Origin of the sequence: Pseudomonas sp. CBS (genome assembly GCF_024734645.1) — a bacterium.
GTDB lineage: Bacteria > Pseudomonadota > Gammaproteobacteria > Pseudomonadales > Pseudomonadaceae > Aquipseudomonas.
In genome coordinates, this window is the sequence record NZ_CP102929.1 from 3035642 (window position 1) to 3497014 (window position 461373).

398 protein-coding genes, 5 tRNA genes, 1 other RNA gene, 15 pseudogenes and 1 riboswitch (2 of these 420 only partly in view) are annotated in these 461373 nt (G+C 60.6%); of the genes and pseudogenes, 182 read left to right on the top strand and 237 right to left on the bottom strand.

Translation table 11 applies throughout. The annotated features are described in order from the left end of the window. Positions 1–544, top strand: the final stretch of a protein-coding gene (gene mutS, locus NVB75_RS13835) for a DNA mismatch repair protein MutS (protein ID WP_258347634.1). Its footprint begins 2036 nt before the window's first position; only the last 544 of its 2580 coding nucleotides appear in the window; the start codon falls outside the window, past its left edge; its stop codon occupies positions 542–544. Between the two features lie 142 nt (positions 545–686). Further along, entirely contained in the window at positions 687–1010 is a 324-nt protein-coding gene (gene fdxA / locus NVB75_RS13840) for a ferredoxin FdxA (protein WP_003208688.1), read from the top strand. A gap of 495 nt (positions 1011–1505) precedes the next feature. On the opposite strand, the gene apbC is transcribed toward fdxA, so the two are convergent. Further along, entirely contained in the window at positions 1506–2600 is a 1095-nt protein-coding gene (gene apbC, locus NVB75_RS13845; protein ID WP_258347635.1) for an iron-sulfur cluster carrier protein ApbC, read from the bottom strand. 172 nt (positions 2601–2772) lie between these two features. On the opposite strand from apbC, the gene metG reads away from it, so the two are divergent. The 4 genes and pseudogenes from metG to NVB75_RS13865 all read left to right on the top strand — a co-directional run bounded on the left by metG (position 2773) and on the right by NVB75_RS13865 (position 6849). Further along, positions 2773–4824: a methionine--tRNA ligase gene (gene metG / locus NVB75_RS13850; protein WP_258347636.1), complete on the top strand. Its 2052-nt coding sequence runs from the start codon at positions 2773–2775 to the stop codon at positions 4822–4824. A gap of 121 nt (positions 4825–4945) precedes the next feature. Continuing rightward, positions 4946–5773: pseudogene (gene rsxB / locus NVB75_RS13855) on the top strand (electron transport complex subunit RsxB); the annotation flags it as partial. A gap of 144 nt (positions 5774–5917) precedes the next feature. Continuing rightward, on the top strand, positions 5918–6556 hold the full coding sequence (nth, locus tag NVB75_RS13860) for an endonuclease III (protein WP_010170146.1): 639 nt from the start codon (positions 5918–5920) through the stop codon (positions 6554–6556). Positions 6557–6663: 107 nt separating this feature from the next. Beyond that, positions 6664–6849 (top strand): PA3496 family putative envelope integrity protein, encoded by a 186-nt coding sequence (locus tag NVB75_RS13865; protein WP_017480127.1) that lies wholly within the window; start codon positions 6664–6666, stop codon positions 6847–6849. 71 nt (positions 6850–6920) lie between these two features. On the opposite strand, the gene NVB75_RS13870 is transcribed toward NVB75_RS13865, so the two are convergent. The 3 genes from NVB75_RS13870 to NVB75_RS13880 all read right to left on the bottom strand — a co-directional run bounded on the left by NVB75_RS13870 (position 6921) and on the right by NVB75_RS13880 (position 10466). Then, positions 6921–7553 carry a response regulator transcription factor gene (locus NVB75_RS13870; protein WP_003208698.1) on the bottom strand — a complete coding sequence of 211 codons (633 nt, stop codon included), beginning with the start codon at positions 7551–7553 and terminating at the stop codon, positions 6921–6923. 657 nt (positions 7554–8210) lie between these two features. Further along, positions 8211–9428, bottom strand: coding sequence for an argininosuccinate synthase (locus NVB75_RS13875; protein WP_003208700.1), 1218 nt, complete (start codon positions 9426–9428; stop codon positions 8211–8213). A gap of 129 nt (positions 9429–9557) precedes the next feature. Next, the gene (locus NVB75_RS13880) at positions 9558–10466 is read right to left on the bottom strand and encodes an OmpA family protein (RefSeq protein WP_258347640.1); all 909 of its coding nucleotides are present in this window, start codon (positions 10464–10466) and stop codon (positions 9558–9560) included. 156 nt (positions 10467–10622) lie between these two features. Between NVB75_RS13880 and pyrC the strand changes: the two genes are divergently transcribed. Further along, positions 10623–11669, top strand: a complete 1047-nt coding sequence (pyrC, locus tag NVB75_RS13885; protein WP_003208703.1) for a dihydroorotase — start codon at positions 10623–10625, stop codon at positions 11667–11669. After that, complete coding sequence (gene rnt / locus NVB75_RS13890; protein WP_076015417.1) at positions 11666–12343, top strand: ribonuclease T; 678 nt, start codon at positions 11666–11668, stop codon at positions 12341–12343. Before pyrC ends, rnt begins: the two co-directional genes overlap by 4 nt. A 65-nt stretch (positions 12344–12408) precedes the next feature. Here the strand turns inward: rnt and NVB75_RS13895 are convergent, their stop codons facing one another. Next, a complete protein-coding gene (locus NVB75_RS13895; protein WP_003172097.1) occupies positions 12409–13011 on the bottom strand; it encodes a peroxiredoxin in 603 nt (200 codons plus the stop codon). Between the two features lie 243 nt (positions 13012–13254). On the opposite strand from NVB75_RS13895, the gene NVB75_RS13900 reads away from it, so the two are divergent. Both NVB75_RS13900 and bfr read left to right on the top strand, forming a co-directional pair. Continuing rightward, a complete protein-coding gene (locus NVB75_RS13900; RefSeq protein WP_003208706.1) occupies positions 13255–13473 on the top strand; it encodes a bacterioferritin-associated ferredoxin in 219 nt (72 codons plus the stop codon). A gap of 200 nt (positions 13474–13673) precedes the next feature. Beyond that, positions 13674–14144: a bacterioferritin gene (gene bfr, locus NVB75_RS13905; RefSeq protein ID WP_258347642.1), complete on the top strand. Its 471-nt coding sequence runs from the start codon at positions 13674–13676 to the stop codon at positions 14142–14144. Between the two features lie 78 nt (positions 14145–14222). Here the strand turns inward: bfr and grxD are convergent, their stop codons facing one another. Next, complete coding sequence (gene grxD, locus NVB75_RS13910) at positions 14223–14561, bottom strand: Grx4 family monothiol glutaredoxin (protein WP_034118308.1); 339 nt, start codon at positions 14559–14561, stop codon at positions 14223–14225. Between the two features lie 99 nt (positions 14562–14660). After that, positions 14661–16757 carry a molybdopterin oxidoreductase family protein gene (locus NVB75_RS13915; RefSeq protein ID WP_258347645.1) on the bottom strand — a complete coding sequence of 699 codons (2097 nt, stop codon included), beginning with the start codon at positions 16755–16757 and terminating at the stop codon, positions 14661–14663. Positions 16758–17201: 444 nt separating this feature from the next. Between NVB75_RS13915 and argF the strand changes: the two genes are divergently transcribed. Together argF and NVB75_RS13925 are read left to right on the top strand one after the other, a co-directional pair. Continuing rightward, a complete protein-coding gene (gene argF / locus NVB75_RS13920) occupies positions 17202–18122 on the top strand; it encodes an ornithine carbamoyltransferase (RefSeq protein ID WP_258347647.1) in 921 nt (306 codons plus the stop codon). Then, entirely contained in the window at positions 18119–19228 is a 1110-nt protein-coding gene (locus NVB75_RS13925; protein ID WP_063027430.1) for an ABC transporter ATP-binding protein, read from the top strand. The genes argF and NVB75_RS13925 overlap by 4 nt, the downstream gene beginning before the upstream one ends. Positions 19229–19238: 10 nt before the next feature. Here the strand turns inward: NVB75_RS13925 and ybaK are convergent, their stop codons facing one another. Further along, the gene (ybaK, locus tag NVB75_RS13930; RefSeq protein ID WP_010170166.1) at positions 19239–19709 is read right to left on the bottom strand and encodes a Cys-tRNA(Pro) deacylase; all 471 of its coding nucleotides are present in this window, start codon (positions 19707–19709) and stop codon (positions 19239–19241) included. Between the two features lie 360 nt (positions 19710–20069). On the opposite strand from ybaK, the gene NVB75_RS13935 reads away from it, so the two are divergent. The 4 genes from NVB75_RS13935 to glpD all read left to right on the top strand — a co-directional run bounded on the left by NVB75_RS13935 (position 20070) and on the right by glpD (position 25073). Continuing rightward, positions 20070–20924, top strand: a complete 855-nt coding sequence (locus NVB75_RS13935; protein ID WP_076015422.1) for an MIP/aquaporin family protein — start codon at positions 20070–20072, stop codon at positions 20922–20924. Between the two features lie 81 nt (positions 20925–21005). After that, positions 21006–22511 (top strand): glycerol kinase GlpK, encoded by a 1506-nt coding sequence (gene glpK / locus NVB75_RS13940; protein ID WP_063027424.1) that lies wholly within the window; start codon positions 21006–21008, stop codon positions 22509–22511. Positions 22512–22605: 94 nt separating this feature from the next. Further along, entirely contained in the window at positions 22606–23361 is a 756-nt protein-coding gene (locus NVB75_RS13945) for a DeoR/GlpR family transcriptional regulator (protein WP_003208723.1), read from the top strand. A gap of 173 nt (positions 23362–23534) precedes the next feature. Then, entirely contained in the window at positions 23535–25073 is a 1539-nt protein-coding gene (glpD, locus tag NVB75_RS13950; protein ID WP_258347651.1) for a glycerol-3-phosphate dehydrogenase, read from the top strand. A gap of 48 nt (positions 25074–25121) precedes the next feature. Here glpD and NVB75_RS13955 read toward each other — a convergent pair whose 3' ends face one another. Continuing rightward, entirely contained in the window at positions 25122–25844 is a 723-nt protein-coding gene (locus NVB75_RS13955) for a tetratricopeptide repeat protein (RefSeq protein ID WP_258347652.1), read from the bottom strand. A gap of 125 nt (positions 25845–25969) precedes the next feature. Here NVB75_RS13955 and NVB75_RS13960 point away from each other — a divergent pair, with 125 nt between their 5' ends. From NVB75_RS13960 to NVB75_RS13995, 8 genes are all read left to right on the top strand, one after another. Beyond that, a complete protein-coding gene (locus tag NVB75_RS13960) occupies positions 25970–28294 on the top strand; it encodes a TonB-dependent siderophore receptor (RefSeq protein WP_258347654.1) in 2325 nt (774 codons plus the stop codon). Positions 28295–28635: 341 nt separating this feature from the next. Further along, positions 28636–29562, top strand: coding sequence for a glutamate/aspartate ABC transporter substrate-binding protein (locus tag NVB75_RS13965; RefSeq protein ID WP_258347656.1), 927 nt, complete (start codon positions 28636–28638; stop codon positions 29560–29562). A gap of 195 nt (positions 29563–29757) precedes the next feature. Then, positions 29758–30504, top strand: coding sequence for an amino acid ABC transporter permease (locus tag NVB75_RS13970; protein WP_258347658.1), 747 nt, complete (start codon positions 29758–29760; stop codon positions 30502–30504). After that, positions 30504–31175, top strand: a complete 672-nt coding sequence (locus tag NVB75_RS13975) for an amino acid ABC transporter permease (protein WP_046384547.1) — start codon at positions 30504–30506, stop codon at positions 31173–31175. Before NVB75_RS13970 ends, NVB75_RS13975 begins: the two co-directional genes overlap by 1 nt. Beyond that, positions 31172–31906 carry an amino acid ABC transporter ATP-binding protein gene (locus NVB75_RS13980; RefSeq protein WP_003208734.1) on the top strand — a complete coding sequence of 245 codons (735 nt, stop codon included), beginning with the start codon at positions 31172–31174 and terminating at the stop codon, positions 31904–31906. Before NVB75_RS13975 ends, NVB75_RS13980 begins: the two co-directional genes overlap by 4 nt. Before the next feature lie 161 nt (positions 31907–32067). Beyond that, entirely contained in the window at positions 32068–33969 is a 1902-nt protein-coding gene (locus tag NVB75_RS13985) for a sensor histidine kinase (protein WP_258347659.1), read from the top strand. Continuing rightward, positions 33966–35306 carry a sigma-54 dependent transcriptional regulator gene (locus NVB75_RS13990; protein ID WP_275793276.1) on the top strand — a complete coding sequence of 447 codons (1341 nt, stop codon included), beginning with the start codon at positions 33966–33968 and terminating at the stop codon, positions 35304–35306. Before NVB75_RS13985 ends, NVB75_RS13990 begins: the two co-directional genes overlap by 4 nt. An 18-nt stretch (positions 35307–35324) precedes the next feature. Beyond that, complete coding sequence (locus NVB75_RS13995; protein ID WP_167410176.1) at positions 35325–35654, top strand: GlpM family protein; 330 nt, start codon at positions 35325–35327, stop codon at positions 35652–35654. A gap of 862 nt (positions 35655–36516) precedes the next feature. Here NVB75_RS13995 and NVB75_RS14000 read toward each other — a convergent pair. The 6 genes from NVB75_RS14000 to NVB75_RS14025 are packed head-to-tail and all read right to left on the bottom strand — an operon-like array spanning position 36517 to position 43834. Beyond that, positions 36517–37914, bottom strand: coding sequence for a sigma-54 dependent transcriptional regulator (locus tag NVB75_RS14000; RefSeq protein ID WP_076015433.1), 1398 nt, complete (start codon positions 37912–37914; stop codon positions 36517–36519). Then, on the bottom strand, positions 37904–39682 hold the full coding sequence (locus tag NVB75_RS14005; RefSeq protein ID WP_258347661.1) for a HAMP domain-containing sensor histidine kinase: 1779 nt from the start codon (positions 39680–39682) through the stop codon (positions 37904–37906). Before NVB75_RS14005 ends, NVB75_RS14000 begins: the two co-directional genes overlap by 11 nt. Next, positions 39682–40806, bottom strand: coding sequence for a GNAT family N-acetyltransferase (locus NVB75_RS14010; protein ID WP_258347662.1), 1125 nt, complete (start codon positions 40804–40806; stop codon positions 39682–39684). The genes NVB75_RS14005 and NVB75_RS14010 overlap by 1 nt, the downstream gene beginning before the upstream one ends. Positions 40807–40858: 52 nt before the next feature. After that, positions 40859–41746 carry a carboxylesterase gene (locus tag NVB75_RS14015; protein WP_258347664.1) on the bottom strand — a complete coding sequence of 296 codons (888 nt, stop codon included), beginning with the start codon at positions 41744–41746 and terminating at the stop codon, positions 40859–40861. Further along, positions 41743–43137 (bottom strand): aspartate aminotransferase family protein, encoded by a 1395-nt coding sequence (locus NVB75_RS14020; RefSeq protein ID WP_258347666.1) that lies wholly within the window; start codon positions 43135–43137, stop codon positions 41743–41745. The genes NVB75_RS14015 and NVB75_RS14020 overlap by 4 nt, the downstream gene beginning before the upstream one ends. Then, a complete protein-coding gene (locus NVB75_RS14025) occupies positions 43130–43834 on the bottom strand; it encodes an MtnX-like HAD-IB family phosphatase (protein ID WP_258347668.1) in 705 nt (234 codons plus the stop codon). The genes NVB75_RS14020 and NVB75_RS14025 overlap by 8 nt, the downstream gene beginning before the upstream one ends. Positions 43835–44064: 230 nt before the next feature. Between NVB75_RS14025 and NVB75_RS14030 the strand changes: the two genes are divergently transcribed. After that, complete coding sequence (locus NVB75_RS14030; protein ID WP_258347669.1) at positions 44065–44835, top strand: MipA/OmpV family protein; 771 nt, start codon at positions 44065–44067, stop codon at positions 44833–44835. Positions 44836–45664: 829 nt separating this feature from the next. Here the strand turns inward: NVB75_RS14030 and NVB75_RS14035 are convergent. The 3 genes from NVB75_RS14035 to NVB75_RS14045 all read right to left on the bottom strand — a co-directional run bounded on the left by NVB75_RS14035 (position 45665) and on the right by NVB75_RS14045 (position 48876). Beyond that, on the bottom strand, positions 45665–46972 hold the full coding sequence (locus NVB75_RS14035) for an IS4 family transposase (RefSeq protein WP_258348609.1): 1308 nt from the start codon (positions 46970–46972) through the stop codon (positions 45665–45667). Positions 46973–47137: 165 nt separating this feature from the next. Then, entirely contained in the window at positions 47138–47794 is a 657-nt protein-coding gene (locus NVB75_RS14040; RefSeq protein ID WP_258347671.1) for a DsbA family oxidoreductase, read from the bottom strand. A gap of 62 nt (positions 47795–47856) precedes the next feature. Then, entirely contained in the window at positions 47857–48876 is a 1020-nt protein-coding gene (locus tag NVB75_RS14045; protein WP_258347673.1) for an alpha/beta fold hydrolase, read from the bottom strand. 203 nt (positions 48877–49079) lie between these two features. Here NVB75_RS14045 and NVB75_RS14050 point away from each other — a divergent pair, with 203 nt between their 5' ends. Beyond that, the gene (locus tag NVB75_RS14050) at positions 49080–54656 is read left to right on the top strand and encodes a Pur family transcription activator (RefSeq protein WP_258347674.1); all 5577 of its coding nucleotides are present in this window, start codon (positions 49080–49082) and stop codon (positions 54654–54656) included. A 97-nt stretch (positions 54657–54753) separates the two neighbouring features. Beyond that, positions 54754–55671: a transcriptional regulator MetR gene (metR, locus tag NVB75_RS14055; RefSeq protein ID WP_017480097.1), complete on the top strand. Its 918-nt coding sequence runs from the start codon at positions 54754–54756 to the stop codon at positions 55669–55671. A 113-nt stretch (positions 55672–55784) separates the two neighbouring features. Here the strand turns inward: metR and NVB75_RS14060 are convergent, their stop codons facing one another. Further along, positions 55785–56195, bottom strand: coding sequence for an NUDIX domain-containing protein (locus NVB75_RS14060; protein WP_258347677.1), 411 nt, complete (start codon positions 56193–56195; stop codon positions 55785–55787). 48 nt (positions 56196–56243) lie between these two features. Next, on the bottom strand, positions 56244–57590 hold the full coding sequence (locus NVB75_RS14065; protein ID WP_258347679.1) for an HD domain-containing phosphohydrolase: 1347 nt from the start codon (positions 57588–57590) through the stop codon (positions 56244–56246). Positions 57591–57848: 258 nt separating this feature from the next. Between NVB75_RS14065 and NVB75_RS14070 the strand changes: the two genes are divergently transcribed. The 6 genes and pseudogenes from NVB75_RS14070 to NVB75_RS33410 form a co-directional block, all read left to right on the top strand. After that, entirely contained in the window at positions 57849–59723 is a 1875-nt protein-coding gene (locus NVB75_RS14070) for a bifunctional diguanylate cyclase/phosphodiesterase (RefSeq protein ID WP_258347681.1), read from the top strand. Positions 59724–59789: 66 nt separating this feature from the next. Beyond that, positions 59790–60737 (top strand): cytochrome-c peroxidase, encoded by a 948-nt coding sequence (locus NVB75_RS14075; protein WP_258348611.1) that lies wholly within the window; start codon positions 59790–59792, stop codon positions 60735–60737. Beyond that, positions 60734–62539, top strand: a complete 1806-nt coding sequence (locus NVB75_RS14080) for a DAHL domain-containing protein (RefSeq protein WP_258347683.1) — start codon at positions 60734–60736, stop codon at positions 62537–62539. The genes NVB75_RS14075 and NVB75_RS14080 overlap by 4 nt, the downstream gene beginning before the upstream one ends. Positions 62540–62655: 116 nt before the next feature. Further along, a pseudogene (locus NVB75_RS33400) lies at positions 62656–62979 on the top strand (response regulator transcription factor); the annotation flags it as partial. A gap of 156 nt (positions 62980–63135) precedes the next feature. Beyond that, a pseudogene (locus tag NVB75_RS33405) lies at positions 63136–63219 on the top strand (hypothetical protein); the annotation flags it as partial. Between the two features lie 402 nt (positions 63220–63621). Continuing rightward, positions 63622–63948: pseudogene (locus NVB75_RS33410) on the top strand (sensor histidine kinase); the annotation flags it as partial. 25 nt (positions 63949–63973) lie between these two features. On the opposite strand, the gene NVB75_RS14090 reads toward NVB75_RS33410, so the two are convergent. The 3 genes from NVB75_RS14090 to NVB75_RS14100 form a co-directional block, all read right to left on the bottom strand. Further along, positions 63974–64246, bottom strand: a complete 273-nt coding sequence (locus NVB75_RS14090; RefSeq protein WP_258347687.1) for a type B 50S ribosomal protein L31 — start codon at positions 64244–64246, stop codon at positions 63974–63976. A 100-nt stretch (positions 64247–64346) separates the two neighbouring features. Continuing rightward, positions 64347–65672 (bottom strand): APC family permease, encoded by a 1326-nt coding sequence (locus tag NVB75_RS14095; protein ID WP_258347688.1) that lies wholly within the window; start codon positions 65670–65672, stop codon positions 64347–64349. A 243-nt stretch (positions 65673–65915) separates the two neighbouring features. Next, on the bottom strand, positions 65916–66737 hold the full coding sequence (locus NVB75_RS14100; protein WP_258347690.1) for a carbon-nitrogen hydrolase family protein: 822 nt from the start codon (positions 66735–66737) through the stop codon (positions 65916–65918). A gap of 93 nt (positions 66738–66830) precedes the next feature. Between NVB75_RS14100 and NVB75_RS14105 the strand changes: the two genes are divergently transcribed. The 5 genes and pseudogenes from NVB75_RS14105 to NVB75_RS14125 all read left to right on the top strand — a co-directional run bounded on the left by NVB75_RS14105 (position 66831) and on the right by NVB75_RS14125 (position 71111). Continuing rightward, the gene (locus NVB75_RS14105) at positions 66831–67595 is read left to right on the top strand and encodes a LuxR C-terminal-related transcriptional regulator (RefSeq protein ID WP_093205468.1); all 765 of its coding nucleotides are present in this window, start codon (positions 66831–66833) and stop codon (positions 67593–67595) included. A gap of 158 nt (positions 67596–67753) precedes the next feature. Continuing rightward, positions 67754–69373 (top strand): FMN-binding glutamate synthase family protein, encoded by a 1620-nt coding sequence (locus NVB75_RS14110; protein ID WP_258347693.1) that lies wholly within the window; start codon positions 67754–67756, stop codon positions 69371–69373. A 21-nt stretch (positions 69374–69394) separates the two neighbouring features. Further along, positions 69395–69679: a putative quinol monooxygenase gene (locus tag NVB75_RS14115; RefSeq protein WP_258347695.1), complete on the top strand. Its 285-nt coding sequence runs from the start codon at positions 69395–69397 to the stop codon at positions 69677–69679. Positions 69680–69741: 62 nt separating this feature from the next. Continuing rightward, a pseudogene (locus tag NVB75_RS14120) lies at positions 69742–69831 on the top strand (cupin); the annotation flags it as partial. A gap of 155 nt (positions 69832–69986) precedes the next feature. Then, positions 69987–71111 (top strand): OpgC family protein, encoded by a 1125-nt coding sequence (locus NVB75_RS14125; protein WP_258347697.1) that lies wholly within the window; start codon positions 69987–69989, stop codon positions 71109–71111. A 45-nt stretch (positions 71112–71156) separates the two neighbouring features. Here NVB75_RS14125 and NVB75_RS14130 read toward each other — a convergent pair whose 3' ends face one another. Beyond that, positions 71157–72569 carry an amino acid permease gene (locus NVB75_RS14130; RefSeq protein ID WP_258347699.1) on the bottom strand — a complete coding sequence of 471 codons (1413 nt, stop codon included), beginning with the start codon at positions 72567–72569 and terminating at the stop codon, positions 71157–71159. A gap of 693 nt (positions 72570–73262) precedes the next feature. Between NVB75_RS14130 and NVB75_RS14135 the strand changes: the two genes are divergently transcribed. The 3 genes from NVB75_RS14135 to NVB75_RS14145 all read left to right on the top strand — a co-directional run bounded on the left by NVB75_RS14135 (position 73263) and on the right by NVB75_RS14145 (position 82371). Beyond that, positions 73263–73721, top strand: coding sequence for a transposase (locus NVB75_RS14135; RefSeq protein WP_258347701.1), 459 nt, complete (start codon positions 73263–73265; stop codon positions 73719–73721). Positions 73722–74037: 316 nt separating this feature from the next. Further along, on the top strand, positions 74038–77130 hold the full coding sequence (locus tag NVB75_RS14140) for a biosynthetic peptidoglycan transglycosylase (protein ID WP_258347703.1): 3093 nt from the start codon (positions 74038–74040) through the stop codon (positions 77128–77130). A gap of 135 nt (positions 77131–77265) precedes the next feature. Next, on the top strand, positions 77266–82371 hold the full coding sequence (locus NVB75_RS14145) for an NEL-type E3 ubiquitin ligase domain-containing protein (RefSeq protein ID WP_258347705.1): 5106 nt from the start codon (positions 77266–77268) through the stop codon (positions 82369–82371). 13 nt (positions 82372–82384) lie between these two features. Here the strand turns inward: NVB75_RS14145 and NVB75_RS14150 are convergent, their stop codons facing one another. From NVB75_RS14150 to NVB75_RS14190, 9 genes are read right to left on the bottom strand one after another with little or no spacing between them, the layout of a single operon-like run. Beyond that, the gene (locus NVB75_RS14150) at positions 82385–83356 is read right to left on the bottom strand and encodes a fimbrial protein (RefSeq protein WP_258347706.1); all 972 of its coding nucleotides are present in this window, start codon (positions 83354–83356) and stop codon (positions 82385–82387) included. Positions 83357–83392: 36 nt separating this feature from the next. After that, positions 83393–83926: a fimbrial protein gene (locus tag NVB75_RS14155; RefSeq protein ID WP_023659210.1), complete on the bottom strand. Its 534-nt coding sequence runs from the start codon at positions 83924–83926 to the stop codon at positions 83393–83395. Positions 83927–83937: 11 nt separating this feature from the next. Then, positions 83938–84417, bottom strand: coding sequence for a fimbrial protein (locus NVB75_RS14160; RefSeq protein WP_063027360.1), 480 nt, complete (start codon positions 84415–84417; stop codon positions 83938–83940). 26 nt (positions 84418–84443) lie between these two features. Next, a complete protein-coding gene (locus NVB75_RS14165) occupies positions 84444–84941 on the bottom strand; it encodes a fimbrial protein (protein WP_258347710.1) in 498 nt (165 codons plus the stop codon). A gap of 10 nt (positions 84942–84951) precedes the next feature. Then, positions 84952–85533 carry a fimbrial protein gene (locus NVB75_RS14170; protein WP_219406113.1) on the bottom strand — a complete coding sequence of 194 codons (582 nt, stop codon included), beginning with the start codon at positions 85531–85533 and terminating at the stop codon, positions 84952–84954. A gap of 21 nt (positions 85534–85554) precedes the next feature. Continuing rightward, the gene (locus NVB75_RS14175) at positions 85555–86307 is read right to left on the bottom strand and encodes a fimbria/pilus periplasmic chaperone (protein WP_258347714.1); all 753 of its coding nucleotides are present in this window, start codon (positions 86305–86307) and stop codon (positions 85555–85557) included. Continuing rightward, the gene (locus NVB75_RS14180) at positions 86304–88916 is read right to left on the bottom strand and encodes an outer membrane usher protein (RefSeq protein WP_258347716.1); all 2613 of its coding nucleotides are present in this window, start codon (positions 88914–88916) and stop codon (positions 86304–86306) included. The genes NVB75_RS14175 and NVB75_RS14180 overlap by 4 nt, the downstream gene beginning before the upstream one ends. Positions 88917–88932: 16 nt before the next feature. Beyond that, on the bottom strand, positions 88933–89493 hold the full coding sequence (locus tag NVB75_RS14185; protein WP_258347718.1) for a fimbrial protein: 561 nt from the start codon (positions 89491–89493) through the stop codon (positions 88933–88935). A 51-nt stretch (positions 89494–89544) separates the two neighbouring features. Then, a complete protein-coding gene (locus NVB75_RS14190) occupies positions 89545–90066 on the bottom strand; it encodes a fimbrial protein (RefSeq protein ID WP_258347720.1) in 522 nt (173 codons plus the stop codon). 515 nt (positions 90067–90581) lie between these two features. Here NVB75_RS14190 and NVB75_RS14195 point away from each other — a divergent pair. Then, entirely contained in the window at positions 90582–91130 is a 549-nt protein-coding gene (locus tag NVB75_RS14195) for a PadR family transcriptional regulator (RefSeq protein WP_258347722.1), read from the top strand. Further along, on the top strand, positions 91127–91876 hold the full coding sequence (locus tag NVB75_RS14200; protein WP_258347724.1) for a siderophore-interacting protein: 750 nt from the start codon (positions 91127–91129) through the stop codon (positions 91874–91876). Before NVB75_RS14195 ends, NVB75_RS14200 begins: the two co-directional genes overlap by 4 nt. Before the next feature lie 71 nt (positions 91877–91947). Here NVB75_RS14200 and NVB75_RS14205 read toward each other — a convergent pair whose 3' ends face one another. Further along, positions 91948–92589 (bottom strand): Pr6Pr family membrane protein, encoded by a 642-nt coding sequence (locus NVB75_RS14205; RefSeq protein WP_258347726.1) that lies wholly within the window; start codon positions 92587–92589, stop codon positions 91948–91950. Position 92590: 1 nt separating this feature from the next. Beyond that, positions 92591–92827 carry a VF530 family DNA-binding protein gene (locus NVB75_RS14210; RefSeq protein ID WP_003216406.1) on the bottom strand — a complete coding sequence of 79 codons (237 nt, stop codon included), beginning with the start codon at positions 92825–92827 and terminating at the stop codon, positions 92591–92593. Positions 92828–93204: 377 nt separating this feature from the next. On the opposite strand from NVB75_RS14210, the gene NVB75_RS14215 reads away from it, so the two are divergent. Further along, positions 93205–95223, top strand: a complete 2019-nt coding sequence (locus NVB75_RS14215) for a TonB-dependent receptor (protein ID WP_258347730.1) — start codon at positions 93205–93207, stop codon at positions 95221–95223. A 142-nt stretch (positions 95224–95365) separates the two neighbouring features. On the opposite strand, the pseudogene NVB75_RS14220 reads toward NVB75_RS14215, so the two are convergent. Continuing rightward, a pseudogene (locus tag NVB75_RS14220) lies at positions 95366–97389 on the bottom strand (c-type cytochrome). Positions 97390–97612: 223 nt separating this feature from the next. Between NVB75_RS14220 and NVB75_RS14225 the strand changes: the two are divergent. The 4 genes from NVB75_RS14225 (at position 97613) to NVB75_RS14240 (ending at position 100685) form a co-directional block, all read left to right on the top strand. Continuing rightward, the gene (locus tag NVB75_RS14225) at positions 97613–98815 is read left to right on the top strand and encodes a pyridoxal phosphate-dependent aminotransferase (RefSeq protein ID WP_258347732.1); all 1203 of its coding nucleotides are present in this window, start codon (positions 97613–97615) and stop codon (positions 98813–98815) included. A 39-nt stretch (positions 98816–98854) separates the two neighbouring features. Then, a complete protein-coding gene (locus tag NVB75_RS14230; protein WP_008435578.1) occupies positions 98855–99340 on the top strand; it encodes an N-acetyltransferase in 486 nt (161 codons plus the stop codon). Positions 99341–99409: 69 nt separating this feature from the next. Beyond that, complete coding sequence (locus NVB75_RS14235) at positions 99410–99907, top strand: hypothetical protein (protein ID WP_003216397.1); 498 nt, start codon at positions 99410–99412, stop codon at positions 99905–99907. Between the two features lie 73 nt (positions 99908–99980). After that, positions 99981–100685, top strand: a complete 705-nt coding sequence (locus tag NVB75_RS14240; RefSeq protein ID WP_258347735.1) for a hypothetical protein — start codon at positions 99981–99983, stop codon at positions 100683–100685. A 122-nt stretch (positions 100686–100807) separates the two neighbouring features. Here the strand turns inward: NVB75_RS14240 and NVB75_RS14245 are convergent, their stop codons facing one another. From NVB75_RS14245 to glyA (NVB75_RS14265), 5 genes are all read right to left on the bottom strand, one after another. Next, positions 100808–101893, bottom strand: coding sequence for a pyridoxal phosphate-dependent aminotransferase (locus NVB75_RS14245; RefSeq protein ID WP_258347737.1), 1086 nt, complete (start codon positions 101891–101893; stop codon positions 100808–100810). Positions 101894–102042: 149 nt separating this feature from the next. Next, positions 102043–103485, bottom strand: coding sequence for a cytochrome c (locus NVB75_RS14250; protein WP_258347739.1), 1443 nt, complete (start codon positions 103483–103485; stop codon positions 102043–102045). A 3-nt stretch (positions 103486–103488) separates the two neighbouring features. Then, positions 103489–105078, bottom strand: a complete 1590-nt coding sequence (locus NVB75_RS14255) for a GMC family oxidoreductase (RefSeq protein ID WP_167662841.1) — start codon at positions 105076–105078, stop codon at positions 103489–103491. Between the two features lie 14 nt (positions 105079–105092). Further along, the gene (locus NVB75_RS14260; protein WP_258347741.1) at positions 105093–105629 is read right to left on the bottom strand and encodes a sorbitol dehydrogenase family protein; all 537 of its coding nucleotides are present in this window, start codon (positions 105627–105629) and stop codon (positions 105093–105095) included. A 256-nt stretch (positions 105630–105885) separates the two neighbouring features. Beyond that, positions 105886–107241: a serine hydroxymethyltransferase gene (gene glyA, locus NVB75_RS14265; RefSeq protein WP_258347743.1), complete on the bottom strand. Its 1356-nt coding sequence runs from the start codon at positions 107239–107241 to the stop codon at positions 105886–105888. Positions 107242–107519: 278 nt separating this feature from the next. Here glyA (NVB75_RS14265) and NVB75_RS14270 point away from each other — a divergent pair, with 278 nt between their 5' ends. The 3 genes from NVB75_RS14270 (at position 107520) to NVB75_RS14280 (ending at position 109583) form a co-directional block, all read left to right on the top strand. After that, positions 107520–108125: a helix-turn-helix transcriptional regulator gene (locus NVB75_RS14270; RefSeq protein ID WP_258347745.1), complete on the top strand. Its 606-nt coding sequence runs from the start codon at positions 107520–107522 to the stop codon at positions 108123–108125. Beyond that, entirely contained in the window at positions 108112–109008 is an 897-nt protein-coding gene (locus NVB75_RS14275; protein ID WP_258347746.1) for a queuosine precursor transporter, read from the top strand. Before NVB75_RS14270 ends, NVB75_RS14275 begins: the two co-directional genes overlap by 14 nt. A 77-nt stretch (positions 109009–109085) precedes the next feature. Then, positions 109086–109583 carry a hypothetical protein gene (locus tag NVB75_RS14280; RefSeq protein WP_258347748.1) on the top strand — a complete coding sequence of 166 codons (498 nt, stop codon included), beginning with the start codon at positions 109086–109088 and terminating at the stop codon, positions 109581–109583. On the opposite strand, the gene queC is transcribed toward NVB75_RS14280, so the two are convergent. The 8 genes from queC to hmpA form a co-directional block, all read right to left on the bottom strand. Next, on the bottom strand, positions 109529–110221 hold the full coding sequence (gene queC, locus NVB75_RS14285; protein WP_017480053.1) for a 7-cyano-7-deazaguanine synthase QueC: 693 nt from the start codon (positions 110219–110221) through the stop codon (positions 109529–109531). The genes NVB75_RS14280 and queC overlap by 55 nt on opposite strands. Before the next feature lie 190 nt (positions 110222–110411). Then, positions 110412–111299 (bottom strand): heme o synthase, encoded by an 888-nt coding sequence (gene cyoE, locus NVB75_RS14290; protein ID WP_017480052.1) that lies wholly within the window; start codon positions 111297–111299, stop codon positions 110412–110414. Positions 111300–111310: 11 nt separating this feature from the next. Beyond that, positions 111311–111646, bottom strand: coding sequence for a cytochrome o ubiquinol oxidase subunit IV (cyoD, locus tag NVB75_RS14295; RefSeq protein ID WP_003216374.1), 336 nt, complete (start codon positions 111644–111646; stop codon positions 111311–111313). Further along, entirely contained in the window at positions 111646–112272 is a 627-nt protein-coding gene (locus tag NVB75_RS14300; protein WP_008435616.1) for a cytochrome o ubiquinol oxidase subunit III, read from the bottom strand. Before NVB75_RS14300 ends, cyoD begins: the two co-directional genes overlap by 1 nt. 3 nt (positions 112273–112275) lie before the next feature. Next, entirely contained in the window at positions 112276–114294 is a 2019-nt protein-coding gene (gene cyoB / locus NVB75_RS14305) for a cytochrome o ubiquinol oxidase subunit I (protein WP_003216371.1), read from the bottom strand. A gap of 3 nt (positions 114295–114297) precedes the next feature. Next, positions 114298–115239: a ubiquinol oxidase subunit II gene (gene cyoA, locus NVB75_RS14310; RefSeq protein WP_076015660.1), complete on the bottom strand. Its 942-nt coding sequence runs from the start codon at positions 115237–115239 to the stop codon at positions 114298–114300. 801 nt (positions 115240–116040) lie between these two features. Then, positions 116041–116547: a disulfide bond formation protein B gene (locus NVB75_RS14315; protein ID WP_258347750.1), complete on the bottom strand. Its 507-nt coding sequence runs from the start codon at positions 116545–116547 to the stop codon at positions 116041–116043. 236 nt (positions 116548–116783) lie between these two features. Then, on the bottom strand, positions 116784–117965 hold the full coding sequence (gene hmpA / locus NVB75_RS14320; RefSeq protein WP_258347752.1) for an NO-inducible flavohemoprotein: 1182 nt from the start codon (positions 117963–117965) through the stop codon (positions 116784–116786). Positions 117966–118112: 147 nt separating this feature from the next. On the opposite strand from hmpA, the gene norR reads away from it, so the two are divergent. Continuing rightward, positions 118113–119657, top strand: coding sequence for a nitric oxide reductase transcriptional regulator NorR (norR, locus tag NVB75_RS14325; protein ID WP_258347754.1), 1545 nt, complete (start codon positions 118113–118115; stop codon positions 119655–119657). 139 nt (positions 119658–119796) lie between these two features. On the opposite strand, the gene NVB75_RS14330 is transcribed toward norR, so the two are convergent. Continuing rightward, complete coding sequence (locus NVB75_RS14330) at positions 119797–120708, bottom strand: DMT family transporter (RefSeq protein ID WP_177044446.1); 912 nt, start codon at positions 120706–120708, stop codon at positions 119797–119799. Between the two features lie 137 nt (positions 120709–120845). Here NVB75_RS14330 and NVB75_RS14335 point away from each other — a divergent pair, with 137 nt between their 5' ends. Continuing rightward, on the top strand, positions 120846–121721 hold the full coding sequence (locus NVB75_RS14335; RefSeq protein WP_258347756.1) for a helix-turn-helix domain-containing protein: 876 nt from the start codon (positions 120846–120848) through the stop codon (positions 121719–121721). 135 nt (positions 121722–121856) lie between these two features. On the opposite strand, the gene dacB is transcribed toward NVB75_RS14335, so the two are convergent. The 7 genes from dacB to NVB75_RS14370 form a co-directional block, all read right to left on the bottom strand. Beyond that, positions 121857–123317 (bottom strand): D-alanyl-D-alanine carboxypeptidase/D-alanyl-D-alanine-endopeptidase, encoded by a 1461-nt coding sequence (dacB, locus tag NVB75_RS14340; protein WP_258347758.1) that lies wholly within the window; start codon positions 123315–123317, stop codon positions 121857–121859. A 101-nt stretch (positions 123318–123418) separates the two neighbouring features. Beyond that, positions 123419–125845, bottom strand: coding sequence for a TonB-dependent receptor (locus NVB75_RS14345; RefSeq protein WP_258347760.1), 2427 nt, complete (start codon positions 125843–125845; stop codon positions 123419–123421). A 110-nt stretch (positions 125846–125955) separates the two neighbouring features. Further along, positions 125956–126891, bottom strand: a complete 936-nt coding sequence (locus tag NVB75_RS14350; RefSeq protein ID WP_258347761.1) for a glutathione S-transferase family protein — start codon at positions 126889–126891, stop codon at positions 125956–125958. A 75-nt stretch (positions 126892–126966) separates the two neighbouring features. Continuing rightward, entirely contained in the window at positions 126967–127257 is a 291-nt protein-coding gene (locus tag NVB75_RS14355; RefSeq protein WP_258347763.1) for a GIY-YIG nuclease family protein, read from the bottom strand. A gap of 108 nt (positions 127258–127365) precedes the next feature. Further along, complete coding sequence (locus NVB75_RS14360) at positions 127366–127845, bottom strand: nuclear transport factor 2 family protein (protein WP_258347764.1); 480 nt, start codon at positions 127843–127845, stop codon at positions 127366–127368. Positions 127846–127945: 100 nt separating this feature from the next. After that, the gene (locus NVB75_RS14365; protein WP_017480042.1) at positions 127946–128581 is read right to left on the bottom strand and encodes a response regulator transcription factor; all 636 of its coding nucleotides are present in this window, start codon (positions 128579–128581) and stop codon (positions 127946–127948) included. 200 nt (positions 128582–128781) lie between these two features. Beyond that, complete coding sequence (locus NVB75_RS14370) at positions 128782–129516, bottom strand: response regulator (protein ID WP_258348616.1); 735 nt, start codon at positions 129514–129516, stop codon at positions 128782–128784. A gap of 503 nt (positions 129517–130019) precedes the next feature. Between NVB75_RS14370 and NVB75_RS14375 the strand changes: the two genes are divergently transcribed. The 8 genes from NVB75_RS14375 (at position 130020) to NVB75_RS14410 (ending at position 137718) form a co-directional block, all read left to right on the top strand. Continuing rightward, positions 130020–130649: a DUF1120 domain-containing protein gene (locus tag NVB75_RS14375; RefSeq protein WP_177008762.1), complete on the top strand. Its 630-nt coding sequence runs from the start codon at positions 130020–130022 to the stop codon at positions 130647–130649. A 44-nt stretch (positions 130650–130693) separates the two neighbouring features. Continuing rightward, the gene (locus NVB75_RS14380; RefSeq protein ID WP_258348622.1) at positions 130694–131311 is read left to right on the top strand and encodes a DUF1120 domain-containing protein; all 618 of its coding nucleotides are present in this window, start codon (positions 130694–130696) and stop codon (positions 131309–131311) included. 43 nt (positions 131312–131354) lie between these two features. Further along, a complete protein-coding gene (locus NVB75_RS14385; protein ID WP_258347768.1) occupies positions 131355–131984 on the top strand; it encodes a DUF1120 domain-containing protein in 630 nt (209 codons plus the stop codon). A 64-nt stretch (positions 131985–132048) separates the two neighbouring features. Beyond that, entirely contained in the window at positions 132049–132675 is a 627-nt protein-coding gene (locus NVB75_RS14390; protein ID WP_258347769.1) for a DUF1120 domain-containing protein, read from the top strand. A gap of 28 nt (positions 132676–132703) precedes the next feature. Further along, the gene (locus NVB75_RS14395; RefSeq protein ID WP_003216340.1) at positions 132704–133402 is read left to right on the top strand and encodes a fimbria/pilus chaperone family protein; all 699 of its coding nucleotides are present in this window, start codon (positions 132704–132706) and stop codon (positions 133400–133402) included. Positions 133403–133543: 141 nt separating this feature from the next. Then, positions 133544–135913, top strand: coding sequence for a fimbria/pilus outer membrane usher protein (locus NVB75_RS14400; protein ID WP_258348623.1), 2370 nt, complete (start codon positions 133544–133546; stop codon positions 135911–135913). 11 nt (positions 135914–135924) lie between these two features. Then, positions 135925–137052, top strand: a complete 1128-nt coding sequence (locus tag NVB75_RS14405; protein ID WP_258347772.1) for a DUF1120 domain-containing protein — start codon at positions 135925–135927, stop codon at positions 137050–137052. A gap of 15 nt (positions 137053–137067) precedes the next feature. Next, positions 137068–137718: a DUF1120 domain-containing protein gene (locus NVB75_RS14410; protein WP_258347773.1), complete on the top strand. Its 651-nt coding sequence runs from the start codon at positions 137068–137070 to the stop codon at positions 137716–137718. Here the strand turns inward: NVB75_RS14410 and NVB75_RS14415 are convergent. After that, positions 137715–138995 (bottom strand): CynX/NimT family MFS transporter, encoded by a 1281-nt coding sequence (locus tag NVB75_RS14415; RefSeq protein ID WP_258347774.1) that lies wholly within the window; start codon positions 138993–138995, stop codon positions 137715–137717. The genes NVB75_RS14410 and NVB75_RS14415 overlap by 4 nt on opposite strands. Further along, the gene (locus tag NVB75_RS14420; RefSeq protein ID WP_003216331.1) at positions 138985–139644 is read right to left on the bottom strand and encodes a FadR/GntR family transcriptional regulator; all 660 of its coding nucleotides are present in this window, start codon (positions 139642–139644) and stop codon (positions 138985–138987) included. The genes NVB75_RS14415 and NVB75_RS14420 overlap by 11 nt, the downstream gene beginning before the upstream one ends. A 158-nt stretch (positions 139645–139802) precedes the next feature. On the opposite strand from NVB75_RS14420, the gene NVB75_RS14425 reads away from it, so the two are divergent. Together NVB75_RS14425 and NVB75_RS14430 are read left to right on the top strand one after the other, a co-directional pair. Further along, on the top strand, positions 139803–140114 hold the full coding sequence (locus NVB75_RS14425) for a type II toxin-antitoxin system MqsR family toxin (protein WP_258347776.1): 312 nt from the start codon (positions 139803–139805) through the stop codon (positions 140112–140114). Continuing rightward, a complete protein-coding gene (locus tag NVB75_RS14430; protein ID WP_258347778.1) occupies positions 140111–140599 on the top strand; it encodes a type II toxin-antitoxin system MqsA family antitoxin in 489 nt (162 codons plus the stop codon). Before NVB75_RS14425 ends, NVB75_RS14430 begins: the two co-directional genes overlap by 4 nt. Before the next feature lie 59 nt (positions 140600–140658). On the opposite strand, the gene NVB75_RS14435 is transcribed toward NVB75_RS14430, so the two are convergent. The 4 genes from NVB75_RS14435 to NVB75_RS14450 all read right to left on the bottom strand — a co-directional run bounded on the left by NVB75_RS14435 (position 140659) and on the right by NVB75_RS14450 (position 144827). Beyond that, positions 140659–141423, bottom strand: a complete 765-nt coding sequence (locus NVB75_RS14435) for an amino acid ABC transporter ATP-binding protein (protein ID WP_003171943.1) — start codon at positions 141421–141423, stop codon at positions 140659–140661. A gap of 10 nt (positions 141424–141433) precedes the next feature. Continuing rightward, positions 141434–142531, bottom strand: coding sequence for an amino acid ABC transporter permease (locus tag NVB75_RS14440; protein ID WP_258347779.1), 1098 nt, complete (start codon positions 142529–142531; stop codon positions 141434–141436). Between the two features lie 10 nt (positions 142532–142541). After that, the gene (locus NVB75_RS14445) at positions 142542–143723 is read right to left on the bottom strand and encodes an amino acid ABC transporter permease (protein WP_258347781.1); all 1182 of its coding nucleotides are present in this window, start codon (positions 143721–143723) and stop codon (positions 142542–142544) included. Between the two features lie 72 nt (positions 143724–143795). Continuing rightward, positions 143796–144827, bottom strand: a complete 1032-nt coding sequence (locus tag NVB75_RS14450; protein WP_010170392.1) for an amino acid ABC transporter substrate-binding protein — start codon at positions 144825–144827, stop codon at positions 143796–143798. A 347-nt stretch (positions 144828–145174) separates the two neighbouring features. Between NVB75_RS14450 and NVB75_RS14455 the strand changes: the two genes are divergently transcribed. Both NVB75_RS14455 and rhlB read left to right on the top strand, forming a co-directional pair. Continuing rightward, positions 145175–145831: an alpha/beta hydrolase gene (locus tag NVB75_RS14455; RefSeq protein WP_258347783.1), complete on the top strand. Its 657-nt coding sequence runs from the start codon at positions 145175–145177 to the stop codon at positions 145829–145831. A gap of 96 nt (positions 145832–145927) precedes the next feature. Then, entirely contained in the window at positions 145928–147415 is a 1488-nt protein-coding gene (gene rhlB / locus NVB75_RS14460) for an ATP-dependent RNA helicase RhlB (protein WP_032899430.1), read from the top strand. A gap of 50 nt (positions 147416–147465) precedes the next feature. Here rhlB and NVB75_RS14465 read toward each other — a convergent pair whose 3' ends face one another. Continuing rightward, complete coding sequence (locus tag NVB75_RS14465) at positions 147466–152346, bottom strand: RHS repeat domain-containing protein (protein WP_258347786.1); 4881 nt, start codon at positions 152344–152346, stop codon at positions 147466–147468. Between the two features lie 69 nt (positions 152347–152415). Continuing rightward, positions 152416–153390 (bottom strand): hypothetical protein, encoded by a 975-nt coding sequence (locus tag NVB75_RS14470; RefSeq protein WP_258347787.1) that lies wholly within the window; start codon positions 153388–153390, stop codon positions 152416–152418. Positions 153391–153676: 286 nt separating this feature from the next. On the opposite strand from NVB75_RS14470, the gene NVB75_RS14475 reads away from it, so the two are divergent. Continuing rightward, on the top strand, positions 153677–154813 hold the full coding sequence (locus NVB75_RS14475; RefSeq protein WP_258347789.1) for an FAD-binding oxidoreductase: 1137 nt from the start codon (positions 153677–153679) through the stop codon (positions 154811–154813). Between the two features lie 135 nt (positions 154814–154948). Here NVB75_RS14475 and moaE read toward each other — a convergent pair whose 3' ends face one another. The 5 genes from moaE to NVB75_RS14500 form a co-directional block, all read right to left on the bottom strand. Continuing rightward, positions 154949–155398, bottom strand: coding sequence for a molybdopterin synthase catalytic subunit MoaE (gene moaE, locus NVB75_RS14480; protein ID WP_087692831.1), 450 nt, complete (start codon positions 155396–155398; stop codon positions 154949–154951). 2 nt (positions 155399–155400) lie between these two features. Further along, the gene (gene moaD / locus NVB75_RS14485) at positions 155401–155643 is read right to left on the bottom strand and encodes a molybdopterin converting factor subunit 1 (protein ID WP_003216306.1); all 243 of its coding nucleotides are present in this window, start codon (positions 155641–155643) and stop codon (positions 155401–155403) included. Then, positions 155640–156113 (bottom strand): cyclic pyranopterin monophosphate synthase MoaC, encoded by a 474-nt coding sequence (gene moaC, locus NVB75_RS14490; protein ID WP_258347792.1) that lies wholly within the window; start codon positions 156111–156113, stop codon positions 155640–155642. The genes moaD and moaC overlap by 4 nt, the downstream gene beginning before the upstream one ends. A 152-nt stretch (positions 156114–156265) precedes the next feature. Next, positions 156266–157660, bottom strand: a complete 1395-nt coding sequence (locus tag NVB75_RS14495) for a PhoH family protein (RefSeq protein ID WP_008435664.1) — start codon at positions 157658–157660, stop codon at positions 156266–156268. 350 nt (positions 157661–158010) lie between these two features. Next, the gene (locus NVB75_RS14500) at positions 158011–159135 is read right to left on the bottom strand and encodes a polysaccharide deacetylase family protein (protein WP_258347794.1); all 1125 of its coding nucleotides are present in this window, start codon (positions 159133–159135) and stop codon (positions 158011–158013) included. 954 nt (positions 159136–160089) lie between these two features. Here NVB75_RS14500 and yaaA point away from each other — a divergent pair. The 13 genes from yaaA (at position 160090) to NVB75_RS14565 (ending at position 178291) form a co-directional block, all read left to right on the top strand. After that, positions 160090–160869: a peroxide stress protein YaaA gene (yaaA, locus tag NVB75_RS14505; protein ID WP_258347795.1), complete on the top strand. Its 780-nt coding sequence runs from the start codon at positions 160090–160092 to the stop codon at positions 160867–160869. A gap of 868 nt (positions 160870–161737) precedes the next feature. Then, positions 161738–163054 (top strand): nucleotide sugar dehydrogenase, encoded by a 1317-nt coding sequence (locus tag NVB75_RS14510; protein WP_258347796.1) that lies wholly within the window; start codon positions 161738–161740, stop codon positions 163052–163054. Between the two features lie 83 nt (positions 163055–163137). After that, a complete protein-coding gene (alg8, locus tag NVB75_RS14515) occupies positions 163138–164619 on the top strand; it encodes a mannuronan synthase (protein ID WP_017477650.1) in 1482 nt (493 codons plus the stop codon). A gap of 36 nt (positions 164620–164655) precedes the next feature. Next, the gene (locus tag NVB75_RS14520) at positions 164656–165825 is read left to right on the top strand and encodes an alginate biosynthesis protein Alg44 (protein WP_258347799.1); all 1170 of its coding nucleotides are present in this window, start codon (positions 164656–164658) and stop codon (positions 165823–165825) included. A gap of 90 nt (positions 165826–165915) precedes the next feature. Then, complete coding sequence (gene algK, locus NVB75_RS14525) at positions 165916–167340, top strand: alginate biosynthesis TPR repeat lipoprotein AlgK (protein WP_375378921.1); 1425 nt, start codon at positions 165916–165918, stop codon at positions 167338–167340. Next, entirely contained in the window at positions 167337–168824 is a 1488-nt protein-coding gene (locus NVB75_RS14530) for an alginate export family protein (RefSeq protein ID WP_003216288.1), read from the top strand. The genes algK and NVB75_RS14530 overlap by 4 nt, the downstream gene beginning before the upstream one ends. Continuing rightward, positions 168824–170416: a mannuronan 5-epimerase AlgG gene (gene algG, locus NVB75_RS14535; protein ID WP_258347801.1), complete on the top strand. Its 1593-nt coding sequence runs from the start codon at positions 168824–168826 to the stop codon at positions 170414–170416. The genes NVB75_RS14530 and algG overlap by 1 nt, the downstream gene beginning before the upstream one ends. Before the next feature lie 11 nt (positions 170417–170427). Then, positions 170428–171876, top strand: a complete 1449-nt coding sequence (locus NVB75_RS14540) for an alginate O-acetyltransferase (protein ID WP_258348625.1) — start codon at positions 170428–170430, stop codon at positions 171874–171876. Positions 171877–171884: 8 nt separating this feature from the next. Beyond that, on the top strand, positions 171885–172994 hold the full coding sequence (locus tag NVB75_RS14545; protein WP_258347803.1) for a mannuronate-specific alginate lyase: 1110 nt from the start codon (positions 171885–171887) through the stop codon (positions 172992–172994). 190 nt (positions 172995–173184) lie between these two features. Beyond that, positions 173185–174750 carry an MBOAT family protein gene (locus NVB75_RS14550; RefSeq protein WP_258347805.1) on the top strand — a complete coding sequence of 522 codons (1566 nt, stop codon included), beginning with the start codon at positions 173185–173187 and terminating at the stop codon, positions 174748–174750. Positions 174751–174761: 11 nt separating this feature from the next. Next, entirely contained in the window at positions 174762–175949 is a 1188-nt protein-coding gene (locus NVB75_RS14555) for an alginate O-acetyltransferase (protein WP_258347806.1), read from the top strand. A 16-nt stretch (positions 175950–175965) separates the two neighbouring features. Beyond that, positions 175966–176622: an alginate O-acetyltransferase AlgF gene (locus NVB75_RS14560; protein ID WP_026077992.1), complete on the top strand. Its 657-nt coding sequence runs from the start codon at positions 175966–175968 to the stop codon at positions 176620–176622. A gap of 217 nt (positions 176623–176839) precedes the next feature. Further along, positions 176840–178291, top strand: coding sequence for a mannose-1-phosphate guanylyltransferase/mannose-6-phosphate isomerase (locus NVB75_RS14565; protein WP_177044403.1), 1452 nt, complete (start codon positions 176840–176842; stop codon positions 178289–178291). A gap of 107 nt (positions 178292–178398) precedes the next feature. Here NVB75_RS14565 and NVB75_RS14570 read toward each other — a convergent pair whose 3' ends face one another. Beyond that, positions 178399–181779, bottom strand: coding sequence for a dermonecrotic toxin domain-containing protein (locus tag NVB75_RS14570; RefSeq protein WP_258347808.1), 3381 nt, complete (start codon positions 181777–181779; stop codon positions 178399–178401). Positions 181780–181976: 197 nt separating this feature from the next. On the opposite strand from NVB75_RS14570, the gene NVB75_RS14575 reads away from it, so the two are divergent. Then, on the top strand, positions 181977–182441 hold the full coding sequence (locus tag NVB75_RS14575; RefSeq protein WP_258348626.1) for a multidrug transporter: 465 nt from the start codon (positions 181977–181979) through the stop codon (positions 182439–182441). Positions 182442–182461: 20 nt separating this feature from the next. Further along, the gene (locus NVB75_RS14580) at positions 182462–183274 is read left to right on the top strand and encodes an SDR family oxidoreductase (protein ID WP_258347810.1); all 813 of its coding nucleotides are present in this window, start codon (positions 182462–182464) and stop codon (positions 183272–183274) included. A 165-nt stretch (positions 183275–183439) separates the two neighbouring features. On the opposite strand, the gene NVB75_RS14585 is transcribed toward NVB75_RS14580, so the two are convergent. Continuing rightward, on the bottom strand, positions 183440–184303 hold the full coding sequence (locus NVB75_RS14585) for a LysR family transcriptional regulator (RefSeq protein WP_258347812.1): 864 nt from the start codon (positions 184301–184303) through the stop codon (positions 183440–183442). 111 nt (positions 184304–184414) lie between these two features. On the opposite strand from NVB75_RS14585, the gene NVB75_RS14590 reads away from it, so the two are divergent. Both NVB75_RS14590 and NVB75_RS14595 read left to right on the top strand, forming a co-directional pair. After that, complete coding sequence (locus NVB75_RS14590) at positions 184415–185605, top strand: MFS transporter (protein ID WP_258347814.1); 1191 nt, start codon at positions 184415–184417, stop codon at positions 185603–185605. Beyond that, the gene (locus NVB75_RS14595) at positions 185602–186000 is read left to right on the top strand and encodes a hypothetical protein (RefSeq protein WP_063027246.1); all 399 of its coding nucleotides are present in this window, start codon (positions 185602–185604) and stop codon (positions 185998–186000) included. Before NVB75_RS14590 ends, NVB75_RS14595 begins: the two co-directional genes overlap by 4 nt. A gap of 102 nt (positions 186001–186102) precedes the next feature. Here the strand turns inward: NVB75_RS14595 and NVB75_RS14600 are convergent, their stop codons facing one another. Genes NVB75_RS14600 through NVB75_RS14615 form a run of 4 tightly spaced genes read right to left on the bottom strand, consistent with a single transcriptional unit; the run spans position 186103 to position 190869 of the window. Beyond that, a complete protein-coding gene (locus tag NVB75_RS14600) occupies positions 186103–186963 on the bottom strand; it encodes an HlyD family secretion protein (RefSeq protein WP_010170446.1) in 861 nt (286 codons plus the stop codon). Positions 186964–186973: 10 nt separating this feature from the next. Beyond that, positions 186974–187174, bottom strand: a complete 201-nt coding sequence (locus NVB75_RS14605; RefSeq protein ID WP_003216262.1) for a DUF1656 domain-containing protein — start codon at positions 187172–187174, stop codon at positions 186974–186976. Further along, the gene (locus NVB75_RS14610; RefSeq protein ID WP_258347817.1) at positions 187164–189347 is read right to left on the bottom strand and encodes an FUSC family protein; all 2184 of its coding nucleotides are present in this window, start codon (positions 189345–189347) and stop codon (positions 187164–187166) included. The genes NVB75_RS14605 and NVB75_RS14610 overlap by 11 nt, the downstream gene beginning before the upstream one ends. A gap of 10 nt (positions 189348–189357) precedes the next feature. Then, positions 189358–190869 carry an efflux transporter outer membrane subunit gene (locus tag NVB75_RS14615; protein WP_258347818.1) on the bottom strand — a complete coding sequence of 504 codons (1512 nt, stop codon included), beginning with the start codon at positions 190867–190869 and terminating at the stop codon, positions 189358–189360. 182 nt (positions 190870–191051) lie between these two features. Between NVB75_RS14615 and NVB75_RS14620 the strand changes: the two genes are divergently transcribed. After that, on the top strand, positions 191052–192020 hold the full coding sequence (locus NVB75_RS14620) for a LysR family transcriptional regulator (protein WP_003216257.1): 969 nt from the start codon (positions 191052–191054) through the stop codon (positions 192018–192020). 12 nt (positions 192021–192032) lie between these two features. On the opposite strand, the gene NVB75_RS14625 is transcribed toward NVB75_RS14620, so the two are convergent. Genes NVB75_RS14625 through NVB75_RS14640 form a run of 4 tightly spaced genes read right to left on the bottom strand, consistent with a single transcriptional unit; the run spans position 192033 to position 198354 of the window. After that, on the bottom strand, positions 192033–193397 hold the full coding sequence (locus NVB75_RS14625) for a heavy metal sensor histidine kinase (protein ID WP_258347820.1): 1365 nt from the start codon (positions 193395–193397) through the stop codon (positions 192033–192035). Then, positions 193387–194064, bottom strand: a complete 678-nt coding sequence (locus tag NVB75_RS14630) for a heavy metal response regulator transcription factor (RefSeq protein ID WP_003216255.1) — start codon at positions 194062–194064, stop codon at positions 193387–193389. The genes NVB75_RS14625 and NVB75_RS14630 overlap by 11 nt, the downstream gene beginning before the upstream one ends. Positions 194065–194095: 31 nt before the next feature. Continuing rightward, positions 194096–197191 carry a multidrug efflux RND transporter permease subunit gene (locus NVB75_RS14635; RefSeq protein WP_258347822.1) on the bottom strand — a complete coding sequence of 1032 codons (3096 nt, stop codon included), beginning with the start codon at positions 197189–197191 and terminating at the stop codon, positions 194096–194098. Continuing rightward, positions 197188–198354, bottom strand: coding sequence for an efflux RND transporter periplasmic adaptor subunit (locus NVB75_RS14640; protein ID WP_258347824.1), 1167 nt, complete (start codon positions 198352–198354; stop codon positions 197188–197190). The genes NVB75_RS14635 and NVB75_RS14640 overlap by 4 nt, the downstream gene beginning before the upstream one ends. Positions 198355–198568: 214 nt before the next feature. Here NVB75_RS14640 and NVB75_RS14645 point away from each other — a divergent pair, with 214 nt between their 5' ends. The 4 genes and pseudogenes from NVB75_RS14645 to NVB75_RS33420 all read left to right on the top strand — a co-directional run. After that, the gene (locus tag NVB75_RS14645) at positions 198569–198811 is read left to right on the top strand and encodes a hypothetical protein (protein WP_003216247.1); all 243 of its coding nucleotides are present in this window, start codon (positions 198569–198571) and stop codon (positions 198809–198811) included. Between the two features lie 166 nt (positions 198812–198977). Continuing rightward, complete coding sequence (locus NVB75_RS14650; protein WP_258347826.1) at positions 198978–199769, top strand: transporter substrate-binding domain-containing protein; 792 nt, start codon at positions 198978–198980, stop codon at positions 199767–199769. A 107-nt stretch (positions 199770–199876) separates the two neighbouring features. Beyond that, positions 199877–200158, top strand: a pseudogene (locus tag NVB75_RS33415) (PAS domain-containing protein); the annotation flags it as partial. A 297-nt stretch (positions 200159–200455) separates the two neighbouring features. After that, positions 200456–201454, top strand: a pseudogene (locus NVB75_RS33420) (methyl-accepting chemotaxis protein); the annotation flags it as partial. 59 nt (positions 201455–201513) lie between these two features. Here the strand turns inward: NVB75_RS33420 and NVB75_RS14660 are convergent. The 4 genes from NVB75_RS14660 to NVB75_RS14675 all read right to left on the bottom strand — a co-directional run bounded on the left by NVB75_RS14660 (position 201514) and on the right by NVB75_RS14675 (position 204907). After that, positions 201514–202257, bottom strand: a complete 744-nt coding sequence (locus tag NVB75_RS14660; protein ID WP_258347830.1) for a YkgJ family cysteine cluster protein — start codon at positions 202255–202257, stop codon at positions 201514–201516. A 108-nt stretch (positions 202258–202365) separates the two neighbouring features. Continuing rightward, entirely contained in the window at positions 202366–202848 is a 483-nt protein-coding gene (locus NVB75_RS14665) for an N-acetyltransferase (RefSeq protein ID WP_258347832.1), read from the bottom strand. Positions 202849–202851: 3 nt separating this feature from the next. Beyond that, entirely contained in the window at positions 202852–203754 is a 903-nt protein-coding gene (locus NVB75_RS14670) for a chemotaxis protein CheV (RefSeq protein WP_063027220.1), read from the bottom strand. 178 nt (positions 203755–203932) lie between these two features. Then, positions 203933–204907, bottom strand: a complete 975-nt coding sequence (locus tag NVB75_RS14675) for a D-glycerate dehydrogenase (protein WP_017477680.1) — start codon at positions 204905–204907, stop codon at positions 203933–203935. A 350-nt stretch (positions 204908–205257) separates the two neighbouring features. Between NVB75_RS14675 and NVB75_RS14680 the strand changes: the two genes are divergently transcribed. The 3 genes from NVB75_RS14680 to NVB75_RS14690 all read left to right on the top strand — a co-directional run bounded on the left by NVB75_RS14680 (position 205258) and on the right by NVB75_RS14690 (position 209717). Continuing rightward, complete coding sequence (locus tag NVB75_RS14680; protein ID WP_258347836.1) at positions 205258–206580, top strand: OprD family porin; 1323 nt, start codon at positions 205258–205260, stop codon at positions 206578–206580. A gap of 86 nt (positions 206581–206666) precedes the next feature. Next, entirely contained in the window at positions 206667–208160 is a 1494-nt protein-coding gene (locus NVB75_RS14685; RefSeq protein WP_258347845.1) for a sensor domain-containing diguanylate cyclase, read from the top strand. Between the two features lie 51 nt (positions 208161–208211). Then, positions 208212–209717 (top strand): diguanylate cyclase, encoded by a 1506-nt coding sequence (locus NVB75_RS14690; RefSeq protein ID WP_258347854.1) that lies wholly within the window; start codon positions 208212–208214, stop codon positions 209715–209717. Positions 209718–209819: 102 nt separating this feature from the next. On the opposite strand, the gene lpxC is transcribed toward NVB75_RS14690, so the two are convergent. From lpxC to rsmI, 18 genes are all read right to left on the bottom strand, one after another. Beyond that, positions 209820–210731, bottom strand: a complete 912-nt coding sequence (gene lpxC, locus NVB75_RS14695; protein ID WP_003216227.1) for a UDP-3-O-acyl-N-acetylglucosamine deacetylase — start codon at positions 210729–210731, stop codon at positions 209820–209822. Between the two features lie 112 nt (positions 210732–210843). Further along, positions 210844–212040 carry a cell division protein FtsZ gene (ftsZ, locus tag NVB75_RS14700; RefSeq protein WP_003216225.1) on the bottom strand — a complete coding sequence of 399 codons (1197 nt, stop codon included), beginning with the start codon at positions 212038–212040 and terminating at the stop codon, positions 210844–210846. A 65-nt stretch (positions 212041–212105) separates the two neighbouring features. Beyond that, on the bottom strand, positions 212106–213368 hold the full coding sequence (gene ftsA, locus NVB75_RS14705) for a cell division protein FtsA (protein ID WP_003216224.1): 1263 nt from the start codon (positions 213366–213368) through the stop codon (positions 212106–212108). A gap of 15 nt (positions 213369–213383) precedes the next feature. Next, positions 213384–214250 (bottom strand): cell division protein FtsQ/DivIB, encoded by an 867-nt coding sequence (locus NVB75_RS14710; protein ID WP_029615882.1) that lies wholly within the window; start codon positions 214248–214250, stop codon positions 213384–213386. A gap of 4 nt (positions 214251–214254) precedes the next feature. Further along, complete coding sequence (locus NVB75_RS14715) at positions 214255–215211, bottom strand: D-alanine--D-alanine ligase (RefSeq protein WP_258347874.1); 957 nt, start codon at positions 215209–215211, stop codon at positions 214255–214257. Beyond that, entirely contained in the window at positions 215208–216653 is a 1446-nt protein-coding gene (gene murC / locus NVB75_RS14720; protein WP_258347876.1) for a UDP-N-acetylmuramate--L-alanine ligase, read from the bottom strand. The genes NVB75_RS14715 and murC overlap by 4 nt, the downstream gene beginning before the upstream one ends. Continuing rightward, positions 216646–217716, bottom strand: a complete 1071-nt coding sequence (gene murG / locus NVB75_RS14725; protein WP_201140109.1) for an undecaprenyldiphospho-muramoylpentapeptide beta-N-acetylglucosaminyltransferase — start codon at positions 217714–217716, stop codon at positions 216646–216648. The genes murC and murG overlap by 8 nt, the downstream gene beginning before the upstream one ends. Continuing rightward, positions 217706–218929: a putative lipid II flippase FtsW gene (ftsW, locus tag NVB75_RS14730; protein ID WP_010170479.1), complete on the bottom strand. Its 1224-nt coding sequence runs from the start codon at positions 218927–218929 to the stop codon at positions 217706–217708. The genes murG and ftsW overlap by 11 nt, the downstream gene beginning before the upstream one ends. Then, a complete protein-coding gene (gene murD, locus NVB75_RS14735; protein ID WP_076014386.1) occupies positions 218926–220272 on the bottom strand; it encodes a UDP-N-acetylmuramoyl-L-alanine--D-glutamate ligase in 1347 nt (448 codons plus the stop codon). The genes ftsW and murD overlap by 4 nt, the downstream gene beginning before the upstream one ends. 6 nt (positions 220273–220278) lie before the next feature. Then, positions 220279–221361, bottom strand: a complete 1083-nt coding sequence (gene mraY / locus NVB75_RS14740) for a phospho-N-acetylmuramoyl-pentapeptide-transferase (protein ID WP_017477688.1) — start codon at positions 221359–221361, stop codon at positions 220279–220281. Further along, entirely contained in the window at positions 221361–222731 is a 1371-nt protein-coding gene (gene murF, locus NVB75_RS14745) for a UDP-N-acetylmuramoyl-tripeptide--D-alanyl-D-alanine ligase (RefSeq protein WP_258347886.1), read from the bottom strand. The genes mraY and murF overlap by 1 nt, the downstream gene beginning before the upstream one ends. Then, positions 222724–224187: a UDP-N-acetylmuramoyl-L-alanyl-D-glutamate--2,6-diaminopimelate ligase gene (locus tag NVB75_RS14750; protein WP_258347888.1), complete on the bottom strand. Its 1464-nt coding sequence runs from the start codon at positions 224185–224187 to the stop codon at positions 222724–222726. Before NVB75_RS14750 ends, murF begins: the two co-directional genes overlap by 8 nt. Further along, complete coding sequence (locus NVB75_RS14755) at positions 224187–225929, bottom strand: penicillin-binding protein 2 (protein WP_258348627.1); 1743 nt, start codon at positions 225927–225929, stop codon at positions 224187–224189. The genes NVB75_RS14750 and NVB75_RS14755 overlap by 1 nt, the downstream gene beginning before the upstream one ends. Continuing rightward, a complete protein-coding gene (gene ftsL / locus NVB75_RS14760; RefSeq protein ID WP_003216203.1) occupies positions 225929–226222 on the bottom strand; it encodes a cell division protein FtsL in 294 nt (97 codons plus the stop codon). The genes NVB75_RS14755 and ftsL overlap by 1 nt, the downstream gene beginning before the upstream one ends. Next, complete coding sequence (gene rsmH, locus NVB75_RS14765; RefSeq protein WP_003216201.1) at positions 226219–227166, bottom strand: 16S rRNA (cytosine(1402)-N(4))-methyltransferase RsmH; 948 nt, start codon at positions 227164–227166, stop codon at positions 226219–226221. Before rsmH ends, ftsL begins: the two co-directional genes overlap by 4 nt. Then, positions 227163–227618 carry a division/cell wall cluster transcriptional repressor MraZ gene (gene mraZ, locus NVB75_RS14770; protein ID WP_003171868.1) on the bottom strand — a complete coding sequence of 152 codons (456 nt, stop codon included), beginning with the start codon at positions 227616–227618 and terminating at the stop codon, positions 227163–227165. Before mraZ ends, rsmH begins: the two co-directional genes overlap by 4 nt. Positions 227619–227973: 355 nt before the next feature. Continuing rightward, positions 227974–228327: RNase P RNA component class A (gene rnpB, locus NVB75_RS14775), an RNA gene on the bottom strand. Positions 228328–228422: 95 nt separating this feature from the next. Next, complete coding sequence (gene rsmI / locus NVB75_RS14780; protein ID WP_258347890.1) at positions 228423–229328, bottom strand: 16S rRNA (cytidine(1402)-2'-O)-methyltransferase; 906 nt, start codon at positions 229326–229328, stop codon at positions 228423–228425. Between the two features lie 176 nt (positions 229329–229504). Between rsmI and NVB75_RS14785 the strand changes: the two genes are divergently transcribed. From NVB75_RS14785 to NVB75_RS14800, 4 genes are all read left to right on the top strand, one after another. Continuing rightward, on the top strand, positions 229505–231316 hold the full coding sequence (locus NVB75_RS14785; protein WP_258347892.1) for a penicillin-binding protein activator: 1812 nt from the start codon (positions 229505–229507) through the stop codon (positions 231314–231316). Next, positions 231316–231687, top strand: a complete 372-nt coding sequence (locus NVB75_RS14790; protein ID WP_076014393.1) for a YraN family protein — start codon at positions 231316–231318, stop codon at positions 231685–231687. Before NVB75_RS14785 ends, NVB75_RS14790 begins: the two co-directional genes overlap by 1 nt. A 92-nt stretch (positions 231688–231779) precedes the next feature. Further along, on the top strand, positions 231780–232373 hold the full coding sequence (locus tag NVB75_RS14795; RefSeq protein WP_003216190.1) for a phosphoheptose isomerase: 594 nt from the start codon (positions 231780–231782) through the stop codon (positions 232371–232373). Further along, positions 232370–232951 (top strand): BON domain-containing protein, encoded by a 582-nt coding sequence (locus tag NVB75_RS14800; protein WP_258347910.1) that lies wholly within the window; start codon positions 232370–232372, stop codon positions 232949–232951. Before NVB75_RS14795 ends, NVB75_RS14800 begins: the two co-directional genes overlap by 4 nt. Positions 232952–233019: 68 nt before the next feature. Here NVB75_RS14800 and NVB75_RS14805 read toward each other — a convergent pair whose 3' ends face one another. Together NVB75_RS14805 and NVB75_RS14810 are read right to left on the bottom strand one after the other, a co-directional pair. Beyond that, positions 233020–233796 carry an OmpA family protein gene (locus NVB75_RS14805; RefSeq protein ID WP_258347912.1) on the bottom strand — a complete coding sequence of 259 codons (777 nt, stop codon included), beginning with the start codon at positions 233794–233796 and terminating at the stop codon, positions 233020–233022. Between the two features lie 218 nt (positions 233797–234014). Next, positions 234015–234659, bottom strand: a complete 645-nt coding sequence (locus NVB75_RS14810) for an MBL fold metallo-hydrolase (RefSeq protein ID WP_258347913.1) — start codon at positions 234657–234659, stop codon at positions 234015–234017. A gap of 163 nt (positions 234660–234822) precedes the next feature. On the opposite strand from NVB75_RS14810, the gene NVB75_RS14815 reads away from it, so the two are divergent. Genes NVB75_RS14815 through NVB75_RS14830 form a run of 4 tightly spaced genes read left to right on the top strand, consistent with a single transcriptional unit; the run spans position 234823 to position 238274 of the window. Further along, entirely contained in the window at positions 234823–235419 is a 597-nt protein-coding gene (locus tag NVB75_RS14815) for a paraquat-inducible protein A (protein WP_258347915.1), read from the top strand. Then, positions 235416–236060, top strand: coding sequence for a paraquat-inducible protein A (locus tag NVB75_RS14820; protein ID WP_258347917.1), 645 nt, complete (start codon positions 235416–235418; stop codon positions 236058–236060). Before NVB75_RS14815 ends, NVB75_RS14820 begins: the two co-directional genes overlap by 4 nt. Further along, positions 236041–237696, top strand: coding sequence for an intermembrane transport protein PqiB (locus NVB75_RS14825; protein WP_258347919.1), 1656 nt, complete (start codon positions 236041–236043; stop codon positions 237694–237696). The genes NVB75_RS14820 and NVB75_RS14825 overlap by 20 nt, the downstream gene beginning before the upstream one ends. 17 nt (positions 237697–237713) lie before the next feature. Then, positions 237714–238274 carry a membrane integrity-associated transporter subunit PqiC gene (locus tag NVB75_RS14830; RefSeq protein WP_258347921.1) on the top strand — a complete coding sequence of 187 codons (561 nt, stop codon included), beginning with the start codon at positions 237714–237716 and terminating at the stop codon, positions 238272–238274. Here NVB75_RS14830 and NVB75_RS14835 read toward each other — a convergent pair. The 5 genes from NVB75_RS14835 to NVB75_RS14855 form a co-directional block, all read right to left on the bottom strand. Continuing rightward, positions 238266–240995, bottom strand: a complete 2730-nt coding sequence (locus NVB75_RS14835; protein ID WP_258347922.1) for a LuxR C-terminal-related transcriptional regulator — start codon at positions 240993–240995, stop codon at positions 238266–238268. The two genes, NVB75_RS14830 and NVB75_RS14835, sit on opposite strands and share 9 nt — an antisense overlap. A gap of 310 nt (positions 240996–241305) precedes the next feature. Continuing rightward, entirely contained in the window at positions 241306–242670 is a 1365-nt protein-coding gene (locus NVB75_RS14840; RefSeq protein ID WP_008434250.1) for a DUF1329 domain-containing protein, read from the bottom strand. 43 nt (positions 242671–242713) lie between these two features. Continuing rightward, positions 242714–244573, bottom strand: coding sequence for a DUF1302 domain-containing protein (locus tag NVB75_RS14845; RefSeq protein ID WP_258347925.1), 1860 nt, complete (start codon positions 244571–244573; stop codon positions 242714–242716). Positions 244574–244904: 331 nt separating this feature from the next. Further along, positions 244905–246587, bottom strand: coding sequence for a fatty acid--CoA ligase (locus NVB75_RS14850; protein ID WP_167662891.1), 1683 nt, complete (start codon positions 246585–246587; stop codon positions 244905–244907). A gap of 131 nt (positions 246588–246718) precedes the next feature. Continuing rightward, positions 246719–247351, bottom strand: coding sequence for a LysE family translocator (locus NVB75_RS14855; protein WP_063027187.1), 633 nt, complete (start codon positions 247349–247351; stop codon positions 246719–246721). Positions 247352–247435: 84 nt separating this feature from the next. Here NVB75_RS14855 and NVB75_RS14860 point away from each other — a divergent pair, with 84 nt between their 5' ends. The 3 genes from NVB75_RS14860 to NVB75_RS14870 all read left to right on the top strand — a co-directional run bounded on the left by NVB75_RS14860 (position 247436) and on the right by NVB75_RS14870 (position 250274). Then, on the top strand, positions 247436–248401 hold the full coding sequence (locus NVB75_RS14860; protein WP_258348637.1) for a 2-hydroxyacid dehydrogenase: 966 nt from the start codon (positions 247436–247438) through the stop codon (positions 248399–248401). A gap of 30 nt (positions 248402–248431) precedes the next feature. After that, positions 248432–249430 carry a class I SAM-dependent methyltransferase gene (locus NVB75_RS14865; RefSeq protein WP_258347929.1) on the top strand — a complete coding sequence of 333 codons (999 nt, stop codon included), beginning with the start codon at positions 248432–248434 and terminating at the stop codon, positions 249428–249430. A gap of 51 nt (positions 249431–249481) precedes the next feature. Continuing rightward, positions 249482–249601, top strand: a riboswitch (yybP-ykoY riboswitch). Between the two features lie 88 nt (positions 249602–249689). Beyond that, the gene (locus NVB75_RS14870) at positions 249690–250274 is read left to right on the top strand and encodes a TMEM165/GDT1 family protein (RefSeq protein ID WP_003216166.1); all 585 of its coding nucleotides are present in this window, start codon (positions 249690–249692) and stop codon (positions 250272–250274) included. A gap of 143 nt (positions 250275–250417) precedes the next feature. On the opposite strand, the gene NVB75_RS14875 is transcribed toward NVB75_RS14870, so the two are convergent. Continuing rightward, positions 250418–251236 carry a M48 family metallopeptidase gene (locus NVB75_RS14875; RefSeq protein WP_258347932.1) on the bottom strand — a complete coding sequence of 273 codons (819 nt, stop codon included), beginning with the start codon at positions 251234–251236 and terminating at the stop codon, positions 250418–250420. A 1338-nt stretch (positions 251237–252574) separates the two neighbouring features. On the opposite strand from NVB75_RS14875, the pseudogene NVB75_RS33425 reads away from it, so the two are divergent. Continuing rightward, a pseudogene (locus tag NVB75_RS33425) lies at positions 252575–252769 on the top strand (HAMP domain-containing protein); the annotation flags it as partial. Positions 252770–252883: 114 nt separating this feature from the next. Further along, entirely contained in the window at positions 252884–253627 is a 744-nt protein-coding gene (locus NVB75_RS33430; protein ID WP_375378945.1) for a methyl-accepting chemotaxis protein, read from the top strand. 133 nt (positions 253628–253760) lie between these two features. Here NVB75_RS33430 and NVB75_RS14885 read toward each other — a convergent pair whose 3' ends face one another. From NVB75_RS14885 to NVB75_RS14895, 3 genes are read right to left on the bottom strand one after another with little or no spacing between them, the layout of a single operon-like run. Then, positions 253761–254381 (bottom strand): SOS response-associated peptidase, encoded by a 621-nt coding sequence (locus NVB75_RS14885; RefSeq protein WP_003216163.1) that lies wholly within the window; start codon positions 254379–254381, stop codon positions 253761–253763. 36 nt (positions 254382–254417) lie between these two features. Then, complete coding sequence (locus tag NVB75_RS14890) at positions 254418–254678, bottom strand: DUF2007 domain-containing protein (RefSeq protein ID WP_258347936.1); 261 nt, start codon at positions 254676–254678, stop codon at positions 254418–254420. Between the two features lie 10 nt (positions 254679–254688). Next, positions 254689–254868, bottom strand: a complete 180-nt coding sequence (locus NVB75_RS14895) for a CPXCG motif-containing cysteine-rich protein (protein WP_017477711.1) — start codon at positions 254866–254868, stop codon at positions 254689–254691. 144 nt (positions 254869–255012) lie between these two features. Between NVB75_RS14895 and NVB75_RS14900 the strand changes: the two genes are divergently transcribed. Next, positions 255013–256176, top strand: coding sequence for a 1-acyl-sn-glycerol-3-phosphate acyltransferase (locus NVB75_RS14900; protein ID WP_029615884.1), 1164 nt, complete (start codon positions 255013–255015; stop codon positions 256174–256176). 136 nt (positions 256177–256312) lie between these two features. On the opposite strand, the gene NVB75_RS14905 is transcribed toward NVB75_RS14900, so the two are convergent. Further along, complete coding sequence (locus tag NVB75_RS14905; protein ID WP_258347940.1) at positions 256313–256570, bottom strand: hypothetical protein; 258 nt, start codon at positions 256568–256570, stop codon at positions 256313–256315. Between the two features lie 181 nt (positions 256571–256751). On the opposite strand from NVB75_RS14905, the gene NVB75_RS14910 reads away from it, so the two are divergent. Then, positions 256752–256961, top strand: coding sequence for a hypothetical protein (locus NVB75_RS14910; RefSeq protein ID WP_008434269.1), 210 nt, complete (start codon positions 256752–256754; stop codon positions 256959–256961). A gap of 102 nt (positions 256962–257063) precedes the next feature. Here NVB75_RS14910 and NVB75_RS14915 read toward each other — a convergent pair whose 3' ends face one another. Beyond that, positions 257064–257648, bottom strand: a complete 585-nt coding sequence (locus tag NVB75_RS14915) for a YajG family lipoprotein (protein ID WP_003216157.1) — start codon at positions 257646–257648, stop codon at positions 257064–257066. Between the two features lie 184 nt (positions 257649–257832). Between NVB75_RS14915 and NVB75_RS14920 the strand changes: the two genes are divergently transcribed. After that, entirely contained in the window at positions 257833–258066 is a 234-nt protein-coding gene (locus tag NVB75_RS14920) for a hypothetical protein (protein ID WP_258347941.1), read from the top strand. Positions 258067–258074: 8 nt separating this feature from the next. Here NVB75_RS14920 and NVB75_RS14925 read toward each other — a convergent pair whose 3' ends face one another. Continuing rightward, positions 258075–258395, bottom strand: coding sequence for a hypothetical protein (locus NVB75_RS14925; RefSeq protein ID WP_143503552.1), 321 nt, complete (start codon positions 258393–258395; stop codon positions 258075–258077). Between the two features lie 397 nt (positions 258396–258792). Between NVB75_RS14925 and mqo the strand changes: the two genes are divergently transcribed. Beyond that, the gene (mqo, locus tag NVB75_RS14930; RefSeq protein WP_003216154.1) at positions 258793–260301 is read left to right on the top strand and encodes a malate dehydrogenase (quinone); all 1509 of its coding nucleotides are present in this window, start codon (positions 258793–258795) and stop codon (positions 260299–260301) included. Positions 260302–260389: 88 nt separating this feature from the next. On the opposite strand, the gene NVB75_RS14935 is transcribed toward mqo, so the two are convergent. The 3 genes from NVB75_RS14935 to NVB75_RS14945 form a co-directional block, all read right to left on the bottom strand. After that, positions 260390–260677: a PA4642 family protein gene (locus NVB75_RS14935; protein WP_258347950.1), complete on the bottom strand. Its 288-nt coding sequence runs from the start codon at positions 260675–260677 to the stop codon at positions 260390–260392. A 203-nt stretch (positions 260678–260880) separates the two neighbouring features. Then, on the bottom strand, positions 260881–261366 hold the full coding sequence (locus NVB75_RS14940) for a hypothetical protein (RefSeq protein ID WP_258347952.1): 486 nt from the start codon (positions 261364–261366) through the stop codon (positions 260881–260883). A 61-nt stretch (positions 261367–261427) separates the two neighbouring features. Further along, positions 261428–261985, bottom strand: coding sequence for a hypoxanthine-guanine phosphoribosyltransferase (locus NVB75_RS14945; RefSeq protein WP_003216150.1), 558 nt, complete (start codon positions 261983–261985; stop codon positions 261428–261430). A gap of 165 nt (positions 261986–262150) precedes the next feature. On the opposite strand from NVB75_RS14945, the gene upp reads away from it, so the two are divergent. Beyond that, positions 262151–262789 carry a uracil phosphoribosyltransferase gene (gene upp, locus NVB75_RS14950; RefSeq protein WP_003216149.1) on the top strand — a complete coding sequence of 213 codons (639 nt, stop codon included), beginning with the start codon at positions 262151–262153 and terminating at the stop codon, positions 262787–262789. A gap of 2 nt (positions 262790–262791) precedes the next feature. Next, positions 262792–264066 (top strand): uracil-xanthine permease family protein, encoded by a 1275-nt coding sequence (locus tag NVB75_RS14955; RefSeq protein WP_003216147.1) that lies wholly within the window; start codon positions 262792–262794, stop codon positions 264064–264066. A gap of 128 nt (positions 264067–264194) precedes the next feature. Here the strand turns inward: NVB75_RS14955 and hisC are convergent, their stop codons facing one another. The 11 genes from hisC to NVB75_RS15010 all read right to left on the bottom strand — a co-directional run bounded on the left by hisC (position 264195) and on the right by NVB75_RS15010 (position 272516). Next, entirely contained in the window at positions 264195–265247 is a 1053-nt protein-coding gene (gene hisC / locus NVB75_RS14960; RefSeq protein ID WP_258347955.1) for a histidinol-phosphate transaminase, read from the bottom strand. A 3-nt stretch (positions 265248–265250) separates the two neighbouring features. Next, positions 265251–266576, bottom strand: a complete 1326-nt coding sequence (hisD, locus tag NVB75_RS14965; RefSeq protein ID WP_017477720.1) for a histidinol dehydrogenase — start codon at positions 266574–266576, stop codon at positions 265251–265253. Between the two features lie 127 nt (positions 266577–266703). After that, a complete protein-coding gene (hisG, locus tag NVB75_RS14970; protein ID WP_003188599.1) occupies positions 266704–267339 on the bottom strand; it encodes an ATP phosphoribosyltransferase in 636 nt (211 codons plus the stop codon). Between the two features lie 247 nt (positions 267340–267586). Continuing rightward, positions 267587–268852: a UDP-N-acetylglucosamine 1-carboxyvinyltransferase gene (gene murA / locus NVB75_RS14975; RefSeq protein WP_010170568.1), complete on the bottom strand. Its 1266-nt coding sequence runs from the start codon at positions 268850–268852 to the stop codon at positions 267587–267589. Positions 268853–268875: 23 nt separating this feature from the next. Next, on the bottom strand, positions 268876–269115 hold the full coding sequence (locus NVB75_RS14980) for a BolA family protein (protein WP_010170570.1): 240 nt from the start codon (positions 269113–269115) through the stop codon (positions 268876–268878). 114 nt (positions 269116–269229) lie between these two features. Beyond that, positions 269230–269535, bottom strand: coding sequence for a lipid asymmetry maintenance protein MlaB (locus tag NVB75_RS14985; RefSeq protein ID WP_010170571.1), 306 nt, complete (start codon positions 269533–269535; stop codon positions 269230–269232). Next, positions 269532–270185, bottom strand: a complete 654-nt coding sequence (locus NVB75_RS14990) for a phospholipid-binding protein MlaC (RefSeq protein ID WP_017477723.1) — start codon at positions 270183–270185, stop codon at positions 269532–269534. Before NVB75_RS14990 ends, NVB75_RS14985 begins: the two co-directional genes overlap by 4 nt. An 11-nt stretch (positions 270186–270196) precedes the next feature. Then, positions 270197–270664 (bottom strand): outer membrane lipid asymmetry maintenance protein MlaD, encoded by a 468-nt coding sequence (gene mlaD / locus NVB75_RS14995; protein WP_010170575.1) that lies wholly within the window; start codon positions 270662–270664, stop codon positions 270197–270199. After that, the gene (gene mlaE, locus NVB75_RS15000; RefSeq protein WP_003216131.1) at positions 270664–271461 is read right to left on the bottom strand and encodes a lipid asymmetry maintenance ABC transporter permease subunit MlaE; all 798 of its coding nucleotides are present in this window, start codon (positions 271459–271461) and stop codon (positions 270664–270666) included. The genes mlaD and mlaE overlap by 1 nt, the downstream gene beginning before the upstream one ends. Then, positions 271461–272270 carry an ATP-binding cassette domain-containing protein gene (locus tag NVB75_RS15005; protein ID WP_003216128.1) on the bottom strand — a complete coding sequence of 270 codons (810 nt, stop codon included), beginning with the start codon at positions 272268–272270 and terminating at the stop codon, positions 271461–271463. The genes mlaE and NVB75_RS15005 overlap by 1 nt, the downstream gene beginning before the upstream one ends. Before the next feature lie 24 nt (positions 272271–272294). After that, complete coding sequence (locus tag NVB75_RS15010; RefSeq protein ID WP_258347981.1) at positions 272295–272516, bottom strand: hypothetical protein; 222 nt, start codon at positions 272514–272516, stop codon at positions 272295–272297. Positions 272517–272562: 46 nt separating this feature from the next. On the opposite strand from NVB75_RS15010, the gene NVB75_RS15015 reads away from it, so the two are divergent. The 10 genes from NVB75_RS15015 (at position 272563) to NVB75_RS15060 (ending at position 279612) form a co-directional block, all read left to right on the top strand. After that, positions 272563–273537, top strand: a complete 975-nt coding sequence (locus NVB75_RS15015; protein WP_076014424.1) for a KpsF/GutQ family sugar-phosphate isomerase — start codon at positions 272563–272565, stop codon at positions 273535–273537. Beyond that, on the top strand, positions 273538–274062 hold the full coding sequence (locus tag NVB75_RS15020) for an HAD family hydrolase (RefSeq protein WP_087692862.1): 525 nt from the start codon (positions 273538–273540) through the stop codon (positions 274060–274062). Positions 274063–274070: 8 nt separating this feature from the next. Further along, entirely contained in the window at positions 274071–274643 is a 573-nt protein-coding gene (lptC, locus tag NVB75_RS15025; RefSeq protein ID WP_258347984.1) for an LPS export ABC transporter periplasmic protein LptC, read from the top strand. Beyond that, positions 274630–275202: a lipopolysaccharide transport periplasmic protein LptA gene (gene lptA, locus NVB75_RS15030; RefSeq protein ID WP_023659193.1), complete on the top strand. Its 573-nt coding sequence runs from the start codon at positions 274630–274632 to the stop codon at positions 275200–275202. Before lptC ends, lptA begins: the two co-directional genes overlap by 14 nt. Next, positions 275202–275927: an LPS export ABC transporter ATP-binding protein gene (gene lptB / locus NVB75_RS15035; RefSeq protein ID WP_003216119.1), complete on the top strand. Its 726-nt coding sequence runs from the start codon at positions 275202–275204 to the stop codon at positions 275925–275927. The genes lptA and lptB overlap by 1 nt, the downstream gene beginning before the upstream one ends. A gap of 184 nt (positions 275928–276111) precedes the next feature. Continuing rightward, positions 276112–277605, top strand: coding sequence for an RNA polymerase factor sigma-54 (locus tag NVB75_RS15040; protein WP_026078000.1), 1494 nt, complete (start codon positions 276112–276114; stop codon positions 277603–277605). A gap of 75 nt (positions 277606–277680) precedes the next feature. Further along, entirely contained in the window at positions 277681–277986 is a 306-nt protein-coding gene (gene hpf, locus NVB75_RS15045) for a ribosome hibernation-promoting factor, HPF/YfiA family (protein ID WP_258348000.1), read from the top strand. Between the two features lie 12 nt (positions 277987–277998). Continuing rightward, the gene (ptsN, locus tag NVB75_RS15050; protein WP_258348001.1) at positions 277999–278463 is read left to right on the top strand and encodes a PTS IIA-like nitrogen regulatory protein PtsN; all 465 of its coding nucleotides are present in this window, start codon (positions 277999–278001) and stop codon (positions 278461–278463) included. A 2-nt stretch (positions 278464–278465) separates the two neighbouring features. Further along, positions 278466–279323, top strand: a complete 858-nt coding sequence (gene rapZ, locus NVB75_RS15055) for an RNase adapter RapZ (protein ID WP_258348003.1) — start codon at positions 278466–278468, stop codon at positions 279321–279323. 16 nt (positions 279324–279339) lie between these two features. Beyond that, positions 279340–279612 (top strand): HPr family phosphocarrier protein, encoded by a 273-nt coding sequence (locus tag NVB75_RS15060; protein WP_258348005.1) that lies wholly within the window; start codon positions 279340–279342, stop codon positions 279610–279612. 38 nt (positions 279613–279650) lie between these two features. Here the strand turns inward: NVB75_RS15060 and NVB75_RS15065 are convergent, their stop codons facing one another. From NVB75_RS15065 to pmbA, 6 genes are all read right to left on the bottom strand, one after another. Next, on the bottom strand, positions 279651–280544 hold the full coding sequence (locus NVB75_RS15065; protein WP_258348007.1) for a ZIP family metal transporter: 894 nt from the start codon (positions 280542–280544) through the stop codon (positions 279651–279653). Between the two features lie 31 nt (positions 280545–280575). Next, positions 280576–281187, bottom strand: a complete 612-nt coding sequence (locus tag NVB75_RS15070; RefSeq protein WP_076014428.1) for a superoxide dismutase — start codon at positions 281185–281187, stop codon at positions 280576–280578. Between the two features lies 1 nt (position 281188). Next, positions 281189–281632, bottom strand: a complete 444-nt coding sequence (locus tag NVB75_RS15075) for a hypothetical protein (protein WP_063027153.1) — start codon at positions 281630–281632, stop codon at positions 281189–281191. Positions 281633–281659: 27 nt separating this feature from the next. Beyond that, positions 281660–283036 carry an aspartate ammonia-lyase gene (locus NVB75_RS15080; protein WP_258348017.1) on the bottom strand — a complete coding sequence of 459 codons (1377 nt, stop codon included), beginning with the start codon at positions 283034–283036 and terminating at the stop codon, positions 281660–281662. After that, positions 283029–283424 (bottom strand): FagA protein, encoded by a 396-nt coding sequence (locus tag NVB75_RS15085; protein ID WP_258348019.1) that lies wholly within the window; start codon positions 283422–283424, stop codon positions 283029–283031. The genes NVB75_RS15080 and NVB75_RS15085 overlap by 8 nt, the downstream gene beginning before the upstream one ends. 150 nt (positions 283425–283574) lie before the next feature. After that, positions 283575–284921: a metalloprotease PmbA gene (gene pmbA, locus NVB75_RS15090; protein ID WP_063027149.1), complete on the bottom strand. Its 1347-nt coding sequence runs from the start codon at positions 284919–284921 to the stop codon at positions 283575–283577. 108 nt (positions 284922–285029) lie between these two features. Between pmbA and yjgA the strand changes: the two genes are divergently transcribed. Beyond that, a complete protein-coding gene (yjgA, locus tag NVB75_RS15095) occupies positions 285030–285551 on the top strand; it encodes a ribosome biogenesis factor YjgA (RefSeq protein ID WP_003216092.1) in 522 nt (173 codons plus the stop codon). Positions 285552–285596: 45 nt separating this feature from the next. Here the strand turns inward: yjgA and tldD are convergent, their stop codons facing one another. From tldD to mreB, 8 genes and pseudogenes are all read right to left on the bottom strand, one after another. Further along, positions 285597–287039, bottom strand: coding sequence for a metalloprotease TldD (gene tldD / locus NVB75_RS15100; RefSeq protein WP_010170608.1), 1443 nt, complete (start codon positions 287037–287039; stop codon positions 285597–285599). Positions 287040–287055: 16 nt separating this feature from the next. Beyond that, positions 287056–287904: a carbon-nitrogen hydrolase family protein gene (locus NVB75_RS15105; protein WP_008437218.1), complete on the bottom strand. Its 849-nt coding sequence runs from the start codon at positions 287902–287904 to the stop codon at positions 287056–287058. Between the two features lie 48 nt (positions 287905–287952). After that, positions 287953–291768 (bottom strand): YhdP family protein, encoded by a 3816-nt coding sequence (locus NVB75_RS15110; RefSeq protein ID WP_258348020.1) that lies wholly within the window; start codon positions 291766–291768, stop codon positions 287953–287955. Positions 291769–291843: 75 nt separating this feature from the next. Then, the gene (gene rng / locus NVB75_RS15115) at positions 291844–293301 is read right to left on the bottom strand and encodes a ribonuclease G (RefSeq protein WP_003216085.1); all 1458 of its coding nucleotides are present in this window, start codon (positions 293299–293301) and stop codon (positions 291844–291846) included. A gap of 70 nt (positions 293302–293371) precedes the next feature. Next, positions 293372–293968 carry a nucleoside triphosphate pyrophosphatase gene (locus NVB75_RS15120; protein WP_258348022.1) on the bottom strand — a complete coding sequence of 199 codons (597 nt, stop codon included), beginning with the start codon at positions 293966–293968 and terminating at the stop codon, positions 293372–293374. A gap of 50 nt (positions 293969–294018) precedes the next feature. Then, positions 294019–294507 carry a rod shape-determining protein MreD gene (gene mreD, locus NVB75_RS15125; protein ID WP_258348024.1) on the bottom strand — a complete coding sequence of 163 codons (489 nt, stop codon included), beginning with the start codon at positions 294505–294507 and terminating at the stop codon, positions 294019–294021. Further along, positions 294507–295622: a rod shape-determining protein MreC gene (mreC, locus tag NVB75_RS15130; protein ID WP_330208242.1), complete on the bottom strand. Its 1116-nt coding sequence runs from the start codon at positions 295620–295622 to the stop codon at positions 294507–294509. The genes mreD and mreC overlap by 1 nt, the downstream gene beginning before the upstream one ends. 140 nt (positions 295623–295762) lie before the next feature. Continuing rightward, positions 295763–296802: pseudogene (gene mreB, locus NVB75_RS15135) on the bottom strand (rod shape-determining protein MreB). Between the two features lie 210 nt (positions 296803–297012). On the opposite strand from mreB, the gene gatC reads away from it, so the two are divergent. The 6 genes from gatC (at position 297013) to NVB75_RS15165 (ending at position 302272) form a co-directional block, all read left to right on the top strand. Beyond that, entirely contained in the window at positions 297013–297300 is a 288-nt protein-coding gene (gatC, locus tag NVB75_RS15140) for an Asp-tRNA(Asn)/Glu-tRNA(Gln) amidotransferase subunit GatC (RefSeq protein WP_003216077.1), read from the top strand. Positions 297301–297316: 16 nt separating this feature from the next. After that, the gene (gene gatA / locus NVB75_RS15145) at positions 297317–298768 is read left to right on the top strand and encodes an Asp-tRNA(Asn)/Glu-tRNA(Gln) amidotransferase subunit GatA (RefSeq protein WP_258348036.1); all 1452 of its coding nucleotides are present in this window, start codon (positions 297317–297319) and stop codon (positions 298766–298768) included. A gap of 10 nt (positions 298769–298778) precedes the next feature. Continuing rightward, positions 298779–300224 (top strand): Asp-tRNA(Asn)/Glu-tRNA(Gln) amidotransferase subunit GatB, encoded by a 1446-nt coding sequence (gatB, locus tag NVB75_RS15150; RefSeq protein WP_017477741.1) that lies wholly within the window; start codon positions 298779–298781, stop codon positions 300222–300224. 193 nt (positions 300225–300417) lie between these two features. After that, positions 300418–300789 (top strand): septal ring lytic transglycosylase RlpA family protein, encoded by a 372-nt coding sequence (locus tag NVB75_RS15155; RefSeq protein ID WP_093205155.1) that lies wholly within the window; start codon positions 300418–300420, stop codon positions 300787–300789. Between the two features lie 59 nt (positions 300790–300848). Further along, the gene (locus NVB75_RS15160) at positions 300849–301895 is read left to right on the top strand and encodes a calcium/sodium antiporter (RefSeq protein WP_258348638.1); all 1047 of its coding nucleotides are present in this window, start codon (positions 300849–300851) and stop codon (positions 301893–301895) included. Beyond that, on the top strand, positions 301892–302272 hold the full coding sequence (locus NVB75_RS15165; RefSeq protein ID WP_063027132.1) for a carboxymuconolactone decarboxylase family protein: 381 nt from the start codon (positions 301892–301894) through the stop codon (positions 302270–302272). The genes NVB75_RS15160 and NVB75_RS15165 overlap by 4 nt, the downstream gene beginning before the upstream one ends. Here the strand turns inward: NVB75_RS15165 and NVB75_RS15170 are convergent. The 5 genes from NVB75_RS15170 to kdgD form a co-directional block, all read right to left on the bottom strand. Further along, positions 302269–303210, bottom strand: coding sequence for an AEC family transporter (locus NVB75_RS15170; protein ID WP_258348049.1), 942 nt, complete (start codon positions 303208–303210; stop codon positions 302269–302271). The two genes, NVB75_RS15165 and NVB75_RS15170, sit on opposite strands and share 4 nt — an antisense overlap. 104 nt (positions 303211–303314) lie before the next feature. After that, entirely contained in the window at positions 303315–304868 is a 1554-nt protein-coding gene (gene garD / locus NVB75_RS15175) for a galactarate dehydratase (RefSeq protein WP_258348051.1), read from the bottom strand. Between the two features lie 13 nt (positions 304869–304881). Next, positions 304882–306246, bottom strand: coding sequence for an MFS transporter (locus tag NVB75_RS15180; RefSeq protein WP_167662905.1), 1365 nt, complete (start codon positions 306244–306246; stop codon positions 304882–304884). An 87-nt stretch (positions 306247–306333) separates the two neighbouring features. Beyond that, on the bottom strand, positions 306334–307779 hold the full coding sequence (locus NVB75_RS15185; protein WP_258348053.1) for an aldehyde dehydrogenase family protein: 1446 nt from the start codon (positions 307777–307779) through the stop codon (positions 306334–306336). 54 nt (positions 307780–307833) lie between these two features. Then, positions 307834–308745 carry a 5-dehydro-4-deoxyglucarate dehydratase gene (kdgD, locus tag NVB75_RS15190; protein ID WP_003216058.1) on the bottom strand — a complete coding sequence of 304 codons (912 nt, stop codon included), beginning with the start codon at positions 308743–308745 and terminating at the stop codon, positions 307834–307836. 234 nt (positions 308746–308979) lie between these two features. Between kdgD and NVB75_RS15195 the strand changes: the two genes are divergently transcribed. Further along, entirely contained in the window at positions 308980–310137 is a 1158-nt protein-coding gene (locus tag NVB75_RS15195; RefSeq protein ID WP_258348055.1) for a phospholipase, read from the top strand. Positions 310138–310280: 143 nt separating this feature from the next. Here the strand turns inward: NVB75_RS15195 and NVB75_RS15200 are convergent. The 10 genes and pseudogenes from NVB75_RS15200 to rplM form a co-directional block, all read right to left on the bottom strand. Continuing rightward, positions 310281–310409 (bottom strand): annotated as a pseudogene (locus tag NVB75_RS15200) (GntR family transcriptional regulator); the annotation flags it as partial. Positions 310410–310523: 114 nt separating this feature from the next. Then, positions 310524–310706, bottom strand: coding sequence for an FCD domain-containing protein (locus NVB75_RS15205; protein WP_375378946.1), 183 nt, complete (start codon positions 310704–310706; stop codon positions 310524–310526). Positions 310707–310969: 263 nt separating this feature from the next. Continuing rightward, the gene (locus NVB75_RS15210) at positions 310970–311719 is read right to left on the bottom strand and encodes a FadR/GntR family transcriptional regulator (RefSeq protein ID WP_008437251.1); all 750 of its coding nucleotides are present in this window, start codon (positions 311717–311719) and stop codon (positions 310970–310972) included. Positions 311720–311889: 170 nt separating this feature from the next. Beyond that, positions 311890–312309 carry a ClpXP protease specificity-enhancing factor gene (locus tag NVB75_RS15215; RefSeq protein ID WP_003216051.1) on the bottom strand — a complete coding sequence of 140 codons (420 nt, stop codon included), beginning with the start codon at positions 312307–312309 and terminating at the stop codon, positions 311890–311892. 17 nt (positions 312310–312326) lie between these two features. Beyond that, positions 312327–312944 carry a glutathione S-transferase N-terminal domain-containing protein gene (locus tag NVB75_RS15220; RefSeq protein WP_010170749.1) on the bottom strand — a complete coding sequence of 206 codons (618 nt, stop codon included), beginning with the start codon at positions 312942–312944 and terminating at the stop codon, positions 312327–312329. Between the two features lie 145 nt (positions 312945–313089). Beyond that, entirely contained in the window at positions 313090–313869 is a 780-nt protein-coding gene (locus tag NVB75_RS15225; RefSeq protein WP_258348059.1) for a cytochrome c1, read from the bottom strand. Beyond that, positions 313869–315080, bottom strand: a complete 1212-nt coding sequence (locus NVB75_RS15230) for a cytochrome bc complex cytochrome b subunit (RefSeq protein WP_076014447.1) — start codon at positions 315078–315080, stop codon at positions 313869–313871. Before NVB75_RS15230 ends, NVB75_RS15225 begins: the two co-directional genes overlap by 1 nt. Beyond that, positions 315080–315676 (bottom strand): ubiquinol-cytochrome c reductase iron-sulfur subunit, encoded by a 597-nt coding sequence (gene petA, locus NVB75_RS15235; protein WP_003216040.1) that lies wholly within the window; start codon positions 315674–315676, stop codon positions 315080–315082. The genes NVB75_RS15230 and petA overlap by 1 nt, the downstream gene beginning before the upstream one ends. A 266-nt stretch (positions 315677–315942) precedes the next feature. Further along, complete coding sequence (gene rpsI, locus NVB75_RS15240; protein ID WP_003216038.1) at positions 315943–316335, bottom strand: 30S ribosomal protein S9; 393 nt, start codon at positions 316333–316335, stop codon at positions 315943–315945. Positions 316336–316349: 14 nt separating this feature from the next. Continuing rightward, on the bottom strand, positions 316350–316778 hold the full coding sequence (gene rplM, locus NVB75_RS15245; protein ID WP_003216032.1) for a 50S ribosomal protein L13: 429 nt from the start codon (positions 316776–316778) through the stop codon (positions 316350–316352). 248 nt (positions 316779–317026) lie between these two features. Between rplM and NVB75_RS15250 the strand changes: the two genes are divergently transcribed. Continuing rightward, entirely contained in the window at positions 317027–318067 is a 1041-nt protein-coding gene (locus tag NVB75_RS15250) for an NADP(H)-dependent aldo-keto reductase (RefSeq protein ID WP_258348063.1), read from the top strand. Between the two features lie 123 nt (positions 318068–318190). Here the strand turns inward: NVB75_RS15250 and NVB75_RS15255 are convergent, their stop codons facing one another. Further along, positions 318191–319327: an acyl-CoA dehydrogenase family protein gene (locus NVB75_RS15255; RefSeq protein ID WP_258348064.1), complete on the bottom strand. Its 1137-nt coding sequence runs from the start codon at positions 319325–319327 to the stop codon at positions 318191–318193. 219 nt (positions 319328–319546) lie between these two features. Here NVB75_RS15255 and NVB75_RS15260 point away from each other — a divergent pair, with 219 nt between their 5' ends. Beyond that, on the top strand, positions 319547–320467 hold the full coding sequence (locus tag NVB75_RS15260) for a GlxA family transcriptional regulator (protein ID WP_172834601.1): 921 nt from the start codon (positions 319547–319549) through the stop codon (positions 320465–320467). 123 nt (positions 320468–320590) lie between these two features. On the opposite strand, the gene zapE is transcribed toward NVB75_RS15260, so the two are convergent. The 3 genes from zapE to NVB75_RS15280 form a co-directional block, all read right to left on the bottom strand. After that, a complete protein-coding gene (zapE, locus tag NVB75_RS15270; protein WP_258348066.1) occupies positions 320591–321685 on the bottom strand; it encodes a cell division protein ZapE in 1095 nt (364 codons plus the stop codon). A 78-nt stretch (positions 321686–321763) separates the two neighbouring features. After that, a complete protein-coding gene (locus NVB75_RS15275; RefSeq protein ID WP_218264452.1) occupies positions 321764–323119 on the bottom strand; it encodes a tryptophan--tRNA ligase in 1356 nt (451 codons plus the stop codon). A 16-nt stretch (positions 323120–323135) separates the two neighbouring features. Continuing rightward, positions 323136–323765, bottom strand: coding sequence for an alpha/beta hydrolase (locus tag NVB75_RS15280; protein WP_026078004.1), 630 nt, complete (start codon positions 323763–323765; stop codon positions 323136–323138). A 147-nt stretch (positions 323766–323912) separates the two neighbouring features. Here NVB75_RS15280 and NVB75_RS15285 point away from each other — a divergent pair, with 147 nt between their 5' ends. Then, positions 323913–324350, top strand: coding sequence for a YhcB family protein (locus NVB75_RS15285; RefSeq protein WP_003216019.1), 438 nt, complete (start codon positions 323913–323915; stop codon positions 324348–324350). 217 nt (positions 324351–324567) lie between these two features. Here NVB75_RS15285 and NVB75_RS15290 read toward each other — a convergent pair whose 3' ends face one another. The 3 genes from NVB75_RS15290 to NVB75_RS15300 all read right to left on the bottom strand — a co-directional run bounded on the left by NVB75_RS15290 (position 324568) and on the right by NVB75_RS15300 (position 328205). Further along, positions 324568–326289: an ABC transporter ATP-binding protein/permease gene (locus NVB75_RS15290; RefSeq protein ID WP_258348083.1), complete on the bottom strand. Its 1722-nt coding sequence runs from the start codon at positions 326287–326289 to the stop codon at positions 324568–324570. Positions 326290–326389: 100 nt separating this feature from the next. Beyond that, positions 326390–326950, bottom strand: coding sequence for a response regulator transcription factor (locus NVB75_RS15295; protein ID WP_003216016.1), 561 nt, complete (start codon positions 326948–326950; stop codon positions 326390–326392). Then, positions 326943–328205, bottom strand: coding sequence for an ATP-binding protein (locus NVB75_RS15300; protein WP_076016515.1), 1263 nt, complete (start codon positions 328203–328205; stop codon positions 326943–326945). Before NVB75_RS15300 ends, NVB75_RS15295 begins: the two co-directional genes overlap by 8 nt. A gap of 206 nt (positions 328206–328411) precedes the next feature. On the opposite strand from NVB75_RS15300, the gene NVB75_RS15305 reads away from it, so the two are divergent. The 11 genes from NVB75_RS15305 (at position 328412) to NVB75_RS15355 (ending at position 345318) form a co-directional block, all read left to right on the top strand. After that, entirely contained in the window at positions 328412–329125 is a 714-nt protein-coding gene (locus tag NVB75_RS15305) for an SIMPL domain-containing protein (RefSeq protein ID WP_003216012.1), read from the top strand. A 259-nt stretch (positions 329126–329384) separates the two neighbouring features. Further along, positions 329385–332612 carry a dermonecrotic toxin domain-containing protein gene (locus NVB75_RS15310; protein ID WP_258348085.1) on the top strand — a complete coding sequence of 1076 codons (3228 nt, stop codon included), beginning with the start codon at positions 329385–329387 and terminating at the stop codon, positions 332610–332612. Between the two features lie 102 nt (positions 332613–332714). Beyond that, positions 332715–334316 (top strand): ABC transporter substrate-binding protein, encoded by a 1602-nt coding sequence (locus NVB75_RS15315; protein ID WP_258348086.1) that lies wholly within the window; start codon positions 332715–332717, stop codon positions 334314–334316. Between the two features lie 258 nt (positions 334317–334574). Beyond that, positions 334575–336203, top strand: a complete 1629-nt coding sequence (locus NVB75_RS15320) for an ABC transporter substrate-binding protein (protein ID WP_177077925.1) — start codon at positions 334575–334577, stop codon at positions 336201–336203. Between the two features lie 364 nt (positions 336204–336567). Continuing rightward, positions 336568–338112: an ABC transporter substrate-binding protein gene (locus tag NVB75_RS15325; protein ID WP_375378947.1), complete on the top strand. Its 1545-nt coding sequence runs from the start codon at positions 336568–336570 to the stop codon at positions 338110–338112. Between the two features lie 171 nt (positions 338113–338283). Next, positions 338284–339681, top strand: a complete 1398-nt coding sequence (locus tag NVB75_RS15330) for an OprD family porin (RefSeq protein WP_258348115.1) — start codon at positions 338284–338286, stop codon at positions 339679–339681. A gap of 81 nt (positions 339682–339762) precedes the next feature. Then, positions 339763–341361, top strand: coding sequence for an ABC transporter substrate-binding protein (locus tag NVB75_RS15335; RefSeq protein WP_258348117.1), 1599 nt, complete (start codon positions 339763–339765; stop codon positions 341359–341361). A 74-nt stretch (positions 341362–341435) separates the two neighbouring features. Beyond that, entirely contained in the window at positions 341436–342446 is a 1011-nt protein-coding gene (locus NVB75_RS15340) for an ABC transporter permease subunit (protein WP_003215992.1), read from the top strand. A gap of 10 nt (positions 342447–342456) precedes the next feature. After that, complete coding sequence (locus NVB75_RS15345; RefSeq protein ID WP_003215991.1) at positions 342457–343368, top strand: ABC transporter permease subunit; 912 nt, start codon at positions 342457–342459, stop codon at positions 343366–343368. A 10-nt stretch (positions 343369–343378) separates the two neighbouring features. Continuing rightward, positions 343379–344347: an ABC transporter ATP-binding protein gene (locus NVB75_RS15350; protein ID WP_008437263.1), complete on the top strand. Its 969-nt coding sequence runs from the start codon at positions 343379–343381 to the stop codon at positions 344345–344347. After that, on the top strand, positions 344347–345318 hold the full coding sequence (locus NVB75_RS15355; RefSeq protein ID WP_258348128.1) for a peptide ABC transporter ATP-binding protein: 972 nt from the start codon (positions 344347–344349) through the stop codon (positions 345316–345318). Before NVB75_RS15350 ends, NVB75_RS15355 begins: the two co-directional genes overlap by 1 nt. Positions 345319–345428: 110 nt before the next feature. Here NVB75_RS15355 and NVB75_RS15360 read toward each other — a convergent pair whose 3' ends face one another. From NVB75_RS15360 to NVB75_RS15370, 3 genes are all read right to left on the bottom strand, one after another. Beyond that, a complete protein-coding gene (locus NVB75_RS15360; protein ID WP_258348130.1) occupies positions 345429–345695 on the bottom strand; it encodes a hypothetical protein in 267 nt (88 codons plus the stop codon). 112 nt (positions 345696–345807) lie between these two features. Further along, positions 345808–346083: a hypothetical protein gene (locus NVB75_RS15365; RefSeq protein ID WP_258348140.1), complete on the bottom strand. Its 276-nt coding sequence runs from the start codon at positions 346081–346083 to the stop codon at positions 345808–345810. 1015 nt (positions 346084–347098) lie between these two features. After that, a complete protein-coding gene (locus tag NVB75_RS15370) occupies positions 347099–348682 on the bottom strand; it encodes a peptide chain release factor 3 (RefSeq protein WP_010175060.1) in 1584 nt (527 codons plus the stop codon). Between the two features lie 295 nt (positions 348683–348977). On the opposite strand from NVB75_RS15370, the gene NVB75_RS15375 reads away from it, so the two are divergent. From NVB75_RS15375 to NVB75_RS15395, 5 genes are all read left to right on the top strand, one after another. Then, on the top strand, positions 348978–349730 hold the full coding sequence (locus NVB75_RS15375; protein WP_232920563.1) for an ABC transporter permease: 753 nt from the start codon (positions 348978–348980) through the stop codon (positions 349728–349730). A gap of 38 nt (positions 349731–349768) precedes the next feature. Further along, positions 349769–350662: a glycine betaine ABC transporter substrate-binding protein gene (locus tag NVB75_RS15380; RefSeq protein ID WP_258348144.1), complete on the top strand. Its 894-nt coding sequence runs from the start codon at positions 349769–349771 to the stop codon at positions 350660–350662. A gap of 11 nt (positions 350663–350673) precedes the next feature. Beyond that, a complete protein-coding gene (locus NVB75_RS15385; protein WP_010175055.1) occupies positions 350674–351327 on the top strand; it encodes an ABC transporter permease in 654 nt (217 codons plus the stop codon). Next, the gene (locus NVB75_RS15390; protein WP_008437274.1) at positions 351324–352481 is read left to right on the top strand and encodes a betaine/proline/choline family ABC transporter ATP-binding protein; all 1158 of its coding nucleotides are present in this window, start codon (positions 351324–351326) and stop codon (positions 352479–352481) included. Before NVB75_RS15385 ends, NVB75_RS15390 begins: the two co-directional genes overlap by 4 nt. A 475-nt stretch (positions 352482–352956) precedes the next feature. Then, on the top strand, positions 352957–354120 hold the full coding sequence (locus tag NVB75_RS15395) for a type III PLP-dependent enzyme (protein ID WP_003215969.1): 1164 nt from the start codon (positions 352957–352959) through the stop codon (positions 354118–354120). Positions 354121–354186: 66 nt separating this feature from the next. On the opposite strand, the gene NVB75_RS15400 is transcribed toward NVB75_RS15395, so the two are convergent. Together NVB75_RS15400 and NVB75_RS15405 are read right to left on the bottom strand one after the other, a co-directional pair. Continuing rightward, entirely contained in the window at positions 354187–354987 is an 801-nt protein-coding gene (locus NVB75_RS15400; protein ID WP_258348147.1) for a tetratricopeptide repeat protein, read from the bottom strand. Between the two features lie 2 nt (positions 354988–354989). Then, positions 354990–355670 (bottom strand): Fe2+-dependent dioxygenase, encoded by a 681-nt coding sequence (locus tag NVB75_RS15405; protein WP_063027088.1) that lies wholly within the window; start codon positions 355668–355670, stop codon positions 354990–354992. Positions 355671–355889: 219 nt separating this feature from the next. On the opposite strand from NVB75_RS15405, the gene NVB75_RS15410 reads away from it, so the two are divergent. Both NVB75_RS15410 and NVB75_RS15415 read left to right on the top strand, forming a co-directional pair. Further along, positions 355890–358181, top strand: a complete 2292-nt coding sequence (locus tag NVB75_RS15410) for a TonB-dependent siderophore receptor (protein WP_258348149.1) — start codon at positions 355890–355892, stop codon at positions 358179–358181. A gap of 136 nt (positions 358182–358317) precedes the next feature. Next, positions 358318–360843, top strand: coding sequence for a sulfite reductase flavoprotein subunit alpha (locus NVB75_RS15415; protein WP_258348156.1), 2526 nt, complete (start codon positions 358318–358320; stop codon positions 360841–360843). Positions 360844–360992: 149 nt separating this feature from the next. Here the strand turns inward: NVB75_RS15415 and NVB75_RS15420 are convergent, their stop codons facing one another. From NVB75_RS15420 to ptsP, 4 genes are all read right to left on the bottom strand, one after another. Then, entirely contained in the window at positions 360993–362534 is a 1542-nt protein-coding gene (locus tag NVB75_RS15420; RefSeq protein ID WP_258348158.1) for an alkaline phosphatase, read from the bottom strand. A gap of 186 nt (positions 362535–362720) precedes the next feature. Then, positions 362721–364433 carry a PTS fructose-like transporter subunit IIB gene (locus NVB75_RS15425; protein ID WP_258348160.1) on the bottom strand — a complete coding sequence of 571 codons (1713 nt, stop codon included), beginning with the start codon at positions 364431–364433 and terminating at the stop codon, positions 362721–362723. An 11-nt stretch (positions 364434–364444) separates the two neighbouring features. Then, positions 364445–365365, bottom strand: coding sequence for a 1-phosphofructokinase (gene pfkB / locus NVB75_RS15430; RefSeq protein ID WP_258348162.1), 921 nt, complete (start codon positions 365363–365365; stop codon positions 364445–364447). Continuing rightward, positions 365366–368224, bottom strand: a complete 2859-nt coding sequence (ptsP, locus tag NVB75_RS15435) for a phosphoenolpyruvate--protein phosphotransferase (protein ID WP_258348164.1) — start codon at positions 368222–368224, stop codon at positions 365366–365368. Positions 368225–368517: 293 nt separating this feature from the next. Between ptsP and cra the strand changes: the two genes are divergently transcribed. Both cra and NVB75_RS15445 read left to right on the top strand, forming a co-directional pair. Next, positions 368518–369513: a catabolite repressor/activator gene (gene cra / locus NVB75_RS15440; RefSeq protein ID WP_258348165.1), complete on the top strand. Its 996-nt coding sequence runs from the start codon at positions 368518–368520 to the stop codon at positions 369511–369513. A 5-nt stretch (positions 369514–369518) separates the two neighbouring features. After that, a complete protein-coding gene (locus NVB75_RS15445) occupies positions 369519–370295 on the top strand; it encodes a TatD family hydrolase (protein ID WP_258348167.1) in 777 nt (258 codons plus the stop codon). 18 nt (positions 370296–370313) lie between these two features. Here NVB75_RS15445 and NVB75_RS33435 read toward each other — a convergent pair whose 3' ends face one another. The 5 genes and pseudogenes from NVB75_RS33435 to NVB75_RS15465 form a co-directional block, all read right to left on the bottom strand. Continuing rightward, complete coding sequence (locus NVB75_RS33435) at positions 370314–371243, bottom strand: methyl-accepting chemotaxis protein (RefSeq protein ID WP_375378948.1); 930 nt, start codon at positions 371241–371243, stop codon at positions 370314–370316. Continuing rightward, positions 371220–372311 (bottom strand): annotated as a pseudogene (locus NVB75_RS33440) (methyl-accepting chemotaxis protein); the annotation flags it as partial. The gene NVB75_RS33435 and the pseudogene NVB75_RS33440, both read right to left, overlap by 24 nt. 265 nt (positions 372312–372576) lie before the next feature. Then, entirely contained in the window at positions 372577–373413 is an 837-nt protein-coding gene (ampE, locus tag NVB75_RS15455; protein ID WP_258348176.1) for a regulatory signaling modulator protein AmpE, read from the bottom strand. Continuing rightward, positions 373410–373973, bottom strand: a complete 564-nt coding sequence (gene ampD, locus NVB75_RS15460) for a 1,6-anhydro-N-acetylmuramyl-L-alanine amidase AmpD (RefSeq protein ID WP_258348178.1) — start codon at positions 373971–373973, stop codon at positions 373410–373412. Before ampD ends, ampE begins: the two co-directional genes overlap by 4 nt. 61 nt (positions 373974–374034) lie before the next feature. Further along, positions 374035–376194: a DUF1631 domain-containing protein gene (locus tag NVB75_RS15465; protein WP_258348180.1), complete on the bottom strand. Its 2160-nt coding sequence runs from the start codon at positions 376192–376194 to the stop codon at positions 374035–374037. Between the two features lie 283 nt (positions 376195–376477). Here NVB75_RS15465 and nadC point away from each other — a divergent pair, with 283 nt between their 5' ends. Next, positions 376478–377326, top strand: a complete 849-nt coding sequence (nadC, locus tag NVB75_RS15470) for a carboxylating nicotinate-nucleotide diphosphorylase (protein ID WP_010175009.1) — start codon at positions 376478–376480, stop codon at positions 377324–377326. 134 nt (positions 377327–377460) lie between these two features. On the opposite strand, the gene NVB75_RS15475 is transcribed toward nadC, so the two are convergent. From NVB75_RS15475 to NVB75_RS15490, 4 genes are all read right to left on the bottom strand, one after another. Continuing rightward, complete coding sequence (locus NVB75_RS15475; protein WP_076016485.1) at positions 377461–377766, bottom strand: DUF6388 family protein; 306 nt, start codon at positions 377764–377766, stop codon at positions 377461–377463. 136 nt (positions 377767–377902) lie between these two features. Beyond that, positions 377903–377975, bottom strand: a tRNA-Thr gene (locus NVB75_RS15480). A gap of 39 nt (positions 377976–378014) precedes the next feature. Next, on the bottom strand, positions 378015–379424 hold the full coding sequence (locus NVB75_RS15485; protein ID WP_258348186.1) for an O-antigen ligase: 1410 nt from the start codon (positions 379422–379424) through the stop codon (positions 378015–378017). A gap of 86 nt (positions 379425–379510) precedes the next feature. Beyond that, positions 379511–379924 (bottom strand): pilin, encoded by a 414-nt coding sequence (locus tag NVB75_RS15490; RefSeq protein WP_275711403.1) that lies wholly within the window; start codon positions 379922–379924, stop codon positions 379511–379513. Between the two features lie 201 nt (positions 379925–380125). On the opposite strand from NVB75_RS15490, the gene NVB75_RS15495 reads away from it, so the two are divergent. From NVB75_RS15495 to yacG, 4 genes are read left to right on the top strand one after another with little or no spacing between them, the layout of a single operon-like run. Next, positions 380126–381334: a type II secretion system F family protein gene (locus NVB75_RS15495; protein WP_258348190.1), complete on the top strand. Its 1209-nt coding sequence runs from the start codon at positions 380126–380128 to the stop codon at positions 381332–381334. Next, complete coding sequence (locus NVB75_RS15500) at positions 381331–382209, top strand: prepilin peptidase (RefSeq protein WP_375378922.1); 879 nt, start codon at positions 381331–381333, stop codon at positions 382207–382209. The genes NVB75_RS15495 and NVB75_RS15500 overlap by 4 nt, the downstream gene beginning before the upstream one ends. Beyond that, positions 382206–382829: a dephospho-CoA kinase gene (coaE, locus tag NVB75_RS15505; protein ID WP_258348192.1), complete on the top strand. Its 624-nt coding sequence runs from the start codon at positions 382206–382208 to the stop codon at positions 382827–382829. The genes NVB75_RS15500 and coaE overlap by 4 nt, the downstream gene beginning before the upstream one ends. Further along, complete coding sequence (yacG, locus tag NVB75_RS15510; RefSeq protein WP_063027056.1) at positions 382826–383026, top strand: DNA gyrase inhibitor YacG; 201 nt, start codon at positions 382826–382828, stop codon at positions 383024–383026. Before coaE ends, yacG begins: the two co-directional genes overlap by 4 nt. On the opposite strand, the gene NVB75_RS15515 is transcribed toward yacG, so the two are convergent. The 3 genes from NVB75_RS15515 to NVB75_RS15525 all read right to left on the bottom strand — a co-directional run bounded on the left by NVB75_RS15515 (position 383023) and on the right by NVB75_RS15525 (position 384457). Next, a complete protein-coding gene (locus NVB75_RS15515) occupies positions 383023–383238 on the bottom strand; it encodes a hypothetical protein (protein ID WP_258348194.1) in 216 nt (71 codons plus the stop codon). The two genes, yacG and NVB75_RS15515, sit on opposite strands and share 4 nt — an antisense overlap. A gap of 65 nt (positions 383239–383303) precedes the next feature. Next, entirely contained in the window at positions 383304–383993 is a 690-nt protein-coding gene (locus tag NVB75_RS15520; RefSeq protein ID WP_258348195.1) for an energy-coupling factor ABC transporter permease, read from the bottom strand. Beyond that, a complete protein-coding gene (locus NVB75_RS15525; protein ID WP_258348196.1) occupies positions 383990–384457 on the bottom strand; it encodes an FAD/FMN-containing dehydrogenase in 468 nt (155 codons plus the stop codon). Before NVB75_RS15525 ends, NVB75_RS15520 begins: the two co-directional genes overlap by 4 nt. A 102-nt stretch (positions 384458–384559) precedes the next feature. Between NVB75_RS15525 and NVB75_RS15530 the strand changes: the two genes are divergently transcribed. The 3 genes from NVB75_RS15530 (at position 384560) to NVB75_RS15540 (ending at position 386811) form a co-directional block, all read left to right on the top strand. Then, on the top strand, positions 384560–385189 hold the full coding sequence (locus NVB75_RS15530; protein WP_008437312.1) for a DUF1780 domain-containing protein: 630 nt from the start codon (positions 384560–384562) through the stop codon (positions 385187–385189). Between the two features lie 89 nt (positions 385190–385278). Beyond that, a complete protein-coding gene (locus tag NVB75_RS15535) occupies positions 385279–385452 on the top strand; it encodes a DUF3094 family protein (RefSeq protein ID WP_076016477.1) in 174 nt (57 codons plus the stop codon). Between the two features lie 60 nt (positions 385453–385512). Continuing rightward, a complete protein-coding gene (locus NVB75_RS15540) occupies positions 385513–386811 on the top strand; it encodes an NAD(P)/FAD-dependent oxidoreductase (RefSeq protein ID WP_258348198.1) in 1299 nt (432 codons plus the stop codon). A 192-nt stretch (positions 386812–387003) separates the two neighbouring features. Here the strand turns inward: NVB75_RS15540 and NVB75_RS15545 are convergent. The 7 genes from NVB75_RS15545 to rluD all read right to left on the bottom strand — a co-directional run bounded on the left by NVB75_RS15545 (position 387004) and on the right by rluD (position 392103). After that, positions 387004–387080 (bottom strand) — tRNA-Pro (locus NVB75_RS15545). A 94-nt stretch (positions 387081–387174) separates the two neighbouring features. After that, a tRNA-Lys gene (locus NVB75_RS15550) sits at positions 387175–387250 on the bottom strand. A gap of 5 nt (positions 387251–387255) precedes the next feature. Beyond that, positions 387256–387332, bottom strand: a tRNA-Pro gene (locus tag NVB75_RS15555). Between the two features lie 10 nt (positions 387333–387342). Then, positions 387343–387418: transfer RNA gene (locus tag NVB75_RS15560), tRNA-Asn, on the bottom strand. A gap of 300 nt (positions 387419–387718) precedes the next feature. Next, entirely contained in the window at positions 387719–390283 is a 2565-nt protein-coding gene (gene clpB / locus NVB75_RS15565) for an ATP-dependent chaperone ClpB (protein ID WP_258348200.1), read from the bottom strand. Positions 390284–390418: 135 nt separating this feature from the next. Continuing rightward, complete coding sequence (gene pgeF / locus NVB75_RS15570) at positions 390419–391144, bottom strand: peptidoglycan editing factor PgeF (RefSeq protein ID WP_258348201.1); 726 nt, start codon at positions 391142–391144, stop codon at positions 390419–390421. Continuing rightward, positions 391141–392103, bottom strand: coding sequence for a 23S rRNA pseudouridine(1911/1915/1917) synthase RluD (rluD, locus tag NVB75_RS15575; protein ID WP_003215899.1), 963 nt, complete (start codon positions 392101–392103; stop codon positions 391141–391143). Before rluD ends, pgeF begins: the two co-directional genes overlap by 4 nt. A 149-nt stretch (positions 392104–392252) precedes the next feature. Between rluD and NVB75_RS15580 the strand changes: the two genes are divergently transcribed. Together NVB75_RS15580 and NVB75_RS15585 are read left to right on the top strand one after the other, a co-directional pair. After that, on the top strand, positions 392253–393278 hold the full coding sequence (locus tag NVB75_RS15580; protein ID WP_258348207.1) for an outer membrane protein assembly factor BamD: 1026 nt from the start codon (positions 392253–392255) through the stop codon (positions 393276–393278). Between the two features lie 124 nt (positions 393279–393402). Then, on the top strand, positions 393403–393636 hold the full coding sequence (locus NVB75_RS15585) for a PP0621 family protein (RefSeq protein WP_076014003.1): 234 nt from the start codon (positions 393403–393405) through the stop codon (positions 393634–393636). On the opposite strand, the gene thiO is transcribed toward NVB75_RS15585, so the two are convergent. The 5 genes from thiO to pilV all read right to left on the bottom strand — a co-directional run bounded on the left by thiO (position 393623) and on the right by pilV (position 396924). Beyond that, positions 393623–394732, bottom strand: coding sequence for a glycine oxidase ThiO (gene thiO / locus NVB75_RS15590; protein ID WP_258348209.1), 1110 nt, complete (start codon positions 394730–394732; stop codon positions 393623–393625). The genes NVB75_RS15585 and thiO overlap by 14 nt on opposite strands. Positions 394733–394794: 62 nt before the next feature. Next, a complete protein-coding gene (locus NVB75_RS15595; RefSeq protein ID WP_258348211.1) occupies positions 394795–395196 on the bottom strand; it encodes a type IV pilin protein in 402 nt (133 codons plus the stop codon). Positions 395197–395208: 12 nt separating this feature from the next. Beyond that, positions 395209–395736, bottom strand: a complete 528-nt coding sequence (locus NVB75_RS15600; protein ID WP_258348212.1) for a PilX N-terminal domain-containing pilus assembly protein — start codon at positions 395734–395736, stop codon at positions 395209–395211. Between the two features lie 7 nt (positions 395737–395743). Next, on the bottom strand, positions 395744–396451 hold the full coding sequence (locus NVB75_RS15605) for a PilW family protein (protein ID WP_258348214.1): 708 nt from the start codon (positions 396449–396451) through the stop codon (positions 395744–395746). Further along, positions 396448–396924 (bottom strand): type IV pilus modification protein PilV, encoded by a 477-nt coding sequence (gene pilV / locus NVB75_RS15610; RefSeq protein WP_258348220.1) that lies wholly within the window; start codon positions 396922–396924, stop codon positions 396448–396450. Before pilV ends, NVB75_RS15605 begins: the two co-directional genes overlap by 4 nt. A gap of 218 nt (positions 396925–397142) precedes the next feature. On the opposite strand from pilV, the gene NVB75_RS15615 reads away from it, so the two are divergent. Further along, positions 397143–397724 carry a GspH/FimT family pseudopilin gene (locus NVB75_RS15615; protein ID WP_258348221.1) on the top strand — a complete coding sequence of 194 codons (582 nt, stop codon included), beginning with the start codon at positions 397143–397145 and terminating at the stop codon, positions 397722–397724. Here the strand turns inward: NVB75_RS15615 and ispH are convergent. The 6 genes from ispH to murJ form a co-directional block, all read right to left on the bottom strand. Then, positions 397678–398625: a 4-hydroxy-3-methylbut-2-enyl diphosphate reductase gene (ispH, locus tag NVB75_RS15620; RefSeq protein WP_048724209.1), complete on the bottom strand. Its 948-nt coding sequence runs from the start codon at positions 398623–398625 to the stop codon at positions 397678–397680. The two genes, NVB75_RS15615 and ispH, sit on opposite strands and share 47 nt — an antisense overlap. 204 nt (positions 398626–398829) lie before the next feature. Continuing rightward, the gene (gene fkpB, locus NVB75_RS15625; protein ID WP_003215879.1) at positions 398830–399267 is read right to left on the bottom strand and encodes an FKBP-type peptidyl-prolyl cis-trans isomerase; all 438 of its coding nucleotides are present in this window, start codon (positions 399265–399267) and stop codon (positions 398830–398832) included. A gap of 7 nt (positions 399268–399274) precedes the next feature. Beyond that, positions 399275–399784 carry a signal peptidase II gene (gene lspA / locus NVB75_RS15630; protein ID WP_003215877.1) on the bottom strand — a complete coding sequence of 170 codons (510 nt, stop codon included), beginning with the start codon at positions 399782–399784 and terminating at the stop codon, positions 399275–399277. After that, positions 399777–402608: an isoleucine--tRNA ligase gene (gene ileS, locus NVB75_RS15635; RefSeq protein WP_258348228.1), complete on the bottom strand. Its 2832-nt coding sequence runs from the start codon at positions 402606–402608 to the stop codon at positions 399777–399779. The genes lspA and ileS overlap by 8 nt, the downstream gene beginning before the upstream one ends. A gap of 13 nt (positions 402609–402621) precedes the next feature. Beyond that, positions 402622–403560: a bifunctional riboflavin kinase/FAD synthetase gene (ribF, locus tag NVB75_RS15640; protein WP_076014011.1), complete on the bottom strand. Its 939-nt coding sequence runs from the start codon at positions 403558–403560 to the stop codon at positions 402622–402624. A gap of 118 nt (positions 403561–403678) precedes the next feature. Beyond that, positions 403679–405217, bottom strand: coding sequence for a murein biosynthesis integral membrane protein MurJ (murJ, locus tag NVB75_RS15645; RefSeq protein ID WP_258348235.1), 1539 nt, complete (start codon positions 405215–405217; stop codon positions 403679–403681). A gap of 254 nt (positions 405218–405471) precedes the next feature. Between murJ and rpsT the strand changes: the two genes are divergently transcribed. Then, positions 405472–405750 (top strand): 30S ribosomal protein S20, encoded by a 279-nt coding sequence (gene rpsT / locus NVB75_RS15650; RefSeq protein ID WP_003215870.1) that lies wholly within the window; start codon positions 405472–405474, stop codon positions 405748–405750. Positions 405751–405897: 147 nt separating this feature from the next. Here rpsT and NVB75_RS15655 read toward each other — a convergent pair whose 3' ends face one another. The 5 genes from NVB75_RS15655 to rplU form a co-directional block, all read right to left on the bottom strand. Next, entirely contained in the window at positions 405898–406359 is a 462-nt protein-coding gene (locus NVB75_RS15655) for a CreA family protein (protein WP_076014013.1), read from the bottom strand. 17 nt (positions 406360–406376) lie between these two features. After that, the gene (gene proB, locus NVB75_RS15660; protein WP_258348239.1) at positions 406377–407495 is read right to left on the bottom strand and encodes a glutamate 5-kinase; all 1119 of its coding nucleotides are present in this window, start codon (positions 407493–407495) and stop codon (positions 406377–406379) included. Positions 407496–407618: 123 nt separating this feature from the next. Next, entirely contained in the window at positions 407619–408842 is a 1224-nt protein-coding gene (gene cgtA / locus NVB75_RS15665) for an Obg family GTPase CgtA (protein WP_003215864.1), read from the bottom strand. A 193-nt stretch (positions 408843–409035) separates the two neighbouring features. Further along, entirely contained in the window at positions 409036–409311 is a 276-nt protein-coding gene (gene rpmA, locus NVB75_RS15670) for a 50S ribosomal protein L27 (RefSeq protein WP_003215862.1), read from the bottom strand. Positions 409312–409345: 34 nt separating this feature from the next. Next, positions 409346–409660 carry a 50S ribosomal protein L21 gene (rplU, locus tag NVB75_RS15675; RefSeq protein ID WP_003176051.1) on the bottom strand — a complete coding sequence of 105 codons (315 nt, stop codon included), beginning with the start codon at positions 409658–409660 and terminating at the stop codon, positions 409346–409348. Positions 409661–409899: 239 nt separating this feature from the next. On the opposite strand from rplU, the gene NVB75_RS15680 reads away from it, so the two are divergent. From NVB75_RS15680 to NVB75_RS15690, 3 genes are all read left to right on the top strand, one after another. Continuing rightward, complete coding sequence (locus tag NVB75_RS15680) at positions 409900–410868, top strand: polyprenyl synthetase family protein (RefSeq protein ID WP_003215860.1); 969 nt, start codon at positions 409900–409902, stop codon at positions 410866–410868. A gap of 184 nt (positions 410869–411052) precedes the next feature. Continuing rightward, the gene (locus NVB75_RS15685) at positions 411053–411394 is read left to right on the top strand and encodes a zinc ribbon domain-containing protein YjdM (RefSeq protein WP_063027018.1); all 342 of its coding nucleotides are present in this window, start codon (positions 411053–411055) and stop codon (positions 411392–411394) included. Positions 411395–411591: 197 nt separating this feature from the next. Next, positions 411592–411849, top strand: a complete 258-nt coding sequence (locus NVB75_RS15690) for a hypothetical protein (RefSeq protein WP_258348242.1) — start codon at positions 411592–411594, stop codon at positions 411847–411849. A 131-nt stretch (positions 411850–411980) separates the two neighbouring features. Here the strand turns inward: NVB75_RS15690 and NVB75_RS15695 are convergent, their stop codons facing one another. Then, positions 411981–412598: an FKBP-type peptidyl-prolyl cis-trans isomerase gene (locus NVB75_RS15695; protein WP_034115957.1), complete on the bottom strand. Its 618-nt coding sequence runs from the start codon at positions 412596–412598 to the stop codon at positions 411981–411983. Between the two features lie 121 nt (positions 412599–412719). Further along, the gene (locus tag NVB75_RS15700) at positions 412720–413208 is read right to left on the bottom strand and encodes a TIGR00645 family protein (protein WP_076014015.1); all 489 of its coding nucleotides are present in this window, start codon (positions 413206–413208) and stop codon (positions 412720–412722) included. Positions 413209–413374: 166 nt separating this feature from the next. On the opposite strand from NVB75_RS15700, the gene NVB75_RS15705 reads away from it, so the two are divergent. Then, positions 413375–415210, top strand: coding sequence for a hypothetical protein (locus NVB75_RS15705; protein WP_258348244.1), 1836 nt, complete (start codon positions 413375–413377; stop codon positions 415208–415210). Between the two features lie 139 nt (positions 415211–415349). Here NVB75_RS15705 and NVB75_RS15710 read toward each other — a convergent pair whose 3' ends face one another. Beyond that, complete coding sequence (locus NVB75_RS15710) at positions 415350–415676, bottom strand: hypothetical protein (RefSeq protein WP_076014017.1); 327 nt, start codon at positions 415674–415676, stop codon at positions 415350–415352. Positions 415677–415876: 200 nt separating this feature from the next. Beyond that, positions 415877–418315 (bottom strand): Lon protease family protein, encoded by a 2439-nt coding sequence (locus NVB75_RS15715; RefSeq protein WP_258348254.1) that lies wholly within the window; start codon positions 418313–418315, stop codon positions 415877–415879. Between the two features lie 267 nt (positions 418316–418582). Between NVB75_RS15715 and NVB75_RS15720 the strand changes: the two genes are divergently transcribed. The 5 genes from NVB75_RS15720 to NVB75_RS15740 all read left to right on the top strand — a co-directional run bounded on the left by NVB75_RS15720 (position 418583) and on the right by NVB75_RS15740 (position 422673). Next, a complete protein-coding gene (locus tag NVB75_RS15720) occupies positions 418583–419071 on the top strand; it encodes a DUF3015 domain-containing protein (protein ID WP_003215845.1) in 489 nt (162 codons plus the stop codon). Positions 419072–419166: 95 nt separating this feature from the next. Next, a complete protein-coding gene (locus NVB75_RS15725; RefSeq protein WP_258348256.1) occupies positions 419167–421020 on the top strand; it encodes a DUF4105 domain-containing protein in 1854 nt (617 codons plus the stop codon). Positions 421021–421177: 157 nt separating this feature from the next. Next, positions 421178–421474, top strand: a complete 297-nt coding sequence (locus tag NVB75_RS15730) for a chorismate mutase (RefSeq protein ID WP_258348257.1) — start codon at positions 421178–421180, stop codon at positions 421472–421474. Between the two features lie 274 nt (positions 421475–421748). Next, positions 421749–422105 (top strand): hypothetical protein, encoded by a 357-nt coding sequence (locus tag NVB75_RS15735; RefSeq protein ID WP_258348258.1) that lies wholly within the window; start codon positions 421749–421751, stop codon positions 422103–422105. A 70-nt stretch (positions 422106–422175) separates the two neighbouring features. Continuing rightward, positions 422176–422673 carry a GreA/GreB family elongation factor gene (locus NVB75_RS15740; protein WP_258348260.1) on the top strand — a complete coding sequence of 166 codons (498 nt, stop codon included), beginning with the start codon at positions 422176–422178 and terminating at the stop codon, positions 422671–422673. Here the strand turns inward: NVB75_RS15740 and gdhA are convergent. Both gdhA and ettA read right to left on the bottom strand, forming a co-directional pair. Then, a complete protein-coding gene (gene gdhA / locus NVB75_RS15745; protein WP_258348262.1) occupies positions 422670–424007 on the bottom strand; it encodes an NADP-specific glutamate dehydrogenase in 1338 nt (445 codons plus the stop codon). The genes NVB75_RS15740 and gdhA overlap by 4 nt on opposite strands. 333 nt (positions 424008–424340) lie before the next feature. Beyond that, on the bottom strand, positions 424341–426005 hold the full coding sequence (gene ettA / locus NVB75_RS15750) for an energy-dependent translational throttle protein EttA (protein WP_003215833.1): 1665 nt from the start codon (positions 426003–426005) through the stop codon (positions 424341–424343). 285 nt (positions 426006–426290) lie between these two features. Between ettA and NVB75_RS15755 the strand changes: the two genes are divergently transcribed. Both NVB75_RS15755 and glyA (NVB75_RS15760) read left to right on the top strand, forming a co-directional pair. After that, positions 426291–430142, top strand: a complete 3852-nt coding sequence (locus NVB75_RS15755; protein ID WP_258348268.1) for a bifunctional diguanylate cyclase/phosphodiesterase — start codon at positions 426291–426293, stop codon at positions 430140–430142. 228 nt (positions 430143–430370) lie between these two features. Next, a complete protein-coding gene (gene glyA / locus NVB75_RS15760; RefSeq protein ID WP_063027005.1) occupies positions 430371–431624 on the top strand; it encodes a serine hydroxymethyltransferase in 1254 nt (417 codons plus the stop codon). A gap of 126 nt (positions 431625–431750) precedes the next feature. Here glyA (NVB75_RS15760) and yjiA read toward each other — a convergent pair whose 3' ends face one another. From yjiA to NVB75_RS15775, 3 genes are all read right to left on the bottom strand, one after another. Then, entirely contained in the window at positions 431751–432710 is a 960-nt protein-coding gene (gene yjiA / locus NVB75_RS15765) for a GTPase (protein WP_258348270.1), read from the bottom strand. A 147-nt stretch (positions 432711–432857) separates the two neighbouring features. Continuing rightward, a complete protein-coding gene (locus NVB75_RS15770) occupies positions 432858–433055 on the bottom strand; it encodes a YbdD/YjiX family protein (protein ID WP_003176208.1) in 198 nt (65 codons plus the stop codon). Positions 433056–433070: 15 nt separating this feature from the next. Continuing rightward, positions 433071–435137: a carbon starvation CstA family protein gene (locus NVB75_RS15775; RefSeq protein WP_076014030.1), complete on the bottom strand. Its 2067-nt coding sequence runs from the start codon at positions 435135–435137 to the stop codon at positions 433071–433073. A 173-nt stretch (positions 435138–435310) separates the two neighbouring features. Between NVB75_RS15775 and NVB75_RS15780 the strand changes: the two genes are divergently transcribed. Continuing rightward, positions 435311–435679, top strand: a complete 369-nt coding sequence (locus NVB75_RS15780) for a PilZ domain-containing protein (protein WP_258348272.1) — start codon at positions 435311–435313, stop codon at positions 435677–435679. Between the two features lie 116 nt (positions 435680–435795). On the opposite strand, the gene radA is transcribed toward NVB75_RS15780, so the two are convergent. Genes radA through katB form a run of 3 tightly spaced genes read right to left on the bottom strand, consistent with a single transcriptional unit; the run spans position 435796 to position 439338 of the window. Then, on the bottom strand, positions 435796–437163 hold the full coding sequence (gene radA / locus NVB75_RS15785; protein WP_003215821.1) for a DNA repair protein RadA: 1368 nt from the start codon (positions 437161–437163) through the stop codon (positions 435796–435798). A 35-nt stretch (positions 437164–437198) separates the two neighbouring features. Further along, a complete protein-coding gene (locus NVB75_RS15790; RefSeq protein ID WP_258348275.1) occupies positions 437199–437738 on the bottom strand; it encodes an ankyrin repeat domain-containing protein in 540 nt (179 codons plus the stop codon). 58 nt (positions 437739–437796) lie between these two features. Continuing rightward, entirely contained in the window at positions 437797–439338 is a 1542-nt protein-coding gene (gene katB / locus NVB75_RS15795; RefSeq protein WP_258348276.1) for a catalase KatB, read from the bottom strand. 286 nt (positions 439339–439624) lie between these two features. On the opposite strand from katB, the gene mscL reads away from it, so the two are divergent. Further along, a complete protein-coding gene (mscL, locus tag NVB75_RS15800; RefSeq protein WP_003215816.1) occupies positions 439625–440041 on the top strand; it encodes a large-conductance mechanosensitive channel protein MscL in 417 nt (138 codons plus the stop codon). Positions 440042–440083: 42 nt separating this feature from the next. Here mscL and NVB75_RS15805 read toward each other — a convergent pair whose 3' ends face one another. Continuing rightward, positions 440084–440860, bottom strand: coding sequence for a ferredoxin--NADP reductase (locus NVB75_RS15805; protein ID WP_258348278.1), 777 nt, complete (start codon positions 440858–440860; stop codon positions 440084–440086). 403 nt (positions 440861–441263) lie between these two features. On the opposite strand from NVB75_RS15805, the gene NVB75_RS15810 reads away from it, so the two are divergent. Together NVB75_RS15810 and NVB75_RS15815 are read left to right on the top strand one after the other, a co-directional pair. Continuing rightward, on the top strand, positions 441264–441974 hold the full coding sequence (locus tag NVB75_RS15810; protein WP_258348280.1) for a LuxR family transcriptional regulator: 711 nt from the start codon (positions 441264–441266) through the stop codon (positions 441972–441974). Between the two features lie 128 nt (positions 441975–442102). After that, on the top strand, positions 442103–443227 hold the full coding sequence (locus tag NVB75_RS15815; RefSeq protein WP_258348286.1) for a methyltransferase: 1125 nt from the start codon (positions 442103–442105) through the stop codon (positions 443225–443227). A 41-nt stretch (positions 443228–443268) separates the two neighbouring features. Here the strand turns inward: NVB75_RS15815 and NVB75_RS15820 are convergent, their stop codons facing one another. From NVB75_RS15820 to NVB75_RS15830, 3 genes are read right to left on the bottom strand one after another with little or no spacing between them, the layout of a single operon-like run. Next, complete coding sequence (locus tag NVB75_RS15820) at positions 443269–443436, bottom strand: DUF2474 domain-containing protein (RefSeq protein WP_003215809.1); 168 nt, start codon at positions 443434–443436, stop codon at positions 443269–443271. Between the two features lie 12 nt (positions 443437–443448). Continuing rightward, positions 443449–444456, bottom strand: a complete 1008-nt coding sequence (gene cydB / locus NVB75_RS15825; protein ID WP_008432810.1) for a cytochrome d ubiquinol oxidase subunit II — start codon at positions 444454–444456, stop codon at positions 443449–443451. Between the two features lie 3 nt (positions 444457–444459). Further along, entirely contained in the window at positions 444460–445899 is a 1440-nt protein-coding gene (locus NVB75_RS15830; protein WP_008432808.1) for a cytochrome ubiquinol oxidase subunit I, read from the bottom strand. Between the two features lie 1188 nt (positions 445900–447087). Here NVB75_RS15830 and NVB75_RS15835 point away from each other — a divergent pair. Further along, a complete protein-coding gene (locus tag NVB75_RS15835) occupies positions 447088–448329 on the top strand; it encodes an MFS transporter (RefSeq protein ID WP_258348288.1) in 1242 nt (413 codons plus the stop codon). On the opposite strand, the gene NVB75_RS15840 is transcribed toward NVB75_RS15835, so the two are convergent. The 4 genes from NVB75_RS15840 to NVB75_RS15855 form a co-directional block, all read right to left on the bottom strand. After that, positions 448326–450509, bottom strand: coding sequence for a xanthine dehydrogenase family protein molybdopterin-binding subunit (locus NVB75_RS15840; protein WP_258348289.1), 2184 nt, complete (start codon positions 450507–450509; stop codon positions 448326–448328). The genes NVB75_RS15835 and NVB75_RS15840 overlap by 4 nt on opposite strands. After that, entirely contained in the window at positions 450506–451495 is a 990-nt protein-coding gene (locus NVB75_RS15845; protein WP_258348291.1) for a xanthine dehydrogenase family protein subunit M, read from the bottom strand. Before NVB75_RS15845 ends, NVB75_RS15840 begins: the two co-directional genes overlap by 4 nt. Next, on the bottom strand, positions 451492–452016 hold the full coding sequence (locus tag NVB75_RS15850; RefSeq protein ID WP_258348292.1) for a (2Fe-2S)-binding protein: 525 nt from the start codon (positions 452014–452016) through the stop codon (positions 451492–451494). Before NVB75_RS15850 ends, NVB75_RS15845 begins: the two co-directional genes overlap by 4 nt. Positions 452017–452122: 106 nt before the next feature. After that, the gene (locus NVB75_RS15855) at positions 452123–452569 is read right to left on the bottom strand and encodes a YolA family protein (protein WP_258348293.1); all 447 of its coding nucleotides are present in this window, start codon (positions 452567–452569) and stop codon (positions 452123–452125) included. A gap of 200 nt (positions 452570–452769) precedes the next feature. Here NVB75_RS15855 and NVB75_RS15860 point away from each other — a divergent pair, with 200 nt between their 5' ends. Both NVB75_RS15860 and trmA read left to right on the top strand, forming a co-directional pair. Continuing rightward, positions 452770–454065 (top strand): NCS2 family permease, encoded by a 1296-nt coding sequence (locus NVB75_RS15860; RefSeq protein WP_063026981.1) that lies wholly within the window; start codon positions 452770–452772, stop codon positions 454063–454065. Then, entirely contained in the window at positions 454062–455141 is a 1080-nt protein-coding gene (trmA, locus tag NVB75_RS15865) for a tRNA (uridine(54)-C5)-methyltransferase TrmA (protein WP_258348295.1), read from the top strand. The genes NVB75_RS15860 and trmA overlap by 4 nt, the downstream gene beginning before the upstream one ends. A gap of 163 nt (positions 455142–455304) precedes the next feature. Here the strand turns inward: trmA and NVB75_RS15870 are convergent. Then, positions 455305–455434, bottom strand: a pseudogene (locus NVB75_RS15870) (peptidase); the annotation flags it as partial. Here NVB75_RS15870 and NVB75_RS15875 point away from each other — a divergent pair. Further along, positions 455435–455506: pseudogene (locus NVB75_RS15875) on the top strand (hypothetical protein); the annotation flags it as partial. Between the two features lie 165 nt (positions 455507–455671). Here NVB75_RS15875 and NVB75_RS15880 read toward each other — a convergent pair. The 6 genes and pseudogenes from NVB75_RS15880 to NVB75_RS15905 all read right to left on the bottom strand — a co-directional run. After that, positions 455672–455827, bottom strand: a pseudogene (locus NVB75_RS15880) (TolC family protein); the annotation flags it as partial. 235 nt (positions 455828–456062) lie between these two features. Further along, on the bottom strand, positions 456063–457391 hold the full coding sequence (locus NVB75_RS15885) for a TolC family outer membrane protein (RefSeq protein ID WP_258348297.1): 1329 nt from the start codon (positions 457389–457391) through the stop codon (positions 456063–456065). Then, positions 457388–458719, bottom strand: coding sequence for an HlyD family type I secretion periplasmic adaptor subunit (locus NVB75_RS15890; RefSeq protein WP_258348299.1), 1332 nt, complete (start codon positions 458717–458719; stop codon positions 457388–457390). The genes NVB75_RS15885 and NVB75_RS15890 overlap by 4 nt, the downstream gene beginning before the upstream one ends. Next, positions 458716–460455, bottom strand: a complete 1740-nt coding sequence (locus NVB75_RS15895) for a type I secretion system permease/ATPase (RefSeq protein WP_258348300.1) — start codon at positions 460453–460455, stop codon at positions 458716–458718. The genes NVB75_RS15890 and NVB75_RS15895 overlap by 4 nt, the downstream gene beginning before the upstream one ends. 87 nt (positions 460456–460542) lie before the next feature. Beyond that, positions 460543–461163, bottom strand: a complete 621-nt coding sequence (locus NVB75_RS15900) for a heme acquisition protein HasA (protein ID WP_258348302.1) — start codon at positions 461161–461163, stop codon at positions 460543–460545. Between the two features lie 81 nt (positions 461164–461244). Next, on the bottom strand, positions 461245–461373 hold the 3' end of the coding sequence (locus NVB75_RS15905; protein WP_258348303.1) for a TonB-dependent receptor. 2532 nt of this gene lie beyond the right edge of the window; only the last 129 of its 2661 coding nucleotides appear in the window; its start codon lies beyond the right edge, outside the window; the stop codon is at positions 461245–461247.

Consider the following 461373-nt stretch of genomic DNA (forward strand, 5'->3'; position numbering starts at 1 on the left):
CCTGCACAACGCCACCGAGCGCAGCCTGGTGCTGATGGACGAAGTGGGCCGCGGCACCAGCACCTTCGACGGCCTGTCCCTGGCCTGGGCGGCGGCCGAGCGATTGGCGCACCTGCGGGCGTATACGCTGTTCGCGACGCATTATTTCGAGCTGACCGTGCTGCCGGAAAACGAGCCGCTGGTAGCCAACGTGCACCTCAATGCCACCGAGCACAACGAGCGTATCGTGTTCCTGCACCACGTGTTGCCCGGGCCGGCGAGCCAGAGTTACGGCCTGGCCGTGGCGCAGTTGGCGGGCGTACCAAGTGAGGTGATCACTCGCGCCCGCGAACACCTGAGCCGCCTGGAAGAAACCGCCCTGCCCCACGAGATTCCCGTGGCCAGCCCGGCCAAAGCCAGCAACAAACCCAGCGCGCCACACCAGAGCGACATGTTCGCCAGCCTGCCTCATCCGGTGCTGGATGAGTTGGCTAAGCTTGACGTGGACGACTTGACCCCGCGAAAAGCGCTCGAAATGTTATATGCACTGAAGACTCGGATATAACGCAGACGCGTGCAAGCTGGTAGACTCTCGCGCGGTTTGGGATGCTGCGGGCTTTTAGCCTGGCCTGCAGACTATCGCTCCCGAACCTCGCGAGCCCTGCCACAAAGGGTTTCGCTGCCGCCGCCTGAGGAGAAAATTAGAAATGACCTTCGTCGTCACCGACAACTGCATCAAGTGCAAGTACACCGACTGCGTAGAAGTGTGTCCGGTGGACTGCTTCTACGAAGGCCCGAACTTCCTGGTCATCCACCCGGACGAGTGCATTGACTGCGCCCTGTGTGAGCCAGAATGCCCGGCCGTCGCGATTTTCTCCGAGGACGAAGTCCCGGCAGAAATGCAGGAATTTATTCAGTTGAACGTTGAGCTGGCGGAAATCTGGCCGAATATCACTGAGCGCAAAGACCCGATGCCGGATGCGGCGGAGTGGGATGGCAAGAAAGGCAAGATTGCAGACCTCGAGCGCTGATAGCGTCGATGCCCTCTAAAAGGCCCCTTGCGGGCCTTTTTGCATTTCTGCGGGACAGGTTTCACTTTTCTACAGGCAAAAAAAGGGGCGGTATGACCCGCCCACATTTTTTCCCTAGTCCCTGTGTTCCTTTTCATCATCCTGATGAATCGCATCCTGCGAGGTTCCCTGAGTCATCGTTCCGTGATGACTGTGTCAATCCGTGGACACAGGACTGATCTTAGAGAGTTCCCGGGGAAGTTCAACGGGATCCAAATCGCAGAGCTACAAGTTTGCGTGCTCGTTCAATAAAAAATAATTGTTATATTTCAAATAGATAGAAATATAGGCAATCAATTCAAGACGTCTGCACCGACGAAAAAACCCAAACACTTACGAAAAAGTAAGTGAATGCTTACACCAGCAATTACGTAAAAGGGTAACAGGCGGACCCTGGGTATTCGCCAGGCAAGAAAAAGCCCCGACACCGTCGAGGCTTCTTTCCCGTCAGGTGGATCAGTCGTCGCTGACAGTGATGGTCGGCATCGCCTGGGCCTCAGCTTCCTGAAGTACGATCCGCGCGCCTACGTGGCGGGCCAGCTCCTGGTAAACCATGGCAATCTGACCATCGGGCTCGGCAACCACCGTCGGCTTGCCACCGTCAGCCTGCTCTCGAATCCCCATCGACAGCGGCAACGACGCCAGCAGTTCAACCCCGTACTGGGTCGCCAGCTTCTCGCCGCCGCCTTCACCGAACAGATGCTCGGCGTGGCCGCAGTTGGAGCAGATGTGCACCGCCATATTTTCCACAACGCCCAGTACCGGAATGTTGACCTTGCGGAACATCTCCACGCCCTTGCGGGCATCCAGCAGCGCCAGGTCCTGCGGCGTAGTGACGATCACCGCGCCGGCCACCGGCACTTTCTGCGCCAGGGTCAGCTGGATATCACCGGTGCCTGGTGGCATGTCGATCACCAGGTAGTCCAGGTTGCCCCAATCGGTCTGGGTGACCAGTTGCAGCAATGCACCGGAAACCATCGGGCCGCGCCAGACCATCGGCGTGTTGTCGTCGGTCAGGAAGGCCATGGACATCACTTCCACGCCATGGGATTCAATCGGCACGAACCATTTCTGGTCCTTGATCTTCGGCCGGGTGCCTTCAGCGATACCGAACATCACGCCCTGGCTCGGGCCATAGATGTCAGCGTCGAGAATCCCGACGCGCGCGCCTTCGCGGGCCAGGGCCAGGGCCAGGTTGGCGGCGGTGGTGGATTTGCCCACGCCGCCCTTGCCGGAGGCCACGGCGACCACGTTCTTGACGTTGGCCAGGCCCGGGATCTGCGCCTGGGCCTTGTGCGCGGCGATCACGCACTGGATGTCGACCTTGGCCGAGCTGACGCCGTCCAGGCCTTCGATGGCCATTTGCAGCATCTGCGCCCAGCCGCTCTTGAACAGCCCGGCGGCATAGCCCAGTTCAAGCTGGACCGAAACCTTGTCACCCTGCACGTCGATGGCGCGTACGCACCCGGCGCTGACAGGGTCCTGGTTCAGGTAGGGGTCGGTGTATTGGCGAAGAACGGCTTCCACCGCTGCGCGATTGACGGCGCTCATGGGCTACTCCCGAAAAAAGACTGACTAAAACAGGCGGCTATCCTAACCGTTCCAGCGCCTTAGCGGCACGCTTTTGGCCGTCGGGAAAATCCTGAAACAGCCGCACGGGGTGAAATAAATTTCCCGGCGCTTTATAGTGGCCGACCTCCGTTTCATCAAGTAGCCGAGCCCCATGTCCGAGCCACGCAAGATCCTCGTCACCAGCGCCCTGCCCTATGCCAATGGTTCTATCCACCTTGGCCATATGCTTGAGTACATCCAGACCGATATGTGGGTGCGCTTCCAGAAGCATCGCGGCAATCAATGCATTTATGTCTGCGCGGACGACGCCCACGGTTCGGCCATCATGTTGCGCGCCGAGAAGGAAGGCATCACCCCGGAACAACTGATCGCCAACGTCCAGGCTGAACACAGCGCCGACTTTGCCGAGTTCCTGGTGGATTTCGACAACTTCCACTCGACCCACTCCGAAGAAAACCGCGAGCTGTCGAGCCAGATCTACCTGCGCCTGAAGGATGCCGGGCACATTGCCACGCGTTCAATCACCCAGTATTTCGACCCGGAAAAGAAAATGTTCCTGGCCGACCGCTTCATCAAGGGCACCTGCCCGAAATGCGGCACTGAGGACCAGTACGGCGACAACTGCGAAAAATGCGGCGCCACTTACGCGCCTACCGACCTGAAGGATCCGAAGTCGGCCATCTCCGGCGCCACCCCGGTGCTCAAGGATTCCCAGCACTTCTTCTTCAAGCTCCCGGATTTCCAGCAAATGCTGCAAGCCTGGACCCGCAGCGGCACCCTGCAGGACGCCGTGGCGAACAAGATCGCCGAATGGCTGGACGCCGGCCTGCAGCAGTGGGACATCTCCCGCGATGCGCCGTACTTCGGTTTTGAAATCCCGGGCGAACCAGGCAAGTACTTCTATGTATGGCTGGACGCGCCGATTGGCTACATGGCCAGCTTCAAGAACCTGTGCGACCGTACGCCGGAGCTGGACTTCGACGCGTTCTGGGCCAAGGACTCCACTGCCGAGCTGTATCACTTCATCGGCAAGGACATCGTCAACTTCCACGCGCTGTTCTGGCCGGCGATGCTCGAAGGTTCGGGCTACCGCAAGCCTACCGGCATCGCGGTTCACGGCTACTTGACGGTGAATGGCCAGAAGATGTCCAAGTCCCGTGGCACCTTTATCAAGGCGCGCACCTACCTGGACCATCTGTCGCCGGAATACCTGCGCTACTACTACGCGTCCAAACTGGGCCGTGGCGTCGACGACCTGGACCTGAACCTGGAAGACTTCGTACAGAAGGTCAACTCGGACCTGGTGGGCAAGGTCGTCAACATCGCCAGCCGTTGCGCCGGTTTTATCCACAAGGGCAACGCCGGTGTGCTGGTGGCGGAAAACGCCGCGCCGGAGCTGACCGACGCGTTCCTGGCCGCTGCCCCGAGCATCGCCGACGCCTATGAAGCCCGCGACTTTGCCCGCGCCATGCGCGAGATCATGGGCCTGGCCGACCGTGCCAACGCCTGGATCGCCGACAAGGCGCCGTGGTCGCTGAACAAACAGGAAGGCAAGCAAGCCGAAGTCCAGGCCATCTGCGCCACGGGCGTCAACCTGTTCCGCCAGTTGGTGATCTTCCTCAAGCCGGTACTGCCACTACTGGCGGCCGACGCAGAGGCGTTCCTCAACGTGCCGCCGCTGACCTGGAACGACCACGCGACCTTGCTCAGCAACCATCAGTTGAATGAGTTCAAGCCGCTGATGACCCGTATCGATCCGGTAAAAGTCCAAGCCATGACCGATGCTTCGAAAGAAGACCTCGAGGCCAGCAAGACCGACACTGGCGATGCAGCACCTGCCGGCAATGGCGAGCTGGCAAAAGATCCGCTGTCGCCAGAAATCGACTTCGACGCCTTCGCTGCGGTGGACCTGCGGGTGGCTCTGATCATCAAGGCCGAAGCCGTGGAAGGCGCTGACAAGCTGCTGCGCCTGACCCTGGACATCGGTGACGAGCAACGCAACGTGTTCTCCGGGATCAAGAGCGCCTATCCGGATCCGTCCAAGCTCGATGGTCGCCTGACCATGATGATCGCCAACCTCAAGCCACGGAAAATGAAGTTCGGTATCTCCGAAGGCATGGTGATGGCGGCCGGTCCTGGCGGTGAAGAGATCTACCTGTTGAGCCCGGACAGCGGCGCCAAGCCGGGTCAGCGCATCAAGTAACATCGGCTGACTGCCCCATGGTCTCGGCCATGGGGCGGTTTCAGCTAGTACCCCCTCCTCGCTTGCCGGATAATCGGATTCTGTTTGCTGTCGGCCCGTTGTTGGCTGTGGCTTTTCCGGGTTCCAACGCAATGATCAAACCATGAGCCTGATTCAACGTATCGACGCCCTGCTGCCGCAAACCCAATGTGGCAAATGTGGGCATCCTGGCTGCAAGCCCTACGCAGAAGGCATTGCCCAGGGCGAGGCGATCAACAAGTGCCCACCGGGCGGCCAGGAAACCATTGCCGGCCTGGCGCACCTGTTGAAGCTCCCGGTGCTGGAACTGGACACGTCCCGAGGCGAGGCGCCCGCGCAGATCGCGTTTATCCGTGAAGCGGAGTGCATCGGCTGTACCAAATGCATTCAGGCTTGCCCGGTGGACGCTATCGTCGGTGCTGCCAAATTGATGCATACGGTGATTATCGACGAGTGCACGGGCTGCGACCTGTGTGTGGCACCTTGCCCGGTTGATTGCATCGAAATGCGTCCGTTGACCACCGTGGTGCCGATTGTCGGCGGGCTGGCCTCCAGTGATCATGAGCGCCAGGCACGCAGCCTCAAGCGCGATCGGGCCCGGCGGCGGTTTGAACAGCGCAACGCGCGGCTGCAACGCGAGGAGGAACAGAAACTTGCCGAACGCCTGGCACGCACCCAGCGCGCTGCCCCGGTGGCTGCGGCGACGGAGAACCCGGTCCAGGCCGCCATTGAGCGGGTTCGTGCACAAAAAGCCGCCGCGATGGACGCGGCCTTGAAGAAGGCCAAGATCAACCTGGCCATGAGCCGTGCCCAATTGCACAAATCGTTGAAAGCCTTTGGTCACCCGCCGACCTTTGAACAGCAGTCGCAGTTGATCATCCTGCAACAACACTTCGAAACAGCAGAGCAGGCGCTTGCGGCACTGGTAGCGGCCGATGCTCGCACTTGAAGCCCTTGATCATCAGCCGCACGTGATGAAGCGTGTACTGCGGGTGACCGCCGCGTTTATCCTGCTCGGGTTATTGGGCTCGTTTTTCGTAACCACACTGACTGTCTGCAAGGAACCGCTCGCCCCATGAACGCCGCAAAACGCCTGGAAATTTTCCGTCGGCTTCACGAAGACAACCCGGAACCAAAAACCGAACTGGCCTATTCCTCGCCGTTCGAGTTGCTGATCGCCGTGATTCTCTCGGCCCAGTCCACAGACGTCGGCGTCAACAAGGCCACGGCCAAGTTGTATCCCGTAGCCAATACTCCGGAGGCAATCTACGCGCTTGGGGTTGAAGGGTTGTCCGAGTACATCAAGACCATTGGCCTCTACAACAGCAAGGCGAAGAATGTCATCGAAACCTGTCGACTGCTGGTGGAGTTGCACGGCAGCGAAGTGCCGCAGACGCGGGAAGCCCTGGAAGCGCTTCCAGGCGTAGGCCGAAAAACCGCCAACGTGGTACTCAACACGGCATTTCGCCAATTGACCATGGCGGTGGACACGCACATCTTTCGGGTGAGCAACCGTACCGGGATTGCCCGCGGAAAGAACGTGGTGGAGGTGGAAAAACAATTGATGAAGTTTGTGCCCAAGCCCTATCTGCTGGATTCACATCACTGGCTGATCCTTCACGGACGCTATGTCTGCCAGGCCCGCAAGCCGCGCTGTGGCAGTTGCCGCATCGAAGACCTATGTGAATACAAGGAAAAGACTTCCGACGATTGAGCCATCATTGCTTTTATTGATGAGTCGATTGAAAAAATCTTTTTTACCAGGCTCAAGATTATCGTTATAAGGAGCGCCAACGGCAGTCTTAGCCTGGAGTTAACCTTATGAGCACTGGCAAAGAACAACTGGATGTAGAAGACGACGTTGTTGGCGCTGAATCCGACGATGAGGCAGCAGAAACACCGGTAGAGGTGGCCAAGACCAATTTGAGCAAACGCCGCACCATCGACAACCTTCTGGAAGAGCGGCGCCTGCAAAAACAGTTGGCCGATTACGACTTCGATCTCTAATCGCCCCAACGAAAAACAGAAGCCTCCCTTACGGAGGCTTTTTTCTGACTGCCTATAAGTGTGTGGCCGGCCTACACCAACCCGTTGCGCTGGGCCAGTTCGATCAAGTCCACCAGGGAGCGTGCGTTGAGCTTGAGGAGCAAGCGCGTCTTGTAGGTGCTCACGGTTTTGTTGCTCAGGAACATGCCATCAGCGATCTCCTTGTTGGTTTTACCGCGGGCCAGTTGCTGCAGCACCATCATCTCCCGGCCGGACAAGCGCTCGACCATGTCCGCTTCGCTGGCGTTACCCATTGTGGAGCGCACCGAGTTCAGTGCCTGGTTGGGGAAGTAGCTGTACCCGCACAGCACCGCCTTGACCGCGCTCAATAGCTCGGTGAGGTCCTGCTGCTTGCACACATAGCCCGCAGCGCCCGCCTGCATGCACCGCATGGAGAAATGCCCGGGCGCCTGGGACGTCAGCACCAGCACTTTGAAGGGGTGGGCCTGTTTGGTAGATGACAGCCGGCATATAACTTCCAGGCCATCGAGTTTGGGAATTCCGATATCCAGTATGACTATGTCCGGCATATGCTCCCGTGCAAGTTGCAAGGCATCGACACCGTTATCGGTCTCGGCAACGACCTCATAACTATGACGTTCCATTAGCATACGCACAGCAAGACGAATGACGGGATGATCATCCACGATCAGCACTTTATTCATGGGCAAGTCCAATTTCGCTGTTCGAATTATTAAGAGCAAGCACAATAGCCTAGTCGTTTCCCGCTTGGCATAGCGCTCCCCCCCAAGCAACAGCAAGCAGAGACCCAACCCACAAAGACATAGGATTTAACCTACAAAAAAACGCCAGTGCGGAGGTGTCCAGTTTTGTTGAGGCTTTCAGAACTTTCCGAGTACCAACATATTTTGAGTGAAAATTCCCAGGGTTACGGGGGGCGGGGTAAACGTGCCGCACACAAGTTTCAGGAAATGCCCCTTGTGCCTTATCAGAAGGCCTGCAAATTCGGGCTGAAAGGCACTTTTTAAAAGTTCCATTCGACATAATCAATAACGCTCCATAAATCCTACAGGCATGTCAGCATCTGACATATTCGCGGTACATTTCTGAGTGAAATTTCTGTAGTACATAGTTCCTACACACAAGAAAAAAACCCACTTTCAACAATGCACCACTTATCGAGCGAAATTAATAAACATTGCCCCCCGTATAAACATAAACACTCCACACCACCGCCTTAAGCACACGGTTTTTTTGAACTGAACAATAAACACTGCATCGCCCCTATGGACTCCAGGTGTATTTTCAGCCCAAAAAAAATGGCCCCTAACGGGACCATTTTTCATTGCCACTTAAAACACTCAGAACAACTTGCGACCTTTGTTGGCCGCAATGCGCATGCGCAACGCGTTCAGCTTGATGAAGCCTGCCGCGTCTGCCTGGTTGTACGCGCCGCCATCTTCTTCGAAGGTGGCGATATTGGCGTCGAACAGCGACTCGTCGGACTTGCGACCGGTCACGATCACGTTGCCCTTGTACAGTTTCAAGCGCACAACGCCGTTCACGTGGACCTGGGAAGCGTCGATCATCTGTTGCAGCATCAGACGCTCCGGGCTCCACCAGTAGCCGGTGTAGATCAGGCTGGCGTACTTGGGCATCAGCTCGTCTTTGAGGTGGGCCACTTCACGGTCCAGGGTGATGGACTCGATGGCGCGGTGAGCGCGCAGCATGATGGTGCCGCCCGGGGTTTCGTAGCAACCACGGGACTTCATGCCCACGTAACGGTTCTCGACGATGTCGAGGCGGCCGATACCGTGTTCGCCACCGATACGGTTCAGGGTCGCCAAGACGGTGGCCGGTGTCATTTCGACGCCGTCCAGCGCGACGATGTCGCCGTTGCGGTAGGTCAGTTCCAGGTACTGAGCCTTGTCAGGAGCGTTCTCCGGGGAGACGGTCCACTTCCACATGTCTTCTTCGTGCTCGGTCCAGGTGTCTTCCAGCACGCCGCCTTCATAGGAGATGTGCAGCAAGTTGGCGTCCATCGAGTACGGGGACTTCTTCTTGCCGTGACGCTCGATCGGGATGGCGTGCTTTTCAGCGTAGTCCATCAGCTTTTCACGGGACAGCAGGTCCCACTCACGCCACGGAGCAATGACTTTTACGCCTGGCTTCAAGGCATAGGCGCCCAGTTCGAAACGCACTTGGTCGTTGCCCTTGCCGGTGGCGCCATGGGAAATGGCGTCAGCGCCGGTTTCGTTGGCGATTTCGATCAGGCGCTTGGCGATCAGCGGACGTGCGATGGAAGTACCCAGCAGGTACTCGCCTTCGTAGACAGTGTTGGCGCGAAACATCGGGAAAACGAAATCGCGGACGAACTCTTCGCGCAGGTCGTCAATGTAGATCTCTTTCACGCCCATGGCTTGCGCCTTGGCACGTGCAGGTTCGACCTCTTCGCCCTGACCCAGGTCAGCGGTGAAGGTCACCACTTCACAGTTATAAGTATCCTGCAGCCACTTGAGGATCACCGAAGTGTCCAGGCCGCCGGAATACGCGAGAACGACCTTGTTTACGTCGGCCATGCCATCACTCCACGGGGTTGTACGGAAAGGCGTCGATTCTACCGACCAAAACCGTGAATTTACAGAGGCGCGACAGCAAATGAAGATAAAGCGACAGATTATGTCGAGCGGGCGACGAAACGCCCCACCTTATGAGGTGGCGGCGGCGTTGCCTGGCGCTTTGGCTTGGGGCGCCGGTTTTTCGGGGGCTGCCACCCGTTCGAGTTGAATATTCACCCGACGGTTTTTCGCCCGGTTGGCCGGGTTGGTGTTCGGCGCCAACGGGTAGCTTTCACCATGGAAACGCAAGGTAATCTGCGATTCATCGATGCCATTGGCCTTGAAGTAGTCCATCACCGCCAATGCTCGACGCCGCGATACATCGCGGTTGGTCAGGCGATTGCCGCTGTTGTCGGAGTGGCCGTTCAACTCGATGTGGTTAACCGTCGGGTCGGCTTTCATGAACTCGATAATCACCGAGAGCTTTTTCTTGGCCGCCGCATCCAGTTCGATGCCACCGCCCGGGAAACCCACTTCGGTCTGTTTGACCTGCTCGAAATTCATCGGCAGCAGCTTGGTGGTGCACAGCTGATAGTCGTTGTAGGCCTTGTTGAATTTCACCGGCAACAGGCGAATCTCGGAATACCCGCCGTCGCGCCCATAGTGCCGCACCGTCGGGCTACGACCTTCGAGCAAGCCGGTGAACAAGCGCCCGGCCTGAGCCTGGGAGCTGTTAAACAGTACATCACCATTACCAACGCGCACCGCGCCGAGGTTGATATCACCACGCCCCGGCTGCCATGGCGCGGCGGCCGCCAGCAGGGTTGCGGAACCGGCGCCAAACGAACCGTTAAAGGCTTTCAGACGAAACGTCGCCTGCTCGCCGGCCCGGCGCACGAACTCGCCCGAGCCGAAATCGGTGATCGGCTGGCTCAAGCGGCACTCGAATTTATCGCCCTCCACCTTCCACTCAATATTCTCCAGACGTGTCTGGAACGTGAGGGCCATCGCGGGCAGGCTGGCAAACACACTGAGCAGGGCTAGATAATGCTGGCGCACGGGAGGCTCCACTGGTTTCTACAACACATCAAGGCGTCATACATCGTTAAGGCATACCCAGGGATATCGGTCGTATCCTGCAAAACTTGATAGCGAGTGCCTGCAAGAGTCTTTTCCGGTAGCATTCCCACCAGATTGACCCGCCTGGAATCCCCAATGTCCGACCGCCTGACCCTGCTGCGTCCCGACGACTGGCATATTCATCTTCGAGATGGTGCTGCGTTGCCCCAAACCGTGGCCGATGTAGCGCGCACGTTTGGCCGCGCCATCATCATGCCTAACCTGGTACCTCCGGTGCGTAACGCCGCGGAAGCCGATGCCTATCGCCAGCGCATTCTTGCTGCACGACCGGCCGGTAGCCGCTTCGAACCGTTGATGGTGCTGTACCTGACCGACCGCACCCAGCCCGAAGAAATTCGCCAGGCCAAAGCCAGCGGTTTCGTGCACGCCGCCAAGCTGTACCCGGCCGGAGCGACCACCAACTCCGATTCCGGCGTCACCAGTATCGACAAGATCCTGCCGGCCATCGAAGCCATGGCGGAAGTGGGCATGCCGTTGCTGATCCACGGTGAAGTCACCCGTGGCGATGTCGATGTATTCGATCGTGAAAAGATCTTCATCGACGAGCACATGCGTCGTGTGGTCGAGTTGTTCCCGACCCTGAAGGTCGTGTTCGAACACATCACCACCGCCGATGCCGTGCAGTTCGTCACCGAGGCTTCGGCTAACGTCGGCGCGACCATCACCGCGCATCACCTGTTGTACAACCGCAACCACATGCTGGTGGGCGGGATTCGGCCGCACTTCTATTGCCTGCCGATTCTCAAGCGCAACACGCACCAGGTGGCGCTGCTCGATGCCGCCACCAGTGGCAGCGAGAAATTTTTCCTCGGTACCGACTCCGCGCCTCACGCCCAACACGCCAAGGAAGCCGCGTGTGGTTGTGCCGGTTGCTACACCGCGTATGCGGCGATCGAGTTGTATGCCGAAGCGTTCGAACAACGCAACGCCCTGGACAAGCTTGAAGGGTTCGCCAGCCTCAACGGCCCGCGTTTCTACGGCCTGCCGGCGAATACCGACCGCATTACCCTGGTCCGTGAAGACTGGACCGCCCCCACCAGCCTGCCGTTTGGCGAGCTGACCGTTATCCCGCTGCGCGCCGGTGAAACACTGCGCTGGCGCCTGCTGGAGGAACACCCGTGAGTGAAGACCATTACGACGACGACCAGGAACACGGCGGCGGTGGTGGCGGTTCCCGTCACCCGATGGCCGAGCGTTTCCGTGGCTACCTGCCGGTTGTCATCGACGTAGAAACCGGCGGTTTCAATTGCGCCACTGACGCATTGCTGGAAATCGCCGCTACGACTATCGGCATGGACGAACAGGGTTTTGTGTTCCCGGAACACACCCACTTCTTCCGCGTCGAGCCGTTCGAAGGCGCCAATATCGAAGCGGCCGCCCTGGAGTTCACCGGGATCAAGCTCGATCACCCGTTGCGCATGGCAGTCAGTGAAGAAGCAGCGTTGACCGACATCTTCCGTGGTGTGCGCAAGGCCTTGAAGGCCAATGGCTGCAAGCGCGCGATCCTGGTGGGTCACAACAGCAGCTTCGACCTGGGCTTCCTCAACGCCGCTGTGACGCGCCTGGACATGAAGCGTAACCCGTTTCACCCGTTCTCCAGCTTCGACACCGCGACCCTTGCCGGCTTGGCCTATGGCCAGACCGTGCTGGCGAAAGCCTGCCAGGCGGCTGGTATCGACTTCGACGGTCGTGAGGCCCACTCGGCTCGCTACGACACCGAGAAGACGGCCGAGCTGTTCTGCGGCATCGTCAACCGCTGGAAACAAATGGGCGGCTGGGAAGACTTCGGCGACTGAAGCTGAATCCCGCGCATAAAAAAACCGGCCTTCTCAGGCCGGTTTTTTTGTCCCGCGAATCTGGCTTACAGCTTGCCAGCATTCTCGGTCAGGTAGGCCGCAACGCCTTCTGGCGAAGCGTTCATGCCTTTGTCGCCTTTTTTCCAGTTGGCAGGGCAAACTTCACCGTGCTCTTCGTGGAATTGCAGAGCGTCGACCAGGCGGATCAGCTCTTCCATGTTACGGCCCAGCGGCAGGTCGTTGATGATCTGCGAGCGCACAACGCCCTTGTCGTCGATCAGGAACGCGCCACGGAAAGCCACGCCGCCTTCGGACTCAACGTCATAGGCCTTGGCGATGTCGTGCTTCATGTCGGCAGCCATGGTGTATTTGACTTTGCCGATGCCGCCATCATTGATGGCGGTGTTGCGCCAGGCGTTGTGGGTGAAATGGGAGTCGATGGAAACGGCTACCACTTCAACGTTACGCGCCTTGAAATCGTCCATGCGGTGATCCAGAGCGATCAGCTCCGATGGGCAGACGAAGGTGAAGTCCAGCGGGTAGAAGAACACCAGGCCGTATTTGCCTTTGATGGCTTCAGACAGTTTGAAGCTGTCTACGATTTCGCCATTGCCGAGGACGGCGGGTACGTCGAAATCCGGGGCTTGTTTGCCGACGAGTACGCTCATTGGGTATCTCCTGATGGTGGTGACTTGAAGTAAAAGGATCCCTTCCAGTGTGCCGCGGGTAAACGACAGCCCTGTGACGGGATCACGCTTCGTGAAGACCGACCATCATACACGGCTCGGGAAAAAACCGTTCGTCAGTGGGTCATCAATCTGTTTCAAACTCCCACGAAACTACTTTGACAATCATTCTCGTTAACATTAAGATCCATCGCACTTAAGCCTTACCCGCGATGGTTCTCCCTTATGTATGTCTGCCTCTGCACTGGCGTCACCGACGGACAAATCCGCGAAGCAATCTACGAAGGTTGCTGCAGCTACAAGGAAGTACGTGAAACCACCGGCGTTGCCAGCCAATGCGGCAAATGCGCCTGCCTCGCCAAGCAAGTGGTAAGGGAAACCCTGACGCAGCTGCAAACTGCCCAGGCTGCGATCCCCTACTCAGCAGAATTTACACACGCTTAATTGGCGTGTTTTAAAGAACCGGACTTAGTGTCCGGTTTTTTTATGCCCGAAATTCAAACAGTTAGCGCCAAGACGCGGAACACAAACATTCTTATTCCGATTAATTTTCATTTATTATTCAATAACTTAGGTTTGACAGTAGTAAATGCGCAGCTCAAACTCCGCCTTATATACAGCTAATACAGGGCAGGACCCCAATCATGAAAGGCGACATCACAGTCATCCAGCAACTCAACAAAATCCTTGCCAATGAACTGGTCGCGATCAATCAGTACTTCCTGCATGCACGCATGTATGACGATTGGGGCCTGGAAAAGCTCGGCAAGCGTGAATACAAAGAATCCATCAAGGCCATGAAGGACGCCGACGCGCTGATCAAGCGCATCCTGTTCCTGGAAGGCCTGCCGAACGTGCAGGACCTGGGCAAGCTGAGCATCGGCGAGCATACTCAGGAAATGATCAACTGCGACCTGAACTTCGAGCGCAAGAGCCATACCGACCTCAAGGCCGCCATTGCGCATTGCGAAACCAAGAGCGACTTCGGCAGCCGTGAACTGCTGGAAGATATCCTTGAAGACCAGGAAGAACACATCGACTGGCTGGAAACCCAGATCGGCCTGATCGACAAAGTGACTATCGAGAATTATCTGCAATCGCAGATGGGTGAATAACCCTTAATTCCCGGCCACTAAAAAGCCCCGCTCTCTTTCGAGAAGCGGGGCTTTTTTATTGCCGCAGCCTAAAACCAATCAGGCTTCGGTCTTGGCAGCGGCTTTTTCTGCTGCGTCTTTGATCAGTGCCTGCAACGAACCATCAGCCGCCATCTCGGTGATGATGTCGCTACCGCCGACCAGCTCACCGGCAACCCACAGCTGCGGGAAAGTTGGCCAGTTGGCATACTTCGGCAGGTTGGCGCGGATTTCCGGGTTCTGCAGGATATCCACGTAGGCGAACTTCTCGCCACATTGCATGATTGCCTGGGAAGCCTTTGCGGAGAAGCCACACTGAGGCGCGTTAGGTGCGCCCTTCATGTAAAGCAGAATAGTGTTGTTGGCAATCTGCTCTTTGATCGTTTCGATGATATCCATGGAACACCTCGGCTGGAACTTTCCGACTCATGGGTCGGCACGGTGGCGCATTGTAACGCAAACCCTAGCATGACGCTCGGACTCCCCGACAGACAATCCTTACGCCGCCGCCACCTGCACCGGCACGCCGTTCAACGCCGCATTGCCCGACAGCTCGTCCAGTTGCCGCTCATCCGTCAGGTCATTCGCGCTCGCCCCCGGTTGCTCGCTGGCGATGGTCATCTGCACACCTGGACGGCCGTGACCCCAACCGTGGGGCAGGCTGACCACGCCGGGCATCATGTCCAGGCTGGCCATCACTTCTACTTCGATCATGCCGATCCGCGAACTGACCTGCACACGCTGGCCGTCACTCAACTGGCGATGCGCAAGGTCGTCCGGGTGCATCAACAACTGGTGACGGGGTTTGCCCTTCACCAGCCGGTGGTAGTTATGCATCCAGGAGTTGTTGCTGCGCACATGGCGACGGCCGATCAACAGCAACTCATTCACCTTTGGCACTGGCTGCGCGGCAAAGCGCACCAGGTCAGCGAGGATCACCGGCGGCGCAGCCTGCAAATGGCCGTTGGCGGTTTTCATGCGGCTCGTCAGGTTGGGCTTCAACGGCCCAAGGTCCAGACCGTGGGGGTGATCAGCCAGCGCGGCAATGGACAAGGTATCGCCATAAGGGCCGGCTCGCAGTCCAAAGTCGATCATCTGCGCAGGCGGCATGGTCGGCTTGAGCGTATTCCTCGTCTTCGCGGCAAACGCCTGGGCCAGGCCGACGAAGATTTCCCAGTCATGCAATGCGCCTTCAGGCTTTGGCAGGATGGCGCGATTGAAGCGGGTGACGTTGCGCACCGCGAACATATTGAAGGTGGTGTCGTAGTGGTCGTTTTCCAGCGCCGAGGTGGACGGCAGGATCAGGTCGGCATAACGCGTGGTTTCGTTGATATACAGGTCGACGCTGACCATGAACTCCAGGCCATCCAGCGCCTGTTCCAGCTGCCGCCCGTTAGGCGTGGACAGCACCGGATTGCCCGCCACCGTCACCAGCGCACGGATTTGTCCTTCGCCCTCGGTGAGCATTTCTTCAGCCAGTGCCGACACCGGCAGCTCGCCACCGTACTCCGGTCGCCCGGAAACCCGGCTCTGCCAGCGATTGAAGTGCCCACCGGAGGTGGAAGCCACCAGGTCGACTGCCGGCGTGGTGCACAAGGCACCGCCCACTCGATCCAGATTGCCAGTGACCAGGTTGATCAGCTGCACCAGCCAATGACACAGCGTGCCGAACGCCTGGGTCGACACGCCCATGCGGCCATAACACACGGCCGTTTCAGCCGCCGCAAAGTCCCGGGCCAACTGGCGGATCTGCTCGGCGGGCACCGCGCATTGACGGCTCATGGCCTCGGCAGTGAATCCGGCCACGGCGTGGCGCACTTCATCCAGGCCGTCGACCGGCAGGTGACTGTCACGGGTCAGGTTCTCGGCGAACAGCGTATTAAGCAAACCGAACAACAACGCGGCATCGCCGCCCGGGCGTACAAACAAGTGCTGATCGGCTATGGCTGCCGTCTCGCTGCGACGCGGGTCAACCACTACGACTTTGCCGCCCCGGGCCTGGATGGCCTTCAGGCGCTTTTCCACATCCGGCACGGTCATGATGCTGCCGTTGGATGCCAGCGGGTTGCCGCCGAGGATCAGCATGAAGTCGGTATGGTCGATGTCCGGGATCGGCAGCAGCAGACCGTGGCCGTACATCAGGTGACTGGTGAGGTGGTGGGGTAACTGATCCACCGACGTGGCGGAAAAGCGGTTGCGGGTCTTGAGCTGGCCCAGGAAGTAATTGCTGTGGGTCATCAGGCCATAATTGTGCACGCTCGGATTGCCCTGATACACCGCCACCGCATTCTGCCCGTGGCGTGCCTGGATGCCCGCGAGGCGCTCGGCTACAAGCGCAAAGGCGTCGTCCCACGGGATAGGCTGCCATTCGCTGCCCACCCGCAACATGGGCTGGTGCAGGCGGTCCGGGTCGTTCTGGATGTCCTGCAGGGCCACGGCCTTGGGGCAGATATGGCCACGGCTGAATGTATCCAGGGGATCGCCCTTGATCGAGGTGATCGCCAGGCTTCCGTCTTCGCCCTGGGTGGTTTCCAGTGTCAGGCCGCAGATGGCTTCGCACAGATGGCAGGCACGGTGGTGGAGAGTCTTGGTCATGGCCAGTCTCTTTATTGTGGGCTGAGCGCTTCGGACGAAAACTATGGCCCGCGGCCGGCAGCAGCGCCAGCAACGTTCGTCGCGTGAATCCAACGGCATCAGGCCGGGCCATGAGGAAACATCATGAAATGTTTCAGCGCCCTCCGAGAGCCCTCTGAAACCGACGCGCCCCGGCCTGCGCCCGCCTTCTCGCATTGCAATGTGGCGCAGCGCCAGTGTACAAATGACCCGCTGCTGTCAGGAAACAGGCTTCAAAAGCGCCCTCCCCGCGTCCTTGAACTCCCCTAAAAACTGTAGCCCTATTGGTAAGACGCGACATTTAATTATAAGATCGCGCCTTCCCCTATTTCGTCGCCCCGTGCGGCTTTCGCCGCAGGTCTCGCCCGTTTTCAAAATAAACAAGGCTTTGAGTATCTGCGGTCTGTTGCAAAAAGGTAGTTAATGATGAGCGCAAGGCACTTTCTCTCCCTGATGGATTGCACGCCCGAAGAGCTGGTCAGCGTGCTCCGTCGAGGCATTGAGCTTAAAGACCTGCGTAACCGCGGCGTACTGTTCGAGCCTCTGAAAAACCGCGTGCTCGGGATGATTTTCGAGAAGTCGTCCACCCGCACCCGTGTGTCTTTCGAAGCCGGCATGATCCAGCTCGGCGGCCAGGCCATCTTCCTGTCGCCTCGGGATACCCAACTGGGCCGCGGCGAGCCCATCAGCGATTGCGCGATCGTGATGTCGAGCATGCTGGATGCGGTGATGATCCGTACCTTCGCCCACAGCACCCTGACCGAATTTGCCGCCAACTCCCGAGTGCCCGTGATCAACGGCCTGTCCGATGATCTGCACCCGTGCCAGTTGCTGGCCGACATGCAAACCTTCCTCGAACAGCGCGGTTCGATCCAGGGCAAGACCGTGGCCTGGATCGGCGACGGCAACAACATGTGCAACAGCTATATAGAAGCGGCGATCCAGTTCGACTTCCAATTGCGCGTTGCCTGCCCTGAAGGCTATGAGCCGGACGCCAAGTTCCTGGCCCAGGCCGGCGACCGCGTGACCATCGTTCGCGACCCGCGTGAGGCCATCATCGGCGCGCATCTGGTGAGTACCGACGTCTGGACCTCCATGGGCCAGGAAGAAGAAACCGCCAAGCGCCTCAAGCTGTTCGCACCGTTCCAGGTCAACCGCGCACTGCTCGACCTGGCCGCGCCGGACGTGCTGTTCATGCACTGCCTGCCCGCCCACCGTGGCGAAGAAATCAGCCTCGACCTGCTGGACGACCCACGTTCGGTGGCCTGGGCTCAGGCAGAAAACCGCCTGCACGCGCAAAAAGCGCTGCTGGAGTTTTTGGTTGCGCCGGCGTACCGCCCTGCATGAGCCAGCCTTTACTGCTGAATCTACGCAATCTGGCATGCGGTTATCAGGACCAACGGGTGGTGCAGAACCTCAACCTGCACCTCAACGCCGGTGACATCGGTTGCCTGCTGGGCTCATCGGGTTGCGGCAAGACCACCACCCTGCGAGCGATTGCCGGCTTTGAGCCGGTACACGAAGGTGAGATCAGCCTGGCGGGCGAAGTCATCTCCAGCGCCGGTTTCACACTGGCCCCGGAGAAACGCCGGATCGGCATGGTGTTCCAGGACTACGCGCTGTTTCCACACCTCAGCGTGGCCGACAACATCGCCTTCGGCATTCGCAAGCACCCGCAAAAAGAGCGTGTGGTCGCCGAATTGCTGGAACTGGTGAACCTGAAGAACCTCGGCAAGCGCTTCCCCCATGAGCTTTCCGGCGGCCAGCAACAGCGCGTCGCCCTGGCCCGCGCGTTGGCGCCGGAGCCGCAATTGCTGCTCCTGGACGAACCCTTCTCCAACCTCGACGGCGAACTGCGGCGCAAGCTCAGCCATGAGGTGCGCGACATCCTCAAAGCTCGTGGCACCAGTGCAATTCTGGTGACCCACGACCAGGAAGAAGCCTTCGCGGTGAGCGACCATGTCGGTGTATTCAAGGAGGGTCGCCTGGAGCAGTGGGATACTCCCTACAACCTGTACCACGAACCGCTGACACCCTTTGTCGCCAGCTTCATTGGCCAGGGTTACTTCATTCGCGGGCAGTTGAACACGCCGGAATCGGTCACCACCGAACTGGGCGAGTTGCGCGGTAATCGTGCCTACACCTGGCCCACGGGCGGCGCGGTGGATGTGTTGTTGCGCCCGGACGACATTGTTTATGCACCGGACAGCGCCTTGAAAGCGCGGATTGTCGGCAAGACATTCCTTGGTGCATCAACCCTGTATCGCCTGCAATTGCCCACCGGTGCGCAGCTGGAATCGATCTTCCCCAGCCACGCCGATCACTTGGTCGGTGCTGATGTAGGCATTCGCGTGGCAGCCGAACACCTGGTGTTGTTCCAGGCCTCAGGCAGCACAGCGGCGCACATTCCCCACGTTGAGTCAGGCGTTCGTCGCTACAGCACGGCCACCTGACCTCAGAACATCACGCCCGGCCAATTTCCGCGAACTTGGCCTGGGTGTGCTCGGCCAGCACCGCCGCTGCCAACTCCACCTCAAGCCCCCTTCTTCCCGCACTGATAAAAATTGTCGGAAACGACTGCGCCGTCACGTCGACAAAAGTGCGCAGGCGTTTCTTCTGCCCCAGCGGGCTGATGCCGCCCAGCAAGTAACCGGTGGCCCGTTGCGCCGCAGCCGGGTCTGCCATCTCGACCTTTTTCACCCCCGCCGCCTGCGCCAACGCTTTTAAATCCAAACTTCCGACGACCGGCACAACGGCCACCAGCAACTCAGCTTTTTCACTGCTGGCCAGCAGGGTCTTGAACACCTGCGCCGGATCAAGACCCAATTTTTCCGCGGCCTCCAGACCATAAGACGCTGCCTTGGGGTCATGTTCGTAACTGTGGATTCGATGTTCGGCACGAACTTTTTTCAACAGATCCAATGCGGGCGTCATGCGGGCTCCAGGCTTGGCAAAAAGGTGAAAAAACAGACCGCCAATTCTAGGCCAACGGAAGGCAAAAGGCTCTAGTCCGAAGCCCTGTGCCACGACCTCGCGTGCTCCTTTTCTGCCACTCCCGGCGCTCACGCCACGATCATTCACCACACCAATAATTACAAAATGACCGATCGTTCACTTTCGACCTTTGACAGCCGTCATTCTTGTCTATATTTTTTCGTTTACGAATACTGTAGGAATACACCTGCGGATTCACAGCAGTAAGCCGCGAAGAGGATGGGGATCCTCGCCACGGTGAAAATCGCCGATTGCCCGATGCGGCAAAACGCCAGACAACAACAAAAACAGAGGTTTTCCATGACAACTGCTCTTCAACAGCCTTCACTCTCAAGCCAATGCATGGCCGAATTCCTGGGCACTGCGTTGCTGATCTTCTTCGGTACCGGATGTGTTGCTGCGCTCAAGGTCGCGGGTGCCAGCTTTGGCTTGTGGGAAATCAGTATCATCTGGGGGATCGGCGTCAGCATGGCGATCTACCTGAGCGCCGGGATTTCCGGGGCTCACCTCAATCCAGCCGTCAGTATCGCCCTGTGCATTTTTGCCGATTTCGACAAGCGCAAACTGCCGTTCTACATCATCGCCCAGGTCGCCGGCGCCTTCTGCTCGGCCGCGTTGGTTTACACGCTCTACAGCAACCTGTTTTTCGATTACGAACAAACCCACCACATGATTCGCGGCACACAGGCCAGCCTGGAATTGGCCTCGGTGTTCTCCACCTATCCGCATCCGCTGCTGGGCACGGCCCAGGCGTTCCTGGTGGAAATGGTCATTACCGCGATCCTGATGGGCGTGATCATGGCCCTGACCGATGACAACAACGGCTTGCCCCGCGGCCCGTTGGCACCGCTGCTGATTGGTTTGCTGATCGCCGTGATCGGCAGCGCCATGGGCCCGCTGACCGGCTTTGCGATGAACCCGGCCCGTGACTTCGGTCCCAAACTGATGACCTTTTTCGCCGGTTGGGGTGAAATGGCCTTCACCGGCGGGCGCGACATTCCTTATTTCCTGATTCCGATCTTTGCACCGATTGTCGGTGCCTGCCTCGGTGCTGCCGCGTATCGCGGGCTGATTGCCCGTCACCTGCCGAGCGCCGCACCTGCTACAACTGATGCAACCGAAGCGGCCGCCAGCGGCAAAACCCGTACTTCCTGATGCGATAGCCTGGGCCGTACTGCCCTTTTGCGGCCCAGGCTGTTTACTTGACTCCCCTATTCTCCGTCCAAGGCAATCGACATGACCGACATTCAGAATAAGAACTACATCATTGCCCTCGATCAGGGCACCACCAGTTCCCGGGCGATCATCTTTGATCGTGACGCCAACGTGGTCTGCACCGCCCAGCGTGAATTCACTCAGCATTACCCGCAAGCCGGCTGGGTCGAACATGACCCGATGGAAATTTTCGCCACCCAGAGCGCGGTGATGGTCGAGGCCCTGGCACAAGCCGGCCTGCACCATGACCAGGTCGCGGCCATCGGCATCACCAACCAGCGTGAAACCACCGTGGTCTGGGACAAGATCACCGGCCGCCCGATCTACAACGCGATCGTCTGGCAATGCCGCCGCAGCACCGAGATCTGCCAGCAGCTCAAGCGCGATGGCCACGAGCAATACATCAACGACACCACTGGCCTGGTCACAGACCCGTACTTCTCTGGCACCAAGCTCAAGTGGATCCTCGACAACGTCGAAGGCAGCCGCGAACGTGCACGTAACGGCGAGCTGCTGTTCGGCACCATCGATAGCTGGCTGATCTGGAAATTTACCGGCGGCAAAACCCACGTCACCGACTACACCAACGCCTCGCGCACCATGCTCTTCAACATCCACACCCTCGAGTGGGATTCGAAGATGCTGGAGATTCTCGACGTGCCGCGCGAAATGCTGCCGGAAGTGAAGTCTTCCTCGGAAATCTACGGCCGCACCAAAAGTGGCATCGCCATCGGCGGTATTGCCGGTGACCAGCAGGCGGCGCTGTTCGGCCAAATGTGCGTAGAACCGGGCCAGGCGAAAAACACCTACGGCACCGGCTGCTTCCTGCTGATGAACACCGGCGACAAGGCCGTGAAATCCAAGCACGGCATGCTCACCACCATCGCGTGCGGTCCCCGTGGCGAAGTGGCCTACGCCCTGGAAGGCGCCGTGTTCAACGGCGGTTCCACCGTGCAATGGCTGCGTGACGAGCTGAAGATCATCGCCGATGCCACCGACACCGAATACTTCGCCGGCAAGGTCAAGGACAGCAACGGCGTGTACCTGGTACCGGCCTTCACCGGCCTGGGCGCTCCCTACTGGGACCCGTATGCCCGTGGTGCGCTGTTCGGCCTGACCCGCGGCGTACGCGTGGACCACATCATTCGTGCCGCCCTGGAGTCAATTGCCTACCAGACCCGCGACGTACTCGACGCGATGCAGCAGGATTCCGGCGAACGCCTCAAATCCCTGCGGGTAGACGGTGGCGCAGTTGCCAACAACTTCCTGATGCAATTCCAGGCCGACATCCTCGGCACCCAGGTTGAGCGCCCGCAAATGCGCGAAACCACGGCATTGGGCGCCGCTTACCTGGCCGGCCTGGCGTGCGGCTTCTGGGGCAGCCTGGACGAGTTGCGTGGCAAGGCCGTGATCGAGCGCCAATTCGAACCGCAACTGGAAGAAGCGGCGAAAGAAAAACTCTACGCCGGCTGGCAGAAAGCGGTCAGCCGCACCCGCGACTGGGAACCCCACGAAGGCGCTGAATAAGCCAAGCGCCGGACCCACATAGGGTTGTAACTGGCAGGGAGCAGATTCCTGCGTCATCATGGGCCACTTTTTACGGCAGCCCAAAGGACGCACCATGAATCTGCCTCCCCGCCAGCAACAAATCCTCGAACTGGTTCGCGAACGCGGCTATGTGAGTATCGAGGAAATGGCGCAGCTCTTCGTTGTCACCCCGCAAACCATCCGCCGCGATATCAATCAACTGGCGGAAGCCAATCTGTTGCGCCGCTACCACGGCGGCGCAGCCTATGACTCCAGCGTTGAAAACACCGCCTACGCCATGCGGGCCGACCAGATGCGCGACGAGAAACAGCGCATCGGCGAAGCCATCGCCGCGCAAATCCCCGATCACGCCTCGCTTTTCATCAACATCGGTACCACCACCGAATCGATTGCCCGCGCGCTGCTTAACCACAGCCACCTGAAAATCATCACCAATAACCTCAACGTCGCCATGATGCTGAGTGCCAAAGACGACTTCGACGTACTCCTGACCGGCGGCAACGTGCGCCGTGACGGCGGCGTGGTAGGCCAGGCCAGCGTCGACTTTATCAACCAGTTCAAGGTCGATTTTGCCCTGGTGGGCATCAGCGGCATCGATGAAGACGGCAGCCTGTTGGACTTCGATTACCAGGAAGTACGGGTTTCCCAGGCGATCATTGCCAATGCGCGCAAGGTGATCCTGGCGGCGGACTCCAGCAAATTCGGGCGCAACGCCATGATTCGCCTGGGACCCATCAGTTTGATTGATTGTTTAGTCACCGATCAGCAGCCGGTCCCGGCACTGGTGCAGTTGCTGAATCAGCACAAGATTCGGCTGGAAGTGGTGTAAGCTTATACAGGGGGTGTCCTGCCCCCTGATGTTCACAAATTTTCCTTTCTTCGCCCTTCGATCAGTATTTTCAATCGAAGCGGGCTGGCTGTGCCTGCGTTTATGAGCTACCATTTTCGCAAATGAACATTTATGTTCGAATTCCAATACGAAAAAGATTGCGAGGCCAGCCGATGAACCCTTCTACCTTGCCTGCCCCACCGCTTGCCGAAGTCTATGACGTCGCCGTTATCGGTGGCGGGATCAATGGCGTCGGGATTGCAGCAGACGCAGCCGGTCGCGGTTTGTCGGTATTCCTTTGCGAAAAGGACGACCTGGCCAGCCACACATCCTCCGCCAGCAGCAAGCTGATCCACGGCGGCCTGCGTTACCTCGAACATTACGAATTCCGCCTGGTGCGTGAAGCCCTGGCTGAGCGTGAAGTGCTGCTGGCCAAGGCCCCGCACATCGTCAAGCAGATGCGCTTTGTGTTGCCACACCGCCCGCACCTGCGCCCGGCGTGGATGATTCGCGCCGGCCTGTTCCTGTATGACCACCTGGGCAAGCGGGAAAAACTCGAGGGTTCCAAGAGCCTCAAATTCGGCCCCGACAGCCCGCTGAAAAGCGAAATCACCAAAGGCTTCGAATACTCCGATTGCTGGGTCGATGACGCCCGCCTTGTAGTACTCAACGCCATGGCCGCGCGGGAAAAGGGTGCGCATATCCACACCCAGACCCGTTGCGTCAGCGCGCACCGCAGCCAGGGCCTGTGGGAAATGAACATGGAACGCGCCGACGGCAGCCTGTTCTCGATCCGCGCCCGGGCCCTGGTGAACGCAGCCGGCCCGTGGGTCGCCAAGTTCATCAAGGATGACTTGAAGCTGGATTCGCCTTATGGCATCCGCCTGATCCAGGGCAGCCACCTGATCGTGCCGAAGCTGTATGAAGGCGCCCACGCGCACATCCTGCAGAACGAAGACCAGCGCATTGTCTTCACCATTCCGTACCTGAATCACCTGACCATCATCGGCACCACCGACCGCGAATACACCGGCGACCCGGCGAAAGTGGCGATTACCGAAGGTGAAACCGACTACATGCTCAACGTGGTCAACGCGCACTTCAAGAAGCAGCTGAGCCGCGATGACATCGTGCACACCTATTCCGGCGTGCGCCCGCTGTGCAACGACGAATCCGACAACCCGTCGGCCGTGACCCGCGACTACACCCTGGCGCTGTCGGGCACCTCGGGCGAGGCACCGTTGCTGTCGGTGTTCGGCGGCAAGCTGACCACTTACCGCAAGCTGGCTGAATCGGCGATGGCGCAACTGGCACCGTACTTCACACAGATGCGCCCAAGCTGGACGGCCACGGCCACCCTGCCCGGCGGCGAAAACATGAGCACGCCAGAAGCCCTGGCGGATGCGATTCGCAGCAAGTACGACTGGGTGCCGAGCGAAATTGCCCGTCGCTGGTCCACCACTTATGGCAGCCGCACCTGGCGCCTGCTGGAAGGCGTGCAGTCGCTGGCAGACATGGGCGATCACCTTGGTGGCGGCCTGTACACCCGCGAAGTCGACTACCTGTGCGCTGAAGAATGGGCGACGCAGCCCCAGGACATCCTGTGGCGCCGCAGCAAGCTGGGCCTGTTCACCACGCCGGAAGAACAGGAAAAGGTGCAGCGCTACCTGTCCAAGGTCGAGCACAATCGCGGCAAGATCGAAGCCGCTTAATCGACCCGCTGTAAAAAAGCCCCTGCGCCGAAAGGTCCAGGGGCTTTTTCATGCCTGGAGATGGCGCTGATAACGCAGGCCCATTTCACGAATACCGCTGAAGGCAGAGCCCAGCAACACGGGATAAGCCGCCTGCAAAAAGCCCGGCGTGGCCGTCGCGAGCGCCCGCTCCAACCACAGGCAGGCCTGCACTTCGTCGCCGTCGTGAGCCAACTCCGCAGCATGGTTGTATTGCCCGCGGAAATCCCCGGCCTCGGCTGAACGGTGATACCACCGGCGCGCCAGTTGAACATCCTTGGGCACCACCACGCCTTCATGGTGGAACCGCCCCAACAGGTTCATCGACTTGGCGTGCCCCTTGGTCGCAGCCTGGCGAAACAGCTCATACGCCGCGACAAGATCACGCTCCACACCACGGCCACGCGTCAGCAACTGGCCGTAGTTATACAGCCCCCAATCCAGCCCCAGATCGGCAGCCTTGCGGTAATGCCGCGCACTGTCTTCCAAATCGACTTCGCAGCCCCAGCCATTCTCCAGGCAGCGCCCGATCATGTTGATCGCCATGGGGTGGCGCTGCCGGGCGGCGATGCGAAACCAGCTCAATGCCAGGGCCTCATCCTTCTGCACGCCACGGCCGTCAAGCAGCAGCTGGGCCAGCGTCGCCTGTGCATCGGCATCACCCAATTGGGCGGCATGCATCACCCACCGCACATAGGCGCGCGGATTTTCACCGATGTCGGACGGCTCGCTGCCTGGCTGTGCGCTCTGCATTCCTGCCCCGAATAGCGATCAAGGACCGCAAAAAGTTTCATGATTTATTTGGTTACAAAGTATTACATTTGAGATCGCTTATCAATTACGATCGCATCTCACTAACACCCACAAGAGATAACTCAATGACTACCGGGATCAGTTCTGCCCCCCTTTCATCGCGGCATTTGCTCGCGTCGGCAGTGGGTTTGGCAGTGGCTGCGCAAGGAGGATTCAGTTACGCGGCGGAGACCGCACCAGATGACAACACAGGCGTCATTCAGCTCGGCGCGACCAGCATCGAAGGTCAGGCCCCAAGCCAGAGCGTCTACAACCCTGTGGCGCCTTCTTCCCCCAAGTACACCGAGCCATTGCGCGACACGCCGCAGACCATCACGGTAGTGCCCAAGGAAGTCATCCATGACCAAAACCTGCTGACCTTGCGCGATGTGCTGAGCACCGTGCCAGGCATCACCTTCGGTGCCGGCGAGGGCGGCAGCGGATATGGCGACAGCATCAACCTGCGCGGCTTCTCCGCCAGCGGCGACATCTACGTGGACGGTGTGCGCGACAGCGCGCAATACAGCCGCACCGACCCCTTCAACCTGGAACAGGTCGAAGTCGTCAGCGGCGCGAGTTCGGTGTATTCCGGTTCCGGTGCGGTCGGCGGCACCATCAATCTGGTGAGCAAACAGCCAGAATTGCGCGACAAAACCACCATCAGTGCAGGTATCGGCACCGATAATTACAAGCGCACCACCCTCGACACCAACCAGCTGCTCAACGACACCACGGCGTTCCGCCTGAACCTGATGGCCCATGGTAACGATGTGCCGGGGCGCGATTATGAGGATTACGAACGCTGGGGCATCGCGCCGTCTATCGCGTTTGGCCTGGGCACACCGACCCGCGTCACGGTCAGTTACGAGCACCAGAAAGACGACAACACGCCGCAATACGGGATTCCGATCTACAACGGCAAGCCGATGCCAGGCGTGGGCTGGAGCGATTTCTACGGCTACCACAACATCAACGAGCAACAAACCACCTCGGACGCGTTCAGCCTGAAGCTCGAGCATGATTTCAACGACGCCGTGTCCGTGCGTAACTTCACCCGCGTCGAGCGCGTTCGCCAGGACCTGCGCGCCTCGGGCCCCGAAGGTGCGCAGGCCGGCTGCCTCGCCAGCGGCACCCAGATCACGGGCGCGCCTTGCGCTGCAGGCCTCAAGCCGGGCTATTTCCAGCCAAGCGGTGGCTCACTGGGTAACGAGCGCAACACTCAGAACAAAATGTTCACCAACCAGACCGACGTCACCAGCCACTTCAGCACCGGTTTCATCGACCACACGCTGATGACCGGTATCGCCATCAGCCGTGAGGAATACGAGGCGGATACCGGAAAATGGCTGACCAACAGCAACGGCAGCACCATCGTCCCGCCACCGGTCAGCTACAGCGATCCGAACTCCGAATGGACCGGCCCGGTCAATTTCACCCGGGCGGCCCACGTCGATGGCGCGCTGAACAACCGCGCTGCCTATGCCTTCGACACGCTCAAACTCAACCCACAGTGGGAAATCAACGGCGGTTTGCGTTACGAGCACAACGCCGGCAGCTCGGTGACCAATGCCTACTCCAGCACCGGTGTGGAAACGCCCGGCACTCGTTACGGCCAGGCGGATGACCTGACGTCCTACCGCCTGGCCCTGGTCTATAAACCGGCGGAAAACGGCAGCTTCTATATCGCCTACGGCAACAGCAAGACGCCGTCCCAAGCCAGCGTCAATGGGAGTTGCTACACACCGGCCAAAAGCTCCAGCGTGGCTACCAACAACTGCAACGTGGACCCTGAAACCGCCGTCAGCTATGAGATCGGCACCAAGTGGGACCTGCTCGACAATGCCCTGTCGCTGACAGGTGCGATCTTCCGCAATGACCGTACCAACTACAAAGTCGCCGATAACGACCCGAGCAACCTCAGCGGCACGCAAACCCTCGACGGCAAGGCTCGCGCCGATGGTGTGGCCCTGGGCCTCAGTGGCCAGCTTACTGACCGCTGGAAGGTCTTCGCCAACTACACCTACCTGAACACCCGTGTGCTGCGCAGCGCCAGCGATTACACCCTGGCGACCACCGGCCTCGACGTGCAGAAAGGTGAGCCGCTGACCTTCACCCCCAAACATGCCGCCAGCCTCTGGACGGTGTACGACCTGCCCCATGACTTCCAGGTGGGCTATGGCATCACGGCGCAAACCAAGCAGTACCTGGCCAGCGCCGCCGGGGCACCGACTTCGCCTGGCTACGCGGTGCAGCGCGCGATGCTCGGCTACAAGGTCAACAAACAGCTGAACCTGCAACTGAACGTCAACAACCTGTTCAACAAGGACTACCTCACCCGCATCCGTAACAACGGTTGGGCGGTACCCGGCGATGGTCGCGCCGCGGTTGTCTCGGCCGACTACACGTTCTGACGAAAAATCCACACTAAGACGCCCCGGGGAGCCACGCTCCCGGGGCTTTTTTTATGGGCGACATCAACGTATCCAGGCATTCGGATTTCCGAACGCTGTATACCAACCTATTCGGTTTGCCGGATCGCGCTAACGCAAATTCTTCGTCATACAAAGTTAATCTCCATATATATCATGCGCTTAACCTTTTATTACTGGTCTGGCACGACTCATGCTCTACACTCGTACGCGATTGCCTGAGGCGCCTCAGGAGCCGTCATGGGCATTCGCAGTACTGTTTATATAAAAACGTGGCCGTACCAACCGGTCTCATAAAAAAAACAAATGTCGAGGAAGTATTGATGCGCATCGTTCCCCATATCTTGGGCGCAGCTATCGCTGCTGCTCTGATCAGCACTCCAGTTTTCGCCGCCGAACTCACCGGCACACTGAAGAAAATCAACGACTCCGGCACCATCACTCTCGCTCACCGCGACAGCTCCATTCCGTTTTCCTATATCGCGGATGGTTCGGGCAAGCCAGTGGGCTACTCCCACGACATTCAGTTGGCCGTCGTCGAGCAACTGAAAAAAGACCTGAACAAACCCGACCTGAAGGCCAAGTACAACCTGGTCACCTCGCAAACCCGTATCCCGTTGATCCAGAACGGCACCGCGGACCTCGAGTGCGGCTCCACCACCAACAACGCCGAACGCGCCCAGCAAGTCGATTTCACCGTCAACATCTTCGAAATCGGCACCCGTCTGCTGGTCAAGAAAGACAAGGATGGCAAGCCGTCCTATAGCGATTTCGCTGACCTGAAAGGCAAGAACGTCGTGACCACCGCTGGCACCACGTCCGAGCGCATCATCAAAGCGATGAACGCCGACAAGCAGATGGGCATGAACGTCATCTCCGCCAAAGACCACGGCGAATCCTTCCAGATGCTGGAAAGCGGCCGCGCCGTAGCTTTCATGATGGACGACGCCCTGCTGGCCGGTGAAGAAGCCAAGGCCAAGAAGCCGGATGACTGGGTCATCACCGGTACCCCGCAGTCCTTCGAAGCCTACGCCTGCATGGTTCGTAAAGACGACCCGGCCTTCAAGAAGGCTGTGGATGACGCCATCGTTGCCCTGTACAAATCCGGCGAAATCAACAAGATCTACAGCAAGTGGTTCGAAAGCCCGATCCCACCAAAAGGCCTGAACCTGAACTTCCCGATGAGCGAAAAGGTGAAGGAGCTGATCGCCAACCCAAGCGACAAACCAGCGCCTGACGTAAAAATCTGATACCTGACTAAGCTTATCTCCTGAGGGAGCCAACCCTCCCTCAGGCGTCTGTTACTACCTGCTGGCTTTAATTTTGGAACACTCGACCTGGCGGTTTTCGAGCCGATCGCGTGTGCCTGACGTTCACCGTCGGGCGGGAAAGGATCTTCCCCAAGCGGGTGCTTGTACATCGATCGATCTCGAGGGGAGACCCTAATGAACTACAACTGGGACTGGGGCGTATTCTTCAAGTCCACCGGCGTTGGCAGCGAGACTTATCTCGACTGGTACATCTCCGGACTGGGCTGGACCATCGCCATCGCCGTCGTGGCCTGGATTATCGCCTTGCTGCTGGGCTCCGTACTCGGCGTCATGCGCACCGTGCCAAACCGCATCGTATCGGGCATCGCGACCTGCTACGTGGAACTGTTTCGTAACGTGCCGCTGCTGGTTCAGCTGTTTATCTGGTACTTCCTCGTACCCGACATGCTGCCGCAGAACCTGCAGGACTGGTACAAACAAGACCTCAACCCGACCACCTCGGCCTACCTGAGCGTTGTCGTGTGCCTGGGCCTGTTCACTGCCGCACGGGTGTGCGAACAAGTGCGCACCGGCATCCAGGCGTTGCCACGGGGCCAGGAATCCGCCGCACGCGCCATGGGCTTCAAGCTGCCACAGATCTACTGGAACGTGCTGCTGCCCCAGGCCTACCGGATCATCATTCCGCCGCTTACCTCGGAATTCCTCAACGTCTTCAAGAACTCCTCCGTGGCGTCCCTGATCGGCTTGATGGAACTGCTGGCGCAAACCAAACAGACTGCCGAGTTCTCGGCCAACCTGTTTGAAGCCTTCACCCTGGCCACGCTGATCTACTTCACCCTGAACATGAGCCTGATGCTGCTGATGCGCGTGGTCGAGAAGAAAGTTGCCGTGCCCGGCCTGATCTCCGTGGGGGGTAAATAATGGAATTCGATTTCAGTGGCATCATCCCCGCCATCCCGGGCCTGTGGAACGGCATGGTCATGACCTTGCAGTTGATGGTCATGGGCGTGGTCGGCGGTATCGTGCTGGGTACGATCCTCGCGCTGATGCGCCTGTCGTCCAGCAAACTGCTGTCGCGCCTGGCCGGCGCCTACGTGAACTACTTCCGCTCGATCCCGCTGCTGTTGGTGATCACCTGGTTCTACCTGGCGGTGCCGTTCGTGCTGCGCTGGATCACCGGCGAAGACACCCCGATCGGTGCGTTCACCTCCTGCGTCGTGGCCTTCATGATGTTCGAGGCGGCGTATTTCTGCGAAATCGTGCGGGCCGGCGTGCAGTCGATCCCCAAGGGCCAGATGGCCGCCGCGCAAGCCATGGGCATGACCTACGGCCAGACCATGCGCCTGATCATCCTGCCCCAGGCGTTCCGCAAGATGACCCCGTTGCTGCTGCAACAGTCGATCATCCTGTTCCAGGACACCTCGCTGGTCTACACCGTGGGCCTGGTGGACTTCCTCAACTCCGCCCGCTCCAACGGCGACATCATCGGCCGCTCCAATGAGTTCCTGATCTTCGCCGGTGTCGTCTACTTCATCATCAGCTTTTCCGCCTCGCTGCTGGTCAAGCGTCTGCAAAAAAGGTTTGCCGTATGATCTCTATCAAGAATATCAACAAGTGGTATGGCGACTTCCAGGTGCTGACCGATTGCAGCACCGAGGTTAAAAAAGGCGAAGTGATCGTGGTGTGCGGACCGTCCGGCTCCGGCAAATCCACCCTGATCAAGTGCGTCAACGCTCTGGAGCCGTTCCAGAAAGGCGACGTGGTCGTGGACGGCACCTCCATCGCCGACCCGAAGACCAACCTGCCGAAACTGCGCTCGCGCGTCGGCATGGTGTTCCAGCACTTCGAGCTGTTTCCGCACCTGACCATCACCGAAAACCTGACCATCGCGCAGATCAAGGTATTGGGCCGCAGCAAGGAAGAAGCCACCAAGAAGGGCCTGCAACTGCTGGAGCGCGTCGGCCTGTCGGCTCACGCCCACAAGCACCCGGGCCAGCTTTCCGGCGGCCAGCAACAGCGTGTGGCGATTGCCCGTGCGCTGGCGATGGACCCGATCGTCATGCTGTTCGACGAACCGACCTCCGCCCTCGACCCGGAAATGGTCAACGAAGTACTCGACGTGATGGTGCAACTGGCCCAGGAAGGCATGACCATGATGTGCGTGACCCACGAAATGGGTTTCGCCCGCAAGGTCGCCGACCGGGTGATCTTCATGGACGCCGGCAAGATCATCGAAGACTGCCCGAAAGAGGAATTCTTCGGCGACATCAGCGCCCGCTCCGAGCGCGCGCAGCACTTCCTTGAGAAAATCCTGCAGCACTAAAAAGCCGCAGCTCACTGCTTTTCTGTAGGAGCGTGCTTGCTCGCGAAAGACGTCAACGATAACGCGAACATCCTGGATGAGCGCGGTGCCCTTGAGTTTTTCGCGAGCAAGCTCGCTCCTGCAGTTGGCAAGTGAGCGATAGCTGACCCAAGGCATCTGTGATGAAATGCGACCCCAACCTCTTTCGCGCCGCGCCGCCATCACTTGCCGTGAAGCCTCGTCTGATTCGCCAATTGTTCCTGCCGCCTCTGATCATCGCCCTGATGATCGGACTGGGTTACGTCGGCTTCTGGATCAGTGAGTTCTATGGAATCCGCACCCTCAGCGATACCGGCGAACGCCAGCTGGAATTGCACGCCCGCACCGTCGAGAGCGAACTCAGCAAATACACCTACCTGCCCAGTCTCCTGGAGCTGGAATCCAGCGTCTCCAAGCTGTTGGCAGACCCGAATCAGGAAACCCGAAAAACCGTCAACGACTACCTCGAAGGCCTGAACCGGCGCAGTCGTAGCCGGGCGATTTACGTGATGGATACCACCGGCCGCGTGCTGGCGACCAGTAACTGGCGCGACGCCGACAGTTACCAGGGTGAAGACCTGTCCTTCCGTGCCTATTTCCAGAATGCCGTGCGCGGCCAGCCCGGCCGTTTCTACGGCATCGGCAGCACCAACGGCGAACCCGGCTATTACCTGGCCCATGGCCTGGAAGAACACGGCAAGATCATCGGCGTCGCCGTGGTCAAGGTCCGCCTGGAAGCGCTGGAAGAGCGCTGGCAGCGGGCGCGCCTGGAGGCCTTTGTCAGTGACGAGAACGGCATCATCATTCTCTCCAGCGACCCGGCCCGTCGCCTCAAGTCCGTGCGACCACTGAGCGATGACACCAAGGACCGCCTCGCCCACAGCCTGCAATATTACTGGGCGACGCTCAACGAGCTGGAACCACTGGCCCGCGAGCGTCTCAATGAAGGCACCGAGAAATTAACCTTCCCGGCCAACAGCGAAGTGGTGGCCGACGAGCATGAGGTCAGCTACCTGGCCCAGACCCGCCCGTTGAACGACACCCCATGGAACTTCACCCTGCTCACCCCGCTGAACGACCTGCGCCAGGCCGCCATCAACCAGGGCATCCTGGTGGCCGTGGCGTTCGCGTTGGTGGCGTTCCTGTTGATCGCCTGGAACGAGCGCCGCAAGGTGATCGCCACCCGCCTCGCCGCCCGGGAAGCCCTGCAGGAAGCCAACAATCAGCTGGAGCGACGGATTGCCGAACGCACCACCGACCTGCGGGCCAGCAACGAACGGCTCAAGAGCCAGATTCGCGAGCGGCGCCAGGCCGAGGAAACCTTGCGCCGCGCCCAGGACGAACTGGTGCAGGCCGGCAAACTTGCCGCCATCGGCCAGATGTCCACCAGCATCGCCCATGAATTGAACCAGCCACTGGCCGCCTTGCGCACGCTGTCGGGCAACACCGTACGCTTCCTGGAGCGTGGGGCGCTGGACACCGCCAGTGCCAACCTCAAGACCATCAACGAACTGATCGACCGCATGGGCCGCATCACCGCCAGCCTGCGCTCCTTTGCCCGGCGCGGTGATGACCAGGGCGAAGCCAACCTGGGCAAGGCGGTGGACGCCACGTTCCAGATCCTCGGCAGTCGCCTGGAAACCTCGCCGCTGACGGTTCACCGCCACTTCGCCAGCGCGCAATTGCAGATCGACCAGACGCGCCTGGAGCAGATTCTGGTCAACCTGATCGGCAACGCCCTGGACGCGATGCAGGCGCAACCGGCCCCCGAGTTGTGGCTGGAAGGCGACATCGTCGACGGCAAATACCGCCTGCGGGTACGCGATAACGGCCACGGGATTGATCCCGAGACCCGCAAGCATTTGTTCGAACCGTTCTTTACCACCAAACCCGGCGAACAAGGCCTGGGCCTCGGCCTGACGCTGTCGGCCAGCCTCGCGGCCGCCACCGGCGGCAACCTCGCCGTCGAGCACCCGGCCAGCGGTGGTACTGCCTTTGTCCTGAGTTTGCCGCTGGCGAGCCCTCAACAAGTCGAGTCGAAATGAACGCAGAAAAAAACACCGACCTGACCGTCCTGATCGTCGAAGACGACCCCCATGTATTGCTCGGCTGCCAGCAAGCCCTGGCCCTGGAAGACATCCCCAGCGTGGGCGTGGCCAGCGCCGAAGAGGCCCTGACCCGGGTTGGTGAAAACTTCGCCGGCATCGTCATCAGCGATATTCGCCTGCCGGGCATTGACGGCCTGGAGCTGCTGACTCGCCTCAAAGCCTTGGATAAAAGCCTGCCGGTGGTGCTGATCACCGGCCACGGCGATATCTCCATGGCGGTGGGTGCGATGCGCAACGGCGCCTATGACTTCATGGAAAAACCCTTCTCCCCCGAGCGCCTGGTGGACGTTGCCCGCCGCGCCCTGGAGCAACGCGGGCTGGCTCGGGAAGTCTGGTCGCTACGCCGGCAACTGGCCGAGCGCGACTCCCTGGAAGGCCGAATCATCGGCCGCTCCCCGGCCATGCAAAACTTGCGGGAGTTGATCGCCAACGTCGCCGACACCTCAGCCAACGTGCTGATCGAAGGCGAGACCGGCACCGGCAAGGAACTGGTCGCCCGTTGCCTGCATGATTTCAGCCGGCGTCATTCCCATCAGTTCGTTGCCTTGAACTGCGGTGGCCTGCCGGAGAACCTGTTCGAAAGCGAAATCTTCGGCCATGAAGCCAACGCATTTACCGGCGCCGGCAAGCGCCGCATCGGCAAGATCGAACATGCCCACGAAGGCACGCTGTTCCTAGACGAAGTGGAAAGCATGCCGATGAACCTGCAGATCAAACTGCTGCGGGTATTGCAGGAACGCACCTTGGAACGCCTGGGCTCGAACCAGAGCGTGGCGGTGGATTGCCGGGTGATCGCCGCCACCAAGTCCGACCTCGACGACCTGAGCCGCGCCAACCAATTCCGCAGCGACCTGTACTACCGCCTCAACGTGGTAACCCTGGAACTGCCGCCCCTGCGGGAACGCCGGGAAGATATCCTGCAATTGTTCGAACACTTCCTGCAGCAGTCGTCGTTGCGTTTCGACCGCACCGCGCCGGACCTCGACAACCAGACCCTGTCCAACCTGATGAGCCACGACTGGCCGGGCAACGTGCGTGAATTGCGCAACGTGGCCGAGCGGTTTGCCCTGGGTTTGCCGGCGTTTAAAAAGAGCGGCGCCAGCAGCGGCAACCACAGTTTGGCCTTTACCGAAGCGGTGGAGGCGTTCGAGCGCAACCTGCTCAATGACGCGTTGCAGCGCAGCGGCGGCAACCTGACCCAGGCCAGCCAGGAACTGGGGATGGCCAAGACCACGTTGTTCGACAAGGTCAAGAAATATGGGCTGAGCCATTAGGAGCGCATTGTGGATTTATTGCTGAAGGCGGCATTGGGCGCGGGGGTGGTGTTGATTCTGGCGGCGCTGGCCAAGACCAAGAACTACTACATAGCCGGGTTGGTGCCGCTGTTTCCCACGTTCGCGTTGATTGCGCATTACATTGTTGGCAAGGGTCGGTCGGTGGAGGATTTGAAGACCACCATCGTGTTCGGGATGTGGTCGATTATTCCGTACTTTGTGTACCTGGCGACGTTGTATGTGATGGTTGACCGGATGCGTCTGGAAGCTTCGCTGGCGGTGGCGGCGGTGGCGTGGTTGATGGCGGCTACGGTGTTGGTCAGCGTGTGGGTACGGGTACACGCCTGACATACGCCTATCAAAAATGTGGGGCTGGGTGGGTGTGTATATCCGTTATTTGGGTAACGGCCGCTATTGGTTCCGCTCTTACAGCGGCTCACTTTTGAAGAGCGCAAAAGTAAGCAAAACGCTCTTGCCCCACCACTCGGCACCTCGCCTGCGCTCGGTGTGCCCTCACTCCGGCTTTGGACCGTGGGCCGCCGCGATGGGCCATCCTTGGCCCAGCGCGGCTAACCCGGCGTCCTGCCGGGTTACCCACGCTCCAAAGCCTGCGTTCGGCCAGCGTGGTTTAACGGGGCGCCTAAGATCAAGATCAAAAGCAAAAGCACAGCGGCCTACCGGCCGGCTTGAGTGTTAAAAGCAAAATCAAAATCTAAAGCGGGCACGGTCCAAATGTGGGAGCGGGCTTGCTCGCGAAGGTCGTTAACGATGACGCGGGCATTCTGGATGAACGCGGCGCTCTCAGGTTTTTCGCGAGCAAGCCCGCTCCCACAGAAAAGCAGATCTGTTTTCGCTCTGGTCTTTGCTTTTGCTTTTAACACTCAAGCCGGCCGGGAGGCCGCTGTGCTTTTGCTTTTGATTTTGATCTGACTGCCCCAATAAGCCCGAGGCCGAACGCAGGTATTGCGGAGCGGGTAAACCGGCAGGACGCCGGTTTAGCCGCGCCGGGCCATGGATGGCCCGTCGCGGCGGCCCGCGGAGCAATGCCGGAGTGAGGGAACGCCGAGCCACGGCGAGGCGCCGACAGGCGGGGCAGAGCCCTTTACTTACTTTGGGGCTTTTCCAAAGTGAGCCGCTGTAAGAGCGGAACCATAAGCCGCCGTTACCTAAATAACGGATATGTACTCCCCCCCAAAAAGCTCAGCGCCCCCTAGCGAACAATCTTGTCCACCTGAATCCCCAGCTTCTTCAACCGATACCAAAAGCTACGCTCAGAAATCCCGATCTTCTGCGCCGCCGCAGCCTGCACCCCGTTGCTCTCCTGCAACGCAGCCATGATGTAAGCCTTCTCCACCTCAGCCAGCGCCGCATCCAGATCCTGCGGCACCCCCGGCCCGTTGCTGAGGATCGCGCCCACCCCATCCTCAGCCGGCTTCGAAGCAAACAGATACGCCGGCAAATCAATGTCCTCGATCACTGGCGTCGCCGCGACGATGGTCGCCCGCTCCACACAGTTTTGCAGCTCACGAATATTGCCCGGCCAGGAATACGCCGCCATGGCCTGCAATGCCTCAGGGCTGAAACCGGTGATGCGTTTACCCGCCGTAGCACTCAAGGTCTGGGCAAAATGCCGAGCCAGCGGCGCGATGTCTTCCACCCGTTCGCGCAAGGCCGGCAGCGGAATCGGGAACACATTGAGGCGGTAGTAAAGGTCTTCACGAAACTCTTTGTTCGCCACCGCATCCAGCAAATTCTTGTTGGTGGCGGCGATCACCCGCACATCCACTTTGCGCTCGCGCGGATCGCCCACCGGCTCGATCACCCGCTCCTGCAAGGCCCGCAGGATTTTCGCCTGCAACGCCAACGGCATGTCGCCCACTTCATCGAGAAACAACGTGCCCTTGTCGGCCTGCATGAAGCGCCCGACCCGGTCCGCCACCGCGCCGGTAAAGGCGCCCTTGCGGTGGCCGAACATCTCGCTTTCCAGCAAGCCTTCGGGAATCGCCGCGCAGTTGACCGCTACAAATGGCTTGTCGGCGCGATTGCCGTGTTTGTGGATGGCGCGGGCGACCATCTCCTTGCCGGTGCCGCTTTCGCCCGTCAGCAGCACTGTGGCGTTGCTGTCGCGCACCGAGTCCACGGCGTGCAGCACGCGGCGAAACGCCGGGCTGTCGCCCACCAGGCTGTCGAACTGCGAGTGTTCATCCAGCTCCGCACGCATGCGCGCGTTGTCGCGCATGATGTCGCGAAACTGCAGGGCCTTGGCCACGGTGATGTCCAGCTCATCGATGTCGAAGGGCTTGGCGATGTAGTCGTAGGCACCGTTGCGCATCGACTGCACCGCGTTTTTCACGGTGCTGTAGGCGGTCATCACGATCACCGGCAGGTGGGGGTAACGCACCTTGATTTCCGCCAGCAGCGCCGGCCCGTCCATGCCGGGCATGCGCCAGTCGCTGATCACCAGGTCGATGTCTTCCTGCTCCAGCACCTTGAGCGCGTGCAGGCCGTTGCCGGCGGTAAACACCTGGATCCCGCTCTGGCTCAAGGCCGACGAGAGCAAGTCACAGAGCTTGGGTTCATCGTCGACTACCAATACGTTATGCGTCATCACCATCCTCATCATCGCCGTCGTCTGCACCCTGGGCCGGAATGTACAGGCTGAAGGTGGCGCCGGCATCTTTCTCGCTGACACATTCGATGCTGCCGTCATGACTTTCCATGATCGAGAAGACTTTGGCCAGACCCAAGCCCGTGCCCGAGGCCTTGGTGGTGACGAATGGTGTGAAGATCCGCTCGATCATGTCCGACGGAATGCCTTCGCCGGTATCGCCGATGCTGATCACTGTGTTGCCGCCCACGCTGCGGATGCCCAGGGTCAGGCGACCGCCTCCGGGCATGGCATCGATGGCGTTGAGAATCAGGTTGAGGCACGCCTGCTTGAGCTGCTTGGCATCGGCGTAAATCGTCGCGCCGGGGGCCTGGTCATCGATATGCGCGTCGATGTTATGGGTCGACAACTCTGGCCCGCAGAAGCCGAGGATTTCCTCCACCACCGGCCGTGTCGCTTGCACCGTACGCAACGGCGCGCTGGGTTTGGCGAAGTCGAGGAATTCGGTGATCAGGTCGTTGATCCGGCTGACTTCGCTGATCACGTATTCGAGGTGGCGCTTGTCGGTTTCCGGCAAATCGGCGCGGCGGTGCAGCAACTGGGTGGCGGTTTTGATAATGCCCAGTGGATTGCGGATTTCGTGGGCCAGGCCCATCGCGACTTCGCCCAATGCATGCAGGCGGTCGCGGCGGCGCAGTTGCGCTTCCAGGTGATGCAACTCACCGAGGCGCTCCGTCATGTGGTTGAAGGTGCTGCTCAGTTGCGCCAGCTCGTCGCCGCCGCTGACCGCCACACGATGCTGATAGTTACCCGAGATCACCGCGCTGACGCCTTCGGACAAGTCCCGCAACGGGCGCGTGAGACGCTGGGACACCAGCATGCCGGCACCGAGGGACAGCGCCGAGCTGAGCAGGAAGATCAACACGAACAGATTGCTCTGGTTCACCAGGCCCACCAGGCTGGTGTGCCGCAGCAAGCCGCTGAAGATCACCCCTTGCAGCTCGCCGGCGTCATTGAAGATCGGCCAGTACAAACCGCTGTAGTTGTTGGTGAACTGTTCGCTGGGCTGCTTGGTGCTGCGCAGCGCGGCCTCGATATTCGAAGGAATCCGGGTGGGGTGATCGACGAAGCGCTGGGTAGAGAAAATCTCCGAGAAGCCATTGGGATTGGCCAGGTACAGGCGCAAGTCGAGGGAATGCACATCGGCCACGCTGGTCAGGAAACTGCTGTCCAGGTAGGTCGCCACCAGCAGTTGATAGTCAACCCCGTCCTCACTGGTCTCGAAGGTCGACACCACCACGCCGGTAGTCACGCCCGCCACCTGGACGGTCTGCAACACCGCATTACTGGCCAGGTTGATTTGCTTGACGATGTCATCGGCGGCAGTGCTGAAGACAATCTTGTGGTCACTGCTGCGGATCAGCGCGACCACGTCGATGTCGGTGGCGGCGGCAATGTCGGCGGTCAGCTTGTCGTGCTTCTCGGCCTGGCGCGACGACGGCGGCTTGGTGTAGCGCAGGAACAGTTGGGCGACCCGGGCGTTGTCGTGGAGGATGTCGCCAATCTCATCCTTGACGATCTTGGTCGACTCCTGCAGCCAGATCCGCACGTTGCTGTCGAAGATCTGCGACAACGTCGTCGCGGCCAGCTCCGCCGCGATCATCGTCGGAATCACCGTGACCAGCCAGAACGCCAACACCAGCTTGCGCTGGACGCTCCAACGCGAAATGGCAAAGGGGCGAGCTTTTTGGCGGGTCTTGTTGATCATCAGGTTTCGCTTATCGCAGCAGCCATGGCAGGGTCGGATCGATCCGGTCGGAGAAACACTTTTGCAACGAACAGCGCACGGTTGACCAGCCAGTTACGGTGGCGAAAAAACATGCTGTTGCCCTGGAACTCGCAGCCCAGCAGCAGCTTGCTGGCATAGCCGGCCTGACCGCATTCATATAACGCAATCTCATTGCGAATACAGTAGTCGATATTGGTTAACCAACTGCGCACTGCCAGGCTGTACTCATGGCTGTAATCACTGTCTTCGCCGAAAAACTTGTCAATCAAGCGGTCCTGGTTCAACAGGATCAGGTTGAACGCCACCAATTGCGCGTCCACCCAATACAGCACACAGACCGCACGCTCTTGCAGCTGTTCAAGGATACCGGTGAAATAGCCCGCCGGCAGCCGCTCGAACTGCAGGTCGGAACGTTCCAGGGTGGCCTCATACAGCGCCATGATGCGCGGCAGGACGTCATCGATGTTGCGACGCCACTCAACACGCGGGCCAGGCGCGCGCAGTTTGCGGCGTAAGTCCTTGCGGGTGGCTTTGTCCAGGGAACCCAGGTAGGCGTCCACTGAACCAAAAGGGATCGGCAATAAGGCCGTTGGCAGGCTGGGCATGCTCTGGAAACCTGCGTCAAGGCAGCTGTTTGACCAGGCTTCATCCTTGGTCGGTGCGTCCTTGACCGCCACCAGCCCAACACCGAACGTATCGGCATCCTGGCGCGCGGCGGCGAGCAATTGCGCAAGCAGCGCCTGGCGCCCTGATTCGGGAACGTGGCTGGCGATGCCTGCATTGCACTGTTCCGCCACCGGCGAACCGATGGCATACAGGCCCAACTTCAAAACACCCGGCCACAGTCGCTCCAGGCGCTCGGTAAAGCGCTTGCCTACGCCCGACACCGTGGTGTCGAGGCGATAACGCGTGATGAACGCCGGCGCGACCGCTACCAGCGTTGTATCGTCAAACACCGCCAGATAGCGCCACTGAAAATCATCGATAGCGGCATTTTCCACGGCCACGTAATAGTCCCAATCCTCCAGGGCATCGGGAAAACAGTCGTTCCAGGCACTGCGCTCGATGGCCCGAATAGTCGAAAAGGCTTGGGCGGTAATCACAACGTTTCCTTGTAGGAGCGAGCGTGCTCGCGAAAAACTCAAGCGCACCGCGTTAAACCAGACAGAACGCGTTTTCGTTCACGTCCTTCGCGAGCAAGCTCGCTCCTACAGGGGCAGCGTGTTGCTCGACAAACTCGGCACTCAACTCGATCACTCGGCGGTATTGCAGGTCGACGGTGATCATGTGGTAGCAGTTGTCCAGCAGGATCTTGGTCACGGGGCCACCGAGGTGGCGTTCCACGTAATCGGCGTTCCAGCGGCTGGTGATGTCATCCTCGATGGAATGCAGCACCAGGGCCGGGGTCTTGATCGACGGCATGAGTTTCTTCACCACGGCGTTCATCCAGTGCAACTCGCGCACGGTGACACCCTCCATGGTCAACAGCCCCGCCTCGCTGCTCTCCCCTTCCTTCATCTGCCGCTCGACGATAGCCCGAAGGCGCTCGTTCTTGATGCCATAGGGCGGCTTCTCAGTGAAACGGAACAGGCGCACACCGAAAGGAATACGGATCAGCAAGGGCGTGATGAATGCCATCTTGCTGATGCTCCAGCCGTCGTACTTCAACGTGGTGGAGTACATCAACAAGCCGGCAACCTGGCCCGGGAACTGCGACGCCACGTACATCGACATCACCGCGCCCATCGACAGACCGCCGACAAACACCTGCTCGTGACGCTGTTTCACGCCAACGAACGTCTTGCGTACGCCCTCGTACCAGTCCTGCCAGCCGGTGGCTTGCAGGTCGCTGTTGTCCCCGCAATGCCCGGCCAGGGTCGGCACGTACACCGTGCAGTTCCCGGCCTTGGCCAAACCCTGGGCCACCCGACGGAGTTCCGTCGGGGTGCCCGTCAAGCCGTGGATCAACAGGATCCCGACCGGACCGCTACCGAGAACGAAGCCGGCATCACCTTCACCGAGGTCGATCTCGTGGCTGCTCACCGTTTGGTCGCTCGCACAAGCAGTTGCTCGAGCAGCTTCAGGCCCAGGTCGATTTCCGGGTAGCTGATTTCCAGCGATGGAGCCAGGGTGATCACGTTTTTGTAGTAGCCGCCCACGTCGAGGATCAGGCCGAGTTTCTGACCGTCAACCACCATGTCGCCCTTCATGCCTTCCTCGACCATGTAGTCCAGGGTCGCCTTGTCCGGAGTGAAGCCGTCCGGGCCGCAGATTTCGCAGCGCAGGGCCAGGCCCAGGCCGTCGACGTCGCCGATGATCGGGAAGCGCTTTTGCAGCTCTTGCAGGCCGGCCAGGAAGTATTTGCCCTTGGCCATGACCATCGCGCCGTAGTCGACTTCGCTGGTCATCTTGAACATTTCCAGGCCTACCGCGGTGCCCAACGGGTTGGACGCGAAGGTGGAGTGAGTGGAGCCTGGCGGGAAGATCTTAGGGTTGATCAACTCTTCCTTGGCCCAGATGCCGCCCAGCGGGTTCAGGCCGTTGGTCAGCGCCTTGCCGAAGACGATCACGTCGGGTTTGACGTCGAAGTGTTCGATCGACCACAGCTTGCCGGTGCGCCAGAAACCCATCTGGATTTCGTCGACGACCATCAGGATGCCGTGCTGGTCGAGGACGTGTTTGAGTTCGCTGTAGAAGTTCATCGGCGGGATCACGTAGCCGCCGGTGCCCTGGATTGGCTCGACGTAGAAGGCTGCGTATTCGCTCTGGCCGACTTTCGGGTCCCACACGCCGTTGTATTCAGTTTCGAACAGGCGGGCGAACTGCTGCACGCAGTGGCTGCCGTATTCTTCCTTGGTCATGCCTTTCGGGCCACGGAAGTGATACGGGAACGGGATGAAGTTGGCGCGCTCGCCGAAGTGGCCGTAGCGACGACGGTAGCGGTAGCTCGAGGTGATCGACGAAGCGCCGAGGGTACGACCGTGGTAGCCGCCTTCGAAGGCAAACATCAGGCTCTTGCCGTTGGTGGCGTTACGCACAACCTTCAGGGAGTCCTCGATGGACTGCGAACCGCCCACGTTGAAGTGCACGCGACCGTCGAGGCCGAATTTTTTCTTGGCGTCGACTGCGATCATTTCCGACAGCTCGATCTTGCCTTTGTGCAGGTACTGGCTGGCGATTTGCGGAAGGGTGTCGATCTGCTGTTTCAGCGCGTTGTTCAGGCGCGGGTTGGCGTAACCGAAGTTAACGGCCGAGTACCACATTTGCAGGTCGAGGTAAGCCTGGTCTTCGGTGTCCCACACATAGGAGCCTTCGCAACGGCTGAAAATACGTGGCGGGTCGATGTAGTGAACGGTGTCGCCGTAGGAGCAGTACTTGGCTTCTTTATCCAGAAGAACCTGGTCTTCTGCGGTAGCGATGCGGATATCAGACATGGTGGAAGAGTTCCTGATTGTCGGAAGAGGTGCTGAAAGAGTTGGCGTTGGCGGCGATGCCCTGAGGCAGCTTGGCCAGCAAGGCCGGCAGTTCGGCGAAGGTGTCGAACCGCGCGTAAGGAATGTTGTTGGTTTCGCAGTAGTCAGCCAGGCTGGCCTTGGCGAAGACGAAGTCGGCGGTGGAGGCCACGCACATGTCGGACTTGCCGTCACCGATCACCAGCACGCGCTTGTTGCGCGGCGTGGACTTGCACTTGCAGTTGCCGGAAGCCGCACGGCAAGCGTCGCTGGCATACGGGAAATCGATGCGCCAGCTGTTCTGGTCGACCTGGCGCAGGCGGTTGGCGAGGATCGGCAGCAAGGTCACGTAGTTGCGCGACAGAATCCGCGCGATGCCTTGTTCGATGCCATCGCTGACCACTTCAATGGAAGCGCCCAGGCCCATGACGTGATCGACGAAGTCCGGGAAGTCCGGGTCGATCTCGACGCTGTCGAAGTACGCCAGCAACTCGGCCGGGGTCGCCTTGATCAGCGCCAGTTGACGGCTCAGGCATTCGCGCGAACCGATGTGCCCGTCCAGCCATTCCTGTTCGATGGTTTCCCACTCGGGGCCGGCGAAGCGTTGGAGGACGTTGTCGATGACGTCGGTGGGAGTGATGGTCCCGTCGAAGTCACACACGATATGCCATTGGATCATCTGCATTTACCTATGAAGTAGGAGCGCGCTGTTGCGCTTGCAGAGTGCTAGAGCATGGACTGTGCCAAGTGCTCGCACCCCCTGTTTTCAAAGGGTTTGGCGGGTATTGGCGTTTGGTTGTGTCGGAACTGGCTACAATTTTTGTAGCTTGCTACAACCTAGATGAGTGCTTGCCTAAGGCCGGGTGTTTGCGCGTTCATGCGCGCATGTTCACAAAAGGAAATGGCTCCATGTTCAGGGTTACTTTTGCTGTATTCGCCGGTTTGCTGGGGCTGTGGGGCGTTTCGGGCGCTGCGCTGGCAGGCGGGATAACCGGTGAGGCCGGCGTGGGTGTCAGTTACCAGCCTCATGATCCGACGGGCAGCCGCTACGAAACGCGGCCGATTCCTTATTTCGATCTGGATTGGGGGAGCGTCAGCCTGGGTACCGACGATGGGCTGACCTGGAGTGTCCTGAATACCCATGGCTTTACTGCCGGACCTTACATCAACTACTTGCCGGGGCGGACGGCCAATGGGTCGCTGCGGGGCTTGCGGGATGTTTCGGATATGGCCGAGGTTGGAGGCTTTATTCAGTACGCTCCGGCTGATTTCTGGCGGGTGTATGCACAGGTGGGTCAGGCCGTGGGCGGGGCGCGTGATCAAAGCGGGGTTGTGGGGAAGCTTGGCGGGGAGTTGGGGTATCCGTTGGGTGGGGGGATTATTGGCAGCACTGGTTTGATGGCGCATTTTACCGATGCTCGGCAGGCGCAGACGTTTTTCGGGGTGGATGCCAACGAGGCTGCGGCTTCGGGGTTTCGGCCGTATAACGCCAGTGCGGGGTTTCAGAACCTGACGTTGACGCAGAGTTTTGAGATTCCCCTGGATGCGAAGTGGTCGTTGTTGACCAGTGCCAGTTGGGTTCACTTGGTGGGGTCGGCGGCCAACAGCAGTATCGTCAAGGAGACCGGGGATGTGAATCAGGGGCAGGTGCAGACTGCGATCAGCTATAAGTTTGATTGAGCTGGGGGGGGGGGCATATCCGTTGCTGCGGTCAGGGCCGCTATTGGTTCCGCTCTTACAGCGGCTCACTTTTGAAAAGCGCAAAAGTAAGCAAAACGCTCTTGCCCCACCACTCGGCACCTCGCCTAGGCTCGGTGTGCCCTCACTCCGGCTTTGGACCGTGGGCCGCCGTCATGGGCCATCCCTGGCCCAGGACGGCTAACCTGGCGTCCTGCCAGGTTACCCACGCTCCAAAGCCTGCGTTCGGCCAGCGTGGTTTAACGGGGCGCCTAAGATCAAGATCAAGATCAAAAGCAAGAGCACAGCGGCCTACCGGCCGGCTTGAGTGTTGAAGAGCAAAATCAAAAGCTAAAGCGGGCACGGTCCAAAAAATGTGGGAGCGGGCTTGCTCGCGAAGGTCGTTAACGATGACGCGGGCATCCTGAATGAACGCGGCGCTCTCAGGTTTTTCGCGAGCAAGCCCGCTCCCACAGAAAAGCAGATTTGTTTTCGCTCTGGATCTTGCCTTTGCTTTTAACACTCAAGCCGGCCGGGAGGCCGCTGTGCTTTTGCTTTTGATTTTGATCTGACTGCCCCAATAAGCCCGAGGCCGAACGCAGGTATTGCGGAGCGGGTAAACCGGCAGGACGCCGGTTTAGCCGCGCCGGGCCATGGATGGCCCGTCGCGGCGGCCCGCTTCGCGGTGCCGGAGTGAGGGCACACCGAGCCTAGGCGAGGTGCCGACAGGCGGGGCAGAGCGTTTTGGTTACTTTTGCGCTTTTCAAAAGTGACCCGCTGTAAGAGCCATCCCTTTCAAGGTCTGCGTTTAAAAGCCCGTTTAAGGCCGTGTTTAAGTACGTTTATCCGACTTAGCCGCCTTAAGCACCCTAGCTGTTGAGACATGCGCCCGTACCGCCTTACCTTCCAGCCACTCCTTGGGCTTGGCTACTTTGGGGCCACGAGGGCTTTTTGCTACGGACTTAGGTTTGATCATCCTTGCCAGGGCCAGCAATCGCTCTGCCAGCCCTTGCGGAGTCTTTTCAAGAGGGAAATTTTCCGCAGGCAATGCGATCTGCAAGCCTTGATAATCACTGCGAACATGCACCGCCAAATGGAAAATCGAAACCTCCCAACCCTCTGGCTGCGTTTCGCGGTGCGCCTGCTCAACGCTACGCTTGAGAACCGACAAAACGTTGTAAGCCAGGACCGCCGAGGCAAAGCCCAATAGCGCGGCTTTCGGGCTGCCAAGGCCTGTAATTTCACTGTCCAGTACCGACTCAAGGCGCTGAAACATTCCCTCGATACTCCAGCGATGACGGTATAAATCGGCTATCTGCCGGGCACCGATGGTGTCGGGCAAATTGCTCCAGAACCACATCACCAAATCACCTGAGTCATTCGCCGTTTGCAGGTTCAACTCAACACGTCGCCAGCGGCGGCCACCCTTCACTTCGATGATTTGTTCGCGAACGGTTCCGCTATCGACCGTCCCTGAGTCTTGCCACTCACTTTCCTGGACCAGGCGTGGATGCTTGCTGGGTTGGCGAACGATGAACGAAGCCCCCGTGTCCTCGCAGGCTTGCAGGACGGGGAGCGTGCAATAGAGCCGGTCAGCCATCCACAACTGGCCCGCGCATGCGCGGGCCAGCAGCGGTAAAACACTGACTCGCTCACTGGCGTAGGCATCTTCCCACGGCTGAAGATCAACGACTAAATCCAGATCCGGATCGTAGGCAACTACTGAAAATCCTGGGCGCGCTGCGCCGCGCTCATTGCGCAGAGCGCCTAGACGTTTTTCAGTGGCCGGCAGGTGGTTGCCATCCACAATACGCAACTGCCAGCCGGGCAGGATCGATGAATGGCCGAGCGTTTCGACGGTCGGTATCAAACGCTCGGCACTGCCCGAAATGAGGGCGCGAAGCAGCTCGGGTTCGGTTCGCTTGATCTTGTCATAGAGTGCCGAAACACTGACCGAAAGGCCCTCCATCTTGCGCGCCGCCGCGTGTAACGACGGCCTCAAGCCCAATGAAACAAGGGACATCAGCTCAACAACGGTTGAAAACAAAAGCTCACGTGAGTACTGCCGTTGGCGGTGATCATCGAACACCTTGTCAACCCAAGCGGCATCTACTGCCTGCTCTAATATCAACTTGGTCATGACGCTGGCCGGCGCCTGTTTTTCAAACCGTTCTAAAACCTTTTCCCACATAGTTTCGTCGTCCTGACTGGATTGGTTAGGGGATTTTAAACCAAGACCTTGAAAGGGATGGCTGTAAGAGCGGAACCATAAGCAGCCGTTACCGAAGAAACGGATATGCCCCCATCACCCCCTGCCAGCCTCACTGATAATCTGCCGAATCGCCCCGACAAACGCCTCAGCCGGCTGCCCACCACTCACCGCATACTGGTCGTTGAACACGATCGTAGGCACAGAAGTCACCCCACGAGACACCCACAACTGCTCCTGCTCCCGCACCTCGGCGGCATATTCATCCGAAGCCAGAATCGCTTCAGCCCGTACGCGATCCAACCCAACTCCCTCGGCAATCCCCACCAACGTCCCGTGATCCGACGGGTCCTGCTGATCCGTAAAGTACGCCTTGAACAGCGCCTCCTTGAGGTTGTACTGCAACCCCTCAAGCCCCGCCCAATGCAACAGACGATGCGCATCAAACGTGTTGTAGATACGACTCTGCCCATCGGTACGAAACGCAAACCCCAACTCCGCGCCCATATCACGAATCCGCGCCCGGTTAGCCTGGGACTGCTCAGCCGTGGAGCCATACTTCTCAGTGATGTGCTCGGTAATGTTCTGCCCTTCAGCAGCCATGTTCGGGTTCAGCTCAAACGGCTGGAAATGAATCTCGGCCTGCACCTCCGGGCCCAGTTGGTCCAGGGCCTCGGTCAAGCCGCGCAGGCCAATAATGCACCAGGGGCAGGACACGTCGCTGACGAAATCGATCTTCAGGGGAGTACTCATGACTAGGCAACCTCGCTGGCATTAAACGCCGGAAAGGTCCCACGATACACCCCGTCAAGCCCTTACAAAACCTTCGCAGGCACCACCGGGTCGATCTGCGCCCAATGCGCCGCATCCTGCCGATGCGCTTGCAAATAGGGTAAGACCGCCGCCAGCAACGGCGCCTTGAACGCCTCCTGAAAGCGATGGGCCAGCCCCGGAATCAGCCGCAACTGGCTGCCCTGGATATGCGCCGCCAAGTGCACCCCATGCATCACCGGCAGCAGCGGGTCGGCAGTGCCATGCACCACCAGGGTCGGCACCCGCAGTTGATTGAGCAACGGCACCCGGCTCGGTTCGGCAAGGATCGCCATGATCTGGCGCTTCACACCGTCAGGGTTGAACGCCCGGTCGTACGACTGCGCCGCCTGCTGCAACAGCACCTTGCGATCATCCTTCACATAAGGACTGCCCAGCGCCGCCAGCAGATCAGCCTGTTGTTCCAGGGCCACCTCACGATTGGGCGCGCTGCGTCGCGACAACAGTTGCACCAACGCCGCACTCGGTGCCGGAAGGCCTTCGGCGCCGGAACTGGTCATGATCAGGGTCAGGCTTTCCACCCGTTGCGGCGCCATCGCCGCCAGGTGCTGGGCAATCATCCCGCCCATGCTCGCGCCCAGCACGTGGAACTGCTGGATGTGCAAGCCGTCCATCAAGCCGAGTGCGTCGTCGGCCATGTCGGTCAGGGTGTAGGGCGCCGCCACCGGCAGACCGAGTTTGTAGCGCAGCACTTCGAACGTCAGGTTGGCGCTGGCCGGTGCCTGGCGCCAGGTCGACAGGCCCACATCACGGTTGTCATAGCGAATCACCCGAAAGCCCTGCTCACAGAGGGCCATCACCACTTCATCCGGCCAGTGAATCAACTGCCCGCCCAGGCCCATCACCAGCAACAAGGCCGGGTCGGAGGCACGACCAATGCTCTGGTAGGCCAGGCTCACCTGTTCCAGATCGACCCGTTGGGTCGGCACATTCACATCACATCGAGAAGCCGCAAAGGACGGCAGGCCGAATAACAGAGCGGCCATGAAAAACAACACGCGCATGAAAAACACCGAAACGCAGAACCCCAGTAGAGCGCGAGTCTGATGAAGTTTGTACAAGCGCGCTGCCACAGTTCAGTGACAGTTTGATGAAGGGCGCCCAACGGTCATCCGCGTATCTATCTATCACCTCAAGCCCTGGCCCCGCCTCTTTAATGGCGCATTCACCGGCAAGCCCGGTCTTACCAGAGCATGAACACACCATCATGAGTGACCTGACCCTACTTCCCCTACCTGCCACCCTGAGCGACTTCGCCTCGCCGTCGCTTCCAGGCCAGTCCCGCCTCCAGGACCTGAGCCTGTCCCTGCAAGCCACCGCGCGCTGGCGTGAAAGCCAGCAGGAACTGCATCAACTGATCACCCAGGCGCCCGGCGTACGCGACTCCATCGAACAACTGCTCACAGAGCATTGGCAACTGGGCGCCGCACCGGCCGGCCTGGGTTTTCTCAAGACCGAAGATCACGACGAACACTTCGTCAGCCTGGTGGATGCCTGGGGATTTATCTGCCAGTTTCCAGACATCTCCCCCACCCTGGATGCCCGCAGCACCGTGGTCGGCCTGGCATCCCACAGCCTGTCAGCCCTCACGCCGGTGCAATTGCTCAAGCGGCTCCAGGCAATGAGCCTGGGGAAATTGCTCAGTGCGCGCTGGGAGAACTATTGGACTACCCGGGCGCCAGGCACGCCGTTGTCCCGTCGCGAGCGGGCGGCCCAACTGTACTGCCAGCATTTCGAAGCCTGCGGGCAATCGGCCTATGCCCAGGGAAGGCTGAGTGCCCAACAACTGATTTCGTTGCAGACGGTTCTCAACCCGGTCACTACTCCCAATGGCGTGCGCCCCGTCGAGACCTGCCAGCTGGCGTTGCTGCTGCCCGACCAGAGCAAAGTCAAATTGCCGGGCGCCTGGGTTATCTCCGTGGACCACGAGCCGTTGATGACTCAAACCCTGTACCTGCCCTGCCGGCAACCCGGCGTGATGGTCTTCAGCCAACGCAGCGACATGGAGCAGTGGTTGGTCGCAGCGCATCAGCAACTGATCCCGCCGGATGTCGCGGCTGACGCTGTCACCGTCGAATACAGCTCGCGCACGGAGCCCCTGGAGCACGGCATTCTAGACCTGTTGTCGCACCTGCACGCGGCGCAGTTGGAAAGCCTGCGCAACCGTCATCGCAATGGCAGTGACCTGGCCCGTTACGCCAGACACGCCCTGGATGATGCCGACCGCCTGGACAGCCAGCGCCGGGAAATCCCGATGCTTATTGCACCGCATCAACCGGCAGATACGCCCGGCCCGGACGCTGATGACCTGCCTCCTGCCCTGCCCTTCGGCCACCTCAGCGCCGACATTGCCCTGGGCCAGCGCTGGGCCGCGATCAGGCAACAACGCAGCGCACTGGAGCGCTTCCTGGGTGATGGCCCTGAGCAAACAGCCCGGCTGGCGCAGTTGAAGGTATTGATGCAGGCCCTGAAAGACGCAGAGCAGGCCGGCAATGATGCCGCCAGCGGCCTGCTGGCAAAAAAAGCCGCCTTCGATCAACTTGAGCTGCGGCAAAAACCCAACCCGGACTATGACGCGCTCTATCAGGCACGCCTCGCCGCCCTGCGCGCCGAGGGGGCCATCCAGCATGCCCTCCAGCAGATCAGCGATGAAGAACATCGCATGCTCCTGGCCGTCGCGGAGCACCCCTCGGCCCCGGAACTCCGCTCGGCTGTCGCGGTTACCCGCCTGATACTCTCCAGCCGTGACCCAAGGGAAGGCGCCGACGAGCTGACAGGCCTGTTGCTCATTACCCAGGCCAGGGCCCTGACCGCTTCGGCCCCCCACAGCCTGTTGCTGTACTGGCCCGGCAATGCAGGGGGCCTGCAGCGCTTCGAATCCCGCCAAGCCCTGGAACACTCCCTGTTCAAGCTGTCGAGCGAAGCGCAGGACGTCACCCTGCAACTGTCGCTGCTGACCGGCGACCCGATTGAATACTCGTTGCAACAGCAGCTGTACGCCAGCGAACAACAGGCGTATGCGCTGATCTCCCTTTTCCCGGTGCCACCGTTCGCCCAAGAGCGCGCCGAAGGCCTGGACAAACTTAAGGAACAAACCCTGTTCGCCCTGCAAACCCCAGTGAACCCGGCGCGCGAGCTGGCCTACGGACAACTGCTTGAGCAACAACGCAGCACCACCCTCGCCGGGGCACTGCCTGGGGAGTTGAGCCAGTTGCCGGCAGATGAACGCCTGGCGCTCAAGCACCTGATTCAAGCGCAGATCAGCGCCCTGCATCGCTCGCAGCAGTTGCTCGAGCGCGAGCTGGAACCTTTCGACGATTTCGGCCAGCGCCGCCTGGACCAGCGCCTGCGCGAAGACTTCCAACTTGAACACGCCTGGTCGGTGCAACTGGACCTGCCTGACGCGGTCAGCCAGGAGCGCGAATACCTGTCCGAATACGCGGGCCCGGGTACACCGTTCAAGTATGTGACGGTGCCCAGTACCCGCCGCCGTACCCTGTCATTGTTGCAACTGGCCCAGCAAAACATCGACCCGACGCTGGCTCAGCGCCTGACCTACATGAAGCTCGATGTCACCGGCCCCGATGCCCTCGAAACCGCCCGGCTGACCACCGGCCTGTCCCTGGAATACCTGAAAACCCTGGTCAAGGAACTCGACCTTGCCGGGGCCTACGAAAGCTTGATCACCCGCACCTTCCTCGGTGATCCCGCGGCGGCGCCTTTCACCAACCAGCACCGGCGCGAATGCCTGACCGAGCCGCTGCGCCTGATGCTGATGCTGCAAGGCAAACGCGCCCGGGCCCTGGGGCGATTCGACGACAACGATCTGCGGCTGCTGAACATCGCCATCGACGCCGACAACGCGGATGCCTGGCAGGTGGAAGACAAGAAAATCGTGCTGCTGCCGGCCACGCTGAGTGCGGGCGGTGAAGATACCGACTTCGGTCCGACCACCCTGTCGGGGGTCACCTTTATTCAGGAACTAGTCTGCGGCACGACCCTGCTGTACCTGCCAAACAGCCCGGACAACCAGGACCTGCGGCGTTACCCGAGCCTGGAACTGGCCCGCAAGGCGCTCTACGACCTCAGCCTGGGCAGCGGCATGAGCGCCTACCTGGCCGGCCTGGCCATCAAGGGCGACACCGCCGCCCACCTCGCCCGGATCGCCCAGGCCCAGCAACGGAATTTTGATCCGATCTTTGCCGTCGGAACCCCGTGGCCGGCCACCACATCGCTGGCCGCCCATTTGCTGAACGCCCATATGGGACGGGTCATAGAAGCGCATCGCGCGACCTCGCGCTCCAACGCGGCCTTGTTGCTGGAGCAGAATGCGCTGCGCGCCGGGCTGATCTTCAACTACTTGAAAATCGCCCTGGGGCTGGTGCCGTTCGTGGGTTCGGTTGTCGCGCTGTATGACGCCTGGTCCAGCGCCAACCTGGCCACTGCCGCCTTCTTGCGCGGGGACATCGGCCATGGCCTGGCCGAGGTCGAGGCGGTGCTGTTGTCGCTGATCGACTGCGCCATGGACATTCTGCCGGGCAGCCTCGCCCTGCGGGTCAACGCCCGCGCTGCCACCCGCCAGCGTCAATTGCGCCATCTGGCCAGCAGCGCCGCCAGTCTGCACCTGCCCTCGGTCACACAGGCTCGTCGGGCGGCACAGCGTTTCGCCGGTTATGAATATGAAGGGGTGATCTCGCTGGCCGGGCTGCAACCTCAAACCCACGGGTTTTATCGCAATGTGTACCGGCATGCCGACGGCGACTTCATCGTGCGGCGCGGGCGTATCTATCAGGTTGAACTGGCCGGTGATCCCCTGGACTGGCGCCTGAGCCCGACTCGCAGCAAAACCTACAAGCAGCCGATTGCCCTGGATGAAAACGGCGAGTGGGACACTCACTACGGCGTCTACGGCAGCGCATTCAAGGGTGGCCTGGCGGGTGGCGGCAGCGTACTCGGGCATATGGCCGACGTGCTTGATCCGATATGGCCCCAGTCGATCCGTGATTACTTGCCACGCTGGTGGACTGACCGTGCCCTGCGCCGCCAGCGGGCGTTGGCCAACAGTATCAACAGCCGCGAAGACCTGATTGCGCACTCCATTAACCGAACCGAAGAACTGATGGCCCGCACCGACAGCACAGGCCCGGCGATCCGCAGGGCCTTCGAGCAGGACATCGAACTGTACAGCCGCCAGTATCAGGAACTGACGGAGTTCGCGCCCTTCACCAGCGGCAACCGGCAGCGCGCGATCAGAGAGGACATGAGCCGCAATGCGGCGCGCCTGACCCTGACCACCCTGAACCGGGCGCGCTATCACTTCAAGCAGATCGAGGTGCGGGTCCTGGAGCTTGGAACCCATAACATGACCGCCATCCCTCCCGAGATTTTCGGCACCCCGGCGCTTGTTCCTGCCGTGTTGGACATCCTGCGGCAACGTAAAAGGATCAGTATCGAGATTTTGCGCGACCTGGACATGATCGATGCCGACTTTCCCCAATTCAACCGCTGGTTCGAAAACGTCACTGACACCGCCCACCGTGCCCGGCTGAACCCGATGCTTGAACAGTTCCGACGCGTGCTCAATGACAGCTACCGCATGCACCTGAGGTTGGCGCACCGCTTCGACACCCTTGAGGTATACCCCGAAGTGACCGAACTGTCCTGGTGGTACCTGCGGGCCCAGTCTCGAGACAGCTACGCCAAGGTCAACCGGGCCCAGGCCTCCCATTTTGAACTGCCCAACGCCAGCGCCAACATCACACAGCGGCGCAAGGTGCTGGAAGACTGCATACAGGCCTATGAACAATTCCGGCTGACCATCCGCACCTGGAACCTCGGTTACCCGCAGCATTTCGACCAGGCGCAACTCAGTGCGTTTTTCGTCGACATTGAGCAGATGATCGAACTGGCCCGCCGCGGCATCAAGGAGTCACCGGCAAGCCGCCCACCGGCCGGGCAACCTGTGCGACGGGTATTCGACACCGAGGACGATATTTCCCTGGTGGGTACCGAGAGCATCGACCCGCAAACCCAGGCCACCACTTACCGGGTGGAGAGCGCCAGAGGGCGGGCCGAAACCTGGGTGAAGGGCCCCGGCGGAAAGTCCCGGCTCAAGGACAGTATTGCCTCGGAACCCGCCCCGCCGGAGTCCAACGTCAAGCAGTTCGTGGTGAGCGAAGCCAAGGCTCGCCTGGACAACGTCGCGCAGTACGAAAGCCGCGCCATCGCCTACACCGAGCAAAAAATGCTGCCGGTGGACCTGGAACACCTGCTGGTCAGCGAAGCGGCCGAGTTGAACCTGCGGGCCAATCGCCTGGAACGCCTGGACCCTACCGAGGACCTCGTGCGCCAACTGCGGGCCAAAGCCATGGAGCTGACCATCAAGGGCCGCAACCTGCGAATCCGCCAGACCCTCGCCAGCACAACCCCTACCGAAGGCTATCTGGACTACCTGCGCGAACAACGGGTGGTGGAGATTCGCAAGGGCGAACCGGCCCGCAACCTCAATGAAGGCAAGAAGGGACGAGCGGATTACCTTCAGGAATACGTGGTTCAGGACCTGACACAAACGCCGCCCGCCACCCTGTGGTATGCGCACTTTCATTACGACAAGGCCGGGGCGCAGTTCGACGAGTTCATCAAGGCCCACTTGAAGATTCCCGAGCAGCGCAACCTGGGCCTGCAGTGGCAAGTAGCCCAGGCGCAAGCCGGGGCCACGGTCGACCCTATCTGGCGCGGCAATATCGGGCGACCGCTGGCCACCCGGCACTTTGCCGGGGTGTGAAGGCGGCGGGACTTGAGCACGACGGTCGACAGGCCTATCAACATGAGACAAACTCAACCGATCCGAATTTGTCACAAGTTATATTCATGGAGACCCCGTGCTCGAAATCCGCCATCTCAAGACCCTGCACGCCTTGCGCGAAGCCGACAGCCTGGTGGAGGCCGCTGAGCGCCTGCACCTGACGCAATCAGCGCTCTCCCATCAGTTCAAGGAGCTTGAAGAACGCCTGGGCATGCAACTGTTCGTGCGCAAGACCAAGCCACTGCGCTTCACCAGCGCCGGCCTGCGCCTGCTGCAACTGGCGGATGCCACCCTGCCCTTGCTGCGCGGCGCAGAACGCGACATCGCACGCCTGGCCGGCGGCACGGCCGGGCGTTTGCACATGGCCATCGAGTGCCACAGCTGTTTCCAGTGGCTGATGCCGACCATCGACCAGTTCCGCGATGCCTGGCCGGAAGTGGAACTGGACCTGGCCTCCGGCTTCGCCTTCGCGCCGTTGCCGGCCCTGGCCCGTGGCGACCTCGACCTGGTGGTGACCTCAGACCCGCTGGAACTGCCGGGCATCACCTATGTGCCGCTGTTCACCTACGAAGCCATGCTCGCGGTGGCCAACCAGCACCCGCTGGCGAACAAGCCTTATATCGTGCCCGAAGACCTGATCAGCGAAACCCTGATCACCTACCCGGTAGAGCGGGATCGCCTGGATATCTTCACCCGCTTCCTGGAACCGGCCGACGTGGAACCGGCCCAGGTGCGTACCTCGGAACTGACGGTGATGATGATGCAGTTGGTGGCCAGCGGTCGCGGCGTGTGCGGCATGCCCCACTGGGCGCTGCATGAATACAGCTCCCGGGGTTATGTGAAGGCCAAGCGGCTGGGGGAGAAAGGCTTGTTTGCCACGTTGTACGCCGGGATTCGCGCCGACATGCTGGATGCGCCGTACATGCGCGACTTCCTGCTGACGGCCAAGGACACCTCGTTTTCGACCCTGGATGGGGTCAGCGCCGTACGCTGATAAATAGCGGATACCTGTGGCGAGGGAGCTTGCTCCCGCTGGGCTGCGCAGCAGACCCAGAAATCTTGGGGCCGCTTCGCGCCCCAGCGGGAGCAAGCTCCCTCGCCACAGTTTCAGGCACCCGTTAGAGAGGTGCGGTAGAACGGCAGAATCAAGTCCCGGGTCAGCGGCGCAAGCTGCAAACCGCCGTCACCGGCCGGGTCGATCCAGCGCACCTCTTCAATCTCGGCAGCCGGTGTCACCGCCACGTCGATGTGCACCTGGAACAGCTCGGCCTGCACCACAAACCCCGGTTCATTCGCCGCCGGCGCCGAGAACTGGCCCAGGTACACCGCTGCCTCCGGGTCAATCCGCAGGCCCAGTTCCTCGTGCAGCTCACGGGCCAGAGCCTCGGCAGGTTGCTCGCCGGCATCGATCTTGCCGCCTGGCTGCATGAAGGCCTGGGTACCGCGCTTGCGTACCAAGAGGGTCTGGCCGTCGCTGCCGATCAGCAGGGCGGCGGCGATGCGAATGGTGGAGGTCATGGGAAAGTCGCCTTGAATACAAAGGCGCAAGGATCCCATGAACCGGTATCAGCTCGAAAGCGGCGTCTCATCCGGTTCCTTGATAAACACGCTGTACTTCGCCCCTTCCATGGCCTCGAACGCAATCAGCTTGTCCACCAGCGGCAGGTTCAACACCTTGCCGGCGTTGAGCAGCAGCATGCCGTTGTCGGCGTTGAGGTTGCGCGCCAGCACCATGCCTTCGGCGAGTTCGCGGGTGCTCAGGACCTTGACCGACGGGTCGCCCAGGGTCACGTCGCTGAGGAACGCCGCGCAGGCCTGGATGAAGTCTTCCACCATCTCCGGGTCGTAAAGGCGCCCGGCGTATTTGCGGATGTAGAGCAGCGCTTCATCGCTGTTCATCTGCCGTTCGAGGATCAAGCCGCGTTGCAATTCGATGAAATCCACCGCCAGCTTCAACAGGCGCGCGCCCACAGGTATTGCCTCGCCCTTGAGATGGTCGGGAAAACCGCTGCCATCCCAGCGCTCCTGGTGATGGCGGATCAAGCGGGCCGCGTCTTTCATCGGTTCCAGGGTCATCAGCAACGACTCGCTCTGGGTCGGATAGGCCCGATAACGCAAACGGTCGGTGCTGTGCAGCAAGTCGCTGGGAGAGACCATCATGCTGTCGCTCCAGCTTAACTTGCCGATGTTGTAGAGCGCGGCAGCCATGGTCAGGTCGCGCGCGCTGGCTTCGTCCATGGGCTGGAACTTGCAGTACACGCGGATCAGTTCGATCAGTTGACGGTTGGTCTGTTTTTCTTTGGGCAGCCGCAGGTTGGCCAGCAGCGAAAATACCTCGGTGCCGGTCACGTAGCTGCGCTTGAGTTCATCGTAGGCCAGGTCGAGCATGTCGGCGGTCTGTTGCAGCTCGGAGGTGCGCGCCGCCACGCGTTTTTCCAGGGTGGCATTCAGGGCTTTCAGCTGGTCGTTCTGCTCCCGGGTCAACTGCTCAAGGCGCAGCCGCTCACGCTCGGAATGCTGGTGTTCCAGGGACTGGCGCAGGGTCAGGAGCATTTCCTCGTCATTCCAGGGTTTGCTGATGTAGCGGTGGATCTGCCCTTCATTGATCGCCTTGATCATCATGCTCATGTCGGCGTAGCCGGTCAGCAGGATGCGCGTGGTGGCCGGGTACAGCCGGTGGGTCTCGGCCAGCAGCATCGCGCCGTCCATGGCCGGCATGCGGGCGTCGGTCATGACCAGGTCGATGGGCCGCGCGGCCATGATTTCCAGGGCCTGGGCGCCACTGCCGGCCAGCAGCACGTCGTAGGGTTGGCCGCGCAGCAAACGGCGCAGGCTGTTGAGGATCGACTCTTCGTCGTCGACCAGCAAAATCGTGGGGGTGTAGGGGGCAGTCGTAGCAAGTTGCTCGTCCATGGCGACACCTCCTTTCAATGACACAAAATTGCACCATTGCGCGCCCGTCGTCATCAATCGCTGTACTTGCTGGAGCATTGAGCGCTAGATGAATGCGGGGGTAACTGGCGTTGATTTGACGCCAACTGGCCGACTTATTCAAGGGAGCCAACTATGCTTGTGGCAAGAAGCCCATGACCGCCCCTGTTTATCGATGCATTCAAGGTAAGGAAGCCCTATGCGCCAGAATATGCAGTTGAGCGCCTCCTGGAACCGCTCATGAACCCGCGCTCTGCACGGGCCAATCGGCGAATCCTGATCGTCGACGACACCGCCTCGATCCACGAAGACTTCCGCAAGATCCTCGAAGCCGACGCCAATGGCGGCCAATCCCTGGACAGCATCGAAGAGACCCTGTTCGGCACCGCCCCGGCCGTGCGCCAGACGTTCCTGCTGGACTCGGCCTACCAAGGCCAGGAAGCGCTGGACCTGGTAACCAAAGCCTTGGCCGCCAACACCCCCTACGCCCTGGTCTTTATCGACATGCGCATGCCGCCGGGCTGGGACGGGCTGGAGACCATCGAGCAACTGTGGGCTGTCGATCCCCACCTGCAAATCGCCTTGTGCACGGCCTACTCCGACTATTCCTTCGAATCCATCGAAGCGCGCCTCAAATACGACGACCAACTGCTGATCCTGAAAAAACCCTTCGACAACCTCGAAATCCGCCAGATGGCCAGTGCCCTGACCTGGAAATGGCAGCTCGCACAGGACGCCGCGCTCAAGCTGATGGGCCTGGAGCGTACGGTAGAGGAACGGGTGCAGGAACTGCTCAAGGTTTCGCACCTGCTGCAATACGATGCCCTCACCGACCTGCCCAACAGCACGCTGCTGGGGGACCGGCTGACCCAGGCCATCGCCGCCTGCCGGCGCCATGACACCCAGCTGGCGGTAATGTTTATCGGCCTGGACCGCTTCAAGCGCATCAATAACGCCCTGGGCCACCCAGTGGGCGATGAAGTGCTCAAGCAAGTCAGCCAAAGCCTGGTGGCGACGGTGCGCGAGTCAGACTCGGTGTTTCGCTACGGCTCCGACGAGTTCGTGCTGATCCTCAACGATGTTCATCATCCTCAGCAAACCCAGCACATCGCTGAAAAAATCCTCAAGGCCGTCAGTCACATCCGCTACGTCGCCGGCCACGACCTGAGCGTCACCGCCAGCCTGGGCATCAGCATTTACCCCAACGACAGTTTCAGCGCCGTGGAATTGATCAAGAAAGCCGAAACCGCCATGCATGCCGCCAAGGATCATGGCCGGAATGACTTCAGCTTTTTCATCGATGACATGAACCGCCGCGCCCAGGAACAACAAAGTCTGGAGACCGCGATTCGGCTGGCGCTGGAGCGTAAAGAGTTTGTTCTGCACTACCAGCCGAAACTGGACTTGAACAGTGGGCAAATCGTCGGCGCGGAAGCCTTGATTCGCTGGTACCAGCCCGGTCACGGCTGGGTCTACCCGTCGGCCTTTATCCCGGTCGCCGAGGACAGCGGCCTGATCGTGCTCCTGAGCCAATGGGTGCTGGGCCAGGCCTGCGAGCAAGCGCAAGCCTGGCAGGCAGCCGGCCTGGCGCCGATCTGTATTTCAGTGAACATCTCGGCCATCGATTTTCGCCAGCGGGATTTTGTCGCCAACCTGGCCGCCATCCTCGAGCGCACCCACCTCGCACCGGGCTTGCTGGAGCTGGAGATTACCGAAAGTGTGCTGATGCAAAACGTCGAAGACACCCTGGTGACCCTACGGGCGATCAAGTCCATGGGGGTGCGCCTGGCGGTGGATGACTTCGGCACCGGCTATTCCAGCCTCAGCTACCTGCGGCGGTTTCCGATTGATGTGCTGAAAATCGATCAGTCGTTCATTCGTGGCTTGAGTAAAAACACCCAGGACGCGCAACTGATCAGCGCGATTATCAGCCTGGGTAAAAGCCTGGACCTGAACATCATTGCCGAAGGCGTGGAGACGCTTGAGCAACTGAACTTCCTCAGGGCCCACCAGTGTGAAGAAGGCCAGGGCTTCCTGTTCAGCAAGGCCGTGGCCGCCGATGAATTCGCCCAGTTCATGCAAGCCGGACGACACACCCTGATGCCCAGCCAATAACCTTCTGCCCCAAGGAATCATCGCTTGAGCGACGCCACGCCACGCTACGTTCACCGGTCTTCACGGGTGCCCGGGATCGCCATCCTGTTTTGGCTGGCAACCTGCCTGCCAGTGATGGCCGCGCCCCTGGACGAACCGCTCAAGCCGCTGCCGCCGATACCGCAAGTGGATCCGGCAACGGTGGAGCTGGGGCGCCAGTTGTTCAACGAAACACAACTGTCGGTCAACAACACCAAGTCCTGCGCCAGCTGCCATGACCTGCAAACCGGCGGCGTCGACAATCGGCCGTTTTCCCTGGGGTTCGACGGCAAGCCGGTGGCGCTCAACACCCCGACCGTGTTCAACGCCAGCCTGAACTTCAAGCAATTCTGGAACGCACGGGTCGACACCCTGGAGGCACAGGTCGAACACGTGGTCACCAGCCCCATGGAAATGGGCAACGACTGGAAAACCGTGATTCAGACCTTGTCGGCACTGCCCCACTACCAGGCGGCGTTCCGGCAGATCTACCCCGACGGCATTACGCCCGCCACGGTGCAAAATGCCCTGGCGACCTATGAACGTACCCTGCTCACCCCCAATTCGCGCTTCGACCAATACCTGCTGGGCAACACCGATATCCTCACCATTGAAGAAAAATACGGCTACCAGCGCTTCAAGGAATACGGCTGCATCGCTTGCCATCAGGGCGCCAATATCGGCGGCAACATGTACCAGAAATTCGGCGTGATGGACGATTACTTCAAAGCCCGTGGCAACCCCACCGAAGCTGACCTGGGGCGCTACCTGCTGACCAAGGATGAAGAAGACCGCAACGTGTTCAAGGTGCCCAGCCTGCGCAATGTGGCCGTCACCGCCCCGTACTTTCACGACGCCTCGGCCAAGACCCTCGAAGAGGCCGTCGACGTGATGTTCAAGTACCAGCTGGGGCGCATTCCCTCGGCTGAAGACAAGACCCTGATCGTGCTGTTTCTGAAAACCCTGACGGGCGAATGGGCAGGCAAGCCACTATGAAACTCTCCCGCCGCGCCACCCAGGTCATGCTCAGCACCATGACCCTGATACTCGCCTCGACCCTGGTATTCCTGTACATCAAGTCATCGAGCGACCAGACCAGCATCTACACCGAATCCCGCGACCTGATCCGCGAAATCAAGCAACTGAACTCACAATGGGACAGTGAAGTCCTCAAGGCCCGGATTGCCCTGACCCACAACTACGACCCACTGGTCGCCCCCCTCACCGAGATGAACCGCCTGTGGGCCACCCTTCAGCAGCGCGGATCGCAACACCGTCACGAAGACCCCGCCCGCTGGCAGGCCGGCCAGGACGCCTATCGCCAGGCGATCGACGAAAAAGCCCGGTTGGTGGACCAGTTCAAGTCCCACAACGCGGTGTTGCGCAACTCCCTGGCGTTCCTGCCCACGGCCGAAGACGATATCCAGGCGCAGTTCCTGGCACTCACCGACGCCGAGAGACTGCTCCAGCAAGGCATTGCCACCGACACCTACGACGTGCTCCTCAGCAGCCTCGAATTCGCCCAGGTGACCAGCGACGACAAGGCCGCCGACATTCTGGTGGGCCTGAACACGCTGGCAATCAATAAACAGAGCCTGCCCGAGTCGTTCCAGGTGCCGGTGGAAATTCTCAGCAAGCACATTGCGCTGATCCTGCGGGAGCAACCCTTGGTCAACGGCCTGCTCGAACGCATCGCCGCCGTGCCGCTGGCCGAACGCCTGGACGACCTCACCAACCAGCTCAATCAGGACCAGACGGCGTCTGAGCTGCTCGACCAGAAGTACCATCGCTATCTGTTGGTGTTTTCCATCTTGCTGGTGGCACTGCTGCTGTACCTGGCGATTCGCCTGTTGCGCAGTTTCGCCGAGATCAACCGGGTCAACCGGGCCTTGCATGGGGTCAACGAAAGCCTTGAGCAACGCGTCGAGGAACGTACCCGGGAACTCAAGGATGCCCAGAGCGAACTCATGGACAGCGCCCGCCAGGCCGGCATGGCGGAAATTGCCACCAACGTGCTGCACAACGTCGGCAACGTGCTCAACAGCGTGAATATCTCGGCCGAGCTGGTGACGCGCAAGCTGCGCACCAGCAAGGCGCTGGGGCTGGGCAAGGCCATGCAATTGATCAATGAACACCGCCGTGACCTGGGCACCTTCATCACCGAGGATGAAAAAGGCAAGCTGCTGCCCGATTACCTCAACCAGTTAGTCGAGGCCATCGCCACTGAGCAGCAGGGCCTCACCGAGGAACTGGCGCAACTGAGCAAAAGCGTCGACCACATCAAGGACATTGTTTCCACCCAGCAGTCCTACGCCGGCGCATCCACACTGCTGGAGCCGGTGCTTATCAGCGCCTTGATGGAGGACGCCCTGCGCATGAACTCCGGGGCCCTGAGCCGCCACCATGTGACGGTGGTCAAGCACTACCACGACGTCCCCGAGATCATGGCCGACAAGCATCGGTTGCTGCTGATCCTGGTCAACCTGATCAGCAACGCCAAGTACGCCATGTCCAACCTCACCGACCGCACCCGGCAAATGACCCTGACGGTAATGCCGTTGGACGACGGGACCTTGCAGATCAGCGTCAAGGACGAAGGCGAAGGCATACCTGCGCAAAACATGACGCGAATCTTCACCCACGGTTTCACCACCCGCAAGGAAGGCCACGGCTTTGGCCTGCACAGCTGCGCCCTGGCTGCCCTGGAAATGAAGGGCAGCCTGACTGCCCACAGCGATGGCCCGGGCAAAGGCGCGTTGTTCACCTTGCTCATCCCCCTTGATCCCGTACGGACCTGAGCATGAATAAACCACCGAACCGGCGAATCTTATTGATCGACGACACCCCGTCGATTCACGAGGACTTTCGCAAGATTTTGATGCCGCCCGTGGACGCGAACCAGGAACTGGATGAGATGGAAACCGCGCTCTTCGGCGACAGCGCCAAACCCCAGGCCCTGGCCTTTGAGCTGGATTCGGCCTACGGCGGCCAGGAAGGATTGCAGCTGCTGTGCCAGGCCATGCAACAAGAACGGCCCTACGCCCTGGCCTTTGTCGACATGCGCATGCCCCAAGGCTGGGACGGCGCGCAAACCATCGAAGAATTATGGAAAGTCGACCCGCAACTGCAAGTGGTGGTGTGCACCGCCTACTCCGATTACTCCTGGGAAGAACTGCTGTTTCGCCTGCAGGGCCATGACCGCCTGCTGATCCTGAAAAAGCCTTTCGACAACATCGAAGTCCAACAGATGGCCAATACCCTGGCCGCAAAATGGGACATGGCCCGGCGTGCGTCCCTGCAAACCAGTCACCTGGAACATCTGGTGGAGCAACGCACCCAGGCATTGACCTTGGCCAGCCAGGCGCTGCAGCTGGAAATCGATGAACGCAAGCAACTGGAAAGCCAGTTGGTGCAGTCGGAAAAGCTCGCGTCCCTGGGCCAGCTCGCGGCGGGGGTGGCCCATGAAATCAACAACCCGGTGGGGTTCATCTCCTCCAACCTGAGCACCCTGGACGGCTACTTCAAACAGTTGCAGCAGATGCTCGACGCCTATCGGCAGGCCGAGGAAGCCCTCGCGCCCGGCGAATGCCTGACGCAATTGCAAAGCCTGCGCAAGGCCATGGACCTGGAGTTTCTCAAAGAAGACATCCCGATTCTGATTCTCGAATCCAAGGATGGCATTGGTCGCGTGGCGCAGATCGTCAAGGACCTGAAGGATTTTTCGCGGGTCGACAACGACGAGAAATGGCAGTGGGCAAACCTGCAACACGGCATCGACTCAACCCTGAATATCGTCGCCAGCGAACTCAAGTACAAGGCCGATGTGGTCAAGCATTTCCAGGTGCTGCCGGACATTGAATGCCTGGCCTCGCAGCTCAATCAGGTAGTGATGAACCTGGTGATCAACGCCGCCCAGGCGATGGGCCCGGAACGCGGCACTATCACCCTCAGCAATGGCGTGGAGGGCGACAAGGTCTGGCTGGAAGTGGCGGACACCGGCTGCGGAATCGCGCCGGAGAGTGTGCAGAAAATCTTCGACCCGTTCTTCACCACCAAGCCGGTGGGCGAAGGGACGGGGCTGGGGCTGTCACTGTCGTATGGGATTGTGAAGAAGCATCACGGGACTATTTCAGTGAACAGCGAAGTCGGCAAAGGCACGACGTTTCGGGTGGTATTGCCGATTCGCCAGACGGCAGATCCCCTGTAAAGGCAAACCTCTACAGGGGACAGGCTCAGGCTTCGGCGTTCTTCGGGCTCGAACCAAACGACGCAAACCGCTTGTTGAAGCCGGCGATGCGGCCTTCAGACTGGGTCTTGCGCTGCTGGCCGGTGTACACCGGGTGCGAGGCGCTGGACACGTCGAGGAGCACGTAAGGGTAGGTGTTGCCGTCGCTGTGTTTTTGCGTACGTTCGGTTTCCACGGTGGAACCGATCAGGAAGAAAACGTCGGCGGCGGTGTCATGGAACAACACGGTGCGGTAGTCGGGGTGGATACCAGGTTTCATAAGGCCTCCGGGGCGTCTGGGTGAACATCAAGTGTTATACAGTAACACAAATGATGCGCCCAAACGAGAACCGATTGCAATAAGAATAGACCTCGAACTTCTATGCGGCTTCCTGGAAGTCCATTTCCGGTGGCTGTTGGGAGAAGCCCCGCGTCAGGAAACCCAGGTATACCAGGCCAATCGCCAACCAACTCAGGCCCAGGTAGATCGCCAGGTGATCCAGGCTGACCATCAACCACAGATCCGCCACCAGGCCGATGATCGGGAACACCAGGAACAACACCAGCTCCCGCAACCCGCGCTGCTTCGCACCGATCCAGTAGTGGAAGATCACCGACAGGTTCACCAGGCTGAAAGCCAGGAACGCGCCGAAGTTGATGAACGAGGTGGAGGTGGTGACGTCCAGTTTCAACGCCAGTAACGCCACCACTGCGCACAGCAGGATGCTGTTCACCGGCGTGCCGAAGCGCACATGCAAGGTGCCGAAGAACGACTTGGGCAAAACACCATCGCGGCCCATCGCAAACAGCAACCGCGAACCACTGGCCTGTGCCGACAAACCTGAAGCGAACTGGCCGACGATCAGGCCGATCAGGAAGATCGACACGAACAGGTCGCCGCCAATGTTGCGGGCAATCTCGTAGGCGGCAGAATCCACGTCGGTGAACTCGAACGACGGGTGAGCGATCTGCACGAAGTACGACACACCGACAAAGATCAGCCCGCCGATCAGGGTGATCAGCATGATCGCCCGGGGAATGGTGCGGCGCGGGTCGCGGGTTTCTTCGGTCAGGGTGCTGACCGCATCAAAGCCCAGGAACGAATAGCAGGCGATCGCCGCGCCGCTCATGATCAACGGCATTTGCATCTGGCCGTTGAAGAACGGAGTGATGGTCCACAGGGGCTTGCTCGCATCACCGCCGATGTAGTGGATGCACAGCGCGACGAAGGCGATCAGCACCAGGAACTGCACCAGCATCAGCAAGGCGTTGATGCCGTTGGCGAGTTTCAGGCCGATGATGTTGATCACGCTGGTGACCCCGATAAACGCCAGTACCCAGACCCATTGCGGCACCGCCGGAAAGGCCGAATGCAGGTAGGCTGCGCCGATCAGCCAGATGGCCATGGGCAGGAACAGGTAGTCGAGCAACACCGCCCAACCGGCGATAAACCCGAGCTTGGGGCTGATGGCCTTGCGCACATAGCTGTAGGCGGAACCGGCCACCGGGAACGCCGAGGCCATACGGCCGTAGCTCATGGCGGTGAAGAACATCGCCACCAGCGCGGCCAGGTAAGCGGCCGGGACCATGCCGGCGGTGGATTGCGCCAGGATGCCGAAGGTGCCCAGGACAATGATCGGTGTCATATAGGCGATGCCAAACAGCACCACCGACCCTAGCGACAGGGTGCGTTGCAAACGAGCCATGAGCGATTCTCCGCGCGATTATTAGATTTATGGCAGAACTGAAGTCGGTGCAGCAGGAGCAATAATTTTTATGGTTGAAGCAGCTTTTTGAGTGGGTGCAACTTTTGTGGTGATTACACCTGTTGTGGCGAGGGAGCTAGCTCCCGCTGGGCTGCGCAGCGGCCCCAAAATCCTAGGGCCGCTTCGCGCCCCAGCGGGAGCAAGCTCCCTCGCCACAACTGCATCCGTGCCACAAGATCGGGGTCAGGGTTTCGGGATCAGCAACTCCCGCGTTCCGTCCTTGCGCTCAATCACCTCCCCCGGCAATTTCAAGCGCTGGTCATCCAGGTAACGGTAGTCCTGTCGCGCCGCCGCCAGTTGCCCAAGGTCCAGTTCAACCCTGAACTGCCCTTCCTCGCGCCCGGCTTCAAACAGCAAGGTGCCAAACGGGTCCACCAGCGCACTGCCACCGGCAAACATCAGGCCGTCATCGCCCTCTTCCACCCGGTTGACCATCAGCGCAAACGCCTGGTTTTCCTGGGCGCGGGCCATGATCGCAGTGCGGTGGGTGGGGCCGTACGGGTCCATGTTGCCGTTGGTGACGATCAACACCTCAGCCCCCAACTGCGCCAGGGCGCGGGCGGTTTCCGGGAATTCTATGTCGTAGCAGATCAACAGCCCCACGCGCACGCCGTTCCACTCGCAGGTGGCGTAGCGGTCACCGGGAGTGAACACGCCACGGTCCGAGGCCCACAGGTGAGTCTTGCGATAACGCAGGGCGATGCCGTCCGGGGTGATCATCAAGGTGGTGTTATAGAACTGGCCGGCGTCGTTCTCGGCCATGCCGATGACGACCGCGATATTGCGCGCGCGGGCTGCCTGGATAATCGCCTGGACGGTGGGGCCCTCTACAGGCTCGGCCACCTCGGCCACGGTGTCGGCGGTCGGGAAGCCCATCAGGTGGGTTTCCGGGAATACGACCAATTGGGTATCCGCCGCACACGCAGCAATCGCCGCCAAAGCGCGCTCAAGGTTGTAAGCTGTGCCGTTATCGCGGCCTGCCAGCTGGGCAAATTCGACCTTCATGGTGATTCCTTGTTCTTTATCTGTGGCGCAGTATGCGCAGCCGCGAACACTCGGGAAATCACGCAGCCGGGTTAACCCTATGGGGGTAGATGCATGACATTGTCGCTGGAAGACATCGCCTGGCACCGTTCGGTGGGGCAAATGATAGACGCCCTGGACCAGCCGAATTTCTGGACGCAGCTGGTCCGGTTGCTGGACCAATATGTGCCGTTCGACAGTTGGGTGGTGTTGCTGTTCAGCAGCGAGCACAAGCCCCTGGTGTTCGCCGAATGCCCGGGCCAGGACGGTGAACCGGACCATCTGTTCCAGGATTACCTCAACGGTTTATACCTGCTCGACCCCTTCTACATCGCCAGCCGCGAGCACTCGCGCACCGGGCTGTTTCGCCTGGCCGAAGTGGCCCCGGAGCATTTCGAGCTGACCGAGTATTACCAGCGCTACTTCCGGTTGAACGTGGTGGCCGATGAAATCCAGTTCAACTGCCAGCAACCGGACGGGCGAACCCTGTGCCTGTCCCTGGGTTCCAAACAGCGCTTTGACCCGCAGCAGATTGCCCTGCTGTCGCTGATCCAGCCGTGGGTGCTGGGTTTGCTGCGCCAGCGCCTGCCCCATGAACTCAACCAGGTAAGCGCCCCGGAGCCGCCGATCCACAACGATGGCTGGGGCGCACAACTCACCGCGCGGGAGCTGGATGTGGGCCGTTTGATGCTCAGTGGTTGCTCCAGCAAGGAAATCGCTCGTAAGCTGGAAATCTCTGTTGAAACCGTGAAAGTCCATAAGAAACACATGTACAGCAAGCTGGGGATCAAATCCCAGTCGGAGCTGTTCTCGATTTTTCTGCAGGCGCAAAACGCCTGATCGAGCCCTGTAGGAGCGAGGGGGACGCCTAGTTCTTGCTCGCGAAAAACGTCAATGCACCGCGGTCATCCAGACAACCGCGCCATCGTTAACAACCTTCGCGAGCAAGAACTAGGCGTCCCCCTCGCTCCTACAGGATAAAAACTAAGGAACCCTGTATGAGCCTGTCCTTGTTAAGCCGTTATGCGTTCTTTGCCGTCTGCGTCATTTTCACCCTCGCCAGCATGCCGTTTATCGAACACGAATGGCTGTGGCCGATCGCCGTGGTCACCGGCATCCTCAGCCTGATCGGCATTTTCGACCTGCTGCAAAGCCCCCACGCGGTGCGCCGCAACTACCCGATCCTGGGCAATATCCGTTACCTGGTGGAAGGTATCCGTCCGGAAATCCGCCAATACCTGCTGGAATCCGACAGCGACGCCCTGCCCTTTTCCCGGGCCCAGCGCTCGTTGGTCTATTCCCGCGCCAAGAACGAAAGCGCCGACAAACCCTTCGGCACGCTGATCGACGTGTATCAGTCCGGCTTTGAATTTATCGGCCACTCCATGCGCCCTGCGCCGTTGAGCGACCCCAGCGCGTTTCGCGTGATGGTCGGCGGCCCGCAGTGCAAACAGCCGTACTCGGCCTCGGTGTTCAACATCTCGGCCATGAGTTTCGGCTCGTTGAGCGCCAACGCGATTCGCGCCCTCAACCAGGGTGCCAAGCTCGGCAATTTCGCCCATGACACTGGCGAAGGCAGCATCAGCCCCTATCACCGGGAAAACGGTGGCGACCTGACCTGGGAACTGGGCAGCGGCTACTTCGGTTGCCGCACCAGCACGGGCCTTTTCGACCCGGAACGCTTCGCCGTACAGGCGCAGAACCCGCAAGTACGGATGATCGAAATCAAGATGAGCCAAGGCGCCAAACCGGGCCACGGCGGGATCCTGCCCAAGCACAAGGTGACCCAGGAAATCGCCGAGACCCGCGGCATCATGATGGGCGAAGACTGCATCTCGCCGTCGCGCCACAGTGCGTTTTCCACCCCCATCGAAATGATGCACTTCATCGCTCAGTTGCGTGAACTGTCGGGCGGCAAACCGGTGGGTTTCAAGTTCTGCCTGGGCCACCCCTGGGAATTCATGGGCATCGCCAAGGCCATGCTGGAAACCGGCATCCTCCCGGACTTCATCGTGGTGGACGGCAAGGAAGGCGGCACCGGCGCCGCACCGGTTGAGTTCACCGACCATATTGGCGTGCCGCTGCGTGAAGGCTTGTTGTTCGTGCACAACACCCTGGTAGGCTTGAACCTGCGGGACAAGATCAAGCTCGGCGCCAGCGGCAAGATCGTCAGCGCGTTCGACATCGCCAGCGTCCTGGCCATCGGTGCCGACTGGGCCAACTCGGCGCGGGGTTTCATGTTCGCCATCGGCTGCATCCAGTCGCAGAGCTGCCATACCAACAAATGCCCGACCGGCGTGGCCACTCAAGACCCATTGCGCCAACGCGCACTGGTGGTGCCGGACAAGGCCCAACGCGTGTTCAACTTCCACCGCAACACCCTGAAGGCCCTGGCCGAAATGCTCGCCGCCGCCGGTCTCGATCACCCGTCGCAACTGTCGGCCAAGCACTTGGTGCGGCGCATGTCGGCCACCGAGATCAAGTTGTTTTCGCAGCTGCATGTGTTCCTCAAGCCAGGTGAATTGCTCACCGGCGAAGTGAACGGCGAGTTTTATTCGCGCATGTGGCAGATGGCGCGGGCCGACAGTTTTGAGCCGAATGAAATCGCCGCAGCCTGATCTTTTTAACGGAACGATACGATGCTGAAAGTCATTGCCGAAGACTTCATCAAACCCGAACACCTCGACACCGTGCGCCCGTGGTATGCGGAACTGGTGGAAAAAACCCGTCAGGAACCCCTGTGTATTGCCTACGATCTGTTCGTCGACCAGAAAGACCCCGGGCACTTTATCTTTATCGAGCAATGGCCCGACCAGGCCGCGCTGGATGCGCACTGCCAGACAGAGCACTTCACCCGCCTGGTGCCGCAGATCAACCAATACCAAGCCAAACCCTGCCGGGTTTTGCTGATGGACGCGTTCTAAACCCTCCCTTTTGCGCCTGAACCGGACCACCGAACGGCATCGTTGAAACAAGGAGCTTCACCATGCCGTTACTCGACTTCACCGCCCTTGCCACACAACTGCCGGACACCTGGAAATCCACCCGCCTGGGCCACGTCGGCCCGGCGGTGATCATCGACGTTTAAACAAAGCGATGAGACATTCAGCAAAAAACTCAGCTTTGCAATTGCTTACAAATACCGCCAACCTGCGCCCGCCCGACGTACGGCTCGACTGAAGCCGTCGTCCACTTGTCATTACTAAACCCCTTGTTCAAGAGCCCGCTGCCATGTTGAACGGACGCGACCCGCGCATCGATTTTTTTCGGGGCCTGGCGTTGATCTTTATTTTTTGGGATCACGTGCCCCACAACCCTCTGGGCCAGATCACCCTGCGCAACTTCGGTTTCAGCGACGCGGCGGAAGTCTTCGTGTTCCTGGCCGGTTATGCGGCCGTGCTGGCCTACGGCAAGATCCTGCAGCGCGACGGTTATCTGATCGCCTGCGTGAAGATCTGGCGGCGCACCTGGGTGCTGTACGTGGTGCACATCTTTCTGCTGGCGATGCTGATGGGCATCGTGTTCTTCGCCAACAGCCATGTGGAAACCCGCGACCTCGTTGAAGAGATGGGCCTGACGCACTTCGTCACCCATCCCCAACAGGCCCTGGTGGATGAGCTGCTGCTGCGCTTCAAGCCCAACCTGATGGACCCGCTGCCGCTGTACATCGTGCTGCTGGGCTGCCTGCCGCTGGTGTTGCCGTTGCTGTTGCGCAAGACCTGGGCGGTGGTGGCTGTTTCGCTGGCGGTGTACTTGCTGGCCCCGCACCTGGGCTGGAACCTGGCGGCGATTGCCGACGGCGTGTGGTATTTCAATCCGGTGACCTGGCAGTTGCTGTTTGTGCTGGGCGGCGCGGCGGCGATTCATGCCGGGCAACCACGTCCCGTCGAGACTCGGCGCCTGCTGCGTCAGCCGTTGTTCGTCGCGGCGGCGGTGTACGCGCTGGTGGCGGGGATTCTCACGCTCTCGTGGCGCTGGCCGGAAATCCACGATGCGCTGATGCCGTCGGCACTCAGCGACCTGTTGTACCCCATCAGCAAGACCGACCTTTCGCCGGTGCGCCTGCTGCATTTTCTGGCCCTGGCCTATGTCACCGCCAAGCTGCTGCCCGGCCACGCCTGGACGCAAAACTGGCTGGCGCAGCAAACCTGTCGCATGGGCCGTTACTCGCTGGAAGTGTTCTGCCTGGGGGTGCTGCTGGCGCCGCTGGCGGACATGATCAACGCGATCACCGGCGATGCCTTTGCCATGCAAATCTTCACCGCATTGGTAGGCGCCGGGCTGATGGCGCTGCTGGGGGCCTGGCTGGATTTGAACAAGCGGCTCACCCAACCGGCGCCCCCCGCCACCGCCTGAAAAACAAAAAGCCCCAAAAGGGGCTTTTTGTTGAGCGCAGGAAACTCAGCTCGCGGTGCGTGCCGCCGCCTGAGTCGGCTGCAACTTGAACACGTAGAACAACACCGTCAGCATCACCAGGAACGCCGGGCCGACATACAGCGCCACGCGGGTATCCGGGAAGTACGCCATCAAGCCCACCACCAGCACCAGGAACGCCAGCGCCAGATAGGAACTGACCGGGTACAGCCACATGCGGTATTTGAGGCCGTCACGTTCGGCCTGGGTCAGGCCCTTGCGGAATTTGAGCTGGGCCAGGAGGATCATCAGCCAGGTCCAGATCGCACCAAAGGTGGCGATGGAGGTGACCCAGACGAAGACTTTTTCCGGGACCATGTAGTTGAGCAACACGCCCAGCAACAGCACGAAGATCGACAGCAGCAGCGCCTTGCGCGGCACGCCGTTGCTCGACGTGGTGCCGAATGTGGCCGGAGCCTGACCGTTCTGCGCCAGGCTGTAGAGCATGCGCCCGGTACTGAAGATGCCGCCGTTGCACGAAGACAGCGCCGCGGTGATCACCACGAAGTTGATGATGCCGGCGGCAGTCTTGATACCGAGGCGCTCAAAGGTCATCACAAACGGGCTGCCCTGTGTGCCGATCTCGTTCCACGGGTAGATCGACAGGATCACGAACAACGCACCGACGTAGAACAGCAGGATGCGCCAGAACACCGAGCCAATGGCACTCGGGATGGTCTTCTGCGGGTTCTTCGCTTCACCGGCGGTGAGGCCGATCATTTCCACGCCCAGGTAGGCGAACATTACCATTTGCAGGGACATCAACACGCCCTGCACACCGTTGGGCATAAAGCCGCCGTGGGCCCACAGGTTGGAAATCCCCAGCGCCACGCCATCGTTGCCGAAACCGAACGCGATGATGCCGACGCCGCCGATCACCATGGCAATGATGGTGACGATCTTGATCAGCGCAAACCAGAACTCGAACTCACCGAACGCCTTGACCGCGATCAGGTTGATGGTGCCCATGCTGACCAGCGCCGCGAGGGCCCAGATCCAGCGCGGCACATCGGGGAACCACACGCCCATGTACACCGCGACGGCAGTGATTTCCGCGACACAGGTCACCAGCCACAGGAACCAGTAGTTCCAGCCCGTGAGAAAGCCCGCCAACGGGCCGAGGTAATCCTGGGCGTAGCGGCTGAAGGAGCCGGCCACCGGGTTATGCACAGCCATCTCGCCGAGGGCGCGCATGATCACCAGGATCGCCAGGCCGCCGATGATGTAGGACAGCATGATTGCCGGGCCGGCCATTTCAATGGCCTTGGCCGAACCGAGGAACAGGCCGACACCGATACAGGCGCCGAGGGCCATCAGGCGAATATGCCGTTCGCCAAGTTCGCGTTTCAGCGGACCGCCCTGAGCGGTCTCGCCTTGGGGCAGGTGATTGCCAGCGGGCATAGGGATACAACCTCGTCTTGTTATTGGATATGAGCCACCGAGTCCGGAGCGTCGTGGCGGGTCTGCCATGACGTACCGTTTCCGGTTCACCTTTTGGGTAAAACGGCCTGGCCGAGCCAGATCAGCGGGGGTGCAGTATAAAAAGCTCAACCCAGGGGTTTTCACTCTATAAACGGCAAGATTCAGCGGGAACTCTCGGCAAAAGCGCCTTTGGCGGAGGAGCATTACCTGGTTAGCGTAGGAATCATCGCCACCAAACGGCGGCGAGTATTGCACGGTAATGGTGCAGCGTCATGCCCCTACCTTTGGCGGATTTACGGGTGGGGGAGGCTCTAGAGCGCACTTCCTGACGACCAAGGGCCATTGTGGGGAAAGAGCTTGCTGTGGTGAGGAGCTTGCTGTGGTGAGGGAGATTGCTGTGGCGAGGGAGCTTGCTCCCGCTGGGCTGCGCAGCAGACCCAAAACCTGGGCATGCGGTTTATCAGTTAGATCGGGGTGGGGCGGGTTCTTTGGGAGTGCTTCGCACTCCAGCGGGAGCAAGCTCCCTCGCCACAGCAATCTCCCTCACCACAGCAAACTCCCTCGCCACAGTGAGTTTCCAGGCACGGAAATACGTACTCAACAATTCTGGGATCAAAGCCTCTATCAGGCTGCTAGCGTCAATTCATCTGGAGCAACAAGGAATGCAATGGAATGCCAACTCGCCCTCAATCCCATCGCCTGAGAACCGGCAGATTCAGCGAGCCCGGCAGGGCTTATCTGGTGACTGCGGTCGTACACAATCGTCAGCCCCTGTTTGCCGACTTTCGTCTGGGTCGTCTGTTGGTAGCCGAGTTCAGGCGCGCCCAAGAGCAAAAATGGGGGAACTCCATAGCATGGGTCATCATGCCTGACCACTTTCATTGGCTGGTCCAGCTTGAGCAACGCAGCCTGCCGCAAATGATGCAGGCGGTTAAATCCCGCAGCACGTACACGATCAACCGCGCGAGGAACCGTACAGGAGCTTTTTGGCAGAACGGCTATCACGACAGGGGAATCAGGGACGGTGAAGACTTGCGCCACTTGGCTCGATACATCATCGCCAATCCCATCAGAGCGGGACTGGTTGAACGCGCCGGCGATTACCCGCTGTGGGATGCCTGCTGGCTATGAGCCGGAATAGAAACCACTGTGGCGAGGGAGCTTGCTCCCGCTGGGCTGCGCAGCAGACCCGAAGCCTGGGCATGTGGTTTATCAGTTAGACCGGGGTGGACTCTTTGGGAGTGCTTCGCACTCCAGCGGGAGCAAGCTCCCTCGCCACAGCAAGCTCCCTCACCACAACAAACTCCCTTGCCACAGCAATCCCCCTCACCACAGCAAGCTCCCTCACCACAAATCAACATCACACTCACAATTCCCCTCCCACTCGCCCACCACCGTCTAAGCTTCAACCAAGTCCGATCAATCTGCGTAAATGGATCAATCGACTATGGGCGCTTTATGGCAAAACGCTTCGACCAAGGCTGCGGTCTCCACCGATAGCCCGGATGAACAGCCATTGCCACAAAGCCCTCCCCGCCGCAGACGACTGTGGTGGCGGCTGTTCTGGCTGGTGCTGTTGATTGCGCTGATCGCTTTGGGCTTTGCGGCCCTGCGGGAAATGCGCACTTCAAGGTTGCAGGCCAAAACCTTCACCGACCTCGCCTCGACCCTCACCTACCAAATGCACGCAGGCCCCAGCGATGCACGGGTTTACCCTGGCGCCGGGCCCTTCGACAAGCGCCTGGGCTACAGCGCCCTCGGCGAGTTCCTGCCGCGCTTGATCAAGCGTGACTACCTGATCCAGGCTCAAGCGCGCTTCTCTCCCGACCTGATGGCCTACGCCCAGCGCGGCCTGTTCGTGCCCTACCCGGAAAAAATCCAGGCCGGCCTGACCATCACCGATTGCCGCGCCGCGCCGCTGTATCAGTTCACCTATCCACAACAGTTCTACCCAAGCTTTGCGGCGATACCGCCGGTGGTGGTCAGCAGCCTGCTGTTTATCGAAGACCGCGACCTGCTGGACCCGAAAAACCCTCAACTCAACCCGGCCGTGGATTGGCCGCGTTTCGCCAAGGCCGCCTGGTCCCAGGTGGCGAAGCTTTTGCACCTGCCCGGCCAGACCGCTGGCGGCAGTACCCTGGCAACGCAACTGGAGAAATACCGCCACTCGCCCGACGGCCTGACACTGTCCGGCGGCGAGAAAATCCGCCAGATGATTTCCGCCAGCGTGCGCGCGTATCAGGACGGCCCGCAAACCCTCGCGGCCCGGCAAGACATCGTGCGCGACTACCTCAACAGCGTGCCCCTGTCGGCGGTGCCCGGCCACGGCGAAGTGCACGGCATGGCCGAAGGCTTGCGCGTGTGGTACGGCGCCGATTTCAACCAGACCAATACGCTGCTCAACGGCAACGACCCCAAACAGCTGCCGCAAAAGGGCCTGGCGTTGCGCGAGGTGCTGTCGCTGATGATCGCCCAGCGCCGCCCGTCTCACTATTTGTCCAAGGGCCACAAGGAACTGGCGGACCTCACCGACAGCCACATCCGCCTGCTCGCACAAAACAACGTGATCGACCCGGCGCTGGCCAGCGCAGCCCTCGCCAGCAAAGTCACTTACCGTGACTGGCAGCAACAACCGACGATCCAGCCGATCGAAACCAACAAGGGCATCAGCGTCGCCCGCACTCGCCTGGCCGCCCTGCTTAACCAGCCGCTGTACGACCTCGACCGGCTCGATCTCTCTGCCACGAGCACCTTGCAAGCCGACCTGCAAAGCCAGGCCAGCACTTACCTCAAGCAACTCGCCGACCCCGCCTTCGCCGCGCAGATCGGCCTGCTCGGGCCCACGCTGCTGACACCCGCCAGCACCGCTCAGGTTCGCTACAGTTTCAACCTCTACGAGATGACACCCGACGGCGCCCGCGTGCGCGTGCAAACCGACAGCACCGACCAGCCATTCGACATCAACGAAGGCAGCAAGCTGGAACTGGGCTCAACCGCCAAGCTGCGGGTAATGACCACCTACCTGCAAATCGTCAGTGAACTGCATGATAAATACGCTGCAACGCCTGCCGCCGAGCTGCGCAAAGTCCCGGTCGACGACACCGACCGCATCACCCGCTGGGCCCTCGACTACCTGGCCCAGAACAGCGACCGCAACCTGCCGGCCATGCTCGACGCGGCCCTCAATCGCCAATACTCGGCCAACACCGGCGAAGGTTTTTTCACTGGCGGCGGCATGCACCACTTTCACAACTTCCGCAGCCAGGACAACGGTCGCAACCCCACGTTGATAGAGGCCCTGCGCGAGTCGATCAACCTGCCGTTCATTCGCCTGATGCGCGACCTGGTGCGCTACAGCACCTACCACGGTGCGAACAACAGTGCCGAGTTGCTCAAGGACGACAGTGACCCGAGGCGCCAGGAATACCTGGCCAAATTCGCCGACCGCGAAGGCACCACCTTCCTGCTCAAGTTCTGGAAGAAATACCGCAACAAGAACACCCAGGCGCGCCTCGACACTTTCCTCGACAGCATGCACCCTACCGCCATTCGCCTGGCCGCCGTACACCGCTACCTGCTGCCCAACGCCAGCCAGGCGAGTTTCAACAGCTTCGTCCGCTCGCACTTGAGCAGCGTCAAAAGCATTGAAAAACTCACCGACGAGCGCCTCGAAAAGCTCTACCAGAATTACGGCCCCGGCGCCTACGACCTGCCTGACCAAGGCTATATCGCCAAGGTTCACCCGCTGGATCTGTGGCTGATGGGCTACCTGCTGAACAACCCCGACGCCACCTTCACCCAGGCCACCGCCGCCAGTGAACACGAGCGCCAGGAGGTTTACAGCTGGCTGTTCAAGAGCCGCCACAAGAGTGCCCGCGACAGCCGCATCCGCACCATGCTGGAGATCGAAGCCTTCCTCGATATTCACCAGCGCTGGCAGAAAGTCGGCTACCCCTTCGACCACCTGGTGCCGTCGCTTGCCACGGCCATCGGCAGCTCCGGCGACCGCCCGGCGGCCCTGGCGGAACTGGTGGGGATCATCCTCAATGATGGCGTGCGCCAACCCACCCTGCGCATCGACAGCCTGCGCTTTGCCGCCGACACCCCGTACGAAACCCGGCTAGTCAATGACCCCAATCGCGGCAAACGCGTGATGCCTTCCGAGGTGGCCACGGCGCTCAAGGGCGCGCTGTCCCAGGTGGTGGACGCGGGCACCGCACGGCGCGTGTCCGGCAGTTTCAAACTGGCGGACGGTACGCCTTTGGCCATGGGCGGCAAGACCGGTACCGGCGACAACCGGATCGAAGCCATCGGCGCCGGCGGGCGGATTCTCAGCTCCAAGGCGATCAACCGCACGGCGACGTTCGTGTTCTACATCGGAGAGCATCATTTCGGCACGTTGACCGCCTTTGTGCCGGGCGCCTCGGCCCAGGGTTTCAAGTTCACTTCGGCGTTGCCGGTGCAGGTACTCAAAGGCATGGCGCCGATTCTTACGCCCTATCTGCAACCGGGCAACAACAGCTTATGCAGCGTGCGCTGATGGGCCTATCCCTGCGCTTTTCACTTGCGGATTACTGAGGGATCCGCCGCAGTTTCCACCCACTATTCAAACTTATCCGCAGCCGTGCCGGTGCATAGACTCAAACCTTCTTTTTGAGCTCTACAGGTTGCCCTCATGGCCGATACATCCGACCAGTCCCTGCACCACGCGTTTATCGAAAACGCCCTGCCGCACTGGCTGAAAACCACCTCACCCCATCGCCTGCGCGCACTCAACGACGTCGCTCGCCAAGGCATCCGCCACTATCCTCATGCCAGCGCCAGACAGCACCAGGTGCTCAAGCCCGCCATCGCCGAACACTGGCAGCAACAGACGGCGATGGACCAACGATTCCAGGCACTAACCGACGTGTACGCCTTCGCCGAACCGTTGCTGAAAAATGCCTTGAAGCCCTATGGCGACATCGACGTCAAAACCACCTACCTGCGGCTGTATGCCAGCGCCACAGTTGCCTGGTGGGTGCACGATTTCAATCGTGCGCAGCAAAGCAAAACCCTGTCGCTGCTGGACACCGCGCTGGCCAATTTTGCCGCCTCGGACACCTTCGTCGACTACGCCTTCATGTCTGCCGAGGACCCGCGCGGGCAGCGGGATACACTGACCTTGCGCCACGCCAACACCGGGGCGATATTGACCGCTGAACAGTTCAAGCACATCTGCCGCACCCTGGACCTGGGCGCCCGCTACCAGAAAAGCCTGCGGCAAGCCCTGGGTTTCTATAACCCGGAGGTGACCCGGGCCGTGCGCCTGCAGGTAATTGCCGCACAGAAGGCTGCCCTGGGTACGGCCGCGCACCTGGCCTTGATCAACCGGGACATCGACACCGATGCCCATGGCGCCATGCTCGACCTGATCGCCGGCCGCGTCGCACTGCTGGAGGGGCTGCCGCTTGAATGCCATACCCTGAGCCTGATGAACACCGCATTGACCGGCATCCTGCTGCTGTTTGTGCCGCAGCCCACCCGGCCCGTGGGCAAGGTGCTGGTGTATATCCCCGCAGACCCCGAGCATCCCCTGAAGCAATACCCTTCGCCTGCGGCCTTCCTCAGCCACCTCACGGAAAAACTGCGGGACAAGCAGCACTACCAGACCTTCTTCAGCCAGTTCATCGACCATGCCCGGCGCGGTGAATTCTTTGCCGGGCTCAATACACGCTTGAGCCGCGTGCGCTGGCACCCAACCGCCCACACCGACCCGCGCCCCAGCTGGCGTGACACGCCGATCACCCAGCCAAACCTGCAATTCAGCGTGCAGGCCATCGGTGATGATCAGGTTAATCGCTCAACGCTGGCCGCCGAAAATGACCTGTGGAATTACCAGTACCGCCTCAAGTTGAACAAGATCGTCAACGATGCCCTGGACATCGCCGTGCCCACCGCCACCGCCGACCGCCACGCGCGCTGGGCCTGGTGGGACAACCTGGAAAAAATCCTCGGGGATATCTTCAACGCGGCGCTGCTGGTGCTGACGCCCTTCGTGCCGCTGCTGGGGGAAGCGATGCTCGCCTACAGCCTGTACCAGATCACCGACGAGGTGTTCGAGGGGATTGTCGATTGGGCTCAGGGGCGCGGTGCCGAGGCGGCGGAGCAAGTGGTCGCGGTGGCCGACAGCGTGATCCAGTTTGCCCTGTTCGGCGCCGCCAGCCAGTTGGGCCATGTCGCACGGCTCAAGCTCAGCCCCTTCGTCGAAGGCTTGCGCCCGGTGGTGCGGCCCGACGGCAGCACGCGCCTGTGGCACCCGGATATTGCCCCCTACGCTGTGAAACACCTCGACCAGCCGCCCATTGTCGACGGCCTGCACACCCATCAGGGCAAGCAGCTCCTGGCACTGCAAGGTGCTCACTTCGAAGTGCAGGCAGACGCTGAAACCGGCGACACGCGTATCGCTCACCCGGAGCGCGCCAACGCCTATCAACCCCAGGTGCGGTTCAACGGCAGTGGCGCCTTCGTGCATGAAGCCGAGCAACCGCGCACCTGGGGCAGCACCACGCTGATGCGCCGCCTGGGGCCGCGCACGGCGCCTTTCAGCAACCAGCAACTGCAGCAGATGCAACGCATCAGCGGTGCCGACGACGGTGTGCTGCGCAACCTTTACGTGCAAAACCAGCCGACCCCGCCGCTGCTGGAAGCCACTCTCAATCGCTACGAAGCCCGGCACGCGGCCACGCAGACCGTGCACACCCTGCGTACCGGCGCACCGCTGCCACTGGATGCCACGTCCGCCTGGTTCGAGCAGACCATCACCGAACTGCCGGGCTGGCCCCAGGCCAAGGCGTTGGAAGTGTTCGTGCGCTCGGACAAAACCGGTGACTCCCATAAGTACGCCAACCCGGATGCCTCACCGGCCGACACGCTGCAACTGAGCCTGGCCGAGGTGATGTCCGGCGAATTGCCGGCGCGGGTGCTGGAATTTCTCGATGAGCCGTCGATCAAGCAGCTGCTGGGCGGCGACGTGCCGCAAGCGTTGCGCGTACAAACCTTGCGCGATCAACTGGCGGACTCGGTGGCGCGCCAGACCGGTGACATCGCCGACTACATCCATAACGCCCGCCAGCTCAGCGCCGATCCCCATGTGCGCCGGCTGCGCGAGCAGGTCAACCCGCTGGACAGCCCCCTGGCCGAAACCCTGCTGGCCGGCGCCACCCCGGCCGAACGGCAAACCCTGGACCAACATGTACCGCTGCGTTTGCTCAACCAGGCCAGCGAACTGAGCTTTGCCCAGCACAGTGCCCAGGCCTACGCCGGGTTCTTCTCGCCCTGGCCGATCACCGAAGACACCGAGCGCCTGGTGCTCAATGCCCTCAAGCGCTACAGCGATGGCTTTGGCGACCTGCACCTGCAAATCCGCGATCGCCAGGTCAGCGGTACGTTGCGTTGTGAAGCCGGGCCGGCCGATGCCCGCCGGCGCCGGGTGCTGGTGCGCCAGAACCACGTGGGCTACGAACTGTTCGATGAACAGGGCCAACGCCTGCACGGCCCGGATACCCTGTATGAATGCCTGTTGCGTGCATTGTCCGACGCTCAGCAAAGCGAGTTGGGCTACCGGCCCGGCCAGGGAGCCGGGCTCAAGCATTGGCTGATGGAAACCCTCGAACCCCTGGCCGAACGGCGCCGGGTGCTGGCCGAGCCACCGCTGCGCTCTACCGCTGATGCGCAGACCACCACCCTGCTCGGCGGCGCGGCCCTCGGCGGGTTGCGCCGCGCCCAGGAGCACCTGAGCCAGGCACGCGCCCGGGAGGTGCTGGCCAGTCTGTTCCCGACCCTGGAAGAGGCGCGCCTGCAGCGGTTCCTCAATGAGATTGGCCCAGGGCTGAATAACCAGATCCTCAATCGCCTGGTCCTGCAGCGGCACAACCTGTACCGGGAGCTGGAGCAATGGAAGCGCTTGCCCGGCCCCCATCCCAAAAACAGCCGCATGGCCCAGGAGGAAAAACTGCGTAAAAACCTGATTGCGCACAAACTCTATCGCTGCTGGGAAGACCGCCTCGCCGAACACCGCGACGACTCGGGCCAGGTGCAGAGCGGCGCGAGTCTGGACCTCAGCACCCTGGAGCTGCCCGGCAGCCTGCCACTGCTGGGCAATGGTTTCGAGCACGTCACCCAACTGAAGCTGGCCAACTGCATGTTCAACGACAGCCAGTGGCCGTTTCTGCAGGCGTTCCCTTCCCTGCGTGAGCTGGATGTCAGTGGGAACGAACTGACACGGCTACCCGAGCCCATCGCCAACATGCGCTACCTGCGCGACCTCAACCTGGGGGAAAACCAGATCACGCTGCTCAACGGCGACGTTGCGCGCCTGAAAAACCTCAAGCACCTGCGCAACCTGAACCTGTACCGCAACCCGCTGACGCAGCCACCGAACATCTCGAAAATGCCGCACCTGCGCCGCCTGTTCCTCAGCCGCACCCCTATCACCCAATGGCCCTCCGGGCTGTTTGCCCACCCACGGGAGGAGGGTTTTTTGCTCGACCTGAGCCAAACCCGGATTGACCATGTGCCAGCGCTCACGGCCGGCAGCGCCGAGGCCCGGACCGTCGCCCACACCCGCCTGGACCGCAACACCCTGCTCAACGACCAGCGCCTGCTGTACGAGCAGTACCGCGAAGCGGCCGGCCTGGACCCCAACCGCAGCTATGAACCCCGTGGAGAGAGCGGCCCATGGCTGGAAGGGGTCAGCCAGCCTTTATTGGCCAGGCGCCAGGCACTGTGGCAAGCGGTGGAACGCGAGCACGGTTCCCAGGGTTTGTTCGAGATAATCAAGGCCCTTGAGGCACCCGACTTCTTCCAGCGGCCCCAGGACATGGACGTCTATTGGGACACTCATGAAGCGTTGCGCGAGCGCGTCTGGCGTTTGCTGGAGGCGGCCCACAACGATACGGCGCTGCGTGAAAAGCTGTTCAAGATGGCCAGCTTCCCCGGCCTGTGCGCCGACGGCAATGCACAGATATTCAATGATCTGGGTATCGAGGTGCTGGTCAGCGAAGCCCAGCGTTACTCCGCCTCGGCCAGCGAGCGCGAGGGCAAACTGGTGACGCTGGCCAAGGGCAATGCACGGCTCAAGCAATTGAACCGTATCGCCAGCGAGGACATTGCCCATCGGCTCAAACCGGAAGCCGAAGGCGGCCTCGGCCAATGGCTGCGTTCGCAACGACGGGAGGGCGTGATGGGTAACGTGGACGACGTGGAGGTCTACCTGAGCTACCAGACCTCCCTGGCCAAGCGCCTCGACCTGCCCTGGCTGTCGGAACACATGCTGTACCGCGACACCGGCGACGTAAAACCCGCGCAGATCGAACAGGCCCACAGCACCGTGCTGGAGCTGGGCGAAGGGGATGGCCTGGTCAACCAGATGCTGCTGGAGCCCTATTGGGAACAGTACCTGCACGACCACCACCCGAACACCCTTGAGGCCAATGCCCGGCATTTCGACGAACAATGTGCACGCCTTGATGAACTGCAGGAAGCCCAGACCAGGCTGGCCCAGGCCAACGGCTTACCCAACGAGCAGAAAGAAGCGTTGAGGCTCACGCTGATCGGTCTCGCCGATGCCCTGGGTGTGCCGCACCCGCAGGTGCTGACCGGGCAACCCATGACGGACGAGAGCTACAACCTGCTGCTCAACGAACTGGGCTACCGCGAAAAACAATGGATGCGCGAGTTGACCCACCAGGCTTTGGAACGCCACAGCCAACAACGTAACCGCGTCACGCGTCAGGTCTGAACGTATGGGTGTGTCATGGCACACCCATTACCAGTACGCCGCTGCCGTTCAACGGCCCCTCGACAGGCAGGGACCCCGCCTGCTTGACCAGGGCGAACGTTACAACGTCGCTCCCGGAACTGTTGGTGATACGAGTCAGGAACGAGCCATTGACTCTAACCGCCGCCCCTCCACGGACAAGGGCGGTGCCCACGTTCGGATTGCTCATCACCAGCGCATTGGCGTTGAACGAGGACGGCGTGCCTTTGTAGGTGATTGTGATCGGCGTGGTAATCCCCGGGTCCGGACACCGGTAGGTGAGCGTGCGATCGGTACGAACGGTGGTTGATACGGGGTCGGTGCCTATCGCCCTCTGGTGCACGTTGCCGAAGTTGATTTCGATCGGTTGGTTATTGTTGATCGTGCACGACGACGGGGAGATGGTGAAATCGTTGTTGGCGATGTACGTAAGCTGCAGGCTCGTGGAAAAGGCATCGTAGTTGTTGGTCTGGTCGAGACGTAACACGCCCAGAGTGTCACCTATTCGAATGTCGATAGGGTTGGTCGGGTTGTTGCGGATCAATATATAAGGAATGACATCGATCGGGATCGGAGACGTATTGTTAGGCATGGTCGCAATCCTGATACCCGCCTGGATAGGCGTGTTCCAATAACTGCCATTGATACGCAAGCCGGTCGTCTGGTTGACGAACTTCGGACCAGGCGACCAGGCCGGGCCGATCCTCGTCCCGGTGGCCCAGTAATCCTGCCGTCCATCCGGGGTATAGCTGTCCGGTTCAAACCGGCATTCGATCCTCACCCCGGACAGGAGAATGCGCGGCTCATTCACCTCCAGTCGCACATTCACCGGAACCTGCAGGTTCAACGTCCCGCCAATGCTCACCCGTTGCCAATTGCCGCCATTGACCCGGCAATCAGCCGCTTTCACGGTCGTCGTAATGCCAGCCAGGGCAAGCAGCACAACGGCTCCAAATAGTCGTTTCATGTTGTTCTCTTTCATCCCATGCATAACGGTTTACCGTTACGGATAATCCAGCGTAAACGTCGAAGTCACACGGTAGCTGCCGTGCCCGATGGTCTTGTCCCGCAGGGCATCCGGCTCACCCTGCACATAGGCCTTGAGCAGGATGACGTTGTTGCCGGGGCTCAATTTCTGCTCGTCGCCGACCTTGTTCACCGGCACCGGCTTATCGCTCAGTGTCTCCAGGCCCAGCCCGATACCTGAGGCACCACTGCCACCATCCAGCGCGAACAAACCGGGCAGCGCGCGGTTTTCCGCACCGTTGAACAGGATGGTCACCGAGTCGCTGATAGTGGTATTGCAGTCGTCCAGGTGCAGGGTGAAACGTTTGCCCACTGAGCGCGTGTTGATGTAGAGGTGCTTGCTGGTCAGGTCCCACAGCTCCAGGGTGATGGCTTCATCGCCCGGGCGGATGGTGCAGGCCTGTTCCACCAGGTTGCCCTTGAACCTCAGGTTGTCCACCGCCTGCGCCGTGGCCGCCAGGCCGAAGGTCAGCAGCAGGGCCAGGCCCTTATGAATCATTGCGTGTCGCATACACTCGACTCCTACTGGTATTCAGCCAACAGCGTGGCCACCGCCGTGAACCCTTGGGCCTTCAGGACCGAACCCGGCCGTTTGACCGGCACCACTTCCAATGTCGGCGGTGCCGCCAGGCTGATGTCCAGCGGGGTGTTGAGGCGAAACGGCGCGTTGTTCTGATACAGCCGAATCCCCAGGTCAGGCGCAGTGGTCTGCAAGGCGGCGTTATCAAACGTCGTCTCTGTGCCCTTGACGCTCAGCTTCAACAACCACGGCAGCGTGGAGGCGCCGCAGCGGATGGTGTAGCCGACGGCCCTGCGGTATTTCACGCCATCGACGCGCTTGGTGCCGACATCCCCGAAATCGACTTCAATCGTGCTGCCCGAATCAATCGTGCAGGGCGGCGGCTCGTTCAGCGTTCCGTTGAACGTCAGGTTGGCCGACGCACCACTGCAAAAGCCGATGGAACACAAGGCGAGCAACGCTCGCTGCGGCCAACTTGTCATTGATCGTTCCTCTTTATTAGGGCTCGTCATTGGTACTCGATCACCAGGGTGGCGGCGGTCGCAAAGGCCCCTCCGGTCAACGTGCTGCCCGCACGTTTCACCGGCACCGCCTGCACGGCTGGAAAGGTCGGATGGGTAAACCTGAGCGGCGTGTTCAGCGGCCAGTCCGCCCCATTGGCGAAGAGTTTTATCCCCAGGTCCGTCTTGGGGGTCGAGAGCACTTTGTTATCAAACCCGGCCGCCGCGCCCTTGAGTTCCAGGGTCATCGCGTTGCTGTAAACGGGGGGACTGCAGGTGACGGTATACGGCACGTCCCGTCGATAATTCACGCCATCAATCCGCGACGTCAGCAGGTCATTGCCGAACGGCACATTCAGCGTCCTACCGCTGTTGATCACACATGGCGGCGGCGCAATGATCACCGCGCTGATTCTCAGGTTGGTATCGGCCTGCACACTCTGGCTGACCGCCCACAGCAGTCCCGCACCGATAAAAATGGCCCACGGGCCGGTTAACCTGGTCATTGTTCTGCCCTTACTCATAATTGAGCCTGAAATCCACCACGGCCCGGAATGCACCGCTGGTCAGGGGTGCCGGGGTGCGCGTGGGCTGGACGTTCCAGGTCTGCGTGTTGCGGCCCAAGGGCAAGAACAACGGCTCCCCCCTTGAACCCAGCTGTACATCGCGCCCCTGGGAATCGGTCAGGCGCAGGCCCATCCCGGTGATGCCTTGCACCTTGACCAGTCGTGGATCATCGGCATCGGCCGGTGCGATAAACGCCACCGACAGCACCGGTTGATAAGCACTCCATGTCAGGTTTCCCGTGCGCTCACTGGCGATGCGGCCGGCGGTGCGCCGACAATCCTCGAACAGCAGTTGAAAGGCCACGGAGGTCGCCTGGTCACCCGGCCGTTGCAACTGGCTGGCCGATACCGGGCCCAGGTCAATCGTCTGGTGCAGGGATGCCATCTCCAGGCTGCAGGGGGTTTCATGCATGGACCCGAGAATGTTGAGCATCCCGACCATGCCCTCCACATCCTCGTCATCCGCGGCGTGCGCCGGCCCCATCAGGGCCAGCAACAGACCGCCCAAGACCTTTACTGTGTGCAACTTCATGACGTTCTCCGGCAGCAGGCACTACTGATTGGCCACAGACAGTTGCGTGTTCACCTTGCACGTCTCGCCACTGCAGGTGAACGCCAGCAGCGGACGGCCGCCGTAATCATTCACGTAGGACAAATAGGGGGTGGTACCGAGCTCCTTGGCAGTCGGCCCCAGGGCCTGCGTGCCTTTGGGCGGGACCATCACCGGCTCGAAGCCCGGTATGGTCTTGCCGTCCTTGCTGCTGCGCGCATCCACCAGGGTCACGTAGTAAGGCGTGGGGTTATTCACCCGGTAGTGATCGCCTTGCCGGGTAAGGGTCAGCTTTTCCTGCCAAGGGTTGGACAGGTCCTGCTGGGTGGGGGTAATTGCCTGCGGCCGGTAAAACAATTTGATCCGGGTTTGCAGGGCGATTTGCAGAGTGTTGGGCTTGTCGCTGCGCGGCGGAATTTCCCGCAGGTTGAAGTAGTAGACCGTCTCCCGATCCTGGGGCAGCGATTTGGCGGCCGGCAGCGCCTGGACTTTCACCTGGCTTTGCTTGCCGGGCTCCAGGCGTTGAACCGGTGGCAGCACGATCAAGGGTGAGGTGATTTTCTGGCCCTCTTCGTCCTCGATCCAGCCCTGGGCCAGGTACGGCAATTGCGTGTTGTTGTTGGTGATGTTGACGCTGGTTGCGTCTTTGCCACCGTCGAAAATCACGCGGGTACGGTCCAGGCCGACAGCGGCGTTGGCGCTCTGGCTCAAGACCGCCATCAGCAGTGCATAGGTAAAACGTGTGCTGTGTTTCATGAGGATGGGTTCTCCATAGTGTTTCGCTGGCCGGTCAGGGTGGCTGGCTCGGGTGAGGCTTGATCGACGGCTACCCTCTGGCAGCGCAGTTGCAGGGCATCGGTGAACGCATCCGTTGGCAACTCGACGGGCAGCGTCAGGACGCAGCGCTCGGTGCCGCCCCAACTGACGATCATCTGCTCGCCGGCCTGAATGCCGCTCAGGTAGACATCCCCGCCGTCATTCACCACCCCGGTGTCCTGCTGTTTGCGGTTTTTCACCGTGGCGCCGAAGGGCGGTGCACTGCCATCCGGCAGGCGAAGAACCGCCATGGCTTTCTGGCCGGAAATCACTTCCAGGGATCGGTAGCCAATGGCCCCTTCGGTGAGGGTCAGTTGCGTCACGGATTGAGTGGCCTCGACATCGCTGGGCAATTTCTCCAGGTCAACACTGGCCGCCGTACGCTGGTAGCTGGTGATGTCGGAGATGACCGCCTTGCCGAACGCGTTGCTGCGGGTCGGCGTGCCGTAACCCCGCACGGGCACATCGGGCACACCGGCGGTATCGACCAGCAGCCGGGTTCCGCCGGTACTGGTGGTTCGATGCAGCGCCCCACCGTAAGGGGTGAGCGTGCCGCCGCCACGCACGGATGCACTGAGGGTGCGGTTATTGCCTTGTTGCGTCGTGGCGCTGAGGTCGATGTCGGCCTGGTCACCAATATGGCTCAGGTAGCCGCTGGCCGAGGTGTCGCTGGCACTGACCTGGTAGCTGTTACGTTCATCCAGGCGATCGGCGTAGCGTGTGGTAAAGCTGTTCTTGCCGCCGGCCCTGTTGGCATCCATCGACAGGGTGCCGGTGGGGCCCAACGGCAGGCTGACCGTCAGCGCTGCTCCGTTGTCCTTATATTGGTATTCATGGGTGCGATATAAATTCAGCGACAGGCTCATGTTCCTGACAGAGCCCACGTTGAAGTAACGAGACGCCGACAGGTTCCAGCGCTGGGTGTCCGGCCGATTCCAATAGGTTTGTTTGTTGTAGCTGGCGTAAACGGTGGTGCTCAGGTCACGGAACTGTTTGTTCACCGTGACCGTATACAGCGCCTTGTTACCGCCAATGGGTTTCCAGTGTTCAATGAAGTTACCCTCTTCATCAAACACGCCGCGCCCACCCAATTCACCGTTCAACCCGTAGTGTCGAGCATCCAGGTATTGGCTCATGCTCAAGTAGTTCTTCTCGGAGAACCGATAGCCGGCGAAGGTGACCTGGCTGTCGTACTCTTCAAAGTTCTTGGAATATTGAAGGCGGTAGGATTTGCCTGAGAGTGTCTGGTTCCACAGGTTGGCACGGGACTGGGTGACATCCAGGGAAATGGCACCGAACGACAGTAAATCCCGCCCCGCCCCCACCGACAGCGCACGGTAGTTGTTATCCGTTATCGCACCGCCCAGCAGCGACCAACCATTGCTGATCCCCCAGGAAAACTCGCCGGTGCCGAAAAAGTCACCGTGGGAGTGGTACTGCAGGTTGGACGGTCGCCCGGCAGACAGCTTGTAACGAACCTGCCCGGGACGCGTCAGGTAGGGAACGCCGGCGGTATCGAGCTGGAATTTCTGCACCGAACCGTCCTGCTCCTCGACCCGCACATCCAACGTGCCGGAGACGGCGTCGTTAAGGTCCTGGATCCGAAAAGGGCCCGCCGCCACCAGCGTTTCATAGAGCACACGCCCCTGCTGGCTGATGACAACCTTTGCATTGGTCTTGGCCACCCCGACCACTTCCGGTGCATAGCCCCGCAAGTTGGGCGGCAGCTGGCTTTCGTCTGACTTGAGCCCGGCACCGGTAAAGCGGAAGCTGTCGAACAGGTCCGAATACAGGTAGTCCTCGCCCAACACCAGGCGTGCCTTCAGCGCAGGAATGGCGCGATACACGTAATAGCGGCTCCATTCCAGTTTTTGCCGGCTGGCCTGGGCCTCGCGGTCTTTCTCGACACGCCCTTGCCAATCCGCCCTGAGGCGCCAGGCCCCGGCATTGGCCCCGAGTGTGCCGTTACCGCTGAGGTCGTTGCGGGTACCGTCACTTTTCCGGTAGCTGGACTGCGCCGTCATGTTGTAGTCGATCAGCAGCCCCGGCACTCCCTCGTCCCAACGTGACGGCGGGTCCCAGTTGATGGCGTTGTATTCCAGGTAGGCCTGGGGAAGGTTGATGTCCAGGGTGGAAGTGGCCAGGTCTGCACTGACCTCCATGCCGGGCAAGCCCCTGACATCCAGGCACTGCCCGCCCTTCCACCACTTGAGCTGATCAACGCCGGACGCCTTGAGGCCCAGTTGCTCCACGAGTTCGCGCGATAAACAGGGCACACTGCCTTTGGGATCATCATCGGGGTGAAAGAACGCCACCGATTGTTCAGATATAGGCTGGGTATTGAGCTGGACCACCATCGAGTAGGTGCCAGGCAAGATAAACCCACTGCGTGCAAACTGAGACAGGTCAATATTGGAGCGATCAATCAGATCAAGAACGTCGGTATTAAACTCAATATCCCCGGCGCCCATTGCAGTTCCAGCCAGCGATATCAACCCGCCAAAGAGGCTGGGGCGCAGCGTATTCATGACTTTCGACGTATTCAACATACACGCAACTCAATCTTCAGAAGTATTCCAACTTGAACCGCACTGCCGCGCGGTGAGCCCCTGCCAACAGCGGCACTCCGTTGCCCACCAGGCGGAGCCTGTAATGAAGTGTCATGTCGCCATCAACCACCGGCAGCAGCGCCATCGGCACTCCCGGCACACTCACCTGGCCAGCGGCGTCCTCAATATGGAAAGCAACCCCCTGCGAGGCACCAAAGGCCGCAAAGGTGCGCCCGCCCATATCGCTGGGCCCATCGAACGTCACGCGAAGATGCTCCCAGTCCGGCAGCGTTTCGCCGGGGCGTAACGGGTCGGGACGCGTCACGGTGCAATTGACCAGCCGTAGCTGGAACGGCTGCATTTGCCCCGCGCCCTCTCGTAACAGGCGGCCTATGGGTTCGGGAGGCATGTCGATGGTCTGATCGGCAGTGACCGCTTCCAGCCCGCAGGCCGAGTCGATGATCTCGCCTCCCAGCGTGACGAGCCCATCGCCTTGCACCGTTGCCTGCGCGGCATCACAAGGGCTGATGAACAGCGTCAACGAAGAGGCAATAGCGAGACTTATGAATGTTTTCACCTTGATCTCCCGCCAGTTTTCCCCCGCCACCGGAAGTGGCGGGGGAAACACTTACTGATAAGCCAAGGTGAAGTTGGTGACCGCGCTGAAATCACCAGGAACGATGTCGCCTGTCGCCTGGCCTTGTACGTAGGCGCCGAACTGCAGGGTGTTATTACCGGCAACAATGGCCTGCGGAGTGGTTGGCACGCCCAGCTCAACCGCTTTGCCACCGTGGGTCATCATGATGCCGATGCCGCCCGCGCTACCGACCGTGCCGATGCCGCCAGGCACAACGCTGGACGGCGCACCGGTGAAGGTAGTGGTCACGGTGTTATCGGTGAGGCCAGACAGGTCGCAACCTTCAAGTTCGATGGTCACGGGGCGGGCGGTGGACTTGCCGCCGGATTGCAATTGATGCTTTGCGATAGCGCCAAGTGCAACTGACTGATCCACAGATTCAGGTTTGATAGAGCAAGCACCCGAATGGACCGACCCTGTAAATGTAATCGTCCCGTCCGCCGCATTAGCGACAGAGATCGAACCCGCCAACAGGCCGACAGTCAACAGCGCAGCTTTTACTTTAGTCTTCATTTGCAGAGGCTCACATGTATTAAAGATCAAAACGAAATCCTGGCTTAGTTGCGCACAGGACTTACTAACCAAGCGCCAGAACAGTTTCCTGAAGCAGTGGAAACCAGATGCTTTCCAATTACTTGTATTGCAATTCAGGAGTTCGTTCGAGGCCGGGCAATTATCCATTTCGATTTTGAATATGAAAGCCGGTCGATTCGCTAATTCACGTAGCCTTGTCATACCAAGACACATAGGAAAATTATGGCCATTTGCCAAAACTTTTGAAAGAGCCGTAAGAAGTGGACTACACGAACTTTAACGAGAATGATTTAGTGCAGATCAAGCCTGTAAGAATAGGATTACATATTCTAAAAAACAACAGTAATTACTGGAGTACATCAACTAACAAGTTGAAGAATATGTCGTGAGAGGCAGTGCGCCCATCGAGCGGGTAGTGACCGTTCGTCTGCCCGGGTTGCGATGGCTATAAGATATATCTTACGTTGTATCTAAACCAAACGAGAGCTCCTGAAATGAGAGACCATCATTCACACCGCGAACCCGGTGACAGCCGCGACGGCTTCGACAAACGCCCAGGCCGCGAGCGCGGCGGCCGTGGCCCACGGGTCTTCGCCCCCGGCGACCTTAAACTGCTGTTGCCGGCGCTGATCGCCGAACAACCGTGCCACGGCTACGACCTGATCCGCCGGATCGAAGCCCTGTTCGACGGCGCCTACAGCCCAAGCCCGGGCGTGATCTACCCCACGCTGACATTCCTCGAAGAAAGCGAATTGATTACCGGCGATGCCGAAGACGGAAAAAAACGCTACACAATCACCGACGCCGGTCGTCTCTTCTTAAGCGAACAAGCGGTTGCCCTCGAAGGTATCCGCATGCGCATGGATGTGAGCAAACGTTCGCTGCGCGGCCAGGACCGTCCGCCGGAAATCCACGAGGCGGTGCATAACCTGCGCCACGCCTTGCATTCGCACCACGGGCGCTGGAGCCCGGAAGAAATCGTTCGTGTCGCGGCGCTGCTCAACAGCACCGCCCAAGCCATTGCCGACGGGAAAGCTCAATGAATACCCAAGCCATCCACCGCGTGACCCACGAAATCAAACGCCGCCGCCTCGAAGTGCTGCGCGTGGTCGACATCACCCCGCGCATGCGCCGCATCACCCTGGGCGGGCCGGAACTGGCGGGTTTTATCAGCCTGGGCAGTGACGACCACATCAAGCTGCTGTTCCCGCAGAACGCCGCCGAACAAGCCGCGCTGGACAGCCCCGACTTCAACCTGCGCGGCGATGGCCCCCAACCCGCCATGCGCGACTACACCCCACGCCGGTACGACCTGGCCATTGGCGAACTGGACATCGACTTCGTGCTGCACGGCGATGGCCCTGCTTCCACCTGGGCCGAGCAGGCAAAGGTCGGCCAGCACCTGCACATCGGCGGGCCCCGTGGTTCGATGATCGTGCCGGATATCTTCGACAGCTACCTGTTGATCGGCGATGAAACCGCGATCCCGGCCATCGCCCGGCGCCTGGACGAATTGCCGGCGGGGCGCAAGGTATTGGCGGTGATCGAGATCGCCAATGCGGCAGAGCAGCAGCCGCTGCACAGCGCTGCCGAGGTGGAAGTGATCTGGGTGGTGCGTGGCCAGGATGACCTGCTCGAGACGGTGCAGAACCTGACGCTGCCGGGCGGTTCGCTGTACAGCTTCGTCGCCACCGAGAGCAAGCTGTCGCGCCAGCTGCGGCGGGTACTGCTGGACACGCACAACGTCAATGAGGCATTCCTCAAGGCCGTCGGTTACTGGCAACAATGATCCCTGTAGGAGCGAGCTTGCTCGCGAAGAACCTGAGAGCGCCGCGTTAAACCAGACACACTGCGTTATCGTTAACGTTCTTCGCGAGCAAGCTCGCTCCTACAGATTTTATCCAGCCCCACCACCCCCAAAGCAACCAGTACAAACCCCGCCAGAATTCCCCCGGCATTGATAAACACCTGTGGATAACCCAGGGTGTCCACGTTAATGAACGGGTACTGATACAGCCCCCACACATACCCGCGCAACAATGCATACGCGAAGTACACCAGCGGGTAAATCACCCACAGTCCGATGTGCTTGAGGCGCAGGCCGCCCTTGGGTACGCACCACCACCAATACACGACAAACACCAGCGGCATCACGTCGTGCAGCAGCTCGTCCGCCAAAAACTGCACCCCCGCAGGCTGCCACATGTGGCGCAACAACAGGCTGTAGGCGAGGCTGACCACGACAATGCTCACGGCAATTCCGCTGCTGACCACGGGCCCAAGAAAGAACCGGCTCGCTGCGGTTGGCCGTTGCACCCACGCATGGGTCAACACCACCGCCACCAGGGTGTTGGTGAGCACGGTGAAGAAGCTGAAGAAATTCACCAGGCCCGGCAACAGGCTCGCGCCATCGACCCAGCGGTAGTAGAAAATGATGTACTGCTGCAGCGCCAGGCCAACCCAGCCGCCGAAGGCTGCCAGGCCGATAAGGTGACGTTTCACCTCAGTCCTCGACCGGTCGCTTGGTGCGCATCAACTTCACGTACAACCCTTCGACCTTCTCCCGCGCCCACGGCGTCTTGCGCAGGAACGACAGGCTCGACTTGATGCTCGGGTCACTGGAAAAACAACGGATATTGATGCGCTCGGCCAGGCCTTCCCATTGGTAATGCGCCACCAGCGCGGTGAGAACCTGTTCCAGGGTGACGCCGTGCAGTGGGTCTTTGTTTGTCGCGGTCATGCCGGGCCTTTTGCGAAAAGAAGAAAACGAAGCCGCGCACCTTAGCGGACGGGCCGTGCGGGTGGAAGCGTTGCCTTCACTATAGGCCACTGTTCAATCGTTCCCACGCTCTGCGTGGGAATGCCGAATTGGACGTTCTGCGTCCCGCGGTCGACGCAAATTTTGACCCTGCGCAATGGTGACGCAGAGCGTCACGGGACGCATTTCCACGCAGAGCGTGGGAACGATCAGTGTGGGAGTGATCGAGCGGGTTCTGGGAAAGTTCCCCTTGGCAGAGAAAAAAGTTATGTTATATTGTAACGATAACTATCAAAGGGTATCGAATCCCTTACCGTTTTCAGCCTTCTCTTTTTTTGCCGTTTGCCAAGGAACGACCGATGTCCCTCTCTTCTCTCTGGCGCCTCACCCCGCTGGCCGCCGCCCTGCTGATCACCTCCCAGGCCAACGCCCTGGAGCTGCAACCCCAAGTCATCACCGGCAACCCGTTGGGCAGCGAAACCCTCGCCTCGCCCACCACCGTGCTCGAAGGCGACGACCTGACCCTGCAACAAAAAGGCAGCCTGGGTGAAACCCTGAACAAGCAGCCCGGCGTGTCGTCGTCGTACTTCGGCCCGGGGGCCAGCCGGCCGATCATTCGTGGCCAGGATGGTGACCGTATTCGCGTTCTGCGCAACGGAGTCGGCGCGCTGGATGCTTCGTCGCTGTCCTATGACCACGCGGTGCCGCTGGACCCGGTCAACATCGACCGCGTCGAAATCGTGCGCGGCCCGGCCGCCCTGCTCTACGGCGGCAGCGCCATCGGCGGCGTGGTGAACACCTTCGACAACCGCATCCCCACCGAAGCCATCGAAGGCATTCACGGGGCCGGTGAATTGCGCTACGGCGGCGCCGACACCACCCGCAGCAGCGCCGGCAAACTGGAAGCCGGCAACGGCACTTTCGCCTTGCACCTGGACGCCAGCGCGCGGGAATTCAACGACCTGAAAATCCCCGGCTTTGCCCGCAGCCGCCAAGCACCACCAAGTGAAGACGGTGAAGGCAAGAACGGTCGCCTCGGCAACAGCGACGGACGCCAGGACGGTGGTGCAGTCGGCGGTTCCTACACCTGGAACGACGGTTACGCCGGGCTGTCCTACAGCAACTACGACAGCAACTACGGCTCCCCGGCCGAGCAGGACGTACGCATCCGCATGAAGCAGGATCACTACGCCTTTGCGTCCGAGATCCGCAACCTGCAAGGCCCATTCACCTCGGTGAAACTCGACGCCGGCTACACCGACTACAAGCACATGGAAATCGAAGGCGGCGAGACCGGCACCACCTTCAAGAACAAGGGCTATGAAGCGCGGGTTGAAGCGCGGCACCTGCCGATCGGGCCATTCAACGGCGTGGTGGGCGCGCAGGTGAGCCGCAACGAATTCTCGGCGCTGGGTGAAGAAGCCTTCGTGCCGCAGACCGACACCAATGCCGGCGCGCTGTTTATCTTCGAAGAAATGCAGGCCACCGAGCGCCTCAAGCTGAGCCTCGGCGGGCGCCTGGAACACACTAACGTCGACCCGGACGGCAAAGGCAACGCGCGCTTTGCCAATGCCAACAAATCCGCCGACTTCACCGCCGGCAGCCTGTCGTCCGGCGCGGTGTACACCCTGACCCCGATCTGGTCGCTGGCCGCCACCTTGGGCTACACCGAACGCGCCCCGACGTTCTACGAGCTGTATGCCAACGGCGCTCACGTCGCCACCGGTACCTATGAACTGGGCGACGCCAACCTGTCGAAAGAAAAAGCCGTGTCCAGCGACCTGGCGCTGCGCTTTGACAACGGCACCCACAAGGGCAGCTTCGGCGTGTTCTACAGCCACTTCTCCAACTACATCGGCCTGCTGGGCAGCGGTCGCACCTTGAATGACGAAGGCGAGGAGGATGCCGGCGGCATTCCGGAATACAAATACTCCGGCGTGCGCGCGCGTTTCGCGGGCTTTGAAGCCCAGGATCACATCAAGCTGGGGGAAGGTGCCTACGGCAAGTTCGCGCTGGAACTGTCCGGCGACTACACCCGCGCGACCAACCTGGACACGGGTGAAGCCTTGCCACGGATTGCGCCGTTGCGTTTGAACAGCGGCTTGCTGTGGGAACTGGATCGCTGGCAGGCGCGGATCGACGTTGAACACGCGGCGGGTCAGGGGCGTGTGCCGGATAACGAAAGCGGCACCGACGGCTACACCACCCTGGGCGCCAGCGCCGGCTACCGTTTCAACGTGGGCGGCAGCCAGTGGCTGGCGTTCGTCAACGGCGAGAACCTGACAAACCAGACCGTGCGCTATGCCAGCTCGATCCTGCGGGACATCGCCCCGGCGCCGGGGCGGAGTGTGCAGGTGGGCTTGCGCACCACCTTCTAACTGACTGCACTCGGTTAAAACTGTGGGAGCGGGCTTGCTCGCGAAAGCGCAGTGTCAGTCAATACATGGGTGACTGACTCACCGTCTTCGCGAGCAAGCCCGCTCCCACATTGACTGTGCCCACTTCGAACAGGTGGTGGGGTTAGTACCGCGCATCCACGGGCTTCCCCCCTTCGGCCAATCCTTCACCTTGTCCGGGAAATCCGGACGAGGTTGTTGGGAGAAGTACGCCGCCACATCCACCGCCTCCTGATCCGACAACCCGCCCTGGCCCAACGGGAATTTCTCGTGGAAGCCAATCGGCATGTTGCGTTTCACGAACGCCGCCGCCGTGTACAGCCGCGCCATCCCCGCCCCGATATTGAACGATTGCTCGCCCCACAACGGCGGGTACACCCACTCGCCATCCGCCCGCGTCAACCCTTGGCCATTGTCGCCATGGCACACCGCGCACTGCTTGGCGTAGACCTGCTTGCCATTCTCCATGTCCGGCTTGATCGCAGGGTCGACCTTGCCCACGCCACGCCCGGCGACTTTATCTTCGGGCTGGGTGTTGTTTTTCATCCAGTCGAAGTACGCCACCATCGCCTGCATATCCGCCGATTCCGGTGGCAGTGGCTTGCCATTCATCGAACGCCGGAAGCAGCCGTTGATCCGCTCTTCCAGGCTCACCACCTTGCCCGCACGCGGCGCATAGCTCGGGAAAAATGCCGAGACACCCACAAACGGCGAACCGTCCGCTACGGTACCGGCGTTGAGATGGCAACTGGTGCAGTTCAAGGCATTGCCCACATTGTTCGGCAGCAGTTCCTTGGTCTGCAGGTGCAGGCGCATGCCACGCAGCACTTGATCGGCATTCGGCGCTGCCAGCAACTCCGCCAGGCGCGGGGTTTCGAACGCTGATGAATCGGTGGTGACCGGGTTGAGCTGGTCGCGCATTTTCTTCACTTGGGCAGCGCTGATGGGCGTGCCTTCGTTGCCCCAGCTGCTGCGTACAAAACTGAGAATTTCAGCGATTTCCTGATCCGCCAACCGGGCAAACCCGGGCATGGTGTAAACCCGTGGATGAGTCGCCGTTTCAGCGGTCTCCCAGCCCGTGAGGGTGATGTGCAGCAGTGAAGTCGGGTTGTTGGAGGCCACGCCGGGGTTGCCGGCCAACTGCGGAAACAGCCCCTTCACCCCGCCGCCGTCGCTGCGGTGGCAGTCACTGCAAAACTGCATATAGCCCAGGCCGCCCCGGCTGGTGAACAGGTCCTTGGGCGGTGCGGCGGGCTCTTGTGCCACTGCGGGCATCGGCAGATCATCCTTGCCCGGCGGCAGGGATTTCAAATAGGTCGCGATGGCCGTCAAGTCAGCGTCAGTGAAATGCTGGGTACTGTGATGAATCACATCGGCCATATTGCCCGAGACCGTGGCAAAGCGGTTCTGCCCGGTTTTGAGCAATTGCACGGTGTCTTCCACCGTCCACAGGTTGCGCAAGCTCAAGGCGCGCCAGTGCTCGACAGTCTCCCCGGCCAGGTAGTGCCGACCGCTGCGACCCGCATCGCTCATGGCCTTTTCCTGGAAGGCAATGCCGCGCGGAGTGTGGCAGGAACCGCAATGGCCCAGGCCCTGGACCAGGTAAGCGCCCCGGTTAAGCACTTCATCCTTTGCCGGGTCAGGCGCAAACGGCTGCTTGTCGAGGAACGCAAAATTCCACAACGCCAGGCCCCAGCGCTGGTTGAACGGGAAGCCCATCTCCGCTTCCAGATTGGGTTTGTTCACCGCTTCCACGCCCTGCATCAGGTAAGCGAACAATGCGCGCATGTCGCCTTCGCTCATCTTCGCGTAGGACGGGTACGGCATCGCCGGGTACAGGTTCTGCCCGGCCGGCGTCACGCCTTCACGCATCACCCGGTCGAACTGCTCGAAGGTGTACTGGCCGATGCCGGTGTCGCGGTCCGGGGTGATATTGCTCGAGTAGATCGTGCCCATTGGCGTGCTCAGTTCAAGCCCGCCGGCCATTTGCGCGCCTTGCTTGGCGGTGTGGCAGGCGATGCAGTCGCCCAGTTGGGCAACGTATTTGCCCTGTTCGATCAGCGTGGGGTCGGCTTCGTTGGCGTGCAGGGGAAGGGAAAGGCACAGCACCACCCCCACAAGGCCCAGACGTGACAGGGGAAAAATCATCGCACTATTCCTTTAATAACCCGGCGTGGGGCGGTCCCCTCGGCGCAGGTCTGCAATCGTTTTTATTGGGTCATCAGGCAGATAACCGGGGCATGGTCGGCCCCAGCTTCGTTGTAGCGGATTTTTTGCGCGCGGCCCTTGATGTGGATCAGGCGGCATGTTCTACAGTGGAACTGAAATTGATTAATTGACGCGGGCATCGATGCCGGCGAGGAGAGCAAGGATGCGTTATTCACCCTTTGTGGGGCGCATTGGCGGCGAATCCGTCAGTGCCTGGGATATTCACTACGCCGCCGCCGAAGCTCAACTGCGTGGCGAAGACGTGATTGTGCTCAGTGTCGGCGACCCGGATTTCGCCACACACAGCGCGATCTGTGAAACCGCCGTGGACGCCCTGCGCGCCGGCGACACCCACTACACCCCTGTGCTCGGCCGCCCGAAACTGCGGGAAGCCATCGCAGCCCGGCAGAGCCTGCTGCAAGGGATTGCGGTGCACGCCGACAATATCGCCCTGGTCGCCGGCGCGCAGAATGGCCTGTTCGCGGCCTGCTTGTGCCTGTTCAGCCACGGCGATGAAGTGCTGGTGCCGGAGCCGATGTACCTGACCTACGAGGCCTGTGTCCAAGCCTCGGGGGCACGCATTAAAACCGTCGAACAACCGGCCGCCAACGGCTTTCGCCTGACCCGCACCGCGCTGCAAGCCGCGATTACCGACAAGACCCGGGGCATCGCCCTCGCTACACCGTGCAACCCCACCGGCAACGTCTACTGCCGCGAAGAGCTGGAAGCTGTCGCCGAAGTGGCACGCGCCCACGACCTGTGGGTGATTTGCGATGAAGTGTATGGGCAGCTCATCTACGACGATCAACACCAGAGCATCAGCGCATTACCCGACATGGCCGAGCGTACGGTGGTGCTCAACAGCCTGTCGAAAAGCCACGCCATGACTGGCTGGCGGGTAGGCTGGGTGGCAGGCCCGCCCACGTTGATCAGCCATCTGGAGAACTTGCTGCTGTGCATGATTTACGGCCTGCCAGGGTTTATCCAGGCGGCGGCGCTCAAGGCACTTGAATTGGATGAGGCCGTGGTCAGCGATGCCCGCGCGGTGTATCGGCGCCGGCGTGACCTGGTGGTGAACGCGTTGAGTGCGATCAGCGAGCTGGACTGCCGAGTCCCCCAGGCGGGCATGTTCATGCTGGTGGACGTACGCCGCACCGGGCTCACCGGCCGGGAATTCGCCTGGCAACTGTATCGCCAGACCGGCGTATCGGTGCTTGACGCCCAAGCGTTTGGCGCCAGCGCCGAAGGGTTTGTGCGGGTTTCGTTTACCGTTGCCGATGACACCCTCAGGGAGGCTTGCCAGCGCATTGCCGGCTTCGTTGAAGGGCTTGGGGCCAACGCCGCGCCTTTACGTGATCGCCGATAACGGGCATAAAACGCCCTTTGCCCCGTTCGAAGGACTGCCATGTCTCAAGGATTGACCTATCGCCAGGCGCACCTGGATGACCTGCACACCCTGTGCGTGCTGGGCCAGCCGCTGAACCGCCTGCATCACCAGGAACGGCCCGATATCTATCGTGACGCCACCGACCAGGTGGAGCGCGACCAGTCCCATTGGCGGCCCTGCCTGACCAGCCGGGTTCAGGCGGTGTTTCTTGCCGAGCAGCACGGCGTTGGTGTTGGATTTATCACCGCGCAAATCATCGAGACCGCCAGCCCGTTGTTGCAGCCGCTGCGTGTTGCCAGGATCGGCTCGATCTGCGTGCTGGAGGCACATCGCGGCCAGGGCATTGGCCGTGAACTGATGGCGCTCGCCGAACGCTGGGCCATCCGCCAGGGCGCCCGGGATTTGCGCCTGACCGTCTGGGCCTTCAACGAACCGGCGCAGCGGCTGTACGAGGAATTGGGCTACGAAAAACGCGCCTTCGAAATGGGCAAGCGCCTCGGTTAAATCGATGGACAAGCCACGCGCGGCCCGGCGAATATCGACCCCCAACTTCATCAGGCACGGACGCTGACCATGCTCGACATTCTTCAGGGCACGCCCCTTTGGGTGTATGCCGTTTATCTGTGGATCTGCTGGTACGGGATCAAAGCCACCCGCGGCAGCCGCGAAAACCACCGGTCACTGGTTATCCTGCCGGTGGTGCTGGTGATCTGGTCGTTGCTGTCCATTGAGCATTCAACGCTGTCGATCGGCTGCTGGCTGGGCGGTGCCGCCGTGGGTTGCCTGTTGGCGATGGCGATGTTCACCGCCAAGGGTGCAAGCCTCGATGGCCACACGCTGGTGCTGCCCGGCACCTGGAAAATCCTGCTGATCTCCCAACTGTTCTTCGCCGTGAAGTACTACCTCGGTTACCAGCACGCCGTGCACCCGTTGCTGTCGAGCACCGCGCCAATGCTGGCCCTGGCGGGCGGGGCTTCGGGTTTTACCGTTGGGCTGTTTTGCGGGCGGGCGATCAAGCTGCAGCGGGCGTTGGCATCATTCAACCGGGATGAGGGCATTGTGCTGCCTTGACCTGATCCCCCTCCCCGCTGAAAATGCGCGACGCTTTTCCCGTCTCCCCGTTTACTGAAGTAGTGAAATTTCAATGTCCGATTCCCGCACCGAAGAATCCGTAGTCGCCTTGCAGTCCAAAGCTGAATACGAAAACGCCATCAATCTTTCACAGCACGTGCCGGCGGCCAAGACCATCAGTGAAATGGTGCTGGACGCGTTCCACACCTCCAAGGAAAGCGACCAGATCCGCGAGCTGCGCGTGGCCATCCGCCAGGCCCACGACGCCTTCGACGACGACAAGGCCTACGACCTGATGGGCGAGCTCAAGCAGCTCAAAGACGCCGAAGCCGCCGACAACGCCGCCCTGGAAGACCTCAACACCAAGTTCTCCATCAGCCGCATCCTGTCCAGCTTCAAGGACGACCCGGAGTTCCAGGAGCTGGTCTACGGCCTGGCCCTCAAGGTACTGAACCAGACCCACCAGGCCATCAGCAACCCGAGCGCCGGCAAAGGCAAGGCTTCCCGCCCGAAGAAGGAAATGGAAGTGTTCGCCATCAGCAAGGACGGCATCAGCGTCACCCTGCCGCTGCGTTCGCCGCGCTCCAAGCCGAACGTGGACCGTGAGGCGTTTGAGTTCCTCGGTTTTACCTTTGTCGGTGAAGGAGACGAGGCGGAACTGGAAGTTGAAACCTTTGTGGATAACTCGGGCGCCGAGCAGCCACTGACACGTAAAAGCATCATCAGCGCGCTGCAGCAGCAGACGGCGTTTGAGGGCTACAGCATCGCCCAGCAGTAACCCGATCTAAATGTGGGAGCGGGCTTGCTCGCGAAGACGGTGGGTCAGTCACGTATGCATTGACTGACACTCCGCTTTCGCGAGCAAGCCCGCTCCCACATTTGACCTGCGTCGCAGCGAATTCAGCGTACGACCTGAGCCGCAAACACCTCGCGAAACCGCTTCATCTCATCAGCATTCCCCACGGTAACCCGCACCCACTGCGGCCAGTTTTGCCACACGCGCCCAATCTTCACGCCCTGCTCGTCCAGCCGCTCGATGACCTGTTCCGCCGGACGGCGCACATCAATCATGAAGCAGTTGCTGTGAGACGCTGTGCAGGTGAATCCGCGGTTTTTTAGCCAGGCCACCGTCTCATCCCGCAACCGGGTATTGAGCGCCTTGCGCGCCGGCACCAGTTGCGCGTCCGCAAGGCTGGCGCGGCCGGCGAGCAAGCTGGCGGCCGCCGGCACGTTGTCCCCGCCAAACACCGCCAGTTGTTCCAGCAACTGCGGGTGACCGATCGCCAGCCCCAGGCGTGCGCCGGCCAGGCCGTAGATTTTCGAGAACGTGCGCAACACCAGCAAGTCATCATGGTCCTTGACCCACGCCACGCAACTGGGCGCATCGCTGAAGTCGATATAGGCCTCGTCCACCAGCAAAATGCTGCCTTTGGGTTTGTTCGCCAGTGCCTGTTCGATGGCCTTGGCGGGTGTGAGGGTGCCGGTGGGATTGTTCGGGTTGCAGAGGTAGATCAGGCCGGGCTGCCGGTCAATGGCGAGCATGGCGGGAAGGTCATGGGCGTGATCGGCGGTGAGATCGACTTCGTGCACCCTGGCCTTGCGCGATTCGGCAGCCTGGCGCGGTACTTCGTAGGAAGGCGTGGCCATCACCAGGCTGCGGGTTTCGCTGGTAAACGCCAGCACCGCGTAGCGCAACGCAGCCATGGAGCCAGCGAACACCGCCACCTGCTCCTCCAAAATGCCCTGCTGCTGGGCAAATTGTTCAACCAGCGCGTACATGTCCGGGTACGGGTAGCGCCCCGAAACGGCAATACCGCGCTGCATGGCCTGCCGCGCAGCCGGCGAGGGCCCGTAGGGGCTTTCGTTGTAGTTGAGCAGCACCTCGGGCGGCGCCACGGCGGGGCTTGCTTCAGCCCAGTCCAGGCGACCCAGCAACGGCAAGGCTGCGCCCAGTGCGATCAGGGAACGACGACTCACGTTGACCATGATGACTTCTCCTTGTCGGCTCGCAGCTTCAGGTGCGGAATTCGCGCCCGTTCCTACAGTTGGGTATGACGAGGAAAACATCCGGTGATTTACCCGCCCAACAAAAAGCCCCGCACTTCATACCGAAGGCGGGGCTTTTGCGTGTCTGGCTAGTTGGAATGAAAACGCCGGTTCAACGCGATCCGCTTGGCCTCCACTTCCCGCAGGTGTTGGTGGTGACGCCGCCACAGCACCAGCACGATGACCAGCACCAGCGCCAACAGGCCACCGCCCCACAACAGATACGGCATCGCCGTGATCAATAACGGCGTATCCCCACCGCGACGCAGGCTCGTCACTTCTTCGGAACTGACACTCAGCGCCGGGTTGCCGAAGGTCTGCAGGCTGTAGTTGGCGATGGCGGCGATTTGCGCGTCGTTCAGGTCGCCACCCAAAGCCGGCATATTCACTGCGCCGTCGGCACCTTTACGGTCGATGCCGGCGATGATCGCCATCACCAGGTTGTTGGCCTGGTTGCCGTTGAGCGCGGTGTTGAGGCTCAGGGATGGGTAGAACTTGTCCGCCGAGCCCTGGCCATCGCGACCGTGGCAGCTGGAGCAGGCCGAGTTGTAGAGGCGTGCGCCATCCAGGCCAGTGGCATCGGCCAGTGAGGCTTGATCGCCCTGGCCGGTTTCCAGGGCGCTCATGTCCACCGGCTTGACGTCGCGCACAATCCGCTCGGTCTGCCCGGGATCGCGGATCGGCGGCACGCTGTGCAGGTAGGCGGCCATGGCGTGCAGGTCGCTGTCGCTGAGGAAGCGGAAGCTGTTTTCCACCGCTTCGGCCATACCACCCGCTGCTTGAGCCTTGTCGGCGAGGTGACCGTTTTTCAGGAAGTTGACCAGGTCGTCCTCGCTCCAGTCGCCGAGGCCACTGACCTTGTCGGAGGTGATGTTGGGCGCAACCCAGCCACCCAGTCTGGCGCCGGCCAGGTACTGGCTGTTGTCCTCGGCCATCAAGGCATTACGTGGGGTGTGGCAGGCACCGCAGTGGGCCAGGTTGTCCACCAGGTACTGGCCGCGGCTGGTCTGTTCGGTGGCGCCGGGCTTGGGCACAAAACCCTGGTTGTCGAGGAACACCAGGTTCCAGCCGAACATCAGTTGGCGGATGTTGAACGGGAACGCCAGGTGCGTTTCCGGCACCGGCTGGTCCACGGCTTTGACGCCCTGTTGCAGGTACACGTACAAGGCGTGGATGTCGTCATCACTCATGCCTTGGTACGAGGTGTAAGGCATCGCCGGGTACAGGTGCTGGCCCTTGGCGTTGATGCCTTTGCGCAAGGCGTCCGCCAGTTGCTGCTCGGTGTAGTCGCCGATGCCGTAGGCCTTGGACGGGGTGATGTTGCTGGAGATGATCTTGCCCATGGGTGAGTCGATCACATACCCACCGGCCAGAGGCGCGCCACCGTTTTCGGCGGTGCGGTGACAGGCTTCGCAATCGCCGGCACGGGCGACATAGGCGCCCTTCTCGATCAGCGCATCGGTGTCTTCAGCGGCAAACACCGGCAACGCGGTGAGCAGCAAGGCCAGCAGCGGAAATTTAAGCAATCCCATGACCTAGACCTCCCGCGCAATGATGTCGGCCATACGGATACTCAGCGCCACGCCGGCCAGGGTCGGGTTGATGGTGCCGGAGGCCGGGATCACCCCGGTGGTGGCGAGGAACAGGTTGGCGTGGTCGTGGGTGCGGCACTCGTGGTTGACCACCGAGTCCTTGGGGTTGGCGCCCATGATCACGGTGCCCATCAGGTGGTCGCGGTTCTGGTAGCCGGTGTTGTCTTCCACCACCGTGCCGCCCATCAGTTGCACGAAGTGCGCATAGTCTTCAGTGACACCGGCCTTGGCCGCCTTCACGTAATCGCCCACCTCGTAGTTGACCACCAGCATCGGGATGCCCAGGGCGTCCTTGCGGGTGCGGCTCGGGCGTACGGTGTTGGTCGAAAGCGGCAGGGTTTCGTAGACGGTGGAAACATCAACCCAGCGCGCCGCGTCATGGCGGATGCGCTCGTCCAGTTCCTTGCCGTACACGCCTTGGGCGATCAGGCGTTTGGCCACGGCGATGTTCGGCACGTTGTTGGAGATCGAGTGTTTGACCGACGCCCGTTCCTTGCGGAATTCGCCGTCGCGGCGATTGAATATTCCGCCCTGCTGCACCGCGCCGCGTCCCGGCCACAAAGGCTCGTCGGCGATAAATTGCAGGCCTTGGCCAGTGTGGTCCATCAGGTTGCGACCGACCTGGTCGGAGGAGTTGGCCACCTCGGAAATCAGCAGCAGCTTGGGGGTTTCCAGGCCGTGGGCGGCAACGATGAAGTACTTGGCGGTGAGCCGCACATCGGCACCGGTGGAGCTGCGGTAATGGATGGCGACAATCTTGTCGTCCGCGCCTTTTTCCAGCTTGTAGGCGGTGGCGTCGGTGATCAGCTTGGCGCCGGCCTGTTCGGCATGGCGGGCATGCACATCGCCGCTGTACATCGCACCGATGGGGCAGACCGGCATGCAGTTGTTGTTGCCGCTGCACGCCGGGCGCCCGTCGTAGGGTTCGGTGGCACGGCCATTGGGCTCATGGATAAAGTGATAACCGGCCGGGGCCATGCGTTCACGCAGGCGCTGGAACAGGTAGGTATCGCCCTCCGGCGCCATCGGATAGGGGCTGGAGCGCGGCGGGAAAGCGCCGCCGCCCTGCCCGCTCTGGTCCTGGGTGTCACTGCCGCACACGCCCAGGGCAATTTCCGCACGTACGTAATAGGGTTCCAGTTCGCTGTATTCCAGCGGCCAGTCGCGACCTACGCCGTAGAGCGTCTTGAGCTTCATATCGTTGGGCAAGTAACGCCAGCACGCCGCCGCCCAGTGCCAGGTGGTACCGCCCACCAGTTTCAACATGCCGGGGCGAAACTCGAAAGAACCGGTGTTCTCGATGTATTGCTCATCATAAGAATGATGGGCCCACGGCTCATTCGGATAGGGTGAGTTGTAATTGCCCTTGTTCGACGAATTACGGAAGTTCTCGACTATCTTCCAGCGGGGAATATGTTCACCCGCTTCCAGAATAATCACCGACTTGCCGAGTTTGGCCAATTCAAAGGCTGCGTTACTGCCTAATGCGCCGGAGCCAACCACAATGACATCGGCGTCAAAATCCTGATTCATATAAGTGCCTTGTCTTAGTCGTTGGCCAGCGTGGCCGGGGGATTGACCCAGTAATTGGTTTTTCCCCGGGAGTACGTCGGGATCACCGTGGCGTCTGCGGTCGGCTGGTAGGCCAGCGCGCCGGTGAAGGTCACCAGTCGCGTGCCGTCGGTGGCGCGCAGGGACACCGGCGTGCCGGTGTAGCCCAGGTACCAGGCGGAGACGATTTTCTGCGTCGTATCCTTGATCACCGGGTCGCGGTAAAACGGGCTGCCGGACAACTGGCCGACGCTACGCAAGTGATGCTGACCAACCTTGCTCCACAAGGCTTTCATCTTCTGCGGAAACTCGAGGTCGTTCTGGGTGCACTGGGCCAGGATGCGCAAGGACAGGGCGGCATCCAGGCTCGGGCGTTCGAGGAGGAACATCGACAACTGGCGGAAGGATTCGACGTCGTCGCTGGCGGCGCTGCTGACTTCCTGGGCCAACGCAACACCGGCCCACAGCGGGGCAAACAGGCCGGCACCGGTCAAGGCTGCGCCTGAATACAGGAGTTTTCTTCGGGTTATCACGGGGTATCTCCTCATAAGTCGAACAACTATCGGCGCAGAGGCCAAGTTCGACTTCACTGCAAAAGGCTGAGTACTTCGTTCACGGAGGTTGAACGGACTTTAAGAGCCCTTTTTATAACTGCCAGGAGAACGCCAAGCTGTCATGCAGCTTGTTAATTATGGATATGAGCAATAACGCGACCGTGTATAACAGCCGCTTAAACACCGTACAGCAATTTATCCCGCAATAACATGAAACATCCCCGTGGACACTGGCTCAGTTGTGCAGGTAATCCGCGAGGGGATACTTCGCGCACAAGGTTTGGGCCTGCAAACGCAGGGATTCCTGTGCATTGGGATCAAGGGTGAACTTGTGCTCGTTGAGGGGCGTGACGGCATCGAGTACCCGGCACACCAACTCGACGACCTGACGGCATCCGGAAGCGTCGAGATAGCGTTGCGCCATTGAGCCTGTGCCGATACACAACCCGCCAGCGACAAATGACGGTCGCGTCTCCCCCGGTGCGCGATGTTTATCCACGATGATGCCGCACTGCTCCAGGGCCGCCTGGGCGATGGAGCCGGTGATGCCACCACGCAAGCGGATCAGCACCGAGTGGTTTTCACTGCGCCCGCCCACCACCTCGTAGTCGCAGGCCTGAAACGCATTGGCCAGTTCGTCGGCCGTGGTGCGAATCCGCGCCATCCAGGCGTCGAAATCCGCTGACATGGCGTAGCCGAATGCGGCCGCCTTTGCCGCGATCATATTGAAGGCCGGTGCGCCCTGCATCCGTGGAAACACGGCTTGGTCGAGGAGACGACTGAAAGTGGTCTTAAGGCCGGGCACCTTGGTTTCAGCGTCGCGACCGGAAAGGATCAGGCCGCCGCGAGGGCCGCCAAGCTGCTGGTGGGTGCACAGCGTGGTGACGTGTGCCGCGTTGATCGGGCTCGGATGACGCCCGGTGGCGACCAGGCCGGCGATGCTCGAAATGTCCGCCAGCAGGATCGACCCGGCTTCGTCGGCAATCCCGCGGAACCGCTCGAAATCGATGACGTGCGAGTAAGCCGTCGCACCGCAGATGATCACGCGCGGGCGATGGGCCAGCGCCAGTGTGCGCACCTGTTCGTAGTCGATAACGCCTTTGGAGGTGGTGCCGTATCTGAGCGCCTTGTAGTACGCCCCGGTGAACGCGACAGGGCTGCCATGACTCAGGTGCCCGCCGTGATCGGTGGCCATGCCGAGCACCGTGTCTCCCGGCTCCAGCAAGGCCGCCAGCACCTGGTAGATCGCAGTCGACCCCGAGTGTGATTGCACGCCGGCGTAGTGCGCACCGAACAGTTCACACGCTCGGCGGACAGCCAGGGCTTCGACCCGGTCGGCGTTCTCGCACCCGGCGTGATGGCGCCAGCCAAGCGCGCCCTCGGCGGTCACATTGACCAGCAGCGAGGCGGACGCCGCCAGGATGTGCGGTTTCACTGCACAGGACGAAGCGGCCAATGACAAGGTCTGGTGTTGGCGCGTGACTTCCGCATCCAGCAGCCCCGCCAGCTCCGCGTCCGCTGCACGTAGATCCGCCAGCCCTCGTTGCAGCAGGCCGGCCTGGTGGGTAAGTGGTTGCGTGTGGACTGTCATAGTCTTGGGTTCCTTCCCTGAAAATCGACTTCGCCTTTCCATTCGGCGCAGGGCAATTAAGCAGAAAAATGAACATTTTCCAAATTAAATGATTCTTTTTGGCTGCACACAGGGGGACAAGACGCGGTTTTTTCTGGCTGGGTAATGGCCAATCGCCAAAAAACTGATCACGGTCTTTATTCTTGTAGCGGGCGCATGCAACACTTCGCGCCGCGGCGAAGCACGCGACCCAGCGCAACATGGACGCTCTGTGTAAAACATAAGGAAGTGGTGGGCATTTGATTCACAGAAGAGAACGCACCGAGTATTTGAAGAGCAATATCAAATACCTGATCAAAAGCCGTGGAGAAACGCAGCTGTCGTTGTGCAACTCGGCCGGCCTGACCAGAACCACGATCTACAACATTCTGGAAGGCAAGGTCGTCAACGTTCAGCAGTCCACCGTCCGCAAGATCTCGGATTTCTTTGGCGTGTCCTATGAAGAAATCGAGACCCTCGACTTTGAAGAAAAAGAGATCATCGACAGCAGTATTTCCCCCCAGGGAAATATGAACCCCGCCGCCGTGCCGATCATCAAGCAAAGCCAGGTCATGGCAAGCATGGACAAGCGCATTGGCGAACTGGCCACGCTGTACCCGCTGACTTACTACTTCGGCACTTCCTATAACTTGATCGCCGTGCTGCTGGAGCATGCAATTGCCGGCGTCAACGAGCCGGGGGATTTGTTGATCGTGCAGAAAGGTACGTCGAGCGACGATAAGGAAAAGTTGGTGTACGACAGCGTCAGCAAAAAACTATTTATCACGGATGAAGCGTGTATCAGCTCGGATCGTATCTGTGTGGTGGGAGATATCATCGAGGAGCGCTTCAATGACAACGTATGAGCACGAAGTCGAGAACAGCAAATACAAACTGCTGGGGTTCGAGAATGACAAGAGCCTGGCGGTGATCATGGTGATCGCCACGGGCAAGATCATTCGGGTAAAGCTGAGCGAAGTGCTGAACAGCGAAATCATGGACAATTTAAATAAAATGGAAGTCAAGAACATGTACAAGAAGTTCTATTCACAGGGCGGCGCGCTCACCGCCTACGACATCAACGACCGCAATGAGAACTCATGGATGATTTACATCATCCTGAACCTGCTGCTCTTTACGTTCTATATCTTCACCAGCATTGCCGCGACCAAACCTATTTACCTGGAGTCGCTGGGCATCATCGTCACCCCCGGCACGTTTCTCTACCCGCTGACGTTTCTGATCGTGGACCTGCTCAACGAGCAGTTCGGCCTCCGGCTGGCGAGACGGGCCATCCTGTTTGCGTTTGCCAGTAACGCGATGATCATCATCCTGCTCTACGGCTCGACCTTCCTCCCCGGCTTGCCAGGCTGGAAGCTCGATGGGCCGTATAACGACGTGATCATTCAGGTGTCGTCGGTGCTGATCGCCTCCTCGGTTTCGTTCCTGGTGTCGGAGAACATCAACTCGTACCTGCTGTGCAAGATCAAAGAGCTGACCAACTCCAAGTACCTGTTCCTGCGCATTTTCCTGAGTACGTTCTTCGCGGTGATTATCGACAGTTTCCTGTTCTGCTTCATCGCGTTCTACGGTGCCATGCAGACCAGCGACATCCTGAACATGATCTACGTGCAGATCGCGATTAAGGTCTGCTTTGCCTTCATCAACATCCTGCCGGCCTACGGTGCCCGTTCGCTGTTCAAGCGCTACATCACGGGCGATACCCAGGTCCAACCGCACGCCAGCTGATGATCGTTCCCACGCTCTGCGTGGGAATGCCGCCTCGGACGCTCTGCGTCCGCCTTCGTGACGCGGAGCGTCACGGGATGCATTCCCACGCGGAGCGTGGGAACGATCGACAGGTCTGCTTTGCCTTCTTCAATATCCTGCCGGCCTATGGCGCCCGCTCGCTGTTCAAGCGCTACATCACGGGCCCAACTGCACGCCAACTGATGATCGTTCCCACGCTCTGCGTGGGAATGCCGCATTGGACGCTCCGCGTCCGCCTTTGTGACGCGGAGCGTCACGGGATGCATTCCCACGCGGAGCGTGGGAACGATCGACAGGTCTGCTTTGCCTTCTTCAATATCCTGCCGGCCTATGGCGCCCGCTCGCTGTTCAAGCGCTACATCACGGGCCCAACTGCACGCCAGCTGATGATCGTTCCCACGCTCTGCGTGGGAATGCCGCGTTGGACGCTCCGCGTCCGCCTTTGTGACGCGGAGCGTCACGGGATGCGTTCCCACGCGGAGCGTGGGAACGATCGACATCACGCCAGTTTGCTTTTCAGGCTCTGCATGACGGCTGCCTTGTTTTCCAGGTAGTCGTTCAGGCCACGGGCGCGAAGGTTGCACGCGTCGCAGTTGCCGCAGCCCGTGCCGATAATGCCGTTGTAGCAGGTCAGGGTCTGGTTGCGGATCAAGTCCAACTGGTGGTGATAGTCCGCCAGGGCCCAGGTCTCGGCCTTGTTCAGCCACATCAGCGGGGTTTCCAGGCGCACGTCGTATTCCATACCCAGTTGCAGCGCTTTATTCAGCGCCTTGACGAACTCGTCACGGCAATCGGGATAGCCGGAGAAGTCGGTTTCACACACGCCGGTGATCACGGTTTCTGCCTTGACCTGATAGGCGTAGATCGCCGCCAAGGTTAAGAACAGAATGTTCCGCCCCGGCACGAAGGTGCTCGGCAAACTCTCGCCCGAGCTGTTCACCGTAGGTACCGGAATGTTGTCGCGGGTCAGGCTGCTGATGGCCAGCTCGTTCAACAGGGACACGTCCATCACCTTGTGAACGGTGGCACCCAGCTGTTTTGCGAGCTTCTGTGCAACTTCGATTTCCGCCACATGCCGCTGGCCATAATCGAAGGTAATGCAGTGCACTTCGTCATACAGCGGCAGTGCCTGGATCAGGCAGGTGGTCGAGTCCTGCCCACCACTGAATACGATAACGGCTTTTTTACTCATCATTCTGCTTCCTGCATTGATCAAATGTGTAGGAGCGAGGGGACGCCTAGTTCTTGCTCGCGAAAAACGTCAATGATAACGCAGCGTATCGGGTTTAACGCGGCGCCCTCTGGTTTTTCGCGAGCAAGCTCGCGCCTACAAAAAAGCCCCGCGCTTCTCACGAAGGCGGGGCTTTTTCTACTTCATCCACTCAGTGGGCGTAGGTCAGCAGCAACTCTTTCGGCACCTGGAAATCCAGGGACATCATCACGCTCAAGGCGGTGATGGTGAAGATCGAGAAGACGAACAGCTTACGTGCCCAGACGGTGTCATCCACCGCCTTGTAGCCGGTCCAGGCCATGTACAACCAGTACATGCCCATGGCGGCGGCAACGGCAAGGTAGCTCATGCCGGCGTAGCCACTGAAGGTCAACATCAAGGTCGCCACGAGGAAGGCCAGGATGTAGAGCAGGATGTGTTTCTTGGCGACCTTGATGCCACGCTTGACCGGCAGAACCGGAATCGAGGCAGCCAGGTAGTCATTGAAGCGGAAGATCGCGATGGCATAGGAGTGCGGCATCTGCCACAGGCTGAACATCACCAGTAGCACCAGCGCGGCCATGTCGAAGCTATTGGTCACAGCCACATAACCAATCACCGGCGGCATCGCCCCCGACAGACTGCCCACCAGCGTGCCGTGAACCGACTTGCGCTTGAGGTACAGGCTGTAGAAGCCGACGTAGATGACAAAACCGATCACGGCAAACAGCGCCGCCAGCGGGTTGGCCACCTTGTACAGCAACACCACGCCGGCGATACCCAAAACGGTCGCGAAGATCAGTGCCAGCTTCAGGGAGATAAGGCCCTGGACCAGCACACGATTCTTGGTGCGTTCCATCTTGATGTCGATATCGCGGTCGATGCAGTTGTTGAATACACAACCGGAAGCTACCACCAGGGACGTGCCGATCATCGCAGCCAGGAAAATGGCCAGATCGACATGCCCCTTGGAGGCCAGGAAGAAACCGCCTGCCACAGAAAGCACGTTACCGAAAATGATCCCCGGTTTGGTGATTTGGATAAAGTGCTTAAGCGACATCGGGTCTTACCTCACTTCGCCATCATGAACGTATGGATGCTGAACATGATCCATACCGACAGGCCAACCAGCAGGAGGATCACCAAACCTGCGAACACGAACGCAATCACGTTATCGCGCTGAGCCTTCGAGCGGTCCAGGTGCAGGAAGTACACCAGGTGAACCAGAACCTGAATCACCGCGAACGCCAGGACGATCATCAAGGTGATCGACTTCGGCAAGGTTGGGTACATCACCAGGCCGAACGGGATCAGCGTCAGGATGACCGACAGTATGAAGCCGATGGCGTACGACTTGACGCTGCCGTGGCTGTCATCGTGGCTGTCATGGGAATGTGCATTAGCCATTACAGAGTCCCCATCAGGTAGACAACGGTGAAGACGCAGATCCAGACCACGTCCAGGAAGTGCCAGAACAGGCTCAGGCAGCTCAGGCGAGTCTTGTTGGTGTTGGTCAGGCCATGTTTGTTGACCTGATACATCATGGTCGCCATCCAGATCAGACCGGCAGTCACGTGCAGACCGTGGGTACCTACCAGCGTGAAGAACGCCGACAGGAAGCCGCTACGGTGCGGGCCGTAACCTTCGGAGATCAGCAGGTGGAACTCGTTGACCTCCATGCCGATGAAGCCCAGGCCGAACAGGAAGGTCAGTGCCAACCAGCTCAGGACGCCTTTCTTGCTGCCCTTGTAGAAGGCCAGCATGGCGAAGCCGTAGGTGATCGAGCTGAACAACAGCAAGGCGGTTTCGCCGAGCACGTAAGGCAGTTCGAAGATGTCGTGGCCCGACGGGCCACCCGCTACGTTGTTTACCAGCACCGCGTACACCGCGAAGATCGACGCAAACAAGATGCAGTCGGTCATCAGGTAGAGCCAGAAACCGAATACGGTCATTGGCCCCGAGTCGTGGTGATGGTCATCGTGCCCATGGTCATCGACATGGGCGTGTCCAGCATTGGTCACTAAGTTCGACATGGTTTAAGCCTGTTCCAACGAGGTTTCAACACGGTTGGCCGGGATCTTCTTCTCGGCAACCAGGCGAGCGTGTTGCTCGGCTTCGATGCGTTCGATCACGTCGACCGGCACCATGTAGCCTTGGTCATCACGGGCAGCGTGAACGATGAAGTAGCCGATGGTGCCCACCAGGCTGACGATGGCCAGCCACCAGATGTGCCAGATCATCGCGAAACCGAACACGGTCAACAGCGCGCCCATCACAACGCCGGTAGCGGTGTTGTTAGGCATGTGGATCGGTTCATAACGTGCTGGCTTCTGGTACGCAGTACCGTCTTCCTTGGCTTCGGTGAACGGATCGATGCTGTCGGCCTTCGGCAGTACGGCAAAGTTGTAGAACGGCGGTGGCGACGAAGTCGACCATTCCAGGGTGTGTGCATTCCATGGGTCGCCGGATTCGCACATGTTCTGCTTGCGATCACGCACGCTGACATACAGCTGAATCAACTGGCAGGCGATACCGACAGCGATCATCAGTGCACCCACCATGGCAACGTACAGGTACGGTACCCACTCAGGGTTGGTGGTGGCGTTCAGACGACGGGTCATGCCCATGAAGCCCAGTGCGTAGAGCGGCATGAACGCGACGAAGAAGCCCGAGATCCAGAACCAGAATGCAGCCTTGCCCCAGCCTTCGTGCAGCTTGAAGCCGAACGCTTTCGGGAAGTAGAAGCTGAAACCTGCGATGTAGCCGAATACTGCGCCGCCGATGATCACGTTATGGAAGTGAGCAATTACGAACAGGCTGTTGTGCAGTACGAAGTCAGCACCCGGGATGGCCAGCAGTACGCCGGTCATGCCGCCGATCGCGAAGGTCACCATGAAGCCCAGGGTCCACAGAACCTGGCTGGTGATACGCAGACGACCGTGATAGATGGTGAACAGCCAGTTAAATAGCTTCACCCCCGTCGGGATAGAAATCAGCATCGTCGCCAGTCCGAAGAACGCGTTGACGCTGGCCCCCGAACCCATGGTGAAGAAGTGGTGCAGCCAAACCATGAAGCCCAGTACCGAGATCGCGCCCGAGGCGTAGATCATCGAATGGTGACCGAACAGGCGCTTGCCCGAGAAGGTCGAGATCACTTCAGAGAAGATACCGAACGCTGGCAGGATCAGGATGTACACCTCAGGGTGACCCCATGCCCAGAACAGGTTCACGTACATCATTGGATTGCCACCAAGTTCATTGGTGAAAATGTGGAAATCCAGGTAACGGTCAAGCGACAGCAACGCCATGGTTGCAGCCAGGATCGGGAACGATGCAACGATCAGTACGTTGGCCCAGGTGCAGGTCCAGGTGAAGATCGGCATGTCCATCAGCTTCATGCCCGGGGCGCGCATTTTCAAGACGGTGGCCAGGAAGTTGACCCCCGTCAGTGTCGTCCCGAGTCCTGATAACTGTAGCGCCCAGATGTAGTAATCCACACCCACGCCCGGACTGTAGGCCAGGCCCGACAATGGCGGATACGCAACCCAACCGGTCTTGGCGAATTCGCCGACGCCCAGGGACAGGTTGATCAGCACTACGCCGGATACCAGCAGCCAGAAGCTCAGGGAGTTCAGGAACGGGAACGCAACGTCACGCGCACCGATCTGCAGCGGCAAGGCAAGGTTCATCAGGCCGGTGAAGAAAGGCATCGCCATGAAGATGATCATGATCACACCGTGGGCGGTGAAGATCTGGTCATAGTGTTCAGGGGGCAGGTAGCCAGGCGAACCCTCGGTGGCCATGGCCAACTGGGTACGCATCATGATGGCGTCGGCAAAACCACGCAGCAGCATGACCATGGCAACGATGACGTACATGACGCCGATTTTCTTGTGGTCGACCGAAGTCAGCCATTCGGTCCACAGGTAGGTCCACTTCTTGAAGTAAGTGATACCTGCAAACAGTGCCAGACCACCCAGCGCGATCATGGCGATGGTCACCATCACGATCGGCTCGTGGAACGGGACCGCATCCCAACTTAATTTACCAAACATCGTTTACTCCTCTGCCCCAGCAGTTGAATGCGAGCCCGTGTCAGAACCTTCAACCGCGGCCACTTCTTTCTTCTCGTGCTTGACCGGCTTGCCTGGCTTCATACCTTCGTACTTGTCGACGATTTTCTGAAACAGGTCCGGCTCGTACGTGGAGTACAGGGCGACTGGGTTGTTCTGGCTTGGTTTGGCAAGGGCATCGTATTCAGCTTGATCAAGCTGTTTAGGTGCGGCCTTGACTTCGGCTACCCAGGCGTTGAAATCTTCCTGGCTCGTCGAGATCGCTTTGAATTTCATGCCGGTGAAGCCAGCACCGCTGTAGTTGGCGGAGATGCCTTCCATTTCAGCTTTCTCGTTCGCGATCAGGTGCAGGCGAGTCTGCATGCCTGCCATCGCGTAGATCTGGCCACCCAGTGCAGGGATGAAGAACGAGTTCATCACGGCGTCGGAGGTGATCCGGAAGTTAAGCGGGGTGTTCTCCGGGAACCGGATCTGGTTCACAGTGGCGATACCCAGGTCCGGGTAGATGAACAGCCACTTCCAGTCCAGCGCGACCACTTCGATGTTGATCGGCTTGACGTCGGAGTCCAGCGGACGGTAAGGGTCCAGCTCATGGGTCGACTTATAGGTGATGTAACCCAGGGCGATGATGATGAGGATCGGCACCAGCCACACCGCGATTTCGATCTTGGTGGAGTGCGACCACTTCGGCGCGTAGGTCGCGCTGGTGTTCGACGCGCGGTATTTCCAGGCGAAAGCGAACGTCATGATGATCACGGGCACCACGACCAACAGCATCAGCAGGGTGGCGGTGATGATCAGGTTGCGTTGATCCAGACCGACCTGACCTTTAGGGTCGAGCAAGGTCCACTTGCAGCCTCCCAGCATTAACATCATGCCGAGCAGCGGCAAAAAGCCTAGTAATCGGGGGTACCTGTTTTTACTCATCTCACGACCTCTAAAGCAGCTTGCGCAATGCAGTTGGGTTTTGATCGCCAACACTTCACCCTGCCAAGGGTTGGCATTTCTCTTCGATTGAATAAGGGCCTGCCCGTCGCACCTTGCGCGAATCGACACGTCCCGGGCTAGCGGTGAGTTCTTATTCGAATTCGTTGGTCAAAGGCCTTGTTACAGACCAATTCCATTTGGTGCGGATAGTTGAAAGGCTGCCGGCACCTGGGGTCGCATGAAACGTTACATCCGCTTCTCGACCGCCCTAGTTTGCTCACGGGTGAGCAGCACCGGACATTCAGTGCGGGCGATTGTAGTTAGCTAGCGATGTATAAACCATGTCTTATCCAGAAATAATTTTTATCGTTTCCAGCAATAATCCTTCACCATTATTGCAAAGGTCCGCGATCGTATCGCGTTTGATTCTCGACAAAAACCACAAAAATTGCCGTGTTATTGGGCGCTTTGCCACATCCCCCACAGGCTGTAAGGGCATCGAAAACTGATCCAAGTCCCCTAAAAACAAGGCATTCGGACATCAGCCAATGTCGCGCACCTCACGCCGCTCGCGGCCCCGGCCAAACGACGAACTGACAGCCACAAAACGCTGCCTTGTGCAAATTTATGCCGCGTTTACGGGCGTGAGAAACGTCCTGCGACAGCTTCCGTGTGACAACATGTCGCACGCTGAGCGCACCCAAACTTGCCCCGCGTCACGGTCCCTTCACAAAATGCCTACAAACAAAAACGCCCCGTCCTTCTTTATAAGGAAGGCCGGGGCGTTTGGTTGTTTACGGTTCAGGCTTTGTTCTGGCGATTCCGGTAAATACCCAGTGGCACCAGGATGACCGTCAGCACAAAGGCCACCAGCGCCCATTGGGCCAGGGACAGGCCGAGAACGGGCGGGTAAGGCGTCTCACAGAAACCGTCGACCTGGAAACCCAGGGGGAACACTGAAGCCAGCGGCAAGCCATCGACAATCGGTTGCAGCACATCGATGCCGCAGCTGACCTTCGGAAAGAACTGGATGTACACGTGATAGCCGGCGGCGGCGACACCCCCGAGGGCACTGAGGGTCACCAGCGCTTCAAACAGCGTGACGCTGCGGGTGGTGCGCATGGCGGCACCGATGAAGGCGAAGATCGCGATCAGCAGCAAGGCATAACGTTGCAGGATGCACAGCGGGCAAGGTGCCTCGCCCAGCACCACCTGCATGTACAGCGCCCCGCCGATCAGCGCCAGGCAGATAATGCCCAGCAGTACCAGAAAGCGTCGCTCCCTGCCCAAACGCAATTCGTCGATCATCCCCGTTTCCCTTTAGCCAATGTTGGTTGTGCCAATGGCCGCAAGTTTACACGCGGACGGTGAAAGTTGAGCGGTTGGCGTGAGGAGGTTTAAACAGGGAGGGTTAACAGGGGATTAATGCCCCCTGTAGGAGCGAGCTTGCTCGCGAAAAACGTCAACGATAACGCGTACATTCTGGATATACGCGATGCCCTTGCGTTCTTCGCGAGCAAGCTCGCTCCTACAGGGAGGGTGGGTTATTCCAGGGCCGACGCCGGCCCAAAGAACTCATACCGGCTCTGCTGCTCCGGCACACCCAAGGCCTTCAAGTGACGCTTGATCGCCGCCATGAAGCCTTTAGGCCCCAGGAAATACGCATCCACGTCCCGCTCCTGGGGCAACCACGCCGCCAGTTGCTCCTGGCTCAGCATGCCAACCTTGTCCGCCGCCGGGCTCACGCCATCATCTTCGGCGTAGCAATAAAAACGCTTGAGCTGCGGATGCTGCGCGGCCAGGCCATCCACCCACTCGCGGAACGCATGCACGCCACCATTACGCGCACAGTGGATAAAGTGAATCGGACGTTCGGTGGCCAGGGCCGCTTCGAGCATCGGCAGGGTTGGCGTGATGCCCACACCACCACTGATCAGCACCAGGGGCTTGTCGCTGGCCGCTAACGTGAACTCCCCCGATGGCGGAAACAGATCGATGGTCGCGCCCACCTGGAACTGGTCATGCAGGTAGTTCGACACCCGGCCACCGGCTTCGCGCTTGACGCTGATGCGGTACTGGCCCGAGTCGCCACGCGCCGACAGGGAATAGTTGCGGCGCACTTCCTCGCCCTCCAGCACCAGCTTCATACCAATGTATTGCCCAGGCTCAGCCGCCAGGATCGGGCCTTTATCCACAGGCGCGAAGTAAAACGAGATAATTTCCGCGCTCTCCTCCACCCGCTTGACCAAGGTGAAAGGCCGCGCACCACGCCAGCCGCCCGGCGCTTCTTCCTTCTCTTTATAGATAGCCGCTTCGGCACCGATCAGGATGTCGGCCAGTTGGCCATAGGCAGCGCCCCAGGCGCTCATCACTTCAGGGGTGGCGATTTCACTGCCCAGCACTTCGGAAATCGCTCGCAGCAGGCAGGTACCGACAATCGGGTAATGCTCCGGCAGAATCTGCAGGGCCACGTGCTTGTTGATGATCTTCGCCACCAGGTCGCCCAACTGGTCCAACTGGTCGATGTGGCGGGCGTACATCAGCACGCCGTTCGCCAACGCCCGGGGCTGGTCGCCGCTGGCCTGGTGGGCCTGGTTGAACAGCGGGCGAACGTCGGGGTACTCGGACAGCATCATCCGGTAGAAATGGGTGATCAGGGCTTCGCCGCCACTTTCCAGCAGGGGCACGGTGGATTTGACGATGGCACGGTCTTGGGCACTAAGCATGGCAGACTCCTGAGTCTTCTTACTGATTACCCTTGGTTACTCAGTATTCATGCCAACTAATAAAACTTTATAAATCAGCAGCTTGAATTAAATGTAGTCAGTATGACTTCCTACACCTTATAGTCACTATGACTACAAGGAGTCATTATGACTGCGAAGCCGCTGCTCACCACCCTGCTGCCCCTGGTCGCCGACCTGTCCCGCGAACTGCCGGAAGGCGAGCGCTATCGGCGCCTGCTCCAGGCCATGCGCGCCCTGCTGCCCTGCGACGCCGCCGCCCTGCTGCGCCTCGACGGCGAATGGCTGGTGCCGCTGGCGGTGGATGGCTTGAGCACCGACACCCTCGGCCGGCGCTTCAAGGTCAGCGAACATCCGCGCTTTGGTGTGCTGCTCAGCAGCCCCGGCCCCACCCGCTTTGACAGCGACAGCGAACTGCCCGACCCCTATGACGGTTTGGTAGACGGCCTGCACGGGCACCTGGAAGTCCACGACTGCATGGGCTGCCCGCTGTTTGTCGACGACCAGCCCTGGGGCCTGCTGACCCTCGACGCCCTCGACACCGAGCGTTTCGAGCGGGTGGAACTGGACGCCCTGCAAGCCTTCGCCAGCCTCGCTGCCGCAACGGTGAATGTTGCCGAACGCATCGAACGCCTGGCCCTGCGGGCCGAAGACGAACACCAGCGGGCCGAAATCTACCGTCAGGCCAGCGGCCAGCAGCACAAGGAGATGATCGGCCAGAGCAAGACCCACAAACGCCTGGTGGAAGAAATCAACTTGGTGGGCGGCAGCGATTTGACCGTACTGATCACCGGCGAGACCGGAGTCGGCAAAGAGCTGGTGGCCCAGGCGATCCACGCCGCCTCATCCCGCGCCGAAAAACCGTTGATCAGCCTCAACTGCGCCGCCCTGCCGGAAACCCTGGTGGAAAGCGAGCTGTTCGGGCATGTGCGCGGGGCGTTTACCGGCGCGCTGAACGAACGCCGGGGCAAGTTCGAACTGGCGAATGGCGGCACGTTGTTTCTCGATGAGGTGGGCGAATTGTCCCTCACCGTGCAGGCCAAGCTGCTGCGGGTGCTGCAAAGCGGCCAGTTGCAGCGCTTGGGTTCCGACAAGGAGCATCAGGTGGATGTGCGCCTGATCGCCGCCACTAACCGCGATTTGGCCGAAGAAGTGCGCAGCGGGCGTTATCGTGCCGACTTCTATCACCGCTTGAGTGTGTACCCGCTGCAAGTCCCTGCGTTGCGCGAGCGTGGTCGCGATGTGCTGTTGCTGGCGGGGTTTTTCCTTGAACAGAACCGCTCACGCATGGGCCTGGGCAGCCTGCGCCTGACCAGCGATGCCCAGGCGGCACTGCTGGCTTATACATGGCCAGGGAATGTGCGCGAACTGGAACACTTGATCGGCCGCAGCGCCCTGAAAGCCCTGGGTAACTGCCGGGAACGGCCGAAGATTCTCAGCCTCAGCGCGGCGGACCTGGACTTGCCGAACGCCACCGCGCCACCGCTCGAAGCGCAGCCCGACCCCGTGCCGGACGTCACCGGCGACCTGCGCCTGGCCACCGAGAACTACCAGCGCCAGGTCATCAGCGCCTGCCTGGAACGCCACCAGCATAACTGGGCCAGCGCTGCCCGCGAGCTGGGCCTGGACCGGGCCAACCTGGGGCGGATGGCCAAGCGCCTGGGCCTGAAGTAATGAACGGTGATTCTCAGGTAAAGGAGATCAACTGTGGGAGCTGTCGAGCCTTAGCGAGGCTGCGATGGCATCACCGCAGTGCACCTGCAAAACCGCAACGCCTGCATCGCAGCCTCGCTTGGGCTCGACAGCTCCCACACTAAACCTGCTTCGCCTTGTAGATTGGATTGATTGGCGCGCCAGCCTTGGGCTTACGAAACACCAACACATTCCCCAGCATCACCAGCACCAGCCCCGCCAACGCTGGCGCTGTCCACTGATAGCCCTCGGCAAACGCCGAGACGTTCAACGCCACCACCGGGAACAGCACGGTGCAATACGCCGCCCGCTCCGGCCCCATGCGCCCGACCAGGGTCAGGTAGGCGGTAAAACCGATCACCGAACCCGGGATCACCAGGTACAGCAACGAACCGATGTAGCGGCTGTTCCATTCCATGTCGAACGGAATGCCCTGCACCGCGCAGTACATCGCCAGCATCGATGCGCCATAGGCCATGCCCCAGGCATTGGTGGTCAGTGGCTTGAGGCCGGCCTTCTGTTGCAGGCTCGACAGCAGGTTGCCCGCCGAAAAACACATCGTACCGAGCAGCGCCAAACCCAGGCCGAGCAAGGTTTGCGGGCTGGCGGTGTGCCCCACCAGTTCCGGCCAGAACAACAGCCCCAGGCCCAACAACCCGAGGCCGCCGCCCATCAACACATTGCGTGCGACCTTCTGGCCAAAGAACACCCGAGCGTTCAGCGCGTTCCACAACGTCGCCGTCGAGAACACCACCGCCACCAGCCCGCTGGGAATCCACTGGCTGGCGGTCAGGAAGCACATGAAGTTGACGCAAAACAGGCACAGGCCCTGGGCCAGGCAGATCAAATGCCCACGGCGGTTCATCACCTGCAGCTTGCGGCTGAGCAGCAGCATCACGAACAGCACCAGCGCCGCCAGGCCAAAGCGATAAACGATGGACACCGGAATCGCTACCACGCCCAACTGCCATTTGAGGGCAATCCAGGTGGTGCCCCAGATCAGTACAGTAAGTAAATACAGGAAAAGGTTCATGGCGGGCTCCGAGGGTTGAGCCACAGTTTCGCCCCGGGCGGCACCAAGCCTCTTGCACATTCTTGCGCTTTTGTCGGCTGCCGGGATCACAGGAATCGCCGCTGGGAGTAGGATGCGAGCTGTCAGAGAGTACGAATATGCCGCCACTGGAAACCCTGCAAGTCTTTCAATCCCTCAACCGCTCGCCCAACGCTCGCCTCGAGCTGTGCGCCGAGCTCGGTGACGGCTTGTCTGCAGCCTTGTGGAGCAACCATCACGACGCTCAGGATTACGAAGCCCCCGACCATCACACCCTGTCCTGCTACATCGGCGGCGGCACCGGCACCTTTCGCCGCGACCAGCCCGGCACCAAGGGCGGCCCGGACAAGTTGTGCATCCTGCCGGCCGAGCATCAGTCGGCCTGGGTGATCAACGGCGAAATCCGCCTGGCCCATGTGTATTTCAGCCCGGAGCAATTCGCCCTGGGCTGCGTGACCTTGCTGGACCGTGAACCCCGCGAGTTGCAGTTGCGTGAAAGCACCTTCCTCGACGACGCGCAGCAGGCCCGGCGCTTTCACCAGTTGATCAGCCTGAACTGGAAAGAGCCCGGCGAGCGCCTGCTGACCAGCAGCCTGGCCCATGAAATGCTCAGCCATACCTTGCTCAGCCAGGTAGGGATGCGTGAGGGGTTGCGCTTGAAAGGCGGGCTGGCCGCCCACCAGCGTCGGCAATTGGTGGAGCACATCGACCAGCAACTGGCCGAGCCAATCAGCCTGGGACAGTTGGCAGGCTTGTGCGCCTTGTCGGAGTACCACTTCGCGCGGATGTTTCGCGAGAGCTTTGGCCTGCCGCCCCACCAGTACCTGCTGTCGCGGCGCCTGGCCCGCGCCCGGGAGTTGTTGCGTGGCGGGTCATTGCCCTTGGGCGAGATTGCGCTGGCATGCGGGTTTTCCAGTGCCAGCCACTTTACCAACCGGTTCCGCCAGGCGATGGGCGCGACACCCGGGGAATACCGCCAGGCATTCCTGCCTTGAAATGCAATCCGCCTGACGGCACAGGACCAATGTGGGAGCGGGCTTGCTCGCGAAAGCGGTGGATCAGTCAGTACATGTGTTGACTGTCACTCCGCATTCGCGAGCAAGCCCGCTCCCACATTTGATCTTCGGTGCTCAATAGTCCGTGCTGTTGGCCAGTGCCGTGGCCAGACGGTTTTCCAGCGCCTTGACCTGCGCGCCTGCGACCACGTAATTGTTGGTCACCATCGAAAACACCAACTGGCGTCCCTTGGCATCGGTGACATAACCGGTCAACGACGACACGCCGTTCATCGAGCCGGTCTTGCCGTGCAGGTTGTTTTCCGCCGCCGTGCCCCGCAGGCGATAGCGCAAGCTCCCACCCACCATCCGGCCCGGATTACCGGCAACCGGCAAGGCGTTGTACCAGGCGTTGAACCAGGGCTGTTTGCTGGCGGCCAGCAGCACGTCCGTCAGGTTCTGCGACGACACCAGATTGCGCCGGGACAAGCCCGAACCGTCCACCTGGTTCAACGTCGCCGTATCAATCCCTTGACGCTTCAGGAACCCCGCCACCGCCGCCACACCGGCAGCCGCCGTACCGGCATTCACTGTCTTGCGCCCCATGCTCTTCAGCAATGCTTCGGACATGTTGTTGTTGGAAAGCTTGAGCAGCGGCGTGATCAATTCCTGCAACGGCGCCGACTCATGCATCGCAAGCACCGTCGCCGTGGGCGGCGTCACACCCCCGATCATCCGACGCCCTTGCACGACAATTCCCTGCTGCGCCAATGCCTGCCCAAACAGATTGGCCACCAGTTGCGTCGGCTCCCAGACGCTGACCAATTGCCGACTCTGCTTGCCCGGCGCCAATGCGCCACTGAGGCGCAACAGGTTGGTGCCGTGCTGGCGATTGATCCCATAGCTGTTGCCCGGGCCGCTGATGGCACGGTTGCCGATCTGCACGTAGTCGGTCGCCGGGCTGATATCCACCGTCACCGGGCGCCCCGCCACGACCGGCGCCTTGGCCGTGACCAGCAGGGAGCCCGCATCGAAGTCGTCATTGGGCGACACTGTCAGCGCCGAAATCTGTGCGCCGTAGTAGGTGCTCTCATCGTCCTGGGACCAATCGGTGCCCAGGCGCTCGGCGTCGAAGAATGTGTCATCGAACACCAGGTCGCCCTGCACTTGCTGGATGCCCTGCTGCGCCAGGCTGGCGGCCAACGCCTGGTAATCCGCCCACTGGATCGTCGGGTCGCCCAGGCCGCGCAGGTAGAGGTTGCCATTAAGCACCGCGCCCTGGCGGATGCCGTCGCTCAACAGTTGCGTGGCAAAACGGTACTGCGGCCCCAGCACATCCATCGCCGCTGCAGTGGTCAGCAGCTTGAGGCTGGAGGCCGGCGTCAGCCGTGTGCGTGGGTCGTGTTGGTAGAGCGTGCTGCCGCTGCGGGCGTCGCGCACCATCAGCGACACGCTGGCACCGTGTAAGGCTGGGTCGGCCAGCAACTGGTCGAGGGTGGCGCTGGTGGAATTTTTCGGCGCCGTGGCGCAACCGCCCAGCAACACGCTCAAGCCCAGCAGCAGCCCGCCGGTGTGTATCCATCGTCCCAACTGCATCGGTATCGTGTTCCCGCAAAGTCATTAATGGCGGCCACGCTAGCAGCTCGACAACCGTATGGCGAGGCAACCGGCTACCGCGCCATACGGTGCAGCCGAATTTAGAATGTCAGGGTGCTGGACACCGACACCTGGCGCGCATCGCCGATGGACACGAACTGAGTGTTCACTGCGGAGGTGTAATAGGTTCGGTCAAACAGGTTCTTCACGTTGAGCTGGAACTTGACCTTCTGCCCCTCGATTTTTGTGTCATAGGTGGCAAACGCATCGGCCACGGTGTAGCCCGGCAAGTCGAAACTGTTGGCCGCATCGCCCGAGCGCTCGCCGACATAACGTGCACCGGCGCCGACCCGCAATTGATCGCCACCGAGGATGCTGCCGAAGTCATACACCGCCGACAGCGAGCCGGTGTTCTTCGCGACGTTTTGCAGGCGATTACCTTTGTATTCGGGGTCCTCAGTAACCTCGGCATCGGTGTAGGCATAGCTGCCGATCACGCTCCACTTGTCCGTCAGTTGACCGCTGGCATCCAGTTCCAGACCACGGGAGCGCACCTTGCCGGCGACGCTGTACACCGAAGTCAGGCCGTCGCCCACCTGCACCAGCACGTTGCGTTTTTCGATGTTGAACAGGGCGGCGCTGGCGGTGATGCGGCCCGGTATATCGAGTTTGGTCCCCAATTCCCAGGACTTCGATTGCTCCGGCTCAAGGCTGCCATCCAGTATCGTTTTATTGGCCAGTGGTGCGATGGTGGAGTTGGGTTTGAACGACTCGGTGTAACTGCCGTAGAACGACAGCTCGTCGGTGTAGCGGTACACCAGGCCGACCCGTGGTACCCATTTCTGGCCATTGCCGTCGGTGTTGGCGGTGAACGGGACGCCCTTGCCGGCGTATTGGTCGTACATCTGATAACGCGCGCCGCCCACCAGGATCCACTGGTCGGTGAGGTGGATCGCGTCCTGCATAAACAGCGAATCGCTGCGCAGCAGGTCGGTCTGGTTACTGTCCGGCGCGCTGACTTTGCTGCCCGCCACTTCATTGCCATAGACCGGATCGTTGTAGTTGAACGTGCCACGGGGCGACTGGCGGATCAGGTCGGCCCGGTAGATCTTGCGGTACTCGTCGTCCAGGCCGAAGGTCAGGTCGTGCTGCATGCCAGCGACATTGACCTTGCCTTCAAGGCTGGCGGTGGCGAAGCGGTCCGTGGTCAGCGCGCCCTGGGTGCCGTCCATGCTGCGGGTCAGGGTGCCGTTGGTGTTGACCTTGACCACACGCACCTGGCTGGCGTCGTAGGTCTCGCGGTTCCAGCTGTAGCCGAAGTGGGCCTTCCAGTCGTCATTCAGGTCGTGGTCGGCCTCGAAGCGGTACAGGTCAGAGCGGCCTTCCATATTGTTGAACGGTTCATCCAGCCGACGGGTAGCCGGAATATCCAGCGGATGGTTGGTCGTAGGGCTGATGGCGGTCCCCCGGTCAAACGGCGAGAGAAACTCCCGGTGCTCATAGGCGAACAACAGCTTGGTGTTCTCGCCGTACCAGGCCAGCGATGGGGCGATCAGGCTCTCGCGGTGGGTACCGTAGTTGCGCCAGTAATCTTCGTCTTCATGGTCAACGATCAGGCGATACGCCAACCCGCTGTCACCGATCGGGCCCGTGGTGTCGAGGTTACCGCCGCTGCCGTTCTTGCCGTCACCAAAGGTCGAGCCACGCACCGTCAGAGAAGTGGATTGAATCAGCTCGGGTTTCTTGCTCACGATGTTGACCACGCCACCCGGATCCTGGATGCCGTACAGCAACGACGACGGGCCCTTGAGCACTTCGACGCGCTCGGCGGTGGAGTTCATCGCGCGGCCCTGCACCAGCGGCATGCCGTCCTGCATGATCGAACCGTTTCGGTTGTCACCAAAACCACGCAACATCACCGCGTCCTGGGTGCTGCCCAACGTGTTGGCCTGGGTAATGCCGCTGACGTTAGCCAGGGCATCGTCGAGGTTGCGCGGCTGTTGATCGCGAATCACCTGGGCCGGCACGACGTTGACGGTTTGTGGGGTTTCCAGCAGCAGGCCGTGGGAACGCATTACCGAACTGGTGGGCGGCGGCTGATAGCTGGTGGTATCCGAGGCCTGGGCGGCACCGCTGATGGTGGTGGCGCCGAGGTTCAGCGCGCCGTCGGTGGGCAGCGGTTCCAGGGCCAGGGTGCGGGCATCGATCTGACGGAAGGTGAAGCCGGAATTACCCAGCAAGCGCTGCATGGCCTGAGTCGCGCTCATCTGCCCGGTGATGGCCGGGGCCTTGATGGCGTAGGGCGCTTCGTCGGTGTAGACCACGCTGATGCCGGTCACCCGGGTGAAGTCGCTCAAGGCCTGGGGCAGCGGCTTGGCGGCCAGGGCAAAGTTGAACAGCGTGCTCTGCTGCTGCGCCTCAGCCGCCTGCGCCATGCCCAGGGGCAGCAGCGCCAGCCCCGAAACCGCCAATACCGAGGCTCCCAGCCAATGTTTAACCGAACCCGCCGACGTTGCCCTGGACTTCATGCTTGAGAACCCGTGTGTAAAAAGCGCTGTTAATGCGAATTGATCGCAGTTTCAAGCACTACACGGATGGCCGACAGGTTTACCTCACACCGATTTGAAAATAATTTCAGTCACGCCGGTTGGATCCGAAATCCGAAGCGCGGAACGTGCACATGGACGGTGCCGGCGCGTTCATCGGTGCGCCGCAGAATCAGCTCTTCACTCCCGGCAAACAGCAGTTCCCCGGCCACCGGATCGGTGCCGTAGTCAGTGGCGCTGAGGGTCACTTGCTGGCCGGGCTTGAAGCCGTTCGGGTCTTCGAAAATCTCTTCCGGCAGGTTGGCCGGCGTGGCATTGTGCGCGACTTCCAGGGCTTGCTCGGCGCTCATCTGGCTCGACGTACCATGGCCGAAACTCAACACCCGGGCCAGCCAGGCGGCCACGGCAGGATAGGTTTCCACCAGCGGCGAGGTCACCGGCGACCCCATGAGGAACCACAACGGGTGCGCCAAGGCGAAGTCGGCAATCGACGGCTCGCCGAACAGGAAGTCGCCCTGCTGGTGCTGCAACTGCTGATTGATACGACCGATGATCACCGGCCATTGATGCTTGGCCTGATCCAGTTGCACACGGGTGGCCGTGCCCCCACTGAACAATTTGCTGCGGTCGGCCACCAGCACCTGGAGCATTTGCGGCGGCACTTTGGCGAACTTGACCGCCAGGGATTCCGGCTGGAACACCAGGCTCACGGCATGGGAGAACACCGTCGAATCAGCCCAGGCGGCGAAGCTTTGGCTGACCAGTTCCAGGCCTTGTGGGAACAGGGCCGGCGCGGACTTTTCCTGCTCCAGGCGGCGGGCGATCAGGGCGGTGTCGCAGTAGATATCGGCGCCCACCTGCAACACCGGGGTCTTGCGATAGCCACCGGTGAGGGCGGTCAAGTCAGGCTTGGGCATCACCGGTGAAATGTGCACCGAACGCCAGGACAAGCCCTTGAAGCCCAGCAATAGCCGGGCTTTTTCGGCAAATGGGGATTGCGGGTAGTGGTGCAGGATCAACTCAGTCATGCCAGGCTCCGCTCAATGAGTGAGCGTCCAGCTTAGCCTGCAAAACCGGCAAAGGCGCGCATGGGAACCTATCAGTCAAACTGATGGGCCGATCGCCGCCAGGCACTCCTTGGCGCTTTTCTTGAGTTTTTTGATCAGCCGTTCCTGGCGCAACGCCTCGGCCTTGCTGATGCATGCCTCGGTGTACACCAGCGCCACGGCGGGGCTCGAGAGAAAAAACCGCGCGCCCTTGCCGCTCTGGTGCATCGCGAAGCGGCGCACCGGGTCGTTGCTGATCCCGCAATAGAGCGAGCCATTGGCGGCACGTACCAGGTAGACAAACCACGGCTTGGCTTCGACCGGCACAACTTCAGAAGCGCTATTCACCATCCATTCCGACACCACAAGAGAAGAACACGCATCTTATCAATGCCTCCACATCCTGTGGTGAGGGGGCTTGTCCCCTCACCACAGGACAAGCCCCCTCACCACAGGTCAAGCCTCATCGCCACGGGCCTGGAACGCCTTCAACCCTTTCAGGGCCTGGGCGCGTACGGCGTTTTTCACCAGCGGCGTCCAACCCAGCAACAGCCCTTTGGTGCCCAACGCCTGGCGCGACCAGCGCCACAGGTCGAAGTGGTCGTGGTGCTCGCAGATCTTGCCGTCGCGAAATACAAAACGCGCCCGGATATCGTTGACCACGGTGTTGCCCGTGGCGCTGAACAGGTAGGTCGCCACCCAGTGGGCGCTGCCGGTGATTTCATCGCTGCGCACACTGTCGAAGGTCAGGGAAAAGTCCTTGGCCCGGGTGGTCAGCATGCGCCACATGTCGCCGGCATCACGGCCACGCAGTTCACCGAATGCAGGGTCGCTGAACACCACGTCGTCGGTGTAGCAGGCGCTCATGGCCTCGGCATCCAGGCGCTGGAAGGCGCTGTAGAACTCGGTGATCAAAGCGTTATGGGCGTCGCTCATGGGCAGGTTCCGCAAAAGGGGTTGGGATGGCCGGTACGATAATCCCCAAGGCCCGGGAACACTACTGGCATCAACGCCAGGAATACCTCGTCCCATCCCTTCAGGGCACCATTCCGCTGCTGCGAGCATAGGCGAACAAATCCACATCGGTGGAGATACACAGCCGGTTCATGGCGGTGCTTTTCTGCTTGCTGATGGTGGAGATGCTGCGATTGACCCGTGCGGCGATCTGGCTGACTGTCATGCCACTGGCCAGCATGCGCACCACTTCGCGCTCCTTGCCCGACAGTTGTGGCGGTTGTGATTGATCGCCCGTGCCGGCCTGCACCAACTGGGTCCGCAGGGACTCGCTGACGAAGGTCTTGCCCTCGCAGACTTCCTTGATCGCCGTCGGCAACTCCTTGGCCGATGCACTCTTGGCAACAATGCCTCGGGCACCTTCGGCGAACGAAGCCCGCAGGGTCGCGATGTTGGCGAACATCGTCACCAGAATCACCGGCACCCCGGGGTATTGGCGTTGCAACAAGCCCAACAACACATAGCCGTCAGCCTGCTGCCCGCCCGGCATGGCGAAGTCCGTCACCAGTACGTCGCAAGGGGTGGTACCCAGTACCCGCAGCAGCTCATCCGGGCCATTGGCCTCACCGACCACCTTGCACTTGCCGTTGGCCTCGATCACCACCTTCTGCCCGATCCGAACAATGGGATGATCGTCAGCAATAATTACGCGAAGCATAGAAATCCATGAGTGATGGCAAATTGATTTGCGCAAAATAACCCTGTCCGACCCGAGCAACAACCGCCCACTCAGGAGCGATTTTCAACGGCGTCCCGTGTTCTTGAGTGGGTGATTTTTCACCTACAACAAAAAAGGAAACACCCTACAAACCAAGCCCACAGACAGAGGTAATACCCCCTACAAAATCGCTAAAAGTGTCATAAATCTGTCAAATAGCGCAGATACACCACCAGGTCTTGGTCGAACTGCTGCAATGCCCGCGAATTGCAGCGAATGCCATACTTGCGCACCTGCTCGATCAACTCCCCCGCACAGCGATCCAGCTCAGTCTCGCCAAAAAACGCCAGGCCCCCCGCCAGGCGATGCAGGCAGTCGACCAATGCATGCGGGTCGACGATACGGCAAGCCTGTACCAGGCCCGCGTAATCAGCCTCGGCCTCCAGCACCAGGGTGCGCAACATCTGGTTCACCACCTGTTCATCACCAAATGTCTTGATCAGTTCGGCGCGGGTTGGCCAGTGCGCCCTGGCGAGGCTGGTGGCAGGCGGGTTGGTACCCGCGCCCGGCGGCTGTGGCAACCACTGCTCCAGCACCCCGCGCAATTGCTCCAGGGTCAGCGGCTTGAGCAGCCAGGCATCCATACCGGCCTCAAGGCAGCGGCAGGCATCATCCGGGGAAAGTTTGGCGGTCAAGGCAATGATCGGCACACGCGGGCGGCTGTGCACGGCCTCACGCCGCCTGATCTCACGGGCCATGCTGTAGCCATCCAGCACCGGCATGCGGCAATCGCTGATAACCAGGTCGAAATGCCGGATGGCGAGGGCCGTCAACGCGGCCTGCCCATTGCACACCAACTCGTGATCGACTTCGAATTTTTGCAGGAACCAGCCCATCAAGGCGCGATAGGCCTGATGGTCCTCAGCGATCAGCACGCTCAGGTGCTTCCAGTGAGCAGGAGGACTGCGCCATGGCACTGTTTGCTGCTTGGGGGCGTCGTCAGCAAACACACATGGCGTCATGGCCACCTCGATATCGGAGCCGACCTGCGAGGGCCGTCGGGCGGCCCTGGCCTATCGTCAGGTGAGGGTGCGCTCGACGGTGATCCTTAACCCATCCTTCTGGCACCCATTACCGAATCAAGCTATCCACATGAATACCACTCTTGCGATACAAGAACTACGAAAAGACAGTTTTTCCTACAGCTCCGCCCACCTATTCCGACTTGACGCAGGCGAGCTGGAGGGATAGCGGATTGTCGTAATTCTTGTATTTCCCCCTCCTCCCCCCGGCGCTAAATTGCGCCCCACCCCAAGAGGGCAACCCGCTAATTCACCTGGCGGCCAACTATCCGAACTGACCCGACGCCCAACCGCGCCTCTTTCTGCGCTGCGGTGCCGTGTACCCGTCAGTTGACCCAACACCGAGACAACACACCATGAACAAGCACCTGATCGCCGTCGCCAGCGCCCTGCTGATCACTGGCACCGCCCCCGCCTTCGCCGCCAGCACCGTGGACCTGACAGTCAAGGGCATCATCACCCCGAATGCCTGCACGCCGAGCCTGTCCAGTGGCGGGGTGATTGACCACGGCAAGATGTCGGCCAAGGACCTTTACCCAGACAGGATCTATCCGCTGCCAAAGGTCACCTTGCAAATGACCGTGACCTGCGATGCGCCGGTGATCTTCGCCCTCAAGGCGACCGACAACCGTATTGGCTCCGGCTCCGGCAGCGGCTTCGGGCTGGGCTTTATCAACGGCACGCAAAAGCTGGGTTCCTATAGCTTGACCCTCGGCGCCACCGGTAGCCCGCCCCAGGCCGACGGCGAAACCGTGCAAGCCATCGGGTCTTTCGACAATGGCGTCACCTGGGAGCGTTGGAACAGCTTTGAAACCGGCACCTATCTCTCGGTCGCCACCCTGGCAGACGCCAGCATCCCACGTGCCACCCAGCAACTGGTCACCCCCGTGGCCTACAGCGGCTACATCAACCGCACCGACGGCCTGGACCTGAGCAACGAAGTCAATATCGACGGCTCGGCCACCATTGAAGTGCTCTACCTGTAACCCACCTTCGCCCCTGACCTGCAACCAAAAGGTGCTGCTCGATGATGAACTCCTCACCCGCTGTCTTTCTCGCCACGTTGCTGCTGGCCCCCACCGTACTGGCCGCCAGCAACGCCGACTTCGCCGTCACGGGCACCATCACGCCCAGTGCCTGTGAACCCATGCTCTCCGGTGGAGGCGTGGTGGATTACGGAAAAATGCCGGCCAAGGAACTCAACACCGACAGCCCGACCTCACTGCTGCCAGAGACCATGCAAATGGAAGTCCTGTGTGAAGCGCCAACCTTCATCGCGCTGAGCACGATCGATAACCGCGCCGGCACTTCGGCAATTAACGACTACTGGCATGGCCTGGGGCTGACGGACAGTGGCGAAAAACTTGGCGCCACCGCATTCGGCCTGCTCAACCCGGTCGCGGACGGCGTCACCGTCAAGACGATCAACTCGACCGATGGCGGGGTGACCTGGCTCCCGTCGATTTACCTGGGCCACTACACCCAGACCTCGGTCGCCACCAACGGCGGTGCGAATACCCCGATTGCGATACGGCAATTCAGTGCCGACCTGCGCGTGTACACGATGGTCGACGGCACCGACCGCCTGACCGTGCTCGACGAAGTGCCGCTGGACGGCCATGCCACCGTGCAACTGAAGTACCTGTAACTCTTTATTCAACCGGCCCCACTCGAAAGGAAACGTGTGCCCCATGAAACTTACGCTCAATGCCCTGGCCACCGCGCTGCTGCTCAGCACCAGCGCCTCTGCCCTGGCGGCGTCCACCGTCGACCTGACTGTCAAAGGGGTGATTACCCCCAACGCCTGCACACCAGGCCTGTCCGGCGGAGGGATGGTGGACTACGGCAAGATCTCCGCCAAAGACCTGAACCTCACGACCCCCAAACAACTGCCACGCACCACCCTGCAACTGACCATCACCTGCGACGGCGGCACCCTGTTTGCCGTCAAAGGCACCGACAACCGCGCCGGGTCCAACTCCAGCGGCGGCACCTATGGCCTGGGGTTGATCAACGGTACGCAGAAGCTGGGCACCTACGACCTGATGCTGAATAACGCAGTCGCAGACGCTGTCGCCGTCACGGTGCTGGAATCCGGGGATAACGGCACGACCTGGGCAGAGTCGGCGGACGCGATCCTGCCACCCAGCGCATTGGCGGCTTTCGGCGATAGAACCTCGGGCACCTGGCTGCCGGTGCCGATCCAGCAAGTCGTCAGCGACCTGGTGGTGTATGCGCAGATCGCCCGGGCCGACAGCCTGGACCTGAGCGATGAACACCCGATCGACGGCTCGGCCACGCTGGAAGTGAAGTACCTGTAAACCCGCGGCCTCGTCGTTCGCGGCGAGGCGCCTTACTTGCACCGAACACATTGAAGACCGAATGATGAACAGAACCCTACGCCTGTGCACGGCGCTGTTATTGCTCAACACCGGCTCTAGCGTGTTTGCCAGCACCGCCACCGAGATGACCCTGTCGGGCCTGGTTACCCCCAGCTCCTGCACCATCGCACTCTCCGGCAGCGGCATCATCGACCACGGCACCATCCCTGCCCATCTCCTCAACCAGGCGGCTCCCACTCCGCTGCCCACCCAATGGCTGGAGGTAGAAATCCACTGCAGCGGCCCCTTGCTGTTTGGCCTGATTGGCCTGGACAGCCGCGAAGATTCGTCGGCCGCACCAGACACTACCTACGGCCTGGGGAGAAACCCCAACGCGCCCGCGGAGCAATTGGGTTACGTCGACCTGGCGTTCGAAGCGGCGCAAGGGGACGGCCAGGCCATGCAGTCACTTGTGTCAAACCCCCAGGGCGGCGTCTGGTCGCCCCAACTGGCCATCCACCCCAGGACCTTGATGGGGTTTGCCCGTCCCGGCCGACCGTTTCCGGAACCCATCGTCACCCTGACCACCCGGATCCGCGCACAGACCACCATCCACCCGGCGAACCGTCTGACCCTCAGGCAGGACGTGCCCCTCGATGGGTCACTGGTCCTGGACCTGCGCTACCTCTAAGCCCTGTGATCATTTTAGGAAGTGCATCATGAAGACCTATCCAACCTTGCTGGCCCTGGGCTGGCTGCTGAGCACCCAGGCGTTTGCCGACGGCATGGTCCCCGACACCTCGGTGGTGATCGTCAACGAGGCCGACGGTGAAGCCTCGGTGTCGGTGACCAACACCGACGGCAAACTGGCCCTGCTGCACGTCACCCTCGAAGACATTCCGGAAGATACCGAATCGTTGCTGTTCGTCACCCCGCCCCTGTCCCGGGTCGAGGCCGACAAAAGCCAACTGGTGCGCTTCATTCTGCGCAACCCCACGCCCCTGACAACCCAACGCCTGAAACGGGTGATCTTCGAAGGCATGCCCAAGGACCGTGATGCCGCCCAGGCTGGTCACGCTCGGGTGGGCGTGACCGTGCGCCAGAACCTGCCGGTGATCATTCATCCCAAAGGCCTGGCGCCGAATCGCACCCCCTGGACCGGGTTGACCTGGTCGCTGAACGCTGGCCACCTGAACGTCGCCAACCCTACGCCTTACGTAGTGCGCCTGGCCCAGGAGCTGCAATTGCTGCCGGGCAAGCAAAGCCTGGTGCTGCCGCGCACTTATGTGTTGCCGGGCGAAACCCTGCGGCTGAGCACGCCCCACACCGCCACGGCCGTACGCCTGCAACCGGCCACCGTTTACGGCTTTGCCGTCGCCGCCTATGAAGCACCGATAACCGCCGCAAACGCTGAATAACGAAGTGACAGCCCTGTGACTGTCACCGGGAAGCCCGCCAACCGTTGCCGGCTTCCATAACCTGAGTGCCTTTACGTGAACACAGTAACCACTGACCCGGCTGGCGAAGCCGTGCCCGACTGTCCTTTACGCCCCGCCCGGATGCGGGCCGCGCTGCCACTGACCATGGCGTTGCTGTCGGCCGATGCCTGGGCCGATGCCTTCGACGCGCAAACCCTGCACCAGCGCGGTATCGACCCGGAACTGGCCTACTTGCTGCTCGACGCACCGCGCTACAGCAGCGGCCGCCATGCCGTCAGCCTGACGGTGAACGGCCAGCGCCGTGGCCGCCTCGATGTGCAGTTCGACAGCCAGGGCGCGCTGTGCTTTGACCGCCCGCTGCTGGACGCCGCCGACCTGGTGATACCGGCGCCGCTGGGCGACAGCACCTGCCACGACTTCCTTGGCGAATACCCGCAAACCGTGGTGGAACAGGACCCCGCCAGCCTGAGCGTGAGCCTGATGGTGCCCACCGATGCCCTGCGCCCGCGCCAACGTGAGCTGTCCGGTTATGAAACCGGAGGGTTCGCCGGCTTGCTCAACTACGACCTCACCGGTTTGTACAACCGCTATGGCGACGACGCCAGCCGCTTCGGCTCGGCTAATACCGAGCTGGGCTTCAACGCGGGCGACTGGATCGTGCGCAGCCGCCAGGTGCAGACCTGGCAAGACTCCCGGTCCCGCAGTACCCACCTGGAAGCCTATGCCCAGCGCACCTTCGCCGAGCAGCAGGCGGTGTTGCAGGCCGGGCAGATCAACCTCTACAACCCGGTGCTGTCATCCGCGCAGATCACCGGCATGCAGCTGTTTACCGAACAGGCCCTGCAGGACCAGGAACAGGGCTCGACCATCAGCGGCATCGCCAACAGCCCGGCCCAGGTCGAGGTACGCCAGAACGGCGCGCTGATTCACTCCACCGTGGTGCCGGCCGGGCCGTTCTCCCTCACCGACGTACGGCGCCTGAACACACGCTCCGACGTTGAAGTGACGGTCAAGGAAAGCAGCGGCGAAGAGCGGCGCTTCACCGTGCCGGCGGCGATGCTCGGCATCGGCCTGCCAGCGCCGGGTTACTCGCTGGGAGCGGGCCGGGTGCGCAATATCGGCGATACGCGCGGCGACGATCCATGGGTGATCAGCGGCGGCTGGAGCGGTGCGTTGAACCCGCGCCTGAGCCTGGGGGCCGGCGCGCTTGCCGCCGAGGACTACCGTGCCACGGGTGCCAGCCTCGGCCTGTTGCCGTGGCCAGACGGCCAGGTACAACTGTCGACCCAGATTGCCGATGCCCAACGCCTGGGTGAACGCGGGATACAGACCGACCTGAGCCTGTCCCAGCGCCTGGGCCGGCAATGGTCGATCACCGCCGGCGCCTCCCACCGCACCATGGGCTATCGGGAGCTGGAAGACGCCGCCTACTACGATTCACGGGACGACGAAGGTCGCCTCACCCGCTATCGCGACCAGCAGAGCCTGGCCCTGGGTTGGGCCCATCCTTGGCTGGGCGCCTTCACTGCCGGTCTTTCGCGCACCACCACGTTCAACGGCGAAAACAGCAGTCGTGCCCTGGCCTCGTGGGGCACCAGCGTGCGCGGTGTGTCGCTGTCAGCCAGCGCCGAATGGCAGGTCAGCGGCCGGCAGAATAACGAGAACGCGGTGTACCTGAACCTGAGCGTGCCACTGGGCGAGAACCGCCGCGGGCGCTCCTGGGTGCGCAACTCCGGTGGCGAGCACCGCATCGGCCTGGGGGTGAACGAGCAGGTCAACGATCAACTCAGTTATCGGGTCAGCGCCGAGCACGACAGCCGCGACCAACAAGTGGAATCCACCCTCGGCGTGTCCTATCTGCCGCGCTATGCACAACTGGACATGAACTACAGCCGCTCTGACGCCGAGCGCTCCAGCTACCAGGGCGGCGCACGCGGTGCGGTGGTGGCCCACAGCGGTGGCGTGACCTTCTCGCCTTACCCGGTGCGCGACACCTTTGCGCTGGTGTCTGTCGGCGATATGGCCGGGGTCAAGCTCACCACGCCCAGCGGCCCGGTGTGGACCGACTTCCAGGGCCAGGCGGTGGTACCGCAAGTGTCCGCCTACGGGCGCAGCCCCGTGGAAGTACAAACCCAGTCGCTGCCGCGCAATGCCGATATCAGCAACGGCCTGGCCGTCATCAGCGCCGGACGCGGTGCGGTGGATCGCGTGGAGTTCGGTGTGGCCCTGACCCGCCGTGCCCTGCTCACCGTGACCACCGACCACGGCACGCCACTGCCCCGTGGGGCGACTGTCAGTACCGCCGATGGTGAGTTCGTGACCCTGGTGCAGGAAGGCAGCCAGGTGTTCCTGCCGAACGTGCTGGACCCTCGTCGCCTGTGGGTCAAGGCACCGGGCATGAGCCGCTGTGAACTGCAGGTTGAACTCGCGGAAAAAGCCGACCCGCAGGTGTATTTCGAAACCGCCCCGGCGCGTTGTGTGACGCCATGAGGAAGAGTGTGATGAAGCGATTGTTACTGCTGGGATTGGCCCTGGGCGCCATCGTCCAGAGCCGGGCGCACGCCGACGAATGCCAACTGACCCTAAGCCAGTCGCGCCTGGATTTCGGCGTGATGAACCGCGCCGTGCAGCGCAACCCCGGCGCAGAAATTGTGCTGGGGGAGCGCCGCCTGAGCCTCAACCTGAACTGCCCGACACCCACCGATATGCACGTGTTCTACCGGGCCCTGGCCGCGACCGCCGAGCGCTACCGCTTTACCGAGCGTGGCAGCTACCGTGTGCACATCAGCGATGCGGTACTCGACGGCCAGGCGGTTGAGCTGGGGTTGACCGGTGGGCAAGGCCAGGCGCTCAGCGCCAGGGGCAGGACGCTCGACTGGCGACCCGACCAGGCCATCGTGCCGTTGCGCGACGGCGCGCCGACCACCGGCAGCAGCTTCTCGGCACAACTGCAGGTCAATGCCTGGGCACAGGCCGACGCCACACAAGTGCGTGACGCGGTGACCTGGGAAGCCACCGGGTTGATCGACGCCGTCGCCACCGGCCGCGCCCGGGAGCTGTCGCTGCAAGCCGGTTTCGCCCCGGCGGCCTGCGAAACCACGCTGTCCAACGGCGGCATCATCGACTTTGGCCGTATGTGGGCCAAGAGCCTGAACGCCGAGAAGGAAACCGGCCTGGCCTCCCGCAGCCTGCTGCTGAGTATCGGCTGCGACGGTCCGACTCACTTTGCCTTGCGCATGCACGACAACCGTAGAGGCTCGGCCACCGGCGGCACCGATGAAACCGCCTACGGCCTGGGCGTCGATGACAGCCGCAATAAGATCGGCCGCTACTTTCTTTACTTCGACCCTTTCGACCTGCGCGCCGACGCCCTGCCCCAGGTGTACCGCACCGACTCCACCACTGGCGGCGTGGCCTGGAGCAGTTCCAACGCTTACCCCATTCCCATCGGCAGCAGCAGTTTGCTCGGCTTTACCGCTCTATCCGGCAGCAATGCCGGCCCCACCGCGATCCAGAACCTGAGCGGACAGATCAGCGTGCGCGCCGTTCTGTCGCCCATGAACAACCTGGACCTGCGTACGGAAGTACTGCTCGACGGTTCGGGCACGATTGAAATCATCTACCTCTGATCAAGGAGTATGGTCATGCACCTACGCCAGCTTTCTCTCGCAACACTTGCCCTGCTGACCCTCAGCACCGGCGCCACGGCGGCTTCCAGTGTCGAACTCGGCATCACCGGCTTGCTCACCCCCAGCGCCTGCACACCGGCATTGTCGAGCAACGGCCTGATCGACTACGGCAAGATTTCCCAGCAGGACCTGAACATCGATCGCGGCAAACGCCTGCCGGTGCGCTACCTGAGCGTGACCATCAACTGTGAGGCAGCGACCCGTTACGCCCTGCGCATGAGCGACAACCGCGACGGCACCGCCAACGTCAACAGCGAAATCTACTACGGGCTGGGCCTGGACCCGAGTGGCAACAAGATCGGCTTGTACTCACTGACCTTCGACCCCAAGCAGACCGTGATCGACAGCCTGCCGGAGGTTTACGGCACCGAGTCCACCAGCGGCGGGATCGCCTGGCGCACCGCCAACAGCAACCCGATCGACATCGGTTCGCGCAGCTTTCTCGGCTTTACCGACACCGTCGGCAGCACCAGCGGACCGACGGCCTTCCAGACGCTGAGCAGCCTGGTCAGGGTCGATACGGTGATCGCTGCCAAGAACAATCTCGACCTCAGCAGCGACGTGCATATCGATGGTTCCAGCACTATGGAAGTGTTGTACCTCTAGACCTTCTCGCTGGTCACGGCGACATACCGCGCACGTCCGGCGCCCAACCCCGCGATGATCGCGCCCAGGCCGATCACCGCGAAAATCCAGCCGGTGGCGTTCCAGCCGCCGGTCCAGTCATGCACCAGTCCGACCGCGAACGGCCCCATGGACGCCAGGGTGTAGCCGATCCCCTGGGCCATGCTCGACAGGTTGGCGGCTACATGGGCGTCCCGTGAACGCAGCACGATCAAGGTCAGCGCCAGGCTGAAGGTGCCGCCCTGGCCCAGGCCCAGCAGAATCGCCCAGCCCCACAAGCCGTCCAGCGGGGCATACAGGCAACCGAACAGGCCACCCAGGGTCAACAGCATCACCACCACGATGGCCAGGCGCTGGTCCTTGCCGCGCGTGGCCAACCAGGGCGCGGCCAGGGAACTGGCCAACTGCACAATCACCGAGCCGGAAAGCACCAGGCCCGCCTGGGTGGCGGTCAGGCCACGGCCGATCAGGATCGACGGCAACCAGCCAAACACAATGTACGCCAGGGAGGATTGCAGGCCCATGTACAGGGTCACCTGCCAGGCCAGCGGATCACGCAACAAGCCCTTCACGCGATAGGCCACCTGGTGCGCGCCGTGTTTCTGGCCAATTTGTGGCAACCAGAACAACGCCGCAACCAACGCCGGAAGAATCCAGAACCCCAGGCCGATGTTCCAGCTGTCGCCGAAGTAATGACTCAGAGGCACCGTGGACCCCGCCGCCAATGCTGCACCCAGGCACAGCGCCATGGTGTACACGCCGGTCATGGTGCCGGCCTGTTTGGCGAAATCGCGTTTGACGATACCGGGCAACAGCACCCCGATGATGCCGATACTCGCGCCCGCCAGCAGGCTCCCGGCGAACAGCCCGACCTCACCCAATGAGCTGCGCAGGATGATGCCGCCGGCCAGGGTCAGCAGAATGCCCAGCACCACCCGCTCAGCGCCAAAACGCCGGGCCAGGATCGGAGCCAACGGTGCGAACAGGCCCAGGCACAACACGGGCAGCGTCGTCAGCAGCCCGGCCTTGGCCGCCGAGAGACCCAGGCTATGGGAGACCTCAGCGAGCAGCGGCGCCATGCTCGACAACGCCGGGCGCAGGTTCAGCGCCACCAGGATCAGGCCCAGCAGCAACAGCCACGGACGGCTCACCACCGGCGGGCTGTGCTGGACCTCATCGTCATCGGCTTCGGCGTCGATCAGCAGTTCTTCAAGAGCATTTTCTGAACGGGGCATGGTGGTCTCGGGTTCAAGGTTCATTGATCAACTGCCGGGACAGGGCCTTGGCGCGTTCCGGGTCCTGTTGTTCCACGGCATCGAGCAAGGCGCCGTGCAGGTCGAACACCGCTTGCCGGCGCGGCTGGATGTTCAGGGTCTGGCGCAGTTGCGCGCCGACAATGCTGGAAAAGTACTGGTACAGCTCGCTCAAGGCCGGGTTGTGGGCCGCGTCCACCAGGCGTTTGTGGAACACCAGGTCGCAGCTGATGTAGTGCTCAAGATCACCGTGGTAATGGTCGCCGCTGGCGTTGAGGGCCGCGCGCAAAGCGACCAGGTCTTCATCGGTGCGGCGCAACGCAGCCAAGCCGACTGCCTCGACTTCAAGAATCTGCCGCGTCTCCTGCGCCTGAGCCAGGGTGCAGTGGGACAAAGCTTTCATCGCGCCAAGCGGGTCGGTCATGGAGCGCAAATAGCTGCCGTCGCCCTGGCGGATCTCGATCAACCCGGAGAACGCTAATACGCGCATGGCTTCACGCACAGTGTTGCGGCTGATCCCCAACTCGGCAGACAACTCGGGCTCGGTGGGCAGGCGTTCGCCGATGGCCCACACGCCTTGGGTGATGCGCTGGCGCAACTGTTCGAGGGCTTGATCGACGAGGGAGCGTTTGATCAGGGGGGCGATGTCTGTCATGGGTTTCGTCCTTTCATCCAATCATAGGATGAATTTTCCCACAGCCTATTCGGAGTTGCCTACAAAGGCAACGCACTAGGGTTCAGAGGAGGCAAAGGAGCAGTATTTTCGATTGGTAAAATTACCCTCAGAGGGTAATTATTGGACTCAGGTGTCTTATGGAAAAGTACACACCTCATTACGATTTGGCGGTGATAAAGGCGGATGTCAGGCGGCTTGGCGCCAAGGCTTTCACACGTGCGGCAAAGAAAACCGCAGAGGCGCTCGACCTTGATCTCTCGGAAATGCAGGCCGTTATTTTCGAACTGCAAAACAGGATGTTGTACAAGTCGATGACCACCTACGCGGATCATCGGATCTGGCATGACGTCTACCACATCCATTCACACGGTCTGGAGATTTACATCAAGGTGACTTACTGCTCCGGCAGCAACCCTCCGGTGATCTCCTTCAAAGGGATGAACCTATGAACACCCAACATTGCTTCATCTGCGGTGCCCCCGACGCCATGACGCGTTTTGAGGGTCGCAGCGAAACCATGCGTATAAAAGGTATGGAGCGGCGCATTGATGATCTTTCGGGCTGGGAATGTCAGGTGTGCGAGGACGGCATGTATGACCCCGATAACTGCGAACGTCATGCCAATGCCGGTGATGATCTGCTCCACGCCGCCCGAAGAATGATGGGCGCTGAACTGAAGCGTATCCGTCGCAAGCTGCACCTCACGCAAAAAGAAACCGTGGGCTTGCTCTCCGGTGGCGGCCACAACGCATTCTCACGTTACGAACGCGGTGAAATAACGCCGCCCAAACCATTGATGGTTCTGATGCGCCTGCTGGATCGTTACCCCCACTTGCTCACCGATGCGAAGGAGCTGGCCGAAGGCGCAGACCTGCGCAACGCCTTCACCTACACCATCAACAACAAAACGCAAGAAGTCCTCAACGCCTCTTAGACAGGCAAAAATAAACCCGGCACCAGGCCGGGTTTATTGTTTCAAGCATTACCCATGGATCAATGCAGAATCTGGCTCAAGAACAGCTTGGTCCGATCATTCTGCGGGTTGTCGAAGAAGTCATTCGGCGCTGCCTGTTCAACGATCTCGCCCTTGTCCATGAAGATCACGCGGTTGGCCACAGTGCGCGCGAAACCCATTTCGTGAGTCACGCAGAGCATGGTCATGCCGTCTTCCGCCAGGCCGATCATGGTGTCCAGCACCTCTTTCACCATCTCTGGATCGAGTGCCGAGGTCGGCTCATCGAACAGCATGATTTTTGGCTTCATGCACAGCGCACGGGCAATCGCCACGCGCTGTTGCTGGCCGCCGGAGAGTTGCCCCGGAAACTTGTGGGCCTGCTCCGGAATACGCACGCGCTCAAGGTAGTGCATGGCAATTTCTTCAGCCTTGCGCTTGGGCATCTTGCGCACCCACATCGGTGCCAGCGTGCAGTTCTGCAGGATGGTCAGGTGCGGGAACAGGTTGAAGTGCTGGAACACCATGCCGACTTCCCGACGGATCGCTTCGATCTGCTTGAGGTCGTTGGTCAGCTCCACGCCATCGACCACGATGCGGCCCTGCTGGTGCTCTTCCAGACGGTTGAGGCAGCGGATGGTGGTGGACTTGCCGGAACCCGACGGGCCGCACAGTACGATACGCTCGCCCTGCTTGACGTTCAGGTTGATGTCTTTCAACACGTGGAACTGGCCGTACCACTTGTTGACGCCCTGCATCTGAATAATGCCTTCAGGGCTCACAGGCTGTTTGATCGCTTCACTCATCACAACACTCCTAACGCTTGTGGCCTGTGTCCAGCTTGTGTTCCAAATGAATGGAATAGCGGGACATACCAAAACAGAAAATCCAGAACACCAGGGCGGCGAACACGTAGCCTTCAGTGGCCATGCCCAACCATTTCGGGTCGGCGGCGGCTTGCTTGACGCTGTTGAGCAGGTCGAACAGGCCGATGATGATCACCAGGCTGGTGTCCTTGAACAACGCGATAAACGTGTTGACGATGCCCGGAATCACCATCTTCAGCGCCTGGGGCAAAATCACCAGGCCCATGCTGCGCCAGTAACCCAGGCCCATCGCGGCGGCGGCTTCGTACTGCCCCTTGGGAATCGCCTGCAAGCCACCGCGCACCACCTCGGCCACGTAGGCCGACTGGAACAGGATCACGCCGATCAACGCCCGCAGCAGTTTGTCGATGCCCATGCCTTCTGGCAGGAACAGCGGCAACATCACCGACGACATGAACAACACGGTGATCAACGGTACGCCGCGCCAGAATTCGATGAAGGTCACGCAGACCACACGAATCGCCGGCATGTTCGAACGCCGACCCAGCGCCAGCACAATGCCCAGCGGCAAGGCCCCGGCAATGCCGACGGTGGCGATCACCAGAGTCAGCATCAAGCCGCCCCATTGGCTGGTGGCCACGTTGGTCATGCCGAAGATCCCGCCGTGCAGCAGGAAGTAGGCAACGATCGGGTACACCACCAAAAAGCTCAGGCCGTAGACTGCTTTGCGGGTGAAGCGCGAAATGAACAACGGCGCCACGCCGACAATGGCCAGCCACACGGTCAGGTCCACGCGCCAGCGCAGGTCGCCGGGATAGTAGCCGTACATGAACTGCCCGAAACGCTGTTGGATAAATACCCAGCAGGCGCCTTCCTTGGTGCAGTCGGCGCGGGTAGTGCCCACCCAGTTTGCATCGAGGATCGCCCAGTGCAGGATCGGCGGCACTATCAGGTAGATCAGGTAGAACGCCAGCAGTGTCAGCAGGGTGTTGAGCCAGCTGGAAAACAGGTTGGCACGCATCCACGCCATCGGCCCGAAGACCTTGTTGGGTGGTGGCATGTCAGGTTTGAAAGTATGAGAAGTCATGCTGGTTTCCTCACCGCTCGATCAGCGCAATGCGCTTGTTGTACCAGTTCATCAGCAGGGAAATGCTGATGCTGATCGCCAGGTACACGCTCATGGTGATGGCAATGACTTCGATGGCCTGGCCGGTCTGGTTGAGCACCGTGCCGGCAAACAGCGAAACCATTTCCGGGTAACCGATACCGGCGGCCAGTGACGAGTTTTTCGCCAGGTTCAGGTATTGGCTGGTCAGCGGCGGGATGATCACGCGCAGGGCTTGCGGGATGATCACTTTGCGCAGGGTCGGGCCGTTGCGCAGCCCGAGGGAGCGCGCCGCTTCAGTCTGGCCGTGGCTGACGGACTTGATGCCTGAACGCACGATTTCGGCGATGAACGCTGCGGTGTACACGGTCAAGGCCAGGGTCAGCGCCAGCAACTCGGGAATCAGCACCCAGCCGCCGACGAAGTTGAAGCCTTGCAGCTTGGGCATTTCCCAGTGCAGTGGCGCGCCAAAAACCAGTGCGCACAGTGCCGGGATCACCACCAACAGCGCCAAGCCGGCCCAGAATTTATGGAACGGAACACCGGTGGCTTCAAAGCGTTTGTTGGCCCAACGGGCCATCAACACAATGGCGATGATCGCCACCACCACGCTGATCACAAACGGCCAGAAACCGTCCGCCATCAATGCGGCGGGCATGTTCAGGCCACGGCTGCTGACGAAGAAGGTGTCGCCAAAGTTGTGGCTGTTACGCGGCCCCGGCATCGTCAGGAATACCGCGAAGTACCAGAACAGGATTTGCAGCAGCGGCGGAATGTTGCGGAACACTTCCACATACACGGTCGCCAGCTTGTTGATCATCCAGTTGGGCGACAAGCGCGCCACACCGATGATGAACCCGAGGATGGTCGCCAGGACCACACCGATCACGGTCACCAGCAAGGTATTGAGCAGGCCGATCACAAAGACCCGGGCATAGCTGTCCGATTCGGTGTAGTCGATCAGGTGCTGAGCGATGCCGAAGCCGGCACTGCGCTCAAGAAAGTCGAAACCCGAGGTAATGCCCCGGTGTTGAAGGTTGGTTTGCGTGTTGTTGAACAGGTACCAGCCCAACGAGACCACCGCCACAATCGTGATGATCTGGAATAGCCACGCACGCACTTTTGGATCACTGAAGCTGAGCTTCTGTTTTGGTGCGCCGATTTGATTTTGCATTAAGTGCCCCAGGAATAATGGAACAGAACATCACCCGGCGGTTGGCCCACCGGGTGATAGAACCATCAGCGATCAGCGCACAGGTGGTGCGTATTGAATGCCACCGTTGGTCCACAGTGCGTTCAGGCCACGATCGATTTCCAGGGGAGTGCTCTTGCCGAGGTTTTTCTCGAACACTTCGCCGTAGTTACCGACCTGCTTGACGATCTGTACGACCCAGTCTTTCTTCACTTTCAGGTCTTTGCCGTATTCGCCGTCAGCACCCAGCAGACGGGCAACGTCCGGGTTCTTGGTGGACTTGGCTTCAGCTTCGACGTTTTTGGAGGTGATACCGGCTTCTTCAGCGTTGAGCATGGCGTAGCCTACCCAGCGCACGATGGCCAGCCACTCGTCGTCACCGTTACGCACGACAGGGCCCAGTGGTTCTTTGGAAATGGTTTCCGGCAGTACCACGTAGTCCTTCGGCGAAGCCAGCTTGCTGCGCTGTGCGTAGAGCTGGGACTTGTCGGAGGTCAGCACGTCGCAACGACCGGATTCCAGCGACTTGGCGCTTTCATCGGAGGTGTCGAACGTGATCGGGGTGTACTTCAGGTTGTTGGCGCGGAAGTAGTCGGAAACGTTCAGCTCAGTGGTGGTACCGGCCTGGATGCAGATGGTTGCACCGTCCAGTTCCTTGGCACTTTTAACGCCCAGCTTGTTGTTCACCAGGAAGCCAACACCGTCGTAGTAGGTGATGAAGCCCGGGAATTTCAGGCCCATGCCGGCATCGCGAGAGCTGGTCATGGTGGTGTTACGCGACAGGATGTCGACTTCGCCAGACTGAAGCGCGGTGAAACGCTCCTTGGCATTCAACTGGCTGAATTTGACCTTGGTTGCGTCGCCGAATACGGCAGCGGCAACAGCACGGCATACGTCAGCGTCGATCCCGAGGATCTTGCCACTGGCGTCCGGCACCGAGAAGCCTGGCAGACCGTCGCTCACGCCACACTGCACAAAGCCTTTCTTCTGCACGGCATCCAGCGTGGCGCCAGCCTGGGCGAAACCACTGACACCCAATACGGCAGCCGCGGTCACGATGGCCAGGGTGGATTTCAATACCTTCATTCAAACCTCCAGTTTTGCTCTTGTTGTGCCTGCGCTCGAACCCCACCGCACCCTTATGAGGCGACATCGACCCGTGTTGGCTTTTTTTGGGGTCAAACAGCATGAGGTTTTTGCTTTAAGTCCAGTTGCTATCCCCCGGGTGTCAGTCACTGATAGTGTTACCGCCCGGGGTGAGCCTTGACATCGGGTTTCACATAGCAAGCCCCGTACCAGACTGGCGGCTGAGTCGTTTCAGCCCTTGGTCAAGCGCAAAAGATTCAACCTTGCGACATTCTCTTAACAGATCAACCTGTCGCGCACCGTTCCGACGCACTCAATCGGAGCGCACGCACATTTATGGAGCAGACATGACCGAACCCTTGATTCTTCAGCCCGCCAAGCCCGCAGACGCCTGCGTAATCTGGTTGCATGGCCTGGGTGCCGATCGCTACGACTTCCTGCCGGTGGCTGAAGCCCTGCAGGAAAAACTCCTGTCTACGCGCTTTGTCCTGCCCCAGGCGCCGACACGCCCGGTGACCATCAATGGCGGCTACGAGATGCCGAGCTGGTACGACATCAAGGCCATGAGCCCGGCGCGCTCGATCAGCGTTGAGGAACTGGAAGCCTCGGCAAAAATGGTCACTGACCTGATCAAGGAACAAAAAAGCAGCGGGATAGACGCCTCGCGGATTTTCCTCGCCGGTTTTTCCCAGGGTGGCGCCGTGGTGTTCCACACCGCTTTCCTGAAATGGCAGGGTGCTTTGGGTGGCGTGATTGCCCTTTCCACCTACGCTCCCACTTTCGGTGACGAACTCGAATTGTCGGCCAGCCAGCAACGGATTCCGGTGCTGTGCCTGCACGGCCAATACGACGACGTGGTGCAGAACGCCATGGGTCGTAGCGCCTATGAGCATTTGAAGTCGCGCGGTGTCACCGTTGCATGGCAGGAATACCCAATGGGCCATGAAGTGTTACCCCAGGAGATACACGATATTGGCAGCTGGTTGGCCGCCCGCCTGGGCTGAAAACCAGCCATTGTGTAGCCGCATGACCAACGCACTACGCCGCGCCCGATTCTTGCATTACACTGGCCGGCGTACATTCCTTAACCAATTGATGAGATGACCGTGCTCAAAGCACTCAAGAAGATGTTCGGTAAAAGCGAGGCTGAGCAGCTCGCGCCAGGTTCCAGTGCCCCCGCCCACGTTCAAGGCAGCCGCAATGACGGCCAGCAGCCTGGCCGGACCGCACCTGTAGCCTCGCCAAAAAAAGAGCCGGTGACCACACCCGCCACGGTTAACGTCGCTGAAGAGCCAGCCGCCGACCAACCACGCCAGGAGCCACGCCAGGAAAAGCCGCGCCGTGAACGCGCGCCCAAACCTGTGGTTATTCCCTGGAAACTGGAAGACTTCGCCGTCGAACCCCAGGAAGGCAAAACCCGCTTTCATGATTTCAAGCTCGCCCCGGAACTGATGCACGCCATCCAGGACCTGGGTTTCCCATACTGCACGCCGATCCAGGCGCAGGTATTGGGCTTCACCCTCGCCGGCAAAGACGCCATCGGTCGCGCCCAGACCGGTACCGGCAAGACCGCCGCCTTCCTGATCTCGATCATCACCCAGCTGCTGCAAACCCCGCCGCCGAAAGAGCGCTATATGGGTGAGCCCCGCGCCCTGATCATCGCCCCGACCCGAGAGCTGGTGGTACAGATCGCCAAGGACGCCGCCGACCTGACCAAATACACCGGCCTCAACGTGATGACGTTTGTCGGCGGCATGGACTTCGACAAGCAGCTCAAGCACCTGGAAGCGCGCCACTGCGACATCCTGGTGGCCACACCGGGCCGCTTGCTGGACTTCAACCAGCGCGGCGACGTGCACCTGGACATGGTCGAAGTGATGGTGCTGGACGAAGCCGACCGCATGCTCGACATGGGTTTCATCCCACAAGTGCGTCAGATCATTCGCCAGACCCCGCCGAAAAACGAGCGCCAGACCCTGCTGTTCTCCGCGACCTTCACCGAAGACGTGATGAACCTCGCCAAGCAGTGGACCACTGATCCGTCCATCGTCGAGATCGAGGCACTCAACGTTGCCAGCGAGAACGTCGAACAGCACATCTATGCCGTGGCCGGTGCCGACAAATACAAGCTGCTCTACAACCTGGTCAACGACAACGGTTGGGAGCGGGTCATGGTGTTTGCCAACCGCAAGGACGAAGTGCGGCGCATCGAAGAACGCCTGGTGCGTGATGGCGTAAATGCCGCGCAACTGTCCGGCGACGTGCCGCAGCACAAGCGCATCAAGACCCTGGAAGGTTTCCGCGAAGGCAAGATTCGTGTGCTGGTGGCCACCGACGTGGCCGGACGCGGGATTCACATCGATGGCATCAGCCACGTGATCAACTTCACCCTGCCGGAAGTGCCGGACGACTACGTGCACCGGATTGGCCGTACCGGCCGCGCGGGCGCAGCGGGCGTGTCCATCAGCTTTGCCGGTGAAGACGACTCGTATCAGTTGCCGTCGATCGAAACCTTGCTGGGCCGCAAGATCAGCTGCGAAACGCCGCCGACGCATTTGTTGCGTCCGGTGGAGCGCAAACGCCCTTAAACTGGAAGGCAAAGCGGGCTTGCCCGCTTCGCAGACGACCAACTGCCGGCCTACCCTCGATACAGCTCCCCCATGATGGGCTGACGGATACGCGACGCCTCGTCTCTGAAGGATTGGTAATAGCCGGAACTACTGGTTGGAGTGTCGATGAACCGGCTGATCGTGGCTTGCGATTGAGGCTGAGCGGAACCGCCTCCCCCGCCCGTCCCAGGAGAGGGTGCGGCTGACGACTTGCTTCTATTTTCGATCGATCTGCCAAGGTTGGTAAACCTCAACACTGCCCTTGTGCCCCCAAAAGCCTGGCTGAATGGGGTAACACCTGTTTTATCCGTGAACTTGTAGCTCAAGCCAAGCATGCGCTGACGCGCTGCGTATAACGCGCTGCCGATGCGGGTATCGGTTAATTTGCCGACGCCGGTAAACGTTGCGGTAGACCTATAGGCCATATGAGCCGAGGTATAAGCGCCAAACACACTCACTGCTGATGAAGCGATAGAGAAAACCAGCGACGCCACCCCCAACTGACTGATGACGTTCGAACGGTCCCAGCCCCTTGCCTTGTCGACCGCAGCGATCCCCAATGCTGACGTACCCAGCGTCCCGCTGACAATCCCAAGTCCCGCACCGGTGGTAATCGCTGTCTTAGACGCTATAGTCAGGCCGGCCGTAAAAGCCGCAGCCGCAGCTGCAGAGGTTGCGAAGGCTGTCGCCGTGGCCACCCCACCCGCCGCACCTACCATAGCCGCTGGCGATGCCGCCGCTCCCGCAGTTGCGACCGTCGCGGCTAATCCCAAGGCAACTGACTTCGCCGCATATGCTCCTACCGCTGCCGCAACACCGACAACCCCGAACCCAAACGTTACTACCGACAGCGCCAGTGCAGTTCCGGTCAACGCCCACTTCAACCACGAGGGCCACAACCCGCTAGGGTCGACGAGATTGATCGGGTTACCGGCACAGTAGGCATAGCTGTTGATTCCGCCCTCATCAAAAGGGCTTAGCGGATCAGGCTGCAGGAACACCATCAGGTCAGGATCGTAAGCACGCTGACCGTTGCCCAGGAAGTAGAGATTGACCGCCGCATCCAGGCGTTGGCCGTTGAACGCGGGCAGTTGCAGGTCGGCCATGCTGCGGACTTTCCCATCATCCAGAGGGAGCTTCGTATCGCCGAAAGGCGTGTAGTGGCGCCACAGGGGAGCCTGGCCCGGCGTCAATGTACCGCGCACGCTACCGCTGGCATCGTTCATATGCAGTTGCGGCCAATCCGCCCCTCCCGTGCGCATCACAACCTCATCCACGCCGTAGACATAGCGAATCTTCTTGTCGCCTTCAGCCAGCACATCGAGATGTTCACCGGCATACGCCAGCATCACCGGCGGCTCATTAGCCCGAGACGCGAGTACCTGCCGGGACTCGGCATCGTACTGATAGCTGTACTTGAGCGCATCGGCGTGCACTTCGGTCAGTTGCTCGAACCCGTTGAACGTATAGGCCTGGCCGCCTGGACTCGCCTGCAGGTTGCCGGCCGCATCATAAGCAAGGGTAATATCCTGCGCCGGCAAAGTGTGGGTCAAACGGGTCAACTGAGTAGGATCACTACCGGTGAAAAAACGCTCGCTGGTGTCCGCCGTACCGTCGGCAAACACGGTCACGACCGAAGTAATGTTATTGAGGCTGTCAAAGGTGAAGTCCTGCGCGACGATGCCACGGCCCAGATGATCCCGGGGGTGTTCAAGCCCCTCGCAGCGATAGGTCTTTAGCCGCAGGAAGGCATCATAGGTGTAGCGCTCGTTGATCAGCTCTCGTGAGCCCGCATCCTTGAGTACGCGGCTCGCCAGCATACTGTTGACGTGATAAGTGCTGGTCATCACATTCAGCAGCGCGCCGTTTTGCTCAAACCGGCGTTCGCTCTCACGCCCCAGTGAATCGTAGGACACCTTGGTGATGACCTCAGTGCTGTCAAAAGAGGTCGTGAGATTTTGCGGGCGGCCCAACGCGTCGTAGGTCTGTTCGACAACCATGGGGCCGCTGGTCATTTTTGAAAACCGTCCAAAGGCATCGTACTCGAACTCGCTGTACTGACCGTCGAATGAAGTCTGATTCAGCAGGAGCCCGCCGGGGGAAAAGCCGTACTGGGTGCTCAAGGAGGTGCCATTGGCAGTTTGAACTTCTTTCTCCGGATGGCCGTTGGCGTCCAGGAAAAACTCATGGATCAGGCCGTTACTCTCCGAACGCTTCAATGCTCCGGCAACCGGGTCATGCTGGTACGTGCTCAACGGCTGTCCCGTCATCTCAATCCGGGTCGGCACATCCAACTCTTTGTTGTAGGTCAGACTCTGACGCACCCCACGTGTAGAAACCATGGCGATAGGCTCTAGCCACCCTGCTTCGTACTCCCACGAAGTGACCTGCCCCGTCCCTCGCGCCTGGTTGCTCATTCGACCCAGGCTGTCGTAGCGACGCGTCCCCAGCAGCTTGTCGTCCACCGTGAAGCCACTGACCAACTCACCACTGGTCCCCGCAGCGTAGTCAGTTTTACGCAGCCGTTCCGGAGTGCCGTCAACCGGCTTTTGGAGAGTGGTCACCACCCGATCGAACGCGTCGTAAGTCAACTCGGTGGAGGTTTTATTAATATCCACTGCCGTCAGGCAGCGACCCAAGCTATCGTAGGTGCGGGACTCGATTTCAACTTTATTGTTGTTGCCATCCAGACGCTCGACCTTGATCGGCAAGTTTTGCGCATTGAAATAAGTCATCAGTCGCTCACCGCCGACAATACCCTCCTCAGTAAGATTAAGCAGCGGATCGTATTCATTGATCGTTACGCTGCCGTCGGGTCGGATGATTCGACTGACGTTGCCCCATCGGCTAAAGGCGTAGGTGCTTTTCGCCGAGATTATCGTGTTGCCCACATAGTCGAAATGGACCTCTTCCACCGTTTGCCCAAGCGCGTCATACCCCCAGGTTGCAGTGTTACGCTCCTGCTCCTGGTTCGAGCCAAGCAATTGAGCTTCGGCGACTTGTCGTCCGACACCATCAAAATAGGTGATTGCCTTGTTACCTTGTGCATCGGTAGTGATCAGATGGGCACGTTTGGTCGGCGTCGAAAAATGATAGGCATAACTGCGTACCGCTTGCTGTGGCGTGCCGGGGGAAACCGTTTCCGAGGTCAAGCGGCCACTGACATCGTACGCCAGGGCCAGTGTGCTGCCACCGTCTCGCGTCATCGACAGCAGGCGTCGATTGGCCAGCGAAAGGGTACGCACCGCTTCAAGCCATTGCCCCTCACCCCCGTTCAGGCGCCGGGTTTCGACCAGGGTGTCCCCCGAGACGGTATAACTGAAATCACTGACCAACTCCTGCCCGTCGACAGTGCTGGTGGAGGTTTTCAATCGGCCAGCCAATTCTACGGGCGTGTCGTAGTAGGTTTGCCTGATTTCAAATACGCCAGTCTGTTTGGTGGATTCCTGGAGTACGAAATAAGTGCTGCCCGTCTGTGGTAAGCGGATATGCGTATATTCCGTGAGCCGTGCCGCAGGCGCACTTCCCACAGGCACCAATCGCTCTTGCTTGACGTAGCGCTGGAACAAATTGTGCGGGTCGGCCGGGCACTTGCCGCTTTCGCCGACAATCGGGTAGTAGCTGTATTCAGTGCACACACCGGAAGCCTCGGTACGGCTGAGTTCGTTGCCATAGTCATCGGTTTGAATCACTTGCACTTCTTCGCGGAACGCCCCGCCGGCAACCAACTCGTAACGTTTGGTTATCTGCCGGGGAAGCTGTAAGTTGGCCGGTTGTTCCGAAAATGTCTTGCCAGCGATGATGTTATAGGTAAGGGAGCGGGTGACTCGCGTACCTTCTCGAAGCACCTCTTGCTTGGTAGCCAAGTGAAATTTGTTATAGGTATTGCGCGTGCTACTTAAAACGGGACCGCTGTTACCGGTACAGCTCTCTTCGGCCCAGTAATCGTAGTCCCCGAGAACCCGGTACAGATTGTCGACCCCCGCAGTAAAACCGCCGGTGTACGGATAACCAGTGAAATTCGCACCCGGACTATACTTATATGTCTTGACCATCTCTGGCTGATTCGCGGCTGGCGTTTGCTTCCAAACCGTCACTCGGGGTATGTGCTGCCCGTTTGCATACTGATGGCCAATCTCTTCATAAGTGATCAGGTCAGTTGCGCCCATGGGCGACGTCATCCGTTCGATTGCAGTCAAGCCATTACCAAATGGCGCACGATAATTAAACGTATAGGCCGGCGTTCCGGGTGTATGCTCCCGGTCATAGGGAATAGTGACACTGGTCAGGCGCTCATTGCTGTAACCAAACTTGGTGCGGGCATAACGACCGCCGTCAACCGCCGCGTCCGCCGTCTCAAGTTTACCGTTGCTGTAAGTCAGCACCAGCAAGTCTTTGTTATTAGTGTCCAACACCTTATTCAAGGCACCCAATGCGTTATATTGGAAACTCAGGCGCTCACCGCTTTCAAACTGGATGGCGATAATTTTGTATGGCCCCGAGCTGACGGGGCGGCCCAATACTTCAACCGTGCCATCCTTGTAGATAACGTGCAGCGTGGAAGCGGACTCACGTTTAACGACCATGTCCTTGAGCTTGGAATCGTTGATCACCAGCCAGTACCCCACCGGCGGAAGACTCTGGGCTTGATATTGCTCCCCCGTGAGCAACGTCAGCTTTGAAGTTGCCACGTCGAACTCGGTATTGCTCAAGCGCCATCCGGTGCCGTAGTGAATCGAACTAAGAGTGCTCATCATGGAAAACGAGAGCGCAATTTCACGACTGGTTTCCAACGGTGCAACCGGGGACAGACTGGCCAATTGAATCCGACAGCCAAATTGACCGGTGCGCATATCGACCGAGCCACTCAAATGCGAGCTGAAATTAAAAGCATTGGAGTAAACGTCCATAACCACACCTACTCTTGAGTGAGTTAATCAACAGGCAATTATCTATGCGCTACGGCCGATAGACCCGGTTCAATCCGAGATCGAAATCACATTACCGCCATCCACCCAACCCATATAATATACTTGCTCGCAGCCAAAATCGTCCAAAATACGCCATGCACTTTTTGCATCTGTAGAGGACATATTAATGAGTCCTGAGTATCGAATGGCCCGCATGGCAGTATTACGTAAATCGTAGGCGGCAACAGAACCTATCGAGTGTCCCCTCTGAATATCATATACAGTTAAAGATCGGGGCAGAGGATAACGTTTGCCCACTGTTCCACCCTTATAAGTCTTGGAAAGAGATCTCGCCTGCACATATGAAGTCTCAAATGAAAGCCCTTCATTCGGGACATCGACCACTCTATCAAACCCATCATTCCTTATAAAATTCACACCACCGGGAGGTGTATAATAGTAGACATCAATGTCAACACCACCATCCGTCAGCGCATTATCCTGAAAAATAGTTAATTCCCTGGAAAATATTTTAAAAGGGATAGTTGGTGTAACCTCAACGAAGGTATCAAAACTAATGTCATCTTTTTGCATATAGGTAGTGTAGACATCTCCACCTACAGTTATAGCCCCCTTCAGTCGCTTGGTTTGATTGCCCGCACTGGGCAAGACAGACAAAAATAGTGAGTATAATTTTGGCGCGTTGAAATCAGGAGAAGTTACCGCTTCTGGATCTTTTTCGTCTTCTTCGTTTGAGCCTCGCTGCCACAGGCCAAGCTTAAATACATTATTTCTATCATGAGTGCCACTCCAGCCGGCAGGGAGAGAAGTATCACTATTAAAATCAACAACTTTTAACGTCGCAACTTCGGCAGACGTCAACGGCTCAGGAATCCAGCGACCATCTGCACTATAAACGGACTTCTCAACCAGAATATCTACCTGACATTGATGCCTGCCATTACTATAAAGCGCATTGGTAGTCGTTTGGCCATTTGGAAATGATATTTTAAACTGGGTTATTTTAGCTTCACCTGCAATCATATCTGCCTCCCGACGCGCCTGCACAAAGCGCTCATAGCGCCAACCCGCAGCTCACCTTAATATCAAAAAATAATTTGCCTCACGGTCACCAGTTAACGCCTTATCAACATCGCTGCCTACTGTCATAGTTAACAGGTATGGGAAAATTCTCAGAATCTTTAGACGTAAAAACCATCTCCCAAACGATATAAACTACTATAAGAACCACACTCAGCGTTGCCTATAACATTGGAACTTCGAATCGGCTTATCGATCACTCAGCGCTTTCCAATTCAAGGAGGAACACATGAATCAGGCCGACTACCTCATCATCGGCGGTGGCATCGCCGGCGCATCCGCCGGCTACTGGCTGTCACACCATGCCCGCGTCATCGTGCTGGAACGCGAGTCGATGCCGGGTTACCACTCCACCGGCCGTTCCGCCGCCCTGTACATCGCCGCCTATGGCACGCCTCAGGTCCGCGCACTGACGCTGGGCAGCCGCGCCTTCTTCGATCAGCCGCCCGCAGGCTTTGCCGAGCACCCCTTGCTCACCCCACGGGGCGAATTGCTGGTGGACTTGATTGGCGACCCCGGTGAGTTGCAGCGCCACTACCTGAGTGCCAAAGCCCTTGTGCCAGAAACGCGACTGCTCGACGTCGAGGAGTCGATGGCCATGATGCCGATCCTGCGCCGGGAAAAAGTCCATGGCGGGATCTACGACCCGACCGTGTGTGACATCGATACCGATGCGCTCTATCAAGGTTACCTGCGCGGCATTCGGCGCAATGGCGGAGAAATCCACACCGACAGTGAGGTGCAGAAACTGACCCGTGACGCTCAAGGACTCTGGCAGGTGCGCACGGCCCAACAGCACTTCAGCGCCCCGGTGATCATCAACGCCGCCGGCGCCTGGGCCGACCACATCGGCGAGTTGGCCGGCGCTCAGAAAATCGGCCTGCAACCCAAACGTCGCAGCGCGTTCGTCTTCTCTCCACCCGCCGAGCTGAACATCCACGCATGGCCGGAGCTGGCGGCCCTCGACGGTTCGTTCTATATGAAACCCGACGCCGGCATGTTCCTCGGCTCACCGGCCAATGCCGACCCGGTGGAGCCCCACGATGTGCAACCGGAAGAGCTGGACATCGCCACGGGCATCTATCACATCGAGGAAGCCACCACCCTGAGCATCCGCCGGCCTGCGCGGACCTGGGCCGGGCTGCGCAGTTTCGTCAGCGATGGCGATCTGGTCTGCGGGTTCGATCCACAGGTGGAGGGATTGTTCTGGATTGCGGCTCAGGGCGGCTACGGGATCCAGACGTCTCCGGCGATGGGCCAGGCCAGTGCGGCGCTGGTGCGCGGGAAGCCTTTGCCGGATGCATTGGCGGCGTTCGGGTTAACCGAAGCGATGCTGTCGCCCCACCGGCTGCAAGCCTCGACCTGACCCCCGTGGCGAGGGGCTTGCTGTGGCGAGGGAGCTTGCTCCCGCTGGAGTGCGCAGCGCTCCCAAGACTTTGGGGCCGCTTCGCAGCCCAGCGGGAGCAAGCTCCCTCGCCACAGCAAGCTCCCTCGCCACACGTTATTTCCAGCGGTCAGCGGCTGCATGATCGCTGTCGCGCCCTTCCACCCAGCGCGGCCCTTCGCTGGTGTTTTCCTTCTTCCAGAACGGCGCGCGCGTCTTCAGGTAGTCCATCACAAAGGCGCAGGCATCGAAGGCGGCCTGACGATGGGCACTGGCCGCCGCCACGAACACGATCGGTTCACCCGGCTCCAGGGCGCCGATGCGATGCAACACTTCCAGCTTGAGCAGCGGCCAGCGTTGCTCGGCCTCCACGGCGATTTTGCCGAGGGCCTTTTCAGTCATGCCCGGGTAGTGTTCGAGGAACATCCCCGCCACATCCAGGCCATCATTGAAGTCGCGCACATAGCCGACAAAACTCACCACCGCGCCTACGCCCACATTGGCCGCATGCATCGCATTGACCTCGGCACCGGGATCAAACGCCTCGGCCTGCACCCGAATCGCCATGGTCAGCCTCCGGTCACGGGCGGGAAGAATGCCACTTCGTCGCCAGCCTGCAGCGGCTCTTCAAGGTCGCACAATTCCTGGTTACGAGCGCACATCAGACTGGCCTCATTGAGCACTGCGAATTCCGGGTCACCGGCCAATGCCTGGCGTACAGCGTCGACCGTCGCGAAGTCGCCTTCCATCTCCAGGGAGTCCAGGCCAATCGCTTCGCTGTAGCGCGCAAAAAACAGTACATTGATGCTCATGCCTGGTCCGCCTTGAAATGCCCGCTCTTGCCGCCGAGTTTTTCCAGCAGCCGAATGTTCTCGATGGTCATGCCACGGTCCACGGCCTTGCACATGTCGTAGATCGTCAGGGCGGCAACACTGGCCGCGGTCAGCGCTTCCATCTCCACGCCCGTCTGGCCGGAGAGTTTGCAGCGCGCGATGATGTGCACCGCGTCCAGGCCATCGGCGCTGAGTTCAACCTTGACCCCGGTGAGCATCAGCGGGTGGCACAGGGGAATCAGGTCGCTGGTTTTTTTCGCGGCCTGGATCCCGGCGATACGGGCCACGGCAAACACGTCGCCCTTGGGGTGGGCGCCGTCGACAATCATTTTCAGGGTCTCGGGCAACATGCGCACCCGCGCTTCGGCCACGGCTTCACGGAACGTCACGGCTTTTTCAGTGACGTCGACCATGTGGGCGCGACCTTGGGAATCGAGATGAGTCAGCACAGGGATACTCCTGATCAGGAGCCCCGATTGTAAACCCAACACCGACCAAATGTGGGAGCGGGCTTGCTCGCGAAGGCGGTGTGTCAGCCAATAAATGCATCGACTGAACCACCGCTTTCGCGAGCAAGCCCGCTCCCACATGGGTTGATGGGTTACAGGTGAGATTCGGCGTATTCGGCCAGAATCGAACGAGGGACACCTTGCAAGGCGATGTGCACGCCGTTCGGGAAGTCCTTGAAGCGTTCCGTCAGGTAAGTCAGCCCGGAGCTGGTCGCGGACAGGTAAGGGGTGTCGATCTGTGCCAGGTTGCCCAGGCACACCACTTTGGAACCGGCGCCGGCACGGGTGATGATGGTTTTCATCTGGTGCGGCGTCAGGTTCTGGCATTCATCGATCAAAATCAGGCTCTGCTGGAAGCTGCGACCTCGAATGTAGTTGAGGGATTTGAACTGCAACGGCACTTTGCTGAGGATGTAGTCGACGCTGCCATGGGTGTTTTCGTCATCCATGTGCAAGGCTTCGAGGTTGTCGGTGATCGCCCCCAGCCACGGCTCCATTTTTTCCGCTTCGGTGCCGGGCAGGAAACCGATTTCCTGGTCCAGGCCCTGCACGCTGCGGGTGGCGATGATGCGGCGATAGCGCTTGGTAACCATGGTCTGTTCGATGGCGGCCGCCAGGGCGAGGATGGTTTTCCCCGAACCTGCGGCGCCGGTCAGGTTGACCAGGTGGATGTCCGGATCAAGCAAGGCATACAGCGCCAGGCTCTGGTAGATATCACGCGGTTTCAGGCCCCAGGCTTCCTGGTGCAACAGGGGTTCCTGATGCAGGTCGAGGATCAGCAGCTTGTCGACCTGGATCTCTTTGATCCAGCCCACAAAACCCTGTTCGTCGATGATGAATTCGTTGATGTGCACAGCCGGCAGGTTGTCGATCAGCTGTACCTGGTGCCAGGTGCGGCCATGGTCCTGACGGGTTTCGACCTTGCTGACGCGATCCCAGAACGAGCCGGTCATGGTGTGATAACCACGAGACAGCATCGACACGTCGTCGACCAGTTGGTCGGTACTGTAGTCCTCGGCAGCGATCCCACACGCTCGTGCCTTGAGGCGCATATTGATGTCTTTGGTCACCAGCACCAGGCGCAGGTCCTTGTCGCGTGCGTGCAGGTCGATCAATTGGTTGATGATTTTGTTGTCGTTCAGATTTTCCGGCAGCAGGCTGTTGGGCTCGCTGCGCTTGTTCATCAGAATCGACAGCAAGCCCTTGGGCCCGCCTTTGCCACGCTGGATCGGTACGCCCACCTCGACATCGTCGGGGGAGGCTTCGCCGAGGGTCTTGTCGATCAGGCGGATGGCCTGGCGGCATTCGGCGGCAACGCTGTGGTGCCCGCTTTTGAGTTTGTCGAGCTCCTCAAGCACGATCATCGGGATGGCGACGTGGTGTTCTTCGAAGTTGAGCAGTGCGTTTGGATCGTGAATCAGTACATTGGTATCAAGCACATAAAGGATTGGCTGGTCGGAAGAAGGGTTACGTCCATGATCATCCATACTCGGTCACCTTTGTGGGAGCCAGTCGACGCAATACCACGACAGTGCTGCGCCTCGATTCGACCGTCGAACGCACTTGAGGGGCGTCAAGTGCGGTGCACACAAGAGGTGTCTTGGAAGACGCCACCTGTGTTGCAGGTTTCGGCTGTCTGTCTTCGTAATACCGCAAAACACATGACAGGAAAAAGCACTTTGACGCTTTTTTGAAGTTTATTTTTCAGGATGACGAATAGCACTAGGCGAGCCGGCATTGCACCGTTAAAGTCGGAAGTCCGCCTGTATCGAAATATCTCCCAAATTCCCCCCTGAAAAACCTCATCCCCAACAGGGCCGGGCTTGTCGTGCTTTTTTCAGCGAAACGCTTCGCGGCAATCCTGCCAGCCGAGTCCACTTTCTGCCGTAGCGTGTAAAAGCCAAGGTAATGCGATGCGCGCCTTGTCCTGGGTGTCGTGGAATACGATCACCCCGCGCCGCCACAACAGCATCAGTGTGAGCACGCGGTTGGCCGACTCATCAGCCTTGAGCTTGCCGGGTTCGTCTTCCGAGTCGATGTCCCACAACGCCACTTGCAGCCCTTGTGCCTGGAAGAAGCCTTGGCTATCGGAGCGGCGCTGGCCGTAGGGTGGGCGGAACAGTGGCAGGTAGTTTTCCGGCATCAGGTTTTGGGCCAGGGAAGCGCTGCGGGTGATGGACGACTGCCAGTCGACCCAGTGGCTATGGGAGCGGTATTGCCAGCCCTGGGTGCCGACGCACTGGCCTTGGTACAGCGCCTGCACATCGGTGGCCGAACTTTTCTCGACGCGGGTTTGCAGGCTGTTGCCGAGCACGAAGAAGAGGCCGTGCATTTTCTGTTTGCGCAGGTAGTCGGTGAGCCAGTCGGTGTTGCCGCTGACGGGGGACGGGCCGCTGTCAAAGGTCAGCAGGAACATCCGGTCGTTGAGTTCGTCGCCGTTGCGTTCGTGATCGCCGAAGCGCGCGATTTCGCTGCTGATCTGGGGGAACAGGGCGGCCTTGCGCAACTGTTCATCCAGGTAGCGCTCGTGGAATGCGCGGCTGGGGCCGGCCCAGCCTATATAGAAGGAGTCGTCGCTCACTTCGAATTTGGCGGCTTGTTCGCGCAGGTCGTCCATGTTTTCCACCAGGTAGCAGAAGGAGGCGTCCTGTTCACAGCTTTGTTGGGCGAAGGTGTAGTTTTCCAACAGGCGTTGCCACAGGTGGCGGCGCAGGTCGTCGATGGCGGCCAGGTTGATGATCTTCAGGCCCAGGCGCTGCTTGAGGGCGGGCTCGTCGAGGGCTTCGCTGGCCAGCAGGGTGTGGGCGGACATCAGGATTTCTGCGCGTGACGCGACGTCGAACAGGGCGGGGTTGCTGAGGCGTTCGGGCCAGGTGCCGCGGTCCAGGGTCGCGACGTCCACAGGGGCGGCTTGGGCGCCCAGGCAGATGAGCCAGGCTGACAGTAAAAGCGCAATTCGCACGAAGGGTCTCCCTTTCCAGAGTCGTCGGGCACTATAGCCGATCACATTGGATTGGTTGGTGTGCATATCCGTTGCTGCGGTAACGGCTGCTGACGGTTCCGCTCTTACAGCGGCTCACTTTTGAACAGCGCAAAAGTAAGCAAAACGCTCTTGCCCCACCACTCGGCACCTCGCCTAGGCTCTGTGTGCCCTCACTCCGGCTTTGGACCGTGGGCCGCCGTCATGGGCCATCCCTGGCCCAGGACGGCTAACCTGGCGTCCTGCCAGGTTACCCACGCTCCAAAGCCTGCGTTCGGCCAGCGTGGTTTAACGGGGCGCCTAAGATCAAAAGCAAGAGCAAGAGCACAGCGGCCTCCCGGCCGGCTTGAGTGTTGAAGAGCAAAATCAAAAGCTAAAGCGGGCACGGTCAAAAATGTGGGAGCGGGCTTGCTCGCGAAGGTCGTTAACGATGACGTGGGTATCCTGATTCAACGCGGCGGTCTCAAGTTTTTCGCGAGCAAGCCCGCTCCCACAGAAAAGCAGATCTGTTTTCGCTCTGGCTTTTGATCTGGCTTTTAACACTCAAGCCGGCCGGTAGGCCGCTGTGCTTTTGCTGTTGATCTTGATCTGACTGCCCCATTCAGCCCGAGGCCGAACGCAGGCAGTGCGGAGCGGGTAAACCGGCAGGACGCCGGTTTAGCCGCGCCGGGCCATGGATGGCCCGGCGCGGCGGCCCGCGGAGCAGTGCCGGAGTGAGGGAACACCGAGCCTAAGCGAGGTGCCGACAGGCGGGGCAGAGCCCTTTGCTTACTTTGGGGCTTTTCCAAAGTGAGCCGCTGTAAGAGCGGAACCATAAGTGGCCGTTACCAAAGAAACGGATATGTACACAAAACCCAAAGACACCTATCACCATCATAGGTGGAGTCAAACCGCCCTACCCCCTAGAATCCCCCCACGATTAAAGGAGACGACTTCATGCTGACGGTGATTTCCCCCGCCAAAACCCTCGATTTCGAGTCAAAACCGGTCACCCCGCGCTTCACCCAACCGCAATACCTCGACCACTCCCAGGAGCTGATCGAACAACTGCGCGAACTGAGCCCGGCGCAAATCAGCGAATTGATGCACGTCTCCGACAAAATCGGCGGCCTCAACGCCGCACGCTTCGGCAGCTGGACCCCAGCCTTCACCCCCGCCAACGCCAAGCAAGCCCTGCTGGCCTTCAAGGGCGATGTCTACACCGGCCTCAACGCCGAAACCTTCAAGGACGCCGACTTCACCTACGCCCAGGATCACCTGCGCATGCTCTCCGGCCTGTACGGCCTGCTGCGCCCACTGGACCTGATGATGCCGTACCGCCTCGAGATGGGCACCAAACTGCCCAACGCCCGTGGCAAGGACCTCTACGCGTTCTGGGGCACACGCATCAGCGAGTGGCTCAACGAAGCCCTGGCCGAACAAGGCGATGACGTGCTGCTCAACCTGGCCTCCAACGAGTACTTTTCAGCAGTCAAACGCCCGGCACTGAACGCGCGGATCATCAACACCGAGTTCAAGGACCTGAAAAACGGCCAGTACAAGATCATCAGCTTCTACGCGAAAAAGGCCCGGGGCATGATGAGCCGGTTTGTGATTGAAGAACGCATCAACGACCCGGCCAGGCTCAAGGAGTTTGACGTGCAGGGTTATCGCTTCAATGCGGAGCAGTCAAAGGCGGATAACCTGGTGTTCCTGCGCGATCACGCCCCGGAATAACCTGACAACGAAGATCCAAATGTGGGAGCGGGCTTGCTCGCGAAAGCGGTGGTTCAGTCGATGCCTTTGTTGCCTGACACGCCGCTTTCGCGAGCAAGCCCGCTCCCACATTTTGTTTGCATTCCAACCCCGAACTCGTCATTTATTTGGCGTCAAAAATAATTCTTCAGACTCCCTAACATTTATTTCACTCGACATTCGTCAATTTTTTTCGTAGTGGCACGGCTTTTTTCAAAGCGTAGTGGCACAAAACTATTTACCCCTCGCAACTCCCCGCAACTACTGGCCTAAATAGCAAGTGCTATCACAATACTACTAGTGCCATCTTTTCTAATATTTCAAGAAATTTCCGGAAACAGGATGAGTGGACAGGAACTATGTCCTAAAGCACCGCTCATACCACCGGTAACGATTATCTCTGAAGATGTAAGAGATGACTTACGTGGCGACCAAGGGAAGTAGCAAAGTTGTCATACAGCTTTGACTCAATGGTCAATTCATCAACTGATTAGTTGAAGGCGGACGAAAAGGTTTCACTACTTTCTCCGACAAGGCCAAGGCTGAGCTCACCTGTATGGGTCAGTGAAACAACCCAAGCCGTTGATACATAAGGGCTCGAAGCCCCTGTCAACGCCTTGCGGCACTGGCGCCAGGCCCTTCCCCAGGAAGGCTGGCTGCATTTCAGGGCAAGCCCCAACAATAAGGCCAAGTTGCGCACAACTTGAGTGCATTAGTTAGTCACTCGACTTTTAGTATGCCTGCACTGGATATATCGACGTTTACTCGTCGCACTTTCCAGTGCCTGAGTGACACTTCAAAACATGAACTCCGGCCATCTAGTGGCACGATTAACAATGAGGTAAATGCGATGCGCATCAGCATATTTGGTTTGGGTTACGTCGGCGCGGTATGTGCCGGTTGCCTGTCTGCACGGGGCCATGAGGTCATTGGCGTAGACATCTCCAAGGAAAAGATCGACCTGATCAACGCGGGTAAATCTCCCATCGTTGAACCGGGTCTGGGCGAACTGTTGAGCCAAGGCATTCAAACCGGCCGACTGCGCGGCACTACCAATTTCGCCGACGCTATCCGTGATACCGACCTGTCGATGATTTGCGTCGGCACGCCGAGCAAAAAAAACGGCGACCTGGAACTCAACTACATCGAATCGGTATGCCGCGAGATCGGGTTTGTCCTGCGTGACAAGACCACCCGCCACACCATCGTGGTCCGCAGCACTGTGCTGCCAGGCACCGTGGCGAACGTGGTGATCCCGATTCTCGAAGACTGCTCCGGCAAGAAAGCCGGCGTCGACTTCGGCGTCGCGGTCAACCCTGAGTTCCTGCGTGAAAGCACTGCCATCGCCGACTACGATCTGCCGCCAATGACCGTCATCGGCGAATTCGACACCGCTTCCGGCGATGTCCTGCAGTCGCTGTACGAAGAACTCGACGCGCCGATCATCCGCAAGGACATCGCCGTCGCCGAGATGATCAAGTACACCTGCAACGTCTGGCATGCGACCAAAGTGACCTTCGCCAACGAGATCGGCAACATCGCCAAGGCGGTAGGTGTCGACGGTCGCGAAGTGATGGAAGTGGTCTGCCAGGACAAGACCCTCAACCTGTCCCAGTACTACATGCGCCCGGGCTTTGCCTTCGGCGGCTCCTGCCTGCCCAAGGACGTGCGCGCCCTGACGTACCGCGCCGGCTCCCTCGACGTGGATGCGCCGCTGCTCAACTCGCTGATGCGCAGCAACGAGTCCCAGGTGCAAAACGCCTTCGACATCGTCTCCAGCCATGACAAACGCAAAGTCGCCCTGCTGGGCCTGAGCTTCAAGGCCGGCACCGATGACCTGCGCGAAAGCCCGTTGGTGGAACTGGCAGAGATGCTGATCGGCAAGGGTTTCGACCTGAGCATCTACGACAGCAACGTCGAATACGCTCGCGTACACGGCGCCAACAAGGACTACATCGAAGGCAAGATCCCTCACGTGTCGTCCCTGCTCAACTCGGACTTCGACGAAGTGATCAACAACTCCGACGTGATCATCCTGGGCAACCGCGATGAGAAGTTCCGTGCCCTGGCGCATAACGCACCCCACGGCAAGCAAGTGGTCGACCTGGTGGGCTTCATGTCCAAGGCCACCAGCGTGAGCGGTCGTACCGAAGGCATTTGCTGGTAACAGCAACGGCAAGCTTCAAGCGGCAAGCGTCCTGATCCCCGGCGCTTGTCGCTTGAAGCCTCCTTCACTTGCGGATGACGCCTATGTCCAAGTTAAAACACGTACTCCTCCAATCCGCCGGCTGGCTGTTTTTCCTGAGCCTGCTGATGGGACTCGCCCTGCTGTTGCCGGCGAGTACGTTCGACTCCGAGTCGAAGAATTTTATTTTCCTGATTGGTGCCGTCGGTATCTGGCGCTACTCGATGGGTGCTACGCATTTCTTTCGCGGCATGCTGTTCCTGTACGTGGTCTACCCGCACCTGCGGCGCAAAGTGCGCAAGCTGGGCAAAGCGGCAGACCCGTCCCACGTATTCCTGATGGTCACCAGTTTCAGGATCGACGCGCTGACCACAGCCCAGGTCTACAGCTCGGTGATCCGCGAGGCCATCGAATGTGGCTTCCCCACCACCGTGGTCTGCTCCTTGGTGGAAATGTCCGATGAGCTGCTGGTCAAGAGCCTGTGGGCCAGAATGAACCCGCCTGACCACGTTAAGCTGGACTTCGTGCGTATCGCCGGTACCGGCAAGCGTGACGGCCTGGCCTTCGGTTTTCGCGCCATCTCCCGCCACCTGCCGGACGACCGCGCCGTGGTGGCCGTGATCGATGGCGACACCGTGCTCGCCGAGGGCGTCGTGCGCAAGACCGTGCCGTGGTTCCAGTTGTTCGGCAATGTCGGCGGCCTGACCACCAACGAGTTCTGCGAAGTGCGCGGCGGCTACATCATGAGCGAGTGGCACAAGCTGCGCTTCGCCCAGCGCCACATCAACATGTGCTCCATGGCCCTGTCCAAGCGCGTGCTGACCATGACCGGCCGCATGTCGGTGTTCCGCGCCAACGTGGTCACCGACCCGGGCTTTATCGCCGACGTGGAAAGCGACTCGCTGCAACACTGGCGCCTGGGCCGCTTCAAGTTTTTGACCGGTGACGACAAGTCCAGCTGGTTCAGCCTGATGCGCCTGGGCTACGACACCTTCTACGTGCCGGATGCCGCGATCCACACCGTGGAACACCCGCCGGAAAAGAGCTTTATCAAGGCCAGCCGCAAGCTGATGTTCCGCTGGTACGGCAACAACCTGCGCCAGAACTCACGTGCCCTGGGCCTGGGGATGCGTCGCCTCGGCCTGTTCACCAGCATCGTGCTGTTCGACCAGCGCGTGTCGATGTGGACCTCCCTGCTGGGGCTGACCGTGGCGATCATCGCCACCTTCAAATACGGCGGCGCGTTCATCCTCGCCTACCTGCTGTGGATCGGCATCACCCGCCTGATTCTGACCCTGCTGCTGTCGTGCTCCGGCCACAAGATCGGCCCGGCTTACCCGGTGATTCTCTATTACAACCAGATCATGGGCGCGCTGGTGAAGATCTACGTGTTCTTCCGCCTTGATCAACAGTCCTGGACCCGCCAGGACACCAAACTGACCCGCGATTTGGCCAGCTTTCAACGTTGGTTCAACACCTGGTCGTCTCGGACCATGACCTTCTCCGCCGGCAGCATTTTCGTTGCCGTGTTGCTGATGATGGTTTGACCCTGCCAAGCCTGAATTAACTAGGAACTAAACACCATGAATAGCCAAGTAAACGCCAACGTTGTCCACGAGTCCGAAGCCCAGCGCCAACACGCCCGGGTAAAAATCCCGGCCAAGCTGCGCTTCTTCGGCGCCGACCAAACACCGATGGAAGTGCGGGTCATCGACCTGTCCGCCGGCGGCCTGGCATTCAACGCCCCGCAGCAGCCACTGAAAGTCGGCGATGTGCATAAGGGTCGCCTGCAGTTCGTGATCGATAACCTGGGCCTGGCGATGGACGTCGAGCTGCAGATTCGCTCCTACGACCGCCAGACCGGCCGCACCGGTTGCCAGTTCCAGAACCTCGACGCACAAGACATCTCCACCCTGCGCCACCTGATCACCTCGCACCTGGCCGGCGACATCGTGACCATGGGCGACGTGCTGGCGACCCTGCAACGGGACAACTTCACCAAGGCGCGCAAGGTCAAGGACGGCGGCAGCAACATGACTGCGGCAGGCCGCCTGCGGGCGGTGACCTTCAGCCTCGGGATCTTTGTGGTGGGGTTGGTTGCCTTCGGTTTTGTCGTCAAATCGGTGTACGGCATGTACTTCGTCAGCCACGCCACGTCCGGCCTGGTGAGCGTGCCCGGGATGAACGTGACCATGCCTCGCGACGGCACCGTACAGAGCCTGATCAAAGGCGATGCGGTCGCCGCCAAAGGCGCGCCATTGGCAACCTTCAGCACCAGCATGCTCGATGTGCTCAAGGGCCATCTGGACGAAGACCAACTGCAACCGGCCAAGGTTGAAGAGCTGTTCGGCAAACAAATGACCGGCACCCTCACCTCCCCGTGCGACTGCGTCGTGGCCCAGCAATTGGTCGCCGACGGTCAGTACGCCAGCAAGGGCGACGTGATCTTCCAACTGGTGCCACGCGGCAGCCAGGCCAACGTTGATGCACGTTTCTCCTATCGCCAGTTTGCCGACGTTCGCCCGGGTACCCGCGTGAACTTCCAGGTAGCGGATGAAGAGCAGGTACGCACCGGCACCATCGTCAGCAGCACCAGCCTGAACAGCAGCGAAATGTCTTCCGACATCCGCGTGCAGATCAAACCCGATGCCCCACTGGACAGCACCTACGCCGGTCGCCCGGTTGAAGTGACCAGCGACCGCGGCCCATCCCTGAACTGGCTGATCGATAAAGCCATGGCCAACGGTCTGTAAGCAGAGGACATGCCTGTGATGACTCTCTCAAAAACACCGCAATCCCTGTGGGAGCGGGCTTGCTCGCGAAAGCAGTGTGTCAGCCAACACATGCATCAACTGACAGGGCCCCTTCGCGAGCAAGCCCGCTCCCACATGGGAACTGCGGCGTTGCTGGCTGTTGCGGTCAGCCTCGCCGGTTGCGCCGGCCTGCCCGACCAGCGCCTGGCCAACGAAGCGCTGAAACGTGGCGACACCGTCACTGCCCAGCAGAACTACCAGCAGCTCGCGGATTTGGGCTACAGCGAGGCCCAGGTGGGCCTGGCAGATATCCAGGTCGGCACCCGCGACCCCGAGCAAATCAAGCAGGCCGAAGCGACCTATCGCGCGGCCGCCGATACCTCGCCCCGTGCCCAGGCTCGTCTGGGTCGCCTGCTGGTGGCCAAGCCTGGCGCCACTGAAGCCGAGCACCATGAAGCCGAAGGCCTGTTGAAAAAAGCCTTTGCCAATGGCGAAGGCAACACCCTGATCCCGCTGGCAATGCTCTACCTGCAATACCCGCACAGTTTCCCGAACATCAACGCCCAGCAGCAGATCAGCAAATGGCGCGCCTCGGGCTACCCGGAAGCCGGCCTGGCTCAGGTGCTGCTCTATCGCACCCAGGACACCTACGACCAGCACCTGGATGAAGTGGAAAGCATCTGCAAGGCTGCACTGAACACCACCGATATCTGCTACGTCGAGCTGGCCACGGTCTACCAGAAAAAAGCCGAGCCGGAAAAACAGGCCGAGCTGCTCAAGCAAATGGAAGCCGGCTACAGCCATGGCACCGTCACCGCCCAACGGGTCGATAGCGTGGCTCGCGTGCTGGGTGATGCAAGCCTGGGCAAGACCGACGAAAAAACCGCCCAGGCCCTGCTGGAAAAAATCGCCCCTGCTTACCCGGCCTCCTGGGTCAGCCTGGCGCAACTGCTCTACGACTTCCCGGAACTGGGTGACGTCGACCAGATGATGAAGTACCTGGACAACGGCCGCGCCGCCGACCAGCCCCGCGCCGAACTGTTGCTGGGCAAGCTCTACTACGAAGGCAAGTGGGTCCCGGCAGATGCCAAGGCCGCCGAAGAGCACTTCCAGAAAGCCGTCGGCCGCGAAGTGGCTGCCGATTACTACCTCGGCCAGATCTACCGCCGTGGCTACCTGGGCAAGGTCTATTCGCAAAAGGCCCTGGATCATTTGCTGACCGCTGCACGCAACGGCCAGAACAGCGCCGACTTCGCGATTGCCCAGCTGTTTTCCCAAGGCAAGGGCACCAAGCCCGACCCGCTTAACGCCTATGTCTTCAGCCAGTTGGCCAAGGCCCAGGACACGCCGGAAGCCAACGACCTGGCGACCCAGCTCGAAGCCCCGCTGACCCCGGAACAACGCGCCGAAGGCCAACGCCTGGTGCAACAGGAACTGGCGGTGCGCGGCACCCTGGCCCAAATCACGCTGCAATTGCACGCCCTGCAAGAAGAAGACGGCGAGGAATCCCTATGAAGCTCAACCCATTCGTCAAGGCCGGCATCGGCCTGACCTTCGCCCTGCTGTGGTCGTGCCCGACCCTGGCCGCGCTGACCGAAGCCAAGAACTTCGGCCTGGAAGTCAAAGTCACCGGCCAGTCCGAAGATGACCGCGACCTGGGCACCCAGAAAGGCGGCGACGTCAACGGCATCGGCCTTGACCTGCGCCCGTGGATCTACGGTGAAAGCGGCAACTGGAGTGCCTACGCCATGGGCCAGGCCGTGACCTCCAGCGACATCATCGAGACCGACACCCTGCAACAGTCCTCGGATGACGCCACTCAACAGACCAGCAATGACGACCGCAAGAGCAAGAAGAACTACCTGGCGATGCGCGAGTTCTGGGTGGCCTACGGCGGCTTCACGCCCTACCCCGGCGAGATCCTCAAGCTCGGTCGCCAACGCCTGCGCAATGACGACGGCCAATGGCGCGACACCAATATCGAAGCGCTGAACTGGACCTTCGACACCACCTTGCTCAAGGCCAATGTCGGCGTCGCTGAGCGCTTCAGTGAGTACCGCACCGACCTCAAGGAACTGTCGCCCAAGGACAAGGACCGTCAGCACCTGTACGCCGACGCCGCCTATCAGTGGACGCCAGGCCAGTGGATCGGCCTGCGCGCGCACCACACCCATGACGACGGCAAGCTCGACTACCCGGAACCGGGCGTGGCCACCGACTCGCTGGACAAGCGCGAGAACGGCGACCTGACCTGGCTCGGCATCGAAGCCAACAGCGATGCCTATAACTGGCGCAACACCAACACCGTCAACTACTGGGCGAGCGTCACCGGCATGCAGGGCGACCGCGACACGGTCAACGCCTTGAACGCCGACGGCACCCGCCCGGCCAACGCCAAGCGCAGCGATGACGTGAATGGCTGGGCCACCGATTTGGGTGTGCGCCTGCGCCTCGACCCGCAGTGGCAAGTGGGCGCCGCCTACTCCCGCGCCAGTGCCGAATACGAGCAGAACGGCCTGCAAAGCAACCGTTCGAACTGGACCGGTACCCAGTCCCGCGTCCACCGTTTCGGCGAAGCGTTTCGCGGCGAGATGAACAACATGCAGTCCATGAGCCTGTTCGGTTCCTGGCAGCTGCGCGAGGACTATGACGCCAGCCTGGTGTACCACAAGTTCTGGCGCGTCGACGGCAACAAGCCGGTGGGCAGCAACGGCATCGACGCCGTGCAGAACAACACCGATGACGTGACCGGCGCGATCCTGTCCAGCACGTCCCTGCCGCTTGAAGACGGCAAGAAAGACCTCGGCCAGGAGATGGACCTGGTGGTCACCAAGTACTTCAAGAAAGGCCTGCTGCCGGCCGGGCTCAGCCAGTCGATCGACGAACCGTCGGCCCTGGTGCGCTTCCGTGCAGGCGTGTTCAAACCGGGCGACGCCTACGGCAGCCAAGTCGACTCGTACATGCATCGCGCCTTTGTCGACGTGATCTGGAAGTTCTGATGGGAGCCTGCGCAATGAACCCTCAAGCCCTCAAAGGCTCGGTCAGCCTGCTGGTCGCAGCCATGCTGCTGGCCAGCACTTCGGCCTTCGCCGATGTCGCGCAGCAGGTCAAGGCGCCGACCATCGCCAAAGAGCTGCAACAGGCCAAGACCTACACCATCTCCAGCCCGCCGACCGCGCCGCTGGAGTTGGCCAAGCCTGCGCTGCCGGACGTGTCCGGCTACACCGCGGCCAATATCGCCAAGAAAATTGTGCGTACCAAGCCCGGCAAAGTCAGCATCCGCCGGATGATGCAGGAAGACGCCCTGAAGGACTTCATCGGCGGCGACAACAAGATGGCCGAATGGGTAGTGCGCCAGCACGGTATTCCCCAGGCGATCTTTGTCGACGACGGCTACATGAACCTCAAGGACCTGCTGAAGAAAGTGCCCAAGCAGTACTTGAGCGAAACTTCGCCGGGGGTGTTCCTGGCCAAGTTGCCGATTGTGGTGGGCCGTAAAGGCATCCTCGAAATCGACAAGCAGACTCAAGAGCTGCGCCTGTCCCAGGAAGCCGGTTCGTTCCTGATCAACGACGGCCAACTGTTCGTACGTGACACCAAAATCACCGGCTGGCGCGAGAAGACCAACGGCCCGGCGACCTTCCAGTCGCCCAAGGAATTCCGCCCGTTCCTGCTGGCCTGGGGCGGCACCGAGACCTACATCGCCAACACCAAGATGGCCAGCTTCGGCTACGCCAACAGTAAGTCGTATGGCGTGAGTATTTCCCAGTACACGCCGAACATGGCCAAGGTGCTCAAGCGCCCCGAGCCGACGGGCTGGATCGTCGACTCCGAGTTCTCGGACATGTGGTACGGCTTCTACTGCTACGAAACCACCGGCTTTGTGCTCAAGGGCAATACCTACAAAGACAACATCGTCTACGGCATTGACCCCCACGACCGTTCACACGGCCTGATCATCACTGACAACACCGTCTACGGCACGAAGAAGAAGCACGGCATCATCATTTCCCGGGAAGTGAACGACAGCTTCATCTTCAACAACCGCAGCTTCGACAACAAGCTCTCGGGCCTGGTGATCGACCGTAACAGCGTCAACAACCTGATCGCCGACAACGAGATCTACCGCAACCACACCGACGGCATCACCCTCTATGAGAGCGGCGATAACCTGCTGTGGGGCAACAAGGTGATCAGCAACCGTCGCCACGGCATCCGCGTGCGTAACAGCGTGAACATTCGCCTGTACGAGAACATTGCCATGGCCAACGGGCTGACCGGCGTGTACGGCCACATCAAGGATTTGACCGACACCGACCGCGACATCGCCCTCGACCCGTTCGACACCAAGGTCTCGCTGATTGTGGTCGGCGGTGAACTGGCCGCCAACGGCAGCGGGCCGCTGTCCATCGACTCGCCGTTGAGCGTCGAGCTGTACCGCGTGTCGATGCTTGCGCCGACCAAATCCAGTGGCATCAGCTTCTCGGGCGTTCTCGGCGATCGCCAGGAAGAGATTCTCGACTTGCTGGTACGCCAGAAGAAAGCCGTGCTGATCGACCCTGTCGAACGCCAGACCGAAATGCAGGACTGAGGATGACCTTTATGCACCCACACATGATCAAACTGCTCAGCCTTTCGGGTTTGACCCTCGGCCTGCTCGCGGCCAGCCAGGGCGTGCGCGCCGACGAAATCAAGGCGCCAACCTTCACCGCCGAACCGTGCTGCAGCCTGTGCCCGGCCGCCCACGATGCGAAGAACTACACCACGCGCTACCAGCAGAACTTCACCACCCTGGTGCAAGCCCAGGGCGATTGGTTGTTCCGTACTCAGGAAGACCTGCGCACCGAATTCGACACCAGCCCCGCCGGCTACAAACGCATGCAGCAGCTGCACGATGCGTTCAAGAGCAAGGGCGTGGAACTGGTGGTGGTCTACCAGCCAACCCGTGGTCTGGTGAACCGCAACAAGCTCAACCCTGAAGAGAAAGCCAAGTTCGATTTCGACAAGGCCCTGGGCAACTACAAGACCATGCTCGGGCGTTTCGCCAAGATGGGCTACGTCGTGCCGGACCTGTCGCCGCTGACCAACGAGCAACTGCCGGACGAGTTGCCGGCCCACGATTTCTACTTCCGCGGTGACCAACACTGGACGCCATACGGCGCCCAGCGCACCGCCAAAATCGTCGGCGCCAAAGTGCGCGCGATGCCTGAGTTTGCCGGCATCCCGCAACGTGAATTCGAGACCAAACGTTCCGGGCGCATGGGCAAGACCGGCACCCTGCACAACATGGCCGGGCAACTATGCGGCACCAGCTACGCGATCCAGTACATGGACCAGTTCACCACCGAGCCCAAGGGCGAAGCGGCGGACGGCGACCTGTTCGGTGATTCCGGCAACCCGCAGATCACCCTTGTGGGCACCAGCCACAGCGGCAAGAACTACAACTTCGCCGGATTCCTGGAACAGGAAATCGGTGCCGACATCCTCAACGTCGCCTTCCCCGGTGGCGGCCTGGAAGGCTCGATGATCCAGTACCTGGGCAGCGAAGAATTCCAGAAGACCCCGCCGAAGATTCTGATCTGGGAATTCTCGCCGCTGTATCGCCTGGACCAGGAGACCATCTACCGCCAGATGATGGCGCTGCTGGACAACGGCTGCGAAGGCAAGACCGCCCAGATGAGCGCCAGCACCACGCTGAAACCCGGCAAGAACGAATTGCTGGTTAACAGTTCGAACAAAGACCTGCGCAACGCCAGCCATCAGGTCGACATCCGCTTCGCCGACCCGTCGGTGAAAACCCTGCAAGCCACCCTCTGGTACATGAACGGGCGCCACGAGGACATCAAGATCGAGAAACCCGAAACATCCGATACAGACGGGCGTTTCGCCTTTGAACTGCGCACCGATGAAGACTGGGCCACGCAAAACCTGCTGGCCGTGGAAGTGCAGGGCCCTGAAGCGGGCCAGGCCGCGCAGAAAGTCGAAGCGAAAATTTGCACACGCAACGTATTCCCCGCCGGTGGTCAACAGACTGCTTCGGCCGGGCAATGAGGTTACCTATGCAGAAGTTATTGATTCCATCGTTGCTGGGCCTGGCGATCTTCGCCGGCTCCGTCAATGCCGCCGCGCCATTGCGTCCACCGCAAGGCTATTTTGCGCCGATCGAGGCGTTCAAGACCGGCGACTTCAAGAATGACTGCGACGCCATGCCGGCGCCGTACACCGGCTCTCTGCAATTTCGCAGCAAGTACGAAGGTTCGGACAAAGCTCGCTCCACCCTGAATGTGCAATCCGAAAAAGCCTTTCGCGACAGCACCGCCGACATCACCAAGCTGGAAAAAGACACCAGTAAACGCGTGATGCAATTCATGCGTGACGGTCGTCCGGAGCAGCTGGAATGCACACTGAACTGGCTCGCTACATGGGCTAGGGCAGATGCATTGATGTCCAAGGACTTCAACCACACCGGCAAATCCATGCGCAAATGGGCACTGGGCAGCATGGCGTCGGCCTATGTGCGCCTGAAGTTCTCCGATTCCCATCCGCTGGCCAACCACCAGCAGGAGTCGCAGTTGATCGAAGCCTGGTTCAGCAAAATGGCGGATCAGGTGGTGAGCGACTGGGACAACCTGCCACTGGATAAAACCAACAACCACTCCTACTGGGCCGCCTGGTCGGTGATGGCGACCTCCATCGCCACCAACCGTCGCGACCTGTTTGACTGGGCCGTGAAGGAATACAAGGTCGGCGCCAATCAGGTGGATGCCCAAGGCTTCCTGCCCAACGAATTGAAGCGTCAGCAACGGGCTTTGTCGTACCACAACTACGCCCTGCCGCCGCTGGCGATGATCGCCAGCTTCGCCCTGGTCAACGGCGTGGACCTGCGCCAGGAAAACAACGGCGCCTTGAAACGCCTGGGCGACAACGTGCTGGCCGGGGTGAAAGACCCGGAAATCTTCGAGAAGAAGAACGGCAAGGAACAAGACATGAAGGACCTCAAGGAAGACATGAAATTTGCCTGGCTTGAGCCGTTCTGCACCCTCTACACCTGCGCGCCGGATGTGATCGAGCGCAAGCACGGGATGCAGCCGTTCAAGACGTTCCGCCTCGGGGGTGACCTGACCAAGGTCTACGACCCGGCGCACGAGAAAGGCAACAAAGGCAGCTAGTCGCTGATCGTTCCCACGCTCCGCGTGGGAATGCAGCCAGGGACGCTCCGCGTCCCAAAAGCGGACGCAGAGCGTCCAGTGAGGCATTCCCACGCAGAGCGTGGGAACGATCACATAGCCCTCTCATTTCGGTGGGGGGTTTGGGGGGGCCGTTGGCCCTTGACTGTTGGTTAAACATGGAGAGATCGGGATGGTTTTCTCGTCCAATGTGTTCCTGTTTCTGTTCTTGCCGATCTTCCTCGGCTTGTACTATTTGAGCGGGCAACGCTATCGCAATCTGCTGCTGCTGGTTGCCAGTTATGTGTTCTACGCCTGGTGGCGAGTGGACTTCCTGGCGCTGTTCGCCGCCGTGACGCTGTGGAACTACTGGATCGGCCTGAAGGTTGGTGCGGCAGGCGTGCGCACCAAGCCGGCCCAGCGCTGGCTGCTGTTGGGCGTGGCGGTCGACCTGTGCATCCTCGGCTACTTCAAGTACGCCAACTTCGGCGTCGACAGCATCAACCTGATGATGAAGTCGGCGGGCCTGGAACCCTTCATCCTGACCCACGTGCTGTTGCCGATCGGTATCTCGTTCTACATCTTCGAGTCCATCAGCTACATCATCGACGTGTACCGCGGCGATACCCCGGCCACCCGCAACCTGATCGACTTTGCGGCGTTCGTGGCGATCTTCCCGCACCTGATTGCCGGCCCCGTGTTGCGCTTTCGCGACCTGGCCGACCAGTTCAACAACCGCACCCACACCCTCGATAAATTCTCCGAGGGCTGCACGCGGTTCATGCAGGGTTTCATCAAGAAGGTGTTCATCGCCGACACCCTGGCGGTGGTCGCCGACCATTGCTTCGCCCTGCAAAACCCTACGACGGGTGACGCCTGGCTCGGCGCGCTGGCGTACACCGCGCAGCTGTACTTCGACTTCTCCGGCTACAGCGACATGGCCATCGGCCTGGGCTTGATGATGGGTTTCCGCTTCATGGAAAACTTCAAGCAGCCGTACATCAGCCAGTCGATCACCGAGTTCTGGCGGCGCTGGCACATCAGCCTGTCCACCTGGCTGCGTGACTACCTCTACATCACCCTGGGCGGCAACCGTAAAGGCACGCTGACCACCTACCGCAACCTGTTCCTGACCATGCTCCTCGGTGGCCTGTGGCACGGTGCGAACATCACCTACATCGTGTGGGGCGCCTGGCACGGCATGTGGCTGGCGATTGAAAAAGCCATCGGCCTCAACACCGCACCGCGCAGTTTCAACGTCGTGCGCTGGGCCTTCACCTTCCTGCTGGTGGTGATGGGCTGGGTGACCTTCCGCTCGGAAAACCTGCACGTCGCCGGCCGTATGTACGGCGCGATGTTCAGCTTCGGCGAGTGGTCACTGTCGGAACTCAACCGCGCCAGCCTCACCGGCCTGCAAGTGGCAACCCTGGTGGTGGCATACGCAACCTTGGCGTTTTTCGGCCTGCGGGACTTCTACAACAACCGCCCACCGGAAAAAACCAAGCCTGCGGTCAACACCCAGGCCGACGGTCCGGCCACTGCCCAACCCGGCTTGATCAAGGCCGTACCGGGCGATAACCCAGGCAGCATCCACGAGCCCGGCTACACCGTGGGCACTGAGGCCACTGTGCAACCGGCCTACTGGAGCGCCACCTGGCCACGCTACGCCATGCGCGCCGCCGTGCTGCTGCTGTTCGTGGCGTCGATTCTCAAACTCTCGGCGCAGAGCTTCTCGCCGTTCCTTTACTTCCAGTTCTGAGGGAGCCGACCATGACCCGTTCATTACGCGTCCTCTACATCGCCTTGTTCCTCGCCGTGCTGCTGGCGCTGGGCGCCTGGTCGATGCGCAGTTTCCTGGGCTTCAGCACCAACGCCGACGCCACCGTGCTCAACGGTCGCTGGACCAAGGCCGTCGAGACCCATTACGACGACCAGTTCCCGATCAAGCGCCTGGGCACCAACCTCTGGGCCGCCCTGGACTACAAGCTGTTCAATGAAGGCCGCCCTGGTGTGGTGATCGGCCGCGATCACTGGCTCTACAGCGACGAGGAATTCAACCCCATCGTCAACGAAGACCAGAACCTGCAAGGCAACTACGCCCTGGTGGAAGGCGTGCGCCAGAAGCTCAAGGCCCAAGGCATCCAACTGGTAATGGCGATCGTGCCGGCCAAGGTGCGCCTGTACCCGGAACACCTGGGTGAAGTGCAGCCGGCGAGCATCCACGCCGGTCTGTACCAGGACTTCCATGCCCGCATGGCCGCGGACAAGATCATCGCCCCCGACCTGATGGGCCCGCTGCAACAGGCCAAGCTGCACGGCCAGCAAGTGTTCCTGCGCACCGACACCCACTGGACCCCGGACGGCGCTGAAGTGGCGGCCAAAGAGTTGGCCAAGACAATTGCCAACAAAACGCCCCTGAGCGGCGAGCCTCAACGCTTTGTCACCGAAGCCGAGAAGACCGAGCCACACAAGGGCGACCTGCGCCTGTTCCTGCCCCTGGACCCGCTGTTCGAAAACCTGATGCCCCCCAAGGAGCCGCTGCAAAAACGCGTGACTCACCTGGCGGAAACCAAAGGCGACGACGCCCTGTTCACCGACAGCGAAACCCCAGTGGCCCTGGTGGGCACCAGCTACAGCGCCAACCCGAACTGGAACTTTGTCGGTGCGCTGAAGCAAGCCCTGGGCAGCGACGTCATCAACTACTCCGAAGACGGCCACGGCCCGATCCTGCCGATGCTCAGCTACCTGAAAAGCGACGACTTCAAGAACAGCCCGCCACAGGTGCTGATCTGGGAGTTTCCTGAACGTTATCTGCCTGTGAACAACGAAATCGGCGATGCCGACCCGCAGTGGGTTGCGCAGCTCAAACAAGCCGGTATGCGCCAACAGAACATGGCTATCAACACCCCCGCCGTTAAAAACATGAACTCCGAGACGCCCAACCGGGCGCAAAACTGAAAGAGAGGTAACTCACATGACTTTCACTACTACTCCGCGTCGTCTCGCAAAAACCTTTGCCCTCGTTGCAGGCATGAGCGTTATTTCGATGTCCGCCTTCGCCGGTGGCGACGCCGCCCTCTACGGTCCCGTTGCGCCTAAAGGTTCGAGCTTTGTGCGGGTGTACAACGCCAGCAACCAGGAAGTCAGTGCCACCGTCGGCAGCACCAACCTCAACGAGGTTGCCCCGCTGGCCAGCAGTGACTTCAGCTTCATGCCGGGCGGTGACTACAGCGCCAAGGTCGGCAGCCAGACCCTGCCGGTCAAGCTCGCCGCCGACCACTACTACACCCTGGTCAGCAGCGGCAGCGGCCAGCCGCAACTGATCGAAGAACCGCCGTTCAAGAACAAGCAGAAATCCCTGGTGCGCGTGCAGAACCTCAGTGACAAGTCGCTGACCCTGAAAACCGCCGACGGCAAGACCGACGTGGTCCAGGCCGTGGCTGCCAAGGGCCGTGGCGAGCGCGAAATCAACCCGGTGAAGGTCAGCCTGGCGCTGTATGAAGGCGACAAGAAAGTCGGCGACGTGAAGCCGGTCGCCCTGGAGCGTGGTGAGGCCGCAGTGCTGTACGTCACCGGCACCGGCGCCAACCTGTCGCCAGTGTGGGTCAAGCGCCCTGTGTCGACTCGCTAACTATTTACCGGACTGACCGCCCCCCCTGTAGGAGCGAGCTTGCTCGCGAAGAACGCTAACGATGACGCAGCGCCCCTGGTTTATCCCGGCGCTCACTGGTTTTTCGCGAGCAAGCTCGCTCCTACAGGATTAAGCGGCCTGCCCGGACCGAGACAAAAACAAGAGTGAAACGACAGAACGCAGTAGCTCTAACCCATATTGATTCAAGGAGAAACACATGATCCCAGTAATCCTTTCCGGTGGTAGCGGCTCACGTCTTTGGCCGCTTTCGCGTAAACAGTTTCCCAAGCAGTTCCTGGCCCTGACCGGCGAGCACACCTTGTTCCAGCAAACCCTGGAGCGCCTGGTGTTCGACGGCATGGACGCGCCCATCGTGGTCTGCAACAAGGACCATCGCTTTATCGTCAACGAGCAACTGGCCGCCCGCAAACTGGAAACCCAGCGCATCCTGATGGAACCGTTCGGCCGCAACACCGCGCCGGCCGTAGCCCTGACGGCGATGATGCTGGTCAACGAAGGCCGTGACGAGCTGATGCTGGTGCTACCGGCCGACCACGTGCTGGACGACCAGAAAGCCCTGCAACGCGCCCTGGCCCTGGCCACTGTGGCAGCCGAGCGTGGCGAAATGGTGCTGTTCGGCGTACCGGCCACCCGTCCGGAAACCGGCTATGGCTACATCAAGTCGACCAACGATTCGCTGCTGCCCGAAGGCGTCAGCCGCGTGCAACAGTTCGTTGAAAAACCCGATGAAAAACGCGCCACCGAGTTCGTCAAAAGCGGTGGTTATTTCTGGAACAGCGGCATGTTCCTGTTCCGCGCCAGCCGCTTCCTCGAAGAGCTGAAAAAGCACGACCCGGACATCTACGACACCTGCCTGCTGACCCTGGAACGCAGCAACCACACCGCCGACACCATCGACATCGACGAAGCCACTTTCGCCTGCTGCCCGGACAATTCCATCGACTACGCCGTGATGGAAAAAACCCAACTGGCCTGCGTGGTGCCATTGACCGCCGGCTGGAGCGACGTGGGTTGCTGGGCATCGTTGTGGGACGTGAATGAAAAAGACGCCAACGGCAACGTCAGCAAGGGCGACGTGGTGATCCAGGACAGCAAGAACTGCATGATCCACGGCAACGGCAAGCTGGTGTCGGTGATCGGCCTGGAAAACATCGTGGTGGTGGAGACCAAGGACGCGATGATGATTGCCCACAAGGACAAGGTCCAGGGCGTCAAGCAGATGGTTAACACCCTCAATGAACAGGGCCGCAGCGAAACCCAGAACCACTGCGAGGTCTACCGTCCGTGGGGCTCGTATGACTCGGTGGACATGGGCGGCCGCTTCCAGGTCAAGCACATCTCGGTCAAGCCGGGCGCGTGCCTGTCGTTGCAGATGCACCACCACCGCGCCGAACACTGGATCGTGGTCAGCGGCACCGCCGAAGTCACCTGTGACGAGAACGTGTTCCTGCTCACCGAGAACCAGTCCACCTACATCCCGATTGCCTCGGTGCACCGCTTGCGTAACCCGGGCAAGATCCCACTGGAGATTATCGAGGTGCAGTCTGGCAGCTACCTGGGTGAAGACGATATCGAGCGTTTTGAAGATATCTACGGTCGGTCTACGCCAATCGAGCGTGGCGTGTCGGTGAAAACCATCGCGCAATAAAACAGAGCAGCACCAGAAGCCCCCGTCACACCGACTGCGTCCCCTATCCGCAGCCGGTGGGTCGGGGGCTTTTTTTTAGATCATTGCCCCAGCGCTTTCAAACGCGCTCAACCGAAATAGTCGGGAAACTGATTCGGCCCCAAGTACAGAAAGTTCGACTCAGTCAGCTTGATTTCCTTGTTCATCTTCAGCTCAACGAACGGGCTGCCCGCCGTGATGGAACCGAGGTCCTGCGGAACCTGGTCAGTGCTGAATATCACCTTATAGTCACCCCTGCCCACATAGCGTTCATTACCTAGAAACAACAGGTTTTCGACGTTTTCGCCATTAAATTGCTGACCGGGGGGGTTAACGTACACGCCGCCCTTTGAACCCGCGCGCGTTTCCCCACGCGACAGGTCATTGATATTTTGCCCCCGAGCGATGGCTTCGGCGCCTTCTTTACTGGTGTAGTGGATATAAACGGGTTGCCCGTTGTGCGTGCCCGAATCCACTGCCGACTGCCAGTCCGGATGATTGACCAATGGCTTATTCGTTGCAGCGAGTTGGGCCGAGCTGCCTGGCCGGCCAAGCGCCTTTTGTGCCTGGGGTTGGGCCTTCTTTGAACCTGGAGTTCCTGACTTGATGCCACCCGGCAAGCGATTCAATCGCCATTCGCCCTCGCCCGCCGGCTGCAGGAATGCCACGGTTTTTTTGGTTTGCGGGTCAATGACCCGTACAGGTCCCCCCTCGACCTTGTACACCGGGCTGATTTCATAGGGTTTGCTGACGCCGGTACCGTCGGTGTAACGCACATAGAACTGCTCGCCGACTTGATAGGTGCCATCGCCCCTCATCGTGCGGCCACTGAGCAGGCTGTCAGGCACGGAATGGGCGCTGATGTCTGGCAGTGCGCGGACCGAGGCGCCCCCTGCCGGTACCGGGTGTGTCGTCAGTGTGGTCGTCAGCGGCACGACGACTCTACTCGTCGGCGCCGGGTTCAGAACCGGGCGCAGAATCGGGCTGGCCTTGCTACCCGCGGCCATGCCGCTGCCGTCGCCATACCGGGCGTAGATCATGGCAAGACGGTTGGGTTTGTTGAGTACGTTGACGATGGATTGTCCCGGTGCCCGAATGACACGCAGCCCCGCCTTGGTCAGCCTGGTTGCGGTCGAGACGCCCTTTCCTACAATGGGTAGCAGGTCCATGAACATCGTGGCGACCTCGATGCCGAACATGGTTTTGTTGTATCTCGATTCTTTAGCCACCTCATCTGAGCTGACAGATCCGACGTCTGCCTTATCGATCAATATTTCTGTCAGTTGTTTGTACAGCGTGTCCTGAACATTTCCCTGGATAGGTGTGAGGTAGGCGTTGCTGCCCAACTCATTCACCCGTGCCAGCCGCCCCAGGTTGTCAACAATGCCCCCTTGGGCGATTGCACTCAAACCATCCGGATTGAGCGGCGAGGTTTTGCGATGTGCGTAGGTTCGCCATCCCGGTTCTTTGAAAAGCGCACTGAGGGCCGCCTGATCGGCGACTTCCCGAAAGGAGATTCCGTCAGGCGCATCCGGGCTATACAGCACAAGCGGCCCGTCCTGCCCGTTGCCGATGACGATCACCCCCTGAAGCGCCTGACCAAAGTGGCTGACGGTGTTGGCGACAACGGTCTTTCCATCCACTTGAGGCCGCGTGGCAGCGTCCGGAAAATCGAGCACGGCCCGGACCCAGTCAGGTCCCGAGGAGCCTTGTGGATAAGCCTGCGGGTTCAACTGCCCCAGAAACGCCTGCTTCTGCATGACATCCGACAGGTTGGCTTTCCACGCCGCGCGCAGTTTTCCTGGCTTGCCCGTCTGGGCGTCCGGTGCCATCCGCTCCTTGAGTAGCGCGATGTAGTTGCCGCCCACATCCAGCTCATTCACCAGCGCCTTGAGTTCCTCGGTTCCCAACACCACGGGTTTTCCATCTGACCCGAGTACCGGCTTGCCTGAAACATCGGTCAGCTTCGCGGCGAACTTCACCTCACTATGCTGGTGGCTTTCTGCTGGGGGCCATGCCGTAGGGTTTTTCAGCGCCAGGTCGGTCAATGAGCCGTGCTGTCTGTCGACATCGCGCGGAACGTAAGCGCCTGGCCGACCGGTGTGAGTCTTGGACTGCGTGGTGGTGGTCACCACGATCTTGTCCGGGTCGAGATTCACCGTGGGGTATTTTTTCCTGAGTGCCGCCTTTAATTGCTGACTGGCAAAGCCCTGCAGTGAAGGGATCTCCTCCAGCAACGGCACCAGCGTCTGGAGGGATTGCTGCTCGCGTGCATCCAGGTCTTTGTATTGCCCCTCGTTCATGCGCGACAGGTTTTTCAGCCACGGCGGCTGTTGTTTTTCTTCAAGCCTTTCTCCCCGGGCGAGCATTGCGTTGCTGCCGTCCAGTTGAGAAGACCAATTGGCGGCGTCGTTCATGGCCTGGGAGATTTGTGGGCCGTTCATGTCGCTGGTGTCTGAGTGCGTCAGGGCATTCAGTTCGGTTTTTTGTCGCTCCAGAAGCTGAGGAATCGCTTCAGCCATCACGTCCCCTGAAGTCGGGGCGAAACTCAGCGTCAGGTCCTCCCCGCGTAAAGGTTTGCGCAGGTTTTCCGCCGACAAGGGCAAGCTCTGCGACAGCAGTTCTGCGGGAACACCCCCTTTGTCAATTCGTTGCATCAGTGCCGCCTGCAATTGTGCAGGGGTCGCGAACTCTTCAAAGCCCTCACCGGGGGTGTAGAGCACCACAGGTCCATTGTCCTGGGTGGCAGGCATGTTTTTGTTGCCGTTGGGCCAGTGGGGCGGGGTTTGTCCGGAGCCATCGGTGGTAGTGATCATGAAGGCCCCGGCCAGGCGCGCGCCGTTCGGCGTACTGTCATCAACCGTGATCGGATACACACCGGGCCGCGCACCGTTGGGGAACGCGTTTTCCCGGGCCGCCAGGGTCGGATAGCGGAACGCCTTGTCAATCAGGGCTTTGCTCGCCGGGCTCAGGGTGCCGTCCTCCACCCGCAAAGCCGCCTGGGTGGAGAGCATTTGCCGGTGCAGGTTGATCAGTTGGTCTTGAGGCGGGCTCGGGTCTGTTTCGGTGGGGCGGGCAGACGTCCAGAACCGAGTGACAGCGTTGGCATACATATCGCCGATTTCCCCCACCGCGCCAGGTGTACTGGCAACGTACTCCTGATATTCCTGCACAAACTGTTCGTAGGTGGGCTGCTGGCTGATCAACCGGTTGATTTTAATGTTGAGTGCATCGTGCTGAGTGAGAAACCCCTGTTGGGCAGAAGCGGGTCTGCCAAAAACATACTCGGCGACAGCGGCCGGGCGAATGCTCCGAACAACCGGTAGAACGGGGGTATCGGTGACGGCGTGGCCGGAAAATGGCGTCTGGCCCCCGAGTTGAGGCGCTTGTCTTTCTGAAGGTTGATGGCGGGTTGAGTCTGAGGAAGGGGGAAGATCAGGCTGATAGTGGGTATGACGTTTAACAATCATTAAATGGACCCTGTGATTAAGGGGGCCAGTCCATTGTTACCCTTGTAAAAGTGATATCACTCCAGTGATGCATCAATTTGTGGTGTAAGAGAGCCAGCAGGTTCCGGTGGGAAAAGTGCAATGCATTACCGCAAGTGATTAGGCTTGGCTCCCGGGCTCAGCTACGATGAATGCTCATGGCAAGCGAGGGTTTTATCGTGTTCATCGGCGTTCTACTGATCATCACCTGGTTGATCCTCCTCCTGCGCTATCCGGCCAAGGCGTTGCCGGTTTCCCTTGCGGCCGCCATCGGCCTGGGTTTGGTGGCGATAGGCGTCGTGTGGCTGGACAAGCGTGAGGCCCAACAATTGGCACGCCTGGAATTGCGCACCGTCTACGCGCCTCAAGAATGCCCGGCAGACCGCCCACTCAAACTCACCCTGAACAACGGCAACAACGTGCCCCTGACCGAACTGCGCTGGCGCGTCGCTGCCTACGCACCAGGCGACACCGTCAACCTGGCCGACAACGTCTACGCTGCCCCACGCTATCGCGGCCCCGGCGAACTGCAAGCCGGCGCCACCTGGGAAGACTGCCTGCCGGTACCACCACTGCGCCCCGGCTATCGCCCGCAAACCCTGGAATTTCGCGCCGAGCATTTGCAAGGCAGCTTCTCCGACTGACCCTGACAAAGGACTGATCCATGCCCAACGTACTCATCACCGGGTGTTCCAGTGGTATCGGCCGCGCCCTGGCGGATGCCTTCAAGCAAGCCGGTTTTGACGTGTGGGCCAGCGCCCGACGCACTGATGATGTGACGGCACTTCGCGCCGCCGGCTTCAACGCCGTGCAACTGGACGTCAACGACAGCGCCGCGCTCGCTCAATTGGCCGGCCAGATCGGCGAACTGGATGTGCTGATCAACAACGCCGGCTACGGCGCCATGGGCCCGCTGCTCGACGGCGGCACCCAAGCGATGCAACAGCAATTCGAGACCAACGTATTTTCCGTGGTCGGGGTGACCCAGGCGCTGTTCCCGGCCCTGCGTCGTCGAAAGGGTTTGGTGGTGAATATCGGCAGCGTGTCCGGCGTGTTGGTCACACCGTTCGCCGGTGCGTATTGCGCCTCGAAAGCCGCAGTGCACGCCTTGAGTGATGCGTTGCGCATGGAACTCGCGCCGTTTGGCGTGCGGGTGATGGAAGTGCAGCCGGGTGCCATCGATACAAGTTTTGCAAAAAACGCCGGCACCCAGGCCGAGCTGTTGATCAATGAAACGTCGCCCTGGTGGCCACTGCGCGAAAGCATCCGCGCCCGGGCCAAGGCCTCCCAGGATCGGCCTACGCCCGCTCGCGATTTTGCCGCGGACGTGCTCAAGGCCGTGCAACAGGGCACTCCGCCACGCCTGTTACGCTCGGGTAATGGCTGCCGGGCATTGCCATTGATGGCGGCGTTGCTGCCCAAGGGTTTGCTGGAGACCGTCTTGAAAAAACGCTTTGGCCTAAGCGGCCAGCTGTAAGAGCCCCCCGCCTCCCCCGTGGCGAGGGAGCTTGCTCCCGCTGGGCTGCGCAGCAGCCCCAAAACCATCCGCCCGAGTATTCCTGAAAGAATGCGCCGACCTTTTCAGGGGTGCTTCGCACCCCCAGCGGGAGCAAGCTCCCTCGCCACACGGTTTCTCGACTGATCAGCCTTTCATGAAATCAATGAAGGCCCGCACTTTCAGCGGCAAATGCCGGGTATCCGGGTACAACGCATACACCCCCTGTGGCGCAAATCGATGACCCGGCAGCAGACGCACCAAACGCCCCGCCTCCAGGTCTTCCTGCACCAGCCACTGGGGCAGGATCGCCACGCCATGCCCGCGTACCGCAAACGCCTGGAGAATAGCGGCGCTGTCCGCAACCAGTGAGGCCTTGCCGGGCCCGGGGCGATACAGGTGTTCGTGGCCAGCCGGATCCACCACCGCCAACTCCGTCAGGCGCCCATGACCCAGCTTGGGCAATTGCTCCAACTCATCCAGCGTGGCGACCCCGGCAAATTCCGGCGCGGCCACGGCAAAAATCTCGTAGCTCGACAGCTGCACCGCCCGGTGATTGGAGTCGAGCATCCGTCCCAATCGAATGGCCACATCGAACCGCTCGGAGATCAGGTCAGCGTGGCTGGAGGATGTGGATAACTGGACGTTCAATTCCGGGTGCAGGCCGCGAAAGGTTTCCAGTGCCGGCACCACCACCGCCAATCCGTATTCGACGGTGGTGGTGATACGCAACGTGCCTTTGAGCTGGCTGTGTTCCGAACGGGCTTCCTCGACCGCCAGGCGCGCCTCTTCCAGCATCCGCGTGCAACGCAGGTAAAAGCGTTCACCGGCATCGGTCAGTGCCAGTTGGCGAGTACTGCGGGTCAGCAGGGTGACACCCAGCTCGGCCTCCAGGCGCTTGAGGTTGAAGCTCACCACCGCCCGCGTCTGCCCGAGAAAATCAGCGGCCGCGGTCAACGAACCGGCCTCGACCACGGCCTTGAAGGTGTCGAATCGATCCAGGCTGACCATTAAGCGCGCACTCCTTTGTCAAAATATTTTTGACAAACTAACAGTCAAACCGCTGTTTCCCAAATGCCCGCACCCGCCTACCCTGCCGCCATCCACTGCAGGAAGCGCGCAATGACCTACCGCTCGAAAGTCACTTGGATCTTTCTATTGGGCTTTGCCCTCGACCTGGTGAACATGTTTGTCGCCACCATCGCCTACCCGGAAATCGCCCGGGAGTTGCACGCCTCGGTCACGCAACTGGCGTGGATCGGCAACGCCTATATGCTCGGCCTGACCGTGGTCATTCCACTGAGCGTGTGGCTGGCGGCGCTGTTGGGCGAACGTCGGTTGATTGCCCTCAGCCTGTTGCTATTCGGCATGGCCTCGGTGTTGGTGGGCCAGGCCGCATCGATTGAAGCGCTGATCGGCTGGCGGCTGCTGCAAGGCTTGGGTGGCGGCTTGTTGATCCCGGTGGGCCAAGCCTTGGCCTATCGGCATTTTGCGCCGGCAGAACGTAGCCAACTGACGGCCAAAGTCATGCTGGTGGCGCTGCTGATACCGGCGCTATCGCCGGCGTTGGGTGGCTTGCTGGTGGACAGCGTGTCGTGGCGCTGGATCTTTTTCGCCAACCTGCCGCTGGCGCTGATCACCCTGGTGTTGACCTTGTGCTGGCTGGAGGCGGACACGCCCGCCTCCACACGCCCGGCGCTGGAACTCGGCAAAATAGTGCGCCAGGTTCGGCGCCCGATGCTGCGGGTCGCGATGCTGGTGTATCTGTTCATTCCGGGCGTGTTTATCGGCACCAGCCTGGTGGCGATTCTTTATCTGCACGGCCTCGGGTTTAGCACCAGTCACATCGGCGCGCTGATGCTGCCTTGGGCGCTGGCGTCAGGAGCGGCCATTGCCTTGAGCAAAAAACTGTTCAATCGCTGCGGGCCTCGGCCGTTGCTGTTGACGGGCATGCTGCTGCAATCCATCGGCATCCTGTTGCTGATCGAGCCACACCCGACAGTCATCGTGCTCGCCTACCTCCTGATGGGTCTGGGCGGCAGCCTGTGCAGCAGCACTGCGCAAACCCTGGCCTTTCTCGACATTCCGGCCGAGCGCATGGGGCACGCCAGCGCCTTGTGGAATATCAATCGGCAACTGAGTTTTTGCCTCGGCGCCGCCGTGCTCAGTGCGGTGCTGGCTGCGCTGGGCTCCTTCACCGCGACCTTCGCGATTGCCGCAGCGTTGACCCTGTTTCCATTATTTGCCGTACTGTGCCTGGATGCGTCCAATGTACGGACACTGCTTCACCCTGCGAGCGAGCCCACACGATGATTGATTACCGCGACTTTTTTGATGAAGTAATCCAGGCCCATGTCGAGATCGAGCAATGGTTTGCCGGGACAGCACCGGAGGGAACACTGCAGATTTTGCTCGGCCGTTTCTCGCCGGACTTTTCCATGATCACCCCGGCTGGCAAGCAACTGGATTTTGCGCTGCTCAACCAGCTGTTCAGCCAGGCCGGCGGCAAGCGCCCCGGGTTCAAGATCAGCCTCAGCGAGTTTGCCGGGATTGATCGACATGCCCGTGGCGCGACGGTGAGTTATCGCGAGCAGCAGGTGGATGACAGCGGCGCCCAAACCGATCGGCGATCGACCGTGGTGTTTGAAAAGCAGGCCAGCGGCGCCCTGCTGTGGCGCCACTTGCATGAGACTTTTCTACAGGCCTGACACGGTCAAAATGTGGGAGCGGGCTTGCTCGCGAATACGGAGTGTCAGCCACTGAATAGAGTGCCTGATCCACCGCTTTCGCGAGCAAGCCCGCTCCCACATTCAGTTCTGTGTTTGGTTGACGATCACGGTGCAGGTGATCCCCGCCGCCAACAGCACACCCTCCGGCACTTCATCAATGTGGATCCGCACCGGCACCCGCTGGGCCAGGCGCACCCAGTTGAAGGTCGGGTTCACATCAGCGATCAGCTCGCGGCTCTCCGGATTGTCCCGGTCGTAGATCCCGCGCGAAATGCTTTCCACGTGGCCCTTGAGGGTTTCGCCGCTCATCAACTGCATGTCGGCTTTATCACCGACTTTGACGTGGGGCAGCTTGGTTTCTTCGAAGAAGCCGTACACCCAGAACGAGTTCATATCCACCACCGCCATCTTCGCCTCGCCAATACGCGCGTAGTCGCCACGGTGCACGTTGAGGTTGGTGACGTAGCCGTCCACCGCCGCCACAACCTGGGTGCGCTTGAGGTTCAGTTCGGCGGCTTCCAGTTGCGCCAGCGCGTGCTGGTAATCCGCCAGGGCCGAGTCGGCGATGTTGCTGGCGTCGTCGCGGTTCTCCTTGGAGATCACCAGGGCGTCAAGGTCGGCGCGGCGGTGGGCGTTTACCTTGCGCATCTCCCAGGTGGCCTTGCGGGACGCCACCAACGACTGCGCCTGCTTGACCGCAATCTGGTAATGCTCGGGGTCGATCTGCATCAGCAGGTCGCCCTTTTTCACCAACTGGTTGTCACGCACCGGGACATTGACTACCTCGCCGGTGACGTCGGCGGCAACGTTGATGATGTCGGCGCGCACGCGCCCATCGCGAGTCCAGGGGGTTTCCATGTACTGCACCCACAGCGTGCGGCCAATCCAGATCGCCAGGGCCAGTACCAGCAAGGTCGCGAGCAGGCTGAAAAACTTTTTCATCGGGGCATTCTCAACGGTAGACGGTCAGCGCCAGGGCGCCGAACAAGCAAGCGAACAGGCTCAGGCGCAGCAGCGCCGGGTGCCAGAAAAAACGGTACAGGTCAAAGCCGGCCAGGAACCGGTCGAGAGCCCAGGCCAGGCCCGCCGCGATCAGAAACATCAGGGTCATGGTGGGCATGTAGACGCCGTGGAAGGCGATTTCACGAGGCATGGGCGGGTCCTTCGGACTTGAGGGCAGCCAGGGGTGATTGCGGGTCCAGCAATGAGGTGCGGATAAAGTGCAGGTAGCTTTTCACCCGGCGCAGGGCCGAGGTGTCGAAGTGCGGGGCGAAGGGTTCGTCGGTGGCCTGCACCCGGCTGATGGCATGGTCCACGGCGATCAGGCCGCGCTCCAGGTTGCTGGCGCTGGGTTGCAGGAACAGCCGCACCAATGAGCGGCCCATCACCCGGATCGCCTGGCGCCACGGCTGGGATTCGGCATACGCCGGGTGCACCGGCAAGATCGCCTGTTCCTTGCGCAATTCGATGATCGCGTGGCCGACTTCCAGCACCACGAACATCCAGCGCAGCAGGTTGCGTTGCACCTGGGGTTGCCCGGCGGCGAAACCATAGGCCTGGTGCAGCAGGTCGCGGGTGCGGCTTTCGAAACTCGAAGCCAGGCCCTTGAGTTTACCGCTGATGGCAAACACCACTTGCTCGCGCAAGTCCTGCTCCAGCCGACGCCACAACCAGCGGCTGTTGGGCGGCAGGATGATCGCGCCTGCCGCCGCACACACCAGCATGCCGATGACCATCGCGATGTAGTCGTTGATGAAGGTGTAGGGGTTATAGACCGTGAGGTTGTCCGGCACCGAGCCGGTGCTGAAGAAGATCAGCAACCCGACGCCAACGCCGGCGTACTGCGGGCGCGAAGCCAGGAACGAACCGAAGATGATCACCGGGGCGAGCATCACGCACAGCAACGGGAAACCGTCGATCCAGGGGAACACGAAGAACATTTCGACAAAGCCCACCAGCGCCCCGATCAAGGTGCCGCAAGCCATTTGAAACGCCATGCGCTTGGGGTTGGGCGTGGCGGCCGACAAACCCACCGTCGCGGCGGCGATCAGGGTCATGGTGGCGCCGCTGGGCCAGGCCGTGGCCACCCAGTAGCTGCCGAGGACGATCAGGATAAATGAGGCGCGAATCCCGGAGGCAGCGCAGGCCAGCCAGTTGGTTTTCGGGGTATAGGGCTCGTCCCAGTGTTCGCGTTCGTGGCTGTGGTCGGCCAGGGACGCGTGGGTCTGGGCGTAGTTGTGCAGGTCGTCGACGAAGCGGTACAGCAGCTCGTAGGCGGTGTGAAAATCCAGCTGCTCGGCGTCGCTGGGCGCGCTTTCCTGGAAGCTCGTGCGCAGGCTGCGCACCTTGGCGGGCAGGCCTTCCTTATAGGTATTCAACTGATTGGCCAGGCGCGCCGCATCGGGGCTGGTGAGGGCGCGACCGGAAAAACCGTCGAGCAATTCCGCGAGGTCTTGCAGGCCGGGTTTGATGGCGGCCACCACGTGATCGGCCTCTTGGCTGCGCAGGCGTTCGAGCAATTGATGCAAGGCGTTGAAGCGAGTAGTGATGCTCATGAACTCGCTGTTCAACCGCGTCAGCCGGCCATTGCGCCGACGCATGTGCGGGTCTTCGAACACGGTGATGCTGCGCAGCCCTTCCAGGCCCACGGCTTCGGCGATAAAGCGCACGTTGCTGCGTTCAAACCCTTCACGCTCACTGCGACCGCGCAGGCCGTCGGTGACGAACAGCGCAAACACCCCAAAGCGCTGGTACAAGGCGTTGCGCATCGCAGCGCTGGCGGTTTGCGGCAGGATCGCGGCGCTGACCAACGTGGAGCAGACAATCCCCAACGAGATCTCCAGGACCCGCCACACCGCCGCCATGAACGCGCCGTCAGGATGGGCCAGGGCCGGCAGGCCAACCATCGCGGCGGTGTAGCCGGCCAGCACAAAACCGTAGGCGCGAAAGTTGCGATTGCGGGTAGCGCCAGCAGTGCAGATGCCGACCCAGATCGCCAGCGAGCCGAGGAACAGTTCCGTGTTCTGGGCGAACAAGGCGATCAGAAAAACCATCACCGCCGAGCCGGCCAGGGTGCCAAGGAAGCGGTAAAAACTCTTGGCGAATACCTGGCCACTTTGCGGCTGCATCACGATAAATACCGTGATCATTGCGGTGCGCGGTTGCGGCAACTCCAGGCGCATGGCCAACCACAGCGTCAGGAACGCTGCGATCAGCACCTTGAAGATATAGACCCAGGTCACGCCGTCACTGCGTGCCCAATCGAAGAAACCACGGCGCCACTCAAGGGAGTGCAACCAGCGCAGCGGTGCAGGCAAGGGAGTCATTGCATCCTACTCAGTGATCAAACACGGCGAGGGCCGCCGGGGTCTTGCTCGGTAAGGTCTGGCTGTCCTGAGGCACGTCGCTGCCGGCGTCGAGGCCACCGCCCAATGCGGTCACCAGTTCGGCGTGGGCACTCAGGCGCGCGGCCTGGACTTGCTGCTGCACCTGCTGTTGGCGGAACAACAGGCTTTGGGCATTCAGCACGTTGAGGTAGTCGGTGAGGCCGCGCTGGTAGGCGATCATCGCGATGTCATAGGTCTTCTGCGCCGAAGCCACGGATTCGGCGGCGAAGGCTTGCTGCTTGTCCATGGACTCGCGGCGGATCAACTGGTCGCTGATGCCCTTGAGCGCATTCACCAGCGTCTGGTTGTAGTGCGCCACAGCGATGTCGTAGCCGGCGCTGGCTTCACCCAGTTGCGAGCGCAGGCGGCCGCCATCGAAGATCGGCAGGCTGATGGCCGGGCCGGCGGTGTAGTTGAGCTTTTTACCCGTGAGGAAACTGAGCATCCCGCCGCCGGTGGCGACGTAGCCGAGGCTGCCCACCAGGTCGACGTTGGGGTAGAAACCGGCGTGGGCCACGTCAATGCCACGGGCCTGGGCCGCCACTTGCCAGCGACTGGCAACCACGTCCGGGCGCTGGCCGAGCAGTTCGGCGGGCAAGGTCGACGGCAATTTCAGCGGTGCCGCGAGGGACAAGGTGGGCCGCTGCAACTGCGCGCCCTCCCCCGGTCCCTTGCCCGCCAACGCAGCCAGCTGATTGCGGCTCAGGGCAATTTCTTCATCCAGAGCATCCAGTTGCCGATGGGTTTCCGGCAGCGGCGTCTCGGCCTGGCTGACTTCGAAGTGGGTGCCGATCCCGCCATTCAAACGCTTTTGCGCCAGGTCGAGGATCTGTTGTTGCTGGGCCAGGGTGGCGGCCACGATATCGCGCTGGGCAAAGTGCAACGACAGCTGGATATAGGCGCGCACCACGTTGTTCTGTAATTCGAGCTGGGCCTGACGCGCTTCGGCGGCGCTCATGTGGGCGATGTCCACGGCACGCTCGGTGGCATTGCTTTCGCGGCCCCAGAGATCGAGGGCATAGCTCAAGCCCAGGGATGCGTTGTTGTCCCAGGTGGTGGCGTTGTCCAGCGCGCCCGGGCCGTAGAACTGGTCGCTGGGCCAGTTATGGCGCTTGAGCGTGGCGTCGCCATTGACCTGCAACGACTCGGCCGACTCGGCGATCCCGGCCATGGCCCGGGCTTCACGCACACGTGCAGCGGCCATGGCCATGCTCGGGCTGCCTTGCACGGCGAGGTCGATCCAGTGGTTGAGTTGCGGGTCGCCGTAGGCTTGCCACCATTGCGCGGTGGGCCAGTGGGCGTCCTGGGCGGCGCTTTTGATCGCTTCGTCGGTGGCCAATGTATTGGCGACGAGTGACTGGCCTTGAGGGGCAATTCCTCCGGTTCCGATGCAGCCGCTGATTGCTAACGATAAGGCCCAAACACTGAGAGTCTTCAGCTCTCTGCTGATGCGACGCGGCACTGCTGCGAATTCCTGAGAGGGTGTTGCGGGGAAGGTGGCGCAATTCTAAGGGGCGGGCCGGATGGCGATAAGGTGGGATTCTTGTGAATCTTTGTTACCGTTCAGGCGATAATCTTTTGGTAGGGATCACTGGATCCTGCAACTTCGTGTCACAATTTGCCATCTCCCCTGAGAGCACCTAAATGGACACCTTGCAAAACATGCGCGCCTTCAGTTGTGTGGCCGAAGCCGGCAGCTTCACCGCCGCCGCTGTGCAACTGGACACCACCACGGCCAACGTCTCGCGCGCGGTCTCCAACCTTGAGGCCCATCTGCAAACCCGTTTGCTCAACCGCACCACCCGCCGCATCGCCTTGACCGAGGCCGGCAAACGCTATTTGCTGCGTTGCGAGCAGATCCTGGCGTACGTCGAGGAAGCCGAGGCCGAAGCCAGCGACGCCCACGCCCGCCCCGCCGGGCAGCTGAAAGTGCACACCATGACCGGCATCGGCCAGCACTTCGTGATCGATGCGATTGCCCGCTACCGCCGCACCCACCCGGACGTGACCTTCGACCTGACCATGGCCAACCGCGTGCCCGACCTGCTGGACGAGGGCTACGACGTGTCCATCGTGCTCGCCAGCGAACTGCCGGATTCGGGGTTTGTCTCGCAGCGCCTGGGGATAACTTACAGCATCGCCTGTGCATCGCCGGCCTACGTCAAGGCCAATGGCTGTGCACAACGGCCCAGCGACTTGCTCAACCACGCGTGCCTGCGCCTGGTCAGCCCGGTAATTCAGCTGGATAAATGGTCGTTCAATGGCCCTGAAGGCCAGGAAAGTGTGGCGATCAACAGCTCACCGTTCCTGGTGAACTCCGCGGATGCGATGAAAACCGCCATCACCAGCGGCATGGGCGTTGGCCTGTTGCCCGTGTATGCGGCGATTGAAGGCCTGCGCAACGGCACCCTGGTGCGGGTGATGCCCAACTACCGCTCCCAGGAACTCAACCTGTACGCCATCTACCCGTCGCGCCAGTACCTGGATGCGAAGATAAAGACGTGGGTGGAATACCTGCGCAGTTCCCTGCCGGAAATCATGGCCGCACATCAGGCGGAACTGGCGGCCTATGAGCTCAGTGGCAGTTTGGGCGGGGTTCGGCTAAGTAACTGAGGGAGGCAGCCGCTACACCGGCAGCGTAATGCCAAAGGTGTTGCCGCCGCCCTCGCTGCGCACAAACACATCCCCGCCGTGCATCAGCGCGATCGCCTTGACGATCGCCAGTCCCAACCCGTGATTCGCCCCGCTATTGCTGCGGGACGCATCCACCCGATAGAACCGCTCGAACAACCGGGGCAGATGCTCGCTGGCAATCTCATCGCCCGGGTTGGTCACCCCGATCGCCACGTGGTCCTGCAACACGTCGATCTTCACCTCGATCACCTGCCCAGGCAGCGTGTGCTGCACCGCATTGCTCAACAGGTTGATCAACGCCCGGCGCAAATGCGCCCTCTCGATCTGCACCTGGGCATCGCCGCTCACGCGTACCTGCACCTGGGCGTCTTCGAGGATGAAGTCCAGGTAGTCCAGGGTGGTCGCCACTTCGTCCGCCAAGGAACTGCTGATCAACTTGGTGGCCTTGCTGCCCTGGTCGGCACTGGCCAGGAACAGCATGTCATTGATGATCGAGCGCAGCCGTTCCAGCTCCTCGAGGTTCGATTGCAGTACCTCGAAATAATGCTCGGCCGAACGCCCACGGGTCAGCGCTACCTGGGTCTGACCAATCAGGTTGGTCAACGGTGAGCGCAGTTCATGGGCCACATCGGCGTTGAACGACTCCAGGCGCGAATAGGCTTGCTCCACCCGGTCGAGGGTCGAGTTGAAGGAATTGACGAACTGCTTCAGCTCCGGCGGCAACGGCGACAGTTGCAGGCGCCCGGAGAGTTTCGGGGGCGCGAGTTTCTGCGCCTCATCCGACAGTTTGATCAGCGGCTTGAGGCCGATACGTGCGACCCAGAAGCCCAGCAGCGACGCCAACACCACGCCGACAAACGCCAGGCTGATCAGCGCCACCAGCAGTTGATGCTGGGTCGCGCGGAAGTTCTCGGTGTCGACGGCGATCATGAAGCGCAACGGCGGACGCTGGTCCTTGGCGGGGAACTGGCTGACCAGCACTTTGAACGGATGATGATGGCCCGGCAGGTGCAAATCGCGCTTGCCGGTCGGGCCTTCGGCGAAGGCGCGAATCTGCGCGTCCGGGTTGCCGTATTCGTAGGTCGGATCGCTGCTCACCACCCAGAAGCGGATGCGCTTGTCTTCCTCACCCAACAGCTTGAGCTTGGCGGTGATCTTCGCCCAGTGGTCCGGCGTACCGAAGCGGTTCACCGAAGACTCCAGCACGCTGTAACGCGCATCCAGCTCGGCACCGGGCAACAGGCCCAGGCCTTTGTCCACCTGCTGGTACAGCGCGCCGCCGATCAACAGGAAGATCAGCAGCGCCACCAACGTGAACATGCCACTCAGGCGCAGGGCGATGGAGTTAGCCGACACTGCGGTTCTCCAGCACATAACCCATGCCACGGATGGTGTGCAGCAGCTTCTGTTCGAACGGCCCGTCGAGCTTGGCCCGCAGACGTTTGATCGCCACTTCCACCACGTTGGCGTCGCTGTCGAAATTGATGTCCCAGACCATTTCCGCAATCGAGGTCTTGGACAGGATTTCACCTTGGCGCCGGGCCAATACGCTGAGCAGCGAGAACTCCTTGGCGGTCAGGTCCAGGCGAACGCCGTTGCGGCTGGCCTTGCGGCTGATCAGGTCGATCCACAGGTCGGCGATGGTCACCTGCACCGGCTCATGCCCGCCGCTGCGACGGGTCAGGGCCTGCAGGCGCGCCACCAGCTCAAGGAACGAGAATGGCTTGCCGAGGTAATCGTCCGCCCCTTCCCGCAGGCCGCGAATACGGTCTTCCACGCGCTCGCGGGCGGTGAGCATGATCACCGGCGTCTGCTTGCGCGCCCGCAGCGCGCGCAATACGCCAAAACCATCCAGGCCGGGCAGCATCACGTCGAGCACGATCACCGCGTAATCGTTCTCCAGGGCCAGGTGCAAACCCTCGACGCCTTCACGGGCGACGTCGACGGTATAGCCTTGCTCCGTCAGGCCGCGGTGCAGGTAGTCGGCGGTTTTTTCTTCGTCTTCAATAATCAGTACACGCATGAGCCTTTTGTTCCAGGACGGGGCCTCAGCCTCAGTGTGTGGTTGCCAGCTGGAGAGCTGGTTTGGGTCTGTGGAAAAACTTCTCAAGGTACAAGTATATGACCGGCGTGGTGAACAGCGTCAGCGCCTGGCTCACCAGCAACCCGCCCACCACCGCGATACCCAGCGGCTGGCGCATTTCTGCACCAGGGCCGGAGCCCAGCATCAGCGGTACCGCACCCAGTAGCGCCGCGAGGGTGGTCATGATGATCGGCCGGAACCGCGTGACACAGGCTTCATAAATCGCCTCTTCAGGCGGCAAGCCGCGTACACGCTGGGCATCCAGGGCAAAGTCGATCATCAGGATGCCGTTCTTCTTCACAATCCCGATCAGCAGCACCAGGCCGATCAACGCCATGATCGAAAAGTCCTGGCCCATCAGTGACAGCATGATCAGCGCCCCCAACCCCGCCGACGGCAAGGTGGAGATGATCGTCAGCGGGTGCACGAAGCTCTCGTACAGCACACCCAGGATAATGTAGACCGCCACCAGTGCCGCGAGGATCAGCCAGGGCTGGCTGGCCAACGAACTCTGGAACGCCTGGGCCGCGCCCTGGAAGTTGCCGATGATGGTAGTCGGCATGCCGATTTCGTTCTTCGCCTGGTTGAGCATGATCACCGCATCCCCCAACGCGACGCCCGGCGCCAGGTTGAACGACAGGTTGGCCGCCGGGAACATGCCGTCATGGCTGATGGACAATGGCCCTACGGTAGGCGGGTCGACCTTGGCCACCGCCGACAGCGGCACCATCTCGTTGGTCAGCGGCGAGCGCAGGTAGAAGTAGTTCAGGCTTTCGGCCTTGCCGCGTTGCTGGGTGTCCAGCTCCAGCACCACCTGGTACTGGTTGATCTCGGTCTGGAACTCGTTGATCTGGCGCTGGCCGAAGGCGTCGTACAGCGCCTGGTCCACATCGGTGGCGGTGAGGCCAAACCGCGCGGCGGCCTGACGGTCGATGCTGATGTGGGTGATGCTGCCACCCAGCTGCAAGTCGTTGGACAGGTCGCGGAACGCCGGGTTGGCCCGCAGTTTTTCGGTGAGGCGCTGGGTCCAGGTATTCAGGGTCGGGCCGTCATTGCTCTTGAGCACGTACTGGTACTGGGCGCGGCTCGGGCCGGAGCTCAAGTTGATGTCCTGGCCGGCCCGCAGGTACAGCACGATGCCTGGCACTTTCGCCAGTTTCGGGCGGATCCGATCGATAAACTGGCTGGCCGACACGTCACGGTCCCCGCGATCTTTCAAGGCGATCCAGAACCGGCCGTTGGCAATGGTCTGGTTGCTGCCGGTCACGCCCACCGAATGGGAGAACGCTTCCACCGCCGGGTCATCCTTGACGATCTCGGCGATCGCCTTGTGCTTGGCGACCATGTCCGGGAAGGACACGTCGGCCGCCGCTTCGCTGGTGCCGAGGACGAAGCCAGTGTCTTGTACCGGGAAGAAACCCTTGGGGATAAACACGTAGCCGACCACGGCCAGGGCCAAGGTCACCATGAAGATTGCGGCCATGGTGCGCTGGTGGGCCAACGCGCGGCGCAGATTGCGCGCATAACCGGCTAGCAAGCGTTCGCTGAAGCCGGGTTTGTCGTGGGCGTGATGGGTCGGGGCACGCATGAACAACGCGGCCAGGGTGGGCGCCAGTGTCAGTGAGACCACCACCGAAATCAGGATGGTCGAGGTGGCTGTCAGCGCAAACTCCTTGAACAAGCGCCCCACCACACCGCCCATGAACAGCAGCGGAATAAACGCCGCCACCAGCGAGAAGCTGATGGACACCACGGTAAAGCCGATTTCCCCCGCGCCCTTGATCGCCGCTTCGCGCTTGTCGAGGCCCGCCTCCAGATGGCGGTGAATGTTTTCCACCACCACGATGGCATCGTCCACCACAAACCCCACGGAGATCACGATCGCCACCAGGGTCAGGTTGTTCAGGCTGAAGCCCATCAGGTACATCAGCGCAAAACTGGCGACCAGCGACACACCGAGCACGCTGGACACAATCAACGTGGCCGACAACTGGCGCAGGAACAGCGCCATCACCGCCACCACCAGCAGGATCGCGATCAGCAGGGTCACTTCCACTTCATGCAGGGACGCGCGGATGGTCTTGGTACGATCGGTCAATACGCTGACCTGCACCGAGGCCGGCAACATGGCTTGCAGGCGTGGCAGCTCGGCTTGAATGCGGTCCACGGTCTCGACGATATTCGCCCCGGGCTGGCGGGAGATCACCAGGTTGACCCCTGGCGTGTCGCCGGACCAGGCCTGCACGTAGGCGTTTTCCGAACCGTTGACGACTTTGGCGATATCCCGCAGCTGTACGGGCGCCCCGTCCTTGTAGGACACGATCAGTTGGGCGTAATCCTCGGGATGGAACAACTGGTCGTTGGTCGACAAGGTCGACACGCTGTTCTCGCCGTAGATCGCGCCCTTGGCCAGGTTCAGGCTCGATTGCTGGATCGCCAGGCGCACGTCCGCCAGGGTCAGGCCGATGGCCGCGAGTTTATCGGCCGACGCCTGCACTCGGATGGCCGGGCGTTGCTGGCCAGTGATGTTGATCTGGCCTACGCCGTCGATCTGGCTGATCTGACGGGCCAGCAGGGTTTCCACGTAGTCGCTCAGCTCGGTGCTGGGCATGCTGTCGGAGCTGACGCTGAGGATCAGCACCGGGCTGTCCGCCGGGTTGACCTTCTTCCAGGTCGGCAGGCTCGGCATGTCGCTGGGCAGTTTGCCGGACGCGGTGTTGATCGCCGCCTGCACTTCTTGCGCGGCGGTATCGATGCTCTTGGTGAGGGTGAATTGCAGGGTCAGGAGGCTGGAGCCCAAGGCACTGCTGGAGGTCATCTGGGTCATGCCGGGGATGGCGCTGAATTGCACCTCCAGCGGCGTGGCCACGGAAGACGCCATGGTGTCAGGGCTGGCACCCGGCAGCGTGGCGCTGACCTGGATCGTCGGAAATTCCGCTTCCGGCAGTGGGGCGATGGCCAGACGAGGGAAGGCAATCATCCCGAGCAGCACCAGGGCAAAGGTCAGCAGCAAGGTGGCGACCGGATGGTCGACGCACCAGGCCGACGGCGAACGACTGCCACTCATGGCTGCACCTTGGCATCAACGGTCTGGATCACCTGCGGCGGCTCCTTGAGCACGTCGACCTGAGCGCCGGCCTTGAGCCGTGACTGGCCATCGCTGACCAGCACGTCGCCGGCCTGCACACCCTGGAGGATGTTCATGTCGCTGTTCTGGTACAGCACCTGCACCGGCACCAACTCTACCTTGTCACCCTTGAGCCGGTACACGAAGTGCGAATCCAGCCCGCGTTGCACGACGGTGGGTGGAACCACCAGGGCGTTCTTGTGCAGGGCGGTCTGGATGCGGATTGTCACCAGTTGCCCCGGCCAGAGTTTTTGCGCGCCGTTGCTGAACTCGGCCTTGGCGCGGATGGTGCCGGTGGTGCCGCTGATCTGGTTGTCGATCAGGCTCAGGCGACCCTCGCCCAGCAGGTCGCCGGTCTGGCCGTCGGTGTCGGCGCCCATGTAGGCGTTGACGTCGGCGGGCAGTTGCGCCGCGATCAGGCGTTGCAGGGTGGGCAGCATTTGTTGCGGCAGGGAGAACTCGACGGCAATCGGGTCGATCTGGGTCACGGAGAACAAGCCCTGGGTATCGCTCATGCGCAGGAAGTTGCCTTCATCCACCGTGCGAATCCCGACGAGACCGGTGACCGGAGAGCGAATCTGGGTGTAGGAAAGCTGCACCTGAGCCGAATCAATCGCGGCCTGGTTGCCTTGGGCCGTGGCCTTGAGCTGGTTGACCAGGGCTTGTTGCTGGTCATAGGTCTGCTTGGACACGCCGTCGTCGATGCTCAGTTCCTTGTAGCGCTTGAGGTTGACCAGCGCGACTTGCAGTTGCGCCTGGCTTTCCCCGAGTTGCGCCTTGGCCTGGTCCAGGCTGGCGCGGATCGAGCGGTCATCAATGGTGGCCAGCAGGTCGCCGGCCTTCACCAGTTGACCTTCCTTGACCAGCAATTTGGTGAGGATGCCGTCGATCTGCGGGCGAATCACCACACTGTGCAACGACAGCACCGAACCAATGCCGCTGACAAAACCCGGGATGTCCTGCTGTTTGACGCTGATCACTCGCACTGGAATCGCAGCCGACGCAGTCAGTTTGGTCTTGGCCGGGCGGGTCACCACCCAGGCAACCACGGCCAGTACCACAAGGACGCCCACGATCAAGGCCGGTTTTCGTTGAATGTGCATGGGGTGAGGCGCCAGGGCAAAGGATCGGAAGAATGTAGGTTCTTTATAGCCCGCCAACCCGGTCAGCAAAGTGACTGCTAACTGACAGCGCCGTCAGTAAAGTCCGACCATTCGTACGAGCAGTGGTTAAAGATCCGAGGCGCGCAGGTATACTGCGCGGCGGTGTGGCCTGCAAGTCGGGCCCACGTCATTTTCAGTACTCCCCGGAGCTTCCATGAATTCCCCGACACAACCCGCTGTTGAAGCGGTCGACATCGACCAACAGGCCAATCCTGACAGCGTCGAAGGCGAAACCAAGGCCGAGATCCCGGCATTCAAGTTTCCGTTCAAGCCGGGCGAACTGGCCGGGGCAAAAAACGCCAGCCAGCCGTGGTACAAAAACGGCGCGAAGAACGGCCACACCAAGAGCCCGGGCATGGCACCGCCCGGCACCCGTCGCTCCATGGGCAAGCGCTGATCGGTAATAAATCCTTCGCAATCGAGATTTATGCCTACAACAGTTACTGACGTTTCGCCTTGTAGGCCTGCGGCCAATTCTTGAAAGCTTGCACGCACCCGCCAGCCCCGACTCTTTGCTCTGGGCTGGACGTGGTGCAGCTGGTTTTCCGGAATAGGACGTCCCTGTGGTTCTTATACGCACCTGTGTTGTGCTGGGCTTGTCGCTGATAGACGGTGTTGTCTCCATCGCTGCGGCCGGTGATCAACCACGCAGCGAAATTCGTTTTGCCGTGGCCGCGCAATTTCCGCCCTTCCAAAGCCGCAATCAACAAGGCCAACTGGTCGGGCTGAACATCGAGTTGGGCAACGCCTTGTGCGTACAGCTCAACATGCGATGTACCTGGGTCGACCAGATCCTGGTGGAAAATTTCACCGCCCTTGAAGCCAGGCAATTCGACGCGATCATGGGCATCGCCCCCACGTCGAAACGGCACCGGCGAGTGAATTTCACCGATGACCTCTATCCGATGACCACGCGCCTGGTGGCCCGCAAGACATCAGGCTTGATGCCGACCCCTCGCTCGCTGAAGGGCAAGCGCGTGGGCGTCCTGGTGGGCAGCAACCGCGAGGCGTTTGCCCTGGCGAAGTGGGCGCCGAAGGGTGTGATCATCAAGGGTTTCTGGCGCAATGACGAATTGGTCCGCAGCCTGTTGGCCGGCGACATCGATGCGACGCTGCAAGGCACGGTGGAAATCCGTGAGGCGCTGCTCGACACCGCCGACGGCCAGATTTTCGACTTCCTCGGCCCCGCCGTCTCCACCGATCTGCTGGGTAACGGCGTGGCAATTGCCCTGCGCAAACCCGACACCGCGTTGCGCAATGACCTTAACTGCGCCCTCGAGCAACTGATGCAGAGTGGCGAATACCAGCGCATCGTCCAGCCCTACCGCCTTGACGCACCGCCCGCCAGGCCGTAATGGCCAATTAATTGCACCGAACATGAGCTGGATCAGTATTTGCCCAACCCGTGCGCTTAGAGTCGACGCCCTGCCGACTCCTCCAACAATCACGAGCGCGCGTTTCCATGAAGATCAATCTGCCGGTCACCGGTCGAAATGTGGATTTTGCCCCCGACGCCAACATCCTCTCGACCACCGACCTGACCAGCGCAATTACCTACGCCAACCAGGACTTCATCGATATCAGCGGCTATACCCGCGAGGAGTTGCTGGGGACACCGCACAACCTGCTGCGTCACCCGGACATGCCGCCCGCTGCGTTTGCGCACATGTGGCAGGTTCTGAAAAGCGGCCGCTCGTGGATGGGCATGGTGAAAAATCGTTGCAAGAATGGCGATCACTACTGGGTCAGTGCCTACGCCACGCCGGTCACCCGGGACGGCGTGACGGTGGAGTATCAGTCGGTGCGCACCAAGCCCGATGCGCGGCGGGTGCAACTGGCCGAACGAGCCTATGCGCGCCTGCTTGCCGGCACTCGGCGAGCACGGCCCGTGGTGGGCATGCCCCTCAAGCTGTCGGCCTGGGTCCTGGGGGCCTGCGCCGCAACCTGGGCCTTGGGCCTTGGACTGGCCACTTATCCGCTGACCTGGCAACTGCTGGCGGTCACGGCGATGTGTGCCATCGGGGTGATGGGCGTGCATGGCTTGTTGCGGCCCCTCGCACAGTTGAACCAGCGGGCGCGGCTGATTGCTGACAACCCACTGAGCCAGGCGATCTACACCGGACGCGGGGATGAGTTCGGGCGCATCGAGTTCGCCATGCAGATGCTGGAAGCCCAGGTGGGCGCGGTGGTCGGTCGGATTGGCGATGCCTCGCAACGCTTGTCCGGGCACGCCGCAGCGCTGGTGCAGCAACTGGACAGCAGCCACAGCAGCAGCCTCGGCCAACAGACCCAGACCGATCAGGTCGCCGCTGCGATCAATCAAATGGCCGCCAGCGTGGCGCAAGTTGCCGAGCACGCGTTGCAGGCCTCCAAGGCCGCTGACCAGGCCGGCAGCGAGACCCGTGAAGGCCACCAACGGGTGGATGAAAGCCGCGACGCGGTACTGCGGTTGTCCCAGGAACTGGAGCGCGCCACCGACGTGATTCATCAACTGGAAAGCCACAGCGGCGATATTTCCGGGGTGCTGGAAGTGATCCGGGCGATTGCCGAGCAGACCAACCTCCTGGCGCTCAATGCTGCCATTGAAGCCGCACGGGCCGGAGAACAGGGACGCGGGTTTGCCGTGGTAGCCGATGAAGTGCGCGGGCTGGCCCAGCGTACGCAGCAGTCGACCAATGAAATCCAGCGCATGATCAGCACCCTGCAAGGCGGCGCCCGGGATGCGGTGCAGGCCATGGCGCAAAGCAGCCAGCATGTCGAGGCCAGCGTCGGCCAGGCCCAACGCGCTGCCGCCGCGTTGGACGGGATCAGCCAGCGGGTGACCCAGATTACCGCCATGAGCCAGCAGATTGCGGCGGCGGTGGAAGAGCAAAGCGCGGTCAGCGAGGACATCAACCGCAACATCATCGGCATTCGCAATGCCGGGGAAGTGACGGTCAACGCGGGTCAGCAGAGCCAGCTCAGTTCAGGGGATGTGGCGGGGCTGGCGGATGACCTGCGGCGGCTGGCGGAGGAGTTCTGGAGTAAGCGGCGGCAGTAGCGGCATGAGCTGTTTTTGTGGCGAGGGGGCTTGCCCCCTCACCACAGGTTTACATTCACTCAAGCCGCCCGTAACGAAATGAACGCATAGTTGGCCGGCACCTCGGTGGCAATCCGGGCGCCGGCATCCAGCAACTGCTCGGCAATGTCCATCCCGGACACATGAAACACCCACTCATTGGCCTGCACGACTTCTTGCGTCGCCAACTCAATCGCCTGGGCAAACAGGCCCATATCCGGCAGGTACGCGGTAAACCCGTCACCCTTGAGCGCTGTGGTATGGATGCCCAGCAACCCACACACCGCTTCCTTGGCCTGGATATCATCGCGGTCAGCCTGGCGTGAGCGGCGGATCAACTCGGCCAGCTCCTTGTCCATCAACTCGCCCCCCACGATCAGCGCCGGTCCCTGCTCCCAGGATTCCGGCGGGCAGTCCTTGGCGCCCGGGTTCAACGGGATGTGCGGGTTGATCTCCATCGGGTAGATACGGCACACCAACGGCCGCCGTTCGTAAATGCGGCAGCGGTCGTCTTCGTCAAGATTCCGGCAGCGCCCGGCGTTATAGGCGGCAAAGGTGATTGCCACGTACGCCTCGGTACTGCCGCTGGGCACGATGGCGGAACGGCGTTGTGCGTGTTCGCGCTGCAACTCGGGCAGCCCAAGCCCGGTGCCCAGGAAACCCTCCACCAGCACGATGACATTGCCGCCGTCAGCCGCCCAACTGCGGGCTTCTTCGAGGGTCAGGGGCACATGGTGGTCAGTGCAGCATTTGCCGCAACCAACGCAGGAAAAGTGGGTATTCATGGAGGATCTGTCACCAGGCAAGGTCAGAAGGCACTCATGAACGGCGGCGGGTTTTTGCCTCTGTTCACCGTTCTGCCTCTGTGCAAAGCAAGTTATGCGCCAGCGCTTCTATTCCTCGGGCACCAGGTCCCGAAGTACAAACACCATGCCGGCATTTTCATACAGGCGGCGGGCCCGCAGGTTGGACTCCAGCACCTTGAGGTCGACAAACGCCTCGCCGCGTTGCTTGAACACCTGGAAGGTGTGCAGCAATAACGCTCGGCCCAACCCCATGCCCTGGGCACACGGATGAATGGCCAGGTTCTTGATGTAGGCGCTGGTCCAGCATTGGGACACACCCAGGATACCGCTGGCGTTACTCGCCACCAGGCACAGCTTTGGATCGAACTCGGCATCGGTAACGAACTGCTGACGCCAATGCTCAAGGGGGCCAACGCGTCCGCCGCCTTGTTCCTGGGCCAGGCTCAATACCGCGTGGATCGCGGGAGCCATGGCTTCGTGGTAATGATCCAGCTGGATATCTGCCGGCCATTGCGGCGCGGGCAGGCTGCCGGTGAGGTCGCGGCGCAGCAGCTGGAAATACTCTCCCACCGGTCAGAGGCCCTGCTGCGCCACGGTCTGGGCAGCCACCACCAGGCACTTGGTCAGTTCGGGCGAGGAGAACTTGGTGAGCACCGCATTGGCACCGGCCAGGCGGGCTTTTTCGCTGTTCATCGCACTGTCCAGGGAGGTGTGCAGCAGCACGTAGAGGTCCTGGAAGTCCGGGGTTTCCCGAAGGGTACGGGTGAAGGCGTAGCCGTCCATTTCGGACATTTCGATGTCCGAGACCACCACGTTGATTTGCTCGACGGTGCCTTGCAGCTCCAGCAAACGGTCAATCGCTTCCTTGGCACTGCGGGCGGTGTGGCAGGTCAGGCCGAGGTTGCGCAGGGTGTGCACCGATTGCTGCAGGGCCACCTGGCTGTCGTCCACCACCAGGATTCGGGCGTTGCCCAGCACTTCGGCTTCCTCCATGGTCAGGTCGGTGGGCGCCGCTTCGATCTGCGCCGGGGCGATGCCGTGGATGACTTTTTCGATGTCCAGCACCTGTACAAGCGCGCCTTCAACCTGGGTCACACCGGTGATAAACGAACGCGTGCCACCCGAGCCAAACGGCGGCGGGCGGATGTCGGTGGTCAGGCAGTGCACGATCTTGCTTACCGCCTGCACATGCAGCCCCTGCTTGGAACGGCTCACATCGGTGACGATCAGGCAGCCGCCGTCCGGGTCTTGCAGGGGCATTTCCCCCAGCGCCCGACTCAGGTCGATCACCGACAAGGCGGCGCCGCGCAAGGTGGCGATGCCTTTGACGTGGGGGTGCGACTCCGGCAGCTTGGTCAGCGGCGGGCAGGGAATGATTTCACTGACTTTCAACAGGTTGATCGCCATCAGCTTGCCACTGCGCAAGGTAAAGAGCAGAAGCGAGAGTGAGTCTGCGCGAGCTTTGGTGGTGGACATAAAAACCTTCTGTGGATCAGGGATGACGATCTATAGACCGTTATCGACTCGCACGCTGAAAACTGTAGGAGCGGGCTTGCCCGCGAAGAACGTCAACGATAACGCGGGCAGCCTGAATAAACACATGGCCTTCAGGTTCTTCGCGAGCAAGCTCGCTCCTACACACAACAAGCAGTCGTCAGCCCTTCCACACCTGCGGGTTCACCAAATCCTGCGGACGCTGGCCCAGCAGCGCACTGCGCAGGTTTTCCAGGGCACGGTTGGCCATGGCTTCGCGGGTCTCGTTGGTGGCCGAGCCGATGTGCGGCAGGGTCACGGCGTTGCTCAGCTGGAACAGTGGCGACTCGGACAGTGGCTCCTGCTCGTACACATCCAGGCCGGCGCCACGGATGGTCTGGTTTTGCAGGGCCTCGATCAGCGCCGGCTCATCCACCACCGGGCCACGGGAGATGTTCACCAGGATCGCACTGGACTTCATCAACCCAAGCTCGCGATGGCTGATCAGGTGGCGGGTTTTCTCGCTCAACGGCACCACCAGGCAGACGAAATCGGCTTCGGCCAGCAACTGGTCGAGGCTGCGAAATTGCGCGCCGAGTTCCTGTTCCAGTTCGGTCTTGCGGCTGTTACCGCTGTACAGAATCGGCATATTGAAACCCAGGCGACCGCGACGGGCGATGGCCGCGCCGATGTTGCCCATGCCGACGATGCCCAGGGTCTTGCCGTGTACATCACAGCCGAACAACGGCGCGCCGACGCTGGCTTTCCACTGGCCGGCCTTGGTCCAGGCGTCCAGTTCGGCGACCCGGCGGGCGCTGCTCATCAGCAGGGCAAACGCCAGGTCGGCGGTGCTTTCAGTGAGCACATCCGGAGTGTTGGTGAGCATGATCCCGCGCTCATTGAAGTACGCCAGGTCGTAGTTGTCGTAGCCCACCGACACGCTGGAAACCACTTCCAGTTTGCTCGCGCCTTCCAGTTGGGCACGGCCCAATTTGCGGCCTACGCCGATCAGCCCGTGGGCGTGCGGCAAAGCCTCGTTGAACTGGGCATTGATGTCACCCAGCTTTGGGTTAGGCGCAATAACGTCGAAATCCTGTTGCAGGCGTTCGATCATTTCCGGGGTGACGCGGCTGAAGGCGAGGACAGTCTTTTTCATGGAAGGCGGGCTCATCGACTACGTGGGAATGGCAAGCACGCTAACATTCTTGGGTAGGGGTTGTCAGGACGCCCCACACCCGCAAAGGCAGACTGTTGCGATTTGGGCAACAGTCATTATCTTGTTACACTCTGTATCGCACCGCTCACCTGCGTTAATTTGTCGCATCGATGAGCGCAGCGGTTAAGACCGACCCGCTCTCCCCCGATTTCCCTCGACTTATTTCCAGGGCTCTACACTGGGAATCTGTCTTAAAGCCGCTGAGTTCAGCGGCTTTTTTTTGCGCTGAAAAAAGGCCAGGAACCCCAACAACACTGGCCGGTTTCGATTGACCCAAAGGAGCTCCACCGGTGAAAACCTTGCTGACGTTCACCCCGTTATTCCTCGCGATTGCTGCAACGATCGTTCCCCTTGCCCACGCGGCAGACACCCCGGCCACCGACGGTTTCGTCGAAGGTTCCAGCTTCAAGATCAACACCCGCAACTACTACATGAACCGCGACCGTCGCGACATTCACACCGATGACAGCAAGGAATGGGGCCAGGGCATCATCGGCATTTTCGAATCCGGCTACACCCCAGGCACCGTCGGCTTCGGCCTGGACGCCAACGCCATGCTCGGCCTCAAGCTCGACGGCGGTGGCGGCACCGACGGTTCCACCATCCTGCCGGTGAGCTCCGGCAACGGTAAAGCGCCTGGCTCGTTCTCCACCGCCGGTGCGACCCTGAAAATGCGTGCCTTCGACACCGAACTGAAAGCTGGCGACCTGTTCCTCAACAACCCGGTAATCGCCGGCGGCATGACCCGCATGCTGCCGCAGACCTTCCGCGGCGTGAGCCTGACCAACCACAGCCTGGACGGCTGGATGTTCGAAGGCGGCCAGGCCAGCTTCACCAAGCTCTACAACCAGAGTGGCCACCGGCGCATCGGCACCAGCTACGGCGCCTTGCCCAACGGTGAAGACAGCCAGCATCTGGACTGGGCCGGCGTGTCCTTCAGCGGCCTGCCGGGGCTGAGCAGCAACCTGTACGCGTCCGAACTCAAGGACATCTGGAACCAGTACTACTACGACCTGGACTACACCTGGCAGTTGAACGAACTGGTCAGCCTCAACCCGGGCCTGCACTACTACCACACCCAGGACACCGGCAAAGCCCTGCTGGGCAACATCGACAACAACACCTACAGCCTGCATTTCACAGTCGGCGTCGGCAATCACACCGTGACCGCCGCCTACCAGCGGGTCAACGGCAACACCCCGTTCGACTACATCAGCCAGGGCGACAGCGTTTACCTGGACAACTCCCAGCAATACTCCGACTTCAACGGCCCCAACGAACGCTCGTGGAAGCTCAAGTACGCCTATGACTTCGTCGGGCTGGGCCTGCCGGGCCTGACCTCGGCGGTGTCGTACATCAGCGGCAAGACCGACCTGACCACCGTCGACCCGGACAGCCGTGGCTACTCATCCTGGTATAGCGCCGACGGCAAGAACGCCAAGCACTGGGAACGGGACATCGACCTCAAGTACGTGGTGCAAGGCGGCAAGGCCAAGGACCTGGCCGTACGCCTGCAGTGGGCAACCAATCGCGGCGGCAATGGCTACGCGGCAGTGGACCGGGACGTGGATGAATACCGGGTGATCGTCGACTACCCGATCAACGTTTTTTAACCTTCAGGCATTCTTTTAACGGCGACGACTTATTTTTCACAACATGGAACTAAACTGCCAGTATCTCGAGTGCCGAAGTCAGTCCCATGAGTCAACGTCGCACCTTCACCCCGCCTGCACGCCCGGAGCTTCTGCTGATTCTGGGCAGCGGCCTTACCGTCATCCTGATCGTGATCATCGTTGCCGTACTGCTGACTCGCGAACACACCAGCGCCCTGCTGACGGCCCAGCGCTCCACCACCAATATCACCCAGTTAATCAACGCCGATGTGTTACGCAACGTCGAACTCTACGACCTGGCCCTGAACGGCCTGATTGTCGCGACCACCCGCCACGACTTACCCCAGGTCTCGGCCGACATCCTGCATATGGTGCAGTTCGACCAGTCCACGGCCGCCCCTTTCAAAGGCGAGGTCCTGCTGCTGGACAAGGCCGGCACGGTCACCGCCGACTCCTCCACGCTGAAGCCCACGTCACGCAATTTCGCCAATCGCGACTATTTCCAGATCCACCAGCAGAACCCCAACGCGGGCTTGTTCATCAGCCGGCCCTTCAAGATTCGTTGCGAGTGCGATCAGGTCTGGCGTATTGCGTTCAGCCGTCGGGTGCCCGGGCCCAATGGCGAGTTTGCCGGTGTGGCGGTGGCGACCATGCGCCTGGCGTATTTCGACCAGCTGTTCAATAGCCTGACCATCGGCAGCGGCAGCAGCATCAACCTGCTGAACAACGACGGCATTCTGCTGGCCCAGCAGCCTCTGCTCGAAAGCGACATGATCAACAAAGACCTGAGCATGCGGCCAAACTTCAAAAGAATGCTACGCGAAGGCAGCGGCAGTTTCAGCGGCCTCTCCTCCATCAGTGGCAAGCAACGGCTCTATACCTTCACCAGCGTCGGTGCGCTGCCGCTGATTGTGGTGGTGGCGCTGTCCAACGATGACGTGTTTGCCGCCTGGAGACGTGCCACCGTGCTGATCAGTGGCGCCACCGGTGTGCTGTGTATAGGCCTGCTGTGGCTGACCTGGATGCTGCGCCGGGAACTGCGCCGCCGCTATCGCGCCGAGAAGGTGTTGTCGGAACTGGCGGCCACCGACGCCCTCACCGGCTTGGCCAACCGCCGCACCCTCGACCAGCGCCTGCGCCTGGAATGGGAGCGCGCGCAACGCTCAGGCGAGCCACTGGCGTTGCTGATGATCGACGTCGACCACTTCAAGGCCTTCAACGACCGCCATGGCCACCAAGGCGGTGACGAGGCATTACGCACCGTCGCCCGGGTCATCGGCAGCAATATTCGTCGCCCCGCCGACCTGGCGGCCCGTTACGGCGGCGAAGAGTTCGCGGTGATCCTGCCGGATACCGACAGCGACGGCGCGAGCACCATCGCCGAGCATATCCGCAGCGCGGTGGAGCACCTGCCACCGGCGGACGGGGACGCGTTGTCGGTCACCGTCAGCATCGGCCTCAGTACCTGGGACAAACGCAGCCGTGGCACACTCGAAGAGCTGATGTTGAACGCCGATCGAGCGCTGTATGACGCCAAGCACTCCGGGCGCAACCGCACGGTTCACAGCCAGACCACATGAGCCGTTATCAGCAACTACGCTAAAGGCATCCTCGAAGCAGAAGTACGCCCGATGAGCCCAAGCACCACCCGCCTGCCCCGTCCTACCCACCGCCCGGAACTGCTGCTGATCATCGGCAGTTGCGTCACGGTGCTGCTGATCATGCTGGTGGTCGCGGTGTTGTTGAACCGCGAACACGCCAACAGCTTGCAGGCGGCTCAGCGCAGCGCCAATAACATCACCCAACTGATCGACGCCGATGTACTGCGCAACGTCGAGCTGTATGACTTATCGATCAAGGGCCTGATCGCAGCCACCGAACGCAGTGATTTGGCCGGTGTATCGGCGAGCATCCGCCACCTGGTGCTGTTCGACCGTTCGGAAGCAGCACCGTACAAGGGCGACATCCTGCTGCTGGACAAGAAGGGTGATGTGATCGCCGATTCCTCGCTGCTGACGCCTAAAGTGGCCAACTTCGCCGACCGTGATTACTTTCAGGCTCACCGACAGAACCCCGACCTGGGCCTGTTTATCAGCCGGCCCTTCATGGCGCGTTGCGTGTGTGAGGATCAATGGCGCATCGCATTCAGCCGTCGGGTTTCCGGGCCCGACGGGCGATTCCTCGGCGTGGCCGTGGCCACCATGCGCCTGTCGTACTTTCAGCAACTGTTCCGCAGCCTGAATATCGGCAGCGACAGCACCATCAACCTGATCAACCGACAAGGCATCCTGCTGGCCCAGCAGCCGTTGCTGGAACGGGACATGATCGACAAGGACCTCAGCCAGCGGCCCAACGTCGCGCGCATATTGCACGAGCGCGACGGCAACTTTCGCGGCACCTCCAGTGTGGATGAGGAGCACCGCCTGTATACCTTCTCAACGGTGGGCGATTTACCGCTGATCGTCGTCGTGGGGCTGTCCACGAATGACATATTCGCCCCCTGGAAGCGCGCAGCACTGGTGATCAGCGGCGCCACCGGGATTTTGTGCATCGGCCTTTTGTGGCTGACCTGGATGCTCTGCATGGAATTGCGCAGGCGCCACCGTGCCGAACAGGTGCTGTCAGAACTGGCAGCCACCGACGCGCTCACCGGCCTGGCCAACCGCCGCACCCTGGACCAGCGCCTGCGTCTGGAATGGGACCGCGCCCAGCGTTCGGCCGAGCCATTGACGGTGCTGATGATTGACGTGGACCACTTCAAGGCGTTCAACGACCGACATGGCCATCAAGGTGGCGACGAGGCATTGCGCACGGTGGCGCGGGTGATCGAGAGCAATATCCGCCGCCCGGCCGACCTCGCGGCCCGCTATGGCGGGGAAGAATTTGCGGTGGTGCTGCCGCACACCGACAGCCAGGGTGCACGCGTGATTGCTGAACATATGCGCAGCAGTGTCGAACACCTGCCACGGGTGGGCGGGGATACGGTGCCGATTACCGTCAGCATTGGCCTCAGTACCTGGACCAAAAACAGCCGCACCACGCTGGAAGAATTACTGCTCAACGCCGACCAGGCGCTGTATGAGGCCAAGCATACCGGGCGTAATCGCGTTGTTGATGCCTCCGTGTTAAAGCCGTGACGCGGAGCGTCACAGGAGGCGTTACCACGCAGAGCGTGGGAAGATCAAAAAAAAGGCCACCCGGAGGCAGCCTTTAAAAACAAAAGGAAAGAGAGTTGTTACTTACACCGCCGCGACGGGACGCATGTAAGAGATCGGTGCGGTGCTGGCATCTTCGAAGGTCACGACTTCCCAGGCATCTGTCTGTGCAATCAGCTTGCGCAGCAGTTGGTTGTTCAGGGCGTGGCCAGACTTGAAGCCTTTGAACTCGCCTATCAGGCTATTGCCCAGCAGGTAGAGGTCACCGATTGCATCGAGAATTTTGTGCTTCACGAATTCGTCTTCATAGCGAAGGCCGTCTTCGTTCAGTACACCATCCGCGTCGACCACAATGGCGTTTTCAACGCTGCCGCCGAGTGCGAGGTTGTGCTTGCGCAGGTACTCGATGTCACTCATGAAACCAAAGGTACGGGCGCGGCTGACTTCTTTTACAAACGAAGTGCTGGAAAAATCCACGCTTGCACTTTGTGTGCGGTCACGGAATACCGGGTGATCGAAATCGATCTCAAAGCTCACTTTAAAGCCTTCGAACGGGACGAAGGTGGCGCGCTTGTCGCCGTCTTCTACTGTCACTTCCCGCAGAATGCGAATGAACTTCTTGGCTGCGTCCTGTTCTTCCAGGCCGGCAGATTGAATCAAGAATACGAAGGGTCCGGCGCTGCCATCCATGATTGGGACTTCGGACGCGGAGAGCTCGACGTAGGCGTTATCGATGCCCAGACCGGCCATGGCCGAGAGCAAGTGCTCCACCGTGTCCACTTTGACGTCACCGTTGACCAACGTGGTCGACATCGTGGTTTCGCCAACATTTTCCGCGCGAGCAGGAATCTGCACCACAGGGTCCAGGTCGGCACGAACAAACACGATGCCGGTGTCGACAGGTGCGGGCTTGAGGGTCAGGTATACCTTCTCCCCGGAGTGCAGACCTACACCTGTGGCACGGATAATATTCTTCAGGGTGCGTTGTTTAATCATGGCTTGGACCGCTTCAGCGCAAATTGCGAACTGGTATCAACAAAGGCTGGCGATAATAGCAGACCAGACCTTTGCTGAACACCAATCACCTTCATAGCCCTGATACATTCCATTAATCGGCCTGACGACGCAGGAAAGCCGGGATGTCCAGGTAGTCCAGGTCATCTTGCGGATTCGGGCTACGGGATGCAGCAGCACCGGCCTGAGCCTGGTTGCGCATCACGGTCGGACGATCCAGGTCACGATAGTTCACAGACGGCAGTTCCTGGCGCGAAGGCGCTGGAGCGGCAGCTTGCTGGCTGGCGTGGCTGGTATGGACGGTATTGTCGATCACCTTTACAGGCTTCTCGATTTTTGCACCCAGGCCGGTAGCAACAACGGTCACGTGCAGTTCGTCGCGCATGTCTGGATCGATAACAGTACCGACTTTGACCATGGCGTGCTCGGAAGCGAAGGCTTCGATGATGCTACCCACGTCGGAGTACTCACCCAGGGACAGGTCAGGACCGGCGGTGATGTTCACCAGGATGCCGCGTGCACCTTGCAGGTTCACGTCTTCCAGCAACGGGTTGCGGATGGCCGCTTCGGTAGCTTCGCGTGCACGGTTCGGACCGCTGGCGCAGCCAGTGCCCATCATCGCCATGCCCATTTCGCTCATCACGGTACGTACGTCGGCAAAGTCGACGTTGATCATGCCCGGACGCTTGATGATGTCGGAGATACCGCGAACGGCACCGGCCAGTACATCGTCAGCCTTGGCGAAAGCCGACAGCAAGCTGGCGTCCTTACCGAGGATGGTCAGCAGCTTCTCGTTGGGAATAGTGATCAACGAGTCGACGCTTTCGGACAGCAGACGGATGCCTTCATCGGCGATCTGCATGCGCTTGCGACCTTCGAACGGGAACGGACGGGTCACGACGGCAACCGTCAGGATCCCCATTTCCTTGGCCACTTCGGCAATGATCGGCGCAGCACCGGTACCGGTACCACCGCCCATGCCCGTGGTGATGAACACCATGTTGGTGCCTTGCAGCACTTCAGCAATGCGCTCGCGGTCTTCCAGAGCGGCTTGACGGCCGACTTCCGGATTCGCGCCGGCACCCAGGCCCTTGGTCACGGCTGTGCCCAATTGCAGGATGGTGCGTGCACCGATGCTTTTGAGGGCCTGGGCGTCAGTGTTGGCGCAGATGAATTCAACGCCTTCAATGTTGCTTTTGACCATGTGGTTGACAGCGTTGCCGCCGCCACCGCCGACGCCGATCACTTTGATGACCGGGCTTGCGGGGATGTTGTCTACGAGTTCGAACATTTTCCCTCTCCTTTCATTTCTCTAGTTTTTTCGCCTACTACTTGAAACGGTGTTGCGGTAAATCTTTAGAAATTGCCTTTAACCCAAGCCTGCAACCGCTCGAACAACGGCGCTTTCGCTTCGTCGTCGCTTCTGTAGCTGTCGCGGTTGCTCGGGCCCGACAGGGAAATGCCGTCGGTCTGCTTTTGCAGCCCGTACAACAGCAAGCCCACACCGGTGGAATAAATCGGGTTACGCACCACGTCACCCAAGCCTTTCACGCCATGGGGCACGCCCAGGCGCACAGGCATGTGGAAGATTTCCTCGGCCAGTTCGACCGCGCCTTCCATCTTCGAAGTGCCACCGGTCAGCACGATGCCGGCCGGGATCAAATCTTCGTAGCCGCTGCGGCGCAGTTCAGCCTGGATCAGGGTGAACAATTCGTCGTAGCGCGGTTCAACCACTTCGGCCAACGCCTGGCGCGACAGTTCGCGCGGTGGACGGTCGCCCACGCTCGGCACCTTGATGGTTTCACCGGCACCGGCCAGCTTGGCCAGGGCGCAGGCGTAACGGATCTTGATTTCTTCGGCGTACTGGGTCGGGGTGCGCAACGCCATGGCGATGTCGTTGGTCACCTGGTCACCGGCAATCGGGATCACAGCGGTGTGACGGATCGCACCCTCGGTGAAGATCGCGATGTCCGTGGTGCCGCCGCCGATGTCCACCAGGCACACGCCCAGTTCTTTTTCGTCGTCGGTCAGTACCGAGTAAGCCGAAGCCAACTGCTCGAGAATGATGTCGTCGATTTCCAGGCCGCAGCGGCGCACGCATTTTTCAATGTTCTGTGCAGCGTTGACGGCGCAGGTCACCACGTGAACCTTGGCTTCCAGACGTACGCCCGACATACCCAGGGGCTCGCGAACGCCTTCCTGGTTGTCGATCACGTAATCCTGCGGCAGCGTGTGCAGCACGCGCTGGTCAGCCGGGATCGCCACGGCTTGCGCTGCGTCGAGTACCCGCTCCAGGTCAGCCGAGCTGACTTCACGGTCGCGAATCGCCACGATGCCGTGGGAATTCAGGCTGCGGATGTGGTTGCCGGCAACACCGACAAATGCCGAGTGAATCCGGCAACCGGCCATCAGCTGCGCTTCTTCGATGGCGCGCTGGATCGATTGCACGGTGGATTCAATATTCACCACCACGCCCTTCTTCAGGCCCCGGGACGGATGCGTGCCGATTCCGACGATTTCCAGCGTGCCGTCGTCCGCGACCTCGCCTACCAGCGCCACCACCTTGGAGGTGCCGATATCCAGACCGACGATCATTTTGCCGCTTTGCACGTTTGCCATGGGTCCTGCCTCTTCTTAATTCTTCGCGACAGCAGGTTGCGCTGCCGTGGGCGCCGCAGGGGCCCGCCAGCCGACGGCAAGGCCGTTGGCGTAACGCAGGTCGATGCTCGCAATGTTCGTAATCTGTTCTTTCAAGGTCTTTTCATAGATGGCGATAAAACGGCGCATCTTTTCCACCAGGTTGCCGCGTCCCAGCAACAACTCGATGCCCGGGCCGGAACTGCCTGCACCCGTGGTCAAAAACCAGCTGCCCCGCTCGCGCAATTCCAGTCGCGCAATCGAGAAACCCAACGGCCGCAGCATCTGGCTCAACGCCTGGTACTGCTGCATCACTTGCTGCTGCGCCCGCTGTGGCCCGAACAACTGCGGCAGGTGCTCGTAATTCGCCACTTCGCGAGGCGCAAATGCCTGGCCCTGGTTGTTCAACAACTGTCCATCGCCCCAACGGGCCACGGGCAGTTGTTCTTCCAGGCGGATCGTTACCTGATCCGGCCACACGCGACGAACTTCGGCGTGGGCAATCCATGGCATCTGTTCCAGCTCGGAACGCATGCCTGCCAGGTCGATGGTGAAGAAGCTCGACGCCACAAACGGGGCGATTCGCTGCTGCACGGCTTGCTGGCTGATATAACTCAAGTCGCCCTGCACGCTGATCTTGGTGATCGGCCGGTCGGCATACGGCAACAGACGCTGGGCGCCTTCGTACGTACCAAACCCCAACGCCACCAGAATCACCGGCCAGAACAGCGCCTTCAGAAAACCAAAATTGGCTTTCGGCATGCGCGCCGACATCGGCTCTTTAGCCACCATTCGGCTGGCACCACGCGGCACCGGCTTGCGGCCGGGAGCGGGTTGCTGATGACGAAGCGATGCGCCGTTCATGGTCTTAGCCTCGGGGCTCAATGCTTGCGGCCAGGATCGCCAGCACCAACTGCTGGAAATCCAAACCGGCGGCACGAGCGGCCATAGGTACCAGGCTGTGATCGGTCATCCCGGGTGCGGTGTTGACTTCAAGGAACCAGAAATTCCCTTGGTCATCCTGCATCACGTCTGCCCGCGCCCAACCGGCGATACCCAGCGCCTCACAGGCTTGCGCCGTGAGGTCCATCAATTCCTGTTCCTTGGTTGCGTCGAGGCCGCACGGGATCCGGTACTGAGTATCGGAGGCCACATACTTGGCGTCGTAGTCATAAAAGGTGTGGGGCGTGCCCAATGCGATAGGCGGCAATACCTGGCCACGCAGCGTAGCGATGGTGAACTCGGGACCTTGAATCCACTGTTCCACCAACACTTGCGAATCGTAGGTACTGGCCGCTTTCCATGCGTCAATCAATTCGGCGGCTGAGTTCACTTTAGCCATGCCGATACTGGAGCCTTCATGGGCTGGTTTGACGATCAAAGGCAGGCCCAGTTCCTTGGCTGCAGAAATACAATCGTCTTCGCTGCACAGCACGCTGTGACGCGGGGTCGGAATACCCAGGCTGTGCCACACCTGTTTGGTGCGCAACTTGTCCATGGCCAGCGCCGAAGCGAGGATGCCGCTGCCGGTGTACGGAATGCCCAGGCATTCCAGCAGGCCTTGCATGCTGCCGTCTTCACCGCCACGGCCGTGAAGAATGACGAAGGCGCGGTCGATCTTTTCGGCCTGCAGGCGCGACAGGAAGTCATCGCCCACGTCGATGCCGAACGCGTTCACACCGGCGCTTTGCAGCGCTTCCAGTACGGCGTTGCCGGACTTCAGCGACACTTCACGCTCAGCACTTTTGCCACCGAACAGCACCGCGACGCGGCCGAAGTCGGCAGGTTGAATGGTAGAGAACAGCGAGCCGTAGTCAGTGGTCATTTCGACTTCCCCTGTGCAGCGGCGAACAGCGGACTTGCCAGCAATTTAGGGGCGAGGCCACCGATATCACCGGCACCCTGGCACAGCAGGATGTCGCCGGCACGCAGCAGCGGCTTGACGATTGGCGCGAGGTCCACACCGCGTTCGATGTAGATCGGGTCCAGCTGGCCGCGTTGACGGATGCTGTTGCACAGCTTGCGGCTGTCGGCGCCCGGGATCGGCTCTTCACCGGCCGGGTAGACTTCCATCAGCAGCAACACGTTGGCATCCGCCAGTACATTGACGAAGTCGTCGTACAGGTCGCGGGTACGGCTGTAGCGGTGCGGCTGGTACACCATCACCAGGCGGCGTTCCGGCCAGCCACCGCGTACGGCCTTGATCACCGCTGCGACTTCGGTCGGGTGGTGACCGTAGTCGTCCACCAGCATCACGTTGCCGCCGTCCACCGGCAGTTCGCCGTACACCTGGAAGCGACGACCTACGCCGGCAAAACCCGACAGGCCTTCGACGATGGCTTCATCGCTGACGCCTTCGTCAGAGGCGATGCAGATGGTCGCCAGGGAGTTGAGTACGTTGTGGTTGCCCGGCATGTTCACCGAGACATCCAGCGGCTCGCGGTCAGGACGCAGCACGGTGAAGAAGGTCTGCATGCCCTGCTGGCGCACATTGATTGCGCGCACGTCGCAGTCTTCGCTGAAGCCGTAGGTCACGGTCGGACGCTTGACCAGCGGCAGGATTTCGCGCACCACCGGATCGTCCAGGCACATCACGGCCAAACCGTAGAACGGCAGGTTGTGCAGGAACTCGACGAAGGTTTTCTTCAGTTTGTTGAAGTCGCCGTCGTAGGTCGCCATGTGGTCGGCGTCGATGTTGGTCACCACGGCCACCAGCGGTTGCAGGTGCAGGAAGCTGGCGTCGCTTTCATCGGCTTCGGCGATCAGGTAGCGGCTGGTACCGAGCTGTGCATTGGTGCCGGCTGCATTCAGGCGGCCACCGATCACGAACGTCGGGTCCAGGCCACCGGCGGCGAACACGGAGGCGATCAGGCTGGTGGTGGTGGTCTTGCCGTGGGTACCGGCGACGGCAATGCCGTGGCGGTAGCGCATCAGCTCGGCCAGCATCTCGGCGCGCGGTACCACGGGAATGCGGCGTTCAAGAGCAGTGGCCACTTCCGGGTTGGAGGTGTTCACGGCACTGGAGACCACCAGCACATCGGCTTCGGCGGCGTTCTCGGCGCGGTGGCCGATAAAGATTTTCGCGCCAAACGACTCCAGGCGCTCGGTGACCGGCGACATTTTCAGGTCGGAGCCGGACACCTGATAACCCAGGTTCAGCAATACTTCGGCGATCCCGCACATGCCCACGCCGCCGATACCGACGAAGTGGATGCGACGGATGCGGCGCATTTCCGGCTGTGGCATGGCTTTCTGATTCTCAACCATGGGCCACCTCCAGGCAGATATCGACCACGGTGCGGGTTGCGTCAGGTTTGGCCAGGCGGCTTGCGGTGCTCGCCATGCTGTTCAGTCGTTCCGGTTGCATCAAAACCTCGGTCAGGCGTGCGGCCAAATCGGCGGCGCCAGTCGTTCTTTGCGGCAGCAGGAAGGCAGCGCCCTCCCCAGCCAAATATTCGGCGTTGCGGGTCTGGTGATCGTCGATTGCGTGGGGCAAAGGCACCAGCAAGGACGGCAGACCGGCGGCAGCCAGTTCACTGACGGTCAGCGCGCCGGCGCGACAGACCACCAGGTCGGCCCAGCCATAGGCTTGGGCCATGTCTTTGATGAAGGGCTGCACATTCGCCTCCACACCCGCTTCGCGGTAGCGCGTGGCGGTCACTTCATCGTGGTTCTTGCCGGCCTGATGGAAGATCTCGGGGCGCAGTTCCTCAGGGAGTTGCGACACCGCTTCAGGCAGCAATTTGTTCAAGGGCTCCGCGCCCAGGCTTCCGCCCAGGATCAACAGGTGCGCCTTGCGACCGGCCAACGGCTGGCGGGCGATGTCCATGAACAGTTCGGTACGCACCGGGTTGCCGGTGGTGCGCAGCTTGTCCGCAGCACCAAAGGTCTTCGGGAAGGCCTCGCACACCCGGGCAGCCAAAGGCACCAGCAGGCGGTTGGCGGTGCCGGCCACGGCGTTCTGCTCGTGGACGATCACCGGCACACCGGCGAGTTTTGCCGCGACGCCGCCGGGGCCGGTGACGTATCCACCAAAGCCCAGCACGCACACCGGCTTCACTTCACGGATCACCTTGCGCGCCTGCCACACCGCTTTGAGCAACACGAACGGCGCCTTGAGCAGGGACAATTTGCCCTTGCCACGCAGGCCGGTGACGTTGATCAAATGCAGCGGCAAGCCGGCATTCGGTACCAGATCGTTTTCGATGCCACGGGGCGTACCGAGCCAATGCACGCTGTAGCCGCGGTTCTGGAATTCGCGGGCACAGGCCAGCGCCGGGAACACGTGGCCACCGGTGCCGCCCGCCATGATCAGCACGTTAGCGCCCATGGTTCGGCTCCTCGGCGAAGTCGCTCTCGCTGAACTCCATCTCTTCGCTGCCCAGGTGGGTTCGACTCTCCCACTCGATGCGCAGCAATAAGCCGAGACAGGCGCAGCAAATCACCAACGAACTGCCGCCGTAACTGAGGAACGGCAAGGTCAGGCCCTTGGTCGGCAGCAAGCCGACGTTCACCCCGATATTGATCAGAAACTGGCCGATCCACAGGAACGACAAGCCGTACGCTACGTAAGCGGCGAAATACTGTTTGGCTTTCTCGGCCCACAGGCCGATGTACATGCCGCGTACACACACGAATACGAACAGCGCGACGGTGCACAACGAACCGACCACGCCCAGCTCTTCGGCGAGTACCGAGAACACGAAGTCGGTGTGGGCTTCCGGCAGGTAGAACTGCTTCTGCACGCTGTTGCCCAGGCCCACGCCCAGCCACTCGCCGCGACCGAAGGCGATCAACGCCTGGGTCAACTGGTAGCCGGAACCGAATTGATCGGACCATGGGTCGGTAAAGGTAATCAGACGCGCCATCCGGTAGGGTTGCGCCTGCACCAGAATGGTCACGGCGGCCACCGCCAGCACCACCATCAAGGTGAAGCGGAACAGGCCCACGCCACCGAGGAACAGCATCGCCGCCGCCGCCCCCATCATTACGACGGTGGCACCGAAGTCCGGCTCCATCAGCAACAGGCCGGCCATGGGCAGCAGCACGATGAACGGCTTGAAGAAGCCCATCCAGCTTTCGCGTACTTCTTTCTGGCGCCGCACCAGGTAACCGGCGAGGTAGATCACCACGAACACCTTGGCGATTTCCGACGGCTGCACGTTGAACGCACCGAAGCCGATCCAGCGCATCGAACCGTTCACCTCACGCCCGATGCCGGGCAGGATCACCATCACCAACAGGCCGAACGCGCCCACCAGCATCAGCCAACCCAGGCGCTGCCAGGTGGCAATCGGGATCATCATGGTGACGATGCAGGCACCGAGACCGATCACCAGGTACACCAGGTGACGGATCATCATGTACAGGGTGTTGCCCGACTGCACGGCGGCCACTTCCGAGGACGCCGAGGTGATCATCACCAGGCCCAGGCCCAGCAGCGCCAGGCAACCGGCAAGCATCGGGAAGTCCAGGTCGATACCGCGCCCGGTGATGATCGGCGACGGGTACGGCTTGATGATGTTGCGCAAATTGATACTCATGCCAAGGCCTCCACGGCGCGGGCGAACAGCTGGCCGCGCTCTTCGTAGTTCTTGAACATGTCGAAACTCGCGCAGGCAGGCGACAGCAGCACCACATCGCCCGGCTGAGCCAAGGCTTTGGATTGGGCAATGGCATCGTCCAGGGACTGCGCGCGCACCTGCGGTACGGCGTCGCCCAGGGCATCGGCGATCAAGCCGGAATCACGGCCCATCAACACCACGGCGCGGCAGTTGGCAGCGACCGGGCCTTTGAGGTCCTTGAAGTCGGCACCCTTGCCGTCGCCACCGGCGATCAGCACGACCTTGCCTTGAATGTCGGCACCCAAACCTTCGATGGCAGCTAGTGCCGCACCGACGTTGGTGGCCTTGGAATCGTTGTAATAGCCAACGCCATCCAGCTCGCGAACCCACTGGCAGCGATGCTCAAGGCCGGCAAAGCTACGCAGGGCCGAGAGCATGGCGTCGAACGGCAAGCCAACCGCGTGACCGAGTGCCAGCGCCGCCAGGGCATTGGCCTGGTTGTGGGCGCCACGGATTTTCAGTTCGCGCACCGGCATCAGGTTCTGGAATTCAAAGGCCAGGTATTTCTCGCCGTTCTCTTCCCGAAGGCCGAAAGCCTTGAAGTCGGGTTTGTTCAGGCCGAAGGTCCAGCACGGCAGACCTTCGCCGATCAGCGGACGGCTCAGGGCATCCTGACGGTTCACCACCACTTGCCGCGCGCCACGGAAGATCCGGTGCTTGGCCAGGTGATAGGCCGGCAGGCCGCTGTAGCGGTCCATGTGGTCTTCGCTGACGTTGAGCACGGTGGCCACTTCAGCGTTGAGCTGGTCGGTGGTTTCCAGCTGGAAGCTCGACAGCTCCATCACGTACAGCTCGACGTCGTCGTTGAGCAGGTCCAGCGCCGGCGTACCGAGGTTGCCGCCCACGGCCACGCGCTTGCCGGCCGCAGCCGCCATCTCGCCCACCAGGGTGGTGACGGTGCTTTTGGCGTTGGAACCACTGATAGCCACGATCGGCGCCTTCGCGTTACGCGCGAACAGCTCGATATCGCCGGACAACTTCACGCCACGGGCCGCCGCCGCTTGCAGGGCCGGGGTCGCCAGGGCCAGGCCGGGGCTCACGTAGAGCTCATCGGCACGGCACAGAAACTCGACATCCAGCTCGCCACAACGCACTTCCACGTGCGGGTAGTCACGGCGCAGCGTGACCAGCTCCGGTGGATTTTCCCGCGTATCGGCCACGGCAAACGACGTGCCCCGGTTCGCCAGGAAGCGAACCAGGGACATGCCGCTCTTGCCGAGGCCGACAACGATGCGGAAGTGGTCTGAAGCGATCAGGGACACTCGTTTCTACCTCAGTTTCAGGGTGGCAAGGCCGAACAGAACCAGAATCACGGTGATAATCCAGAAACGGACAATCACCCGCGGCTCAGGCCAGCCCTTGAGTTCAAAGTGGTGGTGAATCGGCGCCATGCGGAACACGCGGCGCCCGGTCAATTTGAAGGAGGCAACCTGGATCACCACCGACAGGGTTTCCATCACGAACACACCGCCCATGATGAACAGGACGATTTCCTGGCGGACGATCACCGCGATGGTGCCCAGGGCCGCGCCCAGCGCCAGTGCGCCGACGTCGCCCATGAAGACTTGTGCCGGATAGGTGTTGAACCACAGGAATCCCAGGCCCGCACCGATCAACGCGCCGCAGAACACGATCAGTTCACCCGCGCCCGGTACATACGGGATCAGCAGGTATTCAGCGAATTTCACGTTACCCGACAGGTAGCAGAAGATGCCGAGCGCGCCGCCCACCATCACCGTCGGCATGATCGCCAGGCCGTCGAGGCCGTCAGTCAGGTTGACCGCGTTGCTCGAGCCGACGATCACGAAGTAAGTCAGTACCACGAAGCCGACACCCAGCGGGATGCTGGCGTCCTTGAGCATCGGGATGATCAGGGTGGTCTCGACCGCGCTTGGCGCAGTCGTATAAAGGAAGATCGCCGCCGCCAGGCCGAATACCGACTGCCAGAAATACTTCCAGCGGCTTGGCAGCCCCTTGGAGTTCTTCTCGATCACCTTACGGTAGTCATCCACCCAGCCGATGGCGCCGAACAGCAGGGTCACCAGCAGCACGGTCCAGACGTAGCGGTTATGCAGGTCAGCCCACAGCAGCGTACTGATGCCGATGGACGACAGGATCAACGCGCCGCCCATGGTCGGAGTGCCGGACTTGGACAGGTGCGACTGCGGGCCGTCGTTGCGCACGGACTGGCCGATTTGCAGGTTTTGCAGGGTACGGATCATCCATGGCCCGAGGAACAGCGACAACGACAGCGCGGTCAGCACACCCAGAATCCCGCGCAGGGTCAGGTACTGAAAGACCGCGAAGCCTTTGTGGAACTGTTGCAGATACTCAGCCAGCAGCAGCAGCATTAATGTTTCTCCGTACTTGAGCCACACAAGGCCGCGACGACGTTTTCCATCACCGCGCTGCGCGATCCCTTGATCAAAATAGTGGTGTGCTTGTCTTGTTCAGCTGCGCTCAGCGCCTGGATCAGCTCGGCCTGGCTGGCGAAATGCCTGGCGCCCGGCCCGAAGGTGTCCACGGCATGGAGCATGTTCGGCCCAACGGCGTACAGGGCGTCGACCTTGCCGGCGGCGTACGCACCGACTTCACGGTGAGACTGTTCCGCCCACTCGCCTAACTCGGCGATGTCCCCCAGTACCAGCACCTTGCGACCGTCGAAGCTGGTCAGCAGGTCGATGGCGGCACAGATCGAGGACTGGTTGGCGTTGTAGGTGTCATCAATCACGCGCATGCCGTTGCTGGCCAGTTGCGCGACGGTGCGACCCTTGACCGGTTGCACTGCGCCAAGGCCAGTGGCGATGCCAAACAACGACACGCCCAGCACATGGGCAGCAGCAGCAGCGGCCAGGGCGTTCGCGACGTTATGGTTGCCTAGCAGGTTCAGCTGTACGTGCTCGTCACCTTGCGGGGTATGCAGGGTGAAGGATGGGCAGCCACGAGCGTCGGCTTTGATATTCGAGGCATGGAAATCGGCAGCGGCGTTGTGCACCGCGAAGCTCAAGACCTTGCGACCGGCGGCACGTACACGCCAGGTTTCGAAAGCCTTGTCGTCGAGGTTCAGCACGGCGGTGCCGGACGCGTCGAGGCCTTCGATGATTTCGCCCTTGGCTTCAACGATCTTTTCAGGGCCGCCAAACTCGCCGACGTGGGCGGTGCCGGCGTTGCTGATCACCGCGACGTGAGGCTTGGTCATGGCCACGGTGTAGGCGATTTCGCCGATGCGCGAAGCACCCAGTTCGATGACGGCCGCCGTGTGTTCCGGGGCCAGTTCGAGCAGGGTCAGCGGAGCGCCGAAGTCATTGTTCAGGTTACCGCGAGTCGCCAGGACCGGCCCACGCGTGCGCAGGATCCCGGCCAGCAATTCCTTGACCGTGGTTTTGCCGCTGGAGCCGGTGATGGCCGCGACAGGATTGGTGAAAGCGGCACGGTTCAGCGCACCCAGTTGGCCGAGGGCCAGGCGGGTGTCAGCTACCAGCAATTGCGGCAGTGTCGAGTCAGCAACTTCGCGCTGCACCAGAGCGCCGACGGCGCCTTTGGCGGCGACGTCATTCAAGTAGTCATGGCCATCAAAACTTGGGCCGGCCAAGGCGACAAACAGTTGCCCGGGCTTAATGGTACGGCTGTCGATGCTGACCCCATCAAAGCTGCAATCAGCCGACAGCACGCGGGCCGACAAGGCCTGGGTCAGTTCGCTGAATGTGAGCGCCTTAAGCATGGGCCACCTCCCACGCGGTCAAGGCATGATCGGCCTCGACCAGATCGGAGAAAGCGTGACGTTCGCCGTTGATTTCCTGATAGTCCTCGTGGCCTTTACCGGCCAGCACCACCACGTCGTCAGCACTCGCGCTGGCGATCAATTGGGCGATGGCTGCACCGCGGCCGGCAACGAAGGTAGCTTTGGACGCATCTTTAAAGCCGACACGAATGTCATCGAAAATCTGGCGTGGGTCTTCGCTGCGCGGGTTGTCGTCAGTGACCAGTACGCCATCGGCCAGGCGCTCGACGATTTCAGCCATCAGCGGGCGCTTGCCGCGATCGCGGTCACCGCCACAGCCGAACAGGCACAGCAACTTGCCCTTGGCGTGGGGACGCAGGGCTTGCAGGATTTTTTCCAGGGCGTCTGGCGTGTGGGCGTAATCGACCACTACCAACGGCTGGGTGCCGCCGCCAAGACGCTGCATGCGACCGGCCGGGCCTTCCAGCTTCGGCAACACGCGCAGGATTTCGTCGAGGGCGTAATCCAGGCCAAGCAAGGCACCGACGGCGGCCAATACGTTGCTCAGGTTGAAACGCCCGAGCAAGGTGCTGCGCAAATGGTGCTCGCCCTGCGGCGTCACCAGGGTGGCGCGCACACCTTCGTCATCAAAGGTGGCTTCACGGCAATACAGGTAGGCGCTGGAATCTTCCAGGCTGTAGCTGATCAAGCGACCGTCACCTTTGGCGGCGGCGAGTTGGCGACCGAATTCGTCGTCCAGGTTGACCACCCGGCACTTCAGGTCATTCCAGGCAAACAGCCGGGCCTTGGTGGCGGCGTATGCCTCCATGGTCCCGTGGTAATCCAGGTGATCGCGGGACAGGTTGGTCATCACCGCCACGTCGAACGCCAGGGCAGTCACGCGGCCCTGGTCCAGACCGTGGGACGAGACTTCCATGGCAACCGCCTTGGCACCGGCCTTTTTCAGGTCGGCCAGGGTCGCCTGTACGGCAATCGGGTTAGGCGTGGTGTGCAGGCCGCTTTGCAGCGCGCCGTAGAAACCGGTGCCCAGGGTACCGACGATGCCGCAATGCTGGCCCAGCAGGTCAAGCGCCTGGGCAACCAATTGGGTCACGCTGGTCTTGCCGTTGGTGCCGGTCACGCCCACCAGGTTCAGGGTACGGCTCGGGTCGCCATAAAAGCGCCCGGCGATGTCCGACAACTGCGCCGCCAGCCCCTTGACCGGAATCAATGGCACGTCGGTGATCGGCAGCACAGTGGCGCCTTCCACTTCATAGGCCACTGCTGCCGCACCGCGTTTCAGCGCGTCGGCAATATGGTCACGGCCATCGAACTTGCCACCCGGTACAGCCAGGAACAGGTCACCGGCACGCACGTTACGGCTGTCCAGCGTCAACTCGCGAATCAGCAGATCGCGGCCAGCGTGGGCAAAAATCTTGTTCAGGCTAAGAGACATCAGCCACGCCCTCCATTGGCTTTTACAGCTGCGACCGGCGGCCCGGCGTTCGCTTGTTGGGTAGCCGGCAGGTTGTCCGGCGTGATGTTCATCAGGCGCAACGTCCCGGACATCACTTTGCTGAACACCGGCGCCGATACCAGGCCACCGAAGTAACCGGCTTTGCTCGGTTCATCGATCACCACAACGATGGCGTAACGCGGATCGCTCATCGGGCCGAAGCCTGCGAACAGCGAGCGGTAGGAGTTTTCGGCGTAGCCCTTGGTGCCTACGGCGGTTTTACGCGCGGTACCGGACTTGCCTGCCACGTGATACGCCGGCACCTGGGCACGGAAAACGCCGCGCGGTGCTTCGATCACTTGTTGCAGCATGCCTTGCATGGTCTTGGCGACGTTTTCCGGGATGACCTGGGTCGCAGGCGGTGCCTCGTCGAGGTGAATCAAGCTCAACGGCACCATGCGGCCATTGTTGGCCAGCACCGAGAAGGCGTGGGCCAGTTGGATCGCGGTAACCGACAGGCCATAACCGTAGGAAAGCGTTGCAGTCTCGGCCTTTTTCCAGTCGCGGTAGTTCGGCAGGTTGCCCACACGCTCGCCCGGGAAGTCCAGGCCAGTGGGTTGGCCCAGGCCGATTTTTTGCGCGAGGTGGTAGATGGCTTCGCCGCCGATATCGAAGGCGACCTTACTCATGCCCACGTTACTGGAGTTGATCAGGATACCTGTCAGATCCAGCACCGGGCCTTCGCTACGGGACACGTCACGAATGGTGTATTTGCCCAACTGCAGGGTGCCCGGGTAGACCTCGACCTTGTCGGAGGGCTTCCAGCGCCCGGTTTCCAGGGCGGCACTCATGGAGATGGCTTTCATGGTCGAACCGGGCTCGAACACGTCAATCATGGCGCGGTTGCGCATCATCGCCGGCTGCAGGTTGCGACGGTTATTCGGGTTGTAGGTCGGCTGGTTGACCATGGCGAGAATCTCGCCGGTCTTCACGTCCATGATCACCAGGCTGCCGGCTTTCGCACCGTTCTCGATGATCGCGTTACGCAGCTCGCGGTTGGCCAGGTATTGCAGGCGCAGGTCAATCGACAACGCCAAGGGCTTACCGGCCTTGGCGTTTTTGGTGACCTGGACATCCTTGATCAGTCTGCCGCGCCGATCCTTGATGACCTGCCGCTTGCCGGGAACCCCGGCCAGCCATTCGTCGTAGGCGAGTTCCACGCCTTCGCGACCGTGATCATCAATGTCGGTGAAACCCACCATATGGGCAGTGGTTTCGCCGGCCGGGTAGAAACGCCGAAATTCCTCGATGCCGTAGACACCGGGGACTTTAAGGTCAAGCACTTGCTGGCCTTGTTCAGGGGTAAGCCCGCGAACCAGGTAGATGAATTCTTTATTGGCCTGGGCTTCGAGGCGTTCGCTCAGGGCTTTCGGGTCCTGGCCCAAGGCAGCAGCGAGTTCCGGCCATTTGTCCTTGGCGGTCTGCATTTCCTTGGCGTTGGCCCACAGGGTGGTCACCGGGGTACTGACGGCCAGAGGCTCGCCATTACGGTCGGTGATCAGGCCACGGTGCGCAGGAATCGGGATATGCCGCAGGCTACGGGCATCGCCCTGGCCGATCAGGAAGTCACGGTCCACCACTTGCAGGTCGATAATCCGCCAGGCAATCGCGCCCACCATCAGTGCCAACAACCCCAGCACCAAACGGAAACGCCATGGGTAGAGTGCGCCCTCAAGTTTCATCATGGCGCCACCATGCGAACTTCTGCAGCGCCCGGGATGTGCATCTTGAGCTGTTCAGTGGCCAGCACTTCGATGCGGCTGTGGGCTGTCCAGGTGCTTTGCTCCAGGATCAACCGGCCCCACTCCGCCTGCGCTTTGTCGCGCACACTCAGTTCCCCGTACAGGGTATTGAGCAGTTGACGGTTGTAGTGGGCGCTGTAGGACACCGCAATCGCGGATACCAGCACGCCAACAAACAACAGCAACATAAAGAAGCTGCCGCCCGGGAGGGGCTTGGCGAAAAGCTTGCTCACCGCAACTTCTCCGCAACGCGCATGACAGCGCTACGGGCACGTGGGTTGGCCTTGAGTTCGGCTTCGGAAGCGAACTGCGCTTTGCCATGGATTTTGATTTTCGGCACAAAGGCTTCGTACCGTACCGGCAGGTTGCGCGGCAGGTTGTCGGATTCGCCCTTGACCAGACGACGCATGAACAATTTGACGATGCGGTCTTCCAGGGAGTGGAAGCTGATCACCACCAGGCGACCGCCCACTTCCAGCGCTTCCAGGGCGGCTTCAAGGCCGGCTTCCAGATCGCCCAATTCGTTGTTGACGTGAATGCGCAGGCCCTGGAACGCACGGGTTGCCGGGTTCTTGCCCTTTTCCCAGGCAGGGTTGGCGACTTTCAGCACTTCAGCCAAGTCAGCGGTGCGTTCGAACGGCTGGATTTCACGGCGTTCAACCACGGCACGCGCCATGCGGCCGGCGAAGCGCTCTTCGCCGTATTCCTTGAATACGCGGGTGATTTCTTCGTGAGGCGCGGTGGCGATGAACTGCGCGGCGCTGATGCCACGGCTTGGGTCCATGCGCATGTCCAGCGGGCCGTCGTTCATGAAACTGAAGCCCCGCTCAGGGTCGTCCAGCTGTGGCGAAGACACGCCCAGGTCCAGCAGAACCCCGGCCACCTTGCCCGCCATGCCACGTTCGGCCACTTCTGCGCCGAGCTCGGCAAAGCTACGCTGCACAACGACAAAGCGGCCGTCTTCGGCCGCTAGCGCTTGCCCGGTGGCAATCGCTTGAGGGTCTTTGTCGAACCCGAGGAGCTTACCGTCCGGACCAAGCTGGCTGAGAATCAGCCGACTGTGCCCGCCCCTGCCGAAAGTGCCATCCAAATAGCAGCCATCCGCGCGTACGGCGAGAGCCTCAACGGCTTCGTCAAGCAGTACGGTGATGTGGTTAAAGCCGCTATCAATAGTCACAGGATCAAATCACGCAGTTCATCAGGCATGGCGCCCGGTTGTTGAATAGCAGCCAGGTCAGCTGCAGAAACAGCATCCCAGGCATCTTCGTCCCACAATTGGAACTTGTTCAGTTGGCCTACCAGCATCGCGCGCTTGTCCAACTTGGCGTATTCGCGCAGACGCGGTGGAACCAGGAAACGACCACTGCCATCGAGTTCGAGGTCGACGGCATTACCAATCAGCAAACGTTGCAGGCGGCGGTTCTCTTCACGCAGTGAAGGCAGCGCACGCAACTTGGTTTCAATCAGCTCCCACTCATCGAGCGGGTAAACACATAAACAAGGGTCAACAGCATCGATGGTGATGATTAATTGCCCGGAACTTCGCGAAATGAGCTCGTCACGATACCGGCTCGGCATGGCGAGACGGCCTTTTGCATCGAGACTGATAGCGTTAGCTCCGCGAAACACAGATGCGTTTCTCCAAATTTTAGCGTTTTACGTTCAAAAAACCCACTTTGTGCCACTTTCCGCCACTTGCGCACACTATAGGAATGCGCCCACCACACCGTCAAGGCGCGGATTCAAGGAAAAGCCTTACAGAACGGAGATTTAGGAGGGTAAAAGGAGGAGAAACGAGAGTTTGACGGCGATTTTGACTCAACAACGCCAAATAGCTCAAAGAGCTAGGGCTCAAAGTTAAAGTAATTTATTAAGAGTAAGATTTTTTCGGTATTACGAAGACGCATCTGCTGATGATTCAGCAGGGAGGGATTCTCGCGTTACTACCAGGTTCCTGCCCGAGATTCGGACAGAAGGAAAAAAGGTGGAGAGTCGATCTATAAGCCGGGTTCTGTCTTGAACAGTCATTCGTCTACGATGGCCATCACTGGACATCTTTAGCAACCTACCCGGTCCCAGCGCGGGCCACGCCTTGGGACCCTATTTGGTCTTGCTCCAAGTGGGGTTTACCTAGCCACGAACTGTTGCCAGTCGTGCGGTGCGCTCTTACCGCACCTTTTCACCCTTACCGGTACCGAAGTACTTAGGCGGTTATTTTCTGTGGCACTTTCCGTAGGCTCACGCCTCCCAGGCATTACCTGGCACTTCGCCCTATGGAGCCCGGACTTTCCTCCCCCCTCTAATTTTCATAGAAGGCAGCGACTGTCCAATCGACTCTCCGCCGCGAAGGTTAACGGCACGACGGCGTTAGAACAAGTATTAAAAGACACTAATGCCATCATGTTCAGACGGAGTGCAGGCTGGAACCCGGAACTATTCGCCCTTTTGTTTATCGAGCGCGACTTGATACAACACGTTCTTGCGCACACCGGTAATTTCCGCAGCCAGGGCCGCCGCACGCTTCAATGGCATCTCCTTGAGCAGCAGATCCAGAATGCGCATTGCTTCACTGCCGACCGCATCTTCGCTTTCCGGCGCCGACCACCCCGCCACCAACACCACGCACTCGCCGCGCTGCTGATTGCTGTCGCCTTCGACAAATTCGCGCAGCTCCTGCAGCGGCAGGCCCTTGAGGGTTTCGAAGGTCTTGGTGATTTCCCGCGCCAGCAAGGCCAGGCGATCGCCGCCGAATACCAGCTCCATGTCCTGCAGGCATTCAAGGATGCGGTGCGGGGCTTCGTAGAAGATCAGCGTGCGCGGTTCTTCTTTCACCAATTCCAGGCGCGCCCGGCGACCAACCGCCTTGGCCGGCAGGAAGCCTTCAAAGATAAAACGATCCGACGGCAAGCCGGCTGCAGACAATGCAGCAATCAGCGCGCACGCTCCCGGAACAGGCACTACATTGATACCAGCGGCCCGCGCCTGGCGAACCAGGTGGTAGCCGGGGTCGGAAATCAGCGGCGTACCCGCATCCGAGATCAGCGCCACGTCATCACCCGCCAACAAACGGGTGATAAAACGACTGCCTTCTTCACGCTCGTTATGTTCATGGCACGCGGCCAAGGGTGTTGGAATGCCAAAATGCTGCATCAATCGCTGGGAGTGCCGAGTGTCTTCGGCAGCGATCAGCTTCACGTCACGCAGCACTTTCAGTGCGCGCGCACTGATGTCGTCCAGGTTGCCAATGGGCGTCGCCACGACAAAAAGCGAGCCAGCAGTGGAATTCAAAGGACCTGGAGCAGTCAAAGCGCACACCTCGATGATTGGCAAAAGCCGCATTGTAGCGCGTAGACGCCTTGAATATATGCCCTCGGGGCAAGCTCCATTTCAGCCATCTGTAGGCTCTTGCAACATTTACACGACCTAAATAGACGGTTTCACGCCAGTAACATCGCGCCCCGGCCAGTGCTTGGGTACAATTCCACGCTAATTTGATCGGTATCAGGAACACTTACATGATCGCTTGCCTGCGGCTGTTCTCTGCCCTCTGCCTCGCTGCCCTGTTGGCGGCTTGCGCCAGCTCGCCCTCGTCCAGCCTTGGCGACCTCCCCCGGACCCCGGATGCCAGCATCGAGCAACTGCTCGAACAGGCGAGTTCGGCCAAGACTCCGGAAAAAGCCGCGCTGTTGCGCTTGAGTGCGGCTGACCTGGCGTTCCACCAAAACAATCCGGGACGCTCGGCGCAGATTCTTGCCCAGGTGCCACTGGACGTCCTGAAACCGGCAGCGCAGGTATTTGCCAGCACCCTGTCGGCTGAACTGGCGATGGCCCGCAACCAGCCCAAGGCAGCGTTGACGGCGTTGAACCACCCGAGCCTGCAAAACCTGAAGGAACTGCCGCCTGAACAGCAGATCCGTACCGGTACCGTGCATGCTCGTGCTTATGAAGCCGACGGCCAGACCCTGGCCGCCGCTCGCGAGCGTGTCGCCATGGCTCCGCTGCTGACCGGCGACGCCTACAACAGCAACCACGAAGCCATCTGGGTATTGATTGCAGCCTTGCCTGCCGATCAACTGCAAGCCAGCGGCAACCCGACGCTGGACGGCTGGATCAGCCTGGCCCAGGCGGTCAAGAGCGCCGGCACCCTGGAACAACAGCAAGCGGCCATCGACACCTGGCGCGCCCAGAACCCGGGCCACCCGGCGGCCTCGCAATTGCCACAGCCGCTGACCAAGCTCAAGGAACTGGCCAGCCAGCCGTTGAACAAGATCGCCCTGCTGCTCCCGCAGGAAGGCCCGCTGGCCGGCGTTGCCAAGGCGCTGCGCGAAGGCTTCATGGCCGCGCACTATCAGGCTGAACAAGCCGGGCAGAAGCCGCCGGTGATCGAGTTCTACGACAGTTCGCGCCTGACCTCCATTGATGACTTCTACGCCAAGGCCCAAGCCGCCGGTGTGCAACTGGTGGTCGGCCCGCTGGAGAAACCGCTGGTCAAGCAACTCAGCGCGCGCCCGCAATTGCCAATCACCACCCTCGCCCTGAACTACAGCGAAGCCGACCAGAACCCGGCGCAACTGTTCCAGTTCGGCCTGGCCGCTGAAGACGAAGCCCGTGAAGTGTCCCGTCGCGCTCGCGCCGATGGCCTGCACCGCGCCGCCGCCATGGTGCCGAGAGGCGAATGGGGCGAACGCGTCTACAAAGCCTTCCGTCAGGATTGGGAAGCCAATGGCGGCACCGTGATAGGCGTCGAGTACGTTGACCAGCCAGTAGCCCTGGCCCAGCAGATTGCCGACCTGTTCCAACTGCGCAAAAGCGAAGGCCGCGCCAAGAGCCTGCAAAGCACCGTCGGTTCGGATGTCTCCGCCCAGCCGTCGCGCCGCCAGGACATCGAGTTCATCTTCCTGGCCGTGACCCCGCAACTGGCCCAGCAGATCAAGCCGACCCTGAACTTCCAATACGCTGGCGACGTACCGGTGTATGCAACGTCCCACGTGTTCAGCGCCAGTGGCGACAAGAACCAGTACCTGGACATGACCAACGTGATGTTCTGCGAAACCCCTTGGCTGCTGAACACCACTGACCCGCTGCGCAACCAGGTTGCCGCCCAATGGCCACAAGCCAACGGCAGCCTCGGTCGGCTGTACGCAATGGGTGTGGATGCCTACCGCCTGGCGCCGCGCCTGGGGCAACTCAAGGCACTGCCGGACACTCGTGTTGATGGCCTGTCGGGCAACCTGGGCGTCAGCGCCAACCAGCGTGTCGATCGCCAGATGCCATGGGCCAAGTTCGTCGGTGGCGAGATCCAGCGCCTGCCTGATACCCCGCGCTGATGCCCGAGCGGTCAAGCGCACAAAGCGGCAAGGACGCCGAACTTCAAGCCCTCGAGTACCTGCAACAACAAGGTCTGCGCCTTCTGGCGCAGAACTGGTTATGCAAGCGCGGCGAGCTTGATCTGGTCATGCTTGACGGCGATACAGTAGTATTTGTCGAAGTCCGCTACAGAAAACACGCACAATGGGGGGGTGCGCTCGCCAGTATCGACGGGCGCAAGCGCCAGAAGCTGATACTCGCCGCGCAGTTTTTCCTGCTCAAAGAGCGTCGCTGGGCCGATCATCCCTGCCGTTTCGATGTGGTTGCCATAGAAAGCACTCCCCGGGGAACAGCCGATCTGAACTGGCTGCAAGATGCCTTTGACAGCTGATTCGCCGGACATCTACACCGCACACTTTTGCTCTTTGCTTTGCGGGCTGCACATTCCTGTGCCAAACAGCCGCGCTAATTAAGGTCACACAGATGGACATGCAATCCCGAATTCGCCAGCTTTTCCAGGCCAGTATCGATACCAAGCAACAGGCGATGGACGTACTTGCACCGCACATCGAGCAAGCCAGTCAGGTCATGGTCAACGCCTTGCTCAACGAAGGCAAAATGCTTTCGTGCGGCAACGGCGGTTCGGCCGGCGATGCCCAGCATTTTTCCTCGGAACTGCTCAACCGCTTCGAGCGCGAGCGTCCGAGCCTGCCGGCCATCGCCCTGACCACCGACACCTCGACGATCACCTCGATCGCCAACGACTACAGCTACAACGAAATCTTCTCCAAACAGATTCGTGCCCTTGGCCAGCCGGGTGACGTATTGCTGGCAATCTCCACCAGCGGTAACTCGGCGAACATTATTCAAGCGATCCAGGCCGCACATGATCGTGAAATGATTGTCGTAGCATTGACCGGGCGCGACGGCGGCGGCATGGCGTCGCTGCTGCTGCCCGAAGACGTGGAAATTCGCGTCCCGGCCAATGTCACCGCACGTATTCAGGAAGTCCACCTGCTGGCGATCCACTGCCTGTGCGATCTGATCGACAGCCAACTGTTCGGGAGTGAAGAATGACCGTTAAACGCCTTAGCCTATTGGCAATCACGCTGTGCCTAGGCATCAGCGGCTGCAGTTCGGTAATCGAAGCAAGCCGCGACACGCCCATCCAGGACGATAAAGGCACCCGCACTTTCGGCAGCAAAATCGATGACTCGCTGATCGAAACCAAAGTATCCGTCAACGTTTCCAAGGCCGCTCCGGACCTGGGCAACGGTGCGTCGCGCATCGTGGTCGTCAGCTTCAACGGCGTGGTACTGCTCACCGGGCAAACCCCGCGTGCCGACCTGAAGGCCCAGGCTGAACAAGCCGCCTCCGCCGTACAACGGGTCAAGAAAGTCCACAATGAATTGCAGGTGATGGAGCCGATCACACTGCTGGCGATCAGCAACGATGCGCTGCTGACCACCAAGATCAAGACCCAGATGCTGACCGACAGCTCGATTCCCGGCTCACGGATCAAGATCGTCACTGATAATGGTATCGTCTACATGATGGGCCTGCTGACTCAGGCAGAAGCCACCCGCTCTGCCAACCTGGTACAAGGTGTGTCGGGCGTACAGAAGATTGTGAAGGTGTTCGAATACATCGACTGATGTCATCGACGACCACAAAAAAGGGCGCCGTGCATTGATTGCACGGCGCCCTTTTTAGTGGCTGGCGGTTACTGGTACTGCTGGTACGGGTTGCCTTGGAACTGGTTGTTCTGTTGCGGCGCCTGTTGCTGCTGGGCGCCCGGCTGACCGTATTGCTGGCCAGGAATCGGCCCCAGGTTAACCTCTACGCGACGGTTCTGGGCACGGCCATTGACGTCGGCGTTGCTGGCAATCGGGTTATCCGGGCCGGCACCGCGGGCACTCAGGTTGGTCGCGCTGACACCTTGGGACGTCAGGTAATTAGCCACGCTCTGCGCACGACGCTGGGACAGGTCCATGTTGAGCTGGCGGCTGCCGGTGCTGTCGGTGTAGCCAACGATCTGGATGGTGTTCTGGTTGAACTGCTTGAGGGAGTTCGCCAGGTTGTTCAGCGGCGTATAGAAGCTGCTGGAGATCGCGTCCGAGTTGGTGGCGAAGGTGATGTTACCCGGCATGATCAACTTGATCTGATCGCCCTGGCGCTGCACTTCAACCCCGGTATTGGCCATGCTTTCACGCAGTTTCTTTTCCTGCTGGTCCGCGTAGTAGCCATAGCCGGCAGCGCCGAGGCCGGCGATAGCGCCACCGATCAGCGCACCCTTGCCGCGGTTGTTGTGGTCGATGGCGGCACCTGCCAGCGCACCGGCCAGTGCCCCCAGGCCACCGTACTTGGCGGTTTTGCTGATGCCGCCCTCTGAACCATTATTCGCCTGTCCCTGGCTGCCGTCATAAGGATTAGGTGAAGCGCAGCCGGACAACAAGGCTACGGCGGTAGCGACAACAAGCAGACGACGAGAAGTGAACATGAAGGAAGCTCCTACTTTTGCATTCTGTGATGCAGAGGACATTGGCAATGGACCTGTGCCGAGCTTGGAACACGACAAACGGCAAAAATTCCATGTCCGGTCACCGGTGTGCACAGTCAAACCCTAGCAGAGACTTGCTGAACGGTAATTGTCATTTTTTCTATAAGTTTCGTCCGATAGTTGCCATTTGGTATCCGAAAAACTACCCCGGTTTCCCTTCACGCCCGCACGAATGGATTCTCACGCATTTCATCTCCCAGGCGTGTATCCGGACCATGCCCCGCCACCACAACCGCCGTCTCATCCAGGGTGTAGAGCCGTTGCTTGATCGAACGCACGATGGTCGCCTGGTCTCCGCCCCACAAATCCGTACGCCCGACACCACGCCGAAACAGGGTGTCGCCGGCAATCAGCAACTTCGCATCCGCGAACCAGAAACTCATCGAGCCCGGTGTGTGTCCAGGTGTGTGCAAGGCGACCCCACAACCGCAGGCCAGCTCCTCTTCATCCTCCAGCCAGCGATCCGGCGGCGGCACAGGTGTGTACGGTACGCGGAACATCTGGCACTGCATTTCCAGGTTGTCCCACAGAAACTGGTCTTCCTTGTGCAGGTGCAACGTGGCGCCGGTCTTTTCCTTCAATTGCCCGGAAGCCAGGAAGTGATCGAGGTGGGCGTGGGTGTGAATGATGCTGACCACTTTCAAGCCCAGCGCATCGAGGCGCGTCAGGATCAACTCATGATTGCCACCCGGATCGACCACGATGGCTTTCCTGGTGACGGGGTCGCCGATAATTGTGCAGTTGCACTGCAACGGGCCGACGGGGAAGGTTTCGCGGATTAGCGCGGGGGTCTGAGTATTCATTGGTGTTCCTGCAAATTCAAAGGCACATCCTGATGCACAGTATGTTCGACCATGCGCCCGATCTGAAAGCGCTCGCGAGCACACGGCTGTCAAACCACGTAGCTGCTAAGATACTCTGGCGCAAGTCTGCAACGCGCAACCTATAGCGCTTGGAGTGGGACTCGTGGCAACCCTCAGCCCATTGATCATCTGCGAACACTGCGATTGCGTGTACGAAAAAGTCACGCTCGCCAAACATCAGAAAACCCTCTGCACCCGATGCGCAGGCGTACTCCAGCGCTATAACGGGCTGTCGGTGGAACAACGCCTGGCGCTGACCCTGACCGCCGCCATGCTGTGGGTTTTCGCCAATTTCTACCCGGTAATGAGCATCAGCCTGCAAGGTTTGAAAAGCAGCGCCACCTTATGGGACTCCGTGGTTGCGCTGGCCCAGGGCCCGATTACCTTTATCGCGCTGGTGGCGGCCATTTCCATCATCATCGCGCCGGTGTTCCAGTTGCTGTTGCTGATGTGGGTGCTGGGCTTTGCGATGAAGGGCAGGCGCTCACCGGCGTTCAAAGTCTGCATGCGCTGGCTCGAAGCCTTACGGCCCTGGAGCATGCTGGAAGTCTGCCTGCTGGGCGCCATGGTGGCGGTGTTCAAGCTCGCCGGGATGCTGGATGTATTGCCCGGCACCGGCCTGTTCGCCCTGGCGGCGCTCAGCCTGTTGCTGATCCGCATTGCCGGGCGCGATATTCGCGACCTGTGGGACACCTTATGAACCGGCCACCGACCGCCAGCGAGCTGAACCTGTGCCTGTGCCACAGCTGCGGCCAGGCCTGCGATACCAGCGCCAACCCCGACGAGTGCGAACGCTGTGATGCGCCCTTGCACCGGCGCAAGGTGCACTCATTGACCCGCACCTGGGCCTACATGCTGACGGCACTGGCGTTTTACGTGCCCGCCAACCTACTGCCGGTGATGAACACCTCGATGCTCGGCTCCGGCGCCGACAGCACCATCATGAGTGGCGTGCTGGAGTTCTGGCAGCACGGCGCCTGGGACATTGCCCTGATCATTTTCATCGCCAGCATCGCAGTGCCGGGCATCAAGTTCGTCGCGCTGACCCTGCTGCTGGTCACCGTGCAACGCAATAACCAGTGGGCACGCAAGGAGCGCTCGAAGCTGTTTCGCTTCGTCGAGGTGATTGGCTACTGGTCGATGCTGGATGTCATCGTAGTGGCGTTGGTGGCGGCCCTGGTGCGGTTTCAGGCCCTGGGTACCATCGAGCCGCGCCTGGGTATTCTGTTCTTTGGCCTGGTGGTGGTGTTTACCATGCTCTCGGCAATGAGTTTCGACCCCCGCCTGATCTGGGAAAACCCCCACAACGAGGAGATGCCGGATGGCGTCGCAAACCACTGACAAACCGCTGCCCCCCGGCCAACCCGCGATCAAGACGCGGCGCTTCAGCGTTTCGCTGGTGTGGATCGTGCCGATTGTCGCGGTGCTGGTGGGCATTTCGCTGGTGGTGCACAGCATCCTTCAGCAAGGGCCGAGCATTACCATTACCTTCAAGACCGGCAGCGGCCTGACCGCCAACAAGACCGACGTCAAATACCGCAACGTGGTGATCGGCCAGGTGACTGACGTGGAGTTGAGCGACGACCAGAAAAACGTCAACGCCACGATCAAACTGTCCAAGCAGGCTGAAAGTTTCACCCGGGAAGACTCGCAATTCTGGGTGGTGCGCCCGCGTATTGGCGCCGGCGGCGTTTCCGGCATCGACACGCTGCTCTCCGGGGATTACATCGGCGCCGACATCGGCCAGTCCGATACCCGCGCCAACCGGTTCACAGGCCTGGAAAACCCACCGCCCATCACTTATGGCGAGCCTGGTAAACGCTTCACCTTGCACACCCAGGATTTGGGCTCGCTGGACATCGGCTCCCCGGTCTATTACCGCAAAATTCCCGTCGGCCAGGTAGTGGCCTATGCCTTGGACGCCGACGGCAAAGGCGTGAACATCGACGTGTTCGTGCATGCACCCAATGACGCCTACGTCACCGAGAACACCCGGTTCTGGAACGCCAGCGGGATTGACGTGAGTGTCGGCGCCAACGGGTTTGCGCTGAAGACCGAATCCTTGTCCTCCATGCTGGTGGGCGGCATCGCCTTCCTGGCTCCGCCCTACAGCCCCGACGACAAGCCGGCCAGCGAGGAGCATTCCTATGAACTGTTCGCCGACCAGCAAACCGCGCTGGCCCCGCCCAATGGCAAGGGGCAATACTTGAACCTGCGTTTCGATCAAGCCTTGCGCGGGCTCACCGTCGGTGCGCCGGTGGAATTCCTGGGTATCGAGTTTGGCAAAGTGGTATCGATCAACCTGGATTTCGACGAGAAAAAACGTAGCTTCCCGGTGAACGTCGGCATCGTGATTTACCCGCAACGCCTCGGCGAAGCCAACACCAAAATGCTCACGGTCCTGAAACATGACCCTAACGATGAGGCCGGCGGCGTGCGCCTGATTGGCAGCTTCATTGAACACGGCCTGCGGGCCCAGGCTCGCAGCGGCAACCTGCTCACCGGCCAGCTGTACATCGCCCTGGACTTCTTTCCCAAGGCCGACAAAGTCGTGTTCGACCCGAACGCGCGCCCCGTCAGTATTCCGACCATCCCCGGCAACCTGGAACAACTGCAGGAAAAACTCGAAGGCATCGTCAACAAGATCAACCAACTGCCGATCGAGCGGATTGCCGGCAACCTCGACGGGAGCCTGGTCGAATTGCGCAAAGGTCTCGGCCAGTTCAACGCCAAGACACTCCCAAGCGTGCAGAACACCCTGGCCGACGTAAGTAAAACCTTGCAGTCAGCCAGTTCGACCCTGGCCGAGGATTCGCCGCAACGGGAGCAGTTGACCCAGACGCTGGATGAACTGAGCCGCATGTCGCGCTCCCTGCGAGAGCTTTCGGATTACCTGGCACGCCATCCCGAATCCCTGATTCGTGGTCGCCCCGACAACGCTGCGCCATCGGACCTGCAAGGGCCTCCGCGCAAATGACCACAGGAGCAACCACCATGGCCTTTCCGCTGAAGATCACCCTGCTCACCGGGTTGCTGCTGCTTGCGGCGTGCCGCAGTGAGCCGATTCAATTTCACACCCTGACGCCGGTGCATCGCAGCAATGCGTCACTGGCCGCCGGCGGTGAAATCCGCATTGAAAGCATCACAGTCCCGCCGCAGGTCGACCGCCCGCAGATTGTCATCCGCCAGGGCGACAGCGGCGTGGCGATTCTTGAGACGCAATGGTGGGCCGCCAGTCTGGTGGATGAGCTGCGCAGCGCGCTGGTGGACCAACTCGCCAGCAACCGGAAAAACCTGGCGGTGCGCATTGAAGTACAGCGTTTTGACTCGATCCCCGGGCAGTACGCCCTGCTCGACGTCAAATGGCGACTTCGCCAGACGGGCACGGACGAACGCACGCCGCTGACCTGTCGCACGGTGGTGCAGTCGCCATCCGGCCCAACCATTGATGACCTGGTGATCGCTCAGCAAAACAACGTCAAACTGTTTGCCGCACTGCTCAGCCAGGCCGCCGACAAGTCACCGAGTGAATGCCCGCCCGTGAAACTACCCTAACAACCCCATCTCCTGAGCGCGCGCCACCGCCTGGGTGCGTCGCTCCACTCCCAACTTGCTGTTGATATGGCTGGCGTGGGTTTTCACAGTATGCAGGGAGATAAACAGCTGATTGCTGATTTCCTGGTTCGAGCACCCTTGGGCGATCAAGTGCAGCACTGCCAGTTCGCGGGTGCTCAGGGTTTCAAGGACGTGTGGGGTTTCAGCCACCGCAACATTCGGCAAGCGTGCCAGCAGGCTCTGGTTCAGTTGGCCATGGGGGTCCCGCGAAAGCTGCTCCCGCGTCCAGTCGGGATAGCGCTCCAGCAAGCGCTGAAAGGGTTGCATCGCGCCACCGGCAGCCGCTGCAAGCGCGCGGGCGAACACCGGGCGGGCCAGCGCTTCCTGACCACCGTCCAAAAGTAACTGCGCCTGCTGGGTCAGCGCCATCAGGCTGATCATCTGCCGGCCGCTGTTATGGGCCTGGTGCGCCAGTTCGTCGAGCCGTTGCAGTGAGGCCGCCGGCTGATGCCGGATGGCATCGAGCGCTGCCTGTTGCAGCTCGATATGTTGCGGCAGGTGCGGGTGAAACTCCGGCGCGGCCGCGGCCTGTTCACCGTTGTAGGTTTGCCCCAACCGCGTCAGCCAGGCATCGGCCAGGTCGGTGCGGCCTTGGGCCAGCCATAGCTCGCATTTGACCAGGGTAATCATCGCCAGATAGAAAATCGGCGGCACGTCCCAGATGTGCATCAAGCGCTCGGCCTCGGCCAGCTCGGCGAAGGCCGTGGGGAAGTCGCCGCGGCGACCTTCAAAGCTGGCAATCACGCAATGGCCGATCAGCACGCTGATATCCCGGCAGGCTCGCGCCTCGGCCAGACCGGCACGCAGGCGAGCCAGCCCGGCTTCGGGCTGGCAACGCACCAGCAGCAGGTAGCCTTCGTACAGCGCCAAGCGGGCACGCACGGCATACAGGCGTTGCGGCGCGAGGCCCTGCAAGCGTTGCAGGCCCTGACGCACTTCATCCAGGGAACGCAGGATTTCGCCACGGGCTTGTAGCACCCGCGCCCGGTCGTAATGGGCCAGTGCTTCAAATAATGGGTTGCCGACGCGCTGCGCCAGCTCCAGAGACTCTCGGTTCAAACCCCGGGCGCGCCACAGGTCAGCATCGACGATGGCCAGGTTGGACAGGGTCGACAGGCACATCAACCGCTGACCATAGCGTTTGTGCGGCAGGCTTTCCAGGGCCTCGCTGCAGTACAACTGGGTCAACTCGCGATCACCACGCCCCCGGGCAATAATCCCGCTGAGGGCCAGCCATTGGGCCAACATCGACTTTTGCGCGGTGGCTGACGGCGCCGGCAGAAAGCGGCTGAGATGGCTGGCCAACTCTTGCGCCGCATCCAGCTGGCAGGCCAATCCCAACGCCCAACTGTAGAGCACGATCAGACGTGGCGTGCTCATCAACAGACTGTCGGGCAAGTCCATTTTCCAGCGCAGCAACATGCCGACATTCTGCTCCGCCAGCAGTTGCTCTTCGGAGAGGTTCTGCACCAGGTTTGCCGCCACATCCAGGTGACCGGCCCGCAGCGCCTGCTCCACCGCCTCATCGATCAAGCCCTGGGCATTGAACCAGCGACAGGCCCGAAGGTGCAGGCTGGCAGCAGGCAACACGGCATTACTTGCGCGTCGGGTGCGCAGCAGGTCGGAAAACAGATGGTGATAACGGTACCAGTGGCCCTGTTCGTCCAGCGGCACCAGGAATACCTGGTGGGCTTGCAGGTAGCGCAGTATTTCGCTGCTGTCGTGGGCTTCGCGCACGGCGTCGCACAGTTCGCTGCAAAACCGCTCCTGGGACGCGGTGTCGTAGAGAAACGCCTGGACTTCGGCTGGCAGGCAGTCGATGACTTCTTCGAGCAGGTAATCGCGGATCAGCCCTTCCCCGCCGTGCAGGCCTTGGGGCAAGGCGCCTTCGCTGCCGGCTTCGGAGGCCGCCAGCAGCCAGAAACGCAGGCCGGCCACCCAGCCTTCACTGCGTCGGATCAGGTTATCCAGGGCTTCGCCGCGCAATGAGCTGCTGTGGCGATCCAGCAGGGCCAGGGATTCGGCGTGAGTCAGGCGCAGGTCCTGCTCGTGCAGCTCCAGCAAATGCCGGGACAGGCGCAGGCGCGCCAGGTGCCAGTCGGGGCGTTGACGGCTGGTGACCAGTACCAACAGGCCGTCGGGCAAATGGTTGAGGAAAAATTGCAGGCAGCGGTCGAGTACCGGGCCCTGGGCCAGATGGTAGTCATCCAGCACCAGCAACAGCGGCGCCTGGGTCGACAGGTGCACCGTCAGTTCATCCAGCAGGCCGTCGAGCCACTCTTCAAACGCAAAGGGTTGATGGCGCTGGCGCATTTTCAGCAAGCCCAGGGACTGGGCGCCCAACTGCGGGAAGTATTGCTGCAGGCCGTCGAGCAGGCGTTCAAGGAAACGTCCCGGGTCGTTATCCCGGGGGCTGAGCCCCAACCACAGGCTTTGCCAGTGGGCCGGCAGGCTCTGGCAGAACTCCACCGCCAGCGAACTCTTGCCGAACCCGGCCGGTGCGCTGACCAGCAACAGACGCCCGGCCAAACCTTCACTCAGCCGTTCGCACAGGCGCGGTCGCAACACGTAGCCGTCAGGCAGTGGGGGTCGATAGAAGCGCCCTTCCAGGGTCGGAATGACCGCGCTGGCAGGCCCTTGAATTCGGGACAGATCAGTCATCGCCGGGCTCTTGTAGAAGGCTGTTGTCGGCATTGCAGATGTCCGCAGACTAGCGGTAAAAGCGGCAGCTTTGTAGATCTTTGCAACAATTGTCTTAAAAAGACTACAACAAAAAATATCCGGACTTCTTCTGGAACGACCGACACTCTGTGGCGAGGGAGCTTGCTCCCGCTGGAGTGCGCAGCGCTCCCGTTTTTGGGGCTGCTACGCAGCCCAGCGGGAGCAAGCTCCCTCGCCACAGTGGTCCGGCAAAAAAAAGCCCCGAACCAGTCGGGGCGTTTTTCGAGGATGCGGCCTCTGTTACAGCGAGTTAGCGAACACCATCCTGGCGCAGGGCCGCCGGGGTGAAGTCGCTGGTGGTGGCGGTGAAACCGAAGTCATAGGCCTGTTTCTCTTCGTTCTTCATGCCCAGTGCCAGGTAGCGGCCGGACTGCAGGTCGTAGAGGGTTTCGAGGGCGTACCACGGCACTTGCTTGTCGTAGTAGTTCTCGGCATGGGCTTCCGCCACACGCCACAGTTGGCCGCGACCGTCGTAGTGGTCGATCACCGCAGCTTGCCAGGTGTCTTCGTCGATGAAGAAGTCACGCTTGGCGTAGATGTGGCGCTGGCCTTCCTTCAGGGTTGCAACCACATGCCACACACGGCGCAGCTCGTAGCGCGCCAGGTCCTGGTTGATGTGGCCGGCCTTGATGATATCGACATACTTGAGCTTCGGATCGTCGAGCTTGTAGCTGTTTTCGGCGATGTAGAGCTCTTTCTTGCCTTCCAGTTTCCAGTCGTAGCGGTCTGGCGCACCGTTGAACATGTCGAGGTTGTCGGAGGTACGCAGGCCGTCGGCGGCGGTACCCGGGCCGTCATACGACACTTGCGGTGCCCGGCGCACACGGCGCTGGCCGGCGTTGTAGACCCACGCCGAACGCGGTTCTTTCACCTGGTCGAGGGTTTCGTGCACCAGCAGCACACCACCGGCCAGACGTGCCGGCGCGGTCACTTGCTGCTTGAAGTAGAACAGGATGTTGCCCGGGTTTTTCGGGTCGTAGTCCTTCATCTTGTCGCGGAACACGAACTGGTCGCGGAAGTACACCAGGCTGAACGAGCCGTTGGTTTGCGGCGTGGCCTGGGTCACCAGGCGGGTCACGCTGCCGCCGCGATAGCGGGTGATGTGGTTCCAGATGACTTCCACGCCGCTTTTCGGAATCGGGAACGGTACGGCGGTTTCGAAGTTTTCCAGGCCGTTGCCGCCAGACACCAGGTTGGTGCTGGTGGCGTTTTTCTTGATGGCGGCGAACACATCAGCCGGCACCGTGGCGCCGCGATGGGTCGGGTAGACCGGCATCTTGAAGGTGTCCGGGTAGCGCTTGAACATCGCGTACTGCCCCGGCGCCAGCTTGTCCTTGTACTGCTCGACGTTCTGCGCGGTGATGGTGAATTGCGGTTGTTCGCTGGCGTACGGGTTGGCCAGGAAACCACGGGCATCCACGGCGCCGGCGTTGGTGGGCAGTGGCGACCATTTAGGGATGGTGCCGGCCGCGTTGCCGGCCATTTCAGCGCCCATCGGGGTCAGGGTCGTGCCGAGCTTGGCGGCTTCGTCGGCCGAGACAGCGGCCATGACGCTACCCGCCATGATCGACAGCCCCAGCACACCCACCTGCAACAGATTTTTAGTTATTTTCATGTTCTGGTTCTTCCTGAAAACATACTGCTTAAAGAGAGTGTGCTTAGAAGTTCACGCCAGCGCTCAAGGCGATGAAGTCACGGTCATCCACCGTGGTGAATTTGCCGCCAAAGAAGTTGGTGTAGTTGAGGCTGACGGTGTAGGTGTTCTGGTACTCGGCATCGACACCCAGGCTGACGGCCTTGCGACCCTCTTCGAAGTTGCCGCCAGGACCTGGCGAGTAGCCTTTGACGTCATGGGACCACGCCACGTTGGGCTTGAGGTTTACACCGGCGAAGACGTCCGGGTATTCCCAGATGGCACGAGCGCGATAGCCCCAGGAGGTGGCCGTGGTGTAGCCGTCGTTGTTGCAGTTGGTGTTCAGGCCAGCGGCATTCGGCAGACCGGCGCCGTTGGCCGTCGAGTTGTTAAGGGCGTTACAGAACCCGCCTGGCAGCGTGCCAGGACCGAACACCGGATCACGGCCGTAACGGGCCTCGGATTTGCTTTCCAGGCCGCCGACGTGGGTCACGCCAATTTCACCGACCGTGGTCAAACGGCTGGCGCCCATGACCTGATCAAAGAAGTGCGTAAAGGTGGTCTGGAACTGCGTAACTTCCTTGCGGTTATAGCCATGCAAGTCCTGACCGGGGCTGCCCTTGAGCACCGAGGCATTCCCGAAGCCCGGGATCGGCGTGACACCCGCATAGAGAATGTCGGTGGTGCTGAGCTGGACTGGCGCGTTTGGCCGATAGCTCAACTCACCGCTCCAGGCGGTACCGGTAGGCAGCGTGGTGGAGAAGCTCAAGCCGTACAGGCGGATGTCTTCAGGGTACTCGATGAAGTAGTTGGAACTGCCCGCAACAATCAGCGGCCGCAGCGCACCCAGCGGCCCCAAAGGCCGGGTATAGGCCGATGCTGGCGCACCTTGGGCGCTGAAGATCGGCGCACGGCTGTGGTAGTTCATGAAGTAGGCGCCGAATTCGGTATCCAGCGGCTCGAAGTTGTAGTGCATCGCCACGCCGAACTGGCCGCTGTCGCGGGCGTCACGGTCCGGCCCACGGCGCACCAGCACACCTTCGTTGTTCACATCCACGCCCAGGGCGTTGAGGGTAGGCAGCGCAGCGCCTGGAATGGTCGAGCGCTTGTTCAGCACCCGCAGGTTGTTGCTGCAACCGTCGGAAACCACATCCGGCTGCGAGAAGAACGTGCCGCAGTTGTCGGTTACCGTCTGGTCCCATTCCAATTGATAGAACGCTTCTGCCGACAAGTTATCGGTCAGGGTCTGCGACACATAGAACATGTTGACCGGGATCAGGCCTTCCTTGATCTCGGCCCCGGGACGACGGAATGCGGACACGTCGATCGGGTTGATGGAGTTGATGCCCCCACCGATGAAGGTACTTTCACCCCAGCTCACCACCTGCTTGCCGAACCGCACGTTACCTGGCAGATCGGCAATGGTGTAGTTGTGATAAACGAATGCATCGAGAATCTGCCCGCCAGAAGACTTGGCGCCCTCTTTGCGGTTGTTGTTGCTGACATTCTTGAAGTCCAGGTCTTCGTTTTGCAGCGCGAAGTCATACCAGTACTTGCCCCGGACAAACACGCCGGTGTCGCCGTATTTCAACTCAAGGTCATGGATACCCTTGAAGATCTTCGAGAAGGAATCACCTTTGTCGAAGTTCAGGTGACCGTCATCCGAGGTTTGCGACAACCCCCTGCCGCCGTTGTTGGCGCCGATCAGGTCTTTGTTGCGACCCGCCGTCGACCAACTGGCCCCGACCGACAGGGACGAATCAAAGCTGCCTTCGATTTCACCGATGTTGAAACTGACGCCGAATGCAGGCCCGGCGAGCGTAGAGGCGAGGCTGACGGCCAAAGGCAGTTTTGCCCGGCGCCAGAACTGGTTTGCTGAGATCATCGACGCTACTCCATGTGCATTATTGTTATGGCAGTGAGTCGTTTCCAAGGGCTTGTAACGGCCGGAATACAACGATTCCAATGCCGGGCGAACACATGAACCCGCCGGGCTCACAGCACCGCACCTTGAAAAACTCTGGGATGAACTATAGCCAGCAGGGGGTACCGCTTGATCCCTCTAAAGTGTGATTTGCATCACCAACCCGTCTGCCACAGTCCTTTTCGCCATGCTGACGAAGGTCAGCGACGGAAGGATGGCTGAAAATTGGCAAATCACAAGTGAAGGCTCGGAATAGAGCGCCGCCGTGCCCGCGAGGGCACGGCAAGCAGTGTCAGAGGGTAGAGAGGAAGGTACTGTTGTTGGCTTGCCATTCGATGATGTCGATACGGATACGTTTTTTGTCGAGCTTGCCGACGCTGGTCTTGGGAATTTCCGTAACAACGGCGATCTGGCTAGGAATCGCCCACTTGCTCAAGTGGCCCAATTCCACGAATGGCTTGAGATGTTCCTTGAGCTCCTTGGCCCCTATCACATGGCCATCACGCACCACCAGCAACGCAAACGGGCGCTCGCCCCACTGCGGGTCGGCAATCCCCACCACCGCTACTTCGCGTACCGCCGGGTGACGGCTGACCAGGTCTTCCAGCGCCAGGGACGAGATCCACTCGCCGCCGGTCTTGATCACATCCTTGATGCGGTCGCGAATATCGATCACGCCAAACGCGTCGAGGGTAGCCACGTCGCCGGTGTGCATCCAACCGCCGGCCCAGAGCTCTGCGCCCTTTTCCGGCTCGTTGAAGTAGCCTTCGCTGAGCCACGGCGCGCGCAGTACCAATTCGCCTTGGGATTCGCCGTCGGCAGGCAGGAAGTTGCCGTCGCCATCGATGATCGCCGCCTCCACCAAAGGCCCGGGCACGCCGGCCTTGATGCGATAGGTGGTGCGTTCGTCTTCGGTGCCGGCCATCAATTCTTCATTGAGGTGGGCGCAGGACACCAGCGGCCCGGTCTCGGACATGCCATACGCTGCCGTCAGCTGAATCCCGCGGGCCTTGGACGCTTCATACAGCGAACGATTGAGCGCGCTGCCGCCGATGACGATTTTCCAGCCGCTGAAATCCACGCCCTGGCCAGCCTTGGCATTGAGCACCATTTGCAGGATGGTCGGCACACAATGGGAGAACGTGACCTTCTCTTTGCGCCACAGCTCCACCAGGTATTCGGGGTCGTAGCGGCCGGGATAAACCTGCTTCAGGCCGAGCATGGTCGCCACATAGGGCAAGCCCCAGGCGTGCACATGGAACATCGGAGTAATCGGCATGTAGACGTCGTTGGTGCCCAGCAGGCGCACGCTGTCGACGCTGCCCATGATGGTCGCCACGCCCATGGTGTGCAGCACCAGTTGGCGATGGGTGAAATACACGCCTTTGGGATTGCCCGTGGTGCCGGTGGTGTAGAAGGTGGTGGCGACGGAGTTTTCGTCGAAATCCTGGAAGTCGTAGCGAGGGCTTGCTGCTGCCAGCAGCGTTTCGTACTCACCCACGAGGTTGGGCAACTCGGCGGTTTTGTCCGCGCCATCAGTGAGTAACAGGGTTTTGTCGACGGTGGTGAGGTGGCCGGCGATGGCCTGGTAGAGCCCCACGAACTCGCTGTTGACCAGCACAAAGCGGTCCTCGGCGTGGTTCATGGTGTACAGAATCTGTTCCGGCGACAGGCGCACGTTGATGGTGTGGATGACTGCGCCAATCATCGGAATGGCAAACATGCATTCCAGGTAGCGGTGGCTGTCCCAGTCCATCACGGCCACGGTGTCACCGGCCTTGACCCCGGCCTCGGTCAGCACATTGGCCAGGCGGGCGACGCGCTCGATCAGGGTCGGATAGGTATAACGCAACTGGTCGCGGTAGACGATTTCCCGGGTCTTCTCGTAGCGTGTCCCGGACATCAACAGGCGTTTGATCAACAGCGGGTATTGGTAGGCGCCTTCGGCGGGCGGGATAACACGAGTCTGCAACATACGAATCCCTTATCTGACTGCACGGTCTTGGCTGAAACATCTGCACTGTAGAGCGCTTATGTTTCAGCCAAATCACCCAAAGGAATGATTTGCAGAACCCAACGAATGCTAGCTTTGCGCCAGCATCCGGCTTATTTCATGCTGGTAAACGCCAGCTTCACGCCGATGGCAATCAGCACCGCGCCCATGGTGCGGTCGAACCAGTGGCCCATGCGTGCAAAACCGGCACGCACGCGTTGCTGGCTGAACAGCATGGCCACCAGGCAAAACCAGATTGCGGTCGCCACGGCCAGGTACAGTCCGTAACCGGCCTGGATCGCCAGCGGCGTGTGGGGGTTGATTACCACGGTGAACAGCGACAGGAAGAACAGCGTGGCCTTGGGGTTCAAGCCGTTGGTGACGAAACCCGAGGTGAACGCACCACGGGCGGTGCGCTCGCCCACTTCAAGGTGCAGGTCTTCTTCACTGGCAGGCTTGGCCGGCTGGGCGCGCAGGGCCTTGAAGCCGATGTACAGCAGGTAGGCCGCCGCCGCCCATTTCAATGCGTTGAACAGCACAATGGACTGGGACACGATCAAGCCGATGCCCAGCAGCGAATACCCTACGTGCAGGAAAATCGCCGACCCGACGCCCAGCGCCGTCCAGGTTCCGGCGCGCCGGCCATGGGTCACGCTTTCACGTACCACCACGGCGAAGTCCGGGCCAGGGCTGGCCACCGCCAACAGGTGAATCAGTGCCACGGTCAAGAACTCGGTGAGGTACATGCACACTCCAGGAAGTAACTGATTATTTCATCTGATAGGCTCGGCAGATTACGCCTTCGAACCTCGTCGCAAAAGGTACAGTTGATAATGAACAATCGCCGCGCCGTCTTCCTTGATCACCCTTCCCTGGACCTCGGAGACCTGGACCTCAGCGGGTTGCGGGCACTCTTCAGCGAGCTGAGCCTGCACCAGCAGACCACACCCGAAAACATTATCGAACGCCTGCAAGGCGCGCAGGTGGCCATCAGCAACAAGATCGCGCTGAATGCCGAGACCCTGGCGGCCTGCCCCGAGCTGAAGCTGATCCTGGTGACCGCCACCGGCACCAACAACGTCGACCTGGTCGCCGCCCGCGCCCACGGCGTTACCGTAAGCAATTGTCAGGGTTACGGCACGCCGTCGGTGGCGCAGCATACGATCATGCTGCTGCTCAATCTTGTGACGCGCCTGAACGACTATCAGCGGGACGTGCAGGCGGGGCTTTGGCAACAAGCCAAGCAGTTCTGCCTGCTGGACCATCCGATCGTCGAACTGGAAGGCAAAACCCTCGGCCTGCTGGGCCATGGTGAGTTGGGCAGCGCCGTTGCGCGCCTGGCCGAGGCCTTCGGTATGCGCGTGATCCTGGGTGCCATTCCAGGCCGCCCGGCACGTGCCGATCGCGTGCCGCTGGACGAACTGCTGGCGCAGGTCGACGCGCTGACCCTGCACTGCCCGCTGAACGAGCACACCCGTGACTTTATCGGTGCCCGTGAACTTACCTTGCTCAAGCCTGGCGCCTTCATCGTCAACACGGCCCGCGGTGGCCTGATCAATGAACAAGCCTTGGCCGATGCCCTGCGCAGCGGTCATCTGGGCGGCGCGGCGACCGATGTGTTGAGTGTCGAACCCCCGGTCAACGGCAACCCGCTGCTGGCCGGCGACATCCCGCGCTTGATCGTCACCCCCCACAACGCCTGGGGCAGCCGCGAAGCCCGGCAGCGGATCGTCGGCCAATTGATCGAAAACACTCAGGGCTTTTTCAGCGGCGCCCCGCTGCGCGTCGTCAGTTGATAAACTGCGCCCCTTTTCAAGGAGCAGACCATGGATCCGCGCAGTGAAGTACTGCTTCGCCAGGCCGAACTTTTTCAAGGCGACGTGCTGCTGGTGGGCTTGCCCGCCGACGACCTGCTGGGCCGCCTGCCCAATGCCCATGGCTGGAGCTGGCACGCCGGCGACCAGGCCGCACTGGACGCACGTTTTGCCGAGCGCAGCCAGTTCGGCGTGAGCGTGCCCGAGCGTTCGTTCGACACGGCGGTGGTGTTCCTGCCCAAGTCCAAGGACCTCACCGACTACTTGCTCAATGCCGTGGCGGCGCGTTTGCCCGGCAAAGAGTTGTACCTGGTCGGGGAAAAGAAAGGCGGTATCGAAAGTGCGGCCAAGCAACTGAACCCGTTCGGCAAACCGCGCAAGCTCGACAATGCGCGGCACTGCCAGTTGTGGCTGGTCACGGTGGCCAATGCCCCCGAGCCGGTTGAGCTGGAAAGCCTGGCGCAGGTGTTCGAGGTGCCGCTGGCTGAAGGGCCGCTCAAGGTGGTGAGCCTGCCGGGCGTGTTCAGCCACGGTCGCCTGGATCGCGGTACTGCGCTGCTGCTGGAGCACCTGGACAAGTTGCCAAGCGGTCACTTGCTGGATTTCGGTTGTGGGGCTGGCGTGCTGGGGGCGGCGGTCAAACGTCGATACCCGCATAACACGGTGACGATGCTCGACGTGGATGCCTTCGCCGCCGCCAGCAGTCGCCTGACCTTGGCGGCCAACGACCTGGAAGCCGAAGTGTTGACCGGTGATGGCATCGACGCAGCACCGATGAATCTGAACACGATTTTGAGCAACCCGCCGTTCCATGTCGGGGTGCACACCGATTATTTCGCCACCGAGAACTTGCTGAGAAAAGCAGCCAAACATCTGGCAAAAGGCGGCGAACTACGCTTGGTAGCGAATAGTTTCCTGAAGTACCAACCGCTGATCGAAGAGCATCTTGGGGTGTGCGCAATCAAGGCAGAAGGCCAGGGTTTTCGCATTTACCGTGCCAAGCGCGGCTGAAATCTTTTTCCAAAAGAAGGCTTGCCGAATGGATTTTGCCTAGGCAGAATCCGCTCCGTCCTAGGGGAGTAGTCTCCCACGAGCGCCACGCTCGTCCGGCATACGTCAACATACTTGGTCAACAGGCCATGGCGTATGCGACCCAGGAGTCCGCACAGACGGACCGGGGTTTGACAAGACCTATGACACGAACACCTTACCCGGGGCGGGAAGGCTGTACGTGTCATAGCCGTGTCGACCCGCCCCTGGAACTTACCTGATGCTGGATTCCCTGCTTGTCCCTACCGCAATCGTTGCCTTGGCCGAAATTGGCGACAAGACGCAACTGCTCGCGCTCATTCTCGCTGCACGCTTTCGCAAACCCTGGCCGATCATCGCCGGCATCGTCGCCGCGACCCTGGCCAACCATGCGGCCGCCGGTGCCGTGGGGGCCTGGTTCGGGAGTTTCTTCTCGGATGCGGTGTTGCACTGGATCCTCGCGGCGAGCTTCTGTGCCACCGCGCTCTGGACCCTGGTGCCCGACAAGCTCGACGATGACGAAGCCAGTACATCCCGCAAGTTCGGGCCATTCCTGACCACGCTGATCGCGTTCTTCCTCGCGGAAATCGGCGACAAGACCCAGATCGCTACCGTGATGCTCGCGGCGCAATACCCGGAACTGTGGCTGGTGATTATCGGCACGACCCTGGGCATGTTGATTGCCAACGTACCGGTGGTGCTGGCGGGGAATTTCGCGGCGGACAAATTGCCGCTGACGCTGATTCGTCGACTGGCGGCTACGGCATTTTTCATCCTGGCCATTGTTGCGGTGTACAAGGCCATGCAGAGCAGTGGCTGGATCTAAACGCTACCCCATATGGGAGCTGGCTTGCCTGCGATAGCATCACCTCGGTGCAACTGACACACCGAGGTGCCTGCATCGCGGGCAAGCCCGACTCCAACACAAGCCGGGCCCCCATATTCAGATTTGCATTTCAGCCTTATAAATCAGGATTTTTTCGCCTGCTGATACAACGGCATCACCTTCGGAATCGCCGCCTGCAACGAGGCGATCCGGCTGTCGGAGGCCGGGTGAGTGCTCATGAACTCAGGTGGCGAGCCTTCCGAGGCCTTGGCCATTTTGTTCCACAGGGTAATCGCCGCGTTCGGGTTGTAACCGGCACGCGCCGACAACTCCAGGCCAATCAGGTCCGCTTCGTTTTCGTTGCTGCGGCTGTTGGGCAAGGTCATGCCGTAGTTGGCCACGGTATCGGCCAGCGCCAGGCTGTCCTGACCCAGGCCGAACAAGGCACCGGCCCCCTGCTTCGCCATTTCGATACCGTAGGCCTTGGACATGGCTTCGCGGCCGTGCTCACGCAAGGCGTGGGCAATTTCATGGCCCATCACGGCGGCGAGTTCGTCGTCGGTCAGTTTGAGATTGTCGATCAACGCGCTGTAGACAAAGATCTTGCCGCCAGGCCCGCAGTTGGCGTTCATCTCGTCACTTTTGATCAGGTTCACTTCCCACTTCCACTGCGCCGCATCCGGGCGGAAGGTGGGCGCCTGGGCGATCAAGCGGTTGGCAATGGCCTGTACGCGCTTGGCGTTGGCACTGGTCTTGTCCACCAGGCCTTTGCCACTGGCTTCGCCCAGGGTCTGCTGGTACGACTGCGCATACATCTGGTCGACTTCCTGGCTCGACAACATGCTGAACATGTACTGCTTGCGCTCGACGCCCACGGCACCGCCGCTGGTGGTGTTGACGGACTGACAACCGGCGAGCATAACCGCCGCGCCCAACGCACATACCGCTACTGTCTTTTTCATCAACCTGCTCCCTGGAAACATGGCGCGTATCGTAGTCGGCCAATTGTATCGACGCCAGATACAACAGACGTGTAGCTGCCTGATTTCAGACATATCCCACACCGCCGCAAAAAATTCACAAAACGCTGGCGACCATTCCATTTGCGACATTCGCCGATCCGGCACAGTCATTTTGAGGGGATCCCCCTCATGTCTCCCCCGCTCGTGGCCGATATAAACAAGCAGCCAATCTCCCCAGCGCTCGGAGCCGTTATGAAGTTCAAGTCGATTCAATTTTCTGTTGCGGCACTGGCCGGGGCCATTGTGCTGAGCGTGGTAGCGGTGCTGGTGCTGTACGCCTTGTTCGCCGGCGCGCGCACCCAGGAGATGGTGCAGGAACGCACCCAAGGGCAATTCGAACAGATTATCGAACAGCGCCTGACCGCGCTGGCTCGAACCCAGGCGACGCTGATCCAGCGTGAACTGGAAGCGCCACTGGTGACGGCCAAAGGCCTGGCCACCACCAACGCCCTGATGGGCATGAAGGACGCCAGCGGCAACCCACAACTGGCCATCTCCCGTGAGCAACTGATCAACCTGATCCACGAAACCGTGGTGCGCAACCCGAAGATCCTCGGCGCCTATATTGGCTGGGAAGCCAACGCCATCGACCACAACGACGCCGCCTACGTGAACAGCCCGGTGGTCGGCATCGAAACCAACGGTCGCTTCCTGCCCTGGTGGTTCCGCAATGAGGACGGCAGCCTGGGCCTGGATAAACTCGCCGACGTGGCCGACCAGAAAATCCTCTCCACCGGCGTGCGCGCCAGTGAGTACTACCTGTGCTCCAAGGAAAGCAAAAAGCCCTGCGCCATCGACCCGGCCCCTTATAAAGTGGGCAACGCGATGGTGATGCTCGCCTCGTTTATCGAACCGATCATGATCGACGGCACGTTTCAGGGCATCGTCGGCGCCGACCTGTCGGTGAACTTCATCCAGGACATGCTCACCAAGGCTGATCAGAATTTGTACAACGGTGCCGGTGAACTCGCGCTGATTTCCAGCAACGGTCGCCTCGTGGCCTACACCCAGGACGCCAGCAAACTCGGCGAAAAAGCCAGCGACCTGCTCGACAGCAATGAACTGGCGAACCTCAGCCAGCTGAAAATCGGCGAAGTGCGTTACGACGTCGACAAGCAACACGGGCATATCGAGTTGTTCCTGCCGTTCAACATCGGCCAGACAGATGCCCGCTGGACTTTGATGCTGCAACTGCCTCTGAGCGCGGTGATGGCCGACTTGCAGGCCATGCAACATGACCTCGACGCCCAGCGCAAAACCGATATTTTCGGCATGGCCATGGCCGGGCTGCTGATCGCCGGCATCGGCTTGCTGGTGATCTGGCTGGTGGGCCACGGCATTGCCCGGCCGCTCAAGCAAATGGTGGCGATGCTCAATGACATCGCCCAGGGCGAAGGTGACCTGACCCGGCGCCTGACCAGTGATCGCGCCGACGAACTGGGGGCGATTGCCAGCGGCTTCAATACATTCCTGGCCAAGTTGCAGGGAATGATTACCCAGGTGGTGAGCTCGGTGCAGAAGGTCAGCGACTCGTCGGAGCACACCGCCGACATCGCGATTCGCACCAACCAGGGCGTGCACAAGCAAATGGTCGAGATCGACCAGGTGGCCACCGCCGTACACGAGATGACCGCGACGGCCCAGGACGTGGCCCGCAACGCCACCCAGGCCGCACAAGCCGCTAGCCATGCTGATCAGGCGGCAAGCCAGGGCATGCAGATTGTGCGCGACACCTCCACCTCCATCGGCGCCCTCGCCGAGGAAATCGGCAAGGCGGTCGGTGTGGTGCAGGCATTGGCCAAGGACAGCGAAAACATCAACGCCATCCTTACGGCGATTCGCGGGATTGCCGAGCAGACCAACCTGCTGGCGCTCAACGCGGCAATCGAAGCAGCACGGGCCGGTGAGCAAGGACGCGGGTTTGCGGTGGTGGCCGACGAGGTGCGCAACCTGGCGCAGAAGACCCAGAAGGCTACCGAAGAAATCCAGACCATGATCCAGCAACTGCAACAAGGCACCCGCGACGTGGTGCGGGTGATGGAAGACAGCCAGAACCGTACCGATGAAAGCGTGCAACACGCGGCCAAGGCGGCTCAGGCGCTGGAGACCATTACCCAGGCGGTGTCGGTGATCAACGACATGAACACCCAGATCGCCAGCGCCGCCGAGGAACAGAGCGCGGTGGCCGAGGACATTAACCGTAACGTGATCAATATCGGGCAGGTGGCCAATGAAGTGGCGGGTGGGGCGGATGAATCGAGTGCAGCCAGTGCGGACCTGACCAAGCTGGCGGAGCAGCAGCGGCGGTTGATCAATCAGTTCAAGGTTTAAGTCAAGCGGCGCCCTTTCGGGCGCCTTCGCGAGCAAGCCCGCTCCCACATTCGACCGCATTCCTTCAGTTGAAATGCAATCAAATGTGGGAGCGGGCTTGCTCGCGAAGAGGCCGGCCGATTCAACACAACGCTCAACCCGGAGTCAGGCACTCCGGTCCATTCAGCTTCGGATCGTTGACCATATTGGCCAGCACTCGCTCGCGCAACGCGGTGGGCTCACTGGCCAACAAAGCCTGCAAGGTGTGCAACGGTGTCTCGGGGTTCAACCAGGCTGCCTGCCCCGCCGCATCCAGAATGAGCGGCCGGCGCTGACTCTGCGCAGCCTGGGTCACCACCGCGGTACTCAGCCAAACCTGCTCCTGCACCGGATACGCTTCCCAGATCGCCGCAAAGAACAGCGTGCTGCCCTCCCCCGGCGTCAGCCAGTACGGGCGCTTGCGCTGGGTGCCGCGCCATTCGTAGAACCCATTGGCCGGCAACAGGCAGCGGCGCTGGCGAAAGGCTTCGCGAAACATCGGTTGCTCTGCCAGGGTTTCCGCGCGGGCATGGGCAGGCGTGCGCGAGAGATCGGTCAGCCAGGGCGGCGTGAGGCCCCAGCGCGCCCGAGCCAGGGTGTGCTGGCCGTCGCTGAGGCGCTGGATCAGCACCGAATCATTGGGGGAGATGTTCCACTGGGCCTGCTGGTCGGCCGGAAAGCCCGGCAAGGCAGCAAACGCAGGGTTCCAGCGAAACAGGGCATAACGTCCACACATGGGGCAACACGACTCTTGGAGAAACTAGCCGACAGCCTAACAGACCAACACGTCGGGAAAGCTGTCGGGTTCATCACCGGGCACCGGTTGCGCGCCGTTGTAGGCAGTGATCAGCTCACGGGCGTAGGCCGCCTGTTCATTCTCCACTGCCAGGGCCAGCAGGCCATAGATCGGTAATTCGCCGGTGCCACCGAGCAAATCGCGCCCCACCAGGTGCGCGGTGATGCCCTCGCTTTCGAGCATGCCTTGCAGCAGCTCGCCTTCCATCAGGTTTTCCGGTTCGTAGATTCGCTGCATGGGCGTACCTTTATTCGTTCTCGCTGCGCACGTTGAGCATCCATTCGTCGCCATGAACCTGCAGTTCGAAAACGATGGGCCGGCAGCACACCGGGCAATCTTCTATATATTCCTGATCGCCTGCCGACAGGTCCAGTAACGCCGTGACTACCTCGCCACAATAAGGACATTCGTACGACTCCTCTTCCATCGCGGTCTCCAAGGTGACTTGTGCGTATAATCGCCGGTCTATTTACAGGGCTATTTTTCGTCCCGGTCAATTGCCCGGACCACGCCCTGATATTTATTGTTCCAAACCTTTACTTACCCTAGCCGTTTCTAACAAGAGAGCATGATGGGCGAATTCGATACCATCCGACCTTACAACGACAGCGAAGTCCCGGCAGTGCTGGCCCGACTGTTCAGTGACAAGGCCTTTCTGGACATCCTGACCCACTTTCGCTTTCCGCGCTTTGCTGGTGCCTTCGGCTGGCTGCTCAAGCCGATGATCGCCCATAAACTGCGCCGTGAGTTTGCCGGCGTCACCACCGTGGCCACGCTACAGGACAAAGTCGAGTTTTACGTCGACCACACCATCGAGCGCGCGACCGACGGGGTGACTTATACCGGCGTCGAGCAGTTCAAGTCCGGCAGCGCCTACCTGTTCCTGGCCAACCACCGCGACATCGTGATGGACCCGGCCTTCGTCAACTACGCCGTGTACCACGCCGGCCTGCCCACGCCACGGATCGCCATCGGTGACAACCTGCTGCAAAAGCCGTTTGTCAGCGACCTGATGCGCCTGAACAAGAGTTTCATCGTGCACCGCTCGATCACCGGGCGCAAAGAGAAGATGGCGGCTTATCAGCTGCTGTCGGCGTACATCAACCATTCGATTCGCAATGACTGCCAGTCGATCTGGATCGCCCAGGCCGAAGGCCGCGCCAAGGATGGGGATGATCGCACCGAGTCGGCGATCCTCAAGATGTTCCACATGAGCCGCAAGGACGAGCCGTTCGCCGAAGTCATTCAGTCACTCAACCTGACGCCGGTGTCCATCAGCTACGAATACGACCCGTGTGACGCAGCCAAGGCCCGCGAGCTGTACATCCGCGCTACTACCGGCACCTACAGCAAGGCGCCGGGGGAGGATGACGTGAGCATTGCCCTGGGCATCACCGGTTACAAGGGCCGGGTGCACGTCAACTTCGCGCCGCCGATCACCGAGGCGTTCGAAGACACCAAACTGCTGGCAATCGAGATGGACCGGCAGATTCTGGGCGGTTATCGGTTGTTCCCGGTGCATTACCTGGCGTACGCCCAATGGAGCGATGCCGATCCGCAATTGCAGGTGCCGACCGCAGCCGAGGTATTCCCGGCGGATGAGTTGGCCAAGGCGAAAGCCGAGTGGGAGCGGCGCTTGAATGCGTGCCCGGCCGAGCATCGGCCATATCTGGTGCTGCAATACGCGACGCCGGTGAGGAATCAGTATCGGGTCAAGGCCGGGATTGCCCTGTAACCCGGTACCAGCAACCGCGCAAACCTAATGTGGGAGCGGGCTTGCTCGCGAATGCAGAGTGTCAGTCAATACATCTGGTGACTGATACACCGCATTCGCGAGCAAGCCCGCTCCCACATTTGTTTTCAGGGTGTTCTTACAATCGGGTACTGAACAAGGACACCAGCAACGCCAGCCCGAGCCAGACAAAACCCAGCCGGTAGAACAGGCGATGGGTACGCTGCGTCAGCACATCAAGAAACAACATCGGTTGATCAATGGCCCGCAGTTCGCTTTGCGCGGCAAGCCTGGCCATCGCGCGCTGTTCGCGAAGGCGTGTGACAAACAACAACCAGGCCGCCGGGCAGGCCAGCAACAGGGCAAGGGAATTGAGCAGTAGTGCGGTCAGCGACATCGCAAACCTCGATGTATCAGTGTCTTGGTATCAATCCAGATACAAACCTGAATGATATGCGCCGCCTGCGCGTCATTACTCCTTCCCCATTGACGGCTAATGTATCCAGTAATTTACAGCGTCACCTGAACGTCACCTTAACAAGCCACTCTGTTGCCCTTCGAACGCCCGGGAGCTTGTCATGTTGCACGCGCAGAACCAGGATCGGCTGTATCTGATTGCCCCAAGTGATGAGCAAGAGGCGCTGGTGGGCGGCCTCGCGTTCAATGTGCAGGACCGCCACTGGCTGGTGTACTGCGCCCTCGGCGGGCACCAGCACGCCGACCTGCCGGAGCTGGATTTGCTGACTGGAGTGAGTGTGCTGGACTTTTATGTCGAAACGGCTGCATGAAAGCTGCAGGCGTAAAAAAACCGGGCTCATCGCTGAGCCCGGTGATCGTTCCCACGCTCTGCGTGGGAATGCCGACTGGGGCGCTCCGCGCCCGCCTGACGGTTATTGCGAGCTGAGCAGCGAACCGATGCTCGGGTCCTTGAACAGACGCGTCAGGGCATCGCTCAACACGTCGCTGACCAGCTTGGTGTTGGTCTCCTGGTTCGGCGCCATGCCGAAGCGCTGGTCCAGGGATGCGCCGTAACGACCGCTGTAGCGACGGGTGCCGGCAGTCACGTCGGACTTGAAGGTCGCGCCGATGGTGGCTTCAGTCACGTACAGGCCTTCCTTGGGCGACTGATACTTCAGCTCGGCCAGGGTGATGGTCAGTTGTGGAGCACCGGGCGAGTTGGACGGGGTGAAGCCCAGCAGGCGCACAGCCGCTTCGGCCTGAGCTTGCAGCTTGGGCAGCACGTCGGCACCGGTCACCGTGATAGCGCTGGTTTCCGGGTACAGGCCACCGCGGGTGCCGAGGGTCGGCGACGGGCGCCCATCAACCACACGCACCGACACCGGCTGGCCATGGCCCACAGGCGCCAGTTGGGTGGTGATTTTCGGTTGCGGGCTGAGTTGTTGCGGGCTGTGGGCGCAGCCAACCAGGGTCAAACTGGTCACAGTGATCAAACCGAACAACAGGCGTTGCAACATACTCATTTCTCCAGGACTAGATGCAAACAGGGCGCCAGTATAACGGTGAGCGCTCGCCACTCACCAGAAATCCTGAACGGCGCCTGAACTGTCGGCGAAATTACAATTTTCACACAGAACCGTCACCCCACTGTCATGCCAGACTGCCAACCTTCGCAGCATGTAACGAACCAGGTACACAGCCATGCGCCTTCTCAAATCACTGTTCTTTTCCCATACCAGCCATCGTCAATTTGCCTTGCTCGATGCCCAAGGCTGCTGCCAGGCCTTCAAGCAGTGCAGCCTGCCGCCCGTCGGTGAAGGTTGGGTCGAAGTCGAAGAGACTCGCCTGAGCTGGATGCACCGCCCGCTGCCGGCCAGCGCCCGGATCAACCCACGGGTTTCGCAGCCACAGCAACGGCATGTGTTGGCCTCCTGACCAGACTGCTAATAAAAGTCATTAAACACGCCCATTTGCGCGCATTTCTTCGCTACAATCTCCCCCCGATTATAAGGACGTCTCCTGATCGGGCCTCGCAGCATCGCTAATGCTCCTGTATTAGCTCCCCGCACCGCCCACAGAGAGCCGCCCACACAGATCGAGTGAAGCTGGCGAGCTTGCTGTTTTCTTTGCAAACCATCGTCTTTACCCGAATCTGCCAGAGCTGCCATGCGCTCGGCCACTTGAGTTGTTTGCCCGTTTTGCCGCTTGCCGGCAGTGATTTCGGGCCAGGTGCCAGGCTGGGGCAGCCCTTTTTTGAGGTTCACGTCTTCAAAAGAGCGTGAAAAAAACGGGTTTTCACAACTTCACAAGAGTGTGGCGAGCAAATGAATAGTTTTGCGTTTGTACAAGCACCATCAGCGTCTGGAACAGCCCCACCACACAGGACCGAGTACTCCTCAAGAACCGGAGCTTGAAGCCTGTCCGCTACGGATTTGGTTGCACGATCGGACGAGCTTGACCATAAGTCGAATTGCCACAGGTGCCCTTAAATGCGTTCATACGCAGATCAGGCCCGGTCGGCAGCGTCCGCTTGCGATAAATTGCGAAGAATCGGACATGGCGATCCTGGCCATGGGTAACCTGGGGCATCACGTGAACCGCCCCGTCACTCCTGGCAGCCATGCCGTCAATTTGGTGCTGCAGATTTTGGAGACGCGTTAAATGGCGCATAACGAAGCAGTCGACGTAGTACTGGTAGGTGCGGGCATCATGAGTGCCACCCTCGCCGTACTGCTCAAAGAGCTCGACCCCGGCCTCAAGCTGGAAGTCGTTGAGCTGATGGATTCGGGTGCCGCGGAAAGTTCCAACCCGTGGAACAACGCCGGTACCGGCCACGCCGGGCTGTGTGAGCTGAACTACACACCGCAGGCCGCTGACGGCTCCATCGACATCAAGAAAGCCGTGCACATCAACACCCAATTCGAGGTGTCGAAGCAATTCTGGGCTTACTTGACCAAGAAAGGCACCTTCGGCTCGTCCAAGTCCTTTATCAGCCCCGTGCCGCACCTGAGCTTCGTGCAGGGCGAGAAAGGCGTGTCGTTCCTCAAAAAGCGTTTTGAAACCCTCAGCCAGCACCACGCGTTTTCGGACATGCACTACACCGAAGACCGCAGCGAGATGGCCGAGTGGATGCCGCTGATGATGCCCGGTCGCCCGCTGGACGAAAAAATCGCTGCCACCCGCGTGATGAACGGCACCGACGTCAACTTCGGCGCCCTGACCAACCAGTTGCTCTCGCACCTGACCAGCGCACCGGATGCCCAGGTCAAGTACAGCAAGCGTGTCACCGGCCTCAAGCGCAACGGCGCCGGCTGGACCGTGAGCATCAAGGACGTCAACAGCGGCAACTCCCGTGATGTCGACGCCAAGTTCGTGTTCCTTGGCGCCGGTGGCGCGGCCCTGCCGCTGCTGCAGGCTTCGGGTATCGAAGAAAGCAAAGGTTTCGGCGGCTTCCCGGTCAGCGGCCAGTGGCTGCGTTGCGACAACCCGGAAGTGGTCAAGCACCACCAGGCCAAGGTCTACAGCCAGGCAGCCGTGGGTTCGCCACCGATGTCGGTGCCGCACCTCGACACCCGCGTGGTGGATGGCAAGAAGTCCCTGCTGTTCGGGCCATACGCCGGCTTCACCACCAAGTTCCTCAAACACGGTTCGTTCCTTGACCTGCCGATGTCGATTCGTGCCGGCAACATCGGCCCGATGCTGGCCGTGGCCCGGGACAACATGGACCTGACCAAGTACCTGGTCAGCGAAGTGCGCCAGTCCATGGAGCAGCGCCTGGAATCCCTGCGTCGCTTCTACCCTGAGGCGAAAGCCGAAGACTGGCGCCTGGAAGTGGCCGGCCAACGGGTGCAGATCATCAAGAAAGACCCGAAGAAAGGCGGCGTGCTGCAATTCGGTACCGAACTGGTTGCGGCCAAGGACGGTTCGTTGGCGGCTCTGTTGGGTGCTTCCCCGGGTGCTTCGGTGACGGTGTCGATCATGCTGGAACTGATCGAACGCTGCTTCCCGACCAAAGCGGCCGGTGAATGGGCGGCCAAGCTGCACGAGATCTTCCCGGCGCGGGAGAAGGTCCTGGAGACTGATGCGGAGTTGTATCGCAAGATCAACACGCAGAACAACATCAGCCTGGAACTGGTTGAGCAGAGCAGCGAGACCGAAAGCTACGCTTGAGTGTCGTGACGTCAGTTGATGCATTCCCACGTAGAGCGTGGGAATGAAAAAACGCCCCGAATGGGGCGTTTTTTTTCGTCCGCAACAATCAGCCGCGGGCTTGTTCGATCAACTCGATGTACTCGGCGGCGTTGCGCTGGTCCTTGATCATTTCAACGAAGGTCTGGCCATGCTCGTCCTTGCCGTCGAGGTCCAGGCCGGCTTCCTTGAAAAACACCAGGAAGCGTTCAAAGTCGTCGATACGCAGGCCACGGTAGGCCTTGATCAGTTTGTGCAGGGACGGCGAAGTGGCGTCTACCGGCTCGAAATCCAGGAACAGCTTGATTTGCTCGTCGCCGATTTCATCACCAATCAGCTGTTTCTTATCTTTACGCATTACCGACTCCAGCCTGCAGACATTTACACGGGGTTTGAAGTCTACCTGCGAGGCCCTTTCTTCGAAAGCGCCGTTACACGCCTGAACCCCGTAGCAGCTGTCGAGCGCCAGCGAGGCTGCGTGGGCCGCGCTGACAGGCTTGGACCGTGTCGCGCCTGACGCAGCCTCACTGGCGCTCGACAGCTGCTACGGGGGCCCACGTGTTACTTGGAACGAACGGCGCCGGTGTGCAAGTCGGCCCAGATATGGCCGTTGGCGTAACTGAGGAACTGCACATACACCGTGTCGTTGCGCAGCAAATCGACGATCACCCGATACTGGGTCATCGGGTACGACAAGGTCAGGGTTTTGCTTTTGTCGTCGAACACCGGCTTTTTCAGGCTTTTGCTTTCGGCATCAAAGTTGAGGATCACCTGGGCGATGGTCGCGCCCTTGTTCAGGGACTTGCCCTTGAGGCGGATCATCAACGGTGAGGTCACCGGAATCGGCTGCTGGGTGGATTGGCGCAGGTTACCCACCACCACCGAATACTCGGTGACTTGCAGCAATTGCTGTTGGTCAGGAGCTTCGGCGCGCAGGGTCAGGTCGTCGGGCGGCAGGAATTGGCTATGCAGCGGCGCCGGAGCGGCCGCCAGGGGCAAACTGAAGGTCAGCGCCAGGGCGGCGCAGGTGCGAATCAACAGGCTCATGAACAGCTCCAGACGCAGGGGCCAAGCACGATAGCATGACAACCCTGCGCCTGAATCCCGCTTACATCCCTTTGACGGCGTAGATCCCATTGGCATTACGCCAGTAGCCTTTGTAGTCCATACCGTAACCGAAAATGTAGCGGTCGATGCACGGCAGGCCCACGTAATCGGCTTTCAGGTCCGGACGGGCCTTGCGGTCATGGTCCTTGTCGATCAGCACGGCGGTGTGCACCTTGCGCGCGCCGGCGTGTTTGCAGAAGTCGATAATCGCGCCCAGGGTGTGCCCTTCGTCGAGGATGTCGTCGATGATCAGCACATCGCGGTCGATGAACGAGACTTCCGGCTTGGCTTTCCAGAACAGGTCGCCGCCGCTGGTTTCGTTGCGATAGCGGGTGGCGTGCAGGTAGGACGCTTCCAGCGGGAATTGCAGATGGGTGAGCAATTTACCGGCGAAAATCAGGCCACCGTTCATCACGCAAAAGACCACCGGGTTGGTGTCGGCCATTTCGCGGGAGATGTGCGCGCCGACCTTGGCGATGGCCTCTTCGACTTGCGCTTCGGTGTACAGGCAGTCAGCCTCGCGCATGATTTGACGGATATGCTCGAGATCAGCGGACATGGCGCTCTCCAAGGGGGTGCTGTGGCAAGAAAAGCGGGCAAAGGTACGCATGTGAGGCGCAACGTTCAAGCCTTAATGGACTAACGTACTAGATGTCTATAGGACAACACCCTCGGATAGATTAATCTAGGCCGGTTTTTTTGCCCGCCGCCGGAGCCTTTCCCCATGCCCATCCGTGAGATCCGCCACCCGCTGATCCGACATAAACTCGGCCTTATGCGCCGCGCCGACATTAGCACGAAGAACTTCCGTGAGCTTGCTCAGGAAGTCGGAGCGCTGCTTACCTACGAGGCGACCAAAGACCTGCCCCTGGAAAACTACGAGATCGCCGGTTGGTGTGGTCCCGTCCAGGTCGAGAAAATCGCCGGCAAGAAGATTACCGTGGTGCCGATCCTGCGCGCCGGTATCGGCATGCTTGAAGGCGTGCTCAGCCTGATCCCGGGCGCCAAGGTCAGCGCCGTGGGCGTGGCCCGCAATGAAGAAACACTGCAGGCCCACACCTACCTGGAAAAACTGGTACCGGAAATCGACGAGCGCCTGGCGATGATCATCGACCCGATGCTCGCCACCGGCAGCTCCATGGTTGCCACCATCGACCTGCTGAAAAAAGCCGGCTGCAAGGACATCCGCGCCATGGTGCTGGTAGCCGCTCCCGAAGGCATCGCCGCCGTCGAGAAAGCCCACCCGGACGTGTTGATCTACACCGCATCCATCGATGAACGCCTGAACGAACACGGCTACATCATCCCGGGCCTGGGCGATGCCGGCGACAAGATCTTCGGTACCAAGCAGAAGGACGCGTGACCATGCAGGATGAATTCAACGACCCGCTTTGGCGCCAGATTCTGTCTGGCGCACAGATGCTCTTCGTAGCATTTGGCGCGCTGGTGTTGATGCCGCTGATCACCGGTCTCGATCCAAACGTCGCCCTGTTTACCGCAGGCTTGGGCACCTTGTTGTTCCAAGTGGTCACCGGGCGCCAAGTGCCGGTGTTCCTGGCGTCGAGCTTTGCGTTTATCACCCCGATCATTCTCGCCAAGGGCCAATTCGGCCTCGCGGCGACCATGGGCGGTGTGATGGCGGCCGGTTTCGTTTACACCTTCCTGGGCCTGGCGGTGAAGATCAAGGGCACCGGTTTCATCGACCGGCTGCTGCCGCCGGTGGTGATCGGGCCGGTGATTATCTCCATCGGCCTGGCCATGGCGCCGATTGCCGCCAACATGGCGATGGGCAAGGCGGGTGACGGTAGCGAGTTGATCCACTACCAAACCGCCATGCTGATCTCGATGCCGGCGCTGCTGACCACGTTGATCGTCGCGGTATTCGGCAAAGGCATTTTCCGCCTGGTGCCGATCATCTCCGGCGTGCTTGTGGGTTTCGCCATGTCGTTCTACTTCGGTGTAGTCGACACGGCGAAGATCGCTGCCGCACCGTGGTTCGCCCTGCCCCACTTCACCGCGCCGGAATTCAACTGGCAGGCGATCCTGTTTATCGTCCCGGTGGCCCTGGCCCCGGCCATCGAACACATCGGTGGTGTGATTGCAGTAGGCAGCGTGACCGGTCGCGACTACCTGAAGAAGCCTGGCCTGCACCGCACGCTATTGGGTGATGGTATCGCCACCACCGCTGCCGGCCTGTTCGGCGGCCCGCCCAACACGACCTACGCGGAAGTGACGGGCGCCGTGATGCTGACCAAGAACTACAACCCGAAAATCATGACCTGGGCGGCGGTGTTTGCCATCAGCCTGGCATTTATCGGCAAGTTCGGCGCGTTGCTGCAAAGCATTCCAGTCCCGGTAATGGGCGGGATTCTATGCCTGCTGTTCGGTTCGATTGCCGCAGTGGGGATGAACACCCTGATCCGCCACAAGATCGACCTCGGCGAAGCACGCAACCTGGTGATTGTGTCGGTAACCCTGGTGTTCGGGATTGGCGGTGTGCTGGTAGGTACCGGCACCGGCCCGGATGACTTTGGCCTGAAGGGCATCGCCCTGTGTGCGGTGGTAGCGATTGCGTTGAATCTGCTGCTGCCGGGCAATGACGGCTGGAAGAACAAGAAGCCGGATGAGCCGCTGATCTAACTGCCAACGCAAAACCAATGTGGGAGCGGGCTTGCTCGCGAATGCAGTCTGTCATTCAGCACATCAGTGACTGAACCACCGCATTCGCGAGCAAGCCCGCTCCCACATCTTTTTAGCTTCAGTGTGGCTTAGAGCTCGCCCAACGCATCAATCAGCGCCTGGTTCTGCTCCGGCGTGCCAATGCTGATCCGCAGGAACTGGGCAATCCGCTCCTGCTTGAAGTGCCGCACAATTACCCCTTGTTCCCGCACTTTGGCTGCCAGTCCGGCGGCGTCGTGCCGTGGGTGACGGGCAAAGATGAAGTTGGCCGCAGACGGCAACACTTCAAACCCCTTGGTTTGCAACTGCGTCACCAGTTTTTCACGGCTGTCGATCACCAACTTGCAGGTGTTCTGGAAGTGCTCACGGTCTTCAAAAGCGGCGGCCGCGCCGACAATCGCCAGGCGATCCAGCGGGTAGGAGTTGAAGCTGTTCTTGACCCGCTCCAGCGCCTCGATCAGATCCGGGTGGCCCACGGCCAGGCCCACTCGCAAACCGGCCAGGGAGCGCGACTTGGAAAGGGTCTGGGTCACCAGCAGGTTCGGGTAACGGTCCACCAGGCTGATAGCAGTTTCGCCGCCGAAGTCGATATAGGCTTCATCCACTACCACCACCGAGTCCGGGCTGGCCTTGAGGATTTGCTCCACGGCGTCCAGCGCCATCACGCAACCGGTCGGCGCGTTCGGGTTGGGGAAGATGATCCCGCCGTTGGGCCTGGCGTAGTCCGACACGCGGATCTGGAACCGCTCATCCAGCGGCACGGCGTCGAAGGCAATGCGGTACAGGCCGCAGTACACCGGGTAGAAGCTGTAGCTGATGTCCGGGAACAGCAGCGGCAAGTCGTGCTGGAACAAACCGTGGAAGATGTGCGCCAGGACTTCATCGGAACCGTTGCCGAGGAACACCTTGCCCGCGTCGATCCCGTAATACTTCGCCACCGCCTGCTTGAGCAGGTCGCTGTTGGGGTCCGGGTACAAACGCAGGTTGTCGTTCAGCTCGGCCTGCATGGCTGCCAACGCTTTGGGCGATGGGCCGTAGGGGTTTTCATTGGTGTTGAGTTTCACCAGCTTGGTCAGCTTCGGTTGCTCACCGGGCACGTAAGGCACTAGATCCTTGACGAGCGGGCTCCAGAATTTGCTCATGTTTCAGTTCCCCTGCTTATCGTCAACGATGCGGTATTCGGCGCTGCGGGCGTGGGCGGTCAGCGACTCGCCACGGGCCAGCACGGAAGCGGTCTTGCCCAACTCCGACGCGCCCTGTGGCGAGCAGAAGATGATCGACGAGCGCTTCTGGAAGTCATACACACCCAACGGCGAGGAGAAACGCGCGGTGCCCGAGGTCGGCAACACGTGGTTGGGGCCGGCGCAGTAGTCGCCCAGGGCTTCGCTGGTGTGGCGACCCATGAAGATCGCGCCGGCGTGACGAATCAGCGGCAGCCAGGCTTGTGGGTCGGCGACAGACAACTCCAGGTGCTCCGGTGCGATGCGGTTGGCCACTTCGATGGCTTGTTCCATGTCGCGCACCTGGATCAGGGCGCCACGGCCATTGATCGATTTCTCGATGATCTCGGCGCGCTCCATGGTCGGCAGCAGTTTGGCGATGCTGGCGGCGACCTTGTCCAGGAATTCGGCGTCCGGGCTGACCAGGATCGCCTGGGCGTCTTCATCGTGCTCGGCTTGAGAGAACAGGTCCATGGCGATCCAGTCCGGGTCGGTCTGGCCGTCACACACCACGAGGATTTCCGAAGGGCCGGCGATCATGTCGATGCCGACCTGGCCAAATACATGGCGCTTGGCCGTGGCCACGTAGATGTTGCCCGGGCCAACCACCTTGTCGACCTTCGGCACGCTTTCGGTGCCATAAGCCAAGGCCGCCACGGCTTGGGCACCACCGATGGTGAACACGCGATCGACGCCCGCGATGCAGGCCGCTGCCAGCACCAGTTCGTTGATTTCGCCGCGCGGCGTAGGCACTACCATGACCACTTCGGTCACGCCGGCCACCTTGGCCGGAATCGCGTTCATCAGTACCGAGGACGGGTACGACGCTTTGCCGCCCGGCACGTACAGGCCGGCACGGTCCAGCGGCGTGACCTTCTGGCCCAGTACGGTGCCGTCGGCCTCGGTGTAGCTCCAGGAATCCTGTTTCTGTTTCTCGTGGTAGCTGCGCACCCGCGCGGCCGCCACTTCCAGGGCTTCGCGCTGGGGCGCGGTGATGCGGGTCAAGGCCAGTTCCAGGCGTTCGCGGGGCAGGATCAGGTCGGCCATGGAGGCGACGTCCAGACCATCGAACTGCCGGGTGAAATCCACCAGCGCCGCGTCACCGCGCTCGCGCACGGCCTTGATGATGTCGAGCACCCGCTGGTTGACCGTATCGTCGGACACGCTTTCCCAGCTCAGCAGATGATCCAGATGATGGGCGAAATCCGGGTCGGCAGCGTTGAGTCGGGCAATTGCAGTGGACGTGGTCATAGCGAGGGCCTCAATAGAATTGGCAAAAACTCAGGCGCCCTAAATTAGCAGTCGTTTCCGCTTGGGCACCTGAGAATTCTGGCTATGAGGCGGATAGACGGGCGCGGCTTAGGGCCGCGCGGGTGAGTCAACCGCGGTGTCGAGACTCCACTGCCTTGCGCAGGGTGTCGATCAACGCCTGGATACGGGCGTGCTGCATTTTCATCGACGCTTTGTTGACGATCAGCCGGGAGCTGATGTCGGCGATAAAGTCCTGGGGTTCCAGGCCGTTGGCGCGCAGGGTGTTACCGGTGTCAACCACGTCGATGATCTTGTCGGCCAGGCCGATCAGCGGTGCCAGCTCCATCGAGCCGTAAAGCTTGATGATGTCGACCTGGCGGCCTTGCTCGGCGTAGTAACGCTTGGCAACGTTGACGAACTTGGTCGCCACCCGCAGGCGGCCTTTAGGCTCGACGTCACCGACACGGCCGGCGGTCATCAGCTTGCACAGGGCAATACGCAGGTCCAATGGCTCGTACAGGCCCTGGCCGCCGTATTCCATCAACACGTCTTTGCCCGCGACGCCGAGGTCGGCCGCGCCATGCTCAACGTAGGTTGGCACGTCGGTGGCACGCACGATCAGCAGGCGAACGTCGTCCTGGGTCGTGGGGATGATCAGCTTGCGGCTCTTGTCCGGATTCTCGGTTGGCACGATGCCCGCTTCAGCCAGAAGCGGCAAAGTGTCGTCAAGGATGCGGCCCTTGGACAGTGCGATGGTCAACATGGGAAACGTCAGTCCTTCATCAGGCTATTGCTGTCCGGTCGCAATCGGCGCCAGACACAGATCGAGGCCATTACAGCCTCGATTTGAAACAAATCAGTTAACAGCATACATCGTCCTGTGGCGAGGGAGCTTGCTCCCGCTGGGGCGCGAAGCGGCCCTGGTCTTTGTTTAAAAAGACTGTGACTGCTGCGCAGTCCAGCGGGAGCAAGCTCCCTCGCAACAATGACCGTGTTTGCAGTTCCTGGAACTAGCCCGGTACGCGGCGGATTTTCGCGCCGAGCATCTGCAGCTTCTCTTCGATGCACTCGTAACCACGGTCTATGTGGTAAATGCGGTCGATCAGGGTGTCGCCGTCAGCGCACAGCGCCGAGATCACCAGGCTGGCCGAGGCACGCAGGTCGGTAGCCATCACTGGCGCGCCCTTAAGCTTCTCGATACCGGTCACGATGGCTGTGTTGCCTTCGACCTGGATCTTGGCGCCCATGCGGTGCAGCTCGTAAACGTGCATGAAGCGGTTTTCGAAGATGGTCTCGATCACAGCGCCGGTGCCTTCGGCAATCGCGTTCAGGGAAATGAACTGCGCCTGCATGTCGGTCGGGAACGCCGGGTACGGAGCGGTACGCACGTTGACGGCTTTTGGCCGCTTGCCGTGCATGTTCAGCTCGATCCAGTCTTCGCCAGTGGTGATCTCGGCGCCGGCTTCCTTGAGTTTTTCCAGGACGGCTTCAAGGATGGTCGGATCGGTGTCCTTGACCTTGACGCGGCCACCGGTCACGGCAGCAGCCACCAGGTAGGTACCGGTCTCGATGCGGTCGGGCATCACTTTGTAGGTGGCCGAATGCAGGCGTTTCACACCTTCGATGGTGATGGTGTCGGTGCCGGCGCCGGTAATGTTGGCACCCATGGCGATCAGGAAGTTGGCCAGGTCGACCACTTCCGGCTCGCGCGCGGCGTTTTGCAGAACGCTGCGGCCGTTGGCCAGGGCTGCGGCCATCATGATGTTCTCGGTACCGGTCACACTGACGGTATCAAAGAAGAAGTTCGCGCCACGCAGGCCGCCTTCCGGCGCCTTGGCCTTGATGTAGCCGCCTTCGACGTCAATGGTTGCACCCATGGCTTCGAGGCCACGGATGTGCAGGTCCACCGGACGCGAACCGATGGCGCAACCGCCAGGCAGTGCGACTTCGGCTTCGCCGAAACGGGCAACCATCGGGCCCAGTACCAGGATCGAGGCGCGCATGGTTTTCACCAGCTCGTACGGTGCGATCAGGGTCTTGATGGTGCGCGGGTCGATTTCGACGCTGAGTTTCTCGTCGATCACCGGCTCGATGCCCATGCGACCGAACAGCTCGATCATGGTGGTGATGTCGTGCAGGTGCGGCAGGTTGGCCACGGTAACCGGGCCATCGCACAGCAAGGTCGCTGCCAGGATCGGCAGGGCGGAGTTCTTCGCCCCGGAAATACGGATCTCGCCATCAAGACGAGCACCGCCGGTAATAATCAATTTATCCATAAGAATCTCGACGCCTTGGGGGCTCAGGTGCGCTCGGCCCAGGCCGCGCGGCTGAAAAATTTCATAGTGACCGCATGGATGCTGCCATCGGTGATCCACGGGTTCAAATGGGCATAGATCTGCTGTTGACGCTTGACCGGGCTCAATGCCGCCAGTTCATCGCTAATCACGTTCAGCTGGAAGTTGCAGCCTTCGCCCTCAACTTCAACATTAGTTTGGGGCAGCTTTCCTTCAAGGAAGCTTTTAACTTCTAGGGCCTGCATGATCAACCTCTATGGGCGCCCAGTGCGCGCGGGTCGCACATCATACAAAAAAGCCCCGCGCCTGCGAACCCCGCATAGCAGGACTCTGACGGGGGGCTTCTTTAATAATGTGTATTAAGGATGCGCCAACAGCTCGGTCAGACCGGAAACCTCAGCGATTTCACGCATGTCTTCGGGCAATGCACGGATGCTCACCGGCTTTTTGACGGCCTGTGCATCACGCATGAAACACAGCAGCAGCGACAAGCCGACACTGCTGGACTTCACCACCGCCGAGCAATCCAGCACCAGCGCGGACGCAGTGCTGGCATTGATCAGCGCTTGGCCCTGCTTGCGCAGGGCTGGCCCGGTGCTGTAATCCAGCACGCCGCTGAGCAGCAACTCACCGGACTCGCCAAGGCGAATGGCCGACTCGGTCATTGGGCAGGCTTCCCGGCAGCTTTGTCGGTTTCTTCCTTGGCCTTGGCCACTTCACCGGCCCAACCATTGATGGTTTTGTCCAGGTCGTTGCCATTGCGCTGCATGGCGTCCGCGAACTGGTCACGGAACAGCTTGCCAATGTTGATACCGTTGATCACGACGTTACGCAGTTTCCACTCGCCATTGATCTTCGTCAGGGTGTAGGACACCGGATATACCGCGCCATTGGTGCCCTTCACGGTCATGCCGACTTCGGCACGGTCACCGGTTTCGGACTTCGGTGCATCAACCGTAATGCCCTGGTTGTTGTACTCGAGCAATGCGTTGCCATAGAACTGGAACAGGCCGCGCTTGAAGTTTTCCTGGAAGCGGGTCATCTGCTCCGGGGTCGCCTTGCGCGAGTACTTGACGGTCATGATGCTTTTGGAAATGCCTTCAGCATCCACCACAGGCCCGACAATCGTGTTCAGCGCGTTATAAAACTGACTCGGGTCTTGCTTGTACTTTTCCTTGTTGGCGCTCAGGTCAGCCAACATCTTGTTGGTGGTGTCCTGCACCAGGTCATGTGCAGAGCCGCCGGCAGCGGCGTTAGCCATCAACGGCAGTGCCGCGAGCAGTACCAACAGGCCACGTCGCAAAGTAGAGATCATCAACACATTCCTCATTTGGCGTCTTTATTGACGGTATTGAGCAGGAATTTACCGATCAAGTCCTCCAGCACCAACGACGACTGTGTGTCATGAATGGTCGAACCATCCTTGAGCAGAGCTGTTTCCCCGCCCACGCTGATGCCGATGTACTTCTCGCCCAGCAAGCCAGCGGTGAGGATAGACGCGGTGGAGTCAGTCGGCAGGTTATCCACCTTCTTGTCCACTTGCATCGTCACTCGACCGGTGAAGCTGTCGCGGTCCAGATCGATCGCCGTGACCTTGCCGATGGTTACACCCGCCATGGTCACTTTAGCTCTGACAGTCAAACCGGCGATATTGTCGAAGTAGGCGTAAAGTTTATAAGTATCGGCGGTGGGGCTGGCCGATAGGCCGCTGACTCGCAGGGCGAGCAACAGTAAAGCCAGGATGCCAGCCAGCAAGAAAAGGCCGACACCGATTTCCACAGTGCGGTTTTGCATCAGAAATCTCCAAACATCAAGGCGGTCAAAATGAAGTCAAGGCCCAGTACCGCCAGCGAGGCGTACACAACGGTCTTGGTGGTGGCGCGACTGATCCCTTCTGAGGTGGGCTCACAGTCATAGCCTTGGAATACGGCGATCCAGGTCACTACAAAGGCGAAGACGATGCTTTTAATGATGCCGTTTAGCACGTCGCCGCTGAAGGTCACGCTGTTTTGCATGTTGCCCCAGTAGGAACCGTCGTAGACGCCCAACCAGTCAACCGCCACCCATGAACCGCCCCAGATCCCGACCACGCTGAATACCATCGCCAGCAGTGGCAGGGAGATGAAGCCGGCCCACAGGCGCGGGGCAACAATGTACTTGAGTGGATCGACGCCGATCATTTCCAGGCTGGACAGCTGCTCGGTAGCCTTCATGTTGCCGATTTCGGCCGTCAGCGCAGAACCTGCGCGCCCGGCAAACAGCAGCGCGGTCACCACCGGGCCCAACTCACGCAACAGCGTCAGCGCAACCATCTGCCCTACCGCCTGTTCGGAGCCGTAGCTGGAAAGGATATTGAAGCCTTGCAGCGCCAGCACCATGCCGATGAATACCCCGGAGACCACAATGATCACCAGGGACATCACACCCACGGAGTGCAGTTGCTTGATCAGCAGGCCAAAACCGCCGCCAATACCGCCGCGGCCGAGCAACGCATGAAACAGGAAAATCGTCGAACGGCCCAGCACACCGATGATATCGATGCCGGAGCGTCCGAAAAGGCGAACCTTTTCGAGTAAGGATGTCTTGCGCATCAGCGCTTCCCCAGAAGATCTGAGCGGTAGTCCGCTGCCGGAAAGTGAAAAGGCACCGGGCCATCGGGATCGCCGGTCATGAATTGGCGAATGCGCGGGTTATCAGCGTTCATCAGCTCTTCAGGCGTGCCCTGCCCCAACACCTGGCCATCGCCCACGACATAAAGGTAGTCGGCAATGCTCGCGGTCTCGGCCAGGTCGTGGGAGACCACGATACTGGTGATACCCAGTGCGTCGTTGAGCAGGCGGATCAGGCGCACCAGGACACCCATGGCGATCGGGTCCTGACCAACGAAAGGCTCGTCGTACATGAGAATTTGCGGGTCGAGGGCAATGGCACGCGCCAGGGCAACACGACGCTTCATGCCACCGGACAGCTCGTCGGGCATCAAATCGATGGCACCGCGCAGCCCGACGGCCTGCAATTTCAGCAACACGATGTCACGAATCATCTCATCGGAGAGCTGCGTATGCACCCGCAGCGGGAAGGCTACGTTCTCGAAAACGTCGAGATCGGTAAACAACGCACCGCTCTGGAACAACACGCCCATGTGCTTGCGCGCGTCGAACAGGTCGCTGCGCGAGAGCGTTGGCAGATTCTGGCCATTGACCCAGACTTCACCGGCGGACGGGCGCAATTGCATGCCCATCAGGCGCAACAGCGTCGTCTTGCCGCAACCGGAAGGCCCCATGATGCCCGTGACTTTGCCGCGGGGAATGCGAATATCCACATTATTGAAGATGCTGCGCGTACCGCGCTTGAAGGAAAGACCCTTCAGCTCGACCGCGTAGGCGTTATCGGCACTCATCTAAACTCCTTGGGATGCAGCCTTTCACTCAGACACCTTGTTTTCGACAAATGCTTGCGCCGAATAGACAAAAAGGCTGCGCGGACCGAACTGGCGGCGAACTATATCACTGCTGGTACAGCGCCCCCAAGGCCGGAACAGAGCTTGTTCAGAAACAGGACAGCTAAAAAAACCTTGCTGAGGTTCAATCTCAACCACGGGTGTAATGAATAAAGCCTGACGAACTTGCGTGAGGGATTTGATCATTACCGCTATAATCGCCGACTTTTCGTCAGGCTATACGATTTCAGACATGAGCCAATCCAGCGACCTTATCCAATCCGCACAACGCACCATCCGCCTTGAGCTCGAAGCCGTAGAAGGCTTGCTGGCCCATATCGACGCGGATTTCGTACGCGCATGCGAGATGATTCTGGCCAGCAAAGGCCGCGTTGTCGTGGTCGGCATGGGCAAATCCGGGCATGTTGGCAACAAGATCGCCGCCACCCTGGCGAGCACCGGGACCACCGCTTTTTTCGTACATCCCGCCGAAGCCAGCCATGGCGACATGGGCATGATCACCCGGGACGACATCATCCTGGCACTGTCCAACTCCGGCACCACCAACGAAATCGTGACCCTGCTGCCGCTGATCAAGCGCCTGGGCATCCAGCTGATCAGCGTGACCGGCAACCCGGATTCAACGCTGGCCAAAGCCGCCGAAGTGAATTTGAACGTGCACGTTGCCCACGAGGCCTGCCCACTGAACCTTGCGCCGACCTCCTCCACCACCGCTGCTCTGGTGATGGGCGACGCACTGGCCGTGGCCCTGCTGGAAGCCCGCGGGTTTACCGCCGAAGACTTCGCATTTTCCCACCCGGGTGGCGCCCTGGGCCGTCGACTGCTGCTTAAAGTGGAAAACGTGATGCACGCCGGCGACGAGCTGCCACAAGTCGCGCGCGGCACCCTGCTTAAAGATGCCTTGATGGAAATGACCCTCAAGCGCCTGGGCATGACCGTGATCCTGGAGTCCGACGGGCGCCTGGCCGGGGTTTTCACCGACGGTGACCTGCGCCGCACCCTGGACCGCAACCTCGACATCCAGACCGCCACCATCGACGAAGTCATGACGCCCCACGGCAAGACCGCACGCCCTGACATGCTCGCGGCCGAAGCGCTGAAGATCATGGAAGACCATAAAATTCTGGCGCTGGTGGTGGTCGATAGCGACGACCGCCCGGTAGGCGCCCTGAACATGCACGATTTGCTGCGTGCAGGAGTGATGTAAATGACCACCGACCTGTTGCAACGGGGCAAGCACATCAAGCTGGCGATTTTCGACGTCGACGGTGTGCTGACGGATGGCCGCCTGTACTTCCTGGAAGACGGCAGCGAATTCAAGACGTTCAACACCCTCGACGGCCAGGGCATCAAGATGCTGATGGCGGCCGGCGTGCAAACCGGCATCATCAGCGGTCGCAAGACGCCAGTTGTGGAACGCCGCGCACAAAACCTGGGGATTCCTCACCTGTATCAGGGCCGCGAGGATAAACTGGTGGTTCTGGACGAGCTTCTTGGCCAACTCAACCTAAGCTATGAGCAGGTTGCTTACCTGGGTGACGATTTACCCGACCTGCCGGTGATTCGCCGGGTCGGCCTGGGCATGGCCGTTGCCAATGCCGCGGCGTTCGTTCGCGAACACGCCCATGGTGTAACCACCGCCCGTGGCGGCGAAGGCGCCGCCCGCGAGTTCTGCGAGTTGATTCTGCGCGCCCAAGGCAGCCTTGAAGCGGCCCACGCCGCCTACCTATAGAGCGTTTTATGCTGAGTAAAAAGATTCGCAATTTCCTGATACTTGCAGTCATCGCCGCGGTTTTTCTCGCGGTCGGCTACTGGAATATCAGCCCGGAGCGCTTCCTCGACAAGCCGGTTGCCCAGGTTGACGAGAGCGCTATCGACTATTACGCCATCAATGCCCACAGCATTCAGTACCTGCCGGATGGCAAGGTTCAGTATGAAATGACCTCCGACAAGGTCGAACACTTGAAGGCATCCGAGGTCACCTTATTGTCCAAGCCGGACATGAACCTGTATCGCGGTGCCGAATTTCCGTGGCACGTCACCAGCGAGCGCGGCGAAGTCAACCCGGACGGCACCCAAGTGGAATTGATTGACTCGGTTCGCGTAGCCCGTACCGACGCCAAGGACCGCGAGACCATTATTACCAGCAGTCGCATGACCGTATTCCCACAGAAGCAATATGCGCAGACCGAGCAAGACGTTAGAATTGACGGCGCTGGCGGTGTATCGACTGGCAAGGGAATGAAAGCGTATTTGAAAGAAAGCAGGATACACCTGCTATCGAACGTAAGAGGACAGTATGAGGCTCGTTAAAACCCTCCCTATTTTGCTCGGCCTGGGCGCAGCACTGGGAAGCGTGAGCGCCTGGGCTCTGCCGAACGATAGCCAGCAACCGATCCACATTCAGGCTGACGATGCGCAGCTGGATGACAAGCAAGGTATCGCGACCTACACCGGTAGCGTGATCATCACTCAGGGCTCGATGAAGGTGACGGGTAACACCGTGACCCTGACTCGCACCCCGGCAGGTGATATCGACGTGGTCACTTCGGTGGGCAACCTGGCGTATTTCGAACAGCTGCAGAAAGTCGGCGACCCTACACCGGTCAAAGGCTACGGCAAGACGATCCAGTACCACGCCCAGCAAAACCGTATCGTGCTGATCGACCAGGCCCGCGTGATCAATGACGGCAACACCACCGACGGCGAAAAAATCGTCTATGACACGGTGAAGCAGATTGCCCAGGCCGGTCGTGCCACCGGTTCGAAAATCAGCACGCCGAAGCCGCGTATCGACATGGTTATCCAGCCGAAGCAGAAACCGGGCGCAGCCCAGCCGGCGCCGAAACCTGACGCGAAGAAGGCGAATTAATGGCAACCCTGAAAGCCCAGCATCTGGCCAAGGCCTATAAAAGCCGTCAGGTCGTGCGCGACGTCAGCCTGTCGATCGACAGCGGGCAGATCGTCGGCTTGCTCGGCCCCAACGGTGCCGGCAAGACCACCTGCTTCTACATGATCGTCGGTCTGGTGCAGGCCGATCAAGGCCGCGTCCTGATCGACGACCTGGACGTGAGCCACCAGCCTATGCACGGTCGTGCGCAGGCAGGTATCGGCTATCTTCCCCAGGAAGCATCGATCTTTCGCAAGCTGTCGGTGTCCGACAACATCATGGCCATCCTCGAGACCCGCAAGGAACTCGACCGTGCCGGGCGCAAGAAAGAGCTGGAAAGCCTGCTGCAGGAATTCCACATCAACCACATTCGCGACAACCTCGGCATGAGCCTTTCCGGCGGCGAGCGTCGTCGTGTGGAAATCGCCCGCGCCCTGGCCACTGCGCCGAAGTTCATCCTGCTGGACGAACCCTTCGCCGGTGTCGACCCGATCTCGGTCGGTGACATCAAGCAGATCATCCATCACCTCAAGGCCAAGGGCATCGGTGTATTGATCACCGACCACAACGTCCGCGAGACCCTCGATATCTGCGAAACCGCCTATATCGTGAACGATGGACAGCTGATTGCCGAAGGTGACTCCGCCACTATCCTGGCCAACGAACTGGTCAAGGAAGTGTATCTGGGTCACGAGTTCCGCCTGTAAACACGGTGGTATCAGGCCATTCGCCATGGAGCGCGGTAGTCAATAAAAACCTCAGTATTTTTATTGTTACCGCGCTCTAGGCAAAGCCCCCGATATCAGGCATATAATTTGCTTATGTTTGGCGCTCACGCGCCCTGTCGTGGATGGCGCATTGCGCCGGCGAATAAGGTGTTAAGCCCCTGCCATGAAACCATCGCTAGTCCTGAGAATGGGCCAGCAGCTGACGATGACACCGCAGCTGCAACAGGCCATCCGCCTGCTCCAATTGTCGACCCTGGACCTGCAACAGGAAATCCAGGAGGCCCTGGAGTCCAATCCGATGCTCGAACGCCAGGAAGAAGGCGACGACTTCGATAATGCAGACCCGCTGGCCGACAACATCGAGCAAAAGCCCAACCCCGACGTACAGGAACCCTCCTACCAGGAAACCGCCCCCACGGTGGATAACCTTGAGGAAGGCGAATGGAACGAACGCATTCCCAACGAGCTTCCCGTGGACACGGCCTGGGAAGACGTCTACCAGACCAGCGCCAGCAGCCTGCCGAGCAATGATGATGACGAGTGGGACTTCACCACCCGCACGTCCGCCGGCGAGAGCCTGCAGAGCCATTTGCTCTGGCAACTGAACCTGGCCCCGATGTCCGACACCGATCGCCTGATCGCCGTGACCCTGATCGATTGCATCAACAACCAGGGCTACCTGGACGAGACCCTTGAGGAGATCCTTGAGGCCTTCGATCCGGAACTGGACATCGAACTGGACGAAATCGAAGCCGTCCTGCACCGCATCCAGCAATTCGAGCCCGCCGGCATCGGCGCCCGCACCCTCAGCGAGTGCCTGTTGCTGCAACTGCGCCAATTGCCGGCCAAAACCCCCTGGCTGGCCGAAGCGCAGCGCCTGGTTACCGACTACATCGATTTGCTGGGCAGCCGCGACTACAGCCAGCTGATGCGCCGCATGAAGCTCAAGGAAGATGACCTGCGCCAGATCATCGAGCTGGTGCAGAGCCTCAACCCACGCCCGGGCTCGCAGATCGAGTCCAGCGAAGCCGAATACGTCGTGCCCGACGTCATCGTGCGCAAGGACAATGAGCGGTGGCTGGTGGAGCTGAACCAGGAATCGGTGCCACGCCTGCGGGTCAATCCGCAATACGCAGGTTTTGTGCGCCGCGCCGACACCAGCGCCGATAACACCTTCATGCGTAACCAACTGCAGGAAGCCCGCTGGTTCATCAAGAGCCTGCAAAGCCGCAACGAAACCCTGATGAAAGTCGCCACCCAGATCGTCGAGCACCAGCGCGGCTTCCTGGAATACGGCGATGAAGCAATGAAGCCGCTGGTACTGCACGACATCGCCGAGGCGGTGGGCATGCACGAATCAACGATTTCTCGGGTGACCACGCAAAAATTCATGCATACCCCACGGGGTATTTATGAGCTGAAATACTTTTTCTCCAGCCACGTCAGCACCTCCGAAGGCGGCGAATGCTCGTCCACGGCGATCCGCGCGATCATCAAAAAACTGGTTGCCGCGGAAAATCAGAAAAAGCCGTTGAGTGACAGCAAGATCGCTGGTTTACTGGAGGCACAAGGCATTCAGGTCGCCCGTCGAACCGTCGCCAAGTACCGCGAGTCCCTTGGGATCGCGCCTTCCAGCGAGCGTAAGCGTTTGATGTAACGGGCGGGCCATAGCGTTCCAGTGGCGGGTATTCCTACCCGCCGCTTTATGCACTGGCAACGAAGGAGAAGCTGTATGCAAGTCAACATCAGTGGACACCATGTAGAAGTCACCACTCCATTGCGCGAATACGTCGAGCTGAAGCTGAAGAAGCTTGAGGGCCATTTCGACAAGATCACCAACGTGCAGGTCATCATGAAGGTCGACAAGCTTCAGCAGAAAATCGAAGCGACACTTCAGATACCTGGTGGCGAAGTGGTCGCCAATGCCGAACATGAAGACATGTATGCATCAATCGACTTGCTCACAGACAAGCTTGACCGCCAACTTAAAAAGCATAAGGAAAAGCAGCAGAGCCTTCTTCAAGGCACTGGCCGCTAACACTCCCCACCCATGATCCGACTTGAAACCATCCTGACCCCCGGCCGTTCCCTCGTGAACGTGCCGGGCGGCAGTAAAAAGCGCGCCCTCGAACAAATTGCCAACCTGATCGGCCGCGAAGTGCCCGAAATGGATACGCAAGATGTGTACGAGGCTCTGATCGCCCGTGAAAAGCTCGGCTCAACCGGCTTTGGCAACGGCATCGCCATTCCTCACTGCCGCCTGCAAGGCTGTGAGTCTCCAGTCAGCGCCCTGCTGCACCTGGACGCCCCTATCGATTTCGACGCCATCGACGGCGCCCCGGTTGACCTGCTGTTTGTACTGCTGGTCCCCCAAGCCGCCACCGATGCGCACCTGGAACTGCTTCGGCAGATCGCCAGCATGCTCGACCGCAAAGAAGTTCGCGACAAACTGCGCAGCGCCCCCAGCAATGAGGCGCTCTACCAGGTCGTCCTGGATGAACAAAACGGGCAGTAATCATGCGTTTGATCATCGTCAGCGGCCGTTCCGGCTCAGGTAAAAGCACGGCCCTCAATGTTCTTGAGGACAACGGCTTCTATTGCATCGATAACCTGCCCGCTGGCCTGCTGCCTGAACTGGCGGAACGCGCACTGATTCATACCGAGCTGGCTCAACCGCTGGTCGCCGTTTCGATCGACGCCCGCAACCTGCCCAGCCACCTCACTCGTTTCCCGGAACTGCTCGAAGAAGTACGGGCCAAGCACATCCATTGCGATGTGCTGTACCTGGACGCCGATGAAGAGACGCTGCTCAAGCGCTTCTCCGAAACCCGTCGCCGCCACCCGCTGAGCAGCCCGCATCGTTCCCTGGCCGAAGCCATCGAGGACGAGACCAAACTGCTGGGGCCGATCATTGACCTGGCCGACCTCAAGATCAACACCACCAACCTGAACCTGTATCAACTGCGGGATGCGATCAAGCTGCGCCTGCTGAATCAGCCGGAGCCGGGTACCGCTTTTCTGGTGGAGTCGTTTGGCTTCAAGCGCGGCATGCCGGTGGATGCCGACCTGGTGTTTGATGTGCGCTGCCTGCCCAACCCGTACTGGAAGCCGGAACTGCGCGATCAGTCGGGGCTGGACAAACCTGTGGCCGATTACCTGGCGGCGCAGCCGGATGTTGAGGAAATGTTCCAGGACATCTCCAGCTACCTGCTCAAGTGGCTGCCGCGTTTTGCGGCCAGCAATCGGGCTTATGTCACCATCGCCATTGGCTGCACCGGCGGCCACCACCGTTCCGTCTACCTGACCGAACGCCTGGGCCAGGTGCTGCAACAAACCCTCAAGAACGTCCAGGTTCGCCACCGCGACCTCAGCTGAAAGGAACACCTCCGCGATGCCCGCTCTGGAAATTGAAATCATCAACAAGCTGGGCCTGCACGCCCGGGCCTCGGCCAAGTTCGTCGGCGTCGCCGGGCAGTTCCCTTGCCAGATTCGCGCCGGGCGCACTCCCGAAACCATGGTCGACGGCAAAAGCATCATGGCCATGATGATGCTCGCTGCGGGCAAGGGCACGAAGATTCATTTGAAGACAGAGGGCGAACAAGAGCAGGAAGCGATGGATGCGCTGGTGAAGTTGATCAATAACTACTTCGACGAAGGCGAGTAAACCCGCCTTCCTGTGACCGAGTGAAGCCGGATTCGGCTTCACCCCAACGCCGTATCCATCACCATCATCAAGCAAAACCCGATGCACAACCCCAGGCTGGCAAGCTTGTCATGGCCATTGCGCCGCGACTCGGGAATGACTTCGTGAGTCACCACCAACAGCATTGCCCCGGCCGCCAGTGCCAGCCCCAACGGCAACAGCACCTCCGCCAGGCTTACCAGCCAGGCACACAGCACCGCAAACACCGGTTCCACCAGGCCTGACGCCGCACCGATCAGGAACGCCTTGACCCGCGACATCCCTGCCCCGGCCAATACCAACGCAATCACCAGACCTTCCGGCACATCCTGCAAGGCAATGCCCATGGCCAGGCTGTCAGCATCAGGCATGCCGCCGCCCGCCGAGACCCCCACCGCCATGCCTTCGGGAATGTTGTGAGCAATGATGGCGAACACAAAGAGCCAGATGCGCGGGGGTATCACCGGATGTTCCGGGCTCCCCACCAGCATTTCCGGGCTGGCGCCGGAGACCTTGCGATCCACCAGATACAGCCCGAATGCGCCCAGCATGATGCCGAAGCTGATCAAGCCGCTGGCGGCCCAAGGCGTCAGGCCGAGGCTTTCAGCCGCCGCGATACCCGGCACGATGAGCGAAAACGCCGTCGCTGCCAGCATCACCCCGGCGCCGAAGCCAAGCAGCGTGTCGCTCACCGCCAACGGCATCCGGCGGATCACCAGTACCGGCACGGCGCCCAAGGCGGTGCCAAGCGCGCAAATCGCACCACCTTGCAAGGCCCGCAGGATGCGGGGTTCCAGGTCAAGCCAGGCCAGCCCTTGGGCCACCAGCAATGCAGTTCCTGCCAATAGCAGCAGCGAGCCAAACGCATAACGAAACATCCGCACGCTGCTGATCGCCAGTGTTTCAGTGCCCATAGTCGGCCTTAGATCTTGTTATGGAGGAGTTTCAGCCCAGCGCCGCCTGGTAGCGTCCGGCAACTTCCGGCCAGTTGATGACGCTGTAGAACGCATTGATGTATTCCGGACGACGGTTCTGGTACAGCAGGTAGTAAGCGTGTTCCCAGACGTCCAGGCCGAGGATTGGCGTGTTGCCGTTCATGAGCGGGCTGTCCTGGTTGCCGCTGCTTTCCACCACCAGGGTCTTTTGCGGGGTCACGCTCAACCACGCCCAGCCACTGCCAAAACGGGTCAAGGCAGCTTTGGTGAACGCCTCCTTGAACGCATCGAAACCGCCCAACTGTTCATCGATGGCTTTGCCCAGCGCACCATCCGGTTTGCCGCCGCCTTTGGGCGACATCACTGCCCAGAACAACGAGTGGTTAGCGTGACCGCCGCCCTGGTTGATCACCGCCGCCCGCAGCTTTTCCGGCAGTTGCTGGACGCTGGACACCAGCTTCTCCACCGGCCAACCGGCAAACTCGGTGCCTTCAACGGCCGCGTTGAGGTTGTTGATGTAGGTCTGGTGGTGCTTGGTGTAGTGGATCTCCATGGTTTGCGCATCAATATGCGGTTCAAGGGCATCGTAGGCGTAAGGCAGGGCCGGCAAGGTGTAGGACATATCAATGAGCTCCATAAAAAGGGCTGTTGCGGGTCGACGCATCCGATGGCGCCACGTTGCTGCCCAGCAGGCGGTGGGTACGCGGGTACTCACCGTGGTCGCTGATGAAATTCAGCAGTTCGACGTAGGTCTTGCTGCTCTGGCGCAGGGCCGCCTCCCGCAACTGCGGGTTCAGGCGTGTGTCCTGCATGGTCTGCAACAAGCGCTGGTGAATGGCGCAGAGGTATTCCGCGCTTTCTTCCGGCTGGTTCAGGCGCAGATGCAGGTCGGCCAGGTTGTGATGAGAAATGACGCAAGCCGCCACCGCTTCGTCGGCATCCGCCCAGCGCTCAAACAACACTTGAGCCAGGGCCAGGGCTTGCAGATAGGCCTCGCGGGCATCTACCAGCTCGCCCGCCATAAAGCAGCGATTGGCCCGTTCGATCGTGCGTTTCCAGTGCTCCATGGTGAGCCTCCAAAGCAGGGTCGGTGATTACACGCCGCCGGCCGTGAGCTTTTCCGGATCCAGCAGGATTTCCAGTTGGCTGCGGGGCAAGTCGGTGTGTTCGAGCGCCACGTCAATCACCGGGCGGCCTTGTTGATAGGCCTTCTTGGCGATTTCGGCGGCCTTTTGGTAACCGATGATCGGGTTGAGTGCGGTCACCAGGATCGGGTTGCGTGACAGCGCTTCCTTGAGCTTGGCTTCGTTGACCTTGAAGCTGGCGATGGCCTTGTCGGCCAGCAGGCGGCTGGAGTTGGCCAGCAATTCCAGGCTGCTGAGCAGGTTCTGGGCAATGATCGGCAGCATCACGTTGAGTTCGAAGTTGCCGGACTGGCCGGCGATGGTGATCACCGTGTCATTGCCGATGACTTGTGCGGCAACCATGGCGGTAGCTTCCGGGATCACCGGATTGACCTTGCCCGGCATGATCGAGGAGCCCGGTTGCAGGCCTTCCAGCTCGATCTCACCGAGGCCGGCCAACGGGCCGGAGTTCATCCAGCGCAGATCGTTGGCGATTTTCATCAAGGACACGGCGGTGGTCTTGAGCTGCCCCGAGACTGCGACGGCGGTGTCCTGGGAACCGATCAGGGCAAACAGGTTCTTGCCCGGGGTGAATTGGACGTGGGTCAGATTGCTCAGTTGCTGGCTGAAACGCGCCGCAAACTCCGGATGCGCATTGATCCCGGTGCCGACGGCAGTGCCGCCCTGGGCCAGCGCCTGCAAACTTGGCAGCAGGTCTTGCAGGTGGCCGATATTGGCCTTCAGCTGCTGCGCCCAGCCATTGAGCACCTGGCTCATGCGCACCGGCATCGCGTCCATCAGGTGAGTGCGCCCGGTCTTGACGAAGCGGTGCACCTCTTCAGCCTTGTGCTCGATCACCTGGACCAGGTGCAGCAGCGCCGGCAGGGTTTGCTCATGCAACACCAGTGCTGCGCTGACGTGAATGGTGGTCGGGATGATGTCGTTGCTGCTTTGGCCGCAGTTGACGTGATCGTTGGGGTTGACCGGCTCGCCCAGCAAGCGGCTGGCCAGGGTCGCAATCACTTCGTTGGCATTCATGTTGGAGCTGGTGCCGGAGCCGGTCTGGAAGATATCCACCGGGAAGTGCTGCATGAACTCGCCTTCCAGCAAGCCTTGGGCGGCATCAACGATGGCCTTGCCCTGGGCTTCGCTCAGTTGTTTCAGCTCGACGTTAGCTTTGGCCGCCGCAGCCTTGGCCAGGATCAGCGCACGAATGAACTGCGCCGGCATGCGCTGGTGGCTGATGGGAAAGTTGTTCACCGCACGCTGGGTTTGCGCGCCATACAGGGCCTCGGCGGGCACTTGCAGTTCGCCCATGCTGTCACGTTCGATACGGGTGTTACTCATCGGAAGATCCTTGCACCAAGTCGGAGTGAGAAATGGATGGAAGCAATTCGCAGGTCGCCAATTGCCAGGCAAAGGTCTGCCAGCGCTTGAGGCGGCAGGCACAGTGGGAAAGTTTTTCCAGGTCGCGCAACGGGCGCCAGGCCTGGTCCAGGCACATGGACCGCCAGTGCCAGGGCAAGGCAATGTCGGAGGCGGTGTCGAGCAGCAGGCGGAATGAGGTTTCGGCGATAGTCCACGGGTGGGTCGCGGTGCAACAGGCGAGGTACCGGCCTTCGGCCAGGTAATGTTCGATCAGGCGGGGCTCGTCGGGATCAAGGCCGCAGCGAATCTGACGACTCATCCAACGCCAGCTTTCCAGGTAGGGATCCTCATGCAGGACAGAACTCATGATCCATACTCACTCGGTAATGATATTTATTATTAAATGATATTGAGAATCAAAACAAGAGCCTGAGGAAATCACTCGGAATTCCAGGCACAAAAAAAGGCGCGCCATCCAGTGGATGGCGCGCCTTTTTTTACAGCGTCTTTCGGCGGCTTAGCTGCCGGCGACGGTCATCTTTTCGATCAACACCGAACCGGTGCGGATGTTACTGCGCAGTTCCAGGTCATTCCCCACTGCGACAATCTGCTTGAACATGTCGCGCATATTGCCGGCGATGGTCACTTCCTGCACGGCGAACTGGATTTCACCGTTCTCCACCCAGAAACCCGCCGCGCCACGGGAGTAATCACCCGTGACCATATTCAGGCCATGCCCCATCAACTCGGTGACCAGCAAGCCACGCCCCATGCGCCGCAACAGCGCCGCCTGGTCTTCATCCCCATGGGTGATGAACAGGTTGTGCACGCCGCCGGAGTTGGCGGTGCTTGGCAGGCCGAGCTTGCGACCGGCATAAGTACCCAACACATAGGACACCAACTCACCGTTCTCGACGAACGGCTTGGCATAAGTCGCCAGGCCATCACCGTCAAACGACGAACTGCCCATGGCGCGCATCAGGTGCGGGCGCTCATCGATGGTCAGCCATTCCGGGAACAGCTTCTGGCCAATCGCGCCCTCGAGGAACGACGACTTGCGGTACAGGTTGCCGCCGGAAATCGCCCCAAGGAAGCTGCCGAACAGACCACCGGCCAGTTCCGCCGAAAACAGCACCGGCACTTCGCAAGTCGGCACCGGGCGTGCGCCCAGGCGGCTGGCCGCACGTTGTGCGGCACGCTGGCCGATGAGCACCGGGTCCATCAGCAATTCGCCCTGGCGGTTCACGTCGTACCAGTAATCACGCTGCATCTGGCCGTTGGCTTCGGCGATCATCACGCAGCTCAGGCTGTGACGCGTCGAGGCATAACCGCCGATAAAACCATGGCTGTTGCCATACACGCGGCAACCCTGATGAGTGCTCAAGGTGGTGCCATCAGCGTTCTTGATCCGGCTGTCGGCATCAAATGCCGCCGCTTCACAGGTCAGTGCCTGTTCAATCGCCTGCTCCGGGGTGATGTCCCAGGCATGAAACAGGTCAAAATCTTTCAAGTCCCGAGCCATCAGGGCTGCATCGGCCAAGCCGGAGCTTTCATCTTCAGACGTGTGCTTGGCAATCGCCAGTGCCGCCGCGACGGTTTCGCGAATCGCTTCCGGGCCGCTGGCGGAGGTGCTGGCCGAGCCTTTGCGCTGGCCCACGTACAAGGTGATGCCAAACCCCTGGTCGCGGTTGAACTCAACCGTTTCCACTTCCCGCTGGCGTACCGATGTCGACAACCCCTGCTCCAGGGACACCGCCACTTCACAGGCACTGGCCCCCTGGCGCTTGGCCTCGGCAATGATCTGCTCGACTTGTTCCTGCAGTGCCGGTAACGCTTGCGGACCGACGCTTTGGGTTGCACTCATGGTTTTCTCCACTCAAATTCTGCTTTCGGTTAAGGCCTTCTAGCGACCGGGCCGGACAAGCGGCCCCCGACTGGTTATCATGGCGGCGTTTCTTTGCGGACTGCCACCATGGTTGATTCTTACGACGACTCCCTCGATGGGGAGAAAAGCAAATCTCAGGTCAAACGCGAGCTGCATGCTCTGGTTGACCTCGGCGAGCGCCTTACGACACTCAAGCCTGACTTGTGTGCAAAACTGCCATTGACCGACGCCCTGCGCCGGGCCCTGAACGATGCGCCCAAGCACACCGCGAATATCGCGCGTAAACGGCACCTCATGTTTATCGGCAAACTGATGCGCGACCAGGACACTGACGCCATTCTGACGTTGCTCGATCAACTCGATGCCTCCACTCGCCAGTACAACGAGCGTTTCCATAACCTGGAACGCTGGCGTGATCGCTTGATCGCCGGCGATGACGCGGTACTGGAGAAGTTCGTCATCGAGTACCCGGATGCCGATCGCCAACAATTGCGCTCCCTGATCCGTCAGGCCCAGCACGAACTGGCGCAAAGCAAGCCACCGGCCTCCAGCCGAAAAATCTTCAAATACATCCGTGAGCTGGACGATAGTCAACGCGGCCTGCGCTGACCCTCTTCCCCGGGTGGCGATCTTCGCCACCCGAAGCTCCCGTTCTTACGACCCCGTGCCACCCACGGTGATCGCATCAATTTTCAAGGTTGGCTGGCCGACACCCACCGGCACCGACTGACCATCCTTCCCGCACGTCCCCACACCGCTGTCCAGCGACAGGTCGTTACCGACCATCGACACCTTGCTCATGGCTTCCGGGCCGTTGCCAATCAACGTTGCACCCTTGACCGGCGCGGTGATCTTGCCGTCTTCGATCAAATACGCCTCGCTGGTGGAGAACACGAACTTGCCGCTGGTGATGTCCACCTGCCCACCACCCAGGTTGGCGCAGTAGATACCGCGTTTCACCGAGGCGATGATTTCGGCCGGGTCGCTTTCGCCACCGAGCATGTAGGTGTTGGTCATGCGCGGCATCGGCAGGTGCGCGTAGGACTCGCGACGACCGTTACCGGTGCGGGCCACGCCCATCAGGCGGGCGTTGAGCTTGTCTTGCATGTAGCCCTTGAGCACGCCGTTTTCGATCAGTGTGGTGCACTCGGTCGGGGTGCCTTCGTCATCGACGCTCAACGAGCCGCGACGCCCGGCCAGGGTGCCGTCATCGACGATGGTGCAGAGCTTTGACGCGACCATCTCGCCCATGCGCCCGCTGTAGGCGGAACTGCCCTTGCGGTTGAAGTCACCTTCCAGGCCGTGGCCCACCGCTTCATGCAACAGCACGCCGGACCAGCCGGAACCCAGCACCACCGGCAACGTACCGGCCGGTGCCGGAATCGCTTCCAGGTTAACCAGCGCCTGGCGCAGCGCTTCACGGGCATAACCCATGGCGCGGTCTTCGGTGAGGAAATAACGGTAGTCGGTACGCCCGCCGCCGCCATGGCCGCCGCGCTCGCGGCGGCCGTTCTGTTCAACGATCACGCTGACATTGAAACGCACCAGTGGCCGCACATCCGCCGCCAGGCCGCCATCGGTGGAGGCCACGAGGATGCGCTCCCACACACCGGCCATGCTCACGGTGACTTGCTGGATACGCGGGTCCAGGGCACGGGTCGCCGCGTCCACACGCTTGAGCAGCTCGACCTTTTCAGCGCGGCTGATCACTTCCAGAGGGTTATCCGGCGCGTACAACTGGGCCACGTCCTGGGTGCTGAACGCCTGCACCGTGCCGTTTTGGCCGGCACGGGAGATCGAACGCGCAGCGCGAGCCGCCAGGCCCAGGGCTTCAAGGGTGATGGCATTGCTGTAGGCAAAACCGGTTTTTTCACCGGACTGCGCACGCACGCCCACACCTTGGTCGAGGTTGAAACTGCCTTCCTTGACGATCCCGTCTTCCAGGGCCCAGGACTCGGAAATCTGCCCCTGGAAATACAGGTCGGCAGCGTCGATGCCTGGCCCGGCCAGATCGCCGAGGACCGTTTGCAAGCTTTCGATGGTCACGCCGCCGGGCGCCAGGAGGTGTTCACTGACTGAGGACAACAACTCGCTCATAGGTTTGGCCTTAAATTCATCGTTCTGAAGCAGGTCGCTGCGCGCCCTGCGAGAAAAAGCGCCGGTGGCCCGCCACCGGCATGCGCGTCCGTATGGACGCCTGTTCACTGCTATCGCGCTCGGCCAACAACACCGCTTCGCCTTGATCCTGTTGTGCCAGCACGCGCCCCCAAGGGTCGATGATCGCTGCATGCCCGAAGGTTTCCCGGGGCCCCGGATGCACGCCACCCTGGGCGGCCGCCAGCAGGTAGCACTGGGTCTCGATGGCCCGGGCACGGATCAGCACATCCCAGTGCGCAGCCCCCGTTACCGCCGTAAAGGCCGAGGGCGCGGTGATCAGTTCGGCACCCGCCGCGCGCAATTCGCTGTACAGCTCCGGGAAGCGCAAGTCGTAACACACTGTCAGCCCCAGACGGCCGACTGGCGTATCCGCCACCACCACCTGGCTACCATGAGCATAGTCATCGGATTCACGATAACGACCCCGGGCATCGGCCACGTCGACATCAAACAGGTGCAGCTTGTCGTAACGGGCAACGATTTCGCCCTGATCATCGATCAGCAACGAGCAGGCATTGGACTTGGCGTTGGGTTGATCCTTTGGAGGCAGCGGCAAAGTGCCGGCCACTATCCATAAGGTGAGGTCGCGGGCGGTCTGTTTCAACCATGGCAGGATAGGACCTTCGCCCAAGGCTTCGGCGCGACCGATATCGGCCACATCGCGGCGGCCCATGGCGGCGAAGTTTTCCGGGAGTACCGCAAGCCTTGCACCACCCGCCGCCGCTTGCTCCAGCAGGCGCCGGGCCTGGGCCAGGTTGGCCAGCACATCGCTCTGGCTGACCATTTGGATTACCGCAAAGGACATGGGCCTACACTCCAGAAAAGGCATGAGGCCATGCTACTCCACAGGTACTCAGTTTGGCTTTTCAAATGGCTTGTCGAAGGTGATTTTCGGGTCCTTCCACGGGCCTTCTACCTTGTACTGCACGCTGGCGAAACGCGAAACACGGTCGCCAATCAGCTTGTCGATCAGGAACAGCGCACCACCAATGGCCGGCGCGCCGACGATCAGCGCGGCAATCGGCAGGTTGTTGGTGACCGGCAGCGTCACCAACAGCTTGGCATCGACACGATCAGCCACCAGGTCCAGGGTGCCGTTGAGCTCCAGGTTGCTCGACGGGCCGGTCATGGTGATCGGTTCACGGGTCACAAACACGCCATTACTGGCCGCCAGCAAGCCTTTGACCCGGTCATAACTCAAGCCTTTGCCGAGCAAGTCCGAGAAGTCCAGGCGCAGCCGGCGACCGATGGAGTTGAAGTTCAGCAAGCCAAACACCCGCAGCGCCTGGGCGCCGCCTTCCACTTCAACAAACTGGCCTTTACGGAAGCTTGCATCCAGGCTACCGGAGAAGCGCTTTGGACCGACCCAGGCTGGCGAGCCCGGCCAGCGGCCATCCACGTCCACATGAAACTCTTCACTGGTCACGCTCGGTGCAAACCCCCAGCCCTTGAGCACGTCGCCGATGTTCTTGCCGTCCAGACGGCCCTTGTACCAACTGCTGCTGGCGCCGGGAGCGCCCTCCCAACCGCCGGCGCCCTGGAGCAGCATGCCCTTGAGGCCCAGATTGAGGCTGTTGAATGCCATACCTTTGGCCGTCGGCCGTACTTTCAACGACCAGGCACCCACCAGGTCCGGCCCCTGGAACAACTGGTTGATCGCGATATCCAGCGCCGGAATATCCTTGGGATCAACATCAGCCAACGGGTCCGGCGCATTTTCGTCCGCCTGCACCGTCGGATCCACCGCAGGCAATTTCACGTACTGCAAGTTGATCGCAATCGGCGCGCCCTTGGCGTCCGGCAAGCCCACGGTGCCCTTGGCCTGCTGGCTGTCGAACTGCAAGCCCCAGGCGCCGGGTTTGCGATCCAGTTGCAGGTTGACCTGATCAAACTGGGTGCCGAAGCCGGTCAGCTTGCCGACCTTGAAGTCGGCCCCGCTCAACAGCTGCTTGGCACTGCCGCCCGGATCGTTGCCGGCGTAACGGTCCACGAGTTTTTTCCAGGGATCGATATCCAGCTCCGACAACACACCGCGGATACGCAAACCCTTGCCCGCCGGTAACACCGCAGCGCCATCCCCCAGGAATAGCTCGCCACGGCCATCGGCAAAACTGTCAGCCGGGGCGGCGAAGGTGAAGCTGCCCAGCTCGCCATAATCGAACCAGTAACGGCGTTCCTTACCCTGCAAGGTCATGCGGAACACACTGTCACGGCCCTGGCTCGCCGGCATGCCGAACGGCGCCGGCAGGTCCACAGCTACGCCCTTGAGGTTGGAACTGACCATCAACTGGCTGTCGGCGCCGTCGAGGTTGAGCTGCAACTGGTAGGGGATATCGCCGGACACTGGCAACGGCTGGCTGACCTTCAGCCAGTCAGTCAGGCGCTTGACGGTCACCTGCCCTTTGGCGGTGACGCGGGTATTCAGGTTACCTTGCTTGCCATCGGCGAAAATCTGCGCGGTGACGGGGCGATCAAAGGCCTGGGCGCTGATGTTCTGGCCACTCAGCCCCTTGGCGCTGTCGAAGCGGAAGTCACCCTTGAGCTGGGTCAAGTCCAATGTCGGCTCAGCCAGTTGCAGGCGGGCCTTGTCGGTCTTGAAGTCCACCACAATCTTGGGCTCGGTGCCCTTGGCCAGGGGAACATCCAAGTCCAGCTTGCCTTGCAGATCACCCTCGCCTTTCCAGCCGGCAAAGGTCGAAGCGGTACCAATCGGCGCTTCCTGAAGGATTTTCAGGCCATCGCCCAAGCCGCCGGCGAAGTTGCCGGTGAGCAGCAGGTGACTGTCCTTGCCTTCGGGCGCATGGGGGATGTTGACGTAGATGTCGTTGACCTTGGTATCGAGCAACTGGCCCTTGCTGGCCAGGATGCGCACGCCGCTTTCCTCGACAAACACTTCACCCTTGACCTTGCTGACGTGCGGCCAGCCCGGCTGGAACGCCAGCTCGGCATCATGCACCTTGAAGAACAGGCTGATATTGCGTGAGGCGGGCAGCGCATCGTGATTCAGCGAGCCTTGGTACTGGAAGAAGCCCTCGTCCACCGCGCCCTTGAGAATGGCCGTACGCAGCCACTCATCGAGTGCCGGGCTCAACACGGCCGGGAGGTATTTGGGGGTAAAGCGGCCATCGCCATCGACCATACCGACCCGCAGGTCCATGTAGTCTTCCTGGCTATGGTCGAAATGCAGGCGAATCAGGAAGTCGGCGGCGACCTTGCCCTCCTCCCCCAGCACCTTGATGTACGGCGCGATGAGGGTGAAGCCTTCTTTATCCAGCTTCCACGTCAGGCGCGCATTGGCCTGGATGTATTGCCAGGGCTTGGCGAAAATCGGAAACAGGTGTAAGGAGAAGTCCTTGCTGTCCATGCGCAACTCGCCCTTGCCCAGGTCACCGCTGATACTGCCGCTGACATTGCGCGCGGCCGGCGCACCGAAGTAGGCATCAAAGCCGATGCGGTCGAGGTTGGCTGCAAAGCTCACGCGCTGGTCGGTGGTGTCTTGAGGACGGTAATCCAGCAGCACGTTACGCAGCGTGCCGGTGGCCTTCAGATGATCCAGGGTTGTGGCCACGGCTTCCGGCAAAGGTGCCAAGGCATGCAGCAATGGCGTGATCGGCGTCAGGTCGAGGCGATCGGCCTGCAGGTTCCAGACTTCCTGGGCCTTGTCGGTCGCCAGGGTTTGTTGCAGTTGCAGGCGCGATTCCCAGCGGGTGTCGCCGAGGTTCATCGCCAGCGAGTCAAACAGCACCTTGAGGCCGCTGTCACTGCGTTGCAGGTAGGCGGTGAGGGCCAGGTTCTCGATGTGCGTCGGCTTGCGATCGGCATAGCTGCCTTTGAGTTGCGGGGCATTGAGGCGCACGGCAGCACTTTGCACAGTGCCCTTGGCCCAGGTCAGCCAGAATTCGCCGCCAGCCTTGAATTCGGTGAGCTTCCATTGCTGGAGCAGTTTCGCCGGGATCCATTTTGCCCAGTCACTCTGGGGCAAGCTCAGGTAAGCCTGGGCTTCGCCGTCCTTCCACTGGCTGGCGCGGATCCGGGTGTTCAGGTTCAACGCCAGGGGCTGGCCGTCAGGCAGGGTCAAGCGCGCGTCCAGGCGCTGGCGGTTGGCTCCGGTCTGCAGGCTCACGCCGACATAGGTCAAGGTCAGCGGCGCCTGGTCGAATGGCTGCAGCGTCACCTGGCTGTCGATCAATGAAACCTGCCCGACCATTTGCATGCGCGTCAGCAGTTGTTCGGGATCCAGTGGCTGGTCGTCCTGCACCGGCAGGCCTTGCAGCGCCCAATGGCCGTCCTGGTCTTCCTTCACGCTGACTTGCAGGCCGCTGACTTCCAGGTGGGCAATGCGTACTTCGCGCGCCAGCAGGCTGGCCCAGATGTCGGGCACCACTTGTACCTGGTCCAGGCGCAGGGCACTGGTGCCCTCGCCGACCATCACGTCGTGAGCCATCAATACCGGGGCAAAGCCGCTCCAGCGCCCTTCCAGGCTGCCGATGCTCAAGGGCATATCCAGCGCCGTACGGGCCTTGGCTTCGATTTCGCCACGGTATTCCGCCACCAGCGGCGTCAATTCACGGCCAAGGCTCACGTACACCGCTGCCAATACCAGCAGCAAGGCGCACAAGCCCAGGCCCCAGCGGGTCAATGCGGCAAAAAAGCGTATCAGACGCTCCATGTCAGGCGACCCTCAAAGGAATAGTCGGACGGCAGATCAAGGTCTGCCCGTCTCGTTGATAAGAGCTAACGCCAATCAGAGCAGCACCACGTCATATTGTTCCTGTGAATACATGGTTTCGACCTGGAAGCGAATGGTGCGCCCGATAAATCCCTCCAGTTCGGCTACGTTGCCGGACTCTTCATCCAGCAAGCGGTCGACCACCTTCTGGTTAGCCAGGACTCTATAGCCCTCGGCCTGGTAGGCGCGTGCCTCCCGTAAGATTTCACGGAAAATCTCGTAGCAAACCGTTTCCGGCGTCTTCAACTTGCCGCGCCCCTGGCAACTGCTGCACGGCTCGCACAGCACTTGCTCCAGGCTTTCGCGGGTGCGCTTGCGGGTCATCTGCACCAGGCCCAACTCGGTGATACCGATGATGTTGGTTTTGGCGTGATCGCGCTCCAGTTGCTTCTCCAGGGTACGCAGCACCTGGCGCTGGTGCTCTTCGTCTTCCATGTCGATGAAGTCGATGATGATGATCCCGCCCAGATTGCGCAGGCGCAGCTGGCGGGCGATCGCGGTGGCCGCTTCGAGGTTGGTCTTGAAGATGGTTTCTTCGAGGTTGCGATGGCCCACAAAGGCGCCGGTGTTGACGTCGATGGTGCTCATGGCTTCCGCCGGGTCCACCACCAGGTAGCCGCCGGACTTAAGTGGCACTTTGCGCTCAAGGGCTTTCTGGATTTCGTCTTCGACGCCATACAGGTCGAAAATCGGCCGCTCGCCTGGGTAGTGCTCGAGACGGTCGGCGATTTCCGGCATCAGTTCGGCAACAAATTGCGTGGTGCGCTGGAACGTTTCCCGCGAGTCGATGCGAATTTTCTCGATCTTCGGGCTGACCAGATCGCGCAAGGTGCGCAGGGCCAGGCCGAGGTCTTCGTAGATCACGCTGGGCGCACCGATGGTCTTGATCTGCGCGCCGATCTGGTCCCAGAGGCGACGCAGGTAGCGGATGTCCATGAGGATTTCGTCGGCACCCGCGCCTTCAGCGGCGGTACGCAGGATAAAGCCACCGGCCTCCTTGATGCCTTCCAGCGCCACGCAATCGCTGACCACCTTTTTCAGGCGCTCGCGCTCGGCCTCGTCTTCGATTTTCAGGGAAATGCCAACGTGGGCAGTACGCGGCATGTACACCAGGTAGCGCGAAGGGATCGACAGTTGCGTGGTCAGCCGCGCGCCTTTGGAGCCAATCGGGTCCTTGGTGACTTGCACCACCAGGCTCTGCCCTTCATGCACCAGGGCGCTGATGCTTTCAACCGCCGGGCCCTCGCGCAGGGAGATTTCCGAAGCATGGATAAACGCGGCGCGGTCCAGGCCGATGTCGACGAAAGCCGCCTGCATCCCCGGCAGCACACGCACAACCTTGCCTTTATAGATATTGCCGACGATCCCGCGCTTTTGGGTGCGCTCGACGTGCACTTCTTGCAGAACACCGTTCTCTACCACCGCCACGCGCGATTCCATCGGCGTGATATTGATCAGAATCTCTTCACTCATGGCTGGGTCTCGTTCAGGCGTTTTCACAATAGTGACCGATCGCTTAAGGCTTGGCGCTGGGATACGGCGTTTAGCGCACGGTAAGGTTTTGCCAACAGGGTATGCCGAATTGGCCCAGCAGTTCTGCGGTTTCGCAGACAGGCAGGCCTACGACGGCGGAGTAGCTGCCATTGAGTCCGGCGACAAACACCGCCGCCAAGCCTTGAATAGCATAGCCGCCCGCTTTGTCCTGGGGTTCGCCGCTGTGCCAATAAGTGGTGGCTTCATCCGCTGAAATCTTGCGAAACCGCACGCGACTGCTGACCCGCCGCGTTTCGCAGCGCTGGCCATCAATCAGGGCGATGGCAGTCAAAACTTCATGTTCACGATCAGAAAGGGCCAGCAACATGGCCAGGGCATCGGCTTGGTCCAGGGGTTTGCCAAGGATTTGGCCGTCGAGGATGACCGCCGTATCAGCCCCAAGCACGCAGGCGCCGGTGGCATCGGCCAGGGCCGCGCGACCGGCCGCAGCCTTGCCGCGCGCCAGGCGTTCTACGTAGGACGCGGGCGATTCATTTGTCAGGGGAGTTTCATCAATGGCGGCGCTGACGACGGTGAACGGCACGCCGATCTGTGTCAGCAGTTCACGCCGCCTCGGGGAGCCCGAGGCCAGATAAAGCGAATTCATGCAGACTCTCCCTGTAGGGTTCGATAACCAGGCAGAGCCTCGCGATCCATTCAATTGATTTTATAGCGACGACGCAACCCACGCAGGCCAAAACTGACCCAAGGCCACAACAGCGCGCTGACCAGCGCTGGCAACACCAGCGCGAGGGTCGGTTGGCGGTTGCCGGTCAAGGCACTGAGCCACAGCTGTACCAACTGCGCCAGGCCGAAGATCACCAGGATCACCAGGCACTGTTGCCACATCGGGAACATGCGCAGGCGCTGCTGCAACGACAGCACCAGGAAGGTAATCAGGGTCAGGATCAGCGCGTTCTGGCCGAGCAAGGTGCCGTAGAGCACATCTTCCATCAACCCGAGGCACATGGCCGTGACCATCCCGACCTTGTGCGGCAGCGCCAGGGACCAGAAGGCCAGCAGCAAGGCGAGCCACAACGGACGCAGGATTTCCATGAATTGCGGCAGCGGCGAAACGCTGAGCAGCAAGCCGATGGCAAAGGTCAGCCAGACAATCCAGCCGTTACGCGAATGAGTACCGGCCATTATTCTTCCCTCTGCCGAGTGGTTGCCGGGGCCGCAGCCGGTGGCTTGGTGGCGGCGGGCGGTTTGGCAGCGGCTGGTGTTGCGGCCGCAGGCTTGGCCGGACGTGCGCTATGGGCCACAGGCTTGACCGGCGTCGCGACCGGCGCGGCTGGCGTCGCCGGAACCGCTGCCGGTGCCGGTGCGGCGGGTGCGGCAGGCTTTGGCACGGTCGCAGGGATAATCGGCGCCGTGCCGTTTTGCTTGTCTTCCGCTTCCTGGGCCTGGGCAGCTTCGTTGGCGCGCTCTTCCGGGGTGCGGTTGTCGCTGAACACCAGCAGCAGGTAACGGCTGCGGTTCAATGCAGCCGTCGGCACCGCACGCACGATAGCAAATGGCTGGCCGGAATCGTGGATCACTTCCTTGACCGTCGCTACCGGATAGCCCGCAGGGAAACGCTGACCCAGGCCGGAGCTGACCAGCAGGTCGCCTTCCTTGATGTCGGCGGTGTCCGCGACGTGACGCAGTTCCAGCCGCTCCGGATTACCTGTACCGCTGGCAATCGCCCGCAGGCCGTTGCGGTTAACTTGCACCGGAATACTGTGGGTGGTGTCGGTCAGCAACAGCACGCGGGAGGTGTATGGCATCAACTCCACCACCTGGCCCATCAAGCCACGGGCATCGAGCACCGGCTGGCCAAGGACCACGCCGTCGCGCTCACCCTTGTTGATGATGATGCGATGGGTGAAGGGATTCGGGTCCATACCGATCAACTCGGCCACTTCGACCTTCTCGTTGACCAGCGCGGAGGAATTGAGCAACTCGCGCAGCCGAACGTTCTGCTCGGTGAGGGCCGCCAGCTTTTGCATGCGCCCCTGCAGCAGCAGGTTTTCGGTCTTGAGTTTTTCGTTTTCGGCCACCAGTTCGGTACGGCTGCCAAATTGGCTGGCCACACCCTGATAGAGGCGCTGCGGCAGGTCGGTGATCCAGTACGTCTGCATCAGGACCAGCGACATCTGGCTACGCACTGGCTTGAGCAGTGTGAAGCGGGCATCGACCACCATCAGCGCAACCGATAGCACGACCAGCACCAACAGGCGCACGCCCAATGAGGGGCCTTTGGAGAAAAGCGGTTTAATAAGCCGCTCCTCCCAGGCAAATGTTTTCTTTATTCATACGGCATCAAACCGGCCTGGATGCAGATTGAAGAAGATAAACGCCAACAGGCAGCACTGCAAAGTGCTGCCTGTGAGCGAAACATGGGCAACCCAGCAAACGCTTATTCGCTGGAGAGCAGGTCCATGGTGTGTTTATCCATCATTTCCAGTGCACGGCCACCGCCACGGGCGACGCAGGTCAGCGGGTCTTCAGCGACGATCACTGGCAGACCGGTTTCCTGGGCCAGCAACTTGTCGAGGTCGCGCAGCAGGGCGCCACCACCGGTCAGTACCAGGCCACGTTCGGCGATATCGGAAGCCAATTCCGGAGGCGATTGCTCCAGGGCGCTCTTCACAGCCTGAACGATGGTGGCCAGGGACTCTTGCAGAGCTTCCAGCACTTCATTGGAGTTCAGGGTGAAAGCACGTGGAACGCCTTCGGCCAGGTTGCGACCGCGAACATCAACTTCGCGAACTTCGCCGCCCGGGTAAGCGGTACCGATTTCCTGCTTGATGCGCTCGGCGGTAGATTCGCCGATCAGGTGCTGCCGTAGTTGCGACGCACGTAGGTGATGATCGCTTCGTCGAAGCGGTCGCCGCCAACCCGTACGGATTCGGCATACACCACACCATTGAGGGAAATCAGGGCGATTTCAGTGGTACCACCACCGATATCCACCACCATCGAACCGCGGGCTTCTTCAACCGGCAGGCCGGCACCGATCGCAGCCGCCATCGGCTCTTCGATCAGGAACACTTCACGGGCACCGGCGCCAAGGGCCGATTCACGGATGGCACGACGCTCCACCTGGGTGGACTTGCACGGAACGCAGATCAGCACACGAGGGCTGGGCTGCAAAAAGCTGTTTTCATGAACCTTGTTGATAAAGTACTGCAGCATCTTTTCGCAGACGCTGAAGTCGGCAATCACGCCATCCTTCATCGGACGAATGGCAGCGATGTTGCCCGGTGTTCGGCCAAGCATGCGCTTGGCCTCGGTGCCAACGGCAACGACACTTTTCTGATTACCATGGGTCCGAATGGCCACAACCGATGGCTCATTCAGAACGATACCGCGCTCGCGCACGTAAATAAGGGTGTTGGCAGTGCCCAGGTCGATGGAAAGATCGCTGGAAAACATGCCACGCAGTTTCTTGAACATGGGAAAGGGACCCTAGGCAACGCGTGGGTAAAAAAGTGCGGCAAACTCTAACAACGACAGGGATTTTGGGCAAGGCGCCAATGTGCTAAATTGGCCGACTTTCTGTGCACCAACCCCCACAATCGCGGCCATATGACCGTAGAAATGCGGTAGTGTTCCTACAATCTAACACACGGATAGCTTCCGTTCTGTTTTCCACTGGAGAATCCCATGGCGCTTGAACGCTCCGACGTGGAAAAAATCGCTCATTTGGCCTGCCTGGGCCTAAATGAAGCCGATCTTCCACAGACCACCGCAGCCCTGAACAGCATTCTCGGGCTGGTCGACCAAATGCAAGCCGTGAACACCGACGGCATCGAGCCCCTGGCTCACCCGCTGGAAGCCAGCCAGCGCCTGCGCGCCGACGTCGTGACCGAGCGCAATAATCGCGAGGCCTACCAGTCCATCGCGCCAGCGGTCGAAAACGGCCTGTACCTGGTTCCGAAAGTCATCGACTAAAGGGAAAGAGCCTGCAATGCATCAATTGACTCTGGCCGAGATCGCCCGCGGTCTCGCCGACAAAAAGTTTTCTTCCGAAGAGCTGACCAAGACCCTGCTGGCACGTATCGCCGAGCTGGACCCCAAGGTCAACAGCTTCATCAGCATCACCGAAGAGCTGGCCCTGAGCCAGGCCAAGGCCGCCGACGTACGTCGCGCCAACGGTGAGAATGGCGCCCTGCTGGGTGCGCCGATTGCCCACAAAGACCTGTTCTGCACCCAGGGCATTCGCACCAGCTGCGGCTCGAAGATGCTCGACAACTTCAAGGCGCCGTACGATGCCACCGTGGTCGCCAAGCTGGCTGCTGCCGGGGCTGTGACCCTGGGCAAGACCAACATGGACGAATTCGCCATGGGCTCGGCCAACGAGTCGAGCCACTACGGCGCGGTGAAAAACCCGTGGAACCTCGAGCACGTGCCCGGCGGTTCGTCCGGTGGTTCGGCTGCAGCGGTTGCCGCTCGTCTGTTACCTGCTGCCACGGCCACCGACACCGGTGGTTCGATCCGTCAACCGGCCGCGTTCACCAACCTCACCGGTTTGAAACCGACCTACGGTCGCGTTTCCCGCTGGGGCATGATTGCCTACGCGTCCAGTCTCGACCAGGGTGGCCCTTTGGCTCGCACCGCTGAAGACTGCGCAATTTTGTTACAAGGCATGGCAGGCTTCGATACCCAGGACTCCACCAGCATCGATGAACCCGTGCCGGACTACAGCGCCAGCCTGAATACGTCGATCAAAGGCCTGCGCATCGGCGTGCCGAAAGAGTATTTCAGCGCCGGCCTCGACCCGCGCATCGCCGAACTGGTGCACAACAGCGTCAAGGAGCTGGAGAAGCTCGGTGCCGTGATCAAGGAAATCAGCCTGCCGAACAACCAGCACGCGATTCCTGCCTACTACGTGATCGCCCCGGCAGAAGCGTCCTCCAACCTGTCGCGGTTCGACGGTGTGCGTTTCGGCTACCGCTGCGAAAACCCGAAAGACCTCACCGACCTTTATAAGCGCTCCCGTGGCGAAGGTTTCGGCGTGGAAGTACAACGCCGGATCATGGTCGGTGCCTACGCCCTGTCGGCCGGTTACTACGACGCGTACTACCTCAAGGCGCAAAAGATCCGTCGCCTGATCAAGAACGACTTCATGGCAGCCTTTAATGAAGTCGACGTGATCCTCGGCCCAACCACGCCGAACCCGGCCTGGAAGATCGGCGCCAAGACCGGCGACCCGATCGCCGAGTACCTGGAAGACCTGTACACCATCACCGCCAACCTCGCCGGTCTGCCGGGCTTGTCCATGCCTGCTGGCTTTGTCGACGGTTTGCCGGTGGGCGTGCAACTGCTCGCCCCGTATTTCCAGGAAGGCCGCCTGCTCAATGTGGCGCACCAGTACCAGTTGAACACTGACTGGCACACTCGCACCCCTACCGGCTTCTGAGGAGAACACTATGCAATGGGAAGTCGTGATCGGGCTGGAGATTCATACCCAGCTCGCCACCCAATCGAAGATTTTCTCCGGTAGCGCCACCACGTTCGGCTCCGAGCCCAACACCCAGGCCAGCCTGGTAGACCTGGGCATGCCCGGCGTACTGCCGGTGCTGAACCAGGAAGCGGTGCGCATGGCGGTGATGTTCGGCCTCGCCATCGATGCCGAGATCGGCCAGCACAACGTGTTTGCCCGCAAGAACTACTTCTACCCGGACCTGCCCAAGGGCTACCAGATCAGCCAGATGGAATTGCCGATCGTTGGCAAGGGCTACCTGGATATCCCGCTGGAAGACGGCACCATCAAACGTGTCGGTGTGACCCGTGCGCACCTGGAAGAAGATGCCGGCAAGAGCCTGCATGAAGAATTCAACGGCGCCACCGGCATCGACTTGAACCGCGCCGGCACCCCGCTGCTGGAAATCGTTTCCGAGCCGGACATGCGCAGCGCCAAGGAAGCCGTGGCCTACGTCAAGACGATCCACGCGCTGGTGCGCTACCTCGGCATCTGCGACGGCAACATGGCCGAAGGCTCGCTGCGTTGCGACTGCAACGTGTCGGTACGGCCAAAAGGCCAGGTCGAGTACGGCACCCGCTGCGAGATCAAGAACGTCAACTCGTTCCGTTTCATCGAGAAGGCGATCAACACCGAAGTGCGTCGCCAGATCGAACTGATCGAAGACGGCGGCAAGGTGATCCAGCAGACCCGCCTGTACGACCCGAACAAAGACGAAACCCGCGCCATGCGCAGCAAGGAGGAAGCCAACGACTACCGTTACTTCCCCGATCCGGACCTGTTGCCGGTGGTCATCGAGGACTCGTTCCTGGCTGACGTACGCGCCACGCTGCCGGAACTGCCGCCGCAAAAACGCGAGCGTTTCCAGGAGCAGTTCGGTCTTTCGGTATACGACGCAAGCGTGCTGGCGTCGAGCCGCGAGCAAGCCAACTACTTCGAAAAAGTCGTGAGCATCGCCGGCGACGCCAAACTGGCGGCCAACTGGGTGATGGTTGAGCTGGGCAGCCTGTTGAACAAACAGGGCCTGGAAATCGACGAGGCACCGGTATCGGCCGAGCAACTGGGCGGCATGTTGCTGCGGATCAAGGACAACACCATCTCCGGCAAAATCGCCAAGACCGTGTTTGAAGCCATGGCCGCAGGCGAAGGCAACGCTGACGAGATCATCGAAAAGCGCGGCCTGAAGCAAGTCACCGACAGCGGCGCGATTTCGGCAGTGCTCGACGAGATGCTGGCCGCCAACGCGGAGCAGGTTGAACAGTATCGTGCGGCGGATGAAGCCAAGCGCGGCAAGATGTTCGGCTTCTTTGTCGGCCAGGCGATGAAAGCCTCCAAAGGCAAGGCCAACCCGCAACAGGTCAACGAACTGCTGAAAAGCAAACTCGAAGGCTAAACGCGGTGAAATGGTCGGAGCGGGACCTCACGTCCCACTCTGACCCCTTGTGGGAGCGGGCTTGGGTGGGAGCGGGCTTGCTCGCGAAAGCGGTGGATCAGTCAGCCTATTCGTTGCCTGACACACTGTATTCGCGAGCAAGCCCGCTCCCACCCAAGCCCGCTCTCACATTTGTAATGGGGAAACCTTGAAAATGAAGCGTCTACTCGGCCTGTTGGCCTTGTTCTCTCTACTCGCCGGCTGCGCCAGCGGCCTCATCGACCCCAACGGCTACGACGAAACCGGCACCGCCTCTTACTACGGCGCCAAACACCACGGTAATCGCACTGCCAGCGGTGAACCGTTCAACCAGAATGCCTTGACCGCCGCCCACCGTCGCCTGCCCTTCGGCACGCAAGTGAAGGTCACCAACCTCGACAACAACAGAAGCGTCGTTGTCCGCATCAACGATCGCGGCCCGCACACCCGTGGGCGCCTGATCGACCTTTCGCGCAAAGCCGCCGCACAGCTGGGTATGATAGGCAGCGGCACCGCGCGTGTTCGCGTGCAAGCCCTCAGCAACTGACCGACGGAGCCCTGGCCATTTCCGCATTAACCGCCCTCTCGCCCTTTAGCGTGATCGAACTGATCAGCGGCCTGCTGCTGTTGATCTTCGGTGCCGAAGTATTGGTGCGCGCCGCCGTACGCCTGGCAGCCAGCCTCAAGGTGCGTCCGCTGATCATCGGCCTGAGCATCGTCGCCTTTGGCAGCAGTGCGCCGCAGATGGCGATCAGCTTGCAAGCCACCCTGGCGGACAACACCGACATCGCCGTCGGCAGTGTGATCGGCAGCAGTATCTTCAATACCCTCGTGACCCTTGGCCTGGCAGCCCTGATCATTCCACTGCGGGTTTCACGGCAACTGGTGCGCCTGGACATCCCGATGATGATCCTCGCCAGCCTGCTGCTGTTTGTGCTCGCCGCCAATGAAGAGCTGACGCCGGTTGATGGCCTGTTGCTGTTGGTGGCGCTGGTGGCCTACCTCGGCGTGTTGCTCTACCAGACCCGCCACTCCCGTCGGCCTCGCACCCGGGACACCGTGGTGCAAGCGCCGTGGCTGAGCAGCGTGCTGCTGATGATCGGCGGGCTGTTGATCCTGGTACTCGCCGGGCATCTGGTGCTGGGCGCTGCAGTGGACGTGGCCTCTGACCTCGGGCTGTCGGAACGCATCATCGGCCTGACGCTGATTGGCGTCGGCACCTCCCTGCCCTGCCTGGCCACCTCGTTGATCGCGGCCCTGCGCGGCCAGCGGGAAATTGCCGTGGGCAACGTGATCGGCAGCAACCTGTTCAACCTGCTTGGGGTGCTGGGTTTTACTGCACTGGTGGCGCCCTCGCCGCTGTCAGTGTCGCCCAACGCCCTGGATTTCGACTTGCCGGTGATGCTCGGCGTGGTCGCACTGTGCCTGCCAGTGTTTTATTCGGGCTACCGCGTCACTCGGGCCGAAGGCCTGGTGTTCCTGGGCCTGTACCTGGTGTACGGGCTGCATGTGGTGTCGTTTACCTTCGGCATGCCGCTGGCCAACAAGCTTGAACAACTGATGCTGTATTACGTCCTGCCAGCGCTGGTGGCTTTCCTGTTGTTCACCTCGCTGCGAGCCTGGCGCCGCCAACACAAGAGGGAATCGCAATGACCGAACAGAAAAAGCCCGGCGTTGAAGTGCGCCGCCAGGTGATGGGTGATGTGTTTGTCGATCGGGCGCTGGGCAATGCCACCGAGTTCAGCCAGCCGCTGCAGGATTTCGTCAACGAACATGCCTGGGGCAGCGTGTGGAACCGCGAAGGCTTGCCGCTGAAAACCCGCAGCCTGATCACCCTCGCCGCGCTGACCGCGCTGAAGTGCCCACAGGAACTCAAGGGCCACGTGCGCGGCGCGCTGAACAACGGTTGCACCGTGGAGGAGATTCGCGAGGCGCTGCTGCATTGTGCGGTGTATGCCGGCGTGCCAGCGGCGATTGACGCCTTCCGCGCCGCTCAGGAAGTGATCGACAGCTACCAGAAAGACGCCTAGATCCAGCCGCCCGCCTGCAACACGAAAATCCCGATATTCGTGGTCACCGCCGCCATCAAGGTGGTGATCACGATAATCGCGGCCGCCAGCTCATGATTGCCCTCCGCCGCCCGTGCCATGACAAAACTGGCCGCTGCTGTGGGCGCACCGAAGTACAGGAACAGAATCCCCAGCTCCGGCCCACGGAACCCCAGCAGCCAAGCGCCAAAGGTAGCGAGCACCGGCAGCCAGATCATCTTCATCAGGCTGGCACTCAGGGCCATGTCCCCGCTTTTGCGCAGTGCCGCCAGCGACAACGTGCCGCCGATGCAGATCAATGCCAATGGCAAGGTCATGTCCGCCAGGTACTGCCCGGAGGATTCCAGCCAGCCAGGCAAGCCGATCTGGAAGTACGCGAAGGGCGCCGCTGCGATCACGCTGATGATCAACGGGTTGGCCAGCACGCTCTTGAAGATGCTCCACGGGTCGGACTTGATCACCGGGCTGTACACCGCCAGCACGATGGTCGACAGGGTGTTGTAGAACAGGATCACCAGCGCCGCGAGCACCGCGCCAAGGGAAATCCCGTAGTCGCCGTACATGCTGGCCGCCAGCGCCAGGCCGATCACCCCGTTGTTACCGCGGAAAGCGCCTTGGGCGTAAATGCCACGGTCTACACGCGGGCACCGAAAGATCGCCCAGCCCCAGGCCAGGGCGAAGCTCAACAGCGTGGCAACCGCGAAATAGATCAGCAGGCCCGGCTTGAGGGCCGAATGCAGGTCGGCGTGGAGAATCCCGAGAAACAGCAACGCCGGCATGGTGACGTTGAACACCAGGGCCGAGGCGGTGTGGATAAAGTTGTCGTTGATCCAGTTGATGCGCTTGAGCAGTACGCCCAGGAACAGCATGGCAAACACCGGCGCGGTGATGTTCAGGGTTTGTAGGAAGATAGCCAGCATGCCGGGGAGAACCTTGGGTGGGCGTCGGTAGGTGGCTAATGATAAGCCAGCATGGCCAGCTTCGTCTGGACTACCGCTTTCGCGAGCAAGCAGGCGACTCGGTCTTAAGTAATCGGTGCCGGATTGAACAACGTAATGTCGTTATGCAGCTTGTGCTGCTCCGCCCACGTCTGCTTTTTGCCGCTGGCCACATCCAGGTAGAAGTGGAACAACTCCCAACCCAGCTCCTCAATCGTCGCCCGGCCGGTGGCGATCCGCCCGGCGTCGATGTCAATCAGGTCAGGCCAACGCTGCGCCAGCTCCGTCCGGGTCGAGACCTTCACCACCGGCGCCATCGCCAGCCCATAGGGCGTGCCACGCCCGGTAGTGAAGACATGCAAATTCATCCCCGCCGCCAACTGCAACGTCCCGCATACAAAATCACTGGCCGGTGTGGCGCAAAAAATCAGGCCCTTGCGATTGAACCGTTCGCCCGGGCCGAGCACGCCATTGATCGCACTGCTGCCCGACTTGACGATCGACCCCAGCGACTTCTCGACAATATTCGACAACCCGCCCTTCTTGTTCCCCGGCGTAGTGTTGGCGCTGCGATCCGCCTCGCCCTTGGCCAGATAGCGGTCATACCAGTCCATTTCCCGCACCAGCTCCCGGGCTACATCCTGGTTTTCCGCACGGGAAGTCAGCAGGTAGATGGCATCGCGCACTTCGGTCACTTCGGAAAACATCACCGTCGCGCCCGCCCGCAGCAGCAGATCGGAGGCATACCCCAACGCCGGGTTGGCGGTAATGCCGGAAAACGCATCACTGCCACCGCACTGCATGCCGAGAATCAACTCAGACGCCGGTACCGTTTCCCGCCGGCGCTGGTCGAGTTTCTTCAGTCGGGTTTCGGCCAATGCCATGATCTGTTCGATCATTTCAGTAAAGCCGTGGCTGGAGTCTTGCAACCGATACAGCCATGGCTCACTCAGATCTACCGAGCTGTCGTTGTCGTGCATCACCTGCCCGGCCTGCAATTTCTCGCAACCCAGGCTGATCACCAGGGCTTCACCGCCCAGGTTCGGGTTGCGCGCCAGATTGCGCACAGTGCGAATCGGGATGTAGGCGTCGGTGGCCGTAATCGCTACGCCGCAGCCGTAGCTGTGGGTCAGCGCCACCACGTCATCGACGTTCGGGTACTTGGGCAGCAACTCGTCCTTGATGCGCTTCACTGCATGGTCCAGCACGCCCGTGACGCACTGCACCGTGGTGGTGATGCCGAGGATATTGCGCGTGCCGACGGTGCCGTCGGCATTGCGATAACCCTCGAAGGTAAAACCCTCCAGGGGCGCCTGGGTCTCGGGCACTTCGGTGGACAGCGGCAAGCTGTCCAGCGGCGGCGCCGTGGGCATGCGCAGTTGATCTTCCTGGACCCAACTGCCGCGCGGAATCGGGCGCAAGGCATAACCGATGGTCTGGCCGTAGCGAATGATCCGGCCGCCTTCGGGAATATCTTCCAGGGTCACCTTGTGGCTTTGGGGAATGAAATCCACCGTCACCAGGCCATCGGGAAACTCGGTTCCCGCCGGTACACCCTGGTCGTTGACCACAATCACCACGTTATCCAGCGCGTGCAAACGGATGGAGCGTGGCGAATCGGCATGTTCAATCAACTGCATGACGCGGGCCCCTTCAGGAATGCGCTTGGGAAAGTTTAGTCAGCTCAGGGCCTTTGGCCGGCGGCTCTTTGAGCACCACACGCTTGATCGGGCCGACGATTACCAGGTAGCTGAACACCGCCAGCAACGCGTTGGCACCGACGAACACCAGCGCCCACTTGAAGGAGCCAGTGGTGCTGATGATGTAGCCGATCACGATCGGGGTGCTGATGGAAGCCAGGTTGCCGAACATGTTGAACAAACCGCCACTCAAACCTGCGATTTGTTTCGGCGAAGTGTCGGACACCACCGCCCAGCCCAGTGCGCCAACGCCTTTACCGAAGAAGGCCAGGGCCATGAAGCCCACCACCATCCATTCGATATCCACGTAGTTGCACGCGACAATGCTGCTGGAAATCAGCAAGCCACCAATGATCGGCGCCTTGCGGGCGAAGGTCAGCGAATGGCCCTTGCGCAGCAGGTAGTCGGAAATCACCCCGCCCAACACGCCGCCGATAAAGCCGCAGATCGCCGGCAAGGACGCGATGAAGCCGGCCTTGAGGATCGTCATGCCGCGTTCTTGAACCAGGTACACCGGGAACCACGTCAGGAAGAAATAGGTGATGCCATTGATGCAGTACTGGCCCAGGTACACGCCGAGCATCATGCGGTTGGTCAGCAACTGACGGATGTAATCCCACTTAGGGCCGTCGGTTTTCTTGCCTCTGCCCTTGTCCTGGTCCATGTCGACCATGGCCCCGTTGGCAGCGATGTGCTGGAACTCAGCCTCGTTGATCATCGGGTGCTGGCGCGGGCTGTGGATAACTTTCAGCCAGATCAGCGAGAACACGATACCGATGCCGCCCATCACCACGAACACGTGCTGCCAGCCGAAGGTGTAGACGATCCAGCCCATCAGCGGCGCGAACAGTACGGTCGCAAAGTACTGCGCCGAGTTGAAGATCGCCGAGGCAGTCCCGCGTTCGGCCGTAGGAAACCACGCCGCCACGATGCGGGCATTTCCGGGAAAGGATGGCGCTTCAGCCAGGCCCACCAGGAATCGCAACATGAACAGCGCAACGATGGCCGTGGATACACCGAATTCACCGACATAGCCTTGCAGCACGGTGAACAGTGACCAGGTGAAAATACTCAGGGCGTAGACTTTTTTCGAACCGAATCGGTCCAGCAGCCAGCCGCCGGGAATTTGCCCGGCCACGTAGGCCCAACCGAATGCGGAGAAAATATAGCCGAGGGTGACCGCGTCGATACCGAGGTCTTTTTGCAGGCTGGAGCCGGCGATGGCGATGGTGGCCCGGTCGGCGTAGTTGATCGTGGTCACCAGAAACAGCATGAGCAGAATCAAATAGCGGACATGGGTCGGCTTGGTCGCTTGCATGAAGATGTACTCCCACTAATTATTTTTTTTGCGGGTAAACAAATTGTAAGCCTGCGGCGGGCACGGACCCGCCACAGGATGTTGCCGTTACGAACCGATGTAGCTGGTTTTCACCACGGTGTAGAACTCTTGCGCATAGCGACCCTGCTCACGCGAACCGTAGGATGAACCCTTACGGCCACCGAACGGAACGTGGTAATCCACGCCGGCCGTCGGCAGATTGACCATCACCATCCCAGCCTGGGAATGGCGCTTGAAGTGGTTGGCATACTTCAGCGACGTGGTAGCGATACCGGCCGAGAGACCGAACTCGGTGTCGTTGGCCATCGCCAGCGCCGCCTCGTAATCCGCCACGCGCACCACGTTGGCCACCGGGCCGAAGATCTCTTCGCGGCTGATGCGCATTGCGGCTTCGCTGTCGGCAAACAGCGTCGGCGCGAGGAAGTAGCCTTCGGTGTCGCACGTCACCAGTTCACCACCGCTGACCAACCGGGCACCTTCGCTCTGGCCGATGTCGATGTACTTCAAGTCCTGGTCCAACTGCGCTTGGGAGACGACCGGGCCAATGTCGGTACCGCTTTTCAGCGCGTGGCCGACCTTGATCGACTTCATCCGCTCAGCCACGGCGGCGACGAACTGGTCGTGAATCCCGGCGGTGACGATAAAGCGGCTGGACGCGGTGCAACGCTGGCCGGTGGAGTAGAACGCGCTCTGCACCGACAGCTCGACCGCTTGCTTGAGGTCGGCATCGTCGAGAATGATCTGCGGGTTCTTGCCGCCCATTTCCAACTGCACCTTGGCCTGGCGCGACACGCAGCTGACGGCAATCTGACGACCTACGCCCACCGAGCCGGTGAAGCTGATGCCGTCGACTTTCGGGCTGTTGACCATGGCATCACCCACCACACGGCCGCTGCCCATCACCAGGTTGAACACACCGGCGGGGAAGCCGGCGCGGGAGATGATTTCGGCCAGGGCCCAGGCGCAGCCCGGTACCAGTTCAGCCGGCTTGAGCACCACGCAGTTGCCGTAGGCCAGGGCCGGCGCGATCTTCCAGGCCGGGATGGCAATCGGGAAGTTCCACGGGGTGATCAGGCCAACGACGCCCAACGCCTCACGGGTCACTTCGACATTGACGCCCGGACGCACCGACGGCAGGTAGTCGCCGGACAGGCGCAGGCATTCACCCGCGAAGAACTTGAAGATGTTACCGGCGCGGGTCACTTCGCCGATGGCTTCCGGCAAGGTCTTGCCCTCTTCCCTGGCCAGCAGAGTGCCAAGCTCTTCGCGACGGGCGAGGATTTCGGTGCCGACTTTATCCAGGGAGTCATGACGCGCCTGGATGCCGGAAGTGGACCAGGCTGGGAATGCAGCGCGCGCAGCGTCGATGGCCGCGTGGACTTGGGCTAGGTCAGCCTTGGCGTATTCGCCAATGACATCAGACAACTCCGACGGGTTGATGTTGGCCGAGTAGTCGGCGCCGGCAACCCACTGGCCACCGATGTAGTTTTCAAAACGCTTGGCTTGGGACACGAATTCTCTCCTGACGCAAAAAGCCGCTGATTACTCAGCGGCCTTGGTGATGGGTTATTGCGCGCCTTGCTTGTCGATCAGCGCGGCCAGGGCTTCGTATTCTTCCGGCAGCAGATCGGTCAGCGGCGTACGCACGGGGCCGGCGTCATAGCCGACGATTTTCGCCCCGGCCTTGACGATGCTCACGGCGTAACCGGCCTTGCGGTTACGGATGTCGAGGTACGGCAGGAAGAAGTCGTCGATGATCTTGCCGACGGTGGCGTGATCTTCCCGGGCGATGGCGTGGTAGAAATCCATCGCGGTTTTTGGAATGAAGTTGAACACCGCCGAGGAGTACACCGGCACGCCCAGGGCCTTGTAGGCAGCGGCGTAAACCTCTGCAGTCGGCAAGCCGCCCAGGTAGCTGAAACGGTCACCGAGACGACGGCGGATCGACACCATCAATTCAATGTCACCCAGGCCGTCCTTGTAGCCGATCAGGTTCGGGCAGCGCTCGGCCAGGCGTTCCAGCAGCGGCGCGGTCAAGCGGCAGACGTTGCGGTTGTAGACCACGACACCGATCTTGACCGACTTGCACACCGCTTCAACGTGGGCGGCAACCCCATCCTGGCTGGCTTCGGTCAGGTAGTGCGGCAGCAGCAGCAGGCCTTTGGCGCCAAGACGCTCGGCTTCCTGGGCGTACTCGATGGCCTGGCGGGTCGCACCGCCGACACCGGCCAAAATCGGCACGCTGGTGGCGCAGGTATCCACCGCGGTTTTCACCACTTGCGAATATTCGCTGGCCGCCAGGGAGAAAAACTCACCGGTGCCGCCAGCGGCGAACAAGGCGGTAGCGCCGTAAGGGGCCAGCCATTCCAGACGCTTGATGTAGCCCGCCTGGTGGAAATCACCCTGGGCGTTGAAATCGGTTACCGGGAAAGACAGCAGACCGTGAGAGAGGATGGACTTCAGTTCTTGTGGATTCATTATTCGAACACCCTGGGCGAAGACTTTCTGTTGAGAGATTACGGATGGTTATCTTGATGTCGTACGTCATCGTACAACTATAAAAATATTCGTCAACTGCAATTCATCAACCTTCATGCGGGTCAGGCCTCAATGCGGCGTTCTTGACGTAGGAATTTTTTCCTCTATGCTCGATTTAACTGTATATACATACAGTTATTACGGAAGATTCCTACGACATAGCAAGGAGCTAACATGTCAGATCTTGAACTCGCCACACCTGAAAAACGACCACCCACCCTGCGCTTCGAAGGCGGTGAACACACGGCCATTGGCGACGACACCCTGTTGCGCTTCGTCAAGGGCGCCCCGGCGATCCCCGCGCGGCAGGTCGAATTGCACCTGCCCAACGGCCTGGCCCTGAGCTACGGCCAGATCATTGCCCTGGGCGGCGACTTCTATGGCATTCCCGGGCGCCCCATCAACGAGGGCGCATCGCCTGCTGACCGCGTGCAGCGCTTTACCGATGCGTTCAACTCGTTGGCGGTATTGCCGGCATCGCGAGAGGAAGCGGGCAAGATCCTCGCGGTGATGCAAAAGGAGATCAACGCGGTTAACCAGGCGATCAAGGATGGCAAGCAACCCCATGAAGCGTATGACGCACTGGGTGACACCTTGTCCGAGGAATGGAACCGCATCACCGGCGGCGGCAGTGCCGTTTCGGCGCTGATTCCACTGGGACGCTACCTGAAACTGGCGGCAGACAATGCCGACCACTTCGGCGAATGGGCGTTGGCAGCGTATCTGGCGGGGCATACGGCAGCCCTGCAACAAGCCGTCGTCGCTCATCAGACCGGCACCGACCAGGCGCTGGAACTGGCCTATGCCATGAACGGCTTTGCTGATCACTTTTTGACCGATCTATTTTCCGCCGGCCACTTGCGGGTACCGCGCAAGCAACTGGCGGCGGTGGTAACACCGGGTGAACTGGGCTCGCTGATCAGCCGCTTCATGCACGATGAAGACAGCAAGTTCGGGCTCAATGTGCGCAATGCCTTCGGCGATCAGTGGCACGCTTACGGTGATAAACGCTACTTCGACAGCAGCGACGCGGCCAACCGGGCCATGGTCAAACGTGCCGTGCAGGCCTCGGCGGATGAGATCTTCGAAACCTTTATCAGCGGCGTAGCGCCCTCCCCGGCCAACTTCAAGGCGCCGCTGTATGTGCCGGACCTGAACGCCGCGCAAAATCCGGCGAATAACTTCTCGCCGCTGTTCAAGGCAGAAGGCGACAAGGTGCTGCGGCGCAAGGACGTCAACAACCTGAATGACAAGCAGTGGACCAATGACTGGTGGGGTTGGAGTACGTATCTGTTGCTGAAGGACTACAAGCCAAACCAGCCTGCCAGCTAATCTTCCAGGCAACAAAAAACCAAATGTGGGAGCTGTCGAGCCCCGGCGAGGCTGCGATGGGAGCGACTCGGTGAACCTGCCGGACCTCAGCGCCTGCATCGCAGCCTCGCTGGGGCTCGACAGCTCCTACATTTGAATAGGCACTAGCCGCGCGGGGCTTCTGCCTCTTCATGGGCATGGCGTAGCCGCTCACGGCTGTTGGTCAGGTGCAAACGCATGGCCGCCGGTGCCGCATCCGAATCCTGGCGAGCGATCGCTTCATAGATCTGTGGGAGCTGTCGAGCCTTGGCGAGGCTGCGATGGGATCGACTCGGTGAACCTGCCAGACCTCAGCGCCTGCATCGCAGCCTCGCTGGGGCTCGACAGCTCCTACATTTGAATAGGCACTAGCCGCGCTGCGCTTCTGCCTCTTCATGGACATGGCGCAGCCGCTCACGGCTGTTGGTCAGGTGCAAACGCATGGCCGCCCGTGCCGCGTCCGAATCCTGGCGAGCGATCGCTTCATAGATCGGTGGGAGCTGTCGAGCCTTGGCGAGGCTGCGATGGGAGCGACTCGGTGAACCTGCCAGACCTCAGCGCCTGCATCGCAGCCTCGCCGGGGCTCGACAGCTCCTACATTTGAATAGGCATTAGCCGCGCTGAGCTTCTGCCTCTTCATGGGCATGGCCGCCCGTGCCGCATCCGAATCCTGGCGAGCGATCGCTTCATAGATCGGTGGGAGCTGTCGAGCCTTGGCGAGGCTGCGATGGGATCGACTCGATGAACCTGCCAGACCTCAGCACCTGCATCGCAGCCTCGCCGGGGCTCGACAGCTCCTACATTTGAATAGGCACTAGCCGCGCTGGGCTTCTGCCTCTTCATGGGCATGGCGTAGCCGCTCACGGCTGTTGGTCAGGTGCAAACGCATGGCCGCCCGTGCCGCGTCCGAATCCTGGCGAGCGATCGCTTCATAGATCTCTTCGTGTTCGCGGCTCAGGCGGCTCATGTAGTGCTGCTGGTCATCATGGGCCAGGCGTGCCGAGTTCAGCCGCGTGCGTGGAATGATGCTGGTGCCCAGGTGAGTCATGATGTCGGTGAAGTAGCGGTTGCCGGTGGACAGGGCAATCTGCAGGTGGAACTGGAAGTCCGACGCTACCGCATCACCGGCGTGAGCCGCACTTTCGTTCAGGGCATCGAGGGCAGCACGCATGCCGGCCAATTGCTCGTCGCTACGACGCTGGGCGGCAAGCCCGGCAGACTCCACTTCCAGGCTGATCCGCAGTTCAAGAATGGCCAGTACATCCCGCAGGGTCACGACAGTAGCCGGGTCGATCCGGAAACCGCTGGGGCTTGGCGTATCCAGCACAAAGGTACCGATGCCATGGCGGGTTTCCACCTGCCCGGCCGCCTGCAATCGCGAGATGGCTTCACGCACCACGGTGCGGCTGACCCCATGGGCGTCCATAATCGCCGACTCGGTGGGCAGTTTGTCACCACGTTTGAGTTGGCCGTCGCGGATCTGCTCGGACAACACCGTGACCAATTCCTGGGCAAGGCTGCGGCGCTTGCGGGGAAGACGAGGGGCGGCGCTGGAGTTTTCCATGATGAATCATCTGTCTCGGCGATCTGAAGCACGCATGATAGCCCATGGCGGTTGTACGATCACCGTCCTGTCATGACTTTCATCCATAACCGACGAGGTTTTCCCCAGGCAAAAAAATGCCCCGGCATCACCGAGGCATTTTCAACACTGGCTCAAGGGCCTGCGCCTTGTTACTTCACCACTTTCAGACTCGGCCGACCGCTTGGGCGCGGTGGCTCGGAATCCGGCGGCGGCACATCATCTTCGCCTTCGAGCTCGATCGCTTCGTCATCCTCAAGGGACGACTCCAGATCAAACACCATGCCCTGGCCATTTTCCCGGGCGTAAATCCCGAGGATGGCGCCGATGGGCACGAACAGCGTATGCGGCACACCACCGAAACGCCCTTCAAAGCTGACCGCTTCATTGTCCATGTGCAGGTGTCGCACGGCACTGGGTGAAACGTTCAGGACGATTTGTCCGTCACTGGCAAAACCTTGCGGTACCTGAACCGCGGGAAACTCGGAATTGACCAGCATGTGCGGGGTGCAATCGTTGTCCACTATCCACTCATAGAGCGCGCGGACCAGGTAAGGTCGACTGGAGTTCATCAACGGCTCCTTAAGCCTTAGCGCATATCGCGTTCGACACCAGACAGACTCGCCTGGAAAGCCTCACGCGCAAACTGGCGCTCCATGTAGTCAAGCAGCGGCTTGGCAGGCCGCGGCAATTCAATGCCCAAAATCGGCAAGCGCCAGAGTATGGGTAATAGGCAGCAATCCACCAGACTTTGTTCCTCGCTGAGGAAAAAAGGTTTGTCGGCAAATAACGGCGAAACACCGGTCAGGCTCTCGCGCAATTCCTTGCGCGCCTGAACCCGGGCCGCTTCTTTGCTGCGTGAATCCAGAATCAGGTCCACCAGGCCACACCAGTCACGCTGGATCCGATGGATCAGCAGGCGGCTGTTGGCACGCGCCACCGGATATACCGGCAACAACGGCGGATGGGGATAACGCTCATCCAAGTATTCCATCACCACGGTTGACTCCCACAACGCCAGGTCACGATCGACCAGGGTGGGCAAGCTGCCGTAAGGGTTCACTTCGATCAGTTTCGGCGGGTGACGACCAGCCTCTACAGTAATGATCTCTGCGCTGACACCCTTCTCTGCGAGCACGATGCGTACTCGGTGGGAATAGTGGTCGGCGGGGTCGGAGTAACAGGCCAACCGATTGGTCACGCCCATGGCGGTCCTCCTCGCTTGTTGAAATTATCGGAAGCTCAAAAACGAGCGCGCCCAGTGAGCATCTCCGTGACGCCTGGATAAACCAGACTTACCTTCAGAGATGCCGCTGGGCGCGCAAGATTAACAGCAATTACTTACGGTTGGATCAATGCACATCCTTCCAGTATTCGCGTTTCAGCAGATAGGCGAACACGAAGAAGAAGGCCAGGTACAGCAACACATAGGTACCAATGCGCTGATGCTGCAGCTTCACTGGGTTGGCCGAGTAGGCCAGGAAGGTCACCAGATTCTTGACCTTCTCGTCGAACTGCTCTTCGTTCAGCGCGCCGGTCTTCGGCACTATGGTCAGCTGATCGCACGCTTCATGAGTCAAAGGCGTACCGGTGAGCGGATCATACTGCTTCTTGCCGTCTTCGACGATTTGTACTTGCTTGCATCCTACCACTTGGCGGCCTTGCAGGCCGACCAGAACGTTAGGCATACCGACGTTCGGGAACACTTTGTTGTTCACGCCGTACGGACGCGACGGGTCTTCGTAGAAGGATTTCAGGTAGCCGTAGAGCCAATCGGTGCCACGCACACGGGCCACCAGGGTCAGGTCGGGCGGTGCAGCCCCGAACCAGGTCTTGGCGTCGGCTGGCTGCATGCCGATGGTCATGTGGTCGCCGATCTTCGCACCGGTGAACACCGAGTGGCTGAGCATCACGTCATGGGGAATGCCCAGATCGTCGGCCACACGCTCGTAACGCTGGAACTTGGCACTGTGGCAGCCCATGCAGTAGTTGGTGAACGTACGCAGCCCGTCCTGCATCGCGGCCTTGTCCGACACGTCGATGTCGACTTTTTCCAGCTCTGGGCCGTGTTCAGCGGCGAAAGACAGCAGCGGCAGGGCCGCAAGAATGAATGCAACGAATAATTTTTTCATCAGCCAGTCACCCTATCCGGTACCGGTTTGGTCTTCTCGAGCCGGGTATAGAACGGCATCAGAATGAAGTAGGCGAAGTACAGGAAGGTGCAGACCTGCGACAGCAACGTACGCTCCGGAGTCGGCGCCAATACGCCCAGTACACCCAGGATCACGAACGAAATGCAGAACACCCACAGCCAGATCTTGCTCAGCCAGCCCTTGTAGCGCATGGACTTGACCGGGCTACGGTCGAGCCAAGGCAGCACGAACAGCACCGCAATCGCCGCACCCATGGCGATCACACCCATGAGCTTGTCGGGAATCGCCCGCAAGATCGCGTAGAACGGGGTGAAGTACCAGACCGGGGCAATGTGTTCCGGGGTCTTGAAGGCGTTTGCCTGTTCGAAGTTCGGTTTCTCGAGGAAATAACCGCCCATCTCCGGGAAAAAGAACACGATCGAGCAGAAGATGAACAGGAACACCACCACGCCGACGATATCTTTCACGGTGTAGTACGGGTGGAACGGAATGCCGTCCAGCGGTACGCCGTTTTCGTCCTTGTGCTTCTTGATGTCCACGCCATCGGGGTTGTTCGAACCCACTTCGTGCAGTGCCAGAATGTGCAGCACCACCAGGCCGAGAATCACGATGGGCAAGGCCACCACGTGCAAGGCGAAGAAGCGGTTCAGGGTGATCCCGGAAATCAGGTAGTCACCACGAATCCACTGGGTCAGGTCGTTGCCGATGACCGGGATCGCACCAAACAGCGAGATGATCACCTGGGCGCCCCAATAGGACATCTGGCCCCACGGCAGCAGGTAACCCATGAAGGCCTCGGCCATCAGCGCCAGGTAGATCAGCATGCCGAACACCCATACCAGCTCGCGAGGCTTCTGGTACGAGCCGTAGAGCAAGCCGCGGAACATGTGCATGTAGACGACGATGAAGAACGCCGAGGCGCCGGTGGAGTGCAGCAGACGCAGGATCGAGCCGTACTCGACGTCGCGCATGATGTATTCGACGGAGGCGAAGGCTTCTTCGGCCGACGGGGTGTAGCTCATCGTCAGCCAGACACCGGTAACGATCTGGTTGACCAGTACCAAAAGTGCCAGGGAGCCAAAGAAATAGAAGAAGTTGAAATTCTTCGGTGCGTAGTACTTGCTGAGATGGTCTTCCCACATCTTGGTCGCGGGGAAGCGCGCATCCACCCAATCCATGAACTTGCTCATCAGGCTTTCTCCCCCTCGTCGACGCCAATGACAATGACACTGTCAGTCTCGTAGTGATGTGGCGGAACTGGCAGGTTCAGTGGTGCGGGTTGTGACTTGTAGACGCGGCCAGCGAGGTCGTAGTGAGAACCGTGGCACGGGCAGAAATAGCCCCCGACCCAGTCCTTGCCCAGGTCCGCAGGCGCCACTTCCGGACGGAAGGTGGGAGAGCAACCCAAGTGGGTGCAGATACCGATCAGCAGCAGAATCTCCGGCTTGATCGAGCGAATTTCCTTATCGACGTAAGCGGGTTGGTCGGAATTCTTCGAGTCGGGGTCAGACAACTGGCCCTCGATCTTCTTCAGATTTCCCAGGATTTCCTCGGTACGACGAACGATGAACACTGGCTGACCGCGCCACTCAGCAATCATTTGCTGGCCTGGATCGATCTTGCTGACATTCACCTTCACCGGTGCACCTGCGGCTTTCGCCTTGGCACTGGGAAACCATGACCCCACGAACGGGACCGCAGCCCCCACCGCTCCTGCAGCACCCACCACGGATGTGGCTGCTACCAAGAAGCGACGCCGGCCTGCATTCACGCCGTCATTGCTCATTCAGTCCTCTCCCATCAGCTTTGTGGCCTGTTAAATCAGGCGTCTACTAAGTGTTAAATCTGAACTTATAAAAATTTTGCCGAATGGTAATGAAAAGCCCCACGTCTGACAAGGTAATTACCCCCGGCACTGGCTCCAAGCCTTTGAGTATAGGGGCTCTACGGATGTGGCAAGTTGTCACAGAGATTTTTTTACATAAATAGCAGGCAATAAAAAACGCCCAGCTCCGTGAGGAGGCTGGGCGTTTTCTGGAACGTAAAAGCGAATTAACGCTTCGAGTACTGCGGACGCTTACGCGCTTTACGCAGACCAACTTTCTTACGTTCAACTTCACGAGCATCGCGAGTCACGAAGCCAGCTTTGCGCAGAGCGCCACGCAGGGTTTCGTCGTACTGCATCAGAGCGCGAGTGATACCGTGGCGGATTGCGCCAGCTTGACCACTTACACCGCCACCGATAACGGTGACGTAGATGTCGAACTTTTCAACGGTCTCGGTCAATTCCAGCGGCTGACGAACTACCATGCGGGCAGTTTCGCGACCGAAGAAATTTTCCAGAGTGCGGTTGTTGATCGAGATGTTACCAGTACCCGGACGCAGGAAAACGCGAGCGGTAGCGGTTTTGCGACGGCCAGTGCCGTAATTTTGAGTCGCCGACATAATGAACTATTCCGTTAAAACTTCAGTTCTTGGGGCTGCTGAGCAGCATGAGGGTGAGCAGCGCCCGCATAGACTTTCAGCTTGCGATACATGTCGCGACCCAGTGGGCCCTTCGGCAGCATACCTTTGACCGCGATTTCAATCGGGGCTTCAGGCTTTTTGGAGATCAGGCCTTCGAAGTTCGAAGACTTGATACCGCCTGGGAAACCGGAGTGACGGTAGTACATTTTGTCTTGCGCTTTGTTGCCGGTAACACGTACCTGCTCAGCGTTGATGATGACAATGTAGTCACCGGTATCAACGTGAGGGGTGTACTCAGGCTTGTGCTTGCCACGCAGACGGCTGGCGACTTCAGTGGCCAGACGACCCAGGGTCTGACCAGCGGCGTCGACGACAAACCAGTCGCGCTGAACTGTTTCTGGTTTTGCAGTAAAAGTTGTCATTCTTTAATAGCCTCAGGGGCCGCCCTGTAAATTAGACGGCGGATCTTACTGAATAGTGCGTACTTTGACAAGTCAAAGGCAGCCGGATACAGACGCTATCGGGGGCTCGGGTCGGCGCGTCCGTTCAACGGCAAGATTCTTCGGCAGGCGGCGCATCACTTCCACTGCAGAAAGAGGTGGGCAATTATGCAGATTGCCAAAAAAATTTCAACCTGCTTTTATGATTGTTTTCCCTGAAGGAGTACCCGATGGACTATCGACAGCTGGGCCGAACCGATCTGAACGTGAGCGCGATAGCCTTGGGCACCATGACCTGGGGCGAGCAGAACAGCGAGGCAGAGGCCTTCGCACAGATCGAACGGGCCAAGGCCGCGGGAATCAACTTCCTCGACACCGCGGAAATGTACCCGGTGCCGCCCAAGGCCGACACCTACGCCACCACCGAGCGCTACATCGGTAATTACTTCAAAAGCCGCGGCGATCGTGCCGACTGGATCCTCGCCAGCAAGATCGCCGGCCCCGGCAACACCATCGACTACATCCGCGATGGCAGCCTCAAGCACAACCGCAAGCACATCGTCGAAGCCCTGGATGCGAGCCTCAAGCGCTTGCAAACCGACTGGATCGACCTCTACCAGTTGCACTGGCCGGAGCGGAGCACCAACTTTTTCGGCCAACTGGGCTACAAGCATAAGGCCGAAGAAGACCTGACACCGCTGGAAGAAACCCTCGAAGCCCTGGATGAGCAGGTCAAGGCCGGCAAGATCCGCCACATCGGTCTGTCCAACGAAACCCCGTGGGGCACCATGAAGTTCCTGGCCCTGGCCGAAGCCCGTGGCTGGACCCGCGCCGTGTCGATTCAGAACCCCTACAACCTGCTCAACCGCAGCTTTGAAGTGGGCCTGGCGGAAATCGCCATCCGTGAGCAATGTGGGTTGCTGGCGTACTCGCCACTGGCGTTCGGCATGCTCAGCGGCAAATACGAAGGTGGCGCACGCCCGGCCAAGGGTCGCCTGAGCCTCTATAGCCGCTTCAGTCGCTACTTCAACCCGCAGTCGGAAGCTGCATGCAGCCGTTACGTGGCACTGGCCCGTGAGCACGGCCTGGACCCGGCGCAGATGGCATTGGCGTTTGTAACCCAGCAACCGTTCGTGACCAGCAACATCATTGGCGCCACGACCCTGGAGCAGTTGGACAGCAACATCGCCAGCGCCGAACTGAAACTGTCGGATGAGGTGCTGGCGGGGATTGAGGCGATCCAGAAGGATCATCCGAATCCTGCGCCTTGATTGATCTCTAGACCGCCTTCGCGAGCAAGCCCGCTCCCACATTCGACTGCATTCCAAAGCTGGAACTCGGTCGAATGTGGGAGCGGGCTTGCTCGCGAAGAGGCCCTCAAAAACACCAAGAATTCAAAGCGCCCGCGCGATGATCTCCTTCATGATCTCATTCGTCCCCGCATAAATCCGCTGCACCCGCGCATCCGCCCAGGCCCGCGCAATCGGATATTCCCACATGAAGCCGTAGCCACCGTGCAACTGCACACACTCATCCAGCACCTTGCATTGCAGGTCCGTGGCCCAGTACTTGGCCATCGCGGCCGTCGGCACATCAAGCTTGCCTTCGAGATGCAGTTCCATGCACTTATCGACAAACACCCGGCCAATCTGGGTTTCCGTCGCAATCTCCGCCAGTTTGAACCGTGTATTCTGGAAATCGATGATCGCCTTGCCGAACGCCTTGCGGTCGCGGGTGTACTCCAGCGTCCATTGCAACGCCGCCTCGGCTGACGACAACGCCCCGATGGCCACCGTCAAACGCTCCTGCGGCAGCTCCTGCATCAGATAGGCAAAGCCCATCCCCGCCTGCCCCAGCAGATTCTCCTTGGGCACTCGCACATCCTGGAAGAACAGCTCCGACGTATCCTGGGCCTTCATCCCGACCTTCTCCAGGCGCTTGCCCTTGTCGAAGCCCGGCGTATTGGCTTCCACCAGGAACAGGCTGGTGCCCTTGGCGCCGGCCTTGGGATCGGTCTTGGCCACGACGATCACCAGATCAGCCAGGAAGCCATTGGTGATGAACGTCTTGGAGCCGTTGATCACGTATTCATCGCCATCCAGCACCGCCGTGGTCTTGACCCCTTGCAGGTCGGACCCGGCCCCCGGCTCGGTCATGGCAATCGCCGTGACCATTTCCCCGGAGATCAGCTTGGGCAGGTACTTGCGCTTCAGCGCCTCACTGCCGTAATGCAGGATGTAGGGCGCAACAATGTCCGAATGCAGGGAGAAACCAATCCCGGTCAATCCCAGCCGGCTGATCTCCTCGATCACCACCGCGCTGTAGAGAAAGTCTGCCCCAAGGCCGCCGTACTCTTCCGGCAAATGCGAGCAGAGCATCCCCGCCTCCCCTGCCTTGTTCCACAGGTTACGGTCGATATAGCCCTGCTTTTCCCATTGCCCGTGGAACGGCGCCGCGTCTTTTTCGAGGAAGGTGCGCACGCTCTGGCGGAAGAGTTCGTGCTCCGAGCTGAACAAGGTTCTGGGAATCATGGGTCACCTGCGTGAATTGTCGGACAAGACCGGATCACAGAGCCTAAGCCGCGAAGGCGTCACAGGACACTGGACACATGCGACAAAAAATAAGACGATCCAGCCGTCTGGTGACCACTTTCCCCTATAAGAATAAATGAAATTATGTCTAACCAAATCTCCACGCCCTTGCGGCGCGTCAGTATTTTGGCCATTGATCGGGTATTCGCTTCAACCCTCATGCAAGCCAAGGATTTCTTCCACCTCGCGAGCCTGCGCTACGGCAAACAGCTGGGCCAGGGCCTTACTCCCGCTTTTGAAACGCGCCTGGTCAGCCCCGATGGGCAATCGGTGCGCAGCTTCAGTGATGTGATCATGCCGGTGGACGGCGGCCTCGAAAACGCCGACATCATCGTGCTCCCGGCCTTCTGGGACGACTTCGACTCACTGTGCCAACGCTACCCACAAGTGCTGCCCTGGCTGCGCGAACAACATGCCCGTGGCGCCGTACTGTGCGGCGAAGCCACCGGCGTGTTCTGGCTCGCCGAAGCCGGCCTGCTGGACGGCAAGGAAGCGACCACCTACTGGCGCTTCTTCAACGCCTTCAGCGAACGCTTTCCCAAGGTGCAACTGAACCAGGACAAGCACCTGACCGACGCCGACAACCTCTACTGCGCCGGCGGCACCACCTCGGCCTGCGACCTCTACATCTACCTGATCGAACGCTTCTGCGGCGCCAACATTGCCCAGGCCGTGGCCCGCGACATCCTTTACGAAGTGCAGCGCAGCTATGCGCCCGGGCGCATCGGTTTTGGCGGCCAGAAGTTGCACCAGGACGTGATCATCCTGCAGATCCAGCATTGGCTCGAAGAGCACTTCGCCGACAAGTTCCGTTTCGAAGACGTGGCCCGGGAACACGGCATGAGCATCCGCAACTTCATGCGCCGCTTCCAGACCGCCACGGGCGACAAGCCGCTGCATTACCTGCAACGCCTGCGCATCGAAACGGCCAAGGGCTTGCTGTCCGGCAGCCGCAAAAGCATCAAGACCATCAGCTACGAAGTGGGCTACGACGACGCGAGCTTCTTTGCGCGGCTGTTCCGGCAGCACACCGAGCTGTCGCCCAACCAGTACCGCCAGCAATTCCAGCAGGCGGCATAGGTCGCCCTTACTGTAGGAGCGAGCTTGCTCGCGAAGGTCGTTAACGAAAACGCGGGGCATCTGAAGCCCCGCGTTGTCATTGAGTTCTTCGCGAGCAAGCTCGCTCCTACAGAGGGCTAGCGCTTAAGGCTTGTGCGCCCGCGACAGGAACTCGTGGGATTGCATTTCGAGCAAGCGGCTCAAGGTCCGTTGGAATTCGAAGTTCAAGCGACCGCCGGTGTAGAGGTCCTTGAGCTCGACTTCCGCCGAGATGATCAGCTTGACGTTGCGGTCGTAGAATTCGTCGACCATGTTGATAAAGCGCCGCGCGATGTCGTCGGTGGTGACGCTCATCTGCTCGACGCCGCTCAGGATCACCGCGTGGAAGATCTTGCCCAGTTCGATGTAGTCGTTCTGGCTGCGAGGGCCGTCGCACAGTTCGCGGAATTCAAACCAGGCCACGTCGTCGCAGGTGCGCAGCGCGATGATTTCGCGGTTTTCGATGATCAACTTGTCGTTTTCCACCGCCTGGGTGCATTCCGGCGTCAGCGCACGGAAGCTCTTGCGCAGGCTTTCCTGGGCCACTTCATTGAGCGGGAAGTGGAACAGTTCGGCTTGCTCAAGGTGACGCAGGCGGTAGTCGACGCCGCTGTCGACGTTGACGATCTCGGTGTTCTGCTTGATCAGGGCGATGGCCGGCAGGAAGCGTGCGCGTTGCAGACCGTCCTTGTACAGGCCGTCAGGCACGATGTTCGAGGTGGCGACCAGGGTCACGCCATTCTTGAACAGCTCTTCCATCAGGGTGCCGAGGATCATCGCGTCGGTGATGTCGGAGACGAAGAACTCATCGAAACAGATCACCCGGGCTTCTTCCGAGAAACGCTTGGCGATGATGGTCAGCGGGTTCTTTTCGCCCGGCAGGGTCTTCATCTCTTCGTGCACGCGCTTCATGAAGCGGTGGAAGTGAGTACGGACCTTTTCCTTGAACGGCAGCGCTTCAAAGAAGGTATCGACCAGGTAGGTCTTGCCCCGGCCAACACCACCCCAGAAGTACAAGCCCTTGACCGGCGTGTGGTCTTTCTTGCCAAACAACTTGCTGAACATGCCCGGCTTGTTCTGCGAGGCCTGGACCAGATCGTCGTACAGGCGCTGCAAATGGCGCACCGCAGTTTCCTGGGCAGCGTCATGGAAGAATTCAGGGCGTTTCAGATCAGCTTGATATCGTTCTAGGGGCGTCATAATTCGTTAGCAAGGCAACAAAAACGGGCCGCCACTGTAACGACGACCCTGAAGAATGGCAATCGACCCTTGGTCGGGTCAATCCTCGATTGGGGTCAACGCAACGCGCAAGGCTTCGATCGCGGCATCCCGCGAGGCGCTGTCGGCGAACGCCGGGCTATCGGCGACGGCAGCACCTTCCAGCCACACGCTGAAGCTCAGGGCTTCGCTGCGCACATCCAGCGCCTGACCCGATTGCAGCTGCTTGGTCACCGCGCCGGCGGTTTTACCGTCGGCAAAGTTACGCGACAGCAGCAGTTGTTCGCCTTCGGCCGCCAGCAAACGGAAGCGGAAGCTGCCGTCGTCTTCGCGGAAGCTGACAAAGCGCGCGGCTTTCGCAGCTTTCTTCTTGGTGGTGGCAGCAACGGCGACCGGGTTGACGAACGAGCGCAGGCCCACCGCTTCACGCAGTTCGGCCAGGAACGGTGCAGCCACGGCGCGGGCCTTCTTGGCACCGATCAGCAGCAGGTCTTCCATGTCCGACGGACGCGACATCAGTTGGTGATAACGCTCGCGCGCTTCGCCCAGTTGGCCGTCCAGCAGTTGGAACAGACGGTTCTTCGCCTCGCCCCAGCCCAGGCCTTGCAGCAGTTCGCCGCGGAACTCTTCTTCCTGAGCCTTGGTGGCAAACGCCTGGTACAGGGTGAACAGGTGCGAGTTGTCCGGATCCTTGGCTTCGCCCGGCGCGCGGGAGTCGGTGACGATCCGCGAGATCGCGTCCTTCATGTCCTTGGCGCTGGTGAACAACGGGATAGTGTTGTCGTAGCTCTTGGACATCTTGCGGCCATCCAGGCCCGGCAAGGTGGCGACGCTTTCTTCGATCAGCGCCTCAGGCATGGTGAAGAATTCTTTACCGTTGCCGAACAGGTGGTTGAAGCGCTGGCCAATGTCGCGGGCCATTTCCACGTGCTGGATCTGGTCACGACCGACCGGCACCTTGTGGGCGTTGAACATCAGGATGTCCGCGGCCATCAGCACCGGGTAGCTGTAAAGGCCCATGGTGATGCCCGCATCCGGGTCTTCGCCGTTCTCCAGGTTCTTGTCCACTGAGGCCTTGTAGGCGTGCGCACGGTTGAGCAGGCCCTTGGCCGCCACGCAGGTCAGCAGCCAGGTCAGCTCGGGGATTTCCGGGATGTCGGACTGGCGGTAGAAGGTTACCCGATTCACATCCAGGCCACCGGCCAGCCAGGTCGCGGCGATTTCCATGCGCGAGCGCTGGATGCGCTGCGGGTCATCGCACTTGATCAGGGCGTGGTAGTCGGCCAGGAAGTAGAAGGAGTCGGCATTGGCGTCCTGGCTGGCAAGGATCGCCGGGCGAATCGCGCCGGCGTAGTTGCCCAGGTGCGGCGTGCCGGTGGTGGTGATGCCGGTGAGGATGCGGGTACGGGTCGTCATGGGTGATCGCTTGTCATCAATTCGAAAGACGTGGCAGCACAAGATCCTTGAGATCGGTCAGCTTGCCATGAAAAAAGTGTCCGCATTCTGCCACTTTCAGCAGCTCATGGGGGCGATTCAGGGCAGCGGACCAGTCGTAGACGAGTTGCGGGTCGACCACTTCGTCGGTTTCCGGCTGGATCACGGTCAATGGGCAGCCTTGTGGCAGCACGTCGTTATCCCGCAGGCGCATCACCGCCGCGGCCACCATGAACAGGTGCGCGAGTTTTTCGCCCTTGGCTTCCAGCCGGCCGCCGAGGGTGGCCGCCACAAACCCACCGAAGGAAAAACCCAGCAGGGTAATCGGCAGGTCGGGATGTTTTTCACGCAGCCAGGTGGCCGCGGCTTCGGCGTCGTCGACTTCACCGGTGCCCATATCGTGCGTACCGGCGCTGGCGCCGACACCGCGATAATTGAAACGTAACGTGATCAAGCCGGCATCCCGCGCGGTGCGTTGCAGGGTCGATACGACTTTGTTGAGCATGGTGCCGCCCTGCACCGGGTTAGGGTGGCAGATCAGCGCCAGGCCACGTGGCTCGGGGTGATCCAGATACAGGGCTTCCAGTTGGCCTACCGGGCCATCGATCAAAACGGGGGTTTCACGCATCAGCAAGGAAGGAACTCCGTGACCTCTCAAGGGGTCGACTCGTCTAGCTAAAAGTCTGTGCATGGCATCATTGCGAGCTTAATCGCGGTATACAGCGCAGGTCCGAGCCGTTAACGTAAAGCAAAGCCGTTTATAGAGGAAGGACTCGTGGAACACTCGCTCTTAGTTTGGTTGTTGCCGACTCTCGCCTTGGTTGCCGGTGTCGCCATTGGATTCCTGGTTGCCCGCCTGCTGCCGAATGCCGCGCCTAACCGCACGCAGCGTCAGTTGGATGACATTCAGGAACGTTTTGACAGTTATCAGAACGAGGTTGTTACCCACTTCAACAGCACCGCGACCCTGGTGAAAAAGCTCACTCAGAGCTATCAGGAAGTACAGGATCATCTCGCCGAGGGTGCCAACCGCCTGGCCCTGGACGACATCACCCGCCAGCGTCTGCTGGCCGCGCTGCATTCCGATGCACCGCACGCTCCACGGGAACGCCTGACCCCACCCCGGGAAAACCAGGAGCCGCCACGGGACTACGCGCCAAAAACGCCAAACGCCCCGGGGATGCTGGATGAGCATTACGGCTTGAAGAAGTAATACCTTTTCAAGCGACATGAAAAAGCCCGGCTGATCGATGATCAGCCGGGCTTTTTTGTTGACCTGAAAATACTTCCCCCCGCGTAGCAGCTGTCGAGCCTCAGCGAGGCTGCGTGGGGCGCGCCTCGATTCAATGCCTGGCTCAAAGCGGCGGTGCTCCCGACGCAGCCTCGCTGAGGCTCGACAGCTGCTACGGGGGGGAAGACGGAGAGGCACGTTAGACCGTCTGTTCTTGTAACTGCCCATCGTGTATCCGTACATGCCGCCCATGGAATCGCTTGAGGCTGCTGCGATGCCCGACGCTGACGATGCTCAAGCCCGGCAACTCATCGATCAACGCCTGATACAGCGCCGCCTCATCTTCCTCGTCCATCGCCGACGTGGCCTCATCCATGTACAGCCATTGCGGTTCAAACAACAACGCCCGGGCAAAGGCCAGGCGCTGCTGCTCACCCGGTGACAGCATGCGCTGCCAGTGATTGGCTTCGTCCAGGCGTGGAATCAGGTGCGCCAGGCGGCAGGTTTCCAGGACCTGTGCATAACGTTCCGCCGGGTACGCACCCTCCTCCTGTGGATAACTCAACACGCCACGCAGCGTACCGATCGGCAGATACGGCTTTTGCGGCAGGAACAGGTAACGCTCGGCCGGCAAACGAATGTTGCCATGGCCGTTTGGCCACAAATTGCCCATGGCCCGCAGCAAGGTTGATTTGCCGCTGCCGGAACGACCGCTCAGCATCAGGCGCTCACCTTCGGCAACCGTCAGGTTGGCGCCTTCGAGCAGATGACGACCATCCGCCAGGTCCAGGCTGAGGTTGTTCATCTGCAAACCGCCGCCCTGGCGCCGCAACTCGATGCCCATGTTGCGGCCTTCGTTTTCGTCCATCGCCTCGCCGAAGCTCAGCAGACGATCACAGGTCGCACGCCAACTGGCCAACACGGTGTACGCGTCGACAAACCAGCTGAGGCTGCCCTGCACACTGCCAAACGCCTGGGCGACCTGCATCAGTACGCCCAACTCGATCTTGCCGGCAAAGTAACGCGGCGCAGCCACCACAAACGGGAAGATGATCGCGATCTGTGAGTAACCGCTGGTGAAGAAATTCAAGCGCTTCTTGAGCTGCATGATGCTCCAGAAGTTGCTCCATACCCGCCCGAAACGCGCACTCAGTTGCTGGTGTTCATTGGGCTCGCCATTGAACAGCGCGATGCTTTCCGCGTTCTCCCGCACCCGCACCAGGCTGAAACGCAAGTCGGCCTCGAAGCGTTGTTGGCGGTTGCTCAAGCCGATCAGTTTTCGACCAATCAAGTGGGTCAACCAACTGCCCAGCACCGCATACACCAGCGCTGCCCAGAACATGTAGCCGGGAATCGTGATGCCCCACACTTCGATGCTGCCGGACACGCCCCACAAAATCACCGAGAACGACACCAGGCTTACCAGGTTACTGATAAAACCCAGGCCCAGGCTCAGGGTGCTGCTGGTGAAGGCGTTGAGGTCTTCGGAGATACGTTGGTCGGGGTTATCGGTGTAGCCGCCGTATTCCAGGTGGTAGTAGTTCTTCTGGCTCAGCCACTTGGCAAAATACGTTTCGGTCAGCCAGCGCCGCCAGCGGATGGTGAGCATTTGCTGCAAATAGGAGGTGAACACCCCGGTGACGATCGCCACCACGGCGATCACGCTGAAATACATCAGCAAGTGGGTGAAGGCGTCATAGTCCTTCTTTTCCAGGGCGTTGTAGAAGTCACGGTTCCAGCTGTTGAACCACACCGACACCGCCACACTGAACAGTGACAGCCCCAGCACCACCAGCAGCAACAGCCAGGCCTTGCCCTTCTCCTCACTGCGCCAGTAAGGGGTGATCAGCGCCCACACTTTCCTTAAAAATTGCCCACGCACCGCGTCATTGACCGCGGAATACTCAGCGTTCTGATTCATTGTTCAGGCTCGGTAGGAAAAAAATAACAGGCGTTTGAACCGATCATAGACGATCGGTTCAGGGCTCCGTGCGGCCTGAAGCAGATTGTTCAGTCGCCGTTCAACGTCGAACCGGGCGTTTCTGCAACTTGCGTTGCAACGTTCGACGGTGCATGCCCAGGGCGCGGGCCGTAGCGGAAATATTGCCTTCGTGCTCGGTCAATACGCGCTGGATGTGTTCCCACTGCAGGCGGTCCACCGACATCGGGTTTTCCGGCACCAGGGTGTCGAGGTCGGCGTGCTCGGAGAGCAAGGCGGCCAGCACGTCGTCGGCGTCTGCCGGCTTGCACAGGTAGTTGCACGCGCCACGCTTGATCGCCTCGACGGCGGTGGCAATGCTGGAATAGCCGGTGAGGATCACCACGCGCATTTCCGGGTCCAGCTCCAGCAGCTTGGGCAGCAGCACCAGGCCGGAGTCGCCGTCCATTTTCAGGTCCAGGGCCGCGTATTCCGGCAGGTCGGCCGTGGCGATGGCCAGGCCTTCCTCGGCGGAACCGGCGGTGCTCACGCGAAAACCACGACGGCTCATGGCGCGGGCCATCACGCGGGTAAAGGTGGCGTCGTCATCTACCAGCAACAGGTGCGGCAGTTCTTCGCCTTCGACTTGGATCTCGTCACTCATCGATGTCTCCTCGTGCGACACGGGGCAGGCGCAGCTCGGTGAGCGTGCCGCCTTCCTCATGACTATAGAGTTTCACTGAGCCGCCCGCGCGAGTCACGCTGGCCTTGCTCAAAAACAGGCCGAGGCCGAAGCCTTTGCCCTTGGTGGTAAAGAAGGGCTTGCCGATCTGCTCGGCAATCGCCAACGGCACGCCGGCGCCGTGGTCGCGAATGCTGATGGTGAGGTCTTCTGCATCCCAGTCCAGGGTCACTTCCAACCCTTCCGGGCAGGCATCGGCGGCGTTGTTCAGCAGGTTCAGCAGTGCCTGGGTCAGGTCCGGCGGCGGCGCCATGCGCGGCACCGTGCCCTGGCCCAGCAGGTGGAAACGGTAGCTGGCTTCGGGACGCATCAGGTGCCAGCGGTTCAGGGCTTCGTCCAGCCACTGGGTGACGTCCTGCATCTCCACCGCGAGACGGCGATTGGCTTCGGCGGCGCGCACCAGTTGTTGCAAGGTCAGCTTGCACTGCTTGACCTGTTCCTGCAGCACACTCAGGTCGTCTTGCAGGGCCGGGTCGTGGTGGTCCTGGGTCATTTCCTTGAGCAGTACGCTCATGGTCGCCAGCGGCGTGCCCAATTCATGGGCCGCGCCGGCGGCCTGGGTGGCGACGGCCAGCAACTGCTGGTCCCGCAGGCCTTCTTCACGGCGAATGGCGCGCAGTTCTTCCTGGCGGCGCAGCTCTTCCGCCATCCGCGCGGCAAAGAAGGTGATGACCGCCGCCGACAGGGCGAAGCTCAGCCACATGCCGTAGATCTGCAGGTTTTCCCGGGCGATGGGAAAGGTCTGCAACGGGTAGAACTGCGCCAGCAGCAAGGTGTACAGGGTCAGGGCGATGCCCGACAGCACCACCGAATAGCGCCACGGCAAGGTCACCGCCGCGATGGTCAGTGGCACCAGGTAATAAGAAACGAAGGGGTTGGTGGAGCCGCCGGAGAAGTACAGCAACACACTGTGGATAAACAGGTCGCAGGCCAGTTGCAGGGAGTATTCGAGCTCGGTCACCGGCCACGTGGTGCGCAGGCGAATGGCGGTAAATACGCACAGTACCGTGGAAAACCCGAGGGTCACGGCCAGTTGCAGCCAAGGCAGCGGCAACAGGTTGAACCAATAGGCGAGCCCGACCGAACCGGCCTGCGCGGCCAGTACCAGGGTGCGGATGAACGTCAGGCGCCAAAGGTTCTGGCGGGTGGCGGAAGTCAGTTTTACGGCGGCGAGCATGAGCTCTCCCGATGAGCGCTGCAGGCGGATCGCACGGAGTATAAACGAAGCGACGGCGCTGGCACGGCGTGTGTGGCTCTTTGACGCAGGGGTCAGGAACATGACCGTTCGTCGACATCCGTCAACATGTAGCGAATGTGTAAACCCGAAGAACTGAAACCTTGCGTCTACAGTCTTACCGAACACGAACATCTCAAGGAGCTTACATGTCTCGTTTCATTCGCAGTGCAGCCACCCTCACCCTCGGCGCCGCTACCCTCGCCAGCCTGCCTGCCATGGCCGCTGATGAGCTGCATTACAACCAGATTTCCCTGCGTGCCGAAGTCAGCCAGGAAGTGGCGCGCGACCAGATGATCGTCACCCTGTACACCGAGTCGCAGAACACCGACCCGGCCAAGCTTGCCGCCGAAATCACCACCACCATGAACAAGGCGCTGGCCCAGGCCCGCGAAGTCAAAGGCGTGACCCTGCGCCAGGGCAGCCGCAACAGCTACCCGATCTACGACAACAAGAACCAGAAAATCACCGGCTGGCGTGAACGCGCCGAACTGCGCATGGAAAGTGCCGACTTCGCCGCCCTGTCCAAGCTCACCGGCGACATGCTGACCAACCTGAAAATGGACAGCATGGATTTCGCCATCGCCAACCCGACCCGCAAGGCCAGCGAAGATGCCTTGCTTAAAGAAGCGGTCACCGCGTTCAAGGCCCGTGCACAACTGGCCACCGATGCGCTGGGCGGCAAGGGCTACAAGATCGTCAACCTGAACTTCAACACCAATGGTTATCCACAGCCGTATGCACGTGGCGGGATGATGATGAAAGCCGCCGCGATGGATTCGGCGCCGACGCCGGAAGTTGAAGCGGGCACCAGCCAGGTCAACATGACCGCGGATGGCGTGATCGAAGTCCAGATGCCCTGATTGAGCGGTACTGGAGTTGCAATGACGCTGCCTACGGGCAGCGTTTTGCGTTCAGGTGAGAACATATCCTGCAACTCACGTATCAATTCACCACGGAATCGATACTCCGGTTTTCGACACCCATATATACCCCCCACGTTGACAGGGATTGCTCTGCGGGTATGTGTCCAAACCACTATCGAGTATCGCAACCATGGCCCATCGTTTGTCCCCGTCCCTACAGAGCATAAATACCCGATTTCTGCAGCCAGCAGCTGCAATGACGGCGCCCCCCAGCGTTCACAACACGCTCACCCCTACCCCAGCGCAACCGCAAGTTGAAGCCGCTGCTCCCGGGGACCCAGCCCTGGTCCAGGCCTACATCGGGGCCATACAACGCAAGGTTGAAGGTCACACACCCGGCCTGGTCAAGGTCCCCTCCCAGACGGTGTTGGGCCAATGGCTTGAGCTGCATCGCTCGCAACTGGAACATCCGGTTATCCAGGGCTGGATGCGCGAGCAGAACATCGACCCGTCCACCCTGTCGGTCATACCCTCCACCGGCGCCATGTCCGCCAACGTCAACGGCGTGAAGAAGGACTTTTCGCTGACCGACAGTTCAGGCTGGGCACAGGTTTCCGGGCCCCTTCTCGCGTCCGCCCAGGTTATCGCGCCCGGCGCCGGTCAGGCGTTACGCATACGCTCAGACGAGAATACGGTGAATGTCAGCGTGAAAGTGGTCGCAAACTTCTACGGTATACCGCTCCCCGCCAACCTTGCGCAGGGCAGAACGCAGCTAAGGCAGCTTGAGCACGATCAATCTTTCGGCGCCATTGCCACCGATGACCGCCTGCGGCCCGCCAACCTGCGCTCGGCCCAGGCGCTGGAAACCCAGAAGGCCAATACCGAAGCCTTTAATAGCGTTGCACCGCAGAAGCTGGCCTATTCAAACCTGGCAAACGGTGTGGCTAACGCCTTTCCCAGTGTGCACAACGAGGCCAAACAGTGGACTAAGGAGCTGATCGAACAAGCGACCGGACAAACCAACGTCGACCCCGACAGCCTGTATCTCAACCGCTTTCGCCATGGCCAGAGCGCCTCGCCCGGTACCGCGACCGGCGCGATGCACATCAATGAAGAACCGTTTTATTCCAAACGTCTGCCGGATGCACTGCTGGATAACTTTTCCGAACATGACTGGATCCCCGGCCAAATTGACGCTGAAGCGGGTATCTATACGACGGGGCCCGGGGAAAGTACCAAGGGCGGCTATGGTGCCCACAACCAGTTCCCCCTTGCCCCTTCGACGCTGATGCACGAAACCTGGAAAACCGACTTCCAGGGGCGCATGACCAGCAAAATAAATGACTTCTGGAACACCCATGGGGATGCCTATCGCACCACCCTAAAGGGGCAATTCGTCCAACAGGCGCGCCAGCAACTGAGCGCCTATGAAGCCAAGTCCCCCGCGGAAAAAAAGCTGATGCCGGCCGAGCACCAGTTCACCCGGGATGACTATCGCCTGGTCATGAAGGCGGCGTCCAACCTTCCTCAGGCCGAAAACGCGCCGCTGACTGTCGACCAACTGAAGGCTGAAGCGCCGGCCAAAGATCAGTTGCGGGCGTACCCTTTCGATATCAACGGCTGGGGTTCCAGCGACATCATCCGGTTCGCCGTCCTTGATGACGGCCAGTACAACTACCAGAACAATCGGCGCGACGGCCTGCAGATTCTCTACATTCCCGGTGCCACACCAGCATTCCTGAGGTTCGCCTCCCTGGACAAAATGGATGAGTGGGTGGTCGAGCAGGCCAAGGATCCGAAAAAGCGCGAGGCCCTCGCTGCACACTTCTCCAAACTCGATCGCCAGGACGGCGGCCCGCTGGGCAAGTCAGGGGTTGACGCCTCATTGGTGCATTTGGCCAACGGCGATTGGTCGAAGATGGAGGGCAAGACGATTGATCGCAACCCCGTGCACATCGAAGGCGACGTCTTCAGTCAGATGCGCGACCAGGCCAAGGCCCGGATGACCAGCGATGCGGACACTTCGATCAAATCCAATAGCGAAGTGACACGGGATACCTGGCTCAATGACGTCTCCACTGCCCTCAAGATATTCGCCCCCATGGCGCCTGGCGGACTCGCCGTGGCCGCCACCGTAGGGGCCTTGGGCGTCACGGAGCTGGCGTTAGGCGCGGAAAAAACCGCATCGGGCGACACCGAGGCAGAACGCAGCGACGGCGCCTGGAAAACCTTCGATGGTGCGCTCAACACCCTGTTTTCCGCCGGTGCGAGCGGGAAGGTCGAAGACCCGTTTGCAGCGCCACGTGAAAACGTGACGACGCTGCCCGGCCAGGGCACCACACTCAATACCCTTGATCAAAGCCGTGCAGGCCGTGGCTTGGCTGACCGGTTACAGCCTTCGCAGGCGGGCCACATCAGTGACCATGCGGTAGCGGATGGCGAGCGCCTGATTGCAAACCGCACGCCCAACAGCAAGGGCATCTATCAGGTCAAGGACACTGACGGTGCTGACCAGTGGCTGATCCGCCACACCGACAGCAGTGGTACGAGCAAGGTTTACGAGATCAGAGGGGATTTCAAACTCAGTGACAACTATGTGCAGATTATTGACCCTGCCACCCGCAAACCGGTGATGACGGTGCAGTCCAACGGTGACGGCGGGTGGGTGCGCGATACGCTTCAAGGGGGCTGGCCGTGGTCCCGGTCCACGTCGACTTCACCCAGTACTCCGACAACACCTGGACCGAAATTTTCCGAGCTCTTTGTGGACAACAAGGGGGTTAAAATCAGTGATGCCGAAAAGTTTGATAGCTACCTGAACCTGGTGCTCGACAAAGACCTTGTGCCAAACGACATTGTTTATCCAGACGGCTCCAAGATGAAAAGGAAGCTCAGCGTTTCCTGGACAGTCGACGACAACGCATTCGCCGTCACCGAAGGTGAAAAGGCAAGGGAATCCCCCTATTCAAACACCCCATACTCATCCAGCTTTGCGCCTGATCTGAATCGCGAAAACTATACGATTAAGAAAACCGAAGCCGGTGTGGAATCACGTACGGCGTTGAATTTCAGGGCAGAAGATGAACACGACACCCTAAGTCACAGGTTTGCCACATTCGAGGAGCAGGTGCCCGACCCGGCGCTGCGCGCCCGAATTTCCGAGGTGGCCCACCAAGGTTCCTCGGCTCCGGCACTGAATGAGCTGTCGCAACCGTTGTTGAAGGATAAATACAGCGTAAGCGCAGGCACAAAGAACTTTACTATCAATTACAACCCGGCAAGCAATGAACATACCGTCATCGCCGAAACGAACTGGGTACTTAAATATGCAACGGACGATTACATGGTTACCAATCGGGACCTGGATATAAAAAGTACTCGGACATTCACGATACGTGAAAGTAACGAGGTCGATGTGGACGATTACACTATCGACAAGTCAGCGCCGACCACAATAGAAATCTCCATGCCAACGAACATCTGATCGCATTCCCCTCGCCGGTCAGGTGATGGGCCCCTACCTGGCAGCGCTAAACGGCGGTAACCTCGGTAACCGCCGTTTTTTTGTGCCATCTCTGGGGTCTCCATGGAAAGAATCGCCTTTAAACCGCTCCTCCTCGCTGCCGGCCTGCTGGCGTTCATGCCTCTGGCCCAGGCGGCCAGCACCCTGGTCTACTGCTCCGAAGCCAGCCCCGCCGGCTTCGACCCCAGCCAGTACACCAGCGGCACCGATTTCGACGCCTCCGCCGAAACCGTGTTCAACCGCCTGACCCAGTTCAAGCGCGGCGGCACTGAAGTCGAACCCGGCCTGGCGACGAGCTGGGACGTGTCCAAGGACGGCCTGACGTACACCTTCCACCTGCGGGATGGCGTCAAGTTCCACACCACTGACTACTTCACCCCGACCCGGGACTTCAACGCCGACGACGTGGTGTTCACCTTCCAGCGCCTGCTGGATCCCGAGAGCCCGTTCCGCAAAGCCTACCCGTCGGAATCGCCCTACTTCACCGACATGGGCTTGAACACCACCATCAAGAACGTCGAAAAACTCGACGAGCACACCGTGCGCTTCAACCTGAACAACGTTGACGCCTCCTTCGTGCAAAACCTGGCCATGAGCTTCGCCTCGGTGCAGTCCGCCGAATATGCCGCGCAGTTGCTCAAGGAAGGCAAGGCCGCCGATATCAATCAGAAGCCGGTGGGCACCGGGCCGTTTGTGTTCAAGCGGTACCAGAAGGATTCGCAGATTCGCTACAGCGCCAATAAACAGTATTGGAAACCCGACGATGTGAAGCTCGACAACCTGGTGTTCTCGATCACCCCGGATGCCGCCGTGCGCCTGCAGAAGCTCAAGGCCGACGAGTGCCAGGTCAGCGGTTACCCGCGCCCTTCCGACATCGAAGTGATGAAGCAGGACCCCAACCTGCGTGTGCTCCAGCAAGCCGGCTTCAACCTCGGCTTTCTCGCCTACAACGTGACCCATCCGCCACTGGACCAGCTCAAGGTGCGCCAGGCGCTGGACATGGCCATCGACAAGCCAGCAATCATCAAGGCCGTGTACCAGAGTGCCGGACAATTGGCGCAGAACGCCCTGCCTCCGGCGCAGTGGTCTTATGACCCGACGATCAAGGACGCGCCCTACGATCCGGCCAAGGCCCGGGCGCTACTAAAAGAAGCAGGGGTTGCACCAGGTACCACCCTCAACCTGTGGGCGATGACGGTTCAACGTGCGTCGAACCCCAACGCCCGGATGTCGGCGCAGATGATCCAGCAGGATTGGGAAAAGATCGGCATCAAGGCCAATATCGTCAGCTATGAGTGGGGCGAATACATCAAACGCGCCAAAGCCGGCGAGCATGACGTGATGATCTACGGCTGGACCGGCGACAACGGTGACCCGGATAACTGGCTCGGCGTGCTCTACAGTTGTGCTGCGGTGAAGGGCAGTAACTATGCGAAGTGGTGTAACCCGGCCTACGACAAACTCGTGCAGCAGGCCAAGGTCAGCAGCGACCGTGAACAGCGCATCAAGTGGTATCAACAGGCACAGAAAATCCTTAAGGAACAAGTACCTATAACACCTATCGCAAACTCGACGGTTTTCCAGCCCCTTCGAAAGGAAGTACAGGACTTCAAGATCAGTCCATTTGGACTCACACCGTTCTATGGCGTCAGTCTGAATAAGTAACAGCCACGCCCCAACCGGGTGCGCCAGACGCCTCGGTTGGGCATTCCTGGTGCGCCCCTCGCACCGAAAAAACCCCTCAAAAATGCAAAAATGTGTCTGAACTTACACATATGCGACATTCGTGTACGTTCGTACCACTGTTTAGCCGTTGTAGGCTCTCAACATCTTGCATTGGGTATGGGCCCTGCATAAGTATCCGCAGGTCGACTCACGAGGTCGCCCTCACTACCAAAAATGACAACAAATCATGAGGCCAACATGCTTAAACACGCAGTCATTCCGTTATTAGTCAGCGCCGGTTTAATGGCTGCTGCACCTTTCGCCCAAGCGGCGAGCAACCTGGTGTTCTGCTCCGAAGGGAGCCCGGCCGGTTTTGACCCAGGCCAGTACACCACCGGAACAGACTTCGATGCTTCGGCCGAAACCATGTTCAACCGTCTGACCCAGTTTGAGCGCGGCGGCACCGCTGTTGTTCCTGGGCTGGCCACGACCTGGGACGTTTCCCCGGATGGCCTGACGTACACCTTCCACCTTCGTGAAGGCGTCAAGTTCCACACCACCCCGTACTTCAAGCCAACTCGTGAATTTTCGGCTGACGACGTACTGTTCACTTTCAACCGGATGATCAACAAAGACGATCCGTTCCGTAAAGCCTACCCAACCGAGTTTCCGTACTTCACGGACATGGGTATGGACACCAACATCAAGAACATCGAGAAAGTCGACGCCCACACCGTCAAGTTCACCCTTGGCACTGTGGACGCTGCTTTCATCCAGAACCTGGCCATGAGCTTCGCCTCCATCCAGTCGGCTGAATACGCCGCCCAACTGTTGAAGGAAGGCAAGGCACAGGACATCAACCAGAAGCCAATCGGCACTGGTCCGTTCGTGTTCAAGAGCTACCAGAAAGACTCCAACATCCGTTACACCGGCAACAAGGATTACTGGAAGCCTGAAGACGTGAAGATCGACAACCTGATCTTCGCCATCACCACCGACCCGTCGGTGCGTATCCAGAAGCTGAAGAAAAACGAATGCCAGGTGACCCTGTTCCCACGTCCGGCCGACCTCAAGGCGCTGGGTGAAGACAAGGACCTGAAACTGCCGCACCAGGCCGGTTTCAACCTGGGCTACATCGCCTACAACGTAATGCCGGTCCTCAAGGGCCAGACCGCGCCTAACCCGCTGTCGGACATCCGGGTGCGTGAAGCCCTGGACATGTCGGTGAACAAGCAGCAGATCATCGACTCGGTTTACCAGGGCGCAGGCCAGCTGGCCGTCAACGCCATGCCGCCTACCCAGTGGTCCTACGACACCACCATCAAGGATGCGCCGTTCGACGTGACCAAAGCCAAGGCTTTGCTCAAGGAAGCCGGCGTCAAGGAAGGCACCGAGATCACCCTGTGGGCGATGCCGGTCCAGCGTCCGTACAACCCGAACGCCAAGCTGATGGCTGAGATGCTGCAGAACGACTGGAAACAGATCGGCCTGAAAGTGAACATCGTCAGCTACGAGTGGGGCGAGTACATCAAGCGTTCCAAAGGCGGCGAGAACCAGGCCATGATCATTGGCTGGAGCGGCGACAATGGTGACCCGGACAACTGGTTGAACGTGCTGTTCGGCTGCGATTCCCTGGCCGGCAACAACTTCTCCAAGTGGTGCGACAAGAAATTCGACGGCATCGTGAAAGAAGCCAAGGCGACGTCCGACGTAGCCAAACGCACCGAGCTGTACAAGCAGGCGCAACATATCCTCAAAGACGCAGTCCCGATGACACCTATCGCGCACTCGACGGTGTATCAACCCATGCGCAACAACGTGCAGGACTTCAAGATCAGCCCATTTGGCTTGAACTCCTTCTACGGCGTGAGCGTAAGCGGCAAGTAAGGATCACTGGCGGCGACGTTTCATAACGTCGCCGTTATTGCATCCGCCAAGGCCGTAGGAAACAGACCACCTCCGCACACGCTGCCGTCCTACGGCAGCTAACTGCGAATCGCGGCTCCGTTGCCTACAAGGTCTGTCAGATTCGTTGCATTTACTGCCCGGCTCCCGACCCATAACGTCGTGGCACGGCAGAAGCATCGTCTCTGTGGGGCAACTGCCGTTGTGGGATCAGTGTTGTCGCAAGGCCCTGAATGGCCTTGCGATTGCTCACTGACGAAAACAACAAACAAGGATCGGGATTGTCATGCGCCATACCACCGTTCTATCCGCGATATTCGGCACCAGCCTGTTGGCTGTGGCCTCGATGGGCCAGGCTGCCGAGAAAAAGAGCCTGGTGTTTTGCTCCGAAGGCAGCCCGGCTGGCTTCGACACCGCGCAATACACGACGGCCACCGATAACGACGCCGCCGAGCCTATCTACAACCGCCTGGCCGAGTTCGAAAAAGGCGCGACCAATGTCGTACCAGGCCTGGCAACCCGTTGGGATATTTCCGAAGACGGCCTGACCTACACCTTCCACCTGCGCGAAGGGGTGAAATTCCACAGCAACAAGGACTTCAAGCCGACGCGTGATTTCAACGCCGACGACGTGCTGTTCACCTTCAATCGCATGCTTGACCCCGAACACCCGTTCCGCAAGGCCTACCCCACCGAGTTCCCGTACTTCAACGGGATGAGCCTGAACAAGAACATCGCGAAGGTCGAGAAAACCGGCCCGCACACCGTGGTGATGACCTTGAACACGGTCGACGCCGCGTTCATCCAGAACATCGCCATGAGCTTCGCCTCGATCCTGTCGGCTGAATACGCCGACCATTTGCTCAAGACCGGCAAGCCCAGCGACATCAACCAGAAGCCGATCGGCACCGGGCCGTTCGTGTTCCAGCGTTACCAGAAAGACTCGCAGATCCGTTACACCGGCAACAAACAGTACTGGGACCCGAGCCGCGTGAAGCTCGACCAGCTGATTTTTGCGATCAACACCGACGCGTCGGTGCGGGTGCAAAAACTCAAGGCCGGTGAATGCCAGATCACCCTGCACCCGCGCCCGGCCGACGTCGAGGCGCTGAAAGCCGACCCGAACCTGCAACTGCTGACCAAGCCAGGCTTTAACCTCGGCTACATCGCCTATAACGTGCGGCACAAGCCTTTCGACCAGCTCGAAGTACGTCAGGCTTTGGACATGGCGGTGAACAAGCAGAGCATTCTCAACGCCGTGTACCAGGGCGCGGGGCAACTGGCGGTCAACGCCATGCCGCCGACCCAATGGTCTTACGACGACACCATCAAGGACGCCGCCTACAACCCGGAAAAAGCCAAGGAACTGCTCAAGGCTGCCGGCGTGAAGGAAGGCACCGAGATCACCCTGTGGGCGATGCCGGTGCAACGGCCGTACAACCCCAACGCCAAGCTGATGGCCGAAATGCTGCAAAGCGATTGGGCGAAGATTGGTCTCAAGGTCAAGATCGTCAGCTATGAATGGGGCGAGTACATCAAGCGCACCAAGAATGGCGAGCACGATGTCAGCCTGATCGGCTGGACCGGCGACAACGGTGACCCGGACAACTGGCTGGGCACCCTCTACAGCTGCGACGCCATCGGCGGGAACAACTACTCCATGTGGTGTGACCCGGCGTACGACAAGCTGATCAAGCAAGCCAAGGTCGTGACCGACCGCGAACAAAGGACTGTTCTGTACAAACAGGCGCAGCAACTGCTCAAGCAGCAGGTGCCGATCACGCCAGTCGCCCACTCGACGGTCAACCAGCCGTTAAGCGCCAAAGTCGAAGGTTTTAAAGTGAGCCCCTTCGGCCGCAACGTGTTCTCGGGCGTCAGCATTACCCCATAAAAAAATAACCGGATTGCGCAGGGTGAGCATTCACCCTGCTGCAAACGTGCAGCCTTATTTCGGGTTTTACCCTTGGGCAAACGTTTGCAAAGGCTTGAAAGAGTTACACACCCAATAGCCGGTTCACCTAAAAAGACCGGCATTAAAAAGAGAACCAAAGGAGCTTCACCCATGAAACTGAGCAGCACCGCGCTACTGGCCCTGGCCATCAGCAGCATCACGGCTACCGCCTACGCTGAACCTGCAAGCCAGGACTTCGTTCCTACCACACTGGCCGGCACCAGCGCCCAAAGCGAGGCCAAAGGCTTTATCGATGGAGCAAGCCTGGGCGGTACAACCCGCAACTGGTTCTCCAACGAACAACGCTTCCGTGGCAGCAAGTTCACTTACCAGAAGCACGGCGAAGCCCGTACTGACAACTACCGTACCAACTGGGTGCAAGGCACCATCCTCAACGCTACCTCGGGTTTCACCCAAGGCACCGTTGGCGTGAGCACTGAAGTGGCGGTCTACAACGCTGTGGTCCTGGACCGCAGCAAGCGCGACATCAAGGGCGGCTCCAACCGTACCCTGGCTGACTCCGACGGCGACGCTGTAGACCAGTGGAGCAAACTGGGTCTGGCCAACGTCAAGTTCCGTGTCTCGAACACCACCTTGACCGCCGGTCGCCAGAACTTCAGCAGCGGCATCGTCGACACCATCGGCAACCGTGCGCTGCCTTCGAGCTTCGAAGGTGTGAGCTTCAACAGCGAAGAGTTCAGCAACCTGTCGTTCCAGGGCGGCGTGTTTGACCGCGTTTCGCCACGGACCGAGCAGAGCCTGTCGAAATTCCGTACCGAATACGGCAACGGTCGCCAGGAAACCGACAAGGTCAACACCCTGGGCGTCAACTACCAGCCGTTCAAGAGCCTGAAGACCAGCCTGTTCGCCGCCAACGTGGAAGACTTCTGGAACCAGTACTACTTCGGTGCTACCCACGAGCTGGGTGACAGCCAGACCCTGTCCCTGACCACCGGCCTGAACTACTACAAAACCGTCGACGAAGGCAAAAAGTTGATGGGCAAGATCGACAACGACACCTACTCGCTGTCGTTCGGCCTGACCCACCAGGCTCATAGCCTGACCTTCTCGTACCAGGCCGTGAACGGCGACGAGTACTTCGACTACCTGCACGAAACCAACGGCATCTACCTGGCCAACTCCCTGACGTCCGACTTTAACGGTCCGAACGAGAAGTCCTTCCAGATCGCCTACGGCATCAACATGGCCGAATACGGCGTGCCGGGCCTGAAGTTCAACATCTACTCGGCTCGCGGCTGGGGTATCGATGGTACTCACTACACCGGCGACGGCGGCCGGGCTGGCTTTGCCTACAACGGCATTCAGGCCCAGGACGGCGAGAAGCACCAGGAATACGGTGTAGGCGCGGCTTACGCGATCCAGAGCGGCGCACTCAAGGCCACCACCATTCGTGGTACCTACGTGACTCACCGTGCCAGCGCCAACCAGGCTGACGGCAACCTGCGTGAGTTCCGCCTGGTGACCACCATCCCGTTCAACATTCTTTAATCAGCGCCAGGTAAGCGGCGGGCTCAGGACGAGCCCGCCGCTTACGCTTGTCTGGTCCAATCGATTGCAGAGGGCTCTTAGATGAAAATGCTCCCGTTACAAGCTGCCATTGCCGCTGCGCTGTTGAGCGTCGCTGTCGGCATCTCGGCCAAACCGTTGGTCGTCTGCACCGAAGCCAGCCCGGAAGGCTTCGATCCGGTCCTGTACACCACGGCTGTCACCGCCGACGCCGCGGCCGAAACCATGTTCAACCGTCTGGTGGACTTCAAGCCCGGCACCACCGAAGTGATCCCGGCGCTGGCCAAGGACCTGCCGGAAATCAGTGCCGATGGCCTGACCTACACCTTTCACCTGCGTGACGACATCAAGTTCCACACCACCGACTACTTCAAACCCACGCGCAACATGAATGCCGACGACGTGCTCTGGAGTTTCCAGCGCCAGCTGGACCCGAATCACCCGTGGCACAACAAGTCCAACGTGGGCTACCCGTACTTTGAAAGCATGGGCTTCAAGGAACTGCTCAAGAGCGTCACGAAGACCGATGACCACACCGTGGTCTTCACCCTGACCCGCCCTGAAGCACCGTTCCTGGCCGACCTGGCCATGGCGTTTTCCTCGATTCACTCCGCCGAATACGCCGACCAGTTGCTCAAGTCCGGCAAGACCGATGACCTGAACGCCAAGCCCATCGGCACCGGGCCGTTCATCTTCTCGCGCTACGCCAAAGACGCCCAAGTGCGCTTCAAGGCCAACCCGGACTACTTCCGTGGCAAGCCGCCGGCTGACCCGTTGATCCTGGCCATCACCACCGACAGCAACGTGCGCCTGCAAAAGCTCAAAGCCAACGAATGCCAGATCGCGCTGTATCCCAAGCCCGATGACGTGCCGAATGCCAAGGCTGATCCAAACCTGAAAGTCGCGGAACTGGCGGCCATGACCACCAGCTACACCGCCCTGAACACCACCCACAAGTACATGAGCGACGCGCGGGTGCGGCACGCGATCAACATCGCGTTCGACAAGAAAGGCTACAACGAATCCCTGTACGGCAAAGGCAACTCCATCGATGCCACCGGCCCGTACCCGCCAACTCTGCTGGGCTTCAGCGACAAGCTGAAAAACCCGCCGCGTGACCTGGACAAGGCCCGCGCCCTGCTCAAGGAAGCCGGCGTGCCGGAAGGCACCGAGTTCACCCTGTTCACCCGTAACGGCGGCGGCCCGACCAACCCCAATCCGATGCTCGGCGCCCAGCGCATGCAGGCGGACCTGGCGCAGATCGGCCTGAAAGTGAACATCAAGGTCATGGAATGGGGCGAAATGCTCAAACGCGCCAAGAATGGCGAACATGACATGGTCTCCGCCGGCTGGGCGGGGGATAACGGGGACCCGGATAACTTCCTCACCCCGAACTTGAGTTGCGATGCAGCGAAAAACGGCGAAAACTACGCCCGCTGGTGTAACAAAGAGTTTCAAGACTTGATCGACAAGGCACGCGCTATCGCTGAACCCACCCAGCGCGCTGCACTCTATGAACAAGCACTGGACGTTTTCGAAAAGGACCAACCATGGATTCCCATGGCTTACCCGAAAATGTTCACCGCCATGCGTAAAAACGTCGAAGGTTTTACCCAAAGCCCTCTGACTACAAATAACTTCGCCACCACCCAGGTGAAGTAGATAAGAGACGCTCGGCACCGTCGACATTGACGGTGCCGAACCTGCCTAACCGGCTGATTGAGGTACACAACAAGATGTTTAGTTTTATTGCCCGCCGATTGGGGTTATTGATCCCCACGTTTTTCGGCATCACCTTGCTGACGTTCGCGTTGATTCGCATGATCCCAGGCGACCCTGTCGAAGTCATGATGGGCGAACGACGAGTCGACCCCGAGATGCACGCTCAGGCAATGGAACGCCTTGGTCTGAACAAACCGTTATATGCGCAATACCTGGATTATGTCGGCAAGCTCGCCCACGGCGACCTCGGCGAATCCCTGCGTACCCGTACCAGCGTGTGGACTGAATTCACCGCCCTTTTCCCCGCGACCCTGGAACTGTCCATGGCCGCCCTGTTGTTCGCCGGCATCCTGGGGCTGTTAGCCGGGGTGATCGCGGCCTTGAAACGAGGATCCCTGTTCGACCATGGGGTGATGGGCATCTCCCTGGCGGGATATTCGATGCCGATCTTCTGGTGGGGCCTGATCCTGATCATGTTCTTCTCCGTGAGCCTGGGCTGGACGCCAGTGTCGGGACGGATCGACCTGCTCTACGACATCGAGCCGCGCACCGGCTTCATGCTGATCGACACCCTGCTGGCTGACGAGCCGGACGCATTCTGGGATGCCCTGCACCACCTGATCCTGCCAGCCATCGTGCTCGGTACCATCCCGCTGGCCGTTATCGCCCGGATGACCCGTTCGTCGATGCTTGAAGTATTGCGTGAAGATTACATCCGCACCGCCAAGGCCAAAGGCCTGTCGCCGGCGCGCGTGGTGTTCGTCCACGGCCTGCGTAACGCGTTGATCCCGGTACTCACCGTGGTCGGCCTGCAAGTCGGCACGCTGCTGGCCGGTGCGGTCCTGACCGAAACCATCTTCTCGTGGCCCGGCATCGGCAAATGGCTGATTGAAGCCATTGGCGCACGGGACTATCCCGTGGTGCAAAACGGCATCCTGTTAATCGCCTGCCTGGTGATTCTGGTGAACTTCGTGGTGGACATCCTCTACGGCTTCGCCAACCCACGCATCCGTCACCAGCGCTGAGATCATGACCATGACCACACCTACTCCCGCGGTAGCAGTCGATCAAAGCCTGCTGTACCCGTCCCCGTACAAAGAATTCTGGCAAGCCTTCTCCAAGAACAAAGGCGCGGTTGCCGGCCTGCTGTTCATGTTGCTGGTGGTGTTTTGCGCGCTGTTCGCCCCTTGGGTGGCCCCGCACAACCCGAGCGAGCAATACCGTGACTTCCTGCTGACCCCTCCGGCCTGGCTGGAAGGTGGGCAGATCCAGTTCCTGCTGGGCACCGATGAACTGGGCCGTGACCTGCTGTCGCGCCTGATCCAGGGTTCGCGCCTGTCCTTGCTGATCGGCTTGTCGTCGGTGGTGATGTCGCTGATCCCGGGGATCCTGCTGGGCCTGTTCGCCGGTTTCTTCCCGCGCCTGCTTGGCCCGACCATCATGCGTCTGATGGACATCATGCTGGCCCTGCCATCGCTGCTGCTGGCTGTGGCCATTGTCGCGATCCTCGGCCCTGGCCTGATCAACACCGTGATCGCCATCGCGATCGTGTCGTTGCCGTCCTACGTCCGCCTGACCCGCGCTGCGGTGATGGGCGAACTGAACCGTGACTACGTGACCGCCGCGCGCCTCGCCGGCGCCGGCCTGCCGCGCCTGATGTTCGTCACCGTGCTGCCGAACTGCATGGCGCCGCTGATCGTTCAGGCCACCCTGAGTTTCTCCTCGGCAATTCTCGATGCTGCAGCCCTGGGCTTCCTGGGCCTTGGCGTACAACCGCCAACCCCGGAGTGGGGCACCATGCTGGCTTCGGCCCGCGACTACATCGAACGCGCCTGGTGGGTCGTGAGCCTGCCTGGTTTGACCATTTTGCTCAGCGTGCTGGCAATCAACCTGATGGGCGACGGGCTGCGCGATGCGCTGGACCCGAAACTCAAGAATGCCGCCTGAGGAGATTCCCATGTCACTACTAGAAATCAAGAATCTCAATGTCCGCTTCGGCGACAAGACCGCCGTACCGGTGGTCGATGGCCTCGACATCTCCGTCGACAAAGGCGAAGTACTGGCAATCGTTGGCGAGTCGGGTTCGGGTAAATCCGTGACCATGATGGCGCTGATGGGCCTGATCGAGCACCCAGGCATCGTCACCGCCGACGCCCTGAACTTCGACGGCAAGGACATGCTCAAGCTGAGCAACCGCCAGCGCCGGCAGATCGTCGGTAAAGACCTGGCGATGGTCTTCCAGGACCCGATGACCGCCCTGAACCCCAGCTACACCGTGGGTTTCCAGATCGAAGAAGTGCTGCGCCTGCATTTGAAAATGTCCGGCAAGCAAGCGCGCAAGCGTGCCATCGAACTGCTCGAAAAGGTGGAAATCCCGGGCGCTGCCAGCCGTATGGATGCCTACCCACACCAGTTGTCCGGTGGTATGAGCCAGCGTGTGGCGATCGCCATGGCCATCGCCGGCGAGCCGAAACTGCTGATCGCCGATGAACCGACTACTGCGCTCGACGTGACCATCCAGGCCCAGATCATGGACCTGCTGCTGGCCTTGCAGAAAGAGCAGAACATGGGCCTGGTGCTGATCACCCACGACCTCGCGGTGGTGGCTGAAACCGCCCAGCGCGTGTGCGTGATGTACGCCGGCCAAGCCGTGGAAGTCGGCCAGGTGCCGCAGTTGTTCGACATCCCGGCGCACCCGTACAGCGAAGCGCTGCTCAAGGCGATTCCCGAGCACAGCCTGGGCGCCACGCGCCTGGCCACGCTGCCGGGTATCGTTCCCGGCCGTTATGACCGCCCGCAGGGTTGCCTGCTGTCGCCACGCTGCCCGTATGTGCAGGAATCCTGCCGCGCCCAACGCCCGGGCCTTGACCCGAAAAGCAACAGCCTCGCCCGCTGCTTCTACCCGCTGAATCAGGAGGTGGCGTAATGGCCGTCGTACTTACCGCCCGCGACCTGACCCGTCACTACGAAGTTTCCCGTGGCCTGTTCAAGGGCCACGCCCTGGTGCGTGCGCTCAATGGTGTGTCGTTCGAGCTGGAAGCTGGCAAGACCCTCGCGGTCGTGGGCGAATCCGGTTGCGGCAAATCCACCCTGGCCCGCGCCCTGACGCTGATCGAAGAACCGTCTTCCGGCTCGCTGAAAATCGCAGGGCAAGAAGTGGCCGGCGCCGACAAGGCCCAGCGCAAGCAGTTGCGCAAAGACGTGCAGATGGTGTTCCAGAGCCCGTACGCCTCGCTGAACCCGCGCCAGAAGGTCGGTGACCAACTGGGCGAGCCGCTGCTGATCAACACCAACCTGTCCGCCGCCGAACGCCGCGAAAAGGTCCAGGCGATGATGAAGCAAGTGGGCCTGCGCCCTGAGCACTATCAGCGCTACCCGCACATGTTCTCCGGTGGCCAGCGCCAGCGGATCGCACTGGCCCGGGCAATGATGCTGCAACCGAAAGTGCTGGTGGCGGATGAACCGACCTCGGCGTTGGACGTGTCGATCCAGGCTCAGGTGCTGAACTTGTTCATGGATTTGCAGCAGGAATTCAACACCGCCTACGTGTTCATCTCCCACAACCTCGCGGTGGTGCAACACGTCGCCGATGACGTGATGGTGATGTACCTCGGGCGCCCGGTGGAAGTGGGTCCGAAGGAAGACATCTATGCGCGCCCGCTGCACCCGTACACCCAGGCGCTGCTGTCGGCGACCCCGACCATTCACCCGGACCCGAACAAGCCGAAGATCAAGATCGTCGGCGAGCTGCCCAACCCACTGAACCCGCCGTCTGGCTGCGCCTTCCACAAGCGCTGCCCGTATGCGACCCAGCTGTGCAGTACCGACGAGCCGGCGTTGCTACCACTGGACAATCGCCAGGTGGCGTGCCACTACGCGGAACAGTTCGTGGTCTGACCCGCAAAAAAATGCCCTGGGGTTGAGTCCAGGGCATCGACTGTGTTCTACAGCCCCTCTCGCCGGATAGCGCATCTGTCCGGCAAGAGGGGCTTTTTTTTCAGTGCAACTCAGGTATCGCTGTCACCATCACCCGCATCGCTATCATCGTCATCCGGGGGTGTTTGTTGATCATCATCCTTGGAGCCGCCCTGGTCCTCGTCACCAGGCTCGGATTCACTTTTGGCCAGCTGCAAACCACCTGCCTGTACCGTCTTCGCTGCCACAAACCCCGTGGAATGGCTTTGCACGGCCGTAGTGGCCCACGCGGAGGACATGCCCAGCGACAACATCACCAGCACTTTGAGCAACAGCACCACACGTTGAAAGATACTCATGGTCGATTTCCGTCCAGTCAGTAAGTAAATCCCGCACGACAGCCTTTTTCCGCCGCCAGCGTTGAAGTTAGTCCCCATGGAGGGTTTTCGCCAGCGCAGTCCGGCGGCGCACTCAACTATTGCCATCATCGTAGGTTTGGCTGTCTTCACCCTCGTTATCCGGGTTTTCGGCGTCATCGCTGCTGGTGGTGCTGGTTTGTGGCTTCCAGCTGCCGGAGTTGCTTTCCTTGGTGCCGCTGGTCTTGCCTGTGTCCTTCCAGGTCTGGTCTCCTGTAGCGGCCAATAGCATCTCGCCCTGTGCCGGCTGATGCGCCCAGGCTGACGATATGCCCAGGGACGTCAGTGCCAGCACTTTCAATAACAACACGACCTGCGGTAGAACACGCATGCTTATTTTCCTCCTGCTGGTGGGTACATCCCGTACTCAAGACGCTAGTCTCAATGCGCGTGTTTCGCCAATAGAGCTTGAGTATGTGCATACCTTGTGCGGAGGGCTCGGGTGGGTTGGGTTGAGTACATATCCATTTCTTCGGTAACGGCGGCTTATGGTTCCGCTCTTACAGCGGCTCACTTTGGAAAAGCCCCAAAGTAAGCAAAGGGCTCTGCCCCGCCTGTCGGCACCTCGCCTAGGCTCGGTGTTCCCTCACTCCGGCATTGCTCCGCGGGCCGCCGCGACGGGCCATCCATGGCCCGGCGCGGCTAAACCGGCGTCCTGCCGGTTTACCCGCTCCGCAATACCTGCGTTCGGCCTCGGGCTTATTGGGGCAGTCAGATCAAAATCAAAAGCAAAAGCACAGCGGCCTCCCGGCCGGCTTGAGTGTTAAAAGCAAAAGCAAAAACCAGAGCGAAAACAAATCTGCTTTTCTGTGGGAGCGGGCTTGCTCGCGAAAAACCTGAGAGCGCCGCGTTCATCCAGAATGCCCGCGTCATCGTTAACGACCTTCGCGAGCAAGCCCGCTCCCACATTTTTTGGACCGTGCCCGCTTTAGCTTTTGATTTTGCTCTTCAACACTCAAGCCGGCCGGGAGGCCGCTGTGCTTTTGCTTTTGCTTTTGCTTTTGATCTTGATCTTAGGCGCCCCGTTAAACCACGCTGGCCGAACGCAGGCCTTGGAGCGTGGGTAACCTGGCAGGACGCCAGGTTAGCCGTCCTGGGCCAGGGATGGCCCAGGACGGCGGCCCACGGTCCAAAGCCGGAGTGAGGGCACACCGAGCCTAGGCGAGGTGCCGAGTGGTGGGGCAAGAGCGTTTTGCTTACTTTTGCGCTCTTCAAAAGTGAGCCGCTGTAAGAGCGGAACCATAAGCGGCCATCACCCAAATAACGGATATACACCCCACCTAACCCTTCCCACACAAAAAAGGGCGAAGCCATGACAGCTTCGCCCTTTCGCCCACCGCTAACCCTTAATGGTGTTCGCGAGTCGCGCGGAATTTCACATCCGGCCAGCGCTCTTCCATCAGCGCCAGGTTGACCCGGGTCGGGGCCAGGTAGGTCAGGTGACCACCACCGTCAATCGCGAGGTTTTCCACCGCCTTGATCTTGAACTCTTCCAGCTTCTTCTTATCGCTGCAATCAATCCAGCGCGCGGAGTACACGGTAATCGGCTCGTAGGAGCATTCCACCTTGTATTCCTCTTTCAGACGACTGGCCACCACATCGAACTGCAGCACACCAACGGCGCCAAGGATGATGTCGTTGCTGCGCTCCGGGAAGAACACCTGGGTGGCGCCCTCTTCCGCCAACTGCTGCAAACCCTGGCGCAGTTGCTTGGATTTCAACGGGTCACGCAGGCGCACGCGGCGGAACAATTCCGGAGCGAAGTGCGGGATACCGGTGAAGCCCAGTACTTCGCCTTCGGTGAACGTGTCGCCGATCTGGATGGTGCCGTGGTTGTGCAAGCCGATGATGTCGCCGGCAAACGCTTCTTCCAGCTGCTCACGCTCGGACGAGAAGAACGTCAGGGCGTCGCCGATGCGCACGTCCTTGCCGGTGCGCACGTGGCGCATCTTCATGCCTTTTTCGTATTTGCCGGAGCAGATGCGCATAAAGGCGATGCGGTCACGGTGTTTCGGGTCCATGTTCGCCTGGATCTTGAACACGAAGCCGGCAAACTTCTCTTCCACCGGTTCAACGGTACGCTCGTTGGCAACACGGGCCAGCGGCTTGGGTGCCCAATTGACCACGGCATCAAGCACGTGATCGACACCGAAGTTGCCCAGGGCAGTACCGAAGAACACCGGCGTCAGCTGGCCATCGAGGAATTCCTGCTGGTTGAACTCGTGGCAAGCGCCCTGCACCAGTTCCAGCTGGTCGACAAACCGGTCGTACTCGTCACCCAGGTGGGCGCGGGCTTCGTCGGAGTCGAGCTTCTCGATGATTTTCACATCGGTCCGTTCGTGGCCATGGCCGGCGGTGTACACAATGATGTAGTCGTCGGCCAGGTGGTACACGCCCTTGAAGTCGCGATAGCAACCAATCGGCCAGGTGATCGGCGCGGCCTTGATCTTCAGGACGGCTTCGATTTCGTCCAGCAGTTCGATCGGGTCGCGGATGTCACGGTCGAGTTTGTTGATAAAGCTGACAATCGGCGTGTCCCGCAGGCGGCAGACGTCCATCAGCGCGATGGTCCGTGGCTCAACGCCTTTACCGCCATCGAGGACCATCAGTGCCGAGTCCACTGCGGTCAGGGTGCGGTAGGTGTCTTCGGAGAAGTCTTCGTGGCCCGGGGTGTCGAGCAGGTTGATCATGTGGTCGCGATACGGGAACTGCATGACCGACGTGGTAATGGAAATACCACGCTGCTTTTCCATTTCCATCCAGTCGGAGGTGGCATGGCGGTCGGATTTACGGGATTTCACCGTGCCGGCCACCGCGATCGCCTTGCCCATCAGCAACAGCTTTTCGGTGATGGTGGTTTTACCGGCATCGGGGTGGGAAATAATGGCGAAAGTGCGGCGTTTCGCGACTTCGGCGGCCTGGTGGGTCATGGGAAATCGCCTGGCAGGTGAGTCAAAAAAGGGCGGCGAGTATAGCGCAAACCCGGGGTTACAGACCACCGTTCACCCCATTGGGGGTGGCTAATTGCTGCCAAGTATGGAACCTTTTAAAAGGTAGAGACGTCCACTCCCCTGCTATCGCACTCGTAACAGGGGCTGAAAAATCAGCAAGTTAGCCTGACGAGGCTGCGCTCATGGCTCGACCTCATACCGCGTTGCCGGTATTGGCGAGCTGCATTTCGCGACCACATTCAGAGGCAGCCAGTAATGGCATTGCCGCTCGGAAATGTGTTCGCCGACAGAAGAAAAAAGGAGTCCGCCTGTGGCTATTCGCTATGGCAAAGGGCTTATAGGAGGAGCGGTTGTCGTCGCTCTCCTGGCCCTGCTGGTCCACTGGATCGGCATCAACACGATCGAACTGTACCGCGACGATTTGTTGTTTTACCTGCAAGCTCACTTGATCCTCGTCCTGGTTTCGATGCTGGCCGCCCTGATCGTAGGGATTCCCGCCGGTATCCTGCTCAGCCGACCCAACATGGTCGGGCGCGCAGAACGCTTCATGCAGATCTTCAACATCGGCAATACCGTCCCTCCCTTGGCCGTACTGGCCATCGCCCTCGGTGTCCTTGGCATCGGCAGCGGCCCCGCGATCTTCGCGCTGTTCCTCGCCTCGTTGCTGCCCATCGTGCGCAACACTTATGAAGGCCTGAAAAACGTTCAAGGTTCCCTGAAAGAAGCCGCCGTCGGCATCGGCATGACGCCGCGCCAGGTGCTGTTTCGCGTGGAACTGCCCAACGCCGTGCCGATCATCATCGGCGGTGTGCGCGTCGCGCTGGCGATCAACGTCGGTACCGCGCCCCTGGCGTTCCTGATTGGCGCCAATAGCCTGGGCAGCCTGATTTTCCCCGGCATCGCCCTGAACAATCAGCCGCAACTGCTGCTCGGCGCTGCGTGCACCGCGCTGCTGGCCTTGCTGCTCGACGGTCTGGTGACCATGGCCAGCCGCCTTTGGCTGGAACGCGGGTTGCGTCCGTCTTAAGGCTTTGGCCCCGTCTTGGGCCTGAAACAGGAACTCACATGAAAAAACTGACATTGATATTGAGCTGCGTCCTGCTGTTCGCAGGGTTTGCGCAAGCCGCTGAAAAACCGGTCATTCGTATCGGCGCCCGGGTGTTCACTGAACAGACCCTGCTCGCCGAAATCACTTCCCAGTACCTGCGCACCAAGGGTTACGACACCCGTGTGACCGGCGGCCTGGGCAGCAACCTGGCGCGCAGTGCCCAGGAAAGCGGGCAACTGGACCTGATCTGGGAATACACCGGTGTGTCGCTGGTGGCCTACAACCATGTCGACGAGAAGCTCGATAGCGAACAGTCCTACGCCCGGGTGAAAGAACTCGATGCGAAAAAAGGCCTGGTCTGGCTCTCCCCGTCGAAATTCAGCAACACCTACGCCCTGGCCCTGCCAGAGAACGTGGCCAAGGAATTCCCGCAGATCAACAGCATCAGCGACCTGACTGCGGCACTGGCCGAGAAAACCAAGGAAAACCGCCTGGTGGCCCTGGACACCGAGTTCGCCAACCGTTCCGACGGCATGGCCGGCATGGTCAAGCTGTACGAGATGAACCTGACCCGCAAAAACACCCGCCAGATGGACGCCGGCCTGGTTTACACCGCGCTGCGTAATGGCCAGGTGTTTGCCGGTTTGGTCTACACCACCGACGGTCGCCTGAACGCCTTCAAATTGAAGCTGCTGGAAGACGACAAGCATTACTTCCCGGACTACACCGCCGCGCCGGTGGTGCGTCAGGTTTACCTCGACGCTCACCCGCAACTGGCCGCTGATCTCAAGCCGTTGGCTGCGCTGTTCGACGACGCAACCATGCGCCAGCTGAATGCGCGGGTCGACGTCGACCATGAAAGCCCATCCGCTGTGGCCGCAGATTTCCTGCGCCAGCATCCGATCAACTAAGAGGAGAAGACATGGAATTCCTGAACGCCTTTTCCCATCTTGATTGGGCACTCGTCCTGCAACTGACCTGGCAGCACATCACCCTGGTCGGCATTGCAGTAATCCTGGCAATCGTCGTAGGCGTGCCGCTGGGCGTGCTGATGACCCGCTTCCCGACCCTCGCTGGCCCGTTGCAAGCCAGCGCCACCGTGCTGCTGACCGTGCCGTCGATTGCGCTGTTCGGCCTGCTGCTGCCGTTCTACTCCAAATTCGGCCAGGGCCTGGGGCCGATGCCGGCGATCACCGCCGTGTTCCTCTATTCCCTGCTGCCTATCATGCGTAACACCTACCTCGCCCTCACCGGCGTTGAACCCGGCATCCGCGAAGCCGCCAAAGGCATCGGCATGACCTTCGGCCAGCGCCTGCGCATGGTCGAACTGCCGATTGCCGTGCCGGTGATCCTCGCCGGTGTGCGCACCGCCGTGGTGATGAACATTGGTGTGATGACCATCGCCGCCACCATCGGCGCCGGTGGCCTGGGTGTACTTATTCTGGCTTCCATCAGCCGCAGCGACATGTCGATGCTGATCGTTGGCGCCGTACTGGTCAGTCTCCTGGCCATCTTCGCCGACCTGCTTCTGCAATGGCTGCAACGCACGCTGACTCCAAAAGGACTGCTCAAATGATCGAACTTCAAAACCTGACCAAGACCTTCCAAAGCAACGGCAAGACCATCACCGCCGTTGATTCCGTAAGCCTGACCGTCAACGAAGGCGAAATTTGCGTGTTCCTCGGCCCGTCGGGCTGCGGCAAGAGCACCACGCTGAAAATGATCAACCGCCTGATCAAGCCGACCTCCGGCAAGATCCTGATCAACGGCGAAGACACCACCGACCTCGACGAAGTGACCCTGCGTCGCAACATCGGCTATGTGATCCAGCAGATCGGTCTGTTCCCGAACATGACCATCGAAGAGAACATCGTGGTGGTGCCCAAGCTGCTGGGCTGGGACAAGCAGAAATGCCACGACCGCGCCCGCGAATTGATGAGCATGATCAAGCTGGAACCCAAGCAGTACCTGCACCGCTACCCGCGTGAACTGTCTGGCGGCCAGCAACAGCGGATCGGCGTGATCCGCGCCCTGGCGGCGGATGCACCGTTGCTGCTGATGGATGAGCCGTTCGGCGCGGTCGACCCGATCAACCGCGAGATGATCCAGAACGAGTTCTTCGAGATGCAGCGCGCGCTGAACAAGACTGTGATCATGGTCAGCCACGACATCGACGAAGCCATCAAGCTGGGCGACAAGATCGCGATCTTCCGTGCCGGCAAGCTGCTGCAGATCGATCACCCGGACACCCTGCTGGCCCACCCTGCCGACGAGTTCGTCAGCAATTTCGTTGGCCAGGACAGCACCCTCAAGCGCCTGTTGCTGGTGAAGGCTGAAGATGCGGCGGACAACGCACCGTCGGTCAGCCCGGAGACGCCGGTGGCGGACGCCCTGGAGCAGATGGACGAGCTGGACCGTCGCTACGTGGTGGTGACCGATGCCGAGAACAAGGCACTGGGTTATGTGCGACGTCGCGACCTGCATCGTCAGACCGGTACCTGCGGCCAATACCTGCGCGAGTTCAACGCCACGGCGGCGTACGACGAGCATTTGCGCATCCTGTTGTCGCGCATGTACGAGTTCAACCGCTCGTGGTTGCCGGTGATGGATGCGGAGCGGGTGTTCCTGGGGGAAGTCACCCAGGAGTCGATTGCCGAGTACCTGAGTTCCGGTAAGTCCCGTGGGGGCAAGACCAGTATTGTGTCGCCTGCCGAGACAGCGCTCGCATGACCTGACACAGCGCGGTTCAAATTGTGGGAGCGGGCTTGCTCGCGAAGGCGGAGTGTCAGTCACCGGATGCATTGGCTGATACACCGCCTTCGCGAGCAAGCCCGCTCCCACATTGGATCTTCACTGTGCCTGCAACACGTCAAATTGCCCCTCCCGGGGAACATCAATCCGTCATACCGGTCGGTTACATAAGTAGCTGCACGCGGCCTCACGACGAACGCGTGCAAAAACGCGACATTTTTAGTTGATCTATAGCCCCTCACGTCCTAAAGTTCGCGCCGAACGTCCATGCTGGAAACGATCCATCCGGCTCAAGTACTGACGACGAGACAGCAAGGCCAAGGGAAGCGGTTGATCCCATGGCCTTTTTGCTTTCGGCGACATGCCTTGGGAAGTAGGCGAACCAAAGTGGGGATACGGAGGACGTTCATTTGCACCCATTGATCAATTTAGTTTGCCAGTAGGAGTTCCCAGCATGTCGATCCAGGTCGAAGACTATTTCGCGCGCGCCACTTTTGACAAAATGAAGGCGTTCGCTGACACCCAGGAAACCCCGTTCGTGGTGATCGACACCGCGATGATCAGCCAGGCCTACGATGACCTGCGCGCCGGTTTCGAATTCGCCAAGGTGTACTACGCCGTCAAGGCCAACCCGGCCGTCGAGATCATCGACCTGCTCAAAGACAAGGGTTCGAGCTTCGACATCGCGTCGATCTACGAGCTGGACAAGGTCATGGACCGCGGCGTCAGCCCTGACCGTATCAGCTACGGCAACACCATCAAGAAATCCAAAGACATCCGCTACTTCTACGAGAAAGGCGTGCGCCTGTTCTCCACCGACTCCGAAGCCGACCTGCGCAACATCGCCAAGGCCGCCCCGGGTTCGAAAGTGTATGTGCGCATCCTCACCGAAGGGTCGACCACGGCCGACTGGCCGCTGTCGCGCAAATTCGGCTGCCAGACCGACATGGCCATGGACCTGCTGATCCTCGCTCGCGACCTGGGCCTGGTGCCTTACGGCATCTCCTTCCACGTCGGCTCGCAACAGCGTGATATCAGCGTGTGGGACGCGGCGATCGCCAAGGTCAAAGTGATCTTCGAGCGCCTGAAGGAAGAAGACGGCATCCACCTCAAGCTGATCAACATGGGCGGTGGCTTCCCGGCCAACTACATCACCCGTACCAACAGCCTGGAAACCTACGCCGAGGAAATCATCCGCTTCCTCAAGGAAGATTTCGGTGACGACCTGCCGGAAATCATCCTGGAGCCGGGCCGTTCGTTGATCGCCAACGCCGGCATCCTGGTCAGCGAAGTGGTACTGGTTGCGCGTAAATCCCGCACCGCCGTCGAGCGTTGGGTATACACCGACGTGGGCAAATTCTCCGGCCTGATCGAAACCATGGATGAAGCCATCAAGTTCCCGATCTGGACCGAGAAGAAAGGCGAGATGGAAGAAGTGGTCATCGCGGGCCCGACCTGCGACAGCGCCGACATCATGTACGAGAACTACAAGTACGGCCTGCCGCTGAACCTGGCGATTGGTGACCGGATGTACTGGTTGTCTACCGGTGCGTACACCACCAGCTACAGCGCTGTTGAGTTCAACGGCTTCCCGCCGTTGAAATCGTTCTACCTGTAAACGCACGCCCTGATCGTTCCCACGCTCTGCGTGGGAACGCATCCGGTGACGCTCTGCGTCACGCGGTTAGAGCGGACGCAGAGCGTCCAGGGCGGCATTTCCACCCAGAGCGTGGGAACGATCAAGTTCAATCGCATGCGCTTGATAAATCTCGGCCATCGCCCGTATCTGCGGGTCATTGGCGGCAGACAACGCCTTGTGCGCCACCCGCAAGAACTTCAAATTCCCGCCCGCCAGTGCCTTGCGCAACCATTCCAGTGCCGTTTCTATCTCGCCCCGGTCCGCCAACACCGCCGCATAACTGAACTGCCCGCGAAAATCCCCGCCTTCCGCTGACCGGCGATACCACGCCACCGCCGCCTCCAGATCCCTCGGGCAGAACTGCCCTTCTTCCAGATAACGCCCCAGCAGGTTCATCGACTTGGCATGACCCAGTTCCGCCGCCTGTCGATAACACGCCAGCGCCTGGTTTTGATCCTCGGCAACCCCGCGCCCGGTCGCCAGCAGGTTGGCGTAGTTGTACAAGCCCCAATCCAGCCCGGCCTCCGCCGCCAGCCGATATTCCCGGGCCGCCGCCACGGCATCTGCCCCACAACCCCAACCATGCTCCAGGCAACGCCCTAGCATGTTGCGCGCCATCAAATGCCCACCGTGGGCCGCGATCCGGAACCAGCGCACCGCCAGCGCTTCATCGCGTTCGATGCCGCGCCCTTCCAGCAGGATTTGCCCGAGCAGCGCCTGGGCATCCACAACGCCCTCTTTCGCGGCGATCAAAATCGCCTGGGCGGCGCGCACCGGGGAATCGTCGAGCATGGCCTGTAATTGCTCAACGTTGAGGACTTCTTCACGGCGCAATAAAAAGCCCACGCTCAGACCTCAACCCAGCGGCGCAGCAGGTTGTGATAGGTACCGGTGAGCTGGATCAACGCCGGGTGGTCGGGCACGTCCCGACTCAGTTGCTGGATCGCACCGTCCATCTCGAACAGCAGCGTGCGCTGGCTGTCTTCGCGCACCAGGCTTTGGGTCCAGAAAAACGAGGCGTAGCGCGCGCCACGGGTCACGGCGTTGACTTTGTGCAGGCTGGAGCCGGGGTACAGCACCATGTCGCCCGCCGGCAACTTGACCCGCTGCAGGCCGAAGGTGTCCTGGATTTCCAGCTCGCCGCCGTCGTAGTCGTCGGGGTCGCTGAAAAATACCGTGGAGGACAGGTCGGTGCGCACCCGCTCGTGGCTGCCCTTGGACTGGCGCACGGCATTGTCGATATGAAAGTCGAAACTGCCGCCGGCGGTATAACAGTTGAGCAACGGAGGGAAGACCTTGTGCGGTAACGCCGCTGACATGAACAGCGGGTTTTTCCACAGCCGATCAAGGATCGCCGCGCCAATTTCCTGCGCCAGTGGGTGGCCTTCCGGCAGTTGCAGGTTGTGTTTGGCCTTGGCCGACTGGTGCCCAGCAGTGATTTTGCCGTCGGCCCACTCGGTGTGCGTCAGGGCTTCGCGGATGCGCAGCACTTCCTCGCGAGAGAACAGGCCGGGAATGTGCAGCAACATGGAGGCATTACCTGAAAACAGTGAGGCGCCAATGGTAGTGATTCTTATTGACTGTGTACAACCCCACTGCCGCGCAATAGACGAACGAGAATGTAAAAACCGTAAGCAAAAAGTGTAAAGAACGTAAATTCAGTGCGAATAGTAATGTATCGCAATTGATATAAAGTCTTGTTCTCCCTATATTCCGCGGCCTCACCTCCTTGGGGAAAGGACACTTTCATGCCGCGCACTTCGATAAAAACACCTGCCAGTTCACCGCGTCTGCTGGCCTCGGCCATCGGCGTTGCCATCAGCGCAAGCTCTGCCGCCCAACTGGCGCAAGCGGCTGAAAACACCGAGCAGAAAGGCGAGCGCAACAGCATTTCCCTGGGAGCCACCAGCATCACCGGCCAGGAACAGGACAGCACGTCCTACCAGGTCGAGAAAGCCTCTTCGCAAAAGTACACCGCACCGCTGGTAGACACGCCGCGCTCGGTCACCGTTGTGCCGCAGCAAGTCCTCAAGGACACCGCCGCCACCTCGTTGCAGGACGCGTTGCGCACCGTGCCGGGGATTACCTTCGGCGCCGGTGAAGGCGGCAACCCCCAGGGTGACCGTCCGTTCATTCGCGGCTTTGACGCCCAGGGCGACACCTACCTCGACGGCGTACGCGACACCGGCGGCCAGAGCCGCGAGATCTTCGACATCGAGTCTATCGAAGTCAGCAAAGGTCCCAATTCGTCCTTCGGCGGCCGCGGTTCGGCCGGCGGCAGCCTCAACCTGGTGAGCAAGACGCCACAGGCGCGGGACTTCACCAATGGCGGTTTCACCTACGGCTCCGACCAGACCCGCCGCTATGTGCTCGACGTCAACCGTCAGTTCCTCGACAGCGCGGCGTTCCGCCTGAACCTGATGAGCCACGAACAGAACGTCGCCGGGCGTGATGCTGTCAACTACGACCGTTGGGGCGTGGCCCCGTCGCTGACCTTTGGCCTGGGCACCCCGACCCGCGTCAACCTCAGCTACTACCACATGGAAAGCAACGACCTGCCGGATTCGGGGATTCCGTATGGCTACGGCTCGCCGACCGCCACCGCCCACGTACATGACAAACCCACCGACGGCGGTGACAGCAATAACTTCTACGGCCTGAAGAGCCGCGACTTCCGCAAGACCCGCGCCGACATCAGCACGTTCTCCATCGAGCACGACCTGAACGACAACATGACGCTGAAAAACACCTTGCGCCATGGCAACACCGGGCAGGACTACATCCTCACGCAACCGGACGACAGCAAGCGTAATGTCAGCCAGTTCGGCACCGTATGGCGCCGCGCCAACGCACGCGTGTCCACCACCGAAACCACCACCAACCAGACGGACCTGTTTGGCAGCTTCCAGGCCCTGGGCTTCAAGCACTCTTACTCCACTGGCCTGGAATTTACCGGTGAAGAAACCCGTGTCAGCGGCTACAACTTCGGCAACTCCAACAACGCGCAAGTGTGCAACCCCGGCACCGCGCCCAGCTGTACGTCGTTGAGCAACCCGAACCCGGACGATGCCTGGACCAGCAGCATTGCGCGCAACTACAACGGCACCAACACCAAAGCCACCAGTCGCGCCGCGTACGTGTTCGACACCATCGAACTGGACCCGAAATGGCTGCTGAACGTCGGCCTGCGCTACGACACCTTCGACACCGTGGCCAACACCAACGCGGTGCCAAGCGCTACCGTCAAGGCCCGCAGCAAGATCAAGAACGACAGCCAGTTCTTCAACTGGCAGGCGGGCCTGGTCTGGAAGCCGGTGGAAAACGGCAGCATCTATGCCTCCTACGCCACCTCGGCCTCGCCGGCCGGCGGTCTGGTAGGTGAAGGCGCCGACGGCAACCCGCTGTCCGCCGGCGCCGCCACCAGCGACCTGAAACCGGAAGAGACCGTCAACTATGAGCTGGGCACCAAGTGGGACATGTTCCACGACCGCCTGTCCCTGACCGCCGCGGTGTTCCGCACCGAGAAGAAAAACACGCGCATCCTGGTGGACGCGCTGACCTATGAGAACGGTGGTGAATCCCGCGTCGACGGCCTGGAGCTTTCCGCCAGCGGCAAGCTCACCGATCAATGGCAAGTGTTCGCCGGCTACAGCTACCTGAAAAGCGAACTGGTGGACCCAGGCTTGAACGGCCGTAACGGCGTCGTCAGTGCCGGCTCCAACAAAGGCAACCAGATGCCCAACACGCCGGAGAACACCTTCAGCCTGTGGACCACCTATGACGTGACACCAAAGCTGACCATCGGCGGCGGCGCTTTCTATGTCGACGAGGTCTACGGCGACGCGGGCAACACCGTTTACGTGCCGTCCTACACCCGCTACGACGCCATGGCCAGCTACAAGCTGACCAAGAACGTCGACCTGCAGTTGAACGTGCAAAACCTCACCGACAAGACGTATTACGACAAGGCGTTCGCGGCGCACTTCGCCAACCAGGCAGCGGGCCGCACGGCGATGCTGACCACCAGTTTCCATTTCTAAACCGATACAAATCACCGCAAAAAAACCCCACGCATCGGATGCGTGGGGTTTTTGCGTGTAAAAAAGAATGTTTCTCGACAACTCGCGGCATAATGCGCGCCGTGAAACACCTAACCTGATGACGAGGCCGTACGACGTGTTGAAGAAAACCCTGTTCCAGTTGCATTGGTTCTTCGGCATTACCGCCGGGCTGGTGTTGGCGTTGATGGGGATCACCGGCGCGACGGTGTCGTTCCAGGATGAAATCATCGAGGCGCTGAACCCGACGGTGCTGACGGTGGAAAAACGTCCGGCCGGCGTACTGCCGCCCGCTGAACTGGTGCGCCTGCTGGAGGCCCGTGAAGGCAAAGTGGTGTCGATGCTCACGGTGCAACCCGACAGCACCGACGCCGCCAAGGTCTGGTTCACCCCGCCGCCCGGTGAACGTCGCGGGCAGATGCGCTACTTCGACCCGTACACCGGCGACTACCTGGGCGACGCCGTCGGCCAGGAATTCTTCGGCTTCGTGCTGCAACTGCACCGCTTCCTCGCCATCGGCGATACCGGCCGGCAAATCACCGGCGCCTGTACGCTGATCCTGGTGTTCTTCTGCCTCTCGGGCCTGTACCTGCGCTGGCCGCGCCAGGTGGCCAGCTGGCGCGCATGGCTGACCCTCGACTGGCGCAAAAAGGGCCGCAGTTTCAACTGGGACCTGCACTCGGTGTTCGGCACCTGGTGCCTGCTGTTCTATCTATTGGCGGCGCTGACCGGGCTGTTCTGGTCCTACGAGTGGTACAGCAATGGCCTGACCAAACTGCTGTCCGACGCCCCGCAAAACGAACGCGTACGCAAACGCGGCCCGGCGCCGGAAGGCCCGGCGCCCGTGGCCAATTACGACGCGATCTGGAGCAGCATCTACAGCAACGCCGGGCCTGGTTTGAGCGCCTATAACATCCGGATGCCAGCGGTCGCCGGGCAAGCCGCCACTGTCTACTACCTGTTGAAGACCTCGCCTCACGACCGCGCCCTGAATCAGATCAACCTCGACCCGGCCACCGGCGAGGTGAAATCCCACGACACCTACGCCGGCAAAAGCTTCAAGGCACAGATCCTCACCAGCATCTATGCGCTGCATACCGGCAGCTATTTCGGCCTGGCCGGCCGCATCATCCTGACCATCACCGCGCTGCTGATGCCGCTGTTCTTTATCACTGGCTGGCTGCTGTACCTGGATCGGCGCCGCAAAAAGCGCCAGGTGCGCGATGCGCGTAAGGGCCTGATGGACAACCACAGCGAGGCACCGGCCTGGTTGATCGGCTTTGCCAGCCAGAGCGGTTTTGCCGAGCAACTGGCCTGGCAAACCGCCGGCCAATTGCAGGCCGCCGGCTTGCCGGTGAAGGTGCAATCGTTGGGCAGCGTCAGCGAAGACGATTTGCGCCAGTCGAGCCATGCATTGTTTGTGGTCAGCACCTTCGGCGACGGCGAAGCGCCGGACAGCGCCCGGGGTTTCGAACGCAGCGTGCTCGGCCAGGACCTGTCCCTCAAGGGCTTGAACTATTCGGTGCTGGCTTTGGGTGATCGCCAGTATCAACACTTCTGCGGCTTCGCCCGGCGCCTGCATTTCTGGCTGACCAACCAGGGCGGCAACCCGTTGTTCGCCCCGGTGGAAGTCGACAGCGGCGACACCGATGCGTTGCTGCACTGGCAACAACAACTCGGCCAACTGACCGGCCATGCACCCGCGGCAGCATGGGCCAGCGCGACCTATGAAAACTGGACCCTGAAGCATCGTACCTTGCTCAATCCGGACAGCAGCGGCTCCGGCGTCTATCTGCTCGGGCTCACCCCGCCAGCCCCACGGGATTGGCTGGCCGGTGACCTGGTAGAAGTGCTGCCGCGTAATTGCCCATGGGCTATCGAACATTTCCTCGACGGCCTGGGACTGGCCGGCAGCGAAGGTGTGGTGATCGACGGCCTGGCACACACCCTCGACCAGGCTTTGGCCAGTCGTCAGCTACCCGACAACCGCGCACACCTGGTAGGCCTGCATGCCCAGGCCCTGGTCAATGCGTTGGTGCCGTTGAGCATGCGCGAATACTCCATCGCGTCGATTGCCAGCGACGGCGTGCTGGAGCTGATCGTGCGCCAGGAACGTCACCCCGATGGCAGCGTGGGCGTGGGTTCCGGCTGGTTGACCGAACATGCACCGCTGGGCTCGACCATCAGCCTGCGACTGCGGCGTAACAGTGGTTTCCACCTGCCGAGCGAGCCGGTGCCGATGATTCTACTGGGCAACGGCACCGGCCTTGCCGGGTTGCGCAGTTTGCTCAAGGCGCGGATTGCCGACGGTCAGCAGCGCAACTGGCTGCTGTTTGGCGAACGCAATATCGCCCACGACTACCACTGCCAGGACGAGCTGCAAGGCTGGCTGGCCAGCGGTGACCTGGCGATGCTGGACCTGGCGTTTTCCCGGGATCAGGCAGAGAAAATCTACGTTCAGGATCGCCTGCGTGAGTCGGCGGATGTGCTGCGTAAATGGGTGGCCGATGGCGCCGCGATTTACGTCTGCGGCAGTTTGCAGGGTATGGCGGCGGGTGTGGATCAGGTGCTGCACGAGGTGTTGGGCAGTGAGGCGGTTGAGCGGTTGATCGAGCAAGGCCGCTATCGCCGGGATGTGTACTGACCCCCTGAAAATACGCCGATCAAAATGTGGGAGCGGGCTTGCTCGCGAAGGCAGTGGATCAGTCGATACATCTGTTGACTGACACACCGCCTTCGCGAGCAAGCCCGCTCCCACATTGGCTCTTCTTCAGTAGGTAGATTGCATTGCAATCACACTGGCGCCAGCTTCTGCTCAAACACCGACACCCCATCCAGGTCCCGCAAAATCACCGTCAGCTCCGCCGTCTGCCCATCAATCTGCACTTCGCCAAAAAACTGAAACCCGGCAAACGGCGAGCTGTTCTGCACGGATGGAGCCTTCTCGAACACCACTTCCGGGCCAAAGGTTTTATCCAGCGGATTAGGCCCGAAACTCCCGGCATTCAGTGGCCCGGCGACAAACTCCCAGAACGGTTCAAAATCCTGAAACGCCGCCCGATCCGGATGGTAGTGATGGGCCGCGCAGTAATGCACATCCGCCGTGAGCCACACGTGATTACGCACCTGCTGCGCCCGCAAAAACGCGAGCAATTCGGCGATCTCCAATTCGCGTCCCTGGGCCGGGCCCGGGTCACCGTTGGCGATGGCTTCCCAGCGCGGCACCCCGGGGCTGACCTCACCGTCGGGCACGCCAAGGCCGATGGGCATGTCCGCAGCGATGACTTTCCATTGCGCCTGGGAGGCTTTCAATTCGCCCTTGAGCCAGTCCAGTTGCTCACGCCCCAGGAACGGTTTTTCGCCACCAAGGTTGTCGTCGTTCGGCCCGCGATAGCTGCGCATGTCCAACACAAAGACATCCAGCAACGGGCCGTAGCTGAGCTTGCGATAAATCCGCCCGCCCTGGTCGGCGCTTTGCCGGCGCATGGGTGAATATTCCAGCCAGGCCTGGCGCGCACGGCCTACCAGGGTGTTGATGTCGCGGGTCTTGTAGCGCTCATCCAGCTGCTTGCTCGGCGACCAGTTGTTGATCACTTCGTGGTCGTCCCACTGCCAGATCTGCGGCACTTCGGCATTGAAGCGACGCACGTTTTCGTCCATCAGGTTGTAGCGATAGTTGCCACGGTATTCATTCAGGGTTTCAGCGACTTTGCTTTTGGCTTCGGTGGTGATGTTGCGCCAGATGCGTCCGTCTTCGGTGGTCAGTTGCGCGGGCACCGGGCCGTCGGCGTAGATGGTGTCGCCGCTGTGGATAAAGAAGTCCGGCAGGCGCAGGCGCATGGCTTCGTAGATGCGCATGCCGCCGATGTCCGGGTTGATGCCGAAGCCCTGGCCGACGGTGTCGCCGCTCCACACGAAACGGATATCCCGGCGTTGCTGCGGCACGCTGCGCAGGTGGCCGAACCAGGGCTCGCTGGCCACACCGGTCTGGGCATCTTCGAAGTGCACACGGTAGAAAATCGCCTGGTCGACAGGCAGGCCGGTGAGTTCGACACGGGCGGTGAAGTCGGTGCGGCTGTCGGCCAGGGGCGAGACGAATTTACGCGGGTTGCTGAACACACTGCGGGTGTCCCACTCCACCACCATCCGCGCCGGGCGGTCGCTGCGGCTCCAGATCATCGCGCGGTCGCCCAGCAGGTCGCCGGACTGCACACCGTCGGTGAGTTGCGGGCGATCCTTGACCGAGGCGATCACCGCAGGCGCGAGGCCCGGCAGCAACAGGCCCGCGCCGACGGCTTGCATCACACGGCGGCGACCGAGGTTGAAGTGGGTCATGCAGGTTCCCTCTCGAGCAGCAAAAGGGAAACTTAAGCATGAAGGGATGAAGGGGATATGACACAGACCTTATTCATAACGAAGATCAAATGTGGGAGCTGGCTTGCCTGCGATCGCATCACCTCGGTTACGCTGATACACCGAGGTGCCTGCATCGCAGGCAAGCCAGCTCCTACATGAACCGCGTTATGCCTGGGCGGGTGCGACAGAAAGTTCTACGGTCTCAGGGCGCTTGAGGAATGCATACACCACGGCAGTCAACAAACTGCCCGCCACGATCGCCAGCAGGTACAGCAGCGCATGGTTGATCGCATTCGGGATCAGCATCACAAACAACCCGCCATGGGGCGCCATCAGTTTGCAGCCGAAATACATCGACAGCGCACCGGTCAGCGCGCCGCCAGCGATGCTCGCCGGAATCACCCGCAGCGGGTCCTTGGCGGCAAACGGAATGGCGCCTTCGGAGATAAAGCACATGCCGAGAATCAACGCAGCCTTGCCGGCTTCGCGTTCGGTCTGGGCGAACTTGCGCCGCGCCAGGAAGGTGGCGATGCCCATGCCAATCGGCGGCACCATGCCGGCAGCCATGGTCGCGGCCATGGGTGCACCGCTTTGCGCTGCCAGCAGGCCAACCGAAAACGCATAGGCCGCCTTGTTGATCGGGCCACCGAGGTCGACGCACATCATGCCGCCCAGCAAGATGCCCAGCAGCACAGCATTGGTGGTACCCATGGTGCTGAGGAAATCCGTGAGGCCGGTGAGCATCTTCGCCACCGGTGGCCCTACCAGGTAAATCATCGCAAGACCCGTGAACAGGCTCGCCAGCAACGGGATGATCAGGATCGGCTTGAGGGCTTCCAGGCTCTGGGGCAAACGGATCGCACGGCTGATGAATTTGACGCAGTAGCCGGCGAGGAAACCGGCAAAAATCCCGCCAATAAAACCCGCGCCCAAGGTGCTGGCCAGCAGGCCGCCGATCATGCCGGGAGCCAGGCCCGGACGGTCGGCAATCGAGTAGGCGATATAACCCGCCAACAGCGGCACCATCAGCATGAAGGCCTGGTCGCCGACGGTTTTCAGCGCGGCGGCCAGGGTGCCTTTTTCTTCAAAAGCATGAATGCCGAACACAAACGACAGGGCGATCAACAGACCACCCGCCACCACCATCGGCAGCATGAACGACACGCCGGTGAGCAAGTGTTTGTAGACGCCGGTCTTCTCCGGTTTGGCGGCCGCACCGCTGGCGGCGGATTCCTGCTTGCCCTCGGCCAGCGCCTTGTTGAGGGTCGCCTCGGATTGCTTGAGCGCGATCCCGGTGCCACAGCGATAGATTTTCTTGCCGGCAAAGCGCTCGGTGGCGACTTCGATATCGGCGGCCAACAGCACCACGTCGGCGTCACGAATCGCCTCGGGACTCAGTGGCGTGCGGGCACCCACCGAGCCCTGGGTTTCCACTTGCAAGTCATAGCCGAGGCGCTTGGCGGTTTGCTGCAACGCTTCGGCAGCCATGAAGGTGTGAGCGACGCCGGTCGGGCATGCCGTAATCGCGACGATACGCGGCGTGCTTTTCGCCGGTGCCGCATCAGCCTCCTGCACCTGAGCCTCTTCAGCCCCGCGACGCAGCACCGCGTCCACATCCTGCAGCGCCTGGGCCGGCGTGCTGCGGAATACGCGCTTGCCAACAAAACGCTGCATGTCCACCGGCGTGCTGCTGACCAGCAACACCCACTCGGCGGCTTCAATGGTGGCCGCCGACAATTGGCGTTCCGGGTGTTGCACGTCTACCACTTCGACGCTGGTACTCCAGCCCTGGCGCTGCGCGGCAGCGTCCAGCAAGCGGGCGCACAGCACACTGGTGACCATGCCGTTCGGGCAGGCAGTAACAATGGCTAACTTCATGACCAACCCTCTTATTGTTCTGTCAGCGGGCGCACATGGACGCCGCTCTGCAAAGTCTCAAGCTGTGCCTCATCGGTGATGCCAAAGCCGATTTGCGTGACCGCCATCGCGGCAATGGCGGTGGCGCGGCGCAGGGTCTGCTCCGGCGTATCGCCATTGAGCAAACCGTGAAGCATCCCGGCCAACAGCGAGTCGCCGGCGCCTACGGTACTGGCCACCGTTACCTTGGGTGGCGTGGCGTGCAGCGCGGTATCCGCGCTGTACCAGCTCACACCGGCGGCACCGTCGGAGACCACCACATGCTCAACACCTTGCCGGTGCAGTTGGCTGACAGCATCCGTGGCATGACCGAGGGCGTCGGCCAGCTCTTCGGTATTGGGTTTGACCAGCCAGGGGCCGGCGTTCAATCCGGCTCGCAAGGCTTCGCCGCTGGTGTCCAGGGCGACTTTCAAACCGAGGTTTTTCAGTTGCTGCAGCAGGCCCTGGAACCACTGGGGGGTGATGCCGCGTGGCAGGCTGCCGGCGACCACCACCGCATCGAATTCAGGGCCGATCACCGCCAGTAGTTTCAGCAGTTGAGCTTGCGCCTGCTCACTCACCCACGGCCCCGGTGCATTGATGTCGGTGACCCGGCCATCCTGCTCGGCAATCTTGATATTGCTACGGGTTTCTCCTGGCACGCGAATGAACGCATCGCCAAACCCACGACTAGCGATCAGTGCATCGAACGCCTGCGGGTTCGCTGCACCGAGAAAACCGCCCACGCTCACCTGATGACCAAGGTCCGCCAGCACCTGCGCGACATTCACGCCCTTGCCGGCAGCATGGGTGATCATCGCTTCACTGCGGTTGACCTCACCCGGTTCCAGGCGCGCCAGGCGCACCGTCAGGTCCAACGCCGGGTTCAGCGTCAGGCTTAAAATCCTTGCCATTTACACGGCCTCCACAAGCGCACGCACTTCGGCGGGGGAACCCACCGCCAGAGCTTTTTGGGCCAGGCCCTGGGCCTCGCTCAGACTGAATTCACGTACCCGTGCCTTGACCTCGGGGATGCTGCGCGCAGACACGCTCAGCTCATCCACACCCAGGCCGACCAGTACCGGAACCGCCAACGGGTCGGCTGCCAACTCGCCGCAAACGCCGACCCATTTGCCATGGGCATGGGCGGCGCGCACGGTGATATCGATCAGTTGCAATACCGCCGGGTGCAGGCCATCCGCCTGGGCCGACAGCGTCGGGTGGCCGCGGTCGATGGCCAGGGTGTACTGGGTCAGGTCGTTGGTACCGACGCTGAAGAAGTCCACTTCCTTGGCCAGTACCGGCGCCAGCAACGCCGCCGACGGCACTTCGATCATGATCCCCAGTTGCAGGTCGGCCACCGGGATTTCCAGGCGCAGGCGCTCGGTCATGTCCCGGGCCTGGCGCCACTCATCCACGCTGCCGACCATGGGGAACATGATGCGCAGTGGACGGTTGTCCGCCGAGCGCAACAGCGCGCGCAATTGCGCTTCCATGATCTGCGGGCGTTGCAGGGTCAGGCGGATGCCGCGCACGCCGAGGAAGGGGTTTTCTTCCTTGGCGATCGGCCAGTAAGGCAGCGGTTTGTCACCGCCCACATCGAGGGTGCGCACCACCAGTGGCCGACCGCCGAGGCCGTCGAGTACGCGGCGGTATTCGGCTTCCTGGGTGGCTTCGTCGGGCGCTTGTTTGTGGGCCATGAAAATCAGTTCGGTGCGTAACAGGCCGATGCCTTCGGCACCCTGTTCCACTGCGCTGGCAACCCCGGCGCTTTCGCCGATATTGGCGAACACTTCGACGGCATGGCCATCGCGGGTCAGCGCCGGTTCATGGCGTTGCGCGGCGGCGGCTTGCAGGCGTTGTTCGCGGGTGTCGCGTTCGACGGTGGCGCGCTGCAAGGTGGCGGCGTCGGCGTCGACATGCAGGCGACCGCGTTGGCCATCCAGCAGCAACGGCGTGCCCGAGGCCAGCAGCAACACCGCCGGGCCTGCCCCCACCAGCGCGGGAATGCCCAGGGCGCGGGCGACGATGGCGCTGTGGGCGGTGGCGCCGCCACGGGCGGTGAGGATGCCGGCAACACGCACCGGGTCCAGGCGCGCCACGTCCGAGGGGCCGACTTCGTCCATCACCAGAATGTAGGGTTCGTCCGGCTCCTGGGCGGTTTCGACACCGCACAGTTGCGCCAGCACGCGGCGGCCAATGTCACGCAGGTCAGCAGCGCGCTCGGCGAGCAAGGCGTCCTGCAGCGATTCCTGCTGTTTGGCCGCGGCTTCGATCACGCTCATCCAGGCGGCTTCGGCGCTTTCGCCCTGCTTGAGACGCGTCTCGACTTCGTCGGTCAGTTCCGGGTCGTCGAGCATCTCTTGGTGGGTGATGAAGATCTCGCGGATGGCCTTGGATTTGCTGCGCTCGATCAGGCCCTGGATATCCCGGCGCACGTCGGTCAATGCCGTGTGCAGGCGTTGGCGCTCGATCACCGGCGACTCACCGCGCAGCGGGTATTCGAAAGGTTGCAGCACCTGGATATGCGCCGGGCCAATCGCAATGCCGGGGGCGGCGGCGATGGCCTGGATCAGGCTGCCGGATACCGGGGCGCTGAGCACCGGCTCGATGTCGACGACGACCTGCTGGGCGCTTACCGCTGGCAGCGGCTCGACTTCTTCACCGAGGCCTTCTTCTACCGCCGCCAGCAAGGCGGGCAAGGCGTCACCGGCAATGGTTGGCTCAGCGACAAACTCCAGCACCTGGCCACGCCGTGCGCCAAGGCTCAGCAACTTGCTCAGGCTTTTTACCGACACTGCGCTGACATCACCATCCACGATGCGCACACGGATTTCACCGTCAAAACTTTTCGCCAATTGCGCGAGGATCTTCGCGGGGCGCGCATGCAGGCCGTGGGCGTTGGCCAGCGCGATGCGCACGCTTGGCCAGTCGGCGGGCAGTTCACCGCCGAGCACTTCCAGTACGGCGCGGCTGCTGGTGGCGCGGCCGAGTTCCTGGCCGCGGCCTTCGATCAGCAAGGCACACAGGCGTTCGAGCAAGGTTTGGTGGGCCTCGCCAAGGCTGGCCAGGCAAAACAGGCCGCTCAATGGCTGGCCCAGGTAACGCATGGGTTTGTCCGGGGTGACAAAAGCCAGGCCCGGGCGCTTCACCGTCTGCTCGCTGTGCAACCACCAAAGGCCATCGCCCAGGGGCAGCGCATCGACTTGTTGCAGGACGGCGGCAAAGCCGTTGCTCACGCAATCGGCCTGGCGCAGCAGGCGTGCGCCGCGCCACACCAGCTCTTCGAAATCGTCCGCCGACACGCCCAGGCCGATCATCTGTGCGTCCAGCGCCAGCTCCTGCGGCGCACCTTGCAGCAGTTTCAGCAAGGCTTCGGCAGAACTGGCGCGGCGCAGGGCCTGGCCCAGGTCGGTCTCGCCGAGGGCGCGGGTCAGCAGTTGCAGGAGGCGCAGGTGCTCGTCGGATTTGGCGGCAATGCCGATCGCCAGGTAAACGATCTGGCCATCCCCCCAATCCACGCCGTCGGGAAATTGCAGCAGGCGCACGCCGGTGGCGAACACCTGGTCGCGGGTTTCGGGGGTGCCGTGGGGGATGGCGATGCCTTGGCCGAGAAAGGTCGAGCCTTGGGCTTCACGCGCTTGCAAGCCACTGAGGTAACCCTCGGCGACCAGGCCATCGGCCACCAGTTTTTCAGCGAGCAGTTGCAAGGCAGCAGACTTATCCACAGCCGTCTGGCCCATGGATATCTGCTCGTGGGTGAGCTCAAGCATGCCGTTCTCCTAGTTAGTGCGGCGTGCGCACTAGGTATTATTTTGAATAAATCAGTGCAAAGGCGTTCGAAAAAATTGACTGAGTGGTCAGTTGGCAGGACCACGTTCGTCGTGATAATCGTAAAAATACGCTTGCTGAAACGTTTAATCTAGAATTTATGGCAGATTACGCGTTAATTTCCCATGATTGAAGCGCCACTCGGCTGTTGAGTTGCGACAATGGTCGTCTGCAGTAATCGGTTACGATTGGACAAAGTGTCGGGGCAAGCTCTAAAAAACAAGGAAATCCCGGTTTGAAACTCAGTGATATCGCGCGCATCGCCGGTGTGTCTGTGACCACCGCCAGCTACGTCATCAATGGCAAGGCCGAACAGCAACGGATCAGCAGCGCAACCGTCGAACGGGTGCGCGCCGTGGTTGAAGAACATGGCTTTACGCCCAACCCCCAGGCCGCCGGGCTGCGCAGCCGGCATACCCGTACCCTGGGGTTTATCCTGCCAGACCTGGAAAACCCCAGTTACGCACGTATCGCCAAGCTGCTGGAGCAAGGCGCCCGGGCGCGGGGTTATCAACTGCTGATCGCCAGTTCCGATGACGACGCCAACAGTGAACGGCAATTGCTGCAATTGTTCCGCGCCCGCCGCTGCGATGCGTTGTTTGTCGCCAGCTGCCTGCCGCCCAATGACGACAGCTACCGCGAGCTGCAAGCCAAGGGTTTGCCGGTGATCGCCATTGACCGGGTGATGGAGTCTACGCAGTTCTGCTCGGTGGTCAGTGATGATCGCCAGGCCTGCCAGCAATTGACCAGCAGCCTGCTGCAACCGCTGCCCAAGCAGATCGTGTTGATCGGCGCGCGGCCAGAGCTGAGCATCAGCCAGGAACGTGCCGCCGGCTTCAAGGAAGCGCTGAATGACTTCAAGGGTGAAGTGCTGATCGAACAAGGCGAGTCCTTCAGCCGTGACTGTGGCCGACAGTTGATGGAGCAATTGCTGCAAAGCCTGGGGCATTTGCCTGACGCGCTGGTGACAACGTCCTACGTCCTGCTGCAAGGGGTGTTTGATGCGCTGCATGACTTCCCGCTCAAATCCCGCCCGCTGCGCCTGGGGACATTTGGCGACACCCAATTGCTGGATTTCCTGCCGCTGCCGGTGAATGCCATGGCCCAGCAGCACCAATTGATCGCCGACACCGCGCTGCGCCTGGCGCTGGCGGCCGTTGAAGAACAGCACTACGCGCCAGGCGTGCACGCCATCGGCCGCACGTTCAAGCAGCGGATTCACTCGGAGTAAGTGGTGTGGAGCTGATCGACAGCCACACCCACCTGGACTTCCCGGACTTCGACGCTGATCGCGCTGAAGTTCTGAGCCGCTGCCGCGGTTTGGGCGTGCGCCGGATAGTGGTGCTGGGGGTCTATCAGCAGAATTGGCAACGGCTGTGGGACCTGGTGCAAACCGACGCGGACTTATTCGCCGCCTTCGGGCTGCACCCGGTGTATCTCGATGACCATCGCCCCGCCGACCTGACCGAACTGGGCGACTGGCTGACCCGCCTGAATGGCCACCGGCAACTGTGCGCAGTGGGCGAAATCGGCCTGGATTACTTCCTCGAACAGCTGGACCGTGAACGCCAGCAAAGCCTGTTTGAAGCCCAACTGAAGCTGGCGGTGGATTTCCAGCTACCGGCGCTGCTGCATGTGCGCCGCAGCCACGCGGCTGTGATCGCCACCCTCAAGCGCATTCGCCTGCCACGGGGCGGCATCATTCACGCGTTTGCCGGCAGCCAGGAAGAAGCCCGCGAATACATCAAGCTCGGGTTCAAACTGGGCCTGGGCGGCGCGGCGACGTGGCCGCAAGCCCTGCGCATGCACAAAGTGATCGCCCGCCTGCCGCTGGAAGCTGTGGTGCTGGAGACCGATTCGCCGGACATGGCGCCCGTCATGTACCCGGGCCAGCGCAACAGCCCCGAACATCTGCCGGACATCTGTGTCGCCCTGGCGCAGCGCATGGGCCTCAGCCCTTCAGCGTTGGCTGAGGCGAGCAGCCGCAATGCCTGCGAGCTGTTCAACTGGTAGGGTTCCGCCCCCGGTGCCTCACACCCGAAAGTTACCGATCAGTTGCTTAAGTTCGATCACTTGCAAGGACAACTGCCGGCTGGCGGCTTCGGTCTGGTGCGCGCCCTGCGCCGCATGCTCACCCGCACGGTTGATCTCGACGATGTTCTGATCGATGTCGTGTGCCACGGCCGTCTGTTGTTCGACGGCAGCGGCAATCTGCTGGTTCTGGTCGACGATCATTCCCACGGCACCGAGGATATTCTCCAGAGCCTGCTGGACCTTTTCCGACTGCCCCACCGTGCCATTGGCCATCTCGTGGCTGCTGCCCATGGCCTTCACAGCTGCACCGACGCCGCTGTGGAGCTTGGCAATCATCTGCTCGATTTCCTCGGTGGACTGCTGGGTACGCCGGGCCAGGGTGCGCACCTCATCGGCCACCACGGCGAAACCGCGCCCTTGTTCACCGGCACGCGCGGCCTCGATGGCGGCATTCAGCGCCAGCAGATTGGTCTGTTCGGCGATGCTCTTGATCACTTCCAGCACGCGGCTGATGGATTGACTGTCGACGGCCAACTGATTAATCACCCGCACCGATTGATCGATCTCCGAGGCCAGCGCCGCGATACTGCCTTGCTGGGACTGCACCAGCCCGCGACCGCTGACGGTTTCTTCGTTGACGCTGTGGGCGCTGCTGACCGCCGCCGCCGCACTGCGGGCGACTTCCTGGGCGGTGGATGACATCTGGTTCATGGCGGTCGCCACTTGCTCGATCTGGCTGCGCTGGCCGGAGACGGCCTGGTTGCTGCTGGCCGAGACCGACTCCACTTGCCCGGCCTGGTGTTCGACCTGGTTGACGGTGTGCCCTACCCGCTCGATCAGGTCGTGGATTTTTGCCACGGTGGCGTTGAACACCTGACCCAGATCCCCCAGTTCGTCGCGGCTTTGGGCGATAAAGGTGACGGTCATGTCACCCGCCGCCACCTTGTCCATCATCGCTCCGAGTCGGCGCAACGTGGTGCGGGTCGAGGCGTAGAACCCGGCGTACAGATAGAAGATCAGCAAAAACACCGAGGCCAGGGCCGCCACCAATCCGATCATGTGCGTACGGTTTTCTGACAGGCGTTGCTCCAGTTGCTGCTCGAGAAAGGTCAGGGTGGCCTCGTCGAGTTGATAGGTCTTGGCCATCAACGTGCTGACTTCGTCGTAGAAGCCTTGCCATGGAGCGTCGAGGGTTTCGGCCACGACGACCTGCTCTTCGAACAACTCACTGCCTTGCTTGAGGCTGGCCTGGCTCGCCTCCGCCAGGCTCGCCAACGCGGCGTGGGCAGGTTTGCTGGCGCCGAGGGCGTCTTGCAGTTTCAGGCCGTATTCGGCCTGGAGTTTTTCCAGTTGCTGCAACAATTCATCAAAGCGGGTGCTGGAGGAAGAGTTGAGAAAGCCCTGACCCAACGAATAAGCGCCCATTGCCCGGCCTTCGCCCAGGGTTTGGGTGACTTGCGGGGTGACGCTGGTGATCAGTTCGCTGAGTTGGCGCAGGTCGCCCTGAGGGTCGCGGCTCAAGCCTGACTGGCTGGCGATGATCTGGCTGAGCATCTGCGCCTTGTTGAGGAGTTTGCCGATCAGCGCGCTCTTGCTCAGCAGCGAGGTTTCCTGTTGCTGGGCCTTGAAGGCGGCGATCATTTCATCGCGCTTGGCGTCGAAGGCGGCGGCTTGCTCGGGGTCGGCAGACAGGGCGTGGAAGCCTTGCAGGCGCTGCAGCAGGCTTTCTTCCAGGGCGACGATCTTGCTTTCAATGTCGCCGGCTTTGCCTGATTGGCCGAGGGTTGCGTTGATCTGCACCTGGTTGTTCAAGGTTTCCAGGTCGCGGCGCAGGGCCAGGCTGCTGCCCAGCAGGTCGAGGCTTTGCAGCTCGATGCGGGTGCCCTGGAATTCACGCCAGGAGTCGCGCACCAGGTAATAGTTGGTGGCCAGCATCGGCAACAGGAACAGCACGCTGATAAGGCTGAACTTCATGCCGAAGGTCAGGCGGTTCATGAACGCGACGGCGGGATAGAGCAAGCTCTTCACAGGTGAACTCCCTTTTTCTTTTATTTTTATCGAGGGCGCAGGGCGGCGGCAGATAGCCACTATTTGGCGCTCTGTCTGTATAGCTCAATTCGAAAAGGAGGTTTGTAACTTAAGGTTAACGAGGTAGGAGCGAGCTGGCTCGTGAAGAACGTCGACGATAATGCGCGCTATCTGGATGCACGCGGTGTCCTTGCGTTTTTCGCGAGCAAGCTCGCTCCTACAGGGGGGTGGATCAGGGCAGCACGGTCCAGATGGCAAAACCGGCGTACCACAGCACGGCGGCGCGCAACAGCAATTCCCAGATACGGTCGAGGCTGTTGATACCCTCAGGCCCCGCCACCGGCGGCGGGATTTCAGCGGCTACCAGGCCCACCTTTTCTACCAGTTGCGCCGCGCTGATGTCCCAGCTCAGCAACTCATGCAGCATCACCCGGCCGACCGCCACAAAGTTGCCCACCAGGGCAAAACTCGCCGCCAACAGGCGTACCGGCAACCAGTCGAAGGCATGGCGCAATTGCCCGGCACGCTCGGCCACCAGCGGGTTCTGACTGTGCTCGGTCGCCAGCGCCAGCAACCGGTAGGCCAAGGCAGCCACCGGCCCGAGGAGGAAGTACCAGAAAATCACCGCGAAGAAGCTTTGGTAGGCCTGCCATAACAGATGGCCCTGGACCCGTTCCAGCAGTTGCTCGCCACTGTCGGCGCTGATGCTCAAGTCGCGCTCGGCCACATGTTCGGCCGCTTGCAGGTCACTCCGGCGCCAGGCATCACGGAACGGGCCCAACCCGGCCAGTAGATCGCCACGGCCAAGGCTATAGATCACCACCAGCAAATGCACCGGCAGCGCCAACAGGCCATAAGCCACCGGCTCCAGCACCAACAGCAAAAGTGCCAGCAATGCCACCGGCAGCAGCACCAGCAGCGCCAGAATCAGCCATGGCCGTTTGCCCAGGCTGGCGCTTGATTCCAGCTTCGCCAGCTCCCGCAGCCAACCGCCATCACGTTGTATACGCTGGCGCAGGGCCGAGAATTTCTCGATCCATACCGCCAACACCAACACCAGAAAACTCATTGTGCGTGTCCTCCATCCTGCAAGGCGCTGCGAAAGCGCGCCCAATCAAATTCGGGTCCGGGATCGGTTTTGCGTCCCGGGGCGATATCGCTATGGCCACAAATGCGCTGGCGGGTAATGCCCGTGTACACCGCCAGCAACTGGCGCGTCAGGGCAATCAGGGATTGATACTGAGCATCGGTGAAAGGCAGGTCATCGGTACCCTCCAGTTCAATTCCCAGGGAAAAGTCGTTACACGTTTCACGGCCCTCGAAGCTCGATACGCCGGCGTGCCAGGCACGGTCCAGGCACGAAACAAATTGCGTCACCGCGCCATCACGCTCAATCAGAAAATGCGCAGAAACCCGTAGGTCGGCAATACCTTCAAAGTAGGGATGTTCCGTGACATCCAGACGATTCTGGAAAAACTCATGCACCTTGCCGGTGGCGAATTGCGCCGGTGGCAGGCTGATGTTGTGCACCACCAACAGGGAAATCTCGCCACCGGGGCGCTCGTTGAAGTTGGGTGAAGGGCAATGACGAATGCCCTGGCACCAACCGCTGGCGGGGTCCAACTGCATACAGGTTCCTTGAACGAGGCTGGGGTGCCTCAGTATGCCGCGTTCCGCTGTCCGGTTGCGATCACTTGGCGCGATGAAGTTGGCGCAGGTTGCCAATCACCGAGGCCAGGGCACGGTCAAACAGCAGCGCATCATCCAGGGTTCGCACCGCGCCGCGCTTGAACTCCAATGCCAATTCAACCGGGCTTTTTTCCAATACCTTGAGGCCGGTGCGGTTGACAAAAATACAGGTATTGGCCGGCGCAATAATCGCCGTCAGCTTGCAGCGCAGGGTGTTTTCAGCGTCTTCCTGGAATTCGACCCAGCAACCGATTCGCAGTTGGCGAACCTTGAGCAGGTCGGGGTCATCTTCCGGCAGGCTCACCGCAAGGGCCGGTGCAGCAGGGCTGAGGACGAATGCCTCACGCACTTCAACCTGCGACAGCGAAGACTGTCCATCGGTATTGCCCCGGAAAGACAGGACATGCAGCGTCTGCAACTGGGTGAAAAATTCCCGGGTAATGAAGGGATCAAACGCGGCGCCGCTCAAGCCGTCGCGCAAGGCCTTGAGCAATTCAGGCAGCTGCTCCAGCAAGTGCCGCCCCGCTTCGGTGTCTTCACTCAGGCCGACACTCCAGATCAACTCATCCATGGTGCGCAACCCGGCCGCCCATTGCGGCGAGTGTTCGCCGTGCTTCAGGCAGGCCAGCAACAGCACCTGGCTCCAGGCCTGCTGCAGGAACTGCACCACGAACTCGGGCAAGACTTTGCCCAACAGCCGCAGATTGAGAGCTTCGGCCACCCGCTGACGGGCGATTTCGGTGCGGACACGCCCTTCTTCCGCGTCACGGGTGCGTTGCTCCAGTAACTCGCTGCGGCGCCGCTCGTCATGGGTAAACGCGGTGAACTCTGCCAGCAGCTGGGAAAAAATCGCCGGGTCATCGACAAAATCGTTCAGCAAGCGCTGCACCACCTGCTCGATGTGCACGTACAAGCTGTCGCGCTGATAGCCGTCGCGCCGGCTCCAGCCCATGGCTGCCGCAGCGATTTCATTGAGCAGGCGTCGCGCCGGGTGGTTGGCGTGACTGAAAAAACTCTTGTCGAGCACCGCCACTTTCAACATCGGAATCTGCAGGCGGGCGATCAGGGCCTTGAGGGACTCGGGCACCGTACTGTCATCGAGAATGAACTCGAAGAGCATGGCGATCAGGTTGATCACGTCCTCGTCGGCGTCCTCAACCACCCGCGACTTGCCGCTCTTTACGCTGACCCGGGTCAGCAATTGTTCAAGCTGGTTGCGCAGGTCGAAATCATCCTCCACCTCGGGCTCAGGTACGTATTGCTGCAAATGGGAGAGCAGGCGCAGCAGGTCACGGGTGGAGATTGGCTGGGTCTCGGCGCTGGCCTCAAGGGTGGGCGCCACACTGCCGCGCACGGCGGACAGCAACTCTTGCAGCGCCGCGAATACTTCCTGCTCGCTGTCGTCTGCTGGACGGCCGGTAATCGGCGGCGTGTCTTCAGGCAAATCGGCGGGAGCGACAGCACGCCGCGAGGGTACCGCCTTGAGTTCAGGCAGTACGCCGGTGGCGATCAACAACTGATTGGCTTCGCCGTACAACAGATCAGCGTCACTGAGGACGTATTTTTCAAACAGTTTGAGGATGATCAGCTTGACCCGAATTTCCACGCCAAGGCTGCGGCCCGCTTGCAGAAAGAACGCGCAGAGCATTGCCGGGCCCAGGGGGTTGTCCCGATCATCCATGTGCCTGTCGAGCAATGCGTTCAAACGCGCCGTCAACTGCCCAAGGGCCAGGCCATCGCGGCGCAGCACCTTGCCCAGCATGGCCTCGAGGGCAACGGCTTTTTCCAGCTCGTCGCCGGAGACGCCGGGCACCGCCGCGTAGGACACCACCGGAATCAGTTGCAGCTCACCGCGCTCCACGTTGCCAAGATTGGCAAACGCCTCGTAAAGCTGCCCCATGAAGCCGCGCTCGAAATTCTTGCGCTTGAGGCGCAAGTCACGCATGGCCTCAAAGAAAATGCCGTGGTCGACATTGCTGCGGGACTTGTCGGCCATTTCGAACAGGGTGTCGTCGGCGTTATCAAACAGCTCCTGCAAGCCCTGCCTGAGTTGCTGCGCCGCCTTGTCACGGACCTGGAGCAATACCACCGGCAGGCGGGCGAGCGGCGACGGCGTCGCCCGTGCCTTACTGATCGGCACCACCTTCCCGTCTTTATGCATCCTGGCCTCCTGAAACGGCGGTATTCAAGTGTGTGAAAGATCGGTGCGGCAACGGGGGCAAAGCACCCCGAAACACTGCGAAAATCGGGCTATCACTGTAACGTCAAAGCTATGACGCCAATTGCAAGGCGCGAGATTATCTTGCAAATGAGGGTTGTTGCGCCAGCAAACTCTGTAATCACCGGGTAAATGAGCACCTCAAGCAGTGCCGGTAGCACGTGCCGCCTTGGGTTCAGGCCCGCCCTGCCCCTATAATCCAGGCACTTTGTTTGTGGAGCCTGTCATGCCCAATCTTCGTCTAGCCGACCTGACCGCCGAAATCGAAGCCAACGTGCGTCGCGCACTGTTGGAAGATATCGGCAGTGGGGATATCACCGCACAACTGATCCCGGCCGAACGCCTGGCGAAGGCCACGATCATCACTCGCGATGCCGCTGTCATCAGCGGCACGGCCTGGGTGGAAGCGGTGTTTCGCCAGCTGGACCCACGCGTCGCCGTGCATTGGCAGGTGCGCGACGGTGAGCGCGTCAGCCCGAACCAGGTGCTGTTTCACCTCGAAGGCCCGGCCCGTTCGCTGCTCAGTGGCGAGCGTTGCGCGCTGAATTTTCTGCAACTGCTTTCAGGCGTTGCCACTCGGGCCCAATATTTGGCGGACTTTGTCGCGTCCACCCAGGTCAAGCTGCTGGATACTCGCAAGACCCTGCCCGGCCTGCGCCTGGCGCAGAAGTACGCGGTGACCTGCGGCGGTTGCCACAACCACCGCATCGGTCTGTATGACGCGTTCCTGATCAAGGAAAACCATATCGCGGCCTGTGGCGGCATTGCCCAGGCCATCAGCGCCGCCCACAAGATCGCCCCGGGCAAGCCGGTGGAAATCGAAGTGGAAAGCCTGGAGGAACTGCGCGAAGCACTGGCGGCGGGCGCCGACATCATCATGCTGGATGAGCTGAGCCTGGATGACATGCGCGAAGCGGTGCGCCTGAACGGCGGCAAAGCCAAGCTGGAAGCCAGTGGCGGGATCAACGAAAGCACCCTGCTGCCCATCGCTGAAACCGGCGTGGACTACATCTCCATCGGGGCAATGACCAAGGATGTGAAGGCGGTGGATTTGTCGATGCGGCTTAGCCTCTGAAACGCCTTCAAATCTAAGCGCAAGCTTTTGTGGCGAGGGAGCTTGCTCCCGCTGGGTTGCGAAGCGACCCCAAAAACCTTGGGAGCGCTGCGCACTCCAGCGGGAGCAAGCTGCCTCGCCACATTAAGCTCGTATCAGATCGCGAGGTTGTTCATCCCGCAATACTCGTTCCAGTCCACACCCAGCACCTCGGCGGCCTCCTTGTGCAAAGCCAGGCGTGCCGCCTCGAACTCTTCCGGGGTGGTGGTGTACTTCAGGGTGAGTTCCCACGGCTGCAGGCCCTGGGCCTCGGCCTCATCTTCAAATGACCATTGGATCTGGTCCCTTTGATCATCGGCGCTCAGGTCCTTGATCTCATCCAGCAGTTCCGGCGACTCCGCAACGTACTTTTTGAGGGCTGCTTCGTGCCGCGCTTCCTGGGTCATTTCTTGTATGGTCATGTCGTTCTCTTAGATCGAGGAATGGGGATGCATCTGGGTCATCAAGGTTTCGCAGATACAAAAGAACAGGCATGAATACCGGTTCGTCTGGCCTTCAGAACCATTCTGGGATCATCTGAAAACTGTGTTGCCTTTGTGCCCGAGACAGGAATCGAACCTGCGACCTTCGCGTTACGAGTGCGCTGCTCTACCGGCTGAGCTACACGGGCGGTGGGCTAAAGCTAGCACTGCCTTGGGCGTCCGGCAACTCACTGCTTTGGGAGGGCAATCACACCCTGCGCCCAAAAGCGCGGCTGCAGGTGATCTTGGCCCAAGCCCATATAGTGCTGGATACGCTCTGTGAGGTGGGGCACGTCACGGATTGCAATGAACACCAACATGCCAACGGACACGACACTCGCCGCCGTCCACATTTTGGCCAGGATCGGCGACGGCGTGACCGCTGGAGTTCGCCACACATGCAGTGCCATCAGCCACCCGGCCACCAGCGACAGCCAGAGTTGCGAAACAGGCATCACGATCACGCCATCCACCATGGCTTGGGTCAGCGCACCGACCAGCGAGGCAAACAGGCACAAGCGCAGCAGGTCCACGGGTGCCCACGACAACACCCGATCGCGTAACACACCGATGGTTGCCCACCCTGCCCACGTAACCAACGCGATCACACCTAGCGTTGACGGCACACCCCATTCGCTGGCCCATTGCAGAATCGCCTGATGAGGGTGAGCAGCAATGTCGTTGGCGATGTCGGCAAAATGCATCGGCCCGAAACCCAGCCAAGGACGCTCAAGAATCATGTGCCAGGCCTGCCACCAGATAGGTCCACGCCCGGACAAACTGGTCGTCAGGCGGTCTGCGGCAGCGTTGGAAATTTCAATCCCCAGGTACCTTGCCAGCACGCTGAACACCAGCCAGTACAGCAACAATCCGCAGGCCAGTGCGGCCAACTGCAAGACCACCCAGCGGCGACCCTGCAGCCCCAAAAACATCAAGACGGAGCCCGCAACGCCCATACCCAGCCACGTGCCGCGGGTACCACCACTGATCGCGATCAGCCACCACACGCAGAGCAGCGCAAACACCGCGGCCCGTGCTGGACGAGCGACGTTTGAAACCAGTAAGGGAAGTGCCAGCAGTGGCAGGGTGAAGGTCTGGAACTGACCGTAGAAGCGCTTGTTGGAAAATCCGGACAACAGCAAATCGGGGTCTACGACCGATTCGCCACTGGTAAACGCGAGGACACCTGCGTGCAGATATTGAATGCTTTTAATCATGCACAAGAGCAATACGAACAGGATCAAGACACGATCCAGGGACTCATCCCCGTTGCGCCTGGCCCGGCTGAAAGCCACGGCAATGGCGCCACAACTGATGAGCAGCGCCAGTTCGGTCAACGCCCAGAGCGGCTGATGGGCCAACAGCGCCGAAACCAGGCCCGCCAACCCAATCAGCAACACCCCGAGCACTGTCGGCCTATCAACGCATCGCCCGACCTGCGGCAAGCACAGCCCATACACCACCGCACATGTCGCCACCGCTATCTGCACCACACGTTGCCAATCGTGGCCACTGAACGGCGCGCAGATAGCCAGCGTCAGCAGGCACACAACCACGACGAGGAAAGTATTCCCCCGCTGCTGAACGGACAACGTCATCGGCAACCTCTACTTCCTTGTGGCGTGTGCGGAACGAGTTGCGTACACGCTCTCGATTGTTGCGTAAACAGTAGACGGTCTCAGGGTCAGGCGCCGCCGGCGGTACAACCTTTGGCAGCGTATTGGTCTTCTGCCGTGGTGGTGCACTTCCAGCCAGACGTGGCACTACGGGTCAAGGTGATGATTTTGCCCAGGACCGGCGCGGGTGCGTCGAGGATTTCACAGGCAATCGTGCCAGCACCGGTGGCGATGTCGCCGGTCACGTCAATCTTGCAGTTGGCCGTTGGGCTGGTCCCGCCGATCAACCCCAGGGTGGGTGGCGTACCCTGGTTCAGCGTGTCTTCAAAGCCGGCCTTCAATGCGGAGACCTCGGCCAGCCCAGCGGTGAACTTGGCCTTGGCCTGGTGCTTGGTATACATGGGCAGGCCAATGGTGGCCAAAATGCCGATGATTGCCACGACGATCAACAATTCGATCAAGGTAAAACCTTTCTGACGCATCACATTCACTCTCCAGAATAAAACCTATCGCGAGGCGCGTCCTGCACCCCGTCTCGGCAACCGCGCCAGTGTACTCACCCCTGCGCAGCCGATGCTGAACAAGACGCACAAATTGACATTTTTTCGCTCGAGACTCCCCGGCCCGAGTCCGTCACCTGACTAAGCTATAAATCTTCCACTGTCTGTGTGCGGAACTGCGAAATGAATGATGTTTCAGCGATCTATACCTGGGAAGGCGTCAACCGCAACGGGCGCAAGGTCTCGGGAGAAACCAGCAGTCACAACCCTGCACTGGTCAAAGCACTGTTGCGTCAACAAGGCATCAACCCTGGCCGCGTACGCAAAAAATCCGCGGGCTGGCCAAGTCTTGCTCCGTCGGTCAAACCCGTGGAGATTGCCCTCTTCACCCGCCAGCTGGCGACGCTCTTAAAAGCCGGCATCGCGCTTCTGCAAGCACTGGATATCATCGCCGAAGGCTTCGAAAACCGGCACATGCGCACACTGGTACAAAGCTTGAAGCAGGAGATCGCCGCTGGCAGCAGCCTGTCTGTCGCGTTGCAGAAACAGCCCCGATACTTCGACGAACTGTACTGCAACCTGATTGCGGCGGGGGAGCAGGCGGGCGCGCTCGAAGCGCTGTTGGAACGAGTCGCCACCCACCTGGAAAAAAGCGAGCAGTTGAAAGCCAGAATCAAAAAGGCGATGACCTATCCCATGACGGTGCTGGCAGTCGCCACCCTTGTCAGTGCGATCCTGCTGATTCACGTTGTGCCCCAGTTCCAGGGCCTGTTTGCCGGCGTCGACGCGCAGCTGCCGGGCTTTACCTTGGCGGTCATCAGCCTGTCGGAGTTCATGCAACACAACGGGTGGATACTGATTTTGGCCGCGGGCACCGGTTTCGCAGGACTGCGCAAAGCCTATCGCTCGTCCACAGGCTTTCGCCATTGGCTCGATGCCAGTTTGTTGAAAGCACCGGTGGCAGGCACACTGCTGAAAAAATCGGCGCTCGCCCGCTACGCCCGCACGCTCTCGACTACCTTTGCAGCCGGCGTACCCCTGGTGCAAGCATTGGACTCCGTGGCCGGCGCTACGGGTAATGGACTGTTCAAACAGGCAATCAATCGTATGCGGCACGACGTATCAACCGGAACGCAATTAAATGAATCCATGGCCGTAAGCGGCCTGTTTCCAGGCATGGCGATCCAGATGACCGCGATCGGCGAGGAGTCGGGCACCCTCGACACCATGCTGGAAAAAGTCGCCAGCCACTACGAGGCCGACGTCGACAACCTGGTGGATAACCTCACGAGCCTGATGGAGCCGCTGATCATGGTGGTACTCGGGGGCATCGTCGGGGCATTGGTACTCGCCATGTACCTGCCGATCTTTCAACTCGGTACCGCCTTTTGAGCACGCCACTGACTGAGATCCTTGTTTATCAGCCATGGTTTTTTGTATCAGGCGCGTTGCTGCTGGGCTTGATTGTCGGCAGCTTTATCAACGTGCTGGTTTGGCGCCTGCCGAAGATGCTGGAGCGTGAATGGCGAGCCCAGGCCCATGAAGTCCTTGGCCTTCCCGCCGAGCCCATCACGGCGCCCTATAACCTGATGCGCCCCAACTCCTGTTGCCCACACTGCAACCACCCGATTCGCCCTTGGGAGAATATTCCGCTGCTCAGTTACCTACTGCTCAGAGGGCGCTGCTCAAGTTGCCATTCACCTATCAGCGCGCGTTACCCCTTCACCGAATTGGCGTGCGGGTTGATCTCGGCGGTTGTCGCCTGGCATTTCGGTTTCGGCTGGGCAGCCGGCGCGGTGATGGTGTTGAGTTGGGGCTTGCTGGCGATGAGCCTGATTGACGTAGACCACCAACTGCTGCCGGATGTGCTGGTGCTGCCGTTGCTGTGGCTGGGCCTGATCCTCAACAGCTTTGGCGTTTTTGTGTCATTGCCCGATGCGCTGTGGGGCACCGTGGCCGGGTACATGAGCCTGTGGTCGGTGTTCTGGCTGTTCAAGCTGATCACCGGCAAGGACGGAATGGGTTACGGGGATTTCAAGCTTCTGGCCATGCTCGGCGCCTGGGGCGGCTGGCAGATCCTGCCGATGACGCTGCTGCTGTCGTCCCTGGTGGGCGTGATGGGCGGCCTGATTCTATTGCGTCTGCGCAAAGCCCAAGTGTCGGTTCCAATGCCTTTTGGTCCGTATCTGGCAATTGCCGGCTGGATTGCATTGCTCTGGGGTGGTCAAATAACCGACTTCTATTTGCAGTCTGTCGGTTTCAGATGACCACTTCTGTTGCAACACCCTGGATTCTTGGCCTCACTGGCGGCATCGGCAGTGGCAAAAGCGCGGCAGCCGAACACTTCGTACGGCTCGGCGTGGACCTGATTGACGCCGACCATGCCGCGCGCTGGGTCGTCGAGCCCGGGCGTCCGGCCCTGGCGAAAATTGCCAGGCATTTCGGTGCAAGCGTGCTGCAGCCTGATGGGCAGTTGGACCGTGGAGCATTGCGCAAGCTGATCTTCGAAGTGCCCGAAGAACGCCTCTGGCTGGAAGCATTGCTGCACCCGCTGATCGCCGAGGAGATTCGCAGCCATCTGGCACGCGCCAAATCGCCTTACGCGATTCTGGTGTCACCGTTGCTGATCGAGTCCGGCCAGTACACCATGACCCAGCGGGTGCTGGTGATCGACGTGCCGCAATCGTTGCAGATTCAGCGTACCCTGCAGCGCGATGGCATCAGCGAAGCGCAGGTGCAGGCGATTCTCAAGGCCCAGGCCACCCGTGAAGACCGCCTGCTCCATGCCGATGACGTACTGGTCAATGACCAGGACCTGGCCCGGCTGCATGCCGAGGTCGAGCGACTGCACCACTTTTACCTTACTTTGCGTGGAGGCCGATCATGAGCCAACCCTTGACCGTCGAATGCCCAACCTGCGGCGCACCCGTGGAATGGAAAGCGGAAAACCCCAACCGTCCGTTCTGCTCGGACCGTTGCAAACTGATCGACCTGGGCGCCTGGGCGTCGGAAGAACACAAGATCCCGGTCAGCCCGGACGCCGAGGACGAACTGTTCTCAGAAGACTTTCAGCCCAAACACTAAGGCCGCATAAAGCCATAGTCCTGCTGGTCGTCGAGATTCTCTGCGAGGTATTGCAGCTCGTCGGCCAGGTCTTCAAAACTGCGCACGCCTTTGCTCTGCTGTACCACCGCACTGAGCATGGCGCGCAGGGTCAAGCCCGGGTCAAAGCCGATTTCCTGCGCCGCGTCCTGGCTTCTGCGTAACTCTTGCCGTGCCCACTCGTACACACCCATGATTCCGTGCTCCTGGAGATTTTGCAGAGCATGCGACCACTGGCGTGTGCGGGATTTGACCTGGATCAAGGCCGCGGATCGTCATCCTTCCAGGGCGCCGAGAGGTAGCGGGTGCGGTTGAATGTCTCCAGCCACTCAGGGCAAAACACCACCAGGGCGCTGATCACCATGCCGTTGATGAAGGCCTCGGGAAAGATGATCAGCCACAGGTACCCGACGAAATCCTCGATCCACTCCGGCATCGCGAAACGACCGTCGAACCACAACAAGCCCAGGCCCACCAGCAGGCACATCAAGGCCGACAGCGCAGCGGCGAAAAAGCCCGAACAGAAGATATACACAAAGGGATTACGTGGCTTCGCCCGCTCCACCAGCAACGCACAGCCTTCGGTGACCAGCACCGGCAACAGGACCAGCAGCATGCCGTTGATTCCCACGGCCGCCAGGTCCTGGCGACCGAGCAATACCAGGCCGAGCTGTGCGGCAAACCCGCCGACGATCGCCAGGGGCCAATCAAGCAGCAAGGTCACGGCGGTCATGCCGATGAAGTGGTAGGACACCCCTGTATCGAAATCCCGGCGGACCAGCCACAACATGAACAGCGCGAACACCGTGCCAAACAGCAAGTGCTGGCGCCGCCGGTCGGCAAACAGCTCGACCCAGGGCGAACGCAGGAGCGCCCACATCACCACTGGCGCATACAGCAGCCAGCCGATGCTGAGGGTTTCCGGCGCCAGCACCGCTGCGCTGATCACGGCTGCACCTGCTCCAGGGCCTGGCGCAGTTCAGCGGCAGAGTCGTACTCGTGCTGCGCCACCAACTTCCCATGATCCAGTTGCAGCCACAGCACTTTATCCACAGGTGCCGGATAGCGCGGGGTTACACGGGCATCACGGTCGAGCATGACGCGATAGTTGTAGGCCTGCATGGCCGGTACCGCGAACATCTTCGCAATCAGCCGAGGCATGCGCTGGATATCGGCGAGAAACACCGCATGCCGTGCTTCCAGATAACCTTTGGGCTGGCCCTGCAGCGCCGCGTCGACGATTTTGGCGGCGTCCATGCTGCGCGCCACCAGCAAGATTTGCGCCTGGTCATCCAGGGTGTAGGCCTGGTCGAACTGGTCAAGCAAGGTCCAGGGGGCAACACGCTCACCCACTTCGACGGCCTGGGCCCAAACAGGCAAAAGACTCAAGAACAGCACCACAAAAAACTTCACTGCACACTCCTCATGCCACGGGAAACTGTCGAGTGGCCAGTCTACACCGACCTTTTGACGCGGGACTTCCTGCGGTCATCATTTGGACGCTAAGCTGGTGACATGGATGACTCAGATTATTTGCGCCTGCTCACCGTAGCGGCCGAACAAGCCAACGCGTTCCTGTCCAATGCCCGCAAATGGGAGCGTGAGCGTTGGGTCTGCCAGCGCCTGTTGCAAGGCTTGAACGTGCCCTACCGCGCTGAAGAGTTCCACGCCGCCGGGCAAGAGCCGCCGGACGTGCTGTTTCGCGACGCCAGTTTCGAGGTGTTTTTCGTGCTCGACGAAGGACGGCGCCTGAACGATGAGTGGCGCGACGAACTGTTGCGTCGGCGCAGTGCGTTCTCCCTGAGCCAGCTGGTTCGACGAGAGGCCAAGCCCCGGCGCATTCCCGCCCACGAATTCCTGCTGCGCCTGGCGCCGACCCTGCGCAAGAAGGCCCACAACTATAAAGAGCGTGGCATGGACCTGGGGGAGCTGGACCTCATTGCCTTCGCCAGCCTCAAGCGCGAAGTACTCGACCTCAACAGTCATTTCCCGCCGCCCACCGAGTACCTGCGCCAGGGCTGGCGTTCGCTGTCCCTGGTGGGCCCGACGTTTGCTCGCGTTTTGTTCGCGCATCCGGACGCGCCGGACTTCTTGCGCAACAATCTGGGGCGCAGCATAGTGTTCGATGTGGGCATCAGCCTGTGATCGGGTCAACGACTATGCTTCTGTCGATGCCGCCAATCACCCGACTGTAACGTGGCGCCCTTTAGCAACGTCTACCTGACGAGGCCTTTATGACCAGCCGCCTGAACCCCGACGACCAACAGCATGTCGAAGAGTACCTGCAACTGTCCCAGAACCAAGTCGAGCGCAAGCCTTTCCGGCCCTGGCTGCTCCTTGCCGTGGTGGTGGTTGCAGTGATCGGCCTGGGTTTGCTGAGCCGCCTTCTGAGTTACCTGACGCTATGAGCTGCCTTGCGCTCGCTCGGGTAACCGTACCGATTTCTTTTAGCCTTGCGAGATATCCCCATGACCCATCGTATTATTATCGTCGGCGGCGGCGCCGGCGGCCTGGAGTTGGCTACCCGCCTGGGTAAGACTCTGGGCAAGCGCGGCACCGCCAGCATCACGCTGGTGGACGCCAACCTCACCCATATCTGGAAACCCTTGCTCCACGAAGTGGCGGCCGGCTCGCTGAACTCTTCGGAAGACGAACTCAATTATGTTGCCCAGGCAAAATGGAACCACTTCGAGTTTCAGCTGGGGCGCATGAGCGGGCTTGATCGCGAGCAGAAAAAAATCCAGCTGGCCGCCACCCTCGACGAAGAAGGCCGTGAACTGGTGCCCGCGCGCGTGCTGGACTACGACAGCCTGGTGATCGCCGTCGGCAGCACCACCAATGACTTCGGCACCGAAGGCGCGGCGCAACACTGCCTGTTCCTCGACACCCGCAAGCAAGCCGAGCGCTTCCATCAGCAATTGCTCAACCACTATCTGCGCGCCCATGCCGGGCAGACGGACGTGGTAGAGCAGATCAGCGTCGCCATCGTCGGCGCCGGCGCCACCGGGGTCGAGCTGGCTGCCGAGCTGCATAACGCCGCCCATGAGCTGGCTGCCTATGGCCTGGACAAGATCAAGCCGGAAAACATGCACATCACCCTGATCGAAGCCGGCCCACGGGTGTTGCCTGCCCTGCCGGAGCGTATTGGCGGGCCTGTGCATAAAACCCTGGAGAAACTCGGAGTGACGGTACTGACCAACTCCGCCGTGAGTGAAGTGACATCCGACGCCCTTATCACCAGCAGCGGCCAGGTGATTCCGGCCAGCCTGAAGGTCTGGGCTGCCGGAATTCGCGCGCCGGGCTTCCTCAAGGACATTGACGGCCTGGAAACGAACCGCATCAACCAGTTGCAGGTGCTGCCGACCCTGCAAACCACCCGTGACGAGAATATTTTCGCCTTTGGTGATTGCGCGGCCTGCCCGCAACCCGGCACCGACCGCAATGTGCCGCCACGAGCCCAAGCGGCTCACCAACAGGCGTCGTTGCTGGCCAAATCGCTGAAACTGCGTATCGAGGGCAAGGATCTGCCGTCGTATAAGTACACCGACTACGGCTCGCTGATTTCGCTGTCGCGTTTTTCGGCTGTGGGTAACTTGATGGGTAACCTGACCGGCAGCGTGATGCTGGAAGGCTGGCTGGCGCGGATGTTTTATGTGTCGCTGTACCGCATGCACCAGATGGCGCTGTATGGCTTCTTCCGCACGGCGATGCTGATGCTGGGGAGCAAGATCGGGCGAGGCACTGAGCCGCGCCTGAAACTGCACTGACAGCACGTTCCCGGATAGGACTCGGTTAGTGTGGGAGCGGGCTTGCTCGCGAAAGCGGTGGTTCAGTGCCAGATGTACTGACTGACACACCGCTTTCGCGAGCAAGCCCGCTCCCACATTTGTTTTGTGGTGTGGCCAGGATTCCGCGCACAAAAAAAATCCCCGTATCTTTCGATACGAGGATTTTTAATATGGTCGGGGTAAGGGGATTCGAACTCCTGACATCCTGCTCCCAAAGCAGGCGCGCTACCGGACTGCGCTATACCCCGGTAAAAAAAAGGCGACCTCTCAGTCGCCTTCTTCGATCAGCGCTTTTGGCCTCTGATCTTAAGATTCGATTCCAGCGTTAACTGGTCTCAAAAATGGTGGGTCGTGTGGGATTCGAACCTACGACCAATTGGTTAAAAGCCAACTGCTCTACCAACTGAGCTAACGACCCAAATATGGTCGGGGTAAGGGGATTCGAACTCCTGACATCCTGCTCCCAAAGCAGGCGCGCTACCGGACTGCGCTATACCCCGGTTTTGAAATTGGCTCCGTGACCAGGACTCGAACCTGGGACCCAATGATTAACAGTCATTTGCTCTACCGACTGAGCTATCACGGAACTACATATTTCAAAGTGTTACGTTGTTGCTTGTTACCTTCTCTTCGACCCTTCCGTATCGCTACGTTAGTGTCTCTGAGGCGCGCTATTCTACAATCTTAAAAACCCCTGTCAACCCTTTAAATTGCTTTTAAGACAATGATTTGCGCTTCTTTCTGATTTCTCCTTGGGGAGAAGAAACCGTTGGGCTGACGTTGCTGCGGGGCGCACTTTACAAGCCTTTGCCTTACAGTTCAACGCCCTATCGAAAAAAAAGGCCCCGCAATGCGGGGCCTCTTCTTATAGCAGTACCACTCGAGCTTAGTGGAAGACGATTTCGTCGTTCTCCACCGTCGCCTCGACGCTGGTGCCCGGCATGAAGCTGCCCGACAGGATCAACTGTGCCAGCGGGTTCTCGATCCAGCGCTGGATCGCACGCTTCAACGGCCGTGCGCCATACACCGGGTCGTAACCGACGGCGATCAGCTTGTCCAAGGCCTCGCGGCTGAGGTCCAGGGACAACTCGCGCTCCGCCAGACGGCTGCGCAGGCGGCCCAGCTGGATCTCGGTGATGCCCGCGATCTGATCCCGCGCCAGAGGCTCGAAGATCACCACTTCGTCGACCCGGTTGATGAACTCCGGCCGGAAGTGACTGGTCAGCGCGTCCATCACGGCTGCGCGCTGGGCTTCACGATCACCCACCAGTTCCTGGATCTGTACCGAACCCAGGTTGGAGGTCATCACGATCACCGTATTACGGAAGTCCACGGTACGTCCGTGACTGTCCGTCAGGCGGCCATCTTCCAGCACTTGCAGCAACACGTTGAACACATCCGGGTGGGCCTTCTCGACCTCGTCCAGAAGGATCACCGAGTAAGGCTTGCGCCGCACAGCCTCGGTCAGGTAACCGCCCTCCTCGTACCCTACATAGCCTGGTGGCGCCCCGATCAGGCGGGCCACGGAATGTTTCTCCATGAACTCGGACATATCGATCCGCACCATCGCCTCTTCAGTATCAAAGAGGAACTCGGCCAAGGCCTTGCACAGCTCAGTCTTACCCACACCGGTCGGGCCGAGGAACATAAACGAGCCGCTCGGACGGTTCGGGTCGGACAACCCGGCTCGGGAACGCCGTACCGCGTTGGACACCGCAATCACCGCCTCGTCCTGGCCGATAACGCGCTGGTGCAACAGGCTTTCCATCTTCAACAGCTTGTCGCGCTCGCCCTCGAGCATTTTCGACACCGGGATACCGGTCCACTTCGAGACGACTTCGGCGATTTCTTCCTCAGTCACCTTACTGCGCAGCAGCTGGTTCTCAGGCTTGCCGTGCTGGTCGACCATCTGCAGGCTGCGCTCCAGGTCCGGGATCACCCCGTACTGCAACTCGGCCATGCGGTTCAGGTCGCCTTTACGGCGCGCGGCTTCCAGTTCCTGACGGGACTGCTCGATCTTCTGCTGGATCTGCGCAGAACCCTGCACTTCGGCCTTTTCCGAGGTCCAGATTTCTTCGAGGTCCGAATACTCACGCTCGAGGCGAACAATTTCTTCCTGAAGTTTTTCCAGGCGTTTCTTCGCCGGCTCATCCTCTTCTTTCTTTAGGGCCTGGGATTCAACTTTCAGCTGAATCAGGCGCCGATCCAGACGGTCCAGCACTTCGGGCTTCGAATCGATCTCCATCCGAATACGGCTGGCCGCTTCGTCGATCAAGTCGATGGCCTTGTCCGGCAACTGACGGTCAGTGATATAGCGATGGCTCAACTTCGCCGCCGCAATGATCGCGCCGTCGGTGATCGCGACTTTATGGTGGACCTCATACCGCTCTTTCAGGCCACGCAGAATGGCGATGGTGTCTTCTTCGCTCGGTTCTTCCACCAGTACTTTCTGGAAGCGACGCTCAAGGGCCGCATCCTTCTCGATGTACTGGCGATATTCGTTCAGCGTGGTTGCACCGACGCAATGCAACTCACCACGCGCCAAGGCTGGCTTGAGCATGTTGCCCGCATCCATCGAACCTTCGCCTTTACCGGCGCCGACCATGGTGTGCAGTTCGTCAATAAACAGAATGATCTGCCCTTCCTGCTTCGACAGTTCATTCAGCAGGGATTTCAGGCGCTCTTCGAACTCGCCACGGAACTTGGCACCGGCAATCAGCGACCCCATGTCCAGGGACAGCAGGCGCTTGCCTTTAAGGCCATCCGGCACTTCGCCATTAATGATGCGCTGGGCCAGGCCTTCGGCAATGGCGGTTTTACCCACGCCAGGTTCGCCGATCAGCACCGGGTTGTTCTTGGTGCGACGCTGCAGGACCTGGATGGTGCGACGAATCTCATCGTCACGACCGATCACCGGGTCGAGCTTGCCCTCTTCGGCGCGCTTGGTCAGGTCGACGGTGTATTTGTCCAGCGCTTGGCGAGACTCCTCGTGGTTAGGGTCATTTACCGCTTCGCCGCCACGCAGATTGTTGATGGCATTTTCCAGGGCTTTTTTGCTCACGCCCTGGCCCAGCAACAATCTGCCGAGCTTGCTGTTGTCGTCCATCGCGGCGAGCAGCACCACTTCACTGGAAATGAACTGGTCACCCTTCTGCTGGGCCAGGCGGTCTGCCTGATTCAACAGGCGCGCCAAATCCTGGGACATGTTCACGTCGCCAGTAGGATTTTGGATTTTCGGCAGTTGGTCGAGCTCTTTGCTCAACTCCTTGCGCAGGCTGTTGACGTCAAAGCCCACCTGCATCAGCAAAGGCTTGATGGAACCGCCTTGCTGCTCCAGGAGCGCTTGCATCAAGTGCGCAGGCTCAATGGCCGAATGGTCCAGGCCAACCGCCAGAGATTGGGCGTCAGATAAAGCCAACTGCAATTTGCTGGTTAAACGATCAATACGCATTAGTCACCTTCCTTTTGAGCAGGCCGGAGCTATGAACAAACACATCCTGAATGAAGAAACCTGCCAGATACCCCTATAGATGGGGTGGATTCTGGAAGATTCAAGCTACGGATAGTTGACGCAGGTCAGGAGAGTCTAGCGTTCCAGCCAGATAAGGGAGGCAAACCGACCGGTGCGCGGGCTGCGACGGTAGGAATAGAAACGGGGATCGGTCACGGTGCAGAAGCCGCCACCGTACACGGCCGTGACGCCGCGGGCTGCAAGGCGCAGGCGGGCCAATTGGTAAATGTCGGCCATGAACTTGCCCGGGTTCTGACTGGGGACGAACGCCTCAATCGTTTCCGGAAGTTGCTGCATAAAGGCTTCACGCACTTCCGGGCCCACTTCAAAGGCTTGCGGGCCGATGGCCGGGCCCAGCCAAACCAGCACTTCACCAGGTTCGGCATCCAGGCTTTCGAAAGCGGCTTCCAGGACACCCGCAGCCAGGCCACGCCAACCGGCATGGGCAGCCGCGACGCGGGTGCCGGCGCGATTGCAAAACAAGGCAGGCAGGCAGTCAGCCGTCATTGATGTGCAAGCAATGCCTGGGGTGCTGGTCCAACTGCCATCGGCTTCGGCAGTTCGGCCAGGATCAGCCTCAACCACAACCACGCCGTGAACCTGACGCAGCCAGGCCGGCTGGATATTGAAAGCATCGGTGAGGCGCCGACGATTTTCGAGAACGGCCTCAAGGCTGTCCTCAACGTGATCGCCGAGATTGAGGCTGTCGAACGGCGCCACACTGACGCCGCCCGCACGGGTGGTAATGCAGGCTTTCACCCCGGCCGGCGCGGGCCAGTCAGGAATCAGCCAGTCACTCATCCGATAAACGCCTCGCGGTCCTGCTTGAGCAACGACAGCAGCCAGACAAAATCGTCTGGAAGTGGCGATTCCCAGCTCATCCGCTTACCGCTCGTCGGATGATCCAGTTCCAGGAAGCGTGCATGCAGTGCCTGGCGCGGGAAGGTTTTCAGCGAATCAACCATGGTTGCACTGGCTGCCGGCGGAATACGGAAGCGGCCACCGTAGGCCGGATCTCCGACCAACGGGAAGTTGATGTGCGCCATGTGTACCCGAATCTGGTGGGTACGACCGGTTTCCAGCTTGACTCGCACGTGGGTGTGGGAGCGGAAACGCTCGAGCACGCGGTAGTGGCTGACAGCTTGCTTGCCGCCTTCCATCACCGCCATGCGCTGGCGCTGCTGGCCGTGGCGACCGATGGGGGCATTGATTTTGCCACCTGCGGTTACCACGCCGATCACGATGCATTCATAGATGCGGCTGACGCTGCGGCTCTGCAGTTGTGTGACCAACTGCGTCTGCGCCTGAATGGTCTTGGCCACCACCATAAGGCCGGTGGTGTCCTTGTCCAGACGGTGCACGATGCCGCAACGCGGGACATTGATGATGTCCGGCACGTGGTGCAGCAAGGCATTGAGCAGGGTGCCGTCAGCGTGCCCGGCGGCCGGGTGAACCACCAGGCCTGCGGGTTTATTGATCACCAGGATGTCGTCGTCTTCATAGACGATGTCCAGTTCAATGTCCTGGGCGATCCATTCTCCCTGGGCTTCCTGCTCGGCAGTCAGCTCAAGAATCGCACCACCATGGACTATGTCTCGCGGGCGGATAACCGCTCCATCCACAGTCAGGCGGCCGTCTTTGATCCAGGCGGAAAGGCGCGAGCGCGAGTGCTCAGCGAATAATTGTGCGGCGACTTGATCGAGGCGTTGGCCGCCCAATTCGGACGGCACCTCTGCGCGAAGTTCAATTTTATCGGACATGCTCAGACTAGGCGTGGCACAGCCTTTGGTTTCGGCTGCGCGCTTGTGGTTAAATACGGCGTCTTTTGCCCCGAGGCTTTCCAAGGGGCGCTCATCATAACAGGACGGCCCCGCCCAAGACAGCGGCCGTCATAGGGACGCAAGCCGCCATGCAAGTGAAACACCTGCTGCTGATCGCCATCCTCGCCATGACTGCTGCTTGCTCGTCAACAAAGGAAGTCGTCGACGAAAACCTGAGCGAGGTCGAGCTGTACCAACAAGCTCAGACCGACCTGAACAACCACAGCTACACCAGCGCCACGGCAAAGCTGAAGGCACTGGAGTCGCGGTATCCGTTCGGGCGTTACGCCGACCAGGCCCAGCTCGAGCTGATCTACGCCAACTACAAGAACGCCGAGCCGGAAGCTGCCAAGTCCGCCGCCGAGCGTTTTATCCGCCTGCACCCACAACATCCGAACGTGGACTACGCCTACTACCTCAAGGGCCTGACCTCGTTTGACCAGGACGTGGGCCTGCTGGCGCGCTTCCTGCCGCTGGACATGACCCAGCGTGACCCGGGTGCTGCACGCGACTCCTACAACGAGTTCGCCCAGCTGACCAGCCGCTACCCCAACAGCCGCTACGCGCCGGACGCCAAGCAGCGCATGATCTACCTGCGCAACCTGCTGGCTTCCTACGAGATCCACGTAGCCCACTACTACCTGACCCGTCAGGCGTACGTCGCTGCCGCGAACCGTGGCCGCTATGTAGTGGAAAACTTCCAGGAAACCCCATCCGTGGGTGACGGCCTGGCCGTGATGACCGAGGCTTACCAGCGCCTGCACCTGGACGCCCTGGCGGCCACCAGCCTGGAAACCCTGAAGCTCAACTACCCGGATCACCCAAGCCTGAAGGACGGCCAGTTCGTACCGCAGGTTGCCGAGGCCGACAACCGCTCGTGGTTGAGCAAATACACCCTGGGCCTGATCGAGTCCCGTCCACCGCTGCCGCCGGGCGAAACCCGCGCCAACCAGGACATCATCAAGCAATACCAGGACGCCAAGGATTCGATCCCATCGGACCTCAAGCCGCGTGACGAAAACGGCGATATCATCGAAGAGCAAGGGCCTCAAGCCCTGGGCAACAACGAAGATCGCTCGTGGTTCAGCTACATGACCTTCGGTATCTTTGACTGATTGTTCGCCGCGATGCAAAAAGGGAGCTCTTGAGCTCCCTTTTTTATTGCGCTGCATAATTGCGCTGTGCGCCCATCACGTCCTTGGCTAAACTGGCGCATTACTTGTCGAGAAGCTGCCCACCATGGTTCGTCTACTGTTCTGGATTGCCGTTATTGCTGCCGCGGTATGGATTTGGCGCAAATTCAAAAGCCCGGCCGCCAAACAGCAGCGGCCCAGCGAGCAAGGCACCATCCAAATGGTTCGTTGCGCTCACTGCGGCCTTCATCTGCCACAGGATCGAGCCTTGAGCCTGCGCCAGGAGTGGTATTGCACCCAGGCGCATCTGGAGCAGGGCCCGAAGGCTATCCAGCGTTGATCCGGCCTGCCGGCGCGTAGGGCTTCGGATCAATGATCGGCTTATGCTCCAGCAACAAATCGGCAAACAACTGACAGGACGCCGGCGCCAGCACCAGGCCATTGCGGTAATGCCCGCAATTGAGCCATAGCCCGTCAAACCCTGGCACCTGGCCGATATAGGGAATGCCTTCCGGCGACCCGGGCCGCAAGCCGGCCCAATGCCCCACCACCTCGGCATCGGCCAGGGCAGGAATCAGCTCTACAGCAGAGGCTTTCAGGCTTTCCAGTGCGGAATCGGTGGGCGTCTTGTCGAACCCCTCATGCTCCAGCGTACTGCCGATCAGGATGTGACCGTCTCGCCGGGGAATCGCATAACGCCCCTTGGCCAGGACCATGCACGACAGGAAGTCCGACGCGCATTTGTACAAGATCATCTGCCCCTTGACCGGCTCAACAGGCAATGCCAGCCCCAGGCTACCCAGCAATTCACCGCTCCAGGCCCCGGCAGCGAGCACTACCTGATCGCCACGGATCGGCCCAAGAGCCGTATTCACCCCGACAACCTTGCCGCCCTCCTGAATAAACCCTTCAACCGCGCACTGCTCGTGAATCGTCACGCCCGGCAGGGCCAGCAAGGCCGCCTTGAGGGATTTGACCAACCGCGGATTACGCACATTGGCCACATCCGCCATATAGATCGCCTGGGTAAACCCGGCACCCAGCACCGGCACAGCGTCATGGGCCGCAGAAACATCCACCTTGCTCAGTGGGCGCCCTTCGCGCGCCGCCCAGGCAAGCGCCTCGGCCTCATCGTCCAGGTCCAGCCAATACAGGCCGGTGGTGTGAACTTCCGGATCAACTCCCGTAGCGGCGAACAGACGCTCTGCCAGTTGCGGGTAGAAATCCTGGGACCAATGCGCCAAAGCAGTCACCGCCGGGCTATAGCGCCATGGGTACAGCGGGGAAACGATGCCACCACCCGCCCAGGAAGACTCCTGCCCGACCGCGGAGCGATCCAGCAGCACAACCGCCTGCCCCTGGGTCGCCAGGTTGAACGCCGTCAACAAGCCAATTACCCCGCCACCCACAACCACTACTTGCTGCTGCTTAGCCATTGTTCGATCCAGCCGATAAAAAGAAAAAGGCACGCCCGGCGCCCAATCGTCCAGCTTCCTCATCATTGCCCCCAGCACGCCTTGCGCGTCATTTCAGGCGCAGCGCCCGGATTGCTTCGCGCACCGGCACTGGTCAGGCTGAAGGCTGCACAGGGATCGCCCGCCATCACCGAATCAGTTGCGGGCATGGCAAGCAGAACGAAATCCTGAGGGTTCAATGCAGGGGTGATTCTATAGCGATCATTGCCGGTGATGACGCCAGTCGCATCAATAAAAGTGCCGTTCCTCGCGTAATAACGCTCAAGGTGCTGGGCTTGCTCGCTCAGCAACCCGGCAATTTCGGCGCGATAGACCTTTTTCATATGGCTCGTATAGCCGGGATAGGCGACGCCAACCAGAAGGCCGATGATCGCCACGGCGATCAATAATTCGATCAGGGTGAAACCCGTGCAATCCTTGCTCATCGTGCCGCTCACCTACTGAAGTTGTCGCCACATGATTCGTCGAAAACGCTCACCGGCGCCGCTGCCCACACGCGCATACACCGTCTCCAGGACGGAACGCGAATGACCGCTGATCCCCACCGAAGTCACTCGATAGAGGGTGGCTTGGGTCTCTGCCGGGAGATGAGCCAAGCCCATCCCCGGCCCAAGATTTTGAATACCGTAAACGCCATCTTTCATCCCCACCCAGGTGACAGCCGACACAGGGTTCGTCCCGGGTCCCACTACCGAAACCGACTCGGGAGGTGGCGCACACGCAGCATTCGAGTGACAAGGACGCAAGCCAAAACCAGGCGCCTGCACCACAGACTCTCCAAGCCTGAGACCGCTTTCGGCCAGCTGAAACGACTGGTTGCGTTGTCGAACGCTGCCGGTCATTTTTTCTTGCGAGATTGCTCCCTGCATCGAAGACAACCCGAGGAGCGCCAACGACAGCAGGAATATCAGGCTGATCAGCAAAACCATGCCAGCCTGCCTCGAACGAGAGCGGTAATAACCCATGGGCAAGCTACTCCAGACGATTACGTAGCGCCGCTACAACGCTGTAGGTCTGGTCTTTCACGAGCCCATTTGGGTCCTGAAGCGTCAGCAGAATCCGAACGCTGCGTATAAGCGATTCGTCGCCGGGGCTAGGGTCATATCGGGTGACAACCGTTGAGCCCGCCTTCCCGGCCACCCCGAAACTGATATCGAAAGCGCCCACGTTATCCACCAGTACCGCCTTGCTCGGGGCTGCCAACGTGCTGAGCTTTAGCTGCCCACCCTCGAAGGTGTAAGTCAGCTTGCGCAATGGAAAGCGGATCTGCCCGGGCGCGGGTGCCGGAGGGCCTCCCCCAAAAGCGTGGGCAAAACCGGTGCAATCGGAAAGCACTGTCCAGTCAGGCTTGCTGCCACCCTCTCCGACGTCAGCGGTCACCAGCGTCAGGGACCGAGAATTGCCGGTAGAGCTCCAACCGATGGGGCGGTCGAACCCTGCGGGAGCGTTGCTGATTGATGCGGTGGACAGGCAACCAAACATGCCTGCCTGGCGTATTTCCTGAATCAGTTTTCCCAGGACAAACCGCGCATCATCCTGCAACAACGAAGCCGCGCGCTGGCTGGCATGAGTGGTACGGGAGCTGAGCGCAATCTGGGTCACCCCCATGATCAGCAGCAGGCCGAGGGCCAATGCAAGCAGCAACTCCACCAGGCTGAAACCGCGAGCAAAGCCGGTCATGGCAACCCCCTCGGGTCGACGGCGACCCGGCTGGTCAGGGTGAACGTTTCCCGGGCGCCTTGAGCCTTGGCTCCACGGGAGTCGTCCCAACTGATGCTGATGGTCACCTCTCGCTGACTGACCGCAACCGAACCCTTGGCGCTCTCCCCCGCAAATCCTGCGATGTTGGCTTCAAAATCGTGCAGGTCCAGATCACGGACACTCGCGACCGAAGTGCTGGAGGGCGCGTACTCACTCTGCCCCCACGAATAATCGGCGCCTGAGTTGGCGCGGATGCGGTCGAGCATGTCGTAAGCGATGAAACTGGCCTGACTGGTCATCCTGGAACTGTCGGTGTATTTCAGCGCATTGAGCTGAATCACCGCAGCCCCCAGCAGGCCGACGGCGAGGATCAGCACAGATACCAGGACCTCGATCAGGGTCATCCCGGCCTGGGTCGGTTGGGGGCTAGGTGTTACGGAGCAAGCGTTCATTACCATCGTCATCCGTGTCGAAGGTCATCAAAGGCAGCGGAAAATCTGCCGTGCGACGCAAGACTAGCGCCGGTCTTGCCTGAGCGCCGCACCCGGGAACAAAGCGAAATACTTTGGACAGGATGGCCATCATTCGCCACGCCGGACTGGCCGCTATAACTAAGTCTGCCACTCGGCATCCACTAAAAAAGCACACCGCGTCCACGGAGGGACGGCACATGAAACAACGAGGTTTCTCTCTGATTGAGCTGGTTCTGGGCCTGTTCCTGAGCGGCATCCTGGCCAATCTGGCAGTGCCGAGTCTCAAGGGGCTGCTTGAATCGCAACGTCGCCAGAGCGCCGCCGAATCACTCGCCGGCGGGGTGCGTTACGCCCGCACGGAAGCCATCGCGCGCAACCGCACGGTGGTTATCCATGCACTGGAGGATGACTGGAGCCGGGGATGGAGGGTGGTACTGGACCTGAACGGCCGCGGCCATCTGGACGATAAAAACCCGGTGCTGCTGGAGCGCCAGGACAGTGGCCAGATACCGATTGTAGGGAATACGCCAGTGAGAACCCAGATACGCTTCAGCGGCCTGGGTGAACCGCTGCTGTCGGCAGGGGCTTTCAGCGCCGGCACCGTTCACGTGTGCGCGACGGACCAGCAACTGAGCCTATATCAAGTCGTGCTGGCCGCCAGCGGCCGCATCAGCCTGCGCAGTAACAAAACCGAGCAGGCGCTGTGCCGGGGCTACGCCGGCGCCTTGGGACTCAGAGCAGCGAGCGAACCCGCAGCTCCTTGGGCATGGAGAAAGTGATGTTCTCTTCACGGCCAGCCAGCTCATCAGCGCCTGTGGCGCCCCAGGCCTGCAGTTGCTGAATAACGCCGCGAACCAGCACTTCCGGGGCCGAGGCACCCGCCGTGATGCCGATGCGCTCGACGCCATCGAACCAGCTGCGCTGCATGTCTTCGGCACCATCGATCAAATAGGCCGGAGTGGCCATGCGCTCGGCCAGCTCACGCAAACGGTTGGAGTTGGAGCTGTTGGGGCTGCCCACCACCAGCACCACGTCGCATTCGTCGGCCAATTGCTTGACTGCATCCTGACGGTTTTGCGTGGCGTAGCAGATGTCGTCCTTGCGCGGCCCGCCAATCGCGGGGAAGCGCGTACGCAGCGCATCGATGACGCGGCTGGTGTCGTCCATGGACAGGGTGGTCTGGGTAACGAAGGCCAGCTTTTCAGGGTTGTGCACCTGCAACGCAGCGACGTCTTTTTCGTCTTCCACCAGGTAGATCGCGCCGCCATTGCTGGCGTCGTACTGGCCCATGGTGCCTTCGACTTCCGGGTGACCGGCGTGGCCAATCAGGATGCATTCACGACCATCACGGCTGTAGCGCGCGACCTCGATGTGCACCTTGGTCACCAGCGGGCAGGTGGCGTCGAACACTTTCAGGCCACGGCCTGCGGCTTCGGTGCGCACGGCCTGGGAAACGCCGTGGGCGCTGAAGATAACGATAACGTCGTCCGGCACTTGGTCCAGTTCTTCAACGAAGATGGCCCCGCGGCTGCGCAGGTCTTCGACCACGAACTTGTTGTGGACGACTTCATGGCGCACATAAATCGGCGGCCCGAAGACTTCCAGGGCGCGGTTGACGATTTCAATCGCCCGGTCCACGCCGGCGCAGAAGCCACGGGGGTTGGCGAGTTTGATTTGCATGCTGTGCCTCGTGTCTTGCCCTGTAGGAGCGAGCTTGTGTGGCGAGGGAGCTTGCTCCCGCTGGGCTGCGAAGCAGCCCCAACCTGGGCAATCGAGACACATCAGGTGTATCTCGACGAACCGTTTGGGAGTGCTACGCACTCCAACGGGAGCAAGCTCCCTCGCCACAACACGCTCGCTCCTACAGTAGGCCGATTTCGTTAGTTACAGCGCTTTAACGTCGATGATTTCGACATCAAAGGTCAAGGTTTTCCCGGCCAACGGGTGGTTGAAGTCGATGGTCACTTGCGCGTCATCAAAAGCTTTCACCACACCCGGCAGTTCGGTATTCGCCGCATCGTTGAAGATCACCAGCAAGCCTTCCGACAGTTCCATGTCCTGGAACTGCGAGCGCGGAATGATCTGCACGTTTTGCGGGTTGGGCTGGCCAAAGGCGTTTTCCGGCAGGATCTGCAGGTTGCGCTTGTCGCCGGCCTTGAAGCCGAACAGTGCCGCTTCGAAACCCGGCAGCAGGTTGCCGTCGCCGACCTTGAAGGTCGCCGGGGCCTTGTCGAAGGTGCTGTCGACCGTGTCGCCATTCTCCAGGCGCAATGCGAAATGCAAGGTGACTTCCGTGTTCTGGCCGATGCGTTGCTCAGCCAATACCTGTTCAGTCATGAACGGTCTCTCCGGTTTTCTTGCTTTTGAACATATCCAACGCCAGCATGATTGCACCGACGGTGATGGCGCTGTCGGCAAAGTTGAACGCCGGGAAGTACCAGCGGTTCTGCCAATGCACCAGAATAAAGTCGATCACATGGCCCAGGGCAATGCGGTCGTACAAGTTGCCCAATGCACCACCCAGCACCAGCGCCAAAGCGACGGCCAGCCAGGTGTCATTGCGCCCCAGGCGCTTGAGCCAAACCACCAGCACCGCACTGACCACTACGGCGATCAGGGCAAACAGCCAGCGCTGCCAGCCGGAGCTGTCAGCCAGGAAGCTGAACGCAGCGCCGGTGTTGTAGGCCAGGGTCCAGCTGAAGTAGTCGGGAATCACCACGATCTGCTGGTACATCTCCAGGGCGCCTTCGAAGTGAGCCTTGCTGAGCTGGTCAATGACCAGCACCAGCACGCTCAACACGAGCAAGCCCAGGCGTCCAAAACGACTGGCTTCAGGCATAGTGACGAACCTCGCCAGCGCCAGAAATGTTGTCGACGCAACGACCGCAGATTTCCGGATGCTCAGGGTTCACGCCGACATCTTCACGACAGTGCCAGCAACGGGCGCATTTGGCGAAGGACGACTTGACCACTTTGAGCTTGAGGCCCGGGACTTCGGTCGCGACGGCATCCGCAGGCGCTTGGGCAAACGGCGCCAGGCTGGCAGTCGAGGTGATCAAGACAAAGCGCAGTTCGTTGCTCAGCTTGGCCAGGTCAGCGGTCAGGCCTTCCTCGGCAAACAGCGTGACTTCGGCCTGCAAGTTGCCGCCAACGGCCTTCGCCGCGCGCTGCACTTCCAGTTCCTTGTTCACGGCAACCTTGACGGCCATCACGCCTTCCCAATACTCGCGGCCCAGTTCGAAGTCGGCCGGCAATTCGGTCAGGCCTTCGTACCAGGTGTTGAGCATCACGGACTCGTTACGCTCGCCCGGCAGGTATTCCCAGAACTCGTCGGCGGTGAACGCCAGGATCGGGGCAATCCAGCGCACCAGCGCTTCAGAGATGTGGTACAGCGCGGTTTGCGCCGAACGGCGGGCCTTGCTGTTGGCGCCGGTGGTGTACTGGCGGTCCTTGATGATGTCGAGGTAGAAACCACCCAGCTCCTGCACGCAGAAGTTGTGGATCTTCGAGTAGACGTTCCAGAAGCGGTATTCGCCGTAGTGCTCTTGCAGCTCGCGCTGCAGCAACAGGGTACGGTCCACGGCCCAACGGTCCAGGGCGAGCATTTCCTCGGCCGGCAGGATGTCGGTGGCCGGGTTGAAACCGGTCAGGTTCGACAGCATGAAACGTGCGGTATTACGGATCCGGCGATAGGCATCGGCGCTGCGCTGCAGAATCTGCTCGGACACGGCCATCTCGCCCGAATAATCGGTAGAGGCAACCCACAGGCGCATGATGTCGGCGCCCAGGGTGTCGTTGACCTTTTGCGGCGCGATCACGTTGCCCAGGGACTTGGACATCTTGCGACCGTTCTCGTCGACGGTGAAACCGTGGGTCAGCAGCTCGCGGTACGGGGCGTGATCGTCGATCGCGCAGCCGGTCAGCAACGAGGAGTGGAACCAGCCACGGTGTTGGTCGGAACCTTCCAAGTACAGATCGGCGCGCGGGCCGGTCTCGTGGCCCATCGGGTGCGAACCGCGCAATACGTGCCAGTGAGTGGTACCGGAGTCGAACCAGACGTCGAGGGTGTCGCTGATCTTGTCGTACAGCGGCGCTTCGTCGCCCAACAGCTCGGCGGCGTCCAGTTTGAACCAGGCTTCGATGCCCTCTTGTTCAACACGCTGGGCCACCACTTCCATCAGCTCGACGGTACGTGGATGCAGCTCGCCGCTTTCCTTGTTCAGGAAGAACGGGATCGGCACGCCCCAGTTACGCTGGCGGGAGATGCACCAGTCCGGACGGTTGGCGATCATCGAGTGCAGGCGCGCCTGACCCCAGGCCGGAACGAACTTGGTGTCTTCGATCGCCTTGATCGCACGCTTGCGCAGGGTTTCGCCGCTGGTCGGCTCTTTGTCCATACCGATAAACCACTGCGCAGTGGCGCGGTAGATCAGCGGGGTCTTGTGACGCCAGCAGTGCATGTAGCTGTGGGTGATGGTTTCGGTGTGCAGCAGCGCACCGACTTCAGCCAGCTTGTCGACGATCGCCGGGTTGGCCTTGAAGATGAACTGGCCGCCGAAGAATTCCAGGGACGGCACGTACACGCCGTTGCTTTGCACTGGATTGATGATGTCGTCGTTGACCAGGCCGTACTGCTTGCAGATCACGAAGTCGTCTACGCCATAGGCAGGCGAGCAGTGAACCACGCCGGTGCCGGCGCCCAGTTCGACGTACTCGGCCAGGTAGATTGGCGACAGACGGTCGTAGAACGGGTGACGGAAGTTGATCAGCTCCAGCGCGGAGCCGGTGGTGGTCGCGATCACCGAGCCTTGCAGGTTGTAGCGGGCCAGGCACGCCTCCACCAGCTCTTCAGCCAGCACCAGCAGCTTGTCACCGACGTCCACCAGGGCGTAGGTGAATTCCGGGTGCACGTTCAGCGCCTGGTTGGCCGGGATGGTCCACGGGGTGGTGGTCCAGATCACAATGGAGGCTGGCTTGGCCAGGCTCGCCAGGCCGAAGGCTTCAGCCAGTTTGGCTTCGTCGGCGATCGGGAACGCGACGTCGATGGTCGAGGACTTTTTGTCTTCGTACTCGACTTCGGCTTCAGCCAGGGCCGAGCCGCAATCGAAGCACCAGTTCACGGGCTTGAGGCCCTTGAACACGAAACCGCCCTTGACGATCTCGGCCAAGGCGCGGATTTCACCGGCCTCGTTCTTGAAGTTCATGGTCTTGTACGGGTTGGCCCAGTCGCCCAACACACCCAGGCGGATGAATTCGGACTTCTGCCCTTCGATCTGCTCGGTGGCGTAGGCACGGCACAGTTCGCGGGTTTTATCCGCGCCCAGGTTCTTGCCGTAGGTCACTTCGACCTTGTGTTCAATCGGCAGGCCGTGGCAGTCCCAGCCCGGGACATAAGGCGCGTCGAAGCCCGAAAGGGTTTTCGAGCGGATGATCATGTCCTTGAGAATCTTGTTCAGTGCATGACCGATGTGAATCGTGCCGTTGGCATAAGGAGGGCCGTCGTGCAGGACGAATTTCGGACGATCCTTGCCAATCTCGCGCAACTTTCCGTACAGGCCAATACTGTCCCAGCGCTGCAGGATCTGCGGTTCGCGCTGTGGCAGGCCGGCCTTCATTGGGAAGGCGGTGTCCGGAAGGTTTAGCGTGGCTTTATAGTCGGTCATTTAAGGCTCTTCATTAGCGATGGGCGCTAGGTGCGGCTAGTGCACGGGCGGCGGCGACATCCGCATTGATCGCCGTTTTCAACGCCTCCAGGGAGGCGAAACGCTGCTCTTCACGCAGCTTTTGGTGGAAAGCCACCGTCAAACGCCGGTCATACAAATCACCGGCAAAATCCAAAAGGTGAACTTCCAGGTGGGCTTTGCCATCACCTGCAACCGTGGGCCTGACACCTATGTTGGCGACTCCGGGCCACGATTGGCCGTCGATGTCGACACTCACCAGGTAAACCCCGGTCAGTGGCACACGACGGCGCTTGAGCTGCACGTTGGCGGTTGGCGTGCCCAGTTGGCGCGCCAGCTTCTGGCCGTGCAGGACCCGCCCGGCAATCCGGAACGGGCGACCGAGCAAACGCTCGGCCAAGGCGAAGTCGGCAGCGGCCAGGGCGTTACGCACCTGGGTACTGCTCACGCGCAGGCCGTCCAGTTCGACGGTTTGCGCGGCTTCGACGGTAAAACCCTGGGTAACGCCGGCCTGTTGCAGGAAATCGAAATCCCCTACCCGGTCGCAACCGAAACGGAAGTCGTCACCGACCTCCAGGTGCTGCACGCCCAGGCCGTCCACCAGGATACGGTCGACAAACTCGGCGGCGCTGAGGCTGCGCAAGCGCTGGTTGAAAGCCAGGCAGAGGACGCGGTCCACGCCTTCTTCAGCCAGCAGTTGCAGCTTGTCCCGCAGACGGGCCAGACGCGCCGGCGCCGTCTCCGGGGTAAAGAATTCGCGCGGCTGTGGTTCAAAAATCACCACGCAGCTGGGCACGCCCAACTCAACCGCACGCTCACGCAGGCGGGCCAGGATAGCCTGGTGGCCACGGTGAACACCGTCAAAGTTGCCAATAGTGGCGACGCAGCCCCGATGCTGGGGGCGCAGGTTGTGGAGACCTCGAACCAGCTGCATAACGCGCTTCTTGCTCATAAAGTGGTCGATTATAACCACACCCGGCCCCGGACGACAGGCAACAGCGCAGGCCATTTGCGCGAATCGATAAAACAACCGTCTTATCGACGAAAAGTCTCTAGCTCAGCGACTTGCGATTGAAATCCCGTAAACGGAAGCCCATCAGCAGCAACATGCCGAAGTACACCAGCACGCCAGCGACCACCAATGCACCGAGACGCATAAACCGCTCCAGCATATGGCCTTGGTCCCAGGCGGGCATGAAATGCATCAGCCCCAGTAGCACCGCGGCCATCGTGCCCACCGCCACCACCAACTTGAGCCCAAACGAACCCCAGCCTGCCTGAGGCTGGAACATTTTCTGTTTGCGCAGCTGATAAAACAGCAGCCCGGCATTGATGCAGGCACCCACACTGATTGCCAGCGCCAGCCCCGCATGCTTCAGCGGACCGATAAACGCCAGGTTGAGCAGTTGTGTAACCACCAAGGTGAAGATCGCGATCTTTACCGGCGTACGAATGTTTTGTTGAGCATAAAAGCCTGGGGCCAGCACCTTGATCACGATAATGCCCAGCAGGCCGACGGAATAGGCGATCAGCGCACGCTGCGTCATCGAGGCGTCAAACGCGGTGAACTGGCCGTACTGGAACAGGGCAACCGTCAGCGGTTCAGCGAGCAATCCCAAGGCCACGGCGCACGGCAGCACCAGCACGAAGCACAGGCGCAGGCCCCAGTCGAGAATTCGCGAGTACTCGTGGCGGTCTTTGCTGGCATAGGTACGGGACAGCGTTGGCAGCAGGATGGTGCCGAGCGCCACGCCCAGTACGCCGGACGGCAACTCCATCAGGCGATCAGCGTAGTACATCCACGACACCGAACCCGAGACCAGCAACGAGGCAAAGGCGGTATTGATGATCAGCGAGATCTGGCTGACGGAAACCCCGAGGATTGCCGGCAGCATGTTGCGCATAACGCGCCACACGCCGGTGTCCTTGAGGTTCAGGCGTGGCAACACGAGCATGCCGATCTTCTTCAGGTGCGGCAGCTGGTACAGCAGTTGTGCCAGGCCACCGGCCAAGACCGCCCAGCCCAGAGCCATCACGGGCGGATCGAAATACGGCGTCAGGAACAGCGCAAAAATGATCATGCTGACGTTAAGCAGGGTCGGCACGAAGGCCGGCACCGAGAAACGGTTCCAGGTATTGAGGATCGCCCCGGCCAGTGACGACAGGGAAATCAGCAATATATAAGGAAATGTCACCCGCAACAGGTCAGTGGTCAGGGCAAATTTTTCCGGTGTATTGGCAAAACCGGGGGCCGTGGCCCAGATCACCCAGGGCGCGGCGAGCATGCCGGCGATGGTCACCAACGTCAGCACCAACGTGAGCAAACCCGAAACATAGGCAATAAAGGTGCGGGTCGCCTCCTCCCCTTGCTGGGCCTTGTATTCCGCCAGAATCGGCACGAAGGCCTGGGAAAAAGCCCCCTCAGCGAAGATCCGCCGCAGCAGGTTGGGCAGTTTAAAGGCAATAAAGAAGGCATCCGTGGCCATGCTGGCGCCAAAAATGCGTGCCAGCAGCGTGTCACGCACAAACCCCAGAACCCGGGAAATCATGGTGATAGAGCTGACAGCGGCCAACGATTTGAGCAGGTTCATTGAAAGAGTTTTTGCCTATAGATAAAGAGCAGGCGAACAAACGGCCCACATATGCGATACTCCGCGCCTGCAACAAGCACAGAGCCAAAGCTCGCGAGTTTACAGGTCAAGCGCCGGAAATAAATCACCCGCCTCTTAAGATCGACCACTCAGCAGTTCGCATCACACGCCCTTGACAAGACTTCAACTCATCGGCATGATTCGCGGCCTATTTTGTTTGCTATTTCCTAAAAAGTCTTTCGAGGAGCTCGACGGTGGCCAACACACCTTCCGCCAAAAAACGTGCAAAACAGGCTGAGAAGCGTCGCAGCCACAACGCCAGCCTGCGTTCCATGGTTCGTACCTACATCAAGAATGTAGTTAAAGCCATTGACGCAAAAGACGCTGAAAAAGCTCAAGCTGCTTACGTTCTGGCTGTGCCAGTTATCGACCGTATGGCCGATAAAGGCATCATCCACAAGAACAAAGCTGCTCGCCATAAAGGTCGTCTGAATGGCCACATCAAGGCTCTGAACCTTGCTGCTGCAGCCTAAGCGATAAGCTTGTTAAAAAACCGACCCCAGGGTCGGTTTTTTATTGCCTGCTTGTTGGAGCAAGCTTGTTCGCGATGGTCTTTAACGATTATGTGCGCCGCCTGAATAAACGCGGCGCTCTCTGGCTTTTCGCGAGCAAGCTCGCTCCTACTGGGCAGGCCACGGCAAGATCGGAATCGCCGTCACCGCATTCTGCGGACTGCCTTCGATCAAGCGATCGCTGTAGACCAGATACACCAGGGTATTGCGCTTCTTGTCGAGGAAACGCACCACCTGCATGGTCTTGAACACCAGGGACGTGCGCTCCTTGAACACCTCATCCCCATCCTTCAGCTCACCCTTGAAGTGAATCGCGCCCACCTGACGACAGGCAATCGACGCCTCAGCGCGATCCTCAGCCAACCCCAGACCACCTTTCACCCCACCCGTCTTGGCGCGAGACAGGTAGCAGGTCACGCCATCGACCTTCGGGTCATCAAAGGCTTCAACCACAATCCGGTCATTGGGGCCGACAAACTTGAACACCGTCGACACCTGGCCAATCTCTTCGGCCGATGCCAGCAACGGCATCGCCAGCAGTACACCGAGCAACCCCTTCATCACGCGCATCGAGAATTCCTTTTTACTTAAACCAGAATCAGGTTATCCCGGTGAACCAGCTCCGGCTCAGCCATGTAACCCAACAGACCGACAATCGCATCAGACGATTGCCCAATAATTTTCTGCGCCTCAAGAGCACTGTAGTTGGCCAGGCCACGGGCAATCTCGCGACCGTCCGGCGCCACGCACACCACCATCTCGCCACGGCGGAAGCTGCCCTGGACCAATTTTACGCCCACCGGCAGCAGGCTTTTGTTGCCTTGAGACAACGCCGACACAGCCCCCGCATCCAGCACCAGGGTACCGCGCGTCTGAAGATGCCCCGCCAGCCACTGCTTGCGCGCCGCCAGCATGCCGCGCTCAGGCGACAGCAGCGTACCGATGCGCTCGCCCGCCTTGAGACGGTCCAGGACCCGCTCAATCCGACCGCCAACGATGATGGTATGCGCGCCGGAACGCGCCGCCAGCCGTGCCGCACGCAACTTGGTCTGCATGCCGCCACGCCCCAGAGCACCGCCGACACTGCCCGCCACTGCATCCAGCGCCGGATCATCGGCACGTGCCTCGTAAATCAGCTGCGCCTCAGGGTTATTGCGCGGATCAGCGTCGAACATGCCGTCGCGATCCGTGAGAATCACCAGCAAATCGGCCTCAACCAGGTTCGCCACCAGAGCCGCCAAGGTGTCGTTATCGCCAAAGCGAATTTCGTCAGTCACCACGGTGTCATTCTCGTTGATCACCGGGATCACCTTGAGATCAACCAGGGCACGCAGGGTGCTACGGGCATTCAGGTAGCGCTTGCGGTCGGACAAGTCGTCATGGGTCAGCAGAATCTGCGCCGTATGACGACCGTGCTCGGCAAAGCTGGATTCCCAGGCCTGCACCAGGCCCATCTGACCAATGGCGGCAGCGGCTTGCAGCTCGTGCATCGCGCTGGGTCGCGCGGTCCAGCCAAGGCGACTCATACCGGCGGCAACCGCCCCGGACGACACCAGCACCAACTCGACGCCAGCCTCATGCAAGGCCACCATCTGGTCCACCCAGACGCTCATGGCCGCACGATCCAGCCCCTTGCCATCCGCCGTCAGCAGCGCGCTACCGATCTTAACGACCCAACGCTGCGCACCTGTCACCTTGCTCCGCATCATCTTCAACCTTAGATAGAGGGCCGCGCGACCCAGCGCCGCCCATAACGTTATTCGTGACTACCGATTTCCAGATACCAAAACGCCGCTCGATTGAGCGGCGCTTAAGTTTACTGCAACGAATCAGTCGCGCACGTAAATGATTTCCGGACCATCTTCATCATCCACGTCTTCTTCGTCCCAATCATCGTCACCGATGTCATGGACCGACTTGACGCCACTGCGACGCAGGGCACGCTGATCATCCAGCGCCTGCAACTGGGCACGGGCTTCGTCTTCGATGCGCTGATCCAGTTCAGCCAGCTCGGCCTTGTAGACAGGGTCGGCGGCCAGGCGGTCGGCACGGTCTTCGAGGTAGCGCATGATGTCGCGCGTCAGGCGCTCAGTGCCTTCTTTGGCAATGGCCGAGATCACGTAGACCGGACCCGTCCATTCCAGGCGATCAACAATCTCTTTGACGCGCTCTTCGTGCTCTTCTTCGAGGATCTGGTCGCACTTGTTCAGCACCAACCAACGATCACGCTCAGCCAGGGACGGGCTGAACTTGGTCAGTTCGCTGACGATCACTTCAGCAGCGTCTGGTGCGCTGGTGTCATCCAGTGGCGCCATGTCGACGAGGTGCAGCAGCAAACGGGTGCGGGACAAGTGCTTGAGGAAACGAATCCCCAGGCCAGCGCCGTCGGAAGCCCCTTCGATCAGGCCCGGAATGTCCGCCACCACGAAGCTCTTCCAGCGATCGACACTGACCACACCCAGGTTTGGCACCAAGGTGGTGAACGGGTAATCGGCAACTTTCGGCTTGGCAGCAGACACCGAGCGAATGAACGTACTTTTGCCGGCGTTCGGCAAGCCCAGCAGGCCCACGTCAGCCAGTACCTTCATTTCCAGCTTGAGGTCACGCTGTTCGCCAGGCTTGCCCGGCGTGGTCTGGCGTGGTGCACGGTTGGTACTGGATTTGAAACGGGTGTTGCCCAGACCGTGCCAGCCGCCATGAGCCACCAGCAGGCGCTGACCGGCTTTGGTCAGGTCGCCGATGACTTCCTGGGTTGCGGAGTCGATCACGGTGGTACCGACCGGAACCCGCAGCACCAACTCTTCGCCTTTTTTACCGGTGCAGTCAGTGCTGCCGCCGTTGGAGCCACGCTCGGCATCAAAGTGCCGGGTGTAACGGTAGTCCACCAGGGTGTTGAGGTTTTCGTCGGCGATCATGTAGACCGAGCCGCCATCACCGCCATCACCGCCGTTAGGACCACCGTTTTCGATGAATTTTTCCCGACGGAAACTCATGCAACCGTTACCGCCGTCGCCAGCTTTTACTCGGATCGAAACTTCATCAACAAACTTCATAACAAAACGCCTCTCGCCACACGGACGAGTTTAAGAAACCAAGACATAAGACTCTTGCAAAAATGAGCGCAGCGACCTCAAGCAACGACCGCAAATCCACTGCTTTCGCCCATCACAAACAGCTTTGCAAGAGACTCACCCCACAAACGAAAAAGCCCCGTCGCGAGACAGGGCTTTTCCAGCAACTACGTAATTATGCCGCGACGACTTCAGTCTTCGGGACAATGCTCACGTAACGGCGGTTGAAAGCGCCTTTTACTTCAAACTTGATCACGCCGTCGATTTTAGCGAACAGAGTGTGATCTTTACCCATGCCAACACCGTAACCGGCGTGGAATTGGGTGCCGCGCTGACGCACGATGATGTTGCCCGGAATGATAACCTGGCCGCCATACATCTTCACGCCAAGGCGTTTGGCTTCTGAGTCGCGACCGTTACGGGTACTACCACCAGCTTTTTTGTGTGCCATGAGTCAATTCTCCTAGTGAGGAATTAGGCTGAAATTAAGCCTGAATACCGGTGATTTTGATCTCGGTGTACCACTGGCGGTGGCCCATACGCTTCATGTGGTGCTTACGACGACGGAACTTGATGATGCGGACTTTATCGTGACGACCTTGGGAGATCACTTCAGCCACAACGGTAGCGCCTGCAACAACTGGAGCGCCGATGTTCACGTCATCGCCATTGGCGACCAACAGAACGCGATCAAAAGTAACGGATTCGCCAGTAGCGATTTCCAGCTTCTCGATCTTCAGGTATTCACCTGGGGCGACCTTGTATTGCTTGCCACCAGTAACAATTACTGCGTACGACATGGTATTTCTCCGATAATCCTGCTCACCCAGCGCTTTATAAGAAGAGGTATTGGCTGGCATGGCTGCATGGGATGGACGTCCCGAATGCAATTGCGTAAGGCAGGTGCTGCCCAGGAAGTTCAGGGTGCGCGATTGTACGCAAGCTATGGAGGTGTTGCAAGTGGCCGTCTATCGCGCCTTGACACTAGGGGACGCGGGTCCTAGCATGCCGCGCAACCCTTCTGGAGCGACTGTCGCTGATGCAACCCCAAGCTTTCTACCGCGCGGTGGCGGACGATTTTAGCGCCGTCGACGGCATCATCAAGAAGCAGCTGACTTCTAAAGTGCCGCTGGTCTCCAAAATTGGCGACTACATTACGTCGGCCGGCGGTAAACGCCTGCGTCCTTTATTAGTGTTGCTGTGTGGCAAGGCCCTGGGCCGCGAAGGCGATGACCTGCGCCTGCTGGCCGCGACCATCGAGTTCCTGCACACCGCCACCCTGCTGCATGACGACGTGGTCGACATGTCCGGCATGCGCCGTGGTCGCGAGACGGCCAACGCGATGTGGGGCAACGCGCCGAGCGTGCTGGTGGGCGACTTCCTGTACTCGCGCTCGTTCGAAATGATGGTCGAGCTGGGCTCGATGCCGGTGATGAAGATTCTTTCACAGGCCACGCGCATCATCGCCGAAGGCGAAGTGTTGCAACTGTCGAAGGTTCGCGACGCCAGCACCACCGAAGAAACCTACATGGAAGTGATTCGCGGCAAAACCGCGATGCTCTTCGAAGCCTCGACTCACAGCGCTGCCGCCCTGTGCGAAGCGACGCCCGAGCAGAGCGAAGCCCTGCGCACCTTCGGCGATCACCTGGGCGTAGCCTTCCAACTCGTAGACGACCTGCTGGATTATCGCGGCGACGCCGAAACCCTGGGCAAGAACGTCGGTGACGACCTGGCCGAGGGCAAGCCGACCTTGCCGCTGATCTACACCATGCGCGAAGGCACGCCGGAACAGGCCGCCCTGGTGCGCAAGGCGATCCAGAAAGGCGGGATCGAAGACCTGGAAAGCATCCGCGAAGCCGTGGAAGCCTCGGGCTCCCTCGAATACACCGCGCAACTGGCCCGTGACTACGTGGCTCGTGCCATCCAATGCCTGGAAGCCCTTCCAGCCAGCGAATACCGGGACGCCCTGGTTGAGCTGAGTGAGTTCGCGGTCGCCCGCACTCACTAAGCAATCCCTGTAGGAGCGAGCTTGCTCGCGAAGGTCTTTAACGATGACGCGTATACCTGATTACACGCGGCGTCCTTGAGTTTTTCGCGAGCAAGCTCGCTCCTACAAGGGACGGTGCGCCCTTCCCACGCTAAAACCCTATATAATGTGCGCTTTTAGCCATCCTGAAACCAAAGGAGCTTTAGTGAGCACGTTGCCACCCTGCCCGAAATGCAATTCCGAATACACCTACGAAGACGGCGCCCAGCTGATCTGCCCGGAATGCGCCCATGAGTGGACCGTCGGTGGCGAAGCCGAGGCTGCCAGCGATGAATCCGTGAAGAAAGACTCTGTGGGCAATGTCCTGCAGGACGGCGACACCATCACCGTGATCAAGGACCTCAAGGTCAAAGGCACATCGCTGGTGGTCAAGGTCGGCACCAAGGTCAAGAACATCCGCCTGTGCGACGGCGACCACGATATCGACTGCAAGATCGACGGTATCGGCCCGATGAAACTCAAGTCCGAGTTCGTCCGCAAGGTCTGAACCGGCTGCCTCCATCTCGTGCCCTGCACGGGATGGCGCTTCACCCTCCCCGCGTTATTTCCGCACTAGCGGCAAAAGGCCAGCCCTTTTGATCAAAAACAATATCCACACAGAAAAGTCCGGAAATCGCCAATAGGGACTTGCTATTCCTTGAATAAGAATTATTCTCATTGAAACCCATCAAGGAGATGCTTCCCATGACTTATTTGATCGATGCCTGGCTGGACCGTCCACACCCTTACCTGCGAATCCTCCATCGGGAAACCGGTGAAGTCTGCGCGGTGCTGGAAGAAGAAGCGTTGAGCGAACTGCAGGATCAGGGCGACCTGGACGTCAATGGCCTGAGTTCCAGTGAACCTGGGGTGCTGAAGGAAGTGGTGAGAAACCTGTTTCTGTTCTGCTATGCCCGGGCGTTGCGCCCGGTGACGGATTTCAATGGCAAGTTTCATCCATGAGCAACCTGCAAAACCGCGTAGGAGCAAGCTTGCTCGCGAAGACCTCAAAGACACCGCGTTCATTCAGCATGGGCGCGTCATCGTTGAGGTTCATCGCGAGCAAGCTCGCGCCTGCAACCTAGTCAGCGGTCTTACAGTACGTCGAGCAGCTCGACGTCGAACACCAGAACGCTGTGCGGCGGGATGCTGCCAACGCCTTGAGCGCCGTAAGCCAGTTCGCTCGGCACGTACAGGCGCCATTTGCTGCCGGCATTCATCAGTTGCAGGGCTTCGGTCCAGCCGGCAATTACGCCACCAACCGGAAACTCTGCAGGCTGACCGCGCTCGTAGGAGCTGTCGAACACAGTGCCGTCGATCAGGGTGCCGTGGTAGTGAGTACGTACTTGGTCTTCACGGGTCGGCTTGGCGCCGGTACCGGCAGTCAGCACTTCAAATTGCAGGCCGGAAGCCAGGGTGGTGATGCCGTCGCGCTTGGCGTTTTCAGCCAGGAAAGCCAGGCCTTCGCCAGCAGCGGCTTCAGCCTTTGCAGCGGCTTCGGCTTGCATGATTTCGCGGATGACCTTGAAGCTGGCGGCCATTTGCTCTTGGTCCACACGGCTAGGCTTGCCGGCGAAAGCGTCGGTCAGGCCAGCCAGGATCGCGTCCAGGCTAACGCCCGGTGGCGGGTTGTCGCGCAGTTGGTCGCCCAACTGACGGCCAATGCCGTAGCTCACGCGGGTTTCGTCGGTGGACAGATTAACTTCGGACATGGAAAGGCTCCGCTGTAGGACGACACAAGTGTCGTCCAAACTAAAAGGGCGAGCAGACTAGCACACAAGCCCCGCTCTTGATGAGCCCTGGAGCCTCAGGCGCACACCCGCCGGGCGCTGATCAATGCTTAGTCAATTTGTCCAGATAACCCATGGCAAACGCTGACACCACGAAGGTCATGTGAATGATCACGTACCACTTCAGATGCTCGGGATCGACGTTCTTGGCGTCCATGAACACCCGCAGCAAATGGATCGACGAAATCGCCACGATGGACGCCGCGACCTTCATCTTCAGCGACGAGGAATCCATGGTCCCCAGCCAGTTGAGCTTCTCTTTGCTTTCGTCGATGTCCAGCTGGGAAACGAAGTTCTCGTAGCCGCTGATCATCACCATCACCAGCAAGCCGCCCACCAGCGCCATGTCGATCAACGACAGCAGCACCAGGATCACATCCGACTCGCTCATGGAAAACACCATGGGAATCACATGGAACACTTCCTGGAAGAACTTCAGCCCAAGCGCCAACAGCCCCAGGGACAACCCGAAATAGATTGGCGCCAACAGCCAGCGTGAGGCATACATTGCATTTTCGATAAAGCGTTCCATTGAATCTCACACAGCGTGGCTAAAAATGGCGGCGAGTATACCAGCCGCACGCAAACGCCAGAAACCGTCGATAAAACTGATCTGTACGGCATCTGTAAAAGATTTTTTCTGCTAGTGTCGAGCTCATCAACTCGGCTCGATGATGTCGGACAGGAAAACTCAGATAATGGATGTGCGATCCCCTTTGGCCAGCCTTGGCCTGTGCGCGGCGTTGCTGATGGGCGGCGGTTGCTCCCCAAGCGATGAACACAAGCAAGCCAGCCTCGAAGAGAAAACCGCCAAGTTCGAACAGTCCCTGGACGCGATCCAGGACCCCAAGCTCAAGGATGCCGTGTCCGAGCTCGGTGGCTCGCTGCTGTTGCTGGAGCGGGCACGGGCCAAGCTCGCCAGCAAGCCTATCGAGGCCGAGTACAGCGAAGACGCCCTGGCATTGCTCAAGCACTACCCCACGCCCCAGGCGTTGGTTGATACCTACATCAATGGCCTGTTTGTCCTGCGCAAGGCATCCCATTCGGACTATCTGACGGACCTGCAACCGATCTTCCCGTTCAACTTCAACATGCCCGACCAGTTCCCCTTCCCCCACGGCCTGGAATGGCAGTCGGTGACCTTGAGCAACAACAAGGTCATCCCCTTCCAGCCGGAATGGTCGGAAACCGACCCAGGCATCCAGCTGAGCCCCACCAGCTCCAACCTGACCAACCCCGATGATCTGACGGTGACCTATCCGTTCATCGAAGGCATCGAGACTGAAAACAAGAGCCAGCCGCAGCCCGTCTCCCTCAAAGGCAAGGTGGAAGTCATCGCGCCGCGTAAAGTCTTCACCTTTGACCTGTCGAAAAAGGACGTGGGCCGCAAACGCACCGAAGAAAACGTCACGGTCACCCTGTTGACCCTGGAAAAGAACTACGCCGAGATCGAACTGACCAACAGCGCCCCGCTGGCGCCGGAAGTCGCGGACGAATCGCCGAACCCGCTGCTGGTGCAGGCTCGCGACACCACCGGGCAATTTCTCTCGCGCTCAGGCTCAATCAACGAGAACGCCGCGCAACTGGCGTTCTACGAGAAGCAACTGGCAGAGATGCAAAAGCAGACGGCCTGGTCCGACGCCTTTGAAAAGCAGTTGGAAGACGAACAGAAAGCCTTTGAACACAAGCAGAACAGCCACTACACCAAGGTGTACTTCAACGGCCTGGTCGACAATGTGCAAGTCAGCGTCCTCGACTTTTCCCAGGCCACCGTGACCCGCAAGGACCTGGACCTGCCCGTAAGGCGCTTCGACAAGAACAGCCTGGAGAAAACCGTACAGCCGCTGCCGATGCCCGTCACCGTATATGACGACCAGGCTGCGGACTGGCTCAAGGACGCCACCCTGTCCGAAGACCAATTGAAGAAAAGTGTCACCATCAACCAATCGGTGGATGACGCCAGCGCAGCACACATCGAGTTCGATCACCCCTACACCTTCAACGACGACCTGCTGGGCGAAGACCGGGGCGGCGGCGATGCCCCCGTGACCTTCCTCACCGCCAACGACGAAGGCAAGCTCGGTGAGCCCATCGAACTGCCCGCCGAAGCCTACGAGGTTGATCCTGGGCGCGGCACCATCACCTATGACCTGAACCTGTTTCCCGAGAATCCGGGTTTTGCCGTGGGATCAATGCCACTGTTCCTGGCCACCATCGAAAAAGGCAACCTCACGGCAGGGCAACTGCCCAAGGGCCTGGAGCTGAAGGATAACGCGCTGATTGTCGACCAGAAGCTGTTCCCGTCCGATAGCTGGCGGTTCTATGCCAAGGACGCCAGCGGCAACTACCTGAAGGAAATTCTCGGCGTCAGCCACCGCGCCGAGGAATACGGCACGGCGCTGTTCGATGTGCATTACTTCTACGGCCAGCCGACGACATTGGAGACCTACCAGCGCACCGGCCTGGACACGGTGCAGTATGGGTTTGAGGTGAAGCTGGACAAACCCGAGGCGGCCCCTGCCCCCAAGCCCTAGCACACAACTCCCCCTCCCCGTAGCAGCTGTCGAGCGCCAGCGAGGCTGCGTCGGGTGCGAACGGGGCTCTGAGTTACACACGATGTCGGCGGGGCGGCCGACGCAGCCTCGCTGGTGCTCGACAGCTGCTACGGGGGGGCTAGCGGATATCGCTCAGCGCCGTCTGCCGCCCGCCATTGAGCTGTCGCAAGTGCGCCTGCAGGTGCAGGCACCAGATCTGCGGGTCGTCCGCCAGTTCGTACCCGTGCAGGGTCAGGCTTTCGACAATCGAATCAAGGATGGTTTGTGCCACGAAAGGTCCATGAAACGGGCCTTGGGACTTGATGGTGGAAGGCTGCTCACCGGTCATTCCGGCGGCAAACAACAAGGTCCACATCCCGGTATCCCCGGCGAGAGGGCGAATGGAACATTCGATACGAGTAACCAGGCCCAGGCACTGGCGGGTGAGGCAGAGGTTGCGCGACATGGCGGCGACCCTCGGTAGATCCGGTATTCAGCCTCGCAGGGCAAGACTGTTTCTATCCAGCGACTCCTGTGGATATCCCTTGAGCTGAGAATAGAAGAAACCCGGTACAAACCAAGGCCGGGGGACCAACGGACGACTGCCGTCACGACGGCGTCAAAAATATGCCGAAGGGGCCTGAAAACAGGCCCCTTCGGTGGTTATTACACCGGTTTGGCTTCTGCCAACGCCTCCTGCGCCAGCTCCTTCTCGGCTTCCTTCAGATCATCTTCACTGATCATCTCGGCAATCGCCCGCAAACGCTCCACCACCCGCGCATTGACGCTGCCTTCCGGGAATTGCCCGTCCTCGTCGGGCGAACCCGCAGGCTCACCCACCAGCAGGCTCAAGGCCTCGTCGGCCTGGCGCACGGCGTAGACGTGAAACTGCCCCTGCCGCACAGCCTGCAACACCTTCTCATCGAGCATCAGCGTCGCGACGTTGGCCTGGGGAATGATCGCCCCCTGCTCGCCGGTCAGCCCGCGGGCTTCACAAAGGCGGAAGAAGCCTTCGATCTTCTCGTTGACCCCGCCCACCGCCTGCACTTCACCAAACTGGTTGATGGAGCCGGTGATGGCAAAGCACTGCTTGAGCGGCGTCTTCGACAAAGCCGAAATCAAGGTGCAGGCCTCGCCCAGGGAGGCGCTGTCGCCGTCGACATAACCGTAGGATTGCTCCAGGGCGATACTCGCCGAGATCGCCAACGGGAATTCCTGGGCATAACGGCTGCCCAGGTAACCGGTGAGGATCATTACGCCCTTGGAGTGGATCGGCTGGCCGAGGTTAACTTCACGCTCGATATCCACGATGCCGCTGCCGCCCGGGTACACCGAGGCAGAGATCCGCGCCGGTACACCAAACGCCGAGTCACCCACCTCCAGCACCGTCAGCCCGTTGCACTTGCCCACCGCCGCACCGGCGGTGTCGATCAGGATCACCCCGGCGAGCATATCGTCGAGAATCCGCGCCGACACCCGCCCGGTGCGCGTGGCCTTGGCCTTGAGTGCGCGCTCGATGTGCCCGGAGTCGGTGCGCTCATCACCCGCCAGGTGACGAATGAAGTCCGCCTCGCTGACCAGTTGGAACAAATCACCGATACGCGCCGACAGGCGGCCCTGGTTCTCCGCCAGCCGCGCGCTGTAGGTCGCCAGTCGCGCTACCGCATCGGAGGTCAACGGCGCCATGCCTTCTTCCGAGGTACGGGTTTTCAGCAACTGGGCGAACTGCTCCAGGCTTTCATCCACCATCGGAATGTCTTCGTCAAAGTCCACCAGCACCCGGAACATCTCCTGGAAGTCCGGATCGGCGTCCTGCAACGCGTAGTACAGCTGGCGGGAGCCAATGATGATGACCTTGAGCTGCAACGGGATCACTTGCGGGTTGAGGGTCACTGTGGCCAGACGGCCCAGTTCGCCCAACGGTGATTCCATCTTCAGCTTGCGCGATTGCAGGGCACGCTTGAGGGCATCCCATACAAACGGCTCGCTGAGCATTTTCTCGGCTTCGAGGATCAGGAAACCACCATTGGCACGGTGCAGCGCACCCGGTCGCAACTGGCGGTAAGTCGTGTAAAGCGCGCCCTGGTCGGTGCTGTATTCGATACGGCCAAACAGGTTGTCGTAGGTCGGATGCGGCTCAAACACTACCGGTGCGCCACCGTTGACCGGATGGCCTACCACCAGGCTCGGGCAGTACTGCTCCTCCAGCAACTTGCGGGCCTGGGCATCGGTTTTCGCATCGTCCACCAGTTGCTCGACCACGGTTTTCAGCAGGTAAACCTGCATTGCCTGCAAGTAGCCGCAGACTGCCGCGTTCTCCGCATACTTTTCGGACAGCGGCGACAGCAGTGGCTGCAAGGCCAACGTGATGGTTTCTTCGTTGAACTGGCGCATCTGGTTGTTGGACTCGCGCTTCCACTGGGGCAGGCTGGCGAGTTCTTCGTTGAGGCGTTCTTCCAGTTCGGAAATATCGGTATGGAAACGCTCGCGATCGGCTTCCGGCAGCTGCGAGAACTCGGCCTCGTCCAGAGCCTTGCCGTCGAGCATCGGGGTGAACGCAATGTTGGTGCTGTCACGGTACAGCGCCACGTCCTTTTCCAGGGCCAGGCGCTCGATGACGTCCAGAGCACGGTCGTAGCGCTGGTTGAAGGCGCGGTCGATGGCGCTTTTGCGCTGTTGATAAGTCGGGTGTTCAAACACGGCCGGAAAGGTCGCGACCAGGTTGTCGATCAGGCCATTGATATCGGAGATGAACGCGGCAGCACCGCCCGCAGGCAGTTCCAGCGCGCGGGGTTCGCGAGGCTCATCAAAATTATTGACGTAGACCCAGTCGGCCGGGGTCTGCAGGCGCTTGCCTTCGGCTTTGAGGTAGCGTTTGACGAACGAAAAGCGCCCGGTACCGGGCTCACCCATGACAAATACGTTGTAACCGGGGCGTGGCATGGCCACGCCGAACTGCAAGGCTTCGACCGCACGTTCCTGGCCAAGCACACCGCGAAAGGGCTCCAAATCATTGGTGGTCGAGAAGCTGAACTGTTCAGCGGAAAAAGGACGGGTCAGCGCTTCGGGCGCTAGACGCAAGCTGGCAGCAACAGGATCAGGCATCGGGCTTCCTTACATCAGGCGGGGCAGATGACGGCATTCTGGCGCCGGGTTGGGCCGGCTGGCAAGGACGGCTTAGGGAAAGCATAGCCCCAGGTTTGAGGCTGTAAAAAAACCGAGTGTTTCCGGCTTGTTTCATAAAAAGTCACGGAACCCTTGGATCATGCCTAAACTCCAACCTGCTGCGGGTTGGACTAATAACCGACCCCTAGGGTGCTGTCAGGCACCTGAACCCTTGTCCATTGGTTTGCACACAAAGAGAACAAAGCTATGAAACGGATCCTTCTCGGTACTCTCTTCACCGTCGTCTCCCTCAATGCAATGGCAGAAGCGCCAGGTGGCCCGAACTGCGGTTGGGGCAACATGTTGTTCGAAGGCCAACGCGGCACTCCGGCTCACTTCCTGGCCTCCACCACCAACGGTACCTCGGGTAACGCCACGTTCGGCATGACCTCGGGCACCAACGGCTGTAGCACCAACAGCGCACTGACCTACGGTGGCAAATCGTGGATTGCCATGAATGGCATGATGAACGAGCTGTCCGAAGACATGGCCAAGGGTAACGGCGAAGCGCTGACTACCTACGCTGTAGTACTGGGCGTTGCTCCTGAAGACCGCGAGCACTTTGCCGCTGTGACTCACGAGCACTTCCAGCAAATCTTCAGCAAGGCTGACGTAACCGCTGATGACGTGCACAACAACACCCTGGCTGTACTGAAAAGCGACACCCGTCTGGCGAAATACGCTACCCAGGCTTAAGCTCGACCCGCCCGTGCCTTTCGAGGCACGGGTTTTATTATTATTTTGGACCTGCCTCCCCTTTGGGTCTTTTTATCTCGACTTAAGTTGCCCACATGCTCAAACGCCTTGCCTACCTGGCACTCTTCGCCTGCGCCCCGCTGTATGCGGCGCCGCACCTTGATGATCAACGTTTGCAGCAGCTGGCCAACGAACCGTTCTGGCTCTCGCTGGGGCATTACGAATCCGGCAAGTTCGAAGGCTGGCGCAGTTATGTCAGCGACAAGAAATTCTTCCTCGCCCCCGATGGCGCCCACCATCCGGACCAGGAGCTGAAGGCCACGGTAGAGGCGTTGTATGCCCCGGCCAGCCTCGGCGAAAAACACGTCCAATGCGTTTATCCCGCACGTACCCGCTGGCTCAAGGACCAGTTGCACCTGACTGACTTGCCAACGCTGGACTGCAAGGAATTCAAGCAATGGTTCAAGGACGTTGCACCCCACAGTGCGGTGATGATCTTCCCGGCGGCTTACCTCAACAGCCCGTCGTCAATGTTCGGCCACACCCTGCTGCGCATCGACCAGGCTGACGTGCAGAGCAACAACACCGCCCTGCTCAGCTACGCGATCAACTTTGGCGCCTATATCGAAGGCTCGGACAACAGCATCCTCTACGCCTGGAAGGGCCTGATGGGCGGCTATCCGGGGCTGTTCGCGCTGGTGCCCTACCAGGAAAAGCTCTCGGAATACCGTAGCCTGGAGAACCGCGACCTGTGGGAATATCGCCTGAACCTGACCCAGGTCGAGACCGAGCGCATGGTTGAGCACGTGTGGGAGCTCAAGCAGATCCAGTTCGACTACTTCTTCTTCGACGAAAACTGCTCCTATCGCCTGCTGGAATTGCTGCAAGTGGCCCGCCCAAGCCTGCGGCTGACCGAACAGTTCCCGCTGACCGCCATTCCTACCGACACGGTAAAAGCCGTGAAAGAAGCCGGCTTGGTGGAAAAAATCGACTATCGCCCGTCCCGTGAACGGGAACTGCTGGAACGCGCCAAGCCGCTGGACAGTGACGAGCAGCAATGGGTGCTGAAGATCAGCGACGACCAGAAACAACTGCAAGACCCGACCTTCAAGGCCATCGCCAAAGACCGCCAGGCCCTGATCATCGATGCCGCCTATCGCCTTGGCCGCTACCGCGCCAACGGCCTGGAGCGCGACACCGAACGCTCCCAACGCAGCTTCGAACTGCTGCGGGCGATCAACCAGAACCCGGCGCCGGACCTGAAAATCGAACGCCCTGGCCTGCCTGAAGACGGCCACGAATCCCGCACCTGGCAAGCCGGCATCGGCACCCGGGGCGACAAGGCTTTCGGCGAATACGGCCTGCGCATGGCCTACCACGACCTGAATGACAACGCCGAAGGCTTCCCCCTGGGCGCGCAGATCGAAATCCTGCAAATGAAACTGCGCCAGTACGAAGGCAACCACTGGCAGTTACAACAGCTGGACCTGGCGACCATTCGCTCACTGACCCCACGCAACGAACTGCTGCAACCCTGGTCGTGGCAAGTGACCGGTGGCCTTGAACGCGTACCGGGCAAGCATGACGACGAGACGTTGGTCAGCCACGTCAATGGCGGCGCCGGTGGCACCTGGCAACTGCGTGACGACATGCTCGGTTTCGCCCTGGGCACCGTGCGCGTGGAACACAACAGCGACTTTGGCGAAGCCATCTCCCCCGCGGCCGGCTTCAACACCGGCGTGCTATGGCGAAACCCGCTGGGCAACCTGAGCCTGGAAGCCAAGGGTGATTTCTTCACCAATGGCGAAGTGCGGCGCAGTATCAGCTTGAATCAACAGTGGGAATTGTCGCGCAACCTGGGACTGAGATTGAGTGCGCAGCGCGAATACAGCCACCTCGCGACACCGGTGAACGAAGTGATGCTGGAAGTGAAGTGGTATCACTATTAACCCCTGAGCCGCAGATCGTTCCCACGCTCCGCGTGGGAATGCATCCTGTGACGCTCCGCGTCACGACCGTTAAAAGCGGACGCAGAGCGTCCAGAGCGGCATTCCCACGCAGAGCGTGGGAACGATCACTATTAATCCATAAGGAGCTTCAACAGACATGGCCGTCAACTGCACCAGCCTTGAACAAGTCCGGGAAAACATCGACCGTCTTGATCGCCAGATCGTTACACTGCTGGCCGAACGGGGCGGCTTCGTTTCCCAGGCTGCGCGCTTCAAAAAAGACAGTGACGGCGTGAAAGCCCCGCAGCGGGTTGAGCAGGTGATTGCCAAGGTTCGTGATCTCTCCCACACCGTAGGCGCAAACCCGGACGTCACGGAGCACGTCTATCGGGCGATGATTGCAGCGTTCATCCAGCAAGAACTCGCAGAGCACGCCGCGCTGACACCAGACTGAACCACACAAAATAACCTTGTGGCGAGGGAGCTTGCTCCCGCTGGGCTGCGCAGCAGCCCCAAAACCAGACACCTCACCCTCTCTGGAATATCTCAATACCCTGAACAGGGGCCGCTTCGCGCCCCAACGGGAGCAAGCTCCCTCGCCACAGGGGGCGCGTGATCGCCCGAAGCAGCAGCGTCACACACAGATTTCTCACATCCGTTTCACATACCCCGAACGAATCCACTCCTACACTTCCCCCATCAGCCGTTCAACGGCCAGGGAGCAAGCGATGTGGCGGTACGCAGCAGTGCTGGGCCTGATGGCCCTCCTTTCAGGTTGCCAATCAACCCATGAAGACTTGCTGGCCAAGGGTTACCCGCCCGCCTTCGCCGACGGCTACGACGACGGTTGCAGCAGCGGCCGCCAAGCCGCCGGGGTGATCACCGGGGAATTTCGCAAGAATGTCCCCCGCTACCTGAAAGACCGCACCTACGCCGAAGGCTGGGAAGATGGCTTCCGCCAGTGCAAGGCCATGCGCGAGAACGAAGACCTGAACGACTACAAGAACCGTCACTGGGACGACCGCGAGCGTGCCTGGCAGCAAGAAAAGGACCGCGACGCCGCACGAGCCTATCGCTCGCCATAGGTCGCTTTCAGACATCCGGCGAAACTTATCCCCTGCGACCATGGCCCAAACTCCATAGCAGGAGAACGCCATGAGTCGAGCTTTCGTCAACGAAGACAGCGCTGCTGCCCAGGCCAGCCAACCGGTGGAACGCCAGGTCAGCGAGCAACCCAATCACCTCACTGCCCGTGGGCTTGCACAATTGCAGGCCAAAGTGGCGCAGTTGCAAAGCGAGCACGGCGAAGAGTTCGCCAAGGGCGAGCAGGCCGATAAACAGCGCCAGGCCGACCTTGAGCGGGATTTGCGCTACTTCAACCAGCGCCTGCAAAGCGCTCAGGTGGTGGCGCCAGCGACCTCCACCGAGAAGGTGCAGATCGGCAGTTGGGTCACGTTTGCCAATGAACAGGACGAAGAACAGCGGATTCAACTGGTGGGCGAAGACCAGGCCGACGCCACAGTAGGCCTGATCAACTGGGGTTCGCCCCTGGGCCGGGCGCTGCTGGGTGCACAGGTGGGCGACGAGGTGCTGTGGAAGCGCCCCGTCGGGGATCAGCTGATCGAGATCCTGCGCATCGAGCCCGACGCTTAGACGATACCTTGAGCCAGCATTGCGTCCGCGACTTTCACGAAGCCGGCGATGTTGGCGCCCTTCACGTAGTTGACCCGACCGTTTTCTTCGCCGTAATGCACGCAGGCATGGTGGATCGACTGCATGATGTTGTGCAGCTTGCTGTCCACTTCGCCGGCGGTCCACAGCAGGCGCATGGCGTTCTGCGACATCTCCAGCCCGCTCACCGCCACACCGCCGGCATTGGACGCCTTGCCCGGTGCGAACAGGATGCCGGCGTCGATAAAGATATCCACAGCCTCCAGGGTGGTGGGCATGTTGGCGCCTTCGGCCACGCACACGCAGCCATTGCGCAACAGGGTCCGCGCCGCTTCGGCGTCCAGTTCGTTCTGGGTGGCGCAGGGCAGTGCGATGTCGCAGGCCAGTTCCCAGGGTGCTTGGCCGGCACGGAATTCCAGGCCGAAACGCGGTGCCAGCTCGCTGATGCGCCCGCGCTGGATGTTTTTCAGCTCCAGCAGCGCCGACCATTGTTCTTCGGTCAAACCGCTTTCGCAGTACAGGGTGCCTTCGGAGTCGGACAGGGAAATCACTTTGCCGCCCAGGTCCATGACCTTGCGCGCCGCATATTGGGCGACGTTGCCGGAACCGGAGATAGCCACGCGCTTGCCTTCGACACGCTGGCCGTTGCGCTTGAGCATTTCTTCAGCGAAGTACACGCAGCCAAAACCGGTGGCTTCCGGGCGGATCAGGCTGCCGCCATAGCTCATGCCCTTGCCGGTCAGCACCGAGGTGAACTGGTTGCTCAGGCGCTTGTACTGTCCGAACAGGAAGCCGATCTCCCGGGCACCCACGCCGATATCACCGGCGGGCACGTCCACGTCCGAACCGATGTGGCGATACAGCTCGCTCATGAACGCCTGGCAGAAGCGCATCACCTCGGCGTCGCTCTTGCCCTTGGGATCGAAGTCCGAGCCGCCCTTGCCGCCGCCCATGGGCATTGAGGTCAGGGAATTCTTGAAGGTCTGTTCGAAAGCGAGGAATTTCAGCACGCCCAGGTTCACCGAGGGGTGGAAGCGCAGGCCGCCTTTGTAGGGGCCGATGGCGCTGTTCATCTGGATCCGGAACCCGCGGTTGACCCGCACCTTGCCCTGGTCGTCTTCCCACGACACCCGGAACACAATCGCACGCTCCGGCTCGCAGATGCGCTCCAGGATGCCCGAGTTCAGGTAGTGGGGATTGGCTTCAAGAAACGGCCACAAACTGCGCAGGACTTCTTCCACGGCCTGGTGGAATTCCGGCTGGTCGGGGTCGCGTTTCTTGAGACGGGCAAGGAAGGATTCAACGGATTCGATCATGAAAAGTCTCGGCAAATTTATTGTCGTTAAAGGAGATTTGTCCCGGACTTTATCAATTCATGTCGCACCGCGACAGGGCGAAATGTCGCTTTTGTGAATTTAAATGGTGCATTAGATATAAATACAGGCGGTTTTTGCACCTTAATGAGGATTTCAATCCAGGCCTTGCACCAACAGTTAACCCGCTATCGCAGGCAAGCCAGCTCCCACATTTGGAATGCATTTCAAAGGTGGGAGCGGGCTTGCTCGCGAATTAATCCACCTCGTTCCACCTGAAAACACGCAAAAAAAACGGAGCCCGAAGGCTCCGCTTTTTCAAACCACCAACCCGAATCAGGCCAGTTTTTTGTGCCGTACACGATGCGGCTGGGCAGCAGCTTCGCCGAGGCGTTTCTTGCGATCGGCTTCGTATTCGGTGTAGTTGCCTTCGAAGAACACGGCTTGGGAATCGTCTTCGTACGCCAGGATGTGAGTGGCCACACGGTCAAGGAACCACCGATCGTGAGAGATCACAATGGCGGCGCCCGGGAAGTCCAGCAGGGCTTCTTCCAGGGAACGCAGGGTTTCAACGTCGAGGTCGTTTGACGGTTCGTCGAGCAGCAGAACGTTGCCGCCTTCTTTCAAGGTCAGGGCCAGGTGCAAGCGACCGCGCTCACCACCGGACAGGTCCTTGACGAACTTCTGCTGGTCGCCGCCCTTGAAGTTGAAACGGCCCACGTAGGTGCGCGACGGGATTTCGTAGTTGCCGATACGGATCTGGTCGGAACCGTCGGAAATCTGCTGGAACACCGTCTTGCTGCCGTCGAGGTCGTCGCGGCTCTGATCCACACAGGCCAGTTGCACGGTTTCGCCGACTTCGATGGTGCCCGAGTCCGGTTGTTCCTTGCCCATCAGCATGCGGAACAGGGTGGATTTACCCGCACCGTTACCGCCGATCACGCCAACGATGGCGCCTTTAGGCATGGAGAACGACAGGTTGTCGATCAACACGCGGTCGCCGTAGCCCTTGCAGACGTTCTTGAACTCGATGACCTTGTCACCCAGGCGCGGACCGGCCGGGATGTAGATCTCGTTGGTCTCGGAACGCTTCTGGAATTCCTGGGACTGCATCTCTTCGAAACGCGCCAGACGGGCCTTGGATTTCGATTGACGTGCCTTGGCGCCTTTACGCACCCATTCCAGCTCGTCTTTCATGGCCTTTTCATGAGCCGACTGCTGCTTGGATTCGGCGGCCAGACGGTCGGACTTGGCTTCCAGCCAACCGGAGTAGTTGCCCTCGTAAGGGATACCGGCGCCACGGTCGAGCTCGAGGATCCAGCCGGCAACGTTGTCCAGGAAGTACCGGTCGTGCGTGATCGCAACCACGGTGCCCGGGAAATCGTGGAGGAAGTGCTCCAGCCAGGCGACGGAATCGGCGTCCAGGTGGTTGGTGGGTTCGTCGAGCAGCAGCATGTCGGGGGCCGACAGCAGCAGGCGGCACAGGGCCACACGACGCTTCTCACCACCGGACAGGTGTTCAACCTTGGCGTCCCACGCCGGCAGGCGCAGCGCGTCGGCGGCGACTTCCAGCTGGCGGTCCAGGTTGTGACCGTCGGCGGCTTGCAGGATGGCTTCGAGCTTGGCCTGTTCTGCCGCGAGTTTGTCGAAGTCGGCATCTTCTTCAGCATAGGCCGCGTAGACCTCGTCCAGGCGCGCCTGGGCGTTCTTGATCACGCTGACCGCTTCCTCGACCACTTCACGCACGGTCTTGGTCGGGTCCAGGATAGGTTCCTGTGGCAGGTAGCCGATGTTCAGGTCGGGCATCGGGCGGGCTTCGCCGTCGAACTCGGTGTCGACGCCGGCCATGATTTTCAACAGGGTGGATTTACCCGAACCGTTGAGGCCGAGCACGCCGATCTTGGCGCCCGGGAAGAAGGACAGAGAAATGTTTTTCAGGATTTCCCGCTTCGGCGGAACAACTTTTCCCAGCCGATGCATGGTGAAGACGTATTGAGCCATGGTGAACCTAGCGTCAGTGACTGATGAATTAAGCGGGCGAAACCCGTGCCAGGCCATGCGCCGCGCGGGCCGTTGATGTCTATCAATGCCTGCGTACGGTAGATGCCTGATTGTCTGGGGCTGGAACGCCCTCGCGTAACCGGCAAAGCTACCTGAATGCGCATGGGCAGTCCAGCCAAGCGGGGCTGGCACTTTGCCACAACACAAGGCATGCTAGCCGCCCTCCGGGCGTCCGGCTTATAGTGCACGTCGCGCGCCAGTCCAGCCAATCCGCAGGATCACAGTTTGTCCAACGTAACGCCGCCAACTCCCCTGCGCGCCGCTCATATAGCGCCGGGAGCGCCCCTGCACGGAACCCTGAAGGGCGCATTGGCGACGCTGGTCCTGCTGCTGCTCGCGTTATTGTTCTGGCAACTGCTGGACCAGCTGCAGCAAAACCAGAAAAACCAGCAGCAATACACCATCGACTACAGTGCCGACCTGGCCGAACAGATCAGCCTGAACATGGCCCTCAGTGCGCAGATCGCGCTGAACCTGTTACCGATCGTCGAGCCGCCACGGGACACTGAACAGCAACAAATTCTGATGCGTACCCTGCAACGCTCCCTGCCGGAGCTGCGCAGTGTCGCCCTGCTCGCCCCCAGCGGCGCGATGATCAGTGACAGCGCCGGCGACAGCCAGGACAGCGCCTGGCTCGAAGAGCTGGTCAAACGCAGCCACGCCCAGTCCTACTACCTGAGCAACAACAACGACGGCACCGTCATCTACCTGCTGCTGCACCAGCCCAGCGGCGGCACCAAGATGTACTGGGCCTTGCGCCTTGCGCCCAATTACCTGGCCAACCTGACTCGCCAGGACAGCCAGGGCCAGCGCCCGATGTGGGTCATCGAAAACCGCCTCAACCACCGGGTGGTCAGCCGTGACAGCGGCATGCCGGCCCAGTGGGCCTCGGCGTTGACCCCGGACGAATTGAACAAAAGTGTACTGGTCACGCCCCTGAGCAAAAGCGACTGGCAACTGCGCGGCCTGTTCGACCGTGCCGCCGTGCTGGAGCAACTGCTGCCGGCCTTTATCGGCAAATGCCTGCTGGGCCTGGCCTTTTCGCTGATCCCGGTGATCGTGCTGCTGAACATGCGCCGCCGCCAGCGTCAGGTGCACGAGGGCCGCCGTCGCTACCAGGATATTTTCGAAGGCACCGGCGTGGCCCTGTGTGTGCTTGACCTGTCCGGCCTGCGCGCGTTCTTCGATAGAGCCCGACTGCAAACCCGCGAGCAGTTGCAACAGTTGCTGCAAGACAACCCGGAACAACGCCGGCAACTGCTCAAGGAACTGCGCATCACCGAGGTCAATCAGGTGGCGGTGCGCCTGCTGAATGTCGCCTCCTGCGAACAAGCCTGGGAGCGCCTGATCGACGCCTGCCCGTCGAGCCCCACCGCCATCGGCAATCAGGTGATCGACGCGGTACTGACTCAACAAAAACAGCTCGAACTGGAAATCCAGCTCAGCGACGTTGAAGGCAACGACCAATACCTGTGGCTGGTGATGCGCCTGCCGGAACAGCAGGACGACTTCAAGGCAGTGATCCTGAGCATCAGCGACATCACCAGCCGCAAGCTGATCGAATTGTCGCTGGTGGAGCGCGAGGGTTTCTGGTCGGACGTGGTGCGCACCGTGCCCGATCACCTGTATGTGCAAGACGTGATCAGCCAGCGGATGATTTTCAGCAACCACCACCTGGGCCACACCCTGGGCTACAACAAGCCCGAGTTGCAGCAGATGGGCGAGTATTTCTGGGAAATCCTGCTGCACCCCGAAGACGCCGAGCACTACCACGACCTGCGCCTGCAACAGCGCCAGGCCGGCTACCTGAGCCAACTGCAGTGCCAGTTGCGCTTTCGCCACCGCAACAACCAATGGCGGCGCTTCGATATCCGCGAACAGGCCCTGGCCCGGGACAAGACCGACCAGGTCACGCGCATCATCGGCGTGGCCAAGGACATCACCGACCAGATCGAAGCCAGCGAATCCCTGCGCGACAGCGAACAGCGCTACCGCATGCTGGCCGAAAGCATCAGCGACGTAATTTTCTCCACCGACAGCAAGCTGGCCCTGAACTACGTCAGCCCTTCGGTGAACGCGGTGCTGGGCTACGACGTGGACTGGATCTTCGAAAACGGCTGGCAATCGACCATCGCCAACCCGCAGCAACTCACGGGCATCTACAGCCTGGTAGAGCAAGTCAGCCGCGCCCTGGACCAACCCGAATCCCTGGCGACCTTGCGCAACGACGTGCAGACCCAGCTATTCCTGTTCGACTGCCTGCGGGCCGACGGGCGCAAGGTCCCCATCGAACTGCGCCTGGTGCTGGTGTGGGACGAGCACGGCGCGTTCGAAGGCATCCTCGGCGTGGGTCGCGACATTAGCCAGCAACGCCGTGCGGAAAAAGACCTGCGCATGGCGGCTACGGTATTCGAACACTCGACTTCGGCGATCCTGATCACCGACCCGGCCGGCTATATCGTGCAGGCCAACGAGGCGTTCAGCCGGGTGAGTGGCTACGCGGTGGCGGACGTGCTCGACCAGTTGCCGAACATGCTCACCGTCGACGAACAGCAGGAAGCCCACCTGCGCTACGTGCTCAAGCAATTGCACCAGCACAGCACCTGGGAAGGCGAAGTGTGGCTCAAGCGCCGCAACGGCGAGCATTACCCGGCCTGGGTCGGGATTACCGCCGTATTCGATGACGAAGGCGACCTGGCCAGCTACGTGTGCTTCTTCAGTGACATCAGCGAGCGCAAGGCCAGCGAACAGCGGATCCACCGCCTGGCCTATTACGACGCCCTGACCCACCTGCCCAACCGCACGCTGTTCCAGGACCGCCTGCACACCGCGCTGCAGTCAGCGGAACGGCAGAAGTCGTGGGTGGTGCTGATGTTCCTCGACCTCGACCGCTTCAAGCCGATCAACGATTCCCTGGGCCACGCCGCCGGCGACCGCATGCTCAAGGAAATGGCCACCCGCTTGCTGGGCTGCGTGGCCGAAGACGACACCGTGGCACGCATGGGCGGCGACGAGTTCACCTTGCTCCTGCAACCGCGGGTCAACCGTGAGATGGCGCTGAACCGTGCGATTCACGTGGCCGAGCAGATTCTCGCCAGCCTGGTGAAGCCATTCGTGCTGGAAGGCCGCGAGTTCTTCGTGACCGCCAGTATCGGCATCGCCTTGAGCCCGCAGGACGGCAACGAACTCAGCCAGTTGATGAAGAACGCCGACACGGCGATGTACCACGCCAAGGAGCGCGGCAAGAACAACTTCCAGTTCTACCAGGCCGACATGAACGCCAGCGCCCTGGAGCGTCTGGAGCTGGAAAGCGACCTGCGCCACGCCCTCGAGCAAAACGAATTCGTGCTGTATTACCAGCCGCAGTTCAGCGGCGACGGCAAACGCCTGACCGGCGCCGAAGCCCTGCTGCGCTGGCGTCATCCCCGCCGCGGGCTGGTGCCGCCGGGGGACTTTATCCCGGTGCTGGAGGAGTTGGGGCTGGTGGTGGACGTGGGCGACTGGGTAATCAGCGAAGCCTGCCGTCAACTCAAGACCTGGCACCAGAACAAGGTGCGGGTGCCCAAGGTGTCGGTGAATATCTCGGCCCGGCAGTTCTCCGACGGGCAACTGGGCGAGCGCATCGCCACCATCCTCAAGGACACCGGCCTGCCGCCGGCGTGCCTGGAGCTGGAACTGACTGAAAGTATCCTGATGCGCGAGGTCAACGAAGCGATGCAGATCCTCGCCAGCCTGAAAAACCTCGGCCTGAGCATTGCGGTAGATGACTTCGGCACCGGTTATTCATCGCTGAACTACCTCAAGCAGTTCCCCATCGACGTGCTGAAGATCGACCGCACTTTCGTCGACGGCCTGCCGTCGGGTGAACAGGATGCACAGATTGCCCGGGCGATTATCGCCATGGCCCACAGCCTGAACCTGGCGGTGATCGCCGAGGGTGTGGAAACCCATGAGCAGCTGGACTTCCTGCGGGAGCACGGTTGTGACGAGGTGCAGGGCTACCTGTTCGGACGGCCGATGCCGGCGAGCCGGTTTGAGGCGCAGTTCAGCAATGACGCGCTGTTCATGTTCGATTAACCCCCCGTAGCAGCTGTCGAGCGCCAGCGAGGCTGCGTCGGCAGCGACTCGGTCCAGTGCCGGGCGATGGCTCGGCGGTGCGGCTTACGCAGCCTCGCTGGCGCTCGACAGCTGCTACGGGGCTAAGTGAGCCCCGCTTGTCCGCGACATGATGTCCTTTCATATGCCATCTAAAACCCATTGGGTTAGAATGCGCTTCTTTTCTGCCCCCGATCCTTGAGGACCGCCATGTTCAGCCGTGATTTGACTATTGCCAAGTACGACGCCGATCTCTTTGCCGCCATGGAGCAAGAAGCCGTGCGCCAGGAAGAGCACATTGAGCTGATCGCTTCGGAAAACTACACCAGCCCTGCGGTTATGGAGGCTCAAGGTTCGGTTCTGACCAACAAGTACGCCGAAGGCTACCCGGGCAAGCGTTACTACGGCGGTTGCGAGTACGTCGACATCGTTGAGCAACTGGCCATCGACCGTGCCAAGGAACTGTTCGGCGCCGATTACGCCAACGTCCAGCCACACGCCGGCTCCCAAGCCAACAGCGCCGTGTACCTGGCCCTGCTGCAAGCGGGCGACACCATCCTAGGCATGAGCCTGGCCCACGGCGGTCACCTGACCCACGGCGCCAGCGTTTCCTCCTCCGGCAAGCTGTACAACGCCGTTCAGTACGGCATCGACGGCAACGGCCTGATCGACTACGACGAAGTCGAGCGCCTGGCAGTCGAGCACAAGCCAAAAATGATCGTGGCCGGTTTCTCTGCCTACTCGCAGATTCTGGATTTCCCACGCTTTCGCGAAATCGCCGACAAAGTGGGCGCCTACCTGTTCGTCGACATGGCCCACGTGGCCGGTCTGGTCGCTGCTGGCGTGTACCCGAACCCGGTGCCATTCGCCGACGTCGTGACCACCACCACCCACAAAACCCTGCGCGGTCCACGCGGCGGCCTGATCCTGGCTCGCGCCAACGCCGAGATCGAGAAGAAGCTGAACTCCGCCGTATTCCCAGGCGGCCAGGGTGGCCCGCTGGAGCACGTGATCGCCGCCAAAGCGATCTGCTTCAAGGAAGCCCTGCAGCCTGAGTTCAAGACTTACCAGCAGCAAGTGGTGAAAAACGCCAAGGCCATGGCCGGCGTGTTCATCGAGCGTGGTTTTGACGTGGTGTCCGGCGGTACTGAGAACCACCTGTTCCTGCTGTCGCTGATCAAGCAAGACATCTCCGGTAAAGACGCTGACGCCGCTCTGGGCAAAGCCTTCATCACCGTGAACAAGAACTCGGTACCGAACGACCCACGTTCGCCGTTCGTCACCTCCGGCCTGCGCTTCGGCACCCCGGCTGTGACCACTCGTGGCTTCAAGGAAGCAGAGTGCAAGGAACTGGCTGGCTGGATCTGCGACATCCTGGCTGACCTGAACAACGAAGCAGTGATTGATGCTGTTCGTGAGAAGGTCAAGGCCATCTGCAAGAAGCTGCCGGTATACGGCGCTTAATAGCAAAAAGCCCGCTGTAGGAGCGAGCTTGCTCGCGAAAAACGTCAACGATAACGCGTGCATCCTGGATGCACGCGGTGCCTATAAGTTCTTCGCGAGCAAGCTCGCTCCTACAAGTGGGCTTTTTTATGCCTGATAGATGCGCTGGAAACCTTCGCGAATCTTTTCTTCCGGCAACTCGTCGGCAATAAACACAATCACACTTTCCCGCGTCTCGCCTTCGGCCCATTCGGTATCCCAGTCGAACCCGTAGAGCTTCAGCACGCCCTGGAACACCATCCGCCGGTCTTCCCCGGCAATGTTCAGCACGCCTTTGTAGCGCAGCAATTGCTTGCCGTGGTCTTCCAGCAGCTCGTTCATGAACTCGCTGAGCTTGTCGATATCCAGCGGCTGGTCGGTGCGCAGCACCAGGCTGGAAATACGATCAATGGACGGCGCCTGGCTAACCGGGCGCAAGGTCATGCCGGCATTGAGGTTGAAACCACGCACATCCAGCAGTTCGGCGAGGTCGATCTTGCCGTGCTCCACCACGCGTATCGGTGCGCGGCGGTTGATGCGGGTCAGGCGCTCGCTGAGGGCGTCGAAGGTGGCGTCGTCCACCAGGTCGCGCTTGCTTACCAGCAGGCGGTCGGCAAAACCGATCTGCGCCTGGGCGATGGTCTGGGTCAGGTGGTGCTCGGCGTGGGCCGCGTCCACCAGGGTGATGATGCCGTCGAGGATGTAGCGCTCGCGCAGTTCTTCATCGATGAAAAAGGTCTGGGCCACCGGGGCCGGGTCGGCCAGGCCGGTGCATTCGATCACCAGGCGATCGAAGGCGATCTCGCCGCTGTCCAGGCGTTCCAGCAGCAGGTACAGGGCCTTGGTCAAATCGGTATGGATGGTGCAGCACACACAGCCATTGGACAGGGTCATGACTTGCACCGGCTCGCTGCCCAGCAGTTGGGTGTCGATACCGGCGTCGCTGAATTCGTTTTCGATCACGGCGATTTTCAAGCCGTGCTCGGCCTTGAGCAGGTGACGCAACAAGGTGGTCTTGCCAGCGCCGAGAAAGCCGCTGAGGACGGTGACGGGAATGGGAGAGGACAAAGAATTCTCCTTGAAGAAACACAAAACAAATGTGGGAGCGGGCTTGCTCGCGAAGGCGGCGTGTCAGTCAGCACAGGCATCACTGAAAGACCGCCTTCGCGAGCAAGCCCGCTCCCACAAGGGATCACCGTAACCCGAACTAACGGGCTAGCAGCACTTGGGCCCACCCTTGCCGCCGTAACGGGCTTCCTGGCGTTCCCGGAAGAACGCCTTGTAGTCCATCATCGGCTTGTCCGGGTGCTTGGTTTGCATATGCTCGACGTAAGTGTCGTAGTCGGGCATGCCGACCATCAGGCGCGCGGCCTGACCGAGGTATTTACCGAGGCGACTGATGTCATTGAACATGATTGCAATCCTCTATCACGCGTCCGGGATGGCCTGGTATGGCGCTTCTTTGTCCGTACGTTCCTTTTTGCCCCAGGCGGCAATGCCGACTTTGAGCGCATAGAACAGGATGCTGAAGACCACGAACAGGAACAGCGCCGTCAGCGTTGCGTTGGTGTAGGCGTTCCAGATCACGTGTTGCATCTGGTCGATGCTCTTGGCCGGTGCGAGGATCTGGCCGCCGGCCAGGGCGTCGCTGTATTTCTTGGCCAGGGACAGGAAGCCGATCGCCGGGTTAGCGTCGAACAGCTTGATGAAGCCTGCGGTCACGGTGCAGATCAGCAGCCAGACAGCCGGCAACATGGTCACCCAGATGTAGCGCTGGCGTTTCATTTTGATCAGCACAACGGTGGCGAGCATCAGCGCGATACCGGCCAGCATCTGGTTGGAGATACCGAACAGCGGCCACAAGGTGTTGATGCCACCCAGTGGGTCGATCACGCCTTGGTACAGCAGGTAACCCCACATCGCCACACAACCTGCGGTAGCGATCAGGTTGGCGGTCCAGGACTCGGTACGCTTGAGCGCCGGCACGAAGGAGCCGAGCAAATCCTGAAGCATGAAGCGACCGGCACGGGTACCGGCGTCGACTGCGGTCAGGATGAACAGCGCTTCGAACAGGATCGCAAAGTGGTACCAGAACGCCATGGTGTTTTCACCCGGCAAGACGCTGTGCAAGATCTGCGCGATACCGACCGCCAGGGTCGGCGCACCGCCGGCACGGGCCAGGATGGTGGTTTCACCGATGTCATGCGCCACCGCCTGCAACGCTTCCGGGGTAATCGCAAAACCCCAGCTGCTGACAGTTTGCGCAACGGTCACCACGTCAGCACCGACAATGGCGGCCGGGCTGTTCATGGCGAAGTACACCCCTGGCTCGATCACCGAAGCGGCAACCATCGCCATGATGGCCACGAACGACTCCATCAACATGCCGCCGTAACCGATGTAACGGGCGTGCCCTTCATTGGCCAGCAACTTGGGCGTGGTGCCCGAGGAGATCAGCGCGTGGAAACCCGAGACCGCGCCACAGGCAATGGTGATGAACAGGAACGGGAACAGACCGCCCTTCCACACCGGGCCGGTGCCATCGATGAACTGGGTCAGCGCGGGCATTTTCAGGTCGGGCATGGTCACCAGGATGCCAATCGCCAGGGCGATGATGGTGCCGATTTTCAGGAACGTAGACAGGTAGTCACGTGGCGCAAGGATCAGCCACACCGGCAACACGGCGGCGACAAAGCCATAACCCACCAGCATCCAGGTGATCTGGATCCCGGTGAAGCTGAAGGCCTTGGCCCACACCGGGTCAGCGGCAATCTGCCCGCCCAGCCAGATCGAGCCCAGCAGCAACAGCACGCCGACAATCGAGATTTCGCCGATGCGGCCCGGGCGGATGTAGCGCATGTAGATGCCCATGAACATCGCGATCGGGATGGTCGCCATCACCGTGAAGATGCCCCACGGGCTTTCGGCCAGGGCCTTGACCACGATCAGCGCCAGCACCGCGAGGATGATGATCATGATCAGGAAGCAGCCAAACAGCGCGATGGTCCCGGGAATGCGGCCCATTTCTTCGCGGACCATGTCCCCCAGGGAACGGCCGTTGCGACGGGTGGAGAGGAACAGGATCATGAAATCCTGCACCGCGCCCGCCAGCACCACACCTGCGATCAGCCACAAGGTGCCGGGCAGGTAGCCCATCTGCGCTGCCAGTACCGGGCCGACCAAAGGCCCGGCGCCGGCGATTGCCGCGAAGTGGTGACCGAAAAGAATGTGTTTGTTGGTCGGCACATAGTCCAGACCATCGTTGTTGAGCACGGCGGGGGTAGCCCGCAGTGGATCGAGCTGCATCACATGGTTAGCGATGAACAGACTGTAGTAACGGTAAGCAACCAGATAAATGGCCACTGCTGCGACCACAATCCACAAGGCGTTGATCGCCTCGCCGCGGCGCAAGGCTACTACGCCCAGGGCGCACGCTCCTACGATTGCCAGCAGCAGCCAGGGTAGATGGCGTAGCAGGCTATTATTATTTTTCATTTTTATATTCCAGCCAGGGTGGACAGAAAGACAGCCATCCCGAGTTTAGCGCTACTGGCCTTAAAGGCCACCCCCCTACGTTGGTCTAGAGCCTTGCCGGAGCGAAAAAAGCAGAAAAAACCGTCCCATGATGGCGCACGGCTACAATTCTTTTATCCACAGAGGGTTTCACCATGAGCGAACAGCCTTCAGACCGACGCCGTTTCCGACGCATTGCCTTCGATGCCAGGACCGAGCTCACGCAAGACGGCCATGTCTGGTCGGTGCAATTGGTAGATTTGTCGCTCAAGGGCTTGCTGGTGCAACGGCCGCAAGACTGGCACGGCCATCGCTACGAATCATTCGACGTGGACATTCATCTGGACGCCGATACCAACGTAAAGATGCAGGTGCGGCTGACCCATGATGATCATGGGCAGCTCGGCTTTGTGTGCGAGCACATCGACCTCGACTCCATCAGCCACCTGCGGCGGATAATCGAGCTGAACCTCGGTGATCAGGCAGAGCTGGAGCGGGAATTCGCCGCCTTGCTGGAGACCTGAACATGTGGGAGCTGGCTTGCCTGCGATGGCGGTGTGTCAGTTTGCATATCAATCAGCTGATACACCGCCATCGCGGGCAAGCCCGGCTCCTACAGGGGTGATGGGTGGCTGGGCGACTATTCGAACAGGGCATCCAGCGCCTGCTCCAGGCGCGTCACCCCGATCACTTGCAGCCCCGGTGGCATTTCTTTCGGCGCATTGCCCTTGGGCACGATGGCGCGCTTGAAGCCGTGCTTGGCCGCTTCCTTCAGGCGCTCCTGCCCGCTGGGCACCGGGCGCACTTCACCCGACAGGCCCACCTCGCCAAACACCAGCAAATCATGGGGCAACGGCCGGTTGCGCAGGCTGGACATCACTGCCGCCATCAACGCGAGGTCAGACGCGGTTTCCAATACCTTGACCCCGCCCACCACGTTGAGGAAAACGTCCTGGTCATGGGTGGGAATGCCGCCGTGGCGGTGCAGCACCGCCAGCAACATCGCCAGGCGGTTCTGATCCAGGCCCAGGGTGACACGACGCGGGTTGGCCAGGTGGCTGTCGTCCACCAGCGCCTGCACTTCCACCAGCATCGGCCGGGTGCCTTCCCACGTTGCCATCACCACACTGCCTGGGACTTCTTCCTGGGCGCGGGTGAGAAAAATCGCCGACGGGTTGGAGACTTCTTTCAAGCCCCGGTCAGTCATGGCGAACACACCCAGCTCGTTGACCGCGCCAAAACGGTTCTTCACCGCCCGCAGCAAACGCAACCGCCCGTCGGACTCGCCTTCGAAATACAGCACGGTGTCGACCATATGCTCCAGCACCCGTGGCCCGGCCAGCGCGCCTTCTTTGGTCACGTGGCCCACCAGGAAAATCGCCGTGCCGCTCTGTTTCGCATAGCGCACCAGCAGCGCGGCACTTTCCCGCACCTGGGACACGCCACCCGGTGCCGATTGCAGTTGTTCGGTGAAAATCGTCTGGATCGAGTCGATCACCATCACCTTGGGCTTTTCCAGGCGCGCGGTGGCGATGATGCTTTCGATGCAGGTTTCGGTCATCACCCGCAGTTGGTCCTGGGGCAGGCCCAGGCGGCGCGCACGCATGGCCACTTGCTGCTGGGATTCTTCGCCGGTGACATACAGCGCCGGCATACGGCTGGCGATGCTGCACAGGGTTTGCAGCAGGATCGTGGATTTACCGATGCCCGGGTCACCGCCGATCAGCACCACCGAGCCGTCCACCAGGCCGCCGCCCAGCACCCGGTCCAGTTCACCGGAAGCGGTGGAGAAACGCGGGATTTCTTCGACGCTGACTTCGGCCAGGGTCTTGATCTGGGTTTGTTGCCCGGTCCAGCCGGAACGGCCACTGGGGGCCACGGCGCCGCCGCTCTCGATCATGGTTTCGGTCAGGGTGTTCCACGCACCGCATTCCGTGCACTGGCCGGCCCACTTGGGAAAGGTCGCGCCGCACTCCGTGCAGCCATACATGCGCTTGGCCTTTGCCATTTGAGAACCTCCAACCGAAAAACCGCGATGATAGCTCAGCGCGGCGCCGGGGTACGGATTTCACCGCTGGCCAAACGTGAAGCGCTGTTACCGATCGGGTCTTCGGCATTCAGATCGGCGCCCTTGGCTTTCAGTTCATCCAGCAGTTCCACGCGTTTGAACAGCCCGGCATACATGGCCGCCGTTTGTCCGGCACCGTTGCGTTGGTCAGGATTGCAGTCGGTGGCCAGCAGGCGCTGGGCGATTTTCAGCTCACCCTTGAAGATCGCGCCCATCAAGGCGGTGTTGCCGCGTTTGTCCTGCACGCAGGCATCGGCGCCGGCGGCGAGCAATCGGTCCACGTAGGCACTTTCGCCGTGATAGGCGGCGAGAATCAGTGCCGTGTAGCCTTTTTCATCCTGGGTGTTCAGCGAATAGCCGGAGTCGATGAAGGTGTTGAGCATTTCCACGTCGCCACGGCGGGCGGCGTCGAAGTAGTAATCCTGCAGTTGTGTCTTCACCGCTTGCGGGTCGGGTGACTCGGCATGCGCGGTAAAAGCCAGCAAGGCTGTGAATAAAGCGATGTAGATACGCATGGGGTTTTCTCCTGCGAGGTGTCGACGCCCATGCGGGGCGCCGACAGGGGCCAACCAATCAGTCAGTCAGCTTTTCAGCCAGCGCCTTGACGCGGGCCAGGTCACCCTTGGCGACTTTGGTCACGCCGGTGCCGTACTCCGGATCCGCCTTGTAGAGGAACGACAGGATGATGTGCTTGCTCTCGTCATCGGTGGTGGCCAGGGAGCCGCCGAAGTTGTCGATCAAGTCCTGACGCTCTTGCTTGTTGAACGAGCGGTACAGGTCGCCGGCCTGCTTGAAGTTCTGCTCACGCTGGATCTTCGCTTGCTGGGTACTGCCCGACAGGGCCGACTGGCTGTACCGCGCGGTTTGCGGCTCTTCCCGTGGCAGCAGGCGGCTTGGCTGGTAGTTCACGCCAGTGGTGGTCTTGCCGAAGTTCATCGCGCCGTCCTGGTTACCGTTGTTGACGGTCACCCGGGGTGCGTTGATCGGCAGTTGCAGGGCGTTTGGCCCCAGGCGGTACATTTGCGTATCGGCATAGGAGAACACCCGGCCTTGCAGCAGGCGGTCTTCCGACGGTTCGATGCCCGGCACCAGGTTGGCCGGCGCCATGGCGACTTGCTCGGTTTCCTGGAAGACGTTGGCGGGGTTGCGGTTCAGCACCATCTGCCCGACTTTGCGTTCAGGCACGTTTGGCCAGATCTTGGTGGCGTCCAGTGGGTCGAAATCAAACTTGGCCAGGTCTTCAGGCTTCAGCACTTGCACATACAGGTCCCACTTGGGGAAGTCGCCCTTGTTAATGTGCGTGACCAAATCATTGGTCATATGGCTGTAGTCACGGCCCTGTACTTCAGCTACTTGTTTAGGGTCAAGGTTCTTGATGCCTTGCAGGCTCTTCCAGTGGAACTTGACGTAGTGCACTTCGCCCTTGGCGTTAATCAACTTGTAGGCGTGTACACCGTTACCGTCCATTTCCCGGTAACTGGCTGGAGTACCGGAGTCCGAGTACAACTCGGTCAACGTACGAGTGGACTCCGGAACATGGGAGAAGAAGTCGAAGCGACGGGAATCATCATCCAGGTTAGTGCGCGGGTCTGGTTTAAAGGCGTGAACCATGTCCGGGAACTTGATCGCATCGCGAATGAAGAACGTCGGGAAGTTATTACCGACCAGGTCCCAATTACCTTCGGCGGTGTAGAACTTGGTGGCAAAGCCGCGTGGGTCACGCAGGGTTTCCGGCGAATGGTTGCCGTGAACGACCGCAGAAAACCGCACAAATACCGGCGTGGCTTCACCGGCGGCAAATACCTTGGCCTTGGTCAGGTCGCTGAGGTTATCGGTGACGGTGAAGGTACCGTGAGCGCCAGTGCCACGGGCATGCACAACGCGCTCCGGAATACGCTCGCGATCAAAGCGCTGCAGTTTCTGGATCAGTTGCACGTCTTGCAACAGGACCGGGCCATTCGCACCGGCGGTTTGCGAGTTCTGATTGTCACCGACCGCCGCGCCATTGTCGCGTGTGAGGTTGGCGGCGTGTACGGACAGCGAAAGAAGACTGGCGCTCACTACAAACAGCACCTGTCGCGCAGAAATAGGCCCGCGGCTAATAGGGTTTTTCATCGAGGTTTCCTCTGGTTTTTTTAATGCACATTGAGTTGTGCTTGCCAGAGGCTAGTGACCCGCGAGTCAGAAGATAAATAGAAAAGCCGTACCAACCCGATTAAAAAAATAGTGTGGTAACCCCCTGAAATAGCGGGTATTCCGCGCGCGATTGGTGGCACTTTGCAAACTATTTGCGATTTAATGTGTCGATAAAAACGGACACTGTAAGCAGTTGTGTCGCGCAAGCCGCGCCACACTGTCTTACACTGGCTTCTACCTCCTCATCTGTAACAAGGAATAACCTATGGGCGTGTTAAGTGAGTTCAAGGCCTTCGCGGTCAAAGGTAATGTGGTCGACATGGCCGTCGGTATTATCATCGGTGCCGCCTTCGGCAAAATTGTTTCCTCCTTTGTAGGCGACGTGGTGATGCCACCCATCGGCCTGTTGATCGGGGGTGTCGACTTCGGCGACCTCGCCGTAACGCTTAAAGCCGCCCAGGGCGATGCGCCTGCCGTCGTACTGGCATACGGCAAGTTCATCCAGAGCGTGATCGACTTTGTGATCGTTGCGTTTGCGATCTTCATGGGCGTGAAAGCCATCAACCGCCTGAAGCGTGAGGAGGCAGTGGCACCTAGCCTGCCGCCGGTCCCGACCAAGGAAGAAGTGCTGCTGGGGGAGATCCGCGATCTGCTCAAGGCACAGAACAGCAAGCCCGAGTAAGCTCGGCAAATAAAATAAAGGCGCCTGCAGGGCGCCTTTGTTTTACCAGTAGTTTTCTACCGCGACCTGCCCCGGACGGCGGGTCAGGCTCAGTTGCATGTCGCGCTGTTTGAGCAACTGACGCGTGTCGTCGATCATCTGCGGGTTACCGCAAATCATCACTCTGGAATGCTCAGGGGTCAGCTCGATGCCTGCGGCGCGCTCCAATTCACCGTTCTCGATCAGGGTGGTAATCCGCCCATTCAGCGCGCCCGGATGTTGCTCACGGGTCACGATAGGAATGTAGGTGAGCTTGTGGGCGTGCTCCGCCAGGTACTCACGCTCACCCAATTCATGGATCAACGACTGATAAGCCAACTCCTGGGCTTCGCGAGCGCTATAGACCAGGATGATCCGCTCGAATTTCTCCCAGACCTCGAAGTCCTGCAGGATCGACAGAAACGGCGCAATACCGGTCCCGGTGCCCAGCAGCCACAGATCGCGACCATCCACAAAACGGTCCAGGGTCAGAAAGCCCGTGGCCTGGCGTTCTACCAGCAGGGTATCGCCCTCGCGCAAGCGGCTCAGCTCACTGGTGAACTCGCCACCCGGCACGACGATAGAGAAAAAATCCAGGTGTTCGTCAAACGGCGAGGACACCACCGAATAAGCACGCCACACAATGCTGCCATCGGCCTTGGTCACCCCCAGGCGCACGAATTGCCCAGCGCGAAAGCGAAAGCCCGGGTCCCGGGTAGTGCGCAGGGTAAACAGGCTGGGGGTCAGCGATTGCACGTCGAGCAGGGTTTGGCGGGTGTATTTTTCAGCACTGGCCGTCATGGGAAACTCCATTTGCAGAGGCCCCTAGTGTCCCCCAAAGCGCCGCCTGGAAACACCGATGGTTTGTGCTGGCATTGGCGCTGCGCGTAGGCACAACCGCTGGGCGGTACTAAATATTTGGCTATTAGCCGCCTTCCAACCAGCCATTAGATGAGGAGATGTAACTAAATATTAATAAGTTGCATTTAGAGCAAGTCCTTAAAAAAAATGGAAAAATCTTATCGAGCGTCTGAAACCTGTACACCGTAGCCAAGTTGTACAAATGTTATTGGCCTAACGCCCGATTAAACATAACCAAATTTTTATTTCGAGCTGTAGCCGTTGTCCTACACTATTTTTTCATGTTGTAACCGGGGGCCTTGGAAGTACCCCATGTAAAAACCGTGCACATGGAGAGTTATCGATGGTCAACTGGCACAACACTCGCCTGCCCAAACTCGAAGGGGAAAGCGAAATAACCAGCATGTACGAAGCAGCCCTCAACCTTACCTACGAGCTTGGCTTCCAATACTGCGCATTCACCCTGAGTTCTCATCTACCCAACAACCAAACGAAAACCGTCAACCTCAACAACTATTCAAATGAGTGGAATGCGCTGTACAGGCAAGAGCACTACTTTGATCTCGACCCTGTGGTGGCGCATTGCAAACGCTCGGTTCTACCGATCGTATGGGACGAGAAAACCTTTTCTTCGGTACCGGACTTATGGGCTCATGCCCAGTCCAACGGATTGAATTTCGGATGGACCCAATCGGTTCATGACTTCCAGGGTGTTTTCAGCATGCTGAGCCTGGGGCGTGCCACCGGCCCAGTGGGCCCTGAAGAACTCTATGAAAAAGCCGGACAAGTCCTCTGGATTTGCCACGCCATGCACGCGGTGGTGGCCAAAAAATATGCAGACAAGCCCAGTCCGCAAGCGCCCAGCAAATTGACCCCGCGTGAAACCGAGATCCTGCAATGGTCGGCCATGGGCAAGACCGCCTCGGACATCGCCACCATCCTGTGCCTGTCCGAACGCACGGTCGGCTTTCATATCAGCAGTGCGATGAAGAAACTGGGCGTCAGCAACAAGATTGCCGCAGTGATCACGGCAGTCAAATGCGGGTTGTTTTAAACACCGCATGTAATCCAGGGGAAAAAAACGTAACATTTGCGGCCAGTTCCGGGTGATGACGCGAGCCCCTGATGCGCCTCGCGTCGCCGCTCACCCCGATGGTTCGCTTACCCAGAGTCTCCCCCGCCATGCCCCTGCTCGACAGCCCCTTCGCCCAACTCGACCTGATCCGTCAGCCAGAACAGCATAACGACCCGCTGCAAGCGTTTGATGCAGCCGATGAGTATTTGCTCAGCTACCTGGCGGAACAACAGCTGACGCCGGCGACCCGCGTGCTGGTGCTCAACGACAGTTTCGGCGCGCTGGCGGCCAGCCTCGAAGGGCATGTGCAGGTCACCTCCAGCGGTGACTCGTTCCTCGGCGCCCTGGGCCTGGAGAAAAACCTGGCGCGCAACGGCAAGGCTTTCGACGCGGTAACGTTCCTGCCCGCCAGCCAGACGCCGACAGGGCCGTTCGACCGTGTACTGATCCGCGTGCCGAAAACCCTGGCGCTGCTCGAAGAACAACTGATTCGCCTGCAAGGCCAGCTGGCACCCTGCGCCGAGGTGATTGCCGGGGCGATGGTCAAGCACTTGCCACGGGCCGCCGGTGAATTGCTGGAGCGCTTTATCGGGCCGATGCGCGCCTCTCTTGCGGTCAAGAAGGCCCGCCTGCTGATCGCCACCCTGGCCGACCGGCCGCACGCCGTATCGCCCTACCCGACGCGCTACAGCCTGGAAGCTCCGGCCATCGAACTGCTCAACCACGCCAACGTGTTCTGCCGCGAAGGCCTGGATATCGGCACCCGGGCCTTCCTGCCGCACCTTCCGGCAAACCTGGGGGACGCCCGGGTAGCAGACCTGGGCTGTGGCAACGGCGTACTGGCAATTGCCAGCGCGCTGCAGAATCCGCAGGCGCAGTACACGCTGGTGGATGAGTCCTATATGGCTGTGCAATCGGCCGCCGAGAACTGGCGCGCGGCATTGGGTGAGCGCGACGTGCTGGTTCGCCCCGGCGACGGCCTGGCCGATCAAGAAGCGCAATCACTGGACGTTGTGCTGTGCAACCCGCCGTTCCACCAGCAGCAAGTGGTGGGTGATTTCCTCGCCTGGCGCATGTTCCAGCAGGCACGGGAAGCGCTGGTAGTGGGCGGCGCCCTGTATATCGTCGGCAACCGTCACTTGGGTTACCACAGCAAGCTGGCGCGGTTGTTCCGCGGTGTCGAGCAAGTGGCGGCCACGCCGAAGTTCGTGATTCTCAAAGCGCGCAAATAAAAAAGCCCTCCATAAAGGAGGGCAATAGTTACAGCGGGATGTCAGTGGGTGGTCAGGCCCGCGGCATTCATGAACATGCGCATCAGGCTGGCCACCACGAACAGGGCCAGGACGCTGCCGGTCCAGATCATCGCCAGCCAGCCCAGGCGCTGCCAGAGCGGCTTTTTCTCGGCCTGTTCGATGTCGTGCAACGAAGGTTTGCCGGACATGAGTCAATCCTCCTAGTGATAACCGTCTTCGTGGGTGACCTTGCCGCGGAACACGTAGTAGCTCCAGAAGGTGTAGCCCAGGATGAACGGGATGATGAACAAGGTGCCTACCAGCATGAAGCCCTGGCTTTGCGGCGGCGCGGCGGCGTCCCAGATCGATACCGACGGCGGGATGATGTTCGGCCACAGGCTGATCCCCAAGCCGCTGTAGCCAAGGAAGATCAGCACCAGCGTCAGCAGGAACGGCGTGTAGTGCGCATTCCGGGCCACGGCGCGAATCAGGCCGTACATGGTCACCAGCACCAGGATCGGCACCGGCAGGAACCAGAACAGATTCGGCAGGGTGAACCAGCGCGACGCGATTTCCGGATGAGCCAGCGGCGTCCAGAGGCTGACGATGCCAATCACCGCCAGCACCACGAAGGCCAGGGGCCGCGCGAGGTTGTGCATCTTCTCCTGCAAGCTGCCTTCGGTCTTCATGATCAGCCAGGTGCAACCCAGCAGCGCGTACGCGACGATCAGGGCCACGCCGCAGAACATCGTGAACGGCGTCAGCCAATCCAGTGAACCGCCGGCAAACTGGCGGTCGACCACTGGAATGCCATCAATGAACGCCCCCAGCGCTACGCCCTGGAAGAACGTCGCCGCCAGCGAGCCGCCGATGAAGGCTTTGTCCCACAGGTGACGCTTGTCGTCCTTGGCCTTGAAGCGGAACTCAAACGCCACGCCACGAAAGATCAGCCCGATCAGCATCAGCATCAACGGCAGGTACAGCGCCGAGAGCACCACCGAATAAGCCAGCGGGAACGCGCCAAACAACGCCGCGCCGCCGAGTACCAGCCAGGTTTCGTTGCCGTCCCACACGGGGGCGACGGTGTTCATCATCACGTCACGGTCAGTCTTGCCCGGGATGAACGGGAAGAGAATGCCGATCCCCAGGTCGAAGCCATCCATGACCACGTACATCATGATGCCGAAGATGATGATCACGGCCCAGATCAGCGGAAGATCAATACCCATGGCTCAGTTCCCCTTGTTCAAGGTGTCGCCGTGATCGGCATCGGCACTGTCATCAGCCGCCGACAACGGACGGGCCGGTGTGCGTTTCTGCCCAGGACCACCGTGAGTAGGCTCGGTGCTTTCGTGGGTCACAGGCCCTTTGCGCACCAGGCGCATCATGTAGCCCAGGCCCGCGCCGAACAGCGCGAAGTACACCACCACAAACAACACCAACGTAATGCTCATCTGCGCAAAGCTGTGATTGGACGAAGCGTCCGCCGTGCGCATCAGCCCGTAGACCACCCACGGCTGTCGGCCGATTTCGGTGGTGAACCAGCCGGCGAGAATCGCGATCAGGCCGGACGGGCCCATCCACAGCGCCAGGTACAGGAACGGCTTGGACGTGTACATCTTGTCGCCACGGCGCAGCCAGAGGCTGAACAGGCCGGTGAAGATCATCAGGAAGCCCAGGCCCACCATGACCCGGAACGACCAGAACACGATGGTCGAATTCGGACGATCCTCAGGCGGGAACTCCTTGAGGGCCGGCACCTGCTTGTCCAGGGAGTGGGTCAGGATCAGGCTGCCCAGGTACGGAATTTCTACTGCGAACTTGGTTTTTTCAGCCTTCATGTCCGGCCAGCCGAACAGGATCAACGGCGTGGGCTCGTTGCCGATATTTTCCCAGTGGCCTTCAATCGCGGCGATCTTCGCCGGCTGATGCTTGAGAGTATTCAGGCCATGGAAGTCACCGATGACCGCCTGGATCGGCGCGACAATCAGCGCCATCCACATCGCCATCGACAGCATGGTGCGGATCGCCGGGTTGTCCTTGCCGCGCAGCAAGTGCCAGGCTGCCGAAGAACCGACGAAGAACGCGGTCGCGACGAAGGCTGCCGTGGCCATGTGCATCAGGCGGTAGGGGAACGACGGGTTGAAAATCACGGCCAGCCAGTCGGTAGGAATCACCCGGCCATCAATGATTTCAAAGCCCTGTGGCGTCTGCATCCAGCTGTTGGAGGCGAGAATCCAGAAAGTCGAGATCAGCGTGCCGACGGCCACCATCACCGTGGCAAAGAAGTGCAGCTTGCGCCCGACCTTGTTCCAGCCGAACAGCATGACCCCCAGGAAACCGGCTTCGAGGAAGAACGCCGTGAGTACTTCATAGGTCAGCAACGGCCCGGTGACAGCGCCGGCGAAGTCCGAGAAGCGGCTCCAGTTGGTGCCGAACTGATAGGCCATGACCAGACCGGAGACCACGCCCATGCCGAAGTTGACGGCAAAGATCTTCGACCAGAAATGGTAGAGGTCACGGTAGGTGTCGTTGTGGGTCTTGAGCCACAGGCCTTCCAGCACCGCAAGGTAACTGGCCAGGCCGATGGTGATGGCCGGGAACAGGATATGGAATGAGATGGTGAACGCGAATTGAATTCGGGCGAGATCTAGCGCCTCCAAACCGAACATAAGTCTTCCTCTGTCAGGTAATACCGAATGCTGGCTGGAGGCCTGCACCCACTGCCCCCACGGATATGGAGTGTGGCGAATTCAAATTCGTTTCTTTTTATAACCAATCACGCAGGGATTCTGGCCTTGCGGCCGCCAGAGCAATTCCGGCGAGGGTTTTGATCTGGATCAAGCATTGCTGAAAGAGTAGTCCCATTTTCGCGAGAGCAAGGCGTGGTCTTTTGCCGCGTGACAGGTTGTCTCAGTGGTCACTGGGTGTTGGCTTTGGTGAGATTGGGCGTGCTTTGGGTGTATATCCGTTATTTGGGTGATGGCTGGTATTGGTTCCGCTCTTACAGCGGCTCACTTTTGAAAAGCGCAAAAGTAAGCAAAACGCTCTTGCCCCACCACTCGGCTCCTCGCCTAGGCTCGGAGTGCCCTCACTCCGGCTTTGGACCGTGGGCCGCCGTCATGGGCCATCCCTGGCCCAGGACGGCTAACCTGGCGTCCTGCCGGGTTACCCACGCTCCAAAGCCTGCGTTCGGCCAGCGTGGTTTAACGGGGCGCCTAAGATCAAGATCAAAAGCAGATCAAGAGCACAGCGGCCTCCCGGCCGGCTTGAGTGTTGAAGAGCACAAGCCAAATCAAAATCTAAAGCGGGCACGGTCAAAAATGTGGGAGCGGGCTTGCTCGCGAAGGTCGTTAACGATGACGCGGGCATTCTGGATGAACGCGGCGCTCTCAGGTTTTTCGCGAGCAAGCCCGCTCCCACAGAAAAGCAGAGCCACCCCCGCCCGTAGCAGCTGTCGAGCGCCAGCGAGGCTGCGTGCTTTTGATCTTGATCTTAGGCGCCCCGTCAACCACGATGGCCGCAAGTAGGCACGGTGGAGCGGGTAAATCGGCAGGGAAGCCGATTTAGCCGCGCCGGGCCATGGATGGCCCGTCGCGGCGGCCCGCGGAATCGGGCCGGAGTGCGGGCATGCCGAGCCTAGGCGAGGCACCGAGTGGTGGGGCAAAGACCTTTTGGTTACTTTTGGGGCGTTTGCCAAAAGTGACCCGCTGTAAGAGCGGAACCCTAAGTGGCCGTTACCGCAGCAACGGATATGTACCCAATCAGCTGCACATATCCCCCGCCCAACCCACCTACGCAACTATTGGTTACAAGTTGGTGATAACCTCACCGTTCCCCCACCCAGACCCGTCTCCCCGATGCCCAGTGAACCCGCGCTGCTGTTACGTCACCACCGCCCTTTCATCGCGTTCTGGCTGGCGCGGATCTTCACCGCCAGCGGCTTCCAGATGCTCACCGTGGCCATCGGCTGGAACCTCTACCAACTGACCGGCAACGTGCTGGACCTGGGTTTGGTCGGCCTGGTGGAATTCGTGCCGCGGGTGCTGTTCATGCTGCACACCGGCCATGTGGCCGACCGCTATGAACGGCGCAAGGTCGCAGCCATCTGCCAGACCGTTCAAGCCTTGATCGCGCTGTCCCTGGCAATCGGCGGACTGACCGGCAATGTCACCCGCGAGATGATTTTTATCCTGGCATTCCTGCTGGGCGCAGCCCGCTCGTTTGAAATGCCCACCACCCAGGCCATGCTGCCGAGCATCGTGCCCACTGCACTGTTCCCCCGCGCCGTGGCGTCGTCGCAGTCGGCACAGCAACTGGCCACCATCGTGGCGCCAGCGTTGGGCGGTTTGTTATACGCCTTCGGCAGCGTCTGGGTGTACGGCCCCACGGTGGTGCTGTACCTGATTGCCTGCGTCCTGACCCTGAACCTGCCCGCACGCCAGACGCCCTTGAACAAGGCCAAGGCGACCATGGACTCGCTGCTGGCCGGGATTCGTTTTATCCGCAGCCGGCCGGACATTCTCGGGGCGATTTCCCTGGACCTGTTCGCCGTACTGCTGGGCGGCGCCACCGCGTTGCTGCCGGTGTTTGCCAAGGACATTCTGCTGACCGGAGCATGGGGCCTCGGGCTGCTGCGTTCGGCGCCAGCGGTCGGGGCCCTGTTGATGTCGTTGTGGCTGGCACGGTTTGCCGTAGACCGGCATGTGGGGCGGATCATGTTTACGGCGGTCGGGGTGTTTGGCGTAGCCACCATTGCATTCGGCCTGTCGACCTCGTTCTGGTTCTCCCTGGCCGTGCTGGTGGTATTGGGCGCAGCGGACATGATCAGCATGGTGATCCGCGCCTCGTTCGTGCAACTGGAAACCCCGGATGAAATGCGCGGCCGGGTGAGCGCGGTCAACGGGCTGTTTATAGGCGCGTCGAATCAGTTGGGCGAGTTTGAGTCCGGGATCACCGCGCACTGGTTCGGCACCGTGCCCGCCGTGGTCATGGGCGGCATCGGCACGTTGGTGGTGACCGGGGTCTGGATCAAACTGTTCCCGACCCTGGCCAACCGCGACCGCATGCATGCGCCGGTGGAAGAACCCGCCAAGGTTTAGAACACCTTGTCGAGGGTGACGGGAAAGTCCCTCACCCGCTTGCCGGTGGCGTGATACACCGCGTTGGCCACCGCCGCCGCCACCCCGACAATCCCGATCTCGCCGACGCCCTTGGAACCCAGGGCGTTGACGATCTCGTCGTGTTCTTCGACGAACAGCACGTCAATCTCGCCAATGTCCGCATTTACCGGGATGTGATACTCGGCCAGGCTGTGGTTCATATAGCGGCCTAATTGATGGTCAATCTGCGTCTCTTCATGCAACGCCATACCAATACCCCAGACCACACCGCCGAGAATCTGGCTGCGGGCCATCTTCGGATTAACCACGCGTCCGGCCGCAATCGCACTGACCACTCGGCTGACCTTGATAGTGCCCAGGTCCTCATCCACCCGCACTTCGACAAACACCGCCGAATGCGTGGCTGAGGCGTAGCCTTCGCGCTGCTTGCCCGGCTCGCAGTCCACCTGCACCTCCAGCGCCTGCTCGCCGCTGTCCTGAACCAGTTGCGCCAGGGAGATGCGCTGGTCACCGGCATGCAGCTGGCCGTTTTCAAACCGCGCTGATTCGGCGTCTTTAAAGGCGGGGTAAGTCTTGCGCGCAATCTCCAGCAGCTTGGCATTCAACGCCTCGCACGCCTGCTGCACCGCGCTGCCCACCGACGACACGGTAAACGAGCCACCCTGCAGCGGCGCCGTCGGCAGTGATGAATCCCCCAGCAGGAACGTCACGTCACCCACCGGAACACCACTGGCCTGGGCCGCAATCTGGGTCATGACCGTATAAGTGCCGGTACCGATATCAGTGGTGGCACTGCTGACCGTAAGCTTGCCCAGGTGATCGATCCGCGCCTTGGCGCTGGCCTTCATTTGCAAGGCCTCCCACACACCGCCGGCCATGCCCCAGCCGATCAGTTGGCGGCCATCACGCATGCTTCGCGGTTCCGGGTTGCGCTGGCTCCAGCCGAAACGCTCGGCACCTTCGCTGTAACACTCACGCAAGGCTTTGCTGGACCAGGGCTTGTCTTCGTTCTGATTGCGCTCGGCATAGTTGATCAGCCGCAGTTGCACCGGGTCGATGCCCAGGGTGCAGGCCAGTTCGTCCATGGCGCACTCCAGGCCGATCAACCCGAGGGCTGCGCCGGGTGCACGCATGTCCAACGGCGTGGACACATCCAGCGGCACCAGTTTGTAGGTCAACAGCACGTTGTCGCAGTGGTAGAGCATGCCGCTCCATTCCACCACGTGCTCGCTGAAGTCCTCAAAGCGCGAGGTCTGGCCGATGGCGGTGTGGCCCAGGGCGAGCAAGCGACCATTGGCGGCCGCGCCCACTTGCAGGCGCTGCAAGGTGCGCGGGCGATAACCGAAGGTAAACATCTGCTGGCGTGTAAGGGTGACGCGCACCGAACGCTTCAAGGCCAGCGATGCCATCACCGCCAGCGGCAACTGGTACTGCGGCCGCAGGCCGGAACCGAACGCACCACCGACAAATGCAGCGAAGATTCGCACCTGGCTCTTATCCAGGCCGAAGACTTTCTGCACGTAGGCCTGGCAGTTCTGCGGGCCCTGGGTCTTGTCGTGGATATGCAGGGTGCCGTCGGGCTGATACAGCACGGTGCTGGCGTGGGGCTCCATCGGGTTGTGGTGTTCGATGGGCGTGCTGTAGTGCAGGTCCAGGCTCGTGGCGGCGCCGGTCCATTCGGCCTGGAAGTTGCCGCGCGGCTTGGGCGGTGTTTGCGGTGATGGGTGGGCCTGTTCCTGCAAGGCCAGCAGGTCGGTCTCGGCAGGCTCGGCGGCGTATTCGATCTCCACCAGAGAGCCGGCATGACGCGCCAGTTCCAGGTTATCGGCAATCACCAATGCCAACGGCTGGCCGCTATACAGCACGCGGTCGTTGTACAGCGGGCGAAATGGCGAGCCATCGGCGGCATCGGCATCGGCGTAGCTGTCGTCGTAACTGGCGAGTTTCGGGCGGTTGAGGTGATCAAGCACCATCACTACCCCGGGCAGCGCCAGGGCCTTGGAAGCATCGATGCGGACAACCCGGCCCTTGGCGATATTGCTCGACACCACACTGCCGTGCAGCAGGTCATCCTCGGGGAATTCCCCGGCATATCGCGCTTGCCCGGTCACTTTGAGCAGACCGTCCACCCGGTCCAACGGCTTGCCGATCGCACTCATGATGTGGCTCCCGCAACAGCGGCATCGCTCAGGGCGCGAATGATCGCGCGGCGTGCCAGTTTGATCTTGAAGCCGTTGTGCTCCAGCGGCTCGGCGTCCAGCAGCAAGGTTTCGGCGGCAGTGCTGAACGTTTCGCGGCTGACGGACTGGCCGATCAGCGCGGCTTCCACCGCGCGGTCACGCCAGGGTTTATGGGCGACGCCGCCCAGGGCCAGGCGCGCGTCTACGATCACATCGCCTTCCAGTTCCAACGCCGCCGCGACGGATACCAGCGCAAACGCATAGGAAGCGCGGTCACGGATTTTCAGGTAGTGACTGTGGGCAGCCAGGTGGTCAGCTGGCAACTCGATAGCCGTGATCAACTCATCATCGGCCAACTGGTTATCCCGCTGGGGTGCATCGCCCGGCAGTCGGTGGAAGTCGGCAAACTCAATCACCCGCGCACCGCCCCGACCCTGCACATGCACCCGGGCATCCAGCGCGGCCAGGGCCACGCACATGTCCGAAGGATGGGTGGCGACACACTGATCGCTGGCGCCGAGAATCGCGTGGATACGGTTCAAGCCGACCCGCGCCGGGCAACCGCTGCCGGGCTCGCGTTTGTTGCAGGGCACGGCGGCGTCATAGAAGTAGTAGCAACGGGTGCGCTGTAACAGGTTGCCGCCGGTGCTGGCCATGTTGCGCAACTGCGGCGAAGCGCCGGCGAGGATGGCTTGAGACAACAGCGGGTAGCGTTGTTCGATCAGCGGGTGCCATGCCAGGTCGGCGTTGCTCACCAGGGCCCCGATCATCAGGCCGCCTTCAGGGGTTTCTTCCACCTCGCGAAGCGGCAGGCCGGTGATATCGATCAGGTGCTCGGGGCGGCTGATGCTTTCTTTCATCAAGTCCAACAGGTTGGTACCACCGGCAATAAATCGCGAGGCCGGGCTGACCAGGTGCACCGCCTCCTGCACATCCGCCGGCTTGCTGTAATGGAAGGGATTCATTGCTCACCTCCCTGCGCACGGCACGCCGGCAAGGCTTCTTCGATGGCATCGCGAATATTGTTGTAGGCACCGCAGCGGCACAGGTTGCCGCTCATCAGTTCCTGGATTTGCGCGGTGTCGTGGGCGCGGCCTTCACGAGCCAGGCCCACCGCCGAGCAAATCTGCCCCGGCGTGCAGTAGCCGCACTGAAAGGCGTCGTGCTTGATAAAGGCCTTTTGCATCGGGTGCAGGTCGTCGCCCGAGGCCAGGCCTTCGATGGTGGTCAATTCGGCACCGTCGCACATCACCGCCAGGGTCAGGCAAGCGTTCACCCGTTTCCCGTTGAGCAACACGGTGCAGGCGCCGCACTGGCCGTGGTCGCAGCCCTTCTTGGTGCCGGTCAGGTCCAGTTGCTCGCGCAGCAGGTCCAGCAGGGTGGTCCAGGGCAATACGTCGAGTGAGTGGTCCTGACCATTGAGGGTCAAGCGTATGGAGTGGGCGACGAACGGCTGGGCCGCCGCGCCATTGGGGGTCGCGCTCATAAACACCTCACGGGTTGGTGTGCATCCGCGGCGTTCAGAAAAGTCGCCGTCTTAGCGGTCCGACTTCCGGAGTTTATGAGCGTTCAAGGCAATTGATGGGTGGCGATCAGCGAATGCCGAGGGTGGTGACCAACTGGTTGCGCGGTGGGTTGATCGAGGTGTTGCTGTACTGGAACGTGCCGCCGGCTTCGACATTCAGCTGGAACGTATAGATGTAGCCCATCAACGTTCCCGCGCCGCTGCACGCCTGGCTGATGGAACCCACCTGGCAGATGGCGGTGCTGGTGCCGGACACCGGCGCGCCGTCGAAAAACGCCTGGGAGCTGTTGCCCAGGCCGACTTCCATCACGTACACCAGCGTCTGCCCGCGGTGCGTGCACATCTGGGTGCTGGCCGCCCGCTCAGGGATGGTTTCCGTGCAATTGGCCGACTGCACCTTGAACACCCGCACCTCGCTCAAGGCCGGTGCAGGCGCGCCCCACGCCGGTGCTGCACCGAGCCACAGGCCGATACAACCGAACAGAGCTAGACTCCAGGCGCTGGCTTTTTTCATGCTGTCGATGACCCTGTAATAAACGTCGGCGCAGTATGCCTCAAGGCCATGATCAAGCCTATGCGCCACTGGCCCTCGGCTGCTGGTATGATGCGCCGCTTTTTCCGATCCTCTCTGGAACCACAGCCGCTTGGCGCAGTTTGTGCTTTGACTTAGAGGTCAACAAATAACGACGCAAAATAGCGTCACAGGGAGCAGGCATGCTGGAAAAGCTGTTTCAACTCAAGGCACACAACACGAATGTGCGCACCGAGATTCTCGCGGGCGTCACCACCTTCCTGGCCATGGCCTACATCCTGTTCGTCAACCCGAGCATCCTCGGCGAGACCGGCATGGACAAGGGCGCGGTCTTTGTCGCGACCTGCCTCGCGGCGGCCATCGGTTCCACCGTGATGGGCCTGATCGCCAACTACCCGATTGCCCTGGCACCGGGCATGGGCCTCAACGCGTTCTTCACCTACACCGTTGTCCTGCACATGGGCCATACCTGGCAAGTGGCGCTGGGTGCCGTGTTCATCTCGGCGGTGCTGTTCTTCCTGCTGTCGATCTTCCGCATCCGTGAATGGATCATCAACAGCATCCCGCTGCCGCTGCGCTCGGCGATTGCGGCGGGTATCGGCCTGTTCCTGGCGTTGATCGCCCTGCACAACGCCGGCATCGTGGTCAGCAACCCGGCCACCATGGTGGGCCTGGGCGACCTGAAACAACCGGCACCGATCCTCGCCACCCTCGGCTTCGCGCTGATCGTTGCGCTGGAAGCCCTGAAAGTGCGCGGCGCCGTGTTGATCGGCATCCTGGTGGTGACGATCGCCTCCATCGCTCTGGGTTTCACCCCGTTCGGCGGCGTGATGTCGATGCCACCTTCGCTGGCGCCGACCTTCCTGCAACTGGACATCAAAGGCGCCCTGGACATCGGCCTGGTGAGCGTGATTTTCGCGTTCCTGTTCGTCGACCTGTTCGACAACTCCGGCACCCTGATCGGCGTCGCCAAGCGCGCGGGTCTCATGGGCAAGGACGGCCACATGCCGAAAATGGGCCGTGCGCTGATCGCTGACAGTACCGCAGCCATGGCCGGCTCGCTGCTCGGCACCTCGACCACCACCAGCTACATCGAATCGGCGGCGGGCGTGAGCGCCGGTGGCCGTACCGGTTTGACCGCCGTGGTGGTCGCGATCCTGTTCCTGCTGGCGCTGTTCTTCTCGCCACTGGCGGCCAGCGTTCCGGCCTTCGCCACCGCACCGGCGCTGCTGTTCGTCGCCGTGCTGATGACCTCGGGTCTGGCCGAAATCGACTGGGACGACATCACCGTCGCCGCGCCGGTGGTGATCACCGCCCTGGCGATGCCATTCACTTATTCCATCGCCAACGGCATTGCCTTCGGTTTCATCGCCTGGACCGCCATCAAGCTGCTTTCGGGCCGCTACCGTGAGCTGAACCCGGCGCTGGTGATCCTGTCGATTCTGTTTGTGATCAAGCTGGGCTGGTTCAACGCATGACTTTTGACGCCGCAAGCTACACCGTTCAACTGGAAGAAAAGGTCACGCGCTTGCGTGACCTGCTGGCGCCGTTCGACGCGCCGGAGCCTCAGGTTTTCGACTCGCCGTTGCAGAACTTCCGCCTGCGGGCGGAGTTCCGCCTGTGGCGCGAAGAGGGTCAGCGCCACTACGCAATGTTCTCCCAGGACGACAAGCGCACGCCGATCCTCATCGAAGAGTTCCCGATTGCCAGCCTGCGCATCAACCAGTTGATGCCGCAGCTCAAGGCCGCCTGGCAAGCCAGCGCCGCCCTGAGCCACAAGCTGTTCCAGGTGGAGTTCCTCACCACCCTGGCCGGCGACGCGATGATCACCCTGTGCTATCACCGCCCGCTGGACGAGCATTGGCATACGGCAGCGAACAAGCTGGCGGCGGACCTGAACGTCAGCATCATCGGCCGCTCCAAGGGCAAGCGCGATGTGATCGGCCGCGATTACGTGGTCGAGAAACTCGACGTCGGCGGTCGCACCTTCAGCTATCGCCAGCCTGAAGGCGCGTTCACCCAGCCCAACGGCACCGTGAACCAAAAGATGCTCAACTGGGCGTACGACGCTTTGGGCGAGCGCAGTGATGACTTGCTGGAGCTGTATTGCGGCAACGGCAACTTCACCCTGCCCCTGGCCACCCGCGTGCGCAACGTGCTGGCCACCGAAATCAGCAAGACCTCGGTGAATGCGGCCCTGAGCAACCTCGATGAAAACGCGGTGGATAACGTCACCCTGGTGCGCTTGTCTGCTGAAGAACTGACCGAAGCCTTGAACGAAGTGCGGCCGTTCCGACGCCTGCACGGCATCGACCTCAAGAGCTACGAATTCGGCAGCGTGTTCGTCGACCCGCCGCGTGCCGGGATGGACCCGGACACCTGCGAACTGACACGGCGCTTCGAGAACATCCTCTACATTTCCTGCAACCCGGAGACGCTGGCGGCGAACATCGCGCAACTGCATGACACGCACCGGATTACCAAGTGCGCACTGTTTGACCAGTTCCCGTGGACGCACCACATGGAATCGGGTGTGTTACTGACCCGGCGTTAAATCCCCAGCACTGCACAGATCAAAATGTGGGAGCCGTCGAGCTTTAGCGAGGCCGCGATGGCGGTGGGTCAGATAAAAAAATGTCATCAGTCCCGCCGCCATCGCAGCCTCGCCAAGGCTCGACAGCTCCCACAATCGACCGGTGTGTTGGCAAATATCGCCATCATGCCGACGGCTGGAAATACCCCGCCAACGCCCGCAGGTCCTGCTCGTTCAGCAACCCCGCAAAATACTTCAGCTGTATCCGCCAGGTCGCGGCGTGCCGTGGCCAGTTGCTGCTCGGCATCCAGCACAAGTGCGCGCTGTTTGACCAGTTCCCGTGGACGCACCACATGGAATCGGGTGTGTTACTGACCCGGCGTTAAATCCCAGCACTGCACAGATCAAAATGTGGGAGCCGTCGAGCCTTGGCGAGGCCGCGATGGCGGTAGGTCAGACAGAAAAACGTCATCAGTCCCGCCGCCATCGCAGCCTCGCCAAGGCTCGACAGCTCCCACAATCGACCGGTGCGTTGGCAAATATCGCCACCATGCCGACGGCTGGAAATACCCCGCCAACGCCCGCAGGTCCTGCTCGTTCAGCAACCCCGCAAAATACTTCAGCTGTATCCGCGCCAGCAGATACGCATGCCGCGCATCCGCCAGGTCGCGGCGTGCCGTGAACAGTTGCTGCTCGGCATCCAGCACAAGTGCGCGCTGTTTGACCAGTTCCCCTGAACGCACCACATGGAATCGGGTGTGTTACTGACCCGGCGTTAAATCCCCAGCACTGCACAGATCAAAATGTGGGAGCCGTCGAGCCTTAGCGAGGCCGCGATGGCGGTAGGTCAGACAGAAAAATGTCATCAGTCCCGCCGCCATCGCAGCCTCGCCAAGGCTCGACAGCTCCTACAATGGATCGGTGTGTTGGCAAATACCGCCATCATGCCGACGGCTGGAAATACCCCGCCAACGCCCGCAGGTCCTGCTCGTTCAGCAACCCCGCAAAATACTTCAGCTGTATCCGCGCCAGTAGATACGCATGCCGCGCATCCGCCAGGTCGCGGCGTGCCGTGAACAGTTGCTGCTCGGCATCCAGCACATCAAGGTTGACGCGCTCGCCACCGGTCACGCTTTTCTTCGTCGCCGTCACCAGGGCGGTGGCCGAGCTGACCGCCATTTCATACGCCCGCACTTTGGCCGCGCCGCTGGTGTTGAGGTTGAATTGCTTGCGCAGTTCGATCAGCGTCTTGGCGGTTTGCGCGTCCAGTTCATATTGCGCCTGGGACAGTTGATTCGCGGCCTGACGGGTTGACGCCGACACTGAGCCACCGGCAAACAGCGGCAAGCTCACCTGGATGCCGACGCTGTTGGTGTCGTACTTCTGGTTGTAGCTGCTTTCCGAATCGGAGCTGGTCTGGCGGCTGCTCGCGTACAGGCTGACCTTGGGCATGTGCCCGGCGCGCTTGCGCTCCACTTCGTACTCGGCGGCGTCCAGCGCGTGGTGCTGGGATTTGAGTTCCGGGTTGTTGGCCATCGCCAAGTCGCGCCAGGTTTCGAAGCGATTGGGTTCCAGCGGCGGAATGTCGAACTGTCGGGTCAGAGGCGCCAGCTCTTCTATCTGTAACGGCTCACCGACTATCGCTTCCAGCTCGCGCAAGGCAGCGTCCTGGGTGTCCAGCGATTCGATCTCTTCGGCCTGGGCCAGGCTCAGGCGCGCCTGGGTTTCCAGCACATCGGTGCGGGTGCCCTCGCCGCCTTTGAGCAGCCGTTCATTGAGTTGCAGGCGCTCGGCATACGCGCGTTTCTGGGCGCGGCTCAGCTCGATCCGCTCCTGGGCCAGCAACGCCTGGCTGTAGGCGCTCAACACCCGTACCGCCAGCTCCTGGCTCCTGCCGCGAAAGCGTTCATCGGCAAACAGCGCCTGCGCTGCGCCCTGGCGATAGCGCGCATAGGCTTCGTAATCGAGCAGCGGTTGCTGCAAGGTCAGGGTCGACGCATAGCTGCGGTAATCACGGTCGCTGGTGACATTGCCCACCGCCGTCGACTGGGTGACTTCGGATTCGTTGCGCGAGTTGTTGTAGCTCCAGGACAGGTTCGGCAGCAGTCCGGCGCGACCGATGATGCGGTTTTCCTCGCCGGCCTCGCGTTCCTGGATCGCCGCCTGAAACGTCGGATCGTTACGTAGCGCCAGGTCATAGGCATCAAGCAATCCCAGCGCCTGGACCGAACCGCTACAGGCACAGCACAGGCTGAATACCAGCGCCTTCATTCTTCCACCAACGCCATGTGAGTCCGATCCAGCAAGGGTTTGAACAGGTAGTTGAGCATCGAGCGCTCACCGGTTTTGACGAACGCTTCCACCGGCATGCCCGGACGAACCTGCAAGCCGCCTAGCTGGCGCATGCCGGCGGCGCTGACCTGGGCGCGCACGGTGTAATACGGTTCGTCGGTGCGCTCATCGACCTGGCGGTCGGCCGACACCAGCGTCACTTCACCGGCAATGCGCGGCGTGGTGCTCTGGTTGAAGGCCGAGAACAGCAGTTCCACCGGCAAGCCCGGGTGCACCTTGTCGACCATCTGCACCGGCACCCGCGCTTCCACCAGCAACGGTTCGCCTTGGGGCACGATGTCCATCAACGCCTGGCCGGGCTTGATCACACCGCCTTCGGTGTACACATCCAGCCCAACCACCACGCCGGCCGCCGGCGCGCGCACCAGGCTGTTGGCCAGTTCGAACTCAGCCGAGGCCAGGCGGTTACGCAGGTCGTCGCTGCGGGTACGGGTTTCCGCCAGTTGGCCGCGCAGGTCTTTCTGGAAGTCTTCGCCCAGCTGGCGGATGCGCAGGCGCAGTTCGAGGACTTGCCGTTGCAACTGGCCGATGCGGCCGAAATCCTCGGCAATCGCGCCGTCGAGCTGGGCGTACAGGCGTTCACTTTCCAGCAGCCGATTGCGCGGGATATAGCCGTCCCGCGCCAGCTCCCGCAGGCCTTGCAGTTGTTCATTCATGGCAGTGCGTTGCAGTACTTTGCTGGCCTGGGAATCCCGGGTGCCACGCAGTTGCGCCTCGGCCCCGGCGATGGTTTCCCGCAGGCCTTGCTGCTCCGTGGCCAGGGCCTGGGCACGGCTGCTGAACAGTTGCCGTTGCAGGCTCAAGGTGGCGGTGGCCTGCGGATCGTTCAGCAGTTCGGGACCGAAGACGATGGCCGACAAGCCTTCACTCTCGGCACTCAAGCGCGCTTCGCTGGCCTGGGACGCGATGAACTGGCTGCGCAAGGACTGCATTTGCCCGCGCAACGGCGTTTCCTTCAAGCGGATCAATACCTGGCCGGCGCTCACCACCTCGCCATCGCGCACCTCGATCCGTTCGACGATCCCGCCCGCCGGGTGCTGCACCGTCTTGCGGTGCCCCGAGACCATGACCTTGCCGGACACCGCCACGCCTTTGTCCAACGGTGCCAGCGCAGCCCAGCCGAGAAACCCGGCAAACCCGCCGAGCACCAACAACCAGCCCAAACGCGCGTACTTTTTATCGTCCAGCGCCAGTACGTTATTCACGGGCGGCACGCTGTTGTCCGCCACAAGCACAGGTCGGTTCATGCTTTTTTTCCTTCACCGAGGCGGTAGCTCATGCTCATCGTCGACACCGGTTTGGGCGGCGCTGCTGGTTTCTGCGTGGCCTCCAACACCCGAACAGTCGGCCCGAACGCTTGCAGCTGTCCGTCCCGCAGAATCAACAATTGATCGGTCAGGGTCAGCACGTTGGTCTTGTGGGTGATCAACACCAGCGTGCGGCGCTGCGCCTTGAGCGAGGCGATGGCCTGCAGCAAGGCTTGCTCGCCGGCTTCGTCGAGATTGGAGTTGGGCTCGTCCAGCACGATCAGCGCGGGCAAGCCGTACAGCGCCCGCGCCAGTGCGACACGTTGCTTCTGCCCGCCGGACAACCCGGCGCCGCCCTCACCCAGTTGGGTGTCGTAGCCTTGGGGCAGTTGCAGGATCAGTTGATGCACGCCGGCCATTTGCGCGGCGGCCAGGACCTTGTCCGAATCCACCGCGCCGAAACGCGCGATGTTGTCGGCGATGCTGCCCGCGAACAGTTGGATGTCCTGTGGCAGATAACCAATGTGCGGGCCGAGTTGCTGCTTGTCCCATTGCGCCAGGTCCGCGCCGTCCAGGCGCACCTTGCCGGCCATTGGTGCCCAGGCCCCCACCAGCAGGCGCGCCAGCGTCGACTTGCCACAACCGGACGGCCCGATCACGCCCAGCACTTCACCGGCGGGAAGACTGAAGCCGAGGTTGGCCAGCGCAGGTCGACGACTGCCCGGCGCACACGCGCTCACCTGCTCCACCGTCAACTGGCCGCTGGGCGCCGGCAAGCTCATGCGCTCCGTACGCGCGGGGTTGGCCGCCAGCATCACTGACAACCGCTCATAGGCCAGGCGTGCCGAACTCCACTGTTTCCACACGCCGATCAACTGGTCGATGGGGCTCAGTACCCGGCCCATCAGGATCGAACCGGCGATCATCATCCCCGGCGTAATCGCCCCTTGCACCGCCAGCAACGCGCCCAAACCGAGGACCAATGACTGCAACGCCAGGCGCACGCCCTTGGACCAGGCACTGATGGCCGCACTCTTTTCACTCGCCAGGTTCTGCGCCGCCAGAAACGCCTGGTGCTGGGCAAACCAGCGTGCGCGCAAGGTCGCCAGCATGCCCATGGCTTCGATGGTTTCGGCGTTGCGCAGGTTGGACGTGGCCTGCTGACTGGCGCTGATGGACAGTTGCGTGGCTTGGGCCAACGGCGCCTGGCAGATGTGCTGGTTAACCCAGGCGAAGGCCACCAGGATCACCGCGCCGGCCAGGGCCAGCAGGCCGAGCCAGGGGTGGAACAGGAAGATCACCAGCAGGTACACCGGGAACCACGGCGCATCAAAAAACGCGAACAGCGCCTGGCCGGTGGCGAACTGGCGCAAGGCCGTCAAGTCGCTGAGCGCCTGCCCCGCCGCCTGGGTGCCGCCTTTCAGTTGCGCCTCGAACGCGGCGTCGTACACCCGCTGGTTCAGGCGCATATCCATCTGCGTACCGAGGCGAATCACCACCTGGCTGCGCACCCACTCCAGCGCGCCCATCAAGCCGAACAAGCCGAGGATCATCAGCGTCAGCATCAACAGGGTCATCTCGTTGCCGGAGGCCAGCACCCGGTCATAGACCTGCAACATGTACAGCGCCGGGGCCAGCATCAGCAAGTTGATCACCGCCGAGAACAGGCCAATGTTAAGGAAGCCGCTTTTATAGGCGGTGAGGGCGGCCAGGGTTTCGTTGCCGGCATGGCGCATCGGGGAATTCTCATGGAGGAAATCGGGAAACACCGAAAGCCGATGAAGGCGTGATCCTTCATCGGCTTGTTTCATGCAGCCAAGGCGTCAGGCGGCCAGGGCAAAGTCCTGAGGCACGTCCTGCACGCCTACCAGGGCCACGTCGGCCGCCGCGAACGACGTCGAATCCGCATGCGCCACACCCGCTGCGGCCAGTTGATCGAAGGTGGAGTTGATCGACAGGCTTGGGTCGATGTCCTTGAGCAGGGAATCGATTGCTGAGGCGAGTGCCGAACTGTCGCCGCTCATCAGGCCGTAGACGATCTGGTGCACCTGGCCCGCACGGCCTTCCGACTGCAGGCTCTCAAGGCCCAGGTTGGTGAAGCTGACTTCCTGGTCGGCGAGGCTGTAGCTACCGCCGGCAGCGCCGCCCGTCAGGACAGTGCCCAGGTTGAGGGCGTCGAGCGAACCCCACAACGTGTGCGACGGCGGGTTGAACAGGGTGTAGTGCAGGTCGCCGTCAGCGACCACCGCCGCATTGCTGACCGTGCTGGACACGCCATATTGGGTACCGTCGAACGGCCCAGGATTGAAACCACCAGTGTTCGAACCCTCTTTGACCGAACCTTCACGGTGGTTCAGGTCGCCAAAGTAAGCCGACCAGTCGCTCAGGTACTCGGCAACGGTATTAGCGGCATAGGCCGTGCTGTATGAAATAGAAATGCTCATGCAAAACTCCAAGTCATGGGGTGGTAACTCCGCAGCAAGCCAGTGCCTGCTGTGGCTTTGCCCGTCACTGGGCAAAATCGGTCAGAACTGATATTCAACGGTGCCCTGCAGGGTGCGCCCACGGCCGAGGGTGAAGGCCAGCACGTCGCCCAGCGGCACCAGGTACGCGCGGTCGGTGACGTTTTCCATGGCCAGGCGCAGCGTCAACTG

Excerpts from the sequence above, each read along its gene's own strand:
- NVB75_RS14710 (WP_029615882.1), bottom strand. The coding sequence starts at position 214,250 with ATGAACGGCGCATCGCTTCGTCATCAGCAACCCGCTCCCGGCCGCAAG.
- NVB75_RS14750 (WP_258347888.1), bottom strand. The coding sequence starts at position 224,187 with ATGTCTCTTAGCCTGAACAAGATTTTTGCCCACGCTGGCCGCGATCTG.
- ybaK (WP_010170166.1), bottom strand. The coding sequence starts at position 19,709 with ATGACGCCCGCATTGGATCTGTTGAAAAAAGTTCGTGCCGAACATCGA.
- algG (WP_258347801.1), top strand. The coding sequence starts at position 168,824 with ATGGGAGCCTGCGCAATGAACCCTCAAGCCCTCAAAGGCTCGGTCAGC.
- NVB75_RS15530 (WP_008437312.1), top strand. The coding sequence starts at position 384,560 with ATGGATGACTCAGATTATTTGCGCCTGCTCACCGTAGCGGCCGAACAA.
- petA (WP_003216040.1), bottom strand. The coding sequence starts at position 315,676 with ATGAGCAATGACGGCGTGAATGCAGGCCGGCGTCGCTTCTTGGTAGCA.
- NVB75_RS15775 (WP_076014030.1), bottom strand. The coding sequence starts at position 435,137 with ATGAAAAATAATAATAGCCTGCTACGCCATCTACCCTGGCTGCTGCTG.
- NVB75_RS14865 (WP_258347929.1), top strand. The coding sequence starts at position 248,432 with ATGGATCCGCGCAGTGAAGTACTGCTTCGCCAGGCCGAACTTTTTCAA.
- lspA (WP_003215877.1), bottom strand. The coding sequence starts at position 399,784 with ATGCCTGAAGCCAGTCGTTTTGGACGCCTGGGCTTGCTCGTGTTGAGC.
- gdhA (WP_258348262.1), bottom strand. The coding sequence starts at position 424,007 with ATGATCGAATCCGTTGAATCCTTCCTTGCCCGTCTCAAGAAACGCGAC.
- gatC (WP_003216077.1), top strand. The coding sequence starts at position 297,013 with ATGGCGCTTGAACGCTCCGACGTGGAAAAAATCGCTCATTTGGCCTGC.
- NVB75_RS14160 (WP_063027360.1), bottom strand. The coding sequence starts at position 84,417 with ATGACAAGTTGGCCGCAGCGAGCGTTGCTCGCCTTGTGTTCCATCGGC.
- NVB75_RS14135 (WP_258347701.1), top strand. The coding sequence starts at position 73,263 with ATGCCAACTCGCCCTCAATCCCATCGCCTGAGAACCGGCAGATTCAGC.
- NVB75_RS15595 (WP_258348211.1), bottom strand. The coding sequence starts at position 395,196 with ATGAGCAAGGATTGCACGGGTTTCACCCTGATCGAATTATTGATCGCC.
- NVB75_RS14620 (WP_003216257.1), top strand. The coding sequence starts at position 191,052 with ATGGACACCTTGCAAAACATGCGCGCCTTCAGTTGTGTGGCCGAAGCC.
- NVB75_RS13935 (WP_076015422.1), top strand. The coding sequence starts at position 20,070 with ATGACAACTGCTCTTCAACAGCCTTCACTCTCAAGCCAATGCATGGCC.
- NVB75_RS14065 (WP_258347679.1), bottom strand. The coding sequence starts at position 57,590 with ATGGACGAGCAACTTGCTACGACTGCCCCCTACACCCCCACGATTTTG.
- NVB75_RS14130 (WP_258347699.1), bottom strand. The coding sequence starts at position 72,569 with ATGCCCGCTGGCAATCACCTGCCCCAAGGCGAGACCGCTCAGGGCGGT.
- NVB75_RS13975 (WP_046384547.1), top strand. The coding sequence starts at position 30,504 with ATGGAATTCGATTTCAGTGGCATCATCCCCGCCATCCCGGGCCTGTGG.
- NVB75_RS14180 (WP_258347716.1), bottom strand. The coding sequence starts at position 88,916 with ATGTTGAATACGTCGAAAGTCATGAATACGCTGCGCCCCAGCCTCTTT.
- pfkB (WP_258348162.1), bottom strand. The coding sequence starts at position 365,365 with ATGGCAAGGATTTTAAGCCTGACGCTGAACCCGGCGTTGGACCTGACG.
- NVB75_RS15690 (WP_258348242.1), top strand. The coding sequence starts at position 411,592 with ATGACTTATTTGATCGATGCCTGGCTGGACCGTCCACACCCTTACCTG.
- pilV (WP_258348220.1), bottom strand. The coding sequence starts at position 396,924 with ATGAACGCTTGCTCCGTAACACCTAGCCCCCAACCGACCCAGGCCGGG.
- NVB75_RS15255 (WP_258348064.1), bottom strand. The coding sequence starts at position 319,327 with ATGATTCCCAGAACCTTGTTCAGCTCGGAGCACGAACTCTTCCGCCAG.
- NVB75_RS14330 (WP_177044446.1), bottom strand. The coding sequence starts at position 120,708 with ATGAACCTTTTCCTGTATTTACTTACTGTACTGATCTGGGGCACCACC.
- yaaA (WP_258347795.1), top strand. The coding sequence starts at position 160,090 with ATGCTGACGGTGATTTCCCCCGCCAAAACCCTCGATTTCGAGTCAAAA.
- NVB75_RS33435 (WP_375378948.1), bottom strand. The coding sequence starts at position 371,243 with ATGACCGTCACCTTTATCGCCCAAAGCCGCGACGAACTGGGGGATCTG.
- NVB75_RS15655 (WP_076014013.1), bottom strand. The coding sequence starts at position 406,359 with ATGCGCGTGATGAAGGGGTTGCTCGGTGTACTGCTGGCGATGCCGTTG.
- NVB75_RS15295 (WP_003216016.1), bottom strand. The coding sequence starts at position 326,950 with ATGAGTGACGAGATCCAAGTCGAAGGCGAAGAACTGCCGCACCTGTTG.
- NVB75_RS15710 (WP_076014017.1), bottom strand. The coding sequence starts at position 415,676 with ATGTCGCGCAACCTCTGCCTCACCCGCCAGTGCCTGGGCCTGGTTACT.
- clpB (WP_258348200.1), bottom strand. The coding sequence starts at position 390,283 with ATGCGTATTGATCGTTTAACCAGCAAATTGCAGTTGGCTTTATCTGAC.
- pgeF (WP_258348201.1), bottom strand. The coding sequence starts at position 391,144 with ATGAGTGACTGGCTGATTCCTGACTGGCCCGCGCCGGCCGGGGTGAAA.
- NVB75_RS15420 (WP_258348158.1), bottom strand. The coding sequence starts at position 362,534 with ATGACCCACTTCAACCTCGGTCGCCGCCGTGTGATGCAAGCCGTCGGC.
- NVB75_RS15820 (WP_003215809.1), bottom strand. The coding sequence starts at position 443,436 with ATGTCCGGCAAACCTTCGTTGCACGACATCGAACAGGCCGAGAAAAAG.
- NVB75_RS15340 (WP_003215992.1), top strand. The coding sequence starts at position 341,436 with ATGTTTAGTTTTATTGCCCGCCGATTGGGGTTATTGATCCCCACGTTT.
- NVB75_RS14390 (WP_258347769.1), top strand. The coding sequence starts at position 132,049 with ATGAACAGAACCCTACGCCTGTGCACGGCGCTGTTATTGCTCAACACC.
- ampE (WP_258348176.1), bottom strand. The coding sequence starts at position 373,413 with ATGAGTTTTCTGGTGTTGGTGTTGGCGGTATGGATCGAGAAATTCTCG.
- queC (WP_017480053.1), bottom strand. The coding sequence starts at position 110,221 with ATGAGTAAAAAAGCCGTTATCGTATTCAGTGGTGGGCAGGACTCGACC.
- NVB75_RS14360 (WP_258347764.1), bottom strand. The coding sequence starts at position 127,845 with ATGAGCGACGCCCATAACGCTTTGATCACCGAGTTCTACAGCGCCTTC.
- NVB75_RS14410 (WP_258347773.1), top strand. The coding sequence starts at position 137,068 with ATGCACCTACGCCAGCTTTCTCTCGCAACACTTGCCCTGCTGACCCTC.
- glpD (WP_258347651.1), top strand. The coding sequence starts at position 23,535 with ATGAACCCTTCTACCTTGCCTGCCCCACCGCTTGCCGAAGTCTATGAC.
- NVB75_RS14610 (WP_258347817.1), bottom strand. The coding sequence starts at position 189,347 with ATGACTCCCTTGCCTGCACCGCTGCGCTGGTTGCACTCCCTTGAGTGG.
- NVB75_RS15225 (WP_258348059.1), bottom strand. The coding sequence starts at position 313,869 with ATGAAAAAATTATTCGTTGCATTCATTCTTGCGGCCCTGCCGCTGCTG.
- NVB75_RS15155 (WP_093205155.1), top strand. The coding sequence starts at position 300,418 with ATGAAGCGTCTACTCGGCCTGTTGGCCTTGTTCTCTCTACTCGCCGGC.
- NVB75_RS15250 (WP_258348063.1), top strand. The coding sequence starts at position 317,027 with ATGGACTATCGACAGCTGGGCCGAACCGATCTGAACGTGAGCGCGATA.
- mscL (WP_003215816.1), top strand. The coding sequence starts at position 439,625 with ATGGGCGTGTTAAGTGAGTTCAAGGCCTTCGCGGTCAAAGGTAATGTG.
- NVB75_RS14155 (WP_023659210.1), bottom strand. The coding sequence starts at position 83,926 with ATGCGACACGCAATGATTCATAAGGGCCTGGCCCTGCTGCTGACCTTC.
- NVB75_RS13970 (WP_258347658.1), top strand. The coding sequence starts at position 29,758 with ATGAACTACAACTGGGACTGGGGCGTATTCTTCAAGTCCACCGGCGTT.
- NVB75_RS14380 (WP_258348622.1), top strand. The coding sequence starts at position 130,694 with ATGAACTCCTCACCCGCTGTCTTTCTCGCCACGTTGCTGCTGGCCCCC.
- NVB75_RS15725 (WP_258348256.1), top strand. The coding sequence starts at position 419,167 with ATGCTCAAACGCCTTGCCTACCTGGCACTCTTCGCCTGCGCCCCGCTG.
- NVB75_RS14210 (WP_003216406.1), bottom strand. The coding sequence starts at position 92,827 with ATGACCGCGACAAACAAAGACCCACTGCACGGCGTCACCCTGGAACAG.
- grxD (WP_034118308.1), bottom strand. The coding sequence starts at position 14,561 with ATGGATATCATCGAAACGATCAAAGAGCAGATTGCCAACAACACTATT.
- NVB75_RS14405 (WP_258347772.1), top strand. The coding sequence starts at position 135,925 with ATGAAGCGATTGTTACTGCTGGGATTGGCCCTGGGCGCCATCGTCCAG.
- NVB75_RS15165 (WP_063027132.1), top strand. The coding sequence starts at position 301,892 with ATGACCGAACAGAAAAAGCCCGGCGTTGAAGTGCGCCGCCAGGTGATG.
- NVB75_RS14555 (WP_258347806.1), top strand. The coding sequence starts at position 174,762 with ATGACCCGTTCATTACGCGTCCTCTACATCGCCTTGTTCCTCGCCGTG.
- NVB75_RS14420 (WP_003216331.1), bottom strand. The coding sequence starts at position 139,644 with ATGACAGACATCGCCCCCCTGATCAAACGCTCCCTCGTCGATCAAGCC.
- NVB75_RS14990 (WP_017477723.1), bottom strand. The coding sequence starts at position 270,185 with ATGATCTCTACTTTGCGACGTGGCCTGTTGGTACTGCTCGCGGCACTG.
- NVB75_RS14240 (WP_258347735.1), top strand. The coding sequence starts at position 99,981 with ATGTCCGATTCCCGCACCGAAGAATCCGTAGTCGCCTTGCAGTCCAAA.
- NVB75_RS14585 (WP_258347812.1), bottom strand. The coding sequence starts at position 184,303 with ATGGTCAGCCTGGATCGATTCGACACCTTCAAGGCCGTGGTCGAGGCC.
- NVB75_RS14375 (WP_177008762.1), top strand. The coding sequence starts at position 130,020 with ATGAACAAGCACCTGATCGCCGTCGCCAGCGCCCTGCTGATCACTGGC.
- ftsA (WP_003216224.1), bottom strand. The coding sequence starts at position 213,368 with ATGGCAAACGTGCAAAGCGGCAAAATGATCGTCGGTCTGGATATCGGC.
- upp (WP_003216149.1), top strand. The coding sequence starts at position 262,151 with ATGCCCATCCGTGAGATCCGCCACCCGCTGATCCGACATAAACTCGGC.
- rng (WP_003216085.1), bottom strand. The coding sequence starts at position 293,301 with ATGAGTGAAGAGATTCTGATCAATATCACGCCGATGGAATCGCGCGTG.
- NVB75_RS14435 (WP_003171943.1), bottom strand. The coding sequence starts at position 141,423 with ATGAGTGAAGCGATCAAACAGCCTGTGAGCCCTGAAGGCATTATTCAG.
- glyA (WP_258347743.1), bottom strand. The coding sequence starts at position 107,241 with ATGACAGTCCACACGCAACCACTTACCCACCAGGCCGGCCTGCTGCAA.
- cydB (WP_008432810.1), bottom strand. The coding sequence starts at position 444,456 with ATGGGTATTGATCTTCCGCTGATCTGGGCCGTGATCATCATCTTCGGC.
- NVB75_RS15840 (WP_258348289.1), bottom strand. The coding sequence starts at position 450,509 with ATGAGTGCGATCGGCAAGCCGTTGGACCGGGTGGACGGTCTGCTCAAA.
- NVB75_RS14495 (WP_008435664.1), bottom strand. The coding sequence starts at position 157,660 with ATGGATGATCATGGACGTAACCCTTCTTCCGACCAGCCAATCCTTTAT.
- NVB75_RS15705 (WP_258348244.1), top strand. The coding sequence starts at position 413,375 with ATGGATGTGCGATCCCCTTTGGCCAGCCTTGGCCTGTGCGCGGCGTTG.
- NVB75_RS14095 (WP_258347688.1), bottom strand. The coding sequence starts at position 65,672 with ATGGCTCGTTTGCAACGCACCCTGTCGCTAGGGTCGGTGGTGCTGTTT.
- NVB75_RS15810 (WP_258348280.1), top strand. The coding sequence starts at position 441,264 with ATGGTCAACTGGCACAACACTCGCCTGCCCAAACTCGAAGGGGAAAGC.
- NVB75_RS14915 (WP_003216157.1), bottom strand. The coding sequence starts at position 257,648 with ATGTTGCAACGCCTGTTGTTCGGTTTGATCACTGTGACCAGTTTGACC.
- NVB75_RS13960 (WP_258347654.1), top strand. The coding sequence starts at position 25,970 with ATGACTACCGGGATCAGTTCTGCCCCCCTTTCATCGCGGCATTTGCTC.
- NVB75_RS14470 (WP_258347787.1), bottom strand. The coding sequence starts at position 153,390 with ATGATTGCAGGTGAAGCTAAAATAACCCAGTTTAAAATATCATTTCCA.
- NVB75_RS14905 (WP_258347940.1), bottom strand. The coding sequence starts at position 256,570 with ATGTCGCTGACCGCACTACTGCTCAATTCCCTTGCCCTGTTGCTGGCC.
- NVB75_RS14475 (WP_258347789.1), top strand. The coding sequence starts at position 153,677 with ATGAATCAGGCCGACTACCTCATCATCGGCGGTGGCATCGCCGGCGCA.
- NVB75_RS15425 (WP_258348160.1), bottom strand. The coding sequence starts at position 364,433 with ATGAAGTTAGCCATTGTTACTGCCTGCCCGAACGGCATGGTCACCAGT.
- ribF (WP_076014011.1), bottom strand. The coding sequence starts at position 403,560 with ATGCAGCTGGTTCGAGGTCTCCACAACCTGCGCCCCCAGCATCGGGGC.
- fdxA (WP_003208688.1), top strand. The coding sequence starts at position 687 with ATGACCTTCGTCGTCACCGACAACTGCATCAAGTGCAAGTACACCGAC.
- metG (WP_258347636.1), top strand. The coding sequence starts at position 2,773 with ATGTCCGAGCCACGCAAGATCCTCGTCACCAGCGCCCTGCCCTATGCC.
- NVB75_RS14430 (WP_258347778.1), top strand. The coding sequence starts at position 140,111 with ATGAACACCCAACATTGCTTCATCTGCGGTGCCCCCGACGCCATGACG.
- NVB75_RS15700 (WP_076014015.1), bottom strand. The coding sequence starts at position 413,208 with ATGGAACGCTTTATCGAAAATGCAATGTATGCCTCACGCTGGCTGTTG.
- NVB75_RS14510 (WP_258347796.1), top strand. The coding sequence starts at position 161,738 with ATGCGCATCAGCATATTTGGTTTGGGTTACGTCGGCGCGGTATGTGCC.
- rpsI (WP_003216038.1), bottom strand. The coding sequence starts at position 316,335 with ATGTCGGCGACTCAAAATTACGGCACTGGCCGTCGCAAAACCGCTACC.
- NVB75_RS14520 (WP_258347799.1), top strand. The coding sequence starts at position 164,656 with ATGAATAGCCAAGTAAACGCCAACGTTGTCCACGAGTCCGAAGCCCAG.
- NVB75_RS15615 (WP_258348221.1), top strand. The coding sequence starts at position 397,143 with ATGAAACAACGAGGTTTCTCTCTGATTGAGCTGGTTCTGGGCCTGTTC.
- NVB75_RS14415 (WP_258347774.1), bottom strand. The coding sequence starts at position 138,995 with ATGAACCTTGAACCCGAGACCACCATGCCCCGTTCAGAAAATGCTCTT.
- NVB75_RS14840 (WP_008434250.1), bottom strand. The coding sequence starts at position 242,670 with ATGAAAATAACTAAAAATCTGTTGCAGGTGGGTGTGCTGGGGCTGTCG.
- NVB75_RS14900 (WP_029615884.1), top strand. The coding sequence starts at position 255,013 with ATGGGCGAATTCGATACCATCCGACCTTACAACGACAGCGAAGTCCCG.
- NVB75_RS14225 (WP_258347732.1), top strand. The coding sequence starts at position 97,613 with ATGCGTTATTCACCCTTTGTGGGGCGCATTGGCGGCGAATCCGTCAGT.
- NVB75_RS14755 (WP_258348627.1), bottom strand. The coding sequence starts at position 225,929 with ATGAAACTTGAGGGCGCACTCTACCCATGGCGTTTCCGTTTGGTGCTG.
- NVB75_RS15105 (WP_008437218.1), bottom strand. The coding sequence starts at position 287,904 with ATGTCCTTTGCGGTAATCCAAATGGTCAGCCAGAGCGATGTGCTGGCC.
- NVB75_RS13965 (WP_258347656.1), top strand. The coding sequence starts at position 28,636 with ATGCGCATCGTTCCCCATATCTTGGGCGCAGCTATCGCTGCTGCTCTG.
- NVB75_RS14630 (WP_003216255.1), bottom strand. The coding sequence starts at position 194,064 with ATGCGTGTACTGATTATTGAAGACGAAGAAAAAACCGCCGACTACCTG.
- NVB75_RS15355 (WP_258348128.1), top strand. The coding sequence starts at position 344,347 with ATGGCCGTCGTACTTACCGCCCGCGACCTGACCCGTCACTACGAAGTT.
- NVB75_RS14805 (WP_258347912.1), bottom strand. The coding sequence starts at position 233,796 with ATGTTCACTTCTCGTCGTCTGCTTGTTGTCGCTACCGCCGTAGCCTTG.
- moaD (WP_003216306.1), bottom strand. The coding sequence starts at position 155,643 with ATGAGCATCAATGTACTGTTTTTTGCGCGCTACAGCGAAGCGATTGGC.
- NVB75_RS14125 (WP_258347697.1), top strand. The coding sequence starts at position 69,987 with ATGTTGAACGGACGCGACCCGCGCATCGATTTTTTTCGGGGCCTGGCG.
- glyA (WP_063027005.1), top strand. The coding sequence starts at position 430,371 with ATGTTCAGCCGTGATTTGACTATTGCCAAGTACGACGCCGATCTCTTT.
- NVB75_RS15485 (WP_258348186.1), bottom strand. The coding sequence starts at position 379,424 with ATGACGTTGTCCGTTCAGCAGCGGGGGAATACTTTCCTCGTCGTGGTT.
- lptB (WP_003216119.1), top strand. The coding sequence starts at position 275,202 with ATGGCAACCCTGAAAGCCCAGCATCTGGCCAAGGCCTATAAAAGCCGT.
- NVB75_RS14560 (WP_026077992.1), top strand. The coding sequence starts at position 175,966 with ATGACTTTCACTACTACTCCGCGTCGTCTCGCAAAAACCTTTGCCCTC.
- NVB75_RS13955 (WP_258347652.1), bottom strand. The coding sequence starts at position 25,844 with ATGCAGAGCGCACAGCCAGGCAGCGAGCCGTCCGACATCGGTGAAAAT.
- ettA (WP_003215833.1), bottom strand. The coding sequence starts at position 426,005 with ATGGCTCAATACGTCTTCACCATGCATCGGCTGGGAAAAGTTGTTCCG.
- NVB75_RS15195 (WP_258348055.1), top strand. The coding sequence starts at position 308,980 with ATGTCAGATCTTGAACTCGCCACACCTGAAAAACGACCACCCACCCTG.
- NVB75_RS14100 (WP_258347690.1), bottom strand. The coding sequence starts at position 66,737 with ATGAAGGTCGAATTTGCCCAGCTGGCAGGCCGCGATAACGGCACAGCT.
- NVB75_RS14300 (WP_008435616.1), bottom strand. The coding sequence starts at position 112,272 with ATGTCGAACTTAGTGACCAATGCTGGACACGCCCATGTCGATGACCAT.
- NVB75_RS15680 (WP_003215860.1), top strand. The coding sequence starts at position 409,900 with ATGCAACCCCAAGCTTTCTACCGCGCGGTGGCGGACGATTTTAGCGCC.
- NVB75_RS15735 (WP_258348258.1), top strand. The coding sequence starts at position 421,749 with ATGTGGCGGTACGCAGCAGTGCTGGGCCTGATGGCCCTCCTTTCAGGT.
- NVB75_RS14170 (WP_219406113.1), bottom strand. The coding sequence starts at position 85,533 with ATGAAGTTGCACACAGTAAAGGTCTTGGGCGGTCTGTTGCTGGCCCTG.
- NVB75_RS15835 (WP_258348288.1), top strand. The coding sequence starts at position 447,088 with ATGCCCAGTGAACCCGCGCTGCTGTTACGTCACCACCGCCCTTTCATC.
- NVB75_RS33430 (WP_375378945.1), top strand. The coding sequence starts at position 252,884 with ATGGTCGAGATCGACCAGGTGGCCACCGCCGTACACGAGATGACCGCG.
- NVB75_RS15005 (WP_003216128.1), bottom strand. The coding sequence starts at position 272,270 with ATGAGTGCCGATAACGCCTACGCGGTCGAGCTGAAGGGTCTTTCCTTC.
- NVB75_RS14350 (WP_258347761.1), bottom strand. The coding sequence starts at position 126,891 with ATGACTGAGTTGATCCTGCACCACTACCCGCAATCCCCATTTGCCGAA.
- lptC (WP_258347984.1), top strand. The coding sequence starts at position 274,071 with ATGCTGAGTAAAAAGATTCGCAATTTCCTGATACTTGCAGTCATCGCC.
- NVB75_RS14850 (WP_167662891.1), bottom strand. The coding sequence starts at position 246,587 with ATGTTGCAGACTCGTGTTATCCCGCCCGCCGAAGGCGCCTACCAATAC.
- moaE (WP_087692831.1), bottom strand. The coding sequence starts at position 155,398 with ATGGCGATTCGGGTGCAGGCCGAGGCGTTTGATCCCGGTGCCGAGGTC.
- algK (WP_375378921.1), top strand. The coding sequence starts at position 165,916 with ATGCATCAACTGACAGGGCCCCTTCGCGAGCAAGCCCGCTCCCACATG.
- rplU (WP_003176051.1), bottom strand. The coding sequence starts at position 409,660 with ATGTCGTACGCAGTAATTGTTACTGGTGGCAAGCAATACAAGGTCGCC.
- NVB75_RS14890 (WP_258347936.1), bottom strand. The coding sequence starts at position 254,678 with ATGCAGCGAATCTACGAACCGGAAAACCTGATGGAAGGCGAGCTGCTG.
- NVB75_RS15305 (WP_003216012.1), top strand. The coding sequence starts at position 328,412 with ATGTCTCGTTTCATTCGCAGTGCAGCCACCCTCACCCTCGGCGCCGCT.
- NVB75_RS15350 (WP_008437263.1), top strand. The coding sequence starts at position 343,379 with ATGTCACTACTAGAAATCAAGAATCTCAATGTCCGCTTCGGCGACAAG.
- NVB75_RS14465 (WP_258347786.1), bottom strand. The coding sequence starts at position 152,346 with ATGGACGTTTACTCCAATGCTTTTAATTTCAGCTCGCATTTGAGTGGC.
- NVB75_RS14590 (WP_258347814.1), top strand. The coding sequence starts at position 184,415 with ATGACCTACCGCTCGAAAGTCACTTGGATCTTTCTATTGGGCTTTGCC.
- NVB75_RS15060 (WP_258348005.1), top strand. The coding sequence starts at position 279,340 with ATGCCCGCTCTGGAAATTGAAATCATCAACAAGCTGGGCCTGCACGCC.
- nadC (WP_010175009.1), top strand. The coding sequence starts at position 376,478 with ATGCCCAATCTTCGTCTAGCCGACCTGACCGCCGAAATCGAAGCCAAC.
- NVB75_RS13870 (WP_003208698.1), bottom strand. The coding sequence starts at position 7,553 with ATGAATAAAGTGCTGATCGTGGATGATCATCCCGTCATTCGTCTTGCT.
- yjgA (WP_003216092.1), top strand. The coding sequence starts at position 285,030 with ATGGTTGATTCTTACGACGACTCCCTCGATGGGGAGAAAAGCAAATCT.
- NVB75_RS14450 (WP_010170392.1), bottom strand. The coding sequence starts at position 144,827 with ATGAAGGTATTGAAATCCACCCTGGCCATCGTGACCGCGGCTGCCGTA.
- NVB75_RS14545 (WP_258347803.1), top strand. The coding sequence starts at position 171,885 with ATGCAGAAGTTATTGATTCCATCGTTGCTGGGCCTGGCGATCTTCGCC.
- bfr (WP_258347642.1), top strand. The coding sequence starts at position 13,674 with ATGAAAGGCGACATCACAGTCATCCAGCAACTCAACAAAATCCTTGCC.
- NVB75_RS15280 (WP_026078004.1), bottom strand. The coding sequence starts at position 323,765 with ATGCGTGAAACCCCCGTTTTGATCGATGGCCCGGTAGGCCAACTGGAA.
- NVB75_RS15585 (WP_076014003.1), top strand. The coding sequence starts at position 393,403 with ATGGTTCGTCTACTGTTCTGGATTGCCGTTATTGCTGCCGCGGTATGG.
- NVB75_RS14935 (WP_258347950.1), bottom strand. The coding sequence starts at position 260,677 with ATGCGTAAAGATAAGAAACAGCTGATTGGTGATGAAATCGGCGACGAG.
- NVB75_RS15900 (WP_258348302.1), bottom strand. The coding sequence starts at position 461,163 with ATGAGCATTTCTATTTCATACAGCACGGCCTATGCCGCTAATACCGTT.
- NVB75_RS14070 (WP_258347681.1), top strand. The coding sequence starts at position 57,849 with ATGAACCCGCGCTCTGCACGGGCCAATCGGCGAATCCTGATCGTCGAC.
- cyoD (WP_003216374.1), bottom strand. The coding sequence starts at position 111,646 with ATGGCTAATGCACATTCCCATGACAGCCACGATGACAGCCACGGCAGC.
- NVB75_RS13985 (WP_258347659.1), top strand. The coding sequence starts at position 32,068 with ATGAAATGCGACCCCAACCTCTTTCGCGCCGCGCCGCCATCACTTGCC.
- NVB75_RS14145 (WP_258347705.1), top strand. The coding sequence starts at position 77,266 with ATGGCCGATACATCCGACCAGTCCCTGCACCACGCGTTTATCGAAAAC.
- NVB75_RS15375 (WP_232920563.1), top strand. The coding sequence starts at position 348,978 with ATGTGTTCGCCGACAGAAGAAAAAAGGAGTCCGCCTGTGGCTATTCGC.
- NVB75_RS15300 (WP_076016515.1), bottom strand. The coding sequence starts at position 328,205 with ATGCTCGCCGCCGTAAAACTGACTTCCGCCACCCGCCAGAACCTTTGG.
- rplM (WP_003216032.1), bottom strand. The coding sequence starts at position 316,778 with ATGACAACTTTTACTGCAAAACCAGAAACAGTTCAGCGCGACTGGTTT.
- NVB75_RS15715 (WP_258348254.1), bottom strand. The coding sequence starts at position 418,315 with ATGCCTGATCCTGTTGCTGCCAGCTTGCGTCTAGCGCCCGAAGCGCTG.
- argF (WP_258347647.1), top strand. The coding sequence starts at position 17,202 with ATGAGCGCAAGGCACTTTCTCTCCCTGATGGATTGCACGCCCGAAGAG.
- hmpA (WP_258347752.1), bottom strand. The coding sequence starts at position 117,965 with ATGCTTAGTGCCCAAGACCGTGCCATCGTCAAATCCACCGTGCCCCTG.
- NVB75_RS14920 (WP_258347941.1), top strand. The coding sequence starts at position 257,833 with ATGCGCCTTCTCAAATCACTGTTCTTTTCCCATACCAGCCATCGTCAA.
- cyoB (WP_003216371.1), bottom strand. The coding sequence starts at position 114,294 with ATGTTTGGTAAATTAAGTTGGGATGCGGTCCCGTTCCACGAGCCGATC.
- NVB75_RS14895 (WP_017477711.1), bottom strand. The coding sequence starts at position 254,868 with ATGGAAGAGGAGTCGTACGAATGTCCTTATTGTGGCGAGGTAGTCACG.
- NVB75_RS15040 (WP_026078000.1), top strand. The coding sequence starts at position 276,112 with ATGAAACCATCGCTAGTCCTGAGAATGGGCCAGCAGCTGACGATGACA.
- NVB75_RS15540 (WP_258348198.1), top strand. The coding sequence starts at position 385,513 with ATGACCCATCGTATTATTATCGTCGGCGGCGGCGCCGGCGGCCTGGAG.
- NVB75_RS15080 (WP_258348017.1), bottom strand. The coding sequence starts at position 283,036 with ATGAGTAACACCCGTATCGAACGTGACAGCATGGGCGAACTGCAAGTG.
- NVB75_RS14985 (WP_010170571.1), bottom strand. The coding sequence starts at position 269,535 with ATGACCGAGTCGGCCATTCGCCTTGGCGAGTCCGGTGAGTTGCTGCTC.
- NVB75_RS15860 (WP_063026981.1), top strand. The coding sequence starts at position 452,770 with ATGCTGGAAAAGCTGTTTCAACTCAAGGCACACAACACGAATGTGCGC.
- NVB75_RS15365 (WP_258348140.1), bottom strand. The coding sequence starts at position 346,083 with ATGCGTGTTCTACCGCAGGTCGTGTTGTTATTGAAAGTGCTGGCACTG.
- mlaE (WP_003216131.1), bottom strand. The coding sequence starts at position 271,461 with ATGCGCAAGACATCCTTACTCGAAAAGGTTCGCCTTTTCGGACGCTCC.
- NVB75_RS15110 (WP_258348020.1), bottom strand. The coding sequence starts at position 291,768 with ATGGAGCGTCTGATACGCTTTTTTGCCGCATTGACCCGCTGGGGCCTG.
- NVB75_RS14820 (WP_258347917.1), top strand. The coding sequence starts at position 235,416 with ATGAACCGGCCACCGACCGCCAGCGAGCTGAACCTGTGCCTGTGCCAC.
- NVB75_RS15845 (WP_258348291.1), bottom strand. The coding sequence starts at position 451,495 with ATGAATCCCTTCCATTACAGCAAGCCGGCGGATGTGCAGGAGGCGGTG.
- NVB75_RS15490 (WP_275711403.1), bottom strand. The coding sequence starts at position 379,924 with ATGCGTCAGAAAGGTTTTACCTTGATCGAATTGTTGATCGTCGTGGCA.
- NVB75_RS14250 (WP_258347739.1), bottom strand. The coding sequence starts at position 103,485 with ATGGGATTGCTTAAATTTCCGCTGCTGGCCTTGCTGCTCACCGCGTTG.
- rpmA (WP_003215862.1), bottom strand. The coding sequence starts at position 409,311 with ATGGCACACAAAAAAGCTGGTGGTAGTACCCGTAACGGTCGCGACTCA.
- NVB75_RS15180 (WP_167662905.1), bottom strand. The coding sequence starts at position 306,246 with ATGCAAGCGACCAAGCCGACCCATGTCCGCTATTTGATTCTGCTCATG.
- tldD (WP_010170608.1), bottom strand. The coding sequence starts at position 287,039 with ATGAGCGAGTTGTTGTCCTCAGTCAGTGAACACCTCCTGGCGCCCGGC.
- NVB75_RS15210 (WP_008437251.1), bottom strand. The coding sequence starts at position 311,719 with ATGGAAAACTCCAGCGCCGCCCCTCGTCTTCCCCGCAAGCGCCGCAGC.
- NVB75_RS14825 (WP_258347919.1), top strand. The coding sequence starts at position 236,041 with ATGGCGTCGCAAACCACTGACAAACCGCTGCCCCCCGGCCAACCCGCG.
- NVB75_RS14570 (WP_258347808.1), bottom strand. The coding sequence starts at position 181,779 with ATGATTGTTAAACGTCATACCCACTATCAGCCTGATCTTCCCCCTTCC.
- NVB75_RS13990 (WP_275793276.1), top strand. The coding sequence starts at position 33,966 with ATGAACGCAGAAAAAAACACCGACCTGACCGTCCTGATCGTCGAAGAC.
- NVB75_RS13980 (WP_003208734.1), top strand. The coding sequence starts at position 31,172 with ATGATCTCTATCAAGAATATCAACAAGTGGTATGGCGACTTCCAGGTG.
- NVB75_RS15535 (WP_076016477.1), top strand. The coding sequence starts at position 385,279 with ATGACCAGCCGCCTGAACCCCGACGACCAACAGCATGTCGAAGAGTAC.
- katB (WP_258348276.1), bottom strand. The coding sequence starts at position 439,338 with ATGAAAAACCCTATTAGCCGCGGGCCTATTTCTGCGCGACAGGTGCTG.
- NVB75_RS14245 (WP_258347737.1), bottom strand. The coding sequence starts at position 101,893 with ATGGTCAACGTGAGTCGTCGTTCCCTGATCGCACTGGGCGCAGCCTTG.
- NVB75_RS15895 (WP_258348300.1), bottom strand. The coding sequence starts at position 460,455 with ATGCGCCATGCCGGCAACGAAACCCTGGCCGCCCTCACCGCCTATAAA.
- hisD (WP_017477720.1), bottom strand. The coding sequence starts at position 266,576 with ATGACCACGTCCACTGCAATTGCCCGACTCAACGCTGCCGACCCGGAT.
- NVB75_RS15605 (WP_258348214.1), bottom strand. The coding sequence starts at position 396,451 with ATGACCGGCTTTGCTCGCGGTTTCAGCCTGGTGGAGTTGCTGCTTGCA.
- ptsP (WP_258348164.1), bottom strand. The coding sequence starts at position 368,224 with ATGCTTGAGCTCACCCACGAGCAGATATCCATGGGCCAGACGGCTGTG.
- NVB75_RS14335 (WP_258347756.1), top strand. The coding sequence starts at position 120,846 with ATGCCGCCACTGGAAACCCTGCAAGTCTTTCAATCCCTCAACCGCTCG.
- NVB75_RS15495 (WP_258348190.1), top strand. The coding sequence starts at position 380,126 with ATGAATGATGTTTCAGCGATCTATACCTGGGAAGGCGTCAACCGCAAC.
- NVB75_RS15330 (WP_258348115.1), top strand. The coding sequence starts at position 338,284 with ATGAAACTGAGCAGCACCGCGCTACTGGCCCTGGCCATCAGCAGCATC.
- NVB75_RS14605 (WP_003216262.1), bottom strand. The coding sequence starts at position 187,174 with ATGCCTCGTGAAATCGCCTTCCACGGCGTCTACATGCCCACCATGACC.
- norR (WP_258347754.1), top strand. The coding sequence starts at position 118,113 with ATGACTGCGAAGCCGCTGCTCACCACCCTGCTGCCCCTGGTCGCCGAC.
- NVB75_RS14670 (WP_063027220.1), bottom strand. The coding sequence starts at position 203,754 with ATGTCCACCACCAAAGCTCGCGCAGACTCACTCTCGCTTCTGCTCTTT.
- NVB75_RS15885 (WP_258348297.1), bottom strand. The coding sequence starts at position 457,391 with ATGAAGGCGCTGGTATTCAGCCTGTGCTGTGCCTGTAGCGGTTCGGTC.
- nth (WP_010170146.1), top strand. The coding sequence starts at position 5,918 with ATGAACGCCGCAAAACGCCTGGAAATTTTCCGTCGGCTTCACGAAGAC.
- NVB75_RS15075 (WP_063027153.1), bottom strand. The coding sequence starts at position 281,632 with ATGGAGCACTGGAAACGCACGATCGAACGGGCCAATCGCTGCTTTATG.
- NVB75_RS14230 (WP_008435578.1), top strand. The coding sequence starts at position 98,855 with ATGTCTCAAGGATTGACCTATCGCCAGGCGCACCTGGATGACCTGCAC.
- NVB75_RS15580 (WP_258348207.1), top strand. The coding sequence starts at position 392,253 with ATGCAAGTGAAACACCTGCTGCTGATCGCCATCCTCGCCATGACTGCT.
- NVB75_RS14025 (WP_258347668.1), bottom strand. The coding sequence starts at position 43,834 with ATGATCCAATGGCATATCGTGTGTGACTTCGACGGGACCATCACTCCC.
- lptA (WP_023659193.1), top strand. The coding sequence starts at position 274,630 with ATGAGGCTCGTTAAAACCCTCCCTATTTTGCTCGGCCTGGGCGCAGCA.
- rhlB (WP_032899430.1), top strand. The coding sequence starts at position 145,928 with ATGACCGTGCTCAAAGCACTCAAGAAGATGTTCGGTAAAAGCGAGGCT.
- NVB75_RS14940 (WP_258347952.1), bottom strand. The coding sequence starts at position 261,366 with ATGAGCCTGTTGATTCGCACCTGCGCCGCCCTGGCGCTGACCTTCAGT.
- NVB75_RS14440 (WP_258347779.1), bottom strand. The coding sequence starts at position 142,531 with ATGACTTCTCATACTTTCAAACCTGACATGCCACCACCCAACAAGGTC.
- glpK (WP_063027424.1), top strand. The coding sequence starts at position 21,006 with ATGACCGACATTCAGAATAAGAACTACATCATTGCCCTCGATCAGGGC.
- NVB75_RS14385 (WP_258347768.1), top strand. The coding sequence starts at position 131,355 with ATGAAACTTACGCTCAATGCCCTGGCCACCGCGCTGCTGCTCAGCACC.
- pmbA (WP_063027149.1), bottom strand. The coding sequence starts at position 284,921 with ATGAGTGCAACCCAAAGCGTCGGTCCGCAAGCGTTACCGGCACTGCAG.
- NVB75_RS15830 (WP_008432808.1), bottom strand. The coding sequence starts at position 445,899 with ATGTTCGGTTTGGAGGCGCTAGATCTCGCCCGAATTCAATTCGCGTTC.
- NVB75_RS14275 (WP_258347746.1), top strand. The coding sequence starts at position 108,112 with ATGACAACGTATGAGCACGAAGTCGAGAACAGCAAATACAAACTGCTG.
- NVB75_RS15120 (WP_258348022.1), bottom strand. The coding sequence starts at position 293,968 with ATGAATTCGCTTTATCTGGCCTCGGGCTCCCCGAGGCGGCGTGAACTG.
- NVB75_RS14565 (WP_177044403.1), top strand. The coding sequence starts at position 176,840 with ATGATCCCAGTAATCCTTTCCGGTGGTAGCGGCTCACGTCTTTGGCCG.
- NVB75_RS14165 (WP_258347710.1), bottom strand. The coding sequence starts at position 84,941 with ATGACCAGGTTAACCGGCCCGTGGGCCATTTTTATCGGTGCGGGACTG.
- NVB75_RS15360 (WP_258348130.1), bottom strand. The coding sequence starts at position 345,695 with ATGAGTATCTTTCAACGTGTGGTGCTGTTGCTCAAAGTGCTGGTGATG.
- NVB75_RS14945 (WP_003216150.1), bottom strand. The coding sequence starts at position 261,985 with ATGTCCGCTGATCTCGAGCATATCCGTCAAATCATGCGCGAGGCTGAC.
- murG (WP_201140109.1), bottom strand. The coding sequence starts at position 217,716 with ATGGGCGCTAACGTGCTGATCATGGCGGGCGGCACCGGTGGCCACGTG.
- NVB75_RS15805 (WP_258348278.1), bottom strand. The coding sequence starts at position 440,860 with ATGACGGCCAGTGCTGAAAAATACACCCGCCAAACCCTGCTCGACGTG.
- NVB75_RS15695 (WP_034115957.1), bottom strand. The coding sequence starts at position 412,598 with ATGTCCGAAGTTAATCTGTCCACCGACGAAACCCGCGTGAGCTACGGC.
- yacG (WP_063027056.1), top strand. The coding sequence starts at position 382,826 with ATGAGCCAACCCTTGACCGTCGAATGCCCAACCTGCGGCGCACCCGTG.
- NVB75_RS14080 (WP_258347683.1), top strand. The coding sequence starts at position 60,734 with ATGAAACTCTCCCGCCGCGCCACCCAGGTCATGCTCAGCACCATGACC.
- NVB75_RS15220 (WP_010170749.1), bottom strand. The coding sequence starts at position 312,944 with ATGGGCGTGACCAATCGGTTGGCCTGTTACTCCGACCCCGCCGACCAC.
- cgtA (WP_003215864.1), bottom strand. The coding sequence starts at position 408,842 with ATGAAGTTTGTTGATGAAGTTTCGATCCGAGTAAAAGCTGGCGACGGC.
- NVB75_RS14870 (WP_003216166.1), top strand. The coding sequence starts at position 249,690 with ATGCTGGATTCCCTGCTTGTCCCTACCGCAATCGTTGCCTTGGCCGAA.
- NVB75_RS15230 (WP_076014447.1), bottom strand. The coding sequence starts at position 315,080 with ATGAGCAAGTTCATGGATTGGGTGGATGCGCGCTTCCCCGCGACCAAG.
- mqo (WP_003216154.1), top strand. The coding sequence starts at position 258,793 with ATGGCGCATAACGAAGCAGTCGACGTAGTACTGGTAGGTGCGGGCATC.
- NVB75_RS14045 (WP_258347673.1), bottom strand. The coding sequence starts at position 48,876 with ATGCGCGTGTTGTTTTTCATGGCCGCTCTGTTATTCGGCCTGCCGTCC.
- NVB75_RS14955 (WP_003216147.1), top strand. The coding sequence starts at position 262,792 with ATGCAGGATGAATTCAACGACCCGCTTTGGCGCCAGATTCTGTCTGGC.
- coaE (WP_258348192.1), top strand. The coding sequence starts at position 382,206 with ATGACCACTTCTGTTGCAACACCCTGGATTCTTGGCCTCACTGGCGGC.
- NVB75_RS15370 (WP_010175060.1), bottom strand. The coding sequence starts at position 348,682 with ATGACCCACCAGGCCGCCGAAGTCGCGAAACGCCGCACTTTCGCCATT.
- NVB75_RS14550 (WP_258347805.1), top strand. The coding sequence starts at position 173,185 with ATGGTTTTCTCGTCCAATGTGTTCCTGTTTCTGTTCTTGCCGATCTTC.
- NVB75_RS14235 (WP_003216397.1), top strand. The coding sequence starts at position 99,410 with ATGCTCGACATTCTTCAGGGCACGCCCCTTTGGGTGTATGCCGTTTAT.
- NVB75_RS14580 (WP_258347810.1), top strand. The coding sequence starts at position 182,462 with ATGCCCAACGTACTCATCACCGGGTGTTCCAGTGGTATCGGCCGCGCC.
- NVB75_RS13900 (WP_003208706.1), top strand. The coding sequence starts at position 13,255 with ATGTATGTCTGCCTCTGCACTGGCGTCACCGACGGACAAATCCGCGAA.
- NVB75_RS15600 (WP_258348212.1), bottom strand. The coding sequence starts at position 395,736 with ATGGGTTATTACCGCTCTCGTTCGAGGCAGGCTGGCATGGTTTTGCTG.
- mreD (WP_258348024.1), bottom strand. The coding sequence starts at position 294,507 with ATGGCCGGTACTCATTCGCGTAACGGCTGGATTGTCTGGCTGACCTTT.
- ispH (WP_048724209.1), bottom strand. The coding sequence starts at position 398,625 with ATGCAAATCAAACTCGCCAACCCCCGTGGCTTCTGCGCCGGCGTGGAC.
- rsmI (WP_258347890.1), bottom strand. The coding sequence starts at position 229,328 with ATGCGGCTTTTGCCAATCATCGAGGTGTGCGCTTTGACTGCTCCAGGT.
- NVB75_RS15855 (WP_258348293.1), bottom strand. The coding sequence starts at position 452,569 with ATGAAAAAAGCCAGCGCCTGGAGTCTAGCTCTGTTCGGTTGTATCGGC.
- NVB75_RS15085 (WP_258348019.1), bottom strand. The coding sequence starts at position 283,424 with ATGAGTTCTGTCCTGCATGAGGATCCCTACCTGGAAAGCTGGCGTTGG.
- NVB75_RS14175 (WP_258347714.1), bottom strand. The coding sequence starts at position 86,307 with ATGAAACACAGCACACGTTTTACCTATGCACTGCTGATGGCGGTCTTG.
- NVB75_RS14855 (WP_063027187.1), bottom strand. The coding sequence starts at position 247,351 with ATGTACCTCACCGAGTTCTTGACCGTGGCACTGATTCACCTGTTGGCG.
- NVB75_RS14810 (WP_258347913.1), bottom strand. The coding sequence starts at position 234,659 with ATGAATACTCAGACCCCCGCGCTAATCCGCGAAACCTTCCCCGTCGGC.
- NVB75_RS14050 (WP_258347674.1), top strand. The coding sequence starts at position 49,080 with ATGAGTGACCTGACCCTACTTCCCCTACCTGCCACCCTGAGCGACTTC.
- NVB75_RS14685 (WP_258347845.1), top strand. The coding sequence starts at position 206,667 with ATGAGTCAACGTCGCACCTTCACCCCGCCTGCACGCCCGGAGCTTCTG.
- NVB75_RS15395 (WP_003215969.1), top strand. The coding sequence starts at position 352,957 with ATGTCGATCCAGGTCGAAGACTATTTCGCGCGCGCCACTTTTGACAAA.
- NVB75_RS15260 (WP_172834601.1), top strand. The coding sequence starts at position 319,547 with ATGCAAGCCAAGGATTTCTTCCACCTCGCGAGCCTGCGCTACGGCAAA.
- NVB75_RS14785 (WP_258347892.1), top strand. The coding sequence starts at position 229,505 with ATGATCGCTTGCCTGCGGCTGTTCTCTGCCCTCTGCCTCGCTGCCCTG.
- ileS (WP_258348228.1), bottom strand. The coding sequence starts at position 402,608 with ATGACCGACTATAAAGCCACGCTAAACCTTCCGGACACCGCCTTCCCA.
- hisG (WP_003188599.1), bottom strand. The coding sequence starts at position 267,339 with ATGTTGACCATCGCACTGTCCAAGGGCCGCATCCTTGACGACACTTTG.
- NVB75_RS15010 (WP_258347981.1), bottom strand. The coding sequence starts at position 272,516 with ATGATCAAATCCCTCACGCAAGTTCGTCAGGCTTTATTCATTACACCC.
- radA (WP_003215821.1), bottom strand. The coding sequence starts at position 437,163 with ATGGCAAAGGCCAAGCGCATGTATGGCTGCACGGAGTGCGGCGCGACC.
- NVB75_RS14660 (WP_258347830.1), bottom strand. The coding sequence starts at position 202,257 with ATGAATACCCACTTTTCCTGCGTTGGTTGCGGCAAATGCTGCACTGAC.
- NVB75_RS15790 (WP_258348275.1), bottom strand. The coding sequence starts at position 437,738 with ATGCGTATCTACATCGCTTTATTCACAGCCTTGCTGGCTTTTACCGCG.
- NVB75_RS14640 (WP_258347824.1), bottom strand. The coding sequence starts at position 198,354 with ATGCACATTCAACGAAAACCGGCCTTGATCGTGGGCGTCCTTGTGGTA.
- NVB75_RS14455 (WP_258347783.1), top strand. The coding sequence starts at position 145,175 with ATGACCGAACCCTTGATTCTTCAGCCCGCCAAGCCCGCAGACGCCTGC.
- NVB75_RS14675 (WP_017477680.1), bottom strand. The coding sequence starts at position 204,907 with ATGAAAAAGACTGTCCTCGCCTTCAGCCGCGTCACCCCGGAAATGATC.
- NVB75_RS14365 (WP_017480042.1), bottom strand. The coding sequence starts at position 128,581 with ATGCTTCGCGTAATTATTGCTGACGATCATCCCATTGTTCGGATCGGG.
- ftsW (WP_010170479.1), bottom strand. The coding sequence starts at position 218,929 with ATGAGTATCAATTTGCGCAACATCATCAAGCCGTACCCGTCGCCGATC.
- NVB75_RS15310 (WP_258348085.1), top strand. The coding sequence starts at position 329,385 with ATGACGGCGCCCCCCAGCGTTCACAACACGCTCACCCCTACCCCAGCG.
- ptsN (WP_258348001.1), top strand. The coding sequence starts at position 277,999 with ATGATCCGACTTGAAACCATCCTGACCCCCGGCCGTTCCCTCGTGAAC.
- rapZ (WP_258348003.1), top strand. The coding sequence starts at position 278,466 with ATGCGTTTGATCATCGTCAGCGGCCGTTCCGGCTCAGGTAAAAGCACG.
- murF (WP_258347886.1), bottom strand. The coding sequence starts at position 222,731 with ATGCTTAAGGCGCTCACATTCAGCGAACTGACCCAGGCCTTGTCGGCC.
- apbC (WP_258347635.1), bottom strand. The coding sequence starts at position 2,600 with ATGAGCGCCGTCAATCGCGCAGCGGTGGAAGCCGTTCTTCGCCAATAC.
- ampD (WP_258348178.1), bottom strand. The coding sequence starts at position 373,973 with ATGCAGTTGGACCCCGCCAGCGGTTGGTGCCAGGGCATTCGTCATTGC.
- NVB75_RS15465 (WP_258348180.1), bottom strand. The coding sequence starts at position 376,194 with ATGCATAAAGACGGGAAGGTGGTGCCGATCAGTAAGGCACGGGCGACG.
- thiO (WP_258348209.1), bottom strand. The coding sequence starts at position 394,732 with ATGGCTAAGCAGCAGCAAGTAGTGGTTGTGGGTGGCGGGGTAATTGGC.
- NVB75_RS15405 (WP_063027088.1), bottom strand. The coding sequence starts at position 355,670 with ATGTTGCTGCACATTCCCGGCCTGTTCTCTCGCGAGGAAGTGCTGCGC.
- NVB75_RS14425 (WP_258347776.1), top strand. The coding sequence starts at position 139,803 with ATGGAAAAGTACACACCTCATTACGATTTGGCGGTGATAAAGGCGGAT.
- cyoE (WP_017480052.1), bottom strand. The coding sequence starts at position 111,299 with ATGTCGCTTAAGCACTTTATCCAAATCACCAAACCGGGGATCATTTTC.
- NVB75_RS13945 (WP_003208723.1), top strand. The coding sequence starts at position 22,606 with ATGAATCTGCCTCCCCGCCAGCAACAAATCCTCGAACTGGTTCGCGAA.
- NVB75_RS14800 (WP_258347910.1), top strand. The coding sequence starts at position 232,370 with ATGACCGTTAAACGCCTTAGCCTATTGGCAATCACGCTGTGCCTAGGC.
- NVB75_RS14645 (WP_003216247.1), top strand. The coding sequence starts at position 198,569 with ATGAATTCCCCGACACAACCCGCTGTTGAAGCGGTCGACATCGACCAA.
- NVB75_RS13925 (WP_063027430.1), top strand. The coding sequence starts at position 18,119 with ATGAGCCAGCCTTTACTGCTGAATCTACGCAATCTGGCATGCGGTTAT.
- dacB (WP_258347758.1), bottom strand. The coding sequence starts at position 123,317 with ATGCAGTTGGGACGATGGATACACACCGGCGGGCTGCTGCTGGGCTTG.
- NVB75_RS15730 (WP_258348257.1), top strand. The coding sequence starts at position 421,178 with ATGGCCGTCAACTGCACCAGCCTTGAACAAGTCCGGGAAAACATCGAC.
- NVB75_RS14255 (WP_167662841.1), bottom strand. The coding sequence starts at position 105,078 with ATGAATCAGGATTTTGACGCCGATGTCATTGTGGTTGGCTCCGGCGCA.
- NVB75_RS14000 (WP_076015433.1), bottom strand. The coding sequence starts at position 37,914 with ATGACGCATAACGTATTGGTAGTCGACGATGAACCCAAGCTCTGTGAC.
- NVB75_RS14035 (WP_258348609.1), bottom strand. The coding sequence starts at position 46,972 with ATGACCAAGTTGATATTAGAGCAGGCAGTAGATGCCGCTTGGGTTGAC.
- NVB75_RS15170 (WP_258348049.1), bottom strand. The coding sequence starts at position 303,210 with ATGCTGGCTATCTTCCTACAAACCCTGAACATCACCGCGCCGGTGTTT.
- NVB75_RS14980 (WP_010170570.1), bottom strand. The coding sequence starts at position 269,115 with ATGCAGGCCCTAGAAGTTAAAAGCTTCCTTGAAGGAAAGCTGCCCCAA.
- NVB75_RS14795 (WP_003216190.1), top strand. The coding sequence starts at position 231,780 with ATGGACATGCAATCCCGAATTCGCCAGCTTTTCCAGGCCAGTATCGAT.
- NVB75_RS14020 (WP_258347666.1), bottom strand. The coding sequence starts at position 43,137 with ATGTCTGATATCCGCATCGCTACCGCAGAAGACCAGGTTCTTCTGGAT.
- NVB75_RS14690 (WP_258347854.1), top strand. The coding sequence starts at position 208,212 with ATGAGCCCAAGCACCACCCGCCTGCCCCGTCCTACCCACCGCCCGGAA.
- NVB75_RS14040 (WP_258347671.1), bottom strand. The coding sequence starts at position 47,794 with ATGAGTACTCCCCTGAAGATCGATTTCGTCAGCGACGTGTCCTGCCCC.
- NVB75_RS13895 (WP_003172097.1), bottom strand. The coding sequence starts at position 13,011 with ATGAGCGTACTCGTCGGCAAACAAGCCCCGGATTTCGACGTACCCGCC.
- NVB75_RS14540 (WP_258348625.1), top strand. The coding sequence starts at position 170,428 with ATGCACCCACACATGATCAAACTGCTCAGCCTTTCGGGTTTGACCCTC.
- trmA (WP_258348295.1), top strand. The coding sequence starts at position 454,062 with ATGACTTTTGACGCCGCAAGCTACACCGTTCAACTGGAAGAAAAGGTC.
- NVB75_RS14115 (WP_258347695.1), top strand. The coding sequence starts at position 69,395 with ATGCTGAAAGTCATTGCCGAAGACTTCATCAAACCCGAACACCTCGAC.
- NVB75_RS15410 (WP_258348149.1), top strand. The coding sequence starts at position 355,890 with ATGCCGCGCACTTCGATAAAAACACCTGCCAGTTCACCGCGTCTGCTG.
- NVB75_RS14140 (WP_258347703.1), top strand. The coding sequence starts at position 74,038 with ATGGGCGCTTTATGGCAAAACGCTTCGACCAAGGCTGCGGTCTCCACC.
- NVB75_RS14875 (WP_258347932.1), bottom strand. The coding sequence starts at position 251,236 with ATGAAAAAGACAGTAGCGGTATGTGCGTTGGGCGCGGCGGTTATGCTC.
- NVB75_RS15390 (WP_008437274.1), top strand. The coding sequence starts at position 351,324 with ATGATCGAACTTCAAAACCTGACCAAGACCTTCCAAAGCAACGGCAAG.
- NVB75_RS15215 (WP_003216051.1), bottom strand. The coding sequence starts at position 312,309 with ATGAACTCCAGTCGACCTTACCTGGTCCGCGCGCTCTATGAGTGGATA.
- NVB75_RS15850 (WP_258348292.1), bottom strand. The coding sequence starts at position 452,016 with ATGAGCGCGACCCCCAATGGCGCGGCGGCCCAGCCGTTCGTCGCCCAC.
- NVB75_RS15740 (WP_258348260.1), top strand. The coding sequence starts at position 422,176 with ATGAGTCGAGCTTTCGTCAACGAAGACAGCGCTGCTGCCCAGGCCAGC.
- NVB75_RS14530 (WP_003216288.1), top strand. The coding sequence starts at position 167,337 with ATGAAGCTCAACCCATTCGTCAAGGCCGGCATCGGCCTGACCTTCGCC.
- NVB75_RS15315 (WP_258348086.1), top strand. The coding sequence starts at position 332,715 with ATGGAAAGAATCGCCTTTAAACCGCTCCTCCTCGCTGCCGGCCTGCTG.
- NVB75_RS14595 (WP_063027246.1), top strand. The coding sequence starts at position 185,602 with ATGATTGATTACCGCGACTTTTTTGATGAAGTAATCCAGGCCCATGTC.
- NVB75_RS15335 (WP_258348117.1), top strand. The coding sequence starts at position 339,763 with ATGAAAATGCTCCCGTTACAAGCTGCCATTGCCGCTGCGCTGTTGAGC.
- NVB75_RS14190 (WP_258347720.1), bottom strand. The coding sequence starts at position 90,066 with ATGAAGACTAAAGTAAAAGCTGCGCTGTTGACTGTCGGCCTGTTGGCG.
- NVB75_RS15720 (WP_003215845.1), top strand. The coding sequence starts at position 418,583 with ATGAAACGGATCCTTCTCGGTACTCTCTTCACCGTCGTCTCCCTCAAT.
- pyrC (WP_003208703.1), top strand. The coding sequence starts at position 10,623 with ATGTCCGACCGCCTGACCCTGCTGCGTCCCGACGACTGGCATATTCAT.
- NVB75_RS14395 (WP_003216340.1), top strand. The coding sequence starts at position 132,704 with ATGAAGACCTATCCAACCTTGCTGGCCCTGGGCTGGCTGCTGAGCACC.
- lpxC (WP_003216227.1), bottom strand. The coding sequence starts at position 210,731 with ATGATTAAACAACGCACCCTGAAGAATATTATCCGTGCCACAGGTGTA.
- NVB75_RS15475 (WP_076016485.1), bottom strand. The coding sequence starts at position 377,766 with ATGACCATACAAGAAATGACCCAGGAAGCGCGGCACGAAGCAGCCCTC.
- NVB75_RS14830 (WP_258347921.1), top strand. The coding sequence starts at position 237,714 with ATGGCCTTTCCGCTGAAGATCACCCTGCTCACCGGGTTGCTGCTGCTT.
- kdgD (WP_003216058.1), bottom strand. The coding sequence starts at position 308,745 with ATGAATCCACAAGAACTGAAGTCCATCCTCTCTCACGGTCTGCTGTCT.
- NVB75_RS14600 (WP_010170446.1), bottom strand. The coding sequence starts at position 186,963 with ATGAAAAAGTTTTTCAGCCTGCTCGCGACCTTGCTGGTACTGGCCCTG.
- NVB75_RS14215 (WP_258347730.1), top strand. The coding sequence starts at position 93,205 with ATGTCCCTCTCTTCTCTCTGGCGCCTCACCCCGCTGGCCGCCGCCCTG.
- NVB75_RS14200 (WP_258347724.1), top strand. The coding sequence starts at position 91,127 with ATGAATACCCAAGCCATCCACCGCGTGACCCACGAAATCAAACGCCGC.
- hpf (WP_258348000.1), top strand. The coding sequence starts at position 277,681 with ATGCAAGTCAACATCAGTGGACACCATGTAGAAGTCACCACTCCATTG.
- NVB75_RS15015 (WP_076014424.1), top strand. The coding sequence starts at position 272,563 with ATGAGCCAATCCAGCGACCTTATCCAATCCGCACAACGCACCATCCGC.
- murA (WP_010170568.1), bottom strand. The coding sequence starts at position 268,852 with ATGGATAAATTGATTATTACCGGCGGTGCTCGTCTTGATGGCGAGATC.
- NVB75_RS14105 (WP_093205468.1), top strand. The coding sequence starts at position 66,831 with ATGACATTGTCGCTGGAAGACATCGCCTGGCACCGTTCGGTGGGGCAA.
- NVB75_RS13875 (WP_003208700.1), bottom strand. The coding sequence starts at position 9,428 with ATGGCCGACGTAAACAAGGTCGTTCTCGCGTATTCCGGCGGCCTGGAC.
- murC (WP_258347876.1), bottom strand. The coding sequence starts at position 216,653 with ATGGTTGAGAATCAGAAAGCCATGCCACAGCCGGAAATGCGCCGCATC.
- NVB75_RS15770 (WP_003176208.1), bottom strand. The coding sequence starts at position 433,055 with ATGTTCAATGACATCAGTCGCCTCGGTAAATACCTCGGTCAGGCCGCG.
- NVB75_RS14635 (WP_258347822.1), bottom strand. The coding sequence starts at position 197,191 with ATGAGTGGCAGTCGTTCGCCGTCGGCCTGGTGCGTCGACCATCCGGTC.
- NVB75_RS14400 (WP_258348623.1), top strand. The coding sequence starts at position 133,544 with ATGCGGGCCGCGCTGCCACTGACCATGGCGTTGCTGTCGGCCGATGCC.
- NVB75_RS15290 (WP_258348083.1), bottom strand. The coding sequence starts at position 326,289 with ATGAATCAGAACGCTGAGTATTCCGCGGTCAATGACGCGGTGCGTGGG.
- rluD (WP_003215899.1), bottom strand. The coding sequence starts at position 392,103 with ATGTCCGATAAAATTGAACTTCGCGCAGAGGTGCCGTCCGAATTGGGC.
- NVB75_RS14315 (WP_258347750.1), bottom strand. The coding sequence starts at position 116,547 with ATGATCGACGAATTGCGTTTGGGCAGGGAGCGACGCTTTCTGGTACTG.
- NVB75_RS14790 (WP_076014393.1), top strand. The coding sequence starts at position 231,316 with ATGCCCGAGCGGTCAAGCGCACAAAGCGGCAAGGACGCCGAACTTCAA.
- gatA (WP_258348036.1), top strand. The coding sequence starts at position 297,317 with ATGCATCAATTGACTCTGGCCGAGATCGCCCGCGGTCTCGCCGACAAA.
- NVB75_RS15065 (WP_258348007.1), bottom strand. The coding sequence starts at position 280,544 with ATGGGCACTGAAACACTGGCGATCAGCAGCGTGCGGATGTTTCGTTAT.
- cyoA (WP_076015660.1), bottom strand. The coding sequence starts at position 115,239 with ATGAGTAAAAACAGGTACCCCCGATTACTAGGCTTTTTGCCGCTGCTC.
- NVB75_RS14280 (WP_258347748.1), top strand. The coding sequence starts at position 109,086 with ATGCATTCCCACGCGGAGCGTGGGAACGATCGACAGGTCTGCTTTGCC.
- NVB75_RS15325 (WP_375378947.1), top strand. The coding sequence starts at position 336,568 with ATGGGCCAGGCTGCCGAGAAAAAGAGCCTGGTGTTTTGCTCCGAAGGC.
- NVB75_RS14110 (WP_258347693.1), top strand. The coding sequence starts at position 67,754 with ATGAGCCTGTCCTTGTTAAGCCGTTATGCGTTCTTTGCCGTCTGCGTC.
- NVB75_RS14715 (WP_258347874.1), bottom strand. The coding sequence starts at position 215,211 with ATGACCACTGACTACGGCTCGCTGTTCTCTACCATTCAACCTGCCGAC.
- ftsZ (WP_003216225.1), bottom strand. The coding sequence starts at position 212,040 with ATGTTCGAACTCGTAGACAACATCCCCGCAAGCCCGGTCATCAAAGTG.
- proB (WP_258348239.1), bottom strand. The coding sequence starts at position 407,495 with ATGCGGAGCAAGGTGACAGGTGCGCAGCGTTGGGTCGTTAAGATCGGT.
- NVB75_RS14845 (WP_258347925.1), bottom strand. The coding sequence starts at position 244,573 with ATGATCTCAGCAAACCAGTTCTGGCGCCGGGCAAAACTGCCTTTGGCC.
- NVB75_RS15275 (WP_218264452.1), bottom strand. The coding sequence starts at position 323,119 with ATGACGACCCGTACCCGCATCCTCACCGGCATCACCACCACCGGCACG.
- NVB75_RS14195 (WP_258347722.1), top strand. The coding sequence starts at position 90,582 with ATGAGAGACCATCATTCACACCGCGAACCCGGTGACAGCCGCGACGGC.
- murJ (WP_258348235.1), bottom strand. The coding sequence starts at position 405,217 with ATGAACCTGCTCAAATCGTTGGCCGCTGTCAGCTCTATCACCATGATT.
- alg8 (WP_017477650.1), top strand. The coding sequence starts at position 163,138 with ATGTCCAAGTTAAAACACGTACTCCTCCAATCCGCCGGCTGGCTGTTT.
- garD (WP_258348051.1), bottom strand. The coding sequence starts at position 304,868 with ATGCAGTTGATTGAACATGCCGATTCGCCACGCTCCATCCGTTTGCAC.
- NVB75_RS15780 (WP_258348272.1), top strand. The coding sequence starts at position 435,311 with ATGAGCGAACAGCCTTCAGACCGACGCCGTTTCCGACGCATTGCCTTC.
- NVB75_RS14835 (WP_258347922.1), bottom strand. The coding sequence starts at position 240,995 with ATGACTGATCTGTCCCGAATTCAAGGGCCTGCCAGCGCGGTCATTCCG.
- NVB75_RS15070 (WP_076014428.1), bottom strand. The coding sequence starts at position 281,187 with ATGTCCTACACCTTGCCGGCCCTGCCTTACGCCTACGATGCCCTTGAA.
- mlaD (WP_010170575.1), bottom strand. The coding sequence starts at position 270,664 with ATGCAAAACCGCACTGTGGAAATCGGTGTCGGCCTTTTCTTGCTGGCT.
- hisC (WP_258347955.1), bottom strand. The coding sequence starts at position 265,247 with ATGAGCAAATTCTGGAGCCCGCTCGTCAAGGATCTAGTGCCTTACGTG.
- NVB75_RS14030 (WP_258347669.1), top strand. The coding sequence starts at position 44,065 with ATGTTCAGGGTTACTTTTGCTGTATTCGCCGGTTTGCTGGGGCTGTGG.
- NVB75_RS14345 (WP_258347760.1), bottom strand. The coding sequence starts at position 125,845 with ATGAAGTCCAGGGCAACGTCGGCGGGTTCGGTTAAACATTGGCTGGGA.
- NVB75_RS15515 (WP_258348194.1), bottom strand. The coding sequence starts at position 383,238 with ATGGGTGTGTACGAGTGGGCACGGCAAGAGTTACGCAGAAGCCAGGAC.
- NVB75_RS15815 (WP_258348286.1), top strand. The coding sequence starts at position 442,103 with ATGCCCCTGCTCGACAGCCCCTTCGCCCAACTCGACCTGATCCGTCAG.
- NVB75_RS13865 (WP_017480127.1), top strand. The coding sequence starts at position 6,664 with ATGAGCACTGGCAAAGAACAACTGGATGTAGAAGACGACGTTGTTGGC.
- NVB75_RS15385 (WP_010175055.1), top strand. The coding sequence starts at position 350,674 with ATGGAATTCCTGAACGCCTTTTCCCATCTTGATTGGGCACTCGTCCTG.
- NVB75_RS14150 (WP_258347706.1), bottom strand. The coding sequence starts at position 83,356 with ATGAAACGACTATTTGGAGCCGTTGTGCTGCTTGCCCTGGCTGGCATT.
- NVB75_RS14445 (WP_258347781.1), bottom strand. The coding sequence starts at position 143,723 with ATGCAAAATCAAATCGGCGCACCAAAACAGAAGCTCAGCTTCAGTGAT.
- NVB75_RS15345 (WP_003215991.1), top strand. The coding sequence starts at position 342,457 with ATGACCACACCTACTCCCGCGGTAGCAGTCGATCAAAGCCTGCTGTAC.
- NVB75_RS15320 (WP_177077925.1), top strand. The coding sequence starts at position 334,575 with ATGCTTAAACACGCAGTCATTCCGTTATTAGTCAGCGCCGGTTTAATG.
- NVB75_RS14885 (WP_003216163.1), bottom strand. The coding sequence starts at position 254,381 with ATGTGTGGACGTTATGCCCTGTTTCGCTGGAACCCTGCGTTTGCTGCC.
- mraY (WP_017477688.1), bottom strand. The coding sequence starts at position 221,361 with ATGCTGCTGCTGCTGGCTGAGTATCTGCAACAGTTCCACAAAGGCTTC.
- NVB75_RS14090 (WP_258347687.1), bottom strand. The coding sequence starts at position 64,246 with ATGAAACCTGGTATCCACCCCGACTACCGCACCGTGTTGTTCCATGAC.
- NVB75_RS14060 (WP_258347677.1), bottom strand. The coding sequence starts at position 56,195 with ATGACCTCCACCATTCGCATCGCCGCCGCCCTGCTGATCGGCAGCGAC.
- NVB75_RS14005 (WP_258347661.1), bottom strand. The coding sequence starts at position 39,682 with ATGATCAACAAGACCCGCCAAAAAGCTCGCCCCTTTGCCATTTCGCGT.
- NVB75_RS15020 (WP_087692862.1), top strand. The coding sequence starts at position 273,538 with ATGACCACCGACCTGTTGCAACGGGGCAAGCACATCAAGCTGGCGATT.
- NVB75_RS15380 (WP_258348144.1), top strand. The coding sequence starts at position 349,769 with ATGAAAAAACTGACATTGATATTGAGCTGCGTCCTGCTGTTCGCAGGG.
- NVB75_RS14910 (WP_008434269.1), top strand. The coding sequence starts at position 256,752 with ATGTTGCACGCGCAGAACCAGGATCGGCTGTATCTGATTGCCCCAAGT.
- gatB (WP_017477741.1), top strand. The coding sequence starts at position 298,779 with ATGCAATGGGAAGTCGTGATCGGGCTGGAGATTCATACCCAGCTCGCC.
- zapE (WP_258348066.1), bottom strand. The coding sequence starts at position 321,685 with ATGACGCCCCTAGAACGATATCAAGCTGATCTGAAACGCCCTGAATTC.
- NVB75_RS15890 (WP_258348299.1), bottom strand. The coding sequence starts at position 458,719 with ATGAACCGACCTGTGCTTGTGGCGGACAACAGCGTGCCGCCCGTGAAT.
- NVB75_RS13915 (WP_258347645.1), bottom strand. The coding sequence starts at position 16,757 with ATGACCAAGACTCTCCACCACCGTGCCTGCCATCTGTGCGAAGCCATC.